The organism is Halobacillus sp. B29, assembly GCF_052246755.1.
Lineage (GTDB): Bacteria > Bacillota > Bacilli > Bacillales > Halobacillaceae > Halobacillus > Halobacillus halophilus.
The window spans coordinates 1-328,418 of record NZ_JBQQCM010000004.1 but is presented as its reverse complement, the minus strand read 5'-3'; the positions used below and the strand labels follow the sequence as shown (position 1 = coordinate 328,418).

Below are 328,418 nucleotides of genomic sequence, written 5' to 3'. Positions count from 1 at the left end.
CGGATACCAGAACCGTGAGGTGAAGAATCTCGCTGTTCGAACGTGGGATTGCCCAAATTGCGGCTGCCACCACGACCGCGACCTAAATGCGAGCTTCAATATATTGAAGGAGATTCAAAGAATCCTTCCAACCGTCGGTGCGACGGGGCTAGCCTAATCATTTGAACGAATCGTTAGGTTCGTGCTCTTAGGAATCCCCCAACTTCAAGGAGTGTCAGCGAGTAAGTGGGGGTAGTTCAACTGTAATAAAAAGTCTTTCATATGTTAGGATATTAATGAAGATTTTGTAAAAATAACTAGGATCAGTGTGGTGGACAAGATGGGACGCAAGATTAAAAAGGCAAGCGTGCTCGGCGGAGTATTCATATGCATGGCAGCCATTGTAAAAGTTATGTATGACACGAATGTATTCAAACGAAAAGAGATCCATCTTGCTCATAAAAAAATACCGGAAGGCAGTCGGTTCAAAATATTGCAAATGAGTGACTTACATAATAAAGTGTTTGGAAGAAGCAATAAGAAGCTCCTTCAGACTATTGAAGAAGCTGAGGCTGATATGATGGTGATCACCGGCGATCTGATAGACCGGAATACGAAACAATGGGCTCAGGTCTTTTCTTTAATAGAGCGTATTGTCAGTGTGTACCGACACGTTTTTTTCGTTACCGGCAATCATGAGTGGGATCATCCTCTAACCCATCCTTTTTTGGAGGGACTGAAAGAAAGACATGTCACGGTTTTAAGAAATGACCATGTGGCTCTTCAAATAAACGATGGCCTTAGAATTAATGTTGTAGGAATCGATGATGTTCTTTCCAATCGGGAGAAAGTGGGACAAGCCTTTGATGGGGTAGATCAGCAGCTCTATACGATCCTGCTCTCTCACTCTCCTGATTTTGTTAACGAATATAAAGATCAACCGGCTGACTTAATACTGAGCGGTCACACTCATGGAGGGAAAGTGAAAATTCCATTTGTCGGATCGCTGGTGGCACCGGGGCAGGGGTTATTGCCAAAGTATGATCAGGGCATGTACCGGATTGGTTATAACCAGCTTCTTTATGTCGACAGAGGTCTCGGAACAAGTGTCGTGCACGTACGTTTTTTTAATCAAAGTCAGATAAGTTTAATGGAGGTTACTCATAAAGACTGACATGAATGAACAGTCCGTGAGGTTAGCTATTTATTGTATGGAAGGAAGAGGGAATAATGGTCAAAAATATCATCACAGGAGTCGCAGCTGCCTCCCTGGTCTCAACCTACAGTTATCACGTCAGCGATACAGACATGTCGACGATCCTAGTCTTTTACGTGGCTGCTTTCTGGTTTATTGCCAGCGGGCTCGGTTTGAAAGCTTTACAGAAGCAATTGAAATGGAAGAAAACGTACGGGGTCAATCTCTCGGTTTATTCTCTCGCAGGTGGATTAATTATGATCGCTCTGCTGTTTGGTGTGCATGTGTTTGAGCTAGCCTCAGGTGGAAGTCTGGATGCTTTATACTTTAGTGATATCAGCAGTATGTTTGGAACGGGAGTGGTGTGCGGGTTTACTTATTTTCACCTTCACCTGCTCGTGAGCGCAGCGGCTGCGAAGATTGGGAGTCAATACCGATACACAGAATCTAGATAAGGAATGACCGGCAGAATCGTAACAGTTCTGTCGGTTTTCTATGTTATCAAAGCATAATTATGAAGCTAAAGGGCCGGATTATGGAAGGCTCAGTTTCGAGATATCTTTGGTCCGCTACTCTATATAGAACAGGGATGACTGCGGAAACAACTCGCTTTCCTGCGGCCCTACACGAAGTAGGGTCGATCAACGTTGCCACAGGACGTGGCGATCTTAGTCGATCCTCCTTTTACCATAAGCCTCCTCGCTCGTTTCACTGAGGCCACTGAAAAACTCCTTTCTCCCCATGGGAGTTGGTAACGTTTGGTGTTGCTCCTCACGAATCGCTTGTCGGTGGATGCTTGCCGCGGGCACGGCCTCAGCTAACTTGGTCAAGAAGAACACTTGACCAAGTGGATCTTCGGCTCGCGCTGTTCCCGCAGGCGTCACCACCGAACGCTCGTCGTGGAAGCAACGAAAATCCATTTAAAAAAGTGCGTTTCTTGAACTTGCAAAAGCCAACCACTCGTAAACGATCCGTGAAACGAATGAAAGGATAGAGGAGGAAAGTCCGCTTTTGTGTAGCCTGCTTTTGATAAATCTTCAGTTTTTCAGCGGTCTCATGTTTATCCCACAGGGGTCTTCATCGTCCCCCTCCGGACCTGGCCGAATCAGAAACTCGAAACCATTTAAGATATCAATGGGTTTATGAGAAAAAAGCATGGGATCATGAGGCTATTTTCATGCTATAACGATGTGAAATAGCCTGTCATAAAAGCGTCCGTTATTCTTACTCGGCTGGGCTGGTGGGGAAATGGGGAGACTCCCAGGGGAGAAGGAACTAGGTGAGATCCCGCATCTTTAGGATCGATTCTGAGATTTATAGAATCTTTTATTTAAAAAATTTTGCCTGAGCAGTCAATATATTGATAATCATGTCGAAAATAGAAGTAAAGGAATTAAAGGAGTAATGTGGAAGTGGTGACGAACGTAGAATCATACTTGGAAGTTATTGACCAGACTGACCACCATACCTGCCGTAAATGTTCGACCTTGATGAGTCCAAGAAGAATCATATTTATTAGTGAAGTGAAAATAGATATATTGCTAGAATGTGAGGGCTGCGGTACGGCTCTGCCTTTAACAATAGATAAGTTGCAGAAACCCTGAATGGGTGAAGTTCCTTGAGAAGACGTATGGTACAAGTTTGCGGAGGTGCACAAGTTGGTTTTAATATCGGATGCCATACAGCTTTGAAGAAGTGGTCCGAAGGGGGCGCTTCTTTTTTTAATGAAGTAAAACGGCAATGAAAAAAGTTGAATCATACGCACTCTGAAGATTAACCGAAAATCATACGGACTTTTTCAAATCGTTACTACAGTAGGGAAGCAGGACTAAGGTGGAGAATTTATTGTGCTTGAAACTATGCGCGCTCCTAACCGTACATATAAATATGGGAAAGGATGAGAGATTATGAAGAGATATTTACTTTTTATTGGCAGCTTCACTATACTTTACTTCATCTATCAAATCGGATCCGGTTTACTATTAACTATGAATCATACACCAGAAATCTCTTTTTCAAGAGGTCCTTTAACTCAAGAAATGGATTTTGGAACTAGAAGCCTTTCGTTTTTGGTCATATTATTGATTGCTAGTATAGCTTATTTCATTTCACAATTATTGAAAACGCAAAAAAGCTAGATGGAGTTCAAGAATAGGATTCAGGAGTTAGCGAGTAACATATGATAATACCCCTCGGATTTGCGGCAGGTGTGTGGTAAATGAGCCCGGTGGAAAGCTGGGATGCTTTTGGTTTTTGATTCTTTTGATTGAAGGTTTGTAGCAGATTTTAGCGGGAAGTTTCTTTTAGCTTATGTAACGGTAAGTTTATCCACTATGATCAGCGCACTAATGATTATGTTCCGTAAAGATAAGAGAGCCATTCATGATTTTCTAGCTGGAACTTATGTATCAATTGAATCATGAATCCATAGCTTGGGATTCAGGTTAAAACCATAGGGCATTCGTTCATTAAGCCCCGTATACTAAGAGAACTTCCGTGAAATGGGGAGTTCTTTTTTGTGTGTTTATTATTCGTATTATCCTTTCGTGACATCTTTTATAAACGAACATTATTTAATTTTATTTTATTTTTGTTCGTTTAAAAGTTGCTTAACCCTTGAAATATGCCGGCATTTGAATTTAAAATAACGATAAACCCAAACATTCAGGAGGAGAAGCCATGTATGGAGCACCGAACCACCGTAATTCGAAAAAGATGATGATGCTTGGATCAGGAGAACTAGGAAAGGAAGTAGTCATGGAAGCGCAGCGGATGGGAATCGAAACCATTGCCGTGGATCGATACGAAGGGGCACCTGCTATGCAAGTGGCTCATCGGTTTGAGGTCATTGATATGCTTGATGGGAATGAGCTTCGCCGCGTGGTGGAAAAGGAACAGCCGGATTATATTGTTCCTGAAATCGAAGCAATTGCGACCGATACGCTATTAAAGCTTGAGAAAGAAGGCTATAACGTTATCCCAACGGCTTACGCCACCCAGTTAACGATGGACAGGGAAGGGATCAGAAGGCTTGCCAGCGAGAAATTAGGTTTGCCTACCGCAAAATATGAGTTTGCTAATTCATTAGAAGAGCTGAAAGAAGCGGTCCAAACCATTGGGCTGCCCTGCGTCATTAAGCCGATTATGAGTTCTTCAGGAAAAGGGCAGAGTCTCTGCCGCACAGAAGGTGAGATTGAAGATTCCTGGGAAGAGGCACTTGGCAGCGGCCGGGGAAATAGCACGCGGGTCATTGTTGAAGAATTTATTCATTTTGACTCCGAGATTACACTCCTAACGGTTCAAGCGGTCACTGGTACATACTTTTGCCCGCCGATCGGTCATCGGCAGGAGGGCGGAGATTACATTCAGTCGTGGCAGCCGCATACGATGAGTGAAGAAAACGTCCGACAGGCGGAAGCTATTTCGAAAAAGATCACAGATGAAATCGGCGGGTACGGGGTGTTCGGAGTGGAACTGTTTATTACGTCCAAAGGGGTGTACTTCAGTGAAGTATCTCCGCGTCCGCATGATACAGGAATGGTGACTATGGTTACCCAGCAACTATCTGAATTCGCCCTTCATGTGCGGGCCATTCTCGGGCTGCCGCTTGAGGATATTCAACTCGTTTCACCAGGCTCAAGTCATGCCGTAAAATCGTCGATTGAAAGCAGCGATTATATCGTTTCCGGTCTGGAAAAAGCGTTAGCCATCCCCCATACGCAGGTGAGGTTATTCGGAAAACCATCCGCTACGATCGGACGCCGCATGGCTGTTGTTCTCGGTACCGGTGACACTGCGGAAGCTGCCTGTAAACAGTCTGAAACAGCTGCATCTTATCTGGACGTGGTTACGAGTAACGGTACGGAATCCTAATAATATGTAGTAAACCATTCTGCCTCTTCTGTAAAGAGAGTCAGGGTGGTTTTTTTAGGTGTGCAGCCAGTCATAATACAGATTAGATGGGTCATCCATTACTTCTTTACGTACGGTCTGCTGGAAAGCCGCTAGGATCCCGCCATAAAAGTAGCCAAGAAAAGTTTTCTTGATCGAGGCATTCTGTTTAGCAAAAACCGCCTGTTTGAACGTCTGTGTAATGATGGTTATATAATGATCAACCGGATAGCTTAATTGCGTTTGCTGGTAGGCGTAATGAACCCTTTTCCAGGCGCCAAGAATATCCTTAACATTCAAGAAGGATTGAGAGAGCTGAATAAACGCTTTTGGTATGTAAGTGGGTAAATAATCGGGATCGATAACTGGCTTAGCAGCAAAGGATCCTTTCTTGACCGGTTTTGGAGTTTTAGTATGTTCAGGTTTCCCGGCACTTTCAGCTGTCTTCTCACTAGCGATATCTTTTTTCTCAGGAAGAGGATTTTCTTCAGCTGGATTGATCACGAGAATGTTCACTCCGCGCTTTCCGTTCGGACGAATCATTGGAACGCGCGTAAGCAAACCCGCTTGCTCCAGGGTATTGATCGCTCGCACAATCGTTCGACGGCTGCGCTTGGTCGCTTTTTCAATGGTTTCGATTTTAGCAAAAGAAACACCAGGATACTTAACGGAATGTCGCCAAATAAACGTTAATATTTCAAGGGAAGCTGGAGAAAGGCCGGATTTATGCTGGTATAGAAAAGAACGTACTCGTACATCTAATTCTTTTTTACTCGGGAAGGATTGAAGTTTGCTTATGTCATGGATATTCATTTTTCATCACCTATTCTTGTCTTGTTACTCTATTAATCGAAAGTTTTAAGAATTTGGTGTCGAAAAAGAATAAAATTTTTTTATATCGTGTTTTTTTAAAATTCTTTTTTTAATTAATCTTAGTTTATTCTTTGTTTCGGCAGGTGATTTTGCTGGATGAGGCTAGCTATACTAATGGTTTGAAGGTGGTCCATGCCGTGTCATTTGCCGTGACAAATAAGGGTGACAAGCATCTTTAGTGGTAAAAGAATTTTTAACAGGAAGAATGTATTAAAGGCATGGGTTGATGGTGTTTTGAAAAGAACCTATGTCCTGAAAAAGTAATCAACTATACGTTGGTCATCATTGGGAGAGCTGCCGACGTCCTTAAAGCCATATAAAAAAGCCCTGTTGTAGCTGATGGGATCCATCTACAACAGGGCTTTTTTAATTTAAATAATGAGAACAGGAATCTTTCGTTTTAAAAAATGTAAATTCAGGAAGAAAAAGACCGTGTCGTTTACCCCGCCTTCTCTTCCCTTTTATCAGTACTTGTAATGGAGGCTGAAGAGGGTTTTACGCTGAGTACGATAACCGTAACCAAAATAATTGCCATTCCAAGAAGTTGAATAATGGTCAAATGATCTCCGATAAGCAGAAAGCCAAATAAGGAAGCGGTTACAGGCTCAACCATAGCGACCATGGAAGCGGTTGTTGGCGCAGTCCACTGAATGCCAATCACATAAATCATAAATGAAATTCCAGCTCCAAGGACCCCCAATATAAGAAACCAGCCGATGTCGTTTGAGGTCATTACGCTAGCGGCTTCATCCATGTCTGCGATAAGCAAAAGGATAAGACAAAATGAAAAGAACGCGATGGTTAAAGTGGTCTGTGGCTTCCCGATGGAAGAGGCGTTCTTAAATCCAAATATGAATAATGCATAGGAAAGACCTGCAGCAAGCCCGGATGCCACTCCTAGTAAACCCACGGATAGCGAATCGGTATTGTAGGCCCCTGTAAGCATGATAATCCCTATAAGTACACCCGATATGCATCCCCATTTTAACCAGCTCGGACGCTCGATTCGTAATAAAAAAGAAATGACAAGGACAAACACCGGTGCTGTGTACATTAAAGTAGAAGCAACAGCCACGCTTGACGCCTGGATCGTGAAAAAATAAAAGGTGAAATTTCCAGCCACACCCAAACCAGCCAATGAAGACCAAATGTATAAGCGAGGAGAGGAGGTCCAATTTTGTCTAAAGCGTAAAAGAAACCATACAAAAAAACACCCAAAGCCAACAGCCCCTCGATAAAGAGAAATCACGATAGGATCCCAGCCCTTGTTCATTAAAATATCTGCAATTCCTCCACTAAAGCCCCAGCATATAGCCGCAAGAATAACCAAGCTTACACCTACTGATCTCACCGTTTGTAGGCCTCCTAAAAAAATAGTAGAAATCTAAAGTGGACTTAACAACAAAAATGAAAAAGCAAGGGCCAAGCCATCATCTGTATTTTCTTAATAAAAAGGTATGTTCTTTAGAAGGCATACATGGTAATTTTTCACCTGATCTTATATTCGACTTAACTTTCACACGTGGAATACAAGAAGCCAAGTAGAATATATGGCACTTAACGGTTAGAGGAAGAAGGTTAAAGGAATGCTGGCAGTAAATATTGATTTTATAGCTATCATGATATGAAAATTTCAGATTTAAATAGAGGGAAGCTGTGTCCATTTTGATCCCCAGGGGCGTAGCTGATTTTTAATAGAAACCCAGCCGCTTTCAAGAAAATGAAGGAGATGCAAGAAACTTAATAAAGATCAGAATGGAAATAATTAGTAAATGCATTTTAAGCTTAGCAGGGACGTGTCTATTTATCAACTAAAAAATAGAAAATATGGTATTTATAAGTGGGTATTTTTAGGGAATCGTGGAAAGGGTATAGTTGTTACATAAGTTTCTATCAAAGGGTGAAAGGATATGAAAATATATACGATTGGGCATTCCTACCATGACAAGCAAAAATTCTTGCAGATGCTTGAGATTGCAGATATCGAATATGTAGCTGATATCCGTGCCTTTCCTGCCAGTCGTAAGTACCCGCAGTTTAACAAGGAAAGAATGGAAGGTTGGCTTAGCGAAGCGGGCGTAGCTTACCAGCATTTTTCGGTGCTCGGTGGCAGGCGGAACCGGTCAGGCGAGATTGGGGAGAACCTAAATGCCGGGTGGGACAATCGCTCGTTCCACAACTATGCGGATTATACATTAACGAAGGAGTTTCAAAATGGGCTGGAGAATTTAAAAGCGGAGGCTGAAGGAAAGAATCTTGTGTATATGTGCTCCGAACGGCATCCAGCCAAGTGTCACCGCCTGTTGATTAGTAACTGGCTGCAGGAGAACGGCTGGGATGTTTTTCATATCATCAACGACTCAAAAGGAAAAACGGAGTTGGTCGGTCATGAACTTGGCCGGTGGGGTGCGATGCCTATTGTCGAAGAGGATGGAACAGTCGTGTATCCAATGCTTGAGGAGTAAGGCACTAAGCCGCAGAGTACGGCCAGGGATCGATAGATTAAATTTCACCTTGTTGAGGAGGGAGATCATGTGGATCGTGTTTTTGATCATTTTAGTGGTAGCGGCCATCGCTGCTTTAGCCTTACCGATTCTACTGCCTTCGAAAAGAAGTAAGGGAAATCCGGATAAATATCATGAGTCACGCTGGATGTAGTAAATGAAGATTTTAAGGCCGCGGGTCTATAAGAGCCGGCGGCTTACATAATAATGGGTAAACGCTGTGCAGGAGAGGTGATAACGTGAAAGTTTTTCTGCTTATGTTCGTTTCGATATTGATTACTGACTTTTTATCTCGGCAAGTTTATGCCTGGATTAATTTGGAGTACAGCTTATTTCAAGATCCTTTTAATCTATCGTTGTTTTTACTAGACTTCGGTATCTTTCTCTTGATTGCGATGGGAGTTTATTCTCTCCTGAGTAAACTATTTTCAAAAGGAAGTTCTGCTCGGTCGTAGGATTGATTAGGGTTTCGGACTTGGCGGGGAACACGACAAAAAGCATGAGAAGACAATTAAGCGTACCGGCATGTTAAAATAGACTCATCTTATGAAAGTATCGATAAGGGGAGAAACATGCCGAAATATAAATTAAAAACAAAATTTAAAAAAGCCGTTTCGGAAACATTCGTGAAAATTATTCTGCCTATCATTCTAGTCATCGGTGGTATTTATCTGCTAAGCAGTAATTTGGGAGACGGTTTAACCAGCAGTACCAATGAATCTACCGGCTTGTCCGATCAGGTGCTGCAATATGAAGATGAAGTTCGAACGTATGCAAAGCAGGAAGGAATAGAAGAACACGTAGATGTTCTGTTAGCGTTAATGATGCAGGAATCGGGTGGAAGAGGAGATGATCCGATGCAAGCCTCTGAATCCTTATGCGGTTCGGTCGGTTGTATTGATGATCCAGAGAAGTCGATCGAACAAGGGGTGTCTTACTTTGCCGACGTGTTGGAGCGGGCTGATCAGGACGTTAAATTAGCGCTTCAATCCTACAATTTTGGCGCAGGTTTCATTAATTATGTCATGAATAACGGTGGAGAATATACGCAGGAATTGGCCATTGAGTTCTCTGCGCAGAAATATGAGGAGTTGAAACATACGGGCAAATATGACTGTATTCGTGAGGAAGCGGAACAGTACGACGCCTGTTATGGGGATATCTATTACGTAAATGCGGTTCTTGATTATTATGATGATGAAGAAATTCAGGATTTGTAATGCAGCGGCTATGAAGATAGGAATGGGAACTTCTATTATCGAGAAGTTCCCATTTTAAAGGTGTAGTTATTCAGTTTTATTCTTCTGCAGCTATCGCTTCAGCCTTCGTAGCATGAACGGTGCCGAACGGATGGTTAGGCGGGGCGTAGATCGAGTAAAGTTTGAGCGGCGTACTGCCCGTGTTCGTTAAGTTATGCCACGTGCCGGCAGGGATGAAGATAGCCGAATCGTCCATTACATTTCTTGTGAAGTTCAAGTTGTTTTTTTGTTTACCCATCTGTACAAATCCCTGGCCCTGCTCTACACGTAAGAATTGATCGAGATTTGGATGCCTTTCTAAGCCGATATCTTCTCCTGGTTTGATACTCATCAGGGTCAACTGCAGATGGTCGCCGGTCCATAATGCTGTGCGAAAGGTATTATTTTGCTTGGTGGCTTTATTGATATCCACCACAAATGGGTTGGGGCCATAATCTTTTAGCTGAATGTTTCCTTGCCCGTGCGAAGGACGCCAGGCAGCATGCCCGTAGTCCTGAGGGTATGCCCAGTACCCCTGCTGATTACCATAGCTGTACATAGGGACATTTCCATCATAAGGATAACGATATGGATACATATAAGGATTATAATACACTTTTCTCCATCCTTTCTTAGTTCCTAAAGTTATCCTATGCATGAGCCCAGTGAACGTACGTAAAAATTAATTCGGAAATCCCCCAGTAGTTTCTGACGCTTCAAATGGTGCGTTACTTTAAATGTCTATGTAGATTTTTTAGAAAAGCTCACGATATTGGAAGACTCAGTTTCGAGATATTTAGGCTGAGAGGACAGTCCTTCGGGGGATGATTTCGCTTTCCGTGGGAATGCGCGGAGCCTCCTCAGGCTTTGCCTTCCGGGGTCTCCCCTGTCATTTTCATCCCACAGGAGTCTACATCATCCCCCTCCGGACTTTGCCAAATCAGAAGATCGAAACCGCTTTACCCTTCACCGCTTAAGAAGAAATACCACATGAGCTTTATCCTTTTATCAGGCTGAAACTATGGGATAGATCCTGTTATATAAGCATTCCAGCCAGGTTAAGGAGAACAGAATTCTCTTTTTCCGAAGGGGCCGTTCTTCCTAATAAAGCTGGGGCTGGTGGGGAAATGGTGAGACTCCCATGGGAGAAGGAACTAGGTGAGATCCCGCGGGGAGTGAAACGAGCGAGGAAGCTCATGGTAAAAGGAGGATCGACTAAGGTCGCCACGTCCTGTGGCAACGTCGATCGACTCTACGTCGTGTAGGGCCATAGGAAAGCGAGTTATTTCCCCACCAACTCTCATTTTTTTATGGCAACGGATCCAGTATATCTCGAAACTGAGTCTTAAAGTAGACGGCCCTTTAGTTTAATAAATCGCTTATGAATATTCCACAACAATATTTTACAAGGTTAGAAAAAGGATTGAGATCAAGCGGCAGATTTGAAATAATAGATAAGTTCTTACATGTAACGAACAGGGATTCAACCAGGAGGGATCATCATCCATGAGCAAAATCCGTCAGCTGTTTAGCGGACCCATATTTTCCGAAAAAATTGATCGTTTTATTCTGATCCCGCTCGCCCTAATCGGAGTTCTTCTTGCCAGGTATTTAAAATCAGCCGGGTGGGCCACAGGTGATGCTTTAGGCATTCTGGTGCTGGCAGCTATCCTGTTGACCATCGGCTTGCGAATCATAGGTGCTCGTTGGAAGGAAAAGAAAAATATTACCCATTAAAAGCCGTCTTTTCATAGAAAAGGCGGTATTTTTTAAAGGTATGAGTACCAAAAGGGTCGATTATTAAATCAGGACGATCAGTAGAAAAGTGGAAATTAAATTAGATTAACTTACAGTTACTGGCGCAATAATCCAGCAACATTTTATCGAAACCAAATCTGGATGAATAGGTGGACGATTTTTTTGATATGTTCCTCCTTACATAGTTAGGAGCTAGACAGGAAGGGGTGGGGTTATTATGAAGAAAATATACGGAGGCTTTTCAATAATTTTTATAACCCTTCTATTAATTAGTTGTTCAGAACGTAATCAATATATTCTAGAAGGTGAAAGTGATCATTGGGAAGCAAAATTAAAAGTAACAGTAAAGGCAAATGACGCAACATCTAAAGATTTTATTATTAACTATAAAGGAGAATTAAATCAATTAGCTGACATAAGCAGGTTAGAATATTCTTATAAAAGTGCTGCATCTAGTGGAAAATCGGAGATTAACTTTAATGGCAAACCTCCCCAGAGAAAATCGTTTACTCATCATAGTGGAAGCAGTGGCAGTTCCTTTGACAGTGAACAAACTGTAAATGTGACTGTTAAATGGGATGGAAATGAAGAAAAAATGAAGCTGAAAGAATAGTGTGATTTTCATATGGTCAATATGATTCCACAAAGGAAGTGGGGAACTTGTTAAAATCTGAAGTTGCCAACAGATTTATATCATTATTAGTACTTTAAACATTCGTAATTTTTGTGTTAGTCAATGATACCAAGATGTTAGTAGTCCGGCATTTCTAATCATTACAATATAGTATTGCGATTTCGGGTACAGCTTATCAATTAAAAATTTTTTAAACTAAAGATAAATAAATAGCTACGAAACAAGGTCTACTAACCGTTAGCAAGACCTTCTCGTAGCAGAATAGATGTTTTTTATCCGTTTACAATTATGCCGCCGTTCACATGCAGCATCTGGCCGGTGACGAAACTTGCATCCTGGCTCGCAAGATAGACGTAAGCCGGGGCTACTTCTTTCGGCTGACCGGGGCGCTCCATCGGATTGTCAGAACCGAATTCGGCAACCTGCTTCCGGTCGAAGCTTGCAGGGATCAGAGGCGTCCAGATGGGACCCGGAGCCACTCCGTTCACACGAATCCTCTGACCAACAAGAGATTTTGCAAGCGCGCGAGTGAAGGATGTGATGGCTCCTTTTGTAGATGTATAATCAATCAATTGCTCGTTCCCCTCATAGGCTGTAACTGAGGAGGTGTTGATGATCGAGCTTCCTTTTTTTATATGTGGGAGTATGGCTTTTGTCATGTAGAAATAGGAAAAGATATTGACACGGAAGGTGCGCTCAAGCTGTTCATTCGAGATATCAAGAATATTGGTCTGCGGAAATTGCACGGCTGCGTTATTGACCAGCACATCGACTTGACTGAATTTACGCTTAATTTGTTTTACGGCATCTGTACAAAAATCAGGGTCAGCAATATCTCCGCTGATCAGCAGACAGGTACGGCCTTCTTGTTCAATTAAGTGTTTTGTATCCTCGGCATCCTGATGTTCATCAAAGTAAAGGACGGCTATATCGGCTCCTTCACGTGCGAAATGCAGACTTACCGCCCTGCCTATGCCGCTGTCTCCTCCCGTTATCACTGCAATTTTCCCCTGGAGCTTTCCGCTGCCCTGATAATTTTCATGGATATATTCTGGGAGCGGATTCATTTCACATTCGAATCCCGGCTGGTGGTTTTGGTGCTGTTTCGGTTGAATTTCTTTCTTTTGGTTGTTCATGAGTAGTCCTCCCAAATAGTGAATAGCTATTTCTAAGGTACCCATTAGGTCGGAGAATATTTGCGCAACTCCAGGTAGTATTGGAAAGATCTATTTCATGTAGCGAATGCTTATATCTTCCAGTTTAATTTGTTCTTTGTTGTGGTAAAATAAGAACAAACGTTCGATAAGAAAGGAAGGTACCTCATGGATGACTTGTTTGCACGATCTCTGGATAAAAGCGAAAAGCTGGTGGTCATCTATATGGACAGCCGGGGCGAGATCTCCCAGCGTTCCATTCGGGTGATGGATATACGTGCCGAAGATATTTTTGTGTATTGCTTTGCGAGAGAAAAGGTAAGAACGCTTAAAAAAGACAGAATTCTGTCGGTTTTTCCTGCAAGGACTGTAAAGCAAAGAAGAAGTGCCGCAATGGAATAGATTGCTCTATGGTCTGAGGTGGCTGTTAATAGATTTTTTTAAGTCCTGTCGTATTTACCATCATAGTCCTTCTCATTTCCGCATATCCTACAACTAACGAACTGAAAGTAAGGAGAGGGATAGGATGGGCTTCACTTATGGAAAAAGAGAGTTAATGCAGGATTTGCAAAGGGTGTTTGCCAAGCATAATGTCCAGTCCATTAAAGTCAATAAGCCGGGCACACTGTTTAAAATAGAGTCAGATGGATCGATGAAAGTGGAAGTAGGGGCAACGATCACGGCCTTTGATTGCAAACCAGGTGAAAAACCTGTGAACAAATTCAGAGTCGTAAATGGCGGGAACCAGAAAAAACAGTAAATCAAACAGCGCGTTTGACCATAAAAGTGGTCAAACGCGCTGTTTACATTTTCCTATTCTTATCACTTGTATTAGGAAGCAGGCGCACTATTCATTCTTAGTAATAAATAAACGCAATCACTGCAGCTAAACCGATACGGTAAAAGGCAAAAGGTAATAATTTAACTCTATTGATCAGCTTTAGAAAAAATCTAATCGTGATCAAAGCAAAAACAAAGGCGCTGACAAACCCGATCGCGAAGAGTGGAAGGGCCTGTACCGTGAAATACGCCAGATTATCGATTATAGAAAGGCTGCTTGCGCCAAGCATAATAGGCACCGCCATAATAAATGTAAAGTCTGCAGCCGATCGATGGTTCATACCAATAAGTACTCCGGCAGAGATGGTCGAACCTGACCGGGAGAAGCCGGGCCACAAGGAAAAGCATTGCATCAGTCCAATTAGAAGAGCCTGACGATAAGTGATCTGATCCACACTCTTTAAAGAGGGGTTGCGGGCTCCATAAAGATCGGCGAAAATCATAAAAAAGCTTCCTAACAGGAGGCCGATGATGACGGTTTCGACCGTAAATAAATGTTCATCGATATAGTCCTCAAAAAGAAATCCGAGCAGAGCTGCCGGAAGCAGCCCTGTCAGGATATGACTGATTTTAAGCCGGCTGGAGTTAGCCTGTACACTAGATCCCGCCCCCAGTAAATCCATAAACCGATGTCTGAATGTAATGACGACCGCAACAATAGAACCAAGTTGAATTACGATTTTAAACGTGTTTGCTGTATAGTAGCCTAAAAATTCGCGCGAATGTAACCACATTTCATCCACGATAATCATATGGCCCGTAGAAGATACGGGTGCGAATTCAGTTAATCCTTCAAACATCCCGAGAAGCATCACTTTTATGACTTGAATAACGTCCATTCTGTACCCCTTACGCGCTTAATATTTTTTTACGAATGATAATGAACATCAGGAGGACGCATCCTGTTCCAAGTCCGATATACGTAATGGTGGAATAAACCTCCAAAAGCCGGGAGATTTCATTCCATGATTCACCCATCAAAGCACCTACCAAAATGAGGATGGTATTCCAGACCATTGTTCCAAGGATGGTGAACAATAGAAATAAGCTCAGCTTCATGTTCGCCATTCCGGCAGGTAAGGAAATCAAACTGCGGACGAGCGGAACCATCCGCCCGAGCAGCACCGCCCATATTCCGTAGCGCTGAAACCACGATTCTACTCTCTGGACGTCTTCTTTTTTGATGCGAAGTCGATGTCCATGGCGCTCCACAAAGGATTCTAATTTTTCTATATCCATCAAGGATCCAATGCCATAAAGCACAACCGCTCCTGCAAGAGATCCGGTCGTTGAGACTACAATTACCCCAGCTATGGATAGATTAGCAGCTTGAGTCATAAATCCGCTGAACGGAAGAATAACTTCAGATGGAATAGGGGGGAAGATATTCTCTACCGCCATCATGATAAAGATGCCTGCATACCCATAGTGACTCATAAATTCAGTAATCCAATCCGCCATTGTGTACCTCCATGTTCAGTGATAAGCGGGCTTAAGCAGTGTTTATACCAGCTTTAAGCACGTCCTCTCACTTATATCCTATGATTTGTTTCAGTTCTTTTATGTTTACCATGCTCCAGTGAAATTCAATCCAGTAGTCCTGCCAATGCACACCTGCAAACACACCACTCGTCCAGATTCCGCCAAACAGTAACAAGAAAATCACGAACGTAACGGAATAGTAGGTAATCCAATCTTTCATGTCTGAATTTTTCATTTCAATCTCCTTCAAATGTAATTAAAAGCGCACACGAAAAATAAGCTTTCCTAAAATGCTCAAAAGAAAAGCTTTGAAGCCTCTTCGTAAAAAAAGGAGACGATGTATTTACAGATAATTGGAATGGAATTTTTCTATAGTAAAGAAACCGGATGAGTCGGCAAGTGGTTCGAGGATGGCCGTGGACGCTGAAAACAACCCTTTCACATCCAGCTGGGCAGGAGGAAACAGGAAAGGCGGTAAAGCGTAATCTGCTTTCCCTTTAGGGAGAAGGATCCGAGAGACAGACAGGGCTTCCTGCTCCACATCCGTGAAACTGGCCACGAGAGAATCCGTCTGTTCTATAGTCTCATAAGCCTGTAAAGACACGGCAGGGCTCAAACCTAAGAAATAGGCAGCCGTGAGCACTGCGATTAATATTTTAACGATATTCATGTCCTTCTCCCTCCTTTCCAGTTATTAGATTTACAATACCCTAAGCCTATGGGAATGGAAAGCTTTTTTAAAAATATACGAAAGGGGGAGACTCATCCATGCCAGTATGGGTCATAGAAGTGGTATTGATTCCTGCGATCGTGGCGATCATGACGCTCGTATTTAATTTGGTTCTACAATGGGGTAAAACTAAATTTGAATACCGCATCGATACCACGAAGTTCAGGCGAGAGCACGATTACTTGCAGCTGAGTGAACTGTACATGGAGCTTTATGCGGTTATTGCGCAGTCAGAATTTCTAAGAGTATTTCACCATTTAGAAGATTTAAGTTCTTTGCACGATCTTCCTTTTATAGAGGTGGAGCACAGGTTAAAACGGTTTACAGATGATTTAATTCCAGGCGAGTTCCAAGTAAACCAGGGGGCGATGGTGAATGCCGCCATCCATTCGTTTAATAAAATGCAGCTGGTAGAACTTATTCTGGAGAAGAAACCATACGCCTCTCAGAAATTGATCAAGCTTGCGGTCGGCTACCGGTACTGTCATGAATTTTTAAATAAGGATGGTCTCGTGGAGTCTCAGTATGAAAAATTTCTAGTCAGCGGTCTGGAGTATATTTATAAAATCGTGACGACGGTCATTCGGGAAACGAATGAAAAGCGGGAAAGCTGTCATCTGGAGTTTATTGAGTCGGAGAAGCACGAGGGAATTATGGAGCATGACATTTTCAAGCTGCGGCATAGAGGATAATGAACTGATCCTTCCAATATGAAGGGAATAAATCCTTTCTGTCGAATTAGTTCGATAGGAGGGAGGTGATGGAATGCAGCACCCATCATCAAAGCTTGATTATCTTATTGTTTACTTGGAAACCCTTTCAAAAATTAAGAGCGGGGATGAAGAAACATATCCTGCGTGGGTTAATGAAAAGATGCAGCAAACATGTGAAAAGATTGAAGACTTAAGCAAACAACTTTACTAAATTATGGCATACATTTACGGGGTGCTTTTCATGCTACCCCAACTATTAAAGAAATTGGTACAAGGGGAAGGTGTTAGGACCCATTGACCTTAATATGGAAGGTTTCCTCTTGAAAAGCAACTCAGTAACTTTTTTATAGTTTTATCGAATGTCGGTAGAAGACTCTTTCACTAAGGAGGTAAGGGGAAGATAAACGAGTTGGTCGCAAATGACTATGGACTTTTAACATTCTAAAAAGCTTAGAGGCAAATAGCCTCTAAGCTTTTTTTGTGTTCTATTTGTTTCTGCGTTTTAAGATTTTCTCCATAACATTAGAACGATTTAGGAGTTCCTTCTATATTTAAGATACTACTTTCTTTTGAAACGACGCTTCGGCCACTTTCGGTTTGATATAAATAATACTTCCGATAAACACGGCTAGTACATTAAGGAATAGAGTCAAACCTACTACACCAGCGGCGTGCAGGGATTCATAGAATAATCCGTTAACGACAAGCAGCAAGGCAATGGCAGCCAACACAACGGCTCCTTTCACAGAGCGGTTATTGGTAATCTTCCAATTTCCATAGTTGAAGGCAACGGTAAACAGGACCATAACGAGAATATTGACGCTCATCCCTACCCAAACTGGGTGGATATTCAAGAAGAAATCAGCCGGGTGCCAATTACTTAAGTGATACCAGATTAATCCTGCTGCAAACCCTCCAAATAGGGAGCCGATCACGGCTCGCTTTGTGACAAGCGGCCAGAATAACGCGGCGACTACTGGAGCGAAGGTGGCAGAGTTTCTCATGGTCCAGGCAAGTACGTTCCACCACGCGGATTGCTCTGTGCGCAGGAAGCCGAAAATGATCATGAGTCCTGTCAGAAGCAGCAGCGACCACTTGGTATATTTGACCAGCTGTTCTGGAGATGCGCCAGGGAAAATGGCGCTTCCGACATCTTTCCCAAGACTGGTGGCTCCTGAGAACTGGCAAGGTGCGCCCCAACCTAAAGCACATGCCCAGATGCCTAAGAAGAACAGGCCGACGAAAGGAGCGGGCAGTACTTCCATTAAATATTGGGGGAGAGCAACGAGTCCCAGGCTTGCGTCAGGAACGACCGCAGCGGCAGACAAACCAAATAGAATACCAAGAAGAATAAATGGAACACTCATCACTTCTGCGACGATTAAACCTTTGCGTCCTTCTTCAGGCGTTTTACAGGACAAGGCCATCTGAAAAGCGGCCTGTGCTAGAATCACGTTTACCATGAAAGTGGCAAACCATACTAGGATTACTTGAAGGCCGGCGCCTCCCCAATCAAACATGCTCGGCTGTTCGGCTGCAAGCTGCTGTAAGCCGGAGATGCCTGGGTTGATGAAGAAGGCCACGGTTCCAATAATAAACATAATAGCAAAAATAATCGTGTTCATCGTTTGGGTAAAGGCAACCGCCCACATCCCGCCCGACTGTAAATAAACAAATAGTAAGATAGCTGTAAAAGCGACGGACAATGATAACGAAACGCCGGTAAACACGTGAAAGGCAGAAGCAAAAGCAATTGCTGTAGCGACGGACCACATCGGAAAGGCAAAGGCTGTAATCGCACCTGATAAAGCTTTAGCCCGTCTGCCGAATTGATCCCCGATTAATCCTGAGATCGTGACGATTAACTTTTCCCGGAAGGATTTGATTAATAATAAGGCAATTAATAAGACTTGCAACGTTTCTGCGACGCCATACCAGATGGCTGAAATTCCGGTCAGGTAGGAAAGCTCGACAATCGATATGTACGTCGAACCTGAGAAGAGGCCCGTTATACAAAAGGCCACCGTCCACCATCTAAATGTCCGTCCCCCTACAAAATATTGCTCGCCGCGATTGGCTTTTCGCTTCGCCACATTACCGACGATGATGAGGGCGAGCGTGTATAATAAGGCAAGTGAAATCATCCAAAATCCATATGAGCTCATATTTGTACCTCCTTGTTGATGTTCCAGATTACTTCAATATTTACGCCTGCATCCTTAAACAAATTGAAAGCCGGGCAGCGTTTTAGAACGAGTTGAATAAAACCTTCTTCGTCGACTTCTTTCTCTGCAAATGTAACGTCCACCTTAAGCGTCACCGTTTGAAAGTGCGGGCTCACATCAGCTGTGCCGAACAATCCTCTGTGATCGATATCTCCGCTTGAAGCTGCCTCAAGCTTTTCAATCGTTAACCCTTTTTCCTTCGCCACCATTTCTACAACGATCATAAAACAGCCGTTAAGCGATCCAGTGATGTATTCCATAGGAGTTAATGCTTCATTAGAACCGCCAAGCTTCTCGGGCTCATCAATTGTAAACGTAAAATCCCGAATGGCATGCGCATTCTGAAACGGGCTGGTGCGCTTGCTTTGTGTGTCAATCGAACGTAATGCTGACTTCTTCTGTGTTTGCTGAACTGTCATTTAATCTCCCCTCCATATAAAAAACCCTTCTACTTTTCTGTAAGAAAAATAGAAGGGTTGGTTTAAATGTCCCGACTCTTATCTTTCAGACAGAAAATGTCTGCTGGAGTGAGCACCTTGTTTATCAAACAGGTTGCCGCGGGATCAAAGGACCAGTTTCCTCCACCGCTCTCGATAAGAAAATTATGAATTTAAAGAATATTGTACGTTTAAATTTAAACATCTGTCAACAAATTTTTTGAAAGTTAGCTTTTGAAACAAGAGAAGGCGGAGCGAGGAAACCTCTTCATCATATGGGTTCATTACAATAAGAAATCAGGTTCTATTTTGAAAAAAATTCAGTAGCACTTAGCTGGCGTGACGCCGTTGTTCCAGATTCATCAGCTTACCGCCAAACTCATTTATAAAAATAGCTGCAAGGATCAATAAAACGCCGATCCACTGCAAAAAGGTGACCGTTTCTGAAAGGATCAGCATGGCTGAAATGATGGCGACTGGAAGTTCCACAGAGCTCAGCACATTAGCGAGACGTCCCGAAATAAGTGGAGCGCCTCCCGCAAAGAATAGGGGAGGAATAACGGCTCCGACAAGCGCAATTCCAGCACCAATCGTCCATAAGCGCATGTCCAGGACAGGAATGGTAGGGATGTCGCGGATGAAGATGAGCACCACAAGCACCAAAGATCCAGTCACCATAAGTGAACTTCGCAGTATAGGGTGGGAATCAACAGCCACCTGACCGCTGAAAAAAATAAAGCCGGCATAGGAAAACCCTGACAGCAGTCCGAGTAGAAGACCGAGGGGGTGTAAATCGAGACCCCCATCTGAAAGTCCTGAAGCTAACACCACTCCCGTAAGTGTGACGATCAGGGAAATCAAGTGAATGCGTTCAGGTGGAGTTTTTGTAAAAATCCATTCATACACCATACCGATCCAGACAAATTGGAAAAGCAGAATAATCGCAATAGAAGCAGGGAGGTATTGCATAGCTCCATAATAAAAGATACTCGTCAGTCCAACTGTACTTCCCGTGGCAGCGATTTTGATTAGATCTGAGGTCCGAATTTCTCTTATACGCAACCCTTTTAAAATAGACAAGCCCCACAGGAAGACAAAGGCAGCGAGCATTTGGACAATATTTATCTGTCCGAGAGAATACCCATACTGAAAGCCTGTTTTTACAAATATAGGGGTAAATCCGAAGCTTGCCGCCCCCAGGAAGACGAGAATAACTCCTTTTCCTTTCATTGCTTGAAACCTCCCATTCTAACGATTTGCTTCTATCATTCGAACACACTGATGCTATTATTTCAAAGCCCCATTGAAAACTCAATGTAATAGAGGAAAACCATTCAGGTATGTCGGATTTTGAGGTGAATTTTTGCAAATCATAGCGATAAATGTAAAACGATTTTTACAGGGATTTTCTCCCTTTTGTCGAAATGATTGGTATAAGGAAATCACTATAAATCAGAAAAAAAGGGAGTGTTCGTGGGGATGTTCAAGAATAGTCTATTAAAGTTAATGCCGTATAAAGAGCAGGGTATGGTGGAAACGAATCTGGTCAATGTGATGAAGCGTTTGAAAATTGAGGATTTTACGTTCAACTGGGACCGCAGCAGCTGTTATGTAGAATTTAGTTATAAAGAAGAGCCATATAAACTGGAACATTCGATAGAAAAAGCAAGGAAGCAAGGGATCATCTTAAAAAATGGTATGGATTGTTTAATAGAACTGACTCAGTCACTTGAAGATCTATGTGTGATTATTGACCGTGGCACTTATAACTTTGAGACATGGATATCCGGCATGAAGCAGCAAGAAGCGATGAATGAGACCCCTATTTATCAAGAAGAGTTTCATATCAGTTATAAATCAACTGGCGAACAGGCTAAAAAGGAAGCTTCCAAACAGGAATCTCCTGATCTGGAACAGCCATCTTCTGATAGAAACGAACAGCTTTTCCCTTTTGGACCTGATTTGTCACTCAAAGATTTCTACCTGAATCAGATTACTCAAAGTGCGGAGCGGAAAATACAGTAGAATCAGACTGTGGATGATAAAATGGATATTAAAAAAGGACTCCTTAAATCAGGAGTTCTTTTTTAATGATTCTGTTAAATTTTTGCGTTGGTTCGTCGAAAATGTGCCGTGCTGACCTGCGATTGGGTCGCGATCGTGCGCAATTGAGCCGTGCTCAGCGGCAATCGGGCCTTTACTCCACTGAAATTACTCCATTCTGCCAGGGGAAAAGGAGTCGTTCCAGTGAGCACCCTTTATCCAACCTAAAAAGCCAGGCCCTTTGTTTAAAAGGCCTGGCTCTTACGCTCATTTAAATAGACCAGAAGGCACGGAAACGCCTCCCGGTATGCGGAGTGAACCATCTGAAAACGGGTATCAATGACTCACTGCTTTATTAATACTAGTTATAAAAAGATGCTCCTACAATGATCAATAGAATGAACAAAACAACGATCAAGACGAAAGTACTACCTCCGTAGTTTGCTCCGCCGTAACCGCCGCCATATCCACAGCCGCCATAGCCCATATCTTCACCACCTTTTTTTGTCCTATACGATAGGCTATGAAAAATGAGGTAAGTTGGGAGGGCGGATGACCAGTGTGGTTTTAAAATAAATCAAGAGCCCTTATGAAGTGGATCTTGTTCCTTACGATTGTTTAATTTACTTGGGCGGATCCAGCTGACATTATCAGTGGTTTGCAAATGCTCCTGAAGGTTTGCTTTGATTTTCTGGATATGTTCCACCATGGTCATGGCGGTCATATCAAGTTCCATCATCGTCGTCTGATGTTCCATGATTTTTTCAGAAGATCCTTCGGTGTTCGCGCTCAGCTGCTGAGTGAGCCGGTGGATTTCTGCGAATTTCTCCTGCGTCTTTTTCTTTTCATTCATCACGTCTGCGGAATGATTCTGTACCTGTTTGGATTGGTCATGGAGTTCAGAAATATTTCCGATCACCTGATCGAAAATCACCGTCATTTCCTCGGATTTTTCTTTTCCTAAGTTCAGGGCTTCTGTTTCTGTTTCATAGGACTTTTTCTGGTCAGAAATACTTGCGTTGACCTGGCTGATGACATTTTCAATCGTGTCAGCACTTTCTTTAACCTGAGCGGAGAGCTTACGGATTTCGTCGGCGACGACCCCGAATCCTTTCCCGTGTTCTCTTGCTCTTGCTGCTTCGATGGAAGCGTTTAAAGCAAGAAGGTTGGTCTGGTTGGAGATGTATTCGATCGCTTCAAGTGCTTCTGTTACTTTTTTCATTTGTTTCAGAAGTTTTTCATTAAAACTGCCAAATTGTTCGGTGACCCGAATGATCTCTGTGAACACGTGGTTGAATTCGTCGACTTTTTCTTTTCCATCATTCGACAATGAGCGGACACTTTCAGAAGTCGAAGCGGAGGTTTCAATGATCTCACTGAGAGACTGAATCATTTCATTAATGTTGTCCATTTGGCTCTGAAACTGAGTTAAGTGTTCTCCTTCGATCTGGATATCCTCAACCATTTCCATCAACTGAGTGCTGACCTGCTCAGATGACTCCGTTACTTGTGTATTCATCTTGTTTAAGTGTTCACTAAGAGCCTCGACATGACGAAGTTCTTCCAGGGAATGACGGATGGTTTGATGGTGATTTACACCCTCATCCATTTGAGCGGATTTCTCCTGCAGGGCACTGTTTTTGACGGTGGAAAATAAGAAGATGAGAAGGGCTGCTGTCACGACAGTTAGTCCCCCTAGGATGGAAAGGCTGACTGCAGGATTAAAATAAAAGGATAAACTATAACTTAATGCGCCATAAATGATTACGGCCAGGCTGATGGACAAAAGTGGAATAGCTCGTTTCAGTTTCATACATGTACTCACTTTCTCTTGGAATTAAGAATCCTGTCCAGACGGAAGGAGAAGGGAAGACCGATTCCATAGATCATCCCAATCTTCAACATGTTAAAAGGTACAATCACATAAAGGACGGCGGTTCTAAAATCGGTGGCCAGCGGATTAAATGATGTGAATTGGCCGACATACTGTTCTTTCGTGACCCCGATCAGCTCCATGATCGCGGGAAGAATGAAATAATAATTTAATAGATACATCGTGGATAAGAAGACGAGAATCGTAATGGCAAAAATCCATAGATTAAGTTTCTTTTGATAGTGATAGAACATACCGATCAGTCCGACGATGAGCGCTCCGGAGCAGAAATTAGCCATTTGTCCGACGGGAAGTCCTGCGTAGCTCCCGTGGGTGATGTAATCTATTATATTCTTCAGAAACTGAATGGCTACGCCTGCCACGGGTCCCAGGGTGATCGCTCCAATCAGAGCGGGAATGTCACTAATATCCATAGTGAGAAAGGGCGGGAAGAAGGGGACAGGAAATTTAAAATAGTAGAGGATGATGCTGCAGGCGGCTAGAATCCCAATGGTTGTCGTACGTTGTAATCTGGATAACGTCAAGGTCATTCATCTCCTTAAGAAATAGAAGAGAAGAATAGGCAGATTTTTCTCTTCTGATTGGATTACGCGTTTTCTCGTAATGAGCTGGTATGAGGGGCCAGCAAACTGGCCGCATGTTCGACAACTCTCGGGCTGGAGGACTTCGCTCCTTTAAAGTTTCGGCTTTCTTCGACTTCATACACCCCAAAACCATCCAGATCGTAAGCGACCATCATGGACTTAAAATTGGGCGCGTCGATGACTAAAAACCATTCCCGGATCAATTCGCTATTAGGCGGCAGCGGAATGTAATGGATGCCATCGGAATAATCCATCGGCACATCTTTCTCACCAAAAATGTAAACATTCGAATATTCGGTCATAGCCCGGAAGCGGTCCAATACGTTTTTGGCACGGGAAAATTTCTGAAACCCAGCATAGACGTTTCCTTTTAACTTTTTCATAAGAACCATATTTTCCATCATTAAACACATGTACTCAAGCTGTGGCACCTTGGATTCAAAATTCAGGGAACTGGATTGCAGCTGAGTCAAATGAGCGGTATCCAATTTTTTTGTTTCTCCTTCAACAGAACCAAAGCATTCGTTAAATAGAGAGAGATTTTTAATATTCACTTATGTATTCCTCCTGGGGGAGCTTCAGGACCCCTAAGTATTTAGTCCAATAATTGGAAATATCAGCTTATCATGAATGGTTAAAATGATTCATTATAAAATACCTAATAAAACGAATCGATATTCACTCTTTTTTTTCATCGGATGATTGCCAGAAGAGTAAAGATAAATGCAAAAATTAAGATAAAAAAGAAAAAAAGAAAGGGCGGTTGAACGTGCATAACGCATGGCATACAAGCGTGTAAGCGCTTCACTTTTATACTGAATAATCTAAGTGTTCAGAAAATTTACTTAAAACCTGTTGACCTTCTCGCGAAATCCGTTTAAAGTAGTCCTCAATCAACTTCACCGGTAATTCTCTGAAACGCCAACGAAGGTTGATCATGTGGAAGGACCCCCATGGGACCCTGAGCATAAAAATGAATGTAACTTTTGTGTCAGGGTCCACTATTTTTTTCCTTCATAAATCTATCGTTTCAAACATTAAATATAGAAAAGAAAGGAGTGCTAAGGATGAGCAGCCAATGGATTTATTTAAGCGGCGAATTTGTAAATAAGAATGAGGCCGTCGTATCCGTTTACGACCACGGTTTCTTATATGGAGACGGGGTATTTGAAGGTATTCGTGTCTACGAAGGCAACATCTTCAAATTAGATGAACACTTAAACCGCCTCTACGATTCAGCAAAATCAATCATGCTTCAAATGCCTTATGAGAAGGAGGAGATGAAAGAGATTATTGCTGAAACCGTCCGCAAGAACGAGCTGGAAACAGCCTACATTCGAGTGGTTGTCTCCCGTGGAATGGGTAATCTCGGTTTAGACCCTTCCAGTTGTTCAAATCCAAGAGTGGTTGTCATTGCTGAAGCACTTGCTTTGTTTCCGAAAGAACTTTATGAGCGCGGGGTAAGGCTCGCATCGGTTTCCAGCAGACGAAACCGTCCGGATGTACTTCCGCCTCAAGTGAAATCATTAAACTATTTAAATAATATTCTAGTGAAAATGGAAGCAAATCAGGCTGGAGTAGACGAAGCCCTGATGATGAACGATCAAGGCTATGTAACAGAAGGCTCAGCAGACAATATCTTTATCGTAAAAAACAGCACCATCTATACACCGCCTACTTATTTAGGGGCGCTGGAAGGCATTACAAGAAACGCAATCATTGATCTTGCCAAAGAAAAAGGCTACGAAATGAAAGAACAGCCATTTACCCGCCATGATGTGTATGTAGCGGATGAAGTTTTTCTAACAGGCACAGCAGCAGAAGTCATCGCAGTAGTAGAAGTGGATCAACGTCCTGTAGGGGATGGAAAGCCAGGCGTTATAACCAACCACCTGCTTTCTGAATTCCGTAAGATCACGACTACAGACGGCTATAAAGTCTACAACAAAGATAAAGTGCAAGTAAGCTAGACTTAAAAAGTGAATAAAGACTAATACGAAGACGGGAATAAAAGAATAAGTTCTTGTATTCACAGAGAGCCGGGGTTGCTGGAAGCCCGGAAATACATCTTATTCTGACATCATCCCTGAGTGTTCGCGCTGAACGGTTTTCTAGTAGGCGGAACCAGGTGTTTTTATTCGCACCTGTTATCAAAAGGAGTTCTAAGAGAACTCCCTGAGGTGAAGCGTATACGCTTCACGAAAACGAGGGTGGTACCGTGAAAGTAATAGACCTTTTCACCCCTCTCTTTCCTTATACCGACGTGTATTCGAGGAAGTGAGGATGAAAAGGTCTTTTTTATTTTAATAATAGTGAAACAGATGGGCCGCAATGATTTTCTAAATACTCTAAGGAGGGATTAAAAAATGAAGGCAGAGGCAAGTGTGAAAGAGCAGACCGCCACAAAGACAGGAGCAGATTTGCTAGTTGAATCCTTGATTGAACAAGGTGTCGATACTTTATTTGGTTACCCGGGAGGTGCCGTGCTCCCAATTTATGATGCCATCTACCGTGCAGAAGGAAGCTTTGATCACGTTCTTCCCCGTCATGAACAGGGAGCGATTCACGCAGCAGAGGGATATGCTCGAGTAGCGAACCGTGCAGGTGTTGTAATCGGTACTTCCGGTCCGGGGGCGACCAACCTGGTAACCGGCATCGCTGATGCGATGATGGACTCCATCCCGCTGGTTGTTTTTACAGGCCAGGTGGCTAAAGGGGTCATTGGTACAGATGCTTTCCAGGAGTCAGACATTATGGGCATCACAACCCCGATTACGAAACACAACTACCAGGTTCAAAATATCGAGGAGCTTCCGCGTATTGTGAAAGAAGCCTTTCACATTGCCACTACCGGGCGTCCGGGACCAGTAGTTGTTGATATACCGAAAGACATTTCTTCGGAAGTGTATGCAAAGGATGTTGTTCATCACTTTCATCTTCCGGGCTATCAGCCGACACTGAAACCGAATCCACTCCAAATCACGAAGCTTCACGAAGCGTTAACGCAGGCGAAGAAACCCGTTATTTTAACTGGTTCAGGTATTATCCACGCGGGAGCTTCGGAAGAACTTAGAACCTTCGTAAGGAACTATGAAATCCCGGTCGTATCAACCTTGCTAGGCCTTGGCAGTTATCCAGGCAGCGATCGATTGTCGCTTGGCATGGGAGGTATGCATGGAACATACGCCGCCAATATGGCTCTGTATGAATGTGATCTTCTTATCAACATCGGTGCCCGCTTTGATGATCGTCTGACAGGGAACTTGAAGCATTTTGCACCGACCGCCAAAGTGGCGCATGTTGATATCGATCCGGCGGAAATCGGGAAGAACGTTCCAACATCGATCCCGATCGTATCCGATGCCAAGGCTGCATTGAAGGCGTTAAATAACAAAGAAGTAACGAGCCTTGACCACAAAGAATGGCTGGATCAGAGCTGGGCGCGTAAAGCGGACTATCCACTATGGTTTCATCAAAAAGATGAAGATATTGTCCCGCAGTGGCTCGTGAAGAAAGTATATGACTATACCCGCGGTGAAGCCGTTGTAACAACCGACGTTGGACAGCATCAGATGTGGGCGGCTCAATATTACCATTTTGATGAGCCGAACCGCTGGGTAACGTCAGGCGGCCTTGGAACCATGGGATATGGTTTTCCGGCAGCGATCGGCGCACAGCTTGCGGATATGGAATCCACTTGTGTGGCTATCGTAGGGGACGGAGGTTTCCAGATGACGCTTCAAGAGCTATCTGTTCTTCAGGAACGTGGATTGCCAGTGAAGATCATCATTGTAAATAATCAAGCTCTCGGCATGGTCCGTCAGTGGCAGGAGAAGTTTTACGATGGCCGTTTCTCTTCCTCCATCATTGATACGCAGCCTGACTTTGTAAAACTTGCGGAAAGTTATCAGATTCCTGGTTACTTCATTGACTCACCGAAAACGCTTGAAGAGGTACTTCCGGGCATCCTTGCCGATGATAAGCCGGCCGTTGTAGATTGCCGAGTACTTCAAAGTGAAAATGTGTATCCAATGATTGCACCAGGTAAAGGACTTCACGAAATGATCGGGGTGAAACCATGAAAAGGATTGTAACTGCGATCGTTCATAATCGCAGCGGCGTATTAAACCGAGTAACCGGGCTGCTGGCTAAGCGGCAGTTCAACATTGAAAGTATATCTGTCGGCCGCACCGAGACAGAGGGCGTTTCCAAAATGACGTTCGTGGTCGATGTGGAGGATAACCGCAAATTGGAACAGCTGACGAAGCAGCTGAATAAACAGATTGATGTCCTGAAGGTTTCCGATATTACAGACAATGCGATTGTCGCCCGGGAACTTGCCCTGGTCAAAGTAATCAGCAACCCGCAGATACGAAGCGAAATCCAGGGCATCATCGAACCGTTCCGCGCTACGATTATTGACGTAAGTAAAGAAAGCGTCACGGTTCAGGTCACAGGAAAGTCCGATAAGGTCGATGCACTGATTGAACTCTTACGACCTTATGGTGTTAAAGAGCTTGCAAGAACCGGCTTAACCGCCTTCAAACGAGGAAATCAGCCTCAACAAGCAGAAGTGAAATCTTATTCTCTACTAAACTAATTACTCTATTACAGAAAGGAAGATTTTAAATGGCACATGTTTACTACCACAATGATATCAAGGATGAGGTTCTACAAAATAAGAAGGTTGCCGTTGTAGGCTATGGCTCACAGGGCCACGCTCACGCACAGAACTTAAAGGAAAGCGGCCATAACGTTGTCGTTGGACTAAGAAAAGGGAAGTCCTGGGATAAAGCGGAACAGGATGGACTGGAAGTAAAAGAAGTAGCGGACGCTGTAGCAGACGCAGACGTAGTTATGGTTCTTTTACCAGATGAACACCAGCCGACCGTTTTTGAGGAATCCATTAAGCCGAACTTAAAAGAGAACGCAGCTCTTGCATTCGCACACGGCTTTAACGTTCACTTCAACCAGGTCGTTCCTCCATCTAACGTTGATGTATTCCTGGTAGCTCCTAAAGGGCCGGGACACCTTGTAAGAAGAACATTTGAAGAAGGCGCAGGCGTACCTGCTCTGATCGGAGTCGAGCAGGACGTATCCGGCGAAGCGAAGGAAATCGCGCTAGCTTATGCTAAAGGCATCGGCGGCGGACGTGCCGGCGTACTGGAAACAAGCTTCCAGGAAGAAACGGAAACGGATCTATTCGGTGAACAGGCCGTACTTTGCGGAGGATTAACCAGCCTTGTCAAAGCCGGATTTGAAACCTTGACGGAAGCAGGCTACCAGCCGGAAGTGGCGTACTTCGAATGTATGCACGAACTGAAACTGATCGTTGACTTGATGTATGAAGGCGGACTTGAAGGCATGCGTTATTCCATTTCCGATACAGCTCAATGGGGCGACTTCGTATCTGGCCCGCGCGTCATCAATGAAGATACAAAAGCCCGCATGAAAGATGTACTGCAGGATATCCAGACCGGTAAATTCGCTAAAGGCTGGATCTTAGAAAATAAAGTAAATCGCCCAGAATTCGAAGCAATCAACAACTTGGAGAGCAATCATCCAATTGAAAAGGTGGGTAGAGAACTCCGAGAGTTAATGCCTTTTGTTAAGAAATCTCAATCTAAAGAAAAGGAAGTGGTCTCTCATGGCTCACGTTAACGTATTCGATACAACTCTTAGAGACGGAGAACAGTCAGCTGGCGTAAACTTGGACCGCCTGGAAAAATTGGAGATTGCGAAGCAGCTGGAACGCCTTGGGGTAGACATTATGGAAGCAGGATTCCCTGCTTCCTCCCAGGGAGAGTTTGAATCCGTCCGTGAGATTGCGAACACGGTGAGAAACGTTTCAGTAACGGGACTTGCGAGAGCTCACAAGAAAGATATCGACATTGCCTGGGAAGCTTTGAAAGGCGGAGCAGAACCAAGACTTCACGTGTTCTTGGCTACCTCAGCCATTCATATGACGCATAAGCTTAAGAAAACACCAGATGAAGTGGTGGAAACAGCGGTAGAAGCTGTATCTTATGCAAAAGAGAAATTCCCTCACGTTCAGTGGTCCGCAGAGGATGCGAGCCGAACCGATATCGATTTCCTTGTTCATATCATTGAGAAAGTCATTGACGCCGGTGCATCCGTCATTAACCTTCCCGATACGGTCGGATATTCAACGCCGGATGAATACGGACGCATGTTCCGTGAAGTAATAGAACGCGTTCCGAATATCGATCAGGCCATTCTTTCCGCTCATTGCCATGACGATCTAGGTATGGCTGTCAGCAACTCGATTGCGGCTATTGAAAATGGGGTACGCCAGATCGAAGGGACGATCAACGGAATCGGAGAACGTGCTGGAAACGCGGCACTTGAGGAAATCGGAGTCGCTCTTGAAATCCGTAAAGACCGGTACGATTATCAGACCAACCTTGTATTAAAAGAAATTAAAAGAACGAGCGATTTGGTCAGCCGTATGACCGGTATGATGGTTCCAGGTAATAAAGCAGTGGTCGGCCGTAACGCCTTTGCTCACGAATCCGGTATTCACCAGGACGGCATGCTGAAAGACTCATCGACTTACGAAATTATCACACCAGCGATGGTGGGAATCGATTCCAACCGAATGGTGATGGGTAAACACTCTGGCCGTCACGCTTTCAAACAAAAAGCCGAATCAATGGGCTATGAGTTGACGGATGAGAAATTGAAGGAAGCGTTCGAATCCTTCAAGAACTTGACCGCGAAGAAGAAAGAAGTTACCGACGACGATTTGTTTGCCATCCTGACCGATACGCAGACCGAAGACAAAGATCAGCCGAAATACGAGCTGAAAGCCTTCCAGGTTCAATACGGAAGCATCAATCGTCCAACAGCCACAGTACTTCTTACCAAGCCGGATGGCGAAGAAGTCGAGAAAGCCAATACAGGAGACGGCAGTGTAGAAGCCATCTACAACACGCTGGATGATTTAATCGATGCCGACGTGCATTTGCAGGATTACCAGTTAAGCTCGATTGGAAGAGGACGAGATGCACTGGCAGAAGTCCACGTGCAGCTAACAGTAGATGATGTGAAAGCTTCCGGGCGCGGATCTGCTCAGGACGTTCTTGAAGCATCTGCACATGCTTTCTTAAACGCCGTAAACCGCACATTATATAGAAAGAATACGGAACCAGTTCAAAAGCAGGTTCAAGTATAAAGGGGGAAATGTTATGAAAAAGCACATTGTACTTTTACCGGGAGACGGGATCGGTCCCGAAGTAGCAAAAGCTGCTAAGCGCGTGCTGGAAGCAGTAGCTGAACAGCATCAGCACACGTTCACTTTCGAAACGCACAATATCGGAGGAAGCGCCATTGATCAGGACGGCACCCCTTTACCGGAAGATACGATTGAAGCTTGTCATAAAGCGGATGCTGTATTCTTAGGAGCTGTAGGAGGGCCGAAGTGGGATGACCTGCCTGGTCATATACGCCCGGAAAAAGGACTGCTCGGCATTCGTAAACAGCTGGGACTTTTCGCTAATCTGCGGCCGGTAAAGGCGTTCCAACAGCTCCTCCACGCGTCCCCCTTAAAAACCGAAGTTGTCACAGGAAGTGATCTGCTGATTGTAAGGGAATTAACAGGTGGCCTCTATTTCGGGGAACCGAGCGAAAGACGCAACAACGGCGCTGAAGTCGTCGATACGCTGGCGTATTCAAGACATGAAATCGAGCGCATCGTTGAACAGGCGTTCCAGAGTGCCAGGCTTAGAAGAAACCATCTAACCTCTGTGGATAAAGCCAACGTATTAGAATCGAGCCGAATGTGGCGCGAGATCGTTGAAGAGAAGAAGCAGGAATATCCGGAAGTAACGGTTGAGCATATGCTTGTCGATGCTGCAGCGATGAAGCTGGTAACGAATCCTTCTTACTTCGACGTCATTGTGACAGAGAACATGTTCGGAGACATTTTAAGTGACGAAGCGTCTGTATTAACCGGGTCCCTTGGCATGCTTCCGTCGGCAAGTATCCGAAAAGATGGCCTGGGCCTATACGAACCGGTTCATGGATCTGCACCGGACATCGCCGGTCAAAACAAAGCAAATCCACTGGCATCGATCTTATCCGTTGCTATGATGCTGAAGCATTCCTTTAAAATGGAAGAAGAAGCCGAACAAGTTGAGAAAGCCGTACAGGACGTGTTAGCAGCGCGCTACCATACGGCCGACCTTAACATCAACGGAGGCATCCCGGTCAGCGGAAGTGAACTTGCGAACAAAGTGATTGAACAATTAAGCACGAGTGACACGACTGAAAATATCATGAGGTGCTACGTGTAATATTCGAAGAAGGGAGCGGTACACATTGAGTCAACCGAAAACAATTATTGAAAAAGTTTGGGATCAGCATGTCGTTCATAAAGAAGAAGGGAAGCCGAACCTCCTCTATATCGACTTGCACCTGATTCATGAGGTAACCTCTCCCCAGGCGTTTGAAGGTCTGCGCCTGAGCGGGAGGAAAGTCCGCCGGCCGGACCTGACGTATGCCACCATGGATCATAACGTTCCGACCATTCACCGAAACGTGATTAAAGATCAGATTTCCAAGAAGCAGATGGAGACACTTGAAGAAAACTGTGAAGAATTTGGCATCAGCCTGGCTGATATTAATCACCCGGATCAAGGGATTGTCCACGTTATCGGGCCGGAGCTTGGATTAACCCAGCCTGGCAAAACCATTGTCTGCGGTGACAGCCATACGTCAACTCACGGAGCTTTTGGTGCATTAGCCTTCGGGATCGGTACGAGTGAAGTGGAACACGTGCTTGCAACGCAGTCGATCTGGCAGGCGCCTCCGAAGACGCTTCAGGTTCATATCGATGGCAAGTTAGGAACAGGCGTAACAGCGAAAGACTTAATCCTTGCCGTTATTGGCCGTTTCGGTGTTCGATTCGGAACCGGACACGTGATTGAATATACAGGTGAAGCGATCCGTAACTTGTCCATGGAAGAACGAATGACGATTTGCAACATGTCCATTGAAGCAGGCGCAAGGGCTGGATTGATCAGCCCGGATGAGACGACAGTCGAGTACTTGAGAGGAAAACGTTACGTGCCGGAGGGAGAAGAGTTCGATAAAGCTGCCCAGCAGTGGCTGAACCTGGCATCTGATCCAGGCGCCCGGTACGATATGGAGCTTGAGATTCACGCCGATGAAATCGAGCCCCAGGTTACATGGGGAACAAATCCTTCCCATTGTGTACCTGTATCCGCTCAAGTACCGGATCCACTTGATGCCGAAAGTGATGATGAAAAAGACAGCATCGAGCGTGCCCTGGATTATATGGGACTGGAAGCGAATCAAACCATTCAATCCATCCCTATTGAGCATGTCTTTATCGGTTCCTGCACCAACTCAAGGATCAGCGACTTGAGAAAAGCCGCTGATATTGTGAAAGGCGGCCGCGTCCACGAAGGGATCAGAGCCCTGGTCGTACCAGGCTCCCAATCCGTGAAACTGGCAGCTGAAGAAGAAGGACTGGATAAAATATTCATAGACGCCGGTTTCGAATGGAGAGACGCAGGCTGCAGTATGTGTCTGGCGATGAATGACGACATCGTACCGCCGGGCGAACGCTGCGCCTCGACCTCAAACCGGAACTTTGAAGGACGTCAGGGTAATGGAGCCAGAACCCATCTGGTCAGTCCTGAAATGGCAGCAGCAGCTGCACTGGAAGGCCGCTTCGTAGACGTCAGAAAACAGATGAGTACCGTTTAGGAGGGTGAGCAGATGGAACCTTTGAAAAAGCATCACGGAATCGTCTATCCACTGAATCGATCCAACGTTGATACCGATCAGATTATTCCTAAGCAATTTTTGAAGCGAATTGAACGAACCGGGTTTGGGCAGTTTCTTTTTTACAACTGGCGTTTTAACGATGATGGTTCATTGAAAGAGAATTTTTCATTGAATGATCCGAAGTACAATGACGCATCCATCCTGGTGGGAGGTGAAAACTTCGGCTGCGGCTCTTCAAGGGAGCACGCGCCCTGGGCCATTCAAGATTATGGTTTTAAAGTAGTGATTGCTCCGAGTTTTGCGGATATCTTCTATAATAACTGCTTTAAAAATGGAATTCTGCCGATCCAGCTGCCGAATTCTGCAGTAGAGAAATTAATGGAAAAAGCAGAAGATGAAATTTATGGATTATCGGTTGATTTGGAAAAACAAGTCGTTTATGGTAGAGAAATGGAGGTTAATTTTGATATCCAGCCGTATCATAAAGAAATGTTACTAAATGGCTGGGATGAAATCGCGGTCACTTTGACCCACGAAGACAAAATTGACCAATACGAAAATAATACAAAGGGAGTGAAGACGTTGGGGATTTCTTAACGCTAGCTAAAGTGATGGAGGCTCATGAAAAATTACAAGGAGTGGTGCACCGGACTCCGCTGGAGACCTCCTCTACATTTAATCAGCAAGCCGGTCAGCAAGTCTATCTGAAGATGGAAAATCAGCAGAAAACAGGAGCTTTTAAAGTAAGAGGAGCTTCCTATAAAGTAGCCTGCTTATCACAAGAGGAAGCTGAACGAGGGGTTATTGCCGCTTCTGCCGGCAACCATGCCCAGGGCGTCGCTGTAGCCGCCCGTAAAAGAGGGATCAGCGCCCGCATATTCATGCCGGAAGCGACGCCGCGCGCGAAGGTCGAAGCAACCGAAGGGTATGGTGCCACGGTGGTATTAACCGGAGAATCGTTTCAGGAAGCTTATACCGCTGCTCTTTTGGAACAGAAAGAGAGTGGAGCAACTTTCCTTCATCCATTCGATGATTATGACGTGATGGCCGGACAAGCGACGATTGCGGTCGAAATGCTGCAGCAGCAGCCGGACATTGATACGCTGTTTGTGCCCATTGGGGGCGGCGGATTAATCAGCGGCGTGTCCTTTGCAGCTAAGCAGCTGAAACCGGATATTCAGGTGATCGGCGTACAGGCTGCCGAAGCTTCATGCGTCTATAATTCTTTCTATAAGAATGGACCTGAAAAACTAACATCAGTCGCTACCATTGCTGATGGGATTGCCGTCAAGGAAAAAGGAAAACTCACCTATCCTTGTATCCAGAAGTATGTGGATCAGGTAATCACAGTAGAAGAGCATGAAATCGCTCAAACGATGCTTCACTTGCTGGAACGTGAAAAAACACTGGTGGAAGGTGCGGGAGCCTCTGCCTTAGCAGGAGCCCTGTATCATCAACATCAATTTGAAAGCAAACAGGCGGGTGTGATTGTAAGTGGAGGAAACATGGACATTTCCAAACTTCCTTCCATTTATCAAGCAGCTCGCCCAAAGCAAGCCGCGTTGGTTTAAGAAGATAAGTGTAAAGGATCAGATGCTCCGGATGGGGCATCTGTTTTTTTGGTAGGCCGGTTTCTAGGCTGTTTTGCCGTGAGGCTCCAGCTTGGGTGAGGTTTGAGTTCGAAATCTATTTGCATAGGAAAGTAAATCCTTCCCTGCAAATCTTCGAGGCTGCTTGCGCGGGTCTTGTAAACGGGCCATGCGTGGCTGTAATTGGGCCATGCATACCTATAATTAGGCCATGCTCATCGCAAATGCGCCATGCCCAAAAAATATGCCAAGAATAACGCACAGGTAAGCTAGTGATTATCATTGACAGCGGGATAGGGCTTCGATATGATAGGTAGTATCATGATAATGATAATCTTTATCAATTAAAGTCTGTGTGTACATAGACCGGCTCAGGTTGGAAGGGTTAAATAAAAGAGAGGATGAAAAGCATATGAAAAAAATAGGATGGCTTATCCTAGTATTACTTGTTGTTACGTTAACGGCCTGCGGAAATGGATCAGATGGAGGGGGCGAAGCTTCTGAAGGCTCAGGAGATGAGTCCAAGGAAGCGAAGGAAGAAGAAAAAGATGAACAGCGCACCATAAAGATTCAGGATGCAATGGGAGAGAAGACGATCGAAGGAACACCTAAGAATATTGTAGTTCTCGAATGGACGTACGCCGAAGATCTGCAGGCGCTTGGCATGGAGCCTGCGGGTGTCGCTGATCTGGACGGCTATGGCAAGTGGGTCGATGCAGGTAAATCATTAAGCGATTCGGTTGAAGATGTAGGAACACGCCAGGAGCCGAATCTGGAAGCTATTTCTCGGTTGGATCCGGACTTAATCATCGGCGTGAAATTCCGCCACGAGGCAATTGCTGATCAGCTGGAAGATATTGCACCGACCGTAATGTTTGCCCCTTACTCTGAGGAAGCGGCGAAAGACCAGTATCAGCATATGCTGGACGAGTTCAATACGGTCGCTAAGATTACGAGTAAGGAAGATAAAGCTAAAGAAGTCGTTAAAAACATGGAGAAAACGTTCCGTGACCAGCAGGCACGCCTAACAGAAGCCGGCAAAGAAGATACGGAATATGTAATGACCCAGGCTTTTACATCCCAGAACACACCAACGCTGAGACTTTTCACACCTAATTCCATCGTTTCAAAAGTGATGAAGAACATTGGTTTGCAAAATGCTCATCAGCCAGACAAAACCGAAGTTTATGGCTACACGTCTACAACCGTAGAGGCTCTCCAGAATTACCAGGATGCTCATTTCTTCTACATTGTACAGGAAGAAGATAACATCTTCACGAATCAGCTGAAAGGGAATCCTGCCTGGGAAGACCTTAAATTTGTTCAGGAAGATCGCACATACAAGATGCCGGGAGATACTTGGACATTCGGCGGACCTCTATCGGCTGAAGTACTGGCGAAGCAAGTGACCGATGCGATGCTGAACGAAAACCAAAGCGAGTGAAGCTTATGAATTTGAACTTAAAACAAACGATAATCGCGGTTCTCACCTTCGGAGGTGGGACCGCATTATTATGTTTATTGACATTTATACATATTAATCAGGGGAATGTTTCGATTCCACTTGGGACCGTCGTAGATGCGCTCCTTAATCCTCAGGATTCGATCAAACATCACACTGTCCGGATATTAAGGTTGCCGAGAGCTGTTATGGGGATACTTGCCGGCGGTGCGCTTGCGGTTTCCGGTGTAATTCTCCAAACGGTGACGAAGAACCCGCTTTCTTCAGCAAGTACGCTCGGCATTCATTCGGGTACTTATTTTGCCGTGGTCCTCACAACCATATTCTTTCCGTTTATTATGTTTGCGAATGGGATCGTCACGGCCTTTCTTGGCGGCATTCTAACGTTTGCGGCCGTTTACCTATTGTCAGGAGCGGGGAATGCCACCCCGGTCCGCATGGTGCTTGCGGGAATGATTGTTACCTTTCTATTCTCATCTTTGACGTCCGTACTGCAGATCTTTTACGAAAATGAGACACAGGGACTTTTTCTATGGGGATCCGGAACCCTTATTCAAAATAACTGGGATGGCGTCCAGTTTTCTCTTCCCATTATAGCTGCGGGTATGCTGACGGCTTTTATTTTTTCAAAAAAAATGGACACGCTCACGCTCGGGGATGATGTAGCAACCGCTCTTGGGCAGAATGTCCGCGTCGTGAAGCTGATTACGATTCTCGCAGCGGTGCTTCTGACGAGTGTGACCGTCAGTGTCGTCGGTCCGATCGGATTTGTCGGTTTAGTAGCACCGCACATTATTAAATTAATCGGTTACCGCTCGCATATCCCGCTCGTCATCGGCTCCTTCTTATGGGGAGGCAATGTGCTGCTGCTTGCGGATATCCTTGCAAGAATTATTGATCCTTCGTTCTCTGAGCTTCCCGTTGGGGCGATTACCGCACTGATTGGTTCACCGTGGCTCATCTGGCTTGTTATGCGCATGAAGCAAAGTCAGGGCAGCGGAGATACGGGTACGATTATGGCAGGAAGCGGAGCGGTTAATCTTTCGCTGAAGAAGCTTCTCCCTTTACTTGGAGCGGTTATTGTTCTAACCATTCTAATCAGTATGTCATCCGGTAACTACGGGTTTGAGCCGCTGGTGGCCTGGGAGGCATTCTTTGGATCATCCAATGAATTCATTCGTAATTTTATTCTTAACTTGAGACTTCCGCGCGCCCTTGTCGCTGTATTCAGCGGGGCTATTCTGGCCGTCAGCGGTCTGATTTTTCAGGGAGTGCTGCGCAATCCGCTTGCCGATCCATCGGTTATTGGAATTACTTCCGGTGCAGGGGTCGGGGCATTGATGACGATGTACGTATTCAGTGTCTCTGCTGTCTGGATTCCTGTTGGAGCGATGATCGGTGCGTTTGTCTTTTTCTTAATCGTCATGGGTCTTGGCGCCAAAGCTGAATTCCAGCCTACGATTCTCGCTTTGCTGGGAATTGGTGTGTCCGCTTTCGGATCGGCCATTATTCAGATTCTGGTGGTCCAGGCCGATCTGGGTGTCGCCTCAGCCTTAACGTGGTTATCCGGCACCACTTACGCAAAAGGCTGGTCTCAGCTGCTGCAGTACCTTCTATGGCCTGTCATCTTGTTTATTCCGCTGCTCGTCTTTTATATTAAGACACTTGATGTGCTGTCTTTAGGAGACGATACGGCAAAAGGGCTGGGGCTTCGCGTGAGGTCCGTCCGGTTCCAGATGGCAATGATCGCCACTCTGCTTGCGGCATGCAGTGTCGCTGCTGTCGGATCGATCGGGTTCGTTGGCTTAATTGCTCCGCACGTGGCCCGTCTTCTGGTCGGCAGTGCCAACCAGAAGCTATTGCCTGTAACCATGCTGCTCGGAGGATTGCTCCTGCTCGTCGCGGATTTATTCAGCCGGACGCTGCTTGCGCCGAATGAAATTCCATCCGGGATTCTAGTTGCTCTTATCGGGGCCCCGTACTTCTTATGGCTAATGAAGAAGCGCGCAGCCTGACGAAAAAAGCCGTGCCATGATGGTCTCATTTCCATCATGGCACGGCTTTTTTTAGCGCTGTTAAATGTTACTAATGATATTTATTGCAAAATAGGGGCCGTACTACGGAAGACTCGATTTAGAGATATTTTGTGAGAGGAAAGGTCCTACGGGGGACGATTTCGCTTTCCGTGGGCATGTGCTGAGCCTCCTCAGTCTTCGCCTTCCGGGGTCTCACCGATCATGTTTATCCCACAGGAGTCTTCATCATCCCCCTACGGACCTAGCCAAATTGGAAGTTCAAAACCACTTCAAACATCACCTGAATGGATGAGGCATTAGACCATACGGTTTTCTACCTTATTTTAGGATGTAACAACCCGCAATTGCCTGTCATAAAAGCATTTAATCCAGATTGAGCAGGATAATCTCCTTCATCCAGAAGGATCCGTTCACAAAATTAGAGTTGGGCTGGTGGGGAAATGGCGAGACTCCCATGGGAGAAGGAACTAGGTGAGATCTCGCAGGGAGTGAAACGAGCGAGGAAGCTCCTGGTAAAAGGAGGATCGACTAAGGTCGCCACGTCCTGTGGCAACGTCGATCGACCCTACGTCGTGTAGGGCCTCAAATGTGGAATCACCCCGATAGACACGAACAGCATAAGCCGAGCATCAAAAGGACGGTGGTCTTGCCGTCCGTTGATGAACGGCTTATGTCTCGAGTGTCTGGGTGATGGAACAAGACGAGTTATTTCCCCACCAACCCTTATCCATCTAAAGTAACGAGCCAATCGCTTTACAGTAAAACCAATACTGGGTAATAGAGTCTTTTTTTTAATTAAATTACAACCTGTTTACAGCGAATGGCCGAAATAATTCACTAAGGCTTTCGTCAGCTGATCCGTTTCCGTAATGGATGTGTGAAGCAGTACATAAGCGTCAGGCCGGATAACCACCATATCACCCGGCGTTACATGCAGCCGTTCATTAGACTCTTCATTCAAGTCCATATACAGTTCAGAATTCATGTCCGTTATTTCCCTGGGGTCATCTACTTCATCAAACGTAATAAAAAGCGGCTTCAGCATGTCTCCCACACGACTGTTAAACGCCTCGACCGCATTCCTGACGGCCTCCTGATACTGGGGAGCATCTCCTCTGCCTGCCATAATTAAATAGAGAAATGGCTCTTCCCGTAGCATGGAGTAGAGCGTTTTTTCTTCTTTTGCCGGAGTTAGAAAAGAAACATCAGGGACACGGTTGCCGGATTCGACCTTCTTCACATTGGTGAACTTCCTGAAGTTTTTCGCGAATTTGGTAAAGGAATAATCCACATCGAGCTGGGCCATGTTTTCCGTTATTTTGGTCTGGACTTTTTTATTGGGAAGAAGCCATTTCATCCCTTTATTGCGAGCTTTAATCCCGTAATGACTCTTAATCGTCATCCCTTTCATAAGGTAACTGGTTTTCTTAATGACTTCCTCCGCGACTGGAGCTCTTTCCGCATGATAAGAATCAAGCAGTGTTTCATTCAAGTTATGCTGCACGGTATAGGCGAGCTTCCATCCCAGGTTCATGGCATCCTGTATGCCTACGTTCATACCCTGTCCTCCGATTGGGTTGTGAATGTGGGCTGCGTCTCCTGCGAGAAATACATTCCCTTCGCGATAAGAGCTCGCCTGCCTGTGAGATGCGGAGAAACTTGAGATCCAGTAAGGGTCGTGCATGGAGAGGGTTTCCGGATAGATTTCCGCCAGTGAATCTTCCATATCAGCAAGGGTTACTTCTTCTGGGAAGTTGTCACCTTGCTTTTTGTAATCAATGATGATGACTCGGGTATACTCGCCTTGAAAGGGTGCCAGAAATACAAGACCACGGTCGCTGCTTGTGAGCGAGATCTCTTCTTTGGGTGCTGCTAGCTTCACGTCAGCAAGCATGACGTTCACTTCCTCCGATTCTCCTGTAAAAGGAATTTGCAGGAGATCCCGGGTGGTGCTGTGGGCTCCGTCACATCCGACTGCATAGCGTGCGGTTATCGTTTCTTCACCGTTTGCTTTTCGAACTGAAGCATGAACGATTCCTTCCTTTTGCTCAAGTCCTGTGAGCGTCATCTCTCTCTCAACCCGGTGGGGAGCCAATCCACTTTCGAGAATTTCCTCTGTCCTGCTTTGAGGAATCACGTTCACAAACGGGAAATCAGCGGACACGCTGATATTAGTAAAATCCAGGACAGCCAGCAGATCTTCATTGTAATGAAAGGTGATCTCTTTATACGGGGTCCCGGCCTGCAGAAATGATTCGGAAAGGCCGAGCAAATCCATCATTTCCAGGGTGCGGGGATGCATGACGAGGGCTTTAGAGTAGCGGGATCTTTCTTTGTTCTGATCAATAATCCGGTAGCGGACACCATAGCGTTCCAGCTGATTAGCAAGCGCCAGACCGCTTGGTCCTGCGCCGATAATTAATATATCTGTATGGGTTTCCTGCATGTAAAACCTCTCCTTACAAGTTGTATTGAATTCATGATTGCCTCTTCCTGGTTCTTTCTCCAGAAAGATCGGTTTCCTAACCTATTTCTCTAAACGAGTGTGTTTCAAACCGTCATCTATTACATTTCCATTTTTCGGGTAAAAACGATACAATTATTTACCTGGGTAAATAAAAAGGGAGATGTAATAGATGATCGATACACATGACTTATTTCACCTGCTTCATCAGCGGGTTCGTTTCGTTACGAAAGAGTTCAATCAGCAGCTGAGCGCTCACGGTTTATATCATTCCCAGTGGGCGATTATGTATTGCCTGGAGCGATTCGGACCTATGACGCAAACCGCCATTTGGAAATACTTAAACGTAGAAGCACCCACGGTCACACGTACCATTACCCGCATGGAAAACAATGACTGGGTGATCCGCAGGCAGGGCGGGGACAAGCGTGAACGTGTAGTTGAATTGACAGATAGAGCCAAGAAAAAATATGAGCAGGTCAATCAGGCCGTCTACCAATATGAACAGGAAACCATCAGCCGGCTGACCCCTGAGGAAGTCGATCAATTTTACAGAATTCTTCAAAAGCTCGGACCGGAAGGGGGAGAAGGATGACCACATCACATCGCTCTATCTGGACAAAAAGCTTTATGAGTGTATCGTTTACACAGTTTTCGGTTTTTCTGGTATTTTATGCTCTGTTGACCACGCTGCCCATTCTAGTGATTGAAGAAATGAACGGGACTCAATCTGAAGGGGGCATCACGGTGACGGCTATGCTGCTTGCGGCCATCCTGATCCGTCCCTTTTCCGGAAAAATAATGGAACGCTTAGGTAAGAAAAAGACCCTTACGGCCAGTATTATGATATTTACCGCTACCACATTCTTTTATTTAAGCGTGGACCAGTTTGCAGCTTTACTTGGACTCCGGTTTTTCCACGGGCTGTCATTTGGCCTGTTTACCACGGCAAGCGGCGCGATCGCTGCTGATGTAATCCCACCTGAACGACGGGGAGAAGGACTCGGTTATTTTGCAATGTCCATGAATCTTGCGGTCGTCGCCGGGCCGTTTCTTGGCTTGACTCTTTTACAGTATGCACCATTTTCGATCCTTTTCATCGTACTTAGTCTATTGATAGCAGGTGGATCGCTCTCTGCGTTTCTTGTGCAGGTGCCGCCGGAAGCAGAAGCGGACCCAGCCCCGTCAAAAGACAGATTTTCTATACAGGATCTAATTGAACTAAAAGCGCTGCCGATCGCTGTTATCAGCAGCTTCATTGCTCTTGCATATTCCAGTATTATTTCCTTTTTATCCGTGTATGCCAATGCTATCGGGTTATCTGGATCATCCAGCTACTTCTTTCTCGTGTTTGCACTTGCGATGCTGTTATCACGCCCGTACTTAGGAAGAGCTTATGATGCCAAAGGACCGAAATTCGTGATCCTGCCGTGCCTGTTATTGTTTTCATCAGGATTGCTACTCATCAGCATCACGAGTACGGCCTGGATGCTGTTGCTCTCAGCGGCCATCATCGGACTGGGCTACGGTACATTGCTTCCAAGTTTCCAAACGATGGCCATTCAGTCCGCGCCTATTACGAGAAGCGGCCATTCTACGGCTACTTTCTTCATGCTCTATGATATAGGAATAGCTGCCGGTTCATTCCTATGGGGACTTGTCGCTGCCGGGGCTGGATATCAAACCCTTTATACGGCAAGCGCTATCGTTGTCCTTGCAGTTATGGTGCTCTTCAGCGTACAGCAGGCCAGACAGCCAGCACCCGTTGCAAGCAATCAGGCTTCCTGAGAAACTCCATATGGAATCTCATAATCTGAAGGATTCCTTATGGAAAATCAATAGGGTCCAAGGTCCTGCCACCCATTCTATCATTCATTTTTATTATCATCAGCAGCTTGACCAATGATAAGTAACTTGGTATATTTTTAATAGTTTAAAAGGGGAGTAGCTTTAACAGTATTGTCGTCATTACAGAGTGAATACTTTCACTCTCGGCACTACTGGCGACTGCATAGTTGCTAGCAAGACCTTTGCCACCGGGTGAAGGTCTCTATTTTTTGAGGTCTTTACCATGAAAAAGTGGTAAAGACCTCTGTTTTTTGATAGAGAAGGGAGAATATCAAGTGGATTCAATTTGGTTGGAATATGGTTGGACGTTATTAATACTGATTGGTCTCGAGGGACTGTTATCTGCAGATAATGCGCTTGTTTTGGCGGTGATCGCCAAGCACTTGCCTGAAGATGAGAAAAAGCGCGCAATCAATTACGGAATTATAGGAGCCTTTATTTTTAGATTTGGAGCTTTATTCGCGATTTCGTTTATAGCGAATGTGTGGCAGGTTCAGGCTATTGGAGCTGCTTATCTCATTTATTTAGGGGTGAGGAGCCTGATTGGCAGGACTCACGATGAAAAAGAATCCACAGATGATAAGCCAGCGAAAGGAAAAGGCTTCTGGCCTACGGTTGCCAAAATCGGCCTGGCCGATCTCGTGTTTGCGATCGATTCCATACTCGCTGCCGTCGCTCTTGCATTAGCTCTTCCGAATTCCCCACTTCCGAATTTTGGCGGAATGGACGGAGGTAAATTCATAGTTGTCATCATTGCAGGAATTGCCGGACTGGTTCTGATTAAGTATGCAGCTACATGGTTTGTTCAACTTCTCAGAGTCCGTCCAAGTTTAGAAACAACGGCCTATTTAATCGTAGCCTGGGTGGGTATAAAATTAGCTGTTATTACCTTGTCCCACAAAGACGTAGGCGTACTGGATGAACACTTTGCTCACAGTGTAGGCTGGACAGTTACATTCTGGGCGGTGCTGCTTTCTGTAGCGATAGGCGGCTGGTTCTGGTCAGGCAGACATTTACGTAAAGATGAAAATAAAGAACTGTACAGAAATTCAGGATCTTAATGATCGCTAAGCCTCCCATTTGATGGGGGGCTTTTTTTAGGTTCTGTTATAGGTTGGTTGATTTTTTATAAGAATCTTATTACACAATAGGACCGGATAGTGGAAGACTCAGTTTCGAGATTTTGGGTGGTGAAGGGGCTCCAGGGAACGGCTCGCTTTCCGTGGGCATGTGGTGAGCTTCCTCAGGCTACGCCTTCCGGGATCTCACCGATCATGTTCATCCCACAGGAGTCTTCGCCGTTCCCTTCCGCCCCTATGCCATCATTGAGCGCTAAAATCTTCTACGTATATGCTTTCATTTGAGGAGGATGACTTATGATCAACGTTAAATTCCGCGTCTGTCCAGAGTGGGTTAAACGCCTCTATAGAAGCATTTAAGACGATTTAAGGTTCTTCACTTCGTCTATTGGAAGGGTCCGTTCACAACATTATAGTTGGGTTGGTGGGGAAATGGCGAGACTCCCATGGGAGAAGGGACTAGGTGAGATCCCGCAGGGAGTGAAACGAGCGAGGAAGCTCACCGTTCCCCCATAGGAAAGCGAGTTATTTCCCCACCGGCCCTTGTCCATCTAACGTAAAGGACCCATTTATCTCGAAACTAAGTCTTCAAGTAACGGGAGCTTTACCTTAAAATCAAAACCTAAGTTTATCTAAACCTTTTTAAAAAGGATGAAAGGTTAAAAACAGGTTAAAAGGGAGTGGCTTGCAGCGGACTGCATGATGCATTTTACTATGATTAATAAGAAGGAGAATGAAAACATGAGCGCAGAGTATTTTATAGGGATTGTACCGCCCAAATCCTATATGGAACGGGTTGAACATTTCAGAAAGCAGTGGATGACCTATTCGATTGTGGAACCACATATTACTCTAAAAGCACAGGGGGGATTATCACCGGACAAGAATTGGATAGAGCGTGTAAGAGAAGTTTGTGAAAATGTGCGTACCTTTTCGATTCAAGTAGCTGAACCTGCTTATTTTGGAGACCATGTTTTATACTTAAGCGTTCATTCTGAAGATCTAGTCCGCCTTCATGAATACATAGTCCATGAAATCTCCCCATCCGATGAACAGGTCAGAAAGTATTTTGAGCTGGATGAATTCGTTCCTCATTTAACCTTGGGTAAAGAATCATTCGGTCTCTCGAAGCGGCAGCTGTTTGAGATGGAAAACACGGCTTCCAGAGAGCTATCTCCTTTTCCTCAATTTGAAGTCGAATTTATAAGAATTTATGAGCGCAAGACTGGTTTGGATAGATATGAGCCGTTTGAAGACATTTATTTGAACTCAAGAGCATGAGCACCCTTTCTGAGGCGCTTTATTAGTAGCGATACAGTTTGATTTTGGGAAAGCTGATATAAGTTCTGGGAGACTGCTTTTTAAATAGAGAAATTGTTATAACGGTAGGATAATAGATGATTCATACTAAATTTCTAATTTATTTCCAATTTTTGAAACGGGTAAAAGGGCAAACCCGTACACATGTAAAGAAGTTAAATTGGAGGTTTTATGATGATCAAGAAACTACTATTTATAGTTATAACGCTCTTGATAGCCGCCGGCTGCACCTCTACCCAGTCTTCTGAGGTGGAGACGAAAGAGGAAAGTACGGCAAAGAATGATGTGAAAAAGGTACTGGAGCAAATATTCTCAGGACCGGATCAAGAGTTAACCCAGTTTTATGAAGATTATAATCAGGAAGAGATTTCTAACTACTACATGGACCAATTCGAACCTTACTTTACGGAAACGTATATGGGCGAGGCGACGAAGACGAATCTGGTTAGCAGCTTTCACCAGAAGGCGTATGGAAATGAGGTTAAGATGGATATTCGCAGTATGAGCGTTGAGCAGAGTGAGGACAAAGAAACGGCTTATGTTTTTAATACTCAAATCGATGTAAGTAATGGTCAATCCGCGAAGGTTAGTGGGAGAGTGAACACGAACGAAGAGGGGAAAATCACTCGAATTCATTACATGGACCCTCAACCATTATTGCACGCTTTCGATACGGCAGTTGAAACAGAAGATGGATTGTTCGAATACGACCGTTCCAGACTGGTAAGTCGTACTGAAAATGAAGCTTATCAGCCTAAGTATCCTACGGTCATGCCTTTTGAAGTGGATGGTGTTGAAATAGAAGCTGGACCCATGGATCAAAAGGACATCTTATTAACCTTTACTTTTCATGCTGAAACGGAGGAAATGATGGAATTGATGACGGTTAAGGATGGCGATATTTCCTACGAAGATTTGGAGACGAAAGAGGTTTCGGTTGGAGAACAAACGGGAGAATATGCCGGAAACAAAGGGGGTATTCAACGATTGATTTGGAAAGATGGATCGATCACGTATGAGTTGAAAGGGAATGTAAAAGATTTATCAGAAGAGGACCTGATCACAGTAGCGGAGTCTTTTAAATAGGCCCTGTTAGAGTTCAATGTTGATATATAGAAAAAAGAGGAATTCCAAATAATTGGGAGTCCTCTTTAGCATTATTGTCTTATTGAACTAACGCTCGCCTTTAGTTGAAGAATTGTTCTTTTACATTAGCACCGTTAATGAAAATACCTAGTAGGTAATCAGTCATATATCCATTCCACACTCTAACCCAAATTAAATAATTCCGAAATGATTTCATCACTTCCTGGAGTAAACATAAAAATTGAAAACGCAATACATAAGAATCCTATAAATACTAAGCTAATTTCTTTATTCCTACTCAGCCCTTTAACAACTAAAAATATGCCTGCAAATAATATTAAGAAATACCAAAAACCCATAACCTCACCCCTTAATAGAATAACGTTCCATACGACCTGGCACCAGTAACTCTATTATTTTTTACAATTAAGTTACTCTTTAATAGCTTTATCAACTACACCACTTACCAAATTACTACTTATATAATTATTGCAAGTCTCCTTGCTATTCTTCTAACAGAAGAAATTATATTCAATTAACCTGCGTCGTTAGTTGAACAAAGAAATAACCTTTATACAGTAAACGTAGATAATCTCAGTGTATCATATGTTTCTATATATGGAATTATATTCCCTTTTATTATCAGATCGTTCATTGTGACTTCATTTCGCTGATGATGAATGCTCTCTACCACTTGAAACCACGCAAGATAGTTGTTTAGATACTTGGTTGCCACATCAACAACAAACTTAAACAGAGCCTTTAAATAAGGAATACAGCTGTGAAAAGTAGATTTTCGAAGTGAATAACCAGCAGGAGTTAGAGCCGTATATTAATAACGTAGATCATTCCTTAGAAAATTTCTGGGAGAACAATAAGGATATTCATAAGCATGAGGAGGACAAGCATAATGAGGCGGAAGATCCTTAATAAATATCAGTGCGGCCTGCGGCAGAGGGGAGGGTTATAATGGATGTTTCCACTTTACTTACTTCTATTTTCTTTTTAATTGCACTTGTGTGTCTGTTGTTTATAGGCATTGTAAAAATCTATTTGGATAAAAAAGATAATCAGCAAAGGTAATGCTTATTGAGTTCACCAGTTTGAGGAGGGAAGAGGGGAAGAATCCTTCCTAACTCCCGGTCCCCTGAATACCTGGGTACCTTGCGAAAGTATGTATTAATTCCTATTACTTAGAGAAGTTAAAAGAAATTGAGCTATGAATCGAACGATAAGCCCCACAAGCAAAGCAATACCCCAGATGATTAAGAACTGATCAGATAGTAACGTGCCAAGTTGAAATCCTAAAAATAGTCCTAACGCTATGGCCATTCCTAAAATAATCTGTTGACTGAGTTTCATACAACCACCTCCTGAACAAAGAGTATAAAACTCTCCTTCCCCTTCGAGCAGGAATGAAACTCATTAAGTTTCCAATAAATGTTAGACCTGAGGTGGGAATATATGGGGCATACAGCATGGAAAGTTTACAAGCTCTTTAATGGAGAATTTAGACATGAATATAGGCTTTTTTCATACAATATGTTGGGGTGAAAAAATGCCAAGAGTAAAATACAGGGATTCAGACGTTGCTTTGATGGCCAGAATGATGAGAGCAGAAGCAGAAGGTGAAGGAAAGCAAGGTATGCTTTATGTCGGAAACGTCATCGTTAACCGGGCTCAAGCAGATTGTTTAGACTTTACAGATGTCCGAACCATTCCGCAGGTCATTTATCAAGTGCAAGGTGGCAATTATGCTTTTGAAGCTGTGCAGAAGGGTAATTTATTTTATAACAGAGCGAGATCTGTGGAAAAGAAACTAGCCAAAAGGAATTTGGATTATTGGAGACAGCATCCTGCCAAATATGCTCTTTGGTACTTTAATCCATATGGGCCATGCCCTCCAACGTGGTACGGGGAGCCTTTTACCGGGCAATTTAAAAATCATTGCTATTATGAACCAGCACCGGGTACTTGCGCCAGCGTATATGCCTAACTATTAATAATCCTTTCAAAAAAAGGCGATTACTTCATAAGAGTAGTCGCCTTTTTGCGTAGTAGAACGTTTAAGGCATTATTTCAAATCAAAAAAACAGCAAAGAAAATACTGGCAGTCTCTTATGATTGACGCTTCATCGTACAATTGCTATGATTACCTTACGACCGTTCGTAAGTTAAGTGATGAATGCAATGAAAATCGTGAATAAAAGGAGAAATATATATGAATCGTGCATGGTTGTTTGTAGTAATTGGATCTTTGTTTGAAGTAGGCTGGGTGATGGGACTTAAGCATGCTTATAATAGTGTTACGTGGATAGCGACGAGTATAGCGATTGTCATTTCTTTTGGTCTGATTTTTAAAGCCACTCAGAAACTGGCCGTAGGAACGGTATATGCTGTCTTTACAGGTCTTGGTACAACCGGTACAGTATTGATGGAAATGCTGGCTTTCGGTCAGCCGGTCCAGTTTTTGAAGTTATTTCTAATTTTGATCCTCCTTATTGGAGTGATGGGCCTTAAACTAGTCACGGGAGAACCAGAAGCAGAAAGGAGTGCATCCTGATGGCATGGATCTTTCTTCTGATAGCTGGAGCCTCTGAAGTTATTGGGATAACAGGGCTGAATTTAATCCTGCGAAATAAAAATGTTTTATCCTTTTTAGTGCTGCTAGTCGGGATGGTCAGCAGTTTCGGTTTCTTAAGTTTTGCGATGCAGTCTCTTCCGATGGGGACCGCTTATGCGATATGGACAGGGATCGGAACGGTAGGATCAGGCCTTGTCGGTATCCTGTTTTTTGAGGAATCCAAGCATTGGCTTAGAATTGTATTTATGGCTATGGTCATAAGTGCTGCCATAGGACTAAAACTAATTCATTAAAAGAACTGTATGAAGTATCATGATGATAGGAAGGTGAAGCTGGTGAGCATTACTTCGGTTCAAATTAAGGAAATTTCGCTTAAGAATTTCGCTCGAAATGGATATGAAGGGGCATCCATGGCAGAAATAGCTGATGAAGTAGGCATCAAAAAACAATCGATTTATACTCATTTTAAAGGAAAAGACGACCTTTTCCTTGCCCTGTGTCAGGATGCGTATGAGCACGAGATCAAGTTTGTGATGGATTACATTGAACAGAATACGGATCTTCACTTAGAAGACTTTATGTACGGGCTTCTTTTACAAAGTATCGATCGTTACGAAAAAAACGACTCCACCAAGTTCTGGATCCGTACAGCGTTTTACCCGCCGGTTCACTTGAACAACCAGGTCATGCACCTGACCTATAAATATCTGGACAGGTCAGAGGAATTATTGCTTCCGGTTATAGATTCCGGCAAAGAGAAAGGTGAAGTGGATGCTGAGGTCGGAAAACAGCAGGCTGCATCAGCTTACTTGGCTTTGCTGGATAGTCTTTATGTGGAAATGCTGTACGGAGGCCCGGGCCGTTTGGAGAGAAGGCTAGAGGCTTCCTGGTATTTGTACTGGCGCGGACTTTCGAATCAATCATTGGATTAATCTTAAGAAAAGTAAGGATAGGAGAAGGAGGATCACTGCAGTGCAGGTAATCGTTCGTCTATCAGGTAAGGGACGGAGGAATTAGAATGAGCTTATTAAGCTGGTTTGACTGGATCAATCCAACGAATCCATTTGCTTCGCTATTTATGGGGATACTGTTTTCTATCTTTCTTGGGATTACAGTATGGGTAGAAACCAAAGAGCGAAGGAAAGCTACTGTTACAACGATTATAGGAATCGTGGTCACTTGTATAGGAGTTGGAATCTTAACAGCAGCTGGTTACTATGGATAGCGTGACAGGATTGTAATAATCTTTATTAAAAATGGCTCAGTTAAAAGTTATTGCTGATTTTTCATAAGCTCCTTATTACGCAATACGGCCGTTTAGTTGAAAACTCAGTTTCGAGATATTGGTTTGCCGTGAAGGTCCTGCGGGGGACGATTTCGCTTTCCGTGGGCATGTGCTGAGCCTCCTCAAGCTTCGCTTTCCGGGGTCTCACCGATCATGTTTATCCCACAGGAGTCTTCATCGTCCCCCTCCGGACCTTGTCAAAACAGAATTTCAAAACCACTTCAAACATCACCTGCGTGATGAGGGATGAGACCATGTGGTTTCGTACCTATTTTAGGATGTAACGATGCACAATAGCCTGTCATAAAAGCATTTCATACAGATTAAGGAGGAAAACCTTTCTCTTCTAGGAGGGTCCGTTTTTCTTAATCATGTTGGGTTGGTGGGGAAATGATGAGACTCCCATAGGAAAGCGAGTTATTTCCCCACCAGCCCTCCTCCACATAGAGTAACGGATCCATTTATCTCGAAACTGAGTCTTACAGAAAAGGGAGCTTTACTTGAAGATCAACACTGAGGTTTAACAAAGCCTTAAAAATTAGAACGGACAATTTAATAAGGTTAAATGCATATAGAGCATTTCTTCGTTACGAAGAATGCTCTATATTTTTGTCAGAATGGAAAGGTTACTATCGATAAAAATTTATTGTAAAACAATAAATAATGATTTATGATGATCATGATCATAAATTAAACGAGGTGCTGTTATGAAGCAAGGATCCACTCTATTTTTAAAGATTTCTGTATTTCTGATAGGACTTCCTGTGCTTGCATTGTGTATATTTGCGCTTCCCTCGATCGCTAAGGAAGCCTCCAACACTGAATATGCTTCGTTCATTTATCCTGTGTTAGCGGCTATGTATATAGCTGTGATTCCGTTCTTTATTGCCCTGTATCAGGCTCTAAAGCTTTTAAGCTTCATTGATAAGGACCAAGCTTTCTCAAACTCCTCTGTCAAAGCCTTGAAGAAAATTAAATTCAGTGCCGTTACCATAAGTGTCGTGTATATGGCAGCCACGCCTTTCTTCTATTTAATAGGAGAAAGGGATGATGCTCCCGGAGTGATCGTGATCTGCCTCGTGATTGTGTTTGCATCACTCGTCATTGCGGTGTTTACGGCCGTTCTTCAAAAGCTATTAAATAATGCCATAGCTATCAAATCAGAGAATGACTTAACGGTATGAGGTGATTACATGGCGATTATAATCAATATTGATGTCATGCTTGCGAAAAGGAAAATGAGCGTGACAGAATTATCAGAAAAGGTGGGCATCACGATGGCGAATCTCTCCATTTTGAAGAATGGCAAAGCAAAAGCTGTTCGATTTTCAACCTTAGAGGCAATTTGTAAAGCATTAGAGTGCCAGCCTGGTGATATCCTGGAATATCAAAGCGAAGAAGACGATGAAGGGTAGGCATAATGGCAGCGGGAGGTGGCGTTCATGAGAGCCTTGAAACAACTCGTATATTTCGGCTGGCAGCAGGCTCTCTCCTGTTTGTTTCCCGTTGTTATTTTTGCTTCTTTAGCGATTACTCAATTCTTTTCTCTTCCCCTTCTCCCACGGTATGATTGGCTGCTTATCATTTGTTTGTTCATGCAGTGGGCCATGCTCCGTTCCGGTCTTGAAACACGGGATGAACTTAAAGTCATTACCTTGTTCCACGTGATTGGTCTTGCTCTTGAGCTATTTAAGGTACATATGGGGTCCTGGTCCTATCCAGAGGAAGGGTATTCCAAGGTCTTTGGCGTGCCATTGTACAGCGGATTTATGTACGCAAGTGTGGCCAGCTATCTTTGTCAGGCGTGGAGGAGGCTGGATGTTCGACTCGTGAAGTGGCCGTCTTCTTTGGTCGTTGTCCCTCTGGCAGCGGCGATCTACTTGAATTTTTTTACCCATCATTACTGGATAGACGTACGCTGGTGGTTATCTGCTCTCGTCATACTCGTCTTCTGGCAAGCGTGGGTAAACTATGAAGTGAATGGAATACGCTATCGAATGCCGCTTGCTCTTTCCTTTGTGCTGATCGGATTTTTTATATGGATCGCGGAAAATATCGCCACCTATTTTGGCGCCTGGGAATATCCTTACCAGCGTGACGCCTGGAGCCTTGTTCACTTAGGGAAGGTAAGTTCCTGGCTGTTATTAGTGATTGTAAGCTTTCTCATTGTTGCGACGTTGAAGCGGGTAAAAGGGGAAAGCGCAACAAAAAGCCGCACCCGTATGCCCACGTTGGATCGTAAGTCCTTATAATAAGGATTCCAAATCATTTCAAAGTAAAGAAGGTGGCTTGAATTGGACCATAAAGTTTGTTTGATTATAGGTGGAAATTCAGGAATAGGAAAAGCGGCTGCCATTCAACTGGCACAAAGCGGAATGAAAGTGATGATCGCATGCAGAAATGAAGAAAGAGGCAGAGCCGCGTTACAAGATATAAAAAGCTCAAGTGATCACGATCAAGTTGAATTGCTGTTGTTGGATATGAGCTCCCAGGCGTCCATTTATCAGGCAGTAGAAATTTTTAAATCGAAACATAGTAAACTCGATGTCCTTATTCACAACGCTGCTGATTTTGATATTACGAGGAAGACGCCTGAATATTCTGAGGATGGGATCGAAACCGTCTGGGCAACCAATCATATTGGTCCTGTATTGTTAACCAGATTGCTGACTAACGAACTAGAACAAAGTGAACAGGGTAGAGTCATATCGGTCGCCTCCCAGGGGTTAATGCTGCATCCTTATTTAAAAGTGAACGTGAAGGATCCTGAATTTAAAACGGGAGGATATCGTGTAGCAAAAGCCTATTATCAGTCCAAGCTGGCACAGGTCATGTACACGTACTGGCTGGCAGAACATTTAAAAGACACCCGCATAACTGTGAATGCTGTGAGGGTCACGAACGTGAAGGTTGATATAAGCAGATACCCCGATTTATCAAAAGTCATGAAGGTATTATATTCCATGAAAAGCCGCTTTTCTATTTCTCCGGAAGAGATGGCTGAAACGTATACGTATTTGGCGCTTTCTCCTGAAGTGAAAGAAGTAACCGGAGAATACTTCAATGAAAAGAATAAGATCGTTTCTTCCTCACGCTACAGTAAAAAGAAGCGAAATATCGAGGAAGTAATGGAATTGACGATGAAATATTTGGAAGCTTAAATAAAAACACAGAAAAACCACTTATTTACGTTTAAATAGGTGGTTTTTTTATGATGAAAACAGTCGTTTAATGGAAATTTCACATCTAAAAATTTGAAAAATATGTTACGATTTAGATGAATATCAGCTTGCAATTTAGCATTTTACATTTAGTTTTCTTGTTATTTAAACAGCAAATAGATTTATAGTGACGAATTTTGAAAGGGGATACAAAACGTTGAATACAAAATACCTGGACTTACTCGCCCAAAAATATGATAGTGAAGAAAAAGTAGTTACTGAAATTATTAATCTTAAAGCTATACTTAATCTGCCCAAAGGCACAGAGCATTTTGTCAGTGATTTGCACGGGGAGTATCAAGCCTTTCAACATGTATTAAGAAATGGTTCAGGGAAAGTAAAAGAGAAAATCACCGATCTATTTGCCGAAGAGTTATCCGAAGAAGAGATGAATGAGTTCGCGACGCTAGTCTATTATCCAGAAGAAAAGATCAGGCTGATTAAAAATAGCTTTGATAATGAAAAAGAATTGAACCAGTGGTACGCTCAAATCATTGAACGTATGATGAAGCTTGTTTCGTATGCTTCCTCCAAATATACCCGATCCAAACTGCGGAAAGCCTTGCCCAGCCAATTTGCGTACGTTATTGAAGAACTGCTTTACAAAACAGATGAATTCACCAATAAGGAGCAGTATTATTCTAAGATTCTTCAGCAGATTATCTCCCTCGGCCAGTCGGATAAGCTTATCATCGGTCTCGCTTATACCACTCAGCAGCTGGTGGTGGACCATCTTCATGTCGTGGGGGATGTGTATGACCGGGGTCCCGAGCCTGACAAAATCATGGAAACCCTCATTAATTATCACTCGATTGACATTCAGTGGGGGAATCACGATGTCCTTTGGATTGCAGCCTATGCAGGCTCAAAGGTCTGTCTCGCTAATATCATTCGGATCTGCGCACGCTACAACAACTTAGAGATTATCGAAGATGCGTATGGAATTAATCTTAGACCGCTTCTTAATCTTGCAGAGAAATACTATGACGACAATCCTGCCTTCCGTCCTAAGATCAATCCAGGTGAAGAACCATCGGACCATGAAAGATTACAAATTACGAAGATCCACCAGGCCATTGCCATGATTCAGTTCAAACTGGAAAGCCCTATTATCAAAAGACGCTCCTATTTCAATATGGAAGATCGACTTCTGCTTGAGAAAGTAGATTACGACAGGAACGAAATTACCATCCACGGGGAAACCTACCCCCTTGAAGATACCTGCTTTGCCACGGTGGATCCTGAGCATCCTGAACAGCTTCTAGAGGAAGAAGAGCAAGTGATGGAGAAACTATTATTCTCTGTTCAGCATTCAGAAAAGCTGGCCAGACACATGAACTTTTTCATGAAAAAAGGAAGTCTTTATCTAAAATATAACGGGAACTTATTAATTCATGGATGCATCCCCCTGGATGAACAAGGAAACATGGAAAAAATGACAATCGAAAATCAAACCTATGGCGGAAGAGAATTACTTGATGTTTTTGAGCACTATCTACGCTACGCTTTTGCCCATCCTGAACAGACAGACGACCTTGCAACAGACATGTCCTGGTATCTATGGACAGGCGAATATTCCTCCCTCTTTGGGAAGCGGGAGATGACCACGTTCGAAAGATACTTTATTAAAGATAAGAAAGTTCACAAAGAAAGAAAAAACCCTTATTATTATTTGCGGGAAGATGAGGAAACCTGCCGTGCGATTTTAACGGACTTTGGATTGAACCCTGAACAGGGGCATATCATCAATGGCCACACACCCGTTAAGGAAATTGAAGGGGAAAATCCAATTAAAGCGAATGGAAAGATGATTGTCATCGATGGAGGATTTTCCAAGGCTTATCAATCCACCACAGGCATAGCCGGCTACACGTTATTGTTTAATTCCTACGGCATGCAGCTGGTTGCCCATAAACACTTCAATTCAAAAGAAGAAGTGCTGCGAAATGGAACGGATGTCTTATCGGTAAAAAGATTGGTGGATAAGGAGCTTGAGAGGAAAAAGGTTCTTGAAACAAATGTGGGAGAGGAATTACTGCAGGAAATTTATATACTGAACAGTTTGATGGAATATCGTTATATAAATTGAGAGTGTTTCTTTTGAAGAAAAGCCAGCTAATCTAGCTGGCTTTTTCTACGAGTGATCTCGAAACGGCATCTTCCACACACGTGCAGGATAGTTGAACCAAGTCGAAGTTGTTCAGACGCTTTGAGTCGCGCTTTTTTGAATCCAACGGTAAATAGGAAAGATTCCTCTGGAAAAAACTATTTACAAATATTATAGATAAATGGATAATGTAGTGAAATATCAAACTGCGATGAAGAGAAGAGTAGGTAAATGAACATTCTTTCCAGAGAGCCCCGTTAGGTGGAAAGGGGTAAGAATGAGTTGCTGAACCAAACCTCAGAGCATCATATTGGAACCTTTGTAGGGGATAATGTGACGGGAGCTCCCGTTATAGAGCTAGGGTATAAACAACGATAGGAGTTGTCGTACCTGAAAAGGTTGATATGGTGACGTATTAATAAACTGGGGTGGCACCGCGATAAAATATAATCTCGCCCCCAAGACAAATGTCTTGGGGGTGGGATTTTTTTATTTACCAGAATCAATATACTAACCATCATTCAAAAATGAAGGAGGATTTTGTGTGAATATAAAGAAAGTATTTTATTCGTGGAAAAACCCTTTTATCTTACTATTCGGTATAGGATTATCAAATATAGGAGATTGGATATATTTAATTGCTTTGAATTTGATCGTATTAGATATGACGGGATCACCTCTGGCTGTTGCAGCCCTATATATTCTAAAACCATTAGCGACATTGTTCACTAATTTCTGGTCGGGGACAGTCATAGACCGTCTTAATCAGCGAAACCTTATGTTTGGATTGGATATGGCCAGGGCTGTTCTAATCTTCATTCTTCCTTCCTTATCTTCCGTTTGGCTTATATATTCAGTTGTCTTTATGATCAATATGGGAAGTTCAATTTTTGAACCAACTTCTATGACATACATAACTAAATTAATACCTTCACAAAAGAGAAAAAGGTTTAATTCATTTAGAAGTCTAATTGATTCTGGTGGCTTTCTGATCGGTCCTGCCATAGCTGGTTTGCTATTTATGTTAGGAACTCCTTACATGGCGATCTATGTTAATGCATTAACCTTTTTAGGGTCAGGATTCATTACTCTATTACTACCTCAACTAGACGATTTAACATTAAAACAAAAAAATCTTCCTAACCTTTCGTTCGGACTTCTAAAGAAAGACTGGAATGTCGTTAGGCTTTTTACTCGTAACTATCCCTATGTGATGGGAGTTTATTTCTTGTTTAGCCTCATGATGGTTATGGCTGCGGCTTTAGATTCATTGGAGGCATCTTTCTCTAAAGAAGTATTAAAATTAACGGATGCTGAGTACGGTTTTTTGGTAAGTATTGCGGGGGCAGGAATTGCGGCAGGGGCAGTTGTAAATACCTTATTTGCTAAGAGAATTATTACATCATTATTGATTGGACTGGGGTCGTTATTTGTTTCCATAGGATATATGGTGTACGCTTTTTCGTTAAGTTTCGAAATAGCTGCCTTGGGATTTGGAGTGCTATCATTTTCACTTGCATTTGCGAATACAGGTTTTTATACCTTCTATCAAGAGAACATCCCTGTTAATGTAATGGGGAGGGTAGGCAGTATTTATGGTCTTATCGAAGCTTTTTTTATCATAATCGCAACTGTTTCAATTGGTTTAACTGCTCAATTATGGTCTGTTCAGTTCGCTGTAATTGGGGGATCATTTATCATGCTTTTAGTTACGGGTGCACTGTGTTATATCAGCTTTCACTATGAAGAAAAGTCTGATGAAAAAATATATGAGAATGAAAACATAAAAGTTTATGGTAAATAATTTTGCTATTTTATTAAGAACTAAACTAAATTTATTATCGATAGTAAATCATTGATGAGCACGCACTTACTCACTAACGAATTCACTCGCAGTCAAAAGCAGATAATAGGGAAAACAAATGGTTGAAGGGAGAGAACAGCAATGGAATCAAAAAAATTACCTTATGTAATGTATTGGATCATAGTTGGTGTTGGTATTTTGTCTTTCACTATACCTCTTTTCCAGGAGTATGGAATAATTACAACCCTCATACTCACCTTTCTATGTAGTTTGTTTAGTTTGGCCATAGCAATGGGGCTTGGGAAACGAAAATTTATGTATGTAAGCATACTGCTTTTAGTGAGTCCTTGGCTATTCTTATTATCTAAAAATCTTATAAACTAACTATTTTAAAGTCTATAATTTGCAACAAACGAGACTAACGATTTATATAGTTTCAGTATGGTTAAGTATTTCACGCTGAAAATATTTTGACAACAACATTTATTTCAGAACTGAGGAAGGTGAGGAAAGATTATGATTAAACCACCTGCTTTAAAAGAGGGTGATCGAGTAGCCGTTATTGCACCGGCCGGAACACCAGACAGAGAACACCTGAACCAGGGTATACGTGTATTAGAAGACATGGGGCTTAATGTCGTCATTGGACAACACGTGTTTGATGTTGAGGAAGATCTGAAGGCTATTGATCAAAAGCGACTTGCTGACTTGGATGAGGCCTTTTGTGATCCTGATATTCGCGGGATTTTCTGTGCTAATGGAGGACACGGGGCAGCAAAACTTGCGGATATGATTGATTACGACAAGGTAAAAAGGAATCCTAAAATATTCTGGGGATATAGCGACATTACATATTTGCTTAATGCTATCCATAAATCCAGTAACTTGGTTACTTTCCACGGCCCGATGGTAGCCTCCGACCTAAATGATGAACAAAGAACAAAAGAAACAGTATCTTCTATTTCTTCTTTGTTTACAGGAGAATCGATAACTTATGATTCTCGCAAATCGCCTCTCAACACGCTCATTCATGGTAAAGGAGAAGGGCATTTAGTTGGAGGGAATCTCACCCTGCTCACCAATGGGTTAGGAACGCCTTATCAAGTAAATGCAAATGGAGCTATTCTACTAATTGAGGATGTGGCAGAACCAGCTTTTCGTGTTGATTTGATGCTTACTCATCTTAAACAGGCAGGGGGGTTCAACGAGGTTCAAGGTGTAGTCTTAGGTAACTTCCAATTAGAAGGAGAGGAATATGTAAAGTTAAGAAAAGTACTGCAGAATTTCTTCGCTGGTGCATCATTCCCGGTGGTTGAAAATTTTCATTTTGGTCATTGCCAGCCAAATTACGGTGTACCGCTGGGAGTAAAAGCGGAACTCACTACGTCGCCACCTCAATTGGTGATTGATGCAGGTGTAACGAAATCCATGGAAGTTTAAATTCCATAGATTGATTTCAAATCTTAAAGCTTAGGTGACTTAAACCTAAGTCATTAAATAAATAGGATTCTAGATTTTGAACAATCTGGAGACATGCATCAATTATGGCGATTCTTTTTTTATTAACCAAGCAGCCTAATGGGTAAGGGGAGAAAGATATGAATATATCTATTCGTAAAGCCGAAGAGAACGATTACGATTCATTGCTGCCTTTATTTAGGGAGGTTCATGAATTTCATGTTAATAACAGACCAGATGTGTACATAGAGAACTCAACTCCGGTCGGGCAAAAATTCTTTGAAAGCCAGTTGATGGACAGCGCACAGCATATTTTTGTGGCTGTTATAGACGATGAAATAGTCGGGGTTATCGTGACAAAGGAAGAAGAGATAACTGAAAATTCTTTTGTGAAAGCGAGAAAACTATTAGTAATAAACAGTTTATGTGTGGCAGAAAAACATCGAAAAAAGGGGATCGGAAAAAAACTAACTAGATATGTTTTTGATCTTGGGAAGACCCTCAGAGTGGATAGTATTGAATTAGGTGTATCAGAGAAAAATACATCTGCCATTGAATTTTATAGGTCACTCGGTATGACTACGAAAAGTAGAAAAATGGAGATTAAATTCAACTGAAGCTTCGTAAATCGAAGCTCTATCACATGATGATGCTAAGTCTTATAGAAACAAAGGGCAAAAAGGAGAGAGTTAGATGGAGGTTCTTTACCCAGCCGGTTTTAGGAACAGATTTTTAGCTAGTGTTTTGGATTTTATAATTATATAATTATATTTTTTGTGACAGGAAGTATCTCTTATTTTCTATTTGGAGTATTCTATGATGGCGAAAGCTATTACCCTACTGATATTTTAGGGTTGCTGTATACCTTGTTATTACCTGTTTTATGGTCTGGGTACACCTTAGGAAGAAGATTAGCGGGCAATCGTATCGTGAGAATTGATGGAAGAAAAGTAGGGATTGGTACAATGATAGTAAGGGTTTTAGTAGCAGGTTGCGCCTATGCTCTCACTTTAGGAATCGGATTAATTGTAAGTGCCTTTATGATAGGGATAAGAGAAGATAAACGAGCAATTCATGATTTTATTGCACAGACATATGTAACCACAAAAGAGCCCACATAGCACTAGTTTAAAACGATTGGCGAGACCATCCGCCTGTTTTCAGCTCCTTCTATGGAGAATCGTTATAACTTAAGTTTCAACTGGTTAACCAATCACTCTCTTCGTTTTGTGTTTTTTCTATTGCGCAAGAGATCAACGACAATAGTAAATATCCCTGCAAATATAAATAGAATTCCTAAATAATTAAGTTTGGGGTAATCACTTACATTCCAATAGATACCAAGGGCAATCATTAAAACGGATAAAACCATACTGATTTTAATAAGCAATTTAACCCCTCCTAATGGTTTAACTATTTTGGATCTGTAAAATGATTAGCAATATGGATTAGTTGCGCCTTAGAAATGGATGATTCTTCATAAGCGAAAAGCTGGTAATAAATCTCCTCATTCCGTTTATCTTTCCATTTCAGGATTTTAATTCCCTCATTATTGACTCCGAATCGTGCTTCCGTTTCATTGGTTAATTCGACAGCGTAATCTGTATGGTCATACCGATCCTCATGAATAGACGTTCTAAAGGTAAGTTCCGGTTTAGAGAGTCTTCCAGTGTTTTTATGAAAATGAAAATCGGTAGATTGAAATTTCATTTCCTTGCTGTTTGGGTCTCGGTGTGCTGCTGAAACCGTTACTTTTTCAGGTTTAAAAGGAAGTAAAGTTGGCATTTGTGAATGGAAGGTTAAATACTTTAGAGATTCACTAACCTTTTCTGTATCATATTCAATTAATCCGTCTTCCGTAGCGGTTTGACTACAACCTGCCAATAACGAAAGTGTTAATAGAAAAGAGAAAACATATTGCTTTTTCAACATTAGCCTCCTGGCAACTCATTATTTCCAATTATTTCAAATGGGTAGTTACTTTTCAACTACTTCATCCAGGGAATTGGAACCTTTTCCTTCTGTACCCCGTATGAATATACACAGTCTTATAACCTGTGTCAGATGTGTACTGCTGTTTGATGGAATTACGAAAGCTAATAAAGAAAAAAAGGATACAGATCGATGAGCCTCTCAACTACAAGTTTTCAGTTAAAGGGAAAGGAGAAAATAATAAGGTGCGTAATACAAAGGTAATATCGATGGCTTCAGTATCAGGTGGCGGAAAAACGACCATAACAAATGCGCTCAGAAATAGACTAAAAAACGCTGAAGCATTGTTTTTTGATAACTATGATTTTAAAGGGGCTCCAGAGAATTTAGTCAGATGGGTGGAGGAAGGCCCTGATTATAATCAGTGGAACTTAGATCCTCTCCTTGCAGACATGAAGTCATTACAGGAACAAGAATATCCGCCAGAATACATACTATTGGATTATCCTTTCTCATATCTACATGATCAATTGAAAAGTTTAATAGATTTATCATTCTACATTGAAACACCATTAGACATCGCTATGGCCAGGCGATTGATAAGGGATTATTCTGATGCAGCCTCTTTTGAAATTCATAACGATTTAAATAATTATTTAAAATATGGAAGAATTGCTTATGTAGAAATGGAGAATACAATTAAACAAAACGCAGATTACATTGTCGATGGAGCTTTACCGGTCAGTGAGGTAGTGGAAGTAGTTCTACTTAAATTGAAAAATACAAAGAGACCTAACGGGAATCATCTGGTCTGAGTGGTCATGAGTAGGAAATAATCTATAACATTAGAAAACTCGGGGAAAGGAAAATCATAAATGACTTAACTTGGACGTGTAGAGAGACGCTTCTTCCAAGAAGAAAAATAACAAGCGTACATGGGTTATGTTTTAGAAGCGGTATGTTATTATTAGTAAATTTATCTAATAGAGGCTGGGATCTTCCTGGAGGTCATATTGAAATAGGAGAAACTCCGGAGGAATGTATGAAAAGCGAAGCATATGAAGAGGGATACATCACCGGGAACTGCTTTCCTTTAGGATTTATGGAAGTTGATCACAACGAAAATCCGAACTGGGATAATAGCGGTCCATACCCGTTAGTAGGTTATCAAGTTTTTTTCGTATGGATATTGACCAATTACACCTTTTTCATGCGGGGGACGAATCGAAAGAAAGAAAATTTATCCATCCAGAAGAATTTAAGAAATATTATCCTGGTTGGAATCAATTGTACCAGGAAATTCTTGACTTTGGTGCAAGCCAAACATAATCGAACTTTACACCGACTTAGTCGATTATAAAAATTAATTGAAATAATTGAGTATCAGAAGGATCGGTGATCTTACAAATGAGAACGATTTTATATTTACTCTCCTCCGTATTTTTGGGCTGGTCTCTTATATTTCTTTTCAGTCCAATATTTTTATACTGGTTCATTCATGGGGACCGTACTAGATATTTATAAATTATAAGTGGACCTTATCCGTTTAGCCACTTAGGCGGGGGACCCTTCCAACTTTGGATAAGCATAGGCTTAATTTTTTCAGGCATCCTCTGCTTAGTTATCTCATTCGCGTTCGCGAAAGTTAGGAAGGCCTATGAGTAAAACATATTTTTAAGTAAAAAGTTACTATATAAATGAGAATTATATAAAAGATAACACTCACCTTCATAAAGGCTTTGATCCACTCGAAAATTTATTTAATTCGACGGCTGTGTTCGACAAATTATTCCCTATTCCCCGATGTATAATATTGCCATAATACTAATGGATGAATGGAGGAGCAGAGGCATGCAGCTGAGAAAAATGATGTTTGTACTGGGGATTCTTTTAGTGGGGTTATGTGTGATGGTAAAGCCGGCAGAGGCCGCGGAGAAGGAAGCCATTATAATTAATAAAAGCATTAATCAACTCGCATTTTATGAAAATGGTAAACTTAAAAAAACGTTTCCTGTCGCGACGGGAAGAACGAAGAGTCTGACGCCGGAGGGGAAATTCCCGCTCGTTAATAAGGTGAAAAACAGGCCATGGTATAAAGAAAATATCCCGGGTGGTGATCCAAGGAATCCTCTGGGTGCAAGGTGGCTTGGGATAAAAGTTCCGGGCGACTGGGGACGTACTTCAGGAAATGTTTACGGTGTCCATGGTACAAATAATCCTTCTTCCATTGGGACGTATGCCTCCAGTGGCTGTATTCGAATGCACAACAAAGACGTCATCTGGTTGTATGAACGGGCCGACAAGAATATTCCGGTATATATCACAAGTTCCTCCTCGTCCTTTACGGCATTAGCACAAAAGTATGGAGTCGGATCGAGCAAGGTTGTCGCAGACTATGAAACCTTTAACGAAACGTTAAGGTATGGCAGTAAAGGTGAATCCGTAAAAATTCTACAGCGAAAACTCAGCATAACTGCTGATGGATCTTTTGGTCCGCAAACCTTAAAGGCTGTAAAGAAATTTCAAACCTCAAAAGGATTAGTGGCTGATGGTATCGTAGGGCCGAAAACTAGAAAAGCATTATTCAGCAGTAAATAATATAGGGAATTCCAAAAGTATATAAGGGAAAACCTTTCAAAACGCCCCCGGATAAAGACATTTCAATCATGTCTCTATTCGGGTTTTTTGGTTCCGTTCCGATTAAATGAGGGCATGGAGTTAAGTGGATGCTCGTAATCATCTATTTTCATTTCACCTAATATTGAAACTTTGGAAGCTTTATCTCGTATGAAATAAGAGTGATCTTAAGCCTTCGAGTATAGGAGCAGATGATCCAATGCGATCACCAGCTTTTCACTGTTTTAGAATACGGCAGGGTTAAACTTTTGTGATGATTTTAAGTTGAAACTCCTGATCCTTTAAGACTCGATAGCGAGTACATCCTTCACATGGGAACAAAGAGATTATAACGGAAGCAGTAAAAGAAGTCTTTTCTGATTACAATATATGGGAATTTTATGGTACGCTAACATTAGCTGGTTTACGTGATCATGATGATTGAAAAGAGGGGGATATTATGAAAAACATAATAGGTTATTTCATCTTTTTGACTGTAATCATACACGGGGTCCTGGATATTTTTGATGGAGTATCCTGGCTTTTCCGCTTCATCAATATGGGCTTTTTGCTATTGATTGCAGTGGTTATTTATAGTCTATCGAATATAAAAACACATAATCGGATCGTGAAATAGAACGATAAGAATTCCCGCGACTGCTGGTCCTTGCTTCGGTCAATAAACCTACATTTAAAATAGAACTTCTGAAAAACGGGAAGTTCTATTTTTTGCGTGTATGGAAAGGATGGGATGATAAGTTTTAGAAAGGGATATCGCAGTGATCCATAAACAAACGTAAGGAGGGGAGTAGAATGAAGAGGTTAAAGGAAGGGAGAGTCATGAGCATAGCGGGTATGCTTGCGGCTTTAGTCGTTAGTATCTTTTTTTATTTTTGTGGGCTTGCGGACTACTGGTTAAGGTATGTTATGTATGGATTCAGTGGAGAAATCGATATTTGATCAATGTGCTCGTCTATATGTTAGGCGGAGCTATTATCCTGTTTATGCTGACCTATATTCCTTCTGTTTACTCTATCATTTTTGAAAGTTATACGTTTCAGGAGCTTATCACATCTTCCTCCATCCAGGGAGTCTTACAAATTATGGGTTATGATGCCGTTTGTGGTCTGCTGTTTTACCATTGTTATATCGGTGTATGTCGTGTGGTATTGAAGTTTGGATATAATTGAATGGATTATAGCACAAAGTGCTTTGTTATAGGCTGCCATAACGTGTTATGTCCGTTCACTCCATCTTTCTAATTTGCTTTGATAGGTGTTTATTAGCTCAATAGTCTATAGAAAAGAGTTTGAAAAAAGGTGGGACGCAATTTGAGAGCCCTTCTAGAAGTCGCTCGTATAATGATTATTTTTACATTGGTCGGTGGATTGGGATGGGGGTTAATACATAATAGTTATACCATTAACGAAACAACCGAATCTTTTTCGTGGATGGGTGCATGTGCTATATTCATCATTCTTTTTGTATGGTACAGAAATAAGTTGCAATTCTCCGGGTGGTATAAAAAAGAGGGGAGGATAAAACTTTCGAAAAGGGTCTCCTTGATTCTAATTGTAAGTTCGATCGTACTCTTCATTTTACCATTTGCGTTAGGGAAGTTATGAGCCTAACGGGTAAGGGAAAATCGAGTTTCTACAACTTCAGGGAATTTAGTAAGGAGAAGGGATCGTCAAAAATGAAAGGTCATATCCTATATGTTGTGATTAGTTTGTCTGTAGTTTTTATTACATTTGGGTTGCTGATCGGCCAAATTCCATGGGTGGGCTTAGCGGCGAGTATTATCGGATTCAGCCTGGCGGAATTTACAAGGCAAAGAAAGAGAAATAGGGGTGAATCTGAAGCTGGTTCAAATGATAAGCGGACTGCTAACCATTTGAATCAATTTTCGGTGATTGTCATGATGGTTTCGTTTAGAATGATATTATAGAAACTATCTAACCAAACATCATATGAAAGGGAAGAGCGCATAATATGGCAAAACATAAAATCTATACCATGAGTTTCGCAAGCGTTTATCCTCACTATGTGAAGAAGGCAGAGAAAAAAGGACGTACGAAAAACGAAGTCGATGAAATTATCCGTTGGCTGACAGGGTATAGCCAGGCAGAACTGGAGGCGCAGATGGAAAAAGAGACCGATTTTGAGACTTTTTTTGAGGAAGCTCCTCATCTAAATCCTTCGAGGACCATGATTAAAGGAGTAATCTGCGGAGTCCGGGTGGAAAACATTGAAGAGCCAACGATGCGAGAAATCCGCTATTTGGATAAGCAGATTGATGAATTGGCCAAAGGAAAAGCGATGGAGAAAATTTTGAGAAGCTAATATAGGAAAGTGGAAGCACCGTTTTCCTGTTTGGTTAATCGTCATAATTTAGACCAATGAGCCTGGTAAAGATGTCTCCATAATAGCTATAGGTCAGGGGCGATTATCTAGCAGAGATGATCGTCTTTTTTTGGACTCAAATTTATTAAGGTGAAAAAGAGATTGAAGCAAATAACTTTGTAATGTTGGAAGGTAAGGACAATTATTCACCAGGTTATGTTAAAATTTTCTTGTCAGCAGCAGTAGAAACGAGGTTGAAACTTGGATTTCCTAACGGAGAAAGTCATATACATATCAGCTCTGTATGCCGCACTCTTAGCCCCAGAAAGAGCCTCAACAGCATAATGGTGTCAGGGTTAATCAATGGGATTGCCACGATTTTGTTAGTGGTGTTTGTAGATCCAAGGATTTCAGTGATGGCAGATGATGTCATTAATAAGCGAGGGGACTATTTAACATTAAGGAATGTGTCGCTTATGATGGTTACCTCAAGACTGTTCGGAACATTGTTGGCGCAGGTTCTATTTATTCCAGGAGCTCAATACATAGCCTGGTTTACTAAATTTATCGTTTAATTAGAAATATAAAAAGCAGGTGAAGGGACTTATGAGCGGAGGGAAGACAAACAAGCCCATCTTATGCAGAATAGGTATTCATAAATTGAGCCGTGTGGATTGGGAAGAAGGAACGCCACGGGCTATTTATAAATGTGAAAGATGCGGTAAGCAGAAGCGAGTGATGATGGGCATGTAATAGGTTTCTTAATATCATACCTGTCGTATTATTTTAGAAGGGAGGGATTCATCATTACTAATTTAGCAGGCAAAATTGCGATCGTTACGGGAGTGAGTAGATTAAAAGGGATAGGGGCAGCCGTTTGCACCGAATTAGCGGAGGCTGGCTGCGATATCTTTTTTACGTATTGGAAAGAGTATGACAAAGAGATGCCCTGGAACATAGATACTTGCGAGCCTTCCATTCTGGAAAAGCAGTTAAAGGAAAAAGGTGTAGAGGCAGCGAGTATGGAACTGGACCTTACTCAAAAGGATGCCGCAGAAATACTTATCCAGAACGTAATGGAAAAACTAGGGCCACCTGACATATTAGTAAACAATGCAGCCTATTCTACGAATAATGATTATTCTAATGTAACTTCAGATCAACTGGACAAACACTATATGGTTAATATTCGCGCTACCACTCTAGTAAGTATAGAATTTGCTCGTACATTTAATAAACCATCTGGAGGAAGGATCGTGAATATAACGTCAGGTCAATTCCAGGGCCCTATGCCAGGTGAGCTCGCATACGCCACCACGAAGGGCGCCATTGACGCCTTAACGGTTACGTTATCGGCAGAAGTTGCACCCCGTGGCATCACCGTCAATGCTATTAACCCAGGACCAACCGACACAGGCTGGATGACAGACCAAATAAAAAGGGATCTGACACCGATGTTTCCTTTTGGGAGAGTAGGCGAACCAAATGATGTCGCAAGAACGATTAAATTCCTGGTCAGTGAAGAAGCGGCCTGGATTACGGGGCAGATCATTCATTCAGAGGGCGGATTTAAGCGATAGCTTTTTACCTTGACGCCCGTATATATTTCTCCCGGCAAACATTAAACCTGACCTCCATTTGCGAAAATAAGATGAAAGGGGACGAGTAAGTTGAAAGCAGTAAGAATAGAAGCAGAACAAACTTACACGCTTCGTCACAACATCCTTAGACCTCATCAACCCTTTGAAGCCTGTCAGTATGACACCGATCATGACGAGCATGCTTTTCATATCGGAGCTTTTAATGAAGGGAATTTAGTAAGCGTGGCTTCTTTTTATTTGGACTCGTATGCTGAGTTTACCAGCTCTAAGCAATACCGTTTAAGGGCGATGGCTACTGCGGAAGAATACAGGAACATGGGAGCAGGAAGAGAAGTAATTCATTACGCGGAACGGATATTACATGAGCGTAAAGCCGACCTTCTATGGTGTAAAGGGCGAACTTCGGTCCAGAAATATTATCAGAAGCTCGGTTTTCAGGCATATGGAGACGTTTTTGATTATCCTGAATTAGGTCCCCATGTGATTATGTATAAAACAGTAAGGTAGCGAGATTGAATTGTTTATATAGAAAGCTGTTCATCTTTATCATTGGGTTAGTTAAAAAGGGGCGAGTTATTATGTCTGAGGGATTACTTCATCATGTGGAAATCTATGTATCTGACTTAGAGAAGTCGGAATCATTTTGGGGATGGTTCTTAGAGGAATTGGGCTATCATTCTTATCAAAAATGGGAACAAGGACATAGCTGGAAGCTAGGGGAAACTTACTTGGTGTTTGTTCAAACAGAAGATAAGTATTTGGATGTAGCTTATCATAGATGCAGAACTGGTTTAAATCACTTGGCTTTTCAAGCTTCTTCCCGTGAAAGAGTAGATGAGATGACAAAGATGCTGAAGGAGCATAATATTAAGATCTTATACGAAAACCAGCATCCTTTTGCGGGTGGTGAGGATTACTATGCGGTATTCTTTGAGGACCCGGATCGGATAAAAGTAGAATTTGTAGCCCCGTCGCGATAAGGTGGTTTTCACGATTAATTTTGAGGGGAACGATATTTTATTAGAATACTGGTAAGATTACCAAAGGTTCGAGGGAGAAGTCGACCAGAGAATGCCACAACCCTAGGTGATGACGCTTCAATTGTTTGAATGATAAAAGGGTTTTATCTTCAGTAAACAACGCAACTGTGTGGATCATTACATTATGTAAAAAATAAAACACTACATCGCTAATGAACTATCATCTTTTTTTGTTGCTCTCTCATAGGAGGAAAATTCTCTCTGATCAGGGTCTCATAAGTTATTCTAGAATCCCATCCATCAAGCCGAAAGTTTAGGGGGCGAGCTTTATCACGAATGTGTCAACGTTTATCATGTCTTAGGGTCAGCTTTACCTGTATGTGGATTGAAATTTTTAAAGGGCTATGTTTTTCAACACAGCCCTTTAAAGTCTAGCTAATGGTTCCAAGAATCTCGTTAATACAGTCGCTGACTATTTGGCGTTGTTCACTTGAACCTAGTAAAACAGCTAACAATAGTCCCACTAAAAACAAGACAGCAATTAGCACAGCGGCTACGTTTCTTAGAAAGTTCATAGCTCTCCCTCCTTCACCATAGGAATGTAGGAGATCTCTTACATTAGTAATCTATGAAATTCTAGCAATTACGCTTGTACGATAGCCTTTATCAATAGAATTAAATAATTTTACCACTTTAGAATTCGCGTAAAGACAAAATGATAGAATCTAATAGGTTAGAGACAATTACTGTTGAATTGTAGTCTCAAATGGAGGGGATTATGGCTGATTTTAAGCTAACAATCGAAATTCGAAAGCCTTCTTATGCTCAGAACAAAACGGTAAGGGACTCCATACCACGTGCTTTATGGACTTCCGTTCGAAATCATGTTCTGGAGCAAAGCGATTTTACATGCGAGGTATGTGGTTGTCGAGATGAAGGAAATCTCCAGGCTCATGAAGTTTGGGAGTATGACGAGGAAGAATTTCTGTTGATCCTGAACGATATACAATCTCTATGTAAATCCTGTCATGACTTAAAGCATATTCAACATGCTGCGCTCAGAATTAAAGATCGCAAAAAAAGAAATCTTGTCATGCAGAAGCTAATAAAACACTTTATAAAAGTTAACAATTGTACGGAAGAAGATTTTAGAAACCATTATCGAAATCAATTAGCCAAAAACAATCCAAGCCCAGTTACCCGTTCTTTAGAAGATCTAATTGAAATAAAGGAACGGAGAGAAAGAGTAGAGTTTCTAAAGGAACAGAATTGGAAGTTTGTTATTGCTGATCATGTACCATTTGCAAATGAGATAAAATCAAGTCTCCATTACAAAGATTTGTTATATACAGGGAAAACTTAATAATTTTTTGTTGTGCCAAAGTACTAGAGGAAAAGAGAACAAAAGTCCTAAATACCGGGACTCTTGTTCTCTTTTCATTTTGAGGTTATTTTCTATCATACTTTAAAGGTTTGGAAGTAAAATAAAGCGCATTTAATGTAAATTAATGTAAAATGTTGTGTTAATATGAATGGAAGGACGGTGTAACTAAAAGAGGATTTTTCTATGCGACACACTCTATCCTTATTGTGCCTCATCACGCAGGATAATTTATTTTAAGAGTGGAAGGACCTGAAGGGACTTTTATTGAACGTTTTCTATTTATATTGCTTCTCATTATGGTGTTACCAGGTGGCGGCTTATTCTTAGCGCATAAAGCAACTAAGTAGAAAACCTTTAAATCCTAATAAAAGGTTTTAGTATATTTACTATAACCCTTGCGGGAATCGTTGCAGCGGATAATTTTACTTGATATTAGTTAAACAACTAACTTGTTAAAAGGAGTTTACAATGTGTGGAATAACTAAATTGGCGGAAGGAATGGCCTGGGTACTCATAACTGGATTTATTGTTATTTACTTTTTTATCTCGGACACATCCATGGTAGCTCTTATTAGCTTCATGCTACTTCCAGCCTACTCTATCTTTGGCATGGTACTAACAGGGGTAGGCATCTCAAGAGAAGATCTATTTATATATAAACTATTGAATGTAACAGCTTTTTTAATCTTCGCAGCGTGCTTTATTTTCCCGTTGTCCATTTTTATGCAGATGAATATCAATTAGATTGTTTGAGTTCTGAATAATAGAGTCCCCCGTACAGCGAAAGTGAAAGTAGCCTCAACGCCTTACATCTAGGAACTTGACTAGAGAATGGACTGTACTATTTAATGATCCACTTGGAAATCACTTTCACATGGTAGGGTGAAAAAATTAGCATGAAAATCTCTGTTAAAGTTGAGTGTTTATATTTGATTTTGAACTAATTATCTCGAAACTGAGTCTTCCGTTAAATACGCAGGTTAGTTGAAGACTTGAATTCGAGATAATGAGAAATGAAAATTGAATTATTCGTTGTATTTTGAAATAATTATCGTGGCAATATCCCATTTCCTATGTTTGTCCTAACCACTCCGGTTTTGTTGAAAAGAAATGGGTCAGTAAAAGAATTAATAAATATTAGAACACTTAGTTGTAGAAAAAATCGTCAGAGGTGAAGTGTAATTGTGTTTTAAATTTATTCCCATAAATATGGAGTTTGTAAAAGAAATTGACTCATGGAATTATGAGGGCTTTATTGAAGAAGTAGTAATGACTCCATATTTTGAGTCATTAAAGGAAACTGATAGATTAAAAGGTCCTGGTGGTTGCGACGGGTTTGTCGCATTATTAGATAATGAGGCTGCTGGTTTATTTGAGTTCAACACAAACGGAAACGTTATGGAAATAGGTTTAGCCCTAAAACCTAATTTAGTAGGCGAAGGGTTAGGGGCAAACTATGTCCAACAAGGGATAGATTTTGGTATTCAACACTATAACACTAACATTGGCATCGTAAAGTTAGTTGTAGACTCGAAAAACAAAGCTGCAATTCGTGTGTATGAGAAAGTAGGATTTAGTAGTGTTGGACAAAATGAAAACGAAATTGAAATGAGGTTGATTTTGTAAAAATATAGAGTATTTATTCAGCAAGGTAGCAGGTTAGGTTAAGAAGAACTAATATAGATAAGTAAAACTTCCATATCTAACAAATGTAGAAACTTATTTGATAAGGAGCATTCCTAAATGCCAAGTTTCTTGTAATATTTATAGTTATTTTTACAATTATACTCACAATGTCTTTCATTTTTATTTTTGAAAATAAATCCAATAAAAGTATTAGTGAAAAAAGGTGGTATTTTTAGAGTAGGATTGTTAGCGGGTATTTTAGTCGCTCTTTATTAAAGTAAAGGGTACAAATCTTTAACTAGTAGAAGGCGGGGATCTTTAATCTCACAAAAAAAAGATAAAAATTTTAATAGGGTATATCTCTTTTCATTAATATTTTTTTTGACGCTATCAACTATTGAGACTTTTATTATAAAAGCAGAATGGTTTGACTACGTGTTTTATACCCTGGCTTTAACTGGGGTTACATTATTTGCTTTGGACAATTTCAAGAAGCATAAGATTATGGTAACAGTGGTTGCAGTGATATTGTTCTTTGCCTATGCCTATGAATTAGTCCGGTTTCCTCTTCCGTAGTTAAAGTCTCAAAGATGAAGACGAAGTTCAAGACTAGATTACCTTGATTTCTAGTCTTCCCGTAATTATGAAAATCTCTATGAAGATGTTGGAAATATCTGCGTTCTTTAAGTAAAGGTTCCTAATACGGTTTTAAAATGTATAGCGAATGGAGAACCAATATTAAAGGCAGTCTTTATTGTAGATCACCGGCGTTTTAAACCGCCACTGCTCCCATTTAGCTTCATCTGTAACTAGTTCAGCCATAAAATGACTTACGTTAATCCTGCTGGTTTTCCCAGGATTAAATAAAGGACTCCTTACCTTGGATTCATAAATTTCATAGGAACTCTCTTCTGTTTCGTTGATTAAAGAGTCGGGGCGCACAGCAATCCAATCGATATTTTTGTGCTCGTGACCTGTCGTCATAACCAGATAATTGGCAGCTTTGACATTGTCCCGATGTGGAGGAAGTATAAGCATGAGGAGGGAAAAGACCATCCTTTCTGATATCGAATTCTTCTCTCCGGATAAAGGGGGTTCGTATAAGCGGTTGTACTCATAAGTATAAGCTTTATATTTTTAGAATGATCCTTTTTGACAGTCTCTGTAATCCTTTTTATAGTATCAAATACCAAATAGCGAGGTTTGCCAAACATCCCTTTGAAGGTAACGTTGTGACCAAGACATGAGATAATGGTCGTACAACCGTGCAAAAGGACGCTCATTTCAGAGTCGGTTAATTCATTGATATTACCCTGCATGGTTTCCACTAGTGGATGGTTTTGTATATCTTCAGAAAGCACGGCCGTTTTCCTGATGAGAATGCGCGTGTTGATTTGCCTTTTAATCAATTGCCTGACGACTTCTTTACCAGTAGCGCCACTTGCTCCAAGAACTAATACTCTCATAGAACCCCTCCTGCTATTTTTAACCGCTCGTATTTCCTACTCATTTATTCGCCTAACCAAAAGTAATTCCTCTTTAAAAAGTAAAAAAGTATGCTGGAGTGATCGTGCCCCCATAAAAACAGATTCCTTCAAACAAGAGTGGCATGCTTTCCGTTTTTTATAGATAATGGATGAAAGAGACGTTCATCTTAAGCTATGTTTAGGATGAGCCTATCAGAATTTCAGGAGGTCTAACCATGACAAAGAGTAATAAAAAGATGTTATCCAAGGATCAAAGTGAAGAATTATTCAATGTATTGAAGGACCGTTTTGAACATAACATGCACCGCCATGAAGGCTTTGAATGGAATGCTCTTCAGGCGAAGCTCGAGGCTGACTCTGAAAAACTGTGGTCGTTGAATGAGATGGAAAGAACAGGCGGGGAACCGGACGTTGTAGGGTATGATGAAAAGAAAGACACCTACATTTTTATGGATTGTGCATCGGAAAGTCCTAAAGGTCGCCGAAGCGTTTGCTATGACCGTGAGGCGCTGGAGGCAAGAAAAAAATTCAAGCCTGAAAACAGTGCGATCGATATGGCAGCTTCCATGGGGATTGAGATCTTAACCGAAGAACAATATCGCGGGTTACAGAAAATGGGCGAGTTTGATAAGAAAACATCGAGCTGGGTCCAAACGCCGTCAGCTATTAGAGAACGCGGGGGAGCACTTTTTTGCGATCGTCGCTACGATCACGTCTTTGTCTATCACAACGGGGCAGAATCATACTACGCTGCCAGAGGCTTTCGTGGATCACTGGTGGTCTAGAGAATACTAAAGACTGACACATTGTTAGTTTATAAAAGACAGGCTTGAGTGACCACTCAAGCCTGTCTTTTATAAGTTTCATTTTGCTATTCTGCCTTTACGACAACTTTCCCGATCATTTTTCCACTTTCTACTTTTCGATGAGCTTCACGAAGCTGCTCGGCATTCAGGCCGGTCAGCGTTTCTGTCAAAGTGGTTCGGACAGAGTTATTATCTATTTTTTCAGCGATTCGAGTTAAAATCTGCTGCTGTTCCTGCATATCTTCCGTTTCGAAAAGCGGGCGGGTGAACATAAATTCCCAGACAAAGGCAGCGCTTTTCTGCTGCAGTGCGGTAAGATCCAGGGGTTCTTCTGTTTCCACAATGCTGCAGATTTTCCCTTGCGGTGCTATGGCTTCGGTCATGTTGTCCCAATGTTCAGCTGTAGAGCTTAAACAGAAAATATAATCGACTGCATCGATTTCTAACTCTCGAAGCTGCTGTGGAAGCGGCTTCCGATGGTTAATGGTGTAATGAGCCCCGTGGTCTTTGGCCCAGTTTACGGTCTCTTCTCTTGAAGCGGTACCGATAACGGTGAGGCCGGCTTCATTGGCAAGCTGGGTGGCAATGGAACCTACTCCGCCTGCAGCACCAATAATAAGGATGGATTTTCCTTTGTTTTTATCTTCATCTGTTGAGATTCCCAATCTTTCGTAAAGAGCTTCCCAGGCGGTCAGGCCTGTTAAAGGCAAAGCGGCCGCTTCCCTGAAAGACAGAGACTGCGGTTTCTTGGCAGCAATACGTTCATCTACAAGGTGATAGTCGCTGTTCGTACCTGGACGACTGATCACGCCGGCGTAATACACTTCATCACCTGGCTCAAAAGAAGTGACGTCTTCACCAACGCTCTCTACGACGCCTGCTGCATCATAACCGAGAATTTTAGGCTCCTCTTCATCTTCTCCGTTGGCACGGACTTTTGTATCTACTGGATTTACAGAAACGGCTTTAATTTTCACGAGAATATCACGACCCGAAGCTTCGGGCTTGTCTATGGTGACATCAACCAGGCTGTTATCTTCAGAAATGGGTAAATGCTTATATAATCCTACGGCATTCATTTGTTCCGTCATGCTATCATCCTTTCTTTACTATCCTTACTTCATCTTCCACTTAAAAGGAGTTGTGAAACGCCGGCCGCCCCTGATTGGAAGCAATATTGATGTATGTAAACTTGTTAGAAAGACAAACTGGGTTCTGCAGGAAGTTCATTCATTCATAATCCCCTTGTACATATGCTATGATAATAGAAAATTAGATTTCAGGGGGATACGTTTTTGGATATTCAATTTATTAAATGCCATGGCTCTGGCAATGACTTTATCCTGATTGATGAGCTCACGCATGGTTACACGTTTACCGAAAAAGAAAGAGAGGACCTTTCCATTTTATTATGTGACCGGAACGATGGGATTGGTTCTGATGGTATCCTATTTGTGATGGATAGTGATAAAGCGGAAGCGAGAATGCGTATGTTTAATTCGGATGGCACCGAAGCGGAAATGTGCGGCAATGGCCTCCGCTGTGTGGCCAGACACGTATTGGAAAAAGAGGATAAGACCCATATTGCAGTCGAGACGGAAAAAGCGGTGCTTGCTGTTAGTCAGGTGGAAGAGATATTTCCAGGCATCGATACTTTTTCAGTCGCCATTGAACCGGTATCGTTTGTGCCTGCTTCGCTTCCGGTCCGCGTGGATACCGAGCCGGCTTCGAAAACGACTATTCCGGGACTGCCCGAGCATTTGACCTTTACGGCGTTAAGCGTACCGAACCCTCATATCGTTGCCATTGTGGAAGACATTAACCAGGAAGAGCTTGCCCATGTGGGGGAAAAAGCGAACCAGTTACCTGAAGTGTTCCCTAACGGTGTGAACGTCAGTTTTATGAAACTCTTAGAAAAAAATAAAGTTTTCGTCCAGACATTTGAACGCGGCGTTGGTCTGACCAATGCCTGCGGAACGGCTATGTCTGCTTCTTCTCTTGTTTCTACCATTCATGGACCGAATGAAACAGGCGAACCGATTGTGGTCATTAACAAAGGCGGACTTGTTAACTGTGTGGTTGAGAAAGAAAAGGAAAGTTTCTCCATTCAGCTAAGAGGGAATGCAACGAATGTATATGAAGCCGCTGTACAGGTCGACTGGAATACGCGCACTTTTCACGTGGAAAACCGGAAAGATTTTACCGAAGAACAGACGAAATATGAAAAATTAGAAGCTCATGCAGCTTCGCAAATAGGTGGTGACTCTTAATGATCAAAACGTTCGATGTAAAAACAGATAATCATGACCAGATGATTGATGTCACGTCTAAAGTTGAACAATGGATCAAAGATGAAGGGATAACCGATGGTGTCGTCATCGTATCATCGAAGCATACGACAGCAGGCTTAACGGTAAATGAAAATGCCGATCCTGATGTAAAAACGGATATGCTGCGCCGCTTCAGGGAAGTTTACCCGTGGGATATGGCAGAAGATCGTCATGCCGAAGGGAATACAGCTGCGCACATGAAAACGAGTACAGTCGGCCACTCCCAGACGCTGATTATTGAGGACGGAAATCTCGTCCTCGGCACATGGCAGGGACTGTATTTCTGTGAATTTGACGGCCCGCGAAGCCGTCAGTTTACGGCGAAAATTGTGAAGTAATCGAAGTGTCGCCCGGGTGAATACATGCCCGGGTTCTTTTTTAGAATAAAATAGAACGTAATCATGATGGTTTGCAGGACGGAAAACTTGCTGATATCTACCGATCCAATTGAAAAAGTCCATAATTTTTTCAGGTTGAAAGGAAAAGGATGTTCATGAACCATTTTAAAAATAAACGATACTGGATCCTGATGCCTCCCTTTTTATTAATGACCGTGTTACTAGTAATTTTTCTCCCTATTGAATATAGATGGTACTCATTTTTACCGATTGTCGTGTTTTGGATTGTTTACTACACTTGGAACTATTATTCTGAAAAGGATAATAACATGCAAAATGACGAGCGTTCCCTCTACTAATTACTTTAATAATTCATCTTCATAAGCTGGATTAAGCGCGTCAGAACTTATTTATATAAATCTTGAAAATAATTGAAATTATTTTAAGATTTAAGAGTATCCGAATTACAAATTGGTAATAGAGAGGTATATAATAAGTCTAACAGGGAGGGTAATCAGCATGACATCGTCACTAAGCGGCACATTGTTCCTATCCAAACTGATCACTCAATATGCTCACTTACATGAACGCACAGTCGGCAGACATGCAGAAGAATATATACGGCAATTAGGTATTCGAACAGGAGAATGGATTGAGTCATTCTATAGCGAGAAAGATGAACAGTGGTCTGTGGAACGCTACGCCGAAGTTATTGTAGATATTAAAAACTCTATTGGCGGCCATTTCCGAATCGCGGAAGTACATCCGGACAAAGTGATTGTTAAAGCGACAGGATGCCCTTTTGGAGAAGTTGTCAAGGATGCTCCTCACCTATGCGCCATGACCTCGAGTGTCTTTGGAGGCATCGCCGCGCGACGCATGGGGTATGGAAAAGTTAATTTGAGAAAACGGATTGCCAAAGGAGATGCCGGCTGTGAAGTAGTCATTTACTTTCAACCGACAGATGAGGAAGAGGGAAGCGTTTATGAAAATCTGCCCATCACCCCTTCCTATGGAAATCCTTTTATCTGGGACGAGGAAGCGATCGAATCATTAGGAGAAGAACTCCGGAAAAGCGATGAGATGGTTGTGAAGTTACTAGATGAATTGGAGTCTTTAAAAGAAGAAGTCGAAACACTTAAAGCTGAAAAGAAATCACTCACATGATTTTTAGAAGGACTTTGCAATAGAGGCAAAGTCTTTTTTTGTGCTCTTCTGACGGCCCGATTGAGGAGTCGCACGGCCCTATTCCCCCATTTTAAATAAACTGAAGTAGGAATAAATTATACCGAATGCTGCAGCATTCGGTATAACATCCATTACGTGCCGCTTAATTCGTTAATTTTCCTTCTAAAAATTCAAGGATCGGTAAGGTAACTGCGTATAAATACATATTGCGTGCCAATGGCTGCCCTTTAATAGGGAGAAACACGACCCCTTTATACTCAATCTGCTCCACCATGATTTCAGGAAGATAAGCAATTCCAAGTCCGAGAGAAACGAGTCCCGCCATGGCATGGTACTGGGTTTCTATCGTTTCTCCTTTGAACTGCTTCTCCTCCATAATAGCTTTCAACTGACTGGTGAGGGAGCCTTCTGGAGGAATAATTTGTGGTTCTTCCATGCACTGTTCGATAGATACTTCTTCCAAGGAAGCAAGTTTTGAGGTAAGAGGAACGGCTGCCAGAAAGTTGTCCCTGAACAAAAACTTCGAGTAAAGGTTCGAGTAAGATGGCTCATCTTGAATGATCGCTGCGTCAATTTCGTCTGCTTCTAATAAAGGCAGTAAATCCCGACTGTTGTCTTTAATCGTCGTAACATGAAAATTCGTTTGGATGAGTTTATCGTAATGGCGGTGAATAAAATAGCTGCTAATCATAGGAGTGGAACCGAAGCGGATTTGATCATGGTCTCGATAATGATGAATGGTTCGATCGATTTGGGCAAATAGGGGCTTTAAATCTTTATAAAGCGCATCCCCTTTGTCTGTTAAGTCTACACCTCGCACGGACCGGTCAAATAAAGGGAAGCCAAGTTCCTCTTCCAGCAACTTCATTTGTTTGCTGAGAGCCGGCTGGGAAATATAAAATATTTCCGCTGCTTTCGTAAAACTTCTCCATTCAGCAATTTCCAAAAAGTACTTGATTTTGTGTAATAGCAACAGGATGCTCTCCTTTCTTTTTCTATAACTTATCGTAATGGAAGGGCTGATACAAAAGGTTTCATCATACAATAACTTCTATATTTTACTTTTAGTATAACTTAAAGTTATGATTTCATAAATTTTTTGTATTACCTCTGCGAAGGATTCAGGCGTTATTCTGTTAATAAGAGCAGATGAAGAAGGAGGTCCAATCATGAAAAACGTATATATTCTGTTGGGACTATCCATTATCTTAGAGGTAATTGGAGCTACTTTTATGAAGTACACAAGCGGATTCGAAAACGCAGCGGCCAGTGTGGTCGTCATTCTCAGCTATCTATTGGCATTGACTTTATATATTATTATTACGAAAAATCATGAACTGGGAATGATAAATGCTTTATGGTCAGGTGGAGGGGCGGCGTTAGTCACCATCCTCGGTATTATTTTGTTCGGTGAAACGACAAGTTTTCAAAAAATGGTCGGTGTAGCGCTAATACTTTCCGGCATTTATGGACTCAATACGAGAGGTCGTTCTATGAAAGGAGTGCATTCTTAAATGGGTTATCTAATTGCGGCGCTTATACTGGCAGCTCTTGGCCAGGTTACTGTGAAATTATCGCTTGGGTTCAAACGTATTCTTCCAAGTCTTCTATCCTTTGTACTGTTTGGGTTATGTATTTACTTTCTAACCCTTTCGGTTCAATATATTGAAGTAGGGATCGCCTACGCGGTCTGGTCAGGGGTATCCATTGCAGCGACAACCCTGCTTGGTATTTTATTTTTTAACGAAAAAATAACGCGAAGAAAACTGGTTAGCACGCTATTGATTCTAGTCGGCGTGGTTATTCTGTAAACATGCTCCCTATTAACTATAATCTCTGTTAAACGATAGTGATGATTTTTCAGAATAGGTTTATTAAGCTAGAGGGCCGGATTTAGTAAAAAAAGGCGCAGAGCTTATTACAAAGCTCTGCGCCTTTTTCTTAGAGAATCAGCACATGGAATCTTTCGGACTAGGATTCTTCAAACCAAACAACGGGCGGATAAACAAGGCGAGATACGTGCCGGCAAGCGCCATAATCATCCAAACCCAGCCGTGCAGACTGAAGGAGGCGATGCCGCCGAAATAAGCACCGATGTTACAGCCAAAGGCCAGACGGGCTCCGTACCCCATCAAGCCGCCGCCTATAATAGAAGCCGCTGCAATACCGGGTTTAATTTTTCCAGGTTTAAAGTTTCCCTGAAAGGAAGCGGCAATGAAAGCGCCAAGAATGATGCCGAAGTTCATCACGCTGGTGGAATCAGCCAGTACCGTTTTATTTAAAGCATCCGAACCTTGCCAGTACGTCCAGCTTGCGACATCTACACCAAAGGTCTGAAGGAATTTAGATCCCCAGAGGGCAAAGGCTGAGGTGATGCCCCATGGATTGCCGCGTACCGTCAGGGTGATCGCATTCAGTATTCCGAGAATAACGGCAGCGACAAGGAGCGGCCAAGCGCCTCTCCAGAGCTTCTTCCATCCGCTTGTCGTCGTTAGCGGTGTCATTTGCGGCGGGTTTTTCCTGCGTGCAAATTTAACGGTCGCTCCGTAGATCCCTAGAAAAATAAGAATCTGCAGAACCCAGCCGCCGAAGTAGCCTAAGCCTGTGCTTTCTGCAAGAGAAATGGCCGGCAGGGACGGTAGGTCGCGCCAGAAACCTATGTGATAGGCGCCGAGTACAGATCCTCCGATAAATCCAAGAAGCGTTAGGAACATGGAAGATTTACCGCCGCCAACCGTATAGAGTGTACCAGATGCGCAGCCGGATCCCATCTGCATGCCGATTCCGAACATGAAGGAACCAGCGACGACGGCTAACCCGGCTGGAAAGACATACCCTTGCGGTGCAACGCCTGTAAAGCTGAAGCCGGTTGCTAAAATGATGGCAAACAGCGTGGTAGCAACGGCGAGCATAAGCATATGAGCCTGAAGCCCCTGCACGTTACCAACGGAAATTAATCTTCTAAAGGCAGAAGTAAAACCAAAACGAGCGTATAACAAGGCTAGACCAAAGGCTAACCCTATAACGAAAAGAACGCCCTGCGTCCATGTTGTGACTTGAACAATCGTGATAAATAGTAGTGCAGATATAAGAACACCCAGCCAGACGAACGGTTTTTGAACTGGTTCCAGTTCGCCTACAGCCGTGGAAGACGGCCGATTTTCGTAGCTGGTTTGAGAAACAGCTTGAGCCATAAGTTAAAACCTCCTAATTCCTATTTGTTTACTTTGTTTTATAACTTTCATTATTGTAAGGGATTGTCCTTCTAAATGTAAATCGTTGTGCATAGAATGAGATAAATAAAAAGAAATACAGTCTTAACGAAGACTTAACACTTTCAGTTTTGGACAAGTGGTACACTATGAGTGAAGACAGGACAACTGATTAATAATAAAATTTGGAGGGATGTCTTATACCTGTCGCTTGCCTAACTTTCAGTCGTTGGTTTTTCCTTGGATCCATTAAATCAAGTCGAAGAACTTCCTGGCGAACATCTGGCGCACCTCCCCCAGCTTGATTACATAATAAAGCCGCGTCCTTTAAAGGCGCGGCTTCTTTTGCGTATTTCACGATTAAAGCAGAGGTGGGGAGGGTAAAGAGTAAATATCTTACATAAAAGGAGTGGTACGATGGCAAGTAAGAAAGAATGGCAGGTAGTCTTTTTGCTCGATAGTAAACGAGTAATTACGCATGAGTTGGATTTAAGTGAGGCGATGGATCAGAGGGAGGCTTCTGAGTTTATTGTGAAACAACTGGACCGCGGTTCCTGGTGGTTCCTTGAGGACGGGGTCGTGCTGCATACGAAAGCTGTCGAAGGCTTCTACTTAGAAGAAGGTGCCGACAGAACCGATTTCTCCAGAGAGTAAGGATAAAAGCTCAGCTTCGCTTTAAAATGGAGCTGGGCTTTTTTTGGTAAAAGTGGTGCTCTGAGATATTTAAAGGGAGCGCATCCAGATTTTACGTTAAAAACGGAAGGGATAACGATAGAAGATAAGGACAGCCATTCCAAATTTTCGATGGAAGTGTCCTATATGAATAAAAAAAGCGGAGAAAGTAAAACGATGGAAGTTCGAGGCCAGGCACAAACGAATGAAGCAGGGAAAGTTACCAGCATAAATTATATTAACGTGGACGAGCTTTACTTGGTCTTAAGTTGAACCTAACACAACCCCCTGGTTAGAAAACCAGGGGGTTGTTACTTATCCATTATAAGCTTTTAAAGAGCTATTAATTAAGATTGAATAATTTCGACCTGAACGTCGCGGCGTCCAAAGTCAAACGCTTCGTCTTTTTCTGGCAGGAAGACATCGATGCGGCGGCCTTCGATGTCAGCACCGATATCGCCGGCAACGGCCACCCCGTAACCAGGTACTCTCACTTTAGAACCCAGCGGAATCACATCGGGATCTACGGCAATTACTTTTTTGTCAGGATTGGCACGGAGATCAATTCCTGTAGACGTTTTGCCGCTGCATCCGTCACAAAAAGCTGTATAAGCAGTAGCCTCTACGGTTACCGTGCGTTTAACTTCTGTTTCAGATTTTTCTTCTTTATCTTTTGAGGCTGAGGGTTTCTTGTCTTCTTTTTCAAATCGTTTATGAGTTGTCGATTTTGTATCAAGTTCAGATGATTTTTTGTTAACTTCCTGCGCTGTTTCGGCTGGCTTGTCCAGTTCTTCGGCAGCAATCGTTGATTGGGAATTAGGGCTGAAACTTAAGATTCCTAAGGTGTAAAAAGCAACAGAGAAAAGTAGAATCCAGGATTTCTTCATGACGATTATCCCCTTCCAAAAGTTTGACTGTACGAAGTATAGCAATCAAATAGATGTATATACAAGGTATTTTGTAAGACATTTGTATTACATTTATGTAACAAGAATTGTTGCTTCGTGATTCAAATGGAAGAGCCGCATCTCACCGTTGCGACTCTTAGTCATGCTATTTGGATGTGCCTCTTCTTTTCTTTCCGCAACAGGAAGTACGTGATGGTTTTCTTTTTGGCTGATCGTTGTTGGGCCGGTTACTCATAAAAAACACTCCTCTCGCTTTTGAGATACTTTTATTCTATGCAGCACCCCGTTCCCACGGCCGTGCTCTTCTCACGATTATTTTTACACAGGGAATATTTTCACAGGTGCACACATGAAATAATAGTAGATGACCTTAAGGAAAGGTGGCCTCCTAACATGAATAGTCTTTCTTACCAGGGGCTGATGCGGGATACTCAGGAAGGGCGGCGTACAATTACGGTCCACGGCGAAGGCTACGTACTTACCCGGCCGGACACAGCCAGTGCTCAAATAGGGTTCGTTAATCAGGATACGGACATTCGCAAAGCTCAATCATTGAACAGTTCCACCATCCAGCAAATCACCGATGCGCTGGTTCAAGCAGGGATCCCGCAGGAGAATATCCAGACCTCTGAGTATTCCGTATCGCCTCAGTATGATTTTGTTGATGGAAAGCAGGTATTCAGAGGATATGAAGTGACACATATCCTTGCTGTGACAATCGAAGACGTCGAGCAAACCGGTTATGTCATTGATACGGCTGTATCGAATGGTGCAAACCGGATAGCCAGTATCCAGTTCACCCTTAAGCGTCCTCAAGCTGCTTATCAAAAAACGTTACAAATCGCTCTGGGGCACGCTTTGGCAAGTGCTCAGACAATTGCTAACACGATGAATCTTAAGCTTGATCAAACTCCAATTCAAATCATTGAAAAAGATGGAGGAAGGGCGGCGTCCCGGTCGTTTGCTCAGGCCGAAATGGTAAGCAGCGGTGCTGTTCCGATTGCACCGGGAGAACTAAAGACATCTGCGCGGGTGGAAGTGAAGTTTCAGTACAAATCTTAAGGTAATATTATTTACTATAATTTAGTTATGTAAATAAAGTAGGACCCCTTACACCTAGACATTGGCTGATGGTTCACTTCAAGTGACTTAATCGTTGGGAAAAAAGACTGTATTAATACCCTTGATTAGTCCATTGAACTACCCCCACTTACTCGCTGACGCTCCTTGAAGTAGGGGGATTCCTAAGAGCACAAACCTAACGGTTCGTTCAAATGATTAGGCTAGCCCCGTCGCACCGACGGTTGGAAGGATCCTTTGAATCTCCTTCAATATATTGAAGCTCGCATTTAGATCGCGGTTGTGGTGGCTGCCACACTTCGGGCAATCCCACGTTCGAACAGCGAGATTCTTCACCTCACCGTTTTGGTATCCACAATAGGAACACAGTTGCGAACTCGCAAAAATTTTCGATACGGGTATCAATTGTTTTCCGTACCATTCTGCTTTGTATTCGAGCATAGTAGTGAACATCGACCAGCTCACATCACTAATCGATTTGGATCGTTTTCGGTTTTTGAGCATATTGGAAATTTGGAGATTTTCTACCCCAATCACATCGTGGTTTTTGATGATTTCGGTAGAAATCTTATGCAGATAATCTTTGCGAGAGTTCGTAATCTTTTCATGGAGTCTGGCTACTTTAATCCGTTGCTTATGCCAATTCGAAGATCCCTTTTCCCTTCGGGAAAGGATACGTTGAGCTTTTGCTAGTTTCTTTTCGGTCTTACGTAGGTATCGTGGGTTTTCATAGGTGGTGCCATTCGAGAGAACAGCGAAGTCTTTCAATCCGAGATCAATACCCACAGAGGAGTTGGTTTTAGGAAGTCTCTCGACTTTTGTATCAACAAGAATAGAAACAAAATGTTTACCTGAAGGATTCCGCCTAACAGTTGCGCTTAAAATACGCCCTTCTACTTCACGACTCTTAGCAAACAGCACCCAGCCTACCTTTGGTAGCTTCACTTTATTACCGACTATTCTGATATTGCCTTTGTTGTATTGAGCGGTATAAGATTGCTTTCTATTCTTTTTAGACTTGAACTTCGGTCTATTGTTAAGTTTCTTAAAAAAACGATCGAAAGAATCTGCAAGATTCCTCAACGAATTTTGCAGAGCTGTACTATCAACTTCTTTTAACCATTGGAAATCTTGTTTGATTTGTGTCAGTTGTTTATTGCATTTTGCATAAGACAAACCTTTACCAGAACGTTTGTAAGCATTGTTCCACTCGGAGAGGAAATGATTAAACACAAACCGTGAACATCCGATGGATTTAGCAATTAACGTTGTTTGTTCTTTACTAGGATAAATGCGAAATTTATAAGCTTTGTGCGTCACCATTTCCACCTCCACACAGGAACTTACGTTCTCGTTTTAGTATAGCATATAGCCTTAAGAATAGAAAACGAAAACCTTCGCCTGAAGGCGAAGGCATTCATCTCCCCCTTACCGCCGGTCTTCGACACAGTGCTTGAAGAGGGAGGCTTCTGCCGATAAATGCTAAAAGAGGATCAAACAACTGCATTAGTCATTTAAAACGAGAGGCAAACATGAATAAAAGCGAAGCACAGTCCTCCCTCGGGCTGTGCTTTTTTCATTTTATGGAACTAGTTCTGGATAGGCGAATAGGGTAACTCAGAAGATATATATTTCCAGTATCATTTTTTAAATAGGCACATAAAATATTACTACAGCTAAAAAAGTTGCATTAAGGAAAAACTTGATTTACAATGATTCTAGATTAGACAGAGAAGAAAGGGAGAGACAAATGGAAAATTTATTATTAGCCTTTGGTTTAACGCTGCTTGCCGGGTTAGCCACAGGGATCGGAAGCGTACTAGCGTTCTTTACAAAAACGACAAATACTAGATTTCTTTCATTGGCACTTGGATTCTCAGCAGGAGTCATGATTTACGTATCGATGGTGGAAATCTTTTTCAAGGCACAGGATTCACTGGTAAATGCTATGGGGGAAGTACCTGGTAAGTGGATTACCGTCGCCGGTTTCTTCGGTGGAATGGTCGTCATTGCTGTTATTGATCGATTGATTCCAAAAGCAGGAAATCCGCATGAAGTGAAAAAAGTGGAAGATATGTCAGCTTCTGAGCCAGCTGTCGATCAATCTCATTTATTAAAAATGGGGACGTTCACAGCACTGGCGATTGCGATTCATAACTTTCCAGAAGGGATCGCCACTTTCACAGCGGCGCTGAACGACCCCAGCCTCGGTATCGCGATTGCAGCGGCGATCGCCATTCATAACATCCCAGAAGGAATCGCTGTTTCCGTACCGGTCTATTTTGCCACAGGGGATAAGAAAAAAGCCTTCAAGCTTTCTTTTCTTAGTGGACTGTCCGAACCGGTCGGCGCTATACTTGCGTATTTAGTTCTGATGCCATTCTTGAATGATGTAATGTTCGGAATCTTATTCGCCGGAGTTGCCGGAATCATGGTATTTATTTCACTTGATGAACTGCTCCCAGCCTCCCGTCGTTATGGCGAAGCTCATTTATCCATCTATGGCGTGGTCGCCGGTATGGCGGTTATGGCATTGAGTTTACTATTGTTTATCTAAATCTTATATACGGTGCTTTTAAATGTGAAGGTTGGGCGAGGATCGGAATCTGACGGCCCGAATGATGTAAAGCATGGCCCAATATTGAGGTAGATCATGCCTAATTCACGCATTTAATCGATAGGGATCTCATCTACCATTTTTTTCTGAAAAGCATCGAAGTCGAGTCTTCCGAAAAATTTTAATAAAAACCGTCCAATCGATAGTTGGACGGTTTTTTGTATGCTCTATTATGTAAAGCTTCCTGCTTTTTCATTCCCTCCCAATTCCACAGAGACCGTCATAGTGTCAATTAGATGAGATATTCATTTTACACTTCGTCCATTGATGTTGGAATTTTCTGAATTTATAATGAATCTGAGCAAAAAAGAACAGAATCTACCAATTGAGGTGAAAAGATGGAGACAACTTTCTCGAAGTCGAATCAGGTGGTCATTCAGAATTTTATTAATGGAGAATGGGTTTCGTCTGAAAGTGGGCAAGTGGAGAATGTGCCCAATCCCGCTACAGGAGAGATCATCGCAAGTGTTCCTATTTCATCGAAAGAGGACGTAAATAAAGCTGTACAATCGGCAAGACAGGCATTTAAAGATTGGAAGAAGACGCCTGTTCCTAAACGAGCTCGTATTATGTTCAAATACCAGCAGCTTCTCACGGAAAATCGTGATGAGTTAGCCAAAGTGCTGACCCAGGAGAACGGAAAAACGAAAAAAGATGCCACGGGCGAAGTCCAACGGGGAATCGAGTGTGTAGAATTCGCTGCCGGAGCGCCGAGTTTAATGATGGGGGATGTGCTGCCGGATATCGCGGAAGGTATTGATTCCGGAATGTACCGTTATCCAGTCGGCGTAGTAGGAGGAATCACCCCTTTTAATTTCCCAATGATGGTTCCTTTATGGATGTTCCCACTGGCGCTGGTGTGCGGCAACACCTTTGTCCTGAAGCCTTCCGAGCGGACACCGATTCTTGCGAAAATGCTAGTCGAGCTCATGCATGAAGCTGGATTGCCAAAAGGAGTACTGAATCTGGTGAATGGGGCTCATGATGTCGTGAATGGTCTGCTTGAGCATGAAGAGATTGATGCGATATCTTTTGTCGGATCTCAGCCCGTTGCGGAATACGTATATAAAACGGCTGCGAACCATGGAAAACGTGTGCAGGCACTTGCCGGTGCCAAAAATCACTCCATCGTATTGCCGGACTGCAACCTCGATAAGTCTGTCGAAGGAATTGTGAATGCAGCTTTCGGGAGCGCGGGGGAACGCTGTATGGCGTGTTCCGTAGTGGTAGCGGTCGGCGAGGTTGCTGATTCACTGGTTGCCAAACTGAAAGAGGCTGCTGATCAGTTGAACGTAGGAGATGGGCTAGCGGAAGAAACGAACTTAGGTCCGTTAATCCGTGAGTCCCACAGAGACCGGGTGCTCGGTTATATTGAATCCGGAGAAGAAGAAAACGCGAAGCTTGTTCGTGACGGGCGGGTAGAACTCCGGGAAAATGAATCGGGCTATTTCTTAGGGGCGACGATTTTCGACTATGTGACCGAAGATATGAAAATTTGGAAAGACGAAATCTTCGCACCAGTTCTAAGTATCGTACGCGCCGATACCTTAGATGAAGCCATCGAGACGGCCAATAAATCTGAATTTGCGAATGGCGCTGTCATCTATACCTCAAGCGGCAAGGCTGTGCAGCAGTTCAGAGAAGAGATGGATGCGGGCATGCTCGGCGTCAATGTAAATGTTCCTGCCCCAATGGCTTTCTTTCCTTTCTCTGGTAACAAGAAATCATTCTATGGAGATCTTCATGCCAACGGAAAAGACGGGTTGAATTTTTATACGAAGCGGAAAATGCTGACTCAACGCTGGTATTAATGGACTGAAAAAGCGGAAGGCGTAAAGACTTCCGCTTTTTTCAATTTATTTTGTTTTTCTTAATTAATCCTTCCTTTAAACAGATCCTTACGTGCATTTTTCCCACCCCTTTATTTTTACAAAACGCATAGTCGTTCCAAATTAACATTTTACAGTATGTATAATGGCAAATTGATAAACTTACGGTAAAGTATATATAAATTACAAAATATTCAGCTAATATAGAAAATTCAAAATAAATAGGAGGAGGTGAATCAGTAAGGATCGTAACGATGAAGATTTTACACAGGTGAAAGCCATTTTAAAAAATAAGGGATCCTATTACATAAGGAGGAATTTACGTGTCCGATAAAGTCCAAATTGGGTTAATTCAAGCTTCTCACGATGTTGATGGAAATGAACCTGTCGAAGTACACAAACAGGAATCCATAGAAAAGCATATAAAACTGGTCCGTGAGGCAGCCGAAAAAGGGGCGCAAATCATATGTCTGCAGGAAATTTTCTATGGCCCCTATTTTTGCTCGGAACAAAACTCAAAGTGGTACGATGCAGCAGAAGAAATTCCAAATGGTCCGACAACACTCCGGTTTCAGGAACTTGCCAAAGAATTAGGTGTCGTCATTGTCCTTCCTATCTATGAAAGAGAAGGAATTGCGACGTATTATAATACAGCAGCTGTCATCGATGCTGATGGATCGTATCTAGGTAAATACCGCAAACATCACATTCCTCAGGTGGGTGTAGGGGACAAGGGATATGGATTCTGGGAGAAGTATTACTTCAAGCCTGGAAACCTGGGGTATCCCGTATTTGATACAGCATTTGCTAAAGTCGGCGTTTATATTTGCTACGATCGTCATTTCCCTGAAGGGGCACGAGTGCTTGGATTAAACGGGGCGGAGGTCGTTTTTAATCCGTCAGCTACTGTAGCTGGTCTGTCCGAATATTTATGGAAGCTTGAGCAGCCGGCTCATGCGGTCGCAAATGGTTATTATTTAGGAGCTATTAACCGTGTTGGTTATGAAGGTCCTTGGAATATGGGTGAATTTTATGGCCAGTCCTACCTTGTGGATCCGAGAGGAGAGTTTGTGGCAACCGGCAGCCGGGACCAGGATGAAGTCATCATTGGTGAAATGAATAAGAAGTTTATTCGGGAAGTCCGAGATACGTGGCAGTTTTACCGGGATCGTCGTCCAGAGACGTACGAGAAGATGGGTCAGCTTCTGCCGTAACAGAGAATTCCAGAATCCTAGAAGAAGTTCTTCATAGAGCAAAGGAAAATAGATTACTTTTCCCTATGTAGGACTTCTTTTGTATAGCCATGCATCTAAATCAGCTGGCAAGTATCTATTAAAGGAGGTTCATTGCATTGACTCAGTTAAAAAGCAAAGGGATATCTCTAGAGAACTTGAAATTAAACTTCGAGGAAGTACACGAAGGGCTTAACAATCAGGAAGCGATAGAAGAAGCTAACCGCTGCTTGTACTGCTATGATGCTCCCTGTATTAAGGCTTGTCCGACAAGCATTGATATTCCGAAGTTTATTAAAAAGATTGCTTCTGGAAATCTAAAGGGATCGGCCACGACGATCATGTCTTCGAATCCTGTCGGTGCTACGTGTGCCCGCGTCTGCCCGACCGAGGAGCTTTGTGAAGGAGCGTGTGTATTAAATCATTCCACGCAACCCATTTTGATTGGTGATCTGCAGCGGTTTGCGACCGACTGGGCCATCAAGAACGAACAACTGTTATTCAAACCTGGAGAAAAGAATGGCATGAAAGTGGCCGTTGTGGGAGGAGGACCAGCTGGTTTATCGGCAGCCCGCGAACTTGCCCGGTTCGGCTATGAGGTAACGATTTTTGAAGCAGAGGCTGAGGCTGGAGGGCTGGATACGTACGGCATCGTGTCATTCCGGCTGCCGCAGGATATTTCCCGCTGGGAAGTTGATCAGGTCCGACAAATGGACGTTGAAATCCGGACAAACACTAGAGTCGGAACCGATATTACTTTTCAAGAATTATCCGAGCAATATGATTCGATTGTCCTGACTATAGGTATGGGGAATGTCCCGATGCTTGGAATTGAAGGGGAAGAACTGCAGGGTGTGCATGATGCGATTGAGTTTGTTAAGAGTACGAAATCAGGACCTCTCACTGAGGAACTGCTCGGTAAAAACGTAGTTGTTATCGGTGCAGGCAACACGGCTATTGATGCGGCAAGCTGTGCAGCTCGAAAAGGGGCGGCAGATGTGAAAATTGTGTACCGCCGTACCGTGAAAGAAATGACCGCTTATGACTTTGAATACGATTTTGCCAAACAGGATAATGTGGAATTCAACTGGCTTACCCAGCCAATCGAAATCATTGGGGATGAAACGAATCAGGTGACGCACCTGAAATGTGTGAAGATGGCGCTGGGCGAACCGGACGCGGATGGACGGAGAAGACCGGCCCCGGTGGAAGGTTCTGAATTTGTCATGGAAGCCGATGCCGTGATTAAAGCGATCGGACAGACACGCTATTCCGATTTAATTGAGGACTTCGGTCTGGATCATGAAGGCGGTGTCGTCAAAGTGGACCCTGAATCCCTGCAAACGTCCCACGCTAAGGTTTTCGCTGCAGGAGACGTAATTTTTGCAAAAGGACAAGGGGAAGCCATGGTAGTGACAGCCGCCCAGCAGGGTAAAGTAGTCGCCATGGCCATTCATAAACAGTTAGCTCCCGCACCCACAGCCGCGATGTAAAACTACTATTTCAGGAGGCGTAATGATATGGCTGATTTGAGTTTAAATCTTGCAGGAATAAAATCTCCCAATCCCTTTTGGCTGGCTTCGGCACCTCCAACCAACTCTGGGTACCAGGTGCAGCGTGCATTCGAAGCCGGGTGGGGTGGAGCCGTTTGGAAAACGTTAGGGGAACCAATCCTGAACGTTACTTCACGCTTCGCCGCCGTCGGTTTTAATGGTCAAAAAGTAGCTGGGTTCAACAATATTGAACTGATTACCGATCGACCGCTGGAAGTGAATTTACGAGAAATCTATGAAACGAAAAAGAGGTTTCCCAATCATGCGATCATTGCTTCTCTAATGGTCGAACCTACCCAGGAAAAATGGCATGAAATCGTGAAGCGTGTGGAGGAAGTCGGCGTGGACGGCCTGGAGCTGAACTTCGGATGTCCGCATGGTATGGCAGAACGGGGGATGGGTGCTGCATCCGGTCAGGTGCCGGAGCTCGTGGAAAAACAAACGATGTGGGCGAAAGAAGTGGCTGAAACACCGGTCATCGTCAAGCTTACCCCGAATATTACGGACATTACCTTTACAGCACAGGCGGCCGTAAATGGCGGGGCTGATGCGGTCAGTATGATCAACACCATTAACAGTCTTGCCGGAGTGGATATTGATACGTGGGATACGATTCCAAACGTAGCTGGGAAAGGCGCCCATGGCGGCTACTGTGGTCCGGCCGTGAAGCCGATTGCGCTTAATATGGTAGCGGAATGTGCGCGTCATCCGAAAATTAATGTTCCGATTTCCGGGATGGGCGGGGTTTCAAGCTGGCGGGAAGCCGTCGAGTTTATGCTGATGGGAGCGACAGGCGTACAGGTTTGCACAGCCGCGATGCACCACGGTTTTAGTATCGTCGAGGATATGAAAGACGGGTTAAACAACTATCTGGATGAAAAAGGTATCGATTCGGTCATGGATCTTGTAGGTAAATCCGTAGAAAAGTATTCGGACTGGGGCAACTTGGACTTGAACCACCAGATTGTTGCCAAAATCAATAATGATGTGTGCATCAACTGTAATAAGTGCCATATCGCCTGTGAAGACACTTCCCACCAGTGTATCGACATGCTGAAAGATGAGGATGGCAACGATATTCTGAGGGTGCGTGAGGAAGATTGTGTCGGCTGTAACTTATGTTCTATCGTCTGTCCGGTTGATGGGGCAATCGATATGGTGGACTATGCGAATGGTAAACCGCCGATGACATGGAATGAAAGACAGGCAGCGATTGGCGCAGCCTCATCCTGTGAAGTGGATTTGATCAAATAAACATAAATAGTGTGGAGGGTTATGATGAAGAAAATTATTAAGAATGGAATCATTGTCACAGCAGCCGATACGTATAAAGCGGATATTATGGTCGAAAATGAAAAAATTGTATTGATTGGACAGGATCTGTCGGATTCTTCAGCTGAGATTATCGATGCGAAAGGCAACTATGTCTTTCCAGGAGGGGTGGATCCTCATACCCATTTAGAAATGCCGTTCGGCGGCACGGTGAGTAAGGATGATTTTGAGACAGGCACGATTGCTGCAGCCCATGGCGGAACGACGACGGTGATTGATTTCTGTCTAACAAATAAAGGGAAGCCGCTTCAGGATTCGATCGATCAATGGCACGCGAAATCACGCGATAAATCCGTTATTGATTACAGCTTCCATTTGATGATCAGTGAAATGAATGACAGCGTACTGGAGCAGCTGCCAAGCGTCATTGAGGATGAAGGAATTACCTCTTTTAAAGTATTTATGGCTTATAAAAATGTCTTTCAGGCCGATGATGAAACCTTATTCCGCACACTGGAAGAAGCGAAAAGACTCGGCGCTCTCGTGATGGTGCATGCCGAGAATGGCGATGTAATCGATCACTTAGTTAAAAAAGCCCTTGAGAAAGGACAGACCGACCCGATCTATCATGCTTTAACCCGTCCACCAGAAGCGGAAGGAGAAGCGACTGGCCGTGCTGCTCAACTAACCGGACTCGCGAACTCACAGCTTTACGTGGTGCATGTCTCGTGTGAAAACGCGGTCGAAGAAATTTCAAAAGCGAGGAAGAAAGGCTATCAGGTGATTGGGGAAACGTGTCCACAGTACTTAGTGCTCGACCAAAGCTACTTAGAAAAACCAAATTTTGAAGGAGCCAAATACGTATGGTCTCCGCCTTTACGGGAGAAGAAGCACCAGGACGTGCTATGGAATGCGCTGAAGACAGGTGAACTGCAGACATTAGGATCCGACCAATGTTCCTTTGATTTCAAAGGGCAGAAGGATTTAGGGAAAGGCGATTTTACGAAGATTCCAAACGGCGGTCCGATTATCGAAGACCGGGTCAGCCTGCTGTTCTCTGAAGGGGTGAAAAAAGGGAGAATCAGTCTAAACCAGTTTGTGGATATTACTTCCACACGGATTGCGAAGACATTCGGTATTTTCCCTCAGAAAGGAACGATCAGTGTGGGAGCCGATGCAGACCTGGTCATCTTTGATCCGAATGTCGAGCGTACGATATCGGTTGAAACGAGTCACATGGCCGCTGATTACAATCCTTTTGAAGGGATAAAAGTGACCGGTCAGCCTGTCAGCGTGCTTTCGCGGGGAGAGTTCGTCATCCGTGATAAGGAGTTTGTCGGGAAAATCGGATCCGGTAACTACCTGAAGCGTGCCCGATTCGGTGAACTCAAACAGTCCCAGGAAGAACTGTATCAAAACTAGTCCTGCCTTACGGATAACAAGAATAAAGCAGCCCGGCTTTTGAACCATAAGGTACTGTTAAACGTCAGTGTTGATTTTACAGTAAAGCTCCCGGTACTTGAAGACTCAATTTAAAGACAAATGGGTCCGTTATGGAAAAGGCGACTAGGGTTGGTTGGGAAATAACTCGCTTTCCTGCGGGGGAACTTACAAGCCTCCTCAGTCGTTTCACTCCCTGTGGGGTCTCGCCTCGCTCCTTCTCCCGCGGGAGTCTCATCATTTCCCAACCAACCCAATATGGTTATGAAGAACGTACCCTTCTTTAGAAGTACAGCTGGTGGACTTGAGTCTTTCTAAATCCATCTGTGACAGGAGCTTATCGACGAAGCCCATGGGAGAAATAGGAGCTCATAGCATTTAGCTCATGTTTCTATACAAAACAAAAAGATTTTCGACATCGTTTCGAGTTACTTATTTCAGCAAGGTCCGGAGGGGAACGGAGAGACTCCTACGGGATGCACATGACAGGTGAGATCCCGAAGACGCAAAGCCTGAGGAAGCTCACCGCATGGGATGTTCGACTAAGATCGCCACGTCCTGTGGCAACGTCGAACGACCCTGCGTCGTGCAGGGCCGGAAAGCGACTTGTTCCCCGCAGGACCTAATTTTCCCAATAAAGTCTCGAAACAACGTCTACCACTATAAAGCCCGATTGTTTAATAATCTTTTGAAAAATCAACTGTCAAGTTTGATAGAACCAACTATGAAAAGCCGGGTGGCTGCTTTACAATTCCCATGTATCATAATAGGAGGATTCCATATCTATGGATAAAAAAGATAATCATTTAAAGTCTCCGGACCTTATGCCTATTCCTCACCACGAAAAGAAAATCGGCACCCTTGGATTTACGTTTATGTGGATCGGGATGGCTGTGGTGTTAGCCGCCTTTGCCATTGGTGGAGCAGGCGTCCAATCTATTTCACTCATCTGGGTGGTACTCGGAACGCTTCTTGGGACCCTGTTGATAGGGTTCGCCATTACACTGACCGCAGATATCGGCATTGAACACGGTATTTCGTTTCCCGTCTACATGAGAGCTCCTTTTGGAACACTTGGAACCCACTTCCCTTCTGTAGTCAGAGGGCTGGCTGCATCGATGTGGTTTGGGATCAACACGTTTTTTGGCTCTACAGCTATTAATGGAATCTTAAATATCTTAACAGGCTTTGACAACTGGTTTGTCTGCTACGTCCTTTTTGCCTTATTCCAATTATTTAATACAGCGCTTGGGATTAAAGCCGTAGAGAAATTCGCCGATCTGGCAGCCCCGATCATTATTTTAATCGGTATCTGGATGTATTTTAATCTGGCCGGTGAAGCTTCAGCTCAGAACAAGGATATATGGGGATGGGTTGAGAGCCCTGTTACAGGGGGAGCAGCCTTCACGGCTTTTGTCATTGTCGTTGTGAGTAACATGGGATACTGGGCAACACTTGCGGCCGATATTTCGTCCATTTCCCGGTTTATTAAAGCGCCCAAGCATGAAAGAAACTGGGTAAAACGGAACAAGGGAGCTTTGGTTGGAAGCCTGGTCGGTCTGCCATTGACACAGACCTTCATTGTCGTTCTTGGCGCAGTCTCGTATATTGCCGTATCGAACTTTGACCCGGTTGTCGCCCTTCAGGAATCGGCCAGCGGACTCGTCCTGGGTATTCTGCTCTTAATGATTGTACTGGCCCAGTGGTCCACCAACGTATCGGCTAATATCGTACCGGCAGCGACCATCTTCTCGAATGTCGGCGGACCGAAGCTTCCTTTCTGGGCCGGAGTGTTTATTGCCGGTTTGATTGGCACAGTCATTCAGCCATGGAGTGTATTCAATCTGCTGATTCCGGTCTTGCTTATTGCGGCTGCTATCCTCTCCGTGATCGTCGGAATTATTTTCGCCGATTATTACCTTTTGAGAAAACGGAGAATGAATGTCCACGATTTATATAAAAGTGGAGGGCAGTACCGCTACGATGGCGGCATCAACTGGGCGGGCGTCATTTCCTGGGCAATAGGCAGTGTCGCCGCTTACACGTTCAGTACCTATTCCTTCTTTGTAGGATTTGGAGTCGGTGCTCTTCTTTACTACGTGCTTGCTAAACACTGGTATTTCAAAAAACATCCGCAGGCGGAGATTGAAAACCCTAGTGATGAAGAATACCTGGGCATAACGGTCGGGCGTGACTGGAATATCGGGGAAGGCTTTGCAGAAGAGAAAATTGGCCGGAAAACAGGAACAGAAGCAGCCCCGGCTAAAGTCGATGTTTAACGAGGAGGAGAATGATGTCAACTTATCAGGAGTTTGAAATCGAACGTGAAAAAATAGACTTTTTATTAGAAAAGGGTTACACCATTAAAGGTGTGACAGAGAATTTGAGCGGGGCATTTGTAGAGTTTGAGTACAAGGGAAATGATCCGGAAAAAAGTAAAAAAGAGCGGTTGCTTATACTTCATCCAGACTCTCGTAAATACTTTTCTACTATTTTAGTTCAGCAGCAACGACAAAAACAAGTTCAATAGAAGGACTGTTAGAGGATGAGCTTAGGCTCATCCTCTTATATTTGTTAAATTTTCTCACAATTAGTTAGATTTTTCTGGTGCTTTGTAGTACGTTTGAAGAGGGGTATTTCTATGAAGTATCGCATATCACTAGAGAACATATTGGATCGAAAGCTTTTTGCTTCAGCGAAAGTCGTAGCTGGTCAAAAGGGGATGGACCGCCAAGTAAAGTGGGTTCACGTGTTTGAAACGATCGAAGTCCGAGGCAATTTGAAGGGCGGCGAATTAGTATTAGCAACAGGGTTTGGGTGGAAAGATGATGAAAGCCTGTTTCTGAATTTATTGGAACAAATGATTCAGCGGAACGTAGCAGGAATCTGCATAGAACTGGGAAGCTTCATTGATCACATATCGGAAGAAGCGATCCAGCTTGCTGATAAGCACGACTTTCCGATTATTATTTTTGAAGAAGAAGTTTCATTCGTTGACATTACTCAGGACATTCATGCGCACTTAATTAATCAGCAGTATGAATTAATCACGAATTTAGAAGACTACTCTCAACGCTTAAATAAGCGCCTATTAAAGATTGATAACTATTTCGAAATTCTAAAAAACTTACAGCAATATGTGAACTGCCAGTTAATTTACATCGCAAAGGATCACAGGGTGGTCACAATTCCTGCTCTTAGAGAAAAAGAGAGGGAATCCATGCTTGCCAGTATCCAGAATTCCTCATCGAAACAACTGGTCAAACAGACCGTACAAGTATTTGAACGGGAGTTTGCGACCATTTACTTAATATCCAGCTGCCGGGAATTCACCGAATTTGAATCCCTTCTTCTGGATCGTACAGCAACGGCTTTGGCCCAGTATTTATTGCGGGAACTTTACACAGAGGAAAAACGGAAGGCCAGGGAAACCGAATGGCTTCTTGAATGGCTGCAAGGTGAGCATAGTCCTGAAGAGATTAAAGACCACTTATCCTTTTACAAAATCCATCAGCCGGTTTCAGGAGCTGTCGTCCTGACGGTAAAATTAAAAATGGCAGAAGGCCGTGATAACAATTTAGACCTGGCGTACTTGAATATGCTGATTCATAACATCTTTGATCAAAATGGATATTTCGTTTTTGCCGTCGAAAAGCGTCATTTATTAACCTTTATTCTGCTCAATAAAAAAGGGGAAGAAGATTGGAAGATTAGAATTAAAAGAGGAATTGAGCGATTGAAGAAAATCAGTCTGCTCAATGATTCCAGCATTGATTCGTTTCAAATAGCCGGAGGTAAATTTGTCAGGGAACTAAATCTTCTGCACGAGAGTTTTCAAACTGCTCAGGAAACCTTGTCGATTCAGAATAAAATGCCGGCTGGCCACTTTAAATATTTTTATGAAGATATGCACATGTATCGGCTGATCTCGCTCGTACATAAACATAGCAACTTAAACGGACTGGTGGAGGAGTATTTAGAGCCGATCATTCAATATGATCAGAAGCACAATGCGAACTTATTAGAAACGTTAAGGGTTTATCTATCCTGCAACGGGTCCAAAAAAGAAACAGCGGACAGAGTTTTCGTGGTTCGCCAAACCTTATATCACCGGCTTGAGAAACTGGAAAAATTGTTAGGATCCGACTTCATGGAATCGGAAAAAAGACAGGTCCTTGAGTTTGCACTGCTCGCAAATGAGTATCAAAAAACCATTTACAGCTAACGACTTTTACTATTCACACTTATAGACGGGTGTTCACTTATTCTGACATGGAATAAGTGTTTTTTTATGGACTCAAATCCAAGTGGAGAAGGTGGAAGCATCTATATAATAGAAGAAACTCGGTTCAATCCGCCGTGTAGTCATTGTGTGAAAGGATCGTTTTAACCATTTGACACAATGTCTAATGAAAGTTTTTAGTATATGTTAGATAATTAAGATAATTCAAAATATTACCTTATATTTTCTAAATCAAGGGGGTTCCTCCGTTGACAAAAGCTGATGTGAAGAACGATCTGCTGGCAAAAGACGAAAAATATGTATGGCATTCGATGAAACCTTATAAACCTGAGGATACAATGGTAGCCAAAAGTGCGAAAGGTTCCTGGATTACGGATGTAGAAGGGAACCGTTATCTTGATGCTATGTCGGGATTGTGGTGTGTCAATATTGGATATGGAAGAGAAGAATTAGCTCAGGCTGCTTTCGAGCAAATGAAAGAATTATCCTATATGCCGATGACACAGAGTCATGAATCCGCGATTCAATTAGGAGAAAAAATTAATCAACTCTTAGGTGATGACTATGTCATTTTCTTTTCCAACAGCGGGTCGGAAGCGAATGAAGCGGCCTTTAAAATGGTTCGGCAGTACCATCAGCAAAAAGGGGATTATTACCGTACCAAATTTATATCCAGGTACCGGGCGTATCATGGAAACTCTACCAGCTCGCTCGCTGCGACGGGGCAGGCTCAGCGAAAGTATAAATATGAGCCGCTGGGTCCGGGTTTCCTGCACGTAGCTCCGCCCGATGAATATCGGAATGATCACAGTGAGAAGGATCAGTGGGGAGCGCAGGATATCGACCGGGTGATGACGTGGGAACATAGTGAATCCATCGCCGGGGTCATTATGGAACCGATTATTACAGGCGGAGGGGTTATCGTGCCGCCAGAGCAATATATGAAAGAAGTAAAAGCTGTATGTGAACGGCACGGCGCCCTTATGATTGTGGATGAAGTCATCTGCGGGTTCGGCCGGACAGGTAAACCATTTGGATTTATGAATTATGGGGTTAAACCAGATATCATCACGATGGCTAAAGGAATTACAAGCGCCTATCTGCCGCTTTCGGCAACCGCAGTTAAAAGAGAGGTTTATGAAGCCTTTTGCGGCAGCGAACCGTATGATTTTTTCCGTCATATCAATACCTTCGGCGGTCACCCGGCAGCCTGTGCGGTTGCGCTTAAGAATATCGAGATTATGGAAAAAGAAAATCTGTTCGACCGATCCAGGGCGCTTGGAGAAGCCGCGAGAAATGAACTCCGTCACCGTCTTGAGGCTCATAAGTATGTGGGAGATATACGTGGCAAAGGCCTTTTGATAGGAATTGAACTCGTGGAGGATAAAGAGACGAAGGAGCCGCTCGAAGTGAGCAAAGTCAACCAGGTGATTGGCTATTGCAAGAATCAAGGCATTTTAATAGGTAAGAACGGGATGACGGTGGCCGGGTATAATAATGTTCTCACGCTGTCGCCCCCGCTCACCATTGAGGAAGAAGACATGCAATTGTTGCTCAACACCTTGGTCGATGCACTCCATCAGTTGTAGATAGAGAAGGAGAGAGAACGGATGAAGGTTGGGATTCCAAGAGAAATAAAGAATCATGAAAATCGGGTGGCCATGACCCCAGCTGGGGCTGGGAATCTGATAAAGGAAGGCAACGAAGTTGTGTTGGAAAAAGGGGCAGGGGAAGGCTCAGGTTTTACGGATCATGATTATACTCAGGTGGGTGTAACAATCGTGGATACAGCGGTTGAAGCCTGGGAAACTCAGATGGTGATGAAGGTAAAAGAACCAATCGCAGAAGAGTATCACTACTTTTATAAAGGGATGATTCTATTTACCTTTTTTCACCTGGCTGCGGATGAGAAGCTCACTCGAGCCCTGAGCGAAAAAAAGGTCGTAGCGATTGCTTATGAGACGGTGCAATTAGCCGACGGCACGCTGCCACTTTTGACTCCCATGAGTGAAGTGGCTGGACGCATGGCGACGCAAAAAGGCGCTCAGTATTTAGAGAAGCCAAGCAGCGGAAAAGGCATTCTGCTGGGTAGTGTTCCGGGAGTAAGAAGAGGTAAGGTGACAATTATTGGCGGCGGTGTCGTAGGTACAAATGCAGCGAAAATCGCCGTCGGCTTAGGGGCCGATGTTACGATGATTGACTTAAATCCCGAACGGCTCCGACAGCTCGATGATCTGTTTGGTTCTTCGATTAATACGTTAATGTCCAACCCATTAAACATTAGGGAAGCGGTTCGGGAAGCCGATCTGGTCATAGGAGCGGTTTTGCTTCCAGGTGCGAAGGCCCCGCGTCTTGTTACAGAGGAGATGGTGAAAGCGATGAGGCAGGGGTCCGTATTTATTGATGTAGCTGTGGACCAGGGAGGCATCGTCGAGACATTCGACCATGTAACCACGCATGATAACCCGATTTATAAAAAGCATGGAGTGGTGCACTACGCGGTAGGCAACATGCCGGGAGCCGTCCCCCGGACTTCAACAATGGCGCTGACGAATGTGACGATTCCATACTCTATCCAGATCGCCAATAAGGGCCATGAGCGAGCGTGTCTTGAAAATGAAGCGTTGTTAAAAGGGCTGAATGTGGTGAATGGCTATGTAACCTATAAAGAAGTGGCTGAAGTTCATCAGTTGAGTTTTATGGATGGAGCGAATGCGTTGCGGACTAATAGGTACGCAGAGAAGTTTGTTTAGCACATTGTAAATCACTGGCGGATCTATTCAACATAGTGGACTGGAGAAGTACGTTTGAAGGAAAGCTGTCTTAAAATATACGAATTTAAAAAAGCTCAGAGTAAATTTACTCTGAGCTTTTTTACGTAAGACTCTGTTAAAATTCCGTGTTGATATTAAAGTAAAGCTCCCGTTTGTTGAAGACTCAGTTTCGAGACATTGGAGGAGCGGAAGGTCCTCCGGGGGACGATTTCGCTTTCCGCGGGCATGTGCTGAGCTTCCTCGGGCTTAACAGCCCTGCGGGATCTCACCGATCATGTTCATCCCACAGGAGTCTCCATCGTCCCCCTCCGGACCTGGCCGAATAAGAAACTCTAAATCCACCAAAAATGCCTACTAAAATTAATTGAATAGCAAAAGAGTATCTAGCTTATTTAAGTGTACAACCCCTGATATATAAGGGGTTAAGGCTGATCCAGAACGATTACCTCTCTTATAGAAGGGTCCGTTCACTCCTCAATCATAGGATGGCGGAGGAAACGACGAGACTCCCGCGGGAGAAGGAGCTAGGCGAGACCCCACAGGGAGTGAAACGAGCGAGGAGGCTTATGGTAAAAGGAGGATCGACTAAGATCGCCACGTCCTGTGGCAACGTCGATCGACCCTACTTCGTGTAGGGCCGCAGGAAAGCGAGTTGTTTCCGTAGCCAGCCCCTCTCTATATTAGCAACGGACCAAAGATATCTCGAAACTGAGTCTTCAACTATACGGCCCTATTGTGTAATAAGCCTCTTATGAAAAATTAACAATAAACTATAACAAAGCCTTTTGTTCAGATATTCAAACAATTATTTGAATGAAAAGGTTGACTCTTTTGATGTATGGAGCATACACTATAAACAAACAATCAAACAATTATTAGAATGAAGGTGAAAGTTGTGAGTGAAAAAATAGTAAAAAAAATGGAGAAAGATACATGCGATACGTTTTGTTACGATGAAGAGCTCGTAGAACGTGTCCAGCCTAAAATGGATGATGTACTGGGAGTCGAACTTATATTCAAAGCTTTATCCGATTCAACGCGGTTAAAAATTGCTTACGCGTTAACGCTAGAAGAAGAATTGTGTGTGTGCGATGTAGCCAATATTATTCGTGCAACAAATGCTACCGCTTCGCACCATTTACGCTTACTACGAAACATGGGGTTAGCAAAATATCGAAAAGAAGGAAAGCTGGTCTTTTATTCATTAGCCGATGAACATGTGCATCAGCTTGTAAACATTGCGATGACACATGCCCATGAAAAATAAAGAAAGTAACGGATGAACAAGAATGGAGGCAGCTATATGAGTCATATAGAAAAACAGCAAGAAAGCAGCTGCTGTTCGAAAGAGAATACTTCGCCTGTAAACGAGGAAAGCGAAACAGTTGTTAAAGCAACGGAACCAACATCTTGCTGCAGTAGAGAAAGTGATAAATCAGTTCAATCAACGGTAAATGCAACGTGCTGTAGTAAAGAAGGTGATGAAGCTGTTCAATTAGAGGAACCATCAACATGCTGTAGTAAAGAAAGTGGTGCAACTCACGAAGAAGCAGACTTTGAAACGTCCAGCTGCTGCAGCAATAGTACCTCTAATGACGAGAGCCAGGAAACACATACAGGAAAGTCGTCCCTTTCGCGTTCTTCTGGGGTAACCGTTTTTAACGTCTCTGGGATGGACTGTCCTTCCTGCGCCGCCACCATTGAAAAAAGTCTAGGGCAGCAGGCTGGTTTTCAAACCGTGGAAGTCCACTATGGAACAGGGAAGCTAAAGGTTGAGGCAAAAGATGAGAAAGCTTTACAGGAAGTTCCCAGCCTTGTACGGAAACTCGGCTTCGAAGCTGAAAGGGTCCAGGATAAAAAGAATACTCAAACCTATCTTATTGAAGGGATGGATTGTGGTTCCTGCGCAAAAACCATTGAAAAACATCTGGGCAGTCAGCCGTGGGTGAATGAAGTAAGTGTAAACTTTTCTACGGGTAAGATGCAGATTGATCATAATACTTCATCAGAAGAAATCATTCAGGAAGTAGGGAAGTCAGGTTTTACAGCTTCTCTGGAAACCTCAAGAAAAACAGAAGATAATGAAACTAAGAAGAAACCCAAGGATATAAGAACCACCGTTTCCGGGGTTTTACTGGCTTTAGGTTTTATAAGTTCCTTTACGAATATTCCTGCTTTGCTGATCACACTGCTCTATGCAGGTTCCATTGTAATCGGAGGCTACAAGCCGGCTCGAAGTGCGTTTTACTCCATCAGAAGCCGCTCTCTAGATATGAACGTTCTAATGGCATCTGCCGCTATAGGTGCTGCCCTTATCGGTGAGTGGTTTGAAGGTGCGATGGTTGTCTGGCTGTTTGCGCTTGGGAACACGCTCCAAAACAGATCCATTGAGCGAACAAGAGATTCCATACGAAGTCTCATTAATCTTGCTCCATCTGAAGCTACTGTGAAGGTAGGAAACGAGTGGGTAAGAAAACCCGTCGAGAGTATTTCCATTCAGGACAGAATTCTCGTTAAACCAGGAGAGAAACTGCCTCTCGATGGGGAGGTCGTTGCAGGTTCATCAAGCATCAATCAGGCCCCCATTACGGGAGAGTCTCTTCCTGTGGATAAACATGAGGGCGATACCGTTTTTGCGGGAACGATTAATGAGCACGGCTCTCTTGAGATCCGCGTAACCAAACTGGTAGAAGATACAACGATTGCAGGGATTATTCATCTCGTAGAAGAGGCTCAGGAGAAAAAAGCTCCAACTCAAGCCTTCGTGGATCGTTTCGCCAGAGTGTACACACCGATAGTTTTCAGTCTGGCGCTGCTTGTGATGGTGCTTCCGCCTCTTGCCGGCTTCGGAAGCTTTGGCGAATGGGTATATAAAGGTCTTGCTCTGCTGGTAGTTGCCTGTCCATGTGCTCTCGTCATATCTACTCCCGTAGCGATTGTTTCAGCGATTGGAAATGCAGCCAAGAACGGAGTGTTAATTAAGGGAGGAACCTTCCTTGAGAAAGCAGGAGCTGTTCAGGCGATGGCTTTTGATAAAACCGGAACATTAACAGAAGGGAAACCGAGAGTTTCTCAAGTATTTGCATTGAACGAACAGACTGACGAGCTCCTCCGTATGGCTCATACCATCGAAGCTCACTCGACTCATCCTATTGCTAAAGCGATTACGGCTTATGCAGAAGAAAGAGAAATCAGTTTAAAAGACGGCTTGAATTACCAGGCGATTGCAGGAAAAGGCGCGAAAGCCACTATTGATGGCGTTGACTACTTTGCCGGAAACTCTAAACTTTTCGAAGAGATGGAGATCCCACTGGGTAAAATTCGTAATCATATTTATTCCATCCAGAAAGATGGGGGATCCATTGTCATCGTCGGTACTCGCACAGAGATTATTGGTGTGATAGGCGTAGCGGACACAATTCGAGAGATCACGCTCGACTCTATTCAGAAACTGAAAAGCACAGGGCTGAAAGAAATGGTTATGCTGACAGGTGATAATGAAGGAACAGCTAAAAAGGTTGCCGATTCAGCAGGGGTAGACCGCTACTTTGCAGACTTGATGCCTGAAGAAAAAGTAACGGCTGTTAAAAAGCTGCAGGCAGAAGGAAAAAGTGTAGCGATGGTCGGAGATGGTATTAATGATGCACCGGCGCTTGCGACAGCCGATCTCGGCATTGCCATGGGCGGCGCAGGTACAGATACAGCTATGGAAACGGCCGATATTGTTTTAATGGCTGATAATTTAGAAAAACTGCCCTATACCATCAAGTTAAGCCGAAGATCATTAAAAATTATTAAACAGAACGTATGGTTCTCCTTGATTACGAAATTCGCAGCGCTGCTGTTAATTTTCCCAGGGTTTTTGACCTTATGGATGGCGGTATTAAGTGATACAGGAGCGGCTTTGATCGTTATTCTAAACAGCATGAGATTATTAAGACAGAAATAGAGAGGGAAGCCTCTCTATTTTTTTGTGAGGAATTTGAAACGGAATTTTCATTCAAACGTATGAAAAGTTGAACCAGATCGGTAATTTAGGAAGGTTAAGCGTTAAGAGTATTCTTACTACATTGTAGAAGAGAAGTGGAAAAAGAAGAGAAAATAGCCAATATTACTAAACCGATTTTTGGCTTAGTTCTTGCCTGGCAAACGTGAACCAACTTAATTATAGTAACGGTTACATAAGTATAAGAATGGGCAGGAGTATTAAATAAGGGGAAGGGGGCTGCCAAATGCTGAAAAGAAAGGTGTTCTTCCTTATTGGAAGTTTATCTATTATTTTGATGGGTTGTTCCATGTAAGAAGGAACGTTTATACAAGGGGACATCACAGAAATTAACCATGAAAATCGAGAGATGGAAATCGATGTTGACGCATGGACAACAGTTAGCAACGAAGGATCTGCTAAAGAGTCATATGAATTCGAAAAGAAGCCTGATGTTCAAACTATACGAGTTCCCAATCCAAATGAATATGAGGAAGGACAGAAAGTTGAGGTGAAGGTGATCAAAAATTATGAGAAAGATGTCTGGGATATAGATAGATTAAAATTTGAAGTGGAAAAGATAAATTAAAATAAGAAAAAAAGCCTGCAAAATAATAGGTTACTCTGCAAGCTGCGAAGAAAAGGCAATTGTCGTGGTATTCAACACATTTCTTCATCGATTAACTGCTGGATCTTTTCTTTGATGGATTCTTTAGGCTGTTGAATCAATCGCCAATTCAACACGATCGCGTCCTTGCCTTTTTTCCCTATTCGGGCGGCATCTTCTTCAGAAGAAATCGTTCTGGAATGAAGATCGGAGAATTTTTTCTCGGATTTATCCCTTAACCACTCCTTCGCAAGTGTGATCAGCTGTTTATTAGTCTGGTTCTCTTTTTCATCCCCCGGATAGTTGAAAAGGAATTTTCCTTTGCTGAAGGAAAAAACAAACTCATTTCCTTCCTCCAGGATTAATTGATAAGCGCGGCCTAAATAATTGATTTTCTGTCCGTCTTCCAATGAAAGGCGATCAACATGATACAGCTCGGCGTGATGCCTTTCCCACGTTTCTTTCATCCAGGCGGCTTTCTTTTGAAGAAAAGCCTCGATTAATTCAGTTTTTCTTTTCTCGGGAGCGGTAACTTGAGCTCCATTCAATTCATCCATATAAATTTTTACGTAATAAATTGTTGGTTTGGTATGTAAATCATAATGGATCTTTCTATCTTCAATGGTTAACTCCGGCATAGGGACGCCCCTTTCCTTGTGTTCTTTCCTATTTTAATAGAGCGGGGGAGAACCGTCAAAAATACGTCTCTTTACAAACCTTCAAAATTAGGGCTGTTTGCGATGGGAGAATGGTCAGATGCGGGGTTTGTGCGACTATTGTATGAATCATTTTACATACATTAAAGACTGCCGTTGAAAATTATCCGAAACCATTTAACGGGGAAATCGTACAAAGGTTAGGTAACGTATTTCCTAATAGAAGTTAGGAAGGAGGATAGGATGCCAGAGTGGTTTAATATTCAAATACAAGACAGGTTCGAATTGTTATCATCGAGTCACCTGATCATGCTGGCCATTCTTTTTTCAGGAATCGCTTTATTGCTGATTTTTCACCAGACTCTTCAAATGAATGACAGGCTTCAGCAATTCACCAGGTGGACATTATTCGTTCTGCTGCTGGGTGGCGAAATTGGTCAGACGTTATGGGGACTTGCAAACCATAACTGGAATATGGAAGATCATGCTCCGCTTCACTTATGCGGAATTGCTTCCATACTCGGGATGGTGGCTCTGTTTTTTTATCATCACAAAGTCGTGCAGATTCTTTATTTCATTGGCATTATTCCGCCGATCGTAACGTTGTTAACGCCAGAGATGTTTTACTCGTTTCCACACTTTCGTTTTTTGAAATTTTTTCTGCACCATATGGCTTTAGCCTGGACCGGCATATTTTTAATTCTGGTTAGTTCTGCACGGATCACCTTCCGATCGCTGCTTATGATGTTCGGTTATTTAAATCTTTATGCTGTATTTATATTTTTTCTTAACCCGCAAATCGGGACGAATTATTTGTTTCTGGCAGGCAAGCCTGATGTGAGTACGCCACTTGATGTGCTTGGGGAAGGGGTATGGTACTATGTGAATTTAGAGCTCTTCTGTTTTGGATTATTCTTAGGGATGTATGGGTTGTATCGTTTTATTTCACTCGTGCGAAATTGGAGAAAGAGGTCGGGATTAAAAGAAGAAAAGTATCATTATCTATAGGTGCAGATTGAATAATTACATATAAAAGAAGCCGCATCTAAGACCCGATCTTAGATGCGGCTTGTTTTTAATGCTGTACTTCTGTTTCCTTCAGTTCGTGCAACGGAACTTCCTGGAACACATTGGGCTGATCCACGGGGTGAATTCTTGCGGTTTCACTTCTCTCAATAACCTCTTCGATGTAAATCGGTCGGTCCTCATGGGTGACCGCGATCATTTCAGGGGAGTGGAAAATTTCTTTAGCGCGTTCTTTATTCATGAGCAGTATCCTCCTTTTTTATATCTCTAATGTTTGCATCAAACGTCAGAGCTATTCTCTAAAGAAGTGTTTTCCTGCGTAACTATCGTAATATTTCTTGAAGAATCGGGTCCTGATCCAGAAAATCCAATGCTTTACGCTGGTATTTCTTTTCATGTAAATACGTATAGCGATGCGGCTTGATTTCTGGACTTTTTTCAATGGCCATTTTGAAATCCGCTTTCTTCACTTCCAGCGTTTTTATATGATCAAAAAAGCCTGTCCGTGTAAACACTTTTTGCATCCGTTCGGCACGATGTTCCTGAACATTTGCCATAATATAAGTCGCGATCCCCACCTGGATTCCGTGCATGTGAGGGTGTTCAGCGTACTTATCGAGCGCATGGGAAATCAGATGCTCAGAGCCGCTGATGGGGGCGCTGTTTCCGCTGATGATGGTGGCCACTCCGCCCATTGTTAACGAACTGACGAGCTCTTTTAAAAAAGTAGGATCCTGAAGATCTTTCATCGGGGTACGCACAAAGCTGTTCACCGCTTTCTTACTGAGCATGGACGCAAAAGCGTTCACCCGGCTCACGCCCTGACGATCTTCGAATTCCCAGTCGTAAAGGGCTGTAATATTGGACATTAAGTCTCCTACGCCAGCCAAAATAAAAGGGGAAGGGGCGTTTTGAATAATGTCAAGATCGGCAATGATGCCATACGGAACTTTGGCAGGGACCGTCGTTTTCTTTCCTTCAATCATTAAGGAGCAATTACTGCTCGCAAATCCATCGTTGGAGGCTGACGTTGGAATGCTGATAAAAGGAGTCTGGCGGGAAAAGGCCATATATTTTCCGCAGTCAATCACAGCCCCTCCGCCCACCGCAACGATCGCATCATACATTTTTATGGAAAAAGCCTGTTTAATCAGATCATGGACTTCGGCATGGGGCTGCATAAGGACTGTATCCACTTTGGTAGTTGAAAGAGAATCTTTGATGTTTGCCTCCCATTGATCCATTGTAAATGAATCAAATAGCATAAGGATATTTTCAAATCCATGGCGGTCAAAAATGTCCTGAAGATGGTAAATGATGCCGCTCTTAATTTCCAGAATAGCTGGAATCGGGATATTGGTAATGGGATTAGTCATGGGGCAAAAACCCTTTTTTCTCTAAGTCAGCCTGGATGTCCTTAAAGGATGTCACAGGAGTGAAGGCGATGTTTTTTTCGCTTAGTATTTCCTGCAGAGCATCTTTCGCAAAGGTGGCATCGGCATACACAGCTGGATGTGAATCGGGCTCGCTGTCGCCGGCGAAGTGAACCGTTTCGTATTCCTTTTTCAGCTCCTGAATCACTTTGGATTTGTCGATGCCGTAGCGTTCCGAATGATGCCGGTGGGAAGGATCAATGTTTAAATGAACATTTTGGTCCTCATAATATCCTTCATTAGAGAAAACGGTCACATTCTGAATGTTGTATTCTTTTAAAATGTGATGAATGTAGTAATCGGTTCCCGCACTTAAAATATAAAAGTCTCCGCCATTATTCTGTACGTGCTGAATGAAAGCCGGCACATACTCATCAATCGGAATATTGAGAATATCCTCAATAATCTGTTCCTCATGCTGATTGATGGATGTGAAGATCGAGCGTAAAAATTCGATGTCCTTCATCTGACCTGCTTTCCACTTCTTAAAAAGGTCTCTGCCTTCCGGATAGTATTTCTCAATGATCACCCAGTAAAAGTCTTTATTTGAAATCGTACCATCAAAATCTGAAACGAATGCCCATTTCTTCATCGTTCATCCCTCCACAGCTGTTTTCTATAGTGTAACAAAATTTTCACCATCTTGATGGATTGAAAACGCTTCATGTAAGGCAGAAAAACGAATCTTTATAAGGAGATGGAGAGAAAATCCATATGGAATAAAGAAGATCATACATATTTTTCTAATGGGATAGCTTGTATGATAAATGAAGTTCTCAATTCTATTATTTTCCATAGATTATATAAAGAGGGGAGGTGTAAGAATGCCTGTTATTTCAACAATAGGGCTGATCTACACGGTCAAACCTGGTGACACTCTATTTTCAATTGCCAGTCGTTTTGGCAGCACAGTGGCCGCGATCGAAAGTGCTAACCACTTATATCCGCCCGTGACAGACCGTGGATTCATTTACCCGGACGATGTTTTAGTCATCCCTACTTCAACATCCAATCCGATCATGTCCCATATCGTGACGTACGGGGATACACTATCAACTATCGCCCAAACGTTTGACACTCACGTAGATCTTCTTGCGGGAGTGAACAATATTTCGAATCCCAACGTAATTAATGTAGGGCAGAACCTGCTTGTTCCAGCGTTCACTTATAGGATTGTCAGTGGTGATTCGCTGTATTCCATTGCGAGGCGATTTGGGGTAAGTATGGCTGACATTGAAGAAGCGAATGCTGATCGGCCTGGTTTCCAAAGAGATGTGATCTGGCCGGATTATCACCTTATTATTCCGATCCCGTCTTCCAGGAATATTTTTGTAACCCGTCCCCTCCCTGGTTCCACCTTTACCAGCGGAGATAAAGTAGAAGGTTACGCGAGAGTATTTGAGGCGGTCGTGACATATCAACTGAGGGACAGTAATGGCGTAGCAGTGTCTAATGAACGTTTCACGATGACCGATCAAGGTGGCCCTGCTTACGGGTTTTTCAGTAGTACCGTTCCTTTTGACCGACAGCCTACATCAGCTTCGGGAGAGTTGTGGGTCTATAGTCGAAGTGCTAAAGATGGCAGTATTCAGGATTTAGTGAAAATTAAAGTAAACTTCTAATAGGTAGACAGTCTTCTCGAGCGGGAGGAGGCTGTTTTTTTGGGAAGGCTTTAAATTATGAATTATTTTGAAAATTTACTTTAGTTATCTATCTTCACAAAGAATAGTACGGTATATTTTTAATATATTAAAAAATAATGGAATGGTTTCTAAAAATTAGAACTTGCACAGTCTAATGGACAAAATTTTTTCTCATCCGCGGCAGTTTCTTAATTTTTATCGTGAGAGGAGAAGAGTATATGAAAAAAGCAGGATGGATTGTAGTGTTTGCTTTGATTCTAGGAGGTCTAGGAATATTGTTCTCCTTTCAGGCTACAAAATCGTTAGAAGATGAAAAACTGAAGGTACATAAGGAGGAAGCCTTTACGGCGAGTGAAATTCAAGCCATCCATGTAGATACTTCATCGGCTGATATCCAATTCGTCGAAGGAAAAAGCAATCAAATTGAAGTGAGCCTCAGTGGCTATGCTCGGAAATGGAAAGAGTATTCGTATGAAGTTGAAGAGGCAGAAGGCCAGTTAAACGTAAACCTTAAAAAGAAAAACAATGGACTTGGATTTTCTTTTGGTTTTGTCAGAGGAGATAACTTAGAATTACTCGTCAAAGTACCGAAGCAGAAACTTGAAGTAGTAAATATAGGTACCTCGTCATCTGAAGTAACACTTCGTGATATTCAAGTAAGTCAGCTGATCGCAGCCACAAGTTCAGGTGATATTGAAGTATCCAGTCTGGAAGTTGACGAACAGTTGAACCTCCATTCTTCCAGTGGAAGTGTAATGATGACGAACATCAAAGGTTCAGAAGCTGAGGTTGATCTGAAAACAAGCAGCGGAGATATAGAAGGAAAAGGGCTGCTGTTTAATGAAATGAAAGCTCAATCTTCCTCAGGAAATGTGGATGTATTGCATGAGAGTATGGCTGGAAATCTAACTGCCCATACGTCAAGCGGTGATGTCACATTTTCGTTTGAAGAAGAACCTCAATCCTTTATTCTGGACTACCAATCAAGTTCGGGGGAAGAACGTATTCAACTGGATGGTATTCAATATGAGAGAAGAGCAGAGCATGAGGTGAGAGGCCATAAAGGAGATCAGAAGTATCAAATCCTGGTGGAAACGAGTTCTGGAGATTTTACTTTAAACTAAACGATATTTTTATAAGAGAGTTATTACGCTATCGGACCGGATTGCGTAAGACTCAGTTTCGAGATATTTTGGGTCCGTTACGTTAGTTGGTGGAGGGCTGGTGGGGAAATAGCTCGTCTTGTTCCATCACCCAGGCACTCGAGACATAAGCCGTTCATCAACGGACGGCAAGACCACCGTCCTTTTGATGCTCGGCTTATGCTGTTCGTGTCTATCGGGGTGATTCCACATTTGGACACTTTCCTATGGGGGAACGGTGAGCTTCCTCGCTCGTTTCACTCCCTGCGGGATCTCACCTAGTTCCTTCTCCCATTCTTACACTCATGATAGATGGATTCATAATCTAATTCCTAAACGGCAAGGAGTGCTATCCAGCTCCAACACCTAGCGGCTAGTGAGACTTCCCTCGCTTCTGTACGATAAGGCAACATCGAATCGCTCCGCTCTTCGTGTTTTCTTTATCTCCGCCAGCTCAGTCCAGTCCATACGCCGCTGACCAAGGTGCTTCCGCTTTCAAACTGGGAGTCTCGCCATTTCCCCACCAACCCAACGACGGGAGAATAACGGACCCTTCCAGAAGAGCGAATGCTCTCCTTCGAAATAGGTCCTAAATGCTTCTATGACAAGCTTTTCCACATGGTTGTAGTATGAAAAAACACTCCTCATCCCATGCTTCTTTCTCACCAAGTAAACCGTGTATGAAGTGGTTTCGAGATTATGATACGGCCAGGTCCGGAGGGGGACGATAGAGACTCCTGTGGGATGAACATGATCGGTAAGATCCCGCAGGGCTGTTAAGCCCGAGGAAGCTTACCACAAGGGATGTTCGACTAAGAACGCCACATCGTGTGGCAACGTCGAACGACCCTGCGTCGTGCAGGGCCGGAAAGCGAAATCGTCCCCCGGAGGGCCTAATTCTCACAAAAGTCTCGAAACTGAGTCTTACAGTATCGGGAGCTTTTGTGTAGTATTAACATGCACGCTTAAAAAGGGCAATTGAATAGAGGGGCGGGGCTTTAATAGAATAGCAATTATGTAAGCGGGGACTTCCTTTCTGAGGAGGTCCCTGCTTTTTTAGTTAAAAGTGACGCTTTGCACCTATATACTTTGTTTTCCAATAGGAACTGGAGAGCTTTTGTGTTCTGACTCCGTGAGAGGTAGCGGCAATAAACTCACCGGAACCCGTGTATATGCCAACAAATGAGACCTTACCTTTGCCAGCTGTATCAAAGAATACAAGATCCCCAAATTTTAGTTCGGATTGCTTATTAACGACTACTCCTTGCTTGTATTGATCCGCACTTGTGCGGGCGATTTTCTTTTTAGCAGCTGAATATGCATAGATGTATTGAGTAAATCCACTTGCATCGAATCCTTTAGGCGTCGTTCCTCCCCACTTAAATGGGGTCCCCGCGTATCTCTCCGCTACGGCAGCCACTTCCTCACCATAATCGATTGTGGCTTCTGCTTTTGAAAAAGGGGCGAAGACAAAAGCAGCAACTAATGAAAAAATGACCACAGCATACACCCAAAACCTTGACTTACTTCCAACAACATTCATCCTTTTTACCTCCTGAAGTTAAATTCGCCAAACAATAATTATAGTATTGTTGCTATTTTTCGTTTATTCCACCGACGAAGATGAAAAGTTTTCGACATAGATTTTCTCGGCAGCAGCGGCCGTGAAGCTTTTGGAAAAAAAGAGAACAATAGAATTGGAACCCTCTAGTCCTGATAGATCCGCCTAATTAATAGCTCTCTTTTTTAAAGTAGAGGAATACCAGCTTTTTCTCTATTAACTTTAATAAGGAGTCTTTGGCAGTCCACTCCGTTAGCAGCACAGCACAATTGAGGATGATCACGGCGCAATCGAGGTGAATCACGGCGCAATTAAGGTAGAGCACAACTCAATTCGCCCCAAGTAAAGCTTAATCAGTCGCAGCATCTTCTGAACTCGCCAGCTTCTGATGGCAGCCTGAAACTAGAACCTATTATCCTCTAAAAATTCCCTCTTACTACTGACTGCTGAGTAAACAACTTCCAAGTACCTCCGAGTAACACTGCCCAGGCCTTCATCATACCTTGATTGGGAAAGTGTCTTTATTAATGAATGAGAATTCGAATGGTTTGAGGACCAAAGTAAATCTGAATATTGATGGAGGTTACCCATATGAATCAGTTTCAAAATGAACTTCAGCATTTGGATGTTGGAGAATTCCATGCCCAGCAGTTAGTACCGAGTGAGCAAGCTCACAATTATGGCCAAGATTCGCGATTAATTGGTTTTGGATTTGTGTGTTTTGGCTGCTTTGGCTGTTTCCGCTGTGCTGGATGTGGCGGTTGTGGAGGCTGCGGCGGTTGTGCACGTTGTGCGGGTTGCGGAGGGTGCGGTGGCTGTGCGAGATGTGCACGCTGTGCAGGCTGCGGTCGCTGCGGACGTTAAGCATTTTACATTATATATAGTTTTTCCTTACCCCTGCAGAAACTGGCTGCAGGGGTACTTCTTATAAGGAAAGACATATGAGACAAAGGGACGTACATAGAATCGTAGAAGGAAGTCAGCTCAGCTGGTAAGGAGGAGTGTCATGGTGAATGTAAAACCTTCGATGCGTTTGAAGGTCAAAAAGGGTACTTTTTTTATGCCAGAATCGAATGGAAGTGTTTATTTTAGAAATAATGCAGGTTCGTTTCGGATGGAAGGAAAGGCCATTCAACAATGGGTGGAGAAGCTGGTTCCCATGCTTAATGGAGAACACTCAATGGCTGATTTAACCGAAGGATTATCACTGCCCTACCGTACGCGTGTCTATGAAATGGCGGAAGTTCTCTATACAAATGGGTTTCTCCGAGATGTAAGTGAAGATCGTCATCACGAATTACATCCAGAGGTAGCGGCGAAATTCGCTTCCCAGATCGAATTCCTGGAAAGCTTCGGCGATTCTGCCTGCTACCGGTTCCAGCAATTCCGGCAGAAAAAAGTAATAGTCGTTGGTGAAGGAGACATGGTGATCGGCGTAGTGTCCGCTTTGCTTACCTCCGGGCTGGCAACGGCTCATGTAATCATAACGGATGAGGAAGAAAGCAGTCGTCGTCGCGTGAGGGAGCTTGAAGCCTGGGCAAGGGAATCGGATTCTGAGGCTGCTGTCAGCCTGGCAATGGAAAATTCTTTTTCCTGGACTGATGAAATCGAACCATATGAGGCGGTTTTTTACGCTTCACACAAAGACCAACACGAGGAGCGCAAAGCAGTCCTCGAAGCGTGTCAAAAGAAGCAAAAATGGCTTATTCCCATTTTATACAGCGGAACAGCAGGATTTGCGGGTCCTATGGAACAGCCCGGTTCGGTTCCTTGCTTTGAATCTGCATGGCGCAGTCTTCACACCCAAGAAGCAGACGAGGAGGCTGCGGAACGATCGATTTCCTCACCAGCCGCAGCGATGCTTACAAATGTGGCTGTGTTCGAATGGTTTAAAAAGGTGACCGGGGTGCCGGATGTTCATCCTTCCAACCATATGTTTGTCCTTACAAATGAAACCCTGGAAGGGAAATGGCATCCGTTCAAACCAAATCCACTTGTAACAGGAAGCATAGCGGCCGAACGAGTAGAAAACGTACTGAAGGAAACGAAGGAAAAAGAAGAGAATGAGGCATGGTTGTATTACTTTAGTGAGATGGCGTCCGGACCATTAGGAATCTTCCATCGTTATGAAGAGGGAGACCTGCCCCAGCTGCCTTTATCTCAATGCGAGGTGCAAGCGGTTGATATTCAATCCGTTGAGCCGCATCCAGGCATCATCTGTGCAGCGATGACCCATGAAGAAGCGAGAAAGGAAGCAGGACTTACGGGAGTTGAACAGTATCTGGCGCCTTTAAAGCAAGATATTTTGAATGCTTTAGAAGCTGCAAAGGACCGGGAATCCAGACTGTATTTAGGAGCGGGGGAATCAGGTACAAGAACAGCGATCAGCCGGTCGCTAACAAATATGCTTGAAGAAAATTGGAAAACACAAGTGAATGAGGAAAAAGGTACACCCGCCAGGCTGGAGTTACGTAAGGTGGAAGATGAACGCTGCCGCTTCTATTATCAAGCATTAACGACCATGAAGAAAGAACCGGAATTAGGAATCGGTGAAGACGCTTATGGCTTTCCTGTCGTGTGGATAAAAACCCGTAACAATCAATGGTATGGAACTGTCGGATTTACTCGTACCCTCGCTTTACGCGGAGCGTTACGTCGGGCCCTGTTAGAGGCGCAAAACAACATCACCTTCCCTGAAGCACCTGTAGTTTCAATCAAGGAGTTTAAAAAGGGGTTGGTCCAACTCGTCGATGTTCCCTCCTGTGAGTCAGATGATCCGGAGGTGCTTCAGTCTGTCATTGAGCGGATAAAACGCAGCCATAAAGATCTTTCCTTTATAAAAGTAACGATGGATCCTTTTAAAGATGATGGCATCATTGATCTCTTTGGCGTGGTTGTAAGTGAGGAGGAGTCAGGGTGAGTCCAATCATTGCAATGATCGGAAAAGGAAAGCTGCTTGAGCTTACGGCAGAGGAACTAAGCGCACAATATGAGCTTGTTCGGCATCCTGATTTGAACACCCCTATCCCCGGAGGCACCACAATGGTGTTGGTGCTGCGCGATGCCTGGGATCCATCGATCTATCTGCAGGCAGAAGCGGCGACCAGGGAGTGCAGGGTGGTATGGATGCCGGCCTTCGCAAGCTTTGGTGCTGGTGTGGTCGGCCCGCTTGTACGACCCGGCCGTGAAGGCTGTTCACAATGTGCGGAGTCAAGGCGGCTGATGGCCGCTGTCGATCGTCAGGATTTGTGGAAGATTCATCAGGCACTGCTCGAGAATCAGGCTGCCCGACAGGATGAATGGGGATCGGAAACAGCTTTCAAGCAAATGGCTTTTCTGATCAAAAGGGAAGTAGAGCATGTGTTAAAAGGAAGGCCGTCTTCACTCGAAGAATCGATTTACCGGATGGATCTTCGCAGCCTGGAGAGTTCACGTCATGTCATTTTACCGGATTCTACGTGCGGAGTTTGCAGTAAAAGGCCCGATGATTCATCCTCCGCTGCTGAAATAACGCTTGAGCCATGTACGAAGATTCATAAAAACAGCTATCGCTGCCGGTCAAAGGAAGAGTTAAGCGGCGTCCTTTCCAAAGATTATCTCGACCCGCGGACTGGATTGTTAAACAATAAACTGCAGGATTTTGGAACTCCGTTTGCCGATGTCATTGTTAACCTTCCTATACTTGGCGGGGACGAAGGAACGGCAGGTAGAACCAATTCCTACGCAGAAAGTGAAATGACCGCCATACTTGAAGGGCTCGAACGCTCCTGTGGGATGGATCCGCGGGGGAAACGAACCACCGTTCACGAAAGCTACAGCAATCTCAATTCCGCTCTCCATCCGCTTCAGGTAGGGGTTCATACGGACGAACAATACGCACAGCCCCATTTTCCTTTTACGGCTTTCCATCCAGATAAAAAAATGAACTGGGTGTGGGGCTGGTCCCTCCAGCAAAAATCCCCTGTGTTGGTTCCGGAGCGGCTGGCTTATTACAGCATGGGCTGCGGAGATGGGTTCGTTTTTGAAACTTCGAATGGATGTGCCCTCGGCGGAAGCCGGGAGGAAGCCATTTTTCACGGGATGCTCGAGGTGCTGGAACGGGATTCTTTTCTCATGACGTGGTATGCCAGACTCCCACTTCCACGGATTGATCCGTACTCTTCAAAAGATAAAGAACTGAATTTAATGATCGATCGTATGCGGGAAGAAGCAGGCTACGATCTATACTTGTACAATGCCACCCTCGAACACGGCATTCCGTGTATATTCACGATTATTAAAAAAATCGATCCCAATCAAGCGGGGTTGAATCTTATTTGTGCAGCGGGTGCCCACCTTGATCCGGTCAAAGCGGTGAAAAGTGCGATTGCGGAAAGTATTGGCATGGTCAAACCATTGAATAAGGAATTCGAAAAGAATAAAGACAAATATGCTGCTATGCTGAATGATTCATCGCTTGTTCAGAAAATGGATGACCACGGAATGTTATATGGACTTCCTGAAGCAGAAGAACGGCTGGACTTTTTACTAAAAAATGAGAAGCCGCAGCAGACATTTGCCGAGGCTTTTAACTGGAAGCGGAGCCACCCGGATCTTACGGATGATGTAAGGGATCTTCTGCATGTGTTCCGCAGACTGGATCTCGACGTGATTGTAGTCGATCAAACCACTTCAGAAATACGCCGCAATGATCTTCATTGTGTAAAAGTAGTAATTCCAGGGATGCTGCCTATGACGTTTGGTCACCACCTCACTCGCATCACAGGGCTTGAGAGAGTGTTACATGTGCCAAAGCAACTCGGCTATGTTAATCGGTCTCTCACGTTAGAGGATCTTAACCCTTATCCGCATCCATTTCCTTAATAGTGGCCAAGGAGGCTAGTGATGGATCTTGATTTGTTCTTACACCAGCTGCATTTTCAAAGTGACGTTGTGAACCCGCGTGAATGGGTAGTTGATTGGGAAGACGCTCCGCTACCTTTCAAGATTTACCGGGGACTGCCGGAGTTTCCGCTGCCTCATGATATTCCCCTTGATCCTAGAGAAGAGGGTGCGGGGTTCAACACGGCTCTTTCTGCCATTGGTTATTTTCTGTGGTACGCCTATGGATTGACTCAGTTTAGCCACACAGCACTGCCGGCGGGTGGAGAAGACGTGGAGACGATTCAGACCCTGCGGCGCTTCGCCCCATCGGGCGGGGGTCTTTACCCAAACGAATTGTATATGTATTTGAAAGTGGAGGACCTGCCGCAGGGTGTCTATCATTATGATGTTGCTCACCATCGTCTTCTCTTACTTAGGGAAGGGAATTTTGACTCTTATTTGAATGGAGCTCTAGGCCATAACGCTGATTTTGAGTGTGGTTTCGGGGCAGTGATTATTACTTCGATGTTCTGGAAGAATTTCTTTAAATACCACAACTTCTCCTATCGTCTGCAGGGACTTGATGCCGGCGCGCTAATAGGCCAGCTGCTTGAGACGAGCCAATCCTTTGGTTATTATGCCCAGGTTCATTTTCAATTTATGGATCGTGCGGTTAATCATCTGCTCGGTCTCGATGACAAGGAAGAAAGTGTATACGCGGTGATCCCTCTCTTCACGTCGAAACAACCTCGTCTTCAGAAAGACAACAGAACAGAACGAAGCGCGGAGGATTTGTGTACTGAACTTCCAAAGCTTGAAACCAGCTATTTTCAAAGATCCCAAAACGTGAAGGAATTCTCTCAAATCATCCAGGCCAATCAGAGCTCAATGATAGAATCAACGGAATTATTCCGCCGGCTGAAAAAAAGAAAAGAGAAAACGGAGGTCAGGTCGAAAATTGGTCTCCCTGATGGAGAAAAGCTGAACGAAGATGTATTCGAGGTATTCCGGAACCGCCATTCCCCGGAGATGGATTTTATACCGGAAAAGATAGAGTTAGCCAAGCTTGCTGCCCTGCTTCAGCATGCATTCGCTCCATTTACGAGCCCCACGGACCTCGATAGAGAGGGGGATCCGGTTTCTCGCCTATCCCTATACGGATGTTTCTATCAAGTGGAAGGGATCACGGATGGAGCTTACCGGTATGACAGTCTCTCTCATTCGTTAATCAAACTAAAAGAGGGGGACTTTCGTCCGGAGCTGCAGGCGGGAATGAACATGGATTACGTCAATTTTCATCAGATCCCTATCTGTCTTCATATAGCAGGAGATCGGTTCTTTTATAAAAATGAGCTGGGGCACAGAGGGTACAGAATAGAGCACATGGAAGCGGGGGTGCTGCTGCAGCGTCTATTGCTCTCGGCAAGTGCGCTTGGTATGAACGGTCACCCACTACTTGGATTCGATGTGAACCATTGTGATTCCCTCTATGATTTGAAAGCAAGCGATCAGACTACTCTCCTCCAGATTCCTGTTGGATGTCACCGCCCGAAGAGCCGACTGATTGGCGGCATGCATAGTTAGGCGGGTGCTACGACGTTTCTTTTAACGGAGAGTTCCCCTGACGGTTAAATTGAATGTTTCGTTTAATGGAGAAAAGGACGCATGCTGCCCAGCCTGCAATGAGGACGGTATAAATGAGTGTCAGCACATCACCGCTGATGGAAACGGACTGCAGTACAGTGCGCAGATTCACTAAAATAATGAAACCACCGGCAAGCACTCCGAGAATCAGAGCTGGAAGAATCCGAACCAGCCAGGCGGCAAGTGGGGCGGCCAGAACCCCCCCAATAACAAAAGCCGCAATCCACAGCCAGTTGAACTGATCGATTCCTAAAAATATAAGAAAACCGAGGGTGGCAGAAGTCGTCACGGCGAACTCGGTCGTATCCACCGTACCGATGACTTTTCTAGGGGTCGCTCCCTTTTGCGATAGGAGCACAGGAGTGTTGATCGGCCCCCATCCACCGCCGCCTATGGAATCCATGAATCCTGCTAGGAAGCCAAGCGGGTACAGAAAGCGTTTTTTGAGCGGCTTTCTTTTCTGGTTCTCATTTGACGGGCGCAGGAAAAGAAAACGAGCGATGATATAAATCCCGAGCAAAAGTAAGAAAGAGGAGATAAAAGGCTTAATCATATCTCCCGGGAGATTACTTAGAAAAGCTGCTCCCAAAAATGCGCTGACCGCTCCCGGAACAATTAAGGTCAGGGCTAATTTTTTATCCAGGTTTCCGAACTTATAGTGTGAAAATCCTGAAACGCCTGTTGTAGCGATTTCAGACATATGGATCGAAGAGGAGGCAATCGCGGGAGCCACCCCGTAGGCGAGCAAAAGGGATGAAGAGCTGAGCCCGAATGCCATCCCCAGCGCACCGTCGATAAGCTGGGCAAAAAAACCGACGAACGAAAAAATAAGTAATCTTCTCACGTTTCAACACTCCTGTTTCTATAATTTATTATTCTGATTGATTTACTTGGTTTTATGTTTAAAAAAATCTAGCTGTTATGTATTCCTGACCAGGCTTACAGAGCAAAGAAGAACGCGTTGTTTTCTAAGCAGTTTCCATCTCAATTCTTACACTATATGGACCCGAAATGAATAAAGTCACTTCTTTGTTAAAGTTTATTATAGTTTTTTTCCTTAAAAGCTTATTACACAATAGGGCCGTTTACTTTAAGACTCAGTTTCGAGATATTGGTTATGAGGGAGGCCCTTCGGGGGACGATTTCGCTTTCCGCGGGCATGTGCTGAGCTTCCTCGGGCTAAAAGCCCTGCGGGATCTCACCGATCATGTTCATCCCGCAGGAGTCTACATCGTCCCCCTCCGGACCTTTCCAAATCAGAGACTCAATACCATTTCCAACATCACCTGCATAATGATGAATTAGACTATGTGGTTTTCTACCTATTTTCAGGATGTAACTACACCCAATAGCCTGTCATAAAAGCATTTAACCCAGATTAAGCAGGGAAATTATTCTCTTCTGGAAGGGTCCGTTTTTCTTAATCATGTTGGGTTGGTGGGGAAATGATGAGACTCCCGTGGGAGAAGGAGCTAGGCGAGACCCCGCAGGGAGTGATAACGACTGAGGAGGCTTGCCAGTTCCCCCACAGGAAAGCGAGTTATTTCCCCACCAGCCCTTCTCCATTTAACGTAACGGACCCCGGTTATCTTGAAACTGATTCTTCCACAATAGGGAGCTTAATTTTAAGATCAATACGGAAGTTCAGAAGAGCTGAAATTACAATTATTAACAGAGTATTCTGTAAAAAGGCTAAGAAAAAACCTCTTCCCTGAGGAAAGAGGTGAAAAGCTGAATAGCTTAACCTTATCTCTCAGACAATGTCTGCTGGAATGAGCACCTTCTACAACTAGGAGAGGTTGCTGCGGGATCAACGGACCAGATTCCTTCCCCGGCTCTTTATAAGGATTATTTAATTTTAAAATTAAGATACTATTCAATCTAAAGGGGAAAGGTAAGTCCTGTCAAGAACGATTTTTAAAAATACAGAATATTTAAATTAAGCATTGACATATAGTAAAAAGGGGCATAAGATTTTAATCAATCACATTTTAAAAAAATTCAATCATCGTTTTCTTATCTAGAGAGGTGGAGGGACTGGCCCTTTGAAGCCTCGGCAACGGGTCAACAGACGCTGTGCCAATTCCAGCAAGCTATCACTTGAAAGATGAGAAGATGAGACGCGGGCTTATTCATGCTGTACGCCTCTCTTCTTTTTTCAAGGAGAGAGGTTTTTGATTTGTAGCGTTTTGTTTGTGGGAAGGGAGGAAAAAAATGACTAATCCAGCCATAACTTATGAAGAGTTCACAGGCGATCCTTTTGAACATCTGGGCCCTGAAGGGGAAACCAAGGGGGCACTAGAAGTACTGAAATGGGCTTATGATACTTATGGTTCTTCTATTACCTACGCCTGCAGCTTTGGTGCTGAAGGAATTGTACTCATAGATTTAATAGCAAAAGTTAAAAAAGATGCCCACATCGTTTTTCTTGATACGGAAATTCATTTTCAGGAAACATACGATTTAATTGATAAGGTGAAGAAAAAATATCCGGACTTGAATATTGAAATGAAAAAACCGGAATTAACACTGGAACAGCAGGCCGAAAAACATGGCTCAGCCTTATGGAAAAGAGAGCCGGACAAATGCTGCTTTATCCGTAAAATTAAACCGCTGGAAGAAGCATTGAGCGGAGCCACCGCCTGGGTATCCGGACTGCGGCGCGAACAGTCGGTAAGCCGGAGCCATACGAATTTTATAAATAAAGATGACCGTTTTGAATCCATAAAGGTATGTCCCCTTATTTACTGGACATGGGACGACGTATGGCAATATATCCGACTAAACGACTTGGATTACAATGATTTGCACGATAAAGGATATCCAAGTATTGGATGTATCCCTTGTACGTTTGCAGCGGACAGCAACGATCGCTCCGGACGATGGAAAGGCTTTAACAAGACCGAGTGCGGTCTTCATACGACAGGTAACAACGAGAGTGAATAAAGGAGGAAATCACATGTCTACAATTATCGCTCCCCACGGCGGGACGCTTGTCAATCAAATAAACGAAGGGGCTGACACTTCAGCTCTTACCACAAAAATTGAACTGGATGCCATGGCTTTAAGTGATTTAGAACTGATCGGAAACGGGGCCTATAGCCCCTTAACCGGTTTTCTGAATCAAGAAGATTATCATTCCGTCGTTGAGAATATGAGGCTGAAAGACGGAACACCGTGGAGCATTCCCATTACGCTGCCCGTAAATAAAGAAAAGGCGAATGAGCTTCAGCCGGGACAGAAAGCCGCGCTCGTTCAAAACGGTACGACATACGGTACGATCACGATTAGTGAAGTCTATTCATCGGATAAAGAAAAAGAAGCAGAGAATGTGTACTTAACCAAAGAATCCGCGCATCCCGGCGTAAATAAACTTTACGGCCGTCCGGACTATTACGTGGCCGGGGAAATTGAACTGACAAAACGTGCGGAAAAGGAACATGACGAAAAGTTCTACCTGGACCCTGCCCAGTCGAGAGACTTATTTAAGGACCTGGGCTGGAGTAAAGTCGTTGGTTTCCAAACCCGTAATCCGGTTCACCGCGCTCATGAATATATTCAAAAAGCGTCCTTGGAAACGGTAGATGGACTGTTCTTAAATCCACTTGTCGGCGAAACGAAAAGCGACGACATTCCGAGTGATGTAAGGATGAAGAGCTACCAGGTGCTGCTCGAAAACTACTATCCGGCGAATCGTGTTGTGCTTGCTGTCTTTAGTGCGGCTATGCGCTATGCTGGTCCACGTGAAGCTATTTTTCACAGTCTTGTCCGTAAGAACTTCGGCTGCTCCCACTTCATTGTCGGCCGTGACCACGCTGGAGTAGGCGATTACTACGGAACTTACGACGCTCAGAAAATCTTTAGTCATTTCACAGAAGATGAACTGGGAATAACGCCAATGTTCTTTGAGCACAGCTTCTACTGCCAGGCGTGTGAAGCAATGGCTTCCCACAAGACGTGCCCACATGATGCCAAACACCACGTCATTCTTTCCGGTACAAAGGTACGTGAACTGCTCAGAAATGGCGAAAAACCGCCAAAAACGTTCAGCCGTCCCGAGGTCGTTGAGACGCTAATTGAAGGACTACGAGATAAACAAACCACTGACTCATAACGGAAAGGATGATGGATATGGGATCCAATCTCACGTGGCATGATGCTGCAGTAAATGTAAACGATTATCGAAAAAAGAACGGACACCATAGCGGAGTGATCTGGCTGACCGGTTTATCTGGATCCGGGAAATCAACCATTGCGAATTTAGTCAATAAGCAGTTGTTCCAGAAAGGGCTGCAAACATACTTACTGGATGGGGATAACATTCGGCAGGGGTTGAATAGCGATCTTGGTTTTTCAGCAGAGGACCGAAAAGAAAATATCCGCCGGATCGGCGAGGTCGCGAAGCTCTTTGCTGACAGCGGATCGATCGTTCTGACGGCTTTTATCTCTCCCTATCAGGAGGACCGCGATCAGGTAAGAAAGTTATTTAACAAAGACGAATTTCTGGAAGTCCACGTGGATTGTCCTGTAGAAGAGTGTGAGAAGCGCGATCCAAAAGGCTTGTACAAGAAAGCAAGAAAAGGGGAAATCAAAGGCTTTACCGGTGTAGATGCTCCTTATGAAGCACCCGCTTCCCCTGAGCTCAGATTAGAATCCGGCAGTCTGGATGAGCAGGCATGTGCGGACCGGCTGGTTGCTTTCTTAATCGAAAAGGGGTGGGTCAAAGGATGAGCAAAGTATTTATCGTTGGTGCAGGACCAGGAGATGTGGATTTAATTACCGTCAAAGGGTTAAAGGCCATTCAGCAAGCAGACGTGATCCTTTACGACCGTCTTGTCAATCAGGAGCTTTTAGATGAAGCAGGAGAGCGAACCGAACTTGTGTATTGTGGAAAAAGCCCGAACAACCACTCCCTCAGTCAATCGAGCATTAACGGTCTGTTATGCAAATTTGCGCTTCAAGGAAAAACCGTCACTCGTCTGAAAGGCGGCGACCCTTTCGTCTTCGGACGGGGTGGAGAAGAGGCGGAGGCCCTATCCAAACGAGGGATTCCATACGAAATTGTTCCGGGCATCACTTCTGGAATTGCTGCTCCAGCTTATGCAGGCATCCCGGTCACCCACCGTGATTTCAGTTCGTCTGTCGCTTTTATCTCAGGGGTCAGTAAACTTGGAATCGACGAAGAAGCCTACTGGGAGAGCGTTGTGAAAAGCATGGATACCTTGTGCATATACATGGGGGTAAAGAAACTGCCTGACATTTGTGAAAGGCTGATCCGTCATGGACGTTCGGCTGATACACCGATTGCGCTCGTGCAATGGGGAACAACGGAACACCAACAGACGGTGACAGGAACGGTTTCCACAATCGTAGAAAAAGCAAAAGATATAGCCAATCCATCCATGATCGTCGTGGGGGAAGTGGTGAAGCTTCGGGATTCACTGCAGTGGTTTGAATCCCTTCCACAACAGGAAGAGAATCCATTTCATCAAGTAGTGGGCTAAAGAGGAGGAAAAATATGCAGGCCGTATTATACGTAAGTCATGGAAGTCGAGTCGAAGAAACAAGAAGCGAAGCGGTCGCCTGTATCGAGAAAGCGCAGGCCCATGTGAACGTTCCCTTATACAAAATCTGTTACCTGGAGATTGCTTCTCCTAATGTCGCGGATGGAGTAGAGGAACTGGTTCAAAACGGGGCTTCTGAAATTGCTGTCGTTCCTGTGCTTCTTCTGTCAGCGGGTCATTACTATAAGGATCTTCCAGAAGAAATCAAGCATATGCAGGAGCGCTTTCCTTCCGTCACCTTTACGTATGGGAAACCGCTCGGCGTACAGGACCGGCTGGTTGATGTCCTGGTTGACCGTATTGAATCCACCACAACATTACAAAATTCTCCATTGAATCTTCTTTTAGTGGGCAGAGGCAGCCGCAAGCCGGAAACGAAGCGTGATATTGAATCCATTGCAAACAAACTGAAAAGTAAAACCAATGTTTCAAACGTCGACGTCTGCTATTTGGCTGCATGTGGTCCCACGTTTGAAGAAGGGCTGGAGACTTCTCTAAGCCGAGCAGGGGAAGGGGCGATTGTCGTTCCCTATTTATGGTTTACGGGACTGTTGATCCGTTCTATGCAGGAGAGAATCGATGAGCTTAAGGCTGCAGGTCATTCGATCGAAATGACTCACTATTTACAGGATCACCCTGGAATAGTAGAGGCGCTCGCAGACCGGGTGAAGGAAGCATTACAGAACAAGGAATCGTTTCCGGTCCTGTCCTAAAGAAAGGAGTTGAGGGTATGGCATTCGCACCGCTGATGGTCCAGCTGGAAAATCGCAGGGCCGTCATTATTGGAGGGGGAAAGGTGGCTTGTAAACGAGCCCGTACATTAATTGAAAGCGGGGCGCAGGTTACCGTTGTGAGCCCTCACTTAACTTCTGAACTGAGTGTCATGGCAGAGGACTCCGTAGTGGCATGGAAGAAAAAGCTCTTCCAGCCAAAGGATATTAAAGGTGCTTACATAGTGGTGATTGCGACCAATAACGAACTGGTGAATGAACAGGTATGGCAGTCTTCCTCCAGGGTTCCGCTCGTAAATGTCACAGGCGAGGCGGAACGAGGCAACCTTCAGTTTCCGGGTCATATTAAACGCGGCAGACTGTCGATCGCAGTTTCGACGGGAGGAGCAAGTCCCAAGCTTGCCTCACGAATGAAAGAGGAACTCGAACAGAAGTACGATCATACTTATGAGGACTACGTTGACTTCTTATATACATGCCGCCTGTACATTAAACGATCCCGTCTTTCGAGTGAAGAGAAACAGGAAACCCTTAAACAGCTCGTCGAGGAGGATTATAGGGAGGAAGCGAAGCAGCACATAATGCTGGAATGGCTTAAGCACAAAACGGAAGGAGGGGATGACGATGAGTGAACTGCAAGGAAAGCGGGTGGCCGTAGCCGCTGATCGAAGAGCGGAAGAAATCGGAACACTGATCCGGAATTTCGGCGGAGAACCAGTGGTGTATTCTATTCAGGGAAAAATGAACCTGGATGAATCCACAAGCGCTGGAAACGTCCGCGATTTGATCGCCGGTTCATTTGATTGGGTGATCTTAACGACAGGAATCGGAGCCAGAACGCTTGCCGACTCGGCTCTTAAGAACGAGGTGCATGAGGATTTTATAGAAAAATTAAGAACCAGCCGACTGGCCATACGTGGCAAGAAGACGACGGACTGGATGAAAGAACATCAACTTAAGCCCGAACTACTGGCTGCTGATGGGACGATGGCTGAACTGATGAAGGAATTGAGAGCGGCGCCGGAACGAGGAAGCGTATTTCTTCAAGCCTATAACCTTGACGATGCGAAGTGGAAATCGACCCTGGAAGAGATGGGGCATGAGGTTTATCTCTCTCAGCCTTACTCCTTTGAAAAACCGAAAACAGCCCATCTTCAGGAATTAAAAATGGAGATTTTTGACCAATCTGTCGAAGCGGTTGTATTTACAAGTAAAACGCAAGTGAAAAATTTATTTGAGGATACCGAAGATCAGGAAACCTTAATTCGCAAGTTTAATGACCAGGTACTGGCGGTTGCGGTTGGAAAAGTAACAGCGAAAGAGCTGGAAGATCAGGGAATTACTGAAGTTCTCCAGCCGGAAAATCAGAAAATGGGTGCCATGGTAGTTAAACTGAATCAATACTTTAAACAGCTGACCAAAAGTTATTAATCGATTTTTACAGGAGGTGGTTTTTTTGCCATTAGAGGTTATGAACAGCCCATTTAATCAGGATCAAGCCGATCTGTTAAACCGTTTACTGCCGACGTTAAATGAAAAGCAGAAGATATGGCTGAGCGGTTATTTATCCAGTGCAGCAACAGAAGCTGATACGGCCGCCCAAGTCCCGGAAACGGGCGGGCAGACACAAGAAACAACAGTGGAAGCGACAAGAGAGATTACCATTTTATTCGGATCTCATACTGGCAATTGCCAGGCCTTAGCTGATGAATATGCAGCTAAGTTGAAAGAGCAGGATTATCAAGTCACGGTTTCATCTATGGATGATTTTAAACCGAAAGCCTTAAAGAAAGTGGAAGACCTGCTGGTGCTTACGAGCACACACGGAGATGGGGATCCGCCGGATAATGCCCTTTCTTTCTACGATTTTCTATTCAGCAAACGTGCTCCGAAATTGGATGGTGTGCGATTCTCTGTCCTTTCCTTAGGGGACAGTTCGTATGAATTCTTCTGTCAGACAGGCAAAGATATTGATCAGAAGCTTGAGGAGCTCGGAGCAGAGCGGATCTATCCTAGAGTCGACTGTGATCTAGACTTTGAGGAACCGGCCGGTGAATGGTTTGATGGCGTACTCGCTCTTTTAAATGAGCAGAAGTCTGCAGGCGGCAGCCAGACACCATCTGGCAATACCCAGACGGTTCAAGCGGATGATACGCCGGTTTATTCCCGAGCCCACCCTTTTCACGCAGAGATTCTGGAAAACATTAATTTAAATGGACGCGGGTCCAATAAAGAAACCCGCCATCTGGAGCTGGATCTCGAGGGGTCGAATCTATCCTATGAACCCGGAGACAGCCTGGCGATTTTCCCGGAAAATGATGAATCGCTCGTCGATCAACTGATTAAAGAGATGGGATGGAATCCAGAGGAATCCGTTCCGATTAATAAAGATGGAGAAATTCGTTCCGTCAGAGAGGCGCTTTTGTCAACCTACGAAACGACTTGTCTAACGAAGCCATTGCTTGAAAAAGCGCAGACGCTGACGGATAACGAACAATTGACGGAGCTCCTTGAGGACTCTGAGCAGTGGAAAGCCTATATTTACGGGCGGGATCTACTTGATTTCGTGCAGGATTTTGGTCCGTGGAAAGGGACTGTGCATGACTTCATCGGTATCCTTAGAAAAATTCCTGTCCGTCTATATTCGATTGCAAGCAGCCAGGCCGCCAATCCAGATGAAGTTCATCTGACCATTGGTGCTCTGCGATATGAGGCCCACGGTCGGCAGCGTTTAGGTGTTTGCTCCATTCAATGTGCTGAGCGCGCGAATCATGGAGACCAGCTGTCTGTTTTTGTTCAAAAAAATCCGAATTTCAAATTGCCGGAAAATCCTGAGGCGCCGGTGCTTATGATTGGAGCCGGTACAGGGGTTGCTCCGTACCGGTCTTTCCTTGAAGAACGGGAAGAAACGGAAGCACCCGGCAAGAACTGGCTGTTCTTCGGCGAACAGCATTTTGTCTCAGACTTTCTGTACCAGGTTGAGTGGCAGCGCTGGTTGAAAGAAGGCGTACTTACCAATATGGATGTGGCTTTTTCACGTGATAACGAAGAAAAAGTATATGTTCAGCACCGCCTGCTTGAGAAAAGCGCTGAAGTCTATCAATGGCTGCAGGACGGGACCTATGTATATGTCTGCGGTGATGAAAAGTACATGGCGAAAGACGTTCATGAAGCTTTAATCACGATTGCTGAAAAAGAAGGAAATATGTCCCGTGAAGATGCGGAATCGTATATCGATAATTTAAGAAAAGAAAAACGTTACCAGCGCGATGTTTATTAAAGGGGAAGAGAAAGGAGCGATTGGATGAGTAAAGAAAGAGACAGCCAGCAGCATGGTCCTCCTAGTGAAATGGAAGACATTAAGAATGAGAGCCGGTATTTAAGAGGATCGCTCGCGGAGAGTCTGCAGGATCCGATTACGGGGAGTGTTCCGGAATCAGATACCAAACTTATGAAGTTCCATGGCAGTTATATGCAGGACGATCGCGATCTGCGGCAGGAGCGAAAGCAGCAGAAGCTTGAGCCTGCTTATCAATTTATGACGCGGGTTCGCTTGCCGGGTGGAGTGGCAACTCCGGATCAGTGGCTGGTGATGGATGAGATTGCCAATACGTATGGCAATCATACGCTGAAGCTGACGACTCGGCAGACGTTTCAGACACACGGCGTATTGAAATGGAATATGAAAAAGCAGATTCAAATGATCAACGATTCTCTAATGGATACGATTGCTGCCTGCGGCGATGTAAACCGAAATGTAATGTGTAATGCGAATCCGTATCAATCGGATATTCATGGCGAAATATTTGAATGGTCAAAAAAAGTAAGTGAGCACTTGCTGCCGCGCACGCAGGCGTATCATGAAATTTGGCTGGATGGCGAAAAAGTGGAAGACAGCAAGGATGAATACGAGGTCGAACCGATTTACGGATCGCTTTATCTGCCCCGTAAATTCAAGATCGGGATCGCGGTGCCGCCTTCCAATGACATTGACGTCTATTCTCAGGATCTTGGCTTTATTGCTATCGTGGAAAACAATGAACTGAAAGGCTTTAACGTAGCCGTTGGCGGCGGTATGGGTATGACCCACGGCGACACCAACACATATCCACAAGTGTCCCGTGTGATCGGTTTCTGCGAGCCTGAACAAATCGTCGATGTGGCAGAGAAAATATTAACGATTCAGCGTGACTACGGCAACCGTTCTGAGAGAAAGAATGCCAGGTTTAAATACACCGTGGACCGTCATGGTCTCGACTGGATCAGAAACGAGCTTCATGACCGCCTCGGCTGGGAGCTTGAAGAAGAGCGTTCTTATACGTTCGACCATAACGGCGATCGCTACGGCTGGGTTGAAGGCGATGGTCTGTGGCATCTGACGTTATTTATCCAGAACGGCCGGATCAAGGACTCCGAGGACAACCAGGTTATGACGGGCCTTCGCGAAATTGCGAAAGTTCATGATGGAGAATTCCGTCTCACTCCGAACCAGAATGTGATTATTGCCCGGGTCGAAGAAGAGAAAAAGCAGGAAATTGATGAGCTGGTGGAGCAGTACGGCCTGACGGACGGCCGCTACAACTCAGCGCTACGAAGAAACTCCATGGCATGTGTCGCTTTTCCAACGTGCGGTCTTGCGATGGCAGAATCAGAACGCTACCTGCCATCCTTAATTGATAAGATGGATGACGTGATTGATGAAGCGGGTCTTCAGGATGAAGAAATTGTGATCCGGATGAGCGGCTGCCCTAACGGCTGTTCACGACCGGCGCTCAGTGAGATCGGTTTTATTGGAAAAGGACCTGGCAAATATAATATGTATTTAGGCGGAGGTTTCACAGGAAATCGCCTGAATAAGCTGTACAAGGAAAACATTGGCGAAGAAGAGATTTTAGGCACGATCAAGCCGATGCTGTTCGAATACGCGAAAGAGCGGCAGGAGAATGAGCATTTCGGAGATTATGTCATTCGCGCCGGTTACATTGAGGAAGTGCAGTCTGGTCTCGATTTTCATTCTTAATATATAATGTAACGTGCATAGCAATCAAGCTGGTTCCTGAGTGAGCCAGCTTGATTGTTTTTTATCGGAAAAATGAAATTAGACCGTGAACACGTGAGTGATTTTCGCTTTAGGGTTTTTAGCTAAATAGGTTTTTTTAGCGGTTTCCCGATGAGGCGCGTAGATAGTTGCTTTTTTAATAACGCCGCCGGTTACCTGGTGATAAATTACGTATTTTCCGTTCATATGACTCCATCCCATCTTAGAGAATTTTTATTCGTATCTAGTATGGGTAGATCGGCCTGATATTATAACTATATTTTGTTATATGTTGATCTTACAGTAAAGCTCCCTTTTCTGTAAGACTCAGTTTCGAGATATTTAGGCTGAGAGGACAGTCCTTCGGGGGATGATTTCGCTTTCCGGCCCTGCACGACGCAGGGTCGTTCGACGTTGCCACAGGACGTGGTGATCTTAGTCGAACTTCTTATATGTGCTGAGCTTCCTCGGGCTTAACAGCCCTGCGGGATCTCACCGATCATGTTCATCCCACAGGAGTCTCCATCGTCCCCCTCCGGACCTAGCCGAATACGAAACTCGAAATCCACCAAAAATGCCTACTAAAATTAACGGGAGAGCAAAAGAGTATCTAACTTATTTAAGTGTACAACCCCTGATATATAAGGGGTTAAGGCTGATCCAGAACGATTACCTCTCTTATAGAAGGGTCCGTTCACTCCTCAAACATAGGATGGCGGAGGAAACGACGAGACTCCCGCGGGAGAAGGAGCTAGGCGAGACCCCACAGGGAGTGAAACGAGCGAGGAGGCTTGCCAGTTCCCCCGCAGGAAAGCGAGTTGTTTCCGTAGTCAGCCCCTCTCTATATTAGCAACGGACCAAAGATATCTCGAAACTGAGTCTTCAACTAAACGGCCCTATTGTGTAATAAGTCTTCGATAAAGTCATCCATGACTTTTACAGAGGCTATAGGTATGTAAGGAGTTGAATTGGCTGATGAAGCCCGGGATAGGTGTTTGAACGGTTCCTTCGATGGGAACATATCTGTGAATTTGAAAAGGAGTGGAATAAAATGGGTAAATTTATACAAGTAGAACAGGATGTTAATGTATTTGTAGAAGATATTGGCGAAGGACAGCCGATTGTTTTTATCCACGGCTGGCCATTGAACCACAAAATGTTTGAATACCAGATGAATATGCTGCCACAACAAGGCTACCGCTTCATCGGCATAGATTTGAGAGGGTATGGCCAGTCTGATAAACCAGCCTTTGGCTATGACTATAATACATTCGCTCATGATATCAAAGTGGTGGTTGAGGAATTGAAACTTGAGAACTTTTTCCTGCTAGGATTCTCCATGGGCGGTCCGATCAGTATCCGCTACGCAACGAAGTATGCGAATAACGAATTAGCTCAATTAATTCTGGCTGGCGCAGCTGCCCCAAGCTTCACCCAGCGTGACGGTTATCCATATGGAATGAATAAAGAAGAGGTTTCCGGCCTTATTGAGGCGATTCTCTATGATCGTACTGCTGCCTTAACTGAATTCGGCAGTAATTTCTATTATTCCCAAATCTCAGAACCGCTTAAAGAATGGTTCCTTGGCCTGGCTCTAGAAGCTTCTTCCTATGGTACCATTGCAAGTGCTGAATCGCTTCGTGATGAAGATCTTCGCGATGAACTAAGCTCTATTAACGTTCCTACGCTGCTGCTGCACGGAACCAATGACGAAATCTGTGACTATCAATTTTCTAAACAATTAGAGAAAGGGATCGATCAAGCGACGCTTGTTTCCTTTGAAAACAGTGGTCATGGTTTGATTTACGACCAGAAAGAGAAGTTTAATGAAGAACTGCTTAAGTTAATTAAATAAGAAATAAAAAGGGCGATTTCTTATGCAGGAATCGTCCTTTTTAATAAATCCATATTCTGTCTTTCCAAAGTCATAGTTGATATACTCAATTTAACAACAAATAGAAGGGAATGAAATGATATGTCGAAACCAGTGATTGGCTTTATTGGAACAGGCGTGATGGGGAAAAGTATGGTCCGCAATTTAATGAAGGCAGGTTTCCCTGTACAGATGTTTACACGGACGAAAGAGAAAGCTGAAGAATTGTTAAACGAAGGAGCAGAGTGGCAGGAAAATCCAGCGGAGCTTGCGAAAGAAGCAGATATCATGATTACGATGGTGGGCTATCCAAGTGATGTGAAAGAAGTGTACTTTGGTAACGATGGAATTATACATAATGCAAAAGAAGGCTCGTACTTAGTCGACATGACGACCTCTTCTCCACAGCTGGCCGAAGAGATATACGAAAAAGCAAAAGAGCGTGGTCTTCACGCGTATGACGCTCCGGTTTCTGGGGGAGACACGGGGGCCAAACAGGGAAAACTAACGATTATGGCGGGTGGAGAAGCTGAACATTTTGAAAAATTGCTTCCTGTCTTTCAAGTGATGGGAGAGAATGTGGTGCTTCAAGGCCCTGCAGGAGCCGGACAGCATACGAAAATGTGCAACCAAATTGCCATTGCTTCCAATATGATGGGCGTGGTCGAAGCCATTACGTATGCTGAAACAGCCGGATTAGACCCGAAAACGGTGCTGCAGTCGATTGAGTTCGGAGCAGCGGGGAGCTGGTCGCTGTCCAACCTGGGACCGCGAATGATTGACGATAATTTTGACCCCGGCTTTTACGTGAAACATTTTATTAAAGATATGGAAATTGCCATTCAGTCAGCGGATCAGATGGAACTGCCGGTTCCCGGCCTTAAGCTTGCGAAGTCGCTTTATGACGAACTGAGTAAAGCAGGCGGCAGCAATGATGGAACACAGGCGCTATACAAATATTATAAAATGATGGCAGAACAATAATGGGGGAAGGAGTCTCTGACGATCGCAGAGGCTCCTTTTTTATGCGCTAAAAGTTTTTCTGCTGGTTTTTTGTGGAATTCGGAGGATATTGGTCAAAAAAGAGAGAGGGGATTTTATGTTATTTAATGGGTGGAGCGGTGTAATACGAATCATCATCATGGCGCTCACCGTCTATCCAGCGTTAATTTTTATGCTGAGAATTTCAGGGAAACGGACTTTATCGAAAATGAATATGTTCGATATGGTCATTACGGTAGCGATTGGCTCAGTGGTCGCCTCCGTCATGTTATCGAACAAAATGACGATTGTAGAGGGGCTTACTGGACTGGGCATGCTGATTGTACTTCAATTTGCCGTAACATGGCTTGAAGTCCGGTCCGAAGGTTTTACTTCCCTCATTAAAGGAGAACCTAAGCTGCTTCTTTATCAAGGGCAGTATATGGAGAAGGCCCTAAAGAAAGAGCGCGTGAACAAAGATGAAGTGAGGCAGGCGATTAGAGCTGGTGGGCTGGCATCCGTAGAAGAAGCGGCAGCTGTTGTACTTGAGACGGATGGAACCTTTTCCGTGATTAAACACAAACATCAAAACGGCCAAAGCTCCCTGAAAGACGTAGTAGGATGGGAAAGAAATAACGCATAAACTTCCACCTCAGGTCATCCAGATTCTGGATGACCTGAGGTGGGTTTTTTTGGATAGTTTACTTATTTTGGATTTGCGCTGAAACTTTTGGAGATCCGTGCAGTAATGGGATCGTATTTTTCTTTTTGGCTATCAGGATAGGTGATCGTAAGGCTATTAAGTTGGCTTTCACCGAGATAGAACTTAGAGTAAGTTACTATGTCGTTCGATTTATAAGATAATACAAACCAGTCATCTGTCTTTTTCTGATAAGCGATATTTTGAATTTCAGCAGTAGCCTGATTATAGTAATCGTCGATATCTTTGGAGGGGTCCATGGTGTGAGTGCCATAAGCGGTCAACTCGAAACCATCATTACTATAGAGTTCTACACCATCTCCATTTGTAGGAGGTGGAGCCATCGTTAAGAAATCAGGGTATTCAAATGAGAAACCAAAGCGCTCATTGCTATAAGAGGTATAAGTCATTTCTGGTTCTTTATCCTGATTTTTTTTGGTTTCTTCTTCATTGGAAGATTCAGCTTCGTTGTTTTCCTCATCAGACTTCTCTGGTTTTTCTGTCTCATCTTCCTGATCCGTGGAAGTTTCTTGATTCGGATCTTTATCATCCTCTGGTGCTGATTCGGAGACAGACTTCTTAGAAGTCTCATCGGATTCGGCAGTCGTTTGCTCAGACTCCTTAGCCGTTTGGGACTCTTTCTTATCTTTTAGAAGATTCTCAAGCTCTTTATGTAATTGGTTTAGCTGCGGCTGATAACTTTCAAGGGAAGGATGCTGCTTCAGTTTACTTTTCAGCTTCTCATAAGTTTCTTCAGCATTGTCCTCGTTGCCTTCCTCAATATCTTGTTCCAGCTCAATGATGTTATTTTCAAAAGAAGCCGTTAGTTCCATTTCCGTCTGGATCTTTTTTTTCATTTTTTCCGCATCTTTTTGAACCGTTTCTAACCCTTGATTCACGTCCATTACCTTCTTTAAAGACGTTAAAGCCTGCTCAAAATCTTTCTGCTTGTAGGATTCAAGGGCCTCGTCCATAGCAGAAGCCTGCTGATAATAAGCGGCTGCTTCCTGGTCGTCTTGTTCCTGCTTAGCCCGTTCAAAGTAAACGGCCGCTTGATGGTATTCCTCATTTCCAAGATTTTGAACGCCTTGTTCCATCGCTTTGTCGTAATCCTCATTGGAACAGGCCGATAGTAAAAGTAAAATTAATAAGCTGCTATATAAATGTTTCTTCATTCAATTTTGCACCTCTCTTCCATGATTTTTCCATTTTACCAGAACTAGCCCTATTATACGATTACTTTTGATGCTTAAAATGGAATAACCTTCCACCTCAGGTCATCCAGATTATGGATGACCTGAGGTGGAAGGTTATGGGAAAATTTATTCAAAAAATTTTGTTGACCATTTTGGTCAATAGGAGTAAGATGTAATTGACCGAACTGGTCAATGGATGGGAGGGGTGTTATGGAACCAAAATTCCTTGCTTTGGAGCAAGAAAAACAGGATCGTATTTTAAATGCGGCTATGAAAGAATTTGCTCAAAATGGATATAAAAACACATCTACTAATAATATTGTTAAACAAGCCGGAATTTCAAAAGGCCTTTTATTCCATTACTTTACGAATAAAAGAGAATTATATTTAACGTTGTATGACTATTTTGTTGAACTTTTTCTAAAGGAAATGCAGCAGAAAGTCGATTGGGAAGATAAAGATATTTTCAGCAGGCACCGGCAGATCGCTGCTTTAAAAATCAAGCTTTTTCATCAGTATGAGCATATATTTAACTTTCTTAATGCGGCTATGAGTGAGAATTCCAGGGAGGTTAAAAGTGAACTGGACAGCCGCAAAGAAAAATTCATCAACCATAACTACCGTGAAATGCTCCAGGATATAGATAAGTCAAAATTTAAAGAAGGTCTAGACGTTTCTAAGATCATCGAAATCATCAGCTGGTCGATGGAAGGGTTTGCTTACAAACAGCAGGCCAAATTTAAAGGCTTGAGTATCAATGAGATGGATCTCGAAGAAACGTTGCAGGAACTGGATCGTTATATTGAAGTTCTCAAGTATTCTTTTTATAAATAATACGCTTTTACAAAAAGGGAGGATGGATCATGTCTGTACTACGTACTAAACTGCTCACCAAAAAATTCGGCGATTTCAAAGCGCTTGATGGAGTGAATATCGAGGTGAATAAAGGAGAGGTGTATGGTTTTATCGGTCCGAACGGAGCAGGTAAATCCACTACCATTCGTGTTCTGCTCGGCATGTTAAAAGCAACAGAAGGAGAAGCTGAAATCTTCGGAATGGATGCCTGGAAAGATGCTGTGGAGATTCATAAACGCCTGGCTTACGTTCCGGGAGATGTGAATCTATGGCCGAATTTAACAGGCGGAGAAGTCATTGACCTTTTTGTAAAACTGAGGGGCGGAAATCCATCAAACAGGAGAGATCAGCTGATCGAGAAGTTCGATCTGGATCCTTCCAAAAAATGTGGAACCTATTCGAAAGGAAATCGGCAGAAGGTAGCCTTGATTGCAGCTCTGGCTTCTGAGGCGGATCTTTATATTCTCGATGAACCTACCTCCGGGCTTGATCCGCTTATGGAACGAGTCTTCCAGGAGAGTGTAGCGGAGCTTAAGAAGGAAGGGAAAAGCATTCTGTTATCAAGCCACATTCTCTCTGAGGTCGAAAAGCTATGTGATCGGATCGGTATTATTCGTCAGGGACAGATGATTGAAACCGGATCCTTAAAAGAGCTGCGTCATTTAACGAGAACCCATCTTCTGATTGAAACAAAGCAGCCAATTCCTTCTTTAGAAGATTTCCCTGGCGTGCACGATGTGAAAGAAAAAGAGCGTGCCCTTTCGTTCCAAGTTGATACCGAAAAGCTTGACCAGGTGATTAAGCATATCAGCTCCTACGAGGTTGTGAAGCTTGAGAGCGCTCCGCCAACATTAGAGGACCTGTTTATGCGTCATTATGAGTCCGGAGGCACAGGAGACGGAGGTGAAGCGTAATGTTTAAGCAAATGTCGAGTAAAACAGGGGTGATCAGCCGCTTTCTACTGCGGCAGGACCGCTTCCGCATTCCTATTTGGCTGCTGTCGCTTTCCGGAATTACCCTGCTTACGGCCCAGGCCTTTACGGGATTGTACGCTACTGAAGAAAATAGACAGACCATAGCTCAGACCATGGTTAATCCTGCGATGACCGCTATGGTTGGAAAAGGCTATGGACTTGATGATTATACGTTCGGCGCTATGCTTGCCCATCAGATGCTTCTATTCACCGCGGTGACTGTAGCCATTATGAGTATCCTGCTTGTAGCTCGTCATACAAGGGCAGAAGAAGAGGATGGACGTCTTGAGTTGATTCGATCATTGCCTGCCGGACGCTTAGCCAACCTGAATGCTACTTTAATTGTGGTGATCGCAGTAAACATCCTGCTTGCGCTTCTGACAGCCGCCGGATTGTATGCATTAGGAATTGAAAGTATCGATTTAGAGGGGTCTCTCTTATACGGAGCAGCCTTAGGAGCTACAGGAATCATATTCGCAGCCATTACCGCGTTTTTCTCCCAGTTGTCCGAAAGCTCACGTGGAACGATCGGACTCTCTTTTGCGGCACTCGGTGCAGCTTACTTTATTCGGGCTATTGGAGATGTGAGTAATGAGACGCTTTCCTGGTTCTCGCCTCTTGGCTGGGTTACAGGTACGGAAGTGTATGTGAATAATTACTGGTGGCCGGTACTGCTGACTCTTGGAGTGTCTCTTATTCTTATTGTGGTGTCTTTGTATATCAATTCCATTCGCGACCTGGATGCCGGATTTTTACCATCAAGACCTGGTAAAACCAGAGCATCTACTGCCCTGCAAAGTCCGATCGGGCTTGCTCTTCGAATGCAGCGCACGGGAATTATCGCCTGGGCTATCGGCGTGTTGTTAATTGGAGCTTCTTATGGATCAATCTTTGGTGATTTAGATACATTTTTTGAAGATATGGAGATTATGAAAGATTTGCTCAGTGGACTGGAAGGCGGCTCTTTAACGGAGCAGTTTATTGCGAAGCTGATGTCGATTATAGCTATGATCTGTACAATTCCCGCTCTCATGGCGGTTTTTAAACTGAGAGGGGAAGAGAAAAAAGGGCGCACGGAGCATCTTTTGGCAAGAGCCGTTTCACGTAATCGGCTGCTTGCAAGCTACATGGTGATCTCCTTAATGGTTGGTTTTGTTATGTTATCCCTTGCAGCCCTTGGTCTTGGAGCAGCGGCTATGGCCGTACTGGAAGATGGACCTTCACTCGCCACAATCTATGGTGCTGCGATGGTTTATCTGCCGGCACTCGCGATCTTTATTGGGCTCGCTATTCTTTTGACAGGCTTACTGCCGAAACTTACCAGCCTCACATGGTTGTACCTTGGCTATTCCTTTTTCGTGGTTTATTTAGGAGGAGTGTTTCAATTTGATGAATGGGTAGGGAATCTGACCCCGTTTGGACACGTTCCTGAACTTCCTATTGAAGATGTAAATGCAGTCGTGCTTATCCTGCTCACTATAATAGCTGCAGTCTTAACCACTGGCGGATTTATCGGCTATCGTAACCGTGATATACAAGGGTAAATATCTATTCAGAAAGGCGCTTTTCTAAATGAAAAGCGTCTTTTATCTATTGGTTCTTTTAAAGATAATTGTGGATTTTTCAAAAGGGCTTATTAAGCAAAAGGGCCGGATTGTTGAAGACTCAGTTTCGAGATATCGGATTAGTTTAAAGGTCCTGCGGGGGATGATTCGCTTTCCGCGGGCATGTGCTGAGCCTCCTCGAGCTAACGCTCTCCGGGGTCTCACCGATCATGTTCATCCCGCTCTTACCCTTCAGGAAGTTGCAAACGTCAATCATGTCCTAAACGACATGTAGTGCTCTCCAGCTCCAGCACCTAGCGGCTAGTGAGACTTCCCTCACTTCTGTACGATAAGGCAACATCGAATCGCTCCGCTCTTCGTGTTTTCTATATCTCCGCCAGCTCACTCCAGTCCATACGCCGCTGAGCAAGGTGCTTCCGCTTTTAAAATAGGAGTCTTCATCATCCCCCTCCGGACCTGGCCAAATCAGATGCTCGAAATCACATCAAACATACCTGCTTGATGTGGAATTAAGACGTATGGTTTTACACCTGTTTTCAGGATGTAACGATGCACGATAGCCTGTTATAAAAGCATTTAATACAGATTAAGGAGAAGACCTTTCCTCTTCTGGAAAGGTCCGTTCACTAGATATCGTTGGGGTGGCGGAGGAAACGACGAGACTCCCGCGGGAGAAGGAGCTAGGCGAGACCCCACAAGGAGTGGTAACGACTGAGGAGGCTTGCCAGTTCCCCCGCAGGAAAGCGAGTTGTTTCCGTAGCCGCCCCATCCTTTTTATGGCAATGGACCCGAGTTATCTCGAAACTGAGTCTTAAAGAAAAGGGAGCTTTACTTTAAAATCAACTCGGAAGTTTAAGAGTGTATTAATATTAAATTTGGTAAAAATTCTGACATAACAGTTGCATATTCAGGGCTTAATAAGATAAGCTATCAACTTAAGAAAAATGTCTTCGAAAATTTACAAAGGATTCATGTTTTTAGGGAATATAGGAAATAGTCAATGAGTAGGATTAAATCATTCGCACTCAAAAGCAGCGGGACGTCGAATGACTAGTAAAATAAAGGAGGGGTTTATATGTATCTTAAAGATATAGAAAACCTTGAATGTTACAGCAAGCTATCCTTAAAGCAAGTGGAAGACCGTCTTCTCATTACGGCTGATTTCCCTAAGGAATTCCTGTATCAAAGCCAGATGACCCATCCCTTTTTATATGTGATCTTATATGTTCGCGGTAAAGAGATGATAAAAATACTGGACGAAGGAACGGCGAAACTCTATGTACCTTCAAAAAAAGAAATAGATCCGGAAACGTATAAAAAAATTATTCATTTCGCTAAGCAGCATTCAAAACAATTTAAGAACGACTAACAGACGTGCAGCGCGTGAGGTGGATGTATGGCTTACTTTGGGAAAATAAATGCAGTCAGTATATTAGTTGCTTTCCTCTTTTTTGCAGCGATGGAGCTGATGGTTAATACTTATCGGCTCAGCAGGCTGTTAAACATGGAGATAAGCGTAGTAGTCAATGTGTCAATGTTCCTTCTCGGAATTTGGGTGGTTGGGGGAGCTATTGTTTGTTACCTGGTTATTAGCCGGTGGATGGAGAAGCGGAAATCAGATTACCTCACGGTGGTACTCTGGTTTCCTTATTTTATTTTGATGACCTACATATTTGTTTCCCTCTTTCCCATTAATCATCCGGCAGACGATCCTGCTCCAATACTTGGTTTAGTCCTTATCGGCGGGGTGTTGATGTATCCCTTCATTTTGGCATTTATTATTTATGCAAGTCATAGCGTAAGAAAGAAGCCGGCGTAATACGATATAGATGAATGACGATTGAATTATGCTGTTATTCGTAGGGGCTTAGAAAGTACCTTTATTAGAAAAGGATCAGAGCTTCGACCATTAAAATAATCATGAAAACAGAGATGGAGAGGATCATATGTTCTTTGGTTCAACCTCGTGGGGCGTATTCGTCTGGTTTATCGTTATGGTAATCGGATTATGGGCCTGGTCCATAAAATATAAAAAGACCAATGGAAAAAAAGAAGGGCCCTGGTGGAATTGGCTGCTTATATCGTTTGTAGCGCTGATACATTTTACCCACTTTCATGTCAGCCAATTTTATTATGAGTATCGCCATGAACCGGAATGGTTCTCTTTGATTGGATGGTGGATTTGTCTAATAATAGTCAGCGCTTTGCTGCTCTACAAATGGATCCACGAGGAAGATGTAGAGGCTTTAAAACAGGAAAATAAACGATTGCGGGAAGCGGTGGAGTATTTCCGTAATAAACAGGAACAGGATTAATTCGAACACAGGGCGGCTTATACAGCGGTCCTTTTCTTATACCATCTCCAGCATATAACGGAATGATGGAAAATGCCAGACTATGATTTTCACTAAATTCTGGTAACCTAAAATATACAAACAAAGGGGGAAGAAGATGGATTACCGCATAAAATCAAATGATGGCTATACAGAAAAAATAGGGGAGCTTGTATCGATGCTTGAGCACACACGGGAGGTTACTTTGCAAGAGATTGCTAATCTGAGCCAGGCAGATTTAGATGCTCTTACGGATCAGTCATCGAACACCATCGGGGCACTTTTAATGCATATCGCATCCATCGAATTTGCGCATCAAGTAGTGTCTTTTGAAAAAAGAGATTTAACAGAGCAGGAATATGCTGACTGGAAAATTCCTTTAGAGCTTGGAGATCAGGCGAGAGAATCGATTCATCATCAGCCATTAGACTATTACATAGACCAATTGAATCAAACCCGGGCAAACATACTAGTCAGGCTAACCGCTAAAGATGATCAGTGGCTGTTGGAAGAAGATAAATGGGGGCACAGTGTTCCTTATAATCAATATTACCTTTGGTTTCATGTGATGGAAGACGAAATCAACCATCGCGGGCAAATAAGAGCTATTAAACGCTTATTAAATCAAAACGGTTAAGAGGCAGGATGTTATTAAAGTAATCAGGAACACTTTATCTTACTTAGAGCTCTCAGTATTCTAGGCTGTTTAAAGGAGTGAGATCATGAAAAAAATCTGGTTCCGAATTTCTCAATTCCTTCTTACAGTAGGGATTTTTACTTTGTTTTACTACTTATCAGTAGGAGATTACCATGTGCCTCTGGGCACCGGCTTTGAAATACAGGGCGAGAAGACGATAGTGGAAGAGTATGATTGGAAGGGAGAGGTTTCCAACCAATACACAATTGCTTCATATCATTTAGAAGATTCAATTAAACCGCATGTGCTTCCCCAACGCTTTAAACAAGTTTTTGCGCACGTAATTCTTGTGGTGCTTGTACCCGTTCAAATCGCATACAGCATGGCAGGTGATAAGTTCTTTCCTCAATCACGTCCTTTTATAAATCGTTTCTGGCGTATCGTCTTAAATGTAGTAGGGCTATGTATTTACTTAGCTGTAGCCATCTTTCTAGTAACGAAGTATCAGGAGTATATAGCGGAAAGTGAAACATACCTGAAATCATTAGAGCCTTATTTAAAGAAGAAGTAATTCATTCGACTAGCCCAGAGAGGGTAGCTGACTACCTTGCCGGAGGGGGGCTGGAGTGTCAGTCTCAAAGCTTATAAAAGGAGGCGGAAAAGTGGGCATATTTTTTAAGCAGATGTCAGAAAGTCAGATCAAGAATTCGCGCGAGGGAATTTATTTTCATCTGCGTTTGTTTTTTGGGCAGGAATAATCGCTTCAAGTGGATGGGCCTTTATTTTAGATCTAAAGGATAAACGTCGTCAGAAAAAAGCTTCCTAATGGAATGCTCTTGACTCATGCATAAAAGAAGCCTGTCGAGTTTATGCTCGACAGGCGTAGAGTCTGATGCTATCAACTGTGATTTTTCCCATTGACCCAATTTTTATTTTGAAACAGGCAACGGTGCTTCAGAGGAAATGAATCCTTTATCCACTAGTTCATCCCAGAACTCTTTAGGAATCTCACGCTGAATCATCTCAAGGTCTTCCTTGATACGTTCGGGACGAGTAGACCCCGGAATGATTGATTTTACTGCAGGATGGGCGGTTGAAAATTGCAGGGCGGCTGCTTTCAATGGCACATTGTATTTTTGCCCCACTTCATTTAACTGGTTGACCCGTTCTAGAATATCTTCAGGTGCTTTCTCATAGTTGTAATGATCGCCGCCCAGAAGTACGCCTGAGTTGTAAGGGCTGCCCACCACAATATCTACGTCGTTTTCCTCAGCTGATTTCATCATGTTCTGTAAGGCTTGCTCATGCTGCAGCAGAGTGTACTGGGTAGCTGATAAGCATATATCCGGCTTCGTGTCTTCAAGCTCCATGGCGAGCTCAATCGGTTCAGTTGTGTTCACACCTAAACCCCAGCCGCGGATAACTCCTTCTTCACGCAGTCGTGTCAGAACACGGAATGCGCCTTCTTTAGCCTCTTCAAATTTAGCTTTCCATTCGTCACCATGAAAGTCGGGGGAGACATCGTGCACAAATACAAAGTCTAAGCGGTCTGTTTTTAGACGTTCCAGACTTTGTTCAATTGACTTCTCCGTAGCTTCTGCGGTGTAATCCGTGATGACTTTGTTATCACGGGCATCCTTGAATAATCCTTCTTTTTCTTCTTTTTCATTTGTCATATAGCGTCCGACTTTCGTACTTAACACATAGTCGTCACGGTTATAGTTCGATAATACTTCGCCAAGACGCATCTCAGCTAAACCTGCCCCGTAAAAGGGTGCAGTATCAAAATAACGCACGCCCTGATCCCAGGCTGTTTGAATCGTGGATCGAGCTTCATCTTCAGGCACTTCCCTGAACATATTTCCAAGCGGAGCTGTACCGAGTCCTACTTTATGTTTTAAAGCATCTTCAAATGATTTCATAAATTCTAAGCCTCCTACGTTTCGTTGATACAAGTATGTATCCAGCTAAAGTACCTTCTAAACCCGGAGGTTCATGAAGTGCCTGTCTCATACCTCTTTAAGCATCCCATAGTGAAAATCTGATTAGGCTGATTTCTACCATTAAATGGTACGATAAAAGGCTTTTACAATAATCCCGTCATCCGCCGGTTCAAAATCATGCTGAGGCACGCGCTCGAATCCATACCGTTCATATAGAGCAATAGCTCCAGACATAAAATCACCCGTGTGAAGTCCGATCGAACGGTAACCCTTAGCTTTGGCTCTTTCGATACAGGCATCTATTAAAGCAGACGCCACTCCTTTGCCGCGAATTTCCGGAGACACGGCAAGCACCCTTATTTCAGGATAGTCCAGTTCATCTACATAGCCTTCATATGCGTCCGTATTGGCAGGAAAAAGGGCAACGCTTCCCGCAAGACTTCCATCGAGTTCGGCAACGAGCAGATCGACGCCGGGCTGCTGATCAGCCTCTGAAGAGATCGCTTGTTTAAGAGCCTGCCAATGCTCGTCAGGCAAGGCATAAACATGGTCTTCATAGGCTTGAACTCGTTGCTCCCGAATCGAGCCGAGCTCTTCTTGGTTGGCTTCACGTATCGTAATGGTCATAACTTTATCCATTTCCCCTTTGTATTACAATCTTCGTTTCTATGCTCCAGTATATCGTGATGAATTATCTTGAAGTCAAGGAATATAGTTTCTGAATAAGCAGATTAGCCCCAGACCTGCTTTTTTTTACATAAAAAAGCTTAGAGGCATGCCTCTAAGCTTTACTTATTTCATAAGGTAATTTTGGCTTCACGTGTTTGGAAATTCACATCCTGATAATACGTGTTTTTAACCAAGGCATTGGGTCCGAGACATTCAACCGCCGGGCAATGACAGTTTAAACTTTTCGCTGTGCTTGACTCCAGCCAGTTTTCAAAAGCTTCCGGAAGGGAAGTGTTCTGAATATTGCCAAGACCAGCTTCATCAGCAAAGTCTGTCACAATGATATCTCCGCTGAAAATATTGACGTTTAGCCGTGAGCGGCCATCCGGATCATTACGCACCGTGACATTTTTCTCCCGATACAAACGTTTCAGCATATCGAGGTCTTCCTGAGAGGAACTGCAAGGATAGTAGGGAAGCGTTCCGAATAACATCCACATAGTATCGTTCCTGTGGTCCAGCAGACGATTGATCCCTTTGCGCATATCCTCAAGACTTAAAGTTTCCAGGCTGCTAGCAAAATCTACAGGGTACATAGAGTGTAAGGAATTTTGCATGTAGTTTATTTGCTTATAAAAAAGCTCTTAGACTATTTCGAGCAGGGAGAGAAAAATTAATGTTGAATCAACACTCTAAAAGGGAATTAGTAGCTATTTATGTCAGGAAATCAAGGTTAAAAGATGCTGATGATATGGAGATAGACAGACAGCTAGAGTTACTGACTGATTATGCTTATAAGAGTAATTTTGAGTATGAGATTTTTAAGGAGGAAGGTAGCTCAGAGGACTGGAATAGACCTGACTTTCAGAGAATGATAAGGGCTATTCAAACTCAGAGCTTTGATGGTGTACTTGTAACAGATCAGGATAGGTTATCAAGAGACAGGACAGACTATGGACTTTTTGTAAGGATACTACAGCAAGGAGGCATGTTACTCCATACCCTAAATAAGACCTTTAACTTTCTGAATGATGAGGACATGTTTATGTCAGGTATGCAGTCTGAAATGGATAATCATTTTATGAGGATGACAAAAAGAAAGCTCAGGAGAGGTAGGATACAGGCTATTAAGAAAGGTGTATGGTTTGGTGTAGCTCCTTTTGGTTACAGCAAGGATGAAAAGACTAAGAAGCTAATCCTGCATCCTGAGGAGTCTAAGGTAGTAAAAGAGATATATGATCTGTACCTTAATCAAGGTCATAACAGGACAGAAATCTGTGAGAGGCTCAACCAGTTAGGTTATACAACTAGAGAGGGATCAAAGTTTTCAGTAAGATCAGTCTCCTTATATCTATCCAATGTTGCCTATTTAGGGATTGTACAATATCAGATGGAGGGTGAGGAGCTAATTTATAAAGAGGATAGTCATCCTGCCTTAATCTCTAGGGAGGATTATGACAAGGCACAGCAACTAATATCTAGGGATAGGATTGTACCTCAAACCTGTCAGAGAGGGGTTTATTCTCTGTCTAAATTATTGTTTTGTCCTAGCTGTGGTCAATCTTTATCTTTCTGTATGAAATATGCAAACAAAGAGGCAAGAAGAAATCTTGATAAGTCTGAGAGAGATCTTTATATATTAAATTGCTATTCTTCTATGTCAAAGTATAGAAAGAGGAAGTGGGGAGATAAGCCTAAATGTAAGAATAATGGTATCAAGGCAGTAAGGGTTGAGGAGGCTGTCTTTGAGCATTTACAGATTAAATTAGACTCCATTGATATAGAGATAGATGAGATCTCGCAAGGAGCTAATACTTTTCTTGAGTCAGTCGCTGTAAAGGAGAAAGAGTTAAGGGATAGATTGGATCAGCTTGAGAATCAAAAGAAAAAGGTACAGCAGGGTTTTATTATGGAGATATTTAGTGATGAGGAGACTAGAGTTAAGATCAAAGAGATTAAAGAAGATCAACTTGAAATTGAACAAGAGATTAAGAGCCTTGAGGGTGCTAATGTTAAATCAGAGGTTGATGGCAAGAAACAGCTAAAGGTTAAAATTGAGCATCTGTTGTCAGTTGAAAGTAAATCTCCTAATAAAACTAATAGGCTTTTGTCTGAGATTATTGAGAAAGTCTATTACTGGAAAGAGGAATCAGATGTAGGTAGTATAAAACCCTTTGAAATTAAGATTGAGTATAATGGTTAGGCTGAGATTGATTTGAAAATACACTATAAAAGACAGACAGAGGAGCTAGAGCAGTAATTCTAGCTTCTTTTTTTTATAGGTACAAAGCTCTGAATATTGCTATATTTTCTGTTATTATAGTAATATGAATATTTTGGAATTAGGAGTGAATTAGATGTTCAAAGAAGAAATAGACAAAATATTGAAAGAAAACTCCTTGTATGATGGATATGTAATAACATCAAATAATTATCAATTACTAGAAGATATGTTCACAGAGGAAGTTGTAATAGATACATATTGTGTAGATTGTGAAAAAGAAAGCACTTTTAAGGCTAATTTGCATGGATCACAATTAAAAACTCTAAATGGTGTGACCTTTAAAGGTTTTAATCAGTCCTTTATATTTACCCCACCTGATGATGAAGGAATTGTTAAGGAAGAATATTATATAGATAATTTTTGGAACAAGTTAGCTCCTTTCACTCTCACATTTACCTGTCAGAGAAATGAAAAACATAAAATGTATTTCATGTTCATATTTAGGGATGATGCTCTTATGAAGATAGGGCAGTATCCTTCTACAGCCACTCTTGATAATGCTGACTTACAGAAATACAGAAAGATTCTTGATAATGAAAAATACAAAGAATTTAGTAAGGGAGTAGGGTTAGCATCTCATGGAGTAGGGATAGGCTCTTTTGTATATCTGAGAAGGATATTTGAGGACTTAATTGAGGATAGTCATCAGAAGGCTAGGGCAGAGAAGACTGAATGGGATGAGGAAAAGTACAAACAGAGTAGAATGAATGGCAGAATTAAGCTACTAGAAGATTACTTGCCTGCTTTTTTAGTAGAACATAGTGAGCTGTATGGGATTCTAAGTAAGGGTGTCCATGAGCTAGAAGAGGATACATGTTTGAGTATGTTTCCTAATATTCAGTTAGCAATTGAAATAATCTTAGATGAGAAGATTAAAGAAAAGGAAAGAGAGAGCAAAATAAATAAGGCATCAAGATTCATAAAGGAAACACATGAAAGTTTTAAGTGAAGCAAGCAAAACAATGAGGCTTTTTAGTCTCTTTTTACTCAAGTAAGAAGTTGTCAATTAAGGAGATAGTGTAGATTTTAGTTTTAGTAGACTTTTGTGTAAAAGGTGGTGTGTTTTAAATGCCTAAGAGAAGAAAACCAACTGAAAATGAAAATGCGATACTTCTTGCAGAAGTTGAAAATATGTGCCCTTTATGTGCCAGACCTTTAATGTATGAAAAAGGTGAAAAAAAACATAAAATTTTTGAAGGTGCTCATATATATCCGCTCAATCCTACTGATGAAGAAAAGGAACTTTTAAAGGATGAAGAAAAATTACATGAGGATGTAAATAATTTAGATAACATTATTGCTTTATGTCGCGAATGTCATAAAAAATTTGATAACCCTCGAACTGTGGATGACTATAAGAAATTATTAAGCATTAAGAAAAATATTTTGAGTAAGAATGAAACAAGGGCAAAGTACCATGACTACCAGATAGAGACTGAGATAAAAGAAGTAATAACAGTACTTATTGAGGAAGAATTTCATGAAGATACCCCTAATGAATTAGAGTTAAATGCTTTAAAGCTAAATGAAAAAGCAGATGAAACATTAACAAAAATAACTAAGAGAAGAATTAGAAATGAAATAAGAGACTACTATCTATATATTCAACAGCAATTTCGCCAACTTGATAGCCAGTACCCTGAATCATTCAATAGAATAGCTTTACAAGTAAAACTTTTCTATAGCATCTTGAGGAAATCAGAGTCCTCCCAAGAGGTAATATATGGTCAGCTTACAGAGTGGTTGTCAAAAAAAACAGGCAGTAGCTCTTTAGGTGCTTGTGGAATTGTAATTTCCTTTTTCATTCAGAATTGTGAGGTGTTCTAATGTTAGTACCTAATAAAGTGATTAGATATGATGAGTCAATAATAAGTAAAATGACTGTAATTCTTGAAAACCTAACACACCATGAGGAATCTATTAAGGAATTGTTTTTTAATACTCAAAGCCATTTTGATGAGATAGATGAATTTATTTATTCACTTGATGTGTTATTTTTACTGGATGCTATTACAGTGGATTTTAATAAAGGAGTAGTTTCACATGTTAATCAGAATTAAAAGTAAAATATTTCAAGAAGAGATGATTAAATTCCATGAAGGTCTGAATGTGGTGTTGGGTGACAATAAAGGGTCAAACTCAATTGGAAAATCCACTTTATTAATGATTGTTGATTTTGTTTTTGGTGGTAATACATATATCACACATAATAAAGACATGGTAGATAAATTAGGTGACCATGATTTTTTGTTCACATTTAAGTTTAATGATACTGAATATAATTTTATTAGAGGTACAGATGAGCCTGAGGTGGTTTTTGAAAGTAATGGCAGCTATGAAAGACTAGATGATATGAAAGTTGGAGAGTTTAGAAACAGATTAGAAGAATTGTACAAGTTAGATTTTAAACACATAACCTTTAGATCTGCTGTGAGCACTTTTTCCAGAGTATGGGGTAAAAATAACTATGATGTTAAAAAGCCATTACATAACTTCCCTAATCAAGGATTTAAAGAAACAGTTTCAAATTTGATAAAAACCTTTCAAAGGTATGATGAAATAGCTAAGCAGGATAAAGAGTTGAAGACCTTAGAAAAACAAAAGAGTGTTTTGAATAAAGCAGGTAATTTTAAATTTATTCCAAAGATAACAAAAAGAAAATATGAAAAAAACATTAAAGAAATAGATAGGCTCAATAAAGAAATTGAGAAGGTTGGTCACAAGGCTCAAAGCCCATCTACAAATGTGGGCGAAATAGTTTCAGATGAATTAATTAAAATTAGAGAAGAAAAGAATAAATTGTTGGATGAGAGGGAGTACTTCAAGTCTAGGCTCAATAGAACAAATAAAACAATTAAGAAGTCTACTGATGCAGGATTTGAAAACCTTGTTGAGTTTTTTCCAAATGTTAATTTAGAAAAATTAAATAATATTGAGTCCTTCCATAATGGTATTAGATCTATACTAAGTAATGAGTTGAAGTCTGCAAGGCAGGAGCTAAGAAAAAGAATTGGGGAATTAGATGAGGAAATTAAGGAATTAAATGACAAGCAAGATCAACTCCTAAATCCTGATGAGGAGCTAACTGTATTTATTGATAAATTAATTGAATATACTTCTGAGATAAAGAACCTACAGTTGGAAAATGAGTATTATCATAAATTATCAGTTGTAAAGTCAGATCTTACTAAAAAGGAAGAAGATCTTGATGAAATTAAGACAAACATTATTACTCAAATTGAAAATGATATAAATGAAAAAATAAAGGAAATAAATGATTTAGTCCATGGGGTTAAGAGAATTGCTCCACAATTAGATTTATCCTATACATCTTATGAATATAAAATATTTAATAACACTGGTACTGGTAAGGCTTATTCAAACTTATTAATTTTTGATTTAGCTATATTAAGACTAACTAGAATTCCTTTTATTATTCATGATTCTTTCTTATTTAAAAACATTGAAAAAGATGCAGTAGAGCGGGTCATTAATTATTATGATTCAATGTCAAAACAGGTGTTCATAGCGATTGATCTTATAAACATGTACAACAAACAAACTCAAGAAACTCTACAAAAGAATAAAGTTATTCAACTATCAGAGGATAAATTATTAACTACTCTAGACTGGAGAGATAGTAGCAACTAAAAAACAGGAGCTGTTATTAGGCTCCTTTTTTTGGAGGATTATTATGTCAGAAGAGCAGTTGGATTTGAAATTTTTAAAAGAAATGTACCATAGATTTAAAGGGACATCAGAAGAAAATATTAAGATTTATGTTGTTACTTGGTTTCTTGAAATGTTGGGTTGCAAGAATGACTTTGATATAATCAAATTCTTTAATAAAGAGAGTATCTTTGAAAACAAAATAACATACTAACTTAATGATATAGCCCATTTTAAAGCTTGAGCTTATCCTGATAGTGGATCAAGTTGCAGTGTTTATAAAGGTAAATTATTTTGAAACATGTAGATGAGAATAATCCATCTTGGAAGACTTTTAGCACTTCTTTTATAAGGAGTAACCTAATAAAGAAACTTTTTCAATTTAATTATTCAATTGAGGAGATAGTCTACATGACAGGATCTGACCTAAGTAGTACATCTAAACTGCTGCTTTTTTGTTTCACTGATTCCTCCCTTTCCTATAAAAATGGAATATGTATTTTTAAAGCATAACTTGCACTATATATTACCCCCTAGACCCCCATATACTCCCTATCAAGCATTTCAACAAACAGAAAAAGCTCCCTTAACAGAGAGCCTTAACACTTATATTCCTATAGTCATTGTAGAGGTTACTTTATTAGCCTCATCTTGAGTGATTCCAATATACCTTAATGTAACTGCTTGTGTGCTGTGATTAAAGATGTACTGTAGCAAGGACAGATCCACACCATTCTTGTAAGCCATGTAGCCAAAAGTCTTTCTAAGGCTATGACAGCTAAGTGTAATACCAATCATTTCTCCTGCTTTTGCTACAATCCTATGAGCTTGCACTCTGCTTATTGGATTGCGCCTATTCTTATTACTGTAGAAAAGGAAGTCATCAAGCTGTAGATCATTAGCCTCTACATAATCCCTTATTAATAACTGTAGCTTAGCATTAATCTGTATGATCTTCTCCTTACCTGTTTTCTCCTCTCTGTCTTTCCAGATCCCATGTAAGCTGTCCTGTACATTAGCCCTTAATATGTCAGATATCCTAAGCCCTGTATTTAAGCTGTAGGCTAAGAGCAGATACTGCTTAGATCCTTTCTTATATACCTCCATTACTTCTCTTATCATTACTGGATCAGTTATAGGCTGTGCTGTATTCATTTATGTACCTCCTGTATGTAATGTAAATACTCATTATGTTACTTTTTAACCACTGTAAAACAACAGTAGCAACAAAACCTCTTTAAATCAATGTTTAACAGGTAACACAATGCAATTAAGTTACATTTTTGCTTACTTCTCATTCATTTCAGTATCTAAGTTATGCCTACTGAAACAGAGGAGGATACACTACAGGAATGGATCAAAATGTAGGCAGGGCAAGATATGAGGGTATTAAAAATTTACTAACCTATGGATAATTCAGACAAAAGGGCAGGTACTTGTAGGGCTTGTTTCTTGGGTGTTTTAAGTATTATCCCCCTCCTACAATAACTCCTCCCTGATACCTAACTGCTACCTAACAGATCCCTCCTGTAAGATCCTCTACATATATCCCTACTGCATCCTTACAGATCCCTAACTGTCCTTATACTTTCCCTATACTGTCCTTATCTGCCCTTGCTACTTTCTATGTAGCCCTAACTGGATCTACACTATCTACATACTGGATCTACACTATTTACATACTGCATCTAACTTATTCCCCTCCTGGAGCTACATTACTTACTGGATCTACATTAGTTACCTACTGGATCTACTCTGCTTACCTACTGGATCTACTCTGCTTACATACTGGATCTTTCCTGCAATTAGACATAAAAAAAAGACCCTCACCATAGCAATTAAGCTACAGCAAGGGGAGTCTACAGTATTTTATTACACTACATATATAAAAAATTGCTATCTAAACAGATATTAAAGGAGACTAGGAGGAGAGTACTGACAACTGCTTTCCAACAGAAAGAAATTGCTTTCCTCATCCTGCCTACATCCAATCAAGATAAGAGCTATGCACACCAACAGCACACAACCTTTAGGAGAGTGTACAGGGAAATAATCTAAAAAGATTAAAGCCCTCTACAGTAATTTATCCTGCTGTATGATCATTTTTAAAGGCTCAGTACACTATTTACTTGCAGGAATTTACCTGCTTTATTCCCTTGTACCATTTTTTATGACTGAATTAACTACTTAATAATAAAGAGTAAGAGATAGTAGCAGAAAGGATAGCACCCATTTTTTTGTACACAATAGGGCTTTATTGTCTCATTTTTTGCGACAGTATTAACTGTTATCCCTGTCATGGAAATATTTAAGACCTAAAGAGATTAGAGATAGGAGCTAAAGCTCCACAACTACTTAGAAAAGATCTGAGAAACTTAAAACATAACTACAATAACTCCTGTACTACCTTCCTGACTGCTAAGACTGCTCCTAACTACCTCAACTGAGTATAAGCCCTTATATTGTAGCTACTAAAGTTATTAAGACATTCCCTTTATTGTATGAGGACTGACCAGAGGGAAGGACTTAGGCTTTAGCCTATAAGGTCTTGTTATTATTCCCTATAAGATAAGAGGGATAGCTTTGCTTAAAAATTAGGTCAATCCCTTGTGGCTCTAAGGCTCAGACCTGTTTTCAAAAAGGAAAAAATGCTCAAGTGAAATAAAGAAAAAGGGAAAAAATGCTCAAGTGAAATCTATAAAACTGCTATAACTATGTCAAGACTAAGAAGAAACTTTTGCCCTAAAATGGCTGTACCCCTTGTGGCTCTAAGGCTCAAGCCCCTTTTTCTATGTTCATAAAATACCCCAATCAAGCGATGTTATTCCCTATAAGATAAGAGATTTTCTATTAAGTCAAATATCCCTGTATCCCTTGAGGATCTAAGGATCATCCCTTTTTTACTCATATTTAATGCGGTAAAAACCTTTATAGATTTGGCTTAAAGGCAGTAATTTACTTTACAGATTTTATCCTTAGTCTTGGATTTTTACCTACTCCTACAGGTTTATGCCCTTTTTTCCTACCTATTTTTAGTTAAAAGTACTTTACAATATTCAGTTTTAAACCCTATTTACCCTATCTAGTAATAAAAAGAGAAATTTTTATCATTTTCTGCTGCTTTTTACTTTATTCTACCTCTCAGAGCTGAGCTATAAGTGAGGAGTTAGGAGACCTCAAAAGACTTTAAAGAGAGAGACAGGAGAGATGAAAATGATTACAGGATAAGGGGAGAATAAAGATGAGTCAGGAATTTATGCATATTGAAACAGGTGAAATAAAAAGTATTTCATCTTATAGGACAGAGGAGCAGGATCAGAAATATCAGGAGTACAAAAAGAGAGAGGCAGTCATTAACAAAAGTAACAATCCTTTTGTATTTACAGAGCAGACTGCTTTTGAGGGAGGAATATCTACATTGAAAAATAAAGATCTAGGATACTTTTTAATGATGCAGACTTATGTAGATTACAAAAACATGCTAAAGACTAAAGCTAATAATAAAAATCCAATGAGTCAAAAGGAGTTAGCTGAGGCATTAGATATTACTACTAAGACAGCAGGTAACTTAATAAGAAAGTTTGAAAAGCTGAGCTTGGTTTACAGAGATAAGGTTGAAGTGGCAGGTAGAAATAAAAAAGCAATCTTTATTGACTCTGATTACTGCTTTAGAAAAGGAGTAGGAGGAGAATTTAGTAACAGAAAGACAGATAAGGCAGTAAAAGTCTTTATTAGTAGTCTACAGGATGCATATAAAGAAGGGCTACAGCCTGCTGACATTGGATTTATCTATAAAACTATCCAGTTTATTCATTATGATACTAACTATCTTGTACTTAATCCTATGGAAAGAGATGGAGAGAAAGTACAGACCTTATCTCTAGAGGGATTAGCTGAGGTAATGGCATTGAGTGTAGAGGAGACAAGCAGAAAGCTAAGCTCATTAACTTTTGATGGTATGTACATCTTTGGAAAAATGAGGATAGGTAAGAAAGAGCTAATGATTAAAGCTAATCCTCTAGTATTGTACAGAAAAGCAGGAGAGCCTGATAAGGATCTTGTATCTGAGTTTGTATTCAATAGTAAGTAAAAATAAGAAATTTCCATCAAACTTTTTTAATTTTTTCTAGTTAAACACTTTACTAATGTTCATCCAGTAGCACTAGAGGGTGGAAAAGGTAACAGGCTATTTTAGTTAGTAGCTTGCTATCTTTCCTTAGTATTACACTACACTACATTTATAAGAAACTGAAAAACAGAAAGGAGCTACACAACATGGCAGATAAGCACACAGATCTTATTGAGGAGTATCTTGCAGAGATAATGCCTAGTCAGGCGATTGAACATGCTATTGCTTTTGGCTATTTAAAAGGTACTGACTCACAGATCACACAGACAATGTACTCAGAGAAAGCAGGTATTAACTCTAGGACTCTCAGAAAGTACATTGCAGAGAATAAGCAAGCATATGAGGAGGAGCTAGAGAGGGCTAAGGAAAATGCTGAGCCTGAGATTGACATTACTAGCTTAGACAGCAGGAGTTTATCAGAGGAGCAGATTGATAAGTTTATTGAGGTGTTGTATCAATCAGCTATCACAGGCAATGCAAGAGATAGACAGCTTTTGATTGACTTTACAGGCATGACTGCTACTGATGTTATGACATTTCAGAATACAAAAGCCTCTACTCTTAGATGGCATATCAGATCTACTCTCTCCACAATTAGTAAGCATATGGATGCTAAAGCCTTGGGGATCAATTTAGCAGAAAGCCCCTACTTATACAGAGGAGATAAGCCCAGTAATGGAAATACTCAAAACTTTGTAAATGCTGATCTTGAGGATGAGAGCTTTAAACTTGAGCTTATGTATTGGGGAATGGCTTTTATGTCTCTTTACAATCAGGTAGAGCATCCAGACCTACAGCTAGTATCTCAGGCAGTAAGGTTAGAAAGAATGGAGCAGGCGACAGCTCAGGAGATCAATAGAGCTGAGGTTAAGAAGTTTGAGGCAGGTAAAGACATTAAAGCCAATAAAAATCCTGCGAATGATGAGGCATTGTACAGCAAACTTAGAGAGGTTTATCCTGCTGAGCAAGCTGATGAAATGATACAAACAATGCAAGATGCTAAGAAAGTAACTAAGCCTCCTGAGGTAGACAAGGAGAAAGTAGAGCAGAGAGCTTCACAGCATGAGGACAAGTTAGAAGTACTATTGTCAGTAGAAGATGAGCTTAAAGCAATGATGAAAAAGGCAGATCTTAAAAACAGAGCAAGCAAATATAAAAACCAACAATAAAAAGGAGAATGTTTACTATGAATACACAAACAGCTATGAAAGATATGCAGGAAAAGATACAGGAGCTACTGACAGCTAAGGATGCAGTAGAGACAACAGTAGATAATATGGAGGAGCAGAAAGAGCAAGGAGATCAGTCTTTACAAGAAATGCAGGAGGATCTACAGAAGGCTCAGGTGACTAAAGAAACAGCTACAGATGTAACTGAGGTAAAAGATGCAGTAAGATCTATTAATCAACTAACTGAGGACATTGAGCTACAGGAGTCAGTAAATGTAGCTATGAATAACAAGGGTAAGAAAGAGCTATTTAATGTAGCTGATGAGTTTTATCAGGTTTTCAATCAATGTAAGCTCATGTATAAACCATTCTATAAATCAGTTATTGCAGAGGCATCTATCAATACTATTGATGCAGATATTGTCAAGATGGATGAGGTAGCTAAGCCTATTAATGCATCTTTTGGAGCTGTAAACAGCATCTTGACTGATAAGGGAGTTATTGAAAGAGGACAGAATCAGTTTAAGGGAAGTAACAAGCCTGTACATCTTAAACAGGTAGGTCTTGATACAGTAGATTTAAAGGAATTGAAAAGAGCATACCAACCATTAATTAATAAGTATTTCAGTACAGTTAGGTAAAGAGGTCAAAAGAGGTTAAAAGAGATCCAACTATTGTACAGAGACAGATCCTTCAAGGGGAGAGAGAGTTAGGAGCAATACACTACATCAGGAGACTACCAACATGGCACATGCAATTCTTGAGGGAGTTATTGTCCTATCTCTAATTAAGACTATGACACTCATTTTCAGTATTAAATCATAAGAGCAGGAGCAGGGCTTAAACAGTCTTGCTCTTTTTATATTCAGCGAGGGGAGAAACTAACATGATGAATTATAAATTTAACACTTGGATTCAATCAGGAGAGCAGGCAAAAGAGATCAGTAGTAAAGGGTATGACCTATTGAGGGCAGGTAATCAATCCTTTACAGGGCAGGTTATAGCCCACATTTTGTACAGGCATTACATTAAAGGGGATTCTTTCCATGTAATTAACAGAGAAAATAAAAGTATGCCTGCTAACATTATTAAGGGTATTCTAACAGGTACTTATAGTCCTAAAACCTTCAATGTTTTTATGGATCTAGCAGAAAATGAGACTGATACACTAGAGTCAATTTATTCAGATGTAAAAGAAGAGGGTGAGAATATTGGCTAAGTTAAACAGGCTTGAGTTTATGGATCTTAAAAGCAGATACTTGTCTAAATTAAGTGATAACAATATTCCAATGGATCAGGTAAAGCATTATATTTCTAAGGATATTACAGACAGCAAACAAGCTGAGAAGATGATTAAAGAGCTAGATAAAAAGTTTACAGAGATCAGGGAAGATGAGCTAGATCTACTGTTATTTGATGTATTAGAGATCTTGCAGGAGACACCTACTAAATGGACTGTAGATAAGGATAATAACTTGTATGTAGTTTATCCTCATCCAGTAATAAGTAATGACAGGATAACAGGAGTAGAGTACAAGCCTCACAAAAACTACTACTTTGAAGATGCTGAGCTTTTTGACAGGTACATTGCTCTACAGAATGCCATTGTTAAAAAAAGTAAAAAGAAAAAAGTATCAGGAGGCAGAGGCAGACCTTCTAAGTTTTCTACTGAGCAGATAGCTGAGTGGGCTAAGCTAAAAGATCAGGGCTACAGGTATAAGGATATAGCAGAAATTACTGATGTACATGCTACTACTATAGGTAGCTATGTAAGGAAATATAAAAAAGAGCAAAAGGCAGGGTAAAACATTCTATTACTTTAAAGGAGGTGAGAATCATGGCAAAAGGAATTAAAGTTACTCAATCAATAAATAAACAGTCAGCAAGATCTGTACAACCTGCAAAGGTACAAAGAAATGCAGGCAGGGCTACAGGATCTGCAAACAGGGCTCCAAATGGTAAAACAAGTACTGATAAATAAGAAAATATAAACAGTTAGATCAGGCAGGGTGTTTAATCCCTGTCTTTTCTTATGGATAAGAAGTCACACCAACACTACACAATAATAAAAGGGGAGCTTATAAATGATTAGATTAAATGCAGAAAGACTACAACATAGGGTGGAGCTAGTGAAGGAATATATGGATCTTGAGGGCAGTAACTACAATTTAGAGTCAGGTAGTATAACAATAGCTAAGAAAGTAGGAGAAGGATCTAGAAAGGCATCCATTACTACAGATGGATATGCTTACTACTCTTTAAGGGATGGATCTAGAGGCAAATATTATACAGTTTACTTACATCATATTGTAATGATCCTAGCTGATCCAGAGGAGTACATTATGCAGATGTCTAAAGATATGACTATTAATCATAAGTCAGGAGATAAGACAGATAACAGTCTGAATAATCTAGAATACCTGACATTAGAGGATAATCAGGCACATTCATACATTAATGGCTTAGGTCTAAGTAAAAGGTACAGGATAGAGGATCTGATTAGTTACAATGATGCTTATTGTATTTTAAGATCTTACTATGTAGATCAGGAGAGCATCAGGAATATTGCAGAGACTACAGATCTTACTGAGTCTGCTGTCAACAGGGTTGTAAGTGGGAAGGTATTTACTGGCATAAAAGCTATGTTTTCTGCTTTAAATGGATCTGTAAGAAACTCAGGAAATTCTACATTAAGAAATGGAGAGGTTAGAGACATTTTAAGCCTGTACTACACTTATAAAATGCCTCAGACAGAGATAGCTAAGAGGCACAATATCAGTAGATCCTCAGTAGCGATGATCTGTACAGGTAAAAGGTGGGCAAAAGTAAATAAGGAGTTTAAACAGGTGGGAGCATAAAAGCTCCTGCTTTATTAGTCTGAATGAATAAGGACTGAAAAGAGAGGTAGTTTATGCCTCTCCCTTTTTTAATGGCGCTATATAACTCTTAAGGTTTTCTCTTGGCTCTAAACCTATTTTAATCAAATCATCAATTCTTTCTAAAGTGATGGCTTGAGTAGCTATGTCTGTAGAAATATTTATATAAAAGGCTTGTAACTTTGTCATAGCAGGTAAGTCCTCCATCATTTCAATTATATCGCTGTGCTTTTCCCACTTATTCATTTTTAAATCCATTTGATAACCACTATCTCCATAGCTGAAAAAGTTAATATCTAGAGATTGCATTACTTCTTTAATTTGTCTTAACTTAATGAGGTTATATTGAAGCTCTTTTTCGACAGCATTTAAGGCAATCAGCTCTGCTTTTCTTTCTTGCTGTTGTATCCTTTGTCTCTGCTCTTCAAACTGCCTATTAAGATTGTACCTAGTATTTAACCAAGTAATTAATCCACCAATAACTGTACCTATAATCCCTGATAATAATGATATGTAGTCCACGCTAATCCTCCAATTAAGCAGTTTTTATGGTCTAAACTATTGACATGAGACTCTTTACATGGCATACATAGGATGCACTTCATGCCTGGCACATTTCATCTCGTTTACGTGGTCGTGGATAGCTTCCAGGTAAGGAAAAGTACGCCGGTTAAGCATCGTTTCAGCGGATACCATGACACCTTCATCGGAAAGGCGCTGGGAATTTTCAACCATTCGATCGAAATACATTTTACGATTATCTTCTGAAGGCTTTCTTTCCATACGGGCAAAACCGGTATGTATAAACTCTTCGATGGTCCCCCAGTTATGGGAAATGTGCAGCACATCCAGATACGGAATAATCGGGAGGTACCTTTTATAAGGCAGAGTTAAATTGGAATTGATCTGGGTGCGTACACCTCGGCTATGTGCATACTTTAATAGCGGAAGGACATATTGGTCGACTGATTTCTTAGACATCATAGGTTCCCCGCCTGTAATGCTTAGCGTTCGCAAGTGAGGAATTTCATCGAGACGTTCGAGGATCATGTCGATGGGCAGCGCATCTGGATCTTTATCTTGGAGTGTGTATCCGACCGCGCAGTGTTCACATCTCATATTGCACAGGGTCGTGGTAGTAAATTCTATATTAGAGAGTGTCATTTTTCCGTGTTCTTTTACGTCCATATAGGCTTCCCAGGGGTCGTATGATGGTGTGAGCTGGCGAAGGGTTGTGTTATTTTCTGACATTATAGGAAACTTCCTTTCTATCAATACGTTTCGTTCCGATTCAAACCTATCCTATTCTATCACTAATTCGTCCCCAGCCCCTATAATTCCTTTAGAAAAAAGTTCTGTAGAATACATTCGCAGTTCTTAAAGATAAGCTCCCGTTTGCGTAAGACTTAATTTCGAGATATTGGTATATGAGGATGGTCCTGCGGGGGACGATCTCGCTTTCCGGCCCTGCACGATGCAGGGTCGTTCGACGTTGCCACAGGACGTGGCGATCTTAGTCGAACTTCTTATATGTGGTAAGCTTCCTCAGGCTTCGCCTTCCGTGATCTTACCGATCATGTTCATCCCGCAGGAGTCTACATCGTCCCCTCCGGACCTTGCGAAATAGGGAGCTCGAAATCATGTTTGAAACACTCTGGTTTATGGTGGAGACTTCTTTAATAACGAGCTTCTCCTTCTGGATGAATCCTGCTATAGAAGCATTCGAGGCGGATCGAGCATCGCCCTATCGCTTATAGAAGGGGCCGTTCACTCTTCAATCATAGGGTGGCGAAGGAAACGACGAGACTCCCAGGTTAAAAGCGTAAGCACCTTGGTCAGCGTCGTATGGACTGGACTGAGCTGGCGGAGATAAAGAAAACACGAAGAGCGGAGCGATTCGATGTTGCCTTATCGTACAGAAGTGAGGGAAGTCTCACTAGACGCTAGGTGCTGGAGCTGGATAGCACTCCACGCCGTTTAGGCATTGGTTTATGATACACCTATCCTGAGTGTAAGAACGGGAGAAGGTGCTAGGCGAGACCCCACAGGGAGTGTTAACGACTGAGGAGGCTCATTTAAAAGGAGGATCGACTAAAGTCACCACGTCCTGTGGCAACGTCGATCGACCCTACGGTCGTGTAGGGCCTCAAATGTGGAATCACCCCGAAAGACACGACCAGCATAAGCCGACCATCAAAAGGATTGCGGTTTTTCAATCCGTTGATGAACGGCTTATGTCTCGAGTGTCTGGGTGATGGAACAAGTCGAGTTGTTTCCGTAGCCACCCTCATCGATTTTAGGCAACGGGCCCAAGTTATCTCGAAACTGAGTCTTCCACTAAACGTTCCTTTAGCTGAATAAGTTATCAAATTAGCAAATACTTAACGGGGTTATGAAAAGAAGGGGAACATGTTGGCTTTATAGAAATTCTAAAAGACGCTGATTAGGAGGCGATAGGATGGAAAAAACAGTTTTAATAACGGGTGCTTCAAGCGGTTTTGGTTTTCAAACAGCCGTAAAGTGCGCAGAACGAGGATTTCACGTGATCGCAACTATGAGAAATATGGATAAAGCTAAGGCATTTTTTTCAGGAGATATAGATGAAGAAATTACTCGACGCATTGAAGTCTGGCCACTTGATGTGACCGATTCTTTCTCATTATTTGAATTTGAAAATCGAGTGCAGCAAACGGAACGAATTGATATATTAGTCAACAATGCAGGATACGCTTTAGGTGGATTTGTTGAACAAGTTCCTATTGAAGCGTACAGACGTCAATTTGAAACGAATCTCTTTGGCGTCATTCGTGTAACCCAAGCCATTCTGCCAATCATGAGACGGCAGAAAAGCGGAAAGATCATGAATGTCAGTAGTGTGAGTGGTTTAATAGGCTTTCCGGGATTATCCGCCTATGTTGCATCCAAGCATGCACTGGAAGGATTTTCAGAAAGTCTGAGACTCGAGATGAAACCATTCGGCATCGATGTAGCACTAATTGAGCCAGGGTCCTATCAGACGAATATCTGGTCCTCCGGGATGGAACTTCCTGAGGAGGCCCACAATCCTGAATCCCCATACGCCGATTACATGAAAGATCTTTGGAAAGCCATGCAGCAGGGGAAACGGAGTGACCCTGGTGATGTGTCCCGGCTCATGACCAGGCTTGCCGGCAAAGACCACTTACCCAGACTGAGATACCCGATCGGCCCCGGTGTCAGGTTCAATATTATCCTGAAAAGGGTGCTGCCCTGGGCATGGCTTGAAAAGCTGATTCTGAGCCAAATACAATCCTCCTAGTTTCGTAATCCAAAATCTGGGTAACAGTACAGAAGGAAATGAAAGGGGAGATCGGTCATGGCAGAACAACCAATCATATTAAAAGGAGCAGAGGAAATCCGCTTCGAAGGGAATGAAGTAGGTATCCTCATCTCTCACGGATTTACCGGCACGAATCAAAGTATGAGACCTCTGGCGGAAGCTTATGCAAAAGAAGGATACACCGTTTGTGCTCCGCGATTAAAAGGTCACGGAACAACACCTGAAGATATGGAAACCACCTCTTATGAGGACTGGATCGAGTCAGTGGAAGATGGCTATCATTGGCTGAAAAATCGTTGCGACATGATTTTTGTGGTTGGTTTATCCATGGGTGGTACACTAGCTCTTCATATCGCAAAGAAATTCCCAGACATAAAAGGCGTGATTCCTATTAATGCGGCTATTAAAATTCCAGCAATGGAAGGAACGGTCGCTATGGAAGAGCGTTTTATAGATGCGATTGGTTCCGATATTAAAAATCCGGAAGTGGAAGAGCTGGCTTATGAGAGAACGCCTGTACGTTCAGTCAATCAGCTGCTTACCTTAATGACCCAGGTGGAAGAAGGGATGTCAGATATTCATTGTCCGATTCTAATTTTTGTATCGGATGAAGATCATGTGGTTCCGCCTCATAATTCAGAGATGATCTTTGACTCCGTTTTTTCTGAACATAAAGAAATTGTCCATTTAGAAAACAGCTACCATGTGGCTACGCTCGACCATGATCAAGACTTAATTATTGAGCGAAGTCTGGAATTCTTTGAAATGTACGCCAAGACAATGGGGTAACCATCAGATCGCCATTGGGTAAAAGAAAGATTAGTTGAAGATTTAACGGAAAACTACTATAATATGGAATATCAAGAAAAGTAACGGTATAAAGCCTTCAAGGGGAGCCCTCCGGCTGAGAGTGAACGATGTTCAGACCCTTCGAACCTGTCAGTTAATACTGGCGCAGGGATGGCGGCTTTTTTGATGGTGCAATGCAGTCGGGAATCCTCCATCAGGAAGCTTCCCTTTGGCATTGCTTTTTTTGTGTCTTTAAAAGGAGAGGATACAATGCAAAATAGACGAGTATTATTTATGGTAGAAGTGGCGATTTTCTCAGCCCTTGCCATCTTGCTAGATATTATTCCGTTTCTATCCTTTAAATTGTGGGCTCAGGGCGGATCGATATCATTTGCCATGGTTCCGGTCTTTATTATGGCCTTCCGCTGGGGTGTGAGAGGCGGAGTGTTAACCGGATTGTTACTGGGATTCTATCAGATCCTGACCGGGGCCATCATTATCACTCCTATGCAAACCGTGATCGACTACATTCTGGCATTTGCGGTCATTGGTCTTGCAGGAGTAGTAGCGAAACCATTGTGGAATTCGATTAAAGAAGATCATAAAAAGTCGTTAGTCATGTGGATAGCTATCGGCTGTCTTATTGGCAGTTCTCTTAGGTTTATCGGTCACTTCATTGCCGGTATTATATTTTACGGGAAATTTGCACCAGAAGGTCAGCCTGTTTGGTTATATTCTCTGCTCTACAATGGCGGCTATATGCTCCCTGCCTTTATCCTGAGTGCCCTTGTTGTCAGCCTGCTCTTTGTGAAGCGTCCCAAGTTAATCGTAAGATAAATAAAACCCTGACTAGAGTCCCTCTTTCTAGTCAGGGTTTTTAGGTGGATCCACCTATTATTTACCAGGTTTGAGCCAAAAGGATTAGGGCTAAACTGTAAAGTATTTAAAAAGGGGGACCGTAACGTGAAGAAACTTAAGAACTTACATAAAAGCAAGGTCTTTTGGATTATATTGGCATTTATACTCATACTTTCTATTACGATTGGTTATCACACATCCTGGAAGGCTCTTCCTGAAGGAGTTTCGTATGAGGGAGATGTTCATTCCATGGATGATATTGAGTTCTTTTACGATCTGACTTATGAGAATGAATCAGGGGAAACGGTGCACGACAGGCAGATCTTTCAGGAGTTAAATAACACGATTGCGGAAGCGGATGACTTTATTGTCGCAGACATGTTTTTATTTAATGGTTACACGAATGGAGAGAAAGATTTTCCTGCTATTTCAGAGAATCTGGTAAACGCCATTGTCCGTCAGAAAGAAGAAGTTCCGGATCTTAAAGTTGTGTTTATTACCGATCAGATTAACACGATTTATGGATCCTATGAATCGGAGACCATTCGCCGTCTGGAAGATGCTGGGGTAGATGTGGTTTTAACAAATTTGAATAAACTGCGCGACTCAAACCCTGTCTACTCCAGCATCTGGCGTCTGTTCTTTTCCTGGACAGGCACAGAAGGAGAAGGCTGGATCGGTAACCCACTGGCTAAAGAAGCACCGGATGTTACCTTGCGCTCATATTTAAAACTGCTGAATATTAAAGCCAATCATAGAAAGCTGCTCGTTACAGAGGATGCGGCTATGGTTTCGACAGCCAACCCTCATGATGCAAGTGGCTATCATGAGAATGCAGCGTTTAAGATGGAAGGTCCGATTATTAAAGATATCTTAGAGGCAGAGGAAGCTGTGGTCAATTATTCTGGAGAAGCTGACTTCCCAGCGTATGAAAACCGCTCCTGGGAGAAACAGGAAGGTAACTTAACGGCTCAGTTTGTTACGGAAGGAAAAATCTATCGCTCGATACAGCAAGAGTTGAAAAAAGCGGGAGAAGGCGATGAAGTGTGGCTCGGCATGTACTACTTGTCGGATCGCAAAATTATAGACCTTCTGGACAAGGCAGCGGATCGAGGGGCAACCGTCAATATTGTGATGGATCCGAATAAAAAGTCCTTCGGCCATGAGAAACCTGGACTTCCTAACCTGCCGGTAGCAGCGGAAATGCAGCGGCTTGGAAATAACAACATTAACCTACGCTGGTATGATGTCAATATTGAACAGTACCATGCCAAAATGCTGTATATTAATAAAGGAAGCGATAGTGTAATCATCGGGGGTTCTGCGAATTACACCCGCCGTAATCTGGCGAATTTAAACCTGGAAGCGGATGTGGTGATTAAAGGGAATTCAGAAGAGGACGTTTTTCAAGAGGTAGACCAATACTTCGATCGGATCTGGAATAATGACAGCGGCCATTACACAGCCGACTATGAGGAATACAAAGGGAACTTAACTCTTGTTCGCTACATTACGTATCATCTGCAAAAATGGACCTGGTTTACTACCTATTAAAAAAAAAAGCTCACTGACAGCGTCAGTGAGCTTTACCTTTGATTTAGTCTAAAATGCCTGAAGCTTTCTCCTGGTCGGTCAGAATTAAAAGAACTTTTCCTTCATCCATATCCTCTTCATACTCATCAGCTTCAGACTCTGAGAATCCCATTTCCTGAAGCTTCGTACGCAGTTCGTCACCTTGTTTACTGAAAATGTTACTGATGATATTGGTGAAATCCTGCTCGGAAAAACCAATCGTGTTTGCATCTACATTATTGGCGATGCGTTTGGTGCGGTCGTCATCATGAGAAAGAATATAAATATCTGTTGGATGAACACCATTGTCCTGCAAGGATTTAACGTCTGTCATCAATTTTTCATCATTGCTATATTCACGAATCATCGGTTTCATTCGTATCATCTCCTCTTTTCAATAATAATTTACAGTAGATGTTATACCCTTTCATTAATTATAGAAACATAGCGATGTTCTCTATTTTAAAGAAGGAGTTATAAGGATAAAGGTCGAAAAAGTACGGAATGGAGGGAAAAATTATGAATAAAAATAAATCGAATATTATCGCCACGTTCTCTATCGCAGGATATGATCCGAAAACGGGAGAGTTAGGAGTGGCCGTACAGTCGAAGTTTCTAGGGGTAGGTTCGGTTGTTCCCTGGGCTAAAGCGGGTGTGGGAGCAATTGCGACCCAGGCTTTTGCTAACCCTTCCTACGGACCGAATGGACTTTCCCTTCTTGAAAAAGGTCATACAGCGAGTGAAGTGATTGAGAAACTGACGGCGGAGGATGAATTTTCAGAAGATCGTCAGGTAGGGATAGTAGATGCAAAAGGAAATACCGCCACTTTCACAGGTAAGCAGTGTTATGAGTGGGCAGGCGGAATAACCGGAGAACATTATGCGGCACAGGGAAATATTCTGGTGAACGAAGAAACGGTAACCCATATGGGGCGTGCTTTTGAGCAAGCTTCGGGGTCTCTCGCCGACCGTTTGCTGGAAGGATTAAAAGCTGCTCAGGAAGCTGGAGGAGACAGCCGCGGAAAACAATCCGCTGCTATTTATGTTGTCAAAGATAAAGGCGGGTACGGCGGCTTGAGTGACGTTTTTGTGGATCTTCGGGTGGATGACCACCCTGAGCCTATCCAGGAACTTTCACGCATTTATCAACTGCAGCAGCTCTATTTTGGAGAAACACTTGAGAAGCATAGGTTACCCGTTGAAGGGGAAGTGAAAGCGGATATTATCGCTCAACTCCACCGGTTAAACTACATGGAAAGCGTCGATTTACCAGACTCTGACGTGTATGATGCGCTAACAGCATATCTGCATACGGAAAACTTTGAGGGCAGAGAACAGGAAAGAGGCTGGATCGACCAGAAAGTCCTCGCGTTTATGAAAAACCAGAAATAGGGACGGCTCTCATATAAAAAAGAGATCCATCCAATCATCCAATCATCTTATTGCTTCTTTCAGATAAGCTCCCTTTACTTGAAGACTTGATTTCGAGATATTTGTTGAGCGGAAGGTCCTCCGGGGGACGATTTCGCTTTCCGCGGGAATGCGCGGAGCCTCCTCAGGCTTCGCCTTCCGGGGTCTCCCCTGTCATTTTCATCCCGCAGGAGTCTACATCGTCCCCCCCTCCGGACCTGGCCGAATCAGAAACTCGAAACCACTAAATACACTGGTTGCTTAGTGAGAAAAAAGGATGGGATGAAGAGTGTATTTCATGCTAAAACGATGTGAAAAAGTTTGTCATAGAAGCATTTAGGACCTATTTAGAAGAAGAGCTTTCTCTTTTCTGAAAGGGTCCGTTATTCTCCCTTGGCTGGGTGGGTGGGGAAATGGCGAGACTCCCATGGGAGAAGGAATCAGGTGAGATCCCGCAGGGAGTGAAACGAGCGAGGAAGCTCACCGTTCCCCCATAGGAAAGCGAGTTATTTCCCCACCAGCCACCTCCTCATCTTGCAACGGACCTAAGATATCTCGAAACTGAGTCTTCCACAATCCGGCCCTATACTGTAACAACTTGCTTATAAGATCACCAGACACATTTAATGAGTCTTTAATAACAGGTGTTTTTCTATTCAATGAATTGGTTAAATATGTTAAATTAAGGTTGACCAAGAATATCATGTCACTTTAATAAAGGTGGTTTTCAGGATGGGTTTAGTCATTGTACTCCTGATGATTGCAGCGCAAGCTATGTTTCTAATCAGCTGGGGAAAATCAGGCTACGACTGGGGTACGTTCGAAGAAGACCGTAAAGAAAAGTGAGGCTCAACAGCTAGGTTAAGAAGGTACGAAGCGAAAGACCCGATGAAAGATCATTGGGTCTTTTTGTCCTTCCAGTTAACACGATTTCGTAATTAGGACGACCTTGGAGTGAGTTTGATGGAAAACGGTGTAGCGAATCATGTTTTTGACATAATGTTTATTATAAAGTTGGCAGCCATTATAGTTCCTTTAATAGGTATTTCTTTTATTTTGAGGAACCTATTAGGGGCAGATAAGAAGAAATGGTTTTCCTATAATCATATTAATGATTTTCATAAAAAAGGGGACTCGAGGCTTCGTGGTTTATTTATAATCCTTATCCTCGCATCGTTGCCGTGGACTATAAATAAGCCATTGGCTATATCGGCAATGGTAGCCATATTTACAGTAGTCCTGCTTGGCTTTCAGGCCTTCGCAGAATGGAAGTTCTCCTCTAACAGACAGAATTTTAAAGTCTCCCTGGTGGAAATCGGACTATTTTTAATAGCTTTACTAGGTGTAGTATTCTGGTTTAGCTAGAGGAACTTTTGAAAAAGTAAAGAATGAGGGGCGTCAATGGAAGATTTAAGAGATAAGATTTATGGAAGCATTCTGGTGGCAGCGGGAGTAATTATTGGAATTACCCTGGTGCTGTCTTATTTTGGCCTTTTTGAAGATCTTCGAATGCTGCGAACTCTAATTGTCGTAGTGATGATTGTACTTATTATCTTCATTCTGGTTCGGTGGAAAGAACAATTAGATGAAAAATATAAATAGTGCACGGCAATAAAGTGTCAGCTTACATAGGACTAAGCTGACACTTTATTGTTTCATAAAAAAGAAAATCGACATTGACTTTACTAGTTAATTTTATTAACATCTAATTAGATAGATAACTAATTAGATGGAAAAGGAGACTTATTATGCAGTTAGATAAAATGGTAGCCTTTCATAAAGCCGCTGGGGACCCAACACGGTTACGTATTATTGCTCTGCTTAGACAGGGACCGCTTCATGGGCAAGCTATTGCAGGGAAACTTGGCCTTAGGCCGCCGACAATTACCCATCATTTAAAAAAATTAAAGGATACGGGAATGGTTTACTCACGCCGGGATAAAAACACGATTTATTTTTATCTGGATGAAAAGAAACTTACATTTATGGCAGAGGCTGTGACACGAATAGGAGATGAAAATGTGAAGGCTGATAAAGAATGGCAGGTAACAGAGAAAGAGGAGCGCCAGATTCTTCAAAGCTTTATCACGGTAGATGGAAAACTCAAGCAGATGCCCAGCCAGTTGAAAAAGCGTGTCGTTATTCTGGCTTATTATGTTAAAGCATTCCAACCAGGAAAAACTTATGAGGAGAAAGAAGTGAACGAATACATTCAAACGTTCTTTGAGGATTATGCTACGGTGCGAAGAGAATGGATTATGCATCACTTCATGTACAGAGAGAACAATCGTTATGAACTTAACCCTGAAGAAATGTGGCCCGTCGTTGTCTAATGATGACGCTGGTCTCTTTTTTTTAACCGACTAATTAGATAAGTATCTAATTTTAAATTATGGAGGGTATAAGGGATGTTAGCAAACGATTCGTACCGCCGCTTGTTTTATTCAGGTATCATTAGTGGAGTGGGGGACAGATTCAGCCAGGTCGCCGTGTTGACACTTATTCTGCAGGTTACCGGCTCAGGGATGGCGGTAGGGACAGCACTCGGTCTGCGGATTTTTCCTTACCTTTTTCTTTCGCCGAGCGGTGGAAAAGCCGCCGACCGAATCGCTCCCCAATACCTTATGATAGCCGCTGACTTGCTTCGGATTCCTTTTGCCCTCAGCTTTGCTTTGATTGAATCGGATAAGGATATGTGGATGGCTTTCACAGGAATTTTCGTCCTGTCATGCGGGGAGGCTTTTTATCAGCCGTTTAGAAAAAGCACGATTGGAAAGATAACCGAACCTTCACAATTAACGGTAGTTAATGGACTGGAACAATTTAGAACCGGAGTTGTGCTTATTTTAGGGTCCGTAACAGGGGGCGCCGCTGCCTATTTTTTTGGAACGTACATAGTGTTTGTGTTTAATGCCGTGTCATTTGCTGCAGCCGCTTTTCTAATTAGAAAACTGGAAGTAAAGAAAAACCCTGTTCAAGAGAACTCCGAACCTCAACGCTTAGAGATGAAAGCCCGGGACTGGCTGAGTACAGGTATTATTCTGGTAGTCTTCATTCAATGGTTAGGGGCAGGGATGGACGGAATTTTTAACGTACTGATCAGCGTCTATGCCGTTGAAATTTTTTCGAGCGGTGAGCTTGGGGTAGGTCTACTTTATGGTGCGCTTGGAACGGGACTCATGACGAGTTTTTTCTTAATGAAAATTGTGAAGCGTCATCTCCTGCTCTTTTCCATACTTGCGCTTGTCATGGAGGGGGTACTGCAGGGGGATGCGAGCCAGGCGGGAACCTTATATCAGCTTATGCTCTCTTTTTTTGTGATAGCTCTGATCGGCGGAATGTCGGGAACTTTCCTGGATACACTCGTTATGAAAAGGATTCCTTCCGTCCGGCAGGGTAGTGTGTTTGGGTTTATTGAATCAGGTTCGAATGTAATCCTTGGCATGACGATGGTAGGTGGCGGATTAGCGGTAGAGGTTTTTCCTATCAGGAATGTAGGGTTTACAGGTGGGATGGTCGGGTTTGTTAGTGGACTTTTAATTCTTATGTACAGGTTGTTCAGGCATAAATATTTGAAAAAACAGTCATAAGTTGGAACAATAGGATATAGTTACCAGTGTTAAGCTGGAAAGCTATGGGTGCAAAGGTTTAAAACTTTCCAAAAGAGGAAAATAAGTTGTAATTACTGGGAAGAGGGAGGAACTATGAGTAAAGGTACAAAAACGTGGAATATGGTTCGTGTAGATGGTTCTGACGCCTATGCAACGACGGACATTGTGGCCGAAGAGTTTCCTCTCACCATTATGATTAATGGCCAGGAGTTTGCCACAATGGTCTGTACCCCGGATCACCTGGAAGAATTGGTGATTGGGTTTTTGGCAACCGAAGGAGCAATTTATACCATAAAGGAAATAGAACAGCTATCTATAGATGAAGAACGAGGATTTGCTTATGTGGAAACTTCTCGCCCCATTCCAGTGGGAGAAAGCGAACAGAAACGCTGGATTGGTTCGTGCTGCGGGAAGAGCCGGGCTTTTTATTTTCAAAATGATGCGAAAACGGCCCGCACCGTGATGAATCAGTTTACTTTATCTCCGGAAAGCTGCATGCAGCTGATGGAATCGTTTCATGAAAACGCCCACACCTTTCAGCGTACGGGCGGGGTCCACCAGGCGGCCATAGCATCAGATGGAAAAATAGAAACACAGTTTTCTGATATAGGAAGACATAATGCTTTAGACAAGCTATATGGCCACGTCATTAAAAACGGAGGCCGCAAAAAAGATCACGTCATTATTTTCAGCGGCCGCATTTCTTCAGAGGTACTCTTGAAAGTTTCTAAAATGGGAATCGGGTGCCTGCTGTCTAAGTCGGCTCCTACCGATTTAGCCCTGCAGCTTGCTGCAGATTTAAACATAACCGCTGTCGGATTCATACGCGGCGGGAGGATGAATGTCTATACTCATCCGGAGCGTATTGATTTAAAAGAAAATAATGAAACCGTCACACCGAACAGGGAGGAATTCAATTGAACGACAGAGACCATACCGTCGTGACCATTAATGGCACGGAATATTTAGCTGATCCGGGGCAGAATTTATTAGATTTAATTAACACAACAGACGAGGATGTACCTCAAATATGCTACAACGAATCCCTTGGGCCGATCCAGACATGTGATACATGTATGGTTCAGGTTAATGGGGAAATTCAGCGAGCCTGCGGAATGAAAGTGGAAGCAGGAATGCGGGTCCAGACGAAGCTGCCTCATGTACATAAAGCACAAAAAGAGGCGCTTGATCGGGTGCTTGAAAAGCACGAACTTTATTGCACCGTTTGTGATTATAATAATGGAGATTGCGAGATTCATAATACCATGGCGGACTTCGGGCTTGATCACCAGTCCCGTCCGTTTCAGCCGACATCTTATAACCGTGATGACTCCGGGTCTTTTTACCGATATGATCCGGATCAGTGCATTCTTTGCGGACGCTGTGTAGAAGTCTGTCAGGACATTCAGGTAAACGAAACGCTGACCATTGACTGGGAACGCCAGGAGCCTAGAGTTATCTGGGATAACGATGTGCCGATTGACCAGTCTTCGTGTGTAAACTGCGGCCAATGCTCTACCGTCTGCCCATGTAATGCCATGATGGAAGTCGGAATGGAAAAAGAAGCCGGCTTTTTAACCGATCAGCAGCCAGGTATTTTAAAATCGATGATCGACTTAACGAAAAAAGTGGAAACGGGGTACGGGCCTTTATTTGCCGTATCTGATTCAGAAGCGGCCATGCGTGAAGAGCGTATCGATAAAACGAAAACCGTTTGCACCTACTGTGGAGTTGGCTGCTCTTTTGATGTATGGACAAAAGACCGCCAAATTCTGAAGGTAGAACCTCATCCTGAGTCCCCGGCAAACGGCATTTCCACCTGTGTCAAAGGGAAATTTGGCTGGGATTATGTGAACTCAGATGATCGTCTGCAAAAACCGCTGATCCGCCGCGGAGATACCTTTGAAGAAGTAGAGTGGGAAGAAGCAATTGCTTATGCGGTTCGCCGTATGAATGAAATTAAAGCTGAAAAAGGAGCCGATCATCTAGGGTTCATTTCTTCTTCTAAAGCGACCAATGAAGAGTCTTACTTGATGCAGAAGATTTCCCGCCAGGTCATTGGTACGAATAACGTCGATAACTGCTCTCGTTACTGCCAGGCACCTGCCACCAAAGGTCTATTCCGTACCGTTGGCTATGGAGGAGATTCCGGGTCCATTGATGATTTAGCTAAATCTGAGCTAGTGATGACCATTGGTTCAAATACTGCAGAGTCTCACCCGGTGCTAGCTTCAAGAATCAAACGTTCCCAAAAGCTGTTTGGCCAAAAACTGTTCGTATTTGACCTGCGAAAACACGAAATGGCTAAACGCGCAGATCGTTTCTTCAGCCCTAAATCCGGTACCGATCTTGTATGGATTTCTGCGGTAACGAAGTACATTCTGGACCAGGGCTGGGAAGATCAAAACTTCTTGAACGACTGGGTAAATGGTTTTGAGGATTACAGAGAAAGCCTGGAGCCGTTCACTTTAGAATATGCTGCCAATATGACTGGCTTCTCAGAAGAGAACTTGAAAGACCTTGCCAAGGAGATTGTGGAAGCCAAAACGGTGTCCGTCTGCTGGGCGATGGGTGTAACGCAGCATATGCTGGGAAGCGATACGAGTACAGCCATTTCCAACCTGCTATTGATCACAGGTAACTACGGCAAACCGGGCACAGGCGCGTATCCACTTCGCGGTCACAACAATGTACAGGGCTGCAGTGACTTTGGAAGTCAGCCTGACCAATACCCAGGCTATGAAAGCGTAACGGATGATGAAGTAAGAAAACGTTACGAAGAGGCATGGGGTGTGGATCTGCCACAGGAAAAAGGCATGGACAACCACGAAATGATAGAAGCCATTCATGATGGCAATCTGTCCATGATGTATGTGATTGGGGAAGATACAGGAATCGTCGATGCCAACATCAACTACGTAACTGCCGCTTTTGAAAAACTCGATTTCTTTATCGTGCAGGATCTGTTCCTTACACGAACAGCGGAATACGCAGACGTTGTTCTTCCGGCTTCTCCAAGTTTAGAGAAAGAAGGGACGTTCACGAATACGGAAAGAAGGATTCAACGATTGTATCAATCTTTAGAGCCGCTGCAAGGAACAAAACCAGATTGGGAAATCCTGCAGGATATCGCTAAAGAAGCAGGCTTTGATTGGAATTACAAGCATCCATCTGAAATTATGGACGAAGCGGCAAGTCTGGCTCCTTTATTTGCCGGTGTAACTTACGATCGTCTGGAAGGCTATGATTCTCTTCAGTGGCCAGTAGCGAAAGATGGAACAGACGAGCCATTGCTCTTCGTAGATGGTTTTCCATTCGAGGATGGGAAAGCGCGCCTTTATCCATTAGACTTTGAATTAATGTATGACACCACAGAAGAATATGATTTACACGTAAATAATGGACGTTTACTGGAGCATTTCCACGAAGGGAATATGACGTACCGTTCCGCAGGTATATCCAGGAAGACACCGGATTCCTTCGTAGAGGTTTCAGAGGAGCTGGCGAAAGAACGGGGCATTGAAGAAGGAGCCCGGGTTAAGCTGATCTCTGAATCAGGTGAAGCGACTGGAACTGTAACCGTTACGGATCGTGTGAAAGGGAAAGAGCTGTTCGTGCCGATGAATGGAACCGGAAAATCAGCGGTGAACCTGCTTACCGATAACCGGGTCGATAAGGACACAGATACACCAGCTTATAAAGAAATTGCGGTGAAAATGAAAGTGCTTAAGAAAAAAGGTAAATCACCAATTCCTGATAACAATCATAGACGCGGTAATCCTGTCCCTCAAATCAGTGTTAAAGTTGAGGAGAAATGGAAGCGTGACGATTACGAATTTCCTGGAAGTCAGGTGAAGCGATAATGGCGAAACCAATTACGAGTATTAAAAAGTATGAAGCCAGCCGCGAGGAACAAATTGAGAAAGATTTTGAAGAAGTAAAAGCGGCCATTGCCGATAATAAAACAGCCATTTTAAAGGGAATTGATCTTTTAAAAGCTCTTGAGGAAAGTGAGACGCTGGATGCTGCTACGGCTTTCACCTACAAACGAAAAGAAATACTCGCTAACATTGTAGAGGAAATCAACCGTGATATGTACACGGGTATTCTGGAGAATATTCCAGAAATCGTCTATCTGCTCGGCGATCTAGACCTGAAGACAGTAAGGGACGTGACCTCTAAGCTTAACCAGGGTATGGAGGAGATGAACGCTGCTGCATCCTCCAATGAAAAAACTTCTGTTTTGGATTTAGCTAAAGCCTTGAAAGATCCTGAGATTAATCGCAGCATTACCATGCTCATGAATTTCCTAAAAGGTATGGGACGTAATTAAATAATGAATGTGTAAAGCAACCCTCTCCTTCAAGCCTCTGGGAGAGGGTTGCTTTTTAGTTTGGTTTCTCTGAAAAGAATGACGCAGAATAATTACCGTGTTGATTATTCATCAGAGTAATCTTCGACAATCGGGCCGTTTACTGTAAGACTCGAATTCGAGATAAATCTGGGGCCGTTACTTAAAAAGGTATAGGGTTGGTGGGGAAATAACTCGCTTTCCTATGGGGGAACGGTGAGCTTCCTCGCTCGTTTCACTCCCTGCGGGATCTCACCTGATTCCTTCTCCCATGGGAGTCTCGCCATTTCCCCACCAACTCAGCTACGGGAGAATAACGGACCCTTCCAAAAAAGTGAATGCTCTCCTTCTAAATAGGTCCTAAATGCTTCTATGACAAGCTTTTCCACATCGTACTAGCATGAAAATACACGCCTCATCCCATGCTTTTTTCTCACCAAGCAAATCGTGTATGAAGTGATTTCGAGTTTCTGATTCGGCCAGGTCCGGAGGGGGACGATGCAGACTCCTGTGGGATGAACATGATCGGTAAGATCCCGCAGGGCTGTTAAGCCCGAGGAAGCTTACCACATGCCCACGGAAAGCGAAATCGTCCCCCGGAGGACCTAATTCTCTCAAAAGTCTCGAAACTGATTATTACAGTATCGGGAGCTTAACTGTAATAATCAATATGGAGATTTGGCGGAACTTTGAATAGAAAAGAGAAAAGTTCGTAAAGGTGGTAAGATAGTAATCAAGCTTGCTAGGAAAGGTGATTGTATATGCAGTTAAAACCAATTTATAGAATTAGAACCTTCGTTGTTCCAGATTATTTGGAGAAAGTCAAATTAAAGGGGTATTGAAGATTGATGACTTAGAATATGGTCATTATAAACATGTGGTCTGGCATTCCAATGATGGAGTAGAGCAGTTTGTTCCTTCTGAAACTTCCGTACCAACAGAAGGGAACATAGGAGAAACGACTAAGGTTACTTCGGTTCGAGTGGAATTTTCCATTCCGAGAGATGAAAAGCTGCTAAGAAACATTATTGAACATGGTATTTACCCTAACCATCCCTGGGATGAGCCTGTTGTCCAAGTAACGGAAGAATTAGAAGCGAGAAAGCATGATTCATTTTCAACTGAACCCTCTTGAATAGGCGGATAATAAAAAAAGACTTTTATGTAAGGTCTTGTTTCATGTGAAAAGTCCCAGATGGATCTCACCTGGGACTTTTACATATTTGTTAAATCTCAAAGAAAAACCAAATAATCATGATGAGTTGGATCACGATTTTCGCTACCGTCCCGCTTAAAAACCCAAACAGAGAACCGATGGCGGCTTTCCATGCTTCCTCATTGGATCTTTTCTGAATCAGTTCCGTCACGATCACGAGAATGAATGGCAGAACGATAATTCCAAACGGCGGGATAATAAATGAACCAACGATGACACCAACTGCGGCCATGCGCTCTCCCCACTTACTTCCTCCATATCGCTTTACAAAATAGCTGTTCGCTATAATATCCGAGACGATTAGTAATACCGTTAATAGGATAATGCCTGTCCAGAAAAACCATGATAATTCTTCGCCATTAAGAAAGAAGAAATAAGCCAGAAACCCGATCCATAAGACCAGTGGTCCGGGAATGATCGGAAAAATAATACTTGCGAAGCTGGCTAAAAAACATACGATAATAATGGCCCATATGAGAACTTCCATGGATGAACCTCCTTTACTTTTCATTTTTGCATACGATTGAGCATGACAATGGTTCCCTTACCATCATAGAAAAACCGAGCTTGGCAGGCAAGCTCGGTTTTGGTGAAATTTATTTAAGTCCTAATTCCTGACGGTCAGGTGGAGCCATAAATTCAGGTCCTACTGGATCTTGAATATGCTTGCGCAGAATTTCATCGATATCCTGCATCGTTTCCTGATCAATGCTGAAGTTTTCCACTTCCTTAACAGGGTCCAGCTGATCCGGACGACGGCCGCCCATTAAAGCGACTCCGGAACCTGGCTGATCAAGCACCCAGCGAAGTGCGAGGTGCAGGACGCGTTTACCGTAACGGTTCTGAGCGAGCTGATCCAACTCATGAACAGCGTTTAAGTACTGCTTGAATCTTGGCTGCTGAAACTTAGGATCTTCATTTCTCAAATCATCGCCTTCAAACTCCCGGTCAGAGGACATTTTGCCTGAAAGAAGACCGCGGCAGAGGGATCCGTAAGAAATCGTAGTCATATTGTGTTCCTGTACATAAGGAAGAATATCCTTTTCAATATCTCTTTCAAATAAGTTATACGGTGGCTGCAGCGTATGAATCGGTGCTGCTTCCCTGAATATATCCATTTGTTCTGGTGAAAAGTTACTTACACCAATCGCTTTAATTTTACCTTGCTTATGAAGGTAGTGCAGTGCTTCTGCCGTTTCGTGAATCGGTGTAATCGGGTCAGGCCAGTGTACCTGATAGACATCAATGTAGTCTGTCTGCAGGCGCTGTAAGGAGTCTTCCACTTCTTTATGAATTCGTTCTTTGCTTCCATTTCTAAAAACAGCGTCATCGTTCCAGTCCATGCCTACTTTGGTTGCCAGGACGATATCCTCTCGATTTCCGTCATATTGCTGAACGGCTTTTCCTACAATTTCCTCGGAGCGTCCAAAACCATATACTGGAGCGGTATCAATAAGATTAATTCCATGATCAAGCGCTGTATGAATGGTATCTATGGATTGTTTTTCATCTGTTCCACCCCACATCCAGCCGCCGATCGCCCATGTTCCTAATCCGAGACGACTTGCATTGATGGAAGTACCTTGAATATTTGTTTTTTCCACTTCCGTTCACCTCCAAAATTATAGCATCTCATGCTCTGAAGTATGTACCCGGTACTAACCCTGTCTAATCATCCGAGAGCCTGTCCGGCCTATTAATTGTATTCATTTATTTATCCAATTGAGATATAATGGCAAAGGGGAGTGATCATATGGAGACGGCCAAACGTACATATACAGAACCAAAGCCGAAAAAAAGGTGGAAAAAAATCGTTTTTATCCTGGGGTTGATTTTAATGGCAATCGTCGCAGGTTTTGTTATTTTTGTAAGCGTTTACACAAGTCGAAGCTTACCGGAAGTAAGTGGAGAAATTCAGTTGGAATCGCTCAGCAGTGCAGTAGAAGTGGTTCGTGATGAAAAGGGCGTACCTCATATTACTGCAGATTCATCGCGTGATTTATTTATTGCTCAAGGGTACGTCCAGGCACAGGACCGTTTATTTCAAATGGAACTTGCCAGGAGGCAGGCCTCAGGAACGTTAAGTGAAGTGGTCGGGGAAGCCACCATCGAACAGGATCAATATTTTCGAACGCTTGGATTAAGAAGAGCGGCTGAAGCGTCACTCTCTGCCTATTCCGATGAAGCTGTCGAAAGCCTAGAAGCTTTTGCTGAAGGGGTCAATGCTTATATTGAAGAGGCTGAAGAAGGGAATCGCCTGCCGCCTGAATTTGCGTTAATGGGCTTTTCTCCGGATCCGTGGAAACCGGTGGATTCATTAACGATAGGAAAATACATGGCTTTTGATTTAGGCGGCCACTGGGAACGCCAGGCCTTTAATTACTATTTGACCAACGAATTTTCAGAAGAACAGGCTATGGAATTGTTTCCTGCTTATCCGGATAAGGCTCCGAAGGTTTTAGAGGAAACGGAACAAGTAGACGTAGCTGCCAGCTTTAAAGATATCGTAATTCCACACGAGTTTAACGGCAGTAATAACTGGGTGGTGAGCGGGGAAATGACCGAATCAGGCGCCCCCATACTTGCAGATGATCCTCATCTCGGACTGGCCACCCCGTCCATTTGGTATCAGATGCAGTTAAGTGCACCGGATTATGACGTGTCAGGGGTTATCTTTGCAGGGATTCCAGGGATTATTTTAGGACATAACAACCACATTGCCTGGGGAGTAACCAATGTCGGTCCGGATGTTCAGCAGCTTTACTTAGAGAAAAGAAACCCTGAGGATAGCAGTCAATTTTTATTTGAAGACAAATGGGAACAGGCAGAAGTGATTCAGGAGCCGATTCGAGTAAAAGATCAGGAAACCCTGGACTATGAAGTTGTGGAAACCAGACATGGACCTGTAATTAGTGAGTTCGCCGAACAAAGCGGTGACGACGTTGTTTTATCTCTCAGATGGACAGCTCTGGACCCTACCACTGAACTGGAAGCCATACTGGAAATTAATCGAGCGGAAAATTGGAACGAGTTCGAAAAGGGGCTGAAGAAATTCCTGGCACCGGCTCAAAATTTCGTATTCGCTTCTGAGGATGGCACAATCGCTTATAAAGCGAATGGGAAAATTCCTATCTATAATAATGGCGACGATGCTTTACTGCCCATGAGAGGGTGGGAAAAGGAAGACCTGTGGCAGGGATATATTCCTTTTGAGGAGCTTCCGAAAACCGTAAATCCTGAAAAAGGATACGTAGCTACCGCCAATAATAAAATTACGGACGACAGCTACCCTTATCATATTAGTCATAACTGGGCTCAGCCTTATCGCTATCAGCGTATTGTCGAGATGCTTGAAGAAAAGGAACCATTAACTTCTGAGAAAGTGATGGATATGCAAATGGACGTGAAGAATTTACAGGCTCAGGAGTTTGTCCCTTATTTACTTGAGGTTACGAAAAAGGAGGCACTTTCCGAGTCCGAAACAGCAGCACTCAAACTCATGCAGGAATGGAACTATGAGGACCAGAAGGAGCTCGCCCAGCCGCTTATTTTTCATTCCTGGATGGCAAATATTCAGGAGGAGTTGTACAACGAGGCAATTCCCGAAGAAATGCTTGATTTATTTCACGGAGCCGGCCAGACCACTGATGAATTACTGCGTAACGTTCAGGACGGTGGATCTTCGATTTGGATGAATAAAAACGGAGGCGTTTCCGAGGTGGTTACGGCTGCTTATCAAAAGACAATTACAGAACTAACCAAGAAACATGGGGGAACCCCGGTGGAGTGGACGTGGGGAGCAGGCCATGCTGTTGAATTCACTCATCCTCTGTCCAACATTCAAATGTTGGAGCGGTTCTTTAACCCAGGCGAACCTCTGCCGGTGAGCGGCAGCCGGGTCACCGTGAGGGCCGCTGGATTTAATAGTAAAGGACTGGTTAATCACGGAGCTTCCTGGCGGTTTGTAATGGACCTTGAGAATATGAAAGAAGCCTATCACCTGGTAGGACCAGGCCAATCCGGTCATTTTAGAAGTGAATGGTACCACGATCAACTGAAAGACTGGGTGGATGGGGAGTATCATCTAACAACGACAGAGGGATATGAAGGGCGGGAGCTGACTTTAACCCCTTAGCAACCAGGCAAGAAAGAGGATTTCAACTGAGGAATCACTCTAAGTGAAGGATCTATGTATTTATAAAAGCTCTTCTCTTGATCAAGAGAAGAGCTAAACAATATGATTGCTTTATTTTTCTTCTAGAGCTCCAACCATCAATTCAGCGGCACGTTCGCTCGACATCGGATTTTGACCGGTGATCAAATTACCGTCTCGTACGGCATGAGAAGTCCAATCTTCACCTTTAGAGAAATGAGCTCCTAGATCACGGAGCTTTGTTTCAAGCATGAAAGGCATAAAAAGATCGAGTTCCATGCCCTTTTCTTCCGAATCTGTAAACGCAGCGATGGCTTTACCCTGAACGATTGGCGTCTGATCTTTATAAGTGGCATTCACCAGTCCGCTTGGGCCATGGCATACCGAACCGATCATATTATCCTGTTCTGCATGCTGCTGCAATACATATTGAAGGGTATCGTTATCAGGGAAATCGAACATGGTTCCATGTCCGCCCGGAAGAAAGATTCCGTCAAATCCCTCTGCGTCTTCCTTAGAGAGCATAGCGGTATCTTTAAGTTCTTCTTGAGCTTCCTGCCATTCCGGTACTTCTTCTTCAGGGAAGCTGTTTGGATCAAGAGGAACTTCTCCGCCTTGAATACTGGTTACTTTCACCTCATAGCCTTGCTTTTTAAAGGCATTGTAAGGAACGGCGTATTCTTCGAGCCATAGTCCAGTCTCGTAATCATCGGTAATTTTCCCGTGATTGGTTACGACCATTAATACTTGTTTCGAGCTCATGATGGTCTGCCTCCTGTTCTGCATTTTGGTAATTATTTTGTCCTACGCATATGGTTATACCACGCAACAAGGAAAAAAACGAAATAGTCTGCTCATACCATCCAAGTTCAAATTCGTGTGAGAGGAAGAAATCTCGTGATAAAGTTAGTGAACAAGGAAGGAGTTGATTTATTTGACGGAAATAGCAATCACTGCCGTATTTAAACCGAAGGACGGTCATAAAGACGCGTTACTTGATGAACTTGAAAAGGTGAAAAAGGCCTCCAGAAAAGAAGAAGGGTGTATCCAATATGACCTTCACCAATCTATCGAATCAAATACTATTTTCCTATACGAGGTATGGAAAGACAGCGGTGCTGTCCAGAATCACATTGAGACAGTCCATTATAAAACCTATCGGGAAAATACAGAGGATCTTTTAGAGTCAAGAGAAGTAAGCAAATGGAATTTGATTTAGACTGCCATAACGCAGCAAAATTATAAAACGTATGTTTATTCCATTTTGAAGCAGGGTAACCTCTAAATGTAACCCAGTTTCTAGAGAAAGGATGAGTACAAAATGGCACGTAATTCACAGTATCAACCAATCGGTGGAAGTGGGTTTAAACTTTCAGATGCTCAGGAAGTAGCCTATGCAAAAGAATTTAAACAGGCAGACATTGCTGGAGGATACCGTAAACCTCGAGTAGAGCAGGCTAAACAAGAAAACCCTAAATTAAAACAATAAATTATAAAAAAATTATTGGTTTGAAAAAGCCCAGGCATGCAAAGGGATACATCCTTGCAGTCTGGGCTTTTCTGCGCTCTTTTCCACCCCGCTTAATGAAAACGCTTCCTTGATAAATCCCATCAAATCAGGAGTCTGAACACTTGATAAAAAAAGTCAGAACTCTTATAGTAATAAAAACAGCGCGTACATTATCGCTCTAAAGCATAAACTTGAAAAAGTTTACAATAGGAAGGGAAATGTACTTGTTTAATTATTTTAAAGAGTGGTTATGTACTTGGAATCGTTCCCATATGAATGCCGAAATTTCAGAATATTGCGATATTTAGAGGTGGATGCTGGGTAACTTGAATTCCTGCTGCATGCTATAAGCAAGAACATGAGAACGATATTCACTCCAAAGGAAAACCAGGAGTAATTATAAGAACGACTCAAACGGTTACCTATAGGAAGATCGGTTCGTTTGAGACTTATTGGGAGGAGTACAATCATGACAACTAAAACAGAACAAAGCGTAAAAACATTAATTCATGGGGAATGGAATGTAAGCGAATCTGGAAAAAGCGTTGAGATTTCGTCCCCTCACAATGGAGAAACGATCGGACAAGTACCTTCGCTTTCTCAGGAAGAGCTTGAAGCGTCCATCAAGAAAACGGTAGCCGCTCAATCCACCTGGGCGGAGAAGTCGATTCAGGAACGCGGAGAAATTCTGAAAAAATGGGCAGAAATTCTTGAAGAGCGTAAGGAAGAAATTGGCGAATCCATTATGCTCGAAGTGGCTAAGAAACGCAGCTCAGCTGTTTCAGAAGTCTCCCGTACCGCTGAATACATCCGCTATACAGTGGAAGAGGCCTTCCGATTAGACGGAAGCGTAAAACGCGGGGACGGTTTTAAGGGAGGCAACCCTAATAAAATCGGTCTTGCAGAGAAAACGCCGCGAGGTACGATTTTGGCCATTGGTCCTTTCAACTATCCCGTTAACCTTTCTGCATCTAAAATTGCTCCGGCCTTAATGCAGGGAAATAGTGTCATCTTTAAGCCTGCCACTCAGGGAGCCATCAGCGGAATTAAATTAATCGAGGCACTGATCGATGCTGGTCTGCCAAGTGATTTAGTTACAGTAGCAACTGGAAGAGGTTCTGTCATTGGGGATTTCCTTGTACAGCATCCCGAAGTGGACATGATTACCTTTACAGGCGGTACAGCTACTGGCCGTCATATTGCTGATCTGTCTTCCATGATCCCGTTAGTGCTTGAACTAGGCGGCAAAGACCCTGCCATCGTTCTTGAAGATGCTGATCTCGACAAAGCTGCTAAAGAAATTGTAGCCGGTGCCTACAGCTATTCTGGACAGCGCTGCACAGCGATCAAACGTGTACTGGTTCAGAACGAAAAAGCAGATGAACTAGTCAGCAAGATAACAGATCAAGTCCATGGTCTTTCTGTCGGTATGCCGGAAGACGATGCCACGGTAACACCTTTGATCAATGATAAAAGCGCGGATTATGTGCAAAGCCTCATCGATGACGCTAAAGAAAAAGGGGCAACCGTCGTTACAGGGGATAAGCGCGAGGGGAACTTGCTGTATCCTACCTTGCTCGATCACGTTACCTCTGATATGAAGATCGCATGGGAAGAACCATTTGGTCCTGTCCTGCCAATTATTCGCGTCTCTGAAAGTGAAGAAGCTGTTCGCCTGGCTAACGAATCCGACTATGGGCTACAGGCAAGTGTCTTCTCTACAGATATGGATAAAGCAATCGGAATTGCTCAAAAACTGGAAGTAGGGACTGTTCAGCTCAATGCTAAAACAGAACGTGGCCCAGATCACTTCCCATTCCTAGGGGTTAAAGGATCTGGTCTCGGTGTGCAAGGTATTCGTGAGAGCCTTGAATCTGTTGTACGTGATAAAGTAACCGTTATTAATATGTAAGTTAATTGGTAAAGTGCCGGGACATTCTCGGCACTTTTTTTATGGAACGAGTCGGACATTTCCCTAAGAAAAATTGGATGATAGACGATCATAATATGATAATTAAATGTTTAGACTGCAGGGAGAGAGGAAAATTATAGATGAACTCACAAAATTCGTTAGAGCTCCGACAATGGAAAGCACCACCTTCCTGTGAAAACCATAAGCTTAGAGTAGCGACCTGCAGATGACCTTAGCGCTGTTTTTTACATAGAACTTTTAGATGGTCGCTTCTGCCGATTTTACTATACAACCTAGTCAGGGTTGGTTGTGTCTGAGAATTTTAGCGCTGTTCAAAGTGGTTCATAGTAAATAAAGGCAAGTGTGACACAATACTATAGAGAAATAGATCAGGAGGGCCACTATGCACGAATTTCATGACGCTTTTATTCAAATATTAATTTTACTTGCTATTTCAATCACAGTAATCGGAATCGCGAAGTTACTGAAGGAACCTTATTCTATTGCTCTTGTGCTGGTTGGGCTGGTCTTAGGTTTAACGGAGTTTCCGATCATTGAAGAAGCCGAATTTTACATAACTCAATCGGATGTTTTCCAGGCAACGGTCATTTCTTTATTTTTACCTATCTTATTAGGTGATGCCACATTGAAATTGCCGTTCCATCATCTTTATCAACAAAAAAAGCCGGTGATCGGCCTTGCTTTTATTGGCACGTTTATTTCCTGGCTGGTAATTGGCGGAGGGGCTTACTTTCTGCTTGATCTTCCTCTCGCTGTGGCTTTTACCTTTGCTGCCTTAATGAGTGCGACCGACCCAATAAGTGTATTATCGATTTTTAAATCATTAGGTGTTCCTGAGAAGTTATCCACTGTGATGGAAGGCGAATCGTTGTTTAATGACGGGATAGCGGTCGTGTTATTTAAGATTGCAAGTATTTACCTGCTCACTTATATCGAAATGGGATGGGCCGGTTTAGGAAGCGGTGTGCTGCTGTTTCTGCAATTTGCGTTAGGTGGTGCATTAATCGGGTTGATTCTTGGCTTTATATTATCCCAAATCATTCGTATCTTTGATGATTACCCGCTTGAAATTGCCTTCAGCGCTCTGTTGTTTTTCGGAAGTTATTTCATTGCCGAGCATTTTCACACATCCGGTGTTATTGCGGTAGTAGTGGCTGGGTTTATGTTCGGAGATTATGGCGCAAAAATCGGCATGTCCAAAGAGACCAAAACAAACATCAACACCTTCTGGGACGTGATCACCCTGCTTGCCAACTCATTGATTTTCTTAATGGTGGGCATCGAAATCCGCAATATCGATTTTACGGGACAATGGATGCTGATTATCTCAGCGATTCTCATTGTGCTTGTAGGAAGAACGATTGCCTTATATATTAGTACAGGATGGATTAAAGATCTAAATGCTAAAGAAAGAATCCTTATAAATTGGGGAGGTCTGCGTGGAAGCTTGTCCATTGCACTTGCCCTAAGTCTTCCGCAGGATTTTAATGGAAGGGAAGAAGTACTTCTATTTACATTCTCGGTGGTTCTGTTCTCACTTATTGTTCAAGGCCTCACCCTGAAACCATTGATTCAACGATTAGGTATCACAAAAGCATAGCTTCAGCAAAGCTCTCCAGTCGTCCAGGAACTGGTGAGCTTTTTTAATAAAAGGCTCAGTTAAAGTTTATTGTTGATCTTTCATTTATTGCTTATTACACAATAGGGTCTTTTAGTTGAAGACTTGATTTCGAGATATTGTGTAGAGAAGGGGCTCCAAGGAACGACTCGCTTTCCGCGGGCATGTGGTGAGCTTCCTCAGGCTTCGCCCTCCCGGATCTCACCGATCATGTTCATCCCGCAGGAGTCTTCGCCGTTCCCTTCCGCCCCTTTGAGAGCATGGCGAGCTCGAAATCCTATACGCCTTCATATGAGGAAAGATAACCTATGTGGTCAACGCTAAATACTAAATATTTACAAATGGTAAATGCCGCTGTAGAAATATTTAAGCCAATTTAAGGTTCCCACTTTTTCTACTGGCAGGGTCGTTCACTAAATATTAGTGGGGTTGGTGGGGAAATGGCGAGACTCCCATGGGAGAAGGGACTAGGTGAGATCCCGCAGGGAGTGAGACGAGCGAGGAAGCTCCTGGTAATAAGGAGGATCGACTAAAGTCGCCACCTCCTGTGGCAACGTCGATCGACCCCACGTCGTGTAGGGCCATAGGAAAGCGAGCTATTTCCCCACCAGCCCTTTTCAACATAGAGTAACGAGCCCTATTTATCTCGAAATCAAGTCTTCAAGTAATTGGAGCTTTACCGTAATAGCAACGTGGTGGTTAGAGAGATTTTTATGGAAAATGCTTCTATTCAGTTTGGCGGGGGAGCTGCCGTGAGGGCTAAGAATGAGATGAAAAAGGCCAGCTCCGAGAAGATAGGAGCTGGCCTTCATTTTACTGTTATAAAGAAGAAATATAACTTCTTAGTTTCTCAATGGATGAAGATAAATCATCATGCACGACATAATCAAATATCCGGTCCTTAACAGTTGGCTCTCTATTAATCAAAGCTGCTTCCATTCCCACTTCCTGCTTAGCGTAATGGGGCAGGAGATTGAAAGGAGTAACCATAAGAGAGGTTCCCATGACAAGCAGGAAATCCGCCGTTTGAATAGCCTGTTCTGCTTCATCATGAGCCGTAATCATATCACCGAACAATAAGACATCCGGTTTCAGTACGGCACCGCAGTTTTGGCAGTAGGGAGTTTCCGTACTCATCACATAATCAAGGGAGTACGATTCCCCGCATTCTGGACAGCTGGCTTGATTTAAGGTGCCGTGATACTCAATGACGTGACTGCTGTTGGCTGCCAAATGCAGGCCATCGACGTTTTGAGTAATGACCGTTACCTTGTCCTTATCCGATTCAAGTTCTTTAATAAATTGGTGAACAGGATTTGGTGTATAATCCTTTAGCAGTTTCATTTGAAAAATGGTTTTGTATTTGTTCCAGAAATCTACTGGATCGTGATAGAAATAATCACTGGACATATAATACTCTCGGCTTTCATCCTCCGACCACAGTCCTTCACTGGAACGGAAGTCAGGGATGCCGCTTGCTGTGGACACCCCGGCTCCCGTCAGGACTACGATAGAATTTGCTTTTTTTAGCTTGGAAGCCACGTCTTTCAACATGTTGATCACGCTCCATTTTCCTATATAACTATTATCGTTTATTGAAGCCTTTCTTTTGTACAAGATCAGTGACGTCCATTCTCATTGGTGTAGTAAAGCGACGTAGCATCTGATCCGTCCATGAATCAATGCGGTTATTGCTGGATCTGGATTGATAATATTCCTTAATACGCGCATCAAATGATTCTACAGCCTGGGTGGACTCTTTATACTCATTTTCAAAATATATACCTTTTTGCGGCAGGCGTGGTTTACGCTCTGGCTGGTGATCCGGTACGCCTGTCACCATACCGAAAAGGGGAATGACATGCTTCGGCAAGGAAAGTAGTTCATCCACCTGGCTTAAGTTATTGCGAATACTGCCAATATAGCAGATGCCAAGATTCATCGATTCTGCAGCGATGGCTGCATTTTGAGCAGCTAATGCAGCGTCTACCGAGGATACTAGAAAATGCTCGCTGTTTTCAAGATTGGCTAGCATCTGCTCATACTCTTCCTTGGATGCCATCATGGTCGGCCTGTGGAGGTCCGCGCAGTAGATGAAGAGGTGACCATTATTTTTAACGTATTCCTGCCCCGTGATTTCAGCAAGCTTCTCTTTTTTCTCCGGATCCGTTACTCCGATGATACTGTAAGCCATCATATAGCTTGAAGTTGAGGCCTGCTGGGCAGCTGAAAGCATCGTATCTAATTGCTCGTCTGTTAATGGAATGTCTTTAAATTTCCGAATCGAACGATGGTTTAATATTGTTTCAATAGTCTGGTTCATATTTATGCCTCCTGAAGGTAGTTGTAAGTTGGGTTTGCATAAATTTAAGGTAACAGATTCTTTCAGGTTTGAATAATGATTGGATTTAATGATGGCCTCATGTAACAGTTGTTTAATAGGTTTTTCATAAGAGGTCGTTAAACAAAATTGCATTATTGTTACAGACGCGATTAGGAGAAATGGCTTGTTGAAAGGGGAGGAGAATTTTTTCTTACGCTGGCGGGATGAGACCACTGAAGTGGAGTTAATTGAGGGCTGTGACGTTGCAACCGAGTGCACCGACGGCACTGATACCAAAATTTAGATAATTGCAGCTGAAAAGAGTATAATCCTAACCAGTTACGCCGTGATTTCAGTTGAACATAGCCCGATCAAAGGAGCTGAAAGGAATGGTGAAGGTTCGAGTATTGCAGCGCGAAGACCTTTCAAAAAACAAAAAAAGATGATGTATCTATAGGATACTCATCTTTCAGCTTTGGCTATTCTTAGAACTCTGCGAGTTCACTATGCCCATATAAAATTGTAAAATTCCGAGTCCCAGAACGACAGCCCCTGCCATTGCAGGTAGGAGAGGACTCAGAATGGTCTGAACCATACCGGTTGCGATCATCAAACTGAATTTTTGGTGTTTGAAGCTATAAAATGAACCTATTAAAGTCACCAGTAAAATGATGGTTAAGCTCGGAGCCATCCACGTATAAGTTTGCAGCATTTCCAAATTCATCGGCTCACCTCCTTGAATTTATTTTCAGATAATTTGTGATTTTATTTATCGTATCACCCTCAAAACCCTGTAGCAACAGGGAATCATGTCTAGTATTGATGGATTCCTTGTTTTTTACACGAACTTAATAATTCCCAGTTTATATGGCGGTTAAACGGAAGGGTTATTAATTCTATGTAAAAATTATTCAATGTGTCACAGGGAATGCTAAGGGGATGAAATTGTTGGGGAATTTCGTTATCTTAAAGATAAGCATTTTTTTGACACTAGTGCCGAAAATTTCAGTGGGAGTGATGGCCGTGAATGGGAAGATTGAAGTTGAACATTTATCTAAGACCTTTAAGAAGGGAAATGTGCAGGCGGTAAAAGATGTGTCGTTTACTGTGGAGGATGGAGAATTCTTTGCATTTCTGGGTCCTAACGGGGCCGGTAAATCCACAACGGTGCAAATCTTGACCACCTTAATCAATGCAACAGGCGGCAAGGCAACTGTTGCTGGGCACGATGTGATTCGAGAGCCGGAGAAGGTTAGGAGATATATTGGGGTTGCTCTCCAGGAAACAGGAGTGGACCCGGATCTTACCGGTCGGGAACTCATCGAACTTCAAGCTAACATCTTTGGTTTTTCAAAAGTTGAGGCTAAAACTAGAGCGGAAGAACTGCTGAACATTGTACAGCTTACAGATTCAGCGGAACGAAGAATCGGCAACTACTCGGGAGGAATGAGAAGGAGGCTCGATTTAGCTCTTACGCTCGTGAACGAGCCTAAGATTTTATTTTTAGATGAACCCACCACAGGTCTGGATCCTTCCAATCGAATGGCGATTTGGAAAGAGCTGCGCCGTTTAAATGAAGAGAATGGAACTACGATTTTTCTTACGACACAATATTTAGAGGAAGCGGATTCACTTGCCCATCGAATCAGTATCATTAATGATGGTGAAATAGTAGCCACTGGAACTCCGCGAGAGCTAAAGGCTCAAATAGGCAATGATCTAATTGCTTTGACTTTCTCAAGCAGAGAAGAGGAAGAAAAAGCAGAAAGAATTCTGAAGGAGCATATGGGTCCAAGTGACGTGATCCTGCAAAACCGTAAGCTGACCGTTTATGTAGAAGATGGCACGAAGCAATTATTGGAACTTGTGAGGCTGCTGGATCAAGAGAATATTGAAGTAGCCACCGTTAATTTATCTTCACCTACCCTGGATGACATATTCTTAAAGATTACAAGTAAGCAGACTGAAAAGGAGGGAGAAGTTCATGGGGAATAGCGTATGGAAAGATACATGGCTGATCACGCTCCGGAGTGTGAAGACGACGCTTAGGAATCCATTTTCTTTTATTCCAAACTTAATGATTTCCGCTTTCTTTCTATTAGTATATGAAGGAGGGCTAAGCGGCATTTCCCAGCTTCCCATGTTTGAAGGAGCTAACTATCTCGCCTTTATCCTTCCCGTATCTATTGTGTCCGCTGCAATTGGAGGAGCCGGGGGAGCCGGACAGGGAATCGTGAAAGACATTGAGAACGGATTTTTCTCTAGACTTTTGCTTACCCCTGCTTCGAGACTGGCTATTGTCCTCGGCCCTATTATTGCGGGAATGCTTCAGTTATTTATCCAAACTTTATTGATTATCGGTATTGCATTCCTGCTGGGATTAGAAGTCGAAACAGGCTTTGGAGGTATTCTGTTTGTATTGTTAATCGCAATTGGATGGGGGCTTGCATTCGCCGGTTATTCCGCAGGAGTTGCGCTTCGTACGAAGAACGCACAGGCCGCACAGGCAGGGACATTTATCTTTTTCCCGCTTATCTTTTTAAGCACCACCTTTGTCCCTTATGAGTTAATTGAAGCCCAGTGGCTGAAAGTGGCCGCGACTATAAACCCGACAACCTATATCTTTGAAAGTATGCGGACGGTCTTAATTGATGGGTGGATCTTTTGGGATCTGATGCAGGGCGTCATTGCCATCGTGATCGCTTGCACCATTACGATTACCTTTGCCGCTGTTTCAGCTAAGAAGGCTGTATCACGTGGTTGAATTAATGATAGTGCACAAGTCTTCCGTGCTATCCTAAGTCGATATTTATATGGAAGTTTGACAAGAAAGAGCAAAGTCCTTTGGAGAGGCTTGCTCTTTTCTTGTTCCTTCTGGCCCCTTATAGGGATAGAACGCATTTTTTACATATTTGCTGGGTTTAAGAAGAACTTCCAGTTTATTTTATTGGAGTAAAGGTCTATGATGTATAAACCTTTTTATATTGATTATTTAGAGATTTTCTTGAATATCCTAAAAAATTGTTTTATAAAGAGAATTTGGGTGAAAAAGATATACTATATTCTCAAAAAGAGGAGACTAACAATGGAAAAAGTAAGATGGGGAATTATCGGTTGCGGTGATGTTACTGAAGTAAAAAGCGGACCTGCGTTTGATTTAGCAGAAAACAGTTCATTGGAAGCGGTGATGAGGCGAAACGGAGATTTAGCGAAAGACTACGCTGAACGTCATGGGGTACCAAAATGGTATGATCAAGCCGACGATTTAATAAACGATCCTGATGTGGATGCTGTTTATATTGCGACGCCTCCTGCCTCTCATAAAGAGTACACCCTGAAAGCAGCTGAAGCAGGCAAGCCTGTCTATGTGGAAAAACCAATGGCTTTAAATGTAGAGGAATGCAAGGAAATGGTAGAAGCTTGTAATCAACAGCAAGTACCGTTGTATGTAGCCTTTTATAGACGTTCACTCCCTCGTTTTTTAAAAGTAAAAGAACTACTCGACAATAATGAAATCGGGGATATTCGTTTTATTTCCATACAGCAGACCCAAAAACTAGTGGAGAAAGATGAGAACGATAACCTGCCGTGGAGGGTTTTGCCTGAAGTAAGCGGGGGAGGTTTGTTTTATGATGTAGCCTCTCATACGCTGGATTTGGTTGATTATTTACTCGGTCCTATTAAAGAGGCAAAAGGGATCGCGTCCAACCAGGCGAAAGCCTATCCGGCAGAGGATATTGTAAGCGGAACCTTCCTTTTTGAGAGCGGCGTAATCGGAAATGGTGTCTGGAATTTTTCTTCTTACAAAAATGAGGACATCAATCGAATCGTAGGCTCCAAAGGGGAGATTACTTTTTCTTCCTTTGATGAAAAACCGGTTACACTGATTAAAGAATCAGATACTAAACAATTCATTATTGAACGGCCCAAACATATTCAACAGCATCTCATTCAGGAGATTGTAGATGAACTGACAGGTAAAGGGAGCTCCCCAAGTACGGGTGAGACCGCTTTGCGTACCAATCGTGTGATGGATGAACTGGTAAAGAATTACTATCAGAAATAAAAAAGCGTACTAATTAGGAGGATTTAAATGCCACAACCCATTCGAATTGGAATTATTGGAGCGGGCGGAATTGCCAGAAGTGCTCATATTCCGAGTTACCAAAGCTATGGTCAGGACGTTGAGGTTATAGCAGTGGCTAACCATAATAAAGATAAAGCTGTAGAATGTGCAGAAGAGTTTTCGATCCCCCATGCCTATGAAGATGAGCAACAGATGCTTGAAGAACAGGAACTGGATGCTGTCAGCATTTGTACCCCAAACAAATTCCACGCCTCTCAAGCGATTGCAGCTCTACAGGCCGGTTGCCACGTGCTTTGTGAGAAACCGCCGGCAATGACGGTGGAGGAAGCCGAGAAGATGGCGTTAGAAGCAGAAAAGGCTGGAAAATTTTTAACCTATGGTTTTCATTTCCGTTTTCAACCTGAGGTGGAGACGTTAAAGAAATACATTGATGGTCATGAATTAGGCGAAATTTATGCAGCCCAGACGCATTATAACCGGAGAAGAGGAATCCCGGGCTGGGGCGTATTCACAAATAAAGAACTTCAGGGCGGAGGAACACTTATCGATAATGGTGTTCATATGCTGGATACAGCCTTATATTTAATGGGATATCCAGAGCCTAAAACGGTTTTAGGGGCTACTTATCAAAAGATTGGTCAGCGTCCGGGAGTAGGTTTAATGGGTGAATGGGATTATGAAAACTTTTCAGTAGAAGATATGGCAAGGGGAATGATTACGTTTGAAAACGGTTCCTCTCTTATGTTTGAATCTACTTTTGCTGCAAACGTAGAAGAGTTGAGCAGCAAAAAAGTATCCGTTATAGGTGATGAGGGCGGAGCGGATCTTTTTCCATTAAAAATATTCCAGGAAAAATACGACACCCTGGTGGATACAACTCCTGCCTATGTAGAAAAACGAGATGCAAACGAATACCTTATTCATGATTTTATAGAATGTATTCTTCATAACAAACAACCATTAAGTACACCATCACAAGGAGTGAGGATCCAGCAAATTATCCAGGCTCTTTATGAGTCAGCCAAAACAGGAGAAGCTGTGAATATAAACTAAATGTATTGAAGGCTATGTTCAAATTTGTGATTGATTTTCAAGAGTTTTATTAATCCGCAAAAGGGCCGGGTTGTTGAAGACTCAGTTTCGAGATGTTTTTGGTCCGTTGCTAATATAGAGAGTGTCTGGCTACGGAAACAACTCGTCTTGTTCCATCACCCAGACACTCGAGACATAAGCCGCTCATCAACGGATTGAAAAACCGCAATCCTTTTGATGGTCGGCTTATGTTGGTCGTGTCTTTCGGGGTGAATCCACATTTGAATACTTTCCTGCGTCCTGCAGGGCCGGAAAGCGAAATCGTCCCCCGCAGGACCTAATTCTCACAAAAGTCTCGAAACTGAGTCTTCAACAAACGGGAGCTTATCTGTAGGATCAATGAGGAGTTTTAACAGAGCTTTAACTATAACTTAAAGCAGTTACTGGAAAGGAATTGTACTCAACAGAGTATAATTCCTTTTTTGGTTCTGTAAGAATGAAGAGCTTGCTTCTATAAACACGTAGATAAATAAATGAGCATTTGAACATTATATCTTAGCAAAGAATTTCTACATGAAATCCTATCCTCTACTCAAACTAGAAGTGGGAGGTTTCGTTTATGAAATTAGCGAACATGTTTATTTTCTTATTGCTTATTTCCCCGTTAAGTCAAAAGGAGGAACTGGCCATCACGCATCAAGGGGAAGAAATACTTACGATACATCCTGCAGACATTCTCATGGATCCTATTCTTCAGCCTTTTACAGACCATACTAAAGTGCATGAAATTATGGAACGGGTAGGGGAGCTCGTTCAAGAAGAGCCGGTGAACGCTAAAATAGGAAAGTCTGGAGAAATTGTAGCTGAAAAAACAGGTTTTAAACTCGATAAACAAGACTTTTATAAAAACCTGTTTCATTCCTTGTACAGTCAGAATGAGCATGAAATTGAAGTTCCAATGAACACCGTTCACCCGAAAGTAGACAGTGAAGTCCTTGCCAGTCTTCGTTCTCAAAAAATTGGCCATTATGATACGTATTTCAATTCCAATAACAAAGAACGGACCCACAATATTCAGTTGGCTGCTGAAAGTATCGACAGCACGGTAGTCTTTCCAGGGGAAACATTCTCCTTTAATGAAGTGGTTGGAAAACGAACGAAGGAAAAAGGATACATGCCTGCCCCGGTTATTGTGAGAGGTGAAGTGTCGGAAGGAATTGGCGGGGGAATCTGTCAGGTTTCTTCAACGATTTTTAACGCCGTAGACAATGCTGGTGTACAGATTGAACAGCGTTATTCCCACAGTAAACGAGTGCCTTATGTACCTGAAGGCCGGGATGCAACGGTCAGCTGGTACGGCCCGGATTTCACATTTAAAAACATATATAATCAGCCATTACTGCTTCGTGCCAATGTATATGGAGGGCAGATGAGTGTTTCGGTTTATTCCTCAGATGTAATCAATTTCGAATCGAGGGAGATACCCGGCGCTTCAAAGAAACTGCCGGAGGAAACCGAAATAAAGCGACAGAAAGAGGAATAGAAGTTATTCCTTGCAAAGTTAAAATTACAGATAAGGAAGTGAAAATATGGATTGGGAGATAGCAGAACTAACCGAACAACAAAAAAGAAGCATCATGGAGCTTGAGAGTGAGCTGGGGTATGTACTGATCGCTTATGATAATGGGAAACATGGCTTTTCGACATCAAATGATAAAGTGGAATACTACTCCATGCTTCATGGGACAGTTGAAGGCTAAAGTACGGCACTTAGAAGGTGATTCTACGTTTACAAAAAAGTTACCAGCTACAATTGCTTTTTCTGCTATACTATAAAGTAATTACACGTTAGGAGTTGATGTTTTATGGCAAACACAATGAAGAATTTTAATCATGCATCCATCACATTATTCAGTGGAGGACCCATCAACTTCTGACGTCCTCCGCGCTCAGGAGGAATTAAATGAAACGGAACGAAAGAAAAGATTTTCATGAGCATTTTAGCAAACAGATGAACGAACAGGAACAAGCTGGACGTGTGGTGCGATCCACTCATGGGATCTACAGCATTGCAACAGAATCTAAGACCTATACGGGTGCATTATCCGGCCGTTTTCATAATGAAATAACGGAGAATAGAGACTATCCAGCCGTAGGAGACTGGGTCATCTTTCAACCTTACGACAATAATTCTAAGGCTTTAATTCAACGCATCCTGCAGAGAAGAACCCTTCTTTCCAGAAAAAAAGCAGGCGCGGGAAACGAGGAGCAGACTATCGCTGCTAATATAGATGCTGTATTTATCGTTACGGCTCTGACAAAAGAGTTTAACGTCAGAAGACTTGAGCGATACGTGCAGCAGGTATATGAGAGCGGTGCACGACCAGTAGTTGTTTGCACAAAACGTGATCTTTGCGATACGGTCACTGAAAAGCTGTGGCAGGTGGAGCGTGTTGCTCCCGGGGTTCCAGTTTATGCAGTGGACAGCTTGACGGGAGAAGGAATGGTTTCGCTACTTAAAGAAGTAAAAGAAGGAGAGACCATATCCTTAATAGGTTCCTCAGGAGTAGGTAAATCCACCTTAATTAATCGACTGCTTCATAAAGAAGTCCAGGCCACAAAAGATGTCCGTGAGAGCGATGACAGGGGACGTCATACCACTACGCACCGGGAGTTATTTGAATTACCGGGAGGTGCCTTTGTAATTGACACTCCGGGGATGAGAGAGTTGCAGCTTTGGGGTGATCAAGAAACGATAGAAGGGACCTTTTCTGATATCGAAAAGTGGAGTCAGCAATGTAAATTCAGGGACTGCCAGCATGAGCAAGAACCAGGATGCGCAGTTCAGCAGGCTATTGCAGAGGGAGAGCTTGAAGCTGAACGGCTGAATAGCTTTAATAAACTGAAACGTGAATTGCACCGTTTGGAACTGAAAGATCAATACGGAACTCATCGAACGAATCGGATGCTTCATGGTCCTAATAAAGGAAAGATTTATCCCTCTTGAACTACCCCCACTTACTCGCTGACGCTCCTTGAAGTTGGGGGATTCCTAAGAGCACGAACCTAACGGTTCGTTCAAATGATTAGGCTAGCCCCGTCGCACCGACGGTTGAAAGGAGTCGTTGAACTTCCTTTAGTATATTGAAACTCGCATTTAGATCGCGGTCGTGGCGGGAGCCGCAATTCGGGCAGTTCCACGTTCGAACAGCGAGATTCTTTACCTCACGGTTTTGGTATCCGCACTTGGAACACAGCTGTGAACTCGCAAAAACTTTCGATACGGGTACCAACTGCTTCCCGTACCACGTTGCTTTGTATTCGAGCATAGACGTGAACATCGACCAGCTCACATCACGAATCGATTTGGATCGTTTTCGGTTTTTGAGCATATTGGAAATTTGGAGATTTTCTACACCGATCACATCGTGGTTTTTGATGATTTCGGTAGAAATCTTATGCAGATAATCTTTGCGGGAGTTCGCTATCTTCTCGTGAAGTCTAGCTACTTTAATACGTTGCTTATGCCAATTCGAAGATCCCTTTTCCCTTCGGGAAAGGATACGTTGAGCTTTTGCTAGTTTCTTTTCGGTCTTACGTAGGTATCGTGGGTTTTGATAGGTGGTGCCATTCGAGAGAGCAGCGAAGTCTTTCAATCCGAGATCAATGCCAACATAAGTGTTGGATTTAGGAAGTTCCTGAATATCTGTTTTAACAAGAATGGATACAGAATATTTTCCGGTCGGATTGCGGCGAACCGTCGCACTCAAGATGCGACCTTTCACTTCACGGCTCTTGGCAAATCTCACAAGCCCCAGCTTAGGCAGCTTGATTTTGTGATCCTGGATGGCAATATTTCCGTTTGTGCATTTTGTGGTGTAGGACTGGACTCTGTTCTTCTTTGATTTGTACCGTGGAGCTTGGTTTTGCTTTTTGAAAAACCGTTCATAAGCGTCAGAAAGATGTTTGACCGAAGTTTGGATGGCAGTGCTATCCACTTCCTTTAACCAAAGGAATTCTCTTTTAAGCTTGGGTAGTTGTTTGGAACAAGTAGAGTAACTCAAACCTTTTCCGGTTTCCCTGTAGGCACTGCTCCATTCCGAGAGGAAATGATTGAAGACAAAACGAGCGCATCCGATTGTCTTAGCGATGAGCGATTCTTGGGTTTTATTTGGATAGATACGAAAGTTATACGCTTTATGCTTCAACCTTTCCACCTCCTAACCAGGAACATACGTTCTTATTTTAGGATATCACGGAAGGGAGAATATTCAAAGACATCCGCCTTTCGGAGACGGCATTCATCTCCCCCTTGTCACCGGTCTTCGACACGGCGCTTGAAGAGGGAGTCTTCTTCCGATGAATGATAAAAAATACCCCCATCTCAGATGGGGGTATTACTTTTTATTTGTTCATATACTTGTCGACTTCCCACTGGCTGACTTGAAGAGAATAATCGGTCCATTCTTCTTCTTTATCATCAATATAAGCCTGCGCTGTGTGCTCGCCTAGAGCATCCAGAAGAACTTCATCCTTCTTAAGAGCTTCAATTGCCTCTTTTAAGTTTGTAGGAAGTGTTGGTACACTGTCGTCATCAACTTCATACAAGTTACGGCTTTCTGCTTCTCCTGCATCCAGTTCATTACGGATACCTTCAAGTCCAGCTTGAATAAGAACAGCCAGCGTCAAGTAAGGGTTTGCTGTAGGGTCCGGGTTACGCACTTCAAAACGTGTTCCTTTTCCACGTGTAGTCGGTACGCGCATCATACAGCTTCGGTTGGAGTGAGACCATGCTACACTGACCGGAGCCTCATACCCAGGAACTAGACGCTTGTACGAGTTAACGTTAGGATTGGTGATAGCAGCAATTCCGCTTGCATGATGCAGAATTCCGGCAATGAATTGTTTCATTGTCTTAGAAACGCCATCCTCAGCATCCTCATCAAAGAACGCACTATCGCCATCCTGGAATAGGGAAAGGTGGCAGTGCATACCGGAACCATTCTCACCAGTGATCGGCTTAGGCATGAATGTTGCGTGATAGTCATGGTTTGTTGCAATATCTTTTACAACGTTTTTGAACGTTTGGATATTGTCTGCCGTTTTCAGCATGTTGTCAAAACGGAAGTTGATTTCGTGCTGACCCATGGCAACTTCGTGGTGAGAAGCTTCCATTTCAAAGCCATATTTTTTCAGAGTACGTACGATGTCACGACGTACTTTATCTCCTTTATCTTTAGGAGAAGAGTCGAAATAACCAGCGCGGTCGTTGAACTTTCTAACTGGATATCCGTCTTCGTTTAGTTTGAATAGGAAGAACTCTGGTTCAGGACCTACGTTAACGGTATAGCCCATGTCTTCCGCTTTTTGCATAGCGCGTTTCAAAATGTAACGAGGGTCACCTTCGAAAGGTGTACCGTCCGGCTTATAGATATCGCAAATAAAGCGAGCGCTTTGATCTTCGTCTACCAGGGAAGGTAGAACCAAGAACGTATCTAAGTCTGGAACAAGGTACATATCACTTTCTTGGATGTCAGAGAAACCTGAAATGGAAGAACTGTCAAACATAGCTTCTTCGTTTAATACCATATCTAGTTCATCGATAGGGAGTTCTACGTTTTTAGTTTCCCCAAGCATATCTGTAAATTCTAGTACGATGAATTCTACTTTGTGTGCTTGTACTTCCTGTTTAATCGTTTCTTTCGTGTAAGTCATACATTACCCTCTCTTTGATTTATTATGAGGAGTGTCACTCCAATGGAATTGGATAAGAACCTCACTTAATTTGTGTATGTAAGGAATTCTAACACATAGTGTTATTAGTTCTCAAACATCTTTTTTACTTTTACCCTGCATACTTCCTCTCTAAACCTTCTCAATTCAGCCATGCCAAAGGATTTACGGATTTAAAAAATTTTTAGAAATATTTGAATCTCCTCGTCGTATGCTTACTAGTAGAGGTGATAAATGGTGAAGCGTACGTATTGGGTAATTCTTGGACAAGCATTAATTGTATTTATTTATCTATGGATCGCTTCTTTGTTATTCCAATATTTACAAATGAAAGCTAATGAATCAGGCAGTTTTCATTTGTATCTGTTATTTAGTCAGACCGCGTACATCCCCGTAGGCTTTTTATTGGGGGCAGGCTCACTGATAAGAGAGTGGAATAGTAGAGGGAGATTTAAAGTGAATAGATTTTTGATTGCTTTATTGGTAGTTCCTTCCCTTTATATATTATTTGTACCCTATTTTCTACCCTTTCCATCCTTAACACCTACCATTATCTTAACAAATCCTTCAGCCGGAACCGTTATCCAAGTTATAGCAGGTTATGCTTTTGTTAAAAGCATTCATAAAATGAATGAACGTTAGGTCTCATGCCATTTTCTATCCGTATGGTGGTTGATTAATCGTTTATTGCAGCGATAAGATGGACGAGAGGCTATTTTTGTCTTATAATCGTCACTGTAAAAGACGTACATAACTACGCACATGGAGAAAGGAAGATGACAATGAATAAAACATTAATTTTTGGTCATAAAAATCCTGACACGGATACCATTAGCTCTGCAATTGCTTATGCCGCTTTAAAAAATTCACTCGGCTTTGATACAGAGCCGGTACGTTTAGGAGAGATCGGCGGGGAGACTCAATACGCTCTCGACTATTTTGATGTAAAAGCACCGAGGCTGGTTGAGAAAGTATCCGACGAAGTGGAACAAGTTATACTGGTTGATCATAACGAGCGCCAGCAGAGTGTAGAAGATTTGGCAGAAGTTAAAGTTCTTGAGGTTATTGATCACCACCGTATTGCTAACTTCGAAACGGAGGGACCTCTTTACTATCGTGCTGAACCCGTTGGTTGTACGGCTACGATTTTAAACAAGCTTTATAAAGAAAATAGTAAAGAAATCTCTAAACCAATGGCCGGGCTGATGCTATCCGCCATTATCTCTGATTCTTTATTGTTCAAGTCTCCAACGTGCACGGATGAAGACCGTCAGGCTGCTGAAGAACTGGCTGCTATTGCTGGGGTGAATGCAGAAGAGTACGGACTGGAAATGTTAAAAGCAGGTGCTGATATCAGCGGATTGTCTGCTGAAGAAGTTATTTCCCTTGATGCAAAAGAATTCTCAATGGGTGATAAAAATGTTGAAATCGCTCAGGTGAATACCGTGGATACAGATGATGTTCTTGCCCGTAAAGCAGAACTTGAACAGGCTATGGAAAAATCTGTAGCAGATAAAGGATCCGACTTGTTCTTATTGGTCGTAACGGACATCCTTACGAATAACTCTACAGTTGTAGCGGTTGGAAATAAAGAAGCGGTAGCTCAGGCGTTTAATGTGACTCTAGATGGCAACCAGGCTGTACTTGAAGGCGTAGTTTCGCGTAAGAAGCAAATCGTACCGCCGTTGAATCAATATTTCGCGTAAAATTAAAAAACGATCCTTAAGTAAAAGGATCGTTCAAGGACCGCCGAATTTAACTCGGCGGTCTTTTTTGTTTTATCTGATAAACTTTTAGATCATTCATAGTTAAACACTTATTAAGGTATAGGGCCGGATTGTTGAAGACTCAGTTTCGAGATAATTTGGGTCCGTTACGATATTTGGAGAAGGGCTTGTGGGGAAATAGCTCGTCTTGTTCTATCACCCAGACACTCGAGACATAAGCCGTTCATCAACGGACGGAAAGACCACCGTCCTTTTGATGCTCGGCTTATGCTGGTCGTGTCTTGCGGGGTGATGCCACATTTGAACACTTTCCTATGGGGGAACGGTGAGCTTCCTCGCTCGTTTCACTCCCTTCGGGATCTCACCTAGTCCCTTCTCCCATGGGAGTCTCGCCATTTCCCCACCACCCCAACTATAATGTTGTGAACGGACCCTTCCAGAAGATGAAAGTTCTTCTCCTTAATCTGCATTAAACGCTTTTATAACAGGCTATTGTGCATCGTTATACCCTGAAAATAGGTACAGAACCACCTGGTCTAATTCCTTACGAGTTAAAGTGGTTTCGAGCTTCTGATTTGGCCAGGCCCGGAGGGGGACGATGAAGACTCCTGTGGGATGAACATGATCGGTAAGATCCCGAAGGCGAAGCCTGAGGAAGCTTACCACATGCCCGCGGAAAGCGAAATCGTCCCCCGGAGGACCTTCCGCTCCTCCAATGTCTCGAAACTGAGTCTTAAACAAACGGGAGCTTTTCTTTAATAATCAACACGGTGATTTAGAGAGCCAGAGGAGGGGAAGGGGCGGATGGATTATTGGAAGTTTTGGTTAAACTTCTGAATTTCTTGGGTTATTGAATGGAATGATTCTTCGTCTGCAACTGAAAAATCATCAGCAGAAGTGATCTTGGTTATTTCACTTATAAGCTTACTTAGTTCTTTATCCACCTGTTTTTCATTTAGGTTCTTTTCCTCCGTTTGGCCGACTGAATACTCCGTAATGATGAAGTCTAAGTTTCGAAGGGCTTCATTGTATTCCCCGAACCATTGACCGCTTAGCAGGCTGGTTCTCTGGGCAGTATTGAATAGCCGGGTTTGGTCATGTAAATCCATCAGTTGATCCGATAACAGAGAGCCGAGCTGGAAAATTCTCTGTTCCCCTGATTCTCGCGTATGATACATATTAAAAGTCTGTTTCACATCTTCAAGATTACGCGGCAGTTCTTTGACCGCTGAAGAGGAAGCTTGAACGGCAAATGAATCGACAGGCTGAGCCTTTGAGGAATCGTACCACATATACGCTAAGATGATGGATAGAAATAGCAGCGCGATCGACGTAACTTTATAGAACTTTAATTTAGTCACGATGCATCTCATTCCATTCTTCTCGAAGCACTCCCATTCGGATGGAGTCGTAAAACTTACCTTCGTAAATGCGGCATTTCCTCATCCGACCTTCTAATGTCAAACCTAATTTCTCTCCCACTTTCATCATTCGTTCATTTTTTGACCAGGTAGTTAATCCTGCACGTACAATAGGAAGTGATTGAAAAAGATGGTCAATCCATAACGTTAATGCTTCTGTACCATAACCTCCATTCCAGTAGGCAGGGTCATAAATACCAATGCCTACCTCCAGCCATAAAGATGGTTTGTGCTCCCAATAATACGTCACGGTTCCGATTATTTGACCATCCACCTCAATCAGCAGGCGTGAATCCGGCTCCTCAGAACCTAAGCGTTCTTTACGAGCGTTCTCGTGGCTGCGGTAGCTTTCCAGCGTATGCGGTTCAAGAGGGTAGTAGGGGGCGTCCCATTTCTTCCACTCTTGCTCATTTGCATAAATTTTCTCCCAGAGCAGAGGGATGTCTTCATCCTGAATGGACCGCAGGGTTACTTTCTTTCCCGTTAAATGGGTGTTAAATTTCGATTTATTCATAGTATACAAGCTCCTTAAGAGTTCTTCAGTCTTATCCTATCACATTGGAAGAATCAGGTTGAGTGTTTTTTCTTTTTCCTGTCAGGGTATGAGGAGAAGAAGCTACATAAGTAAGAGGTGAGTATATGATTTATGTAACGGCCTATTCGAATAAGGATGGACTTCAAAAGAATTTAACGCTTGAGCAATTATCTACACTCGACTGGAACTGGTACTGGGTAGATTTTGAATCCCCTACTGATGAAGAAGTCAAGCTGCTGGATAGTTATTTCCACTTTCACCCTTTAGCTATTGAAGACTGTCTTCACGAGCTGCAGAGGCCTAAGTTAGATTACTATGATGACCATACATTTTTTGTGCTTCATTCCGTAAATCGAGAAGAACTTGAAAGGGAAGAAATCGATATTTTCCTGGGAGAGTGTGCCATCGTTACGTTCCATAAGGAGCCTGCTCCTTCGCTGGACATAGCTGAGCGCCTGCTCAAACGCAGTAAGGATATGAGCAAAGTAGATGAATATTTCATACTTTACCAGATCCTTGATAAAGTAGTGGATAACTATTTTCCGATCGTTTATGAAATTGAAGATCATATTAACGAAATTGAATCCAATACGAAGAACCTTTCCATGGAAAGACTGCTGGATGAACTGTTTGACCGCAGAAGTGAATTGCTTACATTGAGGCAGACGGTGCACCCGATGCGTGATTTATTGTACCGGGTATTGAACACTCATCACTTAGAAGGTGTGCGTGACCGTAGGGAGTATTTCGCCGATATCCACGACCACTTAATAAAAGTAGCGGATATTATTGCATCGAACCGTGAGATGACGCAGGATATCAGGGACAGTTATTTGTCTTTAAACTCTCATCAAACCAATCGAACAATGCAGATTCTGACGGTTATATCCGTTATCTTTATGCCGCTGACGTTTATTGTTGGGGTCTATGGAATGAATTTTCAGCACATGCCTGAGCTTAATACTCAATATGGCTATTTGGTTGTCTGGATCATTATGATTGGCGTTTCCATAGGGATGTTCACGTGGTTCAAGCGTAAAGGCTGGTTCGATTAAGGAGTCTGAGGTGGTTTACGACTGAAGGCTGAAAGAAAATCACCCGGCGGACCGTTATAGAAAAGACGGAATTCGACTACACTTTAAATATCATCAATCAAAGGAGATGAATTTATCGTGTTTAATGAATTGGAAGTCTCTCTTGACGTGCAGGAGCGCCGGACTAAATAACGTAAAAAAGCTATCCCATGTTTACAATGGGATAGCTTTTTTTCGAGTAATACTTTTTAGAAGTGAATAAAAAATAATGTTTTTCGTGGAAATTCTAAAAGTGGCTGTCCTAGTGCTGGGGATTACATCCCGCTTACCGAGTCATGATTTTAAGACGTCGTGATCAACGTAGCGTGTTCCTTTGAGAGCACTAATTACATTTACCGCTACCCTTGCACCATCGCCTGCGGTAATAATAGTATGAACACTTAATCCGGCAACTGTTCCAGCGGCCCACACTTTAGGGTAAGACGTATGGCCGTTTTTATCCACTTGAATAATTTTAGCTACCCTTGGTTCACGTCCATCTCGGGTTTCCAAACCAAAGGCCTCAGCTAGCTTTACGGACATTCCCGTAGCGAAAATGATGTGTTCGGCATTATAAGTGCCTTCTGACGTTTCGATTGTGTACATAGCTCCATTTTCGTTAATTTTCTGAACCTCATCTTTTACAAGGTCTGTACCGAATTTAATCGCTTGTTCTTGACCTGTTTGAAGTAGAGAAGGACCTTCTATTTCTTTTACTCCATAGTGATTTTCCACCCATGCTTTCGCTGTTATGCTCTTGCCGCTGTCGAACATGACTGTCTTCACACCTGATTTTGCTACAAATAAAGCAGCACTGGCTCCGGCTGGTCCTGCCCCGATAATAGCTACATCATACATAGAAAACTCACTCCTTAGGAAAAGTAGGTACACTATCATTATATCGGATTTTACGAAGGGAAGAAATCAGGTATGTGAAATAGGAAGGGGTCTTTGGGAAGAGGAGGGAGTAAAATATGGTTTACCAGAAGACATAAAAAAGAACTCATTTCCTTTAGAAGTGAGTTCTTTTGAGCCGTTTAGGGTCCGTATTCTATGTGCTGTAAATATGTATCTCTATAGAGGTTATACGAATATAGATGAGTTACTGTTTATGATAGAATCTGTGTACCTTCTTCGGCAGTTAGCCTCGGCGATGTTATCCTTCCAGGAGCTCTCAATCTCCTGAAAAGTTTGTTCCACTTCTTCACCGTCAATAATCATAACAAGAGGTTCATTGATATCCATTAATAGAAAAAAAGACATAAGCTTAGGCAAGTGTCCACTGTCAGCGATCAAATGGTTTTGATGTACATAAACGTTCTGATTACTTTTAGAAACTAATTTGTAGAGTTTCATAACCTGGTTGGTTTGTAAGGGTTGGTGCAGGTGCAATTGATATGATGATAATTCTTCCATCCTTGTCACCTCCATGTTTTCTGCTTGCTTTACACTACCCGGGGGTCAAGGGTCCTAAACCTGACTCCCCGTATTTTTGTTAATGTTTGTAAATCATCTTCCTTGTCATACCGCCGTCCACAGTCAAATTTTCTCCTGTTACAAAATCATTAGAACGATCAGTCAAATAGAAACAGGCTTTGGCTACATCTTCGACTTTTCCAACGCGATTAGACAGGTGCTGCTCATGATCGACCTCGCGGAGTTGTTCGTAGTTCTTTGTCTGAATCCAGCCCGGACTAATGGAATTTACACGAATGTTATAATGAGATAGAGAGGATGCTAATGCGTGGGTGAGTGCTATAATGCCACCTTTACTAGCCGCATAGGCTTCTGAGTCCGGCTCAGACATAAAAGCTCGCGTTGAAGCCATATTAACGATTTTTCCTTGTACACCTTCGTTCTTCCACAGCTTTCCCGCTTGCTTGGAAAATAGGAAAATACTTCTCAGGTTGGTCTGAATCACATCATCCCATTGATCAACATCCAGTTCAAAAAGCGGCTGGAATGAACTGACCCCGGCATTGTTAATTAAAATGGTGATCGTGCCGACGTGTTGTTTTATCTCATCAAACAACTCATTTATATTTTTCGGGTCACGTACGTCACAGTAAAAAAAGAAACCGTTCCCGCCGTTCTCTCTAATTTCTCCTACCAGCTGCCTGCCATGTTCTTCATCTATATCACAGGCAATCACGGTGGCGCCTTGTTCAGCATAGGATAAAGCCAGACCCCGGCCGATCCCATTACTTGCACCAGTAATTAAAACAATTTCATCATGAAAATTCATAGTAATCCCTCCTGCCTCCCTTTACCTTCATGCATTAATTCGTAAACCTCTGTCGGACAATGGATTGAATAAGGCTTGTAGAGCAGGGTGGAACGTGGTATTATCTTAAAAAATTGGAGGTGATCGTATCAAACGCGTAACATTAGTCGATGTTTTTAAACACCGTATCACACAGAAATACTTACAGCGATCAGGTATCCATCACGCGGTCACCGTAGCAGGTTATGCCTATGATATGGCGATTGAATCCAATGTAGATCCGGACCTTGCGACAAAATCAGCGTTACTTCACGATATGGGGCATTATGAGTGGTACCGGGACGGAAAGTGGGACTACGAAGAATATCGAAAACATGATATTCATGCCATTAAGGGAGCGGAGCGCGCTCATAAATTATTGATTCGTCTCGGAGAAGACCGACTGGTGGCGAAAGAGGTATCGCTTGCTGTACTTCTCCACACAGACAGCTATCTGCCCTTTTCCCTTGAAGCCCAGCGGACAGAACTTCAAGAAGTGGTAAGAGTGGCCGATGAAAAAGATGAGCAGCCATCCGGGTTGCATCATTATAAGCAAATGGACAAGAGTGAAGCGATTCAATTATTACACCAGCTGGATTTAAAAGTTGAAGCTGTTTTAGAAAAGCGGGGAGAACTTTCTGGATAAAAAGTATAACGTTTTTCCTAATTAGGCTTTACTTTTAAATCAGCCTTCTATATAATTCCATTGAAAGCAAAATTTTCTAAAAGCGAGGTCGAGACAAATGATGAATATTACATTGACTGTAAACCATAAAATCGAACACCGGCCTGCGCACATAGGAATTACTGAGTAAACTTTTTCATCATTTTATTCATAACAGCCGCAGGTTACGCATATTGTATTCCTGTGGCTTTTTTAATGAAAGCACGATATCGTTTGCTAAAAACGAAGCCACAGGGGACCTGTGGTTTTTTATTATGCTATCAAAGAGTAATTTTACTCTTTTGATATAAATATACACTAATATAGGAGGTGGAAAACATGACGATCCATTTGTTTATTTTTAAAATTCAAGTAAGTAGACGCCAGGAAGAGAATTACGCGCCACTGCCCGGATACCATCCGTCTGCAGAAGAGCAATGGCTTGACAGGAAATCCTCATTTATCCATTACATGTAAATTAAAAAGGAGTGAAAGATTATGAGCAGCACACTAAGGATGGAATTTATGGATTGGTTAAACGACGAGAAGGATACCGCTTAGTTACGTAGTATTGGAGGGGTAAACATGCGGATCAACGTGCTTATTTTTACGATTTATATCCAAAAGCTGGACCGGGCAGAACGTGAAAGGTCAGTCCAAAGGTCGAAAGCAATTGAAGAACAAATTAATCAAACAAAATTAAAATATACTTCATTATAAGGTGCACTCCCCCAGTCATTTTGGCTGGGGGAGTGTCATTTTTTACGGTATTACGGGATTTAAGATGCTAAACCTTTGAAAAAAACTGTCAAATCCGTTAAGGTCAGGAAAAGATGTTCTGCAGAAATTTTATACAGAAAGGCTTTGTTGACATGAGTTTACATAGAAAACCTATGCCTGTACCGGATGCAGTGAATTCGGTAATGAACTATAAAAAGAAGGCGGAGGGTGAAATTCTTCCTCTCGAGTTTTGCGATAACCGCACATTGGCAGAAGATATCGTAGCTACACACCCGGTTCCTCCTTTTAATAAATCGCCCTATGACGGTTTTGCATTACGTTCCGAAGATACAGAAGGGCTATCAAAGGAAAAAAGCGGTCAGTTTCGGGTAACGGAAACGGTAGGGGCCGGCCATCGCGCCAGTCGGCCAATAAAGGAAGGAGAAGCCGTTCGTATTATGACGGGCGCAGAAATTCCTTCAGGTGCCGACTGCGTAGCTATGTTCGAGATATGTCAGACGTACGAACAGGATGGCCAGTCCTGGATGTCTTTAAAGCGTCCTATGGAAGTAAATCAGAATATTATCCAACAAGGATCGGAAACCAAAGAAAGTGACGTGTTGGTAGAAGCAGGCACGAAGGTTAACCCAGGAGTAAAAGCTCTGCTTGCCACATTTGGCTATAGCGATGTGAATGTATATAAAAAGCCGGTTATAGGCGTGTTCGCCACCGGAACTGAATTACTGGATGTTGATGAGCCTCTAGAGCTTGGGAAGATACGGAATTCCAACGCCTACATGATTGTTTCTCAAGTGAAGCGTGCAGGTGGAGAAGCTCATTATTTTGGAAAGCTGGAAGATGACTTTGATGTTTGTTATCAATCTGTATCTCAAGCTTTAGATAAGGTGGATGTATTAATTACGACGGGCGGCGTATCGGTCGGAGATTATGATTTAATGCCTGATATTTATGAGAAATTAGAAGCGGACGTGTTATTTAATAAGGTAGCCATGAGACCAGGAAGTGTGACGACGGTAGCTTCTTACCAGGGGAAATTGTTGTTTGGATTATCAGGGAACCCTTCCGCCTGCTATGTAGGGTTTGAGCTGTTTACTTATCCCATTATTCTTTCCTTTTTAGGGCGATCTGAACCCTTTCATCAACGGATTCAAGCTACATTAGGAAAAGATTTTAAAAAGCCCAACCCTTTTACCAGATTTGTGCGAGGATGCTTACGATACCAGGAGGGGAGGGTGGTCGTTGAACCGGTCGGTATGGATAAGTCCGCCGTGGTTTCTTCGCTTGCCCATACTAATGTGCTCATTATGCTGCCGGGAGGCACGAGGGGTTATGAAAAAGGGGACGACGTGGAAGCCCTATTACTAGAAGATCAGACAGGACGACAGAGCTTCTGATAAGACACAGAAGGAGTGAAGGTATGACCGATTATGTATTAGACCAGCATGAACGACCGATGAAGGATTTACGAATCTCTGTTATTGATAAATGTAATTTTAGATGTACGTACTGTATGCCGGCCGAAATTTTCGGTGATGATTATAAATTTATGCCAAAAGACGAGCTTCTAAGTTTCGATGAAATCATTCGGCTTGTTCAAATCTTTTCGAAATTTGGAGTCGAGAAGATCCGTCTAACGGGAGGAGAGCCTCTGATGAGGAAGGATCTTCATGAACTGGTGGCAAGATTACACGAGATAGATGGGATTAAGGACATTGCCGTAACAACTAATGCCGTATTCCTCGTTAAACAGGCGAAAAAACTCAAAGAAGCGGGTCTTAATCGTGTGAACGTAAGTCTTGATGCCATTGAAGACGAAGTCTTTCAGCAGACGAACGGCAGAGGGATTAAAACCAGTCCCGTACTTAAAGGAATAGAAGCCGCCAGGGATGCAGGGCTTGAAATAAAGATCAACATGGTTGTGAAAAAAGGTATGAACGAGAGTCAGATTCTTCCGATGGCACGTTACTTCAAGGAAACAGGTGACACGCTTCGGTTTATTGAATTCATGGACGTAGGAAATCATAACGGTTGGAATATGGGTTCTGTCATTTCTAAAAAAGAGATTATTGAAGAAATTAATCAGGAATTGCCTTTAGTGCCGCTTGACGCGAATTATTTTGGAGAAGTAGCTTCCAGGTATCGTTATGAAGGAAGCGAGGCAGAGATTGGAGTGATCTCGTCAGTTACAGACGCTTTTTGCAGCAGCTGCACGCGAGTACGTCTTTCAGCAGATGGAAAGCTGTTCACCTGTCTCTTTGCTTCAGAAGGTCATGATATTCGTGAGTTGCTGAGAGGCGGGGAGCCGGATGAAGCGATTATTTCCAATCTTATAAAAATATGGACGAGAAGAGATGACCAATATTCGATTGACCGCGCTAATGGAAAACCAACGAAGAAGAAAATTGAAATGTCGTATATCGGCGGCTGAAAAAAGCCGGATACCCTCGCGCTGGGTATCCGGCTTTTTACTAGGATTTGCAAAACATTTTTATAGACTTTAAGTAAGATAGATCTTCCGCTACAGGGCCGAATAGTTGAAGGCTCAGTTTCGAGATATTTTATGAGAGGAAAGGTCCTGCGGGGGATAATTCGCTTTCCGCGGCCCTGCACGACGCAGGGTCGTTCGACGTTGCCACAGGACGTAGCGGTCTTAGTCGAACATTCCTTGTGCTGAGCCTCCTCGAGCTAAAGCTCTCCGGGGTCTCACCGATCATGTTCATCCTGTTCTTACACTTTATTTTGTCTTATTCAAATATCAGGACATAAACGACAAGGAGAGCTATCCAGCTCCAGCACCTAGCGTCTAGTGAGACTTCCCTCGCTTCTGTACGATAAGGCAACATCGAATCGCTACGCTCTTCGTGTTTTCTTTATCTCCGCCAGCTCAGTCCAGTCCATACGCCGCTGAGCAAGGTGCTTCCGCTTTTAACCTAGGAGTCTACATCGTCCCCCTCCGGACCTTGCCCAATCAGAAGCTCGAAATCACTTTATACATTACCTCCGTGTTGAGGCATTAGACCATATGGTTTCTACCTATTCCCAGGGTGTGAAGACCCGCAAAGCCTGTCATAAAAGCATTTAATCCAGATTAAGCAGCAGGATCTTTCTTTTTTAGAAGGGTCCGTTCACAACATTATAGTAGGGCTGGTGGGGAAATGGCGAGACTCCCATGGGAGAAGGGACTAGGTGAGATCCCGCAGGGAGTGAAACGAGCGAGGAAGCTTACCGTTCCCCCATAGGAAAGTGTTCAAATGTGGCATCACCCCGCAAGACACGACCAGCATAAGCCGAGCATCAAAAGGACGGTGGTCTTTCCGTCCGTTGATGAACGGCTTATGTCTCGAGTGTCTGGGTGATAGAACAAGACGAGTTATTTCCCCACCAGACCTCTTCCACATAAAGTAACGGACCTAATTTATCTCGACTCTGAGTCTTCTAGTATCGGGAGTTTTACTTGAAGATTGTACATCGTGGATTTACCCGAGTTTCTTACTATGGAATCAAAACAATCTTTCCGGTTTTTCCGGCTTGCTTAAAGTAAGTTTGTGCTTCTCTTGCTTCTTCCAAAGGAAACGTCCGGTCAATCACGGGTTTAATTTTGCCTTCTGAAATGGCTTGAAGCATGCGCTTGAACTCGGATCTTGTTCCCAGTACGGATCCATAGAGAGTAATATGTTTCAAGTAGAGCGTTCGAAAGTCCAATTCTGTCTTCTGACCACCGGCAGATCCAGAAGTACAGAATTTCCCGCCTTTTTTCAATACTTCCAGAGAAGTAGAAAACAAAGCGTCTCCCACAACATCCACTACAGAATCGATCGGTCCCCCGTTTGCCTCCAGGATTTCTTCGGCCAGCCGCTCAGAACGATAAGAGAGTACGTGGTCTGCACCAAGTTCTTTCAATCTTTCTTCCAATGCTAAGTCGCCTACAATGGCGATAACTTTGGCACCAAATACTTGAGAAGCAATTTGCACATTTAATGAACCAACGCCTCCATTGGCTCCTGTTACCATTATCGTTTCTCCAGGCTGTACCTGCAGCTGTTCGATCATGTGCCATGCTGTCATGCCACTGACGGAGAACACGGCACTATCCGTGTAGTCAGATAAGGGCATGTCAAAGCAAAGCTCTGCCGGCCACACGACGTACTCCGCATATCCTCCATCGTATTCTGAGCCAATGAAAGACATATCTTCCGCTATATGTTCCTTACCTTCGTCTCCGCTTGAAGTAAAAGGGAAAACCACGACATCTCTGCCAATCATATGCTGATCTACTTCGCTGCCTGCCTTTTCAATGGTACCTGTTATATCGGAACCGGGTATTCGAGGAAATTGAACACCTTCCGGGCGCCAGCCGGATTTGCCTCCAGTTCCGTACGCGCCTTCTCTCATCCAAATTTCGGTATTGTTAATCGCGCAGGCTTTCACTTTAATTAAAACCTCGTTACTTTTCGGCTCCGGAATATCTCTTTCCACTACTTCTAATTGATCGACATCCCCATATCCAGTAACTTGAACTGCTTTCATCACACTATTACCTCCCAGTTTGTATTCTTAGCTTGTCTCTTTTAGCTTACACGGAATTGAGCAGTTCATCCAATCTGCGAGTTTGGTTGGCTAATCAGCCTTACTATTGCACCTGCACGCTGCACAGTCTTTCTTAATCAAACCATAGGCTGATTCAAACTTTATCTGGTAAAATGATTCAGCCTTTGCTCAAATCGTAACCGTCCTCTATAATAAAGGTAATATGTGTTTGCGGAGGGGAGTTTCCATGAAAACCTTTAAATTAATTTCTTTGGATATCATAGAAGAGAAAGATGAAGATATTACACAAAGACGGATTAAACTGCTGGATGGGCTCATTATTAACCGTGAAGACGATCATGGACGGTGGATTATAGAAGCGTATGTGGATCAAAGCTACCAGGATTTCTTCCAAACCATGTGCAACAACCAGGAGGAAATTATGGTACAGGTGAAAATTACAAAACCTAGTAATCAGCCAGCTACGTTTCTAGTGACACCGATTGATACAAATGTAATTGGGGACCACATCAATGTTATTTTTATGGGGTCGATCGTGAATCGCCAGCAGGAGCAAATTGAGAAGACACTCCGGCAGCTTATGGATGAAGGATACCAGAATGAAGAACTGCTGGCTGCTTTCAAGAAAAAAGCGGAAGAAGCCTCTTCGTAAACCCGCTCCAGTTCTCCTTACATAGGAACGCGGGCGAAAAAATTAAATCAGGTAAAGAAAATCTTAAATTACCCTGCTATAATAGGAATGGTGTTCAATCATTAAGTCGGAAACAGCATGGTTAAAGGAGATATCGTATGTGGGTGAGAAGAAAGAGCCTGCGCTGGCTGAATGAATTATCGCCATTTCAATTAATTGCCATATATTATCTAATTGCGGTGACCATTTCATCTATACTAATTGCTTTACCTGTAGCCCATAAACCGGGTGTAAAACTGGATTTCATAGACGTGTTATTTACAGCCGTCAGCGCCGTGAGTGTAACAGGTCTAACGACGGTCCCGACGGCGGAGACGTTTAGTACAACCGGGGTATTTATTTTAGCGTTAGTATTACAGTTTGGCGGAATTGGAGTTATGACACTCGGCACGTTGATCTGGCTTGTCCTAGGGAAAAAAATAGGCTTAAAAGAACGACGTCTTATTATGACAGACCAAAACCGGACTTCCTTCCAAGGAATGGTCCAAATGGTCAAGGAAATCGTGCTCGTGGTACTTCTCATTGAATTTATCGGTTTTTTAACCCTTGGGACGTATTACCTTCAGTACTATGATCCTGGCGAAGCTTATTTACAAGGCTTTTTTGGAGCCATTAGTGCTATGACAAACGGTGGTTTTGATATCACCGGACAATCACTCATTCCATTTAAGGATGACTATTTTGTCCAATTTATTAATATGATTTTAATTATTGCAGGAGCCATCGGATTTCCTGTACTCATTGAAGTCAAGCAGTATTTATTTAACAACAATGATGTAAAAACGATTCGTTTTTCATTATTTGCAAAATTAACCACGTTCACTTTTTTTGTGCTTGTTCTGCTGGGAACGGGTATGATTATTCTTCTGGAGTTTAATCATTTCTTTGCCGGCAAAGACTGGCATGAAGTATTTTTCTATGCTTTGTTTCAGTCGGTCACGACAAGAAGTGGCGGTCTTTCAACCATGGATATTAATCAGTTTACAGAACAGACCCAGCTATTTATGTCCTCGTTAATGTTTATCGGGGCATCTCCAAGCAGTGTTGGAGGAGGAATACGGACAACTACCTTTGCGCTAGTTGTCATATTCATTTTAACCTTCGCCCGAGGCGGCAGCCGGATTCGTTTGTTTAGAAGAGAGGTTCATAACGAAGATTTAAACAGAGCCGTTGTGGTCATGATGATGGCCTTGCTGCTTTGCTTTATTGCTTTAATGGCTTTATCGATCAGTGAACCGTTTACTTTAAATGAACTTCTGTTCGAAGTGTGTTCTGCGTTTGGAACAGTGGGGCTTTCTTTAGGTATTACACCGGGCATGACTACATTTGGGAAATTTGTATTAATGCTTCTCATGTTCCTTGGGAGAATCGGTATATTGACTTTCTTGTTCTCTTTCCAAAAGGACAGAACAAAAGGGGATTACCATTATCCGAAAGAGAGGTTAATCATTGGTTAAATCAAAAAAAGCTCAGCCATTAGGCTGCGCTTTTTTTTGATCGAATTGATCTATCTTCCCGAGATCTGTATCTAAGGAAGATCATTTTTTTACATTAGCAGTAAAATGCTGCACCAACGATTACCAATAGAATGAACAATACGACGATCAAGGCAAAGTTGTTACCATAACCAGCTCCACCATATCTTCCGCAACGTCTTCCGCCGTAAGGATAGCCTCCGTACATAAGCTCACCTCCTGTTGTTTACATACTCAGCGTATGCAGGAGGCGGCATATGTGTATGGTTATTCACCTAGTGAGGATTAATTCATAAAGGTAGAAGGAGCTAATTTTATAATTTTGCTCTTTTGGTGAAGGAATTCTTTTTGGGAATCGTTCAAGGCTTGTTCACTGCATTCAATCTCTTCACACCAGTGGTTCAACTGCTCATTGATCAACCTTTTCTGATCAGGAGAAGATGTTGCGTGAGAAGGGAAATAGGGTCCTGAAATTCTTTGATTAGCGTACATCACCATCAGCCTCCTTGCTTGCTTATTATTTGCGAATCTTAAGAAATTATGAAGGAGTCTTAGGATTAGCGGCGAAAACAATCATTTACATACCATCGCCAGGTGATGTTCTTCCTATGGGTTTTTCATAAATAATAACGGATTGCGCAAGGAATTTAATCTTCAGTAAGACGAAAGAAGGGCTTTGAGCACATCGAATAAAGGATATTATTCGTTTGCCGCGTAGATATTTTGTATAATGATTTTAGATTAGCCGTTATATAGAGAGAAGGTGGGCGCGATGAAGAAAGTGGCAGTGATAGGAGCAGGACCTGGAGGATTAGCTTCGGCTATGATCCTCGCTTCAAAAGGTTACGATGTGCATGTATTTGAGAAACAACCATTCGTCGGAGGAAGAAATGGTCATTTTTCTTTAGGTGACTATACATTCGATATAGGTCCGACCTTTTTGAGTATGCCTCATATCGTTGAGGAATTATTTGAAATGTCCGGCAGAAATGCTCATGACTATATGGATTTAATCGAACTTGCACCGATGTATGAGCTGCAATTCGATGGGAAGCGGGTGCCAATGTACCGCGATCGCTTGAAAATGCTGAACGTGATCTCCAAGCATTTCCCAGGCAATGAAAAAGGCTACGTCCGCTTTATGAACGATACGAGAAAGAAAATGGATGCCCTGCTTCCATTACTCCAGACGCGCCATAACAAACTGACCGATTATGTAAGTCTCCGGGCTTTGAAAGCACTTCCTAAGCTATCCCTCGGAAAGTCGGTTTATCAAGTATTATCCGATTACTTTACAGATGAAAAATTAAAAATCGCTTTTACGTTTCAGGCCAAGTATCTAGGCATGTCGCCCTGGGAATGTCCGGGAGCCTTTTCGATTCTTTCTTATATGGAACATGAGTATGGAGTCTTTCATCCGAAAGGCGGAGTCAACCAGCTTTCCAAGTCGATGGCAAAAGTGACAGAGGAACATGGAGGACAGATTCACCTGGGGAACGGCGTCCGCAAATTTAAAACAGAGGGTAAAAAAGTCGTTGGTATTGAACTTGAATCCGGAGAAGAATTTGAAGCGGACGAGGTCATCGTAAATGCTGATTTCGCGAATGCCATGAGTCATATGGTGGAGGGGAATGAGCTGAAGAAATACTCTGAGAAAAATCTGTCTAAGAAAAAATATTCCTGTTCCACGTTTATGATCTATGTTGGATTGGATAAACTTTATGATCAGATGCCTCATCACACGATTCTCTTCGCGGAAGATTATAAGAAAAATGTTGATGAAATGACGAAAGATCTTGTTCTATCCGACGAACCGTCGATTTATATTCATAACGCAAGTGTGACAGACGATACATTAGCACCAGAGGGTCATTCGGCTGTTTACATCTTAGCCCCTGTCCCGAACAATTATTCTGAAATCGACTGGGATGAAAAGCAGGAAACGTTTAAAAATCTTATTCTTGATGAGCTTGAAAGTAAAACTGGATTCCATGACATTCGTGATCATATTGTGACAGAAAAAGTGTTAACACCTAAACAGTGGCAGACGGATCACTTTGTTCACAAAGGTGCTACGTTCAGCCTGGGACATCAGCTTTCTCAAATGATGTATTTCCGGCCCCACAACCGCTTTCAGGAATTAGACCACTGCTGGCTAGTCGGCGGCGGCACTCATCCAGGAAGCGGACTTCCAACCATCCTTGAATCAGCCAGGATAACAACAGGGTGGATCAGAGAGGAGGCGGAAACTTCATGAAGCAAACCCAAACGGCTATTGTAGGGGGCGGAGTTGGCGGTTTAGTAACAGCCCTGCTTCTTTCCAAAGAAAAGGAAAGGAAAATTACCATCTTTGAAAAGAACGATTATCTTGGTGGGCGTCTGACCTATGAAAGAAATGGGCCTTACAAAATTGACCAGGGGCCGACCATCGTTCTGCTGCCGGAAATGCTTCTCAGTATATTGGAAGAAGGCGGTTTTGAACGAAAAGATATTCCGCTCATTGCCTGTGATCCACTTTATGATATCCGGTTTAAAGACGGAAGTACGTTTACTAAATATTCGGATCCTGAACAGCAAAAGCAGGAATTGAAAGCCAAATTCCCTGGAAGTGAGAAACAGTTTGATCGGTTTCTTATGGATATGAAAATTCGTTTTCTGCGAGGGAAATCTCAATTTTTAGAGCAATCCTTTGTAAACAAACGCCGTTTTTTCTCCGGGCAGAATATCAAAACATTGATACAGCTGAAAGCTTATCAAAACGTTAAGAAGATGATGAGAAGCTATTTTGCAGACGAACAGCTGGTGGAAGCTTATACATTGCAGACTCTTTATATTGGGGGGCACCCGGAGCAGTCTCCGGCAATGTATTCGCTGGTATCATACAGCGAACATGAACACGGGATCTGGTATATGAAAGGCGGATATGCCCACCTGGTCGATTTGATTGTCGAGCGTCTGAAAGAACGAGGGGTAGAGATTCACACCGGTGCCGAAGTCAAACAGCTTCATACATCGCACTCTAAGGTGAAGTCTATTACAGCAGGTGATAAAGAGGTCGAGGTAGATGAACTTATATTGAATGGGGATTTTCCTACCATGGATCGATTGCTACCTGAGGAACGGCAGCACAAACGGAATTATACCCCTTCATCCGGCTGCCTGCTTCTATACATGGGACTGGATAAGATCTATCCGAATCAGACGATCCATCAATTTTTCATGTCTTCCAACTTTGACGAGCATATGAAGCAGGTATTTGATACGAAAGAGCTGCCTGTTGATCCTTCTTTTTACACATTTCATCCCTCGATCGTTGATGATTCATTAGCGCCTGATGGAAAAGGGGTTCTTTATACCTTAATACCTGTGCCCGCGGGGGACGACGTGGACTGGAGTAAAAAGGATCAATTAATTGACCACGTGCTTCAGCAGATGGAAGAAAGAGGTTTTCCGGAATTAAGAAAACATATGAACTGGATGAAGGTGAGGACACCGGAAGAAGCCAAAAAAGATGGTCTTTATGGAGGTGGCAGCTTCGGTATTGCTCCAACCCTCTTTCAGTCAGGCGTCTTCCGTCCTCAGCTAAAGCCGTATTCTCTTTCGAATCTATACGCGGTTGGAGCCTCGATTCACCCTGGAGGAGGCATCCCCATAGTCATGCAGGGAGCTAAGCTGCTAGCGGATCATTTGCAAAATGGTTCTGAAGAAAGGCATAATTATAAGCGAGGTGTTTAGAGATGATGGACTTGAATCATGCTTATGACCATTGCAAAAACATAATAGAGAAACATTCCAAAACCTTCTCGAAAGCTTTCGCCATGCTCCCTAAACATCAGAAGAGGGCTGTATGGGCCATTTATGCCTTTTGTCGAAGGGCAGATGACATTGTGGATGAAGGGGAAAATCCGAAAGAAGAGCTGGAAGCATTTGCTGTAGAGTTTGATCTTTTTATGGAGGGCAGGCTTGAAACCGAAGACCCATGCTGGATTGCTCTCCAGGATGCTTTTGAACGTTTTCCTCTTGATCCGGAGCCTTTTTATGAGATGATTGTCGGTCAGCGCATGGACTTATATCCGAAAACGATTGATACAAAAGACGATCTCCTTCATTATTGCTATCATGTCGCAAGTACGGTGGGGCTTATGCTTCTGCCTGTGCTTGCCCCCGGTAAAGTCTCCAGAGTTAAAACAGGTGCCATTGAACTTGGGTATGCTATGCAGATCACCAATATCCTGAGGGATATCGGAGAAGATCTGGATAATAATCGCATTTATATCCCTGAACAGATGATGATCGAATATGGTTATACACGTTCAGATCTTCATAACAAGAAGGTAAATGAAGCATTTATACAGCTCTGGGAAGATTTAGCCCAGGATGCTGAGCACTACTACCGGAATGCATTAGCTACTCTGCCGGAATACCCTCTTTATTCAAGAACTCCTGTAGGAGGAGCTGCGAAAATGTATCGGGCCATCATCCAAACAGTGAGAAATAACGATTATCAGGTCTTTGGGAAGCGAAACTACGTATCTGATCAAATGAAAAAGCAGATTATTGCTGAAATGCAATAATCTGCTTTTTTTCTGGCTCTATTAAACTTCTGTGGTGATAATTACGTTAAGCTCCCGTTTCTTTAAGGCACAGTTTCGAGATATTGATTATGAGGAAGATCCTCCTGGGGAGGATTCGCTTTCCGGCCCTGCACGACGCAGGAGCGTTCGACCTTACGTCGTGTAGGGCAAGGCCATAGGAAAGCGAGTTATTTCCCCACCAGGCCACCTCCTCATCTTGTGACGAACCCAATTCATCTTGAAACTGACTCTTACAGATAACGGCTCTATTGCGTAATAAGTCTCTTATGAAAAATCAATAATAAATTTTAACAGAGTCTTTTTCCTATTCGGGATGAACAATTTTGCCGAGGATCTGGTTGGCTACGTTTTGACCACTGAGAACGACCATTGGAGAGCCGCCTCCCGGGTGGGTACTGCCTCCGCAGAAGTACAAATTGCTGAAATCCTGAGACTGATTGAATGGTCTCATAAACGCCTGGAGCCGGCGGTTGGAGGAAGGACCGTAAAGGGAACCACGATATGCACCGAAGCGGCTTTCAATTTCCTCAGGACCGATCACTTTTTCGAAAGATACGTGGTTTCCAATCGGGAGCCCGGCGTGCGCTAAATCCTCATAAATCTTCTCTTTATACCATTCCCGGTCTATTTCAGTTGAAGAGGCAAGAGCAGGGGCGTTAACCAGGATGAAACAATTGTCTCCTTCAGAAGAAAGAGTCGAGTCCGACTTAGCAGACGTCCCGATATAGATGGTAGGCTCTTCTGCATAGTGGCCATCTTTTAAACTTAAAAATTCCTTTTCGTAATTTCTGGAAAAAAGAACATGGTGGTGATGTAATCCCGGCAAAGTGGTGTCCAGTCCAGCCATAATAACGAAAGCAGATATAGATGGATCGAAGGAACGGAGCTTTTTATCAGATAATGAGGTTCGCTTATCATTGTCGATTAATTCCGGAACGGATTGTAATAGGTCTCCATTCACAATCACATAGTCCGCTTCGTAAGTATGGCCTCCAGCCACCACGCCAGTGGCCTGTTTGTTATGGGTTAAGATTTTTTCCACACGTGTCCCCTTATATAACTGAGCTCCCTGCTTTTCTCCAGCTTTCGCCATGTTTTCTGCGATCTTCGTATTTCCGCCCGGGACGTAGTAAACTCCGTCATTTAATTCCAGGTGAGCAATCATGGCAAATGTAGCTGGAGTAACGTAGGGATTCGAGCCTACATAGGTAGAATAACGGTTAAGAGATTGAATGATGCCGGGGTGAGAAAAATATCTTCTGAAAAAATGATCCATTGACTCAAGCGGCCTCACCTGGGCAAAACCTTTAGCCAGGGAAGAAGAGAGGTAATCCTTCCACCCGGAAAAGGTCCGATGAAGAAAATATTCTTTTGATAAATGAAACAGGCGTTCAATTTCCAGTAAAAAGGCGTCATAGTTCTGATAGCCTTTTTCATCCAGACGGTAGAGCTGTTGCTTCATATATTGCCGGTCTGAGGACAGATCAAAGATTGTGCCATCCTTAAACTGGTTTCTTGTATGATGAGTAAGTTTAGTAAAGGAGAGTTCTTTTTCTAAACCGCCCTGCCGAAGGACATCTTGAAATACCTCTGGCATGGTGATGGTATTTGGCCCGAAATCGAAATGATAGCCTGCTTCATTGACAGGCATCATCTTCCCGCCAAAATGATCGTTCTTTTCGAAAAGGTTAACTTCAGCTCCGGCTTTGGCCAGGGTGACAGCCGCCGAAAGCCCACCTAAGCCGCCGCCAACTATAGCAACTTTCATTCGTAAGACCTTCCTTTCCACTGATAGGATTTTCCCCTGATATGTACCGTCATGGAGGAAATCATAATTAAAATAAGCAAAACGATCGACACAGGGATGAAAAAGGACAGCCATAATGGATGACCTGTGCGAGCATCGACATACATTTTAAAGGATACGGTTAATAAGTAGGGGAGCACATACAGCCAGCTACCTTCTACAAAAGCCACAGCGATAAATCCGAATGGTACAAGAAATAAGAGAGTATAAAGCAGTGATAAGATAACCACCAGCGCCGCTGATCGTCCTAATCCGGTATAGATGTTTTTCTGGAAGCCAGCCCACGTTTCTTTAGGATGATGGTACATATAGGAAAGGACGGAAGGTGTAATATTGGCAAGCACCATTTTATAGCCGTGCTTTTTCATTTCCCTGCTGATATGCACGTCCTCTACGAGCGATCCTTTAACGGACTCATGTCCGCCGATCGCTTCATAGGCGTTCCGTTCCACCATAATAAAAATCCCACACGCCGCTGTGAATATCGGTTGTTTTGTGAAGTTAGCCACAGCAAGCGGCAGGTGAAGCTGCACGACCATGTGCTGAAGCGGTACCAGCATATGACTTAGGAAATGGTCGTTTGGGTAATGAGGGAAGCCGCTTAGCATCGAAGCTCCATGTTTTTCCATCGTGGCAAGGGTCTGCTGGATAATCGACGGTGCGACGCGCGCGTCGGCATCCAGAAATAAATAGTAGTCCCCGCTTGCTAACTCGGAGAGCTGATAACAGGCATGAACTTTTCCATTCCAGTCATCCGGCAGTTCTTTCCCTTGATGCACCTTAAAACGTGGATCATTTCTCGTTTCATTCAAGAGCTTCTTGTATGTTTTATCTTCTGAATGGTCATCCAGAAAAATCACCTCTAGCGAAGGGTAGCTCAAGCTATTAATGGAGTTCATCAACCCCTCCACGTTTTCCTCTTCGTTTCTTAAAGGAATGAGAAGGGAGACACGGGGCTCTTTTTTTAAACGTTCAGCTGAAGATAAAGGCAGTAAGAAAAGGCTGTTTAGGATCGTCCACAGATTGAGAAGAACCGTTATCATCAGGACAATGGTAAAAAAGGTCATGGTATCTCTTCCTTTCTGCTACATGGTTCTAAACGATTGATGATCTTCCTGTATAATCGTTTCACGCAGCTGATCCAGTTGTTCGGTGGATCGTTCTTCAAAATAACGCGTCATTTCTTTTCTGTTTAAAGAAGCATACGTTTCGCGATCCAGTGGCTGCCCCACCTTAATGTAGACGTTTGGTTTTTTAGTATGTTCAAACGAATAGTAAATGGAAATCGGAACGACAGGGACGGTGGGACACTTCTTAGCTATGTAGGCAACACCTGTGAAAAACTCAAGCGGTCGTTTTTCCAGGTGCTGTTCCTCACCTTGAGGGAAAATCCACACTGTACTGCCTTGTTCAAGCAGCGCTTTACTGTAATTCAACGATTGAAGCAGATGGCGGCGATCATTGGTGTTGATGGAAAAAGCACCAATCCGGCGGAAAAAGGGAAAGCGCCTGATACCGTCCTCGTGCATCATCCCATACCCGTCGGACTGAATGATCTCTTTATTCAAATGATAAATCATCAATGGGTCCCACCACGTAGAATGATTAATTAAAAATAGAGCAGGCCCATCAGGCAGGGCAGAATAGGATACATTAATATGCTTAAACTGTGACTTCAATAAAAAGCGATTAAATCTGGAAAAACCCCATTCAATGAATGAATTCTTTTTAGCTTTCAGCATAGCCTTTCTTCCTCCAAAAATAAATGATATACCATAGTGCGGCAAGAGAACCTACTAGAACAGGAGCGCCAACTAGTCCTCCGCTGATGGCCATGATACAGAACATACCAATGATTAATCCAAAGGTTAGGGACATCCTGGACGGCCAAAGGGAAGAATGAGAGACTCTAGCCGGGCTCCATAGTATAAATATGGCGTGAAAAAAAGCTGCGAGGATAAACCAGCCCATGAAATTTGAAAAAGGGATATCGTAGTAAACTCCAGGCTCCTGCCAAATCCAATATTCTTTGACTTTATACGATACCGGATCTAGGATTAAATCCATCGTAACAGCGAGAAGTCCTCCCGTAATAATAAAAGAAACATAACGGAAGAAACCGTTCCATTTCTCCGTAATCCCCCGCGCCAATTCATGAGAACAGCCGATAATCAGCATCCACGCAAACCCGATGGTTACAGGCGTATCGAAGATCTTTAATCCGAAATTCTGGTTATAATCATAGGAGCCAAACAGAAAATTGTAAGCTACTCCTAGGTGTTCGACGTATATACTGACAACGATAATAAATAAACTATAAAGCACGCCTCCAGCTGCCCCGTACATACGCATAAAATAAATAATGGCAATCACGCCTGCAGTAATTAAAAATACACTGTTGGCCCACTCCAGCCAGGGCGGAAGTAAGTCGAATGTAAGTAAAATAACGCCGCATATGTACCAGAAAATGAAGAAGCGATAAATGATTGTGTCCATCTGTTCACCCTGCTCTCGAATTAAAAAGTTATGTATTATAAAGTATTTTCTATCTAATCATACCTCAAAGGATAGGAGGTTAAACAGAAAGAAGTCCTATGGAATATGCCATAGGACTTTAACAATATTTTAATAATGATTAATGGGCCAGTGTTTTCCTTTTAGGCCAGGCTATTTTTCGAGGAAGGTGAGGAAGAACCCAGCGATCAAGTCCGTACTTACCTGCGTTAGCGCCCGCTACTAACAAGAAGACAGTCAGTATTACCATCTGTGGATTCGTGCTGGTGGTACCACTGAACAGAAACGCGAAGTTCATCAAGATGCCTCCAAGAGCAGCGATATTCGTAAATAAACCAAGTATGAGTGCAATTCCTGCAAACACTTCACCCCACATTACCAGGAATGCGAATAATTCATGGTTCGGGAGGGCGATCTGTTCCAAGAATAATGCCCACCATCCTTGAACCGCAGGATGAGCACCTTCGGCTTTGCCTATGGCTCCCATTAAGAAGCCATTCACTTCAAATCCTCCTGTCACTTTTCCTAATCCAGATGTGAGCCACGTATAACCTAAGTAAAAACGAATAACGGTCAAAATAAGGGCTGCTTTCTCATTGTTTCGAATCCATTGATTAATCATAACACTCACTCCTTTAGTTTGTTCAACATTTCACATGATTAGCTAATCTCTTGCTTACACCAATAGTATATTAGAGTAATCATTAAGGTGCTATACTTTGTGCAATCATTCACAAAGTGGTCTAAAAGTTATGACAGTCCTATGAATTTTAGTAGTTTACTTTTCATTAAGGAAGTGAATCTTTTATAATGAATGGATAGGATCATTTCGACTAAAAATAGACTCAGCAAATTCATTTATTTTTTGCTAAAATGGGAGTAGAGGAAAGGAGTGAGGATATGGCTGAAGTAGTTATGTTCATTGTTTGTTTAGTTGTTTTACTAGGTCTCATTGGAATGTGCATCTTCGATCGAGGGTAATCTGTACTTAACTTTGGAAAGACATATCATATAAGAGAAAGAAGAAGACTCGCAGGACTGGCTGGTTAAGCTGATCCGGCGAGTCTTTTTTTTTGACACCTATTTGAGCTTCCCTTCGATTATAGAAGTGAAGGGAGGTGAAACATAATGGCAGTAAGCACTGAAATTGTACGTTCACAGCTTCAACTCGTTCTTGAAAATGGGCAGGATGAGAAAGGGAACACAATTTTTCGTACGAAGTCTTTCAACAACATTAAAATCACAGCTTCTGAAGATCAGTTATACCGTGTAGCAACGGCAATGGCGCCTCTTCAACAGCATCTATTGTATGCGGTTGAACGCAATGATAATTCCATTTTGATTGATTTGTAAAAAAAAATAGAATAGAAGAGGAGAAATGAACTTGAAAAAGCTGGAGTTGAAATTCTTAAACGAAGAAAACCGTACCGTAACCCTTACCCTGGACGAACCTGTTGAGCCGGCAGATCCGGCCCTGATTAATTCCGTTATGGACACGATCCTGCTGGAGAACTGTTTTACGACAAGCGGCGGGGATTTAGTCGCTAAAAAAGAAGCGCGCATTGTGGAACGCAATGTATTTGATGTAGAAATTTAATAATTGAGCACAGCCGCTATTTTTGATAAATAGCGGCTGTCTTTCTAAGAAAAGCAAATCCGTTTAAGAACAGGGCTAACCTTCCACTAAAGCTCCCGTTTGTTGAAGACTCAGTTTCGAGATATCTCGTGAGAGAGTTAGGTCCTGCGGGGAACGACTCGCTTTCCGGCCCTGCACGACGCAGGGTCGTTCGACGTTGCCACAGGACGTGGCGACCTTAGTCGAACATCCCATGTGCTGAGCCTCCTCAAGCTAACGCTTTCCGGGGTCTCACCGATCATGTTTATCCCACAGGAGTCTCCCCGTTCCCCTCCGGACTTTGCGATATCTAGAGCTCGAAATTGTGTTTGAAAAACTCTGGTTTATGATGGAGAGACATTTTTAACAACGAGCTTATCCAGCTGAATGAATCCCGTTATATAAGCATTTGAGGTGGATCAAACTTTCCTTTTCGCCTATAGAAATGTCCGTTCACTCTTCATTCATAAGGTGGCGAAGGAAACGACGAGACTCCCGCGGGAGAAGGAGCTAGGCGAGACCCCACAGGGAGTGAAACGAGCGAGGAGGCTTGCCAGTTCCCCCGCAGGAAAGCGAGTTGTTTCCGTAGCCACCCTCATCAAATTTCTGGAAACGGACTCAATTTATCGCGAAACTGAGTCTTACAGTAACCGGCCCTATAGCTTAATAAGCTCTTTAGGTAATTTGGAACGTTTAACGGTCACAAGAAAAAATAATGATGGCGTGGATTACAGGCTGAAGGAAATGGATTTCTAATCAGATATAGTAATACCAACTTCTCTTGTAAATATGTCACAGAAGGGAGGTGAACGAGGTGGAAACTTGGCTGCCTTTCATTACAGATGTCGGTTTCCCAATTGCGGTAACTTTTTATTTACTGCACCGCGTTGAGGGAAAACTTGATCTATTAATCGAAACGCTTCATCAACTGCCTGAAAAGATTTATTCGGTCAAATAAAAAAGACGAGTCTGAGAAGTGTATGACAACTTTCAGACTCGTCTTTTTATTGATTAATTCGTTAGACCCCACTCATTGAATGGATAAATCACGAGCTCTGTTCGACCGATAATCTCGCTTTCTTCAACGAAGCCAAGTCCATTACGGCTGTCTTTACTGATGGAACGGTTATCTCCCATCACGAAATAGTGGTCTTCCGGGACCTCTACTTTACCAAAGTCTCTGGTGGCGTGAATCGCTGTTTGATTAAGGTAGGGCTGATTTTGTTCTTTCCCATTTATAAACAAAGTATGATCGCGTATTTCAATCGTATCTCCCGGCTGACCTACAATTCGCTTCACATAACTCTTTACCGGCCTTTCAATAATGACGATGTCTCCCCGTTCGGGTTCATCAATGTAATAAATAATTTTGTTGAACATAACGCGTTCGCCGTTTTCAAGTGTCGGGTCCATACTGGCTCCTTCTACAATAGAAGTGGCAAAGAAAAAAGTACGTAAAATGAATGCTAACGCAATGGCTACAACGATGGCCTTAATCCATTCGAGCCATTCGTTCTTAGACTGCTCTGACACTTTATATCTTCCTTTCTCCATGAACATGGGATTAGATAATGTTCACTTCCTTTATATTTTATCACATCCCACTTAAAAGAAAAGACAGGGAAGCAGTGATTTAACAGATAATTTACATGTGTAAAATTATTGTCGATTGAATAGAAGTTTTGGAAACTACATTTACAAATATAAAAAAAATTGAGATAATTTTTCTGTCAAGGGGAACACACATTCTTTCCCGTTGTTTTGTTGTAACATGCCCTTAAGGTCAAGGAGGTACTATCGTGACTACATCAAAGGAAGATCCTGTTTCCATTAAAATAGAAGCACTACGCAAACGGATGACTGAAGTTGCGTTAGAAAAAGGTTTTTCCAGTGAAGAGTCAGTTAAAATCAGCCAGGAGTTAGATGCTGTCCTCAATCAAATTAAACATAAAGCTAATAAGTAAAAGCCTGCAGCTCAAGCTGCAGGCTTTTTTTAACCGGCCAGAAAAGCTTCCAGTCTGTCCAGTCCTTTTTTGAGGGTGTCCTGACTATATGCATACGATAGTCGCATGTACCCTTCGCCGTAAGTAGAAAATGCATCCCCAGGAACCAAGGCAAGACGGCACTCTTCTAAAAGCTGGACGGCTTTTTCAAAACTCGTCATCCCATCTAAAGGAAACTTAGGGAAGATATAAAAGGCTCCGTCAGGCACGACGTAGTCAAGTCCCATTCCAGTTAACCGTCTCATTACATAATCCCTTCGTTCTTTATACTCTTCCTTCATAAAGGAGGGATCTTCTTTTCCATTAGTCAATGCTTCGAGCGCTGCATACTGGCTGATCGAAGTCGGGCAGGAAACATTGTACTGATGTACTTTTAAGATGTGCTTGGCAAGCCAGGCGGGAGCAAGTAAAAATCCAATTCTCCACCCGGTCATGGCATGGGACTTGGAAATACCGTTAATTACAATGATGTGATCCCGAACACCCGAAAACTGGGCGATGGATGTATGATTCCCTGTATAAACCAGTTCACTATAAATTTCATCGGCCAATCCGAACAGTTTATACTTCTTCAATACATCTGCAATTCCACTTAACTCACTTTCCGTCAACGAAACTCCCGTAGGATTAGATGGATAGGGAAGGATAACGGCTTTCGTTTTTGATGTTATGGATTGTTCAAGCTGCTTAGCTGTAAGTTTAAAATCATGCTCTCTCGTATCTACATACAAGGGGGTGGCTCCCGCAAGTTTAATCAAAGGTTCATATCCAGGGTAAACAGGACCTGGTAAAATAACTTCGTCTCCTGGGGTAAGAATAGTTCGAAGTGTGGCATCAATCGCCTGGGATGCTCCGACTGTCACGATTATTTCTTCCTCGGCTTGATAGGATAATTCATATTTTTCGGATACATATTGTTCGATGGCCCGTCTTAGCTCAAGAATTCCAGCATTCGGAGTATAAGTCGTCCTGTTCTGCTGGATCGCATTGACGGCGGCCTGCTTAATATGATCAGGTGTATAAAAATCTGGCTGGCCAATTGTAAGGGATATGACATCATCATATTGGTTCACCATATTAAAAAAGCGGCGAATCCCTGATATTTGGATATCGTTTAGGCGGGGATTGATATATTGTTCCATTGCTGAGCACCTCTTTACATATATTTAACAAAATGTTCAAACAATTTCGATAGTTTCTCTGTAGAATTTTGTTATAATTTGATTGTAGTTTAATAGAAAGGAGTTTGATTGTTATGAGAATGAGCAGAATCTCTTTTGAAGAATTAGTCGCTCAAAATAAACAACAGCTTTTAGAAGATCAGAAAGCCATTGATAAAATTGAAGAACTAATAGATGAAAAACACACAAAGAAACTTGAATCCTCTTATGTTAACTGATGATACCATATGAGAAAAGCAGCCGCATACCAGAGGGCTGCTTTTTTAGTTTTTGGCTTGTTAAACTTCCGTGTGTTTTTTAGGTTAAGCTCCCGTTACTTGAAGACTCAGTTTCGAGATATTGGAAGTGAGGGAAGGTCCTGCGGGGGACGATTCGCTTTCCAGCCCTACGTCGTGTAGGGCCGCAGGAAACCGAGTTGTTTCCGCAGCCACCATCATTAAATTATTGGAAACGGACTCAGATTATCTCAAAACTGAGTCTTCAACTAAACGGCCCTATTGCGTAATAAGCCTCTTATGAAAAATCAACAATAAACTTTAACAGAGCCTTTTTTAGTAAGATGTAAGAAGATATAAAGCTACAGGTAGGCAGGATGATTTTAAATTGGCATTCCACTGGTATAATGAGGGGTACAAGCACAAAGGAGGTCCATCGATGAAAGATACGGGTTTAGTTTTAGAAGGCGGAGGCATGAGGGGAGCTTATACGGCAGGTGTTCTGGATTTCTTTCATGACGAAGGAATCCAATTCCCATTTGTGGTAGGTGCTTCAGCAGGTGCCTGCAATGGAAGCTCCTATGTGGCTGGACAGAGAGGCAGAAATTATGAAGTCATGGTTGAATACGGGGATCATCCCGAGTACATATCCTATAAACGAATGTTTACGAAACGTCAGTTATTTGGAATGGATTTTATTTTTGATAAACTTCCGAATGATCTGGTTCCGTTTGATTATGAATCGTTTCAATCAAAGAAGGCTGATTTTGTAGTAGGAACCACGAATCTTGAAACCGGAGAGCCCCTTTTTTATGATCATTTCCCCACGAGGGAAAGTTTGTTGAAAGTGATGCGTGCTTCGAGTTCCCTTCCCTTGATTGCACCGAGCATTATGTATGAAGGAAAACAATTGATGGATGGAGGTATTTCAGATCCGATTCCCGTTGGCCCTTCGATTAAGCATGGAAACGCTAAACATGTATTCGTGTTAACTAGGAATGACGGTTACTTAAAAGGAAAGATGAAATTGGGCTGGTATTTTAACCGGAAATATAGACAGTTTCCGATGTTCGCTAAATCTTTGATTAACCGCCACGAACGTTATAATGAGAGATTGAATGAAGTGAAGCGGATGGAACAATCGGGGGAAGCCTTTGTACTCCGGCCAATGAAGCCACTTCAGGTCAGCCGCATTGAAAGGAACCGGGATCGTCTTCACCAGTTGTACACTCAAGGATACGAGGAAGCGCAAAGTCAGGCGGATCAATTAGCGGCTTTTTTACAAAATTAGAGAAAGGAAGACCTGTGTGAAAAAAAGTGAACAAATCAAGACCACAATTATTCATGCGTTTCAAGAAAACCAAAATGAAGAGCACAGGCCGGCCATGGAAGCTTACATGAAAAATCATTTTTCGTTCTATGGTATTAACAGTCCGGAGCGTACAGCTATTCTGCGTCCAATATTTAAAGAATTCAGCTCTATATCGGAAACTGAACGGTTGGATGCAGCTATCCTGTTATTTCAGGAAGCAGGAAGGGAATGCCACTACGCCGCTCTTGGATTATTGGAGAAAGGACTGAAGAATGCCGTTCCATCTTCCATCGCGGTGTATAAGGAGCTGATGATGACCGCCTCATGGTGGGATACCGTGGATATGATAGCGTCCAATTTATGCGGTGGATATTTTAAGCGTTATCCTGAACGACTAAGACCCATCACTCAGAACTGGAGCCATTCCAGCAACCTTTGGGTAAGACGCTCCAGCATGCTTCATCAATTAAAGTATAAAGAGCAGACAGATAAGGAGTTATTATTCGAGACAGCACGTCAGCTGAAGGATGAGAAAGAGTTTTTTATCGAAAAAGCTATAGGCTGGGCGCTTCGAGAATATAGTAAAACAGATACGGATGCCGTAGTCCAATTATTGGAGTCAGAATCTTTCCGGCCTTTGACCAAAAGAGAAGGATTAAAGTGGGCAAAGAACAAAGGACTGCTATCTTCTTAAGTTTATTCTCCGTGGGATATGTTCATAATGGTTGTATCATGAACACGGGGAGATGCTTTGTATGGAGAAGTGGATAGATTATGCTGTACTGGATCATGTAATTGCGATGTTAAATGATGATGTGATTCGTATGGTCGGCTTTAAACCGGAGCATATACAGTTTTTTCTAGTTGTTGTCCTGGTTATGTCCTTGATGTGGGTCTCTCGTCCCATCATTGAATGGATGATGGTAAAAAACTGGAACACCTTTGCGAGCTATTTTACAAGCAGCTTAATTACGATTGCGTTTTTACAGCTCGTGGACAGATATGCAATGAGTCAGGAGCAGTCGACACTTCCGGATTACTACTGGTCTATTTGTCTGCTTGCGGTCAGCAGCTATGGAGTCATGTACGTACTACTTAAAATGTGCAAAAAAACATGGACTCATCTGAGAGAGAGAGCGAAAAAACAGGCTGCGTAGTTTACCGAAACCTTCTGCCTTTACAATTCGTAAAGCTTACAGAAGGGGGAATACACCATGATGATGGAATTTAACCTGATGCTTCTGTTCACCTTTCTTTTATTTGGTCTGCTTTTATTGGTTTTACATATCGTAACGAGTATATGGTCCTAACGTGACTTACGAAGGAAAGGGAGGAGTCCTGAGTTTGCCATAATGGTTTTACTCGGCACCTTGTTTTTCCCTGTCATAGGTCTCATCGTCTATTTAGTCATCAGAAATGATAGTTAGAACACCCTCTCTGAGAGGGTGTTTTTTTATGGTTCTATCCTGTTGAATAAGGAGTTCCTTAAGGCGATATATAGAGAGAATGAACGAAGATAGGAAGGACGATAACCTATGGAAAATCAGCAAGGCGTACTCCTGGAAAGTGGAACAAATGAGCTGGAAATCGTGGAATTCGGCATTGGATCCAATCGATTCGGTATCAACGTAATTAAAGTAAAAGAGATCCTTAACCCGCAGCCTATTACTCATATTCCTCACTCTCATCCTTCTGTGGAAGGAATTATAGAAATAAGAGGGGAAGTCGTGCCTGTGGTTGATACTGCTCATGCTCTGGGCTTTGACCCTTCAGCTCAACCTGCTCAGGATAAATTCATTCTAGCGGAGTTTAATCAAATGAAAATTGCTTTTCATGTGCATATGGTCACACGAATTCACCGGATCTCATGGGAACATATGGAGAAACCGAAAAAAATGTATCAAGGGCTGGAAACGAAAATTACAGGCATTGTAAAAATGGAGGGCGACATGCTGCTGCTTTTGGATTTTGAAAAAGTGGCCGCTGATATTAGTCCTGAGTCCAGTATCACTAAGGAACAGTTACGGAACCTTGGGGAAAGGGAGAGATCCGAAAAAAGGATTATGGTCGTTGAAGACTCCAGCCTTCTTCGGGCGCTGTTACAGGAGACACTTGAAGAAGCGGGTTATGATCAGACTGTTGTATTCGAGGATGGAAAAGAAGCTCTCGATCATCTTAAGCAGCTGGTGGATGAAGGGAAAGCGATAGAAGAAGAATATCAGTTGGTCATCACGGACATTGAAATGCCGCAGATGGATGGGCATCATCTGACGAAAATCATTAAAGAAAGTGAAGAGATGACGGCTCTGCCGGTTATCATTTTTTCTTCTTTAATTACAAATGATCTTCGCCACAAAGGGGAAAAGGTCGGAGCGGAGGCTCAAGTATCCAAACCTGAAATTCTTGAACTGGTCAAATGGATCGATCACTATATCTTATAATGGAAAAAAGCCGCTGAATCCCAGCGGCTTTTTTCCATTATTTTTCGATATTCAACCGTTTGTAAAGTTCATCGTGCCAGGCATATGCCTGCTTGGATAATGTTTCAGGTCCGGTTTTGGTAGGGGACGCTTCCACAATGATTTTTTGCTGATGCTCCGACAGGTGTTCAAAAGCAGCACGCATTTCTGTTGTGTATTCCATGTATTTCTTTAGATGATATTGGAAATCTTCCAGCATATCAGTACTCATTTGTATCATCCTCCTCTACAACCTCTATTTCCTTATTATTCAAGCGGTAAAACATGGTTCAGAACATCCCGTAAAATTAATTATGCTTACGGCGTCTTTGGTTCCACGGGGATACATCACGCTGGCCAAGAAAACTGGAAGCAGGACGGGACTGAGAGGCGTAGGCTGGCTGCTTCTTCACAGGCTGTTCCCAATTCAAATAGCGATAAAGTATTCGCTTGGCTTTGGACAGGGACAATTTTGGTTTTGGATTTCTGTACGACTGGTCGACTTTACCCAGGTGCTCTAACTGGTCGAAATCCTGTTTGTTCGCTGGAATATGAAAGTAGTACCCGGCAATTTCAATGAGGAGGGTGGAATGTTGCTGGCTTAGCTTAGGGTGATCTGAGAAATGGAGTCCAATTTTTTTAGCGCGGCTTTCCTGCAGAAGTTTATCAATTGTATATTTTTTTATATCATATAAGTGTTTAGGTTCGGGTGCCGTTTTAGCGTGTCGGTTAACAATAAACAGGGATTCGGCCAATTCTCTGTTTGAGAGAGCATAATTCTTCATAACATTTCTCCTTTCTATCCAATTGTGTAAATCTATCATATGTGTTTTTTGTTATAATTGCAAAAAATTTACATTTAATTTTATGGAAGATGTGAAACAACATGCTTCGTATACTAAGAAACTTCTTACACAATAGGTCCGGTTACTGTAAGACTCGACTTCGAGATATTGTGTGGAGAAAGGGGCTCCAGGGAACGGCTCGCTTTCCGCGGCCCTGCACGACGCAGGGTCGTTCGACGTTGCCACAGGACGTGGCGGTCTTAGTCGAACATCCCATGTGGTGAGCTTCCTCGGGCTTAACAGCCCTGCGGGATCTCACCGATCATGTTCATCCCGCAGGAGTCTTCGCCGTTCCCTTCCGCCCCTTTGCGTTCATGGAGAGTTCGAACGTCTCTGCAACATCTCCTTCTAATGAACAAGAATCATGTATTCTCCACCCTGAGTTTTAATGGTTGTTTACGCGTAGCGACCGAATTTGAGGCAGATGAAGTACAATTCTTGTCTGCTGTAGCAGGGTTCGTTCACTAGATACCGTTGGGGTGGCGGAATAAACGACGAGACTCCCGCGGGAGAAGGAGCTAGGCGAGACCCCACAAGGAGTGGTAGCGACTGAGGAGGCTTGCCAGTTCCCCCGCAGGAAAGCGAGTTGTTTCTGCAGCCACCCCTTCTCTATATGAAGTAACGAACCAAAAATATCTCGAATTCAAGTCTACAAGTAATGGGAGCTTTTCTTTAATGATCTGCGTAATGTTTCATTAGACTTCTATTGATTTTGTTTTAATGTTTGCAAATCTTCAATAATCTGATCCACACTTCCAGCTTCTGTACCGTTATAACTTTTAATTACTTCTCCTTCTGGAGTAACCAGGTAAAAACTGGTTCCGTGAGCAACCTGGTTGGAGTTCTCCAGCTGTTTAACTGGAGATTGAAAAGACTTAATCGAAAATTCTTTTACCTCTTGGAACGAATAACCCGTAAGAAAATTCCAATGGCTGAAATCAGGCTGATAGGGTTCAGCAAACGACTTCATTTTCTCAGGAGTATCTGTCTCAGGGTCTACACTCATAGAAACGAGCGGTATTTCCATCCCTTCCTGGTCAAGCTCCTGCTGTAAACGGGACATATTTCCGGTCATCGGCGGACATACCGTCTCACAACTTGTAAAAATAAAATCAGCAATCCAGTATTCACCGCTGTAGTCTTCCGGCAGAGTGACTTGTTCACCATCCTGATTTACCGCTTCAAGGGAATTCACATCCCTGGACATATTTGTTTCGATTGGGGACCCGCATGCTGTCAGAAGTAAAACTGCCAAACCGAGTACCCATATAGTTCTTCGTTTCATGTAAATCCCCCAATTTACTTTTCTCTCTTCTCTAAGTGTACCACTGCTTTCCGACAGGCAGTCATCCAGTGCTCGCTGTCACAAAATAGTTAGATTTCTGGTGATTTTAAGCGGAAGATCGACAATTCCGGGCGACAGAGAAAACGGTAAGGCATCCGTGTAGTACCCAAACCTCGGCTTACAAATAAATCCATTCCATCCGGGAGACGATAATGACCCTCTACATATTTTTCAGCTAAAGGAGGTGTAACCAGGTAGCCGTAGATAGGGAGCTGTACTTGTCCGCCGTGACTGTGACCAGATAACTGAACATCTACCCCGTACCGCTGGACTTGGTCAGCTATGTCAGGTTCATGGGCTAGAAAAAGCGTGAAACTGTTTTCGTTATGTTGGGCCAGGGTCTCTTCTATGTCTGGACGTCCAAGCATTACGTCATCCAGTCCGGCAAGGGTAAACGCTTCGCCGTCTTTCTGAATCGACGTGTGTTCATTTTGAAGCAGGGTGAACCCTCCGCGTGACATAACTTCATAAATTTTCTCTGTACCGTATCCACCGTGGTCATGGTTGCCATAAATCCAGTACTTTCCGAGTGGAGCTTCTAATCGGTTTAATAAGGCTGGCAGCCGATCCGTAAAGGAGTAGGTCTGCGGTTCATCTACTAAATCCCCGGTAAATAAAATTAAATCCGGTTTTCTTTGATTTATGGTTTCGACCAGCTGCTCGAATTTATTTAAATCATAATGAAATCCGATGTGTGTATCGGAGAATTGAAGGATATCGACGTTATGAAAGCTTTTGGGAATCTTCGAATGGTTAATGCTGAACTTTTTTACGGTTAATAAATCAGGTTCTATATACTTGGCATAATAGTAGCTCAGTCCACTTAAACCTAGAAATCCAAGAATACTGCGCACCATATTCTTAATGAACTTGCGCCTGGTTAATTTCATAGAAAGTCCTCTCCCCTGAATTCTTTGGTCATTATACCACGAAAATCTTTATTCAAACTTAGGAAGATTCTCCTCCTTTTTAATATTTTTTAAAAAATGAACAGGAATTCATTTTTTTTTGTGGAATGTAAATATATAGAGAGATAGGAGGATGATGAAATGAATAATCAGGTGGTCATTATTACAGGGGGCTCGAGTGGTATGGGGCTCTATATGGCTAAAAGATTTCTTGAAGAAGGTGCTAAAGTCGCGATTACAGGACGGTCCCAGGAGCGATTGGAGGAAGCAAAAAAGCAGATCGCTGGAGAAAATGGAGACCATCTTCTTCTAATTGCTATGGATGTAAGGGAAGTGGAAGACACAAAGAGAATGGTTAATGAAACCGTGGATGCATTTGGTAGAATTGACCATTTGGTTAATAACGCAGCCGGTAATTTTATTGTACCTGCAGAAAAACTATCCCCAAACGGATGGAATTCGGTCATCAATATTGTATTAAATGGAACGTTCTACTGCAGTCAGGCCGTTGGTAACTATTGGATAGAAAACCAAATCAAAGGTTCTATTTTAAACATGGTCGCTACATATGCATGGGGTGCAGGAGCTGGTGTTATTCATTCTGCATCGGCAAAAGCTGGAGTGCTTGCTATGACGAGAACGCTTGCTGTCGAGTGGGGAAGTAAGTATGGAATCAGAGCTAATGCCATTGCTCCGGGCCCGATTGAACGGACAGGGGGAGCAGAACGATTGTTTCAATCCGAAGAAGCGACGGAACGAACGTTGAAATCTGTTCCTCTTGGACGGGTTGGACAGCCAGAAGAAATTGCGGGTCTCGCTCGTTTTATACTCTCTGATGAAGCCGCTTACATGAACGGAGAAGTCGTCACGTTGGACGGAGGTCAGTGGCTGAATAAATTTCCATTTTAACTGGTAGATTAAAAAAATTATTAAAGAAACCGCTGCACGCTGCAGCGGTTTCTTTGTGTAATTAAATTACATAGAAGAAAATAGTGAAGAAATGGAAAATAGAGCCACCAAGCACAAATAAATGCCAAACCATATGGTGGTACGTAAAGCTTCTCCATACATAAAAGATTGAACCGATGGAATACATCACACCCCCAAGGATCAGGTAAGTTATCCCTGCTGCCGGCACTTCAGTGGTTAACGGCCCCCACGCAATAATAAGAAGCCATCCCATTAGTACATAGAATAGTGTAGAAAGAACGACAAAACGTTTTACAAAAAAGACTTTGAAAATGATCCCTAATATAGCCATTCCCCATATAATTCCAAACAGTGTCCATCCTAAGGAACCACGCAGTGGAACGAGTAGAATCGGGGTATAGGTCCCTGCAATAAACAAATAGATAGCTGAATGATCGAAAATCTCGAATAAGTCTTTCATTTTCCCAGCTGGAAAACTATGCACAAGGGTAGAAGAAACGAAAAGCACAAGCATGGTAACCCCGTATATAGAAACGGACACCACATGCCAGGCGTTTCCTTCCAGGCTTGCAAATACGACCAGCATCACCAGCATACCCACACTTAATACAGCACCAATCCCATGCGTAATGGCGTTCGCTATTTCTTCGCGTCTTGAAAACGTGTGCGTCATCATTAGTTTCTCAGCCCCAATAAATTCATGTTGCTTTTTATTATACGCCTTCGTGAATATTTAATAAACAACAAGGTTTATATAAAGATAGATATGGGGTATAAAAAATAGACTGAAAACCCTTCAGAAAAAGGTTTGTCGGAATTTGCAGGTCGAGATTTATCCAGATGTATGTTACTATATTTACTGGTTAACCAAAGCGTCTTTCTGCTCCTTCAGTTGCAAGAGAAAAAGGAGAGAACAAGTTTATGGTAAGTTTAGAAAAAGAAGCATTAGTTATTCCAAAAGTATCCGAGTTAATGATTTCTTCTGAAAAAGTAGCTCATGTCCAAGTCGGCAATCCGTTGGAACACGCTTTGCTGGTACTGGTAAAGACCGGCTATTCTTCTATTCCTGTTTTAGATCCGACCTTTAAGTTTAAAGGGGTCATCAGTAAGTCGAAGATTTTAGAAGAAACCCTAGGCATTGAAGAATTTGAATTACACCGTTTATCTGATATTCAAGTAAAAGAAGTGATGGATAAGGATTTTCCATATCTCCATCATGAAGACAGTATGATTGACGCTTTGCATAAGTTAATTGATTTTCCTTTCGTCTGTGTAATTGATGATGATGGTGAATTTGATGGAATTGTTACCCGGCGCACCATTCTGAAACAGTTTAGTAAGCATTATCACGAGACATTTAAATGGACTTAAACAAAAGACTATAGATAACAGCTATGATAAAATAGAGGGCATCACACCGGTGCCCTCTATTTTTTTATGGTTCGGGTCAGGAAAATCTACGAGATTATTTACCAATAAAGCTCCCAATACTTGAAGACTCGGTTTCGAGGCTTTTGTGAGAATTTGGTCCTGCGGGGGACGATTTCGCTTTTCGCGGGCATGTGCTGAGCTTCCTCGGGCTTAACAGCCCTGCGGGATCTCACCGATCATGTTCATCCCGCAGAAGTCTTCATCGTCCCCCTCCGGACCTGGCCAAATCAAAAACTCGAAACCCTTCAAGACATCAACGAGTGAAGGAGAAAAATGCATGTGCTCATGAGGCTGTTCTTATGCTATAACGATGTAAAATAGCCTGTCATAAAAGCATTTAGGACCGATTAAGAAGGAGAGCATTCTCTCTTATAAAAGTGGCCGTTATTCTTATTCGGCTGGGTTGGTGGGGAAATGACGAGACTCCCATGGGAGAAGGGACTAGGTGAGATCCCGCAGGGAGTGAAACGAGCGAGAAAGCTCACCGTTCCCCCATAGGAAAGTGTCCAAATGTGGAATCACCCCGATAGACACGAACAGCATAAGCCGAGCATCAAAAGGACGGTGGTCTTGCCGTCCGTTGATGAACGGCTTATGTCTCGAGTGTCTGGGTGATGGAACAAGACGAGTTATTTCCCCACCAACCCTATACCTATTAAGTAACGGACCCCGGATTATCTCGAAGTCGAGTCTTCCACAATCCGGCTCTATAGCTTAATAGACATTTTATTAAAATCAAAAAAATAGAGTCTTACAAAAAACGTACGATGAAGTGGACTCTTTCATTACTTTAGCAATATTTAATCTAGCGTATGGTTTTAAAGGTGGATGTCCGTATGACAAAGAAAAAGAGAAGAAATCGTGGTCTCGTATTAGCTTCCATTATGATGGCTATGTTTCTGGCTGCTATCGAAGCAACGATCGTGTCGACAGCCATGCCGAGCATTGTGGCTGATCTCGGGGGATTTAGTTTATATAGCTGGGTATTTTCAGCTTATTTACTAACAAATGCTGCGACAGTATTATTGTTTGGACGCTTATCTGACATATTTGGCCGAAAACCGATTTTTATGATGGGAATCAGCTTATTTTTAATCGGGGCTGTGACCTCTGCGCTTTCACCTTCTATGGAAGTATTAATTGTAGCCCGATTAATTCAAGGGTTTGGGGCTGGAGCCTTAATGCCGATAGCGACAACCATCGTTGGAGATATTTATACAAAAGAAGAACGAGCGAAAATCCAAGGTTACCTGTCCAGTGTATGGGGGATTTCAGCTGTGACAGGTCCAGCTCTGGGCGGATTTTTTGTAGATGTGCTCAGTTGGCCTTATGTTTTTTGGATGAACGTTCCGCTCGGGCTGTTGGCTTTACTTGGTGTCATTTTTTTCTTCCATGAAGATGTTTCTGAAGAAAAAAGACCCATTGATGTGGCTGGTTCTTTCTGGGTGGTCATTACGATCAGTACCCTCATGATTATCCTGGTTGAGGGGGGAGTAGGCATTCCATGGAAATCATGGGCTATGTTTGCTTTATTAATGGCATCTATTATCAGCTTTATTATTTTCTATCTTGTGGAAAGAAAAGCACGCGAGCCGATGATGCCTTTTCATATTTGGAAGTACCAGTCCATCCGCTATGCGAATTTAACCTCTCTCACGACAGGTATGATACTTATGGGGGTTACGAGTTATCTTCCGGCGTTTGTACAGGGAGTCATGGAGCAGTCAGCCACTGTGGCTGGTTTCACCTTAACGGCTATGTCGATCGGCTGGCCTATTGCTTCCACCCTTGCCGGAAGGCTTGTGCTCAGAATAGGCTTTCGTCCAACTTCTATCCTCGGCGGAGTATCTCTAATTATAGGAGCTTCATTATTTTCCATATTAACGCCTGATAAAGGTCCATTATTTGCAGCCATTGGTTCTCTGTTCATTGGAATAGGCATGGGGCTCTCCTCAACCTCCTTTATCGTCTCTATTCAAAACACGGTAGATTGGAAGACGAGAGGGATAGCGACAGCAACGAATATGTTTATGCGGACTATAGGCAGTGCGATAGGTGCCGCCTTGCTCGGAGGACTCTTGAACAGCCGTATTAATGCAGCCATTGAACAGTCGGGTTTACCAGATCAATTCACCGTGGATTCCACGAATTTACTTTTACGGGAAAGCGGGAGAAATGAGTTAGGCAAACGCGCCCTGGAAGTGTTACAATCAGGACTAACTTCAGGGTTGCATGTGGTATATATAGGAATCCTTATACTGGCAGTCATTAGTTTTTTATTGATTTTGCGACTTCCAAAAAAAGAAGTTTGATATCATCCTTGTCGCTTTGATAAAGTAAAGGGTGAAAGAATTACATAAAAGGAGGAGTTTAACTTGAATCAAATGGATGCTAATGAAATTATTTCATTTATTTCAAACAGTGAAAAATCAACACCTGTGAAAGTATATTTAAAAGGGGATCAGCTTGAAAGCCTCGATTTTGGAGAGCAAGTACAAGATTTTGTCTCCGGGCAATCGGGCGTCATTTTTGGAGAGTGGAAAGTAATCCAGCCTCTACTTGAAAAATACAGCAGTCAGATTAATGATTATGTCATTGAGAATGATCGACGTAATTCAGCCATTCCACTTCTTGATTTGAAAAAAGTGAACGCGCGTATTGAACCAGGCGCTATTATCCGTGACCAGGTAGAAATTGGAGACGGAGCCGTGATTATGCTTGGTGCTATGATTAATATCGGATCTGTTGTCGGGGAAGGCACCATGATTGATATGAACGTCGTACTTGGAGGCCGTGCTACGGTAGGTAAAAATTGCCATATCGGAGCGGGTGCTGTACTAGCCGGGGTTATTGAGCCTCCTTCCGCGAGTCCTGTTGTCATTGAAGATGGTGTGGTTATCGGAGCGAATGCTGTAATTCTTGAAGGCGTCACGGTCGGTGAAGGTGCTGTTGTAGCAGCCGGATCGATCGTTACCGCTGACGTTGAACCTAATACACTTGTTGCAGGAACGCCAGCTAAGAAAATTAAAGATATCGACGACCAGACCAAATCAAAAACTGAAATTAAACAAGAACTTCGTAAATTAGATCAATAAGTATGAATGAGGCCTTGCTGAAGCAGCAAGGCCTTTCTTATAAGGAGGTTCCCCAGTGGAATTGGATAAATTAATTGAAGTAAGACGAAATTTGCATCAGATTCCTGAGCTTGGATTTCAAGAAAAAAAAACACAGACATTCTTATTGGACTATATTAAGCAGCTTCCTCAGGAGGCTCTGACCATTGAAACGTGGAGAACTGGAATATTTGTCAAAGTGGATGGAAAGAGAGGGGAGAAAACGATCGGCTATCGTGCAGACATTGATGGTTTACCTTTAAATGAAGAAACAGGCTTGGACTTCCGTTCCGTTCATCAAGGAAGGATGCACGCCTGCGGTCATGATTTTCATATGACGATTGCTTTAGGTGCCTTGACGAGGCTTGCATCAGATCCGGCTGATCATCATGTGGTCTTTTTGTTCCAACCGGCAGAAGAAGGTCCGGGAGGGGCAGAGCCTATGCTTCAGGCTGATTTTCTAAGGCAGCATAAACCCGATACCATATTTGGGCTGCATATTGCTCCAGAGCTCCCGGTAGGATCGGTATCCACGAAACCCGGATTGCTTTTTGCGAATACAAGTGAATTATTTATCGATTTTAAAGGCGTTGGGGGTCACGCTGCTTTTCCTCATATGGCGAAGGATATGGTCGTTGCAGGCAGTTCATTTGTCACTCACCTTCAACAAATCGTTGCCCGTCGCGTAGACCCGCTCGACAGCGCGGTGATAACAATAGGTAAAATGGAAGCTGGAACCGTGCAAAATATTATTGCTCAGGAAGCGAGACTCGAAGGAACGATCCGTACCCTGACACCTGAATCGATGGATCAAGTCAAATCGGACATTGAAAAACTGGCCAAAGGATTTGAAATAAGCAACGACTGCCACATTTCTATTCACTACGGCTCCAATTATTATCAAGTCTTTAATGATACAGAAGCTGTCCAGAGCTTCAAACACACGGTAGATAGCTCTACTTACGAGTTTAAAGATGCAAGTATGGCTATGACAGGTGAAGACTTCGGCTACATGCTGAAGGAAATTCCAGGATTTATGTTTTGGCTTGGAGTGGAATCAGAAGCCGGGCTGCACCAATCGGCGCTAAATCCAAAAGAAGAGGCAATGCTTGTAGGAGTGAATTTGGTTGAAGCTCATATGAGAGGACTGTAAACGAAATGGATGCATACCCACCTTCCTTCAGTAAACACTAATAGATGCTTGTTAAAACAAAGCAGGGAGGTGGATGGTGATGAAAAGAATAGGTATTGAAGAAAATCTAAGTGATATACGTTCAGCTCTTCAGCAAAAAGGGTATGAATTGGTTGAGATGAAAAAACAGGAGGATGCGGCGAGCTGTGACTGTTGTGTTATTTCCGGGCAGGACCGCAACGTAATGGGTATCATGGATGCCGAAACCAAAGCTTCTGTTATTGATGCTCATGGGAAGACTGCGGATGAAGTTTGTCAGGAAGTGGACGCTCGTTTCTCCTAAGAAACAGATGGAGGTTTTTACCTCCAGTACATAGAACAGGGAGAGTTGCATTATGGAATCGACGATTAAACTATTAGCGGTAGCTGTTTTGATCATCCTCACAGCTTTTTTTGTGGCCAGTGAATTTGCGATCGTAAAAGTTCGAAAGACACGTGTAGAGGCAAAGGCTGCAGAAGGCAATAAAAAAGCCAAAAGTTCGCTGCGTGTGTTGAACAATCTTGATTATTATTTGTCCGCCTGTCAGTTGGGCATTACGATTACCGCTTTAGGACTCGGGTGGCTTGGGGAGCCAACGCTTGTGATCCTGCTCGATCCTTTAATTGGTAATTTTAATTTACCATCCGGGATCACTCATACCATTTCCTTTGCTATATCTTTCTTCATCATTACATTTCTGCATGTCGTGCTAGGAGAACTTGCTCCTAAGACAGTTGCCATACAGAAGGCTGAAGCGATAACACTTCTTCTTGCCAGACCTTTGATGCTGTACAGCAAACTTATGTATCCGCTGATCTGGCTGCTAAACGGGTCTGCAAATATACTTGTTCGCTTATTTGGTTTTCAAACGGCAAATGAGTCTGAGGAAGTCCATTCAGAAGATGAATTAAGACATATTTTAACGCAAAGCTATCAAAAAGGAGAGATCAACCGTTCCGAATATACCTATGTGGATCGTATTTTTGAGTTCGATAACCGGACGGCTAAAGAAATTATGATTCCACGTACTGAAATGGCTGTGATCGATGTTAATCATTCTATTAAAAATGTTTTGCGCGAGATGAAACAGGAGCGATACACCCGCTACCCTGTTGTAGAAGGGGATAAGGATCAGGTAATCGGAATTATCCATATGAAAGAATTCTTTTATGAAGATGTCCAGGAGCAGGGGTCACTCCGGTCCTTTATTAGACCGGTAATGAAAGTGTTTGAAAATGTACCGATTCATGACCTGCTTGTGAAAATGCAGAAGGCTCGCACACATATGGTTGTCCTGATGGATGAGTATGGCGGAACTTCCGGCATCGTGACGGTAGAGGATATTCTGGAAGAAATCGTTGGAGAAATTCGGGATGAATTTGATCATGAAGAAGAGCGTGAAATTAAACGACTGAAGAATGGTCACTTCCTTTTGGAAGGGAAAACATCCATTCAGGATATCAACGAATTTTTTGAATTAGACTTAGACCACGAAGATATTGATACGATTTCCGGTTGGATTTATACCCGCGATTATGAAGCAAGGGAAGGCACCATTGTAGCGGAAGACAAATTACAGTTTAAAATTGTGGATATGGAAGACGGTCAGATTAAAAAAGTAGAAGCATGGGAAGATACCCATTAAAATAGCCCGGGTTTCCCCGGGCCAGTTTTAAAAGAGAGCGATTAATCGTTCTCTTTTTTCGTTACATTTACTTGATGAGGATAAGGAATTTCAATGCCTGCTTGATCGAGAGCTTCTTTCATAGCTTTTCTCAAGTCTCTCTCCACAGCCCATTGTTCCATATTTTCCGTTTTTCCTAAGATGCGGATGACAACATCGGAAGAACCTAAGCTTTGAACACCAAGAACGCTTGGGCCTTCTTTAAAACGCTCATCGTTTGCAAACTCGTCAGCAACCTCTTTTAGGACAGTCATAGCCTGATCAATGTTTTCATCATAACCAATACCGATATCCACCAGCGCGCGCATGTTTCCGCGGGAGTGATTGGCTACGCCTGAAATGTTCCGGTTTGGGATGAAATTCAGAGTTCCATCGAAACTGCGAAGCAGAGTTGTCCGTATACCTACTTCCTCAACCACTCCGTCATATCCGCCAGCGGTTACGTAGTCTCCCACTTCAACCTGCCGCTCTGATAATAGGAAGAAACCGGTCACAATATCGGAAACCAGTCCCTGAGCACCGAAGCCTATGGCAAGACCGACTATTCCAGCTCCAGCGAGCAGTGGTCCAATTTCGATCGTAAGGGCACTTAAAACCATGACGATGAAAATGAAAGTAATGGAATAGGAAAAAATATTAATAGCCAGTTTTTCAAGCGTCTGACTTCGACCATCTGATAATTTCCGCTGATTGCTCATCCGCTTCATTGCCGCACCTATTGCTTTTTTACCAAGCGGTTTCACAATAGCAAAGGCAATAAGTAAAAGGAGTATTTCAAGCCCCCCTCTTATGATATCCTCTACAACCACAGAAGGATTGAACTTAAAACCTTCTTCAAATATATTCATTTTACGACTCCTTTCTCCAAAATTTGCTAGGGTTCCTTTATAGAATATCGGAAAGTCCAGAATCATTTCAATTAATATTTCGTTTTTTTGTATTTCATGTAGAATATTTTGAGTGACACGTATATAGTTTTACTTTTCTGATGAACTATTGTTTAATGAGAAAGGCAGTGGTACATACTAATCGTAAGAAAAGTACAATTTATACGGGAACAAGTCAGATTAAATTAATTATTATCTGAAATTGACTATAATTAACGTTCTCGTTATACTAGGTATTGTGATAAAGACAGTAATTCAAGTTTTAAATTATTTTTCGGAGGGATTCAAATGGCAGATCGTATGGTAGCCAAGCAAGCGCCACGCTTTGAAATGGATGCAGTACTTCCTAACAAAGAATTCGGTAAAGTTTCACTGGAAGAGAACATGAAGAACGACAAATGGACAGTCCTTTTCTTCTACCCTATGGACTTCACATTTGTATGCCCTACAGAAATTACAGCACTATCTGATCGTTTCGATGAATTCGAAGATCTGGATGCTGAAGTAATCGGAGTATCTACAGATACCATTCACACACACCTTGCGTGGATCAATACTTCCCGCGAAGATAATGGCCTAGGTGACCTTGAATATCATTTAGCGGCAGATACCAATCATCAGGTATCTAAAGACTACGGTGTATTGATTGAAGAGGAAGGTGTGGCTCTTCGCGGTCTATTCATCATCAGTCCAGAAGGTGAACTGCAGTATCAAGTAGTTAATCACAACAATATCGGCCGTGATGTAGACGAAACGCTTCGTGTCCTGCAGGCGCTTCAAACGGGTGGACTATGCCCTGCTAACTGGAAGCCAGGTCAGGAAACCCTATAAGTTCCCTTTAACGAATGAGCGAAAGATTTAGGGTCTAACATGTCAGGTGTTAGACCCTTTTCCATCTTAAACAAGGAAGAGGAGGATTCGATTATGCGTTTAAGAACACCGATGCCTGAATTGCCAGAAGCAACCACATGGTATAACAGCGAGCCATTAACGAAAGAAGATTTAATCGGCGATAAACCGACATTAATTCACTTCTGGTCAGTCAGCTGCGGAATGTGTAAAGAAGCCATGCCTAATGTCAATGAGTTTCGTGATGAATATAGGGATGATCTAAACGTAATTGCTGTGCATATGCCTCGGTCTGAAAAAGATCTCGACTTAGATCAAATTCAGGAAGTAGCGAAAGAGCATGGCATTACTCAGCCGATATACGTTGATAATCGGCACGCTCTTACGGATGCGTTCGATAATCAGTACGTACCTGCTTATTATGTATTTGATGAAGAAGGGAACCTCCGTCACTTTCAAGCTGGAGGCGGCGGAATGAAAATGCTTCGTAAACGTGTGAATCGCGTACTTGGGCTTAACCAAAAATAAGGAATGACAAGAAAGCAATTTCCATATAACTATGGGGATTGCTTTTTTTATGTTAGGGGGCAAGTTAAATGAAGGCTTTATCACGTGTGGTCCTGTTATTTAATGAAAGGCCCGAACACCGGCAGATATCCGGGGGATTCGGCATAATTAACTGCCATAAAGCTTGCTAAATAGATATGACCATTTTCACTGGCTGAATGATTCAAACTGGCAGAAATTTTTAAAAATTGGCACGTAAGGGTGGCATTTTATTTCGATACCCGATATATTTATAAATACGTTAAAATATTTGGAGGAGGGGGATTATGGAGACTTTTAAAAAATTAAAGCAGTTTTACTGGCCCTACCGAAAGTTCTTTTTCTTATCAGTATTATCTCTCATATTCGTAGCCGGAATTACGGTAGTTTATCCAGTCATCCTGCAAAAAACGATAGATGAAGTGATCCGGGGCGAAGAGTATAATTTAATCCCATACATTTGCGGCATTTTTATTTTGTTAATGATCGTGAAGGGGATTGCGACTTATTTTCATCAATACTTAGGAGAATACTTTGGAATCAGTTCCGTTTTCACTCTGCGTGATGAGTTATATAAAAAACTGCAGCGTCTATCCTTTAAGTATTATGATAACGCGAAGACGGGAGACCTGATGTCCCGTTTAACGGCAGATGTAGAAGGATTTCGCTTCTTTTTATCCTTTGGTTTTTCAGAACTCATTCGTATTACCTTGTTAATTGTAATCAGTTTGAGTGTGATGTTTTATTACTCCATTCCGCTTGCTCTCGTGACAATGGCGGCCATGCCGTTCCTGGCTGTTGTAGTGTACAGTTTTGATCGCAGAGTACACCCAGCTTTCCGGCGAATCCGGAAGTCATTTGGGAAACTGAATACACGAGTACAGGAAAATATCAGCGGCATGAATACGGTGAAATCACTGTCCAGAGAAAGTTTTGAGATCGGAAGGTTTTCGGATCGTAGCGAAGACTATCGGTCAAAGTATATTACAACTTCAAATATATGGGCACGTTTCTTTCCTTTGATGGAATTTATCGGCAACGTCTGTGTGGTGGCTCTGCTTGCATACGGAGGTTACTTAGTCATCGATGGGTCGCTTCAATTAGGAGAATTGGTCGCCTTTTTCAGTCTAGTTTGGTACATTCTTGGACCGCTTATGAACTTAGGGTTCGTCATCAACCTGTTCTCCCAATCGAAAGCTTCTGGAGAGCGCTTACTTGAAATTCTGGAAGCGGAAGAGGATATCCAGGAAAAAGAGGACCCGATCGTCGTAGATCGCTTACAAGGTCATGTAACGTTTGAAGACGTGACGTTAACTTATACAAAAGACGACGATTCAGCCTTAAAACATATTACCTTTGATGCGCCTCCTGGTAAGACGATTGGTTTAATCGGGGCAACGGGTGCAGGTAAAAGCAGTATTACGCAACTTATCACCAGATTTTATGAACCAGAGAAAGGGCGGGTTTTACTCGATGGAACTCCGGTTCAAGAATTTGGGCTAAAAACTCTAAGGAAAAACATCGGATTTGTCCTGCAGGAATCTTTCTTGTTTTCTACTACGATTAAGGAAAATATCTCTTACGGCAATCCAGATGCCACGATTGAAGATGTGATGGATGCAGCCAAACGGGCGCAGGCACACGACTTCATCATGGAAATGCCGGAGGGTTATGACGCTCTGCTTGGAGAACGAGGCATGGGGCTGTCTGGAGGACAGAAGCAGCGAATTGCGATTGCAAGAGCCATCTTGATTGATCCTTCCGTACTTATTTTAGACGACGCCACTTCAGCCGTCGATATGGAAACGGAATTCCAAATTCAAAAAGCCCTGCAAGAAGTGATGAAAGGGAGGACAACCTTCATTATTGCCCACCGAATCTCTTCCTTAAAACATGCGGATGAAATTCTCGTACTGGAAGAAGGGGAAGTGAAAGAACGAGGCATTCATGATGACCTTGTTTATAACGGGGGGCCCTATCAGAGGATCTACGATATTCAATATCAGGATAAAGAAAAAATACTCAATGCTTCTAACGCTTAAAGAAAGGGGGAGAAACAGGTGGCAAAAAAACCGAAACATAAACCTGTCACGAATAAACACTTAAATCGTTTTAAATATACACAGGATCAGGCGGTTGAAAAGCCCTTCAACTGGTCGCAAATGTGGAGACTGCTGCGTTATGTGAAGCCTTATGCTAAAACACTGCTTCCGATTTCGATCATCGCGATGCTCGTATCAACAATTGTCCGTCTGGTCGTGCCGATCTTAATTGGTAGAGTAGCCATTGATAAAGCTATTGGCAACAGTGATACAAATCTTTTAATTCAACTTGTTGTCGGTATTTCTATTCTTTACCTGCTTAGTTATATTGCAAATACACTGAGGATTAAATATGTAAATATTTTAGGTCAGAATGTGATTTATGATCTTCGGCAGCATTTGTTTTCGCATGTTCAGCGGCTTTCTCACAAGTTCTTTGATTCAAGATCAGCCGGTTCCATTCTTGTAAGAATAATGAATGATATAAACTCTCTACAGGAATTGTTTACGAATGGTATTATCAACTTGCTTATGGATGTGGTCATGCTTACCGGAATTATCGCAATCCTGTTCTGGATGAGTCCGAAACTTGCCTTAGCTATTCTTGTGATCATGCCGCTAATGTTTTATATTTCTACGAAACTGCGCCGTAATATCAGGCGCTCCTGGCAGGATGTACGGATTCAGCAGTCTCGTCTCAACTCTCATTTGAACGAAAGTATTCAGGGGATTCGAATTACGCAATCTTTTTCACAGGAAAGAGAGAATGCAGAGTACTTCGATGGCGTGAACACAGATAACTTTCAGTCCTGGAATACAGCCACTAGAAAAAGTGCGATGTTCCGGCCGTTTGTAGAGATGAGTAATGCGGTTGGAACCGTTATCCTTATCTCTTTCGGCGCCTATCTGATCCTAAGCGGGGACATCTCCATTGGTAAATTCGTCTCCTTTGCCTTTTTCCTGGGTATGTTCTGGGAGCCAATTTCAAGGCTTGGTATGATGTACAATCAAATGCTCATGGCAATGGCCTCCTCTGAAAGGATCTTCGAATTTCTGGATGAACAGCCAAATGTAGAAGAAAAGACAAATGCGGTTGAACTGAAAGATATGAAAGGTCATATAGAATTTGACCATGTTCAATTTGCTTATGATGAAAAACGGATCGCTCTTCATGATATCAATTTAGAAATGAAACAGGGAGAGACGGTAGCTCTCGTCGGGCATACCGGATCCGGGAAATCGACTATTGCGAATTTAATCAGCCGTTTCTACGATCCAACAAAAGGAGCGGTTAAGATTGACGGAGTCGATTTGCAGGATGCGACCATTGATAGTGTGCGCCAGCAAATCAGTGTCGTGCTGCAGGATACCTTTATCTTCTCCGGAACCATTCTTGAGAATATCCGCTTTGGTCGTCCAACTGCCAGTGATGAAGAAGTGAAAGAAGCGGCTAAAGTGGTCGGAGCAGAAGATTTCATCAACCGTTTAAGTGAGGGATACGATACAGAAGTAGAAGAGCGCGGTAGTATTTTATCGGCTGGAGAAAAACAACTGCTTTCCTTCGCCCGTGCTTTACTTGCAGATCCGCGGATTCTTATTTTAGATGAAGCTACCGCAAGCATAGATACTGAAACGGAAGTTCGTATCCAGAAAGCCCTGCGTAAACTATTACACGGTCGAACGGCCATTATTATTGCTCACCGGCTGTCCACGATCCGTGAAGCGGACAACATTTATGTACTGGAGAATGGACGCATTCTTGAGAACGGTTCACATGATGAATTAATGGATCAAAAAGGTGAGTATTATGAATTAGTGAAAGCCCAGTTCCAAATGCTTGATGCCATCTAGGATTTGTATTCACCTATCACTTCCTGAGTATAAAAGGCACCCTTACCGGGGTGTCTTTTTTGTGTGCAATCTATCGTTAGAAACCATAAGGGATAGGGAATAGAACTTACAAAACGTTTTAGGCATACATTTAGACATCAAAGACCATATCGTGTATCATAAACTTAAATTAAGACTTTGTGAAGTTTGTCACAAAATAGTCATATACCTATCGCACTTAAACCGTTTTCACCTATTATACTAGGGGTAGATTGTCTGAATTCATAAGATTTACTAGCAGTAAGAGGGGGAAGGGAAGATGTTTGATTTAGATAGTGCTACGCTTAGCCGCATGCTGACTGCACTTACTCTTGGGTATCACGCGATCTTTGCTACGCTTGGTGTAGGTATTCCGGTCATGATATCCATAGCAGAATTCATAGGAATTAAAAAGAAAGATCCTCACTATACGCTGCTGGCAAGACGCTGGACAAGAGGATTTACCATTACAGTGGCTGTAGGGGTTGTGACAGGAACCGCGATTGGATTACAGCTCTCCCTTTTATGGCCGAGCTTTATGCAACTGGCAGGTAAGGTAATCGCCTTACCACTGTTCATGGAAACTTTCGCTTTTTTCTTTGAAGCTATATTTTTAGGAATCTATCTTTATACATGGGACCGATTTAAAAATCCTATGTACCACTGGCTGTTGTCCATTCCTGTTGTGATCGGCTCTACATTATCAGCTTTCTTTATCACATCGGTGAACGGCTTTCTAAACACTCCGCAAGGGTTTGAACTGGAAGGAGACACAGTTACGTCCATTCAACCATTAGCTGCGATGTTTAATCCAGCGACGCCCACGAAGGTTTTTCACGTCGTTTCTACATCTTATTTAACCGCAGCAGCTGTCCTTGCGACCATTGCAGCTATTTATCTATTGAAAAAGAAAAATACTCTTTACCATATGAAGGCCTTGAAACTTACGGTCGTTTCTGTATTCATTTTTGCAATAGCTACCGCTATAGCAGGTGACTTATCTGCTAAGTTCCTTGCTAAAGAGCAGCCGGAAAAATTGGCTGCCGGAGAATGGCATTTTGAAACGGAAGAAGGAGCAGACCTGGTTGTTTTCGGTACATTAAATGAAAATCAGGAAGTGGAGAATGCGATTCGGATACCAAATGGCTTAAGCTTTTTAGCTCACGGCGACTTTAATGCAGAAGTAACTGGACTGGATCAAATTCCGGATGATGAAGAGCCTCCGCTTTGGATTCACTATATGTTTGACTTAATGGTGACGATCGGTTTCTTCACACTTGGAGTTTCCCTTATGTACCTGGTGTTCTGGAAGGTGAAGAAGTGGAACGAATATCACCCGCTGCTCTTATGGGGGATTGCTTCTCTCGGACCATTATCTATGGCCGCTGTCGAATTTGGCTGGGTATTTGCGGAACTTGGACGGCAGCCATGGATTCTAAGAGGATTTATGACTGTCTCTGAAGGAGCAACCACCTCTCCATATGTTGGGTGGATGCTTATTCTATTCATTGGCTTATACATTGTGCTGTCGATCGGCTGTGTAATCGCGCTCCGTAAGATATTTAAAGGAAACCCGGCTGAACATGAGCTTGAACATCGTTATCCTGAAGTGGCAGCTACAAAGGAGGGTAACTAACTCATGAGTTATGAACTAGTTGGAATTTCTGTACTTTGGCTGTTTCTCTACGGCTACCTGATTGTAGCATCGATTGACTTCGGTGCCGGGTTCTTTGCTTATTTTGCTAAAGTAACGAAAAAAGATCACATCATTAATAAACTGATCTCTCGTTATCTCTCCCCCGTCTGGGAGGTAACCAACGTATTTTTCGTATTTTTCTTTGTTGGATTGATTGGATTTTTCCCGGATATGGCTTATTACTTTGGGCAATCCCTATTAATCCCGGGAAGTATTGCAATTGTCCTGCTTGCTATTCGAGGCTCGTTTTACGCCTTTGAAAACTATGGTTCAAAAGAGAATCATTTGTACATGTTTTTGTACGGAGCCACAGGCTTGTTGATACCTGCTGCTCTGTCAACGGCCCTCACGATCTCCGAAGGTGGTTATATTAAAGAAACGGAGAACGGGGTCCAACTAATGTACGGAGAGCTGTTTTCCAGTCCCTATTCCTGGAGTGTGGTTTTTCTCGCCATCGTCTCAGTGCTGTATATCAGCTCCATGTTCCTGGCCTATTATGCAAAGCGTGCCGGGGATCAACCTGCGCTCGATTTAGTTAGGAAGTACGCATTGTTCTGGAGTTCGCCAACCATTATTGCCAGTCTAACCACGTTTATTGCGCTTAGTCAGCAAAACCCGGAACACTTCCAGCGGGCAATCGATCTGTGGTGGGTTTTCGGAATTTCCGTGGCTTTCTTTATGGCTGCAGTTTTCCTAATCTATCAAGGGAAGTATTATGGATGGGCGTTCATCGCCGTAATGCTTCAATTCTTTGTAGCCTTTTTCGGTTATGGTGCTTCCCATCTACCTTATCTGCTGTACCCGTATGTCACACTGTCTGGCGGAGTGACAAGTGAATCTATGGCGGTGGCCTTAATTGTCGTGTTTATAGCCGGGTTATTTTTACTCATTCCATCACTTATCATGCTGATGCGGATGTTCCTATTTGATGCAGATTATGTCAAAGGTAAGAAGTAATAAGTTGTTCATGCAGCTTGCAGAGGACCTGCTTGGTTCTCTGCAAGTTTTTTTAAATTGTAATTGAAGGATTTTGACACATTCATACTTATGATGTGCAGAAGCGTATAATGTGATAGAATAACGTTAGATTTTCACTGAAAAGATGGAGGACAGATCATGAAAAAAGAATTTGCCGTGATAGGACTCGGGCGGTTCGGCGGCAGTATATGCCGAGAGCTAAGCCGTGAGGGAATGGAAGTATTAGCTCTGGACCTTGATGAAGATAAAGTGAACGAATATAGAGATATAGCGGCTCATGCTGTAATCGCCGATTCTACGGATGAAAACGTTCTGCGAGAACTTGGAATGCGTAATATTGACCACGTCATTGTCGCGATAGGGGATAATATACAAGCGAGCATTCTCACAACCTTAATGCTGAAGGAATTAGGCATCAAAACGATCACCGTTAAAGCTCAGAATGACTATCATGAAAAAGTATTGGCTAAAATCGGGGCTGATCACGTTGTTCACCCTGAGCGTGATATGGGTAAACGAATTGCACATAATATCATCTCCAACAACATACTCGACTACATTGAATTATCAGATGACCATAGTGTCGTAGAGGTTAAAGCAGGAAGCAAAATGAGCGGGCGTACTCTGGTGGATCTTGATATCCGTGCTGAGTACGGGTGTAACGTCGTGGCTATTAAAAGGAAGAAAGATGTCATTGTATCTCCAATGGCCACAGAAGAAATCCGTGAAAATGACGTATTGATTGTCATCGGAGCAGATAAAGACATCAGTCGTTTTGAAAAAAATCTTGTAGTTGAAGATTAATCATCATCTTAAAAAAACCTGCCATGCTGGCAGGTTTTTTTAGCTTTTAAAGCAAATCAATTAGTACGCGTTGTAAACTCTTCGTGTTCATTTTCCAAATAAAGCTCCCTATATTGTAATAATCGTTTTCCGCAGCAGCCCTTGCTTCAATTACTATTATGTTTTCTATACTTGAAAAACGAAACTCATATGATAACGAACGGTGAGATATTTAAAAAAAAAGCTCTGTTAAACTTCCGTGTTGATTTTAAGGTAAAGCTTCCTTTTCTGTAAGACTCAATTTCGAGATAAATGGGTCCGTTACTCTATGTGGAGGAGGGCTGGTGGGGAAATAACTCGCTTTCCTATGGGGGAACGGTGAGCTTCCTCGCTCGTTTCACTCCCTGCGGGATCTCACCTAGTCCCTTCTCCCATGGGAGTCTCGCCATTTCCCCACCACCCCAACTATAATGTTACGAACGGACCCTTCCGGAAGAGATTGGTTCTCCTCCGTAATCTGTATGAAATGCTTTCATGACGGGCGATCTCTGTCGTTACATCCTAACTACATGGGCTAATACTTCATTATGCAGGTGATGGTTGAAGTGGTTTCGAGCTTCTGATTTGGCAAGGTCCGGAGGGGGATGATGATGACTCCTAGGTTAAAAGCGGAAGCACCTTGGTCAGCGGCGTATGGACTGGACTGAGCTGGCGGAGATAAAGAAAACACGAAGAGCGGAGCGATTCGATGTTGCCTTATCGTACAGAAGTGAGGGAAGTCTCACTAGACGCTAGGTGCTGGAGCTGGAGAGCACTACATGTCGTTTAGGACATGATTAGCGTTTACAACTTCCTAAAGGGTAAGAGCGGGATGAACATGATCGGTGAGACCCCGGAAAGCTTTAGCTTGAGGAGGCTCAGCACATGCCCGCGGAAAGCGAATCATCCCCCGCAGGACCTTTCTTCTCATAAAAATATCTCGAAACTGAGTCTTTAACTAAACCGCCCTATTGCGTAATAAGGCTCTTATGAAAAATCAACATTATACTTTAAGAGAGCATAAAAAAAGATGCTTGGGATAAACAAATATACAATATTTGGTGGCAGTTTAGTTTACTTCTTAAGCAAAAGGGAAATATAAAGTGCTATAGACAATATTCATTGCACTAGGAAACTTAGGAAGGATGATACTTATGTTCGATCAACGTACAGGCGAAGTATTAACCCAGCAGTTAATTGATTGGGGAGTCAATCATATATATGGAATGCCGGGAGATTCTATTAATGAATTTATTGATGATATAAGAAAAAGAGAAGAGGAACTTTCTTTTTTACAGGTAAGACATGAAGAGACAGGAGCGCTCGCGGCAGCAGCTTACGCGAAGCTTACCGGAAAGTTAGGCGTCACGCTATCCATCACAGGTCCTGGCGCTATTCATTTATTAAACGGTTTGTATGATGCAAAAGCGGACCAGGCACCTGTGCTCGCCATTGTAGGGCATGTTCAAAGTGATGAGGTAGGCACCGGAGCGTTTCAGGAACAGAATCTTGAGCGCATGTTTGATGATGTAGCGGTCTTTAATAAACGGGCTGCCTCCCATGAACAGCTGCCGGATCTCCTGGATCAGGCCGTGAGAGAAGCTTATGCTAAAAAAGGTGTATCTGTGCTGATTGTTCCTGATGATCTTTTTGCCGCAAAGCAAGCGGACGATGTACGGTTACGTGCAAGTAACCTATTTCAGCCGGAGATGATGCCTAAACAAAACCACATGATAGAAGCGAAGAAACGAATTGAGCAGGCAGAAAGACCAGTGATTTTAGCAGGTAAAGGAGCAGCTGGTGCAAGAGAAGAGCTAATGGCTTTTGCTGAAACCATTAAAGCCCCTGTAATCTTAAGTCTTCTAGCAAAAGGGGTCTTACCAGATCACCACCCTTACTGCCTTGGGCATACAGGACAAATCGGAACGAAACCGGCTTATCATGCCATGAAAGAAACGGATCTTCTTATTCTTATAGGCACTCAATTCCCTTATCGGGATTTCCTGCCCGACCATGTGGATGCCATTCAAATCGATAACAAACCAGAGCATCTAGGGAAGTATTATCCGATTAAATTAGGTTTAGCCGGGGATGCGAAAGAAACGATGGAAGCTTTGTCTCAAGGAATCACACCTATAGAAGAGCGTCCATTCCTTGAAAAATACCAGGAAAAAATGAAGAACTGGCATATTGCTCTTCAAGAGGAGAAGCGTTCGGAAGAGAATCCTTTACACGCGCCTCAAGTCATGTATGAACTAGAAAATCATATGGAGTCTGGAGCTGTTATCTCAGGGGATGTTGGGAATGTAACAGTCTGGATATCACGTTTTCTGCCATTTGTGGACCAGAAGTTTGTTATTTCCGGCTGGCTTGCCACGATGGGCAGTGGTTTACCGGGAGCGATTGCTGCACAGGTTGCCTACCCAGAGAAACAAGTAATCGGTATTGTCGGAGATGGTGGCTTTTCCATGGTGATGCATGATTTTGTGACCGCCGTTAAGTATAATCTTCCCGTCAAAATCATCGTTTTAAATAATAGTAAAATTGGTTTAATCAAATATGAACAAGCTCAAATGGGCCATCCTAACCATGCCACCAATTTAGGAGAAATGAACTTTGCAAAATTCGCAGAGTCCTGTGGAGGGCAAGGTTATCGAATTGAAAGCTATGAGGAGCTGGCACCAAAAATGAAGCAGGCTTTTGTATCCAACCAGCCGGTTATTATCGATGTAGCTATTGAAGATATGGCACCACTGCCGGGCCATATCGACTATCAATCAGCCGTTAACTATTCCCAGTATATAGTTAAGAACTTTTTTGAGAATGGAAGCTTAGAACTGCCTGATTTGAAAAAAGCTTTAAAACGATTATAAAAAGTTCTATTTTCCAACAAGAGAGACCAGTCCTGTCTTTCTTAGGTTCAAAATTTGTAAAAAACGGTGTCGGCGCTAAACGTTATGACCATTTAGCAAGCATATGTTGTAGTCAATAGATCTTTAAAAAACCCCCGCTGAATTTAATCAGCGGGGGTTTTCGGTGTCTTTATACTTCCATAATGATCGGAAGGATCATTGGACGTCGTTTTGTTTTTTCAAATAAGAATGGTGCAATGGTGTCTGTAATCTCATTCTTGATTTCAGACCACTGAGTCGTACGGCGTTCCATAACTTTTTCAACATGATTATTTACAAGTTTCTGCGCTTCTTTAATCAAGTCTTCCGATTCTCTCATATAGACGAATCCGCGAGAGATGATATCTGGACCTGAAGCGATCTTGAACTCTTTCATGTTTATACTAACCACTACGATAACGAGGCCTTCTTCAGAAAGAATGCGTCTATCTCTCAGTACGATGTTACCAATGTCGCCAATTCCGCTGCCATCTACATATACAGAACCAGATGGAATCTTACCAGCGACCATCGCTTCATCTTTACCAAGAGCTAATACATCACCGTTATCCATAACAAAGCAATCTTCAGGGGCTAAATCACAATCATGACTTAACTTCGCATGTTCTTTCAGCATGCGATACTCTCCGTGGATCGGCATAAAGAAGCGTGGCTGAATCAGACGCAGCATCAGCTTCATTTCTTCACGGCTGCCGTGCCCTGATGTATGAATGTCATTCAATGGGCCGTGAATAACTTCGGCTCCTGCACGATACAATTTATTAATCGTGCGGCTGACACTGATCGTGTTACCAGGGATTGGGGAAGAGGAGAACACGACGGTGTCGCCAGGCATAATTTGAATTTGACGGTGGGTGCCATTGGCAATACGGGATAGAGCTGCCATTGGCTCACCTTGAGAACCGGTACATAGGATAACCACTTCGTTGGCCGGAAGACGGTTAATTTGTTGCGCATCTATGAATGTATCTTTAGGTGCGCGGATATAACCGAGCTCCTGTCCGATACGGATGGATGATTCCATACTGCGTCCAAAAACGGCAACTTTCCTGCCGTTTTTAACTGCCGATTCTACAACTTGCTGTAACCGGTGGATGTTTGAGGCAAATGTTGCAAATATCAAACGTCCGTCTACACGTGTGAATATATCATCTATGCTTTGTCCAACTACACGTTCTGACTTGGTAAAGCCAGGTACTTCACTATTCGTACTATCTGATAACAGGGCGAGAACCCCTTCTTTTCCAATTTCAGCCATACGAGCTAAATTAGCAGGTTCTCCGACAGGTGTGAAATCAAATTTAAAGTCTCCGGTATGAACAATGTTACCTGGAGGTGTTTTCACAACGATTCCGTATGAATCGGGAATGCTGTGAGTGGTACGGAAAAAGGATACTGATGTTTTGCGAAATTTAATGACATCATCTTCCTGGATCGTATGCATCTTCGTGTTACGAAGCAGACCGTGCTCATCCAGCTTATTTCGAAGTAAGCCGGCAGCAAGTTTCCCAGCATAGATAGGGATGTTGATTTCACGTAGTAAATAAGGGATTCCGCCGATATGGTCTTCGTGACCATGCGTAATAAAGAGTCCTTTAATTTTATCCTGATTTTGAACTAAATAGGTATAATCAGGAATAACATAATCTATTCCCAGAAGTTCATCTTCAGGGAATTTGATACCTGCATCAATGAGGATGATTTCGTCTTGAAACTGAACGCCGTATGTGTTTTTTCCAATTTCGCCGAGACCGCCAAGGGCAAATACGGCTGTTTGGTCATTTTTTACAAATTTCATGCGTTACAGATTCTCCACGTGATAATCTTCGGATTGTTGTTCATAAGCCAGATGATCCTCATTAAGCACCTGGATATATTCAATGTTAAATCCTTTATTAGCCAATTTTTCACGAACTTTTCTTTCGGTTTCCGCTTCTACGTACATGGCTTGAGTACGTTCACGGACAGGAACTTCTTTCGCCAGTTCCTGATATAATACTTTGTATATCATTACATTATCGCTCCTAACTAGATATAATTTCCACATTCTTGTCCTGTCATTAATAATAGCACGTTTAATTATCGTATGGTAATGATAACGGTAGTTGAACTAGCTTTTGGAGCCATCCGGCCAGTGGGCTCTAAGCATATGTCTTACGTTCCATCAATTTTTTCCAACGTTTTTTCAGCTTCCTTAACAATCGCTTCATCATGGTGAATCCATCCCCTTCCACTGATGAAAAAAGCACTAAAACGTTAACCGCCCAATCCCTGTTACTACTAGTATAATACGGTTTGATTAAGAATGAAACATTTACATAGTAGAATTTGTTATTATGGTTTGTTTTTCTTCTCAAAATTATCCTCTCGTGCTACAGTATAGCCAAACAATCAACTTAATTATGATGGGATAACCAAATAGTTATGGAATACAGAGATGGAGGAACTTTTATGGACAAGAAAATCGCCTTTTTCGATATCGATGGGACATTACTAAATCATCAAAAACAACTTCCAGAAGAAACGAAAGAAGCTATAAAGGAGCTGCAAAATTCTGGCGTTTACTGCGCAATAGCTACAGGACGTGCACCATTCATGTACGAAGAAATAAGGGAAGAGCTTGGAATCGATTCCTATGTAAGTTTTAATGGTCAGTACGTCATATTTGAAGGGGAAGTAGTCTACAAAAACCCCCTTTCCGAAAGTTACTTGGAAAAGTTACATGAACATGCGCAAGAAAACAATCATCCCATGGTTTTTATGAACCATGAAACCATGAGAGCTTCCGAGCAAGAACATTCTCATATTGAAAAAAGTCTGGGTTCGCTTCATTTCGACTATCCTCAGGTAGATGAGTGTTTTTATAAAGGCCGGGAAATCTTTCAATCCCTTTTGTTCTGTCAGGGAGGGGAAATTGAAGACTATAGAAGTGTTCACAAAGCATTTGATTACATCCGCTGGCACCCTTACTCCTGTGATGTTTTACCAGGAGGAGGATCGAAAGCTGAGGGAATCAAGAAAATGATTGAAGCAGCTGGTCTTCGAATTGAGGATTCCATTGCATTTGGAGACGGGTTAAATGATATTGAAATGCTGCGTGAAACGGGTACAGGAGTAGCTATGGGAAACGCTGTGCCAGAAGCTAAACAGGTTAGTGATATGGTAACCACCGATGTAAATGAAGGCGGATTGGTAAAAGCCATCTTCGACCTGGGACTAATAAAGCACCGCTCCTGACTATGAAGTATTGCTATTGAAGTAAAGCTCACGTTTACGTAAGACTCAGTTTCGAGATAGCTAGTGAGAGAGTTAGGTCCTGCGGGGAACGAGCGAGGAGGCTTGCCAGTTCCCCCGTAGGAAAGCGAGTTGTTTCCGCAGGCAGCCCCTCTCTATATCAGCAACGGACCTAAGATATATCGAAACTGAGTCTTCAACAATCCGGCCCTATTGTTGAATAAGCCTCTTATGAAAATCACTAATAACGATTGGCGCATTAGCGTTATGGTCACTGTTAAAGTTAATAAAAGAAGCCTGCCGGGGTTCCGGCAGGCTTCTTTTATTGGTTTTATCGATCAGCGGGAACAGCATTTTCAGGCTCTTTGAATGGATCATCAGGGTCAATATGATCATAGAACATAATGCCATGAAGATGATCAATTTCATGTTGAAAAACAATCGCGGCATAATCTTTCAGGCGAAGTTTAACCTCGTTGCCTTCAAGATCTGTCGCCTTTACTGTAATCCGGCGATACCTTGGCACATAGCCAGGTACTTCACGGTCAACAGATAAGCATCCCTCTCCTGTTGAAAGGTAAGTACGTTCCACTGAATGACTTACAATACGAGGATTAAATAATCCGTAGCTGTAAAGTTTATCTTTTAAATCAATAAAATGTACGGCAAGCATTCGTTTGTTTACATTAATCTGCGGCGCGGCTAGTCCAACGCCAGGACGCAGACCATATCGATCACACACTTGCTCGTCCTGACTGTTCTTTAAATACTGAAGCATGGATTCCAGGGTTTCCTTGTTCTCTTCAGAAGGAGGAAGAGCTACTTCTTCTGTCACCTTCCGTAGGGCCGGGTGCCCTTCCCGAACGATATCTTCCATAGTTATCATACTAAACATCCTTTCCCACTTGAACATTATACCATCTTATATAAATAGGGAAGCGGACCTGTGTCTTTGCTCCAAGGTTATTGGAAACATTTGAAAAAAGTCACTTCCAATTTAATTTCATTTATTATACTATTGTACATATCACAAGATTACAATCATGTTTTAGGTGCAGTCTGCATAAAAGGGGGAAAAAGTGATCGTGCGTTTACGTTTGTTCATGGCATTGGCAGCAGTTGTTTTTATTATGGCTGCCTGTACAGGTCCATCTGCTCAGGAAGAGGTGTACAATCATCTGGAAGAGGCAGTTGAGAAAGAGGAAGGTTTCCGGGAACAGCAGCAGCCTCTCGTTAAGCTCGAAAATGAAGAACAGGAGCTTTATGAGAAAATAATTGATTTGAATATGGATCAATTTGATAAAATTCAGTCGCTTTCGAAAGAGGCCGCTGGAATTGTAGAAGAAAGACAGGAGAAGCTTGAAGCGGAAAAAGAAAGTATTGAAGCCGCCAAAGAAGAGTTCAATGAGATCAAACCGTTGATCGATGAGTTAGATGAAGAACAGGCAGAAGCGAAAGAAAAGGCTGAGGAACTTGTTGGAACAATGGACAGCCGTTATCAAGCCTATCAGAAATTATATGACGCTTATAACAAAGCATTAGAACATGATAAAGAATTGTATGATATGCTTCAAAACAAAGAGTTAGCTCAAGAAGATATGCAGAAGAAGATTGAAAGTATTAATAACAGCTATAATAAGGTCATTGAGGCAAATAAAGAATTCAACCAATATACAGATCAGTATAATAAGGAAAAGAAAGAACTTTACGAAGCACTTGATCTCAATGTATCTTACGAAGAAACTGAGAAGTCCGAATAATTGTCGAAATCACTTAGCAAGCCATACATACTTATCAACCGTCAGCGTCTGGCGGTTTTTTTATTTGCATGATACAGAGAAAAAACTTAAAATTAATACAGGCTTAATTTTTCAATGGTACAGTAGAGGCGGTATTTCTATCTTTTTTCTCCATTTTACACGCCCTGTGCGCAAGGCACAGAACTATATATGGGTTATAACTAAGGTTGTAATTGACGAATGATGGCGAATTGAGCTAAACTACTAAGTGGATCTACATTGTACCATTAAATCTTCCAGGGAAAATGTAACAGTTTAGCTGAGATTTTACGTATGATTAGTGAAGTTGTGTACAGGGTAATACGTAAAGAGCAAATCGGTACAGTTTTTTTTCATATTTGGGAAAGCTAATCACAGCATCTATTTTTAGAATAAGAAAGGAAGAGGTGAACGATTTTGAAACGTACTCTTGAGAACATTGAAAATCAGTTCGAAATGTTTCAAATCATGAACGAAGAAGGCGAAATCGTCAATGAAGATGCAATGCCTGATTTGTCAGATGAAGATTTAAAAGAAATTATGAAGCGTATGGTTTATACGCGTATATTGGATCAGCGTTCCATCGCGTTAAACCGTCAGGGACGTCTAGGTTTCTACGCTCCTACAGCAGGACAGGAAGCTTCTCAGCTTGGAAGTCAATACGCACTGGAAAAAGCAGATTTTATTCTTCCAGGCTACCGTGATGTGCCTCAGCTAATTTGGCACGGCCTTCCTCTTTACCAGGCTTTCCTATTTTCCCGTGGCCACTTTAAAGGAAACCAAATGCCAGAAGGCGTGAATGCAGTTAGCCCTCAAATCATCATCGGTGCTCAAATTACACAAGCAGCCGGAGTGGGACTAGGCTTCAAAAAACGCGGTCAAGATGCAGTGGCTATTACTTATACCGGTGACGGCGGAGCATCCCAGGGTGACTTCTATGAAGGAATTAACTTTGCAGGAGCCTTTGGCGCGCAAGCTATTTTCGTTGTGCAAAATAACCGCTTTGCGATCTCTGTACCAGTTGAAAAGCAATCTGCTGCTCAAACCATTGCGCAAAAAGCAGTTGCAGCTGGTATTGAAGGAATCCAAGTAGACGGAATGGACGTACTTGCCGTTTATGCAGCTACAAAAGAAGCGCGTAAACGTGCGGTTGACGGTGAAGGTCCAACATTGATTGAAACTCTTACTTACCGTTATGGTCCACACACAATGGCAGGTGATGACCCAACACGTTACCGTACAGACGAAGAAGACAGCGAATGGGAGAAGAAAGACCCAATCGTCCGTTTCCGTAAGTACTTGGAAGGTAAGGACTTGTGGTCCGAAGAAGAAGAAAATGAATTAATTGAAAATACGAAAGCAGAAATCAAAGCTGCGATTAAAGAAGCAGACAATACACCGAAACAAAAAGTTACGGATCTGATCAGTAACATGCACGAACAACTTCCACCTAACCTAGAAGAGCAGATGGAAGAATATAAGGAAAAGGAGTCGAAGTAGACCATGGCACAAATGACAATGATCCAAGCTATCACAAACGCGATGCAAACCGAGCTTAAAAACGACGAAAACGTGCTGATTTACGGTGAAGACGTTGGTCAAAACGGCGGAGTATTCCGTGCGACAGAAGGTCTTCAAGACGAATTCGGTGAAGATCGCGTATTCGATACACCACTAGCTGAGTCTGGAATTGGCGGTATGTCCATCGGACTTGCTTTGACTGGCTTCCGTCCAGTACCTGAAATTCAGTTCTTTGGTTTCGTTTATGAAACAATGGACGCAATCAATGGTCAAATGGCTCGTTACCGTTATCGTACAGGTAACACACGCTCCATGCCGATTACGATTCGTTCTCCTTTCGGCGGCGGTGTTCATACACCTGAACTTCACGCCGACAGTCTTGAAGGGCTAATTGCTCAGCAGCCTGGTGTGCGTGTCGTTATCCCTTCTACACCTTACGATGCTAAAGGACTATTAATTTCTTCAATCCGCGATAACGATCCAGTCGTTTTCCTTGAGCATATGAAACTATACCGCTCTTTCCGCGGCGAAGTTCCAGAAGAAGATTATACAATTGAACTTGATAAAGCAGATATTAAACGCGAAGGAACCGATGTTACTCTAGTAGCGTATGGCGCAATGGTTCACTCCTGCCTGAAAGCAGCTGAAGAGCTAGAAGAAAATGGTGTGAGTGCTGAAGTGATCGACCTTCGCACAGTCAGCCCAGTTGACTATGAAACCATTCTTGAATCTGTTAAGAAAACAAACCGTGCAGTTGTTGTACAGGAAGCACAAAAGCAGGCAGGTATTGCAGCAAGCGTAGCTGCCGAAATTCAAGAAAAAGCTATTCTGCATCTTGAAGCTCCAGTACTGCGTGTACATGCACCTGATACTGTTTATGCATTCACTCAAGCAGAGGAAGTTTGGCTTCCAAACTACAATTCTGTAGTTGAAAAAGTTAACCAAGTAATGAACTTTTAATCATTTTAATAATGGGAGGTAGTAAGCGTGGCATTTGAATTTAAACTGCCTGATATCGGTGAAGGTATCCACGAAGGTGAAATTGCCAAATGGTTTGTAAAACCAGGTGATGAAATTAAAGAAGACGACGTCATTTGCGAAGTGCAAAACGACAAAGCAGTTGTTGAAATTCCGTCTCAAGTCGATGGTACAGTAAAAGAAATCCATGTCGAAGAAGGCGAAACAACTACAGTAGGAACGGTCATTATCACAATCGATGACGGCTCCGAAGACACAGGTTCTGATGAAGGGTCTTCTGATGATTCCGCAGAGGAAACTAAAGAAGAGCCGAAAGAAGAAAAACAATCAGAGCAAAAAGAAGAAAAATCTGCTTCTGAACAGCCTGCAGCTGAAGATGACAGTGATGTAGATGAAGACAAGCGCGTAGTAGCTATGCCATCCGTACGTAAATTTGCCCGCGACAACGATGTAGATATCCGTAAAGTACAAGGCTCTGGTAAAAACGGCCGTATCTTGAAAGAGGATGTCGAAAGCTTCATGAGCGGCGACCAAACAGAGGCGGCAGCGGATACAGCAAGCGAAGAAGCAGAAGAGCAAGAAACAGCAGCCGCGGCTCAGACAGCCCCAGCAGCTGGAGAAGCGTATCCTGAAACTCGCGAGAAAATGAGCGGTATGCGTAAAGCCATTGCTAAAGCTATGGTGAATTCTAAGCAGACAGCTCCTCACGTAACCCTTATGGATGAAGTAGACGTGACAGAACTTGTTGCTCACCGTAAGAAATTCAAAGCAGTAGCTGCTGAACAGGATATTAAGCTTACTTACTTGCCTTATGTAGTAAAAGCGCTTGTATCGACGCTTAAGAAATATCCAGTATTAAATACGTCACTAGATGACGATAAAGATGAAATTATTCAAAAACACTATTATAATATTGGTATTGCAGCAGACACCGACAAAGGCTTGCTTGTACCAGTGGTGAAAGATTCAGACCGTAAGTCAATCTTCTCCATTTCAAGTGAAGTCAATGAATTGGCAGTCAAAGCTCGCGATGGTAAACTGACATCCGAAGAAATGAAAGGCGCATCTACAACGATTACAAATATCGGATCTGCCGGCGGACAATGGTTTACTCCAGTAATCAACCATCCAGAAGTTGCTATTCTAGGAATTGGACGTATTGCTGAAAAACCAATGGTTCGTGATGGCGAAGTAGTTGTAGCTCCTGTTCTTGCTATTTCCCTAAGCTTTGACCACCGTATTATCGATGGTGCAACAGCTCAGCATGCAATGAATAACATCAAGCGTTTACTGAACGATCCACAACTAATTATGATGGAGGCGTAAAGTATGGTAGTAGGAGATTTTCCAATTGAACTAGATACGTTAGTCATTGGAGCGGGACCTGGCGGCTATGTAGCTGCCATCCGTGCCGCTCAAACTGGACAAAACGTAACAATCGTAGACAAAGGTAACCTTGGAGGGGTCTGCTTGAACGTAGGCTGTGTTCCTTCCAAAGCGCTTATTCAGGCGGGTCACCGCTATGAGCACGCCAAAGGTGCCGAGGACATGGGTATTCAGTCTGAAAACACGACGGTAGACTTTTCTAAAGTACAAGAGTGGAAGAGCGGAGTTGTTCAGAAGCTTACCGGCGGTGTAGAAGGACTTCTTAAAAACAATAAAGTCGATATCGTAAAAGGTGAAGTCTACTTCGTAGATAAAAATACAGTGCGTATTATGGATGATAAGAACTCCCAGACGTACACGTTTAATAACTGTATTATCGCGACTGGCTCCCGTCCAATTGAGCTTCCTAACTTCAAGTTCTCTGAGCGCGTGATTGACTCTACTGGAGCACTTGCTCTTAATGAGGTACCGAAGAAAATGGTCGTTATCGGCGGCGGTTACATTGGTACAGAGCTAGGTACGGCTTATGCGAACTTCGATACGGAAGTAACTATCCTTGAAGGCATGAAAGACATCCTTGGCGGCTTTGAGAAGCAAATGTCTTCTCTCGTTAAGAAACGCCTGAAGAAAAAAGGCGTAGATATTGTTACTAATGCTATGGCACAAGGGGTAGAAGAAACGGAAGATGGCGTAAAAGTAACCTATGAAGTAAAAGGTGAAGAAAAAACCATCGAAGCTGATTACGTGCTTGTAACCGTAGGACGCCGTCCAAATACAGACGAAATCGGTCTTGAAGAACTTGGTGTTGAAATGAGCGATAAAGGTGTTATTCAAATCGACAAGCAGTGTCGCACAAACTTTGATAACATTTATGCGATTGGTGACATCGTTGATGGACCTCCGCTTGCTCATAAGGCTTCTTATGAAGGTAAAATCGCAGCAGAAGTTATTGCCGGTGAAAAATCAGAAATTGATTATCTAGGCATCCCTGCTGTTGTGTTCTCCGATCCAGAACTTGCTTCTGTTGGCTATACAGAAGATGAAGCTAAGGAAGCGGGATATGATGTGAAAGCATCTAAGTTCCCATTCGGAGCTAACGGACGCGCGCTTTCTCTTAATGATAGTGACGGGTTCTTGAAACTGATTACTCGTGAAGATGACAATCTAGTAATTGGTGCTCAAATTGCAGGACCAAATGCAAGTGACATGATCTCTGAATTAGGACTTGCCATTGAAGCAGGCATGACCGCTGAAGATCTTGCCTTAACTATCCATGCTCACCCAACTCTTGGTGAGATTACAATGGAAGCGGCTGAAGTAGCCATGGGCAGCCCGATTCACATCACTAAATAATGTTAAAAAAACTCCTGAGCCATCCTGGTTCAGGAGTTTTTTGTCAGTTGATGATGATTCGTAAGTGGGGGATTATGCTAATAGACCACTATCCCTAATTCGCTAATATCCCATTACACTATAGAAATATTCTTAAGTATGATAATCACTTATGTGCGAAAAGCTATGAAGAGAAAAACGATGGTGGGAATTTCTTTCGGGTTGAGATAGGTTTTAATTCTTATACATTCAATTGAAAAACTCCTGAACGAATTCGTTCAGGAGTTTTTATTAGTTAAAGATATAGAACTTTCTAATTTATTCATAATATCCTGTGATCCAGAATCTCCAGAAATCAATTCGATGACCTTCCCATCTCTTTTAACAACAAGGGCTGGGAGTTGGTCCTCATCGACATCAATCTGTCCTGTATTGGCCTCTGATTGCTCAAACGAAAGGGATTTGTGATCGTGTTTCATTTTCCAATCAAGTAGAGCAGTTAAATAGTTATCGGCTTCTGATGGATGGTCATTATCTATCTCCGTATATAGATAAACACCGTAAGATTCAGAGTGGGCTTGTAAAACTTCCACATTGTCAGATTGAGGAATGCAGCCTGCTAATAAAATGATGAGTATTAATGAAATAATTCTACTGTACGTCATGGCTTGTCTGCACCCCTTTCTAATCTGTTGCAGGACAAGTGTAACAAACAAAAAAGGAGAACCTGCCATTGTAATGGATATGTCATTGAAATGATAACCGAGTGTTTTATCATTAATCCATATGTTAATAAATAATCAATTTTGTAACAAAAAAGGGGGGGGAGAACATGCAGATGAACATGCTTGTGTAGATTTTAAAGATAAGCTCCCGTTTCTTTAAGACTTGATTTCGAGATATTTAGGCTGAGAGGACAGTCCTTCGGGGGATGATTTCGCTTTCCAGCCCTGCACGACGCAACGTCGATCGACCCTACTTCGTGTAGGGCCGCAGAAAGCGAGTTGTTTTCGTAGCCAGCCCCTCTCTATATCAGCAACGGACCTAAGATATCTCGAAACTGAGTCTTCCAGTATACGGCCCTTTAACGTAATAAGCTTTTTATGGACAATCAGCGATTTGGTTTAATTAAGTCTTGGAAATAAAAAACGAAGTAGGTGGATTTTGGGGTTTAGCACTCCACCAAAACCATTTATAAATGAAGATAAAAAAGACCGTCGAGAGAGTCTCGACGGTCTAGTAACACCCCTTATAAAGGAGGGGAGAATTTATTGTTGGTTAGACTTTTTCCTCTTTTTGAGTCCAGCTTCTTTTGCATCTTCATTAAACGTCTTATATAGCGAGAAGCATATAAGAATCATGATAATGGTGAAAGGGAAAGCTGAAATAATAGCTGCTGTCTGTAAGGCGCCTAATCCACCCTGCCAAAGAAGCACAGCAGCTGCTCCGGCTTGAATAACACCCCAAGTAAATTTCACTTGGTTTTTAGGGTTTAAGCTGCCATTGGTTGTCTGCATTCCAAGAACGAAAGTAGCTGAGTCAGCTGACGTTATAAAGAATGTACTGATTAATAGAAGACCAATAACGGACATAACTCCACCTAGAGGAATGTGCTCAAGCATGGAGAAGAGAGCAACCTCGTTACCAAGTTCATTTACATCGGAAATGATGTTAATTCCATCGAAATATTCTAGAGAAATGGCTGTACCGCCAAATACGGAGAACCATAGAGCACCAAAGACGGTTGGTACTAGAAGTACGCCTAGAATAAATTCACGGATCGTACGGCCTTTAGAAACACGGGCAATGAAGGTTCCTACGAATGGAGCCCAGGAAAGCCACCAAGCCCAGTAGAAAATGGTCCAGTCTTTCACCCACGTACTATCTTCTGCGAACGGTGTCAGTCGGAAGCTCATATATGGAAGGTCACGTGCGTACGAACCGAACGTGGTCGTAAAGAGTTCCAAAATAAAGTTCGTAGGTCCAGCGAACAGCGTAAAGATCATAAGTAAAAGAGCCAACACAATATTGGTATTACTCAAGTACTTAATTCCTTTATTTAAACCGGTCATCGCTGAGACCATAAACAGTACGGTTACCGCAAGAATAATCATTAATTGCAGAGTGAAAGTATCTTCAAGCCCATCAACTGTAAAGGCTAGTCCACTTGATATCTGCAGGGCACCAAGTCCCAGGGAAGTGGCTACACCAAAGATTGTCGCAAATACGGCAATAAAGTCAATCAGTGTTCCAAGTGGGCCTTTAACTCGTTTCTCCCCTAACAAGGGAACTAAAGTCGCACTGATCACACCTGGCGCATCTTTTCTGAACTTGAAATAAGCAAGTGCCAGAGCAATTACAGAGTAAAAAGCCCAAGGGTGTAAGCCCCAGTGGAAGAAACTGTATTTCATAGCTGATTGTGCGGCTTCTTCCGTTGCAGGCTCTTGTCCTATAATAGGTGGAGTATGGAAGTGGGAAATTGGTTCCGCTGCTCCCCAGAATACAAGTCCAATCCCCATACCTGCACTGAATAACATAGCGAACCAGGTGATATATGGGTATTCCGGTACGTCATCTGGCTTTCCTAATTTTAACTTCCCAAATTTAGAAAAGATTAAATAAATAGCGAAGATAACGAAACCAGTAGCTGATAATAGATAGAACCAGCCAAACTTATCCGTCAAGAAACCTTGAACATTAGATGTTATGTTACTTAAATTCCAAGTAGGCAGCACGCTTTCAGGGATGACTCCCCAAGCGATAAATAATAGTGCTACAACTACTGAAATGTAGAATACTTTTGAAACCTGTTTCACTTTGATCATCCCTTCTTACTTTATTTTTCCAGCGTTTCTGGTAAAAATGTTACTGTCCATAACAGTCATGGACTAACTTTTGCTGCTTATGAGACATGTTTTGAAGTTCTTCCAGTACATCATGAAAACATAAAAGTTCATAAATGAGAATCGTTTGCGGTGGCAGATGGTGTCTATACTTGGAATCCCTTTGCACATGCTCTTCTTTCCATTTCCAAAAGACTTGGTCCAGCCTTTCGACCCTTGTAAACTGATCTTCACTAATAGTATGAGTGGGGTCTTGCAGTACTTTAACATAATCCTCAGTCAGACTCTCGAGCAAATCGATTTCATCGTCTGTAAAATCAGCAGCCTTCGTATTTACATACTGAAGGTTCCCCAGATGATAAGCGATTTGCTGAAAAGTTCTGAGCTTCTTCTGAGAAAATTGAAATGCTAACATTTCTTCTTTCGTATGTCTGTGATATTTCCACTCTTCTCTTTGAAATTGAGACAGCTGATATGTTCTTTCCAAATGGGCAGTTAACTGACGATAGGATTTTTGAATCCCACGATTTTTCTCTTTAGAATCTGCAGTAATGCTTGAGATTATACGCTGAAGCAGGACACCAGCCTGATTATACAAATCATTAATATTTTTGTAAATCATGGGGGAATAGTTAGGTGGTAAAAGGAAAAAGTTTACAAGGGTCGAAAGAACGATGCCAATTGAAGTAGTACCCAATCTACTAAAAAACGAAACAATATGATGGTCTTGAAATTCCGGGATCATAGCCGTAGCTGTAATAGTGGCCACAATAATTCCGTCATCCAGTTTTAATTTATGGCATACCGCTATTGTCAGCATGGCTACAAGGGCAAAGGTTAAAGCTCCTTTACCAAGAAAACTGTAAAAGACGGTCGCTAACAAAGCCCCGATAGCAGAGGCTGGAAATCGTACCAACGCTTTTTTAATCGAATCAGCTGCCGTATGCTCCACTGTAACAATGGCTGTTATAACGGCAAAAACAATAGGCAAATTAAAAAAACCACAAATTAGTGCGGTTAAAAATACAGAAATCCCCGTTTTTAAAGTACGTCCTCCTAGAATCTTAAAACGCTTCAATTTTTGAAACATACATACCACCTAAATTTTTAATAACTGCCCAAAGGTTAACGATTAAATATTATAACCTAAATTTCCATATAACGATAGCCGAAATCCACATTCTTCTTATATAATAGTGTAGTTGGAAATACATAACAGTGGAGGGTATTCAATGAAAAGGTTAGGCATATTTTTGTTTTTAATTGTGGTATTAGCGGCTTGTGGCGGTGCAAATGGTCAAGATAGCGGGGAAGAAGATCAAGAGAAGAATAAAGATCAGACAACGCAGGAGGCAAATGAGAAAAAAGATTCAGCTAAAGAAGAAAAGGATGAAAATAATGAAGTCGAGAAAGAAGAGAAGAGCGAGAAATCAGAAGAAGCTGTTGCCGAAGCGTCACCAGATGAGCCAAAAGAGGCTCAATATCAGATTACGGGTAATTGGTCATTTGAACCTATAAATGATGCCGAGCCCAAGGTAGCTCTTTTAACGATTGACGATGCTCCAGATAAACATGGACTGGAAATGGCGAAAACGTTAAAAGCAGCGGAGGCTCCAGCTATATTCTTTGTAAACGGCCACTTTATTGATTCAGAAGAAGGGAAAGAAAAACTTAGAAAGATTCACGAACTAGGATTCCCGATCGGGAACCATACGATGACTCATGCTTCTTTACCTGACTTATCTCAAGAAGAACAAAAAGAAGAGATTGTGGGATTGAATGATAAAATTGAAGAAATTACTGGCGAACGTCCTAAATTTTTTCGTGCGCCTTTTGGTCAAAACACGGATTACTCCCAACAGTTAGCAGCAGAAGAGAAGATGCTGCTTATGAATTGGACCTATGGGTACGATTGGAATGAAGAATATATGGATGCCGATAACCTTGCGGATATTATGGTAAATACGGAATTGCTGGGTAATGGCGCTAACCTTCTTATGCATGATCGTGAATGGACTAAAGAGGCTCTTGAGGACATTGTGAAGGGACTTCGCAGTAAAGGTTATGACCTGCTTGATCCAGCTCTCATTAAGACGCCAAAACATTAAAAAAAGGATGATCACTCGATCATCCTTTTTTTAATGGACTATTATGCACGTTAAAAACATAATATGAAATGAGTGTAACTCATTAGTGTGGCACATTTTAAAAAATGTTATACTTTTGGGCTTGATTTTTAGATTGTGCCATATTAAAATGAATATACATTGAAAGCGATTACAAATTATGAGGAGTGGATGTTAATGGGTACAATCGTTTGTCAGGACTGTCAAAAAGTGATTGAACACTACGAAAATGAAAAGGTATCTACCCTTTACAGCACATGCCCTACGTGCCATACAACGGAAAAATAAGACACCCAAAAAGCCCGCTGCCTGAAAAGCAGCGGGCTTTTTTATTTCGTCTCTTTTAAATTGAAGTGTTAATCTTACAGAAAAGCTCACGATACTGAAAAACCAAGTTTCGAGATAAATCGGTTATAAGGAAGGTCCTCCGGGGGACGATTTCGCGTTCCGGCCCTGCGTCATGCAAGGCCGCAGGAAAGCAAGTTGTTTCCGTAGCCAGCCCCTCTCTATATCAGCAACGGACCTAAGTTATCTCGAAACTGAGTCTTCAACTAAACGGTACTATAGCTTAATAAGCCCTTTTCTGAAAAAAATCAACTACAACGCTTAGCAGAGCTTTTACTTAAAGGCTTTTTGTTCCGTAATGACGTGAATCGTTTCAAGTGTTGAGTCCTCGGGACCTTGTACAGGCAGGCCTGCTTGAATATTTTCATGTATATAAGCAATATTATCAGACGTTATAATTTCCCCGGGTATAAAAATTGGAATACCTGGTGGATAAACCATTACAAATTCCGCACTGATCCGTCCTACAGCATCGCGCAGGGGCAATACTTCTGTCGACGCATAAAACGCCTCGCGGGGAGAGAGTGAAAGTACCGGAATGTCAGGTACCTTTACGACTATTTCCTTTGTTTCGACTGTCCCTGAGGATTGCTCTGAAAGATCTGTTAAAGCTTCAATTAGCCGTTCAACATTCTCTTCTCTGTCCCCAGGAGTGATAATACATAAGATATTGTATAAATCTGAAAGCTCGACTTCAATGGAGTAGTTTTCTCTTAACCATACTTCCACATCATACCCGGAGATGCCTAAATTTTTGACAGAGATGATCAGCTTTGTGGGATCATAGTCATGCGTTGCATCACTCGCTAAAATTTCGTCTCCTGGACAATAGATAGATGGAATTTGATTAAGGCTTTTTCGCGTACTATCCGCAAGCCTGATACAGCTCTCCATAAGTTCATGACCATTCATGGCCAGGTGGCGCCTTGCTGTGTCAAGTGAAGCTAACAGAATATAAGAGGTAGATGTTGTCGTGAGCATCGACATGATCGTTTGCACTCGTTCATGAGATACGAGACCTTCTCTTAAATTCAGCACCGAACTTTGAGTAAGGGACCCGCCGAGTTTGTGGACACTTGTAGCGGCAAGATCTGCACCTGCCTGCATGGCAGAAAGCGGAAGCCGCTCGTGAAAATGGATGTGTACACCGTGAGCTTCATCTACGAGTACAGGAATATCATAGGAATGAGCAATATCTACAATATGACTGAGGTCAGCCGTGATTCCAAAATAAGTCGGATTAATGACAAGCACACCTTTAGCGTCGGGATGTGCCAAACAGGCTCTTTCAACAGCTTCCGGTGTAATTCCGTGAGAAATACCGAGCCTATTATCAAGTTCTGGGTGAATAAATACAGGTTTAGCACCTGAAAAAATGATGGCTGTCGTGATCGATTTGTGAACATTTCGGGGGACAATGATTTTATCTCCTGGTTGACAGACGCTCATAATCATCGTCATGATAGCTCCGGAAGTTCCCTGGACGGAGAAAAATGTATAATCGGCACCAAAAGCTTCAGCTGCAAGACTTTGAGCATCCTTAATCATTCCCTGAGGATGATGAAGGTCATCCAAAGGCTCAATGTTAATCAAATCAATGGATAGGGCATTATCGCCTAAAAACTGCTGAAATTCTTTATCCATCCCTTTGCCGCCTTTATGGCCGGGTATATGAAATTGCGTTGGTTTTTTATCTGCATGGTTTTTAACCCCTGTAAATAAAGGAGTTTGGTTTTGGTTCATAACGTATAAGCACCTCTTTATAAATAGAAAGCATGTGAATTATAGCAAAGTACCCTTATATTTGCTAGTAAAAAAACCGGGCTTGTGCTTCATATTAGACCTCATGGTAAACTGTTCTTAAAAGGAGGAGAAGCCATGAACTGGAAAACCCAAGTAACAGAGAAATTAGGGATTACCTACCCTGTTATCCAGGGGGGACTGGCCTATCTCGCATACGCGGAGCTGGCAGCTGCCGTTTCCAACGCAGGTGGCCTTGGACAGATAACAGCGATGAGCATGAATAGCCCGGATGAATTGCGTGCGGAGATTAAGCGATTACGTACTTTAACTCGGAATCCATTCGGTGTGAATTTTGCCATTGGTCAACAACGTAGGCCATTTGAAGATATGGTTGCTGTGGCTGTAGAGGAAAAGGTCCCGGCTATTTCGGTTACAGGTGGTAATCCTAAGCCTGTACTGGATCTGGTAAAGGGAAAAGACATTAAGACCCTTGTACTGGTTGCTGCCAGACGACAGGCAGAGAAAGCTGAAGAACTAGGTGCAGACGCAGTTATGGTTGTTGGTCAGGAAGGAGGCGGCCACATAGGAAGAGATGACGTCGGTACTTTTGTTTTGACGCCGCGTGTAGTAGATGCGGTATCCATTCCTGTGATTGCTTCCGGCGGGATTGGGGACGGCCGGGGACTTATGGCTGCTCTGGCACTGGGGGCCGAAGGTATCGAAATGGGGACCAGGTTTATAGCCACAAAAGAATGCCATCACGCCCATGCCGCATACAAACAAGCATTGATTGATGCAACGGAGACATCCACTACCGTAATAAAAAGAAGCTTAAAGGCCCCTGCAAGAGCCTTGAAAAATCCATGGACGGAGGAAATATTGAAGCTTGAATCCGAGGATCGGGGTTATGAAGGTTTAAAAGATTACATTGGCGGCGAAGCGAATAAGAGATACATTTATGAAGGGGAAGTAGAAGAGGGGTTTGCCTGGGCAGGGCAAGTTGCTTCCAGTATCACAGATGTACCCTCAGTCGCTGAACTGTTCCGGCGTATCATTCAAGAGGCCGAAGATATACGCAGTAAATGGAATTAGGTACATAAGGAGGGATAGAATGAGTTATCATTATCCAATTGATGAAATATACTGGACGAAAGAGGAAATTATCGATGTTGTAAACTTTTATTCGATGGTCGAGCAAGCGTACGAAAAGCAAGTGAACCGTGACGACCTTCTACTGTCTTACACACGTTTTAAACAAATTGTGCCATCTAAGAGTGAAGAAAAGAAGCTTTGCGGCCAGTTTGAGAAAGAATCAGGATATTCCTGCTATCGTACAGTTAAAAAAGCAAAGGAATCAGCAGCAGGAGACAAAATAAAAATGGAACAATAATTTAAAAGCAGCCGCAATGTAAAGCGGCTGCTTTTTTAATCAAGTTTTTTTGTATAGCGGTACAATGGTTCGAGAGTTTGGAACGTATCTCTACAAAGATTTATGAAACCCTCAGGATCCTTAAGTCTGGAATCATTCCGCTCGATTTGCTGTCCACACAGGATCTCTGCTTTCTTAACATTCTTGAGTCTGTCGGACATGGCATCAAATTTATCAGAATCCACCTCACCGTGAGAGATGGCTTCAGGCTTGGTGTGATCCCCAGACCAGACAAAGTGATCAGGAATATGGTTCATAATTTCTTTCTTATGAGATTGTAGCGTATCCGCATAATTTTCTTTAATAGGACTTTCATATATCACAGCAAACCAGATAAATACGTGCGTTTCCCACAAGCCTATTTGGAAGTGTGGGAGTTTTTTATAGCCTCGCTTGTTCGAAGCTAATGCCGCCCATGTATCATTTGGAGGATTCGTTTTACGCCTCGCGTGGCGTGCAACATGTACAAACATCTCATCCCCGGTCATCGCCGTTACATCTGGAGCAAGCTCGGAGGCAATTGCTTCTAGCTTGGGAGAAATATGCTCCTTTAAAGCTTCCATGCGATTTTCAAGTCCCGGAATGGTGAAAACGTCGAAATCTCTTTGGGTAAATCCTTTAAAATTAGTCATTCTATCAACTCCTAGGTAAACAATCGATCTTATTTTACCACACGTAAAAATCTTTACTAAGCAATCTGTTTCAAGGGTTTGAATTTTCTAAAAATGGGTTACATATAAGTAATCTAATTGAAACTTCTCAAGCAATTGCCACATATATATATAGTAAGGATTTGAAAGGGAGGGATTGGCAATGAAACATGTCATGGAAGCGCTGCGTAAAAGAGAAGCTGAAGAAAAGCTCCCGGTGATCCGTTTGGAGATTGATTACGAATTAGTTACATTGCATGATGCAATGCTAGCGGAGGATGAAGCCCAGATAAAGAAAAGTAAAAACAGGCTCGCCGAACTTCGTAAACAGCTGATTGAATGGTCTATCAATTAACGAGCAACATATAGTTGCTTGTTTTTTTTGATTTTGTCCTGTTAAACGCGCTTGTTAATTTTTCACAAACGGTTTATTCAACTAAAGGGTCATATAGTTGAAGACTCAGTTTCGAGATATTTTATGAGAGGAAAGGTTCTGCGGGGGCTGATTCGCTTTCCGCGGCCCTGCACGACGCAGGGTCGTTCGACGTTGCCACACGACTCCCGTGGGAGAAGGAGCTAGGCGAGACCCCACTGGGAGTGATAACCACCGAGGAGGCTTGCCAGTTCCCCCACAGGAAAGCGAGTTATTTCCCAACCAACCCTTTACCATTTAGAGTAACGGTCCCATTTAACTCGAAATGGAATCTTACACAAATGGGAGCTTATCTGTGAAGATCAACGTAGATATACTTTAGCTTTAGAGGTAAATATGTGAAATAAACCACCGTGATTTGATATGATAGAAACCATCTGATGCAAAGGAGTATGAGAAAATGGATATACAAAGAAAAGAAGAGCTTTTTGAACAAGCTAAGCAATGGATATTGGAAGCAGGCTCCCATATTCGCGACCATATCGATGCTCCAAGGTCGATTGAGACGAAATCGAACCCTAATGACTTAGTAACGGAAATGGATCAGCAGACAGAACAGTTTTTCGCCGATAAAATAAGAGACAACTATCCCGACCATTTGTTATTAGGAGAAGAAGGTTTTGGGGATTCTCTTGAAGATTTAAAAGGAACCATTTGGATTGTTGATCCAATAGACGGTACGATGAACTTTGTTCATCAAAAACGAAATTTTGCGATCTCGATTGGTATATATGAAGATGGGGTTGGAGAGATTGGGCTGATTTATAATGTTATGGAGGACGTGCTGTATTCAGTTAAAAGAGGACAAGGAGTCTTTAAAAACGAAAAACAGCTTCCTGAGCTTAACGATTCGAGACCACTCAAGGAATCCATTCTTACATTAAATACCACGTGGTTGATTCCTGAAAATCCACATGTGGAGCATGAAAGCATTCAGGAATTAGTTAAGACCATTCGGAGTACACGCTCTTATGGTTCAGCTGCTCTTGAATTAGCCTTTGTAGCCGAAGGCATTGTGGATGGGTATTTGACTATGACACTGATGCCGTGGGATTATGCGGCTGGTGCCATTATGGTACAGGAAGTAGGCGGAACCGTTACACGTGCGGATAAGGGTGAGCTTGATCTTTTAAATTCAACCACTGTTTTAGCATGCCGCTCCAATATATATGACGAAATTATCGATGATTATGTACAGCTCAAAACAAAAGAAAGCGACCGCTAAAAGGGGTCGCTTTTCTTATGCATTCAGTTTTCTTTTTAATCGTAATCCAAAACTCATAATGATAAAACCGAGTAAAAAAAAGAAGCCGGCGAGCCAGAAATTTTCCTGGCCAATGGCAAAGCCTACAGAAATAAATGATAGTATGACGAAGAAGGCTAATACACCCATGTTCATTTGAAAGTTCTTCAACAAGTTCACCCCTATTCAAAAGTTATTATAAAGGATTTGTCCAAAAAATGAAAATTGTTGAATGGGTAGCTTCTTTAGATCGTATCTAGTATCATAAAATACAAAATAGAGGAGAATACGAGGAGGAACATCATGGCAGATAACACAACATTGACCGTCCCTGGTGATTTATGGCCGATCGCTGATTTCTTTTTTCAGGGCCTCGGCAATGAAGTCAATATGAATGATGAATCGGAAGTAGGGATGTTATTTCGTTCCTTTCTGCTTTTATACTTAACCACTGTAATTCTGGCTATTATTACATTTAAATTGGGTTTTGCCAGGAAACTGCCGCTTATGAAAACGGTAGTTGTTTATGCGGTACTAATTATCGGCACTTTTCTGTTGACGTTGATTTTAGGTTTGAACCTGCCCCTGCCAGAAAGCTTAATGGTAGCTGCGGTGATCATGGGTGTTTACAGGTTGCGCCTGCACCGGGAACGAAAAGAGAAACAATCCTAAAAAGGAAGGCTCCCCATCTATCGGGAGCCTTCCTTTATTATTAGTAAATATCAACTATGGAAGATGATGTTCTTTTTTTCTTTCACGATTGAAGCGGAATTGACCGGTAGCCAGCCGTTTTTTTGTGTTTTCTTCAATACGGTCGTGGCAGGTCTGGCACATATAAGTGTGAATCCGTCTGTTTCTCAATCGTTTAGCTTGCAGACAGTAACTGTCAATTTTCTCAATGTTGTCGCAAATAACGCACTGTACACGCACAATTCTCACCTCAATACTGACTATCTTAGTGACTATCATAACATATTTGATGGATATAAGTGTAATTTTATCCGTTTTCATGTTTGAGTTTTACATGGAGGGGAAAGGTTAAATACAAGCAGTAGAAAGGATGGTTATTGTGAAAAAACGTTGGATTTATACCGCAGTAGGAGCCGTTACAGGAGGTGCGATTGCTTACTTTATGAAAGATGAAGAGAATAGGAAGCAAGTCGTGGACAAGGCTAAATCAGTAAAAAGTAACTTCGGTCAAAAAGATGACCTGCCTGTAGAGGAAGCCGGTAGACCTGAAGAAACAGCAGACCATGATAATGCGAAGATGGTGTCTGAAGGTTCTCAGTTTGGTGTCCAATACTACAATGAGCTGACAGAGAAAGAGAGAGAAATCTTAGAAAAAAGTAACAGCTAAATCCTTTAAGGATTTAGCTGTTTTTCTGTCACTGTTCCCTGGATTGTTCTTTTTCAATTTGATTCAGTTTCTTATTTTCATTCTTAGGGATTGACTCCTGGTTAGGATTAGTAGGCGGAGTGTCATTGGCTGGACCTTCCGGCATGTAACGAGCAACGATCTGGCTAAGTTCATCGGTCACAGCTTCCACTGGATGACCCTGGGACATTTTCTTGCCAAGGCCGCGCAAGCGTTCTACCCCGTCAGCGTCAGCTATGACAAGCGCTTGTTTTCCGTAAGGGTCGTGCTTAAGAGCTTCTGCGACAGAATATTTTATAACACCCACCCTGGAACGATCCAAATCTTTGTCTACGTCCACTCCTACGGCTACATAATTGCCTAATACGATGGCTGTAGCATCATGAACATCAGGGACTTCAACGGCGAGGTTCGCCAGACGGCGGGCAATTTGCTGACTGGTCATATTTTTCCGCTTAATGGGATCAGAATCGCTGACATATTGAAATTCAGAATCCCCTTGTCTTTCTTGTAAAAGAGATTCTTCGTCATTTTGCTGACACGCTGCGAGGAGCAGCAATAGAACTGCAATTAATAATTTTTTCAATTGGCACACCACTTTTTAGTTCTAGGTTGCGTTTTAACTGAAAAATTATACAAAAAAGGACAGCTGAAAAAGCTGCCCCATTCTTTATTTCATTACGATTTTTTTAATTCCTTTGATTGGATGGGAACGGTTAGAACCATCGTTAAAATACAGATGTACCGGCCCATTTTCCTTCAGTGGTTTTCCTTCTTCGGCGAATAGAAGGACTGATTCAGCAAGCTGATTAGCAGAGATAGTCTGTTCGCCTTCATCCGTCACAAGGGCCGCTTCCTTCACTTCTGAGTCTGGCTCACTAGTATGAAGAAAAGGTTTTAGTGGCATAAGAAATGTACCTTTTAATATTTGTTCTTTTTCCTGACGGCGTATGCTTTTATTGACGGGAGGGTTCAGCTTCTGCTGGTACACTTCCCTGGTGAATCGTAAAGACTTTCTTTTTATTTCATCTTCTTCTTCCTCTTCGGCTTTTGCTTTCTCAGGGTGAAATACTTGATCGAATGTCATTTTACGGTCATCAAATATCCAAACTGTAGGATCTAGAGTGATTGGAAATTTAACATTTCCTTGTATTTGAACAATCATGGATGCAGCCACCTTTCATTTATAAATCATCCATCCAAATCATAGCAAAAAATGAAGTCGATTTCATTAAAAGGAGGTCTTTTACAATGAATAAAGAAATCACTACAGAAATTCTTGAAGAATGGTTAGAGAACGTCAGGCCGTATGCCTATGATGGGCAGGTGGCTGATTATATTCCTGCATTGTCCAGACAGAATCCAGAAGAACTGGCTGTTGCCATTCATTATATAGATGGAAGTTCTATCCATGCCGGGGAGATTGAGGCAACTTTCACCCTTCAAAGTATTACGAAGGTCATCTCACTGGCTTTAGCATTAATGGATAATGGCGAAGACTATGTATTTGATCATGTCGGGATGGAGCCGACAGGCGATCCGTTCCATTCGATATATCGATTAGAGCAGCTCCCTTCCAAGCCTTTAAATCCTATGATCAACGCTGGAGCTCTTTCAGTTACACACATGATTCATGGTGATACTCCGGATGAAAAGGTGGGGCGTCTTCTCAGTTTTGTCCATGAAATGACGGACGATCATACAATCGGATATAACGAAGAGGTAGCAGCCTCTGAATTTGAAACGGCCTTCTTGAATCGTTCTCTCCTTTTCTATATGAAGCAGCATCAGATTGTTACTGGCAGCGTAGAAGAAACGCTCGATGCTTATACAAAGCAGTGTGCAATCGAAGTGAATGTTCCTCAGCTTGCAAGGATTGGCGCTCTATTTGCCAATGAAGGAAGAGATTTAGACTCCGGCCGTCAGATCATTCCTAAACACTTTGCACGGATCTGTAAAACGTTTATGGTTACTTGTGGTATGTACGATGCTTCTGGATCATTTGCGATTAAAGTGGGTATGCCTGCTAAAAGTGGTGTGTCCGGGTCAGTGGTGGCTTCTCTTAACGGATTCGGCGGAATTGCTGTATATGGTCCAAGCCTTGACGAGAAGGGGAATAGTGTCGTAGGGCTCAGACTTTTGGAACTATTGTCGAATCGTTATGATCTGTCAATTTTTTAATTAGATAAGCTAATTGAATCTTGCAATTTTCCTTCCCAGACGATAATATTATTAAAAGAATGACTGTAATGGGAGGGGATAATGATGTTGTCTGATGTGGCTGTGGATCATCGTGAGAAAGCCTACGCCCTTCTAAAAGAAGACGCTGATAAGATTTTAAAATTAATAAAAGTACAGATGGACAATTTGACTATGCCTCAGTGTCCACTTTATGAGGAAGTTTTAGATACACAAATGTTCGGTTTATCACGCGAAATCCATTTCGCTGTCCGGTTGGATTTGATTAGCGAAGAGGAAGGTAAACAAATATTAGATAATTTGGAACAACAACTAAACGTCTTACATGAGGCTGCTCAAAGATCATGAATGGACAAGCTCAAATTGCGACAAGTTCTGTTGTAATTTGAGTTTTTTTTGTAAAAATGAGCGTGAAGCTCATACATATAGAAATGAAATGTCAGACAAGAAGGATTTTTGCAGTATGAAAGAGAACAAATATATAAAGTAGGGATGAATAAACATGATTCGACATTTAAAAACGTATGATTTTAGCTTATTATTTGCCCCTATTGCTTTGGTAGCTTTCGGCACCGTCATGATTTATAGTGCAAGTATGGTTTATGGACCGATCCGGTTTGATGTTGCCAGTAACCACTTTCTAATCAAACAGCTGCAATGGTTTGGAATTGGTCTGTTTCTGATGATTATCGTTTCTTTAATCCCTTACCGGCACTGGAAGCGCCTGTCGAAGCTCGCAGTACTCCTCATGATTCTATTACTTGGAGGCTTATTTTTCTTTGGGTCTGAAGTGAATAATGCTGTGTCCTGGTATAATTTAGGGTTTATGAACTTTCAGCCGGCTGAGTTTGTTAAAGTTGGGCTGATTATTTACCTTTCTTCTGTGTTTGCAAAGAAACAACGGTACATTACCCATTTTTCAAAAGCCGTCGTTCCACCGCTTATTTTAACGAGTGTGATCCTCGGGCTGATTATAAGACAGCCGGATATTGGTTCAGCTGCTGTTATCGGATTAATTGCGAGCCTTATCATTATGAGTTCTGGGATTCGTGGAAAACATATATTGTTTTTAGTTGGTGTAACGGTCGCCATCCTTGTGGTAGGCGGTTCGCAAATGGTAACAGATGAACGATTGGAGCGCTTCTCAGGAGCTTATCAGCCTTTTGAGTCACCAGATGAGGATGGCTATCATTTGATACAATCTTACGTAGCCATTGGAACTGGAGGACTACTGGGTGAGGGGATCGGCCAGGGGGTCCAGAAACTGGGCTACTTACCAGAACCTCATACTGATTTCATTATGGCTGTGATTGCAGAAGAGCTTGGGTTTATTGGAGTCGCAATTACTGTGGGACTTTTAGGGCTGATTGTTTTAAGAGGGCTTTATATTTCTTCAAAATGCCGTGATGCATTCGGTGCACTGCTCGCCATTGGCATTTCTTCGATGGTTGCGATACAGACCATGATTAACCTCGGAGCCATGAGCGGACTATTGCCGATTACAGGAGTTACACTTCCATTTGTAAGCTACGGAGGTTCATCTCTGATCATTCTCATGTTTGCGATCGGGATCTTGAATAATATTGCCCGGACTGTTAAAGCGAAGGAAGAAGAGGACGAGGAGTACGAAGTGCCTGAGCAGACGAGTACGAATCGATACAGGACTAATGGAGGAGTGAGGTCGTGGCAGAACTAAGAAAAATTAATAAAGTATTAGTAGCGAACCGCGGAGAGATTGCTATCCGAGTTTTTCGGGCATGTACCGAATTAAATATACGAACGGTAGCGGTTTATTCTCAAGAAGACACTGGCTCCTATCACCGCTATAAAGCGGATGAAGCCTATCTGGTAGGAAAAGGAAAAAAACCAATTGATGCCTATCTCGATATTGAAAACATTATCGAAGTTGCTAAAAGCGTCGGAGTGGATGCGATTCATCCGGGGTACGGTTTTCTATCGGAAAATATCGCTTTTGCCCGCAGGTGTGAGGAAGAAGGACTGATCTTTATCGGGCCGACAAGTGAGCATTTAAATATGTTCGGCGATAAAGTAAAGGCCAGAGATCAGGCTGTGCAAGCAGACATAACTGTAATTCCGGGAAGCGATGGACCTGTAGACGGATTGGAAGAGATTCGTGCATTCGGCGATCAACATGGCTATCCGCTGATGATCAAAGCTGCTATGGGCGGAGGTGGACGAGGAATGAGGGTCGTCCGCAGTGCTGAAACCCTGTCAGAATCTTATGACAGGGCTCGTTCCGAAGCCAGGGCAGCCTTTGGCAGTGATGACGTTTATGTAGAGAAGTTGATTGAAGAACCGAAGCACATCGAAGTTCAGATTATCGGGGATCATGAAGGAAATATCGTTCATCTGTATGAAAGAGACTGCTCGGTGCAGCGCCGTCACCAGAAAGTGGTCGAAGTGGCACCCAGCGTTTCTTTAGATGAACAGTTACGAGAAAAGATCTGTCAAGCTGCCGTGCAGTTGATGGATAACGTAGGGTATATAAATGCAGGAACCGTAGAGTTTCTAGTTACAGGAAACGAATTTTATTTTATAGAAGTCAATCCGAGAGTCCAGGTGGAGCACACCATTACGGAAATGATTACGGGAGTCGACATCGTTCAGACTCAAATCCTGATAGCTGAAGGTCATGCTTTACATAGCTCAGAAGTAGCCATTCCTCACCAGGATGAAATCAGAACACATGGATATGCCATTCAGTCACGAGTTACGACCGAGGATCCGCTTAACAATTTCATGCCGGATACCGGGAAGATTATGGCGTACCGGACCGGAGGAGGCTTTGGTGTACGTCTCGATGCAGGAAATGGGTTTCAGGGTGCTGTCATCTCTCCTTACTACGATTCTCTGCTCGTTAAATTATCAACATGGGCACTTAATTTTGACCAGGCTGCACACAAAATGGTCCGTAATTTAAAAGAATTCAGGATTCGGGGCATCAAAACGAATATCCCTTTCCTGGAAAATGTGATTCAGCACAAGCAATTCTTGAACGGTGAATATAATACGATGTTTATCGACCGTTCTCCTGAATTATTTGTGTTTCCCAAACGAAAAGACCGAGGGACCAAGATGTTGTCCTATATAGCTGATCGAACCATCAATGGATTTGAGGGCTATGGAAACCGGAAGAAGCCCACCTTTCATAATCCAAGAGTACCAAATCTCAAATACTCAGAATCTATGCCGATAGGCACAAAGCAGATCCTGGATGAGAGAGGGCCGGAAGGTTTAGCAGAATGGCTGAAGGAACGTCCTGAAGTATTATTGACGGATACCACTTTCCGTGATGCTCATCAGTCTCTTCTCGCGACAAGAGTCCGGACGAAAGATTTAGAGAATATCGCGGAACCAACTGCCCGTCTTCTTCCCCAGTTGTTTTCACTGGAAATGTGGGGCGGAGCTACGTTTGATGTATCCTACCGCTTTTTGAAGGAAGACCCATGGGAGCGATTGCTTAAATTAAGAGAACAGGCACCTAATGTCCTTTTCCAAATGTTGCTGCGTTCCTCCAATGCTGTTGGTTACAAAAATTATCCGGATAATCTGATCCGTGAATTTGTTGAAAAAAGTGCCAATGCAGGTATTGATGTGTTTCGTATATTCGATAGTCTTAACTGGGTGGAAGGCATGAAGCTGACCATTGATGCTGTGCGTCAGAACAATAAGGTTGCGGAAGCTGCTGTCTGCTATACCGGGGATATTCTGGATTCCACAAGACCTAAATATGATCTGGAATATTACAAGAAAGTAGCGAAAGAGTTACAGGATGCGGGCGCGCATATTTTAGGGATCAAAGATATGGCAGGACTTTTAAAACCTGAAGCTGCTTATCAGCTAATCTCCACTCTTAAAGAAACCATTGACATCCCGATTCATCTGCATACACACGATACAAGTGGTAACGGAATCTTCACCTATGCTAGAGCCGTAGAAGCAGGAGTAGATGTGGTGGATGTAGCTGCAGGACCGATGGCAGGTTTAACTTCACAGCCAAGTGCAAACAGCCTGTACTATGCGCTTGAAGGAAGTGTAAGAAAGCCTGACGTTGATATCCAGTCGTATGAAAAGCTTGGGCACTTCTGGGAGGATACGAGAAAGTATTATGCTGATTTTGAAAGTGGCATGATGGCCCCTCATACAGAGGTGTATGAACACGAAATGCCGGGCGGACAGTATAGTAACCTTCAGCAGCAGGCTAAAGCAGTAGGGTTAAGTCCCCGCTGGGATGAAGTGAAAAAAATGTACCGCCGTGTGAATGACATGTTCGGTGATATTGTAAAAGTGACGCCTTCTTCAAAAGTCGTGGGAGACATGGCGCTTTACATGGTTCAAAACGGTTTAAATGAAGATGATGTATATGAACGTGGTGATTCTCTTGATTTTCCAGACAGTGTAGTGGAATTTTTCCAAGGTTACCTTGGCCAGCCTTACGGAGGATTTCCTGCAGAGTTGCAGCGCATTGTTCTTAAGGGCAGAGAGCCCCTTCAGGTTCGACCGGGAGAACTCCTGGACCCAGTAGATTTCAATAACCTGAAAGAGACTTTATTTCATTCACTTGATCGTCAAGTGACAAGTTTTGATATGATCAGCTATGCCCTTTATCCAAAAGTTTTCATGGATTATCAAAAATTCACAGAGCAGTATGGAGATATGTCCGTACTGGATACGCCTACGTTTTTTTATGGAATGCGCCTCGGTGAAGAAATAGAAGTGGAAATTGAACAAGGGAAAACGTTGATTGTAAAAATGGTTTCAATAGGTGAAGCGCAAGTGGATGGGACAAGAACCGTTTATTTTGAGTTGAATGGTCAACCGCGTGAAGTAGTGGTGCGTGACGAAAATGTTAAAGCCACTGTTCAAAAGCGTCCTAAAGCAGATAAATCAAATACAAAGCATATCGGCGCCAGTATGCCGGGAACGGTTATTAAAGTAATTTCTGCTCAAGGTGAAAATGTGAAAAAAGGTGACCACCTGATGATTACGGAAGCCATGAAAATGGAGACGACCGTCCAGGCTCCATTTGATGGTGTAATTAAGGATATTTATGTGGAGAATAATGAAGCTATTCACGTAGGTGACCTATTGATCGAATTTGAGTAAAATAGCTTGGACGATCTGCCTGTTTGCTAAAGGCAGATCGTTTTTTGATGTCTACGTAGGTAACAGAGTAGATGCGAACAAAGGAAGCCTGTACTTATTATTAGTGATCATAAACGAAAGTTTGTACGTTTTTGGCATATTAAATATGTAGGTTATTAAACTAAAGGGCCGGAGTGTGTAAGCCCCGATTTCGAGATATATCGTGAGAGGAATCGTCCCCCGGAGGACCTTCCGCTTCTTCAATGTCTCGAAAATGAGTCTTACGCAAGCGGGAGCTTTACTCTGAAATCACTTTGAGAGATCGTAGCTATAAACTGAACTTATAGACCGGGGGATCTTTAAAAACCATTCCCGAGATGTAATATTATTTTTACTTTTTATAGACGAAACCTTGCATTCCGGTCTGGAATTTGCTAGAAATAAATAGGTGGATGACAATCGTCAAGAAATAGTCAATAAATGTAAACCTATAAAGACCATCTGTACGTTACAATAGGTATAAACGTGGGATTTTGGCCTGTGAAAGATGTCACAGATTTGTCACAAATTAATAAAAATCTATTGTTTAAATAGATAGAAGGCTAATTCCATGATACAATTACCTTGATGTTTCTTGACCTCAGAGGATTTTACAGTCAGAAACAGCTCTTAACTTTACGCTCGCCAGAAGATGTAAAGGAAGTGTAAAGAAGGTAGAAGGAGGAGGATATTACGATGGACAACCCTAGAACAGTCGAATCCGCTTCTACAGACATGATTGGGCAGACACCTGTCCGTGAATCTTCAATGTTAGCTGATATAAAGAGTCTGATTAAAGTAGGTATCATCAATTCCAATTTAATAACAACATTTGCAGGATTCTGGCTTGCTTTGCATTTTACAGGATCTTCTTTTATAGACCACTGGGTCACTTTCTTGTTGACCATGGCCGGTACTGCTTTAGTAATAGCGGGCGGCTGTATTATTAACAATTGGTATGATAGAGATATCGATCCGATTATGTCGCGGACAAAGAATCGTCCGACCGTGACCGGAACAATGTCATTATCTCTCATTAAAGGACTCGGAATCAGCACCTCTCTTCTTGGGGTTGTGGTTCTGTTATTTACCACGGTAGAAGCCGCGCTCTTTGGAGCGTTTGGATGGTTTGTTTACGTCGTACTCTATACGATGTGGTCTAAGAGACGGTACACCATTAATACGGTGATTGGAAGTTTCTCAGGTGCTGTACCTCCATTAATCGGCTGGGCAGCTATCGATCCTGGACTTCAGCTTGAAGCGATTATCTTGTTCCTAATCATGTTTATATGGCAGACGCCTCATTTCCTGGCATTAGCGATGAAGAAAAAGGAAGACTATAAAGCAGCTGGTATTCCTATGCTTCCTGTCGTACATGGTTTTGAAATGACGAAGCGTCAAATCGTGATTTATGTAGCGTGTCTACTTCCGCTGCCGATTTATCTGGCTTCTTTAGGCAGCATCTTTTTAGTTATTGCCTTCACGCTGTCAGCGGGCTGGCTGGTACTTGGCATCTACGGGTTCTTTATGAAAGATGATTACAAGTGGGCTACATGGATGTTTGTTTATTCTTTGAACTATTTGACAATCATGTTCTTAATGATGGTTGTAGTTACACTGCCGTTTCCTTTTTAAAGTACTGACTCAATTTTTATTGAGTCAGTTCCTTAATAAATAAAGTACTATACAAGAGAAAGAGAGGTATCACTTATGAGAGGTTGGATGGGAAAATTCCGTACTCTGGCGCTGTTCGGAGCTCTTACCTTAATCCTGTCGGGTTGTGGTGTAGATAATCTTAGTGCCTTGAAACCTAAGGGTTACGGAGCGGAATTATTATTAGATCTTATGATGATCAGCATTGCGATCATGATTTTTGTATTCGTTATCGTAATGGCCATTTATGCGTTTGTTCTTATTCGTTATCGAGAGAAGAAAGGACAAGAGAACATTATTCCAAAGCAGACGGAAGGTAATAAAGCACTGGAAGTAATTTGGACAGTAATTCCAATTATATTACTTCTTGTATTAGCTGTGCCTACCGTGCAGGCTACTTTTGAACTCGCGGATCAGTCGTCCCAAGAAGATGAAAGCGCTATGACGATTGAAGTTACCGGAAATCAGTATTGGTGGCACTTCAACTATCCGAAAGAGGAAATTGCCATAAGTCAGGAGATGTACATCCCTACAGGGGAACGCGTATACTTAAATCTTAAATCCAGTGACGTTATTCACTCTTTCTGGCTGCCTTCAATTGCCGGAAAAATGGATACAAATCCTGGTGAGAACATGAACACGATGTACTTAGAAGCAAATGAAGAAGGAGTTTATTGGGGTCATTGTGCAGAACTGTGCGGTCCTTCCCACTCTTTAATGGACTTCCGGGTCGTAGCGGTCAGTCCTGATAAATTCGAACAATGGAAAGAAGACATGCAGAACGTAGATCCTGAAGCAACACCGGAGACTACTTCAGCTCAAGAGGGGCAGGAATTATTTAATAATAACTGTATGAGCTGCCATGCGATTGGAGGATCCTCTGCAGGGGTAGGTCCAAACCTTACGAACTTTGGAAACCGCGAGAAAATTGCCGGTATATTAGAACCTTCCAAAGAGAATTTGGTGAATTGGATTGTGCACCCTGATGAAATTAAGCCAGGCAATAACATGCCGGCAAACCTTGTGTCAGAAGAGGAAGCGGGTAAAATTGCCGACTATTTACTTCAACTTAAGCATTCAGATGTAGGTAATGATATCCCAACACAAAATACAGATAAGTAAGTTAATATTCAAAAATTGAGAAAGAGGTTTGAAAAGGGAGGTTAAAGCGTGAGTACTACAGCAGCGCAAAAAGGTGGGCTCGGCGCTGCGATTTGGGATTACTTGACTACTGTAGACCATAAGAAGATTGCACATCTTTACTTGGTAGCAGGCGGTCTGTTTTTCTTAATCGGCGGGCTCGAAGCCATGTTAATACGAATTCAATTGATGAAACCAGATAACAATTTCATCTCTGCCGGGCTTTATAACGAAATGATTACGATGCATGGTACCACCATGATTTTCTTAGCAGCCATGCCGCTTATATTCGCTTTAATGAATGCGGTGGTTCCACTGCAGATTGGAGCGCGTGACGTAGCGTTTCCATTCTTAAACTCATTAGGGTTCTGGCTGTTTCTTTTTGGTGGCCTATTGCTAAACGTTTCCTGGTTTACAGGAGGGGCTCCTGATGCTGGGTGGACGAACTATGCACCGCTATCCACCACCTCACCGGGCCATGGAGTCGATTATTATGTGATGGGGCTTCAGATTTCAGGTGCTGGTACATTAATTGGTGGAATTAACTTCCTGGTAACCATCGTTAACATGAGGGCACCAGGTATGACTTACATGCGTATGCCGCTGTTTACTTGGTCTACGTTTGTTACAAGTACACTAATTCTATTCGCATTCCCTGCATTGACTGTAGGATTGTTCCTTATGATGTTTGACCGTATGTTTGGTGCTGCCTTCTTCGATGTAGCGAAAGGCGGAAACGTCATTATTTGGGAGCACTTATTCTGGATATTCGGACACCCGGAAGTTTATATCTTAATTCTTCCTTTGTTCGGAGCATTTAGTGATATATTCTCAACTTTTTCTAAAAAACGATTGTTCGGTTACTCAGCGATGGTCTTCGCAACCGTTTTGATTGGTTTCCTTGGTTTCATGGTGTGGGCTCACCATATGTTTACCGTAGGTATGGGACCAATCGCAAACTCCATCTTTGCTGTAGCAACGATGGCAATTGCTGTTCCGACCGGGATCAAAATATTTAACTGGCTCTTCACGATGTGGGGCGGACAGATAAGAATGACCTCAGCTATGCTCTGGTCTGTAGCGTTCATTCCTTCCTTTACTATCGGAGGGATGACGGGTGTTATGCTTGCAGCGGCAGCAGCTGACTTTCAGTACCATGATACTTATTTCGTAGTTGGTCACTTCCACTACGTTATCGTTGGTGGTGTAGTCTTTGGTATATTTGCAGCATTACATTACTGGTGGCCGAAAATGTTTGGTAAAGTACTTAATGAAAAGCTTGGTAAATTGGCATTCTGGCCATTTTTCATCGGGTTCCACCTAACGTTCTTTATCCAACACTTCCTTGGTCTAATGGGAATGCCGCGTCGTTACTGGGTCTTCCTTGAGGGACAAGGACTTGAAGCTGGTAATATGATTAGTACGATTGGCGCTTTCTTAATGGCTATTGGTTCCGTTATCTTCTTAATCAACATTGTTTACACAGCAGTTAAGGAGAAGAAAGTGAGTGGGGATCCTTGGGATGGTCGTACGCTAGAATGGACGATGCCTTCGCCGCCACCTCACTACAACTTCGTACAAACACCGTTAGTACGTGGTTTAGATCCGCTATGGGTTGAAAAAACGGAAGGTAAAGAAGGAATGACTCCAGCAGAGCCACTTGGTGACATTCACATGCCTAACGCTTCCATCCTGCCATTTATGATGTCCTTAGGTCTATTCATCGCCGGTTTTGGATTTATTTATCAAACGGATGATAAACTGTGGCTTGTGGCAGCCGTGGTTGGTATGGCAATTACACTAGGCTCCATGTTGATTCGTTCCTTGAAAGATGATCTTGGACACCATATTCATAAAGAAGAGCTGGAAGAAGATATTAAGAAGGGGGTTGGCAAATAATGAGTCATGAAGATGTATTGAATCCAAAACATATGCCGCATGATCCGGAAAAAGCCACCCTTGAAGGTAAAAATAAATTTCTTGCTTTTTGGTTTTTTCTAGGCGGAGAGACTGTATTGTTCGCCAGTCTATTTGGCACCTACATTGCTTTAAACAGTTCTACCGTAGGGGAAAACACCCCTGAACACTTGTTTGGTCTTGAGCTAGTCTTTTTAATGACCATGTTACTTTTAACAAGTTCCCTCACAAGTGTATATGCCATGTATCATATGAAGAATCACGATTTTCGTAAGATGCAGACATGGTTAGCTATTACCGTTCTTTTAGGTCTGGCTTTCTTAGGTTTTGAGATTTATGAGTTTTTCCATTATGTTCATGAGTACGAGTTTACCTTTGGGTCCTCGGCCTTCGCTTCCGCCTTTTATACATTGGTTGGATTTCACGGAGGACACGTTTTGTTTGGACTTTCCTGGATCGTTACGTTAATGATCCGAAATCAAAAACGCGGCTTGAATTTATATAACGCTCCGAAATTCTATGTAGCAAGCCTTTACTGGCACTTCATTGATGTCGTATGGGTGTTTATCTTCACAGTCGTTTACCTTATGGGAAAGGTGGGTTAATCAATGGCAAATAGCTCCCATTCGAAGCCAACAAGACAGATGGAATATGAAAAGAAGCAGCATAAAGAGGAGATGAAGCAGCAGGTTATCACCTTTGTGCTTATGATTCTGTTTACCTTTGTAGCTTTTGGCATGGTGATCATGGAAGTGAGTTCCTATTTCGTCATCCCAACATTAATTATCCTGGCTATTGTACAGGTGGCATTCCAGCTTTATTACTTTATGCACATGAAGAATAAAGGACATAATATGCCTGCCTTAATGATGTATGGTGGCGCTGCGGTAGCGGGACTTACCATTATCACTTTTTCCTCCATTATTTGGTGGTAATCCAATTTAAAAGATAATAGGTAACTTATTACAAAAAGACCGGGTACCCGGTCTTTTTGTATGCCTGCGGAAGTTATGGCTAAATTATGAACAATGCTTGATCTCCCTTTCCAGGACTCGTTTTTTTATGTAAAGTTAGTTAAAATAGAGAAGAAAGAAATTAAACTGAGGTGAGATGCCAATGTGGTTAGAACTTCAAATATTCGGCTTCCGAGCATTATGGAGTCCTTTTTATTTACTATTTGTCTGTTTGTTAGCGGCTCTATATTTTTATATAACAGGACCAAAAAGACCGGAAGAGGCTGAACAGCCTTCTATATCACAACAAGTGATGTTCTATTCAGGTATGGTTCTTCTTTACGTCGTCAAAGGTTCTCCTGTAGATCTATTAGGCCATATTATGTTTACGGCCCATATGACGCAGATGGCCCTTTATTATCTGTTATTTCCGATACTCGTCATTAAAGGCTTGCCGTCCTGGATTTGGAAGAAGCTTTTTCAAGTAAAAGGACTGGGAAATATACTACGGTTTTTCACGAAGCCTCTGTTGTCGCTTCTATTATTTAACGGTTTATTTTCTCTTTACCACATGCCTGTTATTTTTGACTATGCCAAGTCCGATGAAATCGCGCATGCTATTATTACGACGGTCATCCTGTTTACCGCTTTTGTGATGTGGATATCTGTGTTTCCTCCATTAGAGGAGTTAAACAGACTCAGCCCGATCATGAAGATTGGTTTTATCTTTGCCAATGGAGTACTAATAACTCCTGCGTGTGGATTAATCATTTTTGCAGGAAGTCCTTTATACGAAACTTATTCCCAATCCGGGGCATGGATCCAGGCGATGAGTTTATGTGTGCCCGCTAACGTACTAAATGATATTGCAGCCAACTTAAGCGGCCCAAGTTACTTTACGCCGATGCCTCTAGTTGAAGATCAGCAACTGGGCGGGATCATCATGAAAATTACTCAAGAAATAATTTTCGGAGCGATCATTGCCTATATATTCTTCAGCTGGTTTAACCAGGAGAGAAATACAATTGATCCAATGCCTGCTCATATACCAAGCGAATCATAAGATCAGGGAAAGTCTATTACAGTGAATAGACTTTCCCTGACCTATTGTTTTCAGTTGTCCGAAAAGAGGTGGAAAGATGCCATTATTACCGACCCTTAGTACTTTTTTTATTGTGTTAAGTGCTGTACTTGTAGCCATTGGATGGGTACTCATCGCTAAGAATAAGAGAGCTGGTCATAAAAAAGTGATGATTGCCGGAGCCATCAGCGCGTTAACGTTTTTTATTATTTATGTGAGCCGGACTATTTTTGTCGGAAATACTAGTTTCGGTGGCCCTGAGGAAATTAAAATTTATTATACGGTTTTCCTGATTTTTCATATCCTGTTGGCCACTGTAGGTGCGGTCTTCGGAATTGTTACCTTAACGCTTGCGTTTAAACGTAGAATTCCTAAGCATCGCAAAGTAGGGCCGGTAACCAGTATCATCTGGTTTTCTACTGCTATTACAGGCGTAGCGGTGTACTTACTTCTATACATTATTTATGACGGCGGAACAACAACCAGCATGATAGAAGCTATATTAGGGACGTAAACATTCATAAATAAGCGGCGGACGTGCTCAAGCGTTCGCTGTTTTTTTTAGCTATTACGTCTTCAGCTTTTATAAAGCTTTAGAGAAAATATCCTTTTAACAGGCTTTATGGTACGTTTAGGTTGTTTAAGGTAGAGGAAGAACAGGTATATAGAAGATTATAATTATATGAGGATACATAGGAAAGGAATGGAATTGAATGAGTATATACACAGAACGCCTGCGGTTGATACCTGTTTCATTGGAGTTAGCTCAGACGCTAATGAAAAATCCACTGGCTTTTTATTATAAGTATCAGCTGCCCTGGAATAAGAATTGGCCACACTATGGTTTAAAGGCTGTTATGCCTATTTATGCAGAAAGACTTGAACAGGACGAAGAAGAACTTGGTTTTGGACCCTGGGTCATAATGGATGCATCAGGAAAACGTGTCATAGGTGATGTTGGATTTAAAGGGAGACCTACTGATAATGGAATAATTGAAATTGGATATCACATCGTTCATTCAGAAAGAAATGCAGGCTATGCTTCTGAAGCTGTAAATCATTTGTGTACATGGGCGTTTAGTCATCCTGAAGTAAAGAGTGTGGAGGCAGAGTGTGATCGAAAAAACATTGCTTCTCAGAAAGTGCTGATCAATAATGGGTTTTCTCATACAGGAAAGAATGGTGACATTTTACGGTTTAAAAAGGTGCATAACCCAAAGCCTGACTGCTATAAAGAAGGCCTATAAAAAAAGCCTGAAGCTACTTAGCTTCAGGCTTTTTTTATAGTTTAAAGTTCCATTTGATAATTCCGGCTTCTTTGGCGGAATTAAAGGCAATGACCACAAGTGGACCTAAGATAAAACCAACAAGCCCGATTAGTTGGAGACCAAGATACATGGCTATTAAAGTGGCGAGGGGGGAAAGTCCTATATGGCGCCCCATGACCTTCGGCTCCACCGTTCTGCGAATGGCTAATAAGGTAATCGCCAATATACCGAGCTTGGCTCCCATAGAAATGTCGCCAATAATCAGCATATACACCGACCAGGGCCCGAGAATAACGATAGAGCCGATAATAGGAATGAAATCAATCATCCATATAATCAATGACATGATCAGAGCCACTTCGGGAGCTATCCACAAAAGCCCTGCTAAAGAGACGATAAAAATGATAATACTCACTAAAAACTGGGCTTTTAAGAAACCAAAAACTACATACGCTAAACGTGCATTCATAAACTTAACTTTCTCAGAAGTAGCTTCCGTAAAGCCAGCATGCATTTTTTCCCTGAGTCGGGGTAGTTCAAGCATAAATAAAAATAACGCAATTAAATACACGAGAAAACTAACTAAGTATTCAGGTATTTTGGCAGCTACAGACGCGATATTGGATAGCTGCAGCTGCTGAGAGATGGCCGTAGTAGTGCGATCAAAAGCATTCGTCAATTCAGTCGCTACTTTATCAACGAATTCCTGGGGCATATTGCGAGTGAAACTGTCCATATTGTTCTGCCAATTTAGAAGTACTTGATTCATTTGATTAATATATTCCGGCGCATGATCGGCAAGCTGAACAATTTGAGCAACGGCCCTGGTAACCGCAAACGTCCCAAGTAAACCAAGGAAGACTAGAAACAGCAAGAATACAATGGTAACAGCCATTTTTCGGTTCATTCGGAACCTGAACTGCATCCATCGAATGGATGGGTTAAGGAATAAAGCGGTCACCAGAGCTAAAATTAATGGGATAGAGACTGGCAGTATATAATATCCCGCAATGATAAGTAGTATGAAAAGCCCTATGAGGACCCATTGTTTTTTAGTTAGATATCGGAACAATTTATGTATGGATCTCCTTTCCCTAAACCAACTCGACAAATATGGAAGGCATTTTTAAAAAAAGCCGCTCATCATTTAAGTAATGATGTGCGACTCCATTGGAACATTCCGAACATCGGATGGGGGGCAACCATCGGAAGTCGTTTATTTACGCTGTTCCGGGTTGTTGGAAAGCTCTTTAACTTTTTGAAGAACTTCCTGATTCTGGTTTTCTTCGGCCCATTTGGTTAGTTTCTCAAGCACGATATGCTCAGGCACCTGATTGTGGTACTTATTGGCGGGTTCCTGAATTTTCTTAATTAAATTTCTTGCTTTTTCAATAATACCTTCAGAAAAACCTTCCTGTTCACCGTATTCCACGCCGTGCGGATAGTAATGACGTCCTAGCAGAGGATCCATCAGTCGGATCACCGCGTCACCACGGTCGACATCTCCTTCAATGGCGAAGCCCTGTACACGTACATAATATGTCACGTTTTTCTCCGGGGCATCCAATTTATAGTCGTAGGTCACGCGTTCGTAATCCCATGATCCACCTAGAATGAAACCGTTACTTTCCATTAGTTCCGTTAAGGGTCTGAAATCTACAACCAGTCCATCTAAACCTGTGCTTTCTAGTTTCATCTTTTCCACCTCACAAATAGTATGTATTTCATTAATTTTAGTACGAAAAAGCTGAACTTGCAATTTCTGTGATTTCTTATGCACCTTTATTCAGCATTATAGACGTTATCGATTTAATTATACTACATAAGGATCATGGTTGCATGTAATAATTTTGTTGAAATGGGGACACTAAGCATTGATATTGAATTACTATAAGGAGGATTTCCTATGAAAACAGTGAAAGACATAATGACTAGTGATGTATCTGTATGCCGTACGGATGATACGCTTAGTTCCGCTGCTCAAATTATGAAGCAGAAGAACGTAGGGGCTGTTCCTGTATGCGATAATCAGGGTCAGTTGATGGGTATGGTAACCGACCGTGATTTAGTTTTGCGTGGTTATGCCGATAAGAAACCAGAAACTACTCCAATCCAGCAGGTCATGAGCGATCGTTTATACAACTGCAGCCCAGAGACTACGCTTGAAGAAGCGAGCAAAATAATGGCTGAGCATCAAATCCGCAGACTTCCAGTCGTGGAAAATGGAAAATTATCAGGGATCATCTCTCTTGGTGATTTATCTGTAGAAGATATGTCAGACCATGCGGCTGGAGTAGCTCTTCAAGACATTTCTGAACGCCCTGAACTTCATTAAGTGATTCAATAAGAAGACCTGCTGCTCTCAGCAGGTCTTTTATTTATACAAATCCTGCGAAAGCGTCTTTATTCAGGGTTCGAACTTTTCGTCAGTTAGAAAAGTCAGATGAGCATCAAATAAAATACATAGAAAGCACTCTGCCTTTTCTTCTTGTAACCATTTCCTTCCCGTAGGGGCTGAGAAAAGCGGTAATTTGTATATGAAGACAACTTAAACCTATGATAAGCTTAGCGCATCAAAGAACGATGGATGGAAACTCAGGATAGCTTCAGGAAAGGGGAATGGTTTAAGATCTATGCGCAAGTTTACAGATGATACGTTTGTTATGTTGCTCTCCCTGTTTTTATTTTACATATTCGTTTTGAACGTTAATAAATTTACACTTTTAGATGGAAAACAGGTCCTACTTTTATTTGCTTCGATTGGTGTGGTCACGGCTAGTCTTTGGACTGGAGTTCAATTGAGTAAATGGCTGCGTTCTTTCAAATACTCCTTTATCGTAAAAACTCTCCTGTCTGGTACCATCCTCTTGTTTTTTAGCTACCAGCTCTTTTTTCCTTATTTTTATTCCACAAATCATTTAGAAAAAGCTGGGGTGATGCAGGTAGAATCGTACTTCCAGCTTAACGAAGATATACGATCAGCCAAGCAGCGTAAACAAGAGGTTCAAACAATGATGACGGAAATGCTGGCATTTGCCACTTTACAATCTGAACAAAACCCAAAAGGACAACTAGTCGAAATACATACGGTTGAAGTAACTCGGGACTACTATAGGTTTCATTTAACTGTAGAAGTTAAGCGCTCCTTTGGAACAGATATAGTCCAGCATCCATACCGATTCGAATTTACGAGAGAAGATGGAAGGTTTAAAATCAACGGATTTGAAAGATTAAACTAGAAATTGCTGTTTTTCGCAAATTTCCTTCATGGGGTAAGAACGTCCTTATTTTAGGTGCATAGGCTATAGAGTAGATCTAACAGTGAGGTGTGAACTTATGAGTACAAATGAATTGCACCCGAATGTCCAGCGCTTTAAAGAATTTGTAGATGATCATCCTCGTGTGAAGGAACAAATTCGGAAAAATCATAAACTGATTCAAAGTTATTATGAGAAGTGGATGATTTTGGGGGCGGAGGATCCTTTCTGGGAATCCCTGCCTGCGGTGAAGAAGAGTACTTCATCAAATAAGAAGGATTTGTTTAAGCAGTTAGGAGCATTAATGGAAGAGCTGGACTGGGAAGAGGTATCTCGCCATATGGATGAACTGAATGGGGCATTAGGACAATTTCAACAATTCTTATCTAAAGCTAAGAAAGATTCCAACAAAGATCGTAGAGAGTTAGAGTACCCTTATTACTAAGATCAAGCTTCGAGACTCCTAAAGTCCACGGCATCTATATAAAAAGTGTTTATCAGATGCAGAGGAAAAAAATTCTTTATCAAATAGGACAGCAGGGAATGAGGAAACTCATTTCAATCTGCTGTCCTATTTGATAAGATGGAAGTGGAGGTGGACATCTAAAATGCTAGCTACAATGGAAATTGTTGATCTGCTTGATAGTTCAGAAACGATTGGCCACATGGTCATGAATTCAGATACAATGCATCATTATAATGAAGCGAAGTACGCTCTTGAGAATGATCGCGACGCTCAGGCGCTCATCAAGAGATTTGCTGATATAAAAGAACACTACGAGGATGTTCAGCGTTTCGGGCGCTACCATCCGGATTATAATGATATTATGAAAAAAGTCCGTTCCGTGAAGAGAGAAATGGACATGCACGAAACCGTGGCTCATTTCAAAAAAGCGGAGCGGGAAGTGCAAAAGCTGTTGGATGAGATTAGCGAAAACGTGGCTTTTAGTGTAAGTGAACAAATAAAAGTTCCAAAAAACGGAATGGCTCTTACCGACTCTGGCTGCAGTGGCGGATGCGGAAGCGGCGGAAGCTGTGGGTGCTCTTAAACTTAAGTGAATCGGATACAGTCGTCACAGAAGTTACCGCAGCAGAACATTTTCCGTTGAGGCACTAGAAAACGCACACGGTACACATAGAACGCCTGACTTTTGCGTACATAACTCATCGCAAGGGTCAGGCGTTTTCCTTTCATAGCTTTAGCAGCGGACCTCTTAAGCTGATCTTCCACTACTGATTGGTCAGCTGTACAATCCGGCCAGAGATACACAAAAGGCAGCCCGGTAATTTGTTTGAACTGCACTCTCTTCACAACTGGAGACTGCTGCAAATCTTTTGAAAAAAGCTCAATTGCCCGTTCGTGGTCCGTCTTCATAAAAAGGACTCCTTTTAGAAAGAATAATTAGAGAATAATTGCCGTTCACCTTATCTTTTGGTACACTGACGGTAAATACTACGTAAAGCAGGGTGTCGTCATGATTAAAACGAAACGACAAGGTATTATTGTATATTTTCAACATATGAAAAATGTCAGACAGATTAAAAAACACGGTCATCTCATTCATGCCTCTAAAAAGTTAAAATATGCGGTTCTATATGTGAATGAAGAAGATTTAGAATTCAAAATGGAAAAATTAGAGCGGTTACCATTTGTTTCCCGTGTTATTCCTTCACATAAACCTGAAATTCAGACGGATTATGAAAATGCAAAACCTGATAAAGCGAAGCAATATGACTACAAAATGGGCATATAAAAAAGAGGTCTCCTTCAGGGAGGCCTCTTTTATTATGAGAGTGGAGCGATAAATTTGTTCATTCGTAAAATACCGACTAAATGCTGGTAAAATAATTCAGTTTCCGGAAATAAGCTTGATGGTTTGATTGTGAATTCGACTACCTCTTTTCCGGCACTTTCAGCCATCTCCTTAAACAAATCAAATCGTTTATTAGGCTGCTCATGAGGGTTTGGTATCCCTTCCCGGCAGATATATATAGGCTGAAACTTATCACCACGTGCCGGCTTCATGACCAGGGATAATGAGGCCAGAGGTTTGCCATTTACTTCGCTGTAGAAAGCGATCGCATGCTGAATTCTATCTGGCATAAGTGAACCCAGTTCAATTAGTTCATAAATATCTGCATAACCTTCGCCTAGTTCGATGAATTTCTGGATCATATCAGTCTACTTCCTTTCCTAAACGCATTCAAGACTACACTAGCAAAAATCGGCAGGCTTGTGAACACTCCATTTATGAGATGGATACATTTAATAAAAGGAACCTCTTTGATGGCGATATTTTTTGGAATGAGAAGAAGTGATAAGTTTTCCTGTCGAATGAAAGCGTAATAAACAGGCTGATATTTTAATGCAAAAAAAATAGGGCTGTCCATCATAGACAGCCCTTCTTTCTCGAACCCTGAGATTCAAGAAAGTAAAGGGAGAGGAGAAACCGGAGGAAGTACTTATGGGGATGTAAGCCTTCTCCGTTTTCAGAAGCAGTCATCTGCTTCAATTCTAGTATGGACTCGCACTTTTTCTTTTATTCATGAGAAACGGAATTCTTTATTAAAACCTTCAATTTCCTGCAGCCTTCATTTTGTGGTAGGATTATGGGGAATGATGACAAAAGAGGTGTACAAACGATGCGAGTAATAGCGGGTGACTTTAAAGGGCGTCAGTTAAAATCTGTCCCGACTCATCAAACTCGACCAACAACGGATAAAGTAAAGGAAGCGGTTTTTCACAAGATTGGTCCTTTTTTTGATGGAGGTAAAGCTTTGGATCTTTTTGCGGGAAGTGGGGGACTGGGCATTGAAGCGTTGAGCAGAGGTGTGTCGTCCTGTATATTTGTAGATCAGCAGCAAAAAGCGATTCAGACCATATATGAAAATATCCATACATTGGATTTAACGGACCGTACAGAAGTGTTCAGAACGGATGCCAAACGTGCCATGAAAGCAGCGGGCAAGCGAGGGTTAACGTTCGACTACATATTTCTTGACCCTCCCTACAAAAAGTTTTCCTACAAGGAATTAATGGAAGCGCTTTTAGATTATGAATTGCTGGCAGAGCAGGGAGTTATTATTTGTGAACACGATGCGTCTGAAGAAATCCCTGCATCGGTAGGTCGATTGGATCAGATGGATTCAGATGTATATGGAAGTAATATAGGTGTGACAATATTTAAGTAAGGAGGGATTACAATGCCCACATTAGCTATATGTCCAGGCAGTTTTGACCCGGTTACATACGGTCATTTAGATATTATTCAGCGAGGTGCAAAAGTGTTCGACCACGTTATTGTTGCTGTGTTTAATAATCAGAGTAAAGCGCCTCTGTTTGATGTGGAGGAACGCTGCGGGCTCCTTAGGGAAGTAACAAAAAATCTGGACAACGTTTCTGTTGATTCCTGCAGTGGTTTATTAATGGACTATGCAGAAGAAAAGAATGCCCAGGCGATCATCCGTGGATTGCGTGCCGTCAGCGATTTCGAATACGAGATGCAGATTACATCGATGAACCGCAAATTAAACGCTGATATTGAGACGTTCTTTATGATGACAAATAACCAATATTCTTTTTTAAGTTCCAGCATCGTAAAAGAGGTAGCCAAATACAGAGCGAGTATTTCAGATTTAGTACCTCCTCCTGTAGAAAAAGCTTTATTTAATAAGTTTGAATAACGAATGACCACTACGAAATATGTTCGTAGTGGTCATTTTCATCTTCATTTGATTCAGTACGTTTGGACTGCCATTTCACAAACATCGTAAACATAATCATGACAATGGTGATCGGCGGCCCGTAATGGTGAAAGAATTCCAAAAGCGGGATGGTAAGCTGTTCGGTCGGGTTCCATATCGGAAGACTGTCGGCCGGCTCTGATGGGGAATAGACATAAAGGTATAAAAAAGCAATCATCAGGGTTGCAATGGCTCCATGAGTCAGTCTGGAAAGGGCATATGGCTTAAAGCGGATATCTGTTTCTGCTATAATGCTTGCAATTTGAGCCTGGATAGAGAAGCCGTGAAAGCCTAAGATGAAACTTACAAGCATGAGTTGAGCTAGTAAGGATTCATGTGTTTGAGTCACAGCCCCGATTCCGGTAGTCATCTCCAGCATCCCGGCCATAAGGGGTATAGGAAAGCTTTCAGGAAGGCCGAGCATATGGATCAAAGGGGATAAGGCAGGCAGGATACCTGTTCGTTTCAGCAGCTCTGTCAGAACGGAAAATAGCATAATAAACCCGCCGACCATCAGAAGGGTGTCAACAGATCGGGACACGGCATCCCCCATTAATTTTCCTATTGATCTACCATCGTCCAAACGAGACTGATGCATAGTGATGAAAGCTTCTCTGAAGGTCGGGTAGGTTTGGTCTCGAATGGGAGATTCTTCTTTTCTCTTGTAGAAACGCATCGCTATACCTACGATGAAGTTGCCTCCATAATGAGCGATAGCAAGAATTACTCCGAGAGAAGCATTATGAAAAAAACCTACAGCTACAGCTCCAAAAAGAAAAAGCGGACTGGATGCATTGGTAAAAGAGATAAGGCGCTCTGCTTCAATTTGAGAGATTTGACCTTTTTTTCTAAGGTCAGCTGTCCATTTGGCTCCGCTAGGGTAACCACTTGCCATTCCCATGACCCACACAAAGCCGCCGGACCCGGGTACATTGAACAAAGGGCGCATAAATCGTTCGCTCAGGGCTCCCAGACCATGAACCACTCCAAATCCAATAAGCAATTCGGCCGTAATAAAGAAGGGGAGAAGAGATGGAAAGACCACCTCCCACCACAGATCAAGGCCCCTTAAACTGGCGGTCAAGGCAGCTTTAGGGTATATAATTAAGGATACGGCGAAACCAAGTGTTAAACAGGTCAGCCACATCGTCTTTATTTTGGAAATAAGGAACGCCTCCTCAACGTGCGCGGTTTTCTGTACTTCTAATATCATCCATAGTAGAATGAGGATATATTTGGACATGTAACAGGAAGGCTAGTCTATATTCCATATGTACGCTCATAAGATAACGATTTATTCCATAAAATATAGCAAAGTCTTGAAGGGGGAATAGCAGGTGGGAGGTCCGAAGATCGGTTTGGCGCTAGGTTCGGGAGGAGCACGTGGTTTTTCTCACCTGGGCGTTCTCAAGGTTCTCAAAAGTTACGGAATTCCAATCGATATGATAGCGGGGAGCAGCATGGGAGCTTTAGTAGGCTCTTTTTTTGCGGCTGGACAAAAGATTGAGGATATGTACAAACTCGCTTTTACGTTTAAACGAAAATATTATTTGGATTTCACCGTCCCGAAGATGGGCTTTATTCAGGGACGTCGGATTAAAGAGTACATCCGTCTTTTTACTTTTGGAAAGAACATAGAAGATTTCCCTCTTCCTATGGCGATTATTGCAACAGATCTGTACGCCGGGCAAAAGATGATTTTTACAGATGGTCCTGCCAGTGAGGCAGTCCGGGCTAGCATCGCCATCCCCGGGATTTTTGTGCCGGAACGAATCAATGAGCGTTTGTATATTGATGGAGGCGTAATGGACCGTGTTCCCGTTTCTGTTGTGAAACAGATGGGCGCTGACATTGTAATCGCAGTAGATTGCGCTCATTTTGACGCCGATCCCAATATCAATACCATCTATGATGTTATTACGCAAAGTATAGACATCATGCAGGATGAATTAGTGAATGCTATGGGAGTATCAACAGATGCTGATGTTATGATTCGTCCAGATGTATCCAAATATAGTTCCCGAGCTTTTACGAATATTGAAGATATCGTAGCCGCCGGGGAAGCAGCAGCGGAAGACCAGATTAAAAATATCCAAACCAGGCTTGCTGCATGGAAGGAGCCCTAAAAGAATGAAAGCCAATAAGCGCGTACTCATTACTGGAATCATAACCGCAGTGATTATTGCATTTTTAGCGGCATATCGATTACCGTTTTATATTTACAAACCAGGTTCTGCTGACGCTTTGGATCCGATTGTCGAAGTCGTCGATGGGTATGATAGTGAAGGTGATATGCATCTGGTAACCGTAAGAGGCGGACAGGCAACACCAATTCAGTGGCTGATGGCTAAAATCAGGCCATACAACCAAGTTTATCCGATCGAACAAATCCGTCCAGAAGGTATATCAGAAGAAGAATATTACCATGCTCAACTGCAAATGATGGAATCTTCTCAGGAAGCGGCTAAAGTGGTCGCTTATCAGGCAGCAGATAGAGACATTGAAATTAATTTCGAAGGCGTTTTTGTCATGAGTGTTATTCAGGGAATGCCTGCAGAAGAAAAACTGCAATCAGGAGATGAAATTCTGGAAGTTGATGGAAACAAAATCCAGGAGTCCAGCGACTTAATTAATTATGTGACGGATATGAAAAAAGGATCAAATGTAACATTAACGATCAAAAGAGACGAGGAGACGCTTCAAAAAGACATCGAGCTTGCTCCATTTCCTGACAATCCGGATAAAGTAGGGGTAGGAATTTCGCTTGTAACGGATCGATCCGTTAAGGTTGATCCAGAAGTTAAAGTGAAGAGCGGTGAAATCGGCGGACCCAGCGCTGGCTTAATGTTCTCGCTTGAGATCTATGATCAGTTAACAGAAAACGATGTTACGAAAGGATTTCAAATTGCGGGGACCGGTGAAATTAACTACGAAGGGCAAGTAGGAAGAATCGGCGGTATAGATAAGAAGGTTGTAGCGGCCTCGAATGATGGGGCGGACATCTTTTTTGCTCCGAATGAAGAAGGACGTGAAAACTCAAATTATCAAGTAGCCAAACGGACCGCAGAGGACATTGAGACAGAAATGAAGGTAGTTCCCGTGGATACGTTCCAAGAGGCTCTAACCTATCTAAAGGACCTTGAACCAGCCTGATAAGAAAGAAGCAGCCTTCTCAGAAGGCTGCTTCTTTTTTAATGTTGAACGGGGGCACCGTACTCCGCTTTGATCATAGCGTTTCTTACAGAAGCTTCTAAAACACTGTAGTATGCGATTGCTGCTCTCTCCTCAATATCCAGCATAAGATGATTCATTTGCTGTGGCTGAGTGAGTAAAGGGATTCTCATCTGCTTCTTAATCGAACGCAAATAATCTTTCCCGGTGTCACTCATAGCTAATACGCGTACATAAGGTGGAGGCTGGTTCAGCAGCAATTGAGCATCCTGCTTTTCAGTGCCTGTTAAAATATGCACGAGCGTGCGCTGCAATCTTGTCCACGTATAACGTTTCGTCTTTAATTTTTCCATAAACTGCTGAAAATTCTCAGATTCTTTAATGATTCGTTGAAGCCGGTATTCAAGCCCTTCATCGACTCCTTGGATAGAACGAAGATCTTTCGGTTTCAAAGTTAAGATTTTGTGCTGCAGTAAGGAGAAATACTGATTCCATTCATGCCACATGCCCTTGTTTTCCTTATATAAAAGCAGCTGGTCCCGAGTGACTTCTGGTATAGAGTCCTGAACAAGGTGATTCATACCGTCAGCTAAGAGTTCTTTTCTTATACTGGTGGCACTTGCAATATTTCCCTCAATCGTTTCGTCATGGTAATGATTTTTTTCTCTTTTAATGGTAAGAGGACGAATCTGATTATTGTAGGCGAGGATTTGTTTTACGTAGCTGTAGCCCAGAATATTGTTGGGCTGAGCCAGATCAATACTGTTCGTTGGCAATTCAACAGCCTGGTAACCAAAACAAGAGGCTTCAGGAAAGGAGTACCCCTGATTTAAATGTTTCCTTACGGTTTCATCATAAAGCCCCGCATGTTGCTCCAAGTGATCGTGAGCGCTTAGAAAAGCCTGTATATCACCACTTTCACTGCCGAAACAGATAGATTCCACCCCAATTTCAGAAAGAGTCTGCACGGCTCCCTGACTGAAATAGTCACTGTGCTCAACAGCATATATGTAGGGAAGCTCCAGTACGAGATCGGCACCAGATTTTAAAGCTGCTTCAGCCCGGTGCCATTTATCAATGATGGCAGGTTCCCCGCGCTGCAGGAAGTTTCCACTCATGATGGCAATCATACAATCAGCTTCTGCAGTTTCTTTCGAACGTTCCAGGTGATAAAGATGACCATTATGAAAAGGATTGTATTCCACGATAACCCCGCATGCTTTCAAATGAGTTCCTCCTTCAAAATAAAGTAGATTTTAACATGTATTGAATTTATTTTATCATGAAGAGGAAGAAAATTCGCATACAAAGGGTAAAATATGTTATCTTAATGAAACCATTGAGAAATGGGTAGCATTTGCTGTAAAGAAAAAATATTGACAAATGACGTAAATCCTTTTACAATAACTCTTGTTGCCATGAGGTGATAACTATGAAATTTCCTCTCCAGAAACTTAAACAAGCAGGTGACGAACCGTTTGTTTTTGAAGAAGAGGTAGATATTCGCGAATTAGAAGAAATGAAAAATGACATTCGCAGGATTTCCCCTGTCCATGTCAAAGGTCAAGCCGTCACACACGGAAATGATATTACGGTGACTTTTTCAATTGATGGAGAAATGGTTTTACCTTGTGCCCGGACATTAGTCGATGTGACTTATCCGTTTAAAATTGATGCACTGGAAGCCTTCAGTCTTTCTCCTTATCATGAGGAAGAAGATGATTCCGAAGTTCATCCAGTGCAGGGAGAAGTGCTTGACTTGACGCCTTATATCAAGGAAAATGTACAGTTGGAGATTCCAACTAGAGTATTTTCCAATGATAATGAGGCTCAGGATGCAGCCCCCCAGGAAGGGAAAGGCTGGCAAGTAGTTACTGAGGAACCAGAGGAAAACAAAGTGGATCCTCGAATGGCTAAACTGCAATCATTATTAGATGAAAAAGAAGACGAATAAGAAAATCGTTTCGGTTTTCTAATCGTAAATAAAAGGAGGTGTAGAACATGGCAGTACCTAAGCGCAGAACGTCTAAAAAAGTCAAAAATCAACGCCGTACTCACAAAAAACTTCACGCACCAAAAATGCACAAGTGTGAAAATTGCGGTGAGTTCACTAAGCCACACCATGTTTGCAAATCTTGTGGACAATACAACGGAAAACAAGTGGTTAACAACTAAATTCTTGTTGGAGAAAGAGTCTGAACATAAGTCAGGCTCTTTTTTTATGTTCAGAACTTTTAAGCGTTGCACCTTTTTTCATGATCGGCTTATTACACAATCGGGCCGGATTGTGGAAGACTCCGTTTCGAGATATTTTATGAGAAGAAAGGTCCGGAGGGGGATAATTCGCTTTCCGCGGGCATGTGTTGAGCCTCCTCAAGCTAACGCTTTCCGGGGTCTCACCGATCATGTTCATCCCGCAGGAGTCTTCATTATCCCCCTCCGGACTTTGCCAAATCAGAAGCTCGAAACCACTTCATACAGATTACGGAGGAGAACCAATCTCTTCTGGAAGGGTCCGTTCGCAACATTATAGTTGGGGTGGTGGGGAAATGACGAGACTCCCATGGGAGAAGGGACTAGGTGAGATCCCACAGGGAGTGAAACGAGCGAGGAAGCTCACCGTTCCTCCATAGGAAAGCGAGTTATTTCCCCACCAGCCCCTGTTCATCTAACGTAAAGGACCCATTTATCTCGAAACTGAGTCTTACACAAACGGGAGCTTTTCTGGATGATCTTCACTGAGGAGTTTTTGTGTTAAATTAATGAATAGAGGTGATGGAGATGGAACAGGTCCGGCTGGACATTAAAGAGGAAAACTATGCAGTAATCACGCTTCAAAGATCTGCAAAAATGAATGCGGTTACTCGACAGATGACTAGAGAGTTGAAGGAAGCGTTGAATCAGGTAAGTTCGAATCATACGCTGAAATTTGTGGTCATCACTGGGGAAGGGGAGCGTGCTTTTTGCACAGGGGGCGATTTAAACGAATTTCACGGTGATATGTCAGCAGATGAAGCTTATAATCTGCTACGTCCCATGATGGAGGTACTCCATCAACTCGCTACACTTCCTATACCCGTGATCGCTCTATTGAACGGTCAAGCTAGAGGAGGAGGCTGTGAAATTGCTACGGCCTGTGATTTCCGTTATGGACGTAAGGAATCTAAGTTCGGCTTCGTTCAGGGCAACCTCGGGATCACTCCTGGATGGGGCGGAGGGGTCCTTCTATACCAGCGTCTAACTTCAGGAAATGCCGCTCACTGGCTGATGGACGCGGAAATGTATGAAGCAGAGAGAACGCTTCATATAGGCTGGCTGCATAGAATATCTTCTTTGGAAGATATAAAAGGTTTAAAAGATATTCACCCTTTCTTAAATAAAACGGCGGCTCAAATGCGTGTATTTAAAAAACAGCTGCTCAAAGAAAGCTTTCCAGAGGATCTTTATGAGCGGATGGAAGAAGAGGTGCGGCTCTGTTCAGAGTTATGGGAAACAGAGGAACACAAACTAGCGGTGGAAAAGTTTATGAGCACAAGAAAAAATTTATGAATACTATTCTATCAACCATCCTTTCTGCATAACTATAAACAAACAATAGAGGAGGGATGGTATGGATGCCCCTAGACAAGACGCCTGGAAGGAAGAAGAAGATGTACTTCTGGCTAACACGGTTCTTAAGTACATCCGGGAAGGAAAAACACAGCTTGAAGCCTTTCAGGAAGTCGCTGAACATTTGAATAGAACCCCTGCAGCCTGTGGGTTTAGATGGAATGCGACTGTACGAAAAGATTACTACGAAGAAATTCAAGAGGCGAAACAAAACCGCAAAGAAAAGCGCACGATTTATACAAGTATTCCTTCAGCTGAAGATACACCACTATCGATTGATGCTGCAATATCCTTCTTAAAAGAAATGAAAGTAAAACAGTATGACGAAAAAGGGAAACAGAAGCTTGAATATGAGTTAAAACAGCTGAGTGAAGACAATCAGAAGCTCAGACACCAGTTGAAACAGTGGGAAGCGGCTTGGAATGAAATGGATAAACTCGTTCATTGGGTCAAACAACATCAGAAGACTCCTATGTAAACGAACAAAGCTATTTTATTGTATTCTCATTAATTGATAGGCCCTGCTGGCGGGTTTTCTCGCTGTAAAGTCCGGATAAGGAAAAGGCCCCTACACGTCATGTAGCGGCCTTGTTTGTGTTTATATTATTAAGCGTTTGTATCCCTTTCCTCGACACCTGTAGGCATCCAGATGAGTGGATTTTCACCTAAGTCACGTTCCACATCATAATTCGCCTTTTGAAAGCCCATTTTTTCCCAGAAACCGTGGGAATTAATGCGGGGATTCGTTTTTATAGGGAGCTCGAAGCTTTTCGCAAACTCGACCAGGTCTTTTCCAAAGCCCATGTCCCGGTAGTCAGGAAGGACTTCAAGTTTCCACAGCTCGAGATAGTCCTGAGGAGGAACGAAATACTTATCGTATTTGGCGCGAACACGGTATAAGCTCATGCGAGCCACTAAAGCGCTTCCATAATAGACGCCAAAAAAAGGCGATTCGCTGTCATTCTCTACAATGTTGCTCTCCAGATCTTCAAGCATAGCAAGCTCCTGGTTGCCATATTCTTTGAAACGTTTGAATTCTTCTAGTGTTTTATAATTGACCAGTAAAGGTTTTACTTTCGTGGAAGTCATCATGAAGATTCCCCTTTCAATTTATCTTTATCTTCCTTTATTATAATATAAAAATTTTCAGAATGAAATGAACAATTAGTGGACTGACAATTATCGACTGCTATTGTACACAAGAGTCTGCTACAATAATAAAAAATATTGAGCGAAGTGAGGGAAGATCGATGGATATAGGAATCATTGGGGGAGGTGCCATAGGGCTGCTAACGGCTGCCTATTTGGGCAGGAACCACGAAGTTCATCTGTATGTAAGAAGAGAAATGCAGAGAAATGATATAGAAAGAGAAGGCGTGTATTGTGATGGTCTGGGGGAATCTACTCGGGTGCGAGTACATACCATTGAAGAGGGTGTAAAGAATCATGATCTGTTAATCATTGCAGTTAAGCAAAAAGATGTTGATCCGTTATTAGATATGAACTTACCTACAGGTGTTCCATTCCTTTTTTTACAAAATGGGATGGGCCACCTGGAGCGAATAAAAGAACTTCGGAATTTATGCTGGCTTGGGGTGGTTGAACACGGCGCACTAAGAGTAGGGGACACGCGTGTAAAGCATACAGGAAAAGGAAAAATGAATCTGGCCGCCCTGCCTTTTCAGGAAGCTGGTCTTCAACAGATGATAAAAGCGTTGCATACCGAAGAGTTCCCGATTTCTTTTAGAGAAGATTATGAGGAAATGCTTGCTTCGAAATTGCTGATTAACTCTGTAATCAATCCTCTAACAGGCCTGTTTCAAGTTAGAAATGGAGCTGTTTGCACAAATCATTATATTAGATCCCTGGCCTGGCGTTTGTGCCAGGAAGCCTGTATGGTATTAGGTCGCAGCGTGGACCAGGAATGGGAGCGTGTATTATTGATCGCAGAACTCACGTCTGAAAATCAATCTTCTATGCTCATGGACTTAGAATACGGAAGAAAAACTGAAATTGAAGCCATAAATGAGTATTTGGTAAAACGAAGCGTTCATCCTTTGCCGAACCACCAATTTGTAGTGGATGCCGTGCACGCCATTGAAGTTCGAAATGAGGGGAGACAAACGAAGAGATGATGGAATTCCTGGTTTTCTCATTAGCTGCGATCCTCACCTTGCCAGTTCCGGTACTGTTGATTTTCTATGTGTTTGCCAGGAAATTCAAGCGTCACAAGTGGAAAGCTATTCATCAGACTGCTAATTTCACCGCGCCCATTTTCATCTTATCTGTGCACGTCCTTTTGCTCGTTATATTTGAACAGAATTTTTTTGCTTTTATTATGATTTTTCTACTGATTCTTTTGGGTCTTTCCCTTATTGTCCAGTATCGAAAGGACCATGATGTTCAGCTCAAACGGGCTTTCAAGGGTTTTTGGAGAGTCAGCTTTTTAGTTTTTTCCCTTTTTTATTTAGGGCTGACTGTATATGGTCTGGTCGATCGATTATTGGGATAAGAAACAGATTAGATGAACTCCCTGAATCTTTTTTGTACAATACTAAGAGGATACATACTACAAAGAATATTTGCCCGACAAAGGAGTAGTTCATAAATGCGTATCGATCCTATTCAATTAAAGCCGAAACAGAGACTGTTTCATGATTATAAATATAACTTCGAAAACGTAAAAGATAAATTCTCATATGCGCCCGGAGATCCGGAAGCCTGGGAGAAGCGGCTGCAGTTTCTGCAAGGCCAAACCTACCAGCGCAGCAATCTTTCAGAGGTTTTAAAAGAAATGAATGAGCGGTGGGGGGCACCGGAAAGTACATTGGATAATATTGAAAGGCTAAAGGATGAAAACGCAACCGTGGTTATAGCGGGACAGCAGGCGGGGCTGCTTACAGGTCCGTTGTACACGGTTCATAAAATCATTTCTGTTCTTCAGCTGGCTAAAAAGAAGGAAGCGGAACTAGGTAAGCCTGTTCTCCCGGTTTTCTGGATTGCGGGAGAGGATCATGATTTTGATGAGATTAACCACATTATGGTTAATAGTCATGGGAGAATGAAAAAGATGGCGATCTCCCAGGAACCAGACCGGAAAGCTTCTGTCTCTGATATTAAAATTGATCAGAGAGCTGGAGAAGAATGGTTGAAGCAAATATTCAGTGAGATAGATGAGACCGAATACACGGGTGATTTTTATCAACAGACTCTGCGCTTATTGGAGCAGTCGGAGAGCTATAGTGATTTCTTTGCTAAGCTGGTTTATCTCCTGTTTCCAGATGAAGGTCTGGTAGTGATGGATGCTCATCGTCCGGAAGTGCGTAAGCTTGAGTCTGCTTACTTTACTTCAATGATTCAGCATAATGCCGAAATCGCTCATCGTGTTTTTTCATCCATTCAGTTAAATGCCCAGGAAGGATACGAGACTGCGTTAGAAAGTGAAGCAGAAGATGCTCATTTGTTCTACCATCATGAGGGAGAGCGTGTTCTTCTCACTCGTGAGAAAGAGGGGAGCTTCAGGGGCAAACAGAATGAAGTCCTGTTATCGGAACAGGAATTATTAGAGATAGCAGAACACCACCCTGAGTGTTTAAGCAATAATGTAGTGTCAAGACCGCTCATGCAGGATTTCTTATTCCCTGTACTCGCATTTATAGGTGGACCAGGCGAGATTAATTACTGGTCTGTACTTAAACCTGGCTTTGAAGCCGTCGGTCTTCAAATGCCTCCGGTACTTCCTCGTTTATCCTTTACATTGATTGACCGTAAGGCCGAGCAGGAGTTGAAACACTTCCACATAGAACCTCAGGAAGCTGTACAATTTGGTACCGGCGAAAAGAAAATGAGGTGGATTGCGTCCAAGAGTGCCCCGCCTATTCCTCAGCTTAGTGCTCAGGTGAAAGAGGAAATTGAGCGTATTCATAAGCCTCTTAGAGAAAAATCTGCGGAACTGGGACCAGATCTTGAAGGTCTTGCAGATAAAAATCTTCATTACATTTATCAGCATGTTGATTATTTAGAAAAACGGATGGCTAAAACTTTGGAAGAGAAATACGAAAAAGAAGTGACCCAGTTTAATGAGTTGGATTTACTTCTCCACCCTGCAGGCGGTCTTCAAGAACGGATATGGAGTATCCTCCCGTGGGTAAATCAGCAGGGAATGGACGTTTTCCAGCGACTAAATCAGCATTTGTTAACGTTTGATCAGGATCATTATGTGGTGTATGTGTAAAAACCCTCCACCTTTCTCCACCTCATAAGAATATCGTTAATCCCTTTAAAATCTTGCCTTTTCAGGCAGGATTTTTTTTGTGAGTGCAGAAAAATTAAAAGTATGTGGAGAAAAGTGGGGCGATGTGGTAAGGTGAAGACAGAAGGTGGGGAACCAACATGTTCATGGGTGAATTCCAGCATAACATTGATACGAAAGGGCGGATCATAGTCCCGTCCAAATTTCGTGAAGATCTTGGGGAAACGTTTGTCCTTACTCGAGGTTTAGATCAATGCTTATTTGCTTATCCTATGAACGAGTGGAAGCTGCTTGAAGAGAAGCTTAAGAAACTCCCCCTCACCAAGAAAGATGCCCGCGCTTTCACCAGATTCTTCTTTTCAGGTGCCGTCGAATGCGAGGTGGACAAGCAGGGAAGGATCAATATCCCTCCTCCGCTTCGGAAGTACGCTTCACTTGAGAAAGAATGTGTAGTTATCGGCGTATCCAACCGGATTGAATTCTGGAGCCACGAGCATTGGGAAACGTATTTTGAGGCATCGGAAGAATCATTCTCTGAAATTGCGGAGAATATGCTTGATTTTGATATTTGAAGATGAGAAACGAGTGAGTACATGTTTGAACACTACAGCGTATTAAAAGAAGAAACTATAAAGCACTTAAACATTCATCCTGACGGTACATATGTCGACTGTACGCTTGGGGGTGGAGGGCACTCAGAAGTGATTGCCTCCATGTTAAGCGAGAAGGGCCGTTTAATTTCATTCGATCAGGATGAAGCAGCCCTGGAAGCGGCTCGTGAACGTTTGGATGAATATTCGGATCGAATGATTTTTGTGCATGCCAACTTTAGAGAATTAGAGAGTGAACTGGAAGGATTAGGTTACACTGAAGTCGATGGGATTTTATACGACCTTGGTGTATCGAGTCCTCAATTAGACGTTGAGGAACGTGGATTCAGCTATCATCAAGATGCACCTTTAGATATGCGGATGAATCAATCTAATGAACTAAGTGCCAAAGAAGTCGTGAATGAGTGGCCGTATGAGCGTCTCGTAAGAATTTTCTTTAAGTATGGAGAAGAGAAATTTTCTAAACAGATTGCCAGAAAAATTGAAGCCGCACGAGCTGAGAAAATGATTGAAACAACAGGTGAACTTGTCGACCTAATTAAAGAGGGAATCCCTGCACCCGCCAGGCGTAAGGGTGGGCATCCGGCGAAGAGAATTTTTCAGGCGATTCGTATTGCCGTAAATGACGAACTGGGTGCTTTTCAGGATAGTCTGCATCAGGCTGCCCGAGTGTGTGCCGTGAATGGACGGATTGCCGTGATTACCTTCCATTCTTTAGAAGACCGCTTATGTAAGCAAGCTTTTAAAAAATGGAGTTCTAATCCGCCTCTGCCCAAAAATATCCCCGTTATCCCTGAAGATAAACAGCCGCCATTTGAGATGGTTACACGTAAACCGATTGTTGCGGAAAGTGAAGAATTGGAAGAAAACCGTCGTTCACGCTCAGCAAAGTTAAGAGTTGTAGAGAAGATTAAACCTTGGAATTCAGAGTTTCAATTTGAAGAAGGGTGGAAGCAAACATGAGTGTAGAGAAAATAAGAAAAGAGGAGCAGCCTTTTCATCAGCCTGAGAGACAGAAACAGGTTAAAAAAGTAAAGCTACGCAAAAAGCAATGGATCAGTACAGGGGAAAAAATGCTTTATTCGGCAGCCACAACATTATTTCTCGCAGCCTCTGTATTTCTTGTGCAATTTTCGGCGTCAACGGATGAGCTGAATCGTGATATTCGAAGCTTGGAACAGGATATTTCTAAACAGGAAACTCAAAATGAGAACCTGGCTTTTCAAGTAAAAGAACTGAGCAACCCGGACCGCATTCTTCAGATCGCCAAAGAGAATGGACTGGACATCCAAAATGCGCAAGTCAAACAAGCGGCTAATATCGAGTAATAAAATCTTAAAACTGGTGATGTATATATGAAAAATCCAAACACACATAGGGGTGCAGCTCTGCTCATCCTTGTGTTTTCTTTTGTATTTCTAATTATTGTCGGCCGGTTCCTTTATATTGAAACTACAGCGACTGTAGAAGGTGTAGACTTAAAAGAATGGGCGGAGGAGATCAGGACAAGCTCTTACAAGATTGATGCCGACCGCGGTAAAATCTATGATAAGAATGGAATGGTGCTGGCTTATGATCGCCCTATGTATCGCTTACAGGCGATTGTAGACCCGGACTATTCGGCCAATCTTGAAAATCCCAAACACGTAACGGATCCTGAAAAAGTGGCTTCAAATCTTGCTCCTTTACTTGGACTTAAGGAAAGTGAAATGATTGAAACCATAAAGAATGGTCAGGAGAATGATCGCTTCCAAGTAGAGTTTGGAGCTAATGGACGGGAAATCTCCCAAGAAGAAATGGAAGAGATTAAAGATTTAAACTTAAATGGTATCACGTTTCAGGAAGAAGCTAAGCGCTATTATCCTAACGGCGTTTTTGCCTCCCATCTCATTGGGTTTGCCCGGTCACAAGACGGCGATATCAAAGGTGTTACAGGAATAGAAAAGCAAATGCAGAAGTATTTGAAAGAAGAAGAAGGAAAAATAAGCTATGAACGTGATAAATACGGAACAAAACTGCTGGATCCGAATCAGGTGATGAAAGAGCCGGATGACGGAGAAAATGTTTACCTGACGATTGATCAGAAGATCCAGACCTTTCTGGAAGATGCTATGTCTCAAGTAGATGAACAATACAATCCGGAGAAGATCATGGCCGGTGTTATGGATCCAGATACAGGTCAGATCTTAGCCATGAGTAATCGTCCAAGTTATAACCCTAATGACCTTGGGGAGGTAGAGAACTGGTACAATGATTTGATAGCTTATCCTTTCGAACCAGGCTCCACAATGAAAATGTTCACATGGGCTTCAGCGATTGAAGAAGGAGTTTATGATGGCGATGAGTTATATAAATCCGGAAGGTATCAAGTAACTGAGAATTCAAGTACTATTGGTGATCATAACAACGGAGAAGGCTGGGGTATGATTTCCTTTAATGAAGGGTTTCAGCGATCCTCAAACGTTGCTGCATCCATCCTTGCTTATGAGAAATTGGGACCCGATATGTTTAAGAAATATCTCTCTGATTTTCATCTCAATCAACAGTCTGGAATTGACTTACCTGGAGAGAAAACAGGTTCATTCGTTTTTGATAAGCCAATTGAGCAAATTACGACCGCGTTTGGTCAAGGCTCAACGGTTGCACCGATCCAGCTCATGACAGCTGCTACCTCCATTGCAAATGATGGCAAGATGATGAAACCTTATATTCTATCAAAGATTTCTTCAAGTAAGGACGGGGAAATTTTAAAAGAGCGCTCCCCTGAAGTTATTGGAGAACCTATTTCAAAATCAACAGCCTCTCAGGTGAGAGATTTAATGGGGCAGGTAGTCACTTCGGAAAATGGAACCGGTCAGAAATTTAAACTTGATGATTTTTCCCTTGCGGGTAAGACCGGAACCGCACAGATTAGTAAACCAGGAGGCGGCTATATGACTGGAAGAGAGAACTACACGTTTTCTTTCATGGGCATGGCTCCGAAAGATGATCCTGAACTATTAATGTATGTGGCCGTCCAGCAGCCTAATTTGGATAATACCGAGTATGGCTCAGATCCTGTATCTCACATTGTGAAAACGGTCATGGAAAACAGCCTCCATTATCTCGATATTAAACCAGATGAGGAGAGTCAAACCAAAGTCTCTCAAGTAAAACTTCCTGATGTCACCGATCTTTCTGTGGAGAAAGCGACCAGCAGATTAAAAGAAAACTTCAATCGGGTGGAAGTGATTGGTCAAGGCAGTGAGGTAGAGAAAATATTACCTGAACCAGGCGCCGAGCTAGTAAAGAATCAGAGAGTTATGGTAATAACTGATCAACCAACGATGCCTGACCTGACAGGCTATTCTTTGAGAGATGTCCACCGTCTTGCCGAGTATTTTGGCTTCAATATAGAAACGATGGGTAATGGGTACGTAACCAAGCAGAGTATAGCTCCAGGTTCAGAGATTCAAGAAGAAGGTTATCTGGTGGTGGAACTAGCACCGCCAGAATCATAGGAAGACCATTCCAGACAGTGTTCTAATCGCTTCTACAATGCATATAGTGATACAAGCTGACTCTACCGACTTTCAAAAGGAGTTATGTGGATGAGAAGAGTATCACAAGTCATTGTTAAGAAGCGGTTGATCACTGTTTTTCTTGTGGGAATGGTTATTTTTGGTGTCATTATAGGAAGGCTCGGGTACGTGCAATTTGTACTCAGTGATTTTCTGATCGCCAAAGCAGAAGAGTCATGGAGCCGTGATATCACGTTTGAACCAGAAAGAGGCAACATTGTGGATACAAATGGGGAAGTGCTTGTCGGTAATCAGTCGGCTCCAACCGTTATGGTCGTACCAAGACAGGTAAAGGATCCTGAAACCACGGCTAAGAATTTAGCTCAAATTCTTGAGATGAGTGTGGAGAAAGCGTACACTCACGTTACGAAACAAATATCTATTGAAAAAATCCACCCAGAAGGCCGCAAAATTTCTGAGGATAAAGCAGAAGCTATCCAATCCCTGGGTATGCCTGGTGTTTACATCGCAGAAGATTCGGAGCGATACTACCCTCATGGTTCGTTTCTTTCCCATGTTCTTGGCTTCAGCGGCATTGATAATCAGGGACTGCTTGGTCTTGAAGCCTACTATGATGATGAACTTAAAGGTGAAAAGGGAGCCCTTTCTTTCTTCTCCGATGCAAAGGGGAAACGAATGCCTGACATGGCCGATATCTACAAACCCCCGGTGGATGGAAAAGATCTTCAGCTCACGATTGATTATAAAGTGCAGGCCATTATTGAAAGAGAGCTGGATATTGCCCAAAGCAAGTACAATCCAGATGGAGCGGTCGCTTTAGCGGTGGATCCTGATACTGGGAAAGTAGTAGCTATGGCCTCGCGTCCGAATTTTAATCCAGCAAATTATCAGGAAGTTGAACCAATGGTTTATAATCGCAACTTGCCGGTTTGGAGTACGTACGAGCCGGGTTCTACTTTTAAGATTATTACGCTCGCAGCGGCTCTTGAAGAAAATCTGGTCGATCTTCACGAGGAACATTTTCACGATTCAGGTGCTGTGAAGGTAGATGGAGCCACATTACACTGCTGGAAGCGGGGAGGACACGGGGATCAGACGTTTCTGGAAGTTGTTCAAAACTCTTGTAACCCAGGGTTCGTTCAATTGGGCCAGCGCTTAGGAAAAGATAAACTTTTTGAATATATTGACCGGTTTGGTTTCGGTGAAAAGACCGGTATAGACTTGGAAGGGGAAGGAAAAGGAATCTTGTTTAAGCCTGAAAATGTTGGTCCTGTAGAACAGGCAACGACAGCGTTTGGACAAGGAGTTTCTGTTACCCCTATTCAACAGGTAATGGCCGTAGCAGCAGCTGTGAATGGAGGATATTATTACGAGCCTTATATTCAGGAAGCCTGGCTTGATCCAGTCACAGGAGAAGCGGAAGAAAAGAATGAGCCGAAAGTAAAGGATCGCGTAATCTCAGAAGAAACATCCGCACAAATCCGTAAGGCACTGGAGAGCGTGGTGGCTAAAGGAACAGGTCGCGGAGCTTACGTCGAAGGTTATCGCGTAGGTGGTAAGACGGGTACTGCCCAGAAAGTTGGACCTGACGGAAGGTATATGGAAAACAACCATATCGTTTCCTTCATTGGCTTTGCGCCTGCAGATGATCCTGAATTAGTGGTTTATCTCGCCATCGATAACCCGAAGGATACCGTCCAGTTTGGCGGCGTGGTCGCGGCTCCGATCGTTGGGAATATCATGGAAGACAGCCTGAGGGCTTTAGAGGTGAAACCGCGTAAAGATGGGCTGGAAAAAGAATACACATGGCCAGATGAGCCATTGGTTGAAGTTCCGAATGTTACGGGACTTGAGAAGAAAGAGCTCAATCAGCTGCTCACCAACTTAAAAATCGAGGCAAGTGGAAAAGGAGATAAAGTGATTACCCAGGCTCCTGAGGCTGGAGTGAAGGTGCCAAGCGGATCCAAGGTCCGGGTTTATATGGGCAATTAGAATAGTCTGTTGCAATTTGTTTCAACTTGGTGAACAAACCGTAACGATAAACCGTTCAAAAAAACAATAATGGGCATACAGAAGGTTCGGCAATTTGCTATAATGAATCTTGTATGTGGGTAAGGGTGACAGTTATGAAAATGAAAAAGTTACTGAAGCTTATGCCTTTTTATAAAGTAACTCAACCCCTGTCAGACATTACGGTTCAAGGGATTTCGATGGATTCACGATCCACGGGTCCCGGCGACCTTTTTATTTGCATTCACGGTGTAGAAGCTGATGGACATGAGTATGTGCAAGAAGCGGAAGCTAAAGGGGCTGCTGTCGTCATGGCGGAAAGAGAAGTCACAACCAGCCTGCCTGTTGTGATCGTGAATGATACGGTGAGGGCTCTTGCAATGGCGGCTTCTATTTTTTATGGATTTCCATCTGAACACTTGAGGGTGATCGGAGTTACCGGAACGAATGGGAAAACCACCATTACGTATTTATTGGACGAAATCTTTCGGAACAATAATCAACGGACAGGGATGATCGGCACGATTCAAGTGTCCATCGCAGGAAAAACCTATCCAGTTAAGAATACCACTCCGGACAGTCTCTCACTTCAGCGTTATTTTGCGGAAATGCGCAAGGCGAAGGTAACTACAGCAATAATGGAGGTCTCCTCGCATGCGCTTGATCAAGGCCGGGTCTATGGCTGTGATTTTGATATTGCCATCTTCACCAATCTCACCCGCGATCATTTAGATTACCACGATAACTTTGATGATTATCTTCGGGCTAAGTCCCTATTGTTTGCTCAATTAGGTAACGGGTATAATAAAGGGCGGCGCAAGTTTGCTATCATAAATAAAGATTCTGAGCAGGCGAAGCGTTTTATCCGCTCGACTTCACAATCCCTGCTTACGTATGGGATTCACACCAATGCAGATATAATGGCAAAGGACATCAGACTAGGAGAGACAGGCGCTGCTTATATTCTGGTAACACCTAAAGGGGAAATTGCCATTAACAGCCCTCTAATGGGGCTTTTCAGTATTTATAACATGCTTGCCGCAGCTGGAGCAGCAATTTTGTCGGGTATTCCTCTTACCGTCATCAAACATGCTTTCGAAATGACCCGCGGAGTGAGGGGACGTTTTGAACCGGTTCGGGAAGGGCAGGAGTATGGAGTAGTGATTGATTATGCCCATACACCGGATTCCTTGGAAAATGCTTTAAATACCCTCTCAGAATTCTGTGAAGGTTCCATTTACGTAGTGGTGGGGTGCGGGGGAGATAGAGACCGGAGTAAGCGCCCGTATATGGCAGATGCCGCGATGAGCAGGGCCGACTATGTGATTTTTACTACAGATAACCCACGCTCGGAGGATCCTAAGCAGATTTTTCAAGATATGACCAGTCACTTGAGCGATCCATTTGAATTAATTGAAGACCGGGAGCAGGCGATTGAACATGCTCTTAAGCGAGCAAAGTCAGGGGATATGGTACTTATTGCTGGAAAAGGACACGAAACCTATCAGGAAGTGAATGGTGTGAGACACCATTTCGATGATAGTGAAGTAGCTAAAATGATATTAAAGAGAATGAAGGAGCGTCCATCATGATTTTAGAAGTGCAAGAACTGACTACCCTCTTCCCTGAATTTAAAGGAGCGGCACAAGACAGAATTACATTAAGAGAAGTTCTAACTGACACAAGAGTGGAAGCTAAGCAGAGTTTGTTTATACCTATAGTGGGTGAGAATTTTGATGCCCATGATTTTATAAAGGACGCGATTAAACAAGGGGCGGTCGCAGCGCTCTGGCAAAAGGATAAAGATCTGCCTTACGCCGTACCGACCGATTTCCCTGTCTTTTTTGTTGAGGATACAACGAAAGGACTTCAGGAAGTGGCCGAGTATTATTTGCAGAAGGTTCGTCCTTTAGTCATTGGAATAACCGGATCCAATGGAAAGACAACCACAAAGGATATAACGGCTTCCGTGTTAAGCCGGAAGTATAAGACGCATAAAACAGCTGGAAATTATAACAATCATATCGGACTTCCCTTAACGATCCTTGCCATGAATGAGGATACAGAAGTTCTCGTCCTGGAAATGGGGATGGACCGGGCGGGTGAGATCTCCGTCTTATCAAAACTTGCTCATCCTAAATATGCCATCATAACAAATATTGGTGAATCTCATATTGAAAACCTTGGCTCCCGTGAGGGCATCGCTTCTGCTAAGCTGGAAATCAAGGATGGGATGTTAGAGGATGGTGCGTTAATCATTGATGGGGATGAACCGCTGTTACATGCCGTCAAACAGGATGAAAGATCAATATTATGCGGGTTCGATAGCACCAGCGATACCCAAGTGGAAATAATCAACACTTCAGACGATGCCAGTGAATTCAAAATTAATGGAAAAGAAACTTATAAGCTGCCTCTCGCTGGAAGACATAATGTGAAAAATGCGTCTTACGTCATTACTCTGGCAAAAAAAGTTGGACTGTCCACTGATCAAATTCAAGAAGGCTTTGACCATCTTCAGATGTCGAGCATGCGTTATGAAAAACATATTGGAATAAATGACTCTTTAATCATAAATGACGCCTACAACGCCTCGCCGACCTCAATGAAGGCTCTGATAGAAGTGATGGCTCAACTAACTACGAAGTCTCGCAAGGTTCTGATTCTCGGGGATATGTTTGAACTTGGGGAACAGTCCCGCATCTTACACCGCGGTGTAGCTGAAGCCGTTACCGATAAAATTCACGCCGTTTATACCATTGGCGAGCATTCCGAAGAAATATCCAGGGCGGTCGCAGAACGGCAGCCGCAGATAGCAACAAAGCATTTTACAGATAAAGAAACTTTAAGTCATCATGTACGTGCAGCATTAACGGCCGATACCGTGGTTCTTATTAAAGCTTCGAGAGGAATGAAGCTGGAGGAATTACTGAACGATCTCGTAAAATGATTCATAGGAGATGATGGACAACGAAGTAACAGGAGGTACTAGAAAATGAACGACTACATATTACTAATCACTATGGCATTATCATTCGCTCTTACAGTAGTGATATCACCGATCATCATTCCTTATTTGAGACGTTTGAAGTTCGGTCAAGCTATTAGAGAAGAAGGGCCCGAATCTCACCAGAAAAAATCAGGAACGCCTACGATGGGCGGGGTAATGATTATCATTGCGGTACTTGTCACTACGCTCTGCGCATCATACTGGTTTACACCGGGTTCTTCCAACGTCCACCTATTTCTCGTTTTATTTGTACTGCTCGGGTATGGGCTGCTCGGGTTTTTAGATGATTATATAAAAGTAGCCTTAAAGCGAAATCTCGGGTTAACTTCAAAACAGAAAATGGCTGGCCAAATTATTATCGCACTTGTTGTTTACATTATTTTAGAACGAACAGGTTTTCCTACTTTTATTACGGTGCCTGGCACGTCTTTTGAATTGGAACTGGGCTGGGGATATGGCCTGCTCATTCTATTCATGCTTGTAGGAGGGTCCAACGCGGTTAACTTAACAGACGGTTTGGATGGCCTGCTTGCTGGAACAGCAGCTATTGCTTTCGGAGCCTTTGCTATCCTCGCGTGGACGGATCAGTCTAATGTGGAAGTAACTATTTTTACACTTGCTGTTGTAGGAGCATTACTAGGTTTTCTCGTATTTAATGCACACCCCGCCAAGGTGTTTATGGGGGACACCGGATCGCTCGCTCTTGGTGGAGCAATTGCAATTGCAGCTATTTTAACAAAACTGGAACTCATTCTTGTAATCATCGGCGGGGTGTTTGTACTCGAAACACTATCCGTTATTATCCAGGTTATTTCATTTAAAACAACAGGCAAGAGAGTCTTTAAGATGAGCCCACTGCACCACCATTATGAACTGAAAGGCTGGTCCGAGTGGCGCGTCGTCACAACGTTTTGGACAGTAGGTCTTGTATTTGCTGTACTTGGGATTTATATTGAGGTGATGTTTGGATGAAGACGTTAACGAATTTTCCTTATAAACATGTGTTAGTCGTAGGCTTAGCTAAAAGCGGCACGGCGGCCGCCCATCTTCTGCTTGATTCAGAGATCAACGTTAGAATCAACGACCTGAAGGCTGATAAAGAGAGTGAAGAAGTTCAGAAGTTAATCGAAAAAGGGGCAGAAGTCATTACAGGTGGCCATCCGCTTGAAGCGCTTGAAGGAATAGAACTGATCGTTAAAAACCCAGGCATCCCATATGAAAACCCCTTAATTGCTGAAGCTGTAAACTGGGGAGTCCCGGTCGTTACGGAGGTAGAGCTTGCGGGAAGACTTCATGACGGTCCGCTGATTGCGATTACGGGTTCCAATGGAAAAACCACGACCACAACATTAATCCACGAGATCATTAAGGCTGATGATCAGCCTGTTTCCGTAGCAGGGAACATTGGAAAAGTCGCTTGTGAAGTAGCTCGTTCGACCAGCGATGAAGAGGCCATGGTTGTTGAAATGTCCTCCTTTCAGTTGCTGGGTACAGAAACGTTCAAACCGGACGTTGCGGTGTTATTAAACCTCTACGAAGCTCATTTAGATTATCATGGTACGCTTGAGGCTTATCATAATGCAAAAGCAAAAATTATAAAAAACCAGACCGCAGAAGATACTTTTGTCTACAATGCCGATGATGAGAAGATCATGAGCTACCTTCCGGGTGCCAAGTCGAAACAGGTCCCTTTTACTCTTAATCAGCAGGGCAGTGGGGCATGGGCAGATAAAGAATGGATCTATTTTAATAAGGAAGCTATTATGAAGAAATCGGAAATCGTACTGGTAGGGGAGCAGAATCTGCAAAATATCCTGGCCGCTTTAGCTGTGGTGAAAACAATCGGGATTTCCAATGAAGCCATTCACCAGGTGTTGACGACCTTTGCCGGCGTGAAGCACCGACTGGAGTACGTACAGGAGAAAAACGGCAGGTTCTTTTACAATGACTCTAAAGCGACCAATATATTAGCCACTTCCTATGCATTGCGATCCTTCCAGCAGCCGATTATTCTGCTCGCAGGGGGGCTGGACCGGGGGAACAGCTTTGAAGGGCTTGCTCCGTATCTCTCAAACGTCAAAGCAATGATCGTATTTGGTGAAACGGCTGACCTTCTAAAAGAGACCGGTACGTCTGTCGGTATCAAAGATATCATTAACGTAGAAACTATGGATAAGGCTGTAACTGAAGCTTATCGTCTATCCAATCAAAATGATGTCGTATTATTATCTCCGGCTTGTGCGAGCTGGGACCAATATCGTACATTCGAAGAAAGAGGCAACATGTTTACAGAAGCTGTGCATAAGCTGAAGTAAGGGCTTTATGCGACAAGCTTGAGCCCTGTTTTCCATTCTGATGGGAGGTAGGGCTTTTTTTATGGAAGAAAAACAAAGAAAGCCGGATTTATGGTTAGTTGCCGCTATACTAGGGATATTGATCATGGGGATTGTTATGGTTTACAGTTCATCAAGCATCTGGTCTGAGTATAAGTTTGATGACCCGTGGTTTTTTGCGAAGCGTCAAATGCTTTTTGCTTCTGTAGGGCTGGTGGCTATGGTGGCGTTATCAAGAATTCCTTACTACGTTTGGCACAGCCATTCCAAGTGGATTTTGATCATGTGTCTTGTATTTCTAGTTGCTGTATTAATTCCAGGTGTGGGTATGGTACGTGGAGGAGCTAGGAGCTGGATTGGCGTAGGAATGTTCAGTATTCAGCCTTCCGAGTTTATGAAACTTGGGTTAATTTTATTTCTGGCACGTTTCTTATCTGAACGTCAAAAGAAAATGAACTCATTTCAGCAGGGATTTCTTCCTGGACTAGCTTTAATCCTCGTCCCGTTTGCATTAATTATGCTGCAGCCTGATTTAGGGACAGGCGTTGTTATGGTAGGGACATGTATGGTGATGATGTTTACTGCTGGAGCCAGAATCAGCCATTTTATGTGGATGGCCGCGGCAGGTATGGCTGGAATGATCGCTTTAATTGCTTCCGCCCCTTACCGAATTAAGCGTATTACCGCATTTCTTCACCCATGGGAAGATCCCCTTGGAAGCGGATTTCAAATCATCCAATCTTTGTATGCCATTGGTCCAGGGGGATTGCTTGGTCTTGGGTTAGGCAACAGCATGCAGAAATTCTTCTACTTACCTGAGCCTCAGACAGACTTTATTTTTGCGGTACTTGCAGAAGAACTTGGGTTCCTGGGGGGAGCTTTTATCCTGATTTTATTTTTCATTCTCCTATGGAGAGGAATTAGGACCAGTCTCTACGCTCCTGACCTTTTTGGTTCACTTCTAGCTCTGGGCATTGTAGGAATGGTGTCCATTCAGGTGATGATTAATGTTAGTGTAGTAACGGGGCTGATTCCCGTAACTGGGATTACGCTTCCTTTAGTGAGTTATGGCGGATCGTCTCTCACTCTTACTCTTGCCTCGCTAGGATTATTGCTTAGCGTCAGCAGATTTTCAAGTCATTAAAAGACGATACAGATTTATCTGCATCGTCTTTTTGTTATTTCCCTGACTTTATTAAACGTAGTTAATAGATTATTTGAGAGGCTCATTGAATTATTAGACCCTGCTGCGCGACGCAGGGTCGTTCGATGTTGCCACAGGACGTGGCGGTATTAGTCGAACAGGCTTTTATAGACCTATTTATCTCGAAACTGAGTCTATACAGCATCGGAAGCTTATCTGTAAAATCTACATTCAAATCTAACAGGTCTATTTCTATAATTTTATTGTGAAACTCGTGGAAAACGGATGACGAGAAGCTGTAATTCTGACATACTAGTCAATGAAAGCGGATAAATGAGAAAATAGAAGAAAATATTATTAAACTAGTTTAACTCACGTAATCCGTTAGCGAAAATTTGTGATATAATGGGAGTCATTAGATGAAGAAACCCCTTCATTGAATTAAGTAATGGTAAATCATTCTTTCATACAGCTTAATGCAGCATCGAAAGGGTGTCTAGCAGTAAGGAGAAATGCCCGTTATGGAAGAGAGAAAAGTCGTTTCCATAGAAGATCGCATACCTAAGTTGAAGCAGACAAGAAGGAAAAAAGCAAACAGAAGACTGATTCTTTATTTGATGATTCTCTTTATACTTATTGCGGTTGTGATTTATTTACAGTCACCGCTGAGTAATGTAGGTAATATAGAAGTCCAGGGGGAAAGGCATGTAACTGCTGATGAAATTAAGGAACTGGCTAATATAACCACAGAGACTAATTATTGGAAAGTAGATACTGATTCTATAAAAAATAATGTTGAATCTCATAAAGAAATTAAGAGTGTGAATGTGAATCGAGATTTTCCGAATACTGTTCAGATTCAAGTAGAAGAAGCAGAACGGATCGGATACGTGCAAACGAACGGTGAATTCTCTGCCATTCTTGAAAATGGAACTAAACTAGAAGCCGCTTCTTCACTTCCTGGAGGAGATGCGCCGATCCTGGCCGGCTTTTCAAAACAGACTTATCTTGAAGAAATGTCCAAAGAGTTAAAGGAATTACCTCAGAGTGTAACAAATTTAATTTCCGAAATTCATTGGGAGCCTAAAGAAGACAACCCTTATCAAATTAGGCTGTATATGAACGATGGCTTTCAGGTACTTGCTTCTATCCGTAATTTTTCTAATAAAATGACCATTTATCCATCCATTGTGGCTCAATTGGAAGAAGGCGCTGAAGGGATTATTCATATCGATGTAGGTGCTTATTTTGAAGAATATGCCGGCGCGGGGGAAGAAGGAAATACGGAAGGTGAAGTCCAGGCCGAGAGCCCGGATCAGGTTGATGAACCAATCTCTGAATTTGAAGCAAATAATGATCCCGAAGGTAATCCGGAATCATCACCAGAATCTGAAACAAATATCACTCCTCAGGAAGATCCGGAGTTAACCCCTCAACCTGAAACAAATGAGGATTCCGATCCTGATAGGGAAGACACTCCAGCCTCTGAACAGGAGGGCACTGAGCAAAGCGGAAGTCTAGAAGATAGTGATGAATCTGATTCTACAGACGATTCCAGCTCGGAAGAGTCCGGGCAGTAACCTTAGACAATTGATAAGGGTAATGGAAAAGTTATAAATGTTTCGACGGCAGCAGAGCAGAGTCAATTCATGTAGATTCAGTGAATGTTCCTTGACTTAAATTTGAAAAAATGCGATGAATGAAAAGGATATTCTTTAGACTTTGTGGAAATCAACTTAAAGAATAGCTTTAAAAATGATCTAAAGAAAAGCCGGAGTCTCAAAATTTATCATTTGATTTACGAAATGGTTGCAAAGATTGTTTTTTTATCGTAAATTCGATATGCTTTGAACTACTCAAATGGCTTGTAATAGGAGGTGCGCCACTGGTGAAACAAGAAGAAATATTAGTTAGTTTAGATATAGGAACGAGTCGTATAAAGGTAATTATTGGAGAGATCTCAAATGATACCCTCAATATTATTGGCGTAGGCTCAGCGAAATCAAACGGTATGAAAAAAGGGGCAATTGTTGATATAGATCAGACGGTCCATTCTATACGTTCAGCAGTAGAACAGGCAGAGCGCATGGTAGATATGAAAATTGACCGTGTAGTGGTAGGTATTAACGGTAATCATATTCAGCTGCAGTCCTGCCATGGAGTGGTTGCTGTCTCAAGTGAAAGCAGAGAGATTGGTAATGAAGACATTACACGGGTGATTGACGCAGCCCAGGTGCTATCTATACCTCCAGAAAGAGAAATTATTGATGTCATACCCCGCCAGTTTATCGTGGATGGACAGGATGAAATTACCGATCCTCGCGGAATGATTGGCGTTCGATTGGAAATGGAAGGTATGATTATTACGTGTGCTAAAACCGTTTTACATAACACTTTGAAGTGTGTTGAGCGTGCGGGGCTTGAGGTACTGGATGTTTGTCTTCAGCCTCTTGCTTCAGGGACAGTATCCTTGTCCAGCGACGAAACCAATCTTGGTGTTGCGCTACTGGATGTGGGCGGTGGATCTACCACAATTTCTGTTTTTGAAGACGGTCACCTTAAAGGAACCAGCTTAATTCCATTCGGTGGAGATAACATTACAAAAGACTTGTCGATCGGATTAAGAACATCGACAGAAGAAGCAGAAAAAGTGAAAGTCGAGCATGGGCATGCATTTTTTGATGATGCCAATGAACAGGAAACATTTTCTGTCACAATCATTGGAAGTAATCGCGAACAGGCATTCAATCAATTGCAATTATCTGATATGATTGAAGCTAGACTAGAAGAAATATTTGTCTTAGCAGCTGAAGAGCTACAGCGAATGGGAGTAAGAGAATTGCCGGGAGGTTTTGTACTGACTGGCGGAACGATGAACATGCCTGGCATACTGGAACTTGCCCAGGACGTATTCCATTCGAATGTTCGATTGGCAATCCCGGATTATATCGGTGTAAGAGAACCGCAGTTCACAAGTGGAGTGGGTATCTTGCAATTCGCCTATCGTAATGCGAAAATACAAGGAAAAGAGATTTTCCCATCTGTAACTGAAGAATTTGCACAACCAGCGCCTAAAAAACAGAAACGTGCTGCGAAACAGCAAAACGAAGAAAATGAAAAGCCCGAGAAGAAGAAAGAATCAGGCTTGTCCAACTTATTAAAGTATTTCTTTGATTAATGACAGGTCAAGGTCGGTCAGCGGACGGACACAAACAATAAATCTTGTAATCTCGTGTATTAGGAGGAACGGAAGATGTTAGATTTTGATACAAGCATGGACCAACTGGCAACCATTAAAGTTATCGGAGTAGGCGGCGGTGGCAGTAATGCCGTCAACCGTATGATTGAGCATGGAGTGCAGGGCGTAGAATTCATCGCCGTAAACACAGATGCTCAGGCACTGAATTTATCTAAAGCAGAAGTTAAAATGCAAATTGGTGGTAAATTGACTCGAGGTCTTGGTGCGGGTGCAAACCCGGAAGTAGGCCGCAAAGCTGCTGAAGAAAGTAAGGAACAGTTAGAAGAAGCTCTGCAAGGAGCGGATATGGTTTTCGTGACAGCCGGAATGGGCGGCGGAACAGGGACAGGTGCTGCACCGGTCATTGCACAAGTTGCTAAAGAACTTGGTGCACTTACCGTAGGTGTTGTAACACGTCCGTTTACATTTGAAGGTCGTAAACGCTCTACACAAGCTGCAGGCGGAATCGAAGGATTGAAAGGAAGCGTAGATACGCTGATCGTCATTCCAAATGACCGTCTTCTTGAAATTGTTGATAAAAATACACCGATGCTCGAAGCATTTCGCGAAGCAGACAATGTTCTTCGTCAAGGTGTACAAGGCATATCAGACTTAATTGCAGTTCCAGGACTAATCAACGTTGACTTCGCAGACGTTAAGACCATCATGGTAGACAAAGGATCAGCTTTGATGGGCATTGGAATAGCTACAGGGGAAAGCAGAGCCGCAGAAGCTGCTAAGAAAGCCATATCTTCACCATTGCTAGAAACATCCATTGATGGGGCACATGGCGTACTAATGAATATTAGTGGCGGAACCAACTTGAGCCTGTATGAAGTTCAGGAAGCAGCTGATATCGTTACATCAGCAGCGGATCAGGAAGTTAATGTTATCTTTGGTTCAGTTATCAATGAAAACCTGAAAGATGAAATTGTAGTTACGGTTATTGCCACTGGTTTTGATGAGACACAAATTGCTCAAGGGCAAAAGAAACGTCCATCTACAAGCCAGCCAAGTCCGAGCCAGCAAAAACCTAGTCAGCCTGAGCGCAGCGTACGTGAGGAACAGCCTCGCCGTGAAAGCCCTCAGCCGCAAAATCAAAAGCCAAACCAGGAAGAAGACACCCTGGATATCCCGACATTCCTAAGAAACCGGAATCGTCGCCGTTAAAATGAATTTAAAGATCGCTGCACCCCATAAGGTGCAGCGATCTTTTTTGTGGGCTATGTTAAACGTTATCACTGATTTTTATCATTCATCGGTAGAAGACTCCCTCTTCAAGCGCCGTGTTGAAGACCGGTGGCAAGGGGGAGATGAATGCCGTCGCCGTAAGGCGAATGCCTTTGAATATTCTCCCTTCCGTGATATCCTAAAGTAAGAACGTATGTTCCTGGTTAGGAGGTGGAAAGGTTGAAGCATAAAGCGTATAACTTTCGTATCTATCCAAATAAAACCCAAGAATCGCTCATCACTAAGACAATCGGTTGCGCTCGTTTTGTCTTCAATCATTTCCTCTCCGAATGGAGCAGTGCCTACAAGGAAACCGGAAAAGGTTTGAGTTACTCTACTTGTTCCAAACAACTACCCAAGCTTAAAAGAGAATTCCTTTGGTTAAAGGAAGTGGATAGCACGGCCATCCAAACGTTGGTCAGACATCTTTCTGACGCTTATAAACGGTTTTTCAAAAAGCAAAACCAAGCTCCACGGTTCAAATCAAAGAAGAACAGAGTCCAGTTCTACACCACAAAATGCACAAACGGAAATATTGCCATCCAGGATCGCAAAATCAAGCTGCCTAAGCTGGGGCTTGTGAGATTTGCCAAGAGCCGTGAAGTGAAAGGTCGCATCTTGAGTGCGACGGTT

At 42.7% G+C, this 328,418-nt stretch carries 335 protein-coding genes, 6 pseudogenes, 4 riboswitches and 1 other annotated feature; of the genes and pseudogenes, 248 read left to right on the top strand and 93 right to left on the bottom strand.

The features are described 5' to 3' along the window. The 6 genes from ACTWP7_RS07925 to purT form a co-directional block, all read left to right on the top strand. On the top strand, positions 1-157 hold a 157-nt coding region (locus tag ACTWP7_RS07925), incomplete at its 5' end, for a zinc ribbon domain-containing protein (protein WP_443122722.1). A 162-nt stretch (positions 158-319) separates the two neighbouring features. After that, a complete protein-coding gene (locus ACTWP7_RS07920; protein ID WP_443122713.1) occupies positions 320-1,153 on the top strand; it encodes a metallophosphoesterase in 834 nt (277 codons plus the stop codon). Between the two features lie 56 nt (positions 1,154-1,209). Continuing rightward, positions 1,210-1,629 (top strand): hypothetical protein, encoded by a 420-nt coding sequence (locus ACTWP7_RS07915; protein WP_443122712.1) that lies wholly within the window; start codon positions 1,210-1,212, stop codon positions 1,627-1,629. 293 nt (positions 1,630-1,922) lie between these two features. Further along, complete coding sequence (locus ACTWP7_RS07910) at positions 1,923-2,168, top strand: hypothetical protein (RefSeq protein ID WP_443122711.1); 246 nt, start codon at positions 1,923-1,925, stop codon at positions 2,166-2,168. A 418-nt stretch (positions 2,169-2,586) separates the two neighbouring features. Beyond that, positions 2,587-2,778, top strand: coding sequence for a hypothetical protein (locus tag ACTWP7_RS07905; protein ID WP_443122710.1), 192 nt, complete (start codon positions 2,587-2,589; stop codon positions 2,776-2,778). Positions 2,779-3,853: 1,075 nt separating this feature from the next. Beyond that, the gene (gene purT / locus ACTWP7_RS07900) at positions 3,854-5,047 is read left to right on the top strand and encodes a formate-dependent phosphoribosylglycinamide formyltransferase (RefSeq protein WP_443122709.1); all 1,194 of its coding nucleotides are present in this window, start codon (positions 3,854-3,856) and stop codon (positions 5,045-5,047) included. 54 nt (positions 5,048-5,101) lie between these two features. Here purT and ACTWP7_RS07895 read toward each other — a convergent pair whose 3' ends face one another. Beyond that, complete coding sequence (locus ACTWP7_RS07895; protein ID WP_443122708.1) at positions 5,102-5,878, bottom strand: helix-turn-helix domain-containing protein; 777 nt, start codon at positions 5,876-5,878, stop codon at positions 5,102-5,104. A 499-nt stretch (positions 5,879-6,377) separates the two neighbouring features. Beyond that, complete coding sequence (locus ACTWP7_RS07890; RefSeq protein WP_443122707.1) at positions 6,378-7,289, bottom strand: DMT family transporter; 912 nt, start codon at positions 7,287-7,289, stop codon at positions 6,378-6,380. A 559-nt stretch (positions 7,290-7,848) separates the two neighbouring features. On the opposite strand from ACTWP7_RS07890, the gene ACTWP7_RS07885 reads away from it, so the two are divergent. The 3 genes from ACTWP7_RS07885 (at position 7,849) to ACTWP7_RS07875 (ending at position 9,662) form a co-directional block, all read left to right on the top strand. After that, complete coding sequence (locus ACTWP7_RS07885; protein WP_443122706.1) at positions 7,849-8,403, top strand: DUF488 domain-containing protein; 555 nt, start codon at positions 7,849-7,851, stop codon at positions 8,401-8,403. 67 nt (positions 8,404-8,470) lie between these two features. After that, positions 8,471-8,596, top strand: a complete 126-nt coding sequence (locus tag ACTWP7_RS07880; protein ID WP_443122705.1) for a hypothetical protein — start codon at positions 8,471-8,473, stop codon at positions 8,594-8,596. A 418-nt stretch (positions 8,597-9,014) separates the two neighbouring features. After that, positions 9,015-9,662 (top strand): lysozyme family protein, encoded by a 648-nt coding sequence (locus ACTWP7_RS07875; protein WP_443122704.1) that lies wholly within the window; start codon positions 9,015-9,017, stop codon positions 9,660-9,662. A 76-nt stretch (positions 9,663-9,738) separates the two neighbouring features. Here the strand turns inward: ACTWP7_RS07875 and ACTWP7_RS07870 are convergent, their stop codons facing one another. Further along, positions 9,739-10,296, bottom strand: coding sequence for a cupin domain-containing protein (locus ACTWP7_RS07870; protein WP_443122703.1), 558 nt, complete (start codon positions 10,294-10,296; stop codon positions 9,739-9,741). An 890-nt stretch (positions 10,297-11,186) separates the two neighbouring features. Between ACTWP7_RS07870 and ACTWP7_RS07865 the strand changes: the two genes are divergently transcribed. Both ACTWP7_RS07865 and ACTWP7_RS07860 read left to right on the top strand, forming a co-directional pair. Next, the gene (locus ACTWP7_RS07865; protein ID WP_014642788.1) at positions 11,187-11,417 is read left to right on the top strand and encodes a hypothetical protein; all 231 of its coding nucleotides are present in this window, start codon (positions 11,187-11,189) and stop codon (positions 11,415-11,417) included. 238 nt (positions 11,418-11,655) lie between these two features. Then, positions 11,656-12,051, top strand: a complete 396-nt coding sequence (locus ACTWP7_RS07860) for a hypothetical protein (protein ID WP_014642789.1) — start codon at positions 11,656-11,658, stop codon at positions 12,049-12,051. A 293-nt stretch (positions 12,052-12,344) separates the two neighbouring features. Here the strand turns inward: ACTWP7_RS07860 and ACTWP7_RS07855 are convergent, their stop codons facing one another. After that, on the bottom strand, positions 12,345-13,208 hold the full coding sequence (locus ACTWP7_RS07855; protein WP_443122702.1) for an SDR family oxidoreductase: 864 nt from the start codon (positions 13,206-13,208) through the stop codon (positions 12,345-12,347). 186 nt (positions 13,209-13,394) lie between these two features. Between ACTWP7_RS07855 and ACTWP7_RS07850 the strand changes: the two genes are divergently transcribed. Together ACTWP7_RS07850 and ACTWP7_RS07845 are read left to right on the top strand one after the other, a co-directional pair. Beyond that, complete coding sequence (locus ACTWP7_RS07850; RefSeq protein ID WP_443122701.1) at positions 13,395-13,628, top strand: hypothetical protein; 234 nt, start codon at positions 13,395-13,397, stop codon at positions 13,626-13,628. Between the two features lie 124 nt (positions 13,629-13,752). Next, positions 13,753-13,986, top strand: a complete 234-nt coding sequence (locus tag ACTWP7_RS07845) for a hypothetical protein (protein WP_014642792.1) — start codon at positions 13,753-13,755, stop codon at positions 13,984-13,986. A gap of 97 nt (positions 13,987-14,083) precedes the next feature. On the opposite strand, the gene ACTWP7_RS07840 is transcribed toward ACTWP7_RS07845, so the two are convergent. The 4 genes from ACTWP7_RS07840 to ACTWP7_RS07825 form a co-directional block, all read right to left on the bottom strand. Next, complete coding sequence (locus tag ACTWP7_RS07840) at positions 14,084-14,905, bottom strand: undecaprenyl-diphosphate phosphatase (protein WP_443122700.1); 822 nt, start codon at positions 14,903-14,905, stop codon at positions 14,084-14,086. Between the two features lie 10 nt (positions 14,906-14,915). Then, on the bottom strand, positions 14,916-15,527 hold the full coding sequence (locus tag ACTWP7_RS07835; protein ID WP_443122699.1) for a DedA family protein: 612 nt from the start codon (positions 15,525-15,527) through the stop codon (positions 14,916-14,918). Between the two features lie 67 nt (positions 15,528-15,594). Then, entirely contained in the window at positions 15,595-15,783 is a 189-nt protein-coding gene (locus ACTWP7_RS07830) for a hypothetical protein (RefSeq protein WP_443122698.1), read from the bottom strand. A 108-nt stretch (positions 15,784-15,891) separates the two neighbouring features. Next, the gene (locus ACTWP7_RS07825) at positions 15,892-16,218 is read right to left on the bottom strand and encodes a hypothetical protein (RefSeq protein ID WP_443122697.1); all 327 of its coding nucleotides are present in this window, start codon (positions 16,216-16,218) and stop codon (positions 15,892-15,894) included. Positions 16,219-16,316: 98 nt separating this feature from the next. Here ACTWP7_RS07825 and ACTWP7_RS07820 point away from each other — a divergent pair, with 98 nt between their 5' ends. Beyond that, the gene (locus ACTWP7_RS07820) at positions 16,317-16,970 is read left to right on the top strand and encodes a hypothetical protein (protein WP_443122696.1); all 654 of its coding nucleotides are present in this window, start codon (positions 16,317-16,319) and stop codon (positions 16,968-16,970) included. Between the two features lie 73 nt (positions 16,971-17,043). Beyond that, positions 17,044-17,202 carry a hypothetical protein gene (locus tag ACTWP7_RS07815; protein WP_014642798.1) on the top strand — a complete coding sequence of 53 codons (159 nt, stop codon included), beginning with the start codon at positions 17,044-17,046 and terminating at the stop codon, positions 17,200-17,202. 340 nt (positions 17,203-17,542) lie between these two features. Here ACTWP7_RS07815 and ACTWP7_RS07810 read toward each other — a convergent pair whose 3' ends face one another. From ACTWP7_RS07810 to ACTWP7_RS07800, 3 genes are all read right to left on the bottom strand, one after another. Then, positions 17,543-19,156, bottom strand: a complete 1,614-nt coding sequence (locus ACTWP7_RS07810; RefSeq protein WP_443122695.1) for a sodium:solute symporter family protein — start codon at positions 19,154-19,156, stop codon at positions 17,543-17,545. Beyond that, positions 19,153-19,635 (bottom strand): OsmC family protein, encoded by a 483-nt coding sequence (locus tag ACTWP7_RS07805; protein ID WP_443122694.1) that lies wholly within the window; start codon positions 19,633-19,635, stop codon positions 19,153-19,155. The genes ACTWP7_RS07810 and ACTWP7_RS07805 overlap by 4 nt, the downstream gene beginning before the upstream one ends. Before the next feature lie 75 nt (positions 19,636-19,710). Further along, positions 19,711-19,816: riboswitch (SAM riboswitch) on the bottom strand. Between the two features lie 167 nt (positions 19,817-19,983). Further along, positions 19,984-20,883, bottom strand: coding sequence for an EamA family transporter (locus tag ACTWP7_RS07800; protein WP_443122693.1), 900 nt, complete (start codon positions 20,881-20,883; stop codon positions 19,984-19,986). Positions 20,884-21,132: 249 nt separating this feature from the next. Here ACTWP7_RS07800 and ACTWP7_RS07795 point away from each other — a divergent pair, with 249 nt between their 5' ends. Next, positions 21,133-21,678, top strand: coding sequence for a hypothetical protein (locus ACTWP7_RS07795; RefSeq protein WP_443122692.1), 546 nt, complete (start codon positions 21,133-21,135; stop codon positions 21,676-21,678). A 379-nt stretch (positions 21,679-22,057) separates the two neighbouring features. Here the strand turns inward: ACTWP7_RS07795 and ACTWP7_RS07790 are convergent, their stop codons facing one another. From ACTWP7_RS07790 to ACTWP7_RS07775, 4 genes are all read right to left on the bottom strand, one after another. Then, entirely contained in the window at positions 22,058-22,183 is a 126-nt protein-coding gene (locus tag ACTWP7_RS07790; protein ID WP_443122691.1) for a YjcZ family sporulation protein, read from the bottom strand. A gap of 90 nt (positions 22,184-22,273) precedes the next feature. Beyond that, positions 22,274-23,509: a methyl-accepting chemotaxis protein gene (locus tag ACTWP7_RS07785; RefSeq protein WP_443122690.1), complete on the bottom strand. Its 1,236-nt coding sequence runs from the start codon at positions 23,507-23,509 to the stop codon at positions 22,274-22,276. Positions 23,510-23,517: 8 nt separating this feature from the next. Beyond that, a complete protein-coding gene (locus tag ACTWP7_RS07780; protein ID WP_443122689.1) occupies positions 23,518-24,114 on the bottom strand; it encodes an ECF transporter S component in 597 nt (198 codons plus the stop codon). Positions 24,115-24,176: 62 nt separating this feature from the next. Then, on the bottom strand, positions 24,177-24,728 hold the full coding sequence (locus ACTWP7_RS07775) for a DICT sensory domain-containing protein (protein WP_443122688.1): 552 nt from the start codon (positions 24,726-24,728) through the stop codon (positions 24,177-24,179). A gap of 513 nt (positions 24,729-25,241) precedes the next feature. On the opposite strand from ACTWP7_RS07775, the gene ilvE reads away from it, so the two are divergent. From ilvE to ACTWP7_RS07720, 11 genes are all read left to right on the top strand, one after another. Further along, positions 25,242-26,144 (top strand): branched-chain-amino-acid transaminase, encoded by a 903-nt coding sequence (ilvE, locus tag ACTWP7_RS07770; RefSeq protein ID WP_014642810.1) that lies wholly within the window; start codon positions 25,242-25,244, stop codon positions 26,142-26,144. Positions 26,145-26,540: 396 nt separating this feature from the next. Further along, the gene (gene ilvB / locus ACTWP7_RS07765; RefSeq protein ID WP_014642811.1) at positions 26,541-28,256 is read left to right on the top strand and encodes a biosynthetic-type acetolactate synthase large subunit; all 1,716 of its coding nucleotides are present in this window, start codon (positions 26,541-26,543) and stop codon (positions 28,254-28,256) included. Beyond that, complete coding sequence (ilvN, locus tag ACTWP7_RS07760) at positions 28,253-28,774, top strand: acetolactate synthase small subunit (protein ID WP_014642812.1); 522 nt, start codon at positions 28,253-28,255, stop codon at positions 28,772-28,774. Before ilvB ends, ilvN begins: the two co-directional genes overlap by 4 nt. A gap of 29 nt (positions 28,775-28,803) precedes the next feature. Then, complete coding sequence (gene ilvC / locus ACTWP7_RS07755; RefSeq protein WP_014642813.1) at positions 28,804-29,835, top strand: ketol-acid reductoisomerase; 1,032 nt, start codon at positions 28,804-28,806, stop codon at positions 29,833-29,835. Then, positions 29,822-31,369, top strand: coding sequence for a 2-isopropylmalate synthase (locus tag ACTWP7_RS07750; RefSeq protein WP_443122687.1), 1,548 nt, complete (start codon positions 29,822-29,824; stop codon positions 31,367-31,369). The genes ilvC and ACTWP7_RS07750 overlap by 14 nt, the downstream gene beginning before the upstream one ends. 13 nt (positions 31,370-31,382) lie before the next feature. Next, the gene (gene leuB / locus ACTWP7_RS07745) at positions 31,383-32,489 is read left to right on the top strand and encodes a 3-isopropylmalate dehydrogenase (protein WP_443122686.1); all 1,107 of its coding nucleotides are present in this window, start codon (positions 31,383-31,385) and stop codon (positions 32,487-32,489) included. 25 nt (positions 32,490-32,514) lie between these two features. Beyond that, entirely contained in the window at positions 32,515-33,927 is a 1,413-nt protein-coding gene (leuC, locus tag ACTWP7_RS07740) for a 3-isopropylmalate dehydratase large subunit (RefSeq protein ID WP_443122685.1), read from the top strand. 12 nt (positions 33,928-33,939) lie between these two features. Continuing rightward, positions 33,940-34,545 carry a 3-isopropylmalate dehydratase small subunit gene (leuD, locus tag ACTWP7_RS07735; RefSeq protein WP_422168579.1) on the top strand — a complete coding sequence of 202 codons (606 nt, stop codon included), beginning with the start codon at positions 33,940-33,942 and terminating at the stop codon, positions 34,543-34,545. A 14-nt stretch (positions 34,546-34,559) separates the two neighbouring features. After that, positions 34,560-35,519 (top strand): threonine ammonia-lyase, encoded by a 960-nt coding sequence (gene ilvA / locus ACTWP7_RS07730; RefSeq protein WP_014642818.1) that lies wholly within the window; start codon positions 34,560-34,562, stop codon positions 35,517-35,519. A 430-nt stretch (positions 35,520-35,949) separates the two neighbouring features. Then, positions 35,950-36,981 carry an ABC transporter substrate-binding protein gene (locus tag ACTWP7_RS07725; protein ID WP_443122684.1) on the top strand — a complete coding sequence of 344 codons (1,032 nt, stop codon included), beginning with the start codon at positions 35,950-35,952 and terminating at the stop codon, positions 36,979-36,981. A gap of 5 nt (positions 36,982-36,986) precedes the next feature. Beyond that, entirely contained in the window at positions 36,987-39,014 is a 2,028-nt protein-coding gene (locus ACTWP7_RS07720) for an iron ABC transporter permease (RefSeq protein ID WP_443122683.1), read from the top strand. 832 nt (positions 39,015-39,846) lie between these two features. Here the strand turns inward: ACTWP7_RS07720 and ACTWP7_RS07715 are convergent. Further along, on the bottom strand, positions 39,847-41,481 hold the full coding sequence (locus ACTWP7_RS07715) for an FAD-dependent monooxygenase (protein WP_443122682.1): 1,635 nt from the start codon (positions 41,479-41,481) through the stop codon (positions 39,847-39,849). 190 nt (positions 41,482-41,671) lie between these two features. On the opposite strand from ACTWP7_RS07715, the gene ACTWP7_RS07710 reads away from it, so the two are divergent. The 5 genes from ACTWP7_RS07710 to ACTWP7_RS07690 all read left to right on the top strand — a co-directional run bounded on the left by ACTWP7_RS07710 (position 41,672) and on the right by ACTWP7_RS07690 (position 46,832). Then, positions 41,672-42,094 (top strand): MarR family winged helix-turn-helix transcriptional regulator, encoded by a 423-nt coding sequence (locus tag ACTWP7_RS07710; protein ID WP_443122681.1) that lies wholly within the window; start codon positions 41,672-41,674, stop codon positions 42,092-42,094. After that, a complete protein-coding gene (locus ACTWP7_RS07705; protein WP_443122680.1) occupies positions 42,091-43,287 on the top strand; it encodes an MFS transporter in 1,197 nt (398 codons plus the stop codon). Before ACTWP7_RS07710 ends, ACTWP7_RS07705 begins: the two co-directional genes overlap by 4 nt. 335 nt (positions 43,288-43,622) lie before the next feature. Further along, a complete protein-coding gene (locus tag ACTWP7_RS07700; protein ID WP_014642826.1) occupies positions 43,623-44,408 on the top strand; it encodes a TerC family protein in 786 nt (261 codons plus the stop codon). 759 nt (positions 44,409-45,167) lie between these two features. Next, positions 45,168-45,707 (top strand): 2'-5' RNA ligase family protein, encoded by a 540-nt coding sequence (locus ACTWP7_RS07695; RefSeq protein ID WP_443122679.1) that lies wholly within the window; start codon positions 45,168-45,170, stop codon positions 45,705-45,707. 213 nt (positions 45,708-45,920) lie between these two features. Beyond that, on the top strand, positions 45,921-46,832 hold the full coding sequence (locus ACTWP7_RS07690; protein WP_443122678.1) for a DUF4367 domain-containing protein: 912 nt from the start codon (positions 45,921-45,923) through the stop codon (positions 46,830-46,832). 182 nt (positions 46,833-47,014) lie between these two features. Here ACTWP7_RS07690 and ACTWP7_RS07685 read toward each other — a convergent pair whose 3' ends face one another. Together ACTWP7_RS07685 and ACTWP7_RS07680 are read right to left on the bottom strand one after the other, a co-directional pair. Continuing rightward, positions 47,015-47,191 carry a hypothetical protein gene (locus ACTWP7_RS07685; RefSeq protein WP_443122677.1) on the bottom strand — a complete coding sequence of 59 codons (177 nt, stop codon included), beginning with the start codon at positions 47,189-47,191 and terminating at the stop codon, positions 47,015-47,017. 212 nt (positions 47,192-47,403) lie between these two features. Next, a pseudogene (locus ACTWP7_RS07680) lies at positions 47,404-47,568 on the bottom strand (IS1595 family transposase); the annotation flags it as partial. 65 nt (positions 47,569-47,633) lie between these two features. Here ACTWP7_RS07680 and ACTWP7_RS07675 point away from each other — a divergent pair. Continuing rightward, positions 47,634-47,762: a hypothetical protein gene (locus tag ACTWP7_RS07675; protein WP_443122676.1), complete on the top strand. Its 129-nt coding sequence runs from the start codon at positions 47,634-47,636 to the stop codon at positions 47,760-47,762. Between the two features lie 249 nt (positions 47,763-48,011). Here ACTWP7_RS07675 and ACTWP7_RS07670 read toward each other — a convergent pair whose 3' ends face one another. Next, positions 48,012-48,194: a hypothetical protein gene (locus tag ACTWP7_RS07670; protein WP_443122675.1), complete on the bottom strand. Its 183-nt coding sequence runs from the start codon at positions 48,192-48,194 to the stop codon at positions 48,012-48,014. Positions 48,195-48,390: 196 nt separating this feature from the next. On the opposite strand from ACTWP7_RS07670, the gene ACTWP7_RS07665 reads away from it, so the two are divergent. The 14 genes from ACTWP7_RS07665 (at position 48,391) to ACTWP7_RS07600 (ending at position 60,412) form a co-directional block, all read left to right on the top strand. Next, a complete protein-coding gene (locus ACTWP7_RS07665) occupies positions 48,391-48,828 on the top strand; it encodes a cell wall hydrolase (RefSeq protein WP_443122674.1) in 438 nt (145 codons plus the stop codon). A 225-nt stretch (positions 48,829-49,053) separates the two neighbouring features. Next, complete coding sequence (locus tag ACTWP7_RS07660; RefSeq protein WP_443122673.1) at positions 49,054-49,395, top strand: DMT family transporter; 342 nt, start codon at positions 49,054-49,056, stop codon at positions 49,393-49,395. Then, on the top strand, positions 49,395-49,709 hold the full coding sequence (locus tag ACTWP7_RS07655) for a DMT family transporter (RefSeq protein WP_443122672.1): 315 nt from the start codon (positions 49,395-49,397) through the stop codon (positions 49,707-49,709). Before ACTWP7_RS07660 ends, ACTWP7_RS07655 begins: the two co-directional genes overlap by 1 nt. Before the next feature lie 9 nt (positions 49,710-49,718). After that, positions 49,719-50,348 carry a TetR/AcrR family transcriptional regulator gene (locus ACTWP7_RS07650; RefSeq protein WP_443122671.1) on the top strand — a complete coding sequence of 210 codons (630 nt, stop codon included), beginning with the start codon at positions 49,719-49,721 and terminating at the stop codon, positions 50,346-50,348. An 86-nt stretch (positions 50,349-50,434) separates the two neighbouring features. After that, a complete protein-coding gene (locus ACTWP7_RS07645) occupies positions 50,435-50,641 on the top strand; it encodes a hypothetical protein (RefSeq protein ID WP_443122670.1) in 207 nt (68 codons plus the stop codon). A 767-nt stretch (positions 50,642-51,408) separates the two neighbouring features. Beyond that, the gene (locus ACTWP7_RS07640) at positions 51,409-51,885 is read left to right on the top strand and encodes a DUF2975 domain-containing protein (protein WP_443122669.1); all 477 of its coding nucleotides are present in this window, start codon (positions 51,409-51,411) and stop codon (positions 51,883-51,885) included. Between the two features lie 9 nt (positions 51,886-51,894). Next, positions 51,895-52,116 (top strand): helix-turn-helix domain-containing protein, encoded by a 222-nt coding sequence (locus ACTWP7_RS07635; protein WP_443122668.1) that lies wholly within the window; start codon positions 51,895-51,897, stop codon positions 52,114-52,116. Positions 52,117-52,143: 27 nt separating this feature from the next. Continuing rightward, entirely contained in the window at positions 52,144-52,953 is an 810-nt protein-coding gene (locus ACTWP7_RS07630) for a DUF817 domain-containing protein (RefSeq protein WP_443122667.1), read from the top strand. A 42-nt stretch (positions 52,954-52,995) separates the two neighbouring features. Then, on the top strand, positions 52,996-53,862 hold the full coding sequence (locus ACTWP7_RS07625) for an SDR family NAD(P)-dependent oxidoreductase (RefSeq protein ID WP_443122666.1): 867 nt from the start codon (positions 52,996-52,998) through the stop codon (positions 53,860-53,862). Between the two features lie 217 nt (positions 53,863-54,079). After that, a complete protein-coding gene (fbp, locus tag ACTWP7_RS07620; protein WP_443122665.1) occupies positions 54,080-56,011 on the top strand; it encodes a fructose-1,6-bisphosphatase in 1,932 nt (643 codons plus the stop codon). A gap of 220 nt (positions 56,012-56,231) precedes the next feature. Next, positions 56,232-56,492, top strand: a binding site (T-box leader). 87 nt (positions 56,493-56,579) lie between these two features. Further along, on the top strand, positions 56,580-57,833 hold the full coding sequence (locus tag ACTWP7_RS07615; RefSeq protein WP_443122721.1) for an MFS transporter: 1,254 nt from the start codon (positions 56,580-56,582) through the stop codon (positions 57,831-57,833). 516 nt (positions 57,834-58,349) lie between these two features. After that, a complete protein-coding gene (locus ACTWP7_RS07610) occupies positions 58,350-59,273 on the top strand; it encodes a S66 peptidase family protein (RefSeq protein ID WP_443122664.1) in 924 nt (307 codons plus the stop codon). A 158-nt stretch (positions 59,274-59,431) separates the two neighbouring features. Further along, the gene (locus ACTWP7_RS07605) at positions 59,432-59,908 is read left to right on the top strand and encodes a GNAT family N-acetyltransferase (protein WP_443122663.1); all 477 of its coding nucleotides are present in this window, start codon (positions 59,432-59,434) and stop codon (positions 59,906-59,908) included. Between the two features lie 159 nt (positions 59,909-60,067). Further along, positions 60,068-60,412: an RDD family protein gene (locus tag ACTWP7_RS07600; RefSeq protein ID WP_443122662.1), complete on the top strand. Its 345-nt coding sequence runs from the start codon at positions 60,068-60,070 to the stop codon at positions 60,410-60,412. A 92-nt stretch (positions 60,413-60,504) separates the two neighbouring features. On the opposite strand, the gene ACTWP7_RS07595 is transcribed toward ACTWP7_RS07600, so the two are convergent. Together ACTWP7_RS07595 and ACTWP7_RS07590 are read right to left on the bottom strand one after the other, a co-directional pair. After that, positions 60,505-60,681: a hypothetical protein gene (locus ACTWP7_RS07595; RefSeq protein ID WP_443122661.1), complete on the bottom strand. Its 177-nt coding sequence runs from the start codon at positions 60,679-60,681 to the stop codon at positions 60,505-60,507. A 23-nt stretch (positions 60,682-60,704) separates the two neighbouring features. Further along, the gene (locus ACTWP7_RS07590; RefSeq protein ID WP_443122660.1) at positions 60,705-61,220 is read right to left on the bottom strand and encodes a hypothetical protein; all 516 of its coding nucleotides are present in this window, start codon (positions 61,218-61,220) and stop codon (positions 60,705-60,707) included. A gap of 152 nt (positions 61,221-61,372) precedes the next feature. Here ACTWP7_RS07590 and ACTWP7_RS07585 point away from each other — a divergent pair, with 152 nt between their 5' ends. The 14 genes and pseudogenes from ACTWP7_RS07585 to ACTWP7_RS07520 all read left to right on the top strand — a co-directional run bounded on the left by ACTWP7_RS07585 (position 61,373) and on the right by ACTWP7_RS07520 (position 68,763). Next, positions 61,373-62,038, top strand: coding sequence for a hypothetical protein (locus tag ACTWP7_RS07585; protein WP_443122659.1), 666 nt, complete (start codon positions 61,373-61,375; stop codon positions 62,036-62,038). 143 nt (positions 62,039-62,181) lie between these two features. Then, a pseudogene (locus tag ACTWP7_RS07580) lies at positions 62,182-62,244 on the top strand (NUDIX hydrolase); the annotation flags it as partial. Between the two features lie 161 nt (positions 62,245-62,405). Beyond that, the gene (locus ACTWP7_RS07575; RefSeq protein WP_443122723.1) at positions 62,406-62,552 is read left to right on the top strand and encodes a hypothetical protein; all 147 of its coding nucleotides are present in this window, start codon (positions 62,406-62,408) and stop codon (positions 62,550-62,552) included. 522 nt (positions 62,553-63,074) lie between these two features. Beyond that, entirely contained in the window at positions 63,075-63,821 is a 747-nt protein-coding gene (locus ACTWP7_RS07570; RefSeq protein WP_443122658.1) for a L,D-transpeptidase family protein, read from the top strand. A gap of 478 nt (positions 63,822-64,299) precedes the next feature. Continuing rightward, positions 64,300-64,476 (top strand): hypothetical protein, encoded by a 177-nt coding sequence (locus ACTWP7_RS07565; RefSeq protein ID WP_443122657.1) that lies wholly within the window; start codon positions 64,300-64,302, stop codon positions 64,474-64,476. 176 nt (positions 64,477-64,652) lie between these two features. After that, entirely contained in the window at positions 64,653-64,799 is a 147-nt protein-coding gene (locus ACTWP7_RS07560; protein ID WP_443122656.1) for a hypothetical protein, read from the top strand. Then, positions 64,796-65,029: a hypothetical protein gene (locus ACTWP7_RS07555; RefSeq protein WP_443122655.1), complete on the top strand. Its 234-nt coding sequence runs from the start codon at positions 64,796-64,798 to the stop codon at positions 65,027-65,029. Before ACTWP7_RS07560 ends, ACTWP7_RS07555 begins: the two co-directional genes overlap by 4 nt. A gap of 506 nt (positions 65,030-65,535) precedes the next feature. Beyond that, the gene (locus ACTWP7_RS07550; RefSeq protein WP_443122654.1) at positions 65,536-65,787 is read left to right on the top strand and encodes a hypothetical protein; all 252 of its coding nucleotides are present in this window, start codon (positions 65,536-65,538) and stop codon (positions 65,785-65,787) included. A gap of 44 nt (positions 65,788-65,831) precedes the next feature. Beyond that, positions 65,832-66,182 (top strand): DUF2200 domain-containing protein, encoded by a 351-nt coding sequence (locus ACTWP7_RS07545; protein ID WP_443122653.1) that lies wholly within the window; start codon positions 65,832-65,834, stop codon positions 66,180-66,182. A gap of 291 nt (positions 66,183-66,473) precedes the next feature. Next, positions 66,474-66,757 (top strand): annotated as a pseudogene (locus ACTWP7_RS07540) (lipid II flippase family protein); the annotation flags it as partial. 31 nt (positions 66,758-66,788) lie between these two features. Next, positions 66,789-66,935 (top strand): hypothetical protein, encoded by a 147-nt coding sequence (locus ACTWP7_RS07535; protein WP_443122652.1) that lies wholly within the window; start codon positions 66,789-66,791, stop codon positions 66,933-66,935. A 53-nt stretch (positions 66,936-66,988) separates the two neighbouring features. Beyond that, positions 66,989-67,762, top strand: coding sequence for an SDR family oxidoreductase (locus ACTWP7_RS07530; protein WP_443122720.1), 774 nt, complete (start codon positions 66,989-66,991; stop codon positions 67,760-67,762). Between the two features lie 90 nt (positions 67,763-67,852). Beyond that, on the top strand, positions 67,853-68,290 hold the full coding sequence (locus tag ACTWP7_RS07525; protein WP_443122651.1) for a GNAT family N-acetyltransferase: 438 nt from the start codon (positions 67,853-67,855) through the stop codon (positions 68,288-68,290). Between the two features lie 71 nt (positions 68,291-68,361). Continuing rightward, positions 68,362-68,763 carry a VOC family protein gene (locus tag ACTWP7_RS07520; protein ID WP_014642850.1) on the top strand — a complete coding sequence of 134 codons (402 nt, stop codon included), beginning with the start codon at positions 68,362-68,364 and terminating at the stop codon, positions 68,761-68,763. A 431-nt stretch (positions 68,764-69,194) separates the two neighbouring features. Here the strand turns inward: ACTWP7_RS07520 and ACTWP7_RS07515 are convergent, their stop codons facing one another. Continuing rightward, complete coding sequence (locus ACTWP7_RS07515) at positions 69,195-69,338, bottom strand: hypothetical protein (protein ID WP_014642851.1); 144 nt, start codon at positions 69,336-69,338, stop codon at positions 69,195-69,197. A 203-nt stretch (positions 69,339-69,541) separates the two neighbouring features. Here ACTWP7_RS07515 and ACTWP7_RS07510 point away from each other — a divergent pair, with 203 nt between their 5' ends. The 3 genes from ACTWP7_RS07510 (at position 69,542) to ACTWP7_RS07500 (ending at position 71,773) form a co-directional block, all read left to right on the top strand. Then, on the top strand, positions 69,542-70,126 hold the full coding sequence (locus ACTWP7_RS07510; protein ID WP_443122650.1) for a hypothetical protein: 585 nt from the start codon (positions 69,542-69,544) through the stop codon (positions 70,124-70,126). Between the two features lie 489 nt (positions 70,127-70,615). Next, positions 70,616-70,891, top strand: a complete 276-nt coding sequence (locus ACTWP7_RS07505) for a hypothetical protein (protein WP_443122649.1) — start codon at positions 70,616-70,618, stop codon at positions 70,889-70,891. A 465-nt stretch (positions 70,892-71,356) separates the two neighbouring features. Next, positions 71,357-71,773: a GNAT family N-acetyltransferase gene (locus ACTWP7_RS07500; RefSeq protein WP_443122648.1), complete on the top strand. Its 417-nt coding sequence runs from the start codon at positions 71,357-71,359 to the stop codon at positions 71,771-71,773. A gap of 738 nt (positions 71,774-72,511) precedes the next feature. Here the strand turns inward: ACTWP7_RS07500 and ACTWP7_RS07495 are convergent. Continuing rightward, a complete protein-coding gene (locus tag ACTWP7_RS07495; protein WP_443122647.1) occupies positions 72,512-72,757 on the bottom strand; it encodes a hypothetical protein in 246 nt (81 codons plus the stop codon). Continuing rightward, on the bottom strand, positions 72,754-73,239 hold the full coding sequence (locus ACTWP7_RS07490; RefSeq protein ID WP_443122646.1) for an NAD(P)H-binding protein: 486 nt from the start codon (positions 73,237-73,239) through the stop codon (positions 72,754-72,756). Before ACTWP7_RS07490 ends, ACTWP7_RS07495 begins: the two co-directional genes overlap by 4 nt. 236 nt (positions 73,240-73,475) lie before the next feature. On the opposite strand from ACTWP7_RS07490, the gene ACTWP7_RS07485 reads away from it, so the two are divergent. Beyond that, positions 73,476-74,045, top strand: coding sequence for a DUF4256 domain-containing protein (locus tag ACTWP7_RS07485; protein WP_443122645.1), 570 nt, complete (start codon positions 73,476-73,478; stop codon positions 74,043-74,045). An 86-nt stretch (positions 74,046-74,131) separates the two neighbouring features. On the opposite strand, the gene ACTWP7_RS07480 is transcribed toward ACTWP7_RS07485, so the two are convergent. Further along, positions 74,132-75,157 carry a zinc-binding alcohol dehydrogenase family protein gene (locus ACTWP7_RS07480; protein WP_443122644.1) on the bottom strand — a complete coding sequence of 342 codons (1,026 nt, stop codon included), beginning with the start codon at positions 75,155-75,157 and terminating at the stop codon, positions 74,132-74,134. Positions 75,158-75,361: 204 nt separating this feature from the next. Between ACTWP7_RS07480 and dapF the strand changes: the two genes are divergently transcribed. The 4 genes from dapF to ACTWP7_RS07460 all read left to right on the top strand — a co-directional run bounded on the left by dapF (position 75,362) and on the right by ACTWP7_RS07460 (position 77,901). Then, on the top strand, positions 75,362-76,336 hold the full coding sequence (dapF, locus tag ACTWP7_RS07475) for a diaminopimelate epimerase (protein ID WP_443122643.1): 975 nt from the start codon (positions 75,362-75,364) through the stop codon (positions 76,334-76,336). Then, on the top strand, positions 76,336-76,734 hold the full coding sequence (locus ACTWP7_RS07470) for a secondary thiamine-phosphate synthase enzyme YjbQ (RefSeq protein ID WP_443122642.1): 399 nt from the start codon (positions 76,336-76,338) through the stop codon (positions 76,732-76,734). The genes dapF and ACTWP7_RS07470 overlap by 1 nt, the downstream gene beginning before the upstream one ends. Before the next feature lie 155 nt (positions 76,735-76,889). Then, positions 76,890-77,093 (top strand): hypothetical protein, encoded by a 204-nt coding sequence (locus tag ACTWP7_RS07465; RefSeq protein WP_443122641.1) that lies wholly within the window; start codon positions 76,890-76,892, stop codon positions 77,091-77,093. A gap of 160 nt (positions 77,094-77,253) precedes the next feature. Beyond that, on the top strand, positions 77,254-77,901 hold the full coding sequence (locus ACTWP7_RS07460; RefSeq protein WP_443122640.1) for a methanogen output domain 1-containing protein: 648 nt from the start codon (positions 77,254-77,256) through the stop codon (positions 77,899-77,901). A 163-nt stretch (positions 77,902-78,064) separates the two neighbouring features. Here ACTWP7_RS07460 and ACTWP7_RS07455 read toward each other — a convergent pair whose 3' ends face one another. Then, positions 78,065-78,895: a LysR family transcriptional regulator gene (locus ACTWP7_RS07455; RefSeq protein ID WP_443122639.1), complete on the bottom strand. Its 831-nt coding sequence runs from the start codon at positions 78,893-78,895 to the stop codon at positions 78,065-78,067. A 196-nt stretch (positions 78,896-79,091) separates the two neighbouring features. Here ACTWP7_RS07455 and ACTWP7_RS07450 point away from each other — a divergent pair, with 196 nt between their 5' ends. Further along, entirely contained in the window at positions 79,092-79,436 is a 345-nt protein-coding gene (locus ACTWP7_RS07450; protein ID WP_443122638.1) for a DMT family transporter, read from the top strand. Continuing rightward, positions 79,437-79,733: a DMT family transporter gene (locus ACTWP7_RS07445; RefSeq protein ID WP_014642878.1), complete on the top strand. Its 297-nt coding sequence runs from the start codon at positions 79,437-79,439 to the stop codon at positions 79,731-79,733. Positions 79,734-79,871: 138 nt separating this feature from the next. On the opposite strand, the gene ACTWP7_RS07440 is transcribed toward ACTWP7_RS07445, so the two are convergent. Continuing rightward, on the bottom strand, positions 79,872-81,116 hold the full coding sequence (locus ACTWP7_RS07440) for a YeeE/YedE family protein (protein WP_443122637.1): 1,245 nt from the start codon (positions 81,114-81,116) through the stop codon (positions 79,872-79,874). A gap of 435 nt (positions 81,117-81,551) precedes the next feature. Here ACTWP7_RS07440 and ACTWP7_RS07435 point away from each other — a divergent pair, with 435 nt between their 5' ends. Next, on the top strand, positions 81,552-81,788 hold the full coding sequence (locus ACTWP7_RS07435) for a hypothetical protein (protein ID WP_014642880.1): 237 nt from the start codon (positions 81,552-81,554) through the stop codon (positions 81,786-81,788). A 165-nt stretch (positions 81,789-81,953) separates the two neighbouring features. Beyond that, complete coding sequence (locus ACTWP7_RS07430; protein WP_443122636.1) at positions 81,954-82,079, top strand: hypothetical protein; 126 nt, start codon at positions 81,954-81,956, stop codon at positions 82,077-82,079. A gap of 74 nt (positions 82,080-82,153) precedes the next feature. Here ACTWP7_RS07430 and ACTWP7_RS07425 read toward each other — a convergent pair whose 3' ends face one another. Then, positions 82,154-82,693, bottom strand: a complete 540-nt coding sequence (locus ACTWP7_RS07425) for a 3D domain-containing protein (RefSeq protein WP_443122635.1) — start codon at positions 82,691-82,693, stop codon at positions 82,154-82,156. A gap of 414 nt (positions 82,694-83,107) precedes the next feature. On the opposite strand from ACTWP7_RS07425, the gene ACTWP7_RS07420 reads away from it, so the two are divergent. Beyond that, a complete protein-coding gene (locus tag ACTWP7_RS07420) occupies positions 83,108-83,776 on the top strand; it encodes an SIMPL domain-containing protein (protein ID WP_443122634.1) in 669 nt (222 codons plus the stop codon). A 216-nt stretch (positions 83,777-83,992) separates the two neighbouring features. Here the strand turns inward: ACTWP7_RS07420 and tnpB (ACTWP7_RS07415) are convergent, their stop codons facing one another. Continuing rightward, positions 83,993-85,117, bottom strand: a complete 1,125-nt coding sequence (gene tnpB, locus ACTWP7_RS07415; RefSeq protein ID WP_443122633.1) for an IS200/IS605 family element RNA-guided endonuclease TnpB — start codon at positions 85,115-85,117, stop codon at positions 83,993-83,995. Positions 85,118-85,544: 427 nt separating this feature from the next. Here tnpB (ACTWP7_RS07415) and zupT point away from each other — a divergent pair, with 427 nt between their 5' ends. The 14 genes from zupT (at position 85,545) to ACTWP7_RS07345 (ending at position 105,328) form a co-directional block, all read left to right on the top strand. Continuing rightward, positions 85,545-86,351 (top strand): zinc transporter ZupT, encoded by an 807-nt coding sequence (gene zupT, locus ACTWP7_RS07410; RefSeq protein ID WP_443122632.1) that lies wholly within the window; start codon positions 85,545-85,547, stop codon positions 86,349-86,351. A gap of 398 nt (positions 86,352-86,749) precedes the next feature. Then, the gene (locus ACTWP7_RS07405) at positions 86,750-88,222 is read left to right on the top strand and encodes a CoA-acylating methylmalonate-semialdehyde dehydrogenase (protein WP_443122631.1); all 1,473 of its coding nucleotides are present in this window, start codon (positions 86,750-86,752) and stop codon (positions 88,220-88,222) included. A gap of 341 nt (positions 88,223-88,563) precedes the next feature. Further along, positions 88,564-89,454 (top strand): nitrilase-related carbon-nitrogen hydrolase, encoded by an 891-nt coding sequence (locus ACTWP7_RS07400; protein ID WP_443122630.1) that lies wholly within the window; start codon positions 88,564-88,566, stop codon positions 89,452-89,454. A 137-nt stretch (positions 89,455-89,591) separates the two neighbouring features. After that, positions 89,592-90,965 carry an NAD(P)-dependent oxidoreductase gene (locus ACTWP7_RS07395; protein ID WP_443122629.1) on the top strand — a complete coding sequence of 458 codons (1,374 nt, stop codon included), beginning with the start codon at positions 89,592-89,594 and terminating at the stop codon, positions 90,963-90,965. A 27-nt stretch (positions 90,966-90,992) separates the two neighbouring features. Continuing rightward, positions 90,993-92,279 (top strand): NAD-dependent dihydropyrimidine dehydrogenase subunit PreA, encoded by a 1,287-nt coding sequence (gene preA / locus ACTWP7_RS07390; protein ID WP_422166668.1) that lies wholly within the window; start codon positions 90,993-90,995, stop codon positions 92,277-92,279. Positions 92,280-92,303: 24 nt separating this feature from the next. Continuing rightward, positions 92,304-93,719: a dihydropyrimidinase gene (gene hydA / locus ACTWP7_RS07385; protein ID WP_014642890.1), complete on the top strand. Its 1,416-nt coding sequence runs from the start codon at positions 92,304-92,306 to the stop codon at positions 93,717-93,719. Between the two features lie 803 nt (positions 93,720-94,522). Further along, a complete protein-coding gene (locus ACTWP7_RS07380; protein ID WP_443122628.1) occupies positions 94,523-96,016 on the top strand; it encodes an NCS1 family transporter in 1,494 nt (497 codons plus the stop codon). Positions 96,017-96,030: 14 nt separating this feature from the next. After that, positions 96,031-96,267, top strand: a complete 237-nt coding sequence (locus tag ACTWP7_RS07375) for a hypothetical protein (protein ID WP_443122627.1) — start codon at positions 96,031-96,033, stop codon at positions 96,265-96,267. A 111-nt stretch (positions 96,268-96,378) separates the two neighbouring features. Continuing rightward, positions 96,379-97,962 (top strand): PucR family transcriptional regulator, encoded by a 1,584-nt coding sequence (locus tag ACTWP7_RS07370; protein WP_443122626.1) that lies wholly within the window; start codon positions 96,379-96,381, stop codon positions 97,960-97,962. Between the two features lie 266 nt (positions 97,963-98,228). Beyond that, on the top strand, positions 98,229-99,569 hold the full coding sequence (locus tag ACTWP7_RS07365) for an aspartate aminotransferase family protein (RefSeq protein WP_443122625.1): 1,341 nt from the start codon (positions 98,229-98,231) through the stop codon (positions 99,567-99,569). 21 nt (positions 99,570-99,590) lie between these two features. Next, positions 99,591-100,733: an alanine dehydrogenase gene (ald, locus tag ACTWP7_RS07360; protein ID WP_443122624.1), complete on the top strand. Its 1,143-nt coding sequence runs from the start codon at positions 99,591-99,593 to the stop codon at positions 100,731-100,733. Between the two features lie 901 nt (positions 100,734-101,634). After that, entirely contained in the window at positions 101,635-102,021 is a 387-nt protein-coding gene (locus ACTWP7_RS07355; protein WP_443122623.1) for an ArsR/SmtB family transcription factor, read from the top strand. Positions 102,022-102,057: 36 nt separating this feature from the next. After that, positions 102,058-104,703 carry a heavy metal translocating P-type ATPase gene (locus tag ACTWP7_RS07350; RefSeq protein ID WP_443122622.1) on the top strand — a complete coding sequence of 882 codons (2,646 nt, stop codon included), beginning with the start codon at positions 102,058-102,060 and terminating at the stop codon, positions 104,701-104,703. Between the two features lie 406 nt (positions 104,704-105,109). Continuing rightward, positions 105,110-105,328 (top strand): hypothetical protein, encoded by a 219-nt coding sequence (locus tag ACTWP7_RS07345; RefSeq protein ID WP_443122621.1) that lies wholly within the window; start codon positions 105,110-105,112, stop codon positions 105,326-105,328. Positions 105,329-105,399: 71 nt separating this feature from the next. On the opposite strand, the gene ACTWP7_RS07340 is transcribed toward ACTWP7_RS07345, so the two are convergent. Then, the gene (locus ACTWP7_RS07340; protein ID WP_443122620.1) at positions 105,400-105,984 is read right to left on the bottom strand and encodes a YgjP-like metallopeptidase domain-containing protein; all 585 of its coding nucleotides are present in this window, start codon (positions 105,982-105,984) and stop codon (positions 105,400-105,402) included. A 261-nt stretch (positions 105,985-106,245) separates the two neighbouring features. Between ACTWP7_RS07340 and ACTWP7_RS07335 the strand changes: the two genes are divergently transcribed. Next, on the top strand, positions 106,246-107,010 hold the full coding sequence (locus ACTWP7_RS07335) for a YwaF family protein (RefSeq protein WP_443122619.1): 765 nt from the start codon (positions 106,246-106,248) through the stop codon (positions 107,008-107,010). Positions 107,011-107,077: 67 nt separating this feature from the next. Here ACTWP7_RS07335 and ACTWP7_RS07330 read toward each other — a convergent pair whose 3' ends face one another. From ACTWP7_RS07330 to ACTWP7_RS07320, 3 genes are all read right to left on the bottom strand, one after another. After that, positions 107,078-107,269, bottom strand: a complete 192-nt coding sequence (locus ACTWP7_RS07330; RefSeq protein WP_443122618.1) for an H-type small acid-soluble spore protein — start codon at positions 107,267-107,269, stop codon at positions 107,078-107,080. 82 nt (positions 107,270-107,351) lie between these two features. Beyond that, positions 107,352-108,404: an iron-containing alcohol dehydrogenase family protein gene (locus tag ACTWP7_RS07325; protein ID WP_443122617.1), complete on the bottom strand. Its 1,053-nt coding sequence runs from the start codon at positions 108,402-108,404 to the stop codon at positions 107,352-107,354. Next, positions 108,397-109,053, bottom strand: a complete 657-nt coding sequence (locus ACTWP7_RS07320; RefSeq protein WP_443122616.1) for an MtnX-like HAD-IB family phosphatase — start codon at positions 109,051-109,053, stop codon at positions 108,397-108,399. Before ACTWP7_RS07320 ends, ACTWP7_RS07325 begins: the two co-directional genes overlap by 8 nt. 232 nt (positions 109,054-109,285) lie before the next feature. On the opposite strand from ACTWP7_RS07320, the gene ACTWP7_RS07315 reads away from it, so the two are divergent. Together ACTWP7_RS07315 and ACTWP7_RS07310 are read left to right on the top strand one after the other, a co-directional pair. Continuing rightward, positions 109,286-110,083 (top strand): LysM peptidoglycan-binding domain-containing protein, encoded by a 798-nt coding sequence (locus tag ACTWP7_RS07315; protein ID WP_443122615.1) that lies wholly within the window; start codon positions 109,286-109,288, stop codon positions 110,081-110,083. 239 nt (positions 110,084-110,322) lie between these two features. After that, positions 110,323-111,228 (top strand): DUF4097 family beta strand repeat-containing protein, encoded by a 906-nt coding sequence (locus ACTWP7_RS07310; RefSeq protein ID WP_443122614.1) that lies wholly within the window; start codon positions 110,323-110,325, stop codon positions 111,226-111,228. A gap of 1,078 nt (positions 111,229-112,306) precedes the next feature. Here ACTWP7_RS07310 and ACTWP7_RS07305 read toward each other — a convergent pair. Next, positions 112,307-112,789 carry a C40 family peptidase gene (locus tag ACTWP7_RS07305; RefSeq protein ID WP_443122613.1) on the bottom strand — a complete coding sequence of 161 codons (483 nt, stop codon included), beginning with the start codon at positions 112,787-112,789 and terminating at the stop codon, positions 112,307-112,309. Between the two features lie 609 nt (positions 112,790-113,398). Here ACTWP7_RS07305 and ACTWP7_RS07300 point away from each other — a divergent pair. The 4 genes from ACTWP7_RS07300 (at position 113,399) to ACTWP7_RS07285 (ending at position 119,254) form a co-directional block, all read left to right on the top strand. After that, positions 113,399-113,671: a hypothetical protein gene (locus ACTWP7_RS07300; protein WP_443122612.1), complete on the top strand. Its 273-nt coding sequence runs from the start codon at positions 113,399-113,401 to the stop codon at positions 113,669-113,671. Between the two features lie 142 nt (positions 113,672-113,813). Beyond that, the gene (locus tag ACTWP7_RS07295; protein ID WP_443122611.1) at positions 113,814-115,727 is read left to right on the top strand and encodes a ThiF family adenylyltransferase; all 1,914 of its coding nucleotides are present in this window, start codon (positions 113,814-113,816) and stop codon (positions 115,725-115,727) included. After that, on the top strand, positions 115,724-117,670 hold the full coding sequence (locus tag ACTWP7_RS07290) for a TOMM precursor leader peptide-binding protein (RefSeq protein WP_443122610.1): 1,947 nt from the start codon (positions 115,724-115,726) through the stop codon (positions 117,668-117,670). Before ACTWP7_RS07295 ends, ACTWP7_RS07290 begins: the two co-directional genes overlap by 4 nt. Positions 117,671-117,691: 21 nt before the next feature. Then, the gene (locus ACTWP7_RS07285) at positions 117,692-119,254 is read left to right on the top strand and encodes a SagB/ThcOx family dehydrogenase (RefSeq protein ID WP_443122609.1); all 1,563 of its coding nucleotides are present in this window, start codon (positions 117,692-117,694) and stop codon (positions 119,252-119,254) included. A 7-nt stretch (positions 119,255-119,261) separates the two neighbouring features. On the opposite strand, the gene ACTWP7_RS07280 is transcribed toward ACTWP7_RS07285, so the two are convergent. Continuing rightward, positions 119,262-120,158 carry a sulfite exporter TauE/SafE family protein gene (locus tag ACTWP7_RS07280; RefSeq protein ID WP_443122608.1) on the bottom strand — a complete coding sequence of 299 codons (897 nt, stop codon included), beginning with the start codon at positions 120,156-120,158 and terminating at the stop codon, positions 119,262-119,264. Between the two features lie 899 nt (positions 120,159-121,057). Beyond that, a riboswitch (SAM riboswitch) is annotated at positions 121,058-121,162 on the bottom strand. A 165-nt stretch (positions 121,163-121,327) separates the two neighbouring features. After that, a riboswitch (SAM riboswitch) is annotated at positions 121,328-121,428 on the top strand. Positions 121,429-121,528: 100 nt separating this feature from the next. Here ACTWP7_RS07280 and ACTWP7_RS07275 point away from each other — a divergent pair. From ACTWP7_RS07275 to cysI, 9 genes are read left to right on the top strand one after another with little or no spacing between them, the layout of a single operon-like run. Continuing rightward, on the top strand, positions 121,529-122,260 hold the full coding sequence (locus ACTWP7_RS07275) for a phosphoadenylyl-sulfate reductase (RefSeq protein ID WP_443122607.1): 732 nt from the start codon (positions 121,529-121,531) through the stop codon (positions 122,258-122,260). A 13-nt stretch (positions 122,261-122,273) separates the two neighbouring features. Next, positions 122,274-123,428 carry a sulfate adenylyltransferase gene (sat, locus tag ACTWP7_RS07270; RefSeq protein WP_014642920.1) on the top strand — a complete coding sequence of 385 codons (1,155 nt, stop codon included), beginning with the start codon at positions 122,274-122,276 and terminating at the stop codon, positions 123,426-123,428. Between the two features lie 17 nt (positions 123,429-123,445). Further along, positions 123,446-124,045 carry an adenylyl-sulfate kinase gene (cysC, locus tag ACTWP7_RS07265; protein WP_443122606.1) on the top strand — a complete coding sequence of 200 codons (600 nt, stop codon included), beginning with the start codon at positions 123,446-123,448 and terminating at the stop codon, positions 124,043-124,045. Further along, positions 124,042-124,818: a uroporphyrinogen-III C-methyltransferase gene (gene cobA, locus ACTWP7_RS07260; protein ID WP_014642922.1), complete on the top strand. Its 777-nt coding sequence runs from the start codon at positions 124,042-124,044 to the stop codon at positions 124,816-124,818. Before cysC ends, cobA begins: the two co-directional genes overlap by 4 nt. Then, positions 124,770-125,591: a sirohydrochlorin chelatase gene (locus tag ACTWP7_RS07255; protein ID WP_443122719.1), complete on the top strand. Its 822-nt coding sequence runs from the start codon at positions 124,770-124,772 to the stop codon at positions 125,589-125,591. The genes cobA and ACTWP7_RS07255 overlap by 49 nt, the downstream gene beginning before the upstream one ends. A 17-nt stretch (positions 125,592-125,608) precedes the next feature. After that, complete coding sequence (locus ACTWP7_RS07250; RefSeq protein WP_443122605.1) at positions 125,609-126,241, top strand: NAD(P)-binding protein; 633 nt, start codon at positions 125,609-125,611, stop codon at positions 126,239-126,241. Continuing rightward, positions 126,234-127,040 (top strand): uroporphyrinogen-III synthase, encoded by an 807-nt coding sequence (locus ACTWP7_RS07245; RefSeq protein ID WP_443122604.1) that lies wholly within the window; start codon positions 126,234-126,236, stop codon positions 127,038-127,040. The genes ACTWP7_RS07250 and ACTWP7_RS07245 overlap by 8 nt, the downstream gene beginning before the upstream one ends. A 25-nt stretch (positions 127,041-127,065) precedes the next feature. Further along, positions 127,066-128,889 carry an assimilatory sulfite reductase (NADPH) flavoprotein subunit gene (locus tag ACTWP7_RS07240; RefSeq protein WP_443122603.1) on the top strand — a complete coding sequence of 608 codons (1,824 nt, stop codon included), beginning with the start codon at positions 127,066-127,068 and terminating at the stop codon, positions 128,887-128,889. 24 nt (positions 128,890-128,913) lie between these two features. Continuing rightward, positions 128,914-130,629 carry an assimilatory sulfite reductase (NADPH) hemoprotein subunit gene (gene cysI / locus ACTWP7_RS07235; protein ID WP_443122602.1) on the top strand — a complete coding sequence of 572 codons (1,716 nt, stop codon included), beginning with the start codon at positions 128,914-128,916 and terminating at the stop codon, positions 130,627-130,629. Between the two features lie 78 nt (positions 130,630-130,707). On the opposite strand, the gene ACTWP7_RS07230 is transcribed toward cysI, so the two are convergent. Beyond that, positions 130,708-130,854, bottom strand: a complete 147-nt coding sequence (locus tag ACTWP7_RS07230; protein ID WP_158512365.1) for a hypothetical protein — start codon at positions 130,852-130,854, stop codon at positions 130,708-130,710. A gap of 844 nt (positions 130,855-131,698) precedes the next feature. Between ACTWP7_RS07230 and ACTWP7_RS07225 the strand changes: the two genes are divergently transcribed. The 3 genes from ACTWP7_RS07225 (at position 131,699) to ACTWP7_RS07215 (ending at position 134,144) form a co-directional block, all read left to right on the top strand. Beyond that, a complete protein-coding gene (locus ACTWP7_RS07225) occupies positions 131,699-132,502 on the top strand; it encodes an alpha/beta fold hydrolase (protein WP_443122601.1) in 804 nt (267 codons plus the stop codon). A gap of 120 nt (positions 132,503-132,622) precedes the next feature. Next, positions 132,623-133,504: an NAD(P)-dependent oxidoreductase gene (locus tag ACTWP7_RS07220; protein WP_443122600.1), complete on the top strand. Its 882-nt coding sequence runs from the start codon at positions 132,623-132,625 to the stop codon at positions 133,502-133,504. 115 nt (positions 133,505-133,619) lie between these two features. Further along, positions 133,620-134,144, top strand: a complete 525-nt coding sequence (locus tag ACTWP7_RS07215; RefSeq protein WP_443122599.1) for a DUF421 domain-containing protein — start codon at positions 133,620-133,622, stop codon at positions 134,142-134,144. A gap of 62 nt (positions 134,145-134,206) precedes the next feature. Here the strand turns inward: ACTWP7_RS07215 and ACTWP7_RS07210 are convergent, their stop codons facing one another. Further along, positions 134,207-135,376 (bottom strand): hypothetical protein, encoded by a 1,170-nt coding sequence (locus ACTWP7_RS07210; RefSeq protein ID WP_443122598.1) that lies wholly within the window; start codon positions 135,374-135,376, stop codon positions 134,207-134,209. 231 nt (positions 135,377-135,607) lie between these two features. On the opposite strand from ACTWP7_RS07210, the gene ACTWP7_RS07205 reads away from it, so the two are divergent. The 8 genes from ACTWP7_RS07205 to ACTWP7_RS07170 all read left to right on the top strand — a co-directional run bounded on the left by ACTWP7_RS07205 (position 135,608) and on the right by ACTWP7_RS07170 (position 142,332). After that, on the top strand, positions 135,608-136,231 hold the full coding sequence (locus ACTWP7_RS07205; protein ID WP_443122597.1) for a TetR/AcrR family transcriptional regulator: 624 nt from the start codon (positions 135,608-135,610) through the stop codon (positions 136,229-136,231). A gap of 29 nt (positions 136,232-136,260) precedes the next feature. Beyond that, positions 136,261-137,166, top strand: a complete 906-nt coding sequence (locus tag ACTWP7_RS07200; protein ID WP_443122596.1) for an ABC transporter ATP-binding protein — start codon at positions 136,261-136,263, stop codon at positions 137,164-137,166. Continuing rightward, the gene (locus ACTWP7_RS07195; protein ID WP_443122595.1) at positions 137,166-138,770 is read left to right on the top strand and encodes an ABC transporter permease; all 1,605 of its coding nucleotides are present in this window, start codon (positions 137,166-137,168) and stop codon (positions 138,768-138,770) included. Before ACTWP7_RS07200 ends, ACTWP7_RS07195 begins: the two co-directional genes overlap by 1 nt. Positions 138,771-139,866: 1,096 nt before the next feature. Continuing rightward, positions 139,867-140,160, top strand: a complete 294-nt coding sequence (locus ACTWP7_RS07190) for a hypothetical protein (protein WP_443122594.1) — start codon at positions 139,867-139,869, stop codon at positions 140,158-140,160. 27 nt (positions 140,161-140,187) lie between these two features. Then, positions 140,188-140,610 (top strand): hypothetical protein, encoded by a 423-nt coding sequence (locus ACTWP7_RS07185; protein WP_443122593.1) that lies wholly within the window; start codon positions 140,188-140,190, stop codon positions 140,608-140,610. Between the two features lie 127 nt (positions 140,611-140,737). Further along, on the top strand, positions 140,738-141,106 hold the full coding sequence (locus ACTWP7_RS07180; protein ID WP_443122592.1) for a hypothetical protein: 369 nt from the start codon (positions 140,738-140,740) through the stop codon (positions 141,104-141,106). Between the two features lie 136 nt (positions 141,107-141,242). Beyond that, the gene (locus tag ACTWP7_RS07175) at positions 141,243-141,761 is read left to right on the top strand and encodes a DinB family protein (protein ID WP_443122591.1); all 519 of its coding nucleotides are present in this window, start codon (positions 141,243-141,245) and stop codon (positions 141,759-141,761) included. Between the two features lie 85 nt (positions 141,762-141,846). Beyond that, positions 141,847-142,332 carry a hypothetical protein gene (locus tag ACTWP7_RS07170; protein WP_443122590.1) on the top strand — a complete coding sequence of 162 codons (486 nt, stop codon included), beginning with the start codon at positions 141,847-141,849 and terminating at the stop codon, positions 142,330-142,332. Between the two features lie 358 nt (positions 142,333-142,690). Here the strand turns inward: ACTWP7_RS07170 and ACTWP7_RS07165 are convergent, their stop codons facing one another. From ACTWP7_RS07165 to yfkAB (ACTWP7_RS07155), 3 genes and pseudogenes are all read right to left on the bottom strand, one after another. Further along, complete coding sequence (locus tag ACTWP7_RS07165) at positions 142,691-143,683, bottom strand: aldo/keto reductase (RefSeq protein WP_443122589.1); 993 nt, start codon at positions 143,681-143,683, stop codon at positions 142,691-142,693. 141 nt (positions 143,684-143,824) lie between these two features. Continuing rightward, entirely contained in the window at positions 143,825-144,343 is a 519-nt protein-coding gene (locus ACTWP7_RS07160; protein WP_014642943.1) for a GNAT family N-acetyltransferase, read from the bottom strand. A 158-nt stretch (positions 144,344-144,501) separates the two neighbouring features. Beyond that, positions 144,502-144,978: pseudogene (gene yfkAB / locus ACTWP7_RS07155) on the bottom strand (radical SAM/CxCxxxxC motif protein YfkAB); the annotation flags it as partial. Positions 144,979-145,049: 71 nt separating this feature from the next. Here yfkAB (ACTWP7_RS07155) and ACTWP7_RS07150 point away from each other — a divergent pair. From ACTWP7_RS07150 to ACTWP7_RS07125, 6 genes are all read left to right on the top strand, one after another. Next, entirely contained in the window at positions 145,050-146,576 is a 1,527-nt protein-coding gene (locus ACTWP7_RS07150; protein WP_443122588.1) for a recombinase family protein, read from the top strand. A gap of 154 nt (positions 146,577-146,730) precedes the next feature. Continuing rightward, entirely contained in the window at positions 146,731-147,606 is an 876-nt protein-coding gene (locus ACTWP7_RS07145; protein WP_443122587.1) for a hypothetical protein, read from the top strand. A gap of 119 nt (positions 147,607-147,725) precedes the next feature. Then, entirely contained in the window at positions 147,726-148,484 is a 759-nt protein-coding gene (locus tag ACTWP7_RS07140) for an ABC-three component system protein (protein WP_443122586.1), read from the top strand. Continuing rightward, the gene (locus ACTWP7_RS07135; protein ID WP_443122585.1) at positions 148,484-148,717 is read left to right on the top strand and encodes an ABC-three component system middle component 7; all 234 of its coding nucleotides are present in this window, start codon (positions 148,484-148,486) and stop codon (positions 148,715-148,717) included. The genes ACTWP7_RS07140 and ACTWP7_RS07135 overlap by 1 nt, the downstream gene beginning before the upstream one ends. Next, positions 148,701-150,308, top strand: coding sequence for a DUF2326 domain-containing protein (locus tag ACTWP7_RS07130; protein WP_443122584.1), 1,608 nt, complete (start codon positions 148,701-148,703; stop codon positions 150,306-150,308). The genes ACTWP7_RS07135 and ACTWP7_RS07130 overlap by 17 nt, the downstream gene beginning before the upstream one ends. A 43-nt stretch (positions 150,309-150,351) precedes the next feature. Further along, positions 150,352-150,540 carry a hypothetical protein gene (locus ACTWP7_RS07125; protein WP_443122583.1) on the top strand — a complete coding sequence of 63 codons (189 nt, stop codon included), beginning with the start codon at positions 150,352-150,354 and terminating at the stop codon, positions 150,538-150,540. A 392-nt stretch (positions 150,541-150,932) separates the two neighbouring features. Here the strand turns inward: ACTWP7_RS07125 and ACTWP7_RS07120 are convergent, their stop codons facing one another. Continuing rightward, a complete protein-coding gene (locus ACTWP7_RS07120; RefSeq protein ID WP_443122582.1) occupies positions 150,933-151,481 on the bottom strand; it encodes a tyrosine-type recombinase/integrase in 549 nt (182 codons plus the stop codon). A gap of 2,086 nt (positions 151,482-153,567) precedes the next feature. On the opposite strand from ACTWP7_RS07120, the gene ACTWP7_RS07115 reads away from it, so the two are divergent. The 7 genes from ACTWP7_RS07115 to ACTWP7_RS07085 all read left to right on the top strand — a co-directional run bounded on the left by ACTWP7_RS07115 (position 153,568) and on the right by ACTWP7_RS07085 (position 158,482). After that, complete coding sequence (locus tag ACTWP7_RS07115) at positions 153,568-154,416, top strand: hypothetical protein (RefSeq protein WP_443122581.1); 849 nt, start codon at positions 153,568-153,570, stop codon at positions 154,414-154,416. A 185-nt stretch (positions 154,417-154,601) separates the two neighbouring features. Beyond that, positions 154,602-155,624 (top strand): hypothetical protein, encoded by a 1,023-nt coding sequence (locus tag ACTWP7_RS07110; RefSeq protein WP_443122580.1) that lies wholly within the window; start codon positions 154,602-154,604, stop codon positions 155,622-155,624. A gap of 17 nt (positions 155,625-155,641) precedes the next feature. Beyond that, positions 155,642-156,265 (top strand): hypothetical protein, encoded by a 624-nt coding sequence (locus tag ACTWP7_RS07105; protein ID WP_443122579.1) that lies wholly within the window; start codon positions 155,642-155,644, stop codon positions 156,263-156,265. 245 nt (positions 156,266-156,510) lie between these two features. Then, on the top strand, positions 156,511-156,843 hold the full coding sequence (locus ACTWP7_RS07100) for a hypothetical protein (RefSeq protein WP_443122578.1): 333 nt from the start codon (positions 156,511-156,513) through the stop codon (positions 156,841-156,843). After that, entirely contained in the window at positions 156,836-157,429 is a 594-nt protein-coding gene (locus ACTWP7_RS07095; RefSeq protein ID WP_443122577.1) for a transposase, read from the top strand. Before ACTWP7_RS07100 ends, ACTWP7_RS07095 begins: the two co-directional genes overlap by 8 nt. 32 nt (positions 157,430-157,461) lie before the next feature. Then, on the top strand, positions 157,462-157,605 hold the full coding sequence (locus ACTWP7_RS07090) for a hypothetical protein (RefSeq protein ID WP_443122576.1): 144 nt from the start codon (positions 157,462-157,464) through the stop codon (positions 157,603-157,605). Positions 157,606-157,708: 103 nt separating this feature from the next. Beyond that, positions 157,709-158,482 (top strand): hypothetical protein, encoded by a 774-nt coding sequence (locus tag ACTWP7_RS07085; RefSeq protein ID WP_443122575.1) that lies wholly within the window; start codon positions 157,709-157,711, stop codon positions 158,480-158,482. Positions 158,483-158,533: 51 nt separating this feature from the next. Here the strand turns inward: ACTWP7_RS07085 and ACTWP7_RS07080 are convergent, their stop codons facing one another. Both ACTWP7_RS07080 and yfkAB (ACTWP7_RS07075) read right to left on the bottom strand, forming a co-directional pair. Further along, entirely contained in the window at positions 158,534-159,022 is a 489-nt protein-coding gene (locus tag ACTWP7_RS07080) for a hypothetical protein (protein WP_443122574.1), read from the bottom strand. A gap of 63 nt (positions 159,023-159,085) precedes the next feature. Next, positions 159,086-159,751, bottom strand: a pseudogene (gene yfkAB / locus ACTWP7_RS07075) (radical SAM/CxCxxxxC motif protein YfkAB); the annotation flags it as partial. 1,207 nt (positions 159,752-160,958) lie between these two features. Between yfkAB (ACTWP7_RS07075) and ACTWP7_RS07070 the strand changes: the two are divergent. From ACTWP7_RS07070 to ACTWP7_RS07055, 4 genes are all read left to right on the top strand, one after another. After that, positions 160,959-161,798: an SDR family oxidoreductase gene (locus ACTWP7_RS07070; RefSeq protein WP_443122573.1), complete on the top strand. Its 840-nt coding sequence runs from the start codon at positions 160,959-160,961 to the stop codon at positions 161,796-161,798. Positions 161,799-161,855: 57 nt separating this feature from the next. Beyond that, on the top strand, positions 161,856-162,608 hold the full coding sequence (locus ACTWP7_RS07065; protein WP_443122572.1) for an alpha/beta hydrolase: 753 nt from the start codon (positions 161,856-161,858) through the stop codon (positions 162,606-162,608). A 90-nt stretch (positions 162,609-162,698) separates the two neighbouring features. After that, a riboswitch (TPP riboswitch) is annotated at positions 162,699-162,797 on the top strand. An 81-nt stretch (positions 162,798-162,878) separates the two neighbouring features. After that, a complete protein-coding gene (thiT, locus tag ACTWP7_RS07060; RefSeq protein WP_014642948.1) occupies positions 162,879-163,445 on the top strand; it encodes an energy-coupled thiamine transporter ThiT in 567 nt (188 codons plus the stop codon). A gap of 126 nt (positions 163,446-163,571) precedes the next feature. After that, the gene (locus ACTWP7_RS07055; protein WP_443122571.1) at positions 163,572-165,020 is read left to right on the top strand and encodes a phospholipase D family protein; all 1,449 of its coding nucleotides are present in this window, start codon (positions 163,572-163,574) and stop codon (positions 165,018-165,020) included. A 43-nt stretch (positions 165,021-165,063) separates the two neighbouring features. On the opposite strand, the gene ACTWP7_RS07050 is transcribed toward ACTWP7_RS07055, so the two are convergent. Continuing rightward, positions 165,064-165,414: a general stress protein gene (locus ACTWP7_RS07050; protein WP_443122570.1), complete on the bottom strand. Its 351-nt coding sequence runs from the start codon at positions 165,412-165,414 to the stop codon at positions 165,064-165,066. A gap of 143 nt (positions 165,415-165,557) precedes the next feature. Between ACTWP7_RS07050 and ACTWP7_RS07045 the strand changes: the two genes are divergently transcribed. From ACTWP7_RS07045 to ACTWP7_RS07005, 9 genes are all read left to right on the top strand, one after another. Continuing rightward, complete coding sequence (locus tag ACTWP7_RS07045; protein WP_443122569.1) at positions 165,558-166,430, top strand: DUF1028 domain-containing protein; 873 nt, start codon at positions 165,558-165,560, stop codon at positions 166,428-166,430. A gap of 981 nt (positions 166,431-167,411) precedes the next feature. Beyond that, positions 167,412-167,813 carry a DUF4181 domain-containing protein gene (locus ACTWP7_RS07040; protein WP_443122568.1) on the top strand — a complete coding sequence of 134 codons (402 nt, stop codon included), beginning with the start codon at positions 167,412-167,414 and terminating at the stop codon, positions 167,811-167,813. Between the two features lie 36 nt (positions 167,814-167,849). Then, positions 167,850-168,050 carry a hypothetical protein gene (locus ACTWP7_RS07035; RefSeq protein ID WP_443122567.1) on the top strand — a complete coding sequence of 67 codons (201 nt, stop codon included), beginning with the start codon at positions 167,850-167,852 and terminating at the stop codon, positions 168,048-168,050. Positions 168,051-168,196: 146 nt separating this feature from the next. Further along, entirely contained in the window at positions 168,197-168,781 is a 585-nt protein-coding gene (locus tag ACTWP7_RS07030) for a DUF2087 domain-containing protein (protein WP_443122566.1), read from the top strand. A 75-nt stretch (positions 168,782-168,856) separates the two neighbouring features. Then, positions 168,857-170,038, top strand: coding sequence for an MFS transporter (locus tag ACTWP7_RS07025; RefSeq protein WP_443122565.1), 1,182 nt, complete (start codon positions 168,857-168,859; stop codon positions 170,036-170,038). A 114-nt stretch (positions 170,039-170,152) separates the two neighbouring features. Beyond that, a complete protein-coding gene (gene fdhD / locus ACTWP7_RS07020; protein WP_443122564.1) occupies positions 170,153-170,980 on the top strand; it encodes a formate dehydrogenase accessory sulfurtransferase FdhD in 828 nt (275 codons plus the stop codon). Continuing rightward, positions 170,977-173,922, top strand: a complete 2,946-nt coding sequence (gene fdhF / locus ACTWP7_RS07015; protein WP_443122563.1) for a formate dehydrogenase subunit alpha — start codon at positions 170,977-170,979, stop codon at positions 173,920-173,922. Before fdhD ends, fdhF begins: the two co-directional genes overlap by 4 nt. Then, positions 173,922-174,392 (top strand): DUF1641 domain-containing protein, encoded by a 471-nt coding sequence (locus ACTWP7_RS07010; RefSeq protein ID WP_443122562.1) that lies wholly within the window; start codon positions 173,922-173,924, stop codon positions 174,390-174,392. The genes fdhF and ACTWP7_RS07010 overlap by 1 nt, the downstream gene beginning before the upstream one ends. A gap of 856 nt (positions 174,393-175,248) precedes the next feature. Next, on the top strand, positions 175,249-175,545 hold the full coding sequence (locus ACTWP7_RS07005) for a hypothetical protein (protein ID WP_443122561.1): 297 nt from the start codon (positions 175,249-175,251) through the stop codon (positions 175,543-175,545). Positions 175,546-175,636: 91 nt separating this feature from the next. Here ACTWP7_RS07005 and ACTWP7_RS07000 read toward each other — a convergent pair whose 3' ends face one another. Together ACTWP7_RS07000 and ACTWP7_RS06995 are read right to left on the bottom strand one after the other, a co-directional pair. After that, positions 175,637-176,113 carry a DUF456 domain-containing protein gene (locus ACTWP7_RS07000; protein ID WP_443122560.1) on the bottom strand — a complete coding sequence of 159 codons (477 nt, stop codon included), beginning with the start codon at positions 176,111-176,113 and terminating at the stop codon, positions 175,637-175,639. 109 nt (positions 176,114-176,222) lie between these two features. Further along, positions 176,223-177,230, bottom strand: a complete 1,008-nt coding sequence (locus tag ACTWP7_RS06995) for an aldo/keto reductase (RefSeq protein ID WP_443122559.1) — start codon at positions 177,228-177,230, stop codon at positions 176,223-176,225. Positions 177,231-177,379: 149 nt separating this feature from the next. On the opposite strand from ACTWP7_RS06995, the gene ACTWP7_RS06990 reads away from it, so the two are divergent. Next, positions 177,380-179,761 (top strand): penicillin acylase family protein, encoded by a 2,382-nt coding sequence (locus ACTWP7_RS06990; protein ID WP_443122558.1) that lies wholly within the window; start codon positions 177,380-177,382, stop codon positions 179,759-179,761. A gap of 111 nt (positions 179,762-179,872) precedes the next feature. Here ACTWP7_RS06990 and ACTWP7_RS06985 read toward each other — a convergent pair whose 3' ends face one another. Further along, a complete protein-coding gene (locus tag ACTWP7_RS06985; RefSeq protein WP_443122557.1) occupies positions 179,873-180,541 on the bottom strand; it encodes a type 1 glutamine amidotransferase domain-containing protein in 669 nt (222 codons plus the stop codon). Between the two features lie 172 nt (positions 180,542-180,713). On the opposite strand from ACTWP7_RS06985, the gene ACTWP7_RS06980 reads away from it, so the two are divergent. From ACTWP7_RS06980 to ACTWP7_RS06965, 4 genes are all read left to right on the top strand, one after another. After that, a complete protein-coding gene (locus ACTWP7_RS06980) occupies positions 180,714-180,998 on the top strand; it encodes a putative quinol monooxygenase (protein WP_443122556.1) in 285 nt (94 codons plus the stop codon). A 102-nt stretch (positions 180,999-181,100) separates the two neighbouring features. Further along, positions 181,101-181,268, top strand: a complete 168-nt coding sequence (locus tag ACTWP7_RS06975; protein ID WP_014642969.1) for a YfhE family protein — start codon at positions 181,101-181,103, stop codon at positions 181,266-181,268. 490 nt (positions 181,269-181,758) lie between these two features. Beyond that, the gene (locus ACTWP7_RS06970; protein WP_443122555.1) at positions 181,759-183,201 is read left to right on the top strand and encodes an NADP-dependent glyceraldehyde-3-phosphate dehydrogenase; all 1,443 of its coding nucleotides are present in this window, start codon (positions 181,759-181,761) and stop codon (positions 183,199-183,201) included. A 403-nt stretch (positions 183,202-183,604) separates the two neighbouring features. Next, positions 183,605-184,822 (top strand): cation:proton antiporter, encoded by a 1,218-nt coding sequence (locus ACTWP7_RS06965; protein WP_443122554.1) that lies wholly within the window; start codon positions 183,605-183,607, stop codon positions 184,820-184,822. A gap of 837 nt (positions 184,823-185,659) precedes the next feature. Here the strand turns inward: ACTWP7_RS06965 and ACTWP7_RS06960 are convergent. From ACTWP7_RS06960 to ACTWP7_RS06950, 3 genes are all read right to left on the bottom strand, one after another. Then, entirely contained in the window at positions 185,660-186,394 is a 735-nt protein-coding gene (locus ACTWP7_RS06960) for an NAD-dependent protein deacylase (RefSeq protein WP_443122553.1), read from the bottom strand. Positions 186,395-186,425: 31 nt separating this feature from the next. Next, positions 186,426-187,163, bottom strand: coding sequence for an oxygen-insensitive NADPH nitroreductase (gene nfsA, locus ACTWP7_RS06955; RefSeq protein WP_443122552.1), 738 nt, complete (start codon positions 187,161-187,163; stop codon positions 186,426-186,428). A 469-nt stretch (positions 187,164-187,632) separates the two neighbouring features. Beyond that, entirely contained in the window at positions 187,633-187,887 is a 255-nt protein-coding gene (locus ACTWP7_RS06950) for a hypothetical protein (RefSeq protein WP_443122551.1), read from the bottom strand. Positions 187,888-188,180: 293 nt separating this feature from the next. On the opposite strand from ACTWP7_RS06950, the gene ACTWP7_RS06945 reads away from it, so the two are divergent. From ACTWP7_RS06945 to rsgA, 7 genes are all read left to right on the top strand, one after another. Then, a complete protein-coding gene (locus ACTWP7_RS06945; protein WP_443122718.1) occupies positions 188,181-189,158 on the top strand; it encodes an ATP-binding cassette domain-containing protein in 978 nt (325 codons plus the stop codon). Then, positions 189,148-189,927 (top strand): ABC transporter permease, encoded by a 780-nt coding sequence (locus ACTWP7_RS06940; RefSeq protein ID WP_443122550.1) that lies wholly within the window; start codon positions 189,148-189,150, stop codon positions 189,925-189,927. The genes ACTWP7_RS06945 and ACTWP7_RS06940 overlap by 11 nt, the downstream gene beginning before the upstream one ends. A 321-nt stretch (positions 189,928-190,248) precedes the next feature. Beyond that, positions 190,249-191,229: a Gfo/Idh/MocA family protein gene (locus ACTWP7_RS06935; RefSeq protein ID WP_443122549.1), complete on the top strand. Its 981-nt coding sequence runs from the start codon at positions 190,249-190,251 to the stop codon at positions 191,227-191,229. Positions 191,230-191,256: 27 nt separating this feature from the next. Beyond that, positions 191,257-192,303: a Gfo/Idh/MocA family protein gene (locus ACTWP7_RS06930; protein WP_443122548.1), complete on the top strand. Its 1,047-nt coding sequence runs from the start codon at positions 191,257-191,259 to the stop codon at positions 192,301-192,303. Positions 192,304-192,901: 598 nt separating this feature from the next. Then, on the top strand, positions 192,902-193,825 hold the full coding sequence (locus ACTWP7_RS06925) for a VanW family protein (protein ID WP_443122547.1): 924 nt from the start codon (positions 192,902-192,904) through the stop codon (positions 193,823-193,825). Between the two features lie 46 nt (positions 193,826-193,871). Then, positions 193,872-194,042, top strand: coding sequence for a hypothetical protein (locus ACTWP7_RS06920; RefSeq protein WP_443122546.1), 171 nt, complete (start codon positions 193,872-193,874; stop codon positions 194,040-194,042). Between the two features lie 203 nt (positions 194,043-194,245). Then, entirely contained in the window at positions 194,246-195,289 is a 1,044-nt protein-coding gene (gene rsgA, locus ACTWP7_RS06915; RefSeq protein ID WP_443122545.1) for a ribosome small subunit-dependent GTPase A, read from the top strand. A 79-nt stretch (positions 195,290-195,368) separates the two neighbouring features. Here the strand turns inward: rsgA and tnpB (ACTWP7_RS06910) are convergent, their stop codons facing one another. Beyond that, positions 195,369-196,499 carry an IS200/IS605 family element RNA-guided endonuclease TnpB gene (tnpB, locus tag ACTWP7_RS06910; protein ID WP_443122544.1) on the bottom strand — a complete coding sequence of 377 codons (1,131 nt, stop codon included), beginning with the start codon at positions 196,497-196,499 and terminating at the stop codon, positions 195,369-195,371. Positions 196,500-196,686: 187 nt separating this feature from the next. After that, positions 196,687-197,997, bottom strand: coding sequence for a glutamine synthetase family protein (locus ACTWP7_RS06905; RefSeq protein WP_089753135.1), 1,311 nt, complete (start codon positions 197,995-197,997; stop codon positions 196,687-196,689). A gap of 252 nt (positions 197,998-198,249) precedes the next feature. Between ACTWP7_RS06905 and ACTWP7_RS06900 the strand changes: the two genes are divergently transcribed. Both ACTWP7_RS06900 and ACTWP7_RS06895 read left to right on the top strand, forming a co-directional pair. Next, a complete protein-coding gene (locus tag ACTWP7_RS06900) occupies positions 198,250-198,657 on the top strand; it encodes a hypothetical protein (protein ID WP_443122543.1) in 408 nt (135 codons plus the stop codon). A 140-nt stretch (positions 198,658-198,797) separates the two neighbouring features. After that, on the top strand, positions 198,798-199,721 hold the full coding sequence (locus ACTWP7_RS06895) for a manganese-dependent inorganic pyrophosphatase (protein WP_443122542.1): 924 nt from the start codon (positions 198,798-198,800) through the stop codon (positions 199,719-199,721). A gap of 510 nt (positions 199,722-200,231) precedes the next feature. Here the strand turns inward: ACTWP7_RS06895 and ACTWP7_RS06890 are convergent. The 3 genes from ACTWP7_RS06890 to ACTWP7_RS06880 form a co-directional block, all read right to left on the bottom strand. After that, positions 200,232-200,483 carry a hypothetical protein gene (locus ACTWP7_RS06890; protein WP_443122541.1) on the bottom strand — a complete coding sequence of 84 codons (252 nt, stop codon included), beginning with the start codon at positions 200,481-200,483 and terminating at the stop codon, positions 200,232-200,234. A 68-nt stretch (positions 200,484-200,551) separates the two neighbouring features. Then, complete coding sequence (locus ACTWP7_RS06885) at positions 200,552-201,103, bottom strand: hypothetical protein (protein WP_041601294.1); 552 nt, start codon at positions 201,101-201,103, stop codon at positions 200,552-200,554. Beyond that, positions 201,096-201,677 carry a GNAT family N-acetyltransferase gene (locus tag ACTWP7_RS06880; RefSeq protein WP_443122540.1) on the bottom strand — a complete coding sequence of 194 codons (582 nt, stop codon included), beginning with the start codon at positions 201,675-201,677 and terminating at the stop codon, positions 201,096-201,098. Before ACTWP7_RS06880 ends, ACTWP7_RS06885 begins: the two co-directional genes overlap by 8 nt. 125 nt (positions 201,678-201,802) lie before the next feature. Here ACTWP7_RS06880 and corA point away from each other — a divergent pair, with 125 nt between their 5' ends. Beyond that, positions 201,803-202,753 carry a magnesium/cobalt transporter CorA gene (corA, locus tag ACTWP7_RS06875; RefSeq protein WP_014642988.1) on the top strand — a complete coding sequence of 317 codons (951 nt, stop codon included), beginning with the start codon at positions 201,803-201,805 and terminating at the stop codon, positions 202,751-202,753. A gap of 312 nt (positions 202,754-203,065) precedes the next feature. Here the strand turns inward: corA and ACTWP7_RS06870 are convergent, their stop codons facing one another. The 3 genes from ACTWP7_RS06870 to ACTWP7_RS06860 form a co-directional block, all read right to left on the bottom strand. Continuing rightward, the gene (locus ACTWP7_RS06870) at positions 203,066-203,629 is read right to left on the bottom strand and encodes an FAD-dependent oxidoreductase (protein ID WP_443122539.1); all 564 of its coding nucleotides are present in this window, start codon (positions 203,627-203,629) and stop codon (positions 203,066-203,068) included. A gap of 225 nt (positions 203,630-203,854) precedes the next feature. Beyond that, positions 203,855-204,187: a hypothetical protein gene (locus ACTWP7_RS06865; RefSeq protein ID WP_145956030.1), complete on the bottom strand. Its 333-nt coding sequence runs from the start codon at positions 204,185-204,187 to the stop codon at positions 203,855-203,857. A gap of 79 nt (positions 204,188-204,266) precedes the next feature. Continuing rightward, on the bottom strand, positions 204,267-205,016 hold the full coding sequence (locus tag ACTWP7_RS06860; protein ID WP_443122538.1) for an SDR family NAD(P)-dependent oxidoreductase: 750 nt from the start codon (positions 205,014-205,016) through the stop codon (positions 204,267-204,269). Positions 205,017-205,143: 127 nt separating this feature from the next. Here ACTWP7_RS06860 and ACTWP7_RS06855 point away from each other — a divergent pair, with 127 nt between their 5' ends. From ACTWP7_RS06855 to moaA, 5 genes are all read left to right on the top strand, one after another. After that, positions 205,144-205,680, top strand: coding sequence for an HD domain-containing protein (locus ACTWP7_RS06855; RefSeq protein WP_443122717.1), 537 nt, complete (start codon positions 205,144-205,146; stop codon positions 205,678-205,680). Between the two features lie 357 nt (positions 205,681-206,037). Continuing rightward, a complete protein-coding gene (locus tag ACTWP7_RS06850; RefSeq protein WP_443122537.1) occupies positions 206,038-206,175 on the top strand; it encodes a hypothetical protein in 138 nt (45 codons plus the stop codon). Positions 206,176-206,283: 108 nt separating this feature from the next. Further along, the gene (locus ACTWP7_RS06845; protein ID WP_443122536.1) at positions 206,284-206,418 is read left to right on the top strand and encodes a hypothetical protein; all 135 of its coding nucleotides are present in this window, start codon (positions 206,284-206,286) and stop codon (positions 206,416-206,418) included. A gap of 152 nt (positions 206,419-206,570) precedes the next feature. Next, entirely contained in the window at positions 206,571-207,833 is a 1,263-nt protein-coding gene (locus tag ACTWP7_RS06840) for a molybdopterin molybdotransferase MoeA (RefSeq protein ID WP_443122535.1), read from the top strand. Between the two features lie 23 nt (positions 207,834-207,856). Beyond that, positions 207,857-208,867 carry a GTP 3',8-cyclase MoaA gene (moaA, locus tag ACTWP7_RS06835; RefSeq protein WP_443122534.1) on the top strand — a complete coding sequence of 337 codons (1,011 nt, stop codon included), beginning with the start codon at positions 207,857-207,859 and terminating at the stop codon, positions 208,865-208,867. Between the two features lie 1,064 nt (positions 208,868-209,931). Here moaA and ACTWP7_RS06830 read toward each other — a convergent pair. Then, positions 209,932-210,966, bottom strand: a complete 1,035-nt coding sequence (locus ACTWP7_RS06830; RefSeq protein WP_443122533.1) for a zinc-binding dehydrogenase — start codon at positions 210,964-210,966, stop codon at positions 209,932-209,934. 247 nt (positions 210,967-211,213) lie between these two features. Here ACTWP7_RS06830 and ACTWP7_RS06825 point away from each other — a divergent pair, with 247 nt between their 5' ends. Continuing rightward, complete coding sequence (locus tag ACTWP7_RS06825) at positions 211,214-211,639, top strand: YwpF-like family protein (protein ID WP_443122532.1); 426 nt, start codon at positions 211,214-211,216, stop codon at positions 211,637-211,639. A gap of 137 nt (positions 211,640-211,776) precedes the next feature. Then, entirely contained in the window at positions 211,777-213,135 is a 1,359-nt protein-coding gene (locus tag ACTWP7_RS06820) for a TrkH family potassium uptake protein (protein WP_014643000.1), read from the top strand. Between the two features lie 94 nt (positions 213,136-213,229). Here the strand turns inward: ACTWP7_RS06820 and ACTWP7_RS06815 are convergent, their stop codons facing one another. Together ACTWP7_RS06815 and ACTWP7_RS06810 are read right to left on the bottom strand one after the other, a co-directional pair. Further along, positions 213,230-213,361: a YjcZ family sporulation protein gene (locus ACTWP7_RS06815; RefSeq protein WP_087946066.1), complete on the bottom strand. Its 132-nt coding sequence runs from the start codon at positions 213,359-213,361 to the stop codon at positions 213,230-213,232. A gap of 77 nt (positions 213,362-213,438) precedes the next feature. After that, positions 213,439-213,645, bottom strand: coding sequence for a hypothetical protein (locus ACTWP7_RS06810; RefSeq protein WP_443122531.1), 207 nt, complete (start codon positions 213,643-213,645; stop codon positions 213,439-213,441). Positions 213,646-213,925: 280 nt separating this feature from the next. On the opposite strand from ACTWP7_RS06810, the gene ACTWP7_RS06805 reads away from it, so the two are divergent. From ACTWP7_RS06805 to ACTWP7_RS06795, 3 genes are read left to right on the top strand one after another with little or no spacing between them, the layout of a single operon-like run. Then, positions 213,926-215,410, top strand: coding sequence for a phytoene desaturase family protein (locus tag ACTWP7_RS06805; RefSeq protein WP_443122530.1), 1,485 nt, complete (start codon positions 213,926-213,928; stop codon positions 215,408-215,410). Then, positions 215,407-216,888: a phytoene desaturase family protein gene (locus tag ACTWP7_RS06800; protein WP_443122529.1), complete on the top strand. Its 1,482-nt coding sequence runs from the start codon at positions 215,407-215,409 to the stop codon at positions 216,886-216,888. The genes ACTWP7_RS06805 and ACTWP7_RS06800 overlap by 4 nt, the downstream gene beginning before the upstream one ends. A gap of 2 nt (positions 216,889-216,890) precedes the next feature. Further along, positions 216,891-217,727 carry a phytoene/squalene synthase family protein gene (locus tag ACTWP7_RS06795; RefSeq protein WP_443122528.1) on the top strand — a complete coding sequence of 279 codons (837 nt, stop codon included), beginning with the start codon at positions 216,891-216,893 and terminating at the stop codon, positions 217,725-217,727. A gap of 325 nt (positions 217,728-218,052) precedes the next feature. On the opposite strand, the gene ACTWP7_RS06790 is transcribed toward ACTWP7_RS06795, so the two are convergent. From ACTWP7_RS06790 to ACTWP7_RS06770, 5 genes are all read right to left on the bottom strand, one after another. Further along, positions 218,053-219,516 (bottom strand): phytoene desaturase family protein, encoded by a 1,464-nt coding sequence (locus ACTWP7_RS06790; RefSeq protein ID WP_443122527.1) that lies wholly within the window; start codon positions 219,514-219,516, stop codon positions 218,053-218,055. Beyond that, positions 219,513-220,622: a glycosyltransferase gene (locus tag ACTWP7_RS06785; RefSeq protein WP_443122526.1), complete on the bottom strand. Its 1,110-nt coding sequence runs from the start codon at positions 220,620-220,622 to the stop codon at positions 219,513-219,515. Before ACTWP7_RS06785 ends, ACTWP7_RS06790 begins: the two co-directional genes overlap by 4 nt. A gap of 18 nt (positions 220,623-220,640) precedes the next feature. Then, a complete protein-coding gene (locus tag ACTWP7_RS06780; protein WP_443122525.1) occupies positions 220,641-221,297 on the bottom strand; it encodes a lysophospholipid acyltransferase family protein in 657 nt (218 codons plus the stop codon). Next, the gene (locus ACTWP7_RS06775) at positions 221,284-222,051 is read right to left on the bottom strand and encodes a carotenoid biosynthesis protein (RefSeq protein ID WP_443122524.1); all 768 of its coding nucleotides are present in this window, start codon (positions 222,049-222,051) and stop codon (positions 221,284-221,286) included. The genes ACTWP7_RS06780 and ACTWP7_RS06775 overlap by 14 nt, the downstream gene beginning before the upstream one ends. 139 nt (positions 222,052-222,190) lie before the next feature. Next, positions 222,191-222,691 (bottom strand): DoxX family protein, encoded by a 501-nt coding sequence (locus ACTWP7_RS06770; RefSeq protein WP_443122523.1) that lies wholly within the window; start codon positions 222,689-222,691, stop codon positions 222,191-222,193. Between the two features lie 506 nt (positions 222,692-223,197). On the opposite strand from ACTWP7_RS06770, the gene ACTWP7_RS06765 reads away from it, so the two are divergent. The 4 genes from ACTWP7_RS06765 (at position 223,198) to ACTWP7_RS06750 (ending at position 224,642) form a co-directional block, all read left to right on the top strand. Continuing rightward, positions 223,198-223,422: a DUF1659 domain-containing protein gene (locus tag ACTWP7_RS06765; RefSeq protein ID WP_014643010.1), complete on the top strand. Its 225-nt coding sequence runs from the start codon at positions 223,198-223,200 to the stop codon at positions 223,420-223,422. A 31-nt stretch (positions 223,423-223,453) separates the two neighbouring features. Then, complete coding sequence (locus ACTWP7_RS06760; RefSeq protein WP_041601297.1) at positions 223,454-223,666, top strand: DUF2922 domain-containing protein; 213 nt, start codon at positions 223,454-223,456, stop codon at positions 223,664-223,666. A 549-nt stretch (positions 223,667-224,215) separates the two neighbouring features. After that, the gene (locus ACTWP7_RS06755; protein ID WP_443122522.1) at positions 224,216-224,440 is read left to right on the top strand and encodes a hypothetical protein; all 225 of its coding nucleotides are present in this window, start codon (positions 224,216-224,218) and stop codon (positions 224,438-224,440) included. Between the two features lie 58 nt (positions 224,441-224,498). Next, on the top strand, positions 224,499-224,642 hold the full coding sequence (locus tag ACTWP7_RS06750; protein WP_087946067.1) for a YvrJ family protein: 144 nt from the start codon (positions 224,499-224,501) through the stop codon (positions 224,640-224,642). A 53-nt stretch (positions 224,643-224,695) separates the two neighbouring features. On the opposite strand, the gene lepB is transcribed toward ACTWP7_RS06750, so the two are convergent. After that, positions 224,696-225,238 carry a signal peptidase I gene (lepB, locus tag ACTWP7_RS06745; RefSeq protein ID WP_263622706.1) on the bottom strand — a complete coding sequence of 181 codons (543 nt, stop codon included), beginning with the start codon at positions 225,236-225,238 and terminating at the stop codon, positions 224,696-224,698. 245 nt (positions 225,239-225,483) lie between these two features. Here lepB and ACTWP7_RS06740 point away from each other — a divergent pair, with 245 nt between their 5' ends. Continuing rightward, positions 225,484-225,648: a Spo0E family sporulation regulatory protein-aspartic acid phosphatase gene (locus ACTWP7_RS06740; RefSeq protein ID WP_443122521.1), complete on the top strand. Its 165-nt coding sequence runs from the start codon at positions 225,484-225,486 to the stop codon at positions 225,646-225,648. Positions 225,649-225,677: 29 nt separating this feature from the next. Here the strand turns inward: ACTWP7_RS06740 and ACTWP7_RS06735 are convergent, their stop codons facing one another. After that, complete coding sequence (locus ACTWP7_RS06735) at positions 225,678-226,829, bottom strand: aminotransferase A (RefSeq protein WP_443122520.1); 1,152 nt, start codon at positions 226,827-226,829, stop codon at positions 225,678-225,680. A gap of 113 nt (positions 226,830-226,942) precedes the next feature. Here ACTWP7_RS06735 and ACTWP7_RS06730 point away from each other — a divergent pair, with 113 nt between their 5' ends. The 6 genes and pseudogenes from ACTWP7_RS06730 (at position 226,943) to ACTWP7_RS06705 (ending at position 230,836) form a co-directional block, all read left to right on the top strand. Beyond that, positions 226,943-227,086: an FbpB family small basic protein gene (locus ACTWP7_RS06730; RefSeq protein WP_014643016.1), complete on the top strand. Its 144-nt coding sequence runs from the start codon at positions 226,943-226,945 to the stop codon at positions 227,084-227,086. A 436-nt stretch (positions 227,087-227,522) separates the two neighbouring features. Then, on the top strand, positions 227,523-228,374 hold the full coding sequence (locus ACTWP7_RS06725) for a patatin-like phospholipase family protein (protein ID WP_443122519.1): 852 nt from the start codon (positions 227,523-227,525) through the stop codon (positions 228,372-228,374). Positions 228,375-228,390: 16 nt separating this feature from the next. Then, positions 228,391-229,089, top strand: a complete 699-nt coding sequence (locus tag ACTWP7_RS06720) for a DNA alkylation repair protein (protein WP_443122518.1) — start codon at positions 228,391-228,393, stop codon at positions 229,087-229,089. Positions 229,090-229,150: 61 nt separating this feature from the next. Continuing rightward, entirely contained in the window at positions 229,151-229,552 is a 402-nt protein-coding gene (locus ACTWP7_RS06715) for a hypothetical protein (protein ID WP_443122517.1), read from the top strand. A 171-nt stretch (positions 229,553-229,723) separates the two neighbouring features. Then, positions 229,724-229,822, top strand: a pseudogene (locus ACTWP7_RS06710) (PLDc N-terminal domain-containing protein); the annotation flags it as partial. A gap of 108 nt (positions 229,823-229,930) precedes the next feature. Beyond that, positions 229,931-230,836 carry a chemotaxis protein gene (locus ACTWP7_RS06705; RefSeq protein ID WP_443122516.1) on the top strand — a complete coding sequence of 302 codons (906 nt, stop codon included), beginning with the start codon at positions 229,931-229,933 and terminating at the stop codon, positions 230,834-230,836. Positions 230,837-230,873: 37 nt separating this feature from the next. On the opposite strand, the gene ACTWP7_RS06700 is transcribed toward ACTWP7_RS06705, so the two are convergent. The 4 genes from ACTWP7_RS06700 to ACTWP7_RS06685 all read right to left on the bottom strand — a co-directional run bounded on the left by ACTWP7_RS06700 (position 230,874) and on the right by ACTWP7_RS06685 (position 233,934). Further along, positions 230,874-231,086 (bottom strand): hypothetical protein, encoded by a 213-nt coding sequence (locus ACTWP7_RS06700; protein ID WP_139205846.1) that lies wholly within the window; start codon positions 231,084-231,086, stop codon positions 230,874-230,876. 76 nt (positions 231,087-231,162) lie between these two features. Continuing rightward, the gene (locus tag ACTWP7_RS06695; protein ID WP_443122515.1) at positions 231,163-231,639 is read right to left on the bottom strand and encodes a YkyB family protein; all 477 of its coding nucleotides are present in this window, start codon (positions 231,637-231,639) and stop codon (positions 231,163-231,165) included. A gap of 763 nt (positions 231,640-232,402) precedes the next feature. After that, the gene (locus tag ACTWP7_RS06690; protein ID WP_443122514.1) at positions 232,403-232,984 is read right to left on the bottom strand and encodes an SCO family protein; all 582 of its coding nucleotides are present in this window, start codon (positions 232,982-232,984) and stop codon (positions 232,403-232,405) included. An 89-nt stretch (positions 232,985-233,073) separates the two neighbouring features. Beyond that, entirely contained in the window at positions 233,074-233,934 is an 861-nt protein-coding gene (locus tag ACTWP7_RS06685) for a metallophosphoesterase (protein ID WP_443122513.1), read from the bottom strand. Between the two features lie 159 nt (positions 233,935-234,093). Between ACTWP7_RS06685 and fadH the strand changes: the two genes are divergently transcribed. Continuing rightward, positions 234,094-234,861 carry a 2,4-dienoyl-CoA reductase gene (gene fadH / locus ACTWP7_RS06680; protein ID WP_014643026.1) on the top strand — a complete coding sequence of 256 codons (768 nt, stop codon included), beginning with the start codon at positions 234,094-234,096 and terminating at the stop codon, positions 234,859-234,861. Between the two features lie 61 nt (positions 234,862-234,922). On the opposite strand, the gene trhA is transcribed toward fadH, so the two are convergent. Next, positions 234,923-235,558, bottom strand: a complete 636-nt coding sequence (trhA, locus tag ACTWP7_RS06675; RefSeq protein WP_014643027.1) for a PAQR family membrane homeostasis protein TrhA — start codon at positions 235,556-235,558, stop codon at positions 234,923-234,925. Between the two features lie 245 nt (positions 235,559-235,803). Here trhA and cbpB point away from each other — a divergent pair, with 245 nt between their 5' ends. From cbpB to ACTWP7_RS06645, 6 genes are all read left to right on the top strand, one after another. Next, positions 235,804-236,253, top strand: coding sequence for a cyclic-di-AMP-binding protein CbpB (cbpB, locus tag ACTWP7_RS06670; protein ID WP_443122512.1), 450 nt, complete (start codon positions 235,804-235,806; stop codon positions 236,251-236,253). 896 nt (positions 236,254-237,149) lie between these two features. After that, complete coding sequence (locus ACTWP7_RS06665) at positions 237,150-238,625, top strand: MDR family MFS transporter (protein ID WP_443122511.1); 1,476 nt, start codon at positions 237,150-237,152, stop codon at positions 238,623-238,625. A 63-nt stretch (positions 238,626-238,688) separates the two neighbouring features. Beyond that, positions 238,689-239,408 carry a 2,3,4,5-tetrahydropyridine-2,6-dicarboxylate N-acetyltransferase gene (dapD, locus tag ACTWP7_RS06660; protein WP_014643031.1) on the top strand — a complete coding sequence of 240 codons (720 nt, stop codon included), beginning with the start codon at positions 238,689-238,691 and terminating at the stop codon, positions 239,406-239,408. A 55-nt stretch (positions 239,409-239,463) separates the two neighbouring features. Then, on the top strand, positions 239,464-240,579 hold the full coding sequence (locus ACTWP7_RS06655) for an N-acetyldiaminopimelate deacetylase (RefSeq protein ID WP_443122510.1): 1,116 nt from the start codon (positions 239,464-239,466) through the stop codon (positions 240,577-240,579). Positions 240,580-240,658: 79 nt separating this feature from the next. After that, on the top strand, positions 240,659-240,901 hold the full coding sequence (locus ACTWP7_RS06650; protein ID WP_014643033.1) for a YkuS family protein: 243 nt from the start codon (positions 240,659-240,661) through the stop codon (positions 240,899-240,901). Positions 240,902-240,953: 52 nt separating this feature from the next. Continuing rightward, positions 240,954-242,243, top strand: a complete 1,290-nt coding sequence (locus tag ACTWP7_RS06645; protein WP_443122509.1) for a hemolysin family protein — start codon at positions 240,954-240,956, stop codon at positions 242,241-242,243. 41 nt (positions 242,244-242,284) lie between these two features. Here the strand turns inward: ACTWP7_RS06645 and ACTWP7_RS06640 are convergent, their stop codons facing one another. Beyond that, positions 242,285-243,130 carry a mechanosensitive ion channel family protein gene (locus ACTWP7_RS06640; protein WP_443122508.1) on the bottom strand — a complete coding sequence of 282 codons (846 nt, stop codon included), beginning with the start codon at positions 243,128-243,130 and terminating at the stop codon, positions 242,285-242,287. Positions 243,131-243,457: 327 nt separating this feature from the next. Between ACTWP7_RS06640 and ACTWP7_RS06635 the strand changes: the two genes are divergently transcribed. The 8 genes from ACTWP7_RS06635 (at position 243,458) to ACTWP7_RS06600 (ending at position 254,844) form a co-directional block, all read left to right on the top strand. Next, positions 243,458-244,000 (top strand): peroxiredoxin, encoded by a 543-nt coding sequence (locus tag ACTWP7_RS06635; RefSeq protein ID WP_014643036.1) that lies wholly within the window; start codon positions 243,458-243,460, stop codon positions 243,998-244,000. 93 nt (positions 244,001-244,093) lie between these two features. Further along, on the top strand, positions 244,094-244,546 hold the full coding sequence (locus ACTWP7_RS06630) for a redoxin domain-containing protein (RefSeq protein WP_443122507.1): 453 nt from the start codon (positions 244,094-244,096) through the stop codon (positions 244,544-244,546). Between the two features lie 305 nt (positions 244,547-244,851). Then, positions 244,852-246,606 carry an ABC transporter ATP-binding protein gene (locus tag ACTWP7_RS06625; protein WP_443122506.1) on the top strand — a complete coding sequence of 585 codons (1,755 nt, stop codon included), beginning with the start codon at positions 244,852-244,854 and terminating at the stop codon, positions 246,604-246,606. A gap of 18 nt (positions 246,607-246,624) precedes the next feature. Beyond that, entirely contained in the window at positions 246,625-248,457 is a 1,833-nt protein-coding gene (locus tag ACTWP7_RS06620; RefSeq protein ID WP_443122505.1) for an ABC transporter ATP-binding protein, read from the top strand. Positions 248,458-248,755: 298 nt separating this feature from the next. After that, complete coding sequence (locus ACTWP7_RS06615) at positions 248,756-250,111, top strand: cytochrome ubiquinol oxidase subunit I (protein WP_443122504.1); 1,356 nt, start codon at positions 248,756-248,758, stop codon at positions 250,109-250,111. Positions 250,112-250,114: 3 nt separating this feature from the next. After that, positions 250,115-251,128, top strand: a complete 1,014-nt coding sequence (locus tag ACTWP7_RS06610; protein ID WP_443122503.1) for a cytochrome d ubiquinol oxidase subunit II — start codon at positions 250,115-250,117, stop codon at positions 251,126-251,128. Between the two features lie 159 nt (positions 251,129-251,287). Continuing rightward, the gene (locus tag ACTWP7_RS06605; RefSeq protein WP_443122502.1) at positions 251,288-251,953 is read left to right on the top strand and encodes a potassium channel family protein; all 666 of its coding nucleotides are present in this window, start codon (positions 251,288-251,290) and stop codon (positions 251,951-251,953) included. Between the two features lie 1,172 nt (positions 251,954-253,125). Then, the gene (locus tag ACTWP7_RS06600; RefSeq protein WP_443122501.1) at positions 253,126-254,844 is read left to right on the top strand and encodes a pyruvate oxidase; all 1,719 of its coding nucleotides are present in this window, start codon (positions 253,126-253,128) and stop codon (positions 254,842-254,844) included. Positions 254,845-255,013: 169 nt separating this feature from the next. On the opposite strand, the gene rnjA is transcribed toward ACTWP7_RS06600, so the two are convergent. Both rnjA and ACTWP7_RS06590 read right to left on the bottom strand, forming a co-directional pair. Continuing rightward, complete coding sequence (gene rnjA / locus ACTWP7_RS06595) at positions 255,014-256,681, bottom strand: ribonuclease J1 (protein ID WP_014643044.1); 1,668 nt, start codon at positions 256,679-256,681, stop codon at positions 255,014-255,016. Positions 256,682-256,684: 3 nt separating this feature from the next. Beyond that, a complete protein-coding gene (locus ACTWP7_RS06590; RefSeq protein ID WP_443122500.1) occupies positions 256,685-256,894 on the bottom strand; it encodes a DNA-dependent RNA polymerase subunit epsilon in 210 nt (69 codons plus the stop codon). A 440-nt stretch (positions 256,895-257,334) separates the two neighbouring features. Here ACTWP7_RS06590 and ACTWP7_RS06585 point away from each other — a divergent pair, with 440 nt between their 5' ends. Further along, on the top strand, positions 257,335-258,120 hold the full coding sequence (locus ACTWP7_RS06585) for a Cof-type HAD-IIB family hydrolase (RefSeq protein ID WP_443122499.1): 786 nt from the start codon (positions 257,335-257,337) through the stop codon (positions 258,118-258,120). A gap of 328 nt (positions 258,121-258,448) precedes the next feature. Here the strand turns inward: ACTWP7_RS06585 and def are convergent, their stop codons facing one another. Then, positions 258,449-259,003 carry a peptide deformylase gene (gene def / locus ACTWP7_RS06580; protein WP_443122498.1) on the bottom strand — a complete coding sequence of 185 codons (555 nt, stop codon included), beginning with the start codon at positions 259,001-259,003 and terminating at the stop codon, positions 258,449-258,451. 193 nt (positions 259,004-259,196) lie between these two features. On the opposite strand from def, the gene ACTWP7_RS06575 reads away from it, so the two are divergent. The 5 genes from ACTWP7_RS06575 (at position 259,197) to lpdA (ending at position 265,133) form a co-directional block, all read left to right on the top strand. Next, positions 259,197-259,877 carry a YkyA family protein gene (locus tag ACTWP7_RS06575; RefSeq protein WP_443122497.1) on the top strand — a complete coding sequence of 227 codons (681 nt, stop codon included), beginning with the start codon at positions 259,197-259,199 and terminating at the stop codon, positions 259,875-259,877. 474 nt (positions 259,878-260,351) lie between these two features. Further along, positions 260,352-261,395 carry a pyruvate dehydrogenase (acetyl-transferring) E1 component subunit alpha gene (gene pdhA, locus ACTWP7_RS06570; protein ID WP_443122716.1) on the top strand — a complete coding sequence of 348 codons (1,044 nt, stop codon included), beginning with the start codon at positions 260,352-260,354 and terminating at the stop codon, positions 261,393-261,395. A 3-nt stretch (positions 261,396-261,398) separates the two neighbouring features. Further along, positions 261,399-262,376, top strand: coding sequence for an alpha-ketoacid dehydrogenase subunit beta (locus ACTWP7_RS06565; RefSeq protein ID WP_014643050.1), 978 nt, complete (start codon positions 261,399-261,401; stop codon positions 262,374-262,376). A 27-nt stretch (positions 262,377-262,403) separates the two neighbouring features. Next, positions 262,404-263,720, top strand: coding sequence for a dihydrolipoamide acetyltransferase family protein (locus ACTWP7_RS06560; protein ID WP_443122496.1), 1,317 nt, complete (start codon positions 262,404-262,406; stop codon positions 263,718-263,720). A gap of 3 nt (positions 263,721-263,723) precedes the next feature. Beyond that, positions 263,724-265,133, top strand: coding sequence for a dihydrolipoyl dehydrogenase (gene lpdA / locus ACTWP7_RS06555; protein WP_443122495.1), 1,410 nt, complete (start codon positions 263,724-263,726; stop codon positions 265,131-265,133). Between the two features lie 257 nt (positions 265,134-265,390). Here lpdA and ACTWP7_RS06550 read toward each other — a convergent pair whose 3' ends face one another. The 3 genes from ACTWP7_RS06550 to ACTWP7_RS06540 form a co-directional block, all read right to left on the bottom strand. Further along, a complete protein-coding gene (locus ACTWP7_RS06550; RefSeq protein ID WP_443122494.1) occupies positions 265,391-265,777 on the bottom strand; it encodes a hypothetical protein in 387 nt (128 codons plus the stop codon). A gap of 603 nt (positions 265,778-266,380) precedes the next feature. Beyond that, positions 266,381-267,928, bottom strand: coding sequence for a glycine betaine uptake BCCT transporter (locus tag ACTWP7_RS06545; protein WP_443122715.1), 1,548 nt, complete (start codon positions 267,926-267,928; stop codon positions 266,381-266,383). A 49-nt stretch (positions 267,929-267,977) separates the two neighbouring features. Continuing rightward, the gene (locus ACTWP7_RS06540) at positions 267,978-269,045 is read right to left on the bottom strand and encodes an FUSC family protein (RefSeq protein ID WP_443122493.1); all 1,068 of its coding nucleotides are present in this window, start codon (positions 269,043-269,045) and stop codon (positions 267,978-267,980) included. A gap of 142 nt (positions 269,046-269,187) precedes the next feature. Between ACTWP7_RS06540 and ACTWP7_RS06535 the strand changes: the two genes are divergently transcribed. Continuing rightward, complete coding sequence (locus tag ACTWP7_RS06535; RefSeq protein WP_443122492.1) at positions 269,188-270,063, top strand: polysaccharide deacetylase family protein; 876 nt, start codon at positions 269,188-269,190, stop codon at positions 270,061-270,063. Positions 270,064-270,258: 195 nt separating this feature from the next. Continuing rightward, on the top strand, positions 270,259-270,369 hold the full coding sequence (locus ACTWP7_RS06530) for a GapA-binding peptide SR1P (RefSeq protein ID WP_087946068.1): 111 nt from the start codon (positions 270,259-270,261) through the stop codon (positions 270,367-270,369). Positions 270,370-270,699: 330 nt separating this feature from the next. On the opposite strand, the gene ACTWP7_RS06525 is transcribed toward ACTWP7_RS06530, so the two are convergent. After that, a complete protein-coding gene (locus tag ACTWP7_RS06525; protein ID WP_443122491.1) occupies positions 270,700-272,169 on the bottom strand; it encodes an aminotransferase class I/II-fold pyridoxal phosphate-dependent enzyme in 1,470 nt (489 codons plus the stop codon). Between the two features lie 135 nt (positions 272,170-272,304). On the opposite strand from ACTWP7_RS06525, the gene ACTWP7_RS06520 reads away from it, so the two are divergent. Then, positions 272,305-273,261 (top strand): NAD(P)H-dependent flavin oxidoreductase, encoded by a 957-nt coding sequence (locus ACTWP7_RS06520; RefSeq protein ID WP_443122490.1) that lies wholly within the window; start codon positions 272,305-272,307, stop codon positions 273,259-273,261. Positions 273,262-273,280: 19 nt separating this feature from the next. Next, positions 273,281-273,559: a UPF0223 family protein gene (locus tag ACTWP7_RS06515; RefSeq protein ID WP_014643061.1), complete on the top strand. Its 279-nt coding sequence runs from the start codon at positions 273,281-273,283 to the stop codon at positions 273,557-273,559. 35 nt (positions 273,560-273,594) lie between these two features. Here the strand turns inward: ACTWP7_RS06515 and ACTWP7_RS06510 are convergent, their stop codons facing one another. After that, positions 273,595-274,230 carry a YktB family protein gene (locus tag ACTWP7_RS06510; protein WP_443122489.1) on the bottom strand — a complete coding sequence of 212 codons (636 nt, stop codon included), beginning with the start codon at positions 274,228-274,230 and terminating at the stop codon, positions 273,595-273,597. Between the two features lie 181 nt (positions 274,231-274,411). On the opposite strand from ACTWP7_RS06510, the gene ACTWP7_RS06505 reads away from it, so the two are divergent. After that, positions 274,412-274,603 (top strand): hypothetical protein, encoded by a 192-nt coding sequence (locus tag ACTWP7_RS06505; protein WP_041601301.1) that lies wholly within the window; start codon positions 274,412-274,414, stop codon positions 274,601-274,603. A 478-nt stretch (positions 274,604-275,081) separates the two neighbouring features. After that, on the top strand, positions 275,082-275,906 hold the full coding sequence (locus tag ACTWP7_RS06500) for an inositol monophosphatase family protein (RefSeq protein ID WP_443122488.1): 825 nt from the start codon (positions 275,082-275,084) through the stop codon (positions 275,904-275,906). Between the two features lie 15 nt (positions 275,907-275,921). Here ACTWP7_RS06500 and ACTWP7_RS06495 read toward each other — a convergent pair whose 3' ends face one another. Next, positions 275,922-276,104 carry a DUF5325 family protein gene (locus ACTWP7_RS06495; protein ID WP_014643065.1) on the bottom strand — a complete coding sequence of 61 codons (183 nt, stop codon included), beginning with the start codon at positions 276,102-276,104 and terminating at the stop codon, positions 275,922-275,924. A gap of 123 nt (positions 276,105-276,227) precedes the next feature. Here ACTWP7_RS06495 and ACTWP7_RS06490 point away from each other — a divergent pair, with 123 nt between their 5' ends. After that, complete coding sequence (locus ACTWP7_RS06490) at positions 276,228-276,596, top strand: YlaH-like family protein (RefSeq protein ID WP_443122487.1); 369 nt, start codon at positions 276,228-276,230, stop codon at positions 276,594-276,596. Positions 276,597-276,650: 54 nt separating this feature from the next. On the opposite strand, the gene ACTWP7_RS06485 is transcribed toward ACTWP7_RS06490, so the two are convergent. Next, positions 276,651-276,854: a YlaI family protein gene (locus ACTWP7_RS06485; RefSeq protein WP_087946069.1), complete on the bottom strand. Its 204-nt coding sequence runs from the start codon at positions 276,852-276,854 to the stop codon at positions 276,651-276,653. 139 nt (positions 276,855-276,993) lie between these two features. Between ACTWP7_RS06485 and ACTWP7_RS06480 the strand changes: the two genes are divergently transcribed. Then, complete coding sequence (locus tag ACTWP7_RS06480; RefSeq protein ID WP_014643067.1) at positions 276,994-277,281, top strand: hypothetical protein; 288 nt, start codon at positions 276,994-276,996, stop codon at positions 277,279-277,281. Between the two features lie 28 nt (positions 277,282-277,309). On the opposite strand, the gene ACTWP7_RS06475 is transcribed toward ACTWP7_RS06480, so the two are convergent. Beyond that, positions 277,310-277,894, bottom strand: a complete 585-nt coding sequence (locus ACTWP7_RS06475) for a YhcN/YlaJ family sporulation lipoprotein (protein WP_443122486.1) — start codon at positions 277,892-277,894, stop codon at positions 277,310-277,312. A gap of 75 nt (positions 277,895-277,969) precedes the next feature. Continuing rightward, entirely contained in the window at positions 277,970-278,464 is a 495-nt protein-coding gene (locus ACTWP7_RS06470) for a hypothetical protein (RefSeq protein ID WP_443122485.1), read from the bottom strand. Positions 278,465-278,550: 86 nt separating this feature from the next. On the opposite strand from ACTWP7_RS06470, the gene glsA reads away from it, so the two are divergent. From glsA to ACTWP7_RS06410, 12 genes are all read left to right on the top strand, one after another. After that, positions 278,551-279,480: a glutaminase A gene (glsA, locus tag ACTWP7_RS06465; protein ID WP_014643070.1), complete on the top strand. Its 930-nt coding sequence runs from the start codon at positions 278,551-278,553 to the stop codon at positions 279,478-279,480. Between the two features lie 84 nt (positions 279,481-279,564). Then, positions 279,565-279,846: a YlaN family protein gene (locus tag ACTWP7_RS06460; protein WP_041601302.1), complete on the top strand. Its 282-nt coding sequence runs from the start codon at positions 279,565-279,567 to the stop codon at positions 279,844-279,846. Between the two features lie 154 nt (positions 279,847-280,000). Continuing rightward, positions 280,001-281,194: a putative lipid II flippase FtsW gene (gene ftsW / locus ACTWP7_RS06455; RefSeq protein ID WP_443122484.1), complete on the top strand. Its 1,194-nt coding sequence runs from the start codon at positions 280,001-280,003 to the stop codon at positions 281,192-281,194. Next, positions 281,182-284,625 carry a pyruvate carboxylase gene (gene pyc, locus ACTWP7_RS06450; RefSeq protein ID WP_443122483.1) on the top strand — a complete coding sequence of 1,148 codons (3,444 nt, stop codon included), beginning with the start codon at positions 281,182-281,184 and terminating at the stop codon, positions 284,623-284,625. Before ftsW ends, pyc begins: the two co-directional genes overlap by 13 nt. Positions 284,626-285,339: 714 nt before the next feature. Continuing rightward, complete coding sequence (cyoE, locus tag ACTWP7_RS06445; protein WP_443122482.1) at positions 285,340-286,278, top strand: heme o synthase; 939 nt, start codon at positions 285,340-285,342, stop codon at positions 286,276-286,278. A gap of 75 nt (positions 286,279-286,353) precedes the next feature. Next, the gene (gene coxB / locus ACTWP7_RS06440; protein ID WP_443122481.1) at positions 286,354-287,418 is read left to right on the top strand and encodes a cytochrome c oxidase subunit II; all 1,065 of its coding nucleotides are present in this window, start codon (positions 286,354-286,356) and stop codon (positions 287,416-287,418) included. Positions 287,419-287,466: 48 nt separating this feature from the next. Beyond that, positions 287,467-289,335, top strand: coding sequence for a cytochrome c oxidase subunit I (ctaD, locus tag ACTWP7_RS06435; RefSeq protein WP_443122480.1), 1,869 nt, complete (start codon positions 287,467-287,469; stop codon positions 289,333-289,335). Further along, entirely contained in the window at positions 289,335-289,958 is a 624-nt protein-coding gene (locus ACTWP7_RS06430; RefSeq protein ID WP_014643078.1) for a cytochrome c oxidase subunit 3, read from the top strand. Before ctaD ends, ACTWP7_RS06430 begins: the two co-directional genes overlap by 1 nt. A gap of 3 nt (positions 289,959-289,961) precedes the next feature. Next, positions 289,962-290,288 (top strand): cytochrome c oxidase subunit IVB, encoded by a 327-nt coding sequence (ctaF, locus tag ACTWP7_RS06425; RefSeq protein WP_443122479.1) that lies wholly within the window; start codon positions 289,962-289,964, stop codon positions 290,286-290,288. A gap of 181 nt (positions 290,289-290,469) precedes the next feature. After that, positions 290,470-291,369 carry a cytochrome c oxidase assembly factor CtaG gene (gene ctaG, locus ACTWP7_RS06420; protein WP_443122714.1) on the top strand — a complete coding sequence of 300 codons (900 nt, stop codon included), beginning with the start codon at positions 290,470-290,472 and terminating at the stop codon, positions 291,367-291,369. A gap of 76 nt (positions 291,370-291,445) precedes the next feature. Next, positions 291,446-291,901 (top strand): DUF420 domain-containing protein, encoded by a 456-nt coding sequence (locus tag ACTWP7_RS06415; RefSeq protein ID WP_443122478.1) that lies wholly within the window; start codon positions 291,446-291,448, stop codon positions 291,899-291,901. A gap of 199 nt (positions 291,902-292,100) precedes the next feature. Next, a complete protein-coding gene (locus tag ACTWP7_RS06410) occupies positions 292,101-292,634 on the top strand; it encodes a GNAT family N-acetyltransferase (RefSeq protein ID WP_443122477.1) in 534 nt (177 codons plus the stop codon). Between the two features lie 34 nt (positions 292,635-292,668). Here ACTWP7_RS06410 and ytvI read toward each other — a convergent pair whose 3' ends face one another. Next, positions 292,669-293,727, bottom strand: coding sequence for a sporulation integral membrane protein YtvI (ytvI, locus tag ACTWP7_RS06405; RefSeq protein WP_443122476.1), 1,059 nt, complete (start codon positions 293,725-293,727; stop codon positions 292,669-292,671). A gap of 144 nt (positions 293,728-293,871) precedes the next feature. Further along, complete coding sequence (locus tag ACTWP7_RS06400; protein WP_443122475.1) at positions 293,872-294,351, bottom strand: YugN family protein; 480 nt, start codon at positions 294,349-294,351, stop codon at positions 293,872-293,874. A gap of 210 nt (positions 294,352-294,561) precedes the next feature. On the opposite strand from ACTWP7_RS06400, the gene ACTWP7_RS06395 reads away from it, so the two are divergent. The 4 genes from ACTWP7_RS06395 to ACTWP7_RS06380 all read left to right on the top strand — a co-directional run bounded on the left by ACTWP7_RS06395 (position 294,562) and on the right by ACTWP7_RS06380 (position 296,961). Further along, positions 294,562-294,990 (top strand): CBS domain-containing protein, encoded by a 429-nt coding sequence (locus tag ACTWP7_RS06395; RefSeq protein ID WP_014643085.1) that lies wholly within the window; start codon positions 294,562-294,564, stop codon positions 294,988-294,990. A gap of 298 nt (positions 294,991-295,288) precedes the next feature. Beyond that, positions 295,289-295,894, top strand: coding sequence for a hypothetical protein (locus ACTWP7_RS06390; RefSeq protein WP_443122474.1), 606 nt, complete (start codon positions 295,289-295,291; stop codon positions 295,892-295,894). Positions 295,895-295,991: 97 nt separating this feature from the next. After that, positions 295,992-296,357: a spore coat protein YlbD gene (gene ylbD, locus ACTWP7_RS06385; protein ID WP_443122473.1), complete on the top strand. Its 366-nt coding sequence runs from the start codon at positions 295,992-295,994 to the stop codon at positions 296,355-296,357. Positions 296,358-296,520: 163 nt separating this feature from the next. Then, positions 296,521-296,961 (top strand): YlbF family regulator, encoded by a 441-nt coding sequence (locus ACTWP7_RS06380; protein WP_014643089.1) that lies wholly within the window; start codon positions 296,521-296,523, stop codon positions 296,959-296,961. Positions 296,962-296,963: 2 nt separating this feature from the next. On the opposite strand, the gene ACTWP7_RS06375 is transcribed toward ACTWP7_RS06380, so the two are convergent. Next, positions 296,964-297,287, bottom strand: a complete 324-nt coding sequence (locus tag ACTWP7_RS06375; RefSeq protein ID WP_443122472.1) for a hypothetical protein — start codon at positions 297,285-297,287, stop codon at positions 296,964-296,966. 100 nt (positions 297,288-297,387) lie between these two features. Between ACTWP7_RS06375 and ACTWP7_RS06370 the strand changes: the two genes are divergently transcribed. Continuing rightward, on the top strand, positions 297,388-297,666 hold the full coding sequence (locus ACTWP7_RS06370) for a YlbG family protein (protein WP_014643091.1): 279 nt from the start codon (positions 297,388-297,390) through the stop codon (positions 297,664-297,666). Positions 297,667-297,698: 32 nt separating this feature from the next. On the opposite strand, the gene ACTWP7_RS06365 is transcribed toward ACTWP7_RS06370, so the two are convergent. Beyond that, positions 297,699-298,088, bottom strand: a complete 390-nt coding sequence (locus tag ACTWP7_RS06365) for a DUF7147 family protein (RefSeq protein WP_443122471.1) — start codon at positions 298,086-298,088, stop codon at positions 297,699-297,701. Positions 298,089-298,522: 434 nt separating this feature from the next. Between ACTWP7_RS06365 and rsmD the strand changes: the two genes are divergently transcribed. After that, positions 298,523-299,104 (top strand): 16S rRNA (guanine(966)-N(2))-methyltransferase RsmD, encoded by a 582-nt coding sequence (gene rsmD / locus ACTWP7_RS06360; RefSeq protein ID WP_443122470.1) that lies wholly within the window; start codon positions 298,523-298,525, stop codon positions 299,102-299,104. Between the two features lie 12 nt (positions 299,105-299,116). Then, positions 299,117-299,596, top strand: a complete 480-nt coding sequence (coaD, locus tag ACTWP7_RS06355; RefSeq protein WP_089751906.1) for a pantetheine-phosphate adenylyltransferase — start codon at positions 299,117-299,119, stop codon at positions 299,594-299,596. 10 nt (positions 299,597-299,606) lie between these two features. Here the strand turns inward: coaD and ylbJ are convergent, their stop codons facing one another. Then, on the bottom strand, positions 299,607-300,899 hold the full coding sequence (gene ylbJ, locus ACTWP7_RS06350) for a sporulation integral membrane protein YlbJ (RefSeq protein ID WP_443122469.1): 1,293 nt from the start codon (positions 300,897-300,899) through the stop codon (positions 299,607-299,609). 94 nt (positions 300,900-300,993) lie between these two features. On the opposite strand from ylbJ, the gene ACTWP7_RS06345 reads away from it, so the two are divergent. Together ACTWP7_RS06345 and ACTWP7_RS06340 are read left to right on the top strand one after the other, a co-directional pair. After that, the gene (locus ACTWP7_RS06345) at positions 300,994-301,782 is read left to right on the top strand and encodes a patatin-like phospholipase family protein (protein WP_014643096.1); all 789 of its coding nucleotides are present in this window, start codon (positions 300,994-300,996) and stop codon (positions 301,780-301,782) included. A 4-nt stretch (positions 301,783-301,786) separates the two neighbouring features. Then, positions 301,787-302,809 (top strand): SepM family pheromone-processing serine protease, encoded by a 1,023-nt coding sequence (locus tag ACTWP7_RS06340; protein WP_443122468.1) that lies wholly within the window; start codon positions 301,787-301,789, stop codon positions 302,807-302,809. Positions 302,810-302,847: 38 nt separating this feature from the next. Here the strand turns inward: ACTWP7_RS06340 and ACTWP7_RS06335 are convergent, their stop codons facing one another. Continuing rightward, a complete protein-coding gene (locus tag ACTWP7_RS06335; protein WP_443122467.1) occupies positions 302,848-304,053 on the bottom strand; it encodes a nucleotidyltransferase in 1,206 nt (401 codons plus the stop codon). Between the two features lie 206 nt (positions 304,054-304,259). Between ACTWP7_RS06335 and ACTWP7_RS06330 the strand changes: the two genes are divergently transcribed. From ACTWP7_RS06330 to ACTWP7_RS06315, 4 genes are all read left to right on the top strand, one after another. Then, positions 304,260-304,781, top strand: coding sequence for a YceD family protein (locus ACTWP7_RS06330; protein WP_443122466.1), 522 nt, complete (start codon positions 304,260-304,262; stop codon positions 304,779-304,781). 47 nt (positions 304,782-304,828) lie between these two features. Then, entirely contained in the window at positions 304,829-305,002 is a 174-nt protein-coding gene (gene rpmF, locus ACTWP7_RS06325; protein WP_014643101.1) for a 50S ribosomal protein L32, read from the top strand. 600 nt (positions 305,003-305,602) lie between these two features. Then, positions 305,603-306,376 carry an enoyl-CoA hydratase/isomerase family protein gene (locus ACTWP7_RS06320; protein ID WP_443122465.1) on the top strand — a complete coding sequence of 258 codons (774 nt, stop codon included), beginning with the start codon at positions 305,603-305,605 and terminating at the stop codon, positions 306,374-306,376. A gap of 61 nt (positions 306,377-306,437) precedes the next feature. After that, on the top strand, positions 306,438-306,914 hold the full coding sequence (locus ACTWP7_RS06315) for an RsfA family transcriptional regulator (protein WP_443122464.1): 477 nt from the start codon (positions 306,438-306,440) through the stop codon (positions 306,912-306,914). Between the two features lie 128 nt (positions 306,915-307,042). Here the strand turns inward: ACTWP7_RS06315 and ACTWP7_RS06310 are convergent, their stop codons facing one another. Next, positions 307,043-307,525 (bottom strand): N-acetyltransferase, encoded by a 483-nt coding sequence (locus tag ACTWP7_RS06310; RefSeq protein ID WP_443122463.1) that lies wholly within the window; start codon positions 307,523-307,525, stop codon positions 307,043-307,045. Between the two features lie 161 nt (positions 307,526-307,686). On the opposite strand from ACTWP7_RS06310, the gene ACTWP7_RS06305 reads away from it, so the two are divergent. The 17 genes from ACTWP7_RS06305 to ACTWP7_RS06225 form a co-directional block, all read left to right on the top strand. Continuing rightward, positions 307,687-308,571, top strand: a complete 885-nt coding sequence (locus tag ACTWP7_RS06305) for a 2-dehydropantoate 2-reductase (protein ID WP_443122462.1) — start codon at positions 307,687-307,689, stop codon at positions 308,569-308,571. Further along, a complete protein-coding gene (locus ACTWP7_RS06300; RefSeq protein WP_443122461.1) occupies positions 308,571-308,948 on the top strand; it encodes a DUF3397 domain-containing protein in 378 nt (125 codons plus the stop codon). Before ACTWP7_RS06305 ends, ACTWP7_RS06300 begins: the two co-directional genes overlap by 1 nt. 96 nt (positions 308,949-309,044) lie before the next feature. Further along, the gene (gene bshC, locus ACTWP7_RS06295) at positions 309,045-310,670 is read left to right on the top strand and encodes a bacillithiol biosynthesis cysteine-adding enzyme BshC (protein WP_443122460.1); all 1,626 of its coding nucleotides are present in this window, start codon (positions 309,045-309,047) and stop codon (positions 310,668-310,670) included. A 158-nt stretch (positions 310,671-310,828) separates the two neighbouring features. Further along, the gene (mraZ, locus tag ACTWP7_RS06290; RefSeq protein WP_443122459.1) at positions 310,829-311,260 is read left to right on the top strand and encodes a division/cell wall cluster transcriptional repressor MraZ; all 432 of its coding nucleotides are present in this window, start codon (positions 310,829-310,831) and stop codon (positions 311,258-311,260) included. 21 nt (positions 311,261-311,281) lie between these two features. Further along, a complete protein-coding gene (gene rsmH, locus ACTWP7_RS06285; protein WP_443122458.1) occupies positions 311,282-312,262 on the top strand; it encodes a 16S rRNA (cytosine(1402)-N(4))-methyltransferase RsmH in 981 nt (326 codons plus the stop codon). Beyond that, a complete protein-coding gene (gene ftsL / locus ACTWP7_RS06280) occupies positions 312,259-312,627 on the top strand; it encodes a cell division protein FtsL (RefSeq protein ID WP_014643110.1) in 369 nt (122 codons plus the stop codon). Before rsmH ends, ftsL begins: the two co-directional genes overlap by 4 nt. A 27-nt stretch (positions 312,628-312,654) precedes the next feature. Next, positions 312,655-314,799, top strand: coding sequence for a penicillin-binding protein (locus ACTWP7_RS06275; protein WP_443122457.1), 2,145 nt, complete (start codon positions 312,655-312,657; stop codon positions 314,797-314,799). A 90-nt stretch (positions 314,800-314,889) separates the two neighbouring features. After that, complete coding sequence (locus ACTWP7_RS06270; protein ID WP_443122456.1) at positions 314,890-316,812, top strand: stage V sporulation protein D; 1,923 nt, start codon at positions 314,890-314,892, stop codon at positions 316,810-316,812. Between the two features lie 134 nt (positions 316,813-316,946). Continuing rightward, positions 316,947-318,422 (top strand): UDP-N-acetylmuramoyl-L-alanyl-D-glutamate--2,6-diaminopimelate ligase, encoded by a 1,476-nt coding sequence (locus ACTWP7_RS06265; RefSeq protein ID WP_443122455.1) that lies wholly within the window; start codon positions 316,947-316,949, stop codon positions 318,420-318,422. Next, entirely contained in the window at positions 318,419-319,780 is a 1,362-nt protein-coding gene (locus ACTWP7_RS06260) for a UDP-N-acetylmuramoyl-tripeptide--D-alanyl-D-alanine ligase (RefSeq protein WP_443122454.1), read from the top strand. The genes ACTWP7_RS06265 and ACTWP7_RS06260 overlap by 4 nt, the downstream gene beginning before the upstream one ends. 45 nt (positions 319,781-319,825) lie before the next feature. Then, the gene (gene mraY, locus ACTWP7_RS06255; protein WP_014643115.1) at positions 319,826-320,812 is read left to right on the top strand and encodes a phospho-N-acetylmuramoyl-pentapeptide-transferase; all 987 of its coding nucleotides are present in this window, start codon (positions 319,826-319,828) and stop codon (positions 320,810-320,812) included. Then, the gene (gene murD, locus ACTWP7_RS06250; protein WP_443122453.1) at positions 320,809-322,155 is read left to right on the top strand and encodes a UDP-N-acetylmuramoyl-L-alanine--D-glutamate ligase; all 1,347 of its coding nucleotides are present in this window, start codon (positions 320,809-320,811) and stop codon (positions 322,153-322,155) included. Before mraY ends, murD begins: the two co-directional genes overlap by 4 nt. Positions 322,156-322,216: 61 nt before the next feature. Then, a complete protein-coding gene (gene spoVE / locus ACTWP7_RS06245) occupies positions 322,217-323,317 on the top strand; it encodes a stage V sporulation protein E (protein WP_443122452.1) in 1,101 nt (366 codons plus the stop codon). A 521-nt stretch (positions 323,318-323,838) separates the two neighbouring features. Further along, entirely contained in the window at positions 323,839-324,897 is a 1,059-nt protein-coding gene (locus ACTWP7_RS06240) for an FtsQ-type POTRA domain-containing protein (RefSeq protein WP_443122451.1), read from the top strand. A gap of 308 nt (positions 324,898-325,205) precedes the next feature. Then, a complete protein-coding gene (ftsA, locus tag ACTWP7_RS06235) occupies positions 325,206-326,495 on the top strand; it encodes a cell division protein FtsA (RefSeq protein WP_089751883.1) in 1,290 nt (429 codons plus the stop codon). A gap of 75 nt (positions 326,496-326,570) precedes the next feature. Then, positions 326,571-327,725 (top strand): cell division protein FtsZ, encoded by a 1,155-nt coding sequence (gene ftsZ, locus ACTWP7_RS06230; RefSeq protein ID WP_014643120.1) that lies wholly within the window; start codon positions 326,571-326,573, stop codon positions 327,723-327,725. Between the two features lie 231 nt (positions 327,726-327,956). After that, positions 327,957-328,418: RNA-guided endonuclease TnpB family protein (locus ACTWP7_RS06225; protein ID WP_443122450.1), on the top strand; the 462-nt coding region annotated here is incomplete at its 3' end.

Excerpts from the sequence above, each read along its gene's own strand:
- ACTWP7_RS06310 (WP_443122463.1), bottom strand. The coding sequence starts at position 307,525 with ATGACTTCCACGAAAGTAAAACCTTTACTGGTCAATTATAAAACACTA.
- ACTWP7_RS07785 (WP_443122690.1), bottom strand. The coding sequence starts at position 23,509 with ATGAAACTGAAACGAGCTATTCCACTTTTGTCCATCAGCCTGGCCGTA.
- ilvC (WP_014642813.1), top strand. The coding sequence starts at position 28,804 with ATGGCACATGTTTACTACCACAATGATATCAAGGATGAGGTTCTACAA.
- ACTWP7_RS07250 (WP_443122605.1), top strand. The coding sequence starts at position 125,609 with ATGGCATTCGCACCGCTGATGGTCCAGCTGGAAAATCGCAGGGCCGTC.
- ACTWP7_RS06730 (WP_014643016.1), top strand. The coding sequence starts at position 226,943 with ATGAGAATGAGCAGAATCTCTTTTGAAGAATTAGTCGCTCAAAATAAA.
- mraY (WP_014643115.1), top strand. The coding sequence starts at position 319,826 with ATGAACGACTACATATTACTAATCACTATGGCATTATCATTCGCTCTT.
- ACTWP7_RS07570 (WP_443122658.1), top strand. The coding sequence starts at position 63,075 with ATGCAGCTGAGAAAAATGATGTTTGTACTGGGGATTCTTTTAGTGGGG.
- cysI (WP_443122602.1), top strand. The coding sequence starts at position 128,914 with ATGAGTAAAGAAAGAGACAGCCAGCAGCATGGTCCTCCTAGTGAAATG.
- rpmF (WP_014643101.1), top strand. The coding sequence starts at position 304,829 with ATGGCAGTACCTAAGCGCAGAACGTCTAAAAAAGTCAAAAATCAACGC.
- ACTWP7_RS07565 (WP_443122657.1), top strand. The coding sequence starts at position 64,300 with ATGAAAAACATAATAGGTTATTTCATCTTTTTGACTGTAATCATACAC.
- ACTWP7_RS06380 (WP_014643089.1), top strand. The coding sequence starts at position 296,521 with ATGCTAGCTACAATGGAAATTGTTGATCTGCTTGATAGTTCAGAAACG.
- mraZ (WP_443122459.1), top strand. The coding sequence starts at position 310,829 with ATGTTCATGGGTGAATTCCAGCATAACATTGATACGAAAGGGCGGATC.
- tnpB (WP_443122633.1), bottom strand. The coding sequence starts at position 85,117 with ATGGTGACGCACAAAGCTTATAAATTTCGCATTTATCCTAGTAAAGAA.
- ACTWP7_RS07495 (WP_443122647.1), bottom strand. The coding sequence starts at position 72,757 with ATGACGACAGGTCACGAGCACAAAAATATCGATTGGATTGCTGTGCGC.
- ACTWP7_RS06800 (WP_443122529.1), top strand. The coding sequence starts at position 215,407 with ATGAAGCAAACCCAAACGGCTATTGTAGGGGGCGGAGTTGGCGGTTTA.
- ACTWP7_RS07305 (WP_443122613.1), bottom strand. The coding sequence starts at position 112,789 with ATGAATGTTGTTGGAAGTAAGTCAAGGTTTTGGGTGTATGCTGTGGTC.
- leuD (WP_422168579.1), top strand. The coding sequence starts at position 33,940 with ATGGAACCTTTGAAAAAGCATCACGGAATCGTCTATCCACTGAATCGA.
- ACTWP7_RS07655 (WP_443122672.1), top strand. The coding sequence starts at position 49,395 with ATGGCATGGATCTTTCTTCTGATAGCTGGAGCCTCTGAAGTTATTGGG.
- ACTWP7_RS06505 (WP_041601301.1), top strand. The coding sequence starts at position 274,412 with ATGAAACATGTCATGGAAGCGCTGCGTAAAAGAGAAGCTGAAGAAAAG.
- ACTWP7_RS06400 (WP_443122475.1), bottom strand. The coding sequence starts at position 294,351 with ATGAAACTAGAAAGCACAGGTTTAGATGGACTGGTTGTAGATTTCAGA.
- ACTWP7_RS07725 (WP_443122684.1), top strand. The coding sequence starts at position 35,950 with ATGAAAAAAATAGGATGGCTTATCCTAGTATTACTTGTTGTTACGTTA.
- ACTWP7_RS07340 (WP_443122620.1), bottom strand. The coding sequence starts at position 105,984 with ATGCCGGAGTTAACCATTGAAGATAGAAAGATCCATTATGATTTACAT.
- ACTWP7_RS06825 (WP_443122532.1), top strand. The coding sequence starts at position 211,214 with ATGAAAACCTTTAAATTAATTTCTTTGGATATCATAGAAGAGAAAGAT.
- ACTWP7_RS07210 (WP_443122598.1), bottom strand. The coding sequence starts at position 135,376 with ATGAAGAAACATTTATATAGCAGCTTATTAATTTTACTTTTACTATCG.
- ACTWP7_RS07460 (WP_443122640.1), top strand. The coding sequence starts at position 77,254 with ATGACATCGTCACTAAGCGGCACATTGTTCCTATCCAAACTGATCACT.
- ACTWP7_RS06665 (WP_443122511.1), top strand. The coding sequence starts at position 237,150 with ATGACAAAGAAAAAGAGAAGAAATCGTGGTCTCGTATTAGCTTCCATT.
- ACTWP7_RS07710 (WP_443122681.1), top strand. The coding sequence starts at position 41,672 with ATGATCGATACACATGACTTATTTCACCTGCTTCATCAGCGGGTTCGT.
- ACTWP7_RS06615 (WP_443122504.1), top strand. The coding sequence starts at position 248,756 with ATGTTTGATTTAGATAGTGCTACGCTTAGCCGCATGCTGACTGCACTT.
- trhA (WP_014643027.1), bottom strand. The coding sequence starts at position 235,558 with ATGATGACGCACACGTTTTCAAGACGCGAAGAAATAGCGAACGCCATT.
- nfsA (WP_443122552.1), bottom strand. The coding sequence starts at position 187,163 with ATGAACCAGACTATTGAAACAATATTAAACCATCGTTCGATTCGGAAA.
- ACTWP7_RS07845 (WP_014642792.1), top strand. The coding sequence starts at position 13,753 with ATGGGCTTCACTTATGGAAAAAGAGAGTTAATGCAGGATTTGCAAAGG.
- ACTWP7_RS07185 (WP_443122593.1), top strand. The coding sequence starts at position 140,188 with ATGGCTTACTTTGGGAAAATAAATGCAGTCAGTATATTAGTTGCTTTC.
- ACTWP7_RS07230 (WP_158512365.1), bottom strand. The coding sequence starts at position 130,854 with ATGAACGGAAAATACGTAATTTATCACCAGGTAACCGGCGGCGTTATT.
- murD (WP_443122453.1), top strand. The coding sequence starts at position 320,809 with ATGAAGACGTTAACGAATTTTCCTTATAAACATGTGTTAGTCGTAGGC.
- ACTWP7_RS07375 (WP_443122627.1), top strand. The coding sequence starts at position 96,031 with ATGTCAACTTATCAGGAGTTTGAAATCGAACGTGAAAAAATAGACTTT.
- ACTWP7_RS07835 (WP_443122699.1), bottom strand. The coding sequence starts at position 15,527 with ATGGCGGATTGGATTACTGAATTTATGAGTCACTATGGGTATGCAGGC.
- ACTWP7_RS06520 (WP_443122490.1), top strand. The coding sequence starts at position 272,305 with ATGAACTGGAAAACCCAAGTAACAGAGAAATTAGGGATTACCTACCCT.
- ACTWP7_RS07245 (WP_443122604.1), top strand. The coding sequence starts at position 126,234 with ATGAGTGAACTGCAAGGAAAGCGGGTGGCCGTAGCCGCTGATCGAAGA.
- ACTWP7_RS06645 (WP_443122509.1), top strand. The coding sequence starts at position 240,954 with ATGGAATCGACGATTAAACTATTAGCGGTAGCTGTTTTGATCATCCTC.
- ACTWP7_RS07125 (WP_443122583.1), top strand. The coding sequence starts at position 150,352 with ATGTCAGAAGAGCAGTTGGATTTGAAATTTTTAAAAGAAATGTACCAT.
- ACTWP7_RS07560 (WP_443122656.1), top strand. The coding sequence starts at position 64,653 with ATGAAGAGGTTAAAGGAAGGGAGAGTCATGAGCATAGCGGGTATGCTT.
- ACTWP7_RS06705 (WP_443122516.1), top strand. The coding sequence starts at position 229,931 with ATGGAAAATCAGCAAGGCGTACTCCTGGAAAGTGGAACAAATGAGCTG.
- ACTWP7_RS07545 (WP_443122653.1), top strand. The coding sequence starts at position 65,832 with ATGGCAAAACATAAAATCTATACCATGAGTTTCGCAAGCGTTTATCCT.
- ACTWP7_RS07855 (WP_443122702.1), bottom strand. The coding sequence starts at position 13,208 with ATGAACAACCAAAAGAAAGAAATTCAACCGAAACAGCACCAAAACCAC.
- ACTWP7_RS06965 (WP_443122554.1), top strand. The coding sequence starts at position 183,605 with ATGCACGAATTTCATGACGCTTTTATTCAAATATTAATTTTACTTGCT.
- ACTWP7_RS06565 (WP_014643050.1), top strand. The coding sequence starts at position 261,399 with ATGGCACAAATGACAATGATCCAAGCTATCACAAACGCGATGCAAACC.
- ACTWP7_RS07720 (WP_443122683.1), top strand. The coding sequence starts at position 36,987 with ATGAATTTGAACTTAAAACAAACGATAATCGCGGTTCTCACCTTCGGA.
- ACTWP7_RS07200 (WP_443122596.1), top strand. The coding sequence starts at position 136,261 with ATGTCTGTACTACGTACTAAACTGCTCACCAAAAAATTCGGCGATTTC.
- ACTWP7_RS07750 (WP_443122687.1), top strand. The coding sequence starts at position 29,822 with ATGGCTCACGTTAACGTATTCGATACAACTCTTAGAGACGGAGAACAG.
- ACTWP7_RS07695 (WP_443122679.1), top strand. The coding sequence starts at position 45,168 with ATGAGCGCAGAGTATTTTATAGGGATTGTACCGCCCAAATCCTATATG.
- ACTWP7_RS07795 (WP_443122692.1), top strand. The coding sequence starts at position 21,133 with ATGTTCAAGAATAGTCTATTAAAGTTAATGCCGTATAAAGAGCAGGGT.
- ACTWP7_RS07370 (WP_443122626.1), top strand. The coding sequence starts at position 96,379 with ATGAAGTATCGCATATCACTAGAGAACATATTGGATCGAAAGCTTTTT.
- ACTWP7_RS07295 (WP_443122611.1), top strand. The coding sequence starts at position 113,814 with ATGGTGAATGTAAAACCTTCGATGCGTTTGAAGGTCAAAAAGGGTACT.
- ACTWP7_RS07355 (WP_443122623.1), top strand. The coding sequence starts at position 101,635 with ATGAAGGTGAAAGTTGTGAGTGAAAAAATAGTAAAAAAAATGGAGAAA.
- ACTWP7_RS06820 (WP_014643000.1), top strand. The coding sequence starts at position 211,777 with ATGTGGGTGAGAAGAAAGAGCCTGCGCTGGCTGAATGAATTATCGCCA.
- ACTWP7_RS06805 (WP_443122530.1), top strand. The coding sequence starts at position 213,926 with ATGAAGAAAGTGGCAGTGATAGGAGCAGGACCTGGAGGATTAGCTTCG.
- ACTWP7_RS06490 (WP_443122487.1), top strand. The coding sequence starts at position 276,228 with ATGGCAGATAACACAACATTGACCGTCCCTGGTGATTTATGGCCGATC.
- ACTWP7_RS07500 (WP_443122648.1), top strand. The coding sequence starts at position 71,357 with ATGGAGTTTGTAAAAGAAATTGACTCATGGAATTATGAGGGCTTTATT.
- rsgA (WP_443122545.1), top strand. The coding sequence starts at position 194,246 with ATGAAACGGAACGAAAGAAAAGATTTTCATGAGCATTTTAGCAAACAG.
- ACTWP7_RS07630 (WP_443122667.1), top strand. The coding sequence starts at position 52,144 with ATGAGAGCCTTGAAACAACTCGTATATTTCGGCTGGCAGCAGGCTCTC.
- ACTWP7_RS06340 (WP_443122468.1), top strand. The coding sequence starts at position 301,787 with ATGAAAGCCAATAAGCGCGTACTCATTACTGGAATCATAACCGCAGTG.
- ACTWP7_RS07300 (WP_443122612.1), top strand. The coding sequence starts at position 113,399 with ATGAATCAGTTTCAAAATGAACTTCAGCATTTGGATGTTGGAGAATTC.
- ACTWP7_RS06785 (WP_443122526.1), bottom strand. The coding sequence starts at position 220,622 with ATGACCTTTTTTACCATTGTCCTGATGATAACGGTTCTTCTCAATCTG.
- ACTWP7_RS06375 (WP_443122472.1), bottom strand. The coding sequence starts at position 297,287 with ATGAAGACGGACCACGAACGGGCAATTGAGCTTTTTTCAAAAGATTTG.
- ald (WP_443122624.1), top strand. The coding sequence starts at position 99,591 with ATGAAGGTTGGGATTCCAAGAGAAATAAAGAATCATGAAAATCGGGTG.
- ACTWP7_RS07165 (WP_443122589.1), bottom strand. The coding sequence starts at position 143,683 with ATGAAATCATTTGAAGATGCTTTAAAACATAAAGTAGGACTCGGTACA.
- ACTWP7_RS06810 (WP_443122531.1), bottom strand. The coding sequence starts at position 213,645 with ATGTACGCTAATCAAAGAATTTCAGGACCCTATTTCCCTTCTCACGCA.
- ACTWP7_RS07035 (WP_443122567.1), top strand. The coding sequence starts at position 167,850 with ATGGAAGATTTAAGAGATAAGATTTATGGAAGCATTCTGGTGGCAGCG.
- ACTWP7_RS06880 (WP_443122540.1), bottom strand. The coding sequence starts at position 201,677 with ATGAATAAATCGAAATTTAACACCCATTTAACGGGAAAGAAAGTAACC.
- ACTWP7_RS07070 (WP_443122573.1), top strand. The coding sequence starts at position 160,959 with ATGGAAAAAACAGTTTTAATAACGGGTGCTTCAAGCGGTTTTGGTTTT.
- glsA (WP_014643070.1), top strand. The coding sequence starts at position 278,551 with ATGAATAAAGAAATCACTACAGAAATTCTTGAAGAATGGTTAGAGAAC.
- ACTWP7_RS07480 (WP_443122644.1), bottom strand. The coding sequence starts at position 75,157 with ATGACGGAACAAATGAATGCCGTAGGATTATATAAGCATTTACCCATT.
- ACTWP7_RS06770 (WP_443122523.1), bottom strand. The coding sequence starts at position 222,691 with ATGATTAATCAATGGATTCGAAACAATGAGAAAGCAGCCCTTATTTTG.
- ACTWP7_RS07160 (WP_014642943.1), bottom strand. The coding sequence starts at position 144,343 with ATGGATAAAGTTATGACCATTACGATACGTGAAGCCAACCAAGAAGAG.
- ACTWP7_RS06790 (WP_443122527.1), bottom strand. The coding sequence starts at position 219,516 with ATGAAAGTTGCTATAGTTGGCGGCGGCTTAGGTGGGCTTTCGGCGGCT.
- ACTWP7_RS07350 (WP_443122622.1), top strand. The coding sequence starts at position 102,058 with ATGAGTCATATAGAAAAACAGCAAGAAAGCAGCTGCTGTTCGAAAGAG.
- ACTWP7_RS06275 (WP_443122457.1), top strand. The coding sequence starts at position 312,655 with ATGAAAAATCCAAACACACATAGGGGTGCAGCTCTGCTCATCCTTGTG.
- ACTWP7_RS06605 (WP_443122502.1), top strand. The coding sequence starts at position 251,288 with ATGAAAAAAGAATTTGCCGTGATAGGACTCGGGCGGTTCGGCGGCAGT.
- ACTWP7_RS06430 (WP_014643078.1), top strand. The coding sequence starts at position 289,335 with ATGAGTCATGAAGATGTATTGAATCCAAAACATATGCCGCATGATCCG.
- ACTWP7_RS06515 (WP_014643061.1), top strand. The coding sequence starts at position 273,281 with ATGAGTTATCATTATCCAATTGATGAAATATACTGGACGAAAGAGGAA.
- ACTWP7_RS07790 (WP_443122691.1), bottom strand. The coding sequence starts at position 22,183 with ATGGGCTATGGCGGCTGTGGATATGGCGGCGGTTACGGCGGAGCAAAC.
- lepB (WP_263622706.1), bottom strand. The coding sequence starts at position 225,238 with ATGGAGAAAGGAAGATATAAAGTGTCAGAGCAGTCTAAGAACGAATGG.
- ACTWP7_RS07895 (WP_443122708.1), bottom strand. The coding sequence starts at position 5,878 with ATGAATATCCATGACATAAGCAAACTTCAATCCTTCCCGAGTAAAAAA.
- rsmD (WP_443122470.1), top strand. The coding sequence starts at position 298,523 with ATGGGGAATGATGACAAAAGAGGTGTACAAACGATGCGAGTAATAGCG.
- lpdA (WP_443122495.1), top strand. The coding sequence starts at position 263,724 with ATGGTAGTAGGAGATTTTCCAATTGAACTAGATACGTTAGTCATTGGA.
- ACTWP7_RS06870 (WP_443122539.1), bottom strand. The coding sequence starts at position 203,629 with ATGTATGATGTAGCTATTATCGGGGCAGGACCAGCCGGAGCCAGTGCT.
- ACTWP7_RS06925 (WP_443122547.1), top strand. The coding sequence starts at position 192,902 with ATGAAATTAGCGAACATGTTTATTTTCTTATTGCTTATTTCCCCGTTA.
- ACTWP7_RS06320 (WP_443122465.1), top strand. The coding sequence starts at position 305,603 with ATGGAGATGGAACAGGTCCGGCTGGACATTAAAGAGGAAAACTATGCA.
- ACTWP7_RS07110 (WP_443122580.1), top strand. The coding sequence starts at position 154,602 with ATGGCAGATAAGCACACAGATCTTATTGAGGAGTATCTTGCAGAGATA.
- ACTWP7_RS06525 (WP_443122491.1), bottom strand. The coding sequence starts at position 272,169 with ATGAACCAAAACCAAACTCCTTTATTTACAGGGGTTAAAAACCATGCA.
- ACTWP7_RS07800 (WP_443122693.1), bottom strand. The coding sequence starts at position 20,883 with ATGAAAGGAAAAGGAGTTATTCTCGTCTTCCTGGGGGCGGCAAGCTTC.
- ACTWP7_RS06300 (WP_443122461.1), top strand. The coding sequence starts at position 308,571 with ATGGAATTCCTGGTTTTCTCATTAGCTGCGATCCTCACCTTGCCAGTT.
- ACTWP7_RS07195 (WP_443122595.1), top strand. The coding sequence starts at position 137,166 with ATGTTTAAGCAAATGTCGAGTAAAACAGGGGTGATCAGCCGCTTTCTA.
- pdhA (WP_443122716.1), top strand. The coding sequence starts at position 260,352 with ATGTTTCAAATCATGAACGAAGAAGGCGAAATCGTCAATGAAGATGCA.
- ACTWP7_RS07445 (WP_014642878.1), top strand. The coding sequence starts at position 79,437 with ATGGGTTATCTAATTGCGGCGCTTATACTGGCAGCTCTTGGCCAGGTT.
- ACTWP7_RS07320 (WP_443122616.1), bottom strand. The coding sequence starts at position 109,053 with ATGAAGAAATGGGCATTCGTTTCAGATTTTGATGGTACGATTTCAAAT.
- ACTWP7_RS07670 (WP_443122675.1), bottom strand. The coding sequence starts at position 48,194 with ATGAAACTCAGTCAACAGATTATTTTAGGAATGGCCATAGCGTTAGGA.
- ACTWP7_RS06260 (WP_443122454.1), top strand. The coding sequence starts at position 318,419 with ATGATTTTAGAAGTGCAAGAACTGACTACCCTCTTCCCTGAATTTAAA.
- ACTWP7_RS06795 (WP_443122528.1), top strand. The coding sequence starts at position 216,891 with ATGATGGACTTGAATCATGCTTATGACCATTGCAAAAACATAATAGAG.
- ftsW (WP_443122484.1), top strand. The coding sequence starts at position 280,001 with ATGATTCGACATTTAAAAACGTATGATTTTAGCTTATTATTTGCCCCT.
- fadH (WP_014643026.1), top strand. The coding sequence starts at position 234,094 with ATGAATAATCAGGTGGTCATTATTACAGGGGGCTCGAGTGGTATGGGG.
- ACTWP7_RS07325 (WP_443122617.1), bottom strand. The coding sequence starts at position 108,404 with ATGACTAATCCCATTACCAATATCCCGATTCCAGCTATTCTGGAAATT.
- ACTWP7_RS07865 (WP_014642788.1), top strand. The coding sequence starts at position 11,187 with ATGAGCAAAATCCGTCAGCTGTTTAGCGGACCCATATTTTCCGAAAAA.
- ACTWP7_RS07665 (WP_443122674.1), top strand. The coding sequence starts at position 48,391 with ATGCCAAGAGTAAAATACAGGGATTCAGACGTTGCTTTGATGGCCAGA.
- ACTWP7_RS07065 (WP_443122572.1), top strand. The coding sequence starts at position 161,856 with ATGGCAGAACAACCAATCATATTAAAAGGAGCAGAGGAAATCCGCTTC.
- fdhD (WP_443122564.1), top strand. The coding sequence starts at position 170,153 with ATGAGTAAAGGTACAAAAACGTGGAATATGGTTCGTGTAGATGGTTCT.
- ACTWP7_RS06725 (WP_443122519.1), top strand. The coding sequence starts at position 227,523 with ATGAAAGATACGGGTTTAGTTTTAGAAGGCGGAGGCATGAGGGGAGCT.
- ACTWP7_RS07175 (WP_443122591.1), top strand. The coding sequence starts at position 141,243 with ATGGATTACCGCATAAAATCAAATGATGGCTATACAGAAAAAATAGGG.
- ACTWP7_RS07610 (WP_443122664.1), top strand. The coding sequence starts at position 58,350 with ATGATTAAACCACCTGCTTTAAAAGAGGGTGATCGAGTAGCCGTTATT.
- ACTWP7_RS06640 (WP_443122508.1), bottom strand. The coding sequence starts at position 243,130 with ATGAATATATTTGAAGAAGGTTTTAAGTTCAATCCTTCTGTGGTTGTA.
- ACTWP7_RS07345 (WP_443122621.1), top strand. The coding sequence starts at position 105,110 with ATGGAAATCGATGTTGACGCATGGACAACAGTTAGCAACGAAGGATCT.
- ACTWP7_RS06935 (WP_443122549.1), top strand. The coding sequence starts at position 190,249 with ATGGAAAAAGTAAGATGGGGAATTATCGGTTGCGGTGATGTTACTGAA.
- leuB (WP_443122686.1), top strand. The coding sequence starts at position 31,383 with ATGAAAAAGCACATTGTACTTTTACCGGGAGACGGGATCGGTCCCGAA.
- def (WP_443122498.1), bottom strand. The coding sequence starts at position 259,003 with ATGATAACTATGGAAGATATCGTTCGGGAAGGGCACCCGGCCCTACGG.
- ACTWP7_RS06585 (WP_443122499.1), top strand. The coding sequence starts at position 257,335 with ATGGACAAGAAAATCGCCTTTTTCGATATCGATGGGACATTACTAAAT.
- ACTWP7_RS06970 (WP_443122555.1), top strand. The coding sequence starts at position 181,759 with ATGACAACTAAAACAGAACAAAGCGTAAAAACATTAATTCATGGGGAA.
- ACTWP7_RS06840 (WP_443122535.1), top strand. The coding sequence starts at position 206,571 with ATGAGTTTACATAGAAAACCTATGCCTGTACCGGATGCAGTGAATTCG.
- ACTWP7_RS06535 (WP_443122492.1), top strand. The coding sequence starts at position 269,188 with ATGAAAAGGTTAGGCATATTTTTGTTTTTAATTGTGGTATTAGCGGCT.
- ACTWP7_RS07685 (WP_443122677.1), bottom strand. The coding sequence starts at position 47,191 with ATGGGTTTTTGGTATTTCTTAATATTATTTGCAGGCATATTTTTAGTT.
- ACTWP7_RS06700 (WP_139205846.1), bottom strand. The coding sequence starts at position 231,086 with ATGAGTACTGATATGCTGGAAGATTTCCAATATCATCTAAAGAAATAC.
- ACTWP7_RS06635 (WP_014643036.1), top strand. The coding sequence starts at position 243,458 with ATGGCAGATCGTATGGTAGCCAAGCAAGCGCCACGCTTTGAAATGGAT.
- ACTWP7_RS07275 (WP_443122607.1), top strand. The coding sequence starts at position 121,529 with ATGACTAATCCAGCCATAACTTATGAAGAGTTCACAGGCGATCCTTTT.
- ACTWP7_RS07820 (WP_443122696.1), top strand. The coding sequence starts at position 16,317 with ATGCCAGTATGGGTCATAGAAGTGGTATTGATTCCTGCGATCGTGGCG.
- ylbD (WP_443122473.1), top strand. The coding sequence starts at position 295,992 with ATGAGTACAAATGAATTGCACCCGAATGTCCAGCGCTTTAAAGAATTT.
- ACTWP7_RS07640 (WP_443122669.1), top strand. The coding sequence starts at position 51,409 with ATGAAGCAAGGATCCACTCTATTTTTAAAGATTTCTGTATTTCTGATA.
- ACTWP7_RS07000 (WP_443122560.1), bottom strand. The coding sequence starts at position 176,113 with ATGGAAGTTCTCATATGGGCCATTATTATCGTATGTTTTTTAGCCAGC.
- ACTWP7_RS06940 (WP_443122550.1), top strand. The coding sequence starts at position 189,148 with ATGGGGAATAGCGTATGGAAAGATACATGGCTGATCACGCTCCGGAGT.
- ACTWP7_RS06735 (WP_443122520.1), bottom strand. The coding sequence starts at position 226,829 with ATGGAACAATATATCAATCCCCGCCTAAACGATATCCAAATATCAGGG.
- ACTWP7_RS07520 (WP_014642850.1), top strand. The coding sequence starts at position 68,362 with ATGTCTGAGGGATTACTTCATCATGTGGAAATCTATGTATCTGACTTA.
- ftsZ (WP_014643120.1), top strand. The coding sequence starts at position 326,571 with ATGTTAGATTTTGATACAAGCATGGACCAACTGGCAACCATTAAAGTT.
- ACTWP7_RS06780 (WP_443122525.1), bottom strand. The coding sequence starts at position 221,297 with ATGCTGAAAGCTAAAAAGAATTCATTCATTGAATGGGGTTTTTCCAGA.
- ftsL (WP_014643110.1), top strand. The coding sequence starts at position 312,259 with ATGAGTGTAGAGAAAATAAGAAAAGAGGAGCAGCCTTTTCATCAGCCT.
- ACTWP7_RS06630 (WP_443122507.1), top strand. The coding sequence starts at position 244,094 with ATGCGTTTAAGAACACCGATGCCTGAATTGCCAGAAGCAACCACATGG.
- zupT (WP_443122632.1), top strand. The coding sequence starts at position 85,545 with ATGGAAAATTTATTATTAGCCTTTGGTTTAACGCTGCTTGCCGGGTTA.
- ACTWP7_RS07100 (WP_443122578.1), top strand. The coding sequence starts at position 156,511 with ATGATGAATTATAAATTTAACACTTGGATTCAATCAGGAGAGCAGGCA.
- ACTWP7_RS06610 (WP_443122503.1), top strand. The coding sequence starts at position 250,115 with ATGAGTTATGAACTAGTTGGAATTTCTGTACTTTGGCTGTTTCTCTAC.
- ACTWP7_RS06510 (WP_443122489.1), bottom strand. The coding sequence starts at position 274,230 with ATGACTAATTTTAAAGGATTTACCCAAAGAGATTTCGACGTTTTCACC.
- ACTWP7_RS07050 (WP_443122570.1), bottom strand. The coding sequence starts at position 165,414 with ATGAAACCGATGATTCGTGAATATAGCAATGATGAAAAATTGATGACA.
- ACTWP7_RS06685 (WP_443122513.1), bottom strand. The coding sequence starts at position 233,934 with ATGAAATTAACCAGGCGCAAGTTCATTAAGAATATGGTGCGCAGTATT.
- ACTWP7_RS07025 (WP_443122565.1), top strand. The coding sequence starts at position 168,857 with ATGTTAGCAAACGATTCGTACCGCCGCTTGTTTTATTCAGGTATCATT.
- ACTWP7_RS06860 (WP_443122538.1), bottom strand. The coding sequence starts at position 205,016 with ATGAATTTTCATGATGAAATTGTTTTAATTACTGGTGCAAGTAATGGG.
- ACTWP7_RS06650 (WP_014643033.1), top strand. The coding sequence starts at position 240,659 with ATGAAAAGAATAGGTATTGAAGAAAATCTAAGTGATATACGTTCAGCT.
- ACTWP7_RS07420 (WP_443122634.1), top strand. The coding sequence starts at position 83,108 with ATGAATAGTCTTTCTTACCAGGGGCTGATGCGGGATACTCAGGAAGGG.
- ACTWP7_RS07045 (WP_443122569.1), top strand. The coding sequence starts at position 165,558 with ATGAATAAAAATAAATCGAATATTATCGCCACGTTCTCTATCGCAGGA.
- ctaF (WP_443122479.1), top strand. The coding sequence starts at position 289,962 with ATGGCAAATAGCTCCCATTCGAAGCCAACAAGACAGATGGAATATGAA.
- ACTWP7_RS07840 (WP_443122700.1), bottom strand. The coding sequence starts at position 14,905 with ATGGACGTTATTCAAGTCATAAAAGTGATGCTTCTCGGGATGTTTGAA.
- coaD (WP_089751906.1), top strand. The coding sequence starts at position 299,117 with ATGCCCACATTAGCTATATGTCCAGGCAGTTTTGACCCGGTTACATAC.
- ACTWP7_RS07715 (WP_443122682.1), bottom strand. The coding sequence starts at position 41,481 with ATGCAGGAAACCCATACAGATATATTAATTATCGGCGCAGGACCAAGC.
- ACTWP7_RS07310 (WP_443122614.1), top strand. The coding sequence starts at position 110,323 with ATGAAAAAAGCAGGATGGATTGTAGTGTTTGCTTTGATTCTAGGAGGT.
- ACTWP7_RS07440 (WP_443122637.1), bottom strand. The coding sequence starts at position 81,116 with ATGGCTCAAGCTGTTTCTCAAACCAGCTACGAAAATCGGCCGTCTTCC.
- hydA (WP_014642890.1), top strand. The coding sequence starts at position 92,304 with ATGAAGAAAATTATTAAGAATGGAATCATTGTCACAGCAGCCGATACG.
- ACTWP7_RS07225 (WP_443122601.1), top strand. The coding sequence starts at position 131,699 with ATGGGTAAATTTATACAAGTAGAACAGGATGTTAATGTATTTGTAGAA.
- ACTWP7_RS06975 (WP_014642969.1), top strand. The coding sequence starts at position 181,101 with ATGGCACGTAATTCACAGTATCAACCAATCGGTGGAAGTGGGTTTAAA.
- ACTWP7_RS07915 (WP_443122712.1), top strand. The coding sequence starts at position 1,210 with ATGGTCAAAAATATCATCACAGGAGTCGCAGCTGCCTCCCTGGTCTCA.
- ACTWP7_RS06270 (WP_443122456.1), top strand. The coding sequence starts at position 314,890 with ATGAGAAGAGTATCACAAGTCATTGTTAAGAAGCGGTTGATCACTGTT.
- ACTWP7_RS06830 (WP_443122533.1), bottom strand. The coding sequence starts at position 210,966 with ATGAAAGCAGTTCAAGTTACTGGATATGGGGATGTCGATCAATTAGAA.
- cobA (WP_014642922.1), top strand. The coding sequence starts at position 124,042 with ATGAGCAAAGTATTTATCGTTGGTGCAGGACCAGGAGATGTGGATTTA.
- ilvA (WP_014642818.1), top strand. The coding sequence starts at position 34,560 with ATGGAGGCTCATGAAAAATTACAAGGAGTGGTGCACCGGACTCCGCTG.
- ACTWP7_RS07490 (WP_443122646.1), bottom strand. The coding sequence starts at position 73,239 with ATGAGAGTATTAGTTCTTGGAGCAAGTGGCGCTACTGGTAAAGAAGTC.
- ACTWP7_RS06950 (WP_443122551.1), bottom strand. The coding sequence starts at position 187,887 with ATGAATTTGGAAATGCTGCAAACTTATACGTGGATGGCTCCGAGCTTA.
- ACTWP7_RS07430 (WP_443122636.1), top strand. The coding sequence starts at position 81,954 with ATGAATAAAAAAAGCGGAGAAAGTAAAACGATGGAAGTTCGAGGCCAG.
- ACTWP7_RS07470 (WP_443122642.1), top strand. The coding sequence starts at position 76,336 with ATGATCAAAACGTTCGATGTAAAAACAGATAATCATGACCAGATGATT.
- ACTWP7_RS07215 (WP_443122599.1), top strand. The coding sequence starts at position 133,620 with ATGTTATTTAATGGGTGGAGCGGTGTAATACGAATCATCATCATGGCG.
- ACTWP7_RS06315 (WP_443122464.1), top strand. The coding sequence starts at position 306,438 with ATGGATGCCCCTAGACAAGACGCCTGGAAGGAAGAAGAAGATGTACTT.
- ctaG (WP_443122714.1), top strand. The coding sequence starts at position 290,470 with ATGTGGTTAGAACTTCAAATATTCGGCTTCCGAGCATTATGGAGTCCT.
- ACTWP7_RS07085 (WP_443122575.1), top strand. The coding sequence starts at position 157,709 with ATGATTAGATTAAATGCAGAAAGACTACAACATAGGGTGGAGCTAGTG.
- thiT (WP_014642948.1), top strand. The coding sequence starts at position 162,879 with ATGCAAAATAGACGAGTATTATTTATGGTAGAAGTGGCGATTTTCTCA.
- ACTWP7_RS06815 (WP_087946066.1), bottom strand. The coding sequence starts at position 213,361 with ATGTACGGAGGCTATCCTTACGGCGGAAGACGTTGCGGAAGATATGGT.
- ACTWP7_RS07880 (WP_443122705.1), top strand. The coding sequence starts at position 8,471 with ATGTGGATCGTGTTTTTGATCATTTTAGTGGTAGCGGCCATCGCTGCT.
- ACTWP7_RS07645 (WP_443122670.1), top strand. The coding sequence starts at position 50,435 with ATGAGCTTATTAAGCTGGTTTGACTGGATCAATCCAACGAATCCATTT.
- ACTWP7_RS06865 (WP_145956030.1), bottom strand. The coding sequence starts at position 204,187 with ATGGAAGAATTATCATCATATCAATTGCACCTGCACCAACCCTTACAA.
- ACTWP7_RS07140 (WP_443122586.1), top strand. The coding sequence starts at position 147,726 with ATGCCTAAGAGAAGAAAACCAACTGAAAATGAAAATGCGATACTTCTT.
- ACTWP7_RS06600 (WP_443122501.1), top strand. The coding sequence starts at position 253,126 with ATGTTCGATCAACGTACAGGCGAAGTATTAACCCAGCAGTTAATTGAT.
- ACTWP7_RS07860 (WP_014642789.1), top strand. The coding sequence starts at position 11,656 with ATGAAGAAAATATACGGAGGCTTTTCAATAATTTTTATAACCCTTCTA.
- ACTWP7_RS06540 (WP_443122493.1), bottom strand. The coding sequence starts at position 269,045 with ATGTTTCAAAAATTGAAGCGTTTTAAGATTCTAGGAGGACGTACTTTA.
- ACTWP7_RS06590 (WP_443122500.1), bottom strand. The coding sequence starts at position 256,894 with ATGATATACAAAGTATTATATCAGGAACTGGCGAAAGAAGTTCCTGTC.
- ACTWP7_RS07405 (WP_443122631.1), top strand. The coding sequence starts at position 86,750 with ATGGAGACAACTTTCTCGAAGTCGAATCAGGTGGTCATTCAGAATTTT.
- ACTWP7_RS07850 (WP_443122701.1), top strand. The coding sequence starts at position 13,395 with ATGGATGACTTGTTTGCACGATCTCTGGATAAAAGCGAAAAGCTGGTG.
- ACTWP7_RS07815 (WP_014642798.1), top strand. The coding sequence starts at position 17,044 with ATGCAGCACCCATCATCAAAGCTTGATTATCTTATTGTTTACTTGGAA.
- ACTWP7_RS07885 (WP_443122706.1), top strand. The coding sequence starts at position 7,849 with ATGAAAATATATACGATTGGGCATTCCTACCATGACAAGCAAAAATTC.
- ACTWP7_RS07450 (WP_443122638.1), top strand. The coding sequence starts at position 79,092 with ATGAAAAACGTATATATTCTGTTGGGACTATCCATTATCTTAGAGGTA.
- ACTWP7_RS06895 (WP_443122542.1), top strand. The coding sequence starts at position 198,798 with ATGAATAAAACATTAATTTTTGGTCATAAAAATCCTGACACGGATACC.
- ACTWP7_RS06850 (WP_443122537.1), top strand. The coding sequence starts at position 206,038 with ATGACGATCCATTTGTTTATTTTTAAAATTCAAGTAAGTAGACGCCAG.
- ACTWP7_RS07485 (WP_443122645.1), top strand. The coding sequence starts at position 73,476 with ATGACAAAGAGTAATAAAAAGATGTTATCCAAGGATCAAAGTGAAGAA.
- ACTWP7_RS06415 (WP_443122478.1), top strand. The coding sequence starts at position 291,446 with ATGCCATTATTACCGACCCTTAGTACTTTTTTTATTGTGTTAAGTGCT.
- ACTWP7_RS06265 (WP_443122455.1), top strand. The coding sequence starts at position 316,947 with ATGAAAATGAAAAAGTTACTGAAGCTTATGCCTTTTTATAAAGTAACT.
- ACTWP7_RS06365 (WP_443122471.1), bottom strand. The coding sequence starts at position 298,088 with ATGATCCAGAAATTCATCGAACTAGGCGAAGGTTATGCAGATATTTAT.
- ACTWP7_RS06845 (WP_443122536.1), top strand. The coding sequence starts at position 206,284 with ATGCGGATCAACGTGCTTATTTTTACGATTTATATCCAAAAGCTGGAC.
- ACTWP7_RS06460 (WP_041601302.1), top strand. The coding sequence starts at position 279,565 with ATGTTGTCTGATGTGGCTGTGGATCATCGTGAGAAAGCCTACGCCCTT.
- ACTWP7_RS07505 (WP_443122649.1), top strand. The coding sequence starts at position 70,616 with ATGTGTGGAATAACTAAATTGGCGGAAGGAATGGCCTGGGTACTCATA.
- cysC (WP_443122606.1), top strand. The coding sequence starts at position 123,446 with ATGGGATCCAATCTCACGTGGCATGATGCTGCAGTAAATGTAAACGAT.
- ACTWP7_RS07515 (WP_014642851.1), bottom strand. The coding sequence starts at position 69,338 with ATGAACTTTCTAAGAAACGTAGCCGCTGTGCTAATTGCTGTCTTGTTT.
- ACTWP7_RS07135 (WP_443122585.1), top strand. The coding sequence starts at position 148,484 with ATGTTAGTACCTAATAAAGTGATTAGATATGATGAGTCAATAATAAGT.
- rsmH (WP_443122458.1), top strand. The coding sequence starts at position 311,282 with ATGTTTGAACACTACAGCGTATTAAAAGAAGAAACTATAAAGCACTTA.
- ACTWP7_RS07425 (WP_443122635.1), bottom strand. The coding sequence starts at position 82,693 with ATGAAGAAATCCTGGATTCTACTTTTCTCTGTTGCTTTTTACACCTTA.
- sat (WP_014642920.1), top strand. The coding sequence starts at position 122,274 with ATGTCTACAATTATCGCTCCCCACGGCGGGACGCTTGTCAATCAAATA.
- ACTWP7_RS06990 (WP_443122558.1), top strand. The coding sequence starts at position 177,380 with ATGGAGACGGCCAAACGTACATATACAGAACCAAAGCCGAAAAAAAGG.
- ACTWP7_RS06370 (WP_014643091.1), top strand. The coding sequence starts at position 297,388 with ATGATTAAAACGAAACGACAAGGTATTATTGTATATTTTCAACATATG.
- ACTWP7_RS07120 (WP_443122582.1), bottom strand. The coding sequence starts at position 151,481 with ATGAATACAGCACAGCCTATAACTGATCCAGTAATGATAAGAGAAGTA.
- ACTWP7_RS06945 (WP_443122718.1), top strand. The coding sequence starts at position 188,181 with ATGGCCGTGAATGGGAAGATTGAAGTTGAACATTTATCTAAGACCTTT.
- ACTWP7_RS07380 (WP_443122628.1), top strand. The coding sequence starts at position 94,523 with ATGGATAAAAAAGATAATCATTTAAAGTCTCCGGACCTTATGCCTATT.
- ACTWP7_RS07010 (WP_443122562.1), top strand. The coding sequence starts at position 173,922 with ATGGCGAAACCAATTACGAGTATTAAAAAGTATGAAGCCAGCCGCGAG.
- ACTWP7_RS06550 (WP_443122494.1), bottom strand. The coding sequence starts at position 265,777 with ATGACGTACAGTAGAATTATTTCATTAATACTCATCATTTTATTAGCA.
- corA (WP_014642988.1), top strand. The coding sequence starts at position 201,803 with ATGATTTATGTAACGGCCTATTCGAATAAGGATGGACTTCAAAAGAAT.
- ACTWP7_RS07575 (WP_443122723.1), top strand. The coding sequence starts at position 62,406 with ATGGATATTGACCAATTACACCTTTTTCATGCGGGGGACGAATCGAAA.
- ACTWP7_RS07150 (WP_443122588.1), top strand. The coding sequence starts at position 145,050 with ATGTTGAATCAACACTCTAAAAGGGAATTAGTAGCTATTTATGTCAGG.
- ACTWP7_RS07535 (WP_443122652.1), top strand. The coding sequence starts at position 66,789 with ATGAGCGGAGGGAAGACAAACAAGCCCATCTTATGCAGAATAGGTATT.
- ACTWP7_RS07830 (WP_443122698.1), bottom strand. The coding sequence starts at position 15,783 with ATGAAAAATTCAGACATGAAAGATTGGATTACCTACTATTCCGTTACG.
- ACTWP7_RS06920 (WP_443122546.1), top strand. The coding sequence starts at position 193,872 with ATGGATTGGGAGATAGCAGAACTAACCGAACAACAAAAAAGAAGCATC.
- ACTWP7_RS06330 (WP_443122466.1), top strand. The coding sequence starts at position 304,260 with ATGAAATTTCCTCTCCAGAAACTTAAACAAGCAGGTGACGAACCGTTT.
- ACTWP7_RS07130 (WP_443122584.1), top strand. The coding sequence starts at position 148,701 with ATGTTAATCAGAATTAAAAGTAAAATATTTCAAGAAGAGATGATTAAA.
- ACTWP7_RS07465 (WP_443122641.1), top strand. The coding sequence starts at position 76,890 with ATGAACCATTTTAAAAATAAACGATACTGGATCCTGATGCCTCCCTTT.
- ACTWP7_RS07825 (WP_443122697.1), bottom strand. The coding sequence starts at position 16,218 with ATGAATATCGTTAAAATATTAATCGCAGTGCTCACGGCTGCCTATTTC.
- ACTWP7_RS07705 (WP_443122680.1), top strand. The coding sequence starts at position 42,091 with ATGACCACATCACATCGCTCTATCTGGACAAAAAGCTTTATGAGTGTA.
- ACTWP7_RS06930 (WP_443122548.1), top strand. The coding sequence starts at position 191,257 with ATGCCACAACCCATTCGAATTGGAATTATTGGAGCGGGCGGAATTGCC.
- ilvB (WP_014642811.1), top strand. The coding sequence starts at position 26,541 with ATGAAGGCAGAGGCAAGTGTGAAAGAGCAGACCGCCACAAAGACAGGA.
- ACTWP7_RS06240 (WP_443122451.1), top strand. The coding sequence starts at position 323,839 with ATGGAAGAGAGAAAAGTCGTTTCCATAGAAGATCGCATACCTAAGTTG.
- ACTWP7_RS06900 (WP_443122543.1), top strand. The coding sequence starts at position 198,250 with ATGGTGAAGCGTACGTATTGGGTAATTCTTGGACAAGCATTAATTGTA.
- ACTWP7_RS07105 (WP_443122579.1), top strand. The coding sequence starts at position 155,642 with ATGAATACACAAACAGCTATGAAAGATATGCAGGAAAAGATACAGGAG.
- ACTWP7_RS07285 (WP_443122609.1), top strand. The coding sequence starts at position 117,692 with ATGGATCTTGATTTGTTCTTACACCAGCTGCATTTTCAAAGTGACGTT.
- ACTWP7_RS07920 (WP_443122713.1), top strand. The coding sequence starts at position 320 with ATGGGACGCAAGATTAAAAAGGCAAGCGTGCTCGGCGGAGTATTCATA.
- ACTWP7_RS07810 (WP_443122695.1), bottom strand. The coding sequence starts at position 19,156 with ATGAGCTCATATGGATTTTGGATGATTTCACTTGCCTTATTATACACG.
- ACTWP7_RS06500 (WP_443122488.1), top strand. The coding sequence starts at position 275,082 with ATGGATATACAAAGAAAAGAAGAGCTTTTTGAACAAGCTAAGCAATGG.
- ACTWP7_RS06395 (WP_014643085.1), top strand. The coding sequence starts at position 294,562 with ATGAAAACAGTGAAAGACATAATGACTAGTGATGTATCTGTATGCCGT.
- ACTWP7_RS07650 (WP_443122671.1), top strand. The coding sequence starts at position 49,719 with ATGAAGTATCATGATGATAGGAAGGTGAAGCTGGTGAGCATTACTTCG.
- cyoE (WP_443122482.1), top strand. The coding sequence starts at position 285,340 with ATGGACAACCCTAGAACAGTCGAATCCGCTTCTACAGACATGATTGGG.
- ACTWP7_RS07690 (WP_443122678.1), top strand. The coding sequence starts at position 45,921 with ATGATCAAGAAACTACTATTTATAGTTATAACGCTCTTGATAGCCGCC.
- coxB (WP_443122481.1), top strand. The coding sequence starts at position 286,354 with ATGAGAGGTTGGATGGGAAAATTCCGTACTCTGGCGCTGTTCGGAGCT.
- ACTWP7_RS06905 (WP_089753135.1), bottom strand. The coding sequence starts at position 197,997 with ATGACTTACACGAAAGAAACGATTAAACAGGAAGTACAAGCACACAAA.
- bshC (WP_443122460.1), top strand. The coding sequence starts at position 309,045 with ATGCGTATCGATCCTATTCAATTAAAGCCGAAACAGAGACTGTTTCAT.
- ACTWP7_RS06625 (WP_443122506.1), top strand. The coding sequence starts at position 244,852 with ATGGAGACTTTTAAAAAATTAAAGCAGTTTTACTGGCCCTACCGAAAG.
- ACTWP7_RS07180 (WP_443122592.1), top strand. The coding sequence starts at position 140,738 with ATGTTCTTTGGTTCAACCTCGTGGGGCGTATTCGTCTGGTTTATCGTT.
- rnjA (WP_014643044.1), bottom strand. The coding sequence starts at position 256,681 with ATGAAATTTGTAAAAAATGACCAAACAGCCGTATTTGCCCTTGGCGGT.
- ilvN (WP_014642812.1), top strand. The coding sequence starts at position 28,253 with ATGAAAAGGATTGTAACTGCGATCGTTCATAATCGCAGCGGCGTATTA.
- ACTWP7_RS07315 (WP_443122615.1), top strand. The coding sequence starts at position 109,286 with ATGCCTGTTATTTCAACAATAGGGCTGATCTACACGGTCAAACCTGGT.
- ACTWP7_RS07030 (WP_443122566.1), top strand. The coding sequence starts at position 168,197 with ATGCAGTTAGATAAAATGGTAGCCTTTCATAAAGCCGCTGGGGACCCA.
- ACTWP7_RS06410 (WP_443122477.1), top strand. The coding sequence starts at position 292,101 with ATGAGTATATACACAGAACGCCTGCGGTTGATACCTGTTTCATTGGAG.
- ACTWP7_RS07585 (WP_443122659.1), top strand. The coding sequence starts at position 61,373 with ATGGAATTACGAAAGCTAATAAAGAAAAAAAGGATACAGATCGATGAG.
- ACTWP7_RS07550 (WP_443122654.1), top strand. The coding sequence starts at position 65,536 with ATGAAAGGTCATATCCTATATGTTGTGATTAGTTTGTCTGTAGTTTTT.
- ACTWP7_RS07170 (WP_443122590.1), top strand. The coding sequence starts at position 141,847 with ATGAAAAAAATCTGGTTCCGAATTTCTCAATTCCTTCTTACAGTAGGG.
- ACTWP7_RS07220 (WP_443122600.1), top strand. The coding sequence starts at position 132,623 with ATGTCGAAACCAGTGATTGGCTTTATTGGAACAGGCGTGATGGGGAAA.
- ACTWP7_RS07205 (WP_443122597.1), top strand. The coding sequence starts at position 135,608 with ATGGAACCAAAATTCCTTGCTTTGGAGCAAGAAAAACAGGATCGTATT.
- ACTWP7_RS07605 (WP_443122663.1), top strand. The coding sequence starts at position 59,432 with ATGAATATATCTATTCGTAAAGCCGAAGAGAACGATTACGATTCATTG.
- ACTWP7_RS07115 (WP_443122581.1), top strand. The coding sequence starts at position 153,568 with ATGAGTCAGGAATTTATGCATATTGAAACAGGTGAAATAAAAAGTATT.
- ACTWP7_RS06960 (WP_443122553.1), bottom strand. The coding sequence starts at position 186,394 with ATGTTGAAAGACGTGGCTTCCAAGCTAAAAAAAGCAAATTCTATCGTA.
- ACTWP7_RS06530 (WP_087946068.1), top strand. The coding sequence starts at position 270,259 with ATGGGTACAATCGTTTGTCAGGACTGTCAAAAAGTGATTGAACACTAC.
- ACTWP7_RS06715 (WP_443122517.1), top strand. The coding sequence starts at position 229,151 with ATGGAGAAGTGGATAGATTATGCTGTACTGGATCATGTAATTGCGATG.
- ACTWP7_RS06985 (WP_443122557.1), bottom strand. The coding sequence starts at position 180,541 with ATGAGCTCGAAACAAGTATTAATGGTCGTAACCAATCACGGGAAAATT.
- ACTWP7_RS07635 (WP_443122668.1), top strand. The coding sequence starts at position 51,895 with ATGGCGATTATAATCAATATTGATGTCATGCTTGCGAAAAGGAAAATG.
- preA (WP_422166668.1), top strand. The coding sequence starts at position 90,993 with ATGGCTGATTTGAGTTTAAATCTTGCAGGAATAAAATCTCCCAATCCC.
- moaA (WP_443122534.1), top strand. The coding sequence starts at position 207,857 with ATGACCGATTATGTATTAGACCAGCATGAACGACCGATGAAGGATTTA.
- ACTWP7_RS06690 (WP_443122514.1), bottom strand. The coding sequence starts at position 232,984 with ATGAAACGAAGAACTATATGGGTACTCGGTTTGGCAGTTTTACTTCTG.
- ilvE (WP_014642810.1), top strand. The coding sequence starts at position 25,242 with ATGAGCAGCCAATGGATTTATTTAAGCGGCGAATTTGTAAATAAGAAT.
- ACTWP7_RS07335 (WP_443122619.1), top strand. The coding sequence starts at position 106,246 with ATGCCAGAGTGGTTTAATATTCAAATACAAGACAGGTTCGAATTGTTA.
- ACTWP7_RS06470 (WP_443122485.1), bottom strand. The coding sequence starts at position 278,464 with ATGATTGTTCAAATACAAGGAAATGTTAAATTTCCAATCACTCTAGAT.
- ACTWP7_RS07145 (WP_443122587.1), top strand. The coding sequence starts at position 146,731 with ATGTTCAAAGAAGAAATAGACAAAATATTGAAAGAAAACTCCTTGTAT.
- ACTWP7_RS06775 (WP_443122524.1), bottom strand. The coding sequence starts at position 222,051 with ATGGACACAATCATTTATCGCTTCTTCATTTTCTGGTACATATGCGGC.
- ACTWP7_RS07875 (WP_443122704.1), top strand. The coding sequence starts at position 9,015 with ATGCCGAAATATAAATTAAAAACAAAATTTAAAAAAGCCGTTTCGGAA.
- ACTWP7_RS07660 (WP_443122673.1), top strand. The coding sequence starts at position 49,054 with ATGAATCGTGCATGGTTGTTTGTAGTAATTGGATCTTTGTTTGAAGTA.
- ACTWP7_RS07805 (WP_443122694.1), bottom strand. The coding sequence starts at position 19,635 with ATGACAGTTCAGCAAACACAGAAGAAGTCAGCATTACGTTCGATTGAC.
- ylbJ (WP_443122469.1), bottom strand. The coding sequence starts at position 300,899 with ATGTCCAAATATATCCTCATTCTACTATGGATGATATTAGAAGTACAG.
- ACTWP7_RS07090 (WP_443122576.1), top strand. The coding sequence starts at position 157,462 with ATGGCAAAAGGAATTAAAGTTACTCAATCAATAAATAAACAGTCAGCA.
- spoVE (WP_443122452.1), top strand. The coding sequence starts at position 322,217 with ATGGAAGAAAAACAAAGAAAGCCGGATTTATGGTTAGTTGCCGCTATA.
- ACTWP7_RS06390 (WP_443122474.1), top strand. The coding sequence starts at position 295,289 with ATGCGCAAGTTTACAGATGATACGTTTGTTATGTTGCTCTCCCTGTTT.
- ACTWP7_RS07190 (WP_443122594.1), top strand. The coding sequence starts at position 139,867 with ATGTATCTTAAAGATATAGAAAACCTTGAATGTTACAGCAAGCTATCC.
- cbpB (WP_443122512.1), top strand. The coding sequence starts at position 235,804 with ATGGTAAGTTTAGAAAAAGAAGCATTAGTTATTCCAAAAGTATCCGAG.
- ACTWP7_RS07510 (WP_443122650.1), top strand. The coding sequence starts at position 69,542 with ATGGCTGATTTTAAGCTAACAATCGAAATTCGAAAGCCTTCTTATGCT.
- purT (WP_443122709.1), top strand. The coding sequence starts at position 3,854 with ATGTATGGAGCACCGAACCACCGTAATTCGAAAAAGATGATGATGCTT.
- ACTWP7_RS06765 (WP_014643010.1), top strand. The coding sequence starts at position 223,198 with ATGGCAGTAAGCACTGAAATTGTACGTTCACAGCTTCAACTCGTTCTT.
- ACTWP7_RS06305 (WP_443122462.1), top strand. The coding sequence starts at position 307,687 with ATGGATATAGGAATCATTGGGGGAGGTGCCATAGGGCTGCTAACGGCT.
- ACTWP7_RS07040 (WP_443122568.1), top strand. The coding sequence starts at position 167,412 with ATGGAAAACGGTGTAGCGAATCATGTTTTTGACATAATGTTTATTATA.
- ACTWP7_RS07330 (WP_443122618.1), bottom strand. The coding sequence starts at position 107,269 with ATGAATAAAGAACGCGCTAAAGAAATTTTCCACTCCCCTGAAATGATC.
- ACTWP7_RS06695 (WP_443122515.1), bottom strand. The coding sequence starts at position 231,639 with ATGAAGAATTATGCTCTCTCAAACAGAGAATTGGCCGAATCCCTGTTT.
- ACTWP7_RS07435 (WP_014642880.1), top strand. The coding sequence starts at position 81,552 with ATGGCAAGTAAGAAAGAATGGCAGGTAGTCTTTTTGCTCGATAGTAAA.